Here is a 461,373-nt window from a genome sequence, read left to right on the forward strand (position 1 = left end):
GCAAACTCTACTGAAACTGCTATGAAGATGCTTTATACCTTGGTTTCGGGTAATAATAAACCTGCCGTTGATTGGTTAAAAAATACGGTTGTAGTAATTGATCCTTGTTTAAACCCAGATGGAAGAGACCGTTATGTGAATTATTTTAATAGTGTGGTCGGTAAAACACCCAATTCTGACCCATTATCAAGAGAGCACATCGAGCCATGGCCAGGCGGCAGACCAAACCATTATTATTTCGATTTAAACCGCGACTGGGCCTGGCAAACACAAATTGAGAGCCAGCAAAGGTTGGCTTTGTATAACCAATGGATGCCACAGGTACATGTTGATTTTCATGAACAGGGTTATAATGAGCCTTACTATTTTGCGCCGGCAGCAGAGCCTGTTCACCATGACATTACACCGTGGCAAAAAAGTTTCCAGGTAGTTGTTGGTAAAAACAATGCCAAATACTTTGATGCCGAAGGCTGGCAATATTTCACTAAAGAGCGTTTCGATCTGCTTTACCCTTCTTATGGCGATACTTATCCTTTGTATAATGGATCAATAGGTATGACCTATGAGCAAGGAGGGATCAGAGCCGGATTATCAGTGGTAACCAACGATGGTGATACGTTAACCTTAAAAGATCGCATCGCACACCACTTTACAACAGGAATGTCGACCCTTGAAGTAACTTCTTTAAACCATAGTAAATTATTAGAGGAGTATAAAAAGTATTTCCAGCAGGAATTAGCCAGTAGTCCGGGTGTTTATAAAAGTTATATTATAAAAGCGACTAATTTATCACGCTTAAAAAAACTGGCTGAACTGTTAACCAAAAATAAAATCGAATTTGCCTTTGGTGGTGATAAAGGCGGAAGAGGTTATGATTACGATACCCAAAAGGAAGAAAGTTTTACCATTGCCCGCAATGATTTAATTGTTAACATTCAGCAACCAAGAGCAGTTTTGGCTAACGTTTTATTAGAGCCACAAACCTTTGTAACCGATTCTAATACTTATGATATTACGGCCTGGGCCCTCCCCTATGTGTACGGATTAAAGGGTTATGCCAGTAAAGAAAGTATTAAAGGGAAATATTCAGCAATTGAAGAGCCCAAAATAATCAATAATGAGCTTGACAAACCTCTGGCCTGGTTGTTTAGTTGGGGAACAAGCGAAGATGTTCAGGTTTTAACAGCGCTGCAAAAGGAAAGTATAAAAGTGAGGCAGGCTGATCAGCCATTTGCTGTAAATGGAAAAGACTATCCTGCAGGAACCCTGATTGTGTTGAGGGCTGAAAACGAAAGACTGATAAAAGGGATGAAAGATAAGGTTGCGTCTATCTCCAAAACTTTGAACATGCCAATACAGGCTGTTAGCAGTGGTTTTGTAGAAAAAGGAAAAGATTTTGGCTCTAATGTTTACCCTTTGTTAAAACAGCCTAAAATTGCAATTGTTTCTGGTATGGAGGTTTCTTCACTCGCTTTTGGTGAAGCCTGGTTTTTTCTTGAACACGATTTAAACCTTTCTCCAATTATTATTAATGCTAAGGAGCTGAATAACCTGGATATTAATAAGGTAAACACCTTGATTTTGCCTGATGGAAGTTACAGTCCTTTTATAGGTGAGGGTTTAACCGCATGGTTAAATAAGGGAGGAAGGTTGATTTTGATGGAAGATGCCATCGAAAGTGTATTCGAGAAAAAAGGTTTTGATATTAAAAAGAAGGAGGCTGTTGTAAAAAAGGATGAAAAGCCAGAAGCAAACAAACTTCTTTTTAAGAACAAAGACAAGGATGATTTTGAAACTACTATTCCTGGTGCAATTTATAAGATCAATCTTGATGCAAGTCACCCGTTTTCTTATGGTCTGGGTAAAACCTATTATAGCTTAAAAACAGACCGTAAGATCTACGAGCCTTTTGTTAAAGGTTGGAATGTGGGGTTAATTAACGAAAAAAGCTTAATGGCCGGTGTAGTAGGTAAAAAAGCAAGGGAAGAGCTTAAAACCGGTCTTTTAATCGGGGTACAAGATTTCGGACGTGGACAGGTAGTTTATTTGGCTAATGATCCTCTTTTCAGGAATTTTTGGGAAGGCGGTAAGACACTTTTTGGAAATGTCCTATTTTGTAGTTATTAGTGTGTGCAACATATCGCCTGTTTAAATTTTTTTAACAAATATAAATGGTCTTTGCTGTCACACTGAGGGGTAATTTATTTTATAAAAATCAATATAAATGGACAGGAGAATTTTTAACGAACTGTAAACTGTGAGGAATCTTCATTGCGAGTAACCATCAGGTCTGTGGCCTGAAAAAAATAGGAATGATGTCCTATATTCGCTTTTTAACGTATTAGGTTTAAGATTTTGCATCCTGCAAAACTCATTGAGCTAAGATGTCTAAGGTGGTCGTAAAAATTAAAGACTACGCAGTTTAATTAACCACCTTAGGCACCTAAGAACATCTAATTCATTAAATAATCCTTTAGGCTTTCACACCATATAAGAACATGTAAGCTTATATGGTCCTTAAATGTCTTATATGGTCAAAAAAATAACACTAAATATCAATTGTTTACATAAACGTCATTATAAGAAGGCTTTTTTCAGTCGACGAAGCAATCTTACAACGATCGCTAATAGCGTGTGCATTAAGATTGCTTGGTTCCTCGAAATGATGATTTTCTATTGGAATCTGTCAATGGTAGCGTAGTCAATTGCTTTATTAATGTGTTGAAATGGTCTTCGACTATGCTCAGACTGACATACGAAATAAATTTATTTAATTTCAAATAGGCTGTTAGTGATGTCCTTTTAGTCAGGTTAAGAGCAATCCTATAAAGGATAGAAAGTTTTCTGTAGTAGTTCTGGCCCGTTTCCTGTTTATATTTTGCTGTAAATCAGTGTTAAGCAGTCAATTCGGTGAGTTTTTAATTCTCGGACGGGAACGAACCGCACCAGCTATCCTGTTGACATCGGCACTCATGGTGAAAATATCACGCCGTTTTTCTTTTTGTTCGGTTTGTGAAGCTTTGAGGTAGCGGATACTTTCCGCGCAGGCAATGGCTTTTAAACCTGATTACCATTCCTGTTTTGACTCCCCATAGGGTTCTATTTCTTTCCAATCCACAACTGCAAATAATGTAGTGAAAATAATATCTTCTTAAAGATGCTCTTTAGTTCGGTCTATCCCGAAGTCGGTTAGTGACGAAAAATAATCAATTGGAATTTCCATTGCTTTTTACCAAAGTAGAGCGGATTTAACTTTACATGGATATTTTTTAATTATTAGCATGTTTTAGATTTCTTTACTTGTTTTTTATAGTGTTATTGTGTTTCGTGTTTTTTTAAAGATAAATTTGGAATTTTCATATCTATTTGGTTGTTTTTTATGATGTATTGGTGTTTTTTGAATGTTTTTTATTGTGTTTTAGTATTTTTTATATAAAAATGCGTTCATTTTTCAATTATTTATGTGTAATAAATACTATTTATGTTATTATTATTGCTTTTTGAGTAAAATTATAGTGTATTATTGGTTTGTATGATGGGTATTTGGTGTTTTTTAGTGATTTTTTGTTAAAATTTGTTAAAAAAAGTTTTTTAACTCAATCTTAACGCTTAGATTAGTCGAATCAATAACTAAACTATTTCTTAACTATGAAAAAACTTTTACCGAGTTTGTTCATCTGTATGTTTTTTGCACTAGCGGCAATGGCACAGGATCGAACTATCACCGGAACAGTTACGTCTTCAGAAGACAAACTGCCAATCCCTGGAGTAAGTGTAAAAATTCAGGGAGCCACAGGGGGCACCTCAACCAGCGCTGACGGAAAGTTCTCCATTAAAGCCTCACCAGACGCTAAAATTATTGTATTTTCCTCAATCGGGTTTGCAACTCAATCCAAACCGATTGGAAGTTCAAATGTAATCAATGCTGTCTTATCTTCAGATGCTAAGGCTTTGGATGAAGTTGTAGTAACTGCTTTGGGCCAGGTTAGGAAGAAAAATACCTTGTCTTATGCAGCGCAGCAGGTAAAAGGCGAAGAACTTACACAAACACGCTCGTCAAATGCAGCATCCGCGCTATCAGGTAAAGTATCTGGTTTGCAGATTATTCAAGGCAATGCAATTGGTGGATCAACCAATGTCGTAATCAGAGGGAGTAAGTCTTTAACAGGGAATAATCAGGCGTTATTTGTCGTTGACGGTGTTCCGGTCGACAATTCAAACAATAATTCTACTAACCAGAGAACAGGAAGAGGTGGTTACGATTATGGAAATGCGGCAGCGGATATCAATCCTGACGATATTGAATCGGTTAACGTGCTTAAGGGAGCTGCAGCGAGTGCGCTTTATGGCTCCAGGGGAGCGAATGGTGTAATTATGATCACTACAAAAAGCAGGAAGAGCAAAGGTATGGGGATAACGATTAATAGTGGTTTAACCGTCGGAACAATTGACAAATCAACTTTTCCGGAGTATCAAACTGAATATGGTGCCGGGTATTCAAGCGGATATGAAAGTGGAGATGGTTTCTTATTGATTGATGTTCAGGGTAATGGTGTTAAGGAAAGGGTTGTTCCTACTTCTGAAGATGCATCTTACGGTGCCAAATTTGATCCAAACCTACTTGTGTATCAATGGGATTCCTTTGATCCGTATTCTCCTAATTATAAGAAAAAAACGCCATGGGTTGCTGCCGCAAATAATCCATCAACATTTTATGAGACAGCAATTTCTAATAACAATAATATAATATTTGATGGTGCATCCGATAAGGGGACAATCAAGCTGGGCTATACCAGAAGTGATGACCGTGGAACGTTACCCAATAGTAAAATCATTAAAAATATATTGAATTTTGGCTCAACATACCAAATTACCGATCGGTTAACCGCATCGGCACTTGCGAATTATTCAAAAATTGAGGGTTTGGGTCGATATGGCTCAGGGTATAGTGGGTTAAATGTGAACCAAAATTTTAGACAATGGTATCAAACCAATGTTGATATGATGGCTCAAAAGGATGCTTACTTTAGAAATAAGCAAAATGTTTCATGGAATTGGGCTGACCCTTCTACCCCTGCAGGCCTGGTACCTAAATATACTGATAATTATTATTGGACAAGGTATCAGAATTATGAAAATGATACAAGGAGTAGGATTTTTGGGAATGCGTCTTTAAATTATAAGGCTACTGATTGGCTAAATGTTCTCGGACGTGTTTCTTTAGATGCTTACAATGAATTTCAGGAAGAAAGGGTTGCTGTAGGAAGTCAGGGAGCAGCTTCTTATGCCCGTACGGACAGGTCGTTTAACGAAACAAATTTTGACCTTATCGCAAACTTTGATAAAAATGTAACGAAAGACCTTAATTTGAAAGCATTGCTTGGAGGTAATATCAGAAAGAGTTTATTAAACAGCGTTTTTTCAACCACAAATGGGGGATTGATTGTGCCAGGGCTTTATAGTATTTCTAATTCGGTTGGTGCCGTAGCGGCCCCTATAGAAAACTATCAGCCTAAGGAAGTTGACGGATTTTTTGGCGGAGCTACCCTGACATATAATGAATCTTTAACATTGGAAGGTACTTTTAGAAGAGATAAATCTTCTACACTTCCAGAAGGTGGAAATGCATATAATTATTATTCGGTTGCCGGCAGCTGGTTGTTCTCTCAGCAGCTAAAGGGTAAAGTTGACTGGATATCATCCGGAAAACTACGTGTTAACTATGCTACAGTTGGAAACGATGCGCCTTGGGGAAGTACCAAAAATGTTTATACTTCTCAAAATCTATTTGGATCAAGCATTTTATTTGCATATCCTTTTACTACAAATAATCCTTCATTGAAACCTGAAAAGACAGAAAGCAGTGAGATTGGTTTAGATATGGCGTTTTTGGATAACCGTATTGGTTTTGATGCTTCATATTACCTAACAAAAACAAAAAATCAAATTATACCGGTTGCGGTTTCTGCTGCAACAGGATTTACCAATACCTTTGTTAATGCCGGCGTGATAAGAAATAATGGTGTCGAGGTTTCATTGTATGGTTCACCAATTAAAACACAAGATTTTTCCTGGAATATTAACATCAATTGGACAAAAAACAACAGTAAGGTTTTGGAATTGTATAATGATAGTAAAAATTTGCAGTTAGCTAGTTTTCAGGCTGGTATAAGTGTTAATGCTACTTTAGGTCAGCCATATGGAACCATTCAGGGTAAAGATTATGTTTATAATGCAAATGGGCAAAAAGTTATTGGCGCAGATGGATATTATAAAATAACATCAAGTACAACGAATGTTATCGGCAATATTAACCCAAAATGGATTGGCGGTATTTATAATAGCTTTAAATATAAAAATGTATCCTTAGGATTCTTAATCGACATCCGTTCTGGGGGTAATGTTTGGTCATTAGACCAGTTTTATGCTACCTATACTGGTATTTTACCAAATACCGTTGGTTTAAACGATCTGGGTAATCCGGTAAGAAATCCGGTAACCAGTGGTGGAAACAGCGGAGGCGTTATTTTAGATGGTGTAACAGAAAACGGTCAGGTTAATACTAAACGCGTTGTGATAGATGCCAATTCTCCTACCCTTCCGCAATCTGCATTTTCATACGATGCCAGTTATGTAAAATTAAGAGAAGCGACATTAACGTACTCTTTTCCGAAAGCCATGATTTCAAAATGGGGACCTGTTAAAGGGATTGATCTTTCTGTTTTTGGAAGAAATTTGTGGATTATCCATAAAAATCTCCCTTATTCTGATCCGGAAGAGAATTTGTCTTCTGGAAATGCGCAAGGGATACAAAGTGGCGCATATCCAACAACCAGGACAATAGGGATTAATGCAAAGCTATCATTCTAATTAAATCAACAATAAAATGAAAAAATCAATCATATTTTTTGCAATGCTTGTTTCTTTTACAGCTTGTAAAAAGAATATTACATCACTTAATATTGATACCAAAAGGCCATCGGAGGTTCCTGCTGCGACTTTGTTTTCATTCGCAACCAAATCTTACAGCGATGTTGTTACGAGTGCCAGTGTTAACAACAATGTTTTCAGATTCACTACAAGTCAATGGGCAATGGTAACGTATCAGGATGAAGCCCAGTACGACTTCGGTACCAGAAATATTCCTCAGGCATGGTGGACTACGATGTATAGAGAAGTGCTCCAAAATCTAACTCAATCGTCAACCATTATAAAGGCTAATGTTACGTTAAACGCGGGTATAAAATCGAATCAACTGGCAATTATTGATATTATGCAAGTGCTGGCCTTTAGTACTCTGGTTAATACTTTTGGCAACGTGCCTTATAGCCAGTCGATAGATCAACAAAATCTTTTTCCGAAATATGATGATGCGAAGACGATTTCGTTAGATCTATTAAAAAGATTAAATACCGACATAGCCCAGCTCAATACGGCTAGTGCAGGATTTTCTGCAAGTGAGGACCTTATTTTTCAAGGGGATATTTCAAAATGGATAAAATTTGGTAACTCTTTGCGGATGCAACAAGCTTTAATTTTAGCAGATGCAGACAATACAATTGCCAAAACGGCTGTAGAAGCATCAGATGCAGGTGCAATTTCTGCCGATGTAGATAATGCAGCTTTTAAATATCTGGCAGGTGCACCAAACCAAAACCCACTTTATGTTGATATTGTTACGGGTGGGCGTGGTGATTATGTGGCCGCAAAAGACTTGGTAGACAAATTATTAGCGCTGGCAGACCCTCGTTTACCACAATATTTTGGCACCAATGCAAACGGTGCTTATGTTGGTGGTATAGTTGGGCAGGTGAATACGATATCTGCTGTTTCTAAACCAGGGCCTAAAGTTTATGCTCCTGATGCGCAAACCTTGCTGATGGATTATGTAGAAACTGAATTTAATAGAGCAGAAGCTGCTGAAAGAGGATATGCTGTTAGCGGTAATGCACAAACACATTACAATAATGCGATTACGGCATCAATTTTATATTGGGGAGGTACCGCTACAGACGCATCCACTTATCTGGCAAATCCACTGGTTTCCTATACAACGGCATCTGGTACCTGGAGAGAAAAAATAGGTGTCCAAAAATGGATCGCGCTTTATAACAGGCCTTTTAATTGCTGGACAGAGTTAAGAAGATTGGATTTTCCAAAAATTACTGCACCAGTAGGAGCTAAATCTGGTTTTCCTAACAGATTAAGCTATCCAAGCAATGAACAGCAATTAAATGGCAGTAATTACAGTCAGGCCTCCGGTGCAATTGGAGGAGATGTTGTAACCACAAAATTGTTTTGGGATAAGTTTTAGAAAGGGAATGATGTTTTGACGTCAGAAATGTACTTTTAAGAGGTTTTGTTATATCACACCTGTTTTAGAAGTGCTATCCATAATTTTATTTATAAGATGCTAGAGGGCTGTCCGATCATTTCGGACAGCCCTTTTATTATTAGGGGATCTGACGTGAAAAATTTCTTGCATCCGATTACGGTTTTCGACTAATATTTTATTGGCGTCTCACCCCTTGTACCTGATTTTATACTTGTGATGGGAAAAACCTTATTTGTGGGCTAATTTTTGGCGGGTATTAACGGCAAAGCTTAAAAACAGGTGGTAGTTACTAATTTTTTAGTTAAAATGTTTGATTAGCAAAAAAGTTACGATTATGAAACAGGCCTTGAGGGGCATTTAGGAAGCTGCAAGTTAAAAAAGGTTAAAATAAATTTGCTTCAAGAATTAACTAACTCTAATTTAGTGCTTTATTTTACACAATAACTAACCTATTTACTATGAAAAAACTTCTACAGAGTTTGTTCATTGTCCTGTTTTTCGCGATGAGCGCAATGGCACAGGATCGAACAATCACAGGAACAGTTACGTCTTCAGAAGACAAGCTACCAATTCCTGGAGTAAGCGTAAAAATTCAGGGGACCGCTGGTGGTACCTCTACTGATGCGAATGGAAAATTCTCCATCAAAGTTTCATCAAATGCCAAAACAATTGAGTTCTCTTCAATTGGATTTGCAACTCAAACCCGCCCAATCGGAAGCTTGAGTGTGATTAATGCCGTTCTAGCTACTGATTCTAAAGCCTTAGGTGAGGTTGTGGTAACAGCGTTAGGCGTTAATAAGGCTACAAAAACCTTAGGGTATTCTCAAAGCACTTTTAAATCTGCCGAGGTTAATGCTTCTGCACCAGCAAGTTTATTTGGTGGTTTGCAGGGTAAGGTTGCAGGGGTAAACATATCTAATACTTCTGGTGCTCCCGGAGGATCAACCAAAGTTATTTTAAGGGGTTATTCTTCAATAACTGGTAGTAACCAACCCTTGTATGTTGTGGATGGTGTGCCTTTAGATAACTCAACAGCAGGTTCCAGTGACAATTATGACTTCGGTAACAATGCAAACGACATTGATCCGAACAACATCGAAAGCATCAGTATTTTAAAGGGTTCTGCAGCAACAGCATTATATGGTTCCCGCGGATCGAATGGTGTTTTAATTGTAACCACCAAAAAAGGAGCTGCTGGTAAATTGAAAGTAGACCTTTCTACCTCAACCACCTTAACCAATGTTGCTTCTATTTATAAGCCACAAGATCAGTTTGGGCAAGGCTGGGATGGTACTTATATTCCTTCTGAAAACGGAAACTGGGGGCCAAAATATGACGGACAGTTAAGGACCTGGGGTGCTGTAGTGGATAACTCTCAGTTATTAAAACCTTACTCTTTCATTAAAAACAATGTGAGAGATGCATTAACTACAGGTATCGAGTTAAATAACAATATTGCCTTAAGCGGAGGAAATGAGAACAGTACGGCTTATTTTTCTTATGGTAATATTTATAGCGATGGTTATCTTCCATCAGACAACGATTCTTACAAAAGAAATAACTTTACCTTAAAGGGATCAACCAAGTACGGAAATTTCACTGCTGATGCCTCTTTAAACTATGTTGGTAAAACCACTAAATTTATCAATCAAGGTGGTGGTGATTCAGGTATCGGATCTTCATTTTATGAAGAAATACTACAGATCCCTGGAGATATTCCGATTAAAGACCTTCGGGATTATAAAAACAAATTTTTTAATGTAGATAATTATTTTACTCCATATGCAGAAAATCCTTATTATGCCCTTTATGAAAATGGAAGTAGGTATAAGAGTGATCGTGTATACGGTAACATTAATTTAAATTACAAAGCAACAGATTGGTTAAGCTTTCAATTCCAGCAAGGTGCTGATGTTGATAATGCCATTAGCAAAATCTGGCACAATAAAAATGCACCAAGCCCAGGTAGCTATAATGATGGTGGTAACATCGAGGGGTCTTCTAGAGCAGCCGATGCCGGTGATGTAATCGAAGGATCTGTGAAAACTTTTGAGTACGATACAAAATTAAATGCCCTTTTTAATAAGGAATTAAATAGTCATTTCGATTTAGATGGTTTAATTGGGGTGAACTATAATGATCGTGGTTCAAGAATATTAAATACGCGTATTGAAAATTTAGCGATACCGGGTTTTTATCAGATCAACAACTCTGCAAATAAACCAACATCAACCAATGCAGAATCTCACCGCCGTTTATTTGGTGCCTATGCCTCTGCAACTTTAGGTTACAACAAATATTTGTATTTAACCCTAACAGGAAGAAACGACTGGTCGTCAACACTTCCTCAGAACAATAACAATTACTTCTACCCTGCTACCAGTTTGGCTTTCATTGCTTCTCAGGCCATCGATTTAACTAAAACACCAATCAGCTTTTTAAAATTAAGAGCGAGTTATGGTGAAACAGGTAGTGATACCGATCCTTACCGTGTATTTAATACCGCTACCAGAACGGCATCTCCATTGGGTTTTGGAACCTTGACATTTCCAATGTTCGGTGTTGCGGGTTATTCGATTTCTAACCAGTTAAATAGCAATAACTTTAAACCTGAGCGCGTGCAAGAGGTTGAGTTAGGTGCAGAAATCAGGTTCTTAAAAGACCGTATTGGTATTGACGCAACTTATTACAACAAATTAAGAAAAGATCAGATTATCCCATTGCCTATTGATCCGGCAACAGGTTATTCTTCTTACATCGTCAACTTTGGTTCTGTACGTAACAAGGGTATAGAGCTGGCCGTAAATATCAAGCCGATTAAAACAACCGATATCGACTGGACTTTAAATTACACCTTCACAAAAGAAAAAAGTAAAGTAACCGAATTGCCTGCCGGATTGGATAAGGTAGTATTAAATTCAGCTTACGATGCGCAATTTGTAGCGCGCGTTGGTCAACCACTTGGTGTAATTGAAGCACCCTCACGTACTTATAGCCCAAGCGGACAGGTAATTGTGGATAAAAATGGCTATCCTGTATATTCTTCTGAAAATGTAAGTTTTGGTACTACACTTCCTGATTTCGTAATGGGATTAAATAATCAGTTCCGTTATAAAGACTTTTCACTTTCATTTACCTTAGATTGGCATAAAGGTGGTGTGTTCTATTCTGGAACGGCCGATTTATTGAACTTCGTAGGTGCTGATGCAAAAACAACTTATAACGACCGCCGTCCTTTTATTGTTCCTAATTCGGTTCAAAAATTAGCAGATGGTACATTTGTAGAAAATACAGCTCAAATAACAGAAGCCAATACAGATGATTTTTACTACACCACATCAAACAAGGCTGATGCTTATGCTAACCGTATTTTAGACAGATCTTTCTTAAAATTAAGAGAAGCTACTTTAAGTTATAACCTGCCTAAATCTATCGTAGGTAAAGTGGGTGCACAAAGAGCAAGTGTATCCGTTTTTGGAAGGAATTTAATCACCTGGCTGGCTAAAACAAACAAGACCATCGATCCGGAGGTTTCTAACTTTGGAAATGATTTAGGAAGTGAATTTGGTGAGTTTAGAACTGCTCCTCCCGTTAGGTTCTTTGGCGCATCGTTAAAAGTTTCATTTTAATCTATCTCGTAATGAAAAATAATCATATAAAATATAAAACGCTGATGTTATCAGCAGTGGTGTTTCTTGCTTTTGGATGTAAGAAAACACTTGATATTAACGTAAGTCCAAACAACCCCTTAATTGAAACCACTACCCCTGAAGTATTATTTCCTTCGGCAGTGGCTTCTACAGCAGGACGTGTTGGTGGCGAACTCACCATTCTGGGCGGCATATGGTCGCAGTATTACACACAGGCAAATGCGTCAAACCAGTACAAAACCATTGACGCTTATGCGCTAACCCGTAACGACTTGAATGGCAGTTATAATGAACTGTTTTCTGGGGCTTTGGCCGATTATCAATTGGCTATAAATTTAGCTGTAGCCAAAAGTGATTGGCGTTATAATTTAATGGCGACGGTAATGAAAGCTTATACCTATCAGGTATTGGTAGATTTATACGATAAAGTTCCTTATACCGAAGCGCTAAAAGGCCTTGATAACCTGCAGCCAAAATTCGACGATGGTTATACCGTTTATGTAGGCTTACTTGCCGAAATAAATGCAGCCCTGGCCAAAGATTATTTAAGTGTTCCATTAAACAGCGACCAGCAAAAAACAGATTTTCTTTTTGGTGGTGATATGGATCTCTGGACTAAATTTGCAAACACCCTAAAGTTAAAAATGTATTTAAGGATGGTTAATGCAAAACCTGCAGAAGCACAAGCCGGCATTACGAAACTATATACCGATGGTGCAAACTTTTTAACTACCGGCGCTGGCATTGCTACGTTTGAGGGTACGCCTGATAACAGTAATCCTTTTTATGAATACAATGTTCGCCGTTTAAATACCACTACCAATTTAAGGGCAAGTAAAACCTTTACCAGCTGGTTGGTGGAAAACAATGATCCAAGGGTTAATTATTATTTTGGAACCGCTAACCCGGTGCCGATGAATCAAGGTGATTATACTGCTACCGCAGTTGAACAGCCTACTTATGCAGGCGCAACCGTTTTTGCACAAACAGCTAAAGATCCGGTTTGGTTTATTTCTGCTGCAGAATCTTACTGGATGCAGGCTGAGGCGTTGGAGCGTTATTTTGGAGGAGCAGGTGCTGAGGCGATGTATCAGAATGGTGTTAGAGCAGCTTTTGCCCAGGTTGGATTAGGAGATGAAATTCCTTCTGATTACTTGAAATACCCAACAAGTGCCACCTTTGAGGAAAAGCTAAAGCAAATTATTGTTCAGAAATGGGCCTCTTTTGCGGGTTCACATAGCCTGGAGGCATTTTTTGAGCAACAACGTACCGGATACCCTAAAAAAAGTGCTGTGTATTCAACTGACCTCGACAACTATGTTCCTGGCGAATGGGTATTTTCAAAAAATGGCGTTACTGCTGGCTTGTTGCCTAAACGTTTGGTATTTCCGGCATCATCAAGAGATAGAAACAGCAACACGCCTGCAGAGGTGCCAATTACAACTAAAGTTTGGTGGGGTAAATAGTGTTTATAATTGATAAAGAGATGAAAAGATATTTAATAATAATCATATTGGGGGTTATAAGCATGACTTATAGCTCTTGCAAAAAAGAGTCCTTTGATTACCCGGAAGGTTATGTAGGTATTTCTAAAATAACGGTGTTCCCAATCATTACCATGAAAGGTGATAAATATGTAGCAGTAGCAAAAGGAGCAACCTATACTGATGCCGGTGCAACAGCTGCGGCAGGTACAAGCAACATCGAAGTGAAAGTTACAGGATTACCAAATACGGCTACGGCTGGTGTATATTTAATTACCTATTCGGCTACAAATGCCGATGGTTTTTCAGCCACAACAACCAGGTCGGTAGTGGTTTATGATACCAAAGCCGATGCTTTAGCTAACGATTTTTCAGGAGATTATTTAAGAGCTGCTACAGGAACCATTACCAAATGGACCAAATTAGCACCTGGCGCTTATCTGGTGAATAATCCAGGCGGTGCTGCAACGGGTACATCTGTTAATGTAATTGCAATAAACCCTACAGGCAGCTTAATCGATATTCCACAACAAAATACAGATAGCGGTCCCTGGGGATCAAATACAGAGAGTAAAAATTTAGTTTCTGGTAATTATTCCTGGGCAGTAGAGAATCCAGGTTACGGTACGGCAGTTAGAACCTTTGTTAAACAATAATTATAAAACGATGAAAAAATATTTTTATATACTAACCCTTTTTGTACTAAGCATATCTGCTTGTAAAAAAGACGAGCCTGTTGGCGGCACAGCAGTACAAGATCTGTCTGGTGAGTGGTGGGTACAGATTGACGGTGAAGGTGATTATTATGGCGTATCTACCTACAATACCGCTGATAATTCATCAAGCGTAATGTGGTTAAATCTGACTAATTTAAAGGGAGATGCTGATAATACCGTTTTTGGTAAGGTAAATGTAAACTTGGATAGCAAAACATTTAGCGGACAAAATATTGCTAATGCAGGCACATATCCTGGAGGCTTAACATTTACGGTAACTAATGGAAAAATAACACCTAATGGCGCTGTTGGCCCATCATCTAAAGCACAAACTGATGCGATATCATTGGATGTTGTTTTTTCAGATGATGAAACCCCTGGTACGGTTTATCACCTTAAAGGTTACCACCGCACTAAATTTGTTGGCGACGATCATTAACCCAATGTTGGGGCGTCAAAATTTTTAGGAGACGTAAAGTCCTTTAAAGATAGTACAAAAAGGAGCATAAGACTACGGTTTTATGCTCCTTTTTTATTATTTGAAGGTGCCAGAAACTTTTAAGTTGTTTCATCAAAAACTCCATTTATCCGATTTTTTCTCTAGACCTGCTTCATTAACTTATGAACCTCAGTTTAATTATTAATACTCCTTTAAAAGTATACTACATACATTTTCGTTCATAGCGTCACCCTGATCCGATAGCTATCGGATTTATTTTAGGGCCCATTTAGCAGGGAAGATGCTGACCATGGACTAGCTGCAGGACAACTTAAAATACTATTCTACTTGTAAAATAAATTAAGCATGGCGATCGCGCTAGTTTCATTGGCTTAAAATTGGTTATTATAAATAAATATTAATCGAATTGAGGTAATTAGGAAATCGGACTGTACCGTTTTGAAATGGTGCCTTAGTTCAGGTACTACAACAACCATGCTTCTATTAAGCTAATAAAAGATTTTATAGCTTATGAACAATGTAAATATGGCCATACAATGCAAGATCCGGCAATTTAAACCACAATGATTTTGGCACGGTTTTTTTAAATCTAAATAATGCTGTTGCAGCCAGTTAACGTCAATTTCTGCTCATTTAGGGATAAAATATGATTATAATAACCAACAGTCTCGCGCATTCTGTAGAAAATTTCCCCAATCCGCCTTTTTAATCAGACATTATTATTGTCAAAATAAAGTCATTATGTAGTAAATTTGTTAAATTTTGTTAAATTATTACTCAGCTCTATTATATTAGCGGTTTAAATAAATAATCATTAACTAACCTATTTCAAATTATGAAAAAACTTCTACAAAGTTTGTTCATACTTATGTTCATTGCTATTACAGCAATGGCACAAGAAAGAACAATCACTGGTACAGTTACATCAAAGGACGATGGATTACCAATTCCTGGTGTAAGTGTTACGATTACTGGAGCTAAAAGCGGAACACAGACTTCTGCTGATGGTAAATTCAGTCTTAATGTACCATCGGGTACTTCAAGTTTAAAATTTTCGTTCTTGGGTTTTCAAACTCAAACTGTTGCCATTCCAGCTAGTGGCATTTTACGAGTTTCTTTAGCTTCTGATCAACAACAACTTGGTGAAGTTGTAATTACTGGTGCATTAGGAATTCAAAGACAGAAAAAAGAACTTGGATATGCCGCTACCTCTGTTAACAATGAAACAATAACTGCTGGAAATGCAGTAAACGTTGCAAATGGTTTACAGGGAAAGGTTTCTGGTTTAAATATTACTACAACCAACAGTGGTGTATTTGAAAACGTTAAAATAAACTTACGTGGTATCCGTTCACTAACTGGTAACAATAACCCATTATTGTTGTTAGATGGAGTTCAATCTGATATCAATTACCTTTCTTCATTGAACCCAAATGATATCGAAGATGTAACTGTTTTAAAAGGTTCTGCTGGTGCAGCTGTTTATGGATCTGATGCAAGAAATGGAGTAATCATTGTAACTACTAAAAAAGGTACGAAAGATGGAAAGCCTGTTGTAACAGTTAGTAATTCAACTCAATTTCAATCAATAAGCTTTTTTCCTAAATTTCAAGAAAAATTTGGTTTAGGTGGTGGTGGTAACAACGCTGTTGGTGGCCAGTACACTCCTATCGAAAACTGGTCATGGGGTCCTGCTTATGATGGTTCAACAATTGATATCGGTCCAGATTTAACTGGAGTTGTAGATCCTCGTTTTGGTCCTTTAACTACTCAAACAGAAACATATAGCAATAAAGACTCAAGAAAGGATTTCTTTAACACTGGTTCTGTTATACAGAACGATGTTTCTTATGGAGATAAAAACTTCTTCTTAAGCTTACAGGATGCAAATATTAAAGGTATTGTTCCGGATGATAAAAATCGTAGAACAGGTATCCGTTTAAATGCATCAAGAGAATATGGTAGGTTAAAAGTTGCTTTGAACACGAATTATATTCAACAAAACTATAATCTGTTTGATTCAGAAGGTATGGCTGATTTTAACTCTTCTCAAAATGTGGGATTAAATCAGGGTTTAATGAACTTATTGTTCAATACTGCCGGATACATCGATTTACAGAAATACAAGGATTTTGAAAACAATCCTTATGCTTCATATAATTACTATTATACTGATTATGGCTTAAACCCATATTTTGCAATTGATAATTTTAGAAAAACAGGAAGAAGAGCAGATTTTCTTGCTAATTTAAACTTAGAATTTAAAGTTGCTGATTGGATGTCGTTAAACTATAGAGCCGGTTTAACCTCTCAATCAACTGATGAGCGCAGGATTTCTAAAGGCGAAACGCCTAATTCTTTTGGTACAGCCACTAGAGGTTTCAATCCTATCGCTTCTAACCTGGAAGAACGTTCTTTCAGATCTCAGAGATTATCATCTGAATTGTTTGCGAACTTTAACAAACAGATTAGCGATGATTTTAAAATTACAGGTGTTTTAGGTACTTACCTTCGTGGTGATAATGGCCGTGATACCCGTGTTGGAGCTGTATCTTTAGTTGTACCTGATTTAAATAATATTTCTCAGCGTACGGGTAATTTAACTGGCTCTTCTCCTTTCAGACAAACCAGGTTATTTGCTTTATATGGTAGTGCTGCATTAAGCTATAAAGGATGGGCAAACGTAGAGGTTACTGGACGTAACGAAAAAACATCAGTTTTAAGTGACGACAATAGTTCATACTTCTACCCAGGAGTAAGTGCATCATTCGTATTAACAGATGCAATTGAAGCATTAAAAAACAGCAATATTCTTTCATATCTGAAACTAAGGGGTGGCTGGAATAAAACAGCGAATGCTGATATAACTGCTTATTCTTTAGCTGCAACTTTCTCGCAAGATGGTGGTTTCCCTTATGGTACTGTACCAGGTTATGCAGCTGATAATACTGTTTACGATCCACTTTTAAAACCAGAATTTATTCAAAACACTGAGGTGGGTATCGAGGCAGGTTTTTTAAAGAACAGAATTAATATTGAGGCAACTTATTTCCGTCAGAATATGACTGATCAGATTGTTCCGATCAACTTATCTTCTGCAACTGGTTATACTACAGCAAACGTAAATGCAGCGTCATTTATTAATAAAGGTTTCGAATTAGATTTAGGATTAACACCTTTGGTAAATTTAGGTGAGGTTCGTATTAACTTCAAAGCAAATGCAACCTATAACACCAGTGACGTTACTCAAATCTATCCTGGATTGGACCAAATTTCAATTGGAGGATATACCTATGCAGGTAACTATGCAATTAAAGGTTATCCGGCTTTCGTAATCAGAGCTACAGATTACGTTAGAGATTCAGAAGGAAGAGTAATCGTGAATTCACTTACAGGTGCCCCTACTGCTGACCCAAATACAAAAATTTATGGTAATACACTTCCTAAATGGATTGTTGGTTTAAATCCATCTATCCGTTGGAAAGGTCTAAATATCTCTGCGTTGTTCGAATACAAAGGCGGTTATATGAACTACAATGATATTGGTAATGCAATGTCTTGGACTGGTGTATCGGCACTGTCTGGAATTAATAACCGCGAAAGATTTATTTTCCCTAATTCTTCTGTGTTAGTTAACGGACAATATGTATCCAATACGAATGTAACCCTTAATAACCCAGAAACATTTTTTACTGGTGTTGCCAGAAGTGTTGCTACCAATTACATTACTAGTGCTGCTTCATGGAGATTCCGTGAGTTATCAGTAGGATATGATATCCCGGTATCTATTTTTGGTAGTCAAAAGGTTATTAAAGCACTAAACGTTGCATTAACCGGAAGAAATTTAGCATTATGGTTACCTAAATCAAATCAGTACACAGATCCTGATTTTACATTTAGCCCTGCTGCTGCAAATTTTGGAAATGGCAGTACAACTGGTGTTACTTCAGGTAATCAAGCAGGTATAAGTAATTCGTCAATCAATCCTCCAACCAGAACTATTGGTGGAAACATTACGATTACATTTTAATAACAATATTAAATAGGACAGAAATGAAAAAAATTATATATCCATTTTTTGCAGCGGTGTTGTTATTTACTGCAAGTTGTAAAAAAGAGTTTTTCGATATTAATGAGAATCCAAATTCTCCAACTGAACAATCGATTACTCCTAAGGTACTTTTACCAAGGGCACTACATAACGTAGGTGTAAGGGTGGGTACTACTTTTGATTATGCAGCCTTTTGGATGAGCTATTGGGGTCACTCAGGTTCGTATGGCCAATCAATTGAAATTGAATCTTATGCTATTACGACTGCTTTCCAGAGCACACAGTGGACAGGTTGGTATGATATTCTTAATGATATCAATACAATGGAGAAGAAAGCTAAGCAAGGTGGAGAACCTTTTTACGAAGGGGCTGCTAAAACTTTAAAAGCAATTGGTTATATGTACCTTGTTGATCAATATAATAATGTTCCATATTCTAAAGCTTTTGATTTTGTAGGAAATATTACTCCTGCTTATGATAAAGGTGAAGATATTTATGCTGATTTATTTGTTCAGTTAGATGCTGCAGGAAAACTTTTTGTACAAGCAGAAACTAATGGTATTGATGCATCAACTAAATCTGCTGATGTGATGTACGGTGGTAATACCGAATCTTGGAGAAGATTGGTAAACACTATGCGCTTAAAGCTATTAATTCACGAGTCGCAAGTAGTAACAGCTGCAACCCGTAATACAGTAGTTGGGCAGATCACTGCGGATGGTGCCGGTTATATTAATCAAGGATCGCAAGCAGCTCTTGTTAACCCTGGTTATGCAGTAGTAGATAAGCAACAAAATCCATTCTGGAATACGTATAAAATAACAGCATTAGGTGTTACAGATCAGTACAACAGAGCAAATAATTATGTTCTGAATAAGTTTACCTCTACAAATGATATCCGTTATCAATATGTTTTCAGTCCTGCTGTTACTCCATTAAATGGAAATACATATAAAGGAGTTAACTTTGGAGAAGTAGTTCCAAATAACGATCCTTATAAACAGCAAAATCAGTCAGATGTTGCTGGTCCTGGTTTGGCAAAACTTGCTACACAGTCGCAGCCGGTTTTTACAGCTATTGAAAGCTTATTCTTACAAGCTGAAGCTGCAGAAAGAGGATGGATTTCAGGAAGTGCACAAACTTTATATGAAAATGCTGTTAAAGAATCATTTGCATATTTAGGTGTTGGTGCAGGTACTGGTCAAGCTTACTTAACCGCTGGGGCAGCTAATCCCTCTATTGGTTATGCTGCCGCAACAAATAAAATTCAATTAATTGTTGAGCAGAAATATTTAGGGTTAATTGGTTTAGCAAATTTTGAAAGCTATGTTGATTATAGAAGATTAGGTTTCCCTAATGTTCCATTATCATTAAATCCAAATAGACTTACCAATGTTATTCCTCTTAGATTGGCATATCCACAAACTGAGTATAACTATAACGCTGCAAATGTTGCTGCTCAGGGAACAATAAATCCACAAACTTCAGCAATTTTTTGGGATAAATAATTTAACTACTTAAGGAAATTGAAATGAAAAGATTTATAAAATTATTATTATTTGCGGGTGTTACCATGAGCTTAAGCTCGTGTCTTAAAGACAAAGGTTACGAAAGTAATTTATATGGAATTAACGACTCGCTGGAAGACAACAAGGTTGTGAATATTCCAACAACAGGTACTACATTTACTGTGGCCGGAACATACCCATTGGCGGTTACTCCAGCTACTACTCCTGCAACATTTTTGCCAGCTACTACTCCGGTAACAATTACTATTCCTGTACATCTTTCTGCGAAAGATCCAGCATCAGAGGAGTTAAATGTTACATTAGCCGGAGATGCAACTGATGCAAAAATTACGGCATACAATGCAACAATAACGTCTAATCCAAAGTTTATCAGGCTTCCAGCTGATAAATACACATTATCCAATGCTGGTGTGGCAAAAATTGCAGCGGGCGGGAGAGATGCATCTGTTACTTTAACATTTGTACCTGCTACATTAACATCAGGTGTTCGTTATGCATTACCTGTTGTAATATCTTCAGTAGATAAATCAGGTTATATTATTAGTGGAAATCAAGGATATCGTATGTTCTTGATCACGATAAGATAATCTTGTTTTCATACAGAGAATTAAAATTCTTATAAAAAACGGCCGTTTGTAATTATACAAACGGCCGTTTCTTTTTGTAGTACTATTTGCAATTAGGGATAAAAAATAGCATTATAAAGCATTAAAGTGATCAAATAAAATTGCTAGATCACCATCCTTTTTTATGTTTAATTTATTGCTGGATATATAATTATCTACTTCAATTTTATCTTTTGATAAAATTGAATATATGGCGCTTTTCTCTCTCTTAATTTTCTCTAATTTTCCTGCTTTTTCAATAAAATAGGTGTCTACAGGTCTCATTTTTTTTACGGAATAAAGCATTCCTGCCTCCCTCTCTTCTACCCTTTTCATTTGTACTCTTTTTAATAAAGTTATTTTTCCTTCTGAAAGAATTTCGTAAAAAGTTTTCTCGTTTCCGCCATCAATTGATGGATACCCAGATTTAAATTTTTTACTTGTTCCCCCATTCTCTGGAGATGAAATAGTAAATTCTTTTACTCCTAATTTAAACAACTGTGGTAGGCCACTATCTGATTTAAATATCAAACGGTCGTTGCTTAAATCATACATTAAGTTGATTCCTTTGTATAAGCTATCATTAGCCAATTTTACTGATCCCCTATTCCACGTTTCGTATAAATATGAAATATCATTATTTCCTTTAGTTGTGTTTCCAGAATAATTTACGTCATTATTTGCCAATTGTAGATTTACACCTAATTGTGCGTGACTTGCTAAATAAAGTAATATAAAAGCTGATGATAGTACGACTGTTTTTTGAAAGAGATTTTTCATGTTAAAATGATTATTTCTATAAATTTACAATTAATCATATCCATTTGCTATTAAAATACGAGTCAAAATTTTATAAAAAAAAGAAATTTTCTCTTTATGTATTCCACGTAGTTTATATCTAATTCCTTAAAAGCCTGTTTAAAAATGGCTGAATAAAAGTGAGTATTTGTTGAGAAGTGAATAAAAGGAGATCGCTGGTTGGATAAATTAATTGAAATGGGCACTTGATAAATACTAAGCCTATTTCAAAAAATAAATATTAATTGTGAGTAACTACAAAAGCAATTAGAATGAAAATTTATCCAACCAATTTAAGCGAAAGCCATTGGTGATTTATAAAAAAGACCTTACAATTTACGGATCGTAAACAAACATGATTTACGTTCTATTTGGAATGCGATTCAATACCTAGTTAAAACAGGATGCCTGTGACGAATGCTTCCTGTAAACTTTGCCAAATGGCAGGTGGTTTATTATTATTACAAGAAATTGTCAGATTTAGAAGAATTTGACTAGTTGTTAGCTATGTTGAGGGAACATATCAGGATAAAGAAAAGACAAAATCCCCAAGAAAGTTTGAGAATATTAGACAGTCAAAGTGTCCAATGTGGAAACAACCGCGCCTTGAATAGTTACGATGGCAAGAAAGTAAAAAGGATTTAAGCGGCATGTTATTGTGGATAAAAACGGTTTTTTGGTTGCTGTAATGATAACTTGTAGCCCATGTTCACGATAGCAAAGTCATAATGTTGCTAATGCGGATACTGAAAGATATGCTGCAGTACCAGGTTATTATTGCTGAGGAGGGTATCGGGGAGAGATTGCCGAAAAGGTAGAGAAAATGTTCGGTTAAAGAATTCAGGTTGTTATGAGAACTGATGAGAAGACCACCGAATTTAAACCTGTCAATAAAAGATGGGTAATTGAAAGAACATATGCCTGGTCTGACAATGATAGAAAACTTTGCAGAAACTATGGACTCCTGATGGAATCATCTGAAAATGTGGTTAAACTATCAGCCATAAATTATTATTGAACCAAATTTAAACAGGCTCTTAATGTCATTTTAATCTATTTGTATCATTTCTGTTCAAATTGATTGTTCTTTTTTCGCTATTTATAGATAGTTTTCTGGTTTTTTGGCGGTTTTTGTTAGTGATTTGGCTCTTTCTCGTAGTATAACTCTTTTTAGGTGTGAATAAAATCAAGAAAAAAATTATTTTGGCAAATTTGAATCACAAAATACTAAATCCTATATTGTAATATTATTAACTAAACTAAACTTTTTTTATGAAAAAACTTCTACAAAGTTTGTTCATATTGCTGTTTATTGCCACCTCAGCAATAGCGCAAGATCGAACAATCACTGGAACAGTTACGGGTAAGGAAGACGGAATGCCGCTTCCTGGTGTAAGTGTTAAAATTAAAGGCGCTTCTGGCGGAACTACAACCGGAGCCGATGGTAAATACACCTTGCGTGTAACTTCAAGGGCATCGGTTTTAGAATTCTCTTATATTGGTTATGTTACTCAATCAAAATCAATTGGTGGAGGATCAACACTTAATATCGCTTTAGAGAGCGATTCGAAAACCTTAACGGACGTTGTGGTTACTGGTTATGGCGTTACCAAAAAGAAAGATTTCACTGGATCTGCATCTAGTGTTAAGGGTGAAGATTTGAAAGATAAGCCTGTACAAAGTTTTGTGCAGGGCTTAACAGGCCAGGCTGCCGGTGTTAGCATTATTCAGCCAAATGGTTTGTTAAACAATCCTCCTGTTATTCGTGTAAGGGGTGTGAGTTCGATTTCACTTAGCTCGTTTCCATTGGTAGTGGTTGATGGGATTCCTTTTCCAACTACTGATGCTTCGGCAAACTCTGCAACCAATAACCCGCTTGGTGATATTAACCCTGCCGATATTGAAACCATCGATATCTTGAAAGATGCGGCATCAACCGCACTTTATGGCTCAAGGGCTGCAGCCGGCGTTTTGGTAATTACAACCAAAAGAGGTAAAACAGGTGATGCTAAAATTACATATGATGGATGGTATGGGATTAACAATGCTGTGCGTTTGCCGGAACTTTTAAATGCTCAGCAATACATCGATAGTAAAAATACTGCAATTGCAAATGCCTTGGTTTTAAATCCAAATGCAGTACCTGCATCGCAGCGTGATGCAAATAACAAGAGTTTCTTTCCAAGTTATAATGCAGACGGTTCCATTGTCGATACCAAATGGTATGATGAGGTTTACAGAACAGCTCAATCTCAAAATCATAACGTAACTCTAAGTGGTGGTACCGCAAGAACAACTTATTATTTATCAGGTGGAATTTCGGATCAGGATGGTTTCCTTAAAAACAATACTTTTAAGAGATATTCTGCCCGTATAAATGCAACGCATAAAGCTACAGACTGGTTAAGTTTAAGCATGAATGTAAATTATAATAACAGTATCAATCGTGCACCTAATAGCGGATCAGCGCCAGGAGCGGCATTTAACTCATCAGGATTGGGCCGTATTGCAATTGCAATTGCGCCTAATGTTCCTGTTTACAATGCTGATGGTAGTTATAATATTTCAGCGAATAACGTAGGTAACGCAGCAAACTTAATTACCAGTACATGGGCACACCCAACGGTATTAGTTGATAAGGATTTAAATAGCTCAGAAAACAACAGGTTTTTAACTAACCTTGGTGCCGATTTCAAGATTATCGACGGATTAAATTTTAGGTCTAATTTCTCTTGGGAAAGAGCCAATACAGAAAACCTTCAATTCTGGAACCCACTTCAAGGTGATGGATACTCTTTTAATGGCTACGCTTATAACAATACGGCGAGAAGAAATAACTGGAACTGGATTAATACATTACAATATGTAAAAACATTTAACGGTGTACATAATTTAAGCTTAACAGTTGGCAATGATGTACAGAATACAAGAACGGTAAACTGGGGCGCCATCCGTCAGGGATTAGGTGATCCAACTTTTTTCAACCAGTTTCAGGGAACTTTCACCACAAATGTACCAGGAGGTAATAGCATTAATGAAATTGCATTTCAGGCTTATTTAGCCAGTGCCAGTTATAACTATAAGGGTAAATATTACTTAAGTGCTAACTTTAGAAGAGATGGTAATTCCGCACTTTCATCAGAAAACAAATGGGGAAACTTTGGTGGTGGATCTGTGGGATGGACAATCTCAGAAGAAGGATTCTTTAAAAACTCATCACTAGGTAAAACAGTTAATTTGTTAAGGGTAAGAGCGAGTTATGGTAGAGTTGGTAATGCAAATGTTCCTGCTTATAGCGAATATACTACTTATAGCCCAGGTCTTTATGGCGTAACTCCTTTTGCGTGGATTTTTGGACAGGCAGGTAATAAAGAGCTGAAGTGGGAAACCAGTAACCAGTTAGATTTTGGTTTAAACTTAGCTTTATTTAATAATAGATTAACTTTCGAAGCCGATTACTTCAAAAAGGATATTAATAATTTATTGTTAAACGTGCCTCAGGCTTTATCTAAAGGCATTCCCAATGATCCTCAAGGAACCATCCTTGCAAATGTAGGCTCGATGTACAACAAAGGTTTTGAGTTTGCATTAGGTGGTACACCTATCAAAACAACTAAGTTTTCATGGACAGCCAACTTAAACTTTACTACCATTAAAAATAAGGTAACAGCTTTAGATCCTAACGTCTCTCAGATTATTGGTACAACTGGCGGTTTAGAATCTGCAAGTGTTACTAAAGTAGGTGAATCAATTGGTAGTATTTACGCGGTAAAAACAAACGGGGTAAATCCTGCAAATGGCAGAAGAATTTATATCAATGCTGCAGGCCGTGAAGTTCAGTACCAGCATTTTGGCGGGGCTAATGCATGGACCTATCTTGACGGAACACCAGCTCCTTCTCCAGCGGGGGATGCACAGGTTATAGGTGGAACATTGCCTAAATGGTATGGCGGTTTTAATAACACATTCAACTATGGTAACTTCGATTTAAACCTGATGTTTACTTTTTCAGGCGGAAACTATATCTATAATGGTTCTCGTGCCGGTTTGTTAGATCAACGGGTATGGAATAACTCAACAGAGATTTTAAATGCATGGACGCCAACAAATACTCAAACAAATATTCCAAGAGTGGTATATGGTGATAACGTTTCAAACGGTTCTTCGTTTGCAATTGACGCGAATGTGGAGAAGGGTGATTTCTTACGTCTTCAGGCAGCAACCTTTGGTTACAGAATTCCAAAAACTGTTTTTGGTAAGTCAGGAATTGACAACATTAGGGTTTACGCATCAGTAAACAATGCTTTTTTGATCACGAACTATACTGGTGTAGACCCGGAAATCTCGACCAATGGTAACAGTAACCTGGCTAGTGGAGTAGAGCGTAACTCTATCCCTCAGGGCAGATCATTTACATTTGGCATTAGTTTAGGTTTATAATTATTAATCATCATATTCATGAAATTATTTCATATCAAAACATATAAATTGAAGTTAGCTACTGCGGCTATACTTGCAATTCCTTTAGTTGGAAGCATCTCTTCTTGTAAAAAAGAGTTCCTGGAAAAGGCTCCTGAACTAACGCTTCCTGATCAGGATGCCTTTGCTAACCCTACCAGAGTTTTAGGCCAAATCAACGGACTTTATTCTTCTTCAAAAAATGGTTCCTTATTTGGCGGAAGATATCTGATCTATAATGATATCAGGGCTGAAGAATTTGTTAACAGAACGGGTAATAGTGTAACGGGTTATGATGTTTATCAGGGTACAAATAACTCGACCAATACTTATGTTGCCAGCTTCTTTTCGCAAGCATACTTAACGATTAACAGGGCAAACCTTTTTTTAGATGGATTAGCGAAGAATAGTACAGTTTTAACACCTGCATTAAATGCAAATTATGCTGGCGAAGCTAAATTTATCAGGGCATTAAATTATTTTGCATTGATTCAGATTTTTGCCAAGCCTTATGTTTCTGATGCAGGAGCATCAAGAGGTTTGCCATTGCGTTTAACCCCCGAAACATCTTTGGCAAATAACGCATTGAAAAGTAGCACGGTTGCTGCAATATATGCTCAAATTCTAAAGGATCTTGATGAGGCGGAAGCAGGTTTGCCAGATACTTATGGAACTGCTTTACTACGTACAACCCGTGCACACAAAAATACAGCGATTGCTTTAAAAACCAGAGTATATTTAGCTATGGGAAATTATGCAAAGGTTTTGGAGGAAGGTAATAAATTGGTTCCGGCGACAGCACCATTTACCAATTCTGCCAGAACTGCCCATGCATTGCAGGCAAATATTGTAAACGTTTTTGCCGCACCTTTTACCACCTCAGAGTCTATTTTCTCTTTCCCAATGGCAGATACAAACGCCCCGGGAACGCAGAATCAATTAGGTTATTATTACAGCTGGGCCGGAAACGGAAACCTGGAGTTTTCATTAAACAAAACAGGTGCTGGAATTTATATAGATCCTGCATGGCCAACTACAGATGCGAGAAAATCTGCTTTAACACAAGATGCAACCATTTCTGGCGTGCTCCATTCATATCCTATCAAGTATGGTGCAGTGTCTCCATTTACTGATTTTGTACCGATGATCAGATATGCAGAAGTTTTGTTAAACGTGGCTGAGGCTGAAGCGTTAGCCCCAGGAGGTAATCTGGTTCGTTCTAAAGCATTATTGCAAGTGGTTCGTACACGTTCTGATGCAACATATGTTTACGGTGCATTAACAACACCTGCAGCTTTGGAAGCAGCAATTCTTAAAGAAAGAAGAATTGAGTTGCTTGCTGAAGGATTCAGATACAATGATTTAGCCAGGAAAGCAGCACCACTCCCATCTTTCGGTGCCGGAGCTTCTATTCCTGTTACGGATCAAAGATATACTTTCCCAATCCCTATTGGTGAGTTAAATACCAATCCGTTGGTTAATACTTTCTAACAGGATTTACACTATAAAAAAAGGGATTGCAAATTAATTGTAATCCCTTTTTTATTTGCAATAATTGAGGTTTTTTATTGAATATCAATTGTTAGAAAATTGTAATTGTAAAATTTGCATTACACAATACTAAGTTATATCTTAGGAAAGATTATTAACTAAACTAAACTTTTTTTATGAAAAAACTTCTACAAAGTTTGTTCATATTGCTATTTATTGCCACCTCAGCAATAGCGCAAGACCGAACAATCACTGGGACAGTTACGGCTCAGGAAGATGGATTACCTCTCCCTGGCGTAAGTGTACGAATTAAAGACGCGTCGAACTCCGGCGTTTCTACAAATGCTGCGGGTAAATTCTCCATCAAGGTAAGTGCTGGTGCCAAAGTGCTGATTTTTTCTTCAGTAGGCTATTCCATGCGAGAAATTGCCATCAGGGGTAGCGTTGTAAATGCATCTTTAGAAACAGATTCAAAGTCACTATCAGAAGTTGTGGTAACGGCATTAGGCCAAAAAAGAGAAGCCAAATCGTTAGGTTATGCTGCTACAACAGTTAAGAATAGCGACTTAACCGCTGGTCGTTCAACCAATGTAGTAAATGCGTTGGCAGGTAAAGTAGCGGGAGTAAAAATTTTATCAACAGGTGGTGCAACAGGTGCTTCATCAAATATCAATATCAGGCAAGCCACAACCTTTACCGGATCGAACCAACCGTTATGGGTACTGGATGGTATTCCTATTGATAATGGTGGAGGTGACCAAGCCGTAAATACAGGAAGTACAAATTCGAATAGGGGTATTGATCTAAACCAGGATGACATTGAGTCTGTAACGATTTTGAAGGGACCAGCTGCAGCCGTACTTTATGGTTCCAGGGCTGTTGCCGGAGCGGTAATTGTAACCACTAAAAAAGGAAGTAAAGGCCAGGCCGGAAGAGTAGAATTAAGTAGTAACTACAATTATATCGAAGTTAACCGCTTGCCAGATTATCAGAATGAATACTCACAAGGAACCAATGGCTTGTACGATCCTTTCTCTCAAATGTCATGGGGAACAAAGATAACCGGACAAACAGTTACCAATTACCTGGGTAATCCGGAAACCCTTACCGCTTACCCAGATAATGTTAAGGATATATTTAAAGGAGGATATAACTTACAGAACAATGTTACTTTTTCTGGTGGTACCGAAAAAACAGCCTATTACTTTAATTATGGAAATTTTAAAGAAAGTGGGTATATCGATAATAATACTTTGGCGAAAAATAACTTTACTGTTAATGCAAGTACGCAATTAAGTAAAAATCTAACCATTAGTTCTTCAATTCAGTACATCCATAATAATTCTGTGGGTACCCCTGTCGGTAATGCAAGGTCTAATCCGTTATTCGATGGTATGACTTTGCCCAGAACTTATAACCTTGCAAATTATCCATTTGAAACTGCTGCAGGTTTAAATAATATACCAACAAGTCGTGTTCCCAACGCGGGCTATACTTATTACAATATTTTAGGAACGGATAACCCACTCTGGTCAATTAAATATGTTTTATATAAACAAAAGATAGATCGTGCCATTGGCAATGTTGGTTTAGATTATAAAATAGCAGATTGGTTAAGTGCTAATTATAAAATTGGTATCGATCAATATACCAATGTATCGAAAACTATTAATGAAAAATCATCTAACAATAACCAATCGGCAAGCAGGGCTGGTTCTATTATTGATAACACCACCAACAGGCGTGAGGTAAGTTCGTACTTCAATTTAGTAGCCAACAAAAGGTTTTTAAAAGACTTTGGCGCCAGATTTTTGTTGGGTAACGAAATTAACTACAGAAGAACAGATCAATTGCAGGTAACTGGTAACGGTATACAGGCAGCACATAACTACAATATCTCTAATACCTTAACTTATGTTCCGCTTCAAACTATAAGAGAACAAAGTTTAGTAGGGGTATATGCCGATATTAGTTTGGATTATAAATCTTTTGCCTATCTATCTTTTACAGGGCGTAGAGATGTTTCTTCAACATTTGCCCCTGATAAAAGAAGTTATTTTTACCCTAAAATAGATGCCAGTTTTATTGCAACAGAGGCTTTCCCTCAGTTAAAACAAAATGATATTTTAACTTATTTAAAAATCAGGGCTAACTACGCGAAAGTAGGTAGAGAGGCGCCAATTTACAGTACAGGTACTTATTTTGGTACTGCAGGTCCTTCTGATGGTTTTGGGCCAAACCTTATCTTTCCATTTAATGGGGTAAATGGTCAAACTTTTTCAAATGCTGCTGGTAACATTAATATCAAACCCGAATTTACGGCTTCAAGAGAAGTTGGTTTAGAGGCTAAGCTTTTAAAAGACAGGTTGAGTATCGATATTGCGTACTACAGCACCAAAAGTACCGACATTATATTTTCTGTCCCTAGCGCGCCCTCTTCTGGTTTTAGCAGTACCCTGTTAAATGCCGGAACCTTAAAAGCTCATGGTATTGAGTTGCTGATCAGTGGAACGCCAATAAAATCTACAAACTTTAACTGGGATTTATCTGTAAACTTTACCAAAGGCAGAAATGAAGTGGTAGAGCTTGCGCCGGGTGTGCCTTTTATTGGTAATGGTGGTTTTACCAATCCACAGGGCCGTATTGTTACCGGGTATCAGTATGGAACACTATTCGGTCAGGTATTTAAAAAACTTAATGGGAAGGATGTTGTTGATGCTAACGGTAGGTTAAGCTCAGGCCAGATCAATACCACAGAATTACAGCCTATTGGCGATCCAAACCCAAAATGGACTGGTGGTGTAAATACAACCTTCTCTTACAAAGGTTTATCATTAAGCTTATTTGCCGATATCCGTTATGGTGGCGATATATATTCGAGAACAATTACCGACTTAAGAAGATATGGTGTTGCTGCAGAAACAGGTAACAGAGATCGTTTATATATGCACAACGCAGTATATGCCGATGGTACGCCAAACAATACCTTAATTACGGCCGAACAATACTATGGCGATTTATACTCTTCAGCAGCGCAGGAATATGCCGTTTTTGATGGTTCGTGGATCAGGTTACGGGAAGCAACACTATCTTACCGCATCCCGGGCAAATTACTAAACAAACTGAGCTTTATAAAAGGGATTAATGTGGGGTTAACAGGAAGAAACCTTTTGATGTATGCGCCTAATTTCCCTCATCTGGATCCAGAGAATAACCTTTTGGGTGTGGGTAACGGACAGGGAATTGAGTATAACGGCCAGCCTCAGACAAGAACCTATGGTGGATTTTTAAAATTATCATTTTAGTATTAGGAGAGTTTAAATATGAAAATTAATATAAAGAAAATAGTTTTTGGATTGGCATTAGCCACGACAGGACTGAGCTCGTGTAAGAAATTTGTAGACATTAACGATGACCCTACGCGATTAAAAGATCCTGATGCCAGTTTGGTTCTGCCCGCTGCTCAGGGTAGACTAGGATTTACAATGGGTTCGGATATACATCGTTTTACTGCCTTATGGGTACAGCAGTTTGCTGCGCAGGGAGGTGGTTCAGCCCAACCAACACAATATGATAAGTATGCTGTAGGTGAAGCTGATATCAATAATACCTGGGAAGCTACTTTTGCAGGTACTTTGGCCGATTTACAGAAAGTGATCGAAAAAACTAAAGCTACAAGTCCAAAATATGCGGGCGTTGCAGAGCTGGTAAAAGCTTATGTTTATCAAACCCATGTTGATGCATTTGGAGATCTGCCTTATTCGGAGGCTATTGGTTATGAGGCTAATTTAAAGGCTAAGTTTGATGGATCATCGGCCATATATGACAATGTGTTTGCTTTAATTGATGAGGGTATTGCAGATATCAAAAAAGCCTCTTTATTGGCACCTGCAACTGATGACTTATTTTATGGTGGGGATATGGATAAATGGGAGCGTTTTGGAAATGCTTTAAAACTTAGGATGTATATCCACTACTTTTCTACTAACGGAACTGCTGCAGACGCAACAAAAGCTAAAACAGGCATAACCGCTATATTGGCTGCGAATAAACTGTTAAGGGCAAATACCGATAATTTTCAAATGAAGTTTTTAAGTTCTGCCAACCAAACCAACCCTATTCACCAATTTGAAGGATCGAGACCAAATCAGTTTTTTCCGAGTAAAACTTTGGTTGATATCATGAATGCCAAGACTGATAGTAGAAGAAATTCATTTTTCACCTTACAGGGTAATACGTATGTTGGCGCCACGAATGGCAATGGCGATGTAGTAGTAAGCACTGCTTTCTCACGCATGAGCACTTATCTTAGAGGTAAACTCTCAGCAGGTGTTTATTCTGGTGAAGCACCCATAAGAATGTTAACTTTTGCTGAGCAAAATCAGGTTTTGGCAGAATATTTTGCCAGAACAAACGGAGGAAATGATTTAACCACAGCAGATATTTATTATAAAGCGGGTATCACTGCATCATTTGCAAGTGCAATTGAGTTTTCAGATGGGACAGAAGCAACCGCTGTTACTGGCGGCTTAGCTACTTATCTGGCTTCAACAAATGGAACTTTGGCAACAGGTAATGCGCTGCAAAAAATTATCGAAGAAAAATTTGTATCCAACTTTGGCGTGGCCATAGAGCCGTGGACAGACTGGAGAAGAACAGGCTTTCCTGTACTATCGCCAGTATCTCCTGCAACAGCCATTCCGCGCATATTGCCATACTCATTTAATGAGAGAAGCTACAATCCTAACACACCAGCCCGACCTTCAGTATTTGTAAAATCTGTATTTTGGGATAAATAATTATAACTATGAAAAGAATTTTAATCATATTACTTGCATCGGTTTTAGGCTTAGCCTCATGCAAAAAAGATCCAAAACAGCCAGAAACACTTGATACAATTGCTACTATTGTTTTTGATGGCAATCCAAGCAATACAATAGCCAACTATTCCAGCTATTCGTCACCCACTACACCTGTTAAAGGCACAGGTACTGTAAATATTGTAATTACCTATACTGGCGATATAAAAACATTATCATTTACTACACTAACAGGAACTGTTGTAAACAACCTTGGTACAGTAAATGTAAGCAACGGTACTTATACCTTTACCAAGCTGGTTAAAGATTTAAGGGGTGCTGCTGATGCGCCACTTCCAACTTCTGGTACAAGTGGTTCGGTTGTTTTAACGGTTACCGCCACCCTCGGAAATGGGCAGACGGTAAAACGCTTTTATACCATTACTGTAACCATACCATAAATAGTGATATAGTGCAGGGCTAAGCTAAAACAAAGGCCTGGAAATTTTCCAGGCCTTTGTTTTTACATGAAGGAATTTAAGCTTATTTCTTATCCACACTATATTTCCCCGGGCCAATAAAAATCAACCCGAAAAATACAATGCCCAATTCAATGGCGTGGCTGGCACCTTGTAAGCCATCGCCTTTGCCAAAATGAACCAGTGCGGCAATAATCATCGTAAAGATTAATAAGATTAGTGCCGGACGGAAAAACAATCCCACAATCAAAAGGAAACCACCAAAGGTTTCGGAAACGGCGGCCATAAAACCCCAAAATACAGGTAAAAAGTTTATGCCAATTACTTTCATACTTCCTCCTAAACCTGTCCAGCCATCAGGCCCGCCTGCAAGTTTCGGGAAACCATGAATAATAAACATTACACCCAAACCAATACGGATCAGCAACAAACCTGTATTGCGGTATTTTCCTAAATTGTCTAAAATTGCCATCTTATAAATATTTAAATTGAACGTTATTTGTTTCTATTTTTAAATTCACCCCGGCACCTAAAACCATACTGAGGTTGTTATTAATATGTCCCGTTGGGAAATTAAAGCAAACTGGGAAATCATATTCCTTAACAATATCCCAAATTACCTCATCAACGGTTTGTCCGAATGAAATCTTTTCATCTTCAATTTCATTAAAAGCACCAACAATTAGTCCTTTTAAATGGCTGAGTTTGCCTGCCCGCTTTAACATGCGTAACATGCGGTCGATGCTATATTCGTGTTCTCCTACGTCCTCTATAAAAAGAATTTTACCTTGAAAGTCCATCTCTGATACCGAACCCTGTAACATGGCCAATAAAGTTAAATTTCCGCCAATCAAAATTCCTGTTGCCTCTCCTGCCCTGTTTTTAAATGCACTCTCAAACTCGTACGACTGTTTTTCGCCGAATAAAGCCTTCTGTAAAGAAAGTAAAGCTTCTGGCGTAGACTCCTCAAATGTGTAGGGCATTTGCGCGTGCATACATTGGGTATTACATTGCGCAACCAGGTGTGATAGCAGAACAGTAATATCGCTAAAACCTACAACCCATTTAGGATTCTTGTTAAACGCTGTAAAGTCCAGGTCATCAATAATCCGGATGGTGCCATAACCGCCACGGCCCGAAATAATGGCTTTTATAGACGGATCATCTAAAAAGCGCTGAATGTCTTTAGTTCTTAAAGCATCGGTTCCTGCAAACTGGTGATGGCTGGCGTATACACTTTCGCCAATAATAACCTCCAAACCCCAGCTTTCCAATAATGCTATGGCATGGTCTATACGTTTGGGTAATTTCTTTGCCGGACATACCAGGGCAATCTTATCTCCTTTTTTTAAATACGGGGGCTGCTTAATCATCTTCAAAACACTTATCTTTGCCAAATTAATAAAAATTGTTTTGGATAATAGTAAAATAAAAAGATATACCGTAACTGCAGCGCTTCCATATACCAATGGGCCAGTTCACATTGGGCACCTGGCTGGTGTTTACATCCCTGCAGATATTTATGCCCGTTATTTAAGGTCGAATAAACGCGATGTAAAATTCATCTGTGGTTCTGACGAAAATGGTGTACCCATTACTTTAAAAGCCAAAAGAGAAGGAATTACGCCGCAGGAAGTGGTAGATAAGTACCATAAAATTATTGGCGATTCTTTTAAAGAGTTTGGCGTATCTTTCGATATCTATCACCGCACTTCATCGCTTACGCATCACCAAACTGCTGCTGATTTCTTTGAAACACTTTATGAAAAAGGGGTGTTTACAGAAGAAATTACCGAACAATATTACGATGCTACGGCAAAACAATTTTTGGCCGATCGTTACATTACTGGTACCTGTCCTAAATGTGGTAACGAAAATGCTTATGGCGACCAATGCGAAAATTGCGGTTCTACCCTTAATGCTACCGATCTAATCAATCCAAAATCTACCCTATCAGGCGATAAACCAATTTTAAAAGAAACCAAAAACTGGTTTTTACCGCTTGATAAATACGAAGACCGTTTACGTACCTATATCGAAAGCCACAAAGAATGGCGCCCGAATGTATACGGCCAATGCCAAAGCTGGTTAAATGCTGGTTTGCAGCCAAGAGCAATGACACGTGATTTAGATTGGGGCGTGCGTGTTCCATTGCGCGATGCTGAAGGTAAAGTGCTTTATGTGTGGTTTGATGCGCCTATTGGATATATTTCAGCCACAAAAGAGCTTTGTAATTATGCCAAACTCGATGTGTGGAACCCTAAAGCCGAAGAATATTACATCAGCAGTTACGAAAACGATAAATGTGGTTGGGAAGAATACTGGAAAAGCGACGAAACTAAATTGGTTCACTTTATCGGTAAAGATAACATTGTTTTCCATTGCATTATTTTCCCGGCGATGTTAATGGCGCACGGCGAATATACCCTGGCTGATAATGTGCCCGCAAACGAATTTTTAAACCTGGAAGGTCAAAAAATATCGACTTCTAAAAACTGGGCGGTTTGGTTAAATGAATATTTAAGAGAGTTTGAAGGGAAACAAGATGTATTGCGTTATGTATTAACCGCAACGGCGCCTGAGACTAAAGACAATGATTTTACCTGGAAAGATTTTCAGGCAAGAAACAACAATGAACTGGTGGCCATACTTGGGAATTTCGTAAACCGGGTGGTGGTGCTTACGCATAAATACTTTGGTGGTTCAGTGCCAACCTGTATGGGAATTACTGAAGTAGATCAGGCTGTTATTGATGAACTGGCAGCTTACCCCGCAAAAATCTCAGCTTCTATCGAAAACTATCGTTTTAGAGAAGCATTATCAGAAGTAATGAATGTTGCCCGTTTAGGAAATAAATACCTGGCAGAAACAGAGCCCTGGAAGCTCATTAAAACCGACGAAGACCGTGTTAGAACCATCTTACACATTGCACTTCAAATTGCTGCCAATATCCAGATCCTGATTGAACCTTTTTTGCCATTTACAGCAGAAAAGTTAATGAAGATGCTTAAAAATGGCGGCCATGATTGGGATGATGCTGGTACCGTTAGCCTGTTAAAACGTGGCCACGATATTGGAGAAGCGGCGCTTTTATTTGATAAAATTGAAGATGCAGAAATCGACTTCCAGATCGAGAAATTGAACCAAAGCAAGGCCAGTAATGCGGCAAATAATGTAGTTGCTGTTCCGGCAAAAGAAAATATCCAGTTTGAAGATTTTTCGGCAATAGATATCCGTGTAGCCACTATTGTTGCTGCAGAAAAGGTAGAGAAAACCAAAAAGCTGTTAAAGTTAACGGTAAATACAGGCATTGATGAAAGAACCGTGGTTTCTGGCATTGCCGAATATTATAAACCTGAAGATATAGTGGGGAAACAAGTAAGTATGATCGTAAATCTTGCTCCACGCGAAATCAAAGGAATTCTATCGCAGGGAATGATCCTGATGGCAGAAAATGCCGAAGGTAAACTCACTTTTGTGGCACCTGTAGAAAAGTTCCAGGAAGGTAGTGTAATTAGATAGTGTTTGCCTGCCGTAACTAAAAATATAAAGCCATTTGATTCATTTCAAATGGCTTTTATTTTTTTTATCCTGATGCAAATAAATTTATTCCATTATGGGTTCATTCGGTTAAAATATGCAGCTATCGTTTCGTTATTGGCGTCTGCCCTATCTGTACTCGTACCAAAAGTTAATTCTGTTTTACCTGCTTTCATCTGCTCAAATACCGATTCTACAAAGTCGCTTACTGCCGGATATGCATTATGGATCCCTTTACCGCCTAAATCGGTATTTAATGCTGGCGGAATCATTTCAATAACTTCTATATTTGAATTTTTTAGGCTATGGCGTAACGAGAGCGTAAAAGAACGCATAAATGCTTTAGTGCCACAGTAAACAGGTACTGCCGATAAAGGCACAAATGCGAGTCCCGATGTTACATTAATAATGGTATCTAACGAATTTAGCTGGCTAAATAGTTTTGTTAAATGGATTGGCGCTAAAATATTCGTCGTAATTTCAGCATCTGCTTTTTGGTAAAAATCACTGTCGTTAATGTTCATCCAGTACTGAATGCCTGCATTATTAACGAGTACATTTAAATCACTATGGTTTTCAGCAATCCAGTTATACAGCTCAATCCGATCATTTTTAACGGCCAAATCGCATACTTTGGTTATAACCGAAGGTAGTTTTTCTGTGGCTTCCTTTAAAGCCGATTCTCTTCGTCCACAGATAATTACGGTGTTATTTTCTTTAATAAACCTTTCGGCCAGTCCGAAACCTATACCGCTTGCCCCTCCGGTAATCAGGATTTTATTTTTTGTTAATTTCATATCTTAATCAAATTTAATAATGCAAAGATGCGGCTATTGAAAAGATTTATTATGGTGAGTAGTACAGTTTTTATTGCTTCCACTAAATGCCACATTAGCTCCATCAGAGTATGCTATCATTTCATTCTGTACGTTATTAAGATGGTTTCCTTTAAGTAAAATGCATGTTAAATGAATTCTCTTGCGACAAAACTTTTGTTATATTTGCGCAACAAATGGTCCCGTAGTTCAACGGATACCCGCCTGAACGAGGTAGTCGGGCAGGGAATAGAAGTTTTCTAAACTTTAGATATGAGTTACTTTGCCTATGTAATTAAAAGTGTACACTTTGATTATTTTTATAAAGGACATTATGAAGATTTAGATAAACGATTAAAAGAGCACAACGCAGGTAAGACTAAGTCAAATAAGGCTTATCTCCCCTTCATAATTTTTTACTATGAAGAATTTCCAACAAGGAATGAAGCAATTAAAAGAGAAAAATATTTTAAATCTGCTTCAGGAAGGCGATATTTGAAAAATAAAATGGTCCCGTAGTTCAACGGATAGAATAGAAGTTTCCTAAACTTTAGATATGAGTTCGATTCTCGTCGGGACCACTACAAACATCAACAAAATGTATAAAAGGCTGTAAGTTTAATGTTTACGGCCTTTTGTTTTTTACAAACTTTCAGAAAATATATTATTCTCCAATGAAAGTGAAAAAATGAGTTTTTTGTTAAACTGCCTCATCTTTTTGGTTTGGTATTTAGCGGCCTCGATCATCTTCAATGTGCAGTGCTAAAGGCAGCATAACTGGTCTAACAAAATCAGAACAACGAAATGGTTGCTAAAAACCTTTAAACCTTCATCGGCCGTGCAACCATTTGGCCATCTCCAGCGTCCTATTCAAAACCTCCAAACCAGCACATGAAAAAAGCAAGCCTGTTTTTAATCTTTCTGATACATTTATCTTTCTGCTTTGCACAAAAAAAGAATAGCAAAGTAGCCAGCGATAACAGGTTGAAAAGTCAGCTAGATTCACTGGTAGAACAATCTGCCTCAATATTTATGAAAAATAATGGCAGGGTTGGCATGTCTATTGGGGTTATTCAAAACGGAACACCATATCTCTACAATTATGGCTCCACCCGATTAGACAGACCTGTATTGCCAACGGCAAATACGGTCTACGAACTTGCGTCTATTACCAAAACCTTTGGCGCTGCCTTACTTGCCCAGGCCGTTCTCGAAAAAAAGGTGACCCTTAATGATGATATCCGCAAGTACCTTAAAGAAGATTATCCCAATCTAAATTATAACGGAACACCAATCACCCTCCTGAACCTGGTCAACCTTACTTCCGGACTACCTAACTGGATGCCAGAAAAAGACCTGTTCTCAAAGGCCCATCCAGATTCGATACCATTTATCTTAGATTCGGTACACTCGGTTTATAGCAGGCAAAACCTTTACAGGGATTTGCACAACGTTAAATTACAAGTAATGCCCGGAAGCGTTAGCCGCCACTGTAATACAGCCGCCCAGCTGCTTGGTTATATCATGGAAGAAGTATACCAGGATTCTTTTGAGAATCTTTTGAAAATATATATATGCCGGCCGCTTAAAATGAAAAATACTTTACTCTTGGGGCCGGGAAAGTTGCCCCGTGAAATGGCAAAAGGTTACGACGGCAAAGGACGCCAGATGCCTGTGATTAATTGGGAGGCTTTACGGGTGGCAGCCAGCATTGCCTCTACCAGTTCGGATATGTTAAAGTACATGGCTTTCCAGCTCAACGAAGAAAACCCTGCGGTTAAGTTAGCCCACCAGCCAACCTTTGGAAAGGTGGAAGATGGGGCAATTGCCCTGAACTGGAAAATCAAAAAAACAGGCACCGGTAAACGCAGCATCTCTCATACTGGCGGAAGCTTAGGCTTTAGCAGTTATATGGTCTACTACCCGGAGTTGAATTCAGGCATTGTTTTGCTTTCTAACCAGGCAGATCCATCCACCCAAACCGACCTGATAGCCCTTGCAGATAAAATTATACATCCATAAATTAATTTCCCTGCCTCCCAGGCCAGATTAGTTTCTTATATGAAAGTATACCTTATAGGGTATACTGAATATGAGAGTGAGAAATCACTTTGTCGATAATGCGTAAACAACCAATTAAAATGAGCATCGCCATAATTTAAATAAAGCTGCCAGCTAGGGATAAGTATAACCTCATCCACATGCTTTGTGTGCTTTCAGCTTATACAATGAATACCCATTCGTCTATAAATTACAGGCGTTGGTCTGGCGGTTACCGATGCTGGTATAATACCAGGTTTTTGCCTGAAACGTTTGATGGGCAGCTGCGTCTTAATATCAAACAATAGCAAAAAACTAAAATATAAAAGATATGAAAACCTTAGCAAAAACATTATTCGCAGCAGCATTAACAGCAGTATTATTTACCTCATCAGCCATGGCAACTATTGCCGCTGAGCCCGTTAAAAAAGAAACAAAAACTCCTTCCTTATCAACGTTCAACCGGATCTGGGTGAGCGGGAACGTGAAAATCGTTTTAACACAAGGTAATAAGCAAAATGTAGAAGGTGCCGTCAACTACGATGCTGCAAAAACCTCCCTATCAACTGATGGAAGAACCTTATTTATCAATTCGTTAGAAACAAGTCAGGTAACATTAAATATTACCGTAAAAGATTTAGAAAGAATAGAAGCTTATGGTCAATCTGTCGTGGTAACCAGCAATAATTTCGATGTAAAATACCTTCAGTTATTTTTAAACCAAAGTGCTACAGCAAAAATTAAAACTACAGCAGGCAGTTTATATACCGTTGTTAAAGGTGATGCAGTATTAAAATTAAATGGTACTGCTGGCCAAAGTACTATGATTGTAAGCAATATAAAAAATGTAAAATTAGCTGACTTTGCCAGTCTTAAATCAGCATCCTATGCTTCTGAAGCGATGATGGAAGCCGAGCAAAATGCAATGGTTTTAGCAAAATAGAAATTTTTCTTTCGGATGAATAAGAGCTGCTCAATGGGGTGGCTTTTTTTGTAAGACAAATTCTTATTTTCATATTACTATTAATTCTTAAAGATGTTTTCCCTATGCCATGTTATTGCAGCAAGATCCGGAAAATGGATTCGTTCTTTTGGTAATATAATTTTTCTATGGATTAGGCTATTTAGTGCATAGGTATGTTTCTCGTTTTCGATTAAATGATTCGCAAGTAAAACCGTATAGTCATTGAAAGAAGTTAACTAATCCTCGACATATTCTGGATATCGCGTCTGATACTATTGAAGAAGCAGAAAAGTAAGGCAACAACAGCATGATATGAAGCGTTGAGAGGAAGGATTATAGTTTTATAAAAAATCAAAAGGTATAAAGGGAAATCCCCTTGAGCCTTGCGGCCTGCGAAGCCCAAGTTGCACTATATCAGCATGTTTTGCTTCTATAGAAAAAAATAGTGGGGGACAGTCAAATAAATTTATTTCCCCACCTGATCATTCTTAGAGCTTATTCGTACAGGATATTAGTTATTCCTGCCAGATTACAGTAACCAGTAGTTCCAGACGATAGGACTTTCACTTTTACCCACTCTCCCTTTTTTGCAAGCCGTTGCACTTTTTGATTACGCTTTAGCGTTTCAATAATAGGATAGGATAATCCTGGCCCTGAGCGAAGACTGATTTCTTTGAGCTTTACCGCTGATAAAGATTCAGAAACGTAACTTTTTATATTGCTCTTTTCAGCGCTTAAGGATTGCTTTTTCTGCTGACCAGATGCAGATGATCTCGGCCTGGAGCTAGATGCTTTTTTGCGGGGGCTGGAGTATACTGGGGTTTGCGATTCAACAGGTGAGCATACCCCACAGGTGCCTCCACTCGCACAGTGGGCACAACGGGAACAATTTTTACATGCCGAACAATAAGCTGAACCAGTGCATCTTCCTAACTTGCTTTCATTGACTGTGCCAAGTGTAGATATCTTTTGGCAATTGCCAATAAAATAACAGAACATCAATGCTATTGACAAAATAAATGCTTTCATGATTTTTGTTTTAATATAACGATATAAATGCTTTTAAAGTAAAATGTAATTGAAGATATGCCTGGGTAGTCTATTTATGCTGCCAGCATCTGCCACCTCCGACAACCACCCGTTTGCAATAGCCTCCGGTTTTGTTTCTTGCCCCGCAAACTGAAGAGGTTGGCGAGGTGGTTCCACCTGAACTGCTCCCACCGGTTGGGGTGGTGGAAACATAGCTGCCAAAACTTGATGTGCCGTTTCCAGAAACGATATTGTAGGAAATATCAGCACGGTTGTAGCCGAGATTTCCGTAAACGGTCTCTTCGTCCTTCAAGATATAAGCCTGAATGGTCTGATAACTTGGAATGATTGATGAAACGCTTAACTTCAGGTCAAAGGAGATTTTTTTCTCGATTTTATAAGTCCATTTGCCAATGTTGCTTGTTACCGTTTTAGTCTGATTGGTTGCATCGACGTAGGAAATATTACAGTAATCACAGGTCACCTCATAAGAAAAAATTACTGGAACTTGCTCCTGCTCTTTTACAGTTTCCTGCGTTGCTTTTTTGCAGGAGCTGTGCATTATCACGGCTAAAATAACTAGTGCGGTAGACATTACTGATTTTTTAAAAAATGTGCTCATATTTCTGATTTGAATTAATATGAGCCAAGGTATGAGAAACTAAAAACACATCATTACGGGTTTCCGTAAAGTTGTGATGATCCCATAGCTTAATTATAAATTCCTTGCTTGGATATCCAGGCAAGGAATTTTCAACATTCAGGCGAATAGCCATTTTCTCATTACCCAATAAGCCAGGCCAAGAGCCACTACCAGCCCTAAGCAAACCGCGCCCCAGCGCTGCTTTCTGCTTTTGTCAATGTACTGCACCTTAGTTTTTAACTGTGTGCTTTCCAGAATGCTCTTTTGGTGCTGAAGCTGATGCCCGGCTTGCTGTTGCTGATGTATGATACGCCGTTTATTGGCCTTTCCACTTACCACAACTTTTTCGGCCATACCCTCGAAACCCTTTTCAGCACTGTAGAAAAATTTCCCCAATGGTGTAATTTGCACCACATATTCGCTATTACTGGTATCAAGCAAAAGGGTGTTTCTTGTTGCCCAGCCTTGCTGATTGGTATTTTCCTCGTTATGGCTGGACGATTGAAGTTCTTGGGTATGCAAAGACTTTTTGCTTTTTAAGGCTCCGCATGCCGAAAGTACCATACAACAAGCCATCAATAGGTTCAACTCAGTTTTCATTACCCTCTCCTTTCTTATTGATCCAATCGGCGAAGTATTTGATGGCTTTTACTGACCTCCGTTTCCGGTACACCCCATCTCCTTCTCTACTACCTTCCATATTGGTATTCCCTTCTATGGTAATGAGCCAATCGCCTTCCTGCCGCTCCACAAACCCACAGTGGGCTATGCGCTTCAGGTGGCTGAAGTAGATGCCGAATACTACTGCGGGGCGTATCTGTTCGGTGCGTTTATCGAATGGAAATAAGGCCGGGCTCCAGGGGGTACGTGGTGCAGCGTAGCCGGCCTGGCTAAAAACCCAACTTACAAAAGCCGCACACCAGGGGCTGCCCTGTTCAACACCTGTATAACGCAGGTATGCAGCTACCCGCGGCCCATCGTTGTGTCCGGAAAGTTCGCGCACACCTACTTCGTTTTTTGCAATGCACAACAGCTTTGCCCTATCGGGCATGGCCGTGTTCGGCGCCTGGTTTATGTTATCGCGGCCAGGCAGGCTATGCCCGCTAACAAGAGCAAAGCAAACGATGCCAAAAAAAATCTTAACTGTTGCCATGATGTGAGTTGTTTAAATCGTAAAACCATATCTGTTAAATTAAGCAGGCCCAGGCCGAGCCAAAAGCGGTACAAAAGCCACCAGGAGATTTGCATTAGTGCCACGTAACACAACAGGCCAAGTAAAAGCAGCTGCCAAATGCCTGCATCGAGCAAGGCTGCGGTAGGTTCGAAGGTTCTTAATAAATTAGGGAGTGTAAGCCAGCCTAAAATTAAGATGGTGGCCAGCATCAGTTTTTCGAGTATTTGCCTTTTCGGTATTAGCGCCGTTAAAGCCAGTTTTAATGTTTTCATATCTTTTCGGTTAAATAGCCCAAACCTGCAACATTGCATGGTTTGGGCGGGTTATGAATTAAACTAAGGAATGGTATAGGTACCCAGGTACTGGCTGTTTGCCACGGCCATGGCATCGCGTTTCACTGCAAAAGCCCACCCATGAAAAACATCACCACTAAAGCCGGCGCCAATTACCGCGGTGTAAGTCATTGCGGCGCGCTGCGCGTCTTCGTAAACCAGGTACATGCTTTTGGTAGCGTTAAAAAGCACTACTGTAAGCACATCATCGGTATATGAATTATAGCGGTTTAAAATGCTCTGCCAGTTCAGTACCAGATCTGCACCTTGCAGGGCTGCATTAAGGCCATGGAAAACCGAGAGCGAACCTTTACTAAGCACCACCTGCGAAAAATCGATCACAAAATCCGGGTAGCTACCGCTAACCGCCTGGTTTAAGAAGATTTTTACCGCTGCATTGTAGCCTGTAATTTTGTTCAGCTGTTTATCTTTAAAGCCAATGTTTAAAATGTCTTTAATAGGGCTCAGGTAGAGCGGGGCAAGGGAAAATTTGCTGCGTTGCGCCAGCTGCTTGTTGGTAGTGGGTTTACTGCTTTTTTTGGACAGGCCTTTCATGTAATCTATGCTGCGCCAGTTGCTGCCAATTACACTGCCTACTTTACCCGAGAATGCGCCATTTGCGCCTTTTGAATAAGTTGCCATAATTTTTGTTTTTTAAGTGAAAAAATGTTTTTATAAAAGGATTTCTGTTTATACCGGTATGTTTAAATCCATGCCCCAAACCTAGCAACCAGGCAGCATTGGCGCCTCATTTTGAGCTAAAATGAGCTAAATTGGACCAATTAACTCAAATAATGAGCTAAAATGGACCATTACAGCTGGCACGTAGTGCATGGACCTGGCAGCTTGTGGCAGCCAGATTAAGGGCAGCATAACCATAACCAGTGCATCCCTTCGGCCAAACAAGGCCCTGGCTTTACCTTTTAGGTAATCAAAAGGTAAAGCCAGGGTAACCGTGGGGTAACCCTGGGGTTAACCTGGTACGAAGAAAGGGTAAACAAAAGGTAAAGAAAGGGTAATCAGATTCTGCCTTTTCGCTGGCTTTCCAGGTAGGCGGCCAGCAGATCCTTCAGGTAAAAACGATCGCCGCCAGGTAGTTTTACAGGCTTTAATGTGCCATCTTTTACCTTACGTTTGTAGGTGCTTTCGCTAATGTTTAAGTAATCTTTAACCTGCTGGCGGGTGAGTTGCGTATCAGGGTCTCCGAAAAGATCGATAAAAGTAAAGGTGAGTTGTTCTTTGTTGAGTACGAGGTAAATATTGTACATTACCTGTACCAGTGCGTCAATGTTATTCATAAGGCGTAAAATTTAAAACACAAAAACATTTTGCGAAAGGGTGATGAGGCCTTGCGCAACCAGAGCAGGAAGATGTTTCTGTGCTGTTATTTAGGTGGTTAAACCCATGGTACTGAGGCGGCTAAATTTGGTTAGAAAGTGTGGTTTTTGCCTGTAATTTTTAGCGCCAAACAACACCAAAAGCTGTTTAACAATCCCAATAATATTCAAGTTAATTGTAGATATGTAAATTCAAATTCATTGCATGGGCAAATGCCCCAAAAGTTATGGGTAGCCCCGGCTGAGGCAGATAAGCCCGAGGTTAAAAATGATACAAGCCACCCTTTGTGGGCGGTTTTGCCGTGCATAAATGAGAAATTTATGCACTGTGGTAAATAATTTAATTAATAGGGATGAAAAAGTAACTAGTGTTAGTTTTTCCATCATGCGTAAATTTAATCAGTAATAAAAGACGTAGTACTATTACTTCTTATATCCTGTATAACGACAACTTATTGCGAATCGTATATCAAAAACAGCAATCTGTCGCTGTCAGGCAGGTTTAATGTCAATAGAAACGGAGCATTAAAAATCCGGGGCTGGCAAAAAAACAGCTTATCCAGCCAAATAAAACAATTTAGCCAATACCTGTTAAGTTGCCCGGGCAGCGTGCCCGGTATATTAAAAAAATTTCATCCATTAACCCCACCAGGCAGCATAACATTCTATTTTGTTAAAACAAAGCTGCCTGAATATCCATTTCCCTTCACCCATTTTAACCGGCCAAATTCCCGTTAATTACTAAACCCCCTGGGCTAATTGCCATAAAAAATCTTTTCAGCACAGAAGGCAGAAACAGGCGCCATTAAATTTAGCTATCAATTTTATCAAAAACAATTGCTTCCCGGGTTTGGTCAGGGTTGCCCGGGGTTGCTAAGCCAGCAACTTGACGACAGCACGAAAGCTTCTTTCTTTGCCTTAAAAATATATTATGGAAAATGAAAATTATTTTAAAAGAATCGAATTCTATTTAATGCCATCCCATGGGCTAAAATGTTATCTGAACTACATTAAACGGGAGGACAAGTTCGAAAAGAAACAAACCATTAAAATAGATGAGCTATTCTGCTCTAGCCTGCTCTTTATTGATAAAGGAACATTAAGGCTATATGCTGTTAAAGAAGAAGAGGAAACAACCATCCTGTTCTGGCAGAAAAACCGCTTTCTCACATCATTATTAATGTTGGAAGAATATGCGGAAAAAGAATTTTATGTAGAATTTCTGGAAGACTCCACAATCATCAGATATAAAGAAATTCATACCTCCAACCTGTACAAGCTATTCGATGAATTCGGGGGATTTGTAAACAAACTTTACCAGCACCAGATTGCAGAGCTGATCCTGCACGCCACATCACTGGCACATCTGAACAGCACCGCCCGCTTTAATAACCTGATGAAATCGAAACCTGAACTGTTTAACCTCTGCGAACTCAAAATAATCGCAAACTATTTAGGCATCCATCCAAAAGTTTTGAGCCGTTTAAGGGCAAAAGCGGTAAAAAGGTAACATTTATTGCTTCAATTCTAATACGAATTTGCCAATCGGTAACCTATATGGCCTTCACTTAGCCCTTACTAAGCCGAACTTTATACAAGATTTAATTATAGTAAAGTATCACCGTTATAAATGATCAAGCCATGAAAGTAAGTTTAAGTAAAAGCGCATACCATACAGGCTACCTTCTCCTGATTATTTTATGGGGCACTACCGCTGCAAGTAAACTTGGCAACCTTAACGAATTTAAAAACGAACTGGCCAAACAGGTTTTCTCAGAAAACTTAGCTACATTTCTGCTTATCGCCGTACCGCTCTCCGAAATTATTTCGGCTACCCTGCTTGCCTTTAACAAAACCAGGTTATATGGCCTTATTGCATCGCTACTGTTAATTACTGCTTTTACCGTTTACATCGCCCTCATACTGGCAGGCTATTTCAGCAAAGTACCCTGTAGCTGTGGCGGTGTATTAAAAATGCTCGGCTGGAAACCGCACCTCATTTTCAACCTTGCATTCACTGCAATAACAATAACCACTTTATACATTCACCTAAAACAGGAGGCACGTGACAAAGAGTTATAAACCACAGGATACCGGTCCCATCCAATACAAAAAATTAACCGATCGAACGACCACAGTAACAGATCAAACCTTTAACCCTCCCAAAAAAATAAGGGAGATCATTTAAACTAAATACCATGTTAAAAAAAATCAATTTAGGCCTTGTAGCCCTCGTATTGGGGTTCGGCTTAACAATTGTAACCAGCGCGTTTAAAAACACAAACAAATCTGAAAACGGAAGAGCCCAGTATACGTTCAGTTACACGTATACCGGCAGCAACCCATACAGTGTGGCGAATGTCACTAATCCAAGCCATTGGGAATATACGCCTTCTAGCGAAGGGTGTTCGGGCGATGAAAGGGCTTGTACCATCAGGATAGACCAGGAGTATGTAGATCTTAGTGCTACCCCAGCATTGAAGTCAACAGCCAGTCTTACCGCTGCATTGAACCCTAGTACAAGCACAGCTTATATTACCGGTTCGGCAGACGATTTTATGGATATTCAGAATTCAGATCAACCATAAAACTGGTAATCATTTTAAAGCAAAAGCAGAGCAGGGATTCTCTTCCTCTGCTTTTCTGTTTTAATTCTGCTCAACACCAGCCTGTTCGATAATATCAACGGGAACCGGCAACGCGTAATAAGATGCATTTGGCTGGAGACTGACCATTTTCCCGGTAATATTCCTGGAGATCAGGATATTTCCACCCTCCCTGTTATAGCGTTTAATATCTATCCACCTCATTCCGCGCATCAGCAGCGACTTTCGCCGTTCCAGCCTGATCTTGGCCAGTGCATCCAGGCGGTCTGATGCGGTAACAGGCACAAAAACCGCATTGCTTTTCCACCTGGATTTTAAAAGGGTATTCAGATCAGCCATCGCCGATCCCAGATTACCCAGAAAGGCATTGCACTCTGCCCGGGTAAGGTAAACTTCGTCATTGGCAATTCCGGAAAAGAATACCGAAGCACTTTCTGCATAGCTACCTTTATACTGCTGGTAGCCGCTTACCGTTTTAAAGTATGCCGTTTTGCGAAGATCATTTGCCTGGTAAGCTGCATAAAGCACCGAATCGATCCTTGCCCTGCTGGTTGCATGTATGCTAAAGGCCGGGCACATTTCGGCATAAAAAAGCGTCTCTGCATTATATTTGCGGAAAGGCACATTTGCAGCCAGTCCCGCCACACCAGGGTCATTATTGTAATCCATCAGTTTGCCGTTCAGCTGCAGAGATTCAGCGCTCCATTTTAATCCGGCCCCGTAATTCCCCATATAAAGATAAGTCCGGGCGAGAAGCGCACATGCAGCTGCCCTTGAAGGCCGCATAGGATGTACCGCAATATCAGGGAGCAGTGCCGAGGCAATTTCCAGATCACCGGTAATCCTTTGGTAGCATTCGCGCACCGGAGCCCTTTTAACTTTTAAATTGAAATCTGAAGAGATCCTTAACATAATCCCCGGATCGGAATCGGCGGTGGCCTCATTATAGGCCCTGGCATAATCTGCACTGAGCAACAGGAAATAAAAAGAACGGAAAAATAGTGCAGATCCTTTAACATTGTCCCATGCGGTGCCATTAACGGCCGTTCTATCGATCTTATCCAAAAGCTCCAGTGCAATATTACAGTTATATATTGCCTGGTAAGCATAGCTCCAGTCATTGCCGTACCTCACATCAACAGGCAGCCATTGATAAAAGCGTTGCCCGTTAACGGGCTGGGCATTGTAACTGGCGGGTGGCAAAAAATAATCGTCGGCAGAGGTTTCCGAGAAACTCGGAGTGGTGCGGGTATTCATGATCGGGGAATCATCCAGCAAGGCCTGAATATCGGTAAGGCTGCCGGGCGTTACAATCTTTGCATCAGATTTCAGATCAAGGTATTTTTTGCAGGAAAACATCATTGCCGTAGTCAAGCAGATGATGAAATAAACAATTGAATTTCTCATGATATTAATGAATTAAAAACTTCCCTTTATACCAAAGAGGTATGCTCTTGACGGTGGGATGTTTGATGAATAATCAGGGTCGATACCAAACCTGTTCGCCCGCCAGAGTATTCCACCGTTTTGAACAGCCGTAAAAACTTCCAGGTTACGAAATACCTTTTTCAGCCTGACCCAGTCTAATTTATAAGAGAGATTGATATAGTCCAGCCTGATGTTATCCGCCCTGAAAATATTCACCTCCGAGGAGGTATAAAAGGCATCCCTGTTCTGATCGGCCGGGTAAATGAACGAGGGTACGGTTGTTAAAGATTCATCGCCGGGGTTCTTCCACCGCAGCGCATAATCACTATGGCCGATACCATTGTTAACCAGTCCGGAATAGCTAATGGTTGGCTTCATGGCATAATAACCAATTCTGTAGCTGATATTGACCGATAAAGCTATATTCCGGTAAGAAAACGTATTGATGAGGGAACCAAAATACACCGGACTGGCAGAACCATAATAGACAATGCCCTCACCGCTCCTGCTGGCAGCCAAAAATATCGCAGCATAATCTTTACTCACCTGACCGTTCAGATAGCCCATCGGGTTACCGTTTTGATCAAGGCCTGCCCATTGCAGCCCGCCTATAGCGTATAGGGGCTTGCCTTCAATGGGAGTAATCTGGGTACCCGGGTTTAACAACTGGCCAAGCCCCGCTGAAGCAGTATTTGAATATTTAACCGTTTTGGATACACTATAGGTAAAATAAGCATCGGTATTCCAGTTAAAATCGCCCGATTTCAGGTTTTTGGAATGCAGGTCTACCTCGGCGCCCTCACCCCTCATATCAGCAACGTTCCTCACCAGCGTTTCAGTCCTTCCCCACCCGGTATAATCGTAAGCCGCCGGTCCATAAAGATCGGTACCTTTTTTTACAAAATAGGAAACCGAGCCCGATACCCTTTTATCAATAAAAGCAAAATCTGCACCCAGGCTCAGCTGCGAGAGCTGTTCCCATCTCAGGTCCGGATTGTTGATGCCCGTAATCCTCGCGGTACGCAGTCCGGTTATCGGGCTGGTATTATAGGTTGCAATTGGTAAGGCCGTTTTGGTCAGGTCTACATTGCCGCTGTATCCAAAAGTTGCCTTAAGCCTCAGCTCCGGAAGGATTACACTCTTGTAAAACCCCTCCCCTGAAATCAGCCAGCCTAGTCCGGCAGACCAGAGTGGCTTCCACCTGTCATTGGTGTTCGCCCCAAAAATGTTCGACCCATCCTTTCTTGCGCTCCCCGAAAGGGTATAAAGGTTATGGTAAGTATAGGCCGCATTGGCATAAAAGCTTAAAAAACGGTAATAGGTTGCTGATACCGACTGCCCGGAGCCGATTATGGAGGATGTTCCCCTTAAAAAGTTCGGATAGCTGTTTGCAAAATCTACATTTACAAAGGTGAGCGGATCTTCGGTATATCCAAACCTGGTAAGCGATGAGGAGGAGGCATCAGACGCCTTGGCCTCGCTTCCCAGAATGGCATTAACCTGATGCTGGCCGAACGAGCGGTTCAGGTTAAGCTGTGCCCTTGCGGTTGATGAGGAAAGCAGGCCATCGCTACTGTTCAGTATCCCTCCCTTTGGGATAACATAACGGACCAGCCCGGTAGAGCGGTTGATCTGCGTAAAACTATTGACCTGATCGCGCGCAAAATAACTTTGCTCATCTGCTAAAACAGCACTTTCCAGCCGCTGCCGCTGGTACTGATAGCTTACGTCGAGGTTCAGTCCCGTTAGCAACCTGTACTTAAGCGCCACCGTGGCAAAAATTTCCTGCTGGGCAGAGGTACTTTTCCGGTGCAGATAGTCTTCAGCCGGATAATATTTCCAGTCAAGCAGCTGGCCCTTACCCGCAGTATCGGTATAAGCGCTCCTGTAGGCAATGGCTACCGGCAAGGCATTCCCCTGCCCATCGCGGAAGGAAAGATAGGGCAGTACGCTGCCACCAACTGAGACCGAACCAAAGGCCGGCCTTCCGGAAACGCTTTCGTTATGGGTAAAATAAACTTTTGAACTCAATGAAAGTTTACCTGTCAGCCTGAAATCATTAGACAGGCTGATATTGATTTTATCCGATGATGCATGGGTTTCACCTAAAGATTTATCGTAACTTACCGCCAGCCCGAAAGCATGTTTGCTGTCGCCACCTTTCAAGTTAAGCCCGTATTGCTGGGTGAGTGCATCGGTATAAAACTCGTTAAGATAGGAGTCCCTGGCATCAATGCCTTTCAAACGGTTAAGGGCATCTTCGGCCGACTGGCCTGAGATTGTTCCATTTCTTTTAGCCAGTAAAATCTCAACTGCCGGGCTCAGCGCAGCAAAAGGCGTACTGCTAATCTGGGCATCAAAAAAACCGCTGTTAAACATCGTGCGTTCTACCTCAATATAATCTGAGCTGTTCATTTGCGGAGACCTGAAAAGACCAGGCACGGCAGAGATGAGCACACTGGATGAAAAAGCAGTCTCGTAACGCTGATTGAACTTTCCTTTTTTAGTGGTAATCACAATTACCCCATTACCTGCCCTGGCACCCCAGATCGAAGCTGCCGAAGCATCTTTCAGTACAGATACATTTTCGATATCCAGCGGGTTGAGGTTTGAAATATCGCCGTCATAAATAAACCCGTCAAGCACAATCAACGGATCAAGCGGGCCGTTAATGGTCCCCAGTCCCCTTATAGAGATGTTGGTTTTGTTCTGTGGATTATTGCTGTTGGTCTTCCCGATATTCAAAAGCAATCCCGAGCTCTGGCCAGCCAGCCTATCCAGCAGGTTTGATCCTCCTCTGGCATTTAACTGATCATTTCCGATCACCGCAACGGCCCCATTGGTTTCATTCGGCCGCAGCAGCTGATAGCCCGTATTTACCTGTACATCTCCCAAATCAAACGCTGCGGAAGATAGCTCAACATTAATCAACTGATCTATAGCGCTTACCACTATCCGCTCCGTTTTATAACCTACCGCAGAAAATATCAGCGTATCAGGCAATACCCGAAGGAAAACAGTAAAACTGCCATACCGGTCTGTTTGTGAACGGCCTCCCTTTGCCCCTGTTACGCTTAGGATCACCCCGTCCGCTCCCTTCGCACTGGCCTTACCCGATACTTTAAACCGGGACGTTTCCTGCGAAAAAACAGATAACACTGAAAACACCAGTAGCAGAACCGCAGAGACAATGAGCAGCAGGTTCCATTTAAATGCCTGGGTATTAGATTTTAAACCGCTCATATTACAGCCTCCCGTCTTTTATCACGATTGCGCCTCCTTTAAGAAAACGACTTACATTTTGATCCGTAAATGTACCATAGCCACTAATGGCCTTTATCCGGCCATCACCGCCAACCCAGACATAACAGGGTAGTGTTTGGATATGGAAATACCGGGCAAACAGCTCATTCTGCGCCAAAAACGGAACCGAAAAACCTTCATGATGCTTCAAAAAGGAATCTATAAACCGGGCTAACTTTTCCGCGTCACGGTCACGGGCAGATATATTGACCAGCACAAGCCCTAAGGCCACACCATTGGCCTTAAAAATGCTGTCTACATGGGGCAGGCTCTTGATGCAGCTCCCGCACCAGCTCGCCCAGAAGTCGATTATAAAAGGCTTTCCCTTAAAATCTGCCAGCTTCAAAGCACCAGAATCCCCGGCGCCAAGTACCCTGAGTTCTGCGTTAAGCAAAGAATCAGGCAGGGCCTGGCCTGCGTAAAGTTTAAAGGCCTGGCCAGGTTCCTGTGCTGCAGCCCTGTTTGCGGGCAGGGTCGAAACCAGCAAAAAAAGGGTAAATATTTTTAAAACTCCATCGTAAAAGCCAGGGCGTAGCACTCCCCTTACGATAGATATCGTTATTTGTTTCATAAAAGCTTGGTTTAAGTTGATTAGGTAATCCTGATCTTTCGATCACAAAAAAAACAATGCAGGGAAGGAGTTATGAATCCATCATCAAAGAACCTGGTTAGTTCCCCCACATTCGCCAGGTGCTACACCGGGTTCTTCGGCTTCAGGGCATACAGCCTATCGAAACCATAACAATTACTTCGTGCCATACCAGGGAGGAGTATCCGTTAAACAAAAAGGAACAACATGATCTTCCCCGCAATCCCAAATACCGGGTATAGGATCATAAACAGACAAAAAACATCCAAAATTACCTGTCTCCACCTGCTCCTTACCTGCGCTTCGCAACACCTGCCCGGAACCAGGCTTCGCCGACACAACTACTTCCTGCCCGCTATCACCTAAAGGCAAAACACCCAGCAAAGCCAATGGTGTATACAGAAAAGCCCAGCAGAGAAAAAAAAGTGGCAGATAACGATTATTGGTTTTCATGGTACAGGATCAGAAATGCTAGATTGGAAATTGAATAGGCGAAGTGCCCTCTATTCACCTATAAAACAGGCAAAAACCAGCCCCTCCGCATAAAAACATGCAGATACGGGAAACCGTATTGGTAATTAGAAAAAAGATGCCTACCTTGGGAATGCGAATAACCATAGTACTGCACTTTGCCTAACAGCAATAAAGGGCTGGTACCAAGCTAAATTAACCCACCGGGAATAAGTGCGCTCTCTCACACCAACCCCTGTTTTTTATTGGGCTTTATTTAAACTTGTAATTCCGGCACGCGTTTTACGATGGAGAACAAATAACGTTCTTTAATAAGAGTTTAAGGGAAAACTGGGGTACCACTTCCTGGAAGTGATACGATTTGATGGCGGTTAATTTTTTCATCTGTACATAATTTGTTTACAGTGGTGATGAAGCTACCAGATTTATTCATCCCACTGCGTGGTTTGAAAAATCATGGTGGTTTCGTTTTCATAAACGGTTGTTTTTATGTAAAACGATGCGAACTCAATAAAAGCAGAAGGAAACCAGATTGGATAAACCAATAGGGCGAAACTCAATGCTTTCGAGTGAGGTACCGCTAAGAACCACACAAACCGAAGTTTGTGTTCCACAAAAGACTTACATGAGTGTCGCCCTATTGAATATAAGATATCACGAAGATAGCAAAACTCAATAGATACGGCGAACTCACGATCGGCTCATGTGGAAATTTAGCGGTTTTCACTCATGAGAGACATCGTAAAAAGCAAGGTATAACCCCCACTCTATTTGTCGCTATAAATAACTGATAACAAATATAATAATTAAATATCAATGTGGCAATAAAACCACAAAATATTTTTGATAAAAAGTGGAGAAGCATACAGATATTTTTAAAATCATTGGTTTGAACGTAAAAGCTCATAGAAAAAAGGCTGGTTTAACTCAACAACAGTTAGCTGATAAATTTTTGGGTGATCGCTCAAAAATAAGTGACATTGAACACGGGAAGGAAGATTTTATGTTGTCAACGCTATTGGATATTGCAGACGGTTTAGGTGTAGATGTAAAGAAGTTTTTTATGCCGATTAAGGAAGATTAACCACATTTAGCTAACAATAGAAGCAAGAAAACAAGCTGCAAGAAAAATAGATAAAATTAACATACCTAGGGCAATTTCGCTCCAGGAATAGCATATATCGTTTTCTTTCGGAATAATTAGTGATAGCATGTCTGAAAGCCCTTTTCTTAAATTTTCCATGGTAGCGTAATTTAGATTATGTAAATATAAATAACATTAGTACAATATTTAAAACCCACTTTATATTAATTACGGGAGTTTATATCAGAGACTTGGCGCATACTAGTAAAGTGGAAGAATTTAAGAAAAGTAAATAACTCCGGAACGGTGAAAGAAATAGGGAGTTTGTTTGAGCGGTTGAGAAATATGTAAGGAAAAAACAAGCTCCCCCCTATTTAAAATTTGTATTAGGGATATGCAATAATGAAGTGACTGGAGTGATGGACGGATTTAAAAGAAAGCTACAGGCTAACGTTTAAATCTTATCAAGAAATAAATTTTAATTTTTAAATCTAATATACAAGCAAATGGCGACAACAGACTTCGAAGACTGGATTGATAGTAATGTTGATATCAATGATATAAATAATGTGTGGGCAGCCTATCAAACTGTTTTATCTGCTAATGATTATTACCCTTTTGAAAAAACAAAAAAGGGGCAAGCCACTTATTTAAAAAATTCAACAAAAGATGCAACACTAGCATTAGTTACTGAAAATGCAGTAACTGCGTTTATTAACATGCTGGAATATCCATATAGTAGTCAGGGTGGCATTGAAGCAGCAAAGGCTGTGAATAATCATATGGAAAATGATTAGAAACTAATTTAAAGGAAATAATGGAAATGCTCGTACAATCCTTTAGGTCAAGAGGTGGTCTTGACGACGACTATATTTTATATGATAATGGAATAATTGTCCATACATACGATAGGCACATCTATAAAGGCGGTCAAGACAGGACGGAAGAACTAACAGCCGAACAATTAAGCGATGAGATTAAGCAACGATTATTGGATGATTGTGCAGAAGAAAACAAAGTCCAAGTAAAAATCATCTTCAAAGTAGTTTAGCAAGTTGAACCATTTAAAATACAAAATATAGAAATCTGATGCTGAATACAATCGATTGGCCAAGGAGTAGAAGTTATAGAACTGGATCGGAGTATGAGCCTATCCAATTTTATTTAGATGGCCTGAGTAACAGCATAAGATTTGACCTGTTGTTGGGGTACTTTAGCTCAGCGGCAATCAGCGTTTTATCTCTTGGTTTCGCACGTTTTATCTATGGTGGTGGAAATTTAAGAGTAATTGCAAATCATATCCTTTCAAAAATTGATAAGGAAACTTTGATTACTGCATCACAGAAACAAATACAATCTCCCATTGATCTTTCTGATATTGGAGCCATAAAAGGAACTTTGGATGAATATGATATTCATTTTTTCCAATGTCTCTCTTATTTGATAAACAATAAAAGAATTGATATTAAAATTGTAAAATCAAAAGGAAAAGGAATCGTCCATTACAAATCGGGTGTTTTCGATGATGGTAAACATAAAACATCTTTTAAAGCATCCTGTAATTTTACAGCCTATGGCTTGTTGGAAAATGCAGAAGAACTAGATGCTACTTTATCTTGGGATAACGCTTTATCGTCGGACAAAATTGAAGATCAAGAAAATTATTTTGAGCAAATATTTTCTGGTAACGCAGATTTCGTCGAATATATTAACCCTATAGATATTTTAGAGGCAATTAAAGATAATTTCGGGGATAAATCTATCGATGAACTTTTAATACAGGAAAAGGAGTTAATTGAAAAGAAAAGCATAGCTTTTTCAAATCCTAAATTAAAGAAGAAGCTTCGTGAATTAAAAGAGGAGATCGAAAACATCCAGGAAACTCCTAGATTTCCATATCCAGAAGGACCAAGGGCTTACCAGGCTGAAGCTTACCGCAATTGGGTAGATAATAATTATCAAGGAGTTTTTGCGATGGCCACTGGTACAGGAAAAACAATAACCTCGTTAAATTGCGTTTTGCAAGAATATTTTCTAAATCCTGAAAAAACATACCATGCAATAATTCTGGTTCCAACAATTTCGCTGGTCGAGCAATGGGCAAAAGAGGCAAAGATGTTTAACTTAACATCTATTATAAAAGTTTCATCAAAAACGAAATGGGAGAATGACCTATCCACTACTCTTTCCACATCGAAAAGAATACCTGTTTCTTTTATTATTATTACAACGTACGCATCATTTATAAAGGATAAATTTTTTAAAGAGATCAAAAAAATCCCTTCAGATACAATTTTAATCGCTGATGAGGCACATAATATAGGTGCTACTTCAGTATTAGTGCGGCTATTGAATTTTCCTCTCCAAAAAAGAATTGGATTATCCGCGACCCCAAGAAGAGCCTATGATATAGAAGGGAGTATAGGCATGGAATCTTTCTTTAATGATAAAGAGCCATACACTTATTCCTTTTCAATGGAAAGAGCAATCGAAGAAGGCATTTTATGCAAGTATTATTATCATCCACATATTGTGCACTTAACTAATGAAGAATTAGTTGAATATGTAGAAATTTCTAAAAAACTAGCTAAGTTTTTTAATAAAGTAACACAACAGTTTAATTCTCCAGAAATAGCAGAGATGCTTTTATTGAAAAGAAAAAGAATAATTCATAAAGCAGAGAATAAACTATCGAAGACTATTTCAATTTTAAAAGAGAGATACCATAACGAAGGGTCACTAAAATACACTTTCATATATGTTCCAGAAGGAACAACTGAAGACAACACTCAAGACCTCGCAGAAGAACTTGATGAAGTTGACACGATCAAGATAATAAATCAATACACTAGAGCCGTAGGAAAATTATCTCCAAATATTAGAGTCAATCAATTCATTAGTGGGATGAAAAACAGGGATGAGATTTTACAACAGTTTAAACTTGGAAAAATTGACGTAATTGCCTCTATGAAATGTTTGGATGAGGGTATTGACATACCACGAGCAGAACATGCAATATTTTGTTCTAGTACAGGGAATCCGAGACAATTTATTCAGCGTCGAGGTAGAATCCTTAGAAAACATGATGATAAAAATATGGCTACTATTCATGATTTAGTGGTAATACCAGATTTATCCACCTCACATGAATTCTCAGAAACTTTTAATTTAGAAAGAAATATGGTACAAAAAGAATTAGAGAGAGTGATGAATTTCTCCTCTTTGGCAATAAATCCGTATGAAACAGAAACTGCATTTGAAGAAATTTGCAATCACTATAATTTAAATATTTATACCATTCACCAAAATCTAAATCAATAATGAACAAAGAAGAATTATTAAGGTCTTTTTTAGAAGACGATACAATGGTTAAAAATGACTATTTAAAGAAAGATGAAGTACAAAATTTTAAATGGACAGATAGACCCAACGACAAACTTATTTGTGTATTGCGGGAAGTAATTATGGGTGAAAGTAATAAAGACAGTAATAATGTGATAGAACGAAAAATTAATCAACTTTTTAATAACCAGTTATGATTATCACGAGCATAGAAATAGACAACTTTATGTGTTATGCTGGTGAAAACAAATTCGATTTCACAGAAGGCATTAATCTCATCATAGGCGACAATGGTTATGGAAAATCCAAACTATATGATGCATTTTATTGGGCTTTATATGACAAATGTTTTGATACACAGACGAAAGAATTTACATCCACTAATCTGCTCCGTAAATCAATAGTCTCAGATAAAGCTATCCATGATAACACATCAGGGAATATTCAAACTTCTGTAAGAGTAACATTTCAAAATCAAGAAAAAAGAAAAACATATATTATTGAAAGGTACCTACAAACACAAAAAGATGGTGATGAAATTCAAACTGATAATAGAAGCACAGAAGTTATATTAGAAAAGGAACTTGAATATCTTAATGCTGCTGAAGTTCGTGACCCACAAAAAATCGATTTGATAAAAAAAAGTATCCTACCTGACAATATAAAACCTTATATGTGGTTCCAAGGTGAACAAGTAGAGTCAATTATTGATTTTAATAAACAGGATACTCTAACCCAGGCAATCAATGTACTTTCCAATATAACAAAATTTGATAAAATTAAAGATATAGCCGATTCCTTATTTGATTCAGCCAATAAGGAATACCGCAAAAAGGAGAGGGATTTAAGCGGTGACAAGACTAAAAGTGACATGCTTGAGTTAGAAAGAGAAAGAACAGCAAAACAGATAGAAAACTTAGAAAAACAAAATCTTCAAATTAGGGATAACATATCTACTGCCCAGGAAAAATTCAATTCTATGCTTAATAAAATGGAATCTGCAGAAAGGATAAAAGCGTTAGAGGAGAAGAGAAAAAACCTTGTGCACGCTTTGCAGGAGACACAAGATGAATTCAATGAAGAGCAAATCAGTTTACACAATCGCATGTTCACCAATAAATGGGTGCTAAAAGGTACTGAACATTTATTTGAAAATTTTAACAATCGTTACGATAGTTATATCACTAAGAAGTTGAAACATGAAACTGAACTTTCAATCAAATTGGAAGCGGAGAACGGAATTCTTAAAGAGATGCAGACCAGGCTTCCCATAGATGTTCCCGAGCCAATACATGTGGAACGAATGCTTGCGGATGAGAAATGTTTGGTATGTGATCGTGAAGCACCTAGGGGAACTGAACCATGGCTAAAAATGCAAGAATTGATTGAAAGATCAAAACTAAAAATGAAGGACTTAGAAGAGGAGAAATCCAAGTTATTAGTTAACGATTTTGCTCCTGAATTCAAAAAACTATACAATGTAGGTTTAGTACTAGGCCATCAAATCAACACAATTGATAGTGATATCAAATCCGTGTTCCGGAAAATCAACAGACTCGATAAGAGAAGAAAAAACCAACAAGAAGACCTTATAAAGTTGGAAAGAGAAATAAATACTTATGTAGTAGATGCTCAACTTACCCCTGAAGAAGCAAAGAACATCATAAACACTTTTCACTCGCAAAAAGATTTAGAGTCCAGATCTTCTCGCGAATTAGGCAACAATGAAGTTGATATAAAGATTAAATCGGAAGAGCTTGAAAGGATTGAACGTGACTTAAGTAATTTAGTTACTGGAGAAATACCTTCATATTTAACAGAAAAGGTGAAAATAATTACTGATTTTAGAGATTTAGCACATTCTACAAGAAAAAGGATATTTAATTCTTTGGTGAAAAAATTAGAAGATGAAGCCAATCAGCATTACCATTCTATGACATTAGGCAATCGTTCCGCCAGAGGAATTATTAGATTAAAGGAGTTGAGCAATGGAAAAAATTATATGCCTGAGCTTATTGACGAAAATGGAACCGTTCTTCATCAGCTAAATACAGGAAATATAATTTTGATCAAATTAGCGACCATCATGGCCATAATCTCTGCTAAGCAAGGTACTAAAACTACAGATTTATACACATTAATTACGGATGCTCCAATGTCAGTCTTGGGTGAAGATTACACTATAGGTTTTTGTAAAACTGTAAGCCAAGTTTACAGACAGAGTATAATTATGAGTAAGGAATTCTACAGAAACACCGAGTTAAGAAATAGGCTTTTTAATGATAATGAAATTAAGCTTGGCAAAGTGTACTTAATCACTCCTTCAATTTCTGAGGAGGAAAGGGTGAATAGAAATAGTTTAACCACTGTTATCAAAATATTAAATTAGATGGAACTGATTAAAAGAATAAAAGACAGAGCACCAGAATACGATGCAAAATATACGAGTCTAATTTACAATTTTACTATTCAGCAAGGAGGTAAAGCAGGAACTTCGAGTGAAGAGACACGTTGGGTGCAGGGAAAATACTTTTCTACTGTTTATGAATTTTATATGTACGCAGCATTAATCGGTTTAAAAAAGGACTATTCTATCCCAATTTCATATGGTACTGCTAAAAACAAATTTATTGAAATGAGGGCATGGAAGCCGAACGATTTAGTAGATTATATTATCATGTGCTTACTAGGTAAAGCAGATATCGATTTTTTGGAATTGGAAAAATTAGAAGATGAAGTTGTAGAGAAGAAGTTAAGCTCAATTAGAAGTTTGCTGGAGGATTATGCAAATGGAGGCTTCGACTTAATACAAACTAGAATTGATCAAGACAATGATTATTTCACTAGAAACGAGAATTCGTTTTTAGATTTTTTGGAGGAATAGTGAAATTTTATATGACAGGGCTTATTGGTAGCTAAAATAGTTTAAAAAACTTATTACATATGTTTTATCAGTTTCCAGTCCTTGATGATGAGTTTGTTTTTCAAGAATTCTGCAAGGATATTTTTAATGAAAAATACAAGGTAGATGATTTCCAGATTTACAAAACTAAAGGTGCTGCTCAGTTTGGGATAGATGTCTACTCATTAAGCACCGGTATAGTTGTACAAGCTAAAAAGAAAAAACTCAGTAGAGCGGACAAAACCATTGAAAGAGAATTACTTAACGATATTGATAATACAATTGATCTAGTTAAATCTTTACCATTTCAATTTAGCAAAATTATTTTCGCCACCACCACAAGAAAATATAGTTCCATTGAAGATAAGATCATAAAGTTAAACTTTACGCAAGATTTCGAAGTCTCCCTTATATGTTGGGACGATTTCAATTTATATATAAATGAGTTTCCCTTTATCCGCAAAAAGTATTTTCCAAATTACTATTATGACAAAGACCAATATCCTAAAATACTAACCTTTATTCCAAAACTTGATAAGAGCCAGGTTTTCGGACGAGATGGCGAAATAAAAATCATTAAGGATAAAATCTTTTGGGGGAAAAGTCCTATAATTATAAATGGATTGGGGGGGATCGGGAAAACAACCGTAGCTAAGCTTGTCTTGAATAACATTTTCGACAGTTTTGACCATGTATTGTGGCTTGACCATATCTACACTGAGGAAAAAAGGCATGATGATCGAAATCTTTTGGCAGATATATACTTAAATCATTCAGCCCTAATTTCCAATTTGAACCTTGTCATAGATAATGATAGAGAAAAAAGCGATTGGGCAGAAATCATTAGTAATAGATTATGCAATATTTCAGGCAAAAATTTCTTGATTATCGACAATTGTCCTAGGCATTTACATCCTCTAATAGATAAACTCTTTGGCAATAGCAACTGGACAGTCATCCTGACATCGAGAGAAATTTATGATGGCATCGAGATGATCGAACTTGATTCCCTTACCATAGATGAAGCAAAGCTTCTTTTTAAGCATTTTTATAGCCTTGAAAGTAACGATGAGCTAGTTGAAAAAATTATCGCCTTTATCGGGTATCATACATTAACAATTGAGCTCATTAGCAAGGTAGCAAATAAAAGAAGATTTACGTTACAATATCTCTTGCAAACTCTTGCTGAATTCGGAATAGATATACCTAAAACTGCACTCATAACTACTGAGCACGACTGGGTCAAAAAACCTATGCGGCATTTTGAGTATCTTTTAGCGATATTCTCTCTGGCTGGCCTTCAAAGTGAACAAAAACAGCTTTTACTAAATTTTTCTGTGCTATTTTCAGAGTACATTACATATGATGATTTAAAAAATCTCCTTAAAATCGGCGAACATGACAATTACTTTTTCGATACATTAACCTCATTAGTTGAATTGGGATGGTTGCGTCAAATTGATGAAAGCTATCAAATGCATCAAGTTATTTCGGAAGTAGTGCGAAAAAAGGAAGAGGTTACAATTCATCAAACTTGGAAGCTTTACCAAAGTTTATTTGATCGACTGAATCTTGATTTTGATAAGGATCCATTTCTAATAAGAAGATTTGTTAATCATGCTGAGATATTTGTAGAGTCATTCACTACTATTACAATGGAGCTAGCAGGGCTTTATAATTTAGTTGGTCTAAGAAATGAAGACTATGGAAACTTTAAAAAAGCTACATATTACTATCATAAGGCGAGAGAATTCTACGAATCTGATGAAGATCGATACCATGATGGATTGGCTACTGTTTTAGGCAATCTCCAATCTGTAACTAAAACAATTGGAAAAATAGATTTAGCCTTTGAATACCAGCTAAGATCAATAGCAATACTAGAAAAACAAGAAGAGTTGGATTTTTTTGCGCTAGCAAGCGCCTTCAACAACCTATCCTTATTATATAGCATTCAAGGGGATTTGACAAACTCCATCAAATACATGACACATGCGGTAAGTATCACTGAACGTAGCGAGTTAGTTGAGCATCCCTACCTCGCCTCTTGCTACAACAATCTCTCATTAATGCTGCATGACACGGGTGAAATTAAAAAAGCTGTCTATTATCAAAAAAAATCTTTTGAGATGAGATTGAGACTTTTAGATGAAAATCATCCACAAATTGATGAAGGATATAACAATATGGCTGCCATATATCATTCAAATGGTGAGATTCACAAAGCAGAAAAGTTAATACTTCAGGCGATCGAAAGCAGGGAAAAAAAGCATGGAAAGGACAATTATAAACTTGGAGCATCCTACAATAACTTAGCAAGTATATATCTACATCAAGGGAAGTTACATGAAGCAGTGGATTGCCAGAATAATGCGATAAGGGTTGAAATACTCGGCTTAGGCGAAAACCACCATGAACTTTCAAAATCCTACTCGACATTAGCAACAATTAAAAGTGCTCAAGGTAAATATCAAGAATCAATAGACATCGCGGAAAAAGCGAAATCCATAGCGATCCATAATTTTCCTCAAGGCCATAAGGATATAGACATGCTAAATATTTTTATCGAAATGAATTCAAGCAAAATTCCTAAAATAACAGATAATCAACAGGGCAGGAATGAAATCTGTAACTGTGGTAGCAATAAAAAATTTAAAAGATGCTGTGGATAGTCAAAAACTTAAATAATGAATTAGTATAGCTTACCGTAAAATAACTCGCCATTAATTGTCCTCTTCATATTCAGTCAGCCATGTATCAAAAATAGCATTATCTATAATTGAAGCATCCTGGGTTCTCGCGTAACCTATTAATGAGCTTAAATGCTTGTTAATTTCTCGCGGTGTCAAGTGATTATTAGCAATAAAGTCTAAAACCAAATTAAGTACATTCTCATCAATTGGGGCAACAGTGCCTTGGTCGATTTTGGCGTGATTCAATAATTCTTTAGCATAACTGACACCATTCTCTTTAGTAAAATTGGTGTACCTAATCTTTCTTGTGATTCTCGACCAGAGAGCACCTCCTAAAATTAATTCAATTGTTGTTTCCTCTGCCTCAGCCATAGTAAAGTTGAGAAATATCAAAAACCCTGGTGAGACATGATCTGTTAAATCTCTTAATATTTGTGAGAATGCTTTATAATGTTTTGGAGCAAAATAAATTAAATCTTCCATCTCATCAAGCCAAATAACAACTTTTCCATTGTCAATTGAAAAACATGAAAGAAGTCCAGTTAAAAATTTTATCGAATCTGCATCTGTTTGTATGTCTTTTGGAAGATTAAGCTTTTTGAGTTCGGTCTTAGTGAGTCCTGAATACATAAATCGGTTCATCAGATTTTTTATGTCATCATCAGTTGAACCCAGGAGGATAATGGCATTTGCATACTCCCTTCCCGCTTTTGGCGTCAAATATTTAATTAGGGCTTCAGAACCTTTTTCGTTAATGAGAGCACTAATGTGGCTGTTTATGAATTCAAAGGACAACTCGTCAATTATTCCCTTAAAAAGTTCGTCTGTAGCTTTTGCTCCATCTTTTGGGCATCGGAGGTAAATATGACATAGATTTGCATCTTCAGCATATTTATTTAAGAAATAATAGGCACTAAAGGTCTTTCCTCCGCCGTACGGCCCCCAATTTAAGATGAGCTGTTTCGAATCATTTTCAATACAGTCAGCATAACTACTTTCCAATTTAGACTTAACGGCATGCATGTCTGCCCAAATAAGTCTGTCGCTACCTTTCGATGGTGTTGTGTCAGAAAATGGATTGTACCTTAAATTTAAGGCTTCTAAACTTGTCATATGTTAATGGATAATTTGGCTCACCAATTCAATTTTTTTATTATAAAATCTTAATATCGATAATAATTTTTGCGCTGTATCAACGCTGCGTTCTGCTGGTTTGGGTGCAGAAAAAGCAATTACTTCTTTAATAAGTTCAACGGCGATATCTTTCGAAGGTATAATTTTTTCCGCGTACAAAAATAAAATTACCTCATATGAGCTCCAAAGTTTGATAGTAGGAAAAGCTGGGAGCCAGTCATTCAAAAAACCACCAACCGCCTTTTGATCATCCGTTAGAAAAACCACCAAGCCTTTAGTATGACTATGGTGAATGAGGTCAACGCTCAACAAAAAATTATCTGTTTCGCCCCTATCTTCCTTCTTCTTACGGGATATAAGTGTTTTACCTAACATCTTAACCTCATAATCATTTATTGAAAATCGTGACGGTTTCAATTTCCTATTTTTAAGATCCGGCCAATTTATTTTATTCATATGATCATTAATCTCTAGACTAACTTCGTGCGAATAATTAAGAATTGCTTTTTGATGAAAGTGTTTGAGTAGTGTTTTTCGCCCGAAAACAGGTTGACTTAATATAATACAACTGCATGTATCTATTATACAATTTAATTTCATTTATATTACTCTAGTTATGATATAGCTTTCGTTAAGTCTTCCATTATTTTTTAGTCTATAGTTTTTATTTTTATAGGTAATCCCTAATTCTAATGTAGCGATAATATCCTTGAAATTTATAACAATGTCAACGTCAAACATTTTTAGACAAATATATAATAACGACTCATAAACCGGCAACCTGAAAGAACTGCTACTTTTAATATCACTAAATGTTATCTCTAAATATTTCCCCAGTTCCTCAATTTGCTTTTCTGTTGAAAAGTCGGAAAAATCTTCTCTTGTTTTTTTTTTATCTAGGTTGTTCAGTAGTGAAAAATAATTTGAATATAACCAGTCTTCATTGATATCTTTCAATGAATCAGTAATCATCGGGATTTTATCATAAAATTCTTTACCTATCTCTGTAAATTTATACAGTGTCGAAGATTTCTCCCTTCTCTGTTCCAAAATGCCAATTGTAATTAGCCATTCACACCTAGGAATAAGTAAGTGTTCGGCATATTTTTCAGCACTTTTCCATATATAGTTTATGGCTCTAAATCTTTCATTAATAATGATTTTAACAGTTGCTGAAGCGTGAGGTTGTTTAGCAAGCAGTCTGGCATTTAGTAGCCTTTTAAAATTTTGCTGTAATTTTTTCTGATTAATCTCTTCAAATTCTGCTAGGAAATCAAGAATTAAAAATAGTCCATCAGCATCAATTTTTAAAAGTTGAAAAAGATAAAAATTTAATTCAATTTGATGTAATTTTCCTTCCTTTGAATTAATACTACTTAAGTTAAATAAAACATTTCCTATCCGAGAATTACTGTAAATTTGATTGAATGAAATAATGAGTCCAAAGGACTCGCAAAGTTGAAAATAATGACTTAGTGCTGTGGTTTTTTTTCCATTTTCTGTAAGTTTACCTCTGCTCTTATTATATGTTTGATTGATCTGTTCCTCTGTTATGCTCCAATTAATTATTTTGTTATCCACTATGCTTTTCGGAAGTTGAGCGACACCAAGAATTTTTATAAGCTCAGAACAAACATAAAGCTGTCTTGAAGTTGTATGTAAATGTAGGATAAACCGAAAATCGTCACTCTCTAGCATATTTTTTTCCTAAACAAAGCAAGCTAAACAACCTTCTTCCTCTGCATCCAATATATCAATGAGTTTGTTAGAGCGATAATTTTTGGCAGCGTTTTGTTGTTTGGTTAAAAATTCTTCTTTTATCTGTTTAATCCTTTCCGGATTGATTAATTCTTCTAAACGTTCATCTTGCATCCAGGTGTAGCCGTCTTTTTCATACTCTACGGCCAGAAAGAATTTAGCAGGGTTTTGCTCATACAACCAAACCCATTCTATTTTACGTTGGAAAAAGCAAAAGAAACAGCCTGAACGACTGCGGTTGTATTTACCTATTTGCCCGTTTACTTCGTAAGGAATCTCTTCATAATAAGCCGGCACGCCTACCCCACTTTCGCGTAAGATTCTAAAAATGTCATCACGAATGAGAATGGATTCATTATCTAACAAAGGGAAATCATCTACCAATGCAATTGGCAACTGGCTATCTTTTAATGATTGAAAAGCTACATGATTAAATTCCTTGATACCTAAGCCCATTAAAGCCTTTAACTTTTGGTTTTGACTGTAAGATAGGGATAAAGGTGTTTTAATAATATCGATAGCACGCTGGTAGAGATTCGAAGTTAAAAACTCTTTATATAAGCTCAAAAGTTTTTGTTGGTTCTCGTTCTTTAATACTTTGCCAATTACCTCTTCGCTCCAGATATTTTCTCTAAAAGGAAAAATGGATTGTACATGTGGTTTTGTTGATATATAACCTTCCCTTTCCTCATCCCCACGAATTCCTACATAGGAGATTACAGGTGTAGTGCCAATGTAATTTTCGAAAGGTTCGATCTTTAATTTCTGGGTACACCATCTGGCGTTTGATGAGGGTAGATAACCGCCATATAAGTTATGGTAAAAATCGAAAGGGTTTCCTTTGTCACCCTCTTTTGCATATAGTTTATGAATGCTCACGCCCAATTTAGACTCGAGGTTACGGATGAGCTGGTAAGTTTCTTCCAGTTCTTTTCCGGTATCGCAGGTGTAAAATTCAATATCCATCTGCGGATACAGTTCTTTCATGTAAATGGCAAGTGCAGCACTATCTTTGCCTCCTGAAATCCCTAATACATGCCTTACCTGGTTATTTTCCTTCGTCATCTAAAACTTGTTTGAGCATTTTAGCCAAGATAGCAATTTTTGTACTTTTATTTGCTTTCTCCATTAAATCTGACATTCCGCTTTCCAAATATTGAAATTGAGCATCCTGTGTTTTAGGCATGCGGATAATTTTATGGTTAGAACCGCTACCAGGTGTAGTGAGTTCAAATTTAAAAACATCTTCCTCCTCAAGATTTACTTTTTGCAAAGCCATATCGTTTAAATTATCCAATTCGTGAATAAGCGAACGAAAACGTTCCTGAAGGCTTTCTACTTCTTTATCCGTAATCTGGTTGAGCGTTTTACCCACGGTGGCTTGTGCTACAGAAGATAACCAAGCAGCTCTATCATCTAATGGCGAACATAACCGATCATAGAAGGTCTTCTGGTATGGAAGCAGCAAATATTGCTTTAAAGATTTTTGGTAGCGAGCCCTTAGCTTTTCGGTATAGGTGTTAAAATCGTAATCCTCATTCCAAAGGCCATTAATAATCCCTTCAAACTTATTTAGCAATTCATTGTAAGCATTGCGCAGTTCCCTGATGCATTCTTGCAGGTCTGCGTTGTAGTTGCTTAACAGTTCGGGATTATTGCTTAACTGCACTAAATCATAATTAAGTGCACTTGGGAAATCTTCAAAAAATAATTTCTCTGGCTCTGTTGCATTGGTTAATGCATTCCTCACAGCAAGCGTTCTTTTGCTTAGGTTTTTAGTTTTTTGAACGTAAGGTTTTAAATCTCTATAAAATTTAAAGAAAGGAACAATGGTTTTAATAAATGCCTCGTTAGAGGTTTTTTCCGTTTCCCCTAGGGCAAGTAGCTCTCGGTATTGATTAAATAAACGTACTTTGATTCCATCCGTGTCATAAGCTTTTATAGTATACTGATGCGGATTTTTAACCACTAACTCCAATATTTCTGAATCGATTTCAGGGATAAAACCATTGGTACCATACAACGCGAAATCATCAGTTTTCATAATGAGGTAGATTGGAATCCAAAAGTCTAGGAAACCTTTTTTGAGCTTATAAGGGGCTTCTGATAATTGCTCATAGAACTCTTCGATGCTTCTTTTTGCGCCTTTGGTGCTACTTACAAAATCGTTAGATGCAGCAAATAATGGCATAAAACCGTTATGATCTAAAGCAGCATCGTTAATCTCTTTCAAAGCCCAACCATTTTCTGTAGCCTGGTGGATGCCTGTTTGTTTTAATAAGGACAGGTAAATACTTTTTTGCGGTGGAAAACCTTCGATCCCTAAACCTTCTTCCTTTTCATTCCCTATTATGGCGTCAATTAAAGTTCTACGTGAAGCTGCGATTGTTCCAGATAATTTACTCCTATTAGCTAACTCACTTATGAATTTCGGGGTGAGGGGATATACTTCATCAATAATAACAGATAAGAATGCGTTGAAATTCTTGCTGTTATTAAACTTTATTGTTTCTCCTCTGTAATACCATTTTACAGAAGTGGCATCATAAAAGCCTTCATAGAGGTAATAGTTCAATAAATTCTTTTGTATTTCCTCTACAGCACTTAACTCTCTTTGGATAATTTTATCATTAGGATATTTTGCCTTTGCAATTTTAGCTTTTTCAATTTCTTCAATCGCGTGTTGAATATCGCCCACCCTTAAGAAATGCGCGTAAAGAATGGCTTGGTCGTTTTCTGTTGATGCTTTTACAATTTCCGATTCTTTAATGTTTTCGTTAAAGATCAGATTAATGAAGCCATCAATTACACCTTTCGGTTTTGATGCGGTATAAGGTGCATCAGAAATTTTATATTCGAATGTTCTTGGTGTACCCTTTTCGTAATAAGCTCTTTTGGCAGCTACTGGTGCCAATGGTAAGTAACCATTTAAGAAACTGACAATGTTGTTGGCTCTGCTAATTTCTAATCCTGCCTCTGCAATGGCATCATCAATATTTACGATGGTAGTCTCTGAATAAAAGAAACGGTGTGAATATTTATTATAGGCGAGCAGATTTTTGCGTTGTAGATTCAATAAAGCATCTGCAGCGCCTGTGAGTTTACCAGTTAATTCGACATAGGCTACCAAAAACTTGTCATCTAGCTTGGCACCAGCGTGACTGAAAATATTTAGTAGCCCAATGGTTTTAATAATGGTTTGGTAAAGAATGTGGTCTTGTTCTTCTACTTCGCCCTCCACTCTTTCCAAAGCATTTTTAATTTCAGCCCATTTGCTGTAATGGATGTTTGCTTTTGAGTTTAAGTAAGAATATAAATTGTAATTCAGGTAATCGTACACATTTGATACGGCGTAGAAGTTTTGGCGTTTTGAGTCAAACTCACCCAAGCCGTAAAAACTGTCGGTATTTAAAAAGGTAAACAGTGAACGTTCATTTTGTCCATATTGTTGTAATGCCAAAGCTAAGATGCTGCCTGATAACAAATCTAACGGATAAATGCTATTGGCATTTTTTTGATCGAAATAAGCTTTAAGTGAAAAAGCTTTTGCCGAAGCGATGATTTCGATTAAACTTTCAATGTTCTTAATTTCACCTGCGCCAGGTGAAGCAGCAATTCTTTTACTTGCCAGTAACAGCAACTGCTCTACTGGCTCATTAAAGGTTAGCTCTTTAAAACGACCTTTAACTTTAGTCCACTCATTGCGTTGCGTAGCATTTAAACTGGCTGCGTAAGCAGAAAAATCTTGGTGTAAGGTAGTAATGAATGCAGCCTCATATTCGGTATTGTTAATTAACTCTGCAATTTGTTGTAAGAAGTAAAGCTCTTTTTCTGCTCCATTAGCCGAGGCATATTCTAAGAACTTTCCAAACTCATCAATGATGAAGAATAACCCTCTACCTTCGGTATTAGATGCCTTAATCAGGCTCTCCAATTCATTGATCAGCACAGATGGCTTGTTGCTTGAAGAACCTATAACATGGGCAACATTATCGATAATAGAGTCGTAGTTGCCAACAAGCTTGATGAAATCAAACCGTTTATATTTCTTCCAATTTTTAGTGTCGACAAAAACTTTTTCTTCGTTTAAATGATAATTTAAGGCATTTAAAAATGTCGATTTACCCGTGCCATAAGCGCCGATTAAATTGATTGACCTTACACCAGATGCATAATTGCTAATTAAGGCGTCAAATACCTCTTGGGTATTGGGCGTGATGATATAATCTGCAACATCAAAGTTGTTTAGTAATATATTTTGAGAAGGTGAAAAATGCTTAACCATAATATTGATTTAATACCTCCCACTTATTCATTTCTTGTTTAATTTGTAGTACCCTATTGCCTGCTGTTTCGTTATAGTTAAAATCATTAGGCCAGATGCTAGCCAACTCCATTAACTTTTCTTCCAATCCTTTTTCTGTCATGCAGAATATGTTTCCTGGGGAATTCACCCCTTCCAATAAATCTTTAAATGATATTGATTTTGCCTCCGTTCCGTAAGTATCTAGAATGGTAAATGCTAAAATCTCTTGTGGGAGGTCATCTCTGCTTTCTCTCATTACCCTAAACCATTGCACTGATGTTTTTCCATCTAAGGCTACTCTTGTAAATGGGCGAATTAGATTTAACTCTACTAAAAGATTTGCTGTTTCTTCTTCTACATCGGCTTTGCCATCGTTAGACCTATTGTAAGTCCGTAAGAAAACATTAGCATCAGAATCATATGTTTTATCGCTAAAGTGCTTAAAACCACTTTCCTCTGTTTTACGTTTTAAATACGCTATTAGCTGTGGCTTTGTAAATTCATTTTTCTCTTTCAAAAACTGATTGAAGAAAGTATTGAAAATAAAAAGTTTTTCATTTTTGATAGCGGCATAATGCAAAAGCCATAAGCTTGCAGTGTCTTCCAAATAGGGATCGTAACGTTCGAGCAGGTTTGTACCAAGCTCTGTGATTTGATCCGCCTCGTCAACAATATTAAATCCACGTAGCCAAAATTTAATAGCGGTCGTCATATTCTTACCCACCCCTAAATGCACCACGGCATCCTCATCGTTGAACGATCTATTTGCTAATATATGCTCGTAACCTTTCTTTAGCCAGAACTGGCGGCAAACAAAGGTTTCGTGGCCACTAAAACTTATTTTCATTAAGAATCTTATTTAAATGCCTAATTATTATATACTAGGCGTTGATATCAATAGTATCAGAATAATGATATTAATATAATAATAATACAAAAATCGGTAAAATCTTAGATGTAAATGGCTAAAAATATTCACATATACTAAATCTGACTTCAAATGACACTATGTGAGGCAATTAGTGTTGATAAGAAAAATTTTGGCAGTAAATGGTATTGCCTTTTACCAGATGTTTCAAATGTTTCAATAATTGAAACATTTTTATAAAACCATTTACTTTTATATAATATGGAACTTACAACAGATTTCTTTTATTTTAGCCATTAATTAGTAAAACAAATGACCAACGAAGAAAGAGATGAATTCCTTAGTCAAATTGACAATGACCTGGATATTGAGAATATCCACAGGGAGTTAAAGGCATTGAGTAAGGTTGACGCCAAGCAGATCGTCGATGCAATGAGCGAACGGAAGATTGATTTAAACGTAAGCGTCCGCCGGTTCCAAGAAGATTATATCGCTGATTATATTGAGTTCCTTTGGGATATAAGCAAAACCAGTTTTTGGAAGCACGTGATTATATCACTAAGCATTGAGAATGGTTTACTTTGGAGTGATAACATGTTTCACTTTGAGAGGCTGTGCGATACCAAATTACCAGAAGATGTATGGTATGCTGTTATGGATTTCGCCGTAAATGCGGATGATGATAACAAGCAGGATCTCGACACGATTGCCTGCGTAATACGTGCGCAATGCTTGAAATTCAATAGAGAAAAAAGCCTACGCGGGTTTATCCGCTCCTGTCCAAAAGAATCGTGGGAGATAACCACTAAGAGAATTGATAAAATGATTATTACACCTTGTACATATAGTTTTTAGAAATGACCGCGCATTACAATTCTTTTACTATAGGCTACATCAATATTTTGAGGGATTGTCTGAGAATTGAAACCGATTCGAAAGGCAATCATATTTTTCTTCCTGAATTGATTGCCGAAGAAGATGTAATTAAACTTAAAACCAGGCTCTCTGAATTATGGGAGGAATCACAGCATTCTTTGGAGGTAGTATCAAACAGAGTTGACACCCAATTACAATCGTGCCTTTTTGGGGCTGTGGATGATCTTGAACTTGCTTTAAAAACTGGTTTTTTGATTGGAGACAGGGTAATCCTTTTAGACTTTCTCTACGAACGTATACTTGTAAAGAAAACACCTGCGAAAATTAATTTAGCACTTCTAGGGTCTTTGGCCAGTCAACTCGTTAATTGTCTCGATCTTGCAAGCAGTGGACGTTTGGTTATTATTCCACATCCACTCTCCTGGAATGAGGAAACGAAAAAATTTATTGAAAAATCTGGGGACAGCTTAGAATTAACCCCAGATTTGATGAGTATATTAAGTGTTCTTTCTATCGCCGAAAAATGTAAGTTTCAACCCTTCACTATAGCAGAGAGTAAAGAGGAGTACAATAAAGTTGTAAAGGAAAAGCTAGAAGCAACAACTCTTGTACGGAGAGATGAGGGAGAGAATGCTTATAAAGCAATACTTTCTGGGCTGATGTCTGAGCGGCTCTTAACGGAAACTAAATTCAACATGTTGATGAACCTGCCGTTGGCGGACTATGCAAAAATAGTAGCTGACAAGAGATCATTCTATCTTAAACTGAGAAATAAATTCACTGAAGGTAATGCGTTTCATGCTGATTTAATCTTTGATGAATTTTCAAAAAAACTGGTTAACGAGATTATAGAAAATGACCAGAGCGAAAACCATAAACTTAACAAATTCCTTGGTGATTCGGCTGGAGTAATCGGCCCGGGATTGTCATTAGCAGCACTTGCCCTAACTGCTGGCTCAACAACTTTAAAGATTATTGGTGGTTTACTAAGTGTTGGCTCAAAGGTAAGTGGTCTCTTTAAAGGCAAGGAATCAGAGGATAAAATAATTGTTGCTGTATTCCGAAAGCTCTACAATAACAGCTGATTTGCTTGCAAAATTTAGTTGTTTTATAGTGCTTTTCAGCTTGCGATTCGTTATCTTTTGGTCAACATCCATCGAGAGTGGCATATCTTGATATAATTGTGTTTATCGATAGATAATATAGTTCTGCTCCTTTGATTAAAAGCGAATGACTGTGATTTAATGTTATACTTTAATGAGGCAGGCAATCCAATTTGCTTTTACGATAAACCCTCTCAAAGATGCTTCGCCCCTTTTGGTCCTCGCAGACTGATTTCTCGACTACATATTTCAAAGGGGGATAAATTAATACTAAGTTTCTTTTGAATTATTAAACTCATTTTTTTAGATCTGGATGATTTACAAAAGATATTTTTACCATGAGACCTGTAACTTGCAAAGGACGTGAGACCCGAAATGCTTGCGCTTCATTTTAAGAGGATAAATTAGGCACGCCATTAAATCCCAGCATTAATGTGGTAAAACCGTTGGTTACCGTGGTGAAACGAACACTAAGCACTGTTAAATAAATACAGTAACCTAAAATCTTCCCTCTGTTACCAACCTGGCCAAAACCTTTTTAGGCTCTACTCTTACAAGGCTTTTCTCAACTAAACACCAATCTTTTCCACATTTCGTTTTTTGCTAACAATTTTAGTATTATGTTTGTTGTTCAATTATAAAAGCAAATTAAAATAGCTAATAATTTTAGCAATTAAGATGGGGACTAAAAGCGAATTGGTATACAAACTGCAACAAGATATCTTGATGTGGCAGGGCTTTAAGCCTGTTGCTGCCGGTAAGGCGGAGCGGATTGGCCTTGGTGCGATTGAAGATGCTTTTCCCGGTAGTGTATTTCCAAAACGGGCTATCCACGAGTTTATTACTGTTTTTCCGGAAGATGCCGCTGCGAGCGATGGCTTTATTGCCGGGCTGCTTGCTGCTTTAATGAAAGATGGAGCGGCCTGCATATGGATAAGTACGGCCAGGCGTTTATTCCCGGCAGCACTAAGCGCTTTTAATGTAGCGCCTGAACGGATCATTTTTATGGATGTTGATACAGAAAATGATGCCCTTTGGATTATGGAGGAAGCATTGCGATGTGAGGGCTTAGCTGCCGTGGTGGCCGAGGTTGATGCCCTGAGCCTGGTTGAATCGAGAAGATTGCAACTTGCAGTGGAAGAAAGCGGTGTTACCGGATTTATCCTGCGCAAAGATGCGCGAAGGATGGCCAGTACCATTGCTACTGCCCGATGGCAGATTAGCCCCTTGCCGAGTGTTTTGGAAGAGGGCATGCCGGGCCTTGGTTTTCCTCGCTGGCAGGTCAACCTGCTGAAAGTAAGAAACGGGGTGCCGGGAAACTGGGTAATGGAATGGGCTGGTACAGGCTTTTTAGAAGTAAAAAGGGTATTGCAGCAAGATGGCTGGAGCGCAGATGAGAACAGGCAGATTGGGTAAAAGATATGCAAAGGCGTTTTATGTCCATATGGTTTCGCCAGCTCTTGGCAGATTGGCAGCTGATCCGCCGTCCTGAACTCTCTGCAGTTCCCTTTGTATTTGCAGCGCCCGATCATGGCCGGATGATGATCACGGCGGTAAGCCATTTGGCAGCAGAAGCCGGAATTGAACAGGGCATGCGTGCCGCAGATGCCAAGGCTATCTGCCCGGGTTTGGAGGTGCTTGATGATAAGCCAGACAGGTGTGAAAAACTATTACGCGGACTTGCAGAATGGTGTATCCGCTATGCGCCTGTTGTAGCTATAGATGAATTCGGCAAAGATGGATTGTTGATGGAGGTAAGCGGCTGCCCGCACCTTTGGGGCGGCGAGCGCGAATATATAAAAGAAATTGTTTCGAGGTTAAAAAGTAAGGGTTATACCGTAAGGCTGGCCATTGCCGATACGCCTGGTGCTGCCTGGGCAGTATCGAGGTATGGGAAAGTTACACCTTTGGTGCCAAGCGGTACACATGCGGAGGCTTTACTTCCTTTAGTACCAGAGGCCTTGCGTTTAGAAGAACCTGTACTGGCTAAACTGCGTAAGCTTGGTTTTTACCAGATCAAGAGTTTTATCGGCATGCCACGGTCTGTTTTGCGCAGGCGTTTTGGCGAAGGTTTTTTATTGCGCCTGGCGCAGGCACTTGGAACTGAACAGGAAACTTTAGTACCTGTGCAGGTGCCGGTGGCTTTCCAGGAAAGACTTCCCTGTTTAGAGCCAATCAGAACACGGACGGCGATTGAAATTGCGATTTCAAAATTATTGGAGGGGCTTTGTACTAAGCTACAGGCAGAGGGCAAAGGCCTTCGCAAAGGTGTTTTAACGGGTTATCGGCTTGATGGGCAATTGGTACAGGTAGCGATAGGTACAAACGCAGCAAGCCATAATGTAAGTCATTTACTAAAGCTTTTTAAATTGAAGATAGACCAGTTGCGCCCGGGCCTGGGGATCGAGCTGTTTATTTTAGATGTGCCCAAAGTTGATGATGTAGCGCAGGAGCAGGAAGCCATCTGGACTGCAAAACCCGGATTGGATGACCAGAGCGTGATCAGGCTACTGGACCGTGTGGCCGGAAAGGTTGGCCCGCAGGTAATTCACCGCTATCTGCCTGCTACACGTTACTGGCCGGAGCGATCGGTAAAAAACACTTTTTTGCTTACTGAAAAGCCGACTGCCGATTGGCGTTTAGATATGCCCAGGCCAACCGAGCTGCTCCCTGCCCCTGTTGCCATTGAAGTAATGGCGCTTATCCCCGATCATCCACCAAGGTTTTTTATATATAAGGGCGTTCAGCACCAAGTGGTAAAAGCGGATGGCCCCGAGCGGATTGAGCGCGAGTGGTGGCTGGATGAGGGAGAACACCGTGATTATTACCAGGTTGAGGATGAGCAGGGCCGCAGGTACTGGTTGTTCCGGTCAGGGCATTATGACAGCGAAAAGCAGTTTAAATGGTTTATACATGGATTTTTTGCTTAAAAAATTAGGTTATGGGATATAGTGAGTTGCAGATAACTTCTAATTTTAGCTTTCTGCGCGGGGCATCGCATCCGCACGAACTGGTAGCGCAGGCTGCGGCTTTTGGTTATGAAAAGATTGCCATTACCGACCGGAATACACTGGCAGGCATTGTACGTGCACATGCCGCAGCCCGTGAAAAAGACATTGCGATTATTCCCGCCTGCAGGCTTGATTTACTGGATGGCCCGAGTTTACTCGCTTACCCGACTGACCGGAAAGCTTACGGGCGATTATCTGCACTGCTTACTCTGGGCAATATGCGTGCAGAAAAAGGTTCATGCCACCTCTCGCGTGCAGATGTGTATGCACATTCGAAAGGATTAATTTTTACGGTAGTGATGCCTGGTGTTTTGAACAGGCAGTTTTCTTTTGAGGATAGTTTTATTGCTGCGGTAGCAGAATACCGCGAGGCTTTGGGTAACCAGCTTTATGCAGGCGCCACAAGAAGTTATTCAGGGAATGATGATAAACTGATTTACAGGATTGCGCAGCTTTCTTCCAGGTACGGGCTTAAGATGGTGGCAACCGGAGATGTACATTACCATGATCCTACGCGAAGGGAACTCCAGGATGTATTAACCTGTGTACGTGAAAAGTGCACGATTGAAGAATCCGGGTTTCGTTTGCACCAGAATGCAGAACGTTACATGAAGCCGGTAGATGAAATGAAGCGGCTTTTTAGACGTTATCCTGAGGCGATAAAAAATACGCTGGCCATTGCTGAAGCCTGTACTTTCTCATTGGATGAGCTGAAATACGTTTACCCCGAAGAAATTAACAAGAGCGGCAGGCCACCACTGGAGGAGCTGGAATGCCTGACCTGGAAAGGGGCGCATGCGTTGTATGGTGAGGTTATTCCTGAAAAAGTGGTGAATACAGTGCGTTATGAAATGGAATTCGTTAAAAAGATGGATTATGCCAATTATTTTCTTTTTGTGGAAGACATTGTACGCGAGGCACGCAGCCGGGGCATTTTATGCCAGGGCCGTGGTTCTGCCGCCAATTCGGCCATCTGTTATTGTTTAGGCATTACTTCGGTAAACCCCATGAAATTTGAGCTGCTTTTTGAGCGCTTTATTTCTTCTGAACGCAACGAACCGCCCGATATTGATGTAGATTTTGAACATGAACGCCGGGAAGAAATTATCCAGTATATCTATGATAAGTACGGGCGGGATCGTGCGGCCATTGTGGCCACGGTTACCCAGCAACACCAAAAGGGTGCGGTGCGCGATGTGGGCAAGGCAATGGGTTTATCCGTAGATACGATCAACAGGCTTTCGGGCTCGTTATGGGAATATACAGATGAATGGTTTGAGGGTAAACGCGTAGTTGAACAGGGATTGAACCCGGAAGACCCGCACCTGAAAAAGACCCTTGAGTTAACGGCGCAGATGATGGGATTCCCCAGGCAGTTAGGACAACATACCGGAGGATTTGTGGTAACACAGGGTAAATTAACCGACCTCTGCCCTATTTTGAATGCCAGGATGGAAAATCGTACCAACATTGAATGGAATAAAGATGATATTGATGTTTTAGGCTTTTTAAAGGTAGACGTTCTGGCTTTGGGGATGCTAACCTGTATCCGCAAAGCATTTGATTTATGCCGCGATCATTATGAAAGGAAACTTACTCTGGCCAATATTCCCGAGGATGATCCTGAGGTGTATAAGATGATCAGTGTGGCCGATACTTTAGGGGTATTCCAGATTGAGAGCCGTGCGCAGATGTCGATGTTACCCAGGTTAAGGCCAAAGTGTTTTTACGACCTTGTGATAGAGGTGGCTATTGTTAGGCCAGGCCCGATACAGGGCGATATGGTGCATCCGTACTTACGCAGGCGGAATGGCGAAGAGCCGGTGGTGTATCCTTCGCCCGAACTGGAAGAAATATTAGGCCGGACATTGGGGGTACCGCTGTTCCAGGAGCAGGCCATGAAGATTGCAATTGTGGCGGCAGGCTTTACCCCTGCTGAAGCAGATGGCTTGAGGCGAAGTATGGCCACTTTTAAATTTAAGGGACTGGTAAACCAGTATGAAGAGAAACTTATTAGCGGGATGCTGGCCAAAGGCTATTCTTTAGATTTTGCCAAAAGGATTTTTAAACAGTTAGAAGGATTTGGCAGTTATGGCTTCCCGGAGAGCCATGCAGCGAGTTTTGCACTACTGGTATATGTGTCTTGCTGGTTAAAGCATTATTATCCGGATGCCTTTGCAGCTGCTTTGTTAAATAGTATGCCCATGGGATTTTACCAGCCTGCACAGATTGTAATTGATACGCAGAAACACGGTGTTGAAGTACGGGAGGTGGATGTAAATTATTCTTCGTGGAATAACCTTTTGGAGGAAAAATTGACTAAGTATTTTGCAATCAGATTGGGCTTTCGCCAGGTTAAAGGCATTCGTGAAGAAGAAATGGAAGTTTTGGTTTCATGCCGGGGCAATGGTTACCGCAGCATTACCGGACTTAGAGATGCAGGTGTTTCACTTGCTACGCTCGAACGCCTGGCCGATGCAGATGCTTTCCGGTCGATGGGACTTGACCGTAGAAAAGCACTATGGGAAGTTTCAGCACTGCAGGATATGCCAACAGCACTATTTAAGGGGCAGCCATCGGAAAGTATTTTAGAAACGCAGGTAGAGCTACCGCTAATGGGAAAAGGTGAACATGTGGTACAGGATTATGCTACAGTTGGATTATCGTTAAAGGCGCATCCGGTGAGTTTTGTACGGGATCAACTGGATATGCTACGTATCCGGTCTTGCTTTGCGATTAATAATGAGGCCACTGAGGGGCAACTGGTAAAAGTTGCAGGTTTGGTATTGGTACGGCAACGGCCAGGTACCGCCGGCGGAGTATGTTTTATCACGATTGAGGATGAAACCGGTTATACTAACCTGGTGGTATTTGAAAAGCTTTTTGAGACTTACCGAAAGGAAATTCTGCATTCACGGCTGCTGATGGTGGAAGGACGCCTGCAACGTGAGGGCCAGGTGGTGCATGTGATTGTGAGTAAGTGTTTTGATTTTACCAAAATGCTTGGCAAGTTATTGCAGCGTGAGGCTGATGATCTGCCTGTATTGACCTTATCGCGGAGTGATGAAAAAACTGCACCTTACCCGGCACAAAATAAACGAACGCAGGTAAGGGAGGAGGTAAACAAGGAAGCTAAAGATGCTTTTCATGTAGGAAGGAATTTTAAATAGATGCCGCAGGTCTTATTCACAACATAATTATCAAGCATAGAAGGGGTTATCGCGTTACTATCTACCTTGACAAACGATGCTTTGTTTCCCGCCAATCCCATGGTGCTACTGCTGTGCTATCCTGCCATAAACCTATTTTATTTTTCCTTGCGTTTATCTCCAATTGTGCATAAAGCGGATCGCTTGAATACTTTTTAAAATGCCAGGCCATACCGAGTTTAACCATTTCCTGATTAAGCACCTGTTTTTTATCGTTAATTACTACAGCAATTAACCTTTTATAACGGTCGTATTTTTGGCCCTGAACGGTTACCATTTGGCCGAAACACAGATCGGAAAGGGCTTGTTTGGCTTTGGTGCCAAAAGGCTGGTGGCCACGTTTCTCAGGGCAATCAATATGGGCCAAACGGATTTTGACGGGCTGGTTTTGATATAATACTTCCATGGTATCGCCATCCATAATGCGAATCACTTTGGCGGCAAAGGAAAGGTGAGAATTGTTTAAAGGTTTGCTCTCGCCTGGCTGGATGAAACAGCTTTGCAGTGTTAATAATAATAATACCAATACACTTAATTTTCCCAGCCGCATAATGTTTTGCCTTCTTTTTTGGCTTTTTCTATTTCAATTGAAACTACCCGATAAGTGCAATTACCTAACCCACGGCAGTTGCTGTTATAATGGTATTTTTTAGCGCCAGGACTGTTGCAAATGTACACGGTTGTGTTTTCTTTACAAGTAATGTTGATAACGAAAAAGATTAATAAGGAGAGGGTTTTCATGATGAGGGGATGATTTAAAATGAGTTATGATATTTTTTGTTGCATTAGTTATGGCTTATTAGCTCCTAAAATAATTCCCTGTAGTACAGGCGCTAAATTGGCAGGCAGATCAGCCGTTTTAAAGTAGGATTTTTTCACTTTCATGGCTTTGAACCAATCTGTCCAGTACTGTTTAATTATATCTTCCTCGTATGGGCTTTGCTTTGATGGATTAATGCCTAATACAATAACTTCCAGGTTTTGCAAATTACTGGTTGCCGGGATAAAACCAAGGTTGTTCTTTTTCATAACCGCCCTATAATTAGATGAGGTGAGCTTTTTTGCCTGGATGAAAGCTGGTGTGATGTAAGAACTTTTTCCATTATCTAAAAACTTACTGTCTTGATGGTACATATAACCATCAGTTAGGATAATCAAAATATTTCTATGTTGATCTTTAATGCAATAATCCTGAACATTGTTTTTGAAGAACTTCCAGATATCGGAGCCTATATAATGACCATATTTAATAGTATGCTGATAGATTTTTGAAGAGATTTGTGTGTACGTGTTATCTACGCTTAAAATTTCTTTTTTACTTGTTTTTGGATTAAAACTAACTTTTAACTGTTGACTCAGCTGATTGATATTCGGAATTTTAGGTATTGGATCAAAGAAAACCTGCATCTGATCATTCAAAAGCATCATCTTTTTCTCTTTTACATGGTTTACAAAAGCTGTTTCTATCGATTTTATGTAGCCTAAATCTCTCTGATAAAGATCAGGATTCTTTTTAGGATCTATCCGATCAGATAAATCCAATAAAAAGCTAATGTTAAGGTTCTGTTTTGCTGGCTGGGCTTTACCCTCTTTCGTAAAAGCAGTTGTAATTAAGAGCGGCAATAATATGTTTAGTAATGTTGACTTCATGATGTTAGGGCTTATAAAGTGGTGACATAAACAGAATTTTGCGAATCTTCGCTGGCCCCTACGTTTTTAAGGTTTTCATTGTAACAGGCAATACATTCAGTTTGAAGAACAATTTTTTCATGCATTGAAATATGGAGCTTTTCACTCACGAACGTAATCCAGCCTTTCATATACTCCGAAGCATAAAGCACATACTCCTTGGTGGGAATAATGACGGCATCGATTATCCGTTGTAGTGTAATAATACGTCCCTGTGCCTCCAGCGAACTTTTCTTAATGTCGCTAAGTTCTTCTATCAATTTTGCTTTCTGGATTTCAATATCGCTTATCCTATCCTGATAGATCTGGATATCTTTTTTTCTCCGCAGCTGTTCGTGTTTGATTTTATCTTTCTCCCGGTGTTCTTTCATGATAAAATCGAACACTACGCCCCAGATGAGGTACACTACAAAACCGGCAAAAATAATTCCCCAGAACTGGATTTTGCCAAACGCAATAGGGATATTAAATTCAGGTGTATCAAATGTTTTAGTTAGCTCGTAAATCTTTTCCTCTATCTGGTAAGCTAAAATGGCATCGAAAACAAAGGTAGTAAGCAACAACAGACCGATTTTAATATAATTCCCAATGCTTTTAACCTCTCCGAACATATGGATTAAATAACCCAGCCCTAAAAACACAAAAGGGATAAAGGTTACAAAAGCACCTTCGAGTGAACCATCGTGCCAGGCCTTTTCAAAAGCTTTCGAATCAAGCACATTCAAAATGATGGTGCTATTGGCATCAAAGGGTTTAAAAAATGCAGAATAAGAGGTAGAAATATAAAAAGTAAATAAATAAAGGCTTAAAGGCATGAGGATGATTAAACCGATCCAGAACTTACTTGAAGCACCTTTTGAAGCACTGATGTGGTATTTTTCAGGATTTCGGGGCAGATCGTTGATTTCGAATTTTAGCTCTTCGATATTATCTTTTACTGCCCTGATATCGGTTTCTACCTTGTTAATCTGCTGTTCCTTACTTTCTTTGCTGATTACCAGTGTTTTGATTTCGGTTTCTTTAGTTTTCTGCTCGTTGATATAGGGTTCTTTCGCCAGTTGCTGCTTTTCTACCAGTTCTTTTTCTTCATTTTGAAACCGGGCGTAAATGGCGTTCAAACAGATCGAAAGCGCTAGTGGGCTACCACTGTTTCGCGATCCATCTCTAAAGCCTGCTTCGTGGTAAGTTCTTTTTCTTACTTCCTCCTCTTGTTCGGTAGCGGGCTCCTTAATCTCTACATTTTCATCCTGAGGCGGATCGGCTGTTTTTGGGTTAAAAAATTCTTCTATTTGGGCAATCATAACATTAAGTTTTAGTTTGATTTATGATGTGATTATTGTATTTCTCTTTTCACCGAAACAATGCGGTCTCTGGAGTATGTTTTTTGAACGGGTAAAATTTCAGTCGCTGTTTCTTGTTGTTTTACAGGTTCACTTTTCTTATAAAAGGCAATAATTAAAAACAAGAGTCCGGTGATGATGTCAAGTGGAATCCAGATGCTTTTCCGATGCAGGTAAATGGGAAACAGGGGATTAAAAAGAATCAACACAAGCACGAAAACAATTGCCAAAGCATAGTTTTTTTGTTTTGTCCAAACGTAAATAAGCAGTAAGGCCCCTAGCGAAACTATTATTCTCAGAAAGGTGTAATATTCGATAGGTAATTTTAGTATAGCTGCGAAACAGCAGAGGGCACAGATAACAAGAAAAACTTTCATAATTAGGGGGTTGAATGTTTTAACCTCTGAATACAATTGCATCATTAAGTGCACTTACAATATTCTGAACATACAATCTGTCTTTTGATACGATACTATTCACTTCGCCTGCATTTGTACTGATCCTTACTGTAAATTCATTTTTATTAAGGGCTAGGATTAAAATACCTACAACCAGCACAATTAAACCTAAAATCCGTATGTCATTAGCAAAAAGCATTAGTACTCCCATAATAATCATCAAAACCGGCGCTGTTTTACTTTTTACGATTTCAAAAATATGGACAGAAGATATGTTCCGCATTGCATATGTTTTTGAGTTGGTAACATACCTCGATTGGGTAACCGTAACATTTACATCTTGATAAAATGTTATTTCATTTTGTAATTGTGTTGCCATGTTTAGTTTGTTAATTGTTTGTTGATCAAAAGTATACAAGCCTAAACCTCAAACCTTACGGGAACCCGTAGCGCAAAAAACTATTTTCATGATGACGGAAATCTAAACAGACATAAAAAAACACTAAATATCAAACAGTTAAACAAAACTTAAATCACAGTGAACAGTAACTATATTTTCTCAGCAGATTTCTCCACTACGGTCGAAATGACGATGAGCGGTGAGGGTTTCGCAAACTTAAATGATCTTATATTTCTTATATGGTTGAAAATAAAGAAAGTGCTGGTTGTTAATCGTTATAATTACCATTGACAGAATCTATCAGTACGTCGTCATTCCCGCGCAGGCGGGAATCTTAAAGCGCTTGCATTACGGTTCCCAATCAAGTTGGGAATGACGATGAACGGTGAGGGTTTCGCAAACTTAAATGAACTTATATTTCTGATATGGTTGAAAATAAAGAAATGTGCTGGTTGTTAATCGTTATAAAAGATCCTTCGACTCCGCTCAGGATGACAAATAGAGGAGGATTTTATGCGTTTAAAAATGAGAGATTGCCCTGCTGCTCTAACACAAACGGTGGAGCAATCCCTGCATTTTTTTGAGTATTGAGCGGGTAATTAATAATTTTCTATAGTTTGATGCAATTGAGCCCTGTAATCGTAAAGTTCATCAAGACTAAACAATTGTTTTTTCTCACCGGCATCTTTGCCTTTCTGGAAAGTTTCGAGGTATTTATTTGCGGTATTGAAGTGGAACCTGCAGATGGGTTTCCGGTTATTGTCATCCAGTAATACGCCAAAGTAAGATTGGGTATCGCGGGCTGCAATCCGTGCCGAAGGGATCTTCTCGCGTAAAATGGCTTTTACAATCTGGAAAGCCTCCAACTCTTCTTCAGTGGTTACAATTTTTGAAGCATCAGGATCTTCTATAACAGGAATTGCTTTGTCCTCTTCCTTTTTCTCTATTTTCTCATTGATATTTAATGCCGATTTTAAACGATCGCTGATCGATTCGTTGATGGAAATAGCCAGGGCCTTTTTGGTATATTCTTTAAAGGCGATCATCCGGTTTGCCGTTAAGGGTTTATCAAAAAAACGGTTCACCAGTAATTTTACCATTTCATCAGAAGGGGTGTCTATTTCTTTTTCAAATTCTTTTCTGATGGCCTTGATGTATTTTAAACCTTCGGCCGAATCGAGAATGGTTTCTAAATTGTATTCGTTTTTGGTAAAACTTTCGAGGATTTTAAGTGCATTATCTTTCAGGTCTTCGATATCGATGGTTAAGAATGGCTTTTCGTCCATAATATTCGGTTTTTCTAAATCGGCGTAAAAGTTATAAACCGTACCGTTGGTTAATACGCCGAAACGTGCTTTCGAAACATGGTAATAACGGTGCAACTGAGAGTTGTGTGCATCGGCACTTTCTTTCCAGTGTTTACATTCGAAAATGAGGATAGGCTCATTGTTTTTTCGGATTACGTAATCTACCTTTTCGCCTTTTTTAGTGCCGATATCGCAAATGTGCTCGGGGATCACTTCTGTAGGGTTAAAAATATCATAACCGAGGATTTGAATAAAGGGCATTACAAATGCATTTTTCGTAGCCTCTTCGGTATTGATCTGATCTTTTAATCCGACCACCCGTTGATGAAGTTGTTCTAATTTAAGCTTAAGGTCCATTTGATTTGGCTTTTGAGTTTTTTGATCAAATGTAAAGCGGCTGTGATTGTTTTCCTTACGGGAAACCGTATTGTAGGTTGGTTAACCGGGATTAATCGACCCGGGGCTAGTAGACTGCCAAAAGCTCTGCGCTAATCGCCTGGCGCAATCCTAAATGATCCCGATGTCTTTGCAATAGGCGATAAGCTGCTCATTTTTGGAGAAGCCAAGTACCTCTTTCATCAGGTTAAGGCGTTTTTCGATACTACTTAGGCCTGAGGGTTTGATGTTGTTCTCTTGTAGATAGTAGGGAATGTTTTTTTGTGGCATTCCATCAACCAGCTGAGAGATGATTGCAATATCGAGGTCGGTAAAATCGTGAGAATTATTTTCTTTTCTGGCCTGTTTTAAATCAGGCGAAAGATATTTTTTATGGTTATGGATTGCAGATATGGCGAGGCGTAAGTACTGCCCATCATGACGGGCTTTGCGTACATACCCATCAATATGCATTTCTTTAAATAACATGTCGATAACTGCCGGCCTGTTTTCTCCGGAAAATACCAGGGTTTTTAAGTTGGCTTGCACCTCTTTTGCGGCTTTGATGAGTTCGGCACCTCCGTCGATTTTTTGCGGGTTATGGTCTTCTTCGAAATAGAGGTCGGTGATTAACAGATCATAAGGTCGCTCTTCTCTAACGGCATTTTTAATCCACGTAAGTGCATCGTCGCAATAATATACATATTCGGGTTTTTCGATACCCATTTCGGCCAGTGTTTTTTGCAGGGAAATATTCTGTGTTTCTTGATCTTCGGCAATAAGTATTCTTTTAAACATATTTAATACAATTAGGAAACCGGAAAAGAGATTTGGATTTTAAGCCCCTTTTCAACTTTGGTATCAAAGGTAATTGTACCACCAATTGCATCAATACGGTTTCCCGTATTTGTTAAGCCATTTTTAGGTTGTGGCTTACCCGCAATGCCAATACCGTTATCGGTATAATAAATGTTTATTTTTTGCTGTATATGCTCAAATTTAAGTACCACATCGCTTGCCTGACTGTGTTTGCCCATGTTTACCATCAGTTCCTGAAGGATATGCTCTATTTCATCTTTGGCTTGTTCGGAAACTTTTTCCCATAATGGGGCAGAATTCCCGACCAGTATTACCCTGGTATTTTCGGAAGCGAATGACTTTAACAGATTAAATATTTTTTCGTGAAAGTTCTGATCTTTGGATTTTGGTTTTTCGTAAGAGAGGTCACGCGATTGTTCGTAAAGTTCCTCTATTTCGTTAACAATTGGATTGTCTTTTAAGGTTTCCTGATTATCGAGTTTGCTCATGATCCTGTACAATCCGTTGGCAACAACATCATGTACTTTTTGGGAGGTTTTAAGCTTATTATCGCGGATGGTGTTCTGAGCCTCGAGTTCTAATCGTTGTTTTCTTTTTTTATACCATAAGGTACCTGCTATTGTTAGCAACAATATACCGATGATGAGTATAATAATCTGGTATCTCTTACCATCATTATCTTTCTGGAGCACAAGATTATCGGCTTTGCTTTTTTCGGTTTCATAACGGATGAGCGCAAATTGGTTTTTAGCCGCACTACGTGCATTTTGCAGACTATCATTTAATTTTTCATAGACAGCGAAAAAATGTTTAGTTTCTTCAGGTGGGCTTAGTTTAATGAGTTTTTGTAATGATTGTAATTGATCATCTGGGCTATTTATTTTTTTAGCCACTACATACATTTTCTTTGCATAAAATAGCGCAGTATCTCGTTGTTTTAAAGTATTGTAATCAGCAAGATGTGAATAACTAGCATTTTGCCCCCAAATATCATTTTCTTTTTCACGAATATGTAAAGCTTTTAATAGTTCTGGTTTTGCATCATATCGTGGATTTTGTTTCCATTTATTAAAAGCATAGTTTGATAATATTCTGGCAAAATCTTTATCGCTCATTTTCTGAGTTAAAATGCTTTCAAATATTGAAAGTGATTTTTTATAGTTTCCGGTTTTACCATAAGCATTTGCAATGTTATTTTTAGTTATCAATATTGATGCACTATCCTGTGCATAAATTATAGACTGATTATAAAATGAAATCGCTTGTAAATAATTTTGCAGATAAGAGGATGAGACACCAAGTTCATGAAAATTGGATTCTAGATAAACAAAATGCTTTTTATCATTCGTTTTAAAATAGTTAATTGCTTCCAAGGAAATTTCCTGACCTCCAAAATAATCACCACGATCAATGGAAGTAATCGACATGTTTACCAAACACTTTCCTACACCTAAACTATCTTTTTGTTTTTGAAAAAGATCCTTGGCTTTATTGAAATATAGAAAAGCACTATCAGGCATTTTTTTTTCTCTAAACTCAAATGCGTGATCGTAATATGGATTCGCTAATTCCTTTTCGTTCACTTCCTGATTTTGTGAACAAGAAAAAAGAAATAATAGTGAGATGAGCGTAAAATTATAGTATTTCAATTTTTTTAGTTTTTTATCCTAAATTAGGAAAATAATCTCAGTTATTCTGATCTAAGATATCTTCTTTAAAACCATAACAGTTTAAAAAGAAAAAGGGCGACATTATTGTCGCCCTTTATTACTTATTTAATCTCCAATTTTTGGAGGAGGCAAGTGCCCATTTTCTCCACCTGTATCACCGCCATCACCTGGATCCGTACCTGGATCGCCAGGTGTGTTACTGTTGGTGCTTACGGTTGTACCGCCATTTTGGGTACAGCTGCTACTTGTATTCGATGGGCTTACTAAGCCTAATAATATGGCAATAAAAAGTGGAATAAACATGATTCAAAAATTTAAAAAGTGATGTACACGTAGTTCCCCACGCCCCATGCCTGGGGGTTGCTACAAACTGTAAATCAGAAGGCCTTCTGAAATTTTTGGGAAGTATTTGAGTGTCTGTCGCGGGAGCCAATAACTGCTTCCCAAACCGGCTATTCACAACCGCGATTTCTACTCGTTTTTAACATTAGTTCTTTGCTTGGATTATCGTTTGAATCGTTGCTTGAATTAATTGTTGGGACAAATATCCAAGCTTCAAATCGCTAGTTTTCAGATAATTCCAAATATTCTGAAGAATTCTTTTTAAATTCCAAAGAATTCCGGAAACCCGTAAGGATTCCAAAAATTCCATTTCTATTTTTACGCTTAAATTTTTTGAAAAATGCCTGAAGATTATCAAGACATAGTATTGGCTGCCTATAAAAAGATGAAGGATAATGGGAAGCTGCGCGCAATTTTGCCCCAAGCAACTACTACAAGATTAAGAAAAGCTTGTTTAAGGGTTTATGACGATAGATATACTCCAAAAGATGCCGATATACTTTCCATGTTCTTTAAAAAAGATAAGATGGAGTGTGATGACTTTCGGAAAGTGATATATGATTCAGAGCCTGATGATTACAAGGCCCTATGCAATCATATCAAAGGAGAGACAGGGAAGACAAAAGAAGAGAATACTGACCTTCTTGCCTGGTTGATAGATTTTCCTACATCCTATGAATGGATGAATCTAAGTGATGAAGAAAAACAACGTGTTTTTAAGAGAGCAGAAAAAGAAAAGCCTATTCCTCCATTGCCCCCGCCTCCACCAATACCACCCCAGCCAATATTTATTATCTCCCGTTTCTCACCACACCAAATCATTATATCCTGTATACTTTTACTTTTTATTGGTAGTTCTTCTTTTGTCGCATGGGAAAATAGCACCATTTCAGTTAGAATGCCAAAAGCAGACGAGAAATGTATGTACTGGAATGAAGATCATTACGAACCGGTAAAATGTAATGCACAAATTGCAAATGCTACGATAATCCCATTGGATCTTAAAAAGTTACAGCGTCAAAGAAAGATTAATCTATCAGATACCCTAACCAGCTATTCGTTGGGTAAAGTATGGTATAAAGGTTTTATAAAGGATCATGAGTTTTTTACCGATAGTGGTGCATATCCTCAAGACATACAAAGAGTATTAAAACCACTTACCAACACGATTTTAACAAAATATACTTCTAATTACAGGTATTTGCTTACCCGGTTAGTTTGGTTTATATGTGCTGCATTTTTTATAAGTATTTGTGGTTTTGCGGTAAGTAAGCTGGAGAAGGAAGTAAAAGCAAAAGATGAGTCTCAACAGCAAGATCCGGAAGCAGTATTGACATTAGAGGAAGAACCCATGGTTGAACAAACCGGAGGCTCCTTTGCCACATAAACATTACCAATTGATTTAGTGCATTTATACTGTACTTACCCGGCATAAATTTTAGTAACCTGGGTTAGATTAATATTTGAATCATAGTGTGTGTTTGCAATCGGTTTACCTCACGCGGTCAGCATGACGATACTAATCACTAAATACCTAAAGAATAGCGCTAAAAGCCATGTTATTAATCGAACTCCGGTTAGTATGTAAATTATACTGCGCAGTTTTGGTAATAGAATTCTTTGGTATTTCTTTGTCCGGGAAATACCATATGCCATTCAATTTGTATGCTGTTAAGGGGAAGTGCAAAGGATTTCTCCAACCCATGTTTTTTGCTATCTTAGTGTTTGATTGTTAACACAATAACAACCCGAACAACAACCTGTTTTTACATCCTAATTATTACGCCATCTCGTGAAATACTCTTTCTACCAACATTTAATTGTTAGGTCGGCCGCTTTGCCCATCGAGACCAATTTGCAGCCAGAATCTCTTATGCAAATGTGGAAAGTTCCTTTTATACGGGAGAGCATCTATCTGGCGAGCAAATCACTTTATAACGACCTGGATAAACTATTTAATAACGTAGCAGAAGTAAGCGATTTTAAAAGAGAAAGCCTGTTAAAGAGCTTTTATAAATACCTGGCCCGGATGAGTAACCGCTCTACTCCTTTTGGTTTATTTGCAGGCTGTGCACCGCTGCAATGGGGAAATGTGCATCGCCTGGAACTTGATGCTGGTTTTAAAAGAAATATTACCCTGGATGCGGCTGTTAACGAACAGTTGGCTATGCTTGTTGAAGCAGAACATCCGGGTGCAACTTACGTACTCAATAACACCATTTATCTTCAAGGCAAACAATACAAGTTTATTACTTATCAAAGTATCAATGGGGAACGCGAGTACAAAATCGTTGCACTGGCATACAATGATATTATTGCTCAATTGGTGGCTAAACTAAAAGGAAATGCCAAAACACATCAGGAACTTGCTTTACTTCTTGGGGATTTTGATGCTGATGAATCATTTGCTTTCATTAAACGGTTGATTGAGATTCAGTTTTTGACTTATACGGGCAAGCCCGGCATTGGAGTGCAGTTTCCTGATTATTTACCTCATCCCTGGCCTGCTGGTATACATAGGGAGTTACAATCTACCCTATCTATTTTAGAAGAAACAGCTACTGTAAATGGCACAGCTGAAGCGGTAATTAATGACTACTTACAAATAGAAACAAACCTTAAAAAACTTTTTGGTGAAACGCCTAATAATTGTTTTCATGTTACGAGAATAAATAGCCTGCAAGCAGCCAGCCTTAACAGTAATTTACAAACCAGGCTATTGCGTGGAATTAAGCTCCTGAACAATTTAACTGATTTTGAACCTCATAAAAGGCTAAAAGAATTTAAAACTCAATTTTTACAACGTTATCAGGGAAGAAGTGTGCCACTATTGGCCGCTTTTGATCCCGATAGTGGAATAGAATATGGACAGTGGCACAATAAAGAAACTTTACTTACCGAAGGCTTAAATGCCAGTTTAAATAAGCAAACGGAGCAGATACCCTATACCGAAACTAACCTAAAACTACTTAAGGTATTAACATTGGCCAATGTTGGTGGTCATTATCGTTTTACTCTGCCAGAAGATTTTGTGCAGGATAAACCACTAGCCGATCTTCCGCATAATATGGCTGCGGTTTTTCAACTTTTTGATGAAGAACAGATCTACCTGGAACTGGTACCCGGTACAGGAAGCTTAGGCCTTTTGGCAAGATATGCCCATGCCAGCTCAGCGATTAAACAATTGGCGAAGGAGATGGCTGCGGAAGAAACTTTGGCCAATCCAGAGGTCATCTATGCAGAAATTATCCACTTACCCGAAGAACGTTCGGCCAATGTGATGTCGCACCCACAGTTTTGGTCGCACGAACTGGAATATGTAGACCATGCTCAAGGTAAGCAGGTGATTAACCTCGACGAAATTGAGGTAACGTTACAAAACGGTCTGTTTAAACTTTTTTCGAAAAAAAAGCAGCAGGAAATTATACCAAAATTGAGCAGTGCCTATAATTATAACCGCTCACAACATCCGATATATACTTTTCTGTGTGATATACAGCACCAAACAGGGCCAAATGGGTTAACCTTTAACTGGGGCAGGCTGGCAAAAGATTTTGTGTTTTTTCCGAGGATAGATACCACCTTTGGACTTATTTTACACCGGGCCACCTGGAAATTTGCGCATGCAAATTTACTTCAACTCACCAAAAAACAAACCAATGATCAACACCGTAGAGCAGCATTTGAACAATTTAGACAGGAATGGGAGATACCTGCCAGGTTTTTTGTTGTGAACGGCGATAATGAGTTGCTGATCGATTCTGCGAATCTACTTTCAGTTGATGTTTTTTTAAAGGAGGCATCAAAAACAGTTAATGAACTGGTATTGAAAGAATGTTTGCACCACGAGATGAAACCGTTATTACAGGATGAAGCCGGCAAGGGCTATGCACATCAGTTTGTGGCACCACTTTTTGCCATGGCCGAAGTAAAAAAGGCGAGCTATCAGCCAAATAATGGTACGGTAACCCGCCACTTTTTTCCAGGTAGTGAGTGGCTGTACATTAAAATATTTTTAAATGAAAATACTGCCCAGGAGGTTTTAATAGCGTTGTTTAAATTGCTTGATAAAAACACAGGCTTACTTCACTATCAAAAGTGTTTTTTTATACGGTATTATGAACATGGCCATCATATCCGTTTACGGATATTGCTCCACACAGCAGCAGCTTTTCAACAGGCCTATTTTTTGGTTAAAGCAGCCTTAGATCCCTTCATTCTGCACCAGCAGATCAGCAATATTCAATTGGATACCTACGAACGTGAAATTGAACGTTATGGTGCGGACCAAATTGCATTGGCTGAAAGCCTGTTCGATATTGATAGCCGGTTTTGTGCCCACATTTTCACGATTTTCGAAAATAATGATTATACCGAACAGGGCTGGTTGATTATTTTTTGGGTGATGAAAGATTATTTATCGCGCAAGAGCACCGACCCTTCGGTACAGTTAAAGTTTGCGGAAACCCAGTTGGCCTTCTTTTTAAAGGAAATGGACAGCAAGGAAATTAAAATACAGATTGACCAGCTGTTCAGAAAATATGGAGCAATCCTCCCTGGTTTGGCGCAAGATTATGAGGCATTACTCACCAACAGGCGCACTGAAATAGATGCACTACTGAAGCAGCAAAAAGTAGATTGGAACGACATGTTTTTGGCAGGGTTGATCCACATGCTGATAAACCGGTATTTCGTTAATCAACAGCGGCTGCACGAGTGCCTTTTATACGGAATGATGGTTAAACAGTTAAAATCTGGTTTGGCAAGAGCAGAACGATAATTATTTATAAAGCGTTTTATTCAACATATAAAAAAAGCTGTCCCGATAGGTTACTCCTATGGGCACCTTTTCTGTGATGTTATCGAATAAGATCATATTGCCATCAATGGATTTGATTTTTTTGATCGCAATAATGTACGATTTATGGGTCCTGATGAACTCACCCTCCGGCAGTCCGTCTGCAAGTGATTTCATACTTACTAAAGATACATGGCGCTGCGTGTCAGTAAAAACAGAGCAATAATTTTTTAGCCCCTCGATATACACGATATCTTCAAAATTTATCCTTACAATTTTACCACGGTCCGTTTTCAGATAAAATGCATCGGTTTTAGCCACGTTATGTTTATTTTCCTGATCCTTTTTTAAGGAATGAAGCATCAGTTTATCGAGTACTTTTTGGGTGGCGTTTAAGAAACGGTCGAAAGAATAGGGTTTGAGCAAATAATCCAGAACATTGTTTTCGAAACCAGCTACGGCAAACTCACTGTAAGCAGAGGTAATAATTACCTCGATGCCCTGGGGCAGCATCTTGATCAGATCAATACCCGATAATTCGGGCATATTGATGTCTAAAAAAAGCAGGTCGATATTATTGCTTTTAATCTCTACCAAAGCTTCTATTGGGTTGGTAAATACGCCCACCAAACTGAGGAACGGAACCTTATTTACATAATCTTTTAAAATGTTGTGCGCATAGGGCTCATCATCAATAATGATGCAGTTAAGTTGTTTCATATCGTTTTAGAGGAAAGGTTAATTTACATTCATAGGTTTCTTCGGTTTCGGCAATGCTGAGGTGGTGATTACCCGGAAATACCTCGTTCAGCCTTTGCTTTACATATTGAATACCTATTTTATTGGAGTGCACTTTTTTGTTGTTGTTTTTATAGTTAAAAGAGTAAAAATGGAGATCATTGCCTTTTACCCCGATTTTTAGAATGGCTTCCTTTAACGGATCTTTGATTACACCATGTTTAAAAATATTCTCTACCAGTGTAATGAGAATAAGTGAAATTACCTTATTGTTGCCGGTGTTTTTCTCCAGATCGTATTGAATGTTAAGCGATTCATTTCTTTCATCATGTATTTTTATAAAATCATGGATGTAGCTCAGTTCACTTTCCAGGGTACTGTAACCATCTTCACTGCCAGTTAAAGCATGGCGCATTACATTTGATAACATGAGTATCGATTTGGCCACATCGGGCATTGCTTTATAGGTTTTGGCATGTAAAAAGCCCAAAGTGTTGAACACAAAATGCGGATTGATCTGCGATTTAACCAGGTTGAGTTCTGCCTCGAGAGCATTTTTCTTCAAACGTTCCTGTTCCCGCATCATCTCCATTCTTTCGAGATTATACTTGTAAACCTCTTTATCACGTTTTGCTGCCAATTGCGCAAAACTGAAGCCGATAGCAATAACATAGAAGTAAAGCCAGCGCATAATAAGTGCGGTAATCTGATAATGGGTTAAATAAGCGGCTATATCCTTATGGTAAATAAATACTTCTATCAGGATCTTCAATGCCGCCGAAACAGCCAGTGTAAATACCGTAACCAATACGATACCAATCACTTTTATCGCCAATGAGTTGCTGTGTTCCTTAACAAAAATAAAGCCCAGGCTGGTAGAGTAAAACACCGCAATATTAATGGCAAAAGATAATATAGTAAAGGTAGGGCGTAAATCAAGCCCGGCGAAATAACTGATGAGGACTTCGTATGTGATATACGCGCCCCAAACGATGAAATGCACACCAATGTTTTTTCTAACCATTTAATTTAGATGTATTTGCCGTTAAAAGAAATATTCACTTGTCCTTTTATAACTACTCATTCGTCATCCAAAACCGCTCATTGGTACAAATTATTTTGTAGGTTTTTCAACAAACCCCACATTTATATCAACAACAAACCATAAAGCTATGAAAAATCAAATTAAAGTTTCGCTGCCACAAATCGAAGTTAAACAAATTCAGATTCTTAATCGCAGTATGTCTGCAAAAACAATGGTTTTTAATCAGCGTGGAAATTACTTTCCGACAGAAACAGTTGTAACAACACTAACAGGTATTTAATTATGAAATTAACCTTATTAAAAAAATTAGGATTGGAAAACACAGCAACGGTGTTGACCGACGAATTGAGCGACATGATCGGTGGAGGTCAGTCAGATGATGATATCCGTTTCACCTTAAACCTTCCTTTTGAAGGGCAAATGTCGGGTTATGCTTTAATGCATACGGCGCAACATAGCCAGTACCACAAACGTGTAAGTCAGGAAGACAGCTTGTTATAAAATCTGTAACTGCTGATCAATAGCGGTATGACATTGAAAAAATACAGCATCATAAAGAAAGATGCTACAGGCCTGAACAGCAATCTACCTATGAAAAACCGCTCGGAATGGCTCTGCGACTTTGGAGGATAGCCATCTACTATCCTTCCATCGTCCTTTTACACTTTGAATGAAAATTTACTATTCATCCCTTTTTAAACTGCTTATTATGAAAAAGCAACCCAAAACCAAGCTTTCCTTAGCAAAAGAAACCATTGCCAGGTTAAACGATGAGCAGATGGAATTGATTGCAGGCGGACAAGGATTGCCATTAAATGGCCCTGTTACTGCAAAAACAGAAGTAGATGCCTTTGGCGACGTTGGCAACTGTGGACCGCAAACCGTTCAGGTTTCCAAAACCTGCCCGGCAACAAGCTCTTGCTTGTGTGTGTGCGAATAATTTATTCTTATTAAACCTATATCACCATGAAAAAACAACTCAAAACCAAACTTTCACTGAATAAAGAAACTATTGCAAAACTTAACGAGGAGCAAATGGAACTGGTAGCTGGAGGACAGGCCATAGGCACCGATGCGACGATTGTAATCGGCGTTGAAACTATTACCGACACAGATACATGTGGTAGTACTCGTCCGTTTTCTACACCTCCTGGTTCACAAACCTGTCCACCAACAGGTACCTGCTGCTGTGCTCTTTAAAGCTGATAGCCAACCTAAAAACCTATGAAAAAACAATTAAAAACTAAGCTTTCGCTTAACAAAGAAACAGTGGCAAAGCTCAACGAAGAGCAAATGGAATTGGTTGTAGGAAGGCAGGCCGCCGGAGCTAATGCAACAGTGGTAATAGACATTGGCCTTGATACTGATACGGGTAAATGCGGCGGCAGCACAGGCCCTTCATGTCCCATTGCTTCCAAAACCTGTCCACCAACAAGTACCTGCTGCTGTGCTCTTTAAAGCCGATAACCAACCTAAAAACCTATGAAAAAACAATTAAAAACTAAGCTTTCGCTCGACAAAGAAACAGTGGCAAAGCTTAACGAAGAGCAAATGCAATTAGTTGCTGGTGGAAACGGGGTTTCGGCCGGCGCGACCATTGTAATTGATATCCCTTCAGAAGCTTTCAGTGCGGAAGAGGGCTGCGGTAAAAAATCTATTGTCGCTTCTAAAACCTGTCCTCTAGCTACCGCTGCGGGTTGCCCGGGTTGCTGAAACCACAAAATAATTTAATTCACCATAAAAGTCAAAACTTATGAAAAAACAACTCAAAACGAAACTTGCGCTAAACAAGGAAACTGTAGCCAAGCTTAACGAAGAACAAATGGAACTGTTAGCCGGTGGACAGGCTGCTGCAGCTGGCAATACTTTCGTTGTTGGCCTCGGGCTCGAATCTGACGCCGGGGCGAAGGAAGGCAGCTGTGGACAACAATCCATCATCGCATCTAAAACCTGCCCGGTAAGTGGTACCTGTCAATGTAGTTGCTAATTATTAATCAATCTATATACAAAAACAATTTAAACATGAAAAAGCAATTAAAAACCAAACTTTCACTGAACAAAGAAACTGTGGCGAAGCTTAACGATGAGCAAATGCAATTATTGGCAGGTGGCCAGGCCGCCGCAGCAGGTTCAACAGTAGTTATCGGCTTCGAATCATTGGCAGCTGAAGGAGATAGCTGTGGTAAACAATCCATCATCGCATCTAAAACCTGCCCGGTAACAGGCACCTGCAGTTGTCACTGTTAATTATCCATTCTTAACTATAAAAACATCATTACATGAAAAAGCAATTAAAAACCAAACTTTCACTGAACAAAGAAACCGTAGCGAAGCTTAACGATGAGCAAATGCAATTAGTGGCAGGTGGCCAGGCCGCTGCAGCAGGCTCTACGGTAGTCATCGGCCTGGGGCTTGAATCTGATGCCGCGGCCAAGGAAGGTAGCTGTGGTAAGCAATCCATCATCGCTTCTGAAACCTGCCCGGTAACAGGCACCTGTAGTTGTCACTGTTAATTATCCATTCTTAACTATAAAAACATCATTACATGAAAAAGCAATTAAAAACCAAACTTTCGCTTAACAAAGAAACTGTTGCAAAATTGAATGAAGAGCAAATGGAATTAGTATCTGGTGGCCAGGCTGCTGCAGATGGTTCTACCGTTGTTATCGACATTCCGATCCTTTCTGCTGAGGCTGTTGATGGAGGAGGTTGCGGTAAACAGTCAATTATCGCTTCTAAAACCTGCCAGCCTACAGGCACCTGCGGTTGCCATTGCTAAATCCCACACATTGCCGGTAAAATGCCGGCAATGTTTTAAAACCGTATGCAATTAGGCGTTGCTACATAATACTAAAGGCTATGAAAACATTTATAATATTGCTACTCGTTTTTTTAAGTACAGCTGGTGTTGCGGCTCAGGCCAATACCGCTGCCCATGTGGCAGATAGCACAAGCTTAAAATTTACCGGCAGGGTAATAGATTCTGTTACAAAAGAACCCCTTATTTATGCACAGGTTGTGATAAACGAAGGGCAAAAACAAGTGATACAGGTTCTTACTGATACCCTGGGAAAGTTTGAAATAAAGCTAAAAGCAGGGAACTACCAGGTTAAGGTGTTTTATATGGGCAATGAAAACCAGGTTTTTAATTTGCTTATCCCAGCCAGTCCAGACCATGTATTTAGCCAGGTTTTTAATGTGAAAATTAAAGCAGAACTGTTAAATGAAGTTTCAGTTTATGCCAAAAGAAAAATTATCGAAAACACGGCCGAAAAGATCGTTTACCATGTAGACCGCGATCCGATGGCCAAAAACAAATCACTTAGTGAAGTGATTAAAAAAGTTCCGTTGGTTACGGTCGATTTTAAAGGTGTTCCTTCCTTAAAGGGAAGTGAAAAAGTACAGGTACAGGTGAATGGCCGTTCGGTAACGGATTATGCCATACCGGTAGATCAGGCCCTTAAAATGATTCCAACGGCTAATGTAGAAAGCGTAGAAGTGATTACCAACCCAGGTGCTGCCAGCGATGGCGAAAGTTTGGCCGGTATCATTAACATTATAACCAAAAACAAGTTTTCTTTAGGCAGCAACCTTACGGTAGGTGTAGAATCTACCATCGGTAAAAGCTACACTACCAAACCCACCTTAAATTTTACCTATGGCGTTGGCAAGCTTAACTTTTCGCTTAACGGGAGTTATTCCAATTTTAAAACGCAGGGCTTTAGCAACCAGCTTTACTCGAGGAACAACTTTTTACAGACCCAGGAGGGGAATTTAGGCTACAACGGCAACCCTGTTTATGTAAATAGCGGGTTGTTTTACGACATCAGCAAAAACGAATCATTAAACGCAGGCTTAACGGCCTCTAATTCGCCCTATACTTTTAGTCAGGCTCTGCAGACGAACATTAACGATCAGGGCATTACAAATTTATTCAACCGCTTTTCTGATAATGTTGTTAAATCTCAAAGTTTATCGGCAAATGTAGATTACAAACTTAAACTGGATAAACCCGGTAAAGAATTTACGATTGGCGCACTTTTTACCGCAGGCAAACAGGATAATTTAAACAATAGTTTTAACAATTATCTATCAGGCACAGCACCATCTACTTTACAGGAGCTAAGCAAAAACAAGAATACCATGCGCACCGTGATCCTACAATCAGATTACAAGCTCCCTTTGGGCAGGCACAAACTACAGGCCGGACTTAAAGTTACAAACAGACATTTCGATTCACACTATCAAAATATGATGAGCAGCCAATCAACAACAGCAAGCACTGATGAATATGCTTACAATCAGGGCATATATGCTGCCTTCGGACAGTTACAACTTGCTTTACCAAACAAATGGGTAATGATTGGCGGCATACGTTATGAAAGAACACAAAACGATGCTCATTTTATATCAACAAACAGCAATGTTAATCAAGGGTTCAACAGTGTTTTACCAACTTACGTAATCGGGAAAAACCTTGAAAACGGAATGATCAGCTTAACCTATAGCTACAAAATTTCGAGACCAGGTATTTCCTTTCTAAATCCCTTCCAAAATTTTGTAAATGCAAACACGGTATCGCAGGGTAACCCCGATCTTTTGCCCGAACATAAAAATGGTTTGAGTATGGCATTCTCTCACAATGCAGGCAAAGTATATTTATATGTTGATGCCAGCGCCGACTTTTGGTCTGACTATATTTTACGTGTAAACCAGTTGGTAAACAACATTAACCAGATTTCTTATAAAAACATCGGTTCATACAAACAGTTCGGTACATCGGCCAATTTGAACCTTAACATTACCAAGGCATTGAGTTTAACTGTAGGAGGAAACTTAAACCTGATCTCGACCAATGATGCTGCATTTAATGCTACATATAATGATAAATTAAACTTTAATGCCAGTTTTATCGGCACATATAACTTTAAAGGTGGTTATAACTTTCAGGCAGAGTATTACCTGTATTCCAACAACTATTTTTTTCAGAGCAGAATAGCTCTACCTAATACCTCATTGGTAAGCTTTAGCAAATCTTTTATGAAAGAGAGAATCAACCTAAGTGTCGGAGTGATAAACCCATTGGAAAGCAAGCTAGAAAGCGATATGCTCAATATCAACGGGGGCTTAACCAATCAGAGCATCCAAACCGTGTATAGCAGGGGCTTAACCTTTGGCTTTAGCTACCAGTTTGGTAACGATAAGGTAAATAAAAAGAGCAGATCCAACATTAAAGATAACGATACCAAAGAAGGAAGCACGAACCCAATTGGTTTTTAAACAGCAAACTATGAAAAAGGACACACTAAGCGAACAGTACCAGTTCTTGCCAGACCTGATGCTCCGGTTTCCATCCTACCACAACGAAGGACAGATTACCAAAGAGATGATTTATGAATTTATTAAAGATGATTTCTTTATGGAGGCACTATGGATTGCTTCTAAAGATTTATATGAGGCTGTACTTCGGATTGATACCATTACGGATCCTAAAAAACTCGAAAAGATAGAAGTAGCCTTATCTAAATACATCAACAGAACCAAGAACAGGGCCACCCCTTTTGGTCTTTTTGCAGGCTGTGCACCAATTACCTGGGCAGCGGATACGCAGATAGAACTTGGCGGCATCAGCAAACATACCCGTCTGGATATGGGGCTGCTTTGCACCATTTTCCGTTATGTGTTAAAAAATGAAAACATCAAAAGATCATTAAGCTACAGTGTTAACAAAACCTTGTATGATATAGATGGGAACTACAGGATGGTTGATTATAAAACCCTGGGCTACCGGAAATATACCGTATCAGCTGTAAGTGGCTCGGAATATCTTCAGAAGATTATCGATTTCTGTAATGTTACACAGCCCTATCATGTTATTACTGATTTTATTTCAGATTCTTTTGAGGTAGAAACTGATGAGGCAACAACCTTTTTAGATGAACTGATTAACGGACAAATTTTACTCAGCAACCTCGAACCAAGGGTGAGCGGTCCTGATTTTTTAGACCAGATTATTGATAGTTTAAATGAAGTTACAATAGTAAACATTGGCAACCATGATGCGAAGACCTATCTTTTAGCATTTAAAAAAATTAAAGAGATCCTGGCTAAGGAAATCAATACCATTCTTAAAAAAGAAGAAATCTCTGTAATACTACATGAACTGAACATCGAATTTAACAGCGAGAGTATGTTTCAGATCGATCTTTATAAAGATGGTGCAGCACAAACGCTCAGTAATACTTATGCAGATAAGTTGATGGAAGCTGTTGAGTTTTTAAACCAGGTTACACCAAAACACAATAATAAAGACCTGCAGGCATTTAAAAGCCGCTTTGCCGACCGTTACGATGAACAGGAAGTTCCTTTATTGCAGGCACTCGATCCTGAGTCGGGTATTGGTTATGCTTCAAATACACATTTGGCCGGAGAAGCGCCATTGGTACACCGGATGGTTTTCTCCTCTGGCACACCGGGCGAAATCAGGGAAACACAATATACAGACCTGAGCAAATGGCTTATCGGCCACTTAACCAGCAACCCTGCCAGTACCGAAATCAATATCGATCAGCACGAGCTGGGAAACCTTAATATTAATCCATCAGAGTTGCCACCAAGTTTCTCGGTTATTTTCAGGCTGGATGGGGGAGATCAGGACCAGGTGTTTCTTGAGCATTGTGGATGGCCTACCGGAGCCTGCATGATTGGAAGGTTCGGTTACGGCAATCAGAAATTTGGCAAGATGCTGCGGGAGATCAATACGGTTGAAAATGTCTATTATCAGGATGCGATAGTGGCCGAAGTGGCACACCTGCCAGAAGACCGTCATGGCAATATTGCTTACCGGCCTAAATTCAGGGATTATCAAATTCCGGTGTTGGCTGGCAGTACCTCTGATGAAAGTGAAATCAGCCTGAGCGATCTGATGGTATCGGTACGTAACGGACAGCTACTTTTGAGGAGCAAGCGGTTAAACAAGCCAATTATACCCAGATTAAGCAATGCGCATAACTACAGCATGAATGCCTTGCCGGTATATCATTTTCTGGGTGATTTACAGGGTATAGACCATAAATATTGGTTGGGACTGAACTTAGAGGTATTGCCAAAAATGGGTGTTTTTAAAATCCCCAGAATTAAATATAAAGGCGTAATTCTTTCCCTGGCAACCTGGTATTTACAAGACAGTGACATTAAAGAAATATTGGAAATAAATGCACCTGATTATAATCAAAAACTGAAACGTTTTTTTGATAAATGGGGACTGCCTGCAACCTTTATCTACGCTGATGAAGACAATGAACTGTTGGTGCACCAGGAAAACCGCATCGAAATACTGGCCTGGTTATCGGCCTGTAAAAAGCGTAGTCAGATTGTATTGAAAGAATACTTACCGGTTAGTAATTCGATATTAAAAGATGCAGATGCAAAAGCAGTAAACAATCAGTTTGTTGCGCTATTAACCAGAAAAGACAATAAAAAAAGAACAGCACCCGTGTTTAATCCTAGTCATAAAAATGATAACCATGTAAAAAGGCAATACTTTCCGGGAGAGGACTGGTTATATGCAAAAATTTATACCGGTGTAAAAACTGCAGACCAGCTGATTGGAAATGAACTGCTGATACTTGGAAAGAAACTGGTAAGTGCAGGTTTAATAGACCAATGGTTTTTTATTCGCTACGCAGATCCGGAGCCACACTTAAGGTTTAGGGTACACGTAATTTCATTAGATGGGTTAGGTACCGTAATGCGTGAAATCAATTCGGCTTTCGAAACTCTTTCGGAAACAGGTTTGGTTTGGAAAATGCAGTTTGATACGTATGAGCGAGAAATTGAACGTTACAGTGCAGCAGGTATTGAGCTAAGCGAACAGTTGTTTTACCATGACAGCTTAGCCGTATCGAGCTTTTTATCACGCAGGGATATGATAGAAAATTTTGAGCAACTGCGTTGGCTTTGGGGCATCAGATCTATCGACAGTTTATTGAACGACTTTGAATTTTCCCTTGCAGAGAAGTTGAAAGTAATGGAAGTTTTATCGGCTTCGTTTCATCAGGAGTTTAACTCGGATGCTTTATTGATCAAACAGTTATCACAGAAATACCGGTTCAGCAAAGAACTGATTGCCAAACACCTGGATGCAGGGAATGATTTTTCGGGCTCAGACCTTTTGCAGTACAGAAGTTTCGAAATTATCCCTTTGGCCCAGGCCATCAAACAGAAAATAGAAGATGGACTGATTGACCAGCACCTGAACAATTTTTTGATCAGCTATATCCACATGAATATGAACCGTTTGTTCAAAACCAAACAGCGTGTACATGAACTGGTCGTTTACGATTTTCTTTTAATGTATTATAAATCAACCTTTCACCGTCAAAAAACAAAAATATGAGCACCTTACAAGCAGAAACAGTGATGAGTACCCGGTTTAAAGTGGTATTTGAGCAGATTAAACATTTGCTGCACGATCAGGAAAATCAGCCGGATTTTATAACAAACGGTAATTTATTTAATGGCTATGCAGGTATTGTCTACTATTATTTTAGCCTGTTGAAGGCCTTTCCGGAAGGAGAAAGCGAAGCTTATGTTGCTTTAGAGAAACTTATCGAATCTTATAACACGCAGGATAATATGGCAAGTAAATACATGACCTTCTGCAGTGGTCTTTCCGGTTTTTATTTTTTGATCCAAAAGCTGGTAGAACAGGAATATCTTGATGAAATATTTTTAGAAGAGGTACTGCCCATTAACGAACTGATTTTTGAAGATACAAAGCGGTTACTTACTGAAGAAAATACTGATTTTTTACACGGTGCCAGTGGCCAGATGTTATACCTTTTAACCAGCAAAGGTGATCCGAATCGTGAAAAATACCTTGGTGTGTTGGTAAATGAACTCTTAAAACTTGCTGTTATAGATGAAAAAGGACTACGGTTCCCCAACAGCACGGTAAAAGAATTTCAAAATACAGATAATACAAACATGAGCCTTTCGCATGGTAATGCAGGTATCTTATTGGTGATGCTGAATGTCTATAATGCTGGTATTGAACAAGAAAAACTAAGTAATGCCATACAACAGGGCTTAGCTTATTTTATCAATTATTATCATCCAAGGGCTGTAAACACTTCATTATCGGCTTTTCCCCTACTGGTTAATGAAGAATTTACCATAAAAGAATTGATTGATGGTGATTTTTATGCAGAAAATTACAGTTGGTGTTATGGCGATCTTGCTGTGATATGGTTGCTATATCAAAGCAGCGTGTCTTTCAAAAATACCACCTATATGGATCTGGCTGATGAGATTGGTAAAACACTTGCCTTACGTTTAATTTCGGTACCCGCATCTGACCTGAAAATTAATTCGCATTTCTGCCACGGTACTTCTGGTATAGCCCTCTTTTTAAACCGACTTTATCAATTTTCGGGGCATAAAATTTATCAGGAGGCTGCACAGCTATGGCTGGATGGTACCCTCGATCATTTAGAAAAAGACCTGAACAATCCCGATTTTATGAACAAACCAGGTTCACTTGGTTTACTGGAAGGGGTAAGCGGGGCAATGTTTGTGCTGGCGGCTGCCGAACATAATGATATTGCTGCAAACTGGACTGATATGTTTCTTTTATCTTAAAAATTAAAGGTTATGAGTATTAAAAAAATTGGCTTGATGGATTTTGGTACAAGATCCAAAAAGATAGATAGTCTTTCGATTATTGAAAGCATTATAGATGATGCTGTATTAGCAGAAAAACTAGGCTTTCACCGTTTGTGGTACGGTGAACATTTTATTACCTCCGCCAACTCGCCATGGTTTAGTCCTGATATGCTTTTGCCGCTAATCTGTGGTAATACCAATACTATCAGGGTGGGCGTAGCAGGGGTATTGGTGGGTTATACCTCGCCCATCAGAACGGCTTCCAGTTATAAGATGCTCAATAACCTCTTCAATAACCGCATTGATCTAGGGTTCGCTAAAGGCACTCCCGGAAGTAATTTTTTACCTTATTTCAGTCAGCCTAAAATTACCAGTTATGAAGAAGGTGTACAAAATATCCAGAACCAGATAGCAGCTATAAGCAGTTTATTAAACAATGAAGATGAACATGTTAAAAATGGCGTCATTCTTTCTCCATATAAAGGTACTATACCTTCTCTTTGGAACCTTGGTGGTTCACCGGGTAGTTATCAGGCTAGCTTAAGCAATCAGCTAAACTGCTCCCGTACCCTTTTCCATAAAGGTGTAAACCTCGAAAAAGGTTTGGATCACTTAAAAGCCTACCGTGAAGATTTTTACAAGCAATATGGCCGTTTACCAGAGGTTAATATTGCACTGGCCGGCTTTACCAGTCCGAGTAAAGCAAAAAGGGAAGAGGTGATAGCACTTTCAGAAGCAGAATTTGACTTTGTAGAACCCACAACAAGACTTTGCTGCGAACCACAGGAACTGTTCGATAAGATGTCGGCCTATGCAGAGCAGTATGGGGCTGACGAAGTCATATTCTATGATATTGCCCGCGATCCGGATTATAGGAGGGAAAGCATGGCCTGGATCAGCGAGGTTTTTGGCATGCAAAACAAACAACAGTTAGTGGCCTAATTTAAAAACTCTACCCATGTTTAAACTAAACTACAAACCATCGATTCCTATATACCGCCAGTTGGAAACAAAAGATTGCGGACCAACCTGCCTGCGCATGGTATTACGCTACTATGGGAAATCATATACCCTAAATACCATCAGGCAGGCCTGCAGGGTTAACCGTGATGGAAGTACATTTCTCGGACTTAAAGTAGCAGCAGAAAAATTCGGCATGAATGCAATATGCGTAAAACTGCATTACACCGACCTTATTAATGCCGATATCTGGCCTGCCATCATCCATTGGAAAACCAACCACTTTGTGGTGCTTAAAAAACTGACCAAAGATGAGGCTGTGATCATCGATCCGGCACAGGGAAAAGTAAAAATAAGCAGATCGGAGTTTCTGGAGCATTGGAATGCTGTAGAAGAAAAAGGATATGCCCTTATTTTAGAACCTGATGCAGATCTGGAACAGTTGAATCAGGAAGGGCAGGAAGCACAGACCAATGTAAGTTTCTGGAAGCTTTTGGGTTATCTGAAAAAGCACAAATCGTTGATTTTACAGCTTTTGATAGGTTTAGTAGCCAGCTCAATCCTGGAACTGAGTTTGCCATTTTTAAGCAAGTTGCTTATTGATAGGGGCATAAAACTTAAAGAAGTAAACCTGATTTATCTGGTACTTATTGGCCAGGTAGTGGTTTTTGCATCCAAATCTTTTATCGAATTTGTAAGATCGTGGATTTTATTGTTCGTGAGTGTAAGGGTAAACCTCAATATTTTGGTCAGCTTTTTTATCAAGCTACTTAACCTGCCACTATCTTTCTTCGAAACCCGTAAACAGGGTGATGTGATGCAGCGGGTTAACGACCATACGAGGATAGAAAACTTTTTAACAAGCAATACTTTAACTACTGTATTTTCTTGCTTCAACATCTGTGTATTAAGTATTATTCTATTCCATTTCAGTAGTATATTGTTCCTGATTTTTGCAGGTAGCAGCATTTTATATGTAGGCTGGGTATTTCTGTTCTTTAATAAACGCCGGCAAATCGATCAAAAAAGATTTGAGGTAAACTCTTCAGTACAAAGCAAGATTGTTCAGCTGATAGAGGGATTTCAGGACATTAAGATCAGTAATTCTGCCGACCAGAAAAGATGGGAATGGGAATCGCTGATTGTAAAAGAGTTTAAGGTAAGGGTAAAAGGGCTTACTTATAATCAATATCAACAGGCTGGTTCATTGGTGATTACCGAAATGAGGAACATTGGGATTACTTTTGTGGCTGCATTTATGACCCTTAGGGGCGAAATCAGTCTGGGAAGTCTTTTTGCCATCCAGTTTATTGTAGGTCAATTGATTGCGCCAATAGAGTCATTGATTTTCTTTTTACAATCGTATCAGGATACCAAAATGAGCCTGGAACGCTTAAACGAGATACATGAGATTCAGGATGAGCAGCCGGAAAATGGAAAATATGTAGAAATAGATCATTTAATTGGCGATATTTCGATTCAGAACCTCCAGTTTAGCTATCCTGGATTTGAAAACAAGGCCGTTTTTAATAGCCTGAGCCTGGTCATTCCCAAAGGGAAAATTACAGCCATAGTGGGTTTGAGTGGAAGCGGCAAAACCACCTTGCTAAAACTCTTGCTTAAATTGTACGATCCGACCGGAGGTACCATTCATATTGGCACCGAAAAACTGGATGATATAGATGTTGGTCAATGGCGTAGCCTCTGTGGAACGGTTTTGCAGGATGGGTTTATTTTTTCAGATACCATTGCTAAAAATATTGCACTTGGCTTTGAGCAGATAAACGAAGGCCGTTTGCATGATGCCATTAAAATGGCCAACATTGGCGATTTTGTTTACAACCTTCCAAAGGGTGTTGAAACTGAAATTGGGATTGGTGCAAATGGTATATCGCAAGGTCAAAGGCAACGGCTATTAATTGCCCGCGCAGTTTATAAAAACCCTGAACTTTTACTTTTTGACGAAGCTACAAATGCGCTCGATTCTAATAATGAGCAGGCCATTATGAACAACCTGAGGGATTTCTTCGATAACCGGACGGTGGTTATTGTTGCACACAGGTTAAGCACCATTAAAAATGCCGACCAGATATTTGTAATGGAATATGGTAGGATATTGGAATCGGGAAACCACGAAACGCTAATGAACAATAAGGGGGCTTATTTCAATTTAATCAATAATCAACTCGAGAAAATAAAGTAATATGGAAATTCAAGATAAAATGAGCGCGGATATCAGGCATATCCTCAACAAAAAGCCTAAAGGCATTGTCCGTTTTGGCTCAGGGATTATGTTAGCAATAATTATTGTTTCAATCCTGACTTATTTCTTTAGGGAAGATATTAAAATATTAAGCATCTTTAATTATTTCGGTTACGCGAAATAATTAAGGAAGTCCTTCATTTCAAAATTTGAAATCATGCAAAAATATATCATTTACATTTTAATAATTACATTTTTGAGTGCTTGCTCTTACGGCACATACGAAATGAATAAAGGGCAGCTTAACATAGCAACGAAAGCCAGTTACAGCGTAACCTACAAAGTATTGGCAAGCAGCAGTGCCACCGTATCTTTTACCGACGAAAGTGGAAACCAGAAAACTTTAGAAAATATTTCCGGTGAATGGGAAAAAAGTATAGAAATAAAATCCGGGCAAAAGGTTCAGTTTACTGTCGATTCAAAAGATAAACAACTGGCATCCGTTTTGGTAGATCAGGAACCTATTTCTACCATTGACAAAAATAATAAAACCGCACATTATAGCCTCAGTTTTGTATTGCCATAATGGAATTTTTAGTCGGTTACCTGTTTGGCGTTTTACAATAGTTATCAGTTAAAAAAATTAATCCAACGAACCAATCAAACTAAAAACTTCACCTTCATAACCCCCTTCCAATAACTGCACCGCCATTTTGCTCCTTTGTCCGGTTTGGCAATAACAAACTACTTTTTTACCCTTTGGAATACTTTTTAGTGATGATGTTAATTCATATAAGGAAATATTTATTCCACCAATATTATTTTCCTCATGTTCATAATCTTCCCGTACATCGATCAGGAAAATTTCATCAGGAGATTCAGAAAGCCATTGATCAAGAGTCGTTTTATCGATTTCCCCAATTTTACGAACTGTAGCTTCTGTTTTAATTGTTTCGGCTTGTTTTTCTTGCGCGATCTTAAATGTGAGTGCGGTGTTGTTCAATGCATTGATGGTCATTAATTTACCGGCTAAAGTTTCGCCGATGTGGCAAATTAGTTTAATGGCTTCATTAGCCATATACAAACCAATTATTCCGGGTAAAATGCCGATTACGCCTCCTTCTACACAATTGATGTTTTCTGTTGGTGCTGCCGGGTAAAGATCCCGGTAATTTGGCCCACCATGGAGGTTAAATACCGCAACCTGACCTTCGAACTGTAAAATGGAACCGAAAATAAGTGTTTTACCTAAAGCCACACAAGTATCGTTCACCAGATAACGGGTGCTAAAATTATCCGAACAATCGATCACAAGCTCATAATCCTTGCAGATATTTACGGCATTATCGGCCTTAAAACGTTCATGATAAGCGGTAAAGCCAACATGTGGATTAAGCAATTTGAGTTTCGCTGTGGCCACTTCAGCTTTAGATTGACCTATATCCGTATGGTTATACAAAATCTGCCGGTGCAGGTTGCTGAGTTCTACCACATCATCATCTACAATTCCGATTGTTCCGACACCTGCTGCGGCTAAATATTGCAATACCGGACAGCCCAAACCACCGGCACCAATAACCAACACTTTGGCGGCTTTTAAACTTTCTTGCCCTTTTAAGCCTAATTCAGGCAAAATCATCTGCCTGTTGTAGCGGTTTAGTTCTTCTTTTATGAACATGATTTACTGATCAAACTCCTATCCCAATCCTTCCAAACCGGTTCATAACCCTGTTTCCTGATCATGGTCGCAATCTCCTGTGCCGAACGTTCATCAGATATTTCGAACTGCTCTAATGATTGAGGTTCTACTTCGTAACCTCCGGGATTGGTTTTGGAGCCTGCGCTAATGGCTGTGATCCCCAATTTAATTACCTGATTTCTGAATGCCTGCGTTTCTCGTGTGGAGATTGACAATTCTACTTCGCTGTTAAATAATCGGTAAGCACAGATCAGTTGCACCAATTCTCTGTCGTTCATGACCACTTTTGGCTCCAAACCACCGCTAAAAGGCCGCAACCTGGGAAAAGAAATGCTGAATTTACTCTGCCAATATTGTTTTTCAAGATAGGATAAATGCAGGGCCGTAAAAAATGAATCTGTCCGCCAGTCTTCCAGGCCAATTAATACGCCTAATCCCATTTTATGTATGCCTGCCTGCCCCAAACGGTCAGGGGTTTCTAAACGGTATAAAAAGTTAGATTTTTTACCTTTTGGATGGTGTTTGCGGTAATCGTCCTGGTGATAGGTTTCCTGATAAACCAGAACCGTATTCAGCCCGTGCGGGATAAGTGTTTCGTAATCGGCCACATCTAACGGTTGTACTTCCATCGAAATGTGCGAGAAATGCGGACTGATCAGATCCAGTACCTTTTTAAAATAATCGGTATGTACAGTTTGGCTGGCCTCGCCCGTTACCAGTAGTACATGGTCGTAGCCCATCCCTTTAATTACGGCCACTTCCTGCATAATTTCCATTGGGTTAAGGGTGCGCCGGCGCACTTTATTGTCATAACTGAAACCGCAATAGGTACAGATATTATTACACTCGTTGGAGAGGTAAAGCGGGATATACATCTGGACGACCCGGCCAAAGCGGTCTAAAGTTAATCGCTGACTGATCTGTGCCATATCCTCAAGATAAGGCAATGCTGCGGGAGAAATCAGCGCTTTAAAATCCTCCAGATTTCGCTGTGTATTGTTCAAAGCCCGCTCTACATCAGCAGCCGTTTTATCATAAATACTGGCTTTGGTATCATCCCAGTTATAGGATTCGAATACCTCGTTAAAGCTCTTCATCTAAAAATGCGGTTAGTGGACTGCTTGCTGCAGCATAATGTTGCTGAGTGCCTAATTTAGATTCGAATGCCATTCTGCCGGCTTCTACAGCCAGTTTAAAGGCAATAGCCATATTGGTTGGGTTTTTAGCTATGGCAATTGCAGTATTCACCAAAACGGCATCTGCCCCTATTTCCATGGCTCTAGCCGCATCAGAAGGCGCGCCAATACCTGCATCAACAATTACCGGCACCCGGCTCTGGCTAATGATAATCTCTAAAAAATCGATCGTTCTTAGTCCCTTATTACTGCCAATTGGAGAACCAAGGGGCATTACAGCCGCTGTTCCCACATCTTCCAAACGTTTACATAAAACAGGATCGGCATGGATATAAGGCAGCACCACAAAACCGAGTTTAACCAGTTCTTCTGTGGCTTTTAAGGTCTCAATCGGGTCGGGCATGAGGTATTTCGGATCAGGATGGATTTCCAGTTTGATCCAGTTGGTTTCTAAGGCTTCGCGTGCCAGTTGAGCGGCAAAAACGGCCTCTTTTGCGTTACGCACACCAGAAGTATTGGGCAATAAATTAATGTGGGGATATTTAAGGTGATGAAGGATATCGTCGTCTTTACCTTTTAAATCTACACGCTTAAGGGCTACTGTAACGAGTTCAGAAGCCGAAGCAATTAAGGCGCTTTCCATCTCTTTTGCCGAACTAAATTTTCCTGTTCCGGTAAAAAGGCGGGAGCTAAAAGTTTGATCTGCTATGGTTAACATATCTGTAATTTTTAAATCGAATGAATACTGAATTTACTGCTGATTTCTTCAAGAACCGCAGCCGTTTGTGTTTGGTTGGTGAGCGCTGCCGAGATAGCAATTCCGTAAATTCCGGTTTCGAGTATAGCCGGAATATCTGCTGCTTCAATGCCTCCTATGGCTATAATGGGAGTGCTGATCCCCGCATTCTTCACTTTTTCCATTAAGTCCTGGTAACCTGCTAAACCTACAATCGGGCTCAGGTTTTCTTTAGTACGGGTAAACCTGAATGGCCCCAAACCGATATAATCTGCTCCTTCAGCTACCCTTTGCCGGATATGCTCGAAAGTATTCGCCGTGCCTCCGATAATCTGGTGTTTACCAATAATTTTTCTGGCTTCCAGAATAGGCATATCCTGTAAACCTAAGTGTACGCCATAACTGTTTACGGCTTTTGCCAGGTGCGGATAATCGTTTATGATTAATTTGGCACCATAACTTTCGCATAAGGCCTGCGCAGCCTTTGCAAAAGGCAGGATTTCGGCTTCAGCCTGGTTTTTAATTCTGAGCTGGATCCACTTTCCACCAGCCTTGAGCACCTGCTCAATGGCATCGATGTGTGTACCTGATTTAGGGGCTTGCGAGATATATTGTAAGGGCTGAATCATGGTTGTATTGTTAAATTTTGAGCATAAGCAAGGCATTTAACCCGGGCTTTTTTAAAATTAGTTAGGGCTATGGAAGGATCATTCCAGATGCTCCCCAATAGCGCAACACCATCGAAATTCATTGTTTTTACCTGATCGATTTCGGTTAAACCGATACCGCCAAGTGCGATGATTTTCGGGGTGGCTTGTTGTTTTTCCAAACGGAAATCTGGCGGAATTACACCTTGATAACCAGGTTTGGAAAGGCTATTGAACACTGGGCCAAAGAAACTGTATTGGTATTGCTTTATCTGTTCCATATCAGCCAGGTGATGGATAGAAGTGCTGAAGATCTTATTTTCTGGCAATTCCACATTATCCCTTTCCTTCCTGAAATTTTCTCTATGGTGGATCCGCTGGATATTATAATCGTTAGCAAGCGAATGGAAATGATGTAAAGCAATCCTTGGATGGTATTCAGATGAAATTCCTTCAATGATCTTCTGGTATGCTGCCTTATCAACGTTTTCTTTGCGTAGGTGAAAAACCTGTAAACCGGCTTCGAAAAGCTGGTTGATTAGGTTACTTTCTTCTTTAAAAACGGTTGGTTTGGCGATTACGATCAGTTCCATATCGTTAAGAGTAAATTTCGCTTCCTTTTTCAGTAAATTCTTTCGATTTTTCCTCCATTCCTTTGGCCAAAGCCTCGTATGCAGCTACTCCTTGTTTTGCAGCATACTCACGCACATCTTGTGTAATTTTCATCGAACAGAAATTTGGGCCGCACATGGAGCAGAAATGTGCAATTTTGGCACCTTCTGCCGGCAAGGTTTCATCATGGAATTCTTTTGCGGTATCCGGATCGAGCGATAAATTAAACTGGTCTTCCCACCTAAACTCGAATCTCGCTTTACTCAAAGCATTATCACGGTATTGTGCACCGGGGTGACCTTTAGCCAAATCAGCCGCATGGGCTGCAATTTTATAGGTAATTACACCATCTTTTACATCTTTTTTATTTGGTAAGCCTAAATGTTCTTTCGGCGTTACATAACAGAGCATCGCTGTTCCAAACCAGCCAATCATCGCGGCACCAATGGCTGAAGTAATGTGATCATAACCGGGTGCGATATCGATAGTTAAAGGGCCTAAAGTATAAAAGGGTGCTTCACCACAATGGTCAAGCTGCTTTTCCATATTCGCTTTAATCAGGTGCATGGGTACATGTCCTGGCCCTTCGATAATCGTTTGTACATCGTGTTTCCAGGCAATTTTAGTGAGTTCGCCAAGCGTTTCGAGCTCCGAAAACTGTGCAGCATCGTTGGCATCGGCAATACAACCTGGCCTTAAACCATCACCTAAAGAGAAAGCCACATCGTAAGCTTTCATGATCTCACAGATTTCTTCAAAATGGGTATAAAGGAAGTTTTCTTTATGATGTGCCAAACACCATTTCGCCATGATCGATCCGCCACGAGAAACAATTCCGGTAATTCTTTTCGCCGTTAATGGCACATAACGAAGCAGTACCCCGGCATGGATGGTAAAATAATCGACGCCTTGTTCGGCCTGCTCAATCAACGTATCACGGAAGATTTCCCAAGTGAGGTCTTCGGCTTTGCCGTTTACCTTTTCCAGGGCCTGATAAATTGGAACGGTACCGATGGGCACCGGCGAATTGCGGATAATCCATTCGCGGGTTTCATGAATATTTTTCCCTGTAGAAAGGTCCATAATGGTGTCGGCACCCCAACGGCAGGCCCACACGGCTTTTTCTACTTCTTCTTCGATGGTAGAAGTAACCGCGGAATTGCCAATATTGGCATTGATTTTCACCAGGAAATTACGACCAATAATCATCGGTTCCAATTCAGGATGGTTGATATTGCAGGGGATTACTGCCCTGCCCGCGGCTACCTCTGCCCTTACAAATTCGGGTGTGATGTAGCCTTTTGGGGTGTTGGCACCAAAACTATTGCCCTGGTGCTGGTGGTTCATTACCTCGTGCTGATCGCCCAATTGCGCATTTAACAGTTCGATCTGCTGGTTTTCCCTGATGGCAATGTATTCCATTTCGGCTGTAATGATGCCTTTTTTTGCATAATGCATCTGCGATACATTCGCACCCGGCTGGGCTTTATAAGGTTTATTGGTATAGTTAAAGCGTAAAGCATTGAGTTTATCATCCGCGAGGCGTTGTTGCCCGTAAGCAGAAGATAATTGATCAAGCTGTGTTACATCCTGTCTGTCTTTAATCCATTGCTCCCTTAATCTCGGAATTCCTTTCCTTACATCAATAACCGCATTCGGGTCGGTATAAGGGCCACTGGTATCATACACGGTTACGGGTGGATTGGGTTCGGTCAGGCCAAATCCGTTGTGAATTTTGGTTTCCGTTAAGCTGATTTCGCGCATGGCGACCTGGATATTATGAATTTTGCCCGGTACAAATATTTTGCGTGAAGCCGGAAATGGACTGCGGCTGATGACTTCCTGGTTTGGTGTTTTTTCTTTTTTCATATTAGGATGATTGAATAGTTGAGTGAATGAATTATTGAATGATTGAATATTGAATGAGTAGGTTAGACCTTCCATTCTCTCACTCAATCATTCAATAATTCTACATTAGCCTCCCTGAGTGGCTTTAATGAGTATAATCTGATCACCTGGGTTTAGCACATGCTTATCCCAAACAGATTTGGAAATGATGGTTTGGTTAACGGCTATGGCAAGGCCATTTGTTTCGGTTGAAATGACATCAGCAAGCATCTGTTCGATGGAACAGGCCTCGTTAAGCAGATAGTTTTGATTGTTTATAGTTACTTCCATATTTTAAAAAATTGGAAAAACTATAGAGATTGCCCCAAAATGGAGGTCGAAAAGAAAGCAATATTAAGATTGCTTTCACTTTTCCCTTCGGCAGTACTAACTGCATCAGGTTCAAAGGGTATTTCTCAGCACGTAGGCACCCCTAAAGTTTTTTGTAAATATATGCGATTAAATTTCTAATGCAAATTAAAAAATAAATTGGGCTATGGTGTTAGAAAGATGCGCTAGGGTTAATTGTTGTTACGTATTGGTTTTAAGTTGTAGAGGAGGTGTATATATAGATGAAATCTATTTAGTTTTTTTGTAATATAGAGAGTGAATGATAGTTGTTTAAATGGGTTAATAAATGGTAGAGCAGAATCAATTCCATCATCCATCTTACATTTTCCATTTTTTTAACTGCAAAGCGCATAGAGAGATACGCGAAGGGCGTAAAGTTTTTACCATATAAGACATTGAAGAACATTTAAGGATATTGAGCTTATATGATCCTTTTATGTCTTATATGGCTCAAATTAAATAAATTGTCCCTTAGGAATTAAGAACGCATGTGGGATTAAGCGTTGATCAACCCCGACTTAAGAAAAACCTCTATCTTCGTTGTCTTAACTAGAAACCAGCACACCTATGCAAAACCTGTTAGCACTACAAAGTGGCGAACTTAAAGGAGCAGTATCTTTAAAGCTTTCTGAAAACCTGACCGAGTTTCCAATGGAAATATTCGAGTTGGCCGATACTTTGGAAGTGCTGGATTTATCTTTTAATAAGCTAAGTGCCTTGCCTGCCGATTTTGGCAGTTTAAAGAAGTTGAAGATTTTTTTCTGTTCCGAAAACCTTTTCACGATTTTACCAGAAGTACTGGGCGATTGCCCTTCGCTGGATATTGTTGGTTTTAAATCCAACCAGATTGAAATGGTACCACCGAAGTCGATCAACCCGAATTTACACTGGTTAATTTTAACCAATAACAATATTGCTGAATTGCCTAAGGAAATTGGCCTTTGCAAAAGGATGCAAAAACTGATGCTTTCGGGAAACCGTTTGGCGCAATTGCCCGATGAATTGAGCAATTGCCAGAATTTAGCATTATTGCGGATTGCGGCGAATAAATTGCAGGAATTGCCGCAATGGATTACGCAACTGCCAAAACTTTCGTGGGTTGCATTTTCAGGCAATAACTTTAGTAAAACGCCGGCTGTAGAAACACTTTCATTAATCCATTGGCACGATTTGGAAATCAGCCATTTGTTAGGTGAGGGTGCATCGGGTGTCATTTCGAAAGCCAACAGAACAATTGGAGAAGAAACTACTGAAGTAGCCGTTAAAATATTTAAGGGAAATGTTACCAGCGATGGCCTGCCCGAAGATGAAATGACGGCCTATATTGCTGCAGGCTACCATCCGGGTTTGGTTAACCTGATCGGACGGATTACGCACCATCCGGATGATAAAAAAGGCTTGGTAATGGATCTGATTCCGAATCATTTTTACAATCTTGGCAATCCGCCAAGTTTAGAAAGCTGTACAAAGGATGTTTTTCCTACTGACAGAAAACTTTCTGAAAAACAGATCATCGGTATTGCTAAAACCATTGCTTCATTGGCTGCTCAATTACATAAAGCGGGCATTATGCATGGCGATTTATATGCGCACAATACTTTAATTGATGATGAAGGCAGTACTTTATTCGGCGATTTTGGTGCAGCCAGTTTTTACGATAAAACTTCTACTGAAACGGCTAAGGTACTGGAACGGATAGAAGTAAGCGCTTATGGTTATCTGCTTGATGATTTACTTTCTTTAAAAAACGAAGAAGTAAGTGAGGAAGTTTATAAAATGATCAGTGAACTTAAAGATGCCTGTTTGGCTACAGTGCCTTTAGAGCGACCAGGTTTTCAGGATTTGGTTGATCAGTTGGCTCAGATTTAATCAAAATTACTAGAAAGGTCGTGATTCTCGCGCAGGAGGGAATCTTCGCGTCATCTCGACTGGAGCGCAGCGAAATGGAGAGATCTAAGTCAAAAAATACGCTTTAGATAGATTTAGTTCGCTGAGCCTTCGGGTTCTTAACTGCGTTGCAATCGCTCAAAATGACGGTACGGGTGAGTCTCATTAATTCTGTTGTTTTTTTGCCCAATCCAACCTGCGCTGATCTGGCGTAGGCGTAACTTTAAAATTTTCGAATGTAGCGTTAAAACCTTTCCCATCAGGGCATGCAGCCACAAGGCCAACCATTACCGGGGCATTATCTTTAAAATAACAGGTACGCAGCATGGTATATTTTTTATCATCAAATGAATAGAAAATTTCTACTGCATCTAGTTTTCTAATCGCTTTCATCCAGATTGATGCAGGTGCTTTCTCCAATTCTACCACGCTCCAGTCGCTCGTTTTATGCGTTACAACGGCGCTTACATTTTGTTTCCCATTAACAAATTCAACTCCTGCTTTAATCCATTCTTCTTCATTAATGCGAAGCATCAATCCCATTTGATCAAACGTGGTTACATAATTTCCGGTAATTTTCACTTTTACCTCGAATTCGCCACCATAAGTAGCATAATAAAAAGGGGCATCATCAACCGTAAAACCATAATGCGAAATGCGCCAATAATCGGTTTTTGCAGGAACGAACAAGCTAAAGGTATTTTTATCTTTAATTTCCCATTTTTCGGGTTCGTTAAACCAGTTCATTTTTGCTAAACTCTGGGCATGTGCCTTTAGGCAAATTAAAGATGATGATACGGCGATTAAGGCTAATAATTTAAGTTTCATTTGTGTGTTGTGTGCTGCAAACATAATGCAAGCACAAATTTTTGTAAAGGACATATATCACTATTTTAATGTGATGATTATCACGCCGATATTTGATCAAAACAAGTGTGTTGGGTTTAAAAATCTGCAATAAAGAGTACATTTGTTTGCATAATAAACATGGAATTAGATTTTTTAAGAGCACACATTCACCAGATTATCTGTTTAACAGATGAAGAATTTGAACATGCTGCATCTTTTTTTACCAAACGGAAATACAAAAAACATCAGTACATTATCCAGGCGGGTGATGTGGCCAGCCAGGAACATTTTGTTGTGAAAGGCATCGTAAAATCTTCATATACCGATAATGAAGGAAAAGAATATATTTTACAGTTGGCCATGGAAGAATGGTGGTTTTCAGACCCAAATGCTTTTAATACTGGCATGCCTGCCACTTTAAATGTAGACTGTATAGAAGATACCGAAACACTTTCCATCTCTTTTGAAAACAAGGAAAAGCTTTGTGACTCTTCACGCAAAATGGAATATTTTTTCAGGAAAAAGTATACGACAGGGAATATGGCTTTACAAAAGCGGGTATTGGCTTTATTGAGTAACAATGCCGGCGAGCGTTACAAACAATGGTGCAACCAATATCCATCTTTACAGCAAAGGATTCCGAAAACCCTTATTGCATCTTATCTTGGGGTAACCAGAGAAACATTAAGCAGGTTATCGCTTTAGTAGGAAAAAAATCTTAACCAGATAAAGCACTGCACGTTACTTTGATAAATAAACCAATCAATAAAAAACTAGTTTAAAAACACTCTACTTCCCAAAAGCGCGACCAGTTTTTGCCTGGATCAAGCTTTATTATGCCCTCTTTGTGGGTTAATTCCTGATCGTGGTTAACGCCATCAGCAACTCCGCACCAAGGCTCTAAACATACAAATGGCGCATCGGTTGCCGCCCATATTCCAAAAAATGGAAAATCTTCAAAATGGAAATGGAGGCCATAATCATTTTTAGTGTTGAGCAAACTAATGCAGTTGCTTTGCAGGGTTTTAAAAACCAACGCATCGTTATAAAACAAATCATGTTTAAGCTTTAGCTGATGTGCATTAAGCTCGATATTTTTGGTTTCATCGGCCACCAGGCCATCTTCAAGTTTCCAATAGCTTAATTTCTCATCAGCATTAAAAGCCAGATAGTAATCTTCGTAAACGGTATTTGGCGTGTTTGGTACCGCAAATGCCGGATGCGCACCAATGGAAAATAGAAGTTCGGCAGTACCCGTATTTCTTACCTCATAAGTTAAATTCAGTTTCCTGCCGATTAGCCGGTACCTCAGTTTCAGCTCGAAATCAAAGGGATATACTTTTAACGTATCTTCATTTTGGGTTAACGTAAAAACAGCTTCGTTTTCACTTATTTTTTCGAAACTGAATATATGGTCGCGGGCAAATCCATGCCTGGGTAACTCATAATTTTTACCTTCATAGTTAAAACTGTTATTTTTTAATGAGCCAACTATGGGAAATAAAACCGGGCTATGTTTTGCCCAATACTTTGGGTTGGCATTCCATAAATATTCCAGCTTGGTTTCTTTGCTAAATAAACCTTGAAGTTCTGCGCCTTTAGCCGCCAGGCTAACTTTTATATAGTCGTTTTCGAGAGTTATCATGACAAGCTAAATTAGTAAAAAGATGGGCTTTAAAAATATCTTTTTTATTAATTTTGATCACGGCTTAAAGCTTAATACCCCGTTTGTTTTATTATCCGCAAATTTACTTTCCCTCAAAACAAGATCAGAAGCTATGGCGATAGATTTAACCAAATTATCAAATGTAAAAGTAAAGGCTGCGATTATGGCGTTGCAAAAAGGCGATGAGAAAACGTGGTTTTCTTTATTTGCTGCCGAAGTTGCCTTTTATGATGACGGGAACCAGATGAAATTTAATAATTTCTTCAGGAAAGCACTAGGGCATGAGCGTTTTACCTGTATAGATAAAGTTGAAAACAATGGTTTGGAGGTATATGGTCATTTCCACTCCGACCAATGGGGCGATTTTAAAACCTGCTTTAAATTTCAGGTAAACAAAGAAGGAAAAATTGCGAGGTTAGATATTGGACAAGCTTCTTATTAGTCCTGAGTCCAAAGTCAATAGTCCTTATTAATCGATGATTAGACTCAAGACTACTGACTCAGGACTTACCCCTTCTCTTCCCAAATACAAGCAATATTTATAATGGTTTGTATAGCTTTTTCCATATCCTGTACGCTTACCCATTCTTGTTTACTATGAAAGGCATGTTCGCCGGCAAAAATATTGGGACATGGTAAACCCATAAATGAAAGTCGCGAGCCATCTGTTCCACCACGGATACTTTGTTGTTTGGCAACCACGCCAGCTCTTTCAATGGCTTCAATGCCATATTGCACAATTTTAGGATGCTGATCTAAAATCTGTTTCATATTGCGATATTGTGCTTTAATATTAAGCTTGTAGGTAGATTTCGGATAGTTCGCCATTACCTTTTTTACAGTTTCTTCCAAAAACTGCCCATGTGCGGCTAGTTTTTCATCGGTAAAATCCCTGATGATAAACTGTGCTTCTGCCTCTTCTACCTGCCCATTTATACTTACCGGATGGATAAACCCTTCCTTTTGGTGTGTAGCTTCTGGTGTAAGTGTATTTTTTGGCAGCGAATCTAAAATTTCAGCGAGGATTTTTATAGCGCTTTCCATTTTTCCTTTTGCAAAGCCCGGATGTGTACTTACGCCATAAACCTTAAGGGTGGCACCATCCGCAGAAAAAGTTTCATCTTCAATGGAGCCCAGTGTTTCTCCATCTATCGTATAGCCAAAATCGGCACCTAATTTCTTTAAATCTGCTTTGTCTACACCCCTGCCTATTTCTTCATCTGGTGTAAAAAGAAGTTTGATGGTTCCGTGTTTTACCTCTTGGTTTTTCATTAAAAATGCTGCAGCTTCCATAATTTCTGCTAGTCCAGCTTTATTGTCTGCGCCCAATAAAGTTGTGCCGCTAGCGGTAATAATATCATTTCCAATCTGATGTTTTAGGTCTTTGTGTTCAGAAAGTTTGATAACAATATGGTGATCATCTGGTAGAATTAAGTCTTGTCCCTGATAATTTTCATGAATAATCGGTTTAACATTTTCGCCGCTACAATCAGGTGAGGTATCCATATGCGAGCAAAAGAAAATTACAGGTAACGGCTTATTGGTGTTAGATGGGATTGTACCATAAACATAGCCATTATCGTCCATTTCGGCATCAGAAATGCCAAATTCTAACAATTCCTGAACCAACACTTTGCCCAGGTTCTTCTGTTTTAGGGTTGACGGACAGGTAGGAGAATTTGGATCAGATTGGGTATCAATCTTTGCATATTTTATAAATCGCTGCTCGATTGATTTGTTAATGTTGGTGTATGTGCTCATAATTCAAAGGTAAAAGTTATAGATATCGAATAATCATATTATTTTTGTAAAAAAACGATATGATTTTTAATTTGCTGAAAGCTACCTTCATTACCTTTTCGCTTGTTTTTATAGGAGGTTTTGCTTTTGCCCAAGCCAACTATTTTAACATGTCGTATGGTTTTGGAGCAGGAATAAACAACTCTTATACCGATGTAAATAAAGGAAGTATTGGATATACAGTCTATGGTGTATTAGATTATCATATCACGCCCTTCTTAACCTTAGGTTTAGAGGGACAGTATGGTACGGTCAAAGGCGGGAATATACGAACCGACCCGAACAACCGTCAGTTTGTAAACAAATATACAGCAATTACAGCCAATGTAAAGCTGATGCTTGGTGAGGTGGTGAACTACAATAAAAGTGAGTTTTTATACAATATAAGAGGTTTGTATCTGGGTTTGGGTATAGGGGCGATTAACAATAACATTACCGATATTGTAAGGTATAAACCACTTTGGGCCGCTTCTGCTCCAGGTTATGGCCCTTTTTTGGGAGAAGATAAGACCTTGGAGCTATTGGTGCCTTTAAACTTAGGGTTTAACTATTACATTAACGATGGATACGGTTATATGCGGTATGTCATCAATATCAATTCACAATTGAACTATACTAGAGGCGAAGGCCTGGATGGTTATAACGATTCGAGGCAAAAATTTAAAAACTTCTCACCCGATATCTATAACACCTACACCATAGGTTTTAAATACATGTTTGGTGGTCTTAAATATTATCGTAAAACACTTTAATAACATTATTTCAATTTCTTAGATTTAAGGCATGAGAAAATTTTTTGTGTTTTGTTTGCTATCTATCAGGTTAAAAGCTGCGGCACAAAAAACACCTTTCGAATTAAGTGGGAAAATCGAAACTACAACATATACCGAAGCAATATCTTATTACAAAAACCTGGCTAAAACTTATCCCGAAGCCAAACTATTTTCCTATGGGCGTACTGATTTTGGAAAACCTTTACACGTATTGGTATTGTCACATGATCAGGTTTTCGATCCGGCACTGATCAGGAAAAGCAACAAAAGGGTGTTATTGATCAATAATGGAATCCATCCTGGCGAACCAGAGGGAATTGATGCCTCAATGATGTTAGCCCGCGATCTCCTTAAAACTCGCAAATTGCCAAAAGATGTAGTGATCTGCATCATTCCCATCTACAATATAGATGGCAGTTTTAACCGTAGCGGAACATCCAGGGCTAACCAGAACGGGCCAGTTGCTTATGGCTTTAGAGGGAATAGTAAAAACCTCGATCTGAACCGTGATTTCATTAAAACTGATTCGAAAAATTCGGCAACATTCCAACTCATTTTCAACACCTGGCAGCCCGAAATATTTGTAGATACCCACACCAGCAATGGTGCCGATTATCAATATGTGATGACGCTTATCCCAACACAAAAAGATAAGCTGAACCCTATACTTTCTGATTATTTGACTAAAACACTGGTGCCTGATCTATATCGCGGTATGGAAAAGTTGGGTTATCCGATGATTCCTTATGTAAACTCAATAGGCGAAACGCCGGAAACTGGAATAACAGGTTTTATAGATCCTCCACGTTATTCTACCGGGTATACCACCCTGCACAATACCATTGGTTTTATGCCAGAAACACATATGTTAAAATCGTATGATTTGCGTGTGGATGCCACTTATAAGCTTTTGCAAACCTATATTCAGGTTGTAGAACGAGATGCCAGAATTATTGGGGAGAATAAGCGAAAGGCTGATGAATTTGTAGCTGCACAAAAGGAATTTCCTTTAGAATGGAGGTTGAATAAGACCGAGGTAAACGATTTGACCTTTAAGGGCTTTGAGGCCGGGCAAAAGCCCAGCACGGTAAGCGGCGCTAATCGTTTATATTATGATCGCAGCAAGCCTTACACCAAAACCATTAAAGAATGGAACAAGTTTGAACCTGCATTATCTGTTCAAAAACCTGTTGCCTACATTATTCCGAAAGCCTGGGATCGCGTTATTGAGCTGCTTAAGCTAAATCATGTTAAAATCAGGGAATTAAAAAGCGATCAGAAAATTGCGGTTGACAATTATTATATCGGTGATTTTAAAACCGGAACCCGCCCATATGAAGGTCATTACCTGCACTCGGGCGTAAAAGTGAATACCATCTCTCAGAAACTGCAATACTACGCCGGCGATTATGTGGTTTATGTAAATCAGCCGACTAACCGTTATATTGTAGAAACCTTGGAGCCCCAGGCCACAGATTCTTATTTCAACTGGAATTTTTTCGATTCTATTCTGGATATGAAAGAACACTATTCGGCCTATGTTTTTGAAGATACGGCTACAGAACTCCTCAAAAATAACCCTGATTTAAAAAATAAACTCGAAGCTAAAAAGGCTTCAGATGCAGAATTTGCGAAGAATGCAGCTGCACAGCTTGATTTTGTGTATAAAAATTCTGATTATTACGAAAAAACACACAACAGATATCCGGTAGCCCGTTTGGTTACAGACGTAAAACTTGATTTAAAATAAACCCTATGGAATACTTTAATATTGCACCAGTTGCTTCAATAATTTTTGTTTTTACCATTATTACCAGCCTATACGCTTTCTACGATCACTCCCTGTATGGAAAGTTCATGTTGCATCCGTACACTGTATCAAAGGGAAGGAATATTTATACGATTATAACCAGTGGTTTAATCCATGCCGATTGGATGCACTTATTTTTTAACATGTTTACCTTTTATGCATTTGCTTTTGCACTCGAAAGCATGATGGGAAGCTGGCGGTTTGGACTGATGTACTTTGTTGCGATGGTTTTAAGCGATCTTCCGACTATTTTTAGGCACAAGGACACGTTTAACTATAATAGTTTAGGCGCATCCGGAGCAATAAGCGCCGTAGTATTAAGTTTTATACTATACAGCCCGTTAACAGGCTTATATCTCATGTTTATTCCCATTCCGATACCTGCTATCATTTTTGGAGTATTGTACTTAATTTATTGTGCTTATGCCTCGCGTAACGCAAGAGACCATATCAATCATGATGCCCACTTATTTGGCGCATTAACTGGCCTGATTTTTACCATTATTTTTGTCCCTGGTATTTTAGAAAATTTCTTCACCGTCATCAGAACAAAACTGGGGATTTAATTAGTCGTCAACCTGACTGAAGCATAGCCCCTCAAAGTTAAGCTGAGAGAGATTTAAAATGGATTTCTCGACTTCGTTTGACTCCTTTCGAAATGACGATTGCATTTAGGTTATCGAAGAAGTTAAATCTGTGTTTATCCATGTACATCTGGGGTAAAAACTTAACCAGCAGTAGGCAAATTTGGCTTTTCGAAGAAACTCATTGGCTCATCAGGATTTTTAATGATCTCGAATACCACATAACCCCAGGGTTTCCAGAAATTTTCAAGTACCTGAGCATATACTTTGTTTTGCCAGACATCAAAAAGCGGCTTGGTCATATTGCCACGTAAAGGCATTGCTTCAATATAAGTGATGCCTTCAACAGGCATAAAAGTATATTCAGGTAAACGGTTAAAAAGATAGGCTGAATAATAAAAGCGGGCGCTCAGCTCTTCAAACTGCTCGGCAGTTAAAGCTTTGCCTTTTATCTCATTGATGAGATCCTGGTGATAGCGTTTATTGGTGCCGTTGTCCTGTAAACAGGCAATGATGCCAAAATCTTTCATTTTTAACGAGAAGGTTAGAGTGTTAATCTCATCACGGAAACTGAATGGCGTTTCTCCGTTTTCGAGTTTTACTACCGTGATAGACCATGGTGAAAAATCTTCAAACTCCAGGCTGGTATAGAGGTTCTGCATCATGAAATTCAGATTGGCAAATTTCATCATCAAAGATTGCGACATGTTTAAGCCATCAGCAGTCATTTCTTTCCGTAAAGCAGAATGCATTTCGATATACACAAAGCCATATAAAAACTTTCCGATCCAGTTGAAAAGATCCAGTTCAGGCAATGCAGAAACGGCATCGTAACCTATTGCAAATGCAGCTTCGATTTTATCTTCCAAAGGATTTAAAAACTGCTCGTTTATCTCAGTATTTACCGGGATAACCAGCGTATTGTACGAACGGATACTCTCATCCAAAAACTGGATCTGCTCTTCGCCACTTAAAGCTGCCTGTTCAAGCAACCATTTGGGAAGCAAAGGCACCTGGATTACAGGAGAATTAAAAGTTTTTCCGCTTAAAAAGCAGGTTTTATATAAAAAATCGAAGTTTTGGAAAGGATTGTATAAGCCAGTGTTCATTACTGCAATATTAGCCATTATATTCTTAGGGCTAAGCAATGATGTTTTATTTTAACGCAGGGATTACAACCACCTTACCCTATTTACGCGAATGGCATCGCAATGTCCAATTTCTTCCTCTCCTGCAGGAGAGGGATGTTACTGCAGTAAGTGAAACCTCTTCCATCTACAGCGTGAGGTGTTAACTCCCCTCCTTTTCAAGGAGGGGTCGGGGGGTGGTTAAGCTAATAGTTGTTGTAATAATAACTGATATCGTCAACCAGTTGCGTATAAATCGGTTTGGTAAATTCTAAAAATAAGGCACTTGGTGGAGGTGGTAATGTTTCTTTTCTTCTGGTAATAGCCAATTGTTGTTTACTCAAGGCCCTGTCATCCCCTTTATAACTGGCCCAGCTATCACGCCAAACATAAGTTCCGGGGAATTTCTGTTGGCGAACCAATTTTTTTGTTTTCCAATCAGTAATGCTCATATCCAGTAATCCTGACGACGAAATATTCTTTTCGAAAATACTTAAGTTTGCTTTTACTGTGCCATAAACCGGTTTTTTATCATGTGTTTCGCCGATTACCACACTGTCGCGTTTTAACTTTTCTACCCTTTCTTTTACATAGGTCTGGCCTACCATAAAATCGTCAAAGTTTAAACTCAATACCTGATCGGGAACAATTTTTTGCTCGGTAGCCTGTGCTTCGCCGTAAAAAATCACAAACTTATTCCTGGAGTAACTTCCAATAAACTGATCAATCTGTTGCTGAAAATAATCGGCACTTAACTTATACGTTCCACTGTTTACAATAATCGGCTGCACCACTACCCTTGCCACTGCTGCCCAGTAGGCATCTTCCATTTTAGATTTTACATCTTTATAGTTTGGCTGGAGATTTTGCGTTTTTTCAAATTCGTAATAGGCTTTTTTAGCTGCCTGGCGATTATTTTCCCTCAAATAACTTAAACCAGAGTTATATCTGGCTGCTGCAGCATTATATTTACTATCCGCAAGCTCATTGATGTATTTTGTCGGACCTGGAACAACCGTTAAACAGGCCGGACAACTATTGATATCATCAGCCAATTGATTGATTTTTTGATAATCGTACATCACCGATTCCCATCTGAAAAGGTCGTTAGATGCTTTTGCCTCTTCAATTTTTCTTAAATGATCCTTTAGTGCTAAATCGTAAGCTGTTTTTAACACTTGCATGGCTTCGCTGTTTTTCGGTGAGTTCTGTAGCCTGCTTACCGATTTTTCAACCGAAGCATCATAATCACCTTTTTGTAAGGCATTTTTTCCGGTGGTACATCCTCCAATAATTATTAAGGATAAATAAATAAAATACCGTAATCTTGAATTGTTTTTCATGGCAGTGGTAGTTGCGTTAATAAAACAAAGATAATTTGTAAAGCGATAATTACCTTATTTATTTAGAAGACGATTGACAATGAAGATTAGTTGCAGGCAATTTGAATTAGAATTAAAACATCCTTTTTCGATTTCGAAATTTACCCGTACCAGTACACCCTTAATGTTGTTAAAGATAGCGCATGAAGGTGTGGTTGGTTATGGTGAGGCTTCTATGGTGCCATATATGGGCGAGAGCTACGAAAGTGCAGCAGCTTTTCTGCAGCTTGTAGATTGGAACAAAATCCAATATCCATTCGATTTCAAAGAAATTATTAGCTATTTGGACAGCCTTGTTCCAGGTCAGCCTGCCATTAAAGCGGCGATAGATATTGCGCTTAACGATATTAAAGGGAAATTGTTAAATAAACCCTGTTATGAAATGTACGGCGCAGATCCTGCTAACATGCCGGTAACTTCTTATACCATTGGCATTGATACGCCTGAAGTAATCCGCGAAAAACTGAAAGATGCCGAAGCTTTTAAAGTGATTAAAGTTAAACTGGGGAGAGATAACGATCAGGAAATTATCGAAACCATTAGGAGCATGACCAATGTACCCTTATATGTAGATGCGAACCAGGGCTGGACAGATAAGATAAAAGCGATTGATTTAATTTATTGGCTGCATAACCAGGGTGTGGTATTGATTGAGCAACCTATGGATAAAAACAACCTGGACGGAAATGCCTGGTTAACAGCGCGTAGCCCTATTCCATTACTGGCCGATGAAGCGGTACAGCGTTTAGCCGACATGAACAAACTGAAAGGGGCTTATCATGGCATTAACGTAAAACTGATGAAGAGCTGCGGCATGTATGAAGGCCATCAGATTATTTTGAAAGCCCGTTCTTTTGGAATGAAAGTGCTGATCGGTTGTATGAGCGAAACAAGTTGCGCTACTTTGGCTGCTGCCGCTTTGGCTCCCTTATGCAACTGGGCCGATTTAGATGGGCCATGGCTGACCAAAAATAACCCATTTACTGATCCAGCTTTCGAAGACGGGAAGTATATCTTAAAAAATCTGCCAGGTTTAGGCTTAGCAGGTATTACTTCTGATCTTTTTCTTTAAAGCTTTTTCTGATGTCTTTAGTAAGTTGATACTTAAAGTAAAACAAACAAGCCGTTGTGCCTACCAAAAAACCAGCAGGAAGATACTTAGCATTGTTATAACACCACACCAATCCGAAAATAGAAAGGATAATGGCTAGGTTATAGAAGATATTTAAAGCAAATTTTTTACCCACAATGAGGAAATTTATCTTGTAATAGAATGAACTAATTAATGACCAACTTGCAATAACCAATTATCAAACCCTTGTGTCGGAAAGGAATACTTACGATTCATTTCAGCGGTTACAGTTTGATAATTGGAATTTGTTTATTGGTTATTATGAACCTTAGTAAACCGGCATGCTCGGATCAAAAGCTTCTTGCCAAGCTAAAATACCGCCTTTTAAGTTATAAAGATTATCAAATCCGTATTGTTGCTCCAACTGCATTACCGCTGCTGCGCTTCTTTTTCCGCTACGGCATTGAATAATTACCGGCTTATCTTTCGCAACCTTATCAGCCTCAATTAAAATTCCACCTAAGGGGATATTCTCGCCTTCAAGATTGGAAACCTCGTATTCGAATGTTTCACGAACATCAATTAATTGAAAATCTTCTTTGTTATCGATTTTCTCTTTTAGTTCTTGTACCGATATTTCTTTCATTTTATAAAATGTATTTATGCAAATATAGGAAAATCAACTTTATGGTCGCCATCAAAAAAATGCCATAAATTTTGTGTTAAACTGTAACAACTTTAACCCTTAGGCGTTTAATTATAAACAGTTACAAATGGACAAACTGAACCGTTTCTTTTGGTTCTGCTCTGGCGCTCATATCCCGACACTGGAAAAGTATCCTTCAGAACAAAATAAATATACTGGCATTGGTGCCACCATCTTTTTTACAGGCTTATTTGCTGCCCTTTCTGGAGGTTATGCCATGTATTTTGTATTTAAAGGCGACGATCTGGCTGTGGTTTTCGCTATTGTTTTCGGCTTTTTATGGGGAGCAGCCATCTTTAATATGGACCGCTATATTGTATCGAGCATTAATAAAAGTGCCAGCACCAATAAACAGTTATTACAGGCCACACCGCGTATTCTATTGGCCATTATGATCGGTATGGTTATTTCGAGACCCATAGAGCTTAAAATTTTCGATAAAGAAATTAAAGAACGCCTAAAGGTGAGTTACCTGAATGGTCAACGTGCTAAAATCGACACCTTGAACAAAGCCTTCGAAAAAAAATATCAGGTAGAGTTTGGCAGGTTAAATCAGCAGAAAGCCACCCGGGATTCACTTGAGAAAGGAATTAAAGCGGATAGACAAAAGCTTAATTTCGAGATTTTCGGAAATAAAACCACCGAAACATCAGGTGTAATGGGCTATGGGCCATACGCCAAACGCAAGGAAGCGGAGATTGCACAACGCACGGCAGAATTAGATTCGCTGAAAGCCAACATCAATAAATCGGAAGGTTTTGTAGATAAACGCAAAGAATTTGATGGACTGTTTGCTGAAAAGCTATACACCAAAAAACAGTTAGACAGTTTATCGGATATTGCTGGTTTTGCTGATCGCAACTGGGCATTGGGGCAACTTAAATTCAACGTAGATGGCACCCGGGATAACAATACGGCAATTGCGGTTACTTTTATCGGGCTGCTGTTTATCTTTTTTGAATGTTTGCCTGTATTTGTAAAACTGATGAGTGCCCGCGGACCATATGATTATGCAATAGCGGATGGAGACGAAGTATCCATTTATCATTCGAAAAAGGACAAGGATTTTCATTTTGAGGTGGCCGATAATATTCATGGAACGAGGGTTGATTCTGAATCGTCAAAGAAGAAAGAAATATTAAAAGGAAAAGCATACCGCGACCTCGAAAAATACGATTGGAACGGAGAATAGTATGGAAGATGGCTAATGGAAGAGGTAGCAAATGGTTCATAGTTAGATGGATCATAGATCATGTCCAAAAGTGATACACTATAAACCATTAGGCTATTAACGATGAGCAACCAGACCATTAACCAATAAACTATCAACCACAAAACCTCAGGATTATCAACCAAAAACCCTAAATTCACCCTTTTTACAACTTATTATATGAAGAAAATATTCCTCCTTACCCTTGTCGGGATGGCAAGTTTGCAGCTTAAAGCGCAAAACATTGATAAAATCATCACACGTGAGTACACCGATCACCTGATTAAAACTTTAAGTGCAGATGATATGCAAGGGCGTGAAACCTTTACTCCTGGGATTGATAAAGCCGCTACTTTTATTGAATCAGAATTTAAGAAAATCGGTCTGCAGCCCTTAACAGGTGAAAAAACATTCCGACAAACTTTTAACAAATACCAGGTTGCTAACCAAAGTACCAGTGTTAAAATAGACGGACAGGAAATTGCACTAGAAAATATAATGGTTACCGGTGTTACCACAGAAAGTGTTACGCTTGATAAATCCAACACCACTGTTGTTAAATTAGATCCTGAAAAGCCTTTTGTAGCGCAGTTCAGAACCATGCTGAACACTGATAAAAACCAGATCGTTTTAGTTGATAATAAATTTGCCGATCTTTTTAACCGTTATAAAGATCATTTCAGCAAACCAACTACTGTTGATGAAAAAGATGTAAATGCAACCAACGGTGCTGTACAGGTTTTTGTTTTAGGTAAAGATGCGGCAACGGATTTTTCGGCCACTATTAAAAGCAAAGTAACCAAAATGCCATTGTTTAATGTAGCAGGCGTAATTCCAGGTAAATCAAAAGCGAAAGAAATTGTAATTTTCTCGGGTCATTATGATCACCTGGGTTTCTTAAAACCGGTAGATGGCGATAGTATTGCCAATGGAGCTGATGATGATGCCTCGGGTACAACGGCCATGATTGCCCTGGCCAAATATTATAAAGCACAAAAAAATAACGAACGTACCTTGATCTTTGTTGCTTTTACTGCTGAAGAAATTGGTGGTTTTGGCGCAAGATATTTCTCAGAAAAACTAAATCCTGATGATGTTGTAGCCATGTTCAATATCGAAATGATCGGCAAAGATTCTAAGTTTGGAAAAAACACCGCATTTATTACCGGTTACGAAAGATCTGATTTTGGGAAGATTTTACAGAAAAACTTAGCAGGAACTGAATTTACTTTCCATCCGGATCCCTATCCGGATCAAAACTTATTTTATAGAAGCGATAATGCAACTTTAGCTGCTTTAGGCGTACCGGCACATACCATCAGTACGGATAAAATTGATATTGATAAATTGTACCACAGCGTAAAGGACGAATACAGCTCTTTAGATGTAGAGAATATCCTTTCTACTATTAAAGCAATTGCTAAGAGTGCAACCAGCATTGTAAACGGAACAGATACACCAACCAGGATACCGAAGTTGAAGCAATAACCGAGGTTTAATACAGATCGTCATTTCGACCGAAGTGGAGAAATCTTTTACGCCAGTTAAAAGATCTCTCCATTTCGCTGCGCTTCAGTCGAGATGACGAAACAAAAATGGCCAGTGATTTTTTCACTGGCCATTGCTATTTTATAAACCTTTGTAAGCAGATTACTTACTCAAATACATTGATTTGTCTTTGTAAAGCTTGCGGAAGTAAGGATCTTCTAAATCTTTGATGAAACGGATCGCTTCACCTGTAGATTTCATTTCAGGACCTAATTCTTTCGCTACCTCCGGGAATTTCTCGTAAGAGAAAACCGGTTCTTTAATGGCATAACCTTTAAGTTTACGAACGATAGTAAAATCTTTCAGCTTTGCTACGCCTAACATAATTTTAGCCGCGATATTAATATATGGAACATCGTAAGCTTTTGCGATGAAAGGAACCGTACGCGATGCCCTTGGGTTCGCCTCAATTACATATACTTTCTCATCCTTAATGGCGAACTGAATGTTAAGTAAACCTCGTACATCTAATGCTTTGGCAATTTTGATCGAGTATTCTTCCATTGCTTTAGTTACCGTTTCTGATAAGCTGAATGTAGGTAATACGGCGAACGAATCTCCTGAGTGGATACCTGCAGGCTCGATGTGCTCCATCATACCCACAATGTGTACATCATCACCATCAGAAATTGAATCGGATTCTGCTTCTTCTGCCCTATCTAAAAAGTGATCAATCAATACGCGGTTGCCCGGTAAATCGCCCAATAACTTCACCACTGCTTTTTCAAGGTCTTCATCGTTAATTACGATGCTCATACCCTGGCCACCTAATACATAACTCGGACGGACCAATACCGGATAACCTACCTCATTTGCGACAACAATTGCCTCTTCGGCATTTTCTGCAACACCATATTTTGGATAAGGAATGTTTAATTCTTTCAAAAGATCAGAGAAACGGCCGCGGTCTTCGGCAATATCCATGTTTTCGAAAGATGTTCCGATAATTTTGATACCTTTTTCAGTTAATTTTTCTGCCATTTTCAGCGCGGTCTGACCACCTAGCTGAACAATTACACCTTCAGGTTTTTCCAGCTCGATAATTTCGCGAACGTGTTCCCAGAAAACAGGCTCGAAGTATAATTTATCGGCCATGTTAAAGTCGGTAGAAACCGTTTCAGGATTACAGTTAATCATGATGGCTTCAAAACCCGATTCTTTTGCAGCCAATAAACCATGTACACATGAATAATCGAATTCGATACCCTGACCAATACGGTTAGGGCCTGAACCCAAAACAATTACTTTTTTCCTGTCAGAAGGTTTTGATTCATTCTCTTCTTCGAAAGTAGAATAGTAATATGGTGTTTTGGCCGGAAACTCAGCAGCGCAGGTATCAACCATTTTATACACCCTGTTTATACCTAAAGCTTTACGGCGATCGTAAACCTCATCTTCGGTAACATTGCCTAACAACCAGGCAATCTGGATATCAGAGAATCCTTTTTGTTTAAGTGTTACAAAGAAATCCTGAGGGATATTGTTTAGCGAATATCTTTTTAATTCAGTTTCAAGCAATACAAGATCCTGAATCTGGTTTAAGAACCATTTATCAATTTTAGTTACCTTACGGATGGATTCCAAAGGTACACCCATTGTCATGGCGTCTTTTATTAAGAATAAACGGTTCCATGAAGCGTGCTCCAAACCGTCCATAATCTCTTCAATATTGCGTACCTGTTTGCCATCTGCACCTAAACCAGCGCGGTTGATCTCTAAACTCTGACAAGCTTTTTGTAATGCCTCAATAAAGGTACGGCCAATTGCCATTACCTCGCCTACTGATTTCATCTGCAAGCCAAGCTCTTTGTTAGCGCCTTTAAATTTATCGAAGTTCCAGCGCGGTACTTTAACAATTACGTAATCTAAAGTAGGTTCGAAATATGCTGAAGTCGTTTTGGTAATTTGATTTTCAATTTCATCCAGGTTGTAACCGATAGCCAGTTTAGCTGCAATTTTCGCAATCGGATAACCGGTTGCCTTACTTGCCAAAGCTGATGAACGCGATACACGTGGGTTAATTTCGATAGCGATAATTTCATCGTTTGCCGGGTTAACCGAGAACTGAACGTTACAGCCGCCGGCAAAGTTGCCGATTGCACGCATCATTTTGATGGCCTGGTTACGCATATCCTGGTAACAACGATCAGACAAAGTCATTGCCGGAGCAACAGTGATTGAATCTCCAGTATGGATACCCATCGGATCGAAGTTTTCGATCGAACAGATAATGATTACGTTATCGTTGCTATCTCTTAACAACTCCAACTCGTATTCTTTCCAGCCTAAAACAGCTTTCTCTACCAATACTTCGTGTGTTGGCGAAGCTTCTAAACCACGTTTTAAAGCAGCATCGAATTCCTCTTTTTTGTGCACAAAACCACCACCAGAACCACCTAAAGTGTACGAAGGGCGGATTACCAATGGATAACCGATTTCTTGTGCAGCTTCTTTACCTTCTAAAAATGAGTTGGCAATTTTCGATTCAGCAACACCTACGCCGATATCAACCATTAACTGGCGGAAAGCTTCGCGGTTTTCTGTTTTTTCGATTGCTGCAACATCTACACCAACCACTTTTACACCGTATTTTTCCCAAACACCACGTTCTTCCGCTTCTTTACAGAGGTTTAGCGCGGTTTGGCCTCCCATTGTAGGAAGTACAGCATCAATTCTAGGTAAATCTGCAGAGTCGATATGCTCTTGTAAAATAACCTCTATTGAATCAACGCTTAACGGACGCAGGTAAACATGGTCGCCGATAACCTTATCCGTCATGATGGTAGCCGGATTGGAGTTGATAATAGAAACGGTAATCCCTTCTTCTTTTAAAGAAAGCGCCGCTTGCGAACCTGAATAATCAAATTCACAGGCTTGGCCAATAATAATTGGTCCAGATCCGATAATCAGTACTGAGCGTATGGAAGTGTCTTTAGGCATGATAAAGCTTAAACAATAATTAAAATTCTAAAGTGTTGAACCCGAAGGTGAAGAAGCAAGAAGGTATTATGCTTGTAAGAAGAAAAATCCCAACTGTTCTGTCGGGATGCAAAGATACATCATTAGATATGATTTTAAGGCGTTTTTTTTAAAATAAAAAAGAGCACTATTTAAGCGCTCTTTTTAGATTTTTCTTTCGAGAAATGAGCTACTGTTGTAATTTAATTTCGCCTAAATCTGTAGTAGCGCTATCTTTTACGGCAACCTTTTCTATTACTGCATCTTTATAAGGCGCGTTGGCTTTTACCACAACGGTATAAACACCTTCTTTTAGGTTAGTAAAAGTAAAAACACCCTGGTTAATCTGTGCATTTAGGGTGTCTTTCTCTGCTACAAGTGAAACAGCAGAAGCTGCATCTCCCGGCGTAATTTTTCCGATGATTCCACCTAATTTAATATGAGTAAAGGCAATTGAGCCTAAAGCAAATACAATAAGAAGAGATAATACAACACACAATTTTTTCATGGAATAATGATTTTTTGCTTAATGTCTGAAATACATAACAGCGTTTAGTATATATAGTTTTAAATAATGAACACTTTTTTTCTGATTGTACTATAAATTATACAGGTGTGTAAAGTGAAAATATTTATTTTTATTACAAATGTTAATTAGTGTTAAAACAATTTCGCAAAAGTAGTCCTGTTAGTCAGAATTACGTCACGAAGTTGTGATGCTCGAAATATTGGCAATGATGTTGTAATAAGCAGAACATATATGCGTTTTGTATATACTTTAGACAATGATCTAAAGCTTCCTCCGCGGAGTAGTTAACCGCCATGAGGATTTCTTCATAAATAGTTTGTTTGGTTTATTATCCGGTTAGAGGAGCCCTCCTCAACCGGATTTTTTCTTTTAAGGCTTTTTCTTTTACATTTGATCGTATTCAGAAAACGTATCGTGAATAGAAACATAAAAAAGATTGCTATTGTTGGCCCGGAAAGTACGGGAAAATCTACTATATCTCAGCTGCTGGCTAAATACTACAAAGTTTCGTGGGTGCCTGAATATGCCCGCTACTATTGCGAAAATCTGATTGTCGATTATACGCTACAAGACGAGGTGAATATGTACTACGGCCAGGTAGCTTTAGAAGACGCAGTTTTAGTGATTACCGAAAGTGATTTTATTATTTGTGATACCACTTTTATTACGGTAAAGATATGGAGTGATGAAGTGCTAGGTGAAACACCCCAGGTTGTATTGGATGCATTACCCAAAAAGCCATACGACCTGTACCTGTTAATGGATATTGATTTGCCCTGGCAGGATGATCCGCTGCGCGATTTTCCGGAGAAACGCGAATATTTTATGCAGGTTTGGCATAAGGAGCTGAAAGCATTGAATGCAAATTATAAAGTAGTTGGCGGTTTGGGTGATGAAAGGCTGGCGAATGCGATTAAAGCCATTGATGATTTTTTGAGCAGGTAGGAGATTTATCTTTTTTTGAAAATGATTGTCAGTAGCTTTTGGCCGCCGGAAGTTCCGCCATACGCTTTAATCATCCGATGAAAAATCGGGATTCGTGTTCGCTCCTGTCGGGTTTATTGAACATAGGCTTGTTACCTTCGTACCTAAACACGAAACGTTCTTACGGAACGAAAAAATAAAACATTTTTTTTCTACCTGGAAGTCGTCCCCATGGGACGGGAAAGGTAAAATAATCACAGACCGTCCCTTCGGGACGCCTGCCGGGTAGCCAATTTACAATTGGCGTTTTCGTTCCGTAGGAACGTTTGGTGGCAATCCGATAATATTTCCACATCCCTGGCCACCTAAACCCGATTGGAACGGATGCCGATTTCCTTCAAATTGGCAGGAGGGAAAGCGGAACTGTAAATCCTATACGCGCAGGACCGCCCATTTTCTAAAATAAAAACCAATAACTTTATAAGTAATGGAATAAACCGTAGATTTTAACCAATTGGAATTGAAATTTGCTAGAATCGTACGAATTCCCAAATATTTTCTACATTTGCAGCATCATTAGGGGTGCCTTGTTTATATAACACAAAAACAGGCTGAGATCATACCCATTTTGAGGTAAAAGGTAGAGGGTAAAAAGGTAGAGGGTAAATCCCATCAGCCTTAAAACCTTCCAGCCATCAGCCTCGAATGCACCTGATCCGGGTAATGCCGGCGTAGGGATTGGAGTTATGGAAGTTTAACTGAAATCGGGGAAGCCCCTTTTTCCGATGGGTTTAACTAAAAACAATAAGATTGAAAAATTTACTTTTTGCAGCACTTGTTGCAATGTTGCCATTCTTTGTATCGGCACAAATTTCGGTTACTGGTAGAGTAACAGACCAAAATCAGCAGCCGCTTCCAGGTGCTACGGTTAAATTAAGAAACCAAAAAACGGCAGTAGTGAGTGATGCTAGTGGAAATTATACTATTACAAACCTCGGTAATGGAAAATACACTATTGTGGTAAGTTATATTGGCTATAAAACAATTGAAAAAGCCGTTGAACTTAATCAGAATACAACGGCTGATTTTAGCCTCTTACCTCAAAATTTCCTGGCTGATGAGGTAATTGTACGTGCAACCCGTGCCACAGATAAATCAGCAACTACTTATAAGAATATCAGCAAGGAAGAAATCCAGCAGAATAATTTCGGACAGGATCTGCCTTTTATCCTCCAGAACACCCCTGGCGTGGTGGTTAATTCTGATGCCGGTGCTGGTGTGGGTTATACCGGAATCCGTATTCGCGGAAGCGATAATAGCAGGATTAACGTTACCGTTAACGGTATTCCCATCAACGATAGCGAAAGCCAGGGAACTTTTTATGTTAATATGCCCGATTTTGCTTCATCAGTAGATAATGTGCAGATTCAGCGTGGTGTAGGTACCTCAACCAATGGTGCAGGCGCATTTGGCGCGAGCTTGAACATCCAAACTACTGCAAGCGAAACGGAACCTTATGCAGAAGTAAACAGCACTTATGGCAGTTTCAACACCTGGAAAAATACGGTAAAAGTTGGTACGGGTTTAATTAATAATCGTTTTAGTTTCGACGGACGTTTATCAAGAATCAGTTCTGATGGTTATGTGGACCGCGGCTCATCTTTACTGAAATCGTATTTTCTTTCTGGTGCTTATCATGGAGATAAGGATTTATTGCGTGTAAATGTTTTTTCGGGAAATGAAAAAACCTACCAATCGTGGAACGGAATCCCGCAATCACGTTTAGAAAATGATGTAGCCGGAATGAATGCCTATATTGACAGAAATGGATTAGGTACTGAAGATGCGGCAAACCTTCTAAACTCGGGCAGGAGATACAATAGCTTCCTTTATAACAACCAGACGGATAATTATACACAGAATCACTATCAGCTAATTTATGCCAGACAGATTTCTGATCAGTTTTCTTTTAATGGTGCCTTACATTATACCAAAGGAGAAGGTTATTATGAAGAATATGTGGTACAGGATAGTCTGAAACATTATGGCCTGAACCCAGTTGCTGTTGCTGGTGGAACACCTATAGCTAAAACAGATCTAATCCGCCGCCGTTGGTTGGATAACGATTTCTATGGTGTTACTTATTCCTTTAACTACGTACCCCAAAAGAATTTAAACTTTACTTTGGGTGGTGCATACAACGAATATAAAGGCGCGCACTTTGGGCAGGTAATCTGGGCACAATATGCTTCAAACGGAAACATTGACAGGCATTATTATGATAATGATGGTTTTAAAACCGATTTTAACGTTTATGGCAAAGTAAATTATAGCCCTATTGAAGATTTGAGTTTATTTGCCGATCTGCAATACCGCCGTGTATATTATGATATTGCCGGAACAGAAAATAAGTTGAATACGCTGGCGATTAACCAAACCTTAAATTTCTTTAATCCTAAATTTGGCGCAACCTATTTTATTAATCCGCAGAGCAATGTATATGCTTCGTTCAGTGTGGCTAATAAAGAACCAAACCGCGATGATTATGCGGATGCAACAGTTGGCATTACTCCTAAACCGGAGCGCTTGAACGATATAGAATTGGGATACCGTTTTAAAGATGACAAATTTAATATAGGTGCCAATGCTTATGGCATGTTTTATAAAAACCAATTGGTGGTTACTGGAAAAATAAACGATGTTGGTGCTTATTTTCGTCAAAATGTAGATAGAAGTTACCGTTTGGGGATAGAGCTTGATGGTTCTTATACCATTAGCAAACAGTTTATTGTAAATGCCAACGCTGCTTTTAGCCGCAACAAAATCAAAAACTTTACAGAGTATTACGATGATTATGATAATGGTGGACAAGTAATTAAAAACTATGAATTAACTGATATCTCCTATTCTCCAGGAGCGGTTCTTTTCGGAGAGCTGGTTTACAAACCGGTTAACGGTTTTGCGGTGGCTTTGCAAAGTAAATATGTGAGCAAACAATATCTGGATAACACGCAGAACAACGATAGAACCATTAATGGTTACTGGGTAAGCAATGCACGTTTGGGTTACAACTTTAAATTTGCAGGGGTTAAAAACATTAACCTGGGTTTATTGGTCAACAATATTTTCGATAAGAAATACGAAAGCAACGGTTATACTTACGGCTACCAATTGGGAGGGAGCAGAGTAACTGAAAACTTTTTTTACCCACAAGCGGGCACCAACTTTTTACTAAGTTTGAATGTGAAATTTTAATCTGTGATTCAGAGTTGACAACTTTAATAAGCGATTTGCCCAAAAGTTGTCAACTCGAATCGTTGGCTCACTAAACAAGATCCCATTCAGATGGTCTTTGCGCCATATAGTATGAAACTGAAAAAAAGGTTAGAACTAAAATAGGATCATCATTGCAGAATATACTTGCAATGGCGATTTTGTTTATATTGCCCTCCTGATCTTAAAATCAAATCATCTTAGAAATCCTGTCCACCCAGTATGAAATACATCGAAAAGCTTCATTACATTACACACGATATCCCGCATTTAAGCCACATTGAACAGGTGCAACAAGCCTGTGAGGCCGGGGCAAAATGGATCCAGTACCGTTGCCTAAGCAAAAGTGATGAAGAACTGTTACAAGATATTAAAGCGATAGCCGAAATTTGTGATGACTGGGGTACCACTTTAATCGTTACCGATCATGTTCATTTAAATGGAAAGGCCGATATCCAGGGTTTTCATATCGAAGATATAGATGCCGATTTTATCAAACTGCGTAAACTGGTTGGCGATGATATTACATTAGGAGGATCGGCGAATACTGTAGACAATTTAATCAGGCTTGCAAAAGAAGGTGCCGATTATGCTGGTTATGGTCCATTTGCAATAACGGAAACCAAACCCAACAATTATAACCTCCTGGGCATTGAAGGCTATCAGCATGTGGTAAAAGAATTGAAAGCTCAGGCCATCAGTATTCCGGTTTTGGCTGTAGGTGGGATAAAAACCTATGATGTAGAAGCTTTAATGCAAACTGGTATTTATGGCATAGCCGTTTCCGGAGCCATTAATTTTGCCGACGATTTTATTGAAACTTATCGGGATTTTTACACAGTTGTTAAAGAAAGCGCTGTTAATTAACATTTTATAATTTGAAGCCCGTGAGATAATATTTAGTTTTGGATAAAACCCAACAAATATGTCTGAAAATGCTCTTCAAAACAATACGCCCTGGAATATTTTTAAAAAAATCTCTTTCAGGTTCTTTTTCCTGCTCTTGTCTCTTTTCATCATCTTGAATAATAATGGAGCCTTTACGTTCCTATCAAGTGTACTGCAGTTGCCAAATCTGGTATTGCACGATCTTATTCCCTGGTTCTCTAAACACATTATCCACTATAATTACGATTTTACAATTTACACCAATGGTAGCGGCGATACTTCTTATGATTGGGTATTGTTACTCTTTATATTTTTGGTATCGGTAATTGGTAGCATCATTTGGTCGATTTTAGACCGCAAACGCAAAAGCTACAATACAGCTTATTACTGGCTTGTGGTACTCGTGAGATTTTATTTAGCCTTTACCTTGATATTGTACGGCGCTATAAAAGTAATCAAGCTCCAGTTTCCTGATCCTTCATTGATGAGGTTGCTTCAACCTTTCGGAAATGCATCGCCAATGGGGCTTGCGTGGACCTTCCTTGGCTTTTCTAAAGGTTACAATATCTTTATGGGCATTATTGAAGTTTCTGCCATCATGCTTTTGTTCCGTAGAACGGTTGTTGTGGGTGCCTTTCTATCCTTGGCTGCGACAGCGCATGTCATGTCGATGAATTATTTCTTCGATGTTCCTGTAAAACTACTCTCAACTGCACTTGTGGTGATGTGTGTATTTATTCTGGCGCCACATTTCTTAAAACTATATCGCTTCTTTATCAGGTATGAAAGCCAGCAGCTCGAAAAAATGTATCGTCCAAAGTTTAGGAAGCGATGGCTTTACTTTGCGGCTTATGGTGCAAAATACCTCTACATAACTGCTTCTCTGGTATTCCTGATTTCATCATTAATTGAACAGAGAAAAACTTATGGTAGTGCAGCGCCCAAGCCATTTATGTATGGCATTTATAATGTTGAAAGCATGAAAGTGAAAGGTAAAACCTTAGCACCTTTAACTACGGATAGTATACGATGGAGACAGATGATTATTAATTATTCAGGGTATGCAAGGATAAAGAAGATGAACGATAGTTCCGCTAATTTTACTACTGTTTTTGATCAGAAGAAAAAAGAATTGGTACTTAAATCAACTGATAAAGACTCCACTAAATATGTTTTAAACTATAATATTATTGGAAAAGACAGACTGATGCTTTCGGGCCTGACAGGGAAAGATTCCATATCGGTAAGTTTTAAGCGAAAAGACCTTAAAGACTTTAAGCTCATTAATAGGGGTTTCCATTGGGTGAGCGAATATCCATACAATCGTTAATCATTTTACGTCCGGCTGATTCTTCCTATACCGTACTTAAAGCGAAATTTCTATATTCGCAGTATGTCTTCACACCATATTGTAAAAGAAAAACAAGAGCCAGCCTTATATATTGATGAGCTTGGGAATTTTAACGAAGAGCTTTTAGGGCAACTGCTTGAATGGAGCCCTACCCTTTTGGTTAACGGAGAAAATTACGATAAGATTTTTTCTTTAGGTTTAAAGGTAGATGTGCTGGTAAACGGGAACGGGCAGGAAGCACAGGAAGATACCAAAGTTGTTCAGGGACCTGTTGATGCTTTAATGGTTGCCGTTAATTATCTGTACGAAGAGAGATATCCTGCGGTAAATGTAATTACGAATAAATTCGATCTTGAGAAATTTGCAGGATTTGAAGATAAAATTAATCTGGTGGTATTTACCGAAAGAGCAAAGCACTATCCTATAAAATCGGGATTCTCGGTTTGGAAACCTGCGGGAAGTGAGTTTCTGATCCATGGTAACCGATATATGGAAGTAACCAACCTCGCGCAGAATGAAGAAGAAATTTTTACCGTAGTTAAAGATGGCTTTGTAGAATTTACCTTTTCAGGACAACCAATATTTATTAGCGAACCATTATGATTACCCTCAGAAAAGCAAAAGAAGATGATATAGAAATCATCAGGGATATTGCTGCGGCAACCTGGCCATCAGCCTATCTTGATATTATCGGGCAGGCGCAGATTGATTATATGTTGGATAAAATGTATAACAAAGGGGAGCTACTGAAACAATTTATGGAAGGGCATATTTTCCTTATTGCGGAAGAAGGTGAAAATCAGTTTGGCTTTGCAGGATATTCTATTATTGGGCATGATGAGCGTATTTACAAACTGCACAAGCTTTATGTGCTGCCATCTGCACATGGTAAAGGCGTTGGAAAAATCTTAATTAATGAAGTTTTTAACCAGGTAAAAGATGCGGGAGGAAGCGCCCTGCAATTGAATGTGAACAAGCATAATAAAGCCAAAGACTTTTATCTGAAAGGAGGTTTTACCATTAAAGAATCGGTAAAGCTTGATATAGGTGAGGGCTACTTTATGGACGATTATGTCATGGAGTATAAGTTTTAACCCGCCAATCGTCATCCTGAATTTATTTCAGGATCCTTACAGCAAGGTAGATCCTGAAATCATAGTGACGACTTTGAATTAGAATAACAATAAAACCTCGGAAAAGGAGGCTTATTACAGAACAAGTTTCCCTTTAAGTTTGTCACGTTGAGCCTGTTGAAACGCCCTGCACAGTATAATGGCAATTCCTTCGACGGGCTACCTTGATGCTATTTACAAATGTATTAATCAACACTTTAATTGCTTAGTATTTCCGCCCAGCTAGGCTATAGCACGATATCCCCGTTCTACTTAAATCCGGCCTAACAAATTTTTCGGGCAGCACCGTCCAAGCCAACCTACCGGCTTCGAAAGAAAAATTTTCAGCCGGCAGTTTTTGTTTCTTTTTGATGCCAAAAAGAAAGAGCCCTTCGGCGGCGGTGAGCCGAGGCAAGGCTACGCGTAGGACAAGAGAAATCAATTGTATGTCATTCAATTGATTTTAACAATTAATTAACCTCAGGATGACAATGGTTATATATTGATGATACAGGCTCTTTTTGATTGCTAATTCTTCATCCTTCCCTGTTCTGCCTCGGTACCTGTTGAGCGGCGACGGGCTGGTTTGATTTCATTTTTACCAAAACGATAGGTAAAACTGATCTTGCCAATTTGAGTTTCATTTTTTTGATGTAATGAATAAGTTAAACCAGGATAAGCACTTGATAAATTATTTTCAGACATATTAAATACATCTGATAAGGCCAGCTTCAAACTTGCTTTTTTGTTGAACAGCGATTTGCTCAAACCTGCATCAATATAATAACGGGCTTTTAAACTTAGCGTTCCGTAATCAAGCGGCGATTCGTAGCTGCCATTTATTTCTGCTGTAAAACCATCCATAATGGTAAAGGTTTGCTGCGATTTAAACTGGAAAGACGTTTTTCCGGTTTTTAAAGCACTCCCCGCCAGATCAGGTGCTTCGAAACTCAGGTAAAAAACATTTAAGTTGTTATTGGTCTGCCACCATTTAGTAATTTGCACAGGTACATTCAAATTGGCGTTGTAGCTAATATTTGTGGCAATATTTGCATTGGTTTGATATAACGATTTATTTGCTGCGTCTGGTAAAATTACCTCAGCAATTACATCGTTAATCCTGCTATAGCCTATTGAGAGCATATATTTTTGTAACAGGGTATAACTGAGCTCAAAATTATGTGTATACTGTGGGTTTAAAAATGGATTCCCTTTGCTGTAGGTAAATTCGTCTAAGTAATAAATAAATGGATTTAAGGCATCATAACTCGGGCGGTCTATCCTTCTGCTATAAGAAAACCCTAACTGATTGTTTTTAGAAAGCGTTTGCTGAACAAATAACGTTGGAAAGAAATCCCAGTAATTTCGTTCTACAACGGTATTTTTAGTAACCAAATTTCCTTTCGAATTGGTTTGCTCAACCCTTAGACCAATCTGCACGCTGGTATTTTTAAACTGTTTGTTTAGATTGGTATAGGCTGCATTTACATTTTCATCATAAACAAATTGATTACTTCGTTTTACATCGTTCTGCCACGCATTACTTACTAACACTTCTGCCTGTAAGTCATTATCGGTTTTAACCCAGCTGCTTTTAACCCCGGCTTCAAGTTTAACTGTTTTGTTTAGCGAAACATTATAATCGATTTTAAATGCCTTGATATCAATAATCGAAGGGGTGTTGTTCCTGGTATATATGATCGGACGGATGCTGTTCCCATTTTGAAACCGATAATCGTTTTCATAATCAGAACCATCGTTTCCTTTGTATTTGGAATAATCTACATCTGCCGAGATTTCTGAACCCGCGGTATCCAGAACAGATTTATAATTTAAGTTATAAGAAACATTATTGTATTTGTTTGCCTGCAAAGATTTGGTCATCAGACTAGAATCTGCCTTTTGAAAAGATGTACCTATTAAAGTATTGTTTGCGGATGCTTCGGTACCATGGTTAAAATAACCATTTACCAATAGTCCAATGGTGTTTTTCTTATCAATAAAATAATCTAATCCTGCTTTAAGGTTATTGTTATATTGTTTTCTTTTGCTCTCGCCTACCTGCATAAAGTAAATATCTGGCGTGCCGTTCGAAATCCTGTCAATAGCGATCAGGTTATCGCGCTCAAACTTACCATAGTTGTAGTTACCAAAAAGATTAAGCTTCTGTGTACGGTGGTTCAGGTTTAAACCTGCATTTGCCCTTAGGTTTTTGCCATATCCCAATGATCCGTTTATGCTGCCATTTGTCCCGCCATTTTTATTTTTCTTCGTTTTGATGTTTATAATCCCTGAGTTTCCTGAGGCATCGTATTTGGAAGATGGATTGGTAATTAACTCAATACTTTCTATGTCAGAACTCTGCATATTCCGTAACAGGTTGGCCACATCGGCACTACTCATGTAAGTTTGTTTGCCATCCAATTGAATTAACACCCCCTGTTTTCCCATCATTGAAATCTTATCATTTTGATCTACAGATACGCCCGGTGCTTTTTGTAAAACTTCCAGTGCAGTAGAACCTGTCATAACCGCACTATTGGAAACGTTCATCACGATCTTATCCATTTTCCTTTCGATTAACGGCTTGGTTATCGCTACATTCACTTCTTTTAAGTTTTGAGTGCTTGCAACAAGCTGTGCCGTTCCGAAATCTACTTTTTGATTATCTTCTGTTAAAACAATGGTTTTACTTTTAAGCGTTTTATAACCCATATTACTGGCTTTATAATAATAGCTCCCCTTGCCCGAAACACTAAAAGTAAATATCCCGCTTGGATCGGTAAATGCTGTTTTAACCACGCTGGAATCAGATGCTTTAAAGAGTACGACAGTAACGTAATCCGCAGGTTTTTTGGTCTCGTCTAAAATTACTCCACTGATGTTCGGTTTAGGATTTGTTTGCGCAAAACCTATTGTAACAATAAAAAGAAGCGTAAGAGTACATGCTATTTTGTATAGTGTTTTCATGTTTAGGTATTTATTCTTTAAAAAATGGGGCAAAAAAATTCCTATACCGCATCTGCATGCGCTTCAGTTTAATTACCTGCTTATTTTAAAGTTTAGCTGGAAACGAAAGGTTCCAATTGTTTAGTTACAGATAAGACGACCGTTTTTTAAAAAGGTTACAAGGATTTAAAAAAAGTTGGATTCGGGCGTCAGAAGTCAAAATTGAAATACTCTTACCAGAATGGGGTCGTTGCCCTGAGGGATAATTTATTTAAGATCTATATGAGTGATAGATGATTTTTAACGAACTGTAGGCTGCGAGGCATCGTCATTGCGAGGAACGAAGCAATCTTACAACAATCGCTACTAGCTTGCGCATTAAGATTGCTTCGTTCCTCGCAATGACGATATTTCTATTGGAGCTTGTAGGGTATTTTGATGATTTTTAAGACGCTTATGCAATTAACCAGTCAAAACAATTAACTGGTCTCACAAATGAACCAATGACCAATAAACCAAAAAAAAGCCACAGATAAACAAGCTTGCGCCTGCATATCTATGGCCTTAAATTCCCAAGTAAAGAAATCTTTTATTTTACTCCGAGTACATCAACACCTTGTTCGAAAACAACATCAACAGGGATATTCTTTTTAGTTAACCGTTCTAAATCTGTTTGAAGTTCTGCATGGATAACCGCTTTTTCTTTTTGTGCTTTTTCTACCGCAGCTTTGTCGCCATTACCTTGAAGCGTAAGAATAAATGCGCTTAAATCATTCATGGCCGTTGCAAATTTTTCGAAGTTTACTTTGTAAGTGCCTTTAGCCGTACGCTCAAAAGCTCCTTTTTCCTGAAAATAATTAAAGCACTGCATGTTCGCTTTTCCATGTGCTTCGGAAACACCAAAGCGAACTGAGCGTAAAATACCAGCCATAAATGTGGTGTAATAATCTTTTATATCACCTGTTAACTCACCTTTTTTAAGTAAGCCGGTTACCATATATAAACCTAAAATATCAGCTTTGCCTTCTTCCAGCCAGCTATATTGTTCTTTTAATGCGGCACGTACAAAACCTTTTCCGGTAATGGTTTTTTTAATTCCTAAACCATGCGCTACTTCGTGAAACATTACGTTTGCAAAAAAAGCATCAAACTTAATGTATTGTTGCTGATCTGCTTCTATTAATTCTTTTGAAATCGGTACCAGAATTTTATCGAATTTCGCTTGCATTGCATTTTTCAGCTGCGAACGGCGCGTGCCTTTTTCCTGTTGAATTTTTTCGTCGTTTGGAAGATTAACAGCAATGGTTTTCGATCCGGCATTACAATCGCCGGCATAATATACCACATCATAAGCATTTAACTCCGAGTCAGTTCCAGGTGTTTCGGTTTTATATTTTGCTGCTACAGGCAGGTTTTTCTGTAACTCCGGGAGCATTTTTACATACTTCGCCAGGCGTTTACTCCACTCTTTATCTTTGATTAGAACATAAGCTTCGTAACTGGTACGTGCGTTGAAGAGTTTATCCTCGTAATTTTCAATCGGGCCGATAATGATATCCAGACCATTGGTTTTCATATCTAACCAGGCATAATCACTTGCAGTAAAATTATCTGTTACCAAAGCATCAGCCCTTAAGTTTAAATACTTTTTTAAGCCGGTATCCTCAGCAATCAAAGCGGCCTGTTTTAACAATGAACTTGCTTTTTGTAATTCTGCGGCATATAATACATGATAGGGTACGGTTGATAATTTGCCGGTGCTGTCTTTTTGAATGACAGAATATGCGCCGAATTTATCCGCAAGGTCCGATTTCTCTATGGCTTCTTTTGTAGTCCCATATGGATAAAAGAATGCCCCTTCCGGTTTGGGGCCAACACCTACCACAAAAGGTTTATCGTTATTTAATCTATCCCACGGACCATAATTGATATTAACAAAATCGCGTGTTTTTTCATCTTTAATAGTGGCCAGCAAGCTATCTCTTTGTGGGTAGGCTTGTTTCCAATATAGCTGATCCATAATTTCTGCCGCCTGAATTAACAAAGGCAAAATTTTACGGTCGTTAACACTTAAATCATTAATATTAGTAGTTAATTTAACCCTTTCGTAAATGGGTAAGCGTTGAGCAACATAATTGGTAAGACTATCTTTTTGTATCACCACAGCCTTTTCATTATTAGATTTATTATTACCAGTACAAGACGATAAGGCGCCAACTGAAATAGCCACTGCTGATAAAAATAGTGTTGATTTGTGTAAATTCTTCATATTAAAGTATATGGCTGCTAAATTAGTAAATTTTGAAAGCTTTGTATAAAGTTTGATGTATTGGGGGAAGTTTAACATAACTTTGTAACTTCGATTAGCTAACCGTTCAAGCCATGTTATTTTCCAAGTCATCAAAATCATTATCTATTTCCGCTTTTTCTCTGGTACTCATTTTATCTGCCTGCGGAAGCAGCAAATACGCTGCAACAGAAAAAATCTATAAGGAAAAGGTGAAAGATTTTTCGAAAATAATAAACACTACGCCGCCTGTTGGTCAACTTTACGATTCTTTAGAAGCATCAAATCAGGAATGGATTGGTTCTGTAAATTTTGGGATACGTAAGCCAAATTTTATAGTGATTCACCATACCGCTCAGGATAGTTTGGCACAAACTGTTAAAACGTTTTTTTCCACTAAAGCTGGTACCAGCGCACATTATGTGATTAGTCGCGATGGAAAAGTAGTTCACATGGTTAACGATTACCTTCGGGCTAATCATGCTGGTGTGAGTAAATGGGGAAAAGATACCGACCTTAATTCTTCATCAATTGGTATAGAGCTGGATAATAATGGCTTAACAGATCCCTGGCCCGATGCTCAGATCAATAGCTTGTTAAAGTTGTTGGCGACTTTAAAGAAAACATACGGGATCCCTACCGCAAATTTTATTGGTCATGCTGATATTGCACCTAAACGTAAAAACGATCCAAAAAACTTCCCCTGGAAAAAACTGGCCGATAAAGGTTTTGGTTATTGGTATGGTGATGTGCTGAAAAACCCACCGGCAGATTTTAATACCGAAATGGCGCTAAAATATATTGGTTATGATACGAGTAACCTGCCTGCTGCAATTACTGCTTTTAAAATCCATTTTATCCAAAGTGATATTACGCCAACTTTAACGCCTGTAGATGTTTTGGTGCTTTATAATGTTTATATGAAATATTAGAAGATGGAAGATGTAAAATGGATGATGGAATTATCTGGCGCTACAAGTCACCAATGACTAATGGCTAATGAACCAGTGAACTAACAAAAAAGCACAGACAAATCACATTAATCAGTGTTCATCTGTGCCTATCTGTGGCCAAAAAAGCAAAAACTAGTTTGGCTTCTTAAATGTATCTTTTAGAGTTACTGTTCTATTGAAAACCAATTTATCTGCAGTAGAATCTTTATCTAAACAGAAATAACCTTTACGAATAAACTGGTAACGGCCATCTAAATCTGCATCAGCTAATGCCGGCTCGATATAAACATTAGGCAATACCGTTAAACTTTCAGGGTTTAAATAATCTTTAAAATCTCCTTCTTCAGCATCTGGTGTTTCTGAGGTAAATAAACGGTCGTACAAACGAATTTCGGCAGTTTTGGCATGTGGAGCACTTACCCAATGTATGGTTCCTTTAACATTTACACCGCTGGTATCGTTTCCGCTTTTCGATTCCGGAATATAAGTACAACGGATTTCAGTAACGTTTCCGTTTTCATCTTTCACAAAATCTTCGCACTTAACAATATAGGCGAATTTTAAGCGTACCATTGCACCAGGAGCCAGGCGGAACCATTTTTTTGCCGGTACTTCCATAAAATCTTCGCGTTCTATCCAAAGTTCATTGCTGAAAGGGATTACACGTGTGCCACCACCATCTTCAGCCTCAGGATTGTTTTCGCCGATTAAATCTTCAGTTCCTTTTTCGTAATTCGTAATCACCAATTTAATCGGATCTAAAACCGCCATTACCCGGTTAGCCGTTTTATTTAAATCTTCACGGATACAAAATTCCAATAAACTTAGCTCAATTAAGTTTTCGCGTTTGGCAATGCCAATACGTTCGCAAAACTCGCGGATGCTCTTTGCTGTAAAGCCTCTTCTACGCAAACCGCTAATGGTAGGCATGCGCGGATCATCCCATCCATTTACTAAGTTTTCGTTAACCAGTTGAAGAAGCTTGCGTTTACTCATTACCGTGCTGGTAAGATTTAAACGGGCAAATTCATATTGTTTTGAAGGGAAAATATCTAATTTTTCGATAAACCAATCGTACAGTTCACGGTGTGAAACATATTCTAATGTACAGATAGAGTGCGTGATGTTTTCGATGCTATCACTTTGTCCATGGGCAAAATCGTACATTGGGTAAATGCACCATTTGTTGCCTGTACGGTGATGTTCGGCATGTTTGATACGGTAGATAATCGGATCGCGCATTAACATATTTGGGCTGGCCATATCGATTTTAGCCCGCAAAATATAAGCACCATCAGGAAATTCGCCATTTTTCATTTTCGTAAAAAGGTCTAAATTTTCTTCAATGCTGCGGTTACGATATGGACTATCCTGTCCTGGTTCAGTTGGCGTACCTTTTAAGGCTGCAATTTCATCTGCAGAACTCTCATCAACGTAAGCCAAACCTTTTTCGATCAGTTTAACGGCAAAACTATATAAGGCATCAAAATAATCTGAGGCATATAATTCATTTTTCCAGTTAAAACCCAACCACCTGATATCTTCCTGCTGACTGTTTACATATTCTGTTTTTTCCGTAACCGGATTGGTATCGTCAAAACGCAGATTGGTATAGCCGCCGTATTTTTGTGTTAGTCCGAAATTTAAGCATATTGCTTTCGCGTGGCCGATGTGTAAATAACCATTAGGTTCAGGCGGGAAACGCGTAACCAAAGTTTCATACTTACCACTATTTAAGTCGTTCTCAACAATTTCTTCAATAAAGTTCAATGACTTTTCTTCACTCATAAAAACCTGTAAATTAGGAATGCAAATGTAAAAAGATTAGTCCAATTCTACTTGTTTTAGTTAATGATTAATTTGAGGACCAAAATCGATACATTTACATCAACTTAATATGAATGATGAGCAAAGTATTAAATCGGCCTATCCGCGTTTTAGTAGCTAAAGTTGGATTGGATGGCCATGACAGAGGGGCCAAAGTAATCGCAACATCCTTAAGAGATGCCGGCATGGAAGTAATTTATACCGGCCTGCGCCAAACACCAGAAATGGTGGTGAATACAGCGCTTCAGGAGGATGTTGATGCCATCGGGATTTCTATCCTATCTGGAGCACATATGACGGTTTTTCCAAAGATTATTCATTTTATGAAAGAAAAACAGTTAGATGATGTGTTGTTAACCGGCGGAGGAATTATTCCTGAAGCAGATCGGTTGAAACTGGCAGGTATGGGTGTTGGAGAGCTATTTCCCCCAGGTACAACAATGGCCAGTATTGTAGAATATATTCAGAATTGGGTTACAGAAAACAGAAATTTTTAAGCTATGGCATACCAGAATTTAATCTCAGAAATAAAAGAAAACATTTTATACATTACTATCAATCGCGAAAGGGCGTTAAATGCCTTAAATAAAGAAACTTTAGCTGAACTGGCAGATGTAATTGCTTACGCAGGTAAAACCGACCAGGTAAGAGGCATTATTTTAACCGGAGCAGGTGATAAGGCTTTTGTTGCAGGAGCTGATATTAAAGAGTTTTCTGATTATAGTGGTAAGCAGGGAGAAGAGTTAGCAAAACTTGGTCACGATCAGGTTTTTAATGCCATTGAAAATTCTCCAAAACCATTTATTGCAGCCATTAATGGATTTGCTTTAGGTGGAGGATTGGAGTTGGCAATGGCCTGCCACATGCGCATCGCATCAGATCAAGCAAAACTAGGGCTGCCGGAAGTTACTTTAGGGTTAATTCCTGGTTATGGAGGTACCCAGCGCCTCACCCAATTGGTTGGAAAAGGCAAAGCAATAGAAATGATTACAACCGCAAATATGATTACTGCTTCAGTGGCAGAAAAAATAGGCCTTGTAAATTATGTTGTTTCACAGGCTGATCTGATTAGCAAGGCTGAAGAAATACTAAATGCGATTAAGCAACGCGCACCGCTGGCCGTTTCGGCTGCAATAAAGGCTGTTGTTGCAGCTGTAAATAACAACAATGGCTACGCTACGGAAATTGAAGAATTTGGTAAATGTTTCGAAACAGCTGATTTTAAGGAAGGTGTAACGGCATTTGTTGAAAAGAGAAAAGCAAATTTTTCCGGAAAGTAGTATCAGTGTAGTATTAATTTGATGTTTTGCATCGCAAAAATGTTGCAAAAGCTTTTCAATGCAAATTTTTTTGAGTAAATTGTTATTTAATTATTAACCCTTGTGTATTTATCGATGCATATGGGGTTTTACAATAATAACGCTGCTCATGAAAAAGATACTCATTGTTGACGATGAAATTAGCCTCGGCTTATTGCTTTCCAAATTTTTAACTAAAAAAGGATTTCATGTTTCGAATGTAACAACAGGTAAAAAGGCTTTACAAGCCCTTGAAAAAGAGCGTTTCGATTTGGTATTGTGCGATTATCGATTGGATGATACAGATGGAAAAGAGATTTTAATCCACATTAAGGAGAACTATCCCAATTCGGGCGTGATTATTATTACTGGTTACTCGGATATTAAACTTGCCGTAGAATTGATAAAACTTGGGGCTTATGATTATATTGTGAAGCCGCTCTATCCGGATGAAATTTTAAATACTATAAATAAAGCACTGGAAGCCCAGGGAATACTAAAATCACCTAAAAATTTTGAAGGTATTAATGGTAATGTCATTTCCGATGCGTTAAATTGCCCGGAGTATATAAATGGGGAGAGCAATGCCTCAGCTTTATTGCTGAAACAAATCCAACTCATCGCGAAAACAGTTTATACCATTATTTTAACAGGAAAAAGTGGGACAGGGAAAGAATGCGTTGCTAAAACCATTCACTTAAATAGTTCGCGTAGCGAAAAACCTTTCATTGCTATGGATTGCGGTTCTTTAAGCAAAGATTTAGCTGCCAGTGAATTTTTTGGGCACGAGAAAGGAGCATTTACAGGAGCCGCTTTTACTAAAATTGGTCACTTTGAGCAGGCTAACGGTGGTACATTATTTCTTGATGAGATCGGTAATCTTTCTTATGGGATTCAGGCAACTTTACTCAGAGCAGTTCAGGAGCGGAAAATAAAGCGGATTGGAAGTACAAAGGAGATTGAGTTGGATGTGCGGCTTATTGTAGCTACAAATGAGAATTTAAAAGAAGCGATTTTAAAGGGTGCATTCAGGGAAGATTTATACCACCGCTTTAATGAATTTTCTATACATGTACCATCACTAAAACACCGGGATAATGATGTCCTTATTTTTGCCAGGCACTTTTTGGCCACAGTAAATAAAGAACTGAACAAGAATATTAAAGGCTTTTCTGATGAGGTGAAGAAGTGTTTACTAGCATACAATTGGCCAGGTAATGTACGCGAGCTGAAGAATGTAATTAGGCGTATTGCTTTATTAACTGAAGGTGATTGGATAGAAACTCACGTTTTACCGCTGGAGCTTGAAAGGATGGATTGTGCTAAAACACAGCATGAAAAAAAAGTATCTTTTTTGCCGCCAACATTAAATCATGATCAAGCCCTTAATTTGCGAAATGCTGCCAAAGAAGCAGAATATTTTGCTATTTTAGAGGTGCTGAAAGCGGTTAATTTTAATAAAACCAAAGCGGCAAAAATTTTAAATATCGACAGAAAAACATTATACAATAAAATCAGAATTATTGAGATTGGTGATGGACAATAAATTTTAAATTAAGAAAACAAAATCAGCCATTTCAGCATTTAAAGATTAATCTTATTGCCTAACAATGTCAGTATTCTCTTATAAACAACGCAATAACATCAACCTGGTTATTATTATTGCGCTTGGGGTGTTAATTGCATATTCCTTGCAAAGTATTTTTAGTGCCATTTTAAGTACTTTGGTGCTTTATACAATAATGCGGCCAGCCTATATCCATCTGGCCGAAACTAAGGGCTGGAACAGAAGAGTAACAGCTATTTTTCTCATCACCATATCTATCATACTTATTGTAATGCCTTTTTATGCATTAAGCAGCATGGTGATTAGCAAAATTTCGGAATTGAGGAACAATGAGGTTTTTTTTAAGAATCTACTGGTTAAATTACAGCACCTCATTCCGGTTAAAATTAACCAGGATGTTATTCAAGATGGATTAAACCGTTTGGGAAATTGGGCTACTCAGCTTTTTCCGTCTTTAATATCTAGTGCAGTAAATATTGTATTAAGCTTACTGGTGATGTACTTTTTACTCTACTTTATGTTAATAGAGCGAGAAAGATTCGAGTTTTCATTGATCAAATATGCGCCATTCAGGGAGCAGAATGCCCTTCGTTTTGGCGATGAAATGAGAAATACAACTTATGCAAATGTATTAGGGCAAGGTTTGATCTGCCTCGTTCAGGGTTCGCTTGTGAGCGTCTCTTTTTATGTTTTGGGCTATAAAGACCCGGTATTTTGGGGCGTAATTACAACATTTATTTCTTTTGTACCCGTTTTAGGTCCTCCTGTTGTCTTTGTACCCGCTGCAATACTGCAGATTGCAAACGGAAATAATTTTGCTGGCTGGGCCATGCTAATTTTTGGTTTTGTTGTCATTATCAATATCGATAATGTGCTAAGGTTTATTATTGCAAAAAAAGTTGGAAATATTCACCCAATAATTACAGTAATTGGCGTAATTATTGGTATCCCTTTATTCGGAATATTGGGACTTGTATTTGGTCCGCTGCTGTTATCTTATTTTATATTGCTTGTTAAGATTTACGAAACCAGTACGCTTGCATCAGAAAGATTGGAAAGAATTAAAACAAATGATGAGCATAGTGAGTTATAATATAGCTTAACAATAAATAATGTAGTAGCTTTATATTGTACATAATTGTTAAACCCTTAAATAAATTGATTATGAATGATAACTCAAAAGTTGTAGTTGCGCTTTTAGCAGGATTAGCTGCCGGTGCAGCCCTAGGAATTTTATTCGCACCGGATAAAGGTGATGAAACCCGCGATAAACTAAGCCAATCTTTAAAAGATCTTGGCGATTCTATCAAAGACAAAGCTGCAGACGAGATTAATAATCTGGCCAGCCTGAAAGAAAAAGTAGTAAGCTCGATTAAAACCAAATTGAGAAGCGTAGAAGAAGAATATAGCGACGACGTAGAGCACGCTTAATAAATAAATATTGCATAGCCGGGTATTTTGTCCGGCTAAATCTCATCTGAATTATGCAGGAGAATAAAGATAAAAGTATTGAAGATCTTGTAGACGATGCCAAGGGGTTTTTAGAAGCCAGGGTTGAATATACCAGACTTTATCTGGTAGAAAAAGTTTCTAAAGTATTTGCCGACCTGGTAACCAGTACTGCTGTTATTGTTTGCTTCATTTTAGCCTTCTTATTTGGCTCTGTAACTTTGGCGTTGTATTTATCAGACCTTTTAGGCAGTTATGCAGGAGGCTTTGGCTGTGTTTCCTTGTTTTATATTTTACTGGCTATAATTGTTTATTTAACCAAAGACAAATACATTGAAAAAGCAATTATCAATGTAGCAATTAGAAAATACTTTGACAAACTTGCAGATAAGGAGGAAGATGAGAAGCTATAAAGAAATCCGAAACTTAGAAGACCTGCAGGCTAGAAAATTAGAACTTAAGGTTGAGTATACGCTTAAGCAGAATATGCTTAAATCTGATACGAAAACTTTCTTTAAGCAGTTTACGCTTGGTGCATTGATTAAGCGCTATGCTACCCCTAATAACCTGTTCAAAGCAGACGAAAAATTAAATATCAGTGGTACGGCCATGTCGTTGCTTTTGCCGATGGTGATGAATAAAACCATTTTCAGAGGTGCTGGGTTTTTAACAAAAGCAGCTGTGGGATTAATTTCAGGCAAAGTAGGTAAATCATTAGATGCAGAACACTTGTCAGCCATTTTTAACTCGGTTAAAGGTTGGTTTGGCAAAAAAAAAGAAAAGAAGGACAAGAAGTTTATCGATTATGGCATCCCGCCAGATAGTGAAACGTATTAGTTCAAAGGTTCATTAGCCATTGGTTCATTCGTTGGCAAAGCGTAAAAATGATATCATAACAAAGCCTCAGGATTCCAAATCCTGAGGCTTTGTTTGTTTATTGGACATGTAACACATAGGCTTGTGAGTCATGCTATCTACTCCATGACCAATGAACGAATGACCAGTGAACTAATTAATCTACAAATCAGTCTTAATCTTCAATTCTTTTAATTGTTTCTCATCAATAGTGCTCGGACTATCGATCATCACATCTCTTCCTGAGTTGTTTTTAGGGAAAGCAATCACATCGCGGATAGAATCCAAACCAGCAAAAATTGAAGTCAAACGGTCGAAGCCAAATGCAATACCACCATGTGGAGGTGCACCAAATTCGAAAGCATCCATTAAGAAACCAAATTGTTTTTGTGCTTCTTCTGCACTGAAGCCTAAATGTTTAAACATTAAAGCCTGCAATGCCCTATCATGAATACGGATCGATCCGCCGCCAACTTCAGTACCGTTAATTACCATATCGTAAGCGTTGGCACGTACGTTTTTAGGGTCGGTATCTAATAAGGCAATATCTTCAGGTTTTGGCGAAGTGAACGGGTGGTGCATAGCATGGTAACGCTCTGTTTCTTCATCCCATTCTAAAAGTGGAAAATCCAATACCCAAAGGGCAGAGAATGTATTTTTATCACGTAAACCTAAACGGTTACCCATTTCTAAACGAAGCTCGTTTAACTGTTTACGCACTTTATCGGTAGAGCCTGCTAAGATCAGTAATAAATCGCCTTTTTCTGTGCTAAAGGCCTCGCTCCATTGTTTAAGATCTTCTTCGCTAAAGAATTTATCTACTGATGATTTAATGGTTCCGTCATCATTATGACGGGCATAAATTAAACCTGTAGCACCAATCTGCGGGCGTTTAATAAAATCGGTTAATTCATCTAATTGTTTACGGGTATAACCTGCAGCACCTTTTGCATTGATACCCACTACCAATTCTGCATTATCGAAAACCGGAAAGCCTTTACCTTTTACCAAGTGGTTAAGTTCTACAAACTGCATGGCAAAACGGGTATCAGGCTTATCAGAACCATATAAACGCATGGCATCTGCATATTGCATACGTGGTACTTCTGGTAAATCGTAATTGCGTACTTCTTTAAATAAAGTACGGATCAAACCTTCAAAAGTATTTAATATATCTTCCTGTTCGATGAACGACATTTCACAATCAATCTGGGTAAACTCCGGCTGACGGTCGGCCCTTAAATCTTCATCTCTGAAACATTTTACAATCTGGAAATAACGGTCGAAGCCCGAAACCATTAACAATTGTTTAAAGGTTTGCGGCGATTGAGGCAAAGCATAAAACTCACCTTCGTTCATGCGGCTAGGTACAACGAAATCTCTGGCACCTTCTGGTGTAGATTTAATTAAAACAGGTGTTTCTACTTCAATAAAATCTAAAGCATCTAAATAACGGCGAACCGATTGTGCCATTTTATGACGTAAAACCAGGTTATTACGAACCGGGTTACGGCGTAAATCCAGATAGCGATATTTCATACGCAACTCATCGCCTCCATCTGTTTCATCATCGATCATAAACGGAGGTAATTTTGCTGCATTTAAAATCTCCAAAGCAGAAACTTTAATCTCTACATCACCGGTTGCCATTTTAGGATTTTTGTTGCTTCTTTCTACAACCGTACCAACCGCTTTGATTACAAACTCCCGGCCCAAAGTACGTGCAGTTTCGCAAAGCACTTTATTATCATCCATGTTAAAAACCAACTGGGTAATACCATAACGATCGCGGATGTCGATAAAAGTCATACCGCCCAAATCTCTTGATTTTTGTACCCAACCACATAACGTAACACTTTCGCCTAAGTTATTTAGGTTTAATGCACCACAAGTTACTGTTCTTAACATATATATAATCTAAATTGAGCGGCAAAAATACCGATTTTGTTTTAAAGTTTAGGATAGAAGATTTAAGGAAATTTTGTGCTAATGATTTTATTATTTTTTTGACCACAAAGACGCAAAGATCACAAAGAGACAGGTAAGTTAACAAACCTGCTAATGCTTAAAAAATACTATCCTTGAATAAACTATGCTTTTGACTTCAATCTGCTCAACGTTTCCTGAGAAATATTCAGATAAGAGGCAACCATTTTGTTTGGCATACGCATCACCACACCTGGGTTTTGGGCGAGCAGCTGGCGGTAACGTTCAGTGGCATCAAGCGTAATAAACGACATTAAGCGGTTGGTGTTGGTTACATACGCATATTCAAGGTAATGGCGGTACAGTTTTTCCCATTGGGGAATAATTTTAAGCAGGTAATAAAAGTCGTTCTGCGAAATGTAATACAGTCCGGTCTCTTCTATGGCCTGCACAAATTCTTTTGAAGTTTCGTTAGTAATAAAACTGACCAAAGCCGTGGCAAACTGGTTTTCGAAAGCAAAATGTCTGGTAGCTTCGGTGCCACCTGCCGTTAGGAAAAAAATACGCAAGCAACCTGTACCAACAAAGTAAATGCGCTGACTTGTTTCGCCGGGGCTGATCAGGATTTCATTTTTCTTTACCTGCATCATCTTGAAAAAAGACAATACCACTTCCAACTCCTCATCGCTGATGATAATTTTGTCTCTGATATAACTAGAAAGCTGTTCGCGCATTGACTGAGTATTAACCAAATGTAACAATGTTTAGGTTTTAGAAGTGATTTTTTCGGCCAGTTTCCGCGCATTGGGAATAATGATAAAGGCCGCAAAATAAGCTACAGGTAGCATAATACTCCATGCTTTTAAGAATTTGATAAGCCAGTCTTCGCCAAAACCATAATTGCGCATTAACCCTACAAATGCCATAATTAAGGTCATCGGAATCACCACGAAAAGCGTGTTGATGTATTTGAAATGTTCTTTTTTCATTTTTTTGATCTGTTTAATTTATAACGTTGCAAAGGTACAGCGATTAAAAATCTTAAACTTTGATGTAGGTCAAAAAAGGAGATAATGTTAGATATGTAACCTGATGAAATACTTTGAATGTTAGTCTGCCTGCCGAAATGTTGCATTTTCAGGATAACAATTCTATATTTATGGGTGCTCGCTATTTATTTTTTTTAATATTTCTCCTCCAGCACAATTTCAAGAGCGATTACCTTCCATTCGCCTTTAATGTTTTTCCAGTGGTATATTTCCTCTGTTTGGATGGTCTGCTTTTTAGAAAAAACAAGCATTTTAGGTTTTAAAAGAACCGATTTACGGGCAATTTTTTCGGTAAAAACATCATCTTCCATAGATGATTTTATCCGGTAATAACTGGTGTGGATTTCTTTAATTCCGCTAAAATATTTTTTTAAATCGATGGTAAAATCGTGTTTGTTTAAAGTTGGTTTTTCAAATGGCGTGAAGCTTAAGCCATCATCAAACATGGCTGTATAAGCAGTCGCATCTTTATTTTCTAAAGCCTGATCCGCTTTTTGGTGTATCTCGTTAATTGCTGAAAGGATTAAATCGGTTTCCATGGCATGAAGTTAATGGTTTGTATCAGGGTTTTCAAATTTATGATGATCCGGCAGCAGATTTTCCACAAATGTTAGAATGTGAAACTGCTTGTTTTGTATTGAGTATAATTATTTTTAGGTTTTGGAAATGAAAGGGCGACATTTCATAGGTGCTGTAGCCCCGCCATTCGCTTTACTCCGTTGCATTACGTGTTCGCTGTTGCCGGGTTTATTTAACAAAGGTTAATTTTCAGAGCACCAAACTTTGTATCTAAACCCGATTGCCGGGAAGAGCTTCCGATCCTTCATCGGAACTCGTACCAGAAAGCAGGGCTGAAATTGCCAAGGGCACAGCACACTCATTTCCCGTTAATATAAAATGTTTTCTTTTAGGAAATGAAAGGGCAGTATTTCATAGGTGCTGTAGCCCCGCCATTCGCTTTATTCCGATGAAAAATCGGTATGCTCGCTCCTGTCGGGTTTAGTTAACCGCGGTTTGCTTCAGGACACCAAACTTTGTTAAATAAACCTGATTGTCGGGAAGAGCTTCCGATCCTTCATCGGAACTCGTACCAGAAAGCAGGGCTGAAATTGCCAAGGGCACAGCACACTCATTTCCCGTTAATATAAAATGTTTTTCTTTAAGGAAATGAAAGGGCAGTATTTCATAGGTGCTATAGCCCCGCCATTCGCTTTACTTCGTTACACTACGTGCTTGCTCCTGTCGGGTTTAGTTAACAAAAGCTTGTTCTAGAACCAAAAAGCACCTATATGTATTAGGCTTAAAGTTGTATTAACATATTTAAACTTTTTTTCTACCTTGATGCAACGTTTTAAAATCCCTCATGTCTTATAATCAGAATATTCGAAATTTTGGAAGCCGTATACATCGATAAAAATCTGGAACTCGTAAAAAAATGCATGCAGGGCAGCCGCGCAGCACAGTTTGAATTGTATAAACTGTATGCAAAAGCCATGTATAATGTGGCACTGCGCATTTTAAATTACGAGGAAGAGGCAGAAGATGTTTTACAGGAAGCATTTTTAGATGCGTTTACCAGAATTGTTGATTTTAGGCAGGAAACAACCTTCGGGCTTTGGTTAAAGCAGATCGTGATCAACAAATCCATCAATTACCTGCGTAAGCGCAAGATGGAATTTGTAAGTACAGACGAAATATCGGAAGTACCTGATGAAGATAGTTTTGATGACAGTGAAGTGCAGTTGCAGGCCGAGGAAATAAGAATAGCCATCACCCAATTGCCAGATGGTTACAGGGTTGTATTGAGTTTATACCTTTTAGAAGGTTATGACCATGAAGAGATTGCACACATTTTAAAAATAAGTGAAAACACCAGCCGTACACAGTACATGCGGGCTAAAAAGAAGTTAAAAAGTATTTTAGAAACGAAAGGGATGAGAGATGAATAATAGATTAGAAACTTTTGTAAAAGAAAACCGTAAAGCTTTCGATATCATGGAGCCATCGGCAGAACTTTGGGCAAAGATTGAACAAGGTTTAGACAATAAGAAGAAAAAAAAACCGGTAAAACTGTATTTATGGATGAGTGCAGCGGCAGCTATCGTAGTGGTTTTTGGTTTAGCTTGGTTGTACGTAGGGAAATCACAAAACAAAGATTTAGAAATAGCCGACGTTAGTAGCTCATATGCCAAAAAAGACGTTCATTTTGCTGGCTTAATTACCGAAAAAAGAGACAGTCTGGCTATTTTTGCCTCAGCAAATCCGGAACTTTATAAAAAATTTACCGCTGATTTGAGAAAGCTTGACGAAGATTACGAAAGGTTAAAAGCAGAGCTGCCAACCTCGCCCAATCAAACTTTTGTGGTAAAGGCTATGGTAAAAAACCGTGAAATACAATTGCAATTATTAAAACAACAATTATTGATTATTAACCAGGTTGACGATTACAAAAGAGTTAACCAGATTTAAGCAGCAAAAGTGAAATTATAGTAATAACAGAATCCGTCTTGATACCCGATTTACACAACTTGATACTAAAAGGGGAACGCTCACTACATCGAAAGCTTACAACCAGCCGGCAGGTTGTAAGCGCATAGGTGTTTAAACAATTAACAACATGAAAACAATAAGAATATTTTTAGCCATTATGGCTTTAATTGCCGTAAAAACAAATGCACAAGAAGGGATGATAAATAGCCCTTCAGAGAAAGTAGTTGTAGAAAATTTAGAAAAATCATCGATGGTAGCGATTGTTAATACTTCAAGGTATAAACAAACGGGGGGAGATGCCGAACGTTCAAAATCTTTTAGCAAGAGTTTTAATGTAGACAATAACGATAAGATTAATTTAAACAATCAATACGGATCGATCACTATTAAAACCTGGGACAAAAAAGAAGTACGTGTTGATGTAGATATTAAAGCTTACAGCAGTTCGGATAATGATGCGCAAAAACTGATTGATGGGATAAGTATTGATGCGACTAAAAACGGTGACGTAGTTACTTTCAGAACGAATATGGGTGATAGAAACGGACGTTATGGCCGTGGGATGAAAAATGGAGTAACCACCTGGCGGAGGGAAGTAAAAGTAAACTATGTGGTGTATATGCCTGCAGTAAATCCATTAACGGTTTCACAAGAATATGGTAATGTAGAATTGGGTAATTTTGCCGGCCCTACATCTTTAAAAGTAGAATATGGAAACCTGGTGGCTGGCAATTTAAGCAACGTAAATAACTACATCAATGTTCAATATGGTAAATGCGATATCCAGGACCTGAATGCTGCAGTGGTAAAACATGAATATAATGGCCCGGTAACCATTGGCGCTGTAGGTACGTTACAACTTAACGCAGAGTATGTTGCTGTAAACATCAATACCATCAGAAGATCTGCAGATATTAAAGTGGAATATGGTAAAGGCTTAACCATCGGTACCATTGGTGGTAACTTGCTTTTGAATGCCGAATATGCCAAGGTGAATATCAATACGGTTAAAGGCAATACGGTGGTTAAACAAGCTTATGGCGATTTAAATATTGCATCGGCCGGTAAAATTGCAGTTAATGCAGAATATTCGAACGTGACTTTAGGCACACTTAATGGTGATGCAAATATCAACATGGATTACAACCGTTTAAACGTGAGCGAGATCACCCCTGCCTGTAAAAACTTCACCTTCGGAGGCGAATATGTAAGTGTTGGATTGGGCTTTGCAGATCGTTATAATGGAAATTTTAATGTCTCTACCTCCTATGCCGGCTTTAAATATGGTTCAAACGTAACATCAAACTTGGTAAGTAAAGATGATGAAACTAAAAAATATACTGGCAAGATCGGTAGCGGTGGTGCTGCAAACGTATCCATCAAAACTGAATATGGTTCCGTTACCTTTAAATAAGATTTTTTAAACCAAACAAATGTTAAAGTCCTGCCGTATTGGTGGGACTTTTTTATATTTAGCCTTGATGAAGATTTACCTTTTTATCTTGCTCTCTGCTATTTCTTTTACTGCACTGGCACAAGAAGTGCCAGTTAAATGGGCTACGCAAGAAACTTTCTTCGAAGATTTAACGGGTAAAGACTTACCCTCATTTAATGGTTTAACCGTCAATAAAAAGCCGCTCTCCAATGCCGATTTAAAAAACCAGGTAGTGGTCATTAACTTTTGGTTCGAAACATGCCCGCCTTGCATAGCTGAAATGCCCGAATTAAATAATTTGGTGTCCAAATATGGCAAAAAGGGTGTAAGGTTTATCGGCATTACCCATGATGGTCCTGCCAGTGCCAGGCGATTTCAAAAACGTAACGGCTACAGATACGAAATTGTATCGCTGAGCAAATACGAGATTAGAAAACTAAACATTAACCATGGTTTTCCGTCGAATGTATTGGTTGGAAAGGATGGAAAGATTATTTATGCCACAGCCAATATTTCCTTTTCTGACCCACAGTTCAAAGCAAAGTCGATGCTTTTTGAGGAGAAATTAAAAACTGAATTAAACAATTAGTCGGAGTTATGGAAGCTCCCAAATCGCTTAAAGCACATATTCGTTATTTATAGGTTTAACAGGCTCAGGGATCTCGTCTTCTTCGAGCATTTGCAAAAGATTGATCTCTATTGTTCTGGTAATTTGGTTAAGCGGAACACCTGCCGAATTGTTTTCGAAAGGATTAACCAGGCTCATTCCGTTAATCTGCGTAGATACGAATACAAAACCGATTAACCAACCTAAAAATATGGCGGCAGGCCCTGCATCCTGACTGATTACGAGGGTAAATGTTACCACAAATAACCAGATAAATACTTTGGTAAGGTAGGAATAAGTAGTCGGGAATATGGTGTTTTTAATGCGTTCGCTCATGCCCATAGAATCGGAAAATCGTGTAAGCATCTCATTGATCTCGATAAAACGGAAACCATCAATAGCATTTGCTTTCGATAATTTTTGCAAATCTCTCGATTGAATATTTAAAATGGCATTGTGTGTATTGTTGTGCTTACCAATTTCTTTTAAATCCGCCTCAGTTAAATATTTGGTGTAAATTTCATCTACCGTTCCCCTTAAATTGGCCTTTAATGCATATAAGAATGCAATGTGCCTGCAAACCATCCTTTTTACACTTTCATCATCTTCATCGACATAGTTAATCAAAGCCCTGGCAAAGGAGCGGGAATCATTTACCAATGCTCCCCATATTTTACGGGCCTCCCACCACCTATCGTAGGCCTGATTATTGTTAAATCCAATGAAAAAAGCGATAGCTGTACCTAAAACCGTTGGAATAATGGATGGAATGGAGAAATGATGGGCAATTAAATACTCGCGTACAAAGTAAGCTGCAGTACAAGAGGCAACCATGATCAGATCAATCTGCCATGTATTTCTTAAAATTCTACTTAATCTGATGTTTTGTATTAAAAGCATATAATCTTATGGAAAATAAATTCGTTACGGATGAAAATACAAAACTAAAGCCGAAATGTTTGGTAATGTAACAAATTAAATGACAAACGGCACAGGTTGCCGATTGTCATTCAAATGTTTATCTTGGGAAACCAAATATTCTAAATCACTTATGAGCGACACTTTACCCAGGAACAATATCTTTAAAGTTATCGGTGCATCATCTTTAGGTACACTGATTGAATGGTATGATTTTTATATTTTTGGTAGCCTTGCGGTTATCATTGGCCATCAGCTGTTTCCGGAAGATGCTGGTGCATCAGCACTAATTAACACCTTGGCTATTTTTGCAGCAGGTTTTATTGTCCGCCCATTTGGCGCATTGGTTTTTGGCAGGCTAGGCGATTTAATCGGCCGGAAATATACTTTTTTGCTCACTTTGGTGCTGATGGGCGGCTCGACATTTTTTATCGGTTTAATTCCCTCTTATAAAAGTATTGGTTATGCTGCGCCCATTTTGGTTTTAATATTAAGGTTAATCCAGGGTTTGGCTTTGGGTGGCGAATATGGTGGCGCGGCAACTTATGTAGCAGAACATGCGCCGAAAAATAAACGTGGTTTTTTTACCAGCTGGATCCAAACTACTGCAACATTGGGGTTGTTTCTTTCGTTAGGAATTATTGTCATCACGAAAAATATTTTAGGCGCAGAAACTTTTGCCGATTGGGGTTGGAGAATTCCTTTTCTGTTATCGATTGTACTGGTAGTGGTTTCGATTTACATCCGCATGAAAATGCACGAATCGCCGATGTTTTCAAAACTAAAAGCCGAAGGAAATATCTCAAAAAATCCACTTAAAGAAAGCTTTAACAATAAAGCGAATTTTAAAATGGTACTCCTGGCATTATTTGGCGCTACCATGGGGCAGGGTGTGATCTGGTACACGGGTCAGTTTTATGCACAATCGTTTCTAGAGAATACCTGTAAGCTGGATTTTAACGATTCGAGGTATATTTTGCTTTGGGGAATCGCTTTTGCCACGCCATTTTTTGTGGTATTTGGTGCCTGGAGTGATAAGGTTGGCCGGAAATGGATCATGTTAAGTGGTATGCTTTTAGGCATTCTTTTTTATCGCCCCATCTATCAAATGTTTTTAGATGATACCGATTATACAAAAATTGAACAGACTGATGTTTTATCTGCTAGGCCGGCTCCGGTAACTGCTGTTTTAATTGCGAACTCAACTGATAGCTTACGAACCGTTTCTACTAAAGTAATGCTCAGAAATGGCGCTTCCTTTAACAGGGTGCAAACCGATACGATTTCTACAACCAAAGGGATTCTTTTAGGCAAAGAAGTAATAAAAGACAAAGTTTTACCAACGCCAGTATTCTGGAAATTCGTTGGCTTAATCTTCTTTCAGATTTTGCTCGTAACCATGGTTTATGGACCAATTGCGGCTTTTCTGGTAGAGTTATTCCCAACTAAAATCAGGTATACCTCTATGTCGCTACCTTATCATATCGGTAACGGCGTTTTTGGTGGGCTAGTACCTTTTATTGCAACGCTAATTGCAAGCTTTTCTGGTGCTACACCATTATCAGGCCTTTGGTATCCAATAGGTATAGCGGCATTGAGTCTGGTTATTGGCACTATTTATTTATCGAATAAAAGAGACGAAAATATTAACGACTAAATGCAAAAAAGATGAATACGTTAAAGAAGTTTTTAGGTTTGGTCTGGATGGTTTTAGGGCCATTAACAATGACTTTTTTGTTTATCCAGGCAATTGATAAAGTGGGCTTGACCCATACAAATATCGAGCGTACCAATACTATCCTGCAATGGGCAATTATCCTGTTTATTTTCCTCCCAATTAGTTTGGGGTTGATGATATTTGGCTTTTATGCATGGAAAGGTGAGTACGATCGCCTGCCAGAAAGTTCCGGGGAATTATAGTTTTTTATCTTGATCGAAAGTATTAGACAAGCTGATACCATGCAATCGTTCCCGACATCGTTTGCAACGTTTAATCTCAGAAAAACTTCTTTCTGATGGATATTAATGTTTAAAATTGTTCATCATATATTTTAAAACACGGCTGCGTTACAAAGTTTATACTTTTACGTGGCCGATTTTAATTTAAGCCTGACCAAATTAATATGAAAGCAATCATCCTATTCTTACTGACAATCATTTCATCAGCGGTTTATGCTTTAGATGTTAAACCTGATTTTGTGGTGGCTGCTGATGGAAGTGGAAACTTTAAAACCGTACAGGAAGCGATCCACGCTGTGCCGGATTTCAGGAATAAAACAACCATAATTTTCATTAAAAAAGGTATTTATAAAGAAAAACTGGTATTGGCGGCCTCTAAAAAGAATGTAAAGTTTATTGGGGAGAACTTAAACGAAACTATTTTAACCTATGATGATTATGCACAGAAGAAAAATATTTTTAGCGAAGAAAAAGGTACTTCCGGCTCTTCCAGCTTTTACATTTATGGTGAAGGCTTTTCTGCTGAGAACATCACTTTCGAAAATTCTTCAGGCCCGGTGGGGCAGGCGGTGGCCGTTTGGGCCGGTGGCGATAAACTGATTTTCACCAACTGCCGGTTTTTGGGTTTCCAGGATACACTTTATACGTATGGGGGCAATAATCGCCAGTATTATAAAAATTGTTACATCGAAGGTACGGTCGATTTTATTTTCGGTGCTTCGACAGCCTGGTTTGAAAGTTGCACCATTTTCTGCAAAAAGGCGGGTTATATTACAGCCGCTTCAACTGCTGATACCACAAAATATGGTTACGTACTCAACAAATGTAAAATCAAGGGAGATGCCCCTGCCAATAGTTTTTACCTGGGCCGCCCCTGGAGGCCTTATGCTAAAGTTGTTTACCTCAATTGCGAACTGCCTGATTTTATCCATCCCGATGGCTGGAACAATTGGGGAAAGGAAAGTAATGAGAAAACGGCTTATTATGCAGAATATAAAAGCAAGGGGAAAGGCGCCGATCCGGAAAATAGGGTAAAATGGTCGCGCCAATTAACAGAGATAGAATACAAGACCTATATTTTGGAAAACGTTTTCCGTGGATGGAATCCAGAGGTGAAATAAGAGGTGTAACATGTTGTTATACAGGTTTTAAATTCGTTTTTGAAGGCTATTTTTTGCCTCGTTTTCCGGTAACGATTGCATAGATTTCTCTTCTGTTTTAAGTGCAAACAACGTACACTTGTTATTACGATAACCAAGTATAATTTAACAGCGCAAATAATGAAACATATTTCTGGTCGTTTATGCCATATAAAAGTAGCTCTCGCATGCTTAATTTTATCTTCTGCAACTGCTATGGCTCAACAAAAGCAAAGCTTACCCATTATTCAGCAGGTTAAATTTAAAAAAGATACCATGAGCATTGTTAGTTTTGGGGCAAAAGGAGATGGCATTACCTTAAATACCGAAAACATTAATAAAACCATTGCCAGCGTTAGCCAGAAAGGTGGAGGTGTGGTATTAATTCCCTCAGGTTTGTGGTTAACTGGTCCTATCGAGTTAAAAAGTAATGTTAACCTGCATTTAAAGCGCGATGCCATTCTTCAGTTTACGGCCGATTTTAACCAGTATAAACTTGTTCAGGGAAATTGGGAAGGTCAGCCTGCATGGCGAAACCAGAGCCCGATTTCGGGTGTAAACCTCGAAAATATTGCTATTACCGGAAGTGGGATCATCGATGGCAACGGCGGTGCCTGGCGCATGGTTAAAAAAGATAAACTTACCGAAACACAGTGGAAAAACCTCGTTGCATCCGGAGGTATAGTTAAAGCAGATGGGAAAATGTGGTACCCGTCTGAAAAAACACTTAAAGGTTCCAATACTAAAAATCCAGGAGTAATTGAAGCGGGCAAAACAGCAGCAGATTATGAAGATATCAAAGATTTTCTCCGTCCGAATTTATTGGTTTTAACGGGTTGTAAAAAAATTCTTTTAGAAGGTGTTACCTTTCAGAATTCGCCAGCTTGGAATTTACATCCTTTGCTTTGCGAGGATTTAACCTTAAGAAATTTACAGGTAAAAAATCCCTGGTTTGCACAGAACGGCGATGGAGTTGATGTTGAATCGTGTAAAAACGTATTAATTGAGGGCAGCACTTTTGATGTGGGAGATGATGGGATCTGTATCAAATCTGGTCGCGATGAAGCTGGCCGTAAACGTGGTGTACCAACTGAAAATGTAATTGTAAGAAATAATATCGTTTACCATGCCCATGGCGGTTTTGTAATCGGAAGCGAAATGAGCGGTGGTGCAAAAAACATCTGGGTGTACGACTGTTCTTTTATCGGTACCGATATCGGCCTGCGTTTTAAAACCACCCGTGGCCGTGGTGGTGTGGTAGAAAATATTTACATCAATAACATCAACATGATCGATATTCCTGGCGAAGCCATTTTGTTCGATATGTATTATGCTGCGGTTGATCCGGTTCCTTTGGCTGGCGAAAAACGTGAAGTCATTAAAACGGTTACTGTTCCTGTTACTGAGGCTACTCCCCAGTTTAAGAACTTTTACATTAAAGATGTAGTAGCTAATGGTGCTGAGAAAGCAATATTTTTCAGGGGATTACCAGAAATGAACATCAAAGATATTCATTTGGAAAACGTAACTATAAAAGCTAAGAAGGGTATCGAAATTATTGAGGCAACAGGAATTTTCCTGAAAAACGTAAATGTAATTACTGATAATACCAGTCCGGTGGTGATGATTCAGAACGGTTCGAATATCAACATCAGCAAGCTCAGCTATCCAATGAACAGCAAAGTTTTATTTGATGTTTCAGGCGAAAAATCAAAAGGGGTAAAAATTAGCGGAACTGATGTTTCTAAAGCGAAAACAGCTTCCGTTTTGGGCACTGAGGTAGATAAAAAAGCACTGGAAATTTCAAAATAACAGCATCATGAAGCAATTAATCTTATATACAGCAGCTGCACTTATTGGTTTTTCTATTTTAACACAAAGTGGATTTGCCCAAAAGAAACTGTCGGAACAGTTAACCTTAACTGCAATGGAACAACTTTGGCAGGATACTACTGTTTTAAAAGGGCCAAAGGGGCCGAGATGGTCGTACGATATGGGTGTTGTGCTTGAAGGTTCGGCAGCAGTTTGGCGCAATACCGGCGATGGAAAATATTTCAAATACATCCAAAGTTCGATGGATGCTTATCTGGATAAAGAAGGAAATATCACCACTTACAAGCCCGATGACTTTAACATCGACAACATCAAAAACGGTCGTTCATTATTGTTGCTCTATAAAGTTACCGGACAGCAGAAATACCTGTTAGCAGCAACCAAATTATACGATCAGCTGCAAAAACAGCCACGTACCAAAGAAGGTGGTTTTTGGCATAAGAAAATATATCCAAACCAAATGTGGCTGGATGGTTTATACATGGGTGAGCCATTCTACGCTGAATATGCCAAGCTGATGAAAAAAGATGCTGCTTTTGATGACATCGCCAAACAGTTTATCCTCATGGAAAAAAACGCCCGCGATGCAAAAACGGGCTTGCTTTACCATGGCTATGATGAAAGCAGGACCGAACAATGGGCGGATAAAACAACCGGACGATCACCAAATTTTTGGGCCAGAGCAATGGGCTGGTACATCATGGCTTTGGTAGATGTGTTGGATAATTTTCCGGCCGATCATCCGCAAAGGAAAGAATTACTGGCCATTTTAAACCGTACGGCAACAGTGGTGGTAAAATACCAGGATCCGAAATCGGGTGTTTGGTTTGATATTTTGGACATGCCTGCCCGTAAAGGGAATTACCTGGAAAGTTCGGCATCGAGCATGTTTGTATACGGCTTAGCCAAAGGTGTACGCAAGGGCTGGCTGGCACCATCGTTTATGGCAGCGGCAAATAAAGGTTATGCAGGTTTAAAGAAAGAATTTATAGAAAAAGCAGGCGATGAAAGGGTAAACCTCACTAAAACCGTTTCCGTATCTGGTTTGGGCGGAAAACCTAAATACCGCGATGGTAGCTTCGATTATTACATCAGTGAAAAAGTAATCACCAACGATCCTAAAGGAATGGGTGCATTTGTGTGTGCCGCTGCCGAAATGGAAGTCGATCAGCTGCCAAAGCATGGGAAAGGTTTAACGGTTACGGTTGATAATTTCTTCAACAACGAATACATGAACGGTCCAACCGGAGATAAAATCCCTTTCCATTACCTTTGGGAAGAAGATGATAACAATGGTTTCTCTTTATTCGGAAAAGTATTTAACGATGCTGGTGTTAAAACCAGGACGCTTAAAACTGCACCAACAACTTCAAATTTAAAAGGAACTAACATTTACATTATTGTAGATCCTGATACCGAAAAAGAAACAGCAAACCCGAATTTCATGAATGCTGCCCATGCGAAACAGATCAGTGATTGGGTAAAAGCAGGTGGCGTTTTGGTCCTGCTATTAAACGATGTGGGTAACTGCGAAATTTCGAAATTTAATGTGTTGCCTGAAACCTTTGGGATTCATTTTAATGAAGATAGCCGCAATAAAGTTCAGGGCGCAAATTTTGAACAGGGTGCAATAAAAATCCCGGCAGGGAATGCTATTTTCAAGACAGCCAAAAAAGTGTACATCAAAGAAATTTCTACCATTGTGGCGAAAAGTCCGGCTTTTTCTGCTTTAACGGATAAAGGAGATGTGATTGTTGCTACTGTAAAATATGGTAAAGGAACAGTTTTCGCTGTGGGCGATCCCTGGTTTTATAATGAATATATCGACGGTAGAAAATTACCTGCTGAATTTGAAAATTTTAAGGCTACGAATGATTTGGTGAACTGGCTGATTAAACAGGTGCCCGGGAAGAAGTAGGATTTAACCACAGATGAAAAGGATGAACACAGATGAATAATGGTTCGTGAAGACACGAACCATGGCGAATAAAAAAGAAAAGTCCTCCGTGTTAATCCGTGCCTCCGTGGCAAATACTAACCATGGCGTAAAAGAAAATTAGTAGCCTGTAAGGACACAGGTCACGGAACAAAGAAAATGATGAAAATAAAAATATGGTTCACCCTAATCTGCAGCACTTTATTACTATCGTGTTATGCCCAGCAGCCTACCGATTCTATGGCAGATAAAATGCTTGTTTATCAATTAGGCAATGGTGGCTGGCCAAAGCAATTGGATGATAAAAGTGTGGTTAACTACGGTGCAGCTTTAACCCCTGAGTTATTGGCCAAAATAAAAGCCACTAAAGATTTACATGCTACTTTCGATAATAAAGCCACCAGCAGAGAAGTGGTTTACCTGGTAAAAGCCTATAAAAAAACACAGAATAAGGCTTATTTAGCGGCAGCTGAAAAAGGATTGGATTATATTTTATCTGCTCAGTATGCCAATGGTGGCTGGCCACAATATTATCCTGATAAAGCTTCGTACCGTTCAGAAATTACTTACAACGATGATGCGATGATCAATGTACTGAACATTTTACAGGATATTGCTACGCAAACGAACGATTTCGAAGTGGTAAATCCAGCTTATATTAAAAAGGCAGAAAAAGCAGTTACAAAAGGAATAGACTGTATTTTAAAAACACAGGTAAAACAGAATGGAACATTAAGCATTTGGGCTGCGCAATACGATAAAGATTCGATGTTGCCTGCAAAAGCCAGGGCATTTGAGCCGGCCTCGTTAAGCACAAGTGAATCGGTGGGTATTGTGCGTTTCCTCATGAGGCTTAAAAACCCATCACCAGAAGTGAAAAATGCAATTTCAGCAGCAGTGAAATGGTTTGATACTTATAAAATAGTTGGCTATCGTTTCGATCGGAACAAAAATATTTCAGCTTTAGTTGCTGATCATACTGCCAACACCTGGGCGCGTTTTTACGACCTTGATAAAAATACCCCAATTTTCGGCGACCGCGACAATACCATTAAAACAAAATTGGAAGAGTTAAGCCGAGAAAGGCGCAACGGTTATTCCTGGTACGGCAACTGGGGGCAAAAATTAATTGAAAAAGAATACCCGAAGTGGTTAATCACAAATGGGAAATAAATAAAAAAATAAAATCGTCATTGCGAGGCACGAAGCAATCCTACTACTATGGGTGAGAACTACTTCATTACTTGCAATAACTGAAACCGCAAGAATATGATTTTAAACAAAGAAAATTTAAAAAACATTAAGGGCGACAAGGTTACAAAACCTACTGCCGAAATTTTAGCCTTGCCCGAAAAAGTAATCCAGTTTGGAACGGGTGTTTTACTACGCGGTCTGCCAGATTACTTTATCGATAAAGCCAATCAAAAAGGCATTTTTAACGGTAGGGTTTTGGTAGTTAAATCTACTTCAAGAGGTGGTGCTGACGCATTTTCGAAACAGGATAATTTATACACGCTTTGTGTAAAAGGCATTGAAGATGGTGTTAATGTTGAAGAAAACTCAATCAACGCTTCAATCAGCCGGGTTTTGTCGGCTTCACAAGATTGGGCCGAAATTTTGAAAGCCGCCCATCAGCCAGAAATGCAGGTCGTAATTTCGAATACTACTGAAGTTGGGATCGTTAAAAGTGAAGATAAAATCACCGATAATCCGCCACAATCTTACCCTGGCAAATTATTAGCTTTTCTGCATGAAAGATATAAAGCCTTTAATGGTTCAGCAGAAAGCGGAATGGTGATCGTGCCTACGGAACTCATCAGCGATAACGCCGATAAATTGAAAGAAATTGTACTGGATCTTGCCATCCAGAATAAATTGGGCTGGGATTTCGAAAACTGGTTAAAAACCGCCAATCACTTCTGTAAAACTTTAGTCGATCGTATTGTGCCAGGAAAACTTCCGGAGGCTGAACAAAAAGCGATCGAAAACGAATTGGGTTACGAAGACGAACTCATGATCATGGCCGAACCTTTCAGGCTTTGGGCAATCGAATCATCAAGCGAAAAAGTAAAAGAGGTGTTATCCTTCTCAAAAGCAGATAAAGGCATTTTCATTGTTCCTTCCATCGATAAATTTAAAGAACTAAAACTCCGTTTACTTAATGGCACACATACGATTAGCTGCGGTTTGGCCATTTTAGCCGGCTTTAGTACAGTAAAAGAGGCGATGGCCGATAAAGATTTCGCCAGCAACGTATTAAAATTGATGAAGGAGGAAATTGCTCCTGTTGTGGTAAATGAAGACATTACTTATGATGAAGCCCTGGCTTTTGCCGAAAGTGTGGTCGACCGTTTCAGTAATCCTTTTTTAGAGCACCAGTGGCAGGCCATTACCTTAAACTTCACTTCAAAAATGCAGATGCGCAACATGCCGCTCATCAGAAGGTATTATGCCTTAAAAAATGAAGTACCACAACTTACCGCCTTGGGGGTTGCCGCTTATATTCTTTTTATGAATGTGAACAAAGATGGGGATATTTATACGGCCAGCGCTAACGGAAAAACCTTCCCGATACAGGATGAATTTGCGGAAGTGTTATATGAATACTGGAAACATCCTGAAACCGTTGTAGATAATACCCTTGGCGACAGACGCCTTTGGGATAAAAACCTGAACAATTATCCCGGCTTTAACGCAGCCGTAAAATCATACGTTGAATTATTACAAAATAAGGGTGCAAAAGAAACTTTAAGTAACTTGCATTCAGAAAGAACAATTTAAAATGGTTACTAGAATTTTAAAAATCCATCCTAACGATAACGTTCTTGTTGCCCTGCAAAATCTTGCAAAAGGCGAAACCGTTATCCACGATGGACAGGAATATATTTTACAGGATGATATCCAGGCCAAGCATAAATTTTTTATGCAGGATATGAATGCCGGCGATCACATTATCATGTATGGCGTATTGGTAGGAAAGGCACAACATTTCATCCTCAAAGGTGGGTTAATGGATACCGAAAATACCAAACATGCTTCCGATCCTTACGAATTTCGTACATACCATTACGAGTGGCATGCACCCGATGTTTCCAAATTTGAAGGCAGAACCTTTAATGGTTATATCCGTAGCGATGGCCGTGTTGGAACTGCCAATTACTGGTTGTTTATCCCTACTGTTTTCTGCGAAAACCGCAATTTAGATGTCATCCGTGAGGCTTTGCACAACGAATTGGGTTATGCCGTAACCGATAAATATAAATCGTATGCCCACCAGTTGGTAGAGGCCTATAAAAACGGCGAGATTTTAGAAGAGGCCGATCCAAATTCTATCGGATTGGCCAATCCATCGGCTAACCGTGTTTTTAAAAATGTTGATGGCATTAAGTTTTTAAACCATCAGGGTGGATGTGGTGGCACCCGTCAGGATGCCGCTGTGTTGAGCAAGCTTTTGGCTGCTTATGCCGATCATCCCAATGTGGCTGGTGTAACCGTGTTGAGCCTGGGCTGCCAGAATTTACAGGTGAAAGATTTTATGGACGATTTAAAACAGCGCAGTCCGAATTTCGATAAACCGCTATTTATTTTTGAGCAGCAGCAATCGCAGAGCGAAGAACAATTGGTTAAAGAAGCCATCCGTAAAACTTTTATCGGTTTAACCGAAATCAATAAAATAGAACGTCAGCCTGCGCCGTTAAGTAAACTGGTTTTGGGTGTAAAATGTGGCGGTAGCGATGGTTTTAGTGGTATTAGTGCCAACCCTGCGGTAGGTTATACTTCCGATTTATTGGTGGCTTTGGGCGGAACGGTGCTTTTGGCCGAATTCCCTGAGCTTTGCGGTGCCGAACAACAACTGATCGACCGAACAAAAGACGAAACCGCTGCCCGCAAATTTATCCAGTTAATGACGGCTTACAACCAGGCTGCAGAAAATGTAGGTTCTGGATTTTTTATGAATCCATCGCCTGGCAATATCAAAGATGGTTTAATTACCGATGCGATTAAAAGTACCGGAGCAGCTAAAAAAGGCGGAACCTCACCAGTAGAAGATGTGTTGGATTATACCGAACCGGCCACTAAACCAGGGTTAAATTTGGTTTGTACGCCTGGAAATGATGTAGAGGCCACCACTGGTAAAGCAGCATCGGGTGCAACTTTAATTTTGTTTACCACAGGTTTAGGCACGCCAACGGGAAACCCGGTTTGCCCGACCATTAAGGTGTCAACCAATAATGCATTGACAAAACGCATGGGTGATATCATCGATATCAACTGTGGTCCGGTAATCGAAGGAGAAAAAACCATCGAACAAATGGGAGAAGATATCCTGGAATATTGCATTAAAGCGGCCAGTGGCGAAGTAATCCCAAAAGCAGTATTGCTTAACCAGGATGATTTTATTCCATGGAAAAGGGGAGTTAGTTTGTAGTCCAGAGTCTTCGCTACAGGCCTGTATGAAGCCTTAAAATATTTCAAATCGCCACCAATAGATAAATATAAATTCAATTCCGATCTGTGAGGACACAGACCGGGGCTAAATAAAAAATTAATAGATATTCGTTCTGATCAGTTAAACGATTGTCTAATGTCTCAAATCATATAGTATGAAATCTTTTTTAGACGAAAATTTTCTTTTGCAAAGCAAAACAGCAGAAAAGCTTTACCACAATTTTGCAAAATCATTGCCGATTATCGATTACCATAATCACCTTATTCCGGAGCAGATCGCCAATAATACCCAGTTTGCCAATATCAGTCAGGTTTGGCTTGCCGGCGACCACTACAAATGGAGGGCCATGCGTGCCAATGGTGTAGATGAAAAATACATTACTGGTATTGGGTCAGACTATGAGAAATTTGAGAAATGGGCTGAAACTGTTCCTTATACTTTGCGTAATCCGTTATACCACTGGACACACTTAGAACTTCAACGTTATTTCGGTGTAACCGATTTACTTTCGGGCAAAACGGCACAGAAAATTTATGATGAATGTTCTGCAAAACTGCAAACGCCAGAGTATTCTGTACGTGGTTTGCTGTCCAAAATGAATGTCGAAGCTGTTTGTACAACCGATGATCCGTTGGATAGCTTAAACTTTCACCAGCAGTTGGCAAGAGAAGGTGCAAATTTGAAAATGTTACCTGCTTTCCGCCCGGATAAGGCAATGAATAGTGATGATATTGAGGGATTAAATGAATATATTAACAAGTTAGAAAGCGTTGCCGATAAAACCATCAGCAGTTTTCAGGATTATATTGATGCCTTAAAAAGCCGTCACGATTACTTTGCAGATAATGGCTGTTCGGTTTCTGATCATGGTTTAGAGCAGATTTATGCCGAGGATTATACTGAAGCCGAAATTTTATCCATTTTTGATAAAATTCGCGCTAAACAAGATATTTCTTACGAGGAAAACCTGAAATTTAAATCAGCCATGCTGGTTTATTTTGCAGAATGGGATCACGAGAAAGGTTGGGTGCAGCAATATCACCTCGGTGCTTTGCGTAACAACAATGCCCGGATGTTAAGACAATTAGGTCCGGATACCGGTTGGGATTCAATCGGCGATTTTAGCCAGGCCCGTATGCTTTCTAAATTCCTGAACCGTTTGGATAATCAGGATAAACTGGCCAAAACCATAATTTATAACCTTAACCCTGCCGATAACGAATTAATTGCCACCATGATTGGTAATTTTAACGATGGTTCGGTTGCGGGTAAAGTTCAGTTTGGTTCGGCCTGGTGGTTTTTAGACCAGAAAGACGGTATGATCAAACAGTTAAACGCACTATCCAACATGGGACTTTTAAGCCGTCTGGTAGGTATGCTTACCGATTCGCGCAGTTTCCTTTCTTTTCCACGCCACGAATACTTCAGAAGGATTGTTTGTAACCTCTTTGGAGAAGATATTGAGAACGGCGAATTGCCTAACGATTTGGAATGGGTGGGCAAGATTGTTCAGGATATTTCGTACTTTAACGCAAAAAATTACTTTAAATTTTAACCCAAAATCAGGCTTAGGAGGGCATTTCATTGGAATCAAATCATTTCAATCGTTTTCCTTCCATTTTCATGCGGTCGCAGAAAACAGCATGAAATATGCCAATAAAATATAAAAATGAGCACCCAAATATTCGCTTCATCAGAAAAAGGAAAAAAAGTTTTAAGCTTTGGTGAAATACTTTTGCGCATCTGCCCTGATATGGATGGTGCCTGGTTAAAAGAAAATAAACTTCCGTTTTATGTGGGTGGTGCAGAGCTTAATGTAGCCACTGCACTTGCCCTTTGGAATGTTCCTTCGGCCTACCTTTCGGCTGTACCCGATAATTCGGTCACCCGCGAAATTGTAGATTATCTTGATGCCCGTAATATTGATACCACACCAATGGTTTACTATGGTGAACGTTTAGGTTTATATTATCTTCCGAAGGGGAAAGACCTTAAAAATGCCGGTGTAATTTACGATCGTGCAAATTCTGCTTATGCTAATTTAAAGGTTGGCCAGATCAACTGGGATGAAGTTTTTGAAAGCGTAAACTGGTTCCATTTCAGTGCGATATGCCCTGCAATCAACCAATCTATTGCTGATGTTTGTCTGGAAGCTTTAAAAGTGGCAAGTGCAAAAAATATTACCATTTCACTTGATTTAAACTATCGCGCCAAACTTTGGAAATACGGTAAAGATCCCATTGATGTTTTACCAGAACTGGCCCAATATTGTACCTTGATTATGGGCAATGTATGGGCGGCCAATAAAATGTTGGGTACTGCGATTCACGAAGATTTAACACAAACTGAGGGTTATGCAAAAGAAACGTTACTGCAACAGGCAACAGATACTTCTAAAGAAATATTAAGTTTGTTTCCTGCATGTAAAGCGGTGGCCAATACCTTCAGGTTTGATCATGGCAAAGGTATCAGGTATTATACTGCCATTTATACCGATGGTGAACTCACGGTTTCTGAAGAATATGTTTCTGACGAAATTTTAGATAAAGTGGGTAGTGGAGACTGTTTTATGGCAGGTTTGATTTACGGTTTTTACAACCAGTTACCGGTCAAAGAAACCTTAAACTTTGCCACCGCAGCAGCATACGATAAATTATACATTCCAAGTGATGCTACAATCAGTACCGTAGCGGATATAGAAAAAAGAATAATACGCAATGATTAGCAACAAGCACAAAATTTTAGATGCCATTTTAGAGCAAGGCATGTTACCGCTTTTTTATCAGGATAGCGAGGCAGGTAGCATTGAAATATTACGCACGCTATATAAAGCGGGTGTACGTGTTTTCGAATATACTAACCGCGGTAAATCAGCCCTGTCGAACTTTAAAAAACTAAAGGAAGTACGCGATGCTGAAATGCCAGATCTTTATCTGGGTATCGGAACCATTAAAACCCCTGCTGATGCAAATGCATTTATTGAAGCTGGAACAGATTTTATTGTGGCACCGATCGTAAATCCGGCTGTTGCAGAAATTGCCAACAAAATCGGGATGCTGTGGATTCCGGGCTGTATGACGCCGACTGAAATCAGCGTAGCCCAAGAACACAAAGCCATGTTGATCAAAATTTTTCCTGCCAATATTTTAGGTCCTGAGTTTATTTCATCAATTAAAGATCTTTTCGCCGGACAGCTGTTTATGCCTACCGGTGGAGTAGAAATTAATGCTGATAACTTGAAAACCTGGTTTAAATCTGGCGTTTGTGCGGTTGGTATGGGCAGTAAATTAATCAGTAAAGACGTGATGAGTAAAGGGCTTTACGAAGAGTTATTCGACAATACCAAATTAGCGCTCGATCTAATTCAGCAGAGCAAATAAAATTTAACAAACCTAACCAAATGAACCAAACGAAAATAGGCAAATACAGATGGACGATATGCGCACTTCTGTTTTTCGCTACTACAGTAAATTATTTAGATAGACAAGTTTTAAGTTTGCTATCAAGCAAACTCGAGGCGGAGTTTAACTGGACAAATTCAGATTACGCAAACATAACAGCAGCTTTTCAATTCGTTTATGCTATATCAATGCTTTTTGCTGGACGAATAATAGATAAATTGGGAACAAAATGGGGATATGCCATTGCAATTATTGTTTGGTCGCTAGGCGCCATTCTACATGCAAAAGCTATTCCTGTAGGAGAGGCCGTTTCATCTATTTTTGCATTGGTTGGAATCACAAGTATATCGGTATCTGTACTAGGCTTCATTGTTTCCAGGGCTGTTTTGGGTTTTGGAGAATCTGGAAATTTTCCGGCAGCAATTAAAGCAACAGCAGAATATTTTCCTAAAAAGGAACGTTCCTTTGCAACAGGAATCTTTAATTCAGGAGCAAACGTTGGTGCAATTCTAGCTCCTGCTACTGTGCCATACATCGCTGAAGCTTGGGGTTGGGAAACTGCATTTTTAATTATAGGAGCAGCAGGCTTTTTCTGGCTAATATTTTGGTTTATTTTTTATGATAAACCTGAAGAACAAAAGCGTTTATCTAAAGCTGAATTGGAGTATATTCTATTAGATACAGATCAAAAAGTTATTGTTCCATCAGAATCTGAAACTGAAGCAAAGAAGGTTTCATGGTTTAAATTATTAGGATATAAACAAACATGGGCTTTCACGTTTGGAAAGTTCATGACTGATGGTGTTTGGTGGTTCTTTTTGTTCTGGCTTCCTTCATATTTAAAGGCCCAGTATGGAATGGAAGGAACATCAATATCGTTCCCACTTTTTGTGCTTTACAGTATGACAATGATTGGTAGCATTGGAGGCGGATGGTTTCCTGCTTATTTCCTTAAAAAAGGATACAATGTTTATGAAGGTAGAATGAGAGCAATGTTCGTAATCGCATTATTTCCTTTAGTTGTCTTACTTGCCCAACCTTTGGGGCACTATACCTTTTGGATTCCTGTATTGTTAATTGGAATTGGAGCTTCTGCACACCAAGCCTGGTCTGCAAATATTTTTACAACAGTATCAGATATGTTTCCCAAAAAAGCAGTTGGATCAATTATTGGAATTGGTGGTATGGCAGGAGGAATCGGTGGCGTAATAGTTTCTAAGGTTGGCGGTGCCCTGTTCGATCATTACAAAGGATTAGGACATATCCAGACTGGTTACACCATTATGTTTGCATTTTGTGCTATTGCTTATATTATTGCTTGGGTAGTAATGAAGACATTGGTGCCAAAAATGAAAATGATAGAATTATAAATATTTAGAGCCAATTACTTTGGCTCTTTTTACAACAATAAATCTATACTTAAACTATAGATTTAACATTAATTTAACCCTAACAACAAATAAAATTGAGTACAACGCTAAACCTCGAAAGTATTTTCGTTGAAGAGAGCCAGATTCCAGATGAATTTAGGCTCACGGAAGAAATCAATCAAAAGGAGTTTCTGTCAAATGGAGAGATGAAACTATGGAACGGACCATTTAATGAAGTTTTTTCTCCGGTATGCGTAAAAACCCCTGAGGGCTTAAAACGGAAGCGTATCGGTAGTTTCCCTGTTTGCACGGAGAAAGAGTCTACAGAAGCTTTAGATGCAGCTGTAGCCGCTTATGATAATGGTCGCGGGCAGTGGCCAACTATGAGCGTTGCTGATCGGATTAGCTGCGTGGAAAACTTTACGCATAAAATGATTGAGCAAAAGGAGATTGTTGCGAAGCTCATTATGTGGGAGATTGGTAAATCTTATGCCGATTCGGTAAAAGAGTTCGATCGTACAGTTGAATATATCTATGCTACGATTGATGCATTAAAAGATATCGACAGACAGTCATCACGTTTCGAAATAGAACAGGGTATTGTGGCCCAGGTACGTCGTTCTCCGCTTGGGGTGGTACTTTGTATGGGGCCGTTTAATTATCCTTTAAACGAGACTTTTACTACGTTGATTCCGGCTTTGATTATGGGCAATACACTTTTATTCAAACCACCTAAACACGGTACTTTGTTGCACTATCCTTTATTGGAGGCTTTCCGTTCCAGTTTTCCTAAGGGTGTGGTGAATACGATTTATGGTCGTGGGAATACAATCGTTCCGGGATTGATGAAATCGGGAAAAATTAATGTACTTACCTTAATTGGCTCAAGTAAGGTTGCCAACGAACTTAAAAAACTGCACCCTAAAGTAAACCGCTTAAGGGCTATTTTAGGTTTAGATGCCAAAAATGCGGCCATTATCACTAAAGATGCAGATCTTGATCTGGCGGTTTCTGAAACCGTGTTAGGTTCGCTTTCTTTTAACGGACAACGTTGTACCGCGATTAAAATCGTTTATGTACACCGCAGTTTAGCGCAGGAATTTTTAAAACGTTTATCTGCAGAAGTAGAAAAACTGAAATTTGGCATGCCTTGGGAAAAAGGTGTAAACCTTACACCGCTTCCAGAGCTGAACAAACCCGAATACTTAAAAGAATGTATTGATGATGCCGTTTCGCACGGGGCAAAAGTGGTGAACAAAAATGGTGGACAAACTTTAGAAACTTTTGTTTATCCTGCCATTGTTTATCCCGTAAACAGTAACATGAAACTGTACCGCGAAGAGCAGTTTGGACCGATTGTACCTGTTGTGCCTTTTGATGACCTGGAAGAACCTATCGAGTATTTAATCGGCTCGCCACACGGCCAGCAGGTGAGTATTTTTAGTAACAATGCTGCGGTAATTTCTTCGTTGATCGATCCTTTGGTTAACCAGGTGAGTCGTGTAAATATTAACTGCCAATGTCAGCGTGGACCAGATGTGTTCCCTTTCACTGGTCGTAAAGACAGTGCCGAAGGAACACTTTCTGTAGTGGATGCCTTACGTTCGTTCTCGATCCGCTCTTTAGTAGCCACTAAGTTTACAGAGGATAATAAAAAGTTACTGAACGAAATTGTGAGGGGAGATGATTCAAACTTTTTAAGTACGAAGTATATTTTTTAAAAGATCAGTTTATAAAAATAAGCCGCAAAACACAGGTGTTAATCTGTGAGTTTGCGGCTTTTATGTTTTACGCTCAGTTCGTCATTTCGAGCGGAGTGCAACGTAGTCGAGAAATCTATATCTGGCAGATCTCTCCGTTCCGCTGCGCTTCAGTCGAGATGACGACCTTTCTATTGGAGTTTAATAGTCCTCGTTTGTAACGAGGATTAGCGAGATCCGCATTTGTAATGCGGTATTATGCTATTGGCGATACAATCGCCATTCTCAGGCATCCTCGTTGCAAACGAGGACGATGATCATATTTATACGCCCAACTCTGTTTACTTAGTGAATTTCTCGGTGCACTCGGTGGTAAAAAAAGATCCTTCACTGCGTTCAGGATGACAACTATATTTTTTACTTCAAACTCTTTATCAAACTCAACTTCAACTCTTTTATTCCGTTAACTACCAAACCTGCTACCTGTTTGGCTCCCTCCGGGCTTAAATGTGTATTGTCTTTTTTGCCATTAGGATAGTTTACATTCCCTGAATCAACATAATTGAATAATTTAATGGATGGTTCCTCGCCCAAACGGGTTAGTAAACTTTTTGTTTTCGCCAGCATATCAATTAAAGGAACATTCAACGAGTCGGCGACCTGTCGGGTTACGCTTGGGTAATCGCCATGCGAGTCGATCAGAACTCCGTTTTTAAAACTTCTGCGGGAGATTGGCGTTAATAAAACCGGGAAAGCTTTTTTGCTCCGGGTTTCTTTTACATAATTCACTAAATTGACTTTAAAATCAGCCAATGAAACACCGACCGTAGGTTTATCAACTTTCTCATCGTTATGCCCGAATTCGATAAAAATATAATCTCCTGGGTTTAACTGTGCTAAAATTGGATCCCAACGTTTTTCAGCCCTGAACGATTTGGTACTCCTGCCATTTAAAGCCCGGTTATCAACCGTAATATCAGTTTTAAAGTAAGACTGTAGCGCCATGCCCCAACCGGTTTCTGGATAAGCTTTTTCTTCTTTATTGGCCGCGGTAGAATCGCCGATGATGTACAGCTTTGTTTTCCTTTGAACAAAAGTAAAAGAGAATAAAACGGCTAAGGCTCCTGCCGCAAAAATCTTAAGAAACTTCGTTTTCATTTTAATTAATTTGTGATTGGATTCCATAGATCCGATCCGCTCAGTATATTTTTTAAAGTATATTTTTTGGCCTCTTTATCAGTAAGCTGTTTTGTCCAGGCTAATCTTGTTTTGGGCGATGCCCCAGCACCTTTACTTTTATATTCAGCATAAAAAACGGTTAATTCCTTATCTGGGAACATCTTATCGCCTTTCCATGGATTCCAGCCTTCGGGTAAAATATGTTTTCCCAGCTCGCAGGTAATAAACACCGTTTTTGCATAAGGCCGCCATGGTCTCCCCAGATACGCTTTGGTTACAGTTTCATCTGCAATGAGCTTACAATTTATGAAAACAAATCCGAATTTCTGTTGCGCGGAGGTCGAAGCTGCGGTAACATAAGAATCGCTTAAACTTTTGATGGAACAATTTTGAAAGACCACTGTGGCCTTGCCGAAAATAAAATCGGTTGTGCCTTCAATATAACAGTTTTGATAATATTGACGACTATTTTCAGTAGCGGCATAAAGCGTATCCTGATTGCCCAGAAACCTGCAGTTTTTTGCGATGAATCGATCACCTTCTACATGCAGCGCAACAGCCTGGCCAACGCGGCCAGCAGAATTGATAATGGTTAAGTTTTCGAGATGGATATCATTGCCCTGGACCAATACAGTGAATGACGTATAGGTGCTCAATTTAGCATTGCCAAAAGCATCCTTACCTGATGAATTGGCCTTCCCTGAATAATCATCAAAGGTAATTATGGTTTTATCGATATCTTCTCCAATAATCGAAATCCTGATTTTCCACGAAGGAATAATTAATTTCTCCTTATATATGCCATTTTTAACATGGATATTAACTTCTTTCTCGCCTAAATCCCTCACCGAATTTACAGCCCCCTGGATGGTCTTGTAATTTCCGCTGCCATCCTGTGCAACGGTTATTTCTGAAGGATATTTAGGGTCTTGAGCATAAACTTTCGAGAAAATGCAGACATAAAAAATCAAGACAGCGGCAATGTAGGTTATGGTTGATTTTGCCATGTGATTACAATAATTCTTTACTGTGAATTTCAACAAAAAAAGGCAGAAACGGGTTCTGCCTTTAAAAATGAATTAATAAAATTACAATCTCCATCTAGGGTCGCCAGAGGTTGATTTCCCCACAAAACCATCGTCTTTTATTTTGAAGTTCTTAGTTGTTGGAGCTGTCAATAATGTAGCACTCGTTCCGGCATAAGCTGTAATACCAGGAATCGCATTAGCTGTAAATACCACATCTGAGGTTTGGTAACTATTTGTCACAGTCGGGGCTGTTGCAGATCTTATGCCTCTTGCAGTTGCTGCTGGTGATATTGTTTTGGTAATTATGTTATTCTTGAACGAGAATCCACCTGAAATGGTTTGCGCATTATAATCAATAAAATACCTGCCATCTCCAACTACATTGTAAAAAGTGTTGTTTTCTATGGCCACGCTAAGGGATGGTGCTGCATTATGCAAAATCAAGCCAAAGCCGATATTTGAAAAGGTATTATTGGTTAAGGTAATATTATTGATTTTACCAGTAGCTACATTTGAGTTAATAAAAGCATAGTTACCAACCCCCGGGCCAGCGTCGGCTATACTAATATTATCAATTATGCAGTTGTTTACAATAACTTTATTGATTGTAATTGCATTTGTGCTTTGAATACGAAGAGGCGAGTTAACAAAATGCCTGATATTACAATTTTCGAAAGACACTTCATCCATGTTGGTGGCGAGACTTTGATTAATTAGGTATTGACGTCTGGTTGTTGTTTCATCGCCTTTTGCATAAGCTGTGATGTCTACATTTTCAAAGCGCAGTTTCCCGCCCATTGTAGGTAAAATAATCTGCGTAAAAGAGATAATGGGTTTAACTGTAGCAACCTCACCAATTATACTGATATCTATTCCGGCTGGTAATGTAAAGGCAACATCGGCGTTATATTTTGTGCCTTCCAAAATTACAAATCTTGTGCTTTTTGTAGCGGCGGTTATCATTGCTGCCAAATCATCAGTTGCAGATAAAATCACAACATCAGCTCCTGTGGGCAATTCAGCTGGAGTAGTAAAGGTTTTTGTTCCTCTAATTGTTGAACCTAAAAATAAGGTTACGGTATAGGATACTTTTGGACTTAAACCTGTTAATATTACTTCGCCTGCAAGAACTTCTGCAGGGGTAACAGGGCGTGTAATATTACCTGGATTAATCGATATTGTAGTGGCATTTTCACCGACTGGCCAATTTAAGGTAACTGTTCTCGAAGTTAGTTTAGCTGGTAAAATATCTTGAAAAATCTGTTCGGGTTCTGTTTTTACAGAAGTGCTAACCCATTTGGAATCTGCAACACCCTGTGCAACGCCTTTTACCCTAATTGAATATTGCGTATCACCTATTAATCCGGTTACGGTATAGGGTAATTGAGCCACAGTAACACTGGCAATTGATTTTACAGGTGTGCCGGTAAAATCGGCATTATCGTATACCTCAATGGTATAAGAAGTAGCATTTGGTACGGCGTTCCATGTTAATTTAACCCCGGTTTTATTTACTATAGTTGCCGTTAAACCTGGGCTCGAAAAAACCCGGTCAACCTGTAGTTTAGTCACTTCTTCAAGCTCATTATCTTTACATCCTGAGAACCCAATTAAGGTCATCAGAAAGAAAATGATGATATATATATTATTTCTTTTCATTACCAATAAGTTTATAAGCCCAAATTTTTATTGTTTAACATTCCGTTAGATGAATCTAAAAATACCTGCCATATAGGCCAATATTGCTGCATGTTAGGGTCTTTGGTGTAAAGCGCATTCCAGTAAGAAACAGTTTCACCGGTTGTAACCATTGTCCAGGCTTTATTTGAAGTGTAGCCTAAAGCAAGACCCTGCGCATCGGTATCACCGAATTTTAAACCATAAATTTCTACAGTTTCGCCATTGGCCGCTGTTTTGTAATAAATTTTAGCAGGTAAAGCGGCGTACTTACCCTGCCTGTTTTCCAGTTGCTGTAATTTAGTTTTGGCTTCAGCCAGTTTCGTGCCCAGTAAATTCCAGCGGATCAGGTCACTTTTCCTAAGCATTTCTCCTGTAAATTCCAGGGCTCTTTCGTTTACAACAGCATCGAAAAATGCAGTTTTGGACGCTGTAGCTGTAGCCATAAAAGCAGTAACCTTTGCAGGCGCTGTAGGGAAAGCCCTATCGCGGATCATTTTTAAATATGGGGCTGCAGCAGCTGGACCGTCGATATCATTAACCGCTTCTGCTGCCATTAAAATTACATCGGCATAACGCATATACATCCAGTTTAATCCATCATCGTTGGTAGAAGTTACCCTTCTTTTCATCCACTCGTAACGGTATTTGCCAAAGTATAAACGGCCAAGTGCCGATGGTACCTGCGCTGCACCTTTGGTTCCATCGCCGCCATCCCACTCATAAGGTACAACCGTTACATCCCTGCGTACATCTTCATTTTCATATTCGTACAGCATAATCGGGTTTGGTCCATCTGTTCCGCCTTTGTTCTGACCGGTGTACTGGTCTGTTTTGATGTGCTTTACGCCAAGATCAAAAATTACGCGGCCACGGCCATCACTAAAGGGAATTTCCCACATTGATTCTAAACCGGCTGTACCGGTTTCCTCGTTCAGTTTTCTGAAAACTTCTTCAAATCCAAGCAATCTTAATTTACCACTTGCAATAATTTCCAGGCATTCTTTTTTGGCAATGGCATACATTTTATCGTGTGATAATTCCGGATCGGAACTTAATTTTATTGTTCCATCCAGGCGTTGTGCATAACCACCTGCGGCCAGTGCCAAACGTGCTCTTAAGCCTTTTGCAAAAGCTTTGTTTACGCGCTCTACTTTAGCTGTTGTGGTATTTTCGCCAGGCCAAGGCAGGTAACCTGCTGCTTCATTTAAATCGGCTAACAATTGTTTATAAATTACATCTCTATCGTTTCTTGGCAAATACGATGTTGCAGTGGAAATGGGCTCAAAACGAGCAGGCACATCGCCCCAGCCTTTTATAAGGTCGTTGTATATAACAGCTCTTAATGTTAAAATTTCACCAAGGATCTGCGCCATTGCCGGGTTACTTTCTATATTGCCATAAGTTCTAATTCCCCTTATGGCCAGGTTAGCCCTTTCAATAGCTTCGTAAAATTTAGCCCATGCATTATCTGTGGTATTCATTTGGCTATTGTTCACATTACAGTTGTAGTTAGACAGTTTTGCTTTGTCATCATCAACCGCTTTTAAGGTGTTGTATACTTCTGTATCGTTGTTAAGTCCATAGTAGACTAAAAAACGTCCTCTGTATGAATTGGTTTCTCCAAATGATTGTAATATACCCGCTATTGAACCTTCTGCTAAGCTAGGGGTAGAAAAAATAACAGACTCATCCAGCGAAGATTTTGATGGTGCATCTAACGTTTTTTTACAGCTATTTACAAGTGTTATCCCTGTAATAATGAATAGCGCATATATAATTTTTTTCATTTTCTTAAAATTGAATGGTCTTCTAGAAATTAACGTTTAATCCGAATACGAAAGATTTACTTCTTGGGTACGCAGAGTAATCAACTCCAGGTGTAAGCGGTGTATTCCGTCTGGTAGAAACCTCTGGGTCGAAACCACTGTAATTGGTCCATAACCATAGGTTATAAGCAGAAGCATAAAACCTTAATTTTTTCATTTTCAGTTTACTTGATATTTTTTCAGGTAAGGTATATCCAAGGGTCAGGGTCGATAACCTTAAAAACGATCCATCTTCTACAGCCCAGTCACTTAGTACAAAGGTTTTGGTATATGGCGACCATAAAGTGGTGTTTGCATTCATTGCTGTTAATTCGGCGGGGTCGTTACTGATTGTTCCATCTGCCTTTAAATTTGTCCAGCGTTGTCCGCTCTCCATAACCGAAATCAGATTTCTTGAAGCGTATTTACTGGTAGAGGTATATTCGATTTTATTTGCATTGTAAACATCGTTTCCATAACTCCAGTTAAAATATGCACCAAGGTCAAAATTGTAAATTCTCGAATTAAGAGAGAAACCACCAGTATTTAACGGGTTGGTATTGCCGATAATAGACCGGTCGGATAAATCAATCTTTCCATCTCCGGAAATATCTTCTATTTTCATTGTACCAGGGCGTACTGTGCCTACAAATGAAGTCGCATCAACTACACCTGGCTTTAATGTCCATTTCCCGCTTGTAGCGTCGTAACCTGTAAAATCAGAAACTTCGTATCTGCCAGCGCTTTTATATCCGTAAATACGGCCAATTGATGCGCCTTCTTCCACCAGGTAATCTACACCAACTTCTGTTGATGCCCATCCCGAAGTACCATTAATGTTTTTAACAGAACCTAAAGAGATTACCTTGTTGCGGTTAAAGCTGATGTTTGCATTGACCGTTAGATCGAAATTCTTTTCTTTTATTGCATTCCAGTTTACAGAAAATTCTAAACCTTTGTTCTGCGTTTGACCAAGGTTACGGTATTGCGCATCATATCCTGTACCCCCAACCGGGAATAAGATCAGGAGGTCTTTTGTTTTATTTAAGTAGGCATCAATTGTACCCGTAACTTTCGAATTAAATAAAGAAAAATCCAGTCCGATGTTCCGTGTTACTGTTGTTTCCCATTTTAAATCAGGATTTGCCATGATTTTAGATGCCGCCCAGTAGTTATTGAAACCATTTATCCAGGTGGTGTTAAAATTCATAAACGATTGTGTAATCTGGCCGGCAGGGATATTGTTGTTACCTGCAGCACCATAACTTCCCCTTAATTTTAAATCGGTTAACCAGGATTTTGTATCCTTCATGAAATCTTCCTGAGAGATTCTCCAGCCGGCAGAAACTGAAGGAAAATAACCCCAGTGGTTTACGGCAGAAAATTTAGAAGAGCCATCGGCCCTGAATGTCGCGCTTAATAAATATTTGCCTTTGTAGTCGTAATTAGCCCTACCGAAAAAAGAAAACAATTTATCATCTGGCTGGAAATTGTTATCTATTATAGCGGCTTTACCCTGAGTGGTTAATACCCTTGTCTGCTCAAATCCAAATGTTTTTGGAAAACCATGAACTTCAGTCGTTAAGGTGTTCTGCTCCGTTTTGATAAATTCCTGACCCAATAAAACATTAAGGTTGTGGTTTTGGCCGAGGATTTTATTAAAGCTATAATTAAGTGTATTCGTATTCCTAAAACTATTTCTAGTGCTGTTCATCGAATTAAGTGTAGGCAGGTTGGGATAATCGGCAAGGTTTTTTACATAGTAAGTGGTAATGCCATAAAAGCGATCCTGATCATTCCTGAGCCCGTCGTAACCTACTTCAGACCGAAGTTTTAAGTTATCGATGATTTCATAAGTTGCTGCTCCGTTAATATTATAGGCTTTACGGTGCGCATACTGGTCGTTATCCGAAATGGCAACCAGTGGGTTGTATAAGTTAAATTCATCATTGGTCTCTGTTGATGCTGTTAGGCCTGGTACCGGAAAGGGTGGGTATAGGATCGCATATTTTAAGCGCGAATCGGCTGATGATTTTTCATTCTGCTCGTTCGTACCACCACCATTGGTCTTGGTATCGGCATAGCGGAAACCAAAATCTAAAGCCAGCGAACTGTATAACTTATGGGTTAATTTAAAGTTGATGTTCTGTCTTTTAAAATCAGACATCTGCATAATAGCTTTGTCGCTTACGAAACTGTGGCTCAGGCTGTATTTGGTTTTGTCGCTTCCGCCAGTAATGCTTAAATTCTGGTTAAAGGTTGTTCCTGTACGACCAAAAGAAAGATCTTGCCAGTCATTTTCCGCAATATTATTATACAGATCTATATCCTGATAATTTCCAAAATACTGAGTATAATCTGTTATTGAGCCATCTAAAAGCGCACGCTCATATTGCCAGTGCACGTAATCAGATGCCGATAACACATCCAGTTTCTTCGCTACTTTTCTGGTGCCACCAAAAACATTATAGGTGATATTCGTTTTTCCATCTTTACTGTTTTTGGTTGTAACAAGTATTACCCCGTTAGCGCCCCTTGCCCCATAAATGGCAGTTGATGAGGCATCTTTTAATACATCTATTGATTCGATATCCTGAGGAGCAATATCGGCAATAGAAGTTACCGGGAACCCATCAACAATATAAAGCGGCGAGTTGTCGCCGGTAATAGAACCGCCCCCTCTTACCCTTACGTTAATCTGTGCATCCGGCGAGCCTTCTGACGATGAAATATTAATCCCAGCTACCCGGCCCTGAATGGCCTCTAGTGCAGAGGATACCGGGGCCGCAGCAATTACATCAGCTCCTACAGAACCAACAGCGCCGGTTAAATCTTTTTTACGTACTGTGCCGTAGCCAACGTTAACAGTTACCTCTTCAAGATTGTTGGCATCCTCATCTAAAGTAACTGATAGTTTTGTTTCGTTTGTTACTGTAACATTTTTGGTTTTATAACCAATGTAGGTAAAAGTTAAAACCGCACCGTTTGCCGGGATACTGATCTTGAATATACCATTCGCATCGGTACTGGTTCCATTTTTCGTGCCAGCAAGGGCAACACTCACGCCAATCAGCGTCTGGCCGTCTTTTTTGTCTTTCACCGTTCCGGTAAGCTGCCGGTTTTGTGCTTGAGCCAATGATAATCCGATAAAGGAGAGAAATGTAAATAAGAGTAAAACTCTGCTCATAATTATTAATTTAGTAGATAAGATTTGGTTTTTTAAGATAGTGCAATCGCTTGCACATAGAATATAATTCTATTTCGGAGCGTTATTGTTTGTTTATATTTGGTTACTTTTACTTAACAATTTTACAAACTAAAAAGCAATTGAAACCAGATTTAACTAAAAAAGTGTGCAAACGTTCCCAAAAACGTTATCTTAACGTTTATTAATATTACTGAGTAAATCAACCATGAGATATTTTTTGTAACTTGTACGCAATACATGAGATTTGAAACATCTACCATAAAAGATATTGCTAAAGCATTAGGGCTGTCTACATCTACGGTTTCCCGGGCTTTAAGAGACCGTTACGAAATTAGTGAGGAAACTAAAAAGCTGGTTTTAGCCTATGCCGAAAAGGTAAATTATCGTGCCAATCCGATTGCCAGAAGTTTAAAGGAACGCCGTAGCTATTCGATTGGCATTATTGTAAGTGAAATTGCCAACAACTTTTTTTCTCAGGTGATAAATGGCATTGAATCAATCGCCTACGATAAAGATTACCATGTTATTATTTCTCAAAGCCACGAATCGTACAAGCAGGAAAAACTAAACGTTGAACACCTGGCATCTCGTTCTATTGATGGTTTATTAATTGCACTTTCTTCGGAAACACAGGACATTGATTATTTAAGGCATTTATATGCAAAGGGTTTACCAATTGTATTTTTTGATCGCGTGCCCGAAGATTTTGAAACCCATAAAGTAATTGCCAATAACTTTAAGGGCGCTTTCGATGCCACAGAACATCTTATTTTATCAGGAAAAAGAACCATTGCCCATTTAACGAATTCAGAAAACCTTTCAATAACGAAAGAAAGGTTAGCAGGTTATAAAGCGGCTTTGATTAAATATCATATCGAATTTAGGCCCGAACTGGTGAAATATTGCCAGCATGGCGGTATGCACAGTGAAGAACTGGAAGAAGCGGTGAAAGAACTTTTGCCACTTAAGCCCGATGGGATTTTTATCTCGAGCGATCGTTTAACCACAGGTTGCATTATGGCCCTGAAGAAAACCAATCCTGAAGTGGCACATAAAATTGCGATTGCAGGTTTTACCAATTCTAATCTCGTCGAGTTGTTCTCACCATCCTTAACTTCAGTTAAACAGCCTGCATTCGAAATGGGGCAGGTGGCCACAGAATTATTGATTTCGATGATCGAAGCTAAAAGGCCCGTTACCGAGTTCGAAACCAAGGTTTTAGATACGGAACTGGTGAAGAAGCGCTGAGCGCCAAGCGGTTTAGTGTGGCGCAAGGCGTTCATTGACAGGCGATAAGCTTGTGGCGGTTAGCGTTTAACACTACGTTCAAATAAGCACTCCGATTTAACAGACGTTCTGATATGCGCTTCGTATGAAACGCTTATCGCTAAGCGCCGAACGCTACTCTCCAAACTAATTATTACCTTTGCGCTATGGTAGAAATTACATTAAAAAAGGGCAAAGAAAAAGCGGCATTACAAAGACATCCATGGGTATTTTCCGGCGCATTAGAAAAAGTTAAGGGAAAGCCTGAAGATGGTGATGTAGTCAAAGTTTTTGCTTTCGATAATGAATTTCTGGCCTATGGATATTTCAATAGCAATTCGCGTGTTGCTGTTCGCTTGTTAGAATGGGACGAAACACAAACGATTGATCACAATTGGTACCAGAACAGGTTACAACAAGCCATTGCTTCACGTCAATTTATTTTAAGCGAACAGACCAATACCTGTCGTTTAGTTTTTAGTGAAGCTGATTTTCTACCGGGTTTAATTGTTGATCAATATGCTGATTTTCTTTCTCTTCAGATTTTAAGTTCCGGAATTGAAAAGGTTAAAACAGAGATTGTAGAAATACTAAAAGCAGAATTAAAACCCAGAGGGATATTCGATAAAAGTGATGCAACCGCACGTACCCACGAAGGTTTACCTATTGAAAATGGATTACTTTGGGGTGAAAATCCGCCAGAATTTTTGGAGGTAAAAGAAAATGGCATTATTTATCATATCAATATTGCTGAAGGCCAGAAATCAGGCTTTTATTGTGATCAGCGGGATAACAGAAGTATTTTAGCCAGTTATACAAAAGGTAAAAAAGTTTTGGATTGCTTTAGCTACAGCGGAGGTTTTAGTCTAAACAGTTTGGCAAATGATGCGGCAAGTATTACCAGTGTTGATAGTTCTGGTTTGGCCGTAGAGACGTTGAAGCAAAATGTGGCTTTAAACAAATTTGATGTAAATAAAGTTACGACCATCCAATCAGATGTGAACAAACAATTGCGTGCATTTAAAGATTCAGGAGAATTATTTGATGTAATTGTGCTTGATCCACCTAAATATGCGCCATCGCGTTCTGCATTAGACCGTGCTGCCAGAGCCTACAAAGATTTAAACCGTTTAGGGATGCTATTGCTCGAAAAAGGGGGCTTATTGGCTACTTTCTCTTGTTCTGGGGCAGTTGATATTGAAACATTTAAACAAATTATTGCTTGGGCAGCGCTTGATGCAGGCAAGGAAGTACAGATTATTAAACAATTCTGCCAACCGGAAGACCACCCGGTTCGGATTTCTTTTCCGGAAGGAGAATACTTAAAGGGATTGTTATTAAGGGTATTGTAAATTTGCCCCTTTTAGTGTTCAACTTTAAATCACAAAGACACAAATTACCAGGTTATTTTAAAAATTAACCAGGTGTTATCATGTCTTTGTGATAAGCTGAAAGAGGAATCTAATTATCCAACCATTACTTTAGCGGTAATGGCCAGTCTGTTCCAGGCATTAATGGTAACTATAGCCATAATTAGCTGTGCTAATTCCTGCTCATTAAAAAAGCTTGCCGCTTTTTGATAAGTTGCATCAGAAACATGGTGGCTAATTAAGGTTACTTCTTCGGTTAAAGCCAAAACAGCTTCTTCTTGTGCCGTAAATAAGGTTGTTTCTCTCCAGGCATTTAATAAATACAAACGTTGTTCGGTTTCCCCTATTTTACGGGCATCTGTTGAGTGCATATTTAAACAAAATGCACAGCCGTTAATTTGCGACGCACGCATTTTAATCAGTTCTAAAAGAATTGGATCTAGTTTGCTGGTTGATAAATATTTCTCTAAACCGTACATGGCCTGGTAAGCTGCAGGTTCTACTTTTGGGATATCAATTCTACTTTCCATTTTATTTGTTTTTTGATTACGATGTAAAGTTCCGAATCCCGATCCTGAAAAAACTTAATGTAGTTTAAGAAATGAATTTTCTAACTGTAAAGGCACAGAGACTTTCGTAAAGTTAGAAGCTGTTTAAAATTAAATTCGTATGTCAGTCTGAGCGTAGTCAAAGACTATTTCAACGTATTAATAAAGCAATCGACTACGCTATCATCGACAAAATCCATTAGCACGGCCGTCATTCCCGCGCAGGCGGGAATCTTAAAGTACTTGCATTACGATTCCCAATCGAGTTGGGAATGACGATTTCGCGCAGCCTACCATTTGCCAAAAAGATCTGCCTTTAATATTCATTTTTATACAATAAATTATCCCTCAGTGTGACCGCAAAAGGCCATTTCTATTTGTTATAAAAATTAAACAGGCTCTTAGATATCTATGTTATTTTTTATCTACAGAGACGCAGAAAAACCGATAACACATCGCAAATAAAATCCTCCGTGTTAATATGTGCCTCTGTGGCAGAATACAACCACTATTTCTTCGCCCTGATTTTACTCAAAAATTCAGGAGTAAAACCCAAATAGGAAGCCAACATGTATTGCGGCACACGCTGTACAAATTCAGGGAATAAACTGTTAAAATGGCGGTATCTTTCTTCAGCTGTTTGACTATAAAGGAATTTTATCCTCCGTTGTGATGCCTGGTGATTTTTTTGCAGGATTAATCTGAAGTACCTTTCAAGCTTAGGGAGTTTATGGAACATCTCGTCATAATGATGATGTTCGATAGCGATAACTTCAGTAGTTTCAGCCGCCTGGATATAAAATTCAGATTGTTCCTGGAAAAGAAAGCTGGTTAGATCGGTAATCCACCAGTTTTCTATGGCAAATTGAGTGGTCTGTTCAGCACCTTTTATATCAATGAAATAAAGCCTTAAGCAGCCTTTTACCACGAAATAGTTTGCCCTACAGGTTTGCCCTTGTTCTAATAAAAAAGCTTTCTTTTTAACAGGAAAAGATTTGAGAAACGGTGAAAGAATTTCCTGTTCATCGCTGCTCAGATCAATAAATTTATTAATGTGTTTATAAAGTGCGCTAACCATTTTCGTACTATTGATCAGCTAAAATAGGTATAATTATAAAAATGAAATCAATGGTTTAAAGTGAAAAAGCCTTATATATTGGATGCGCATATTCGCCCCAATTCTTCATCGCGCCAAGTAATATTGCTTTTAAACCTTTGTTATCAGTCGGCTTTCCTTTTGTAGGCGGCGCTAAATCTTTCTCCGGAACGGCAACTTCTGTAACTTTAGTTGCAAACCAGGTTACATTTTCGTGTGGTAAAGCCAAACCTAAAATCATTCCCGGTAATCCGGTAAAAGATTCAGGACCACCGGAAACGGCTATCTGATTACTGTAATAAGCCACCACGTAAACCGAATCCATAATAATGGCATTTGCCCTACGACATTCATAACCTGCAATTTCTCTTGTTTCGTCGGTAATTTTCCAGTTGATTTTACGTATACTGTCTTTAACCAGGTACGTATCTTCATATACGCTTTTTTGTGTGGTACTGCTTTGCTGATCAAAATTTGTGGCAATGGTATTTTTCAGGTCCGCCAGCACATCAGATGCCAACCAGTTATTGTTTGCCGTTTCTTCTACCGTTGGCCATTTGTATAAACTTTTATCTTTAGTAAAATATAAAGTGCTTTTGGCAGCCTTAAATTGGGGATTGTTCTTTTTATACTGCTCAAAAGCCTCATTCAGATAGCTTTCATTGTCTTTATTGATTTTCTTTTGGATCAAAGCATACATATTTGATCTCTTTTCAAAATCAATTATGCCATTTTGTACGAAGTGTACATTCTGTGCAAAAAGGTCGCTGCTAATAAAAATCACAGCAAAAAGGATGATATATTGTAGTGTAGTTTTCATGATTATTTCTGTGTTTTAATGCCGCCGCCCATTTTGTTGAAGTCCCATGATACCGAGAACATTAAATACCGTTGGATGGTGGTGTTACGTGTTTCGCTAATGCTGGTATTGGTTGCCATGCGGTTGAATCCTACATTTTGGTTTAAAATATCGTTCACCGTTAAAGAGAATTTTAAGCTTTCTGATTTAAAGAATTTTTTACCCAGCGATGCATTCCAGATAAAACGTTCGAAACTTTTGTTAAGCACCTGTGTTTTACCGTTATACTGATAATCTCCGTCCGAAGATATTTCGAATTTGGCTGGCAACTGTACATTTCCGTAGAAATATCCAGTATATCCTATACCATCACTGTTGGAGCCTACGCTTACCCTTGAAATATTATATGTAGGACCAAAACGGACATAAAAATTATACTTTTTCTCTTTGTATTTCGAAACGTTTAAACCTCCACCAAAAGTATAGTTTTTGGTGTTATTTAATACCCTGTTCTGGTTAGTAGTGATGTAGTTGTAGTTAGAATTTCCATTTGCATCTACATTTAAACCTACATTCATATCCAGAAACTTAATTTTCCGACCAATCTGTCCGTACAGGTAAAAGTTTGTCTGCATTTTATCCGAAAAATTGATATAAGTGTAAGTACTCTTACCAGCACCATCGGTATTTACATCACTAATGATCGGGTTTGAGGTAAAACTATAAGAACCACTTAACCAAATGGATTGATTGGTTAACACTTTATAAGAGTTGAAATTTGTATTAATACTGCTTCTGAATGATGGCCTTAAATCCTGATTTCCTTTAACTACATTAAAAGGGTCATTGTTTACCCTAACCGGCTGTAGCTGATCGAGTGAAGGCTGGTTGGTATTCCCGTCATAATTGATCCGGAGCGATTTCTGTTGAGAAAAACGATACTGATACGATGCTTGTGGCATATAATTAATAAAGTTTCTGGTGTATGTTCTGTTGTGGTAAACATCATCCTGTTTAAAGTTTACTCCGCTAAATTTCGAACCAAAATTGATTACCGTTTTACCCTTTTTATAATTGAAAATGGCACCACCCTGATTAATGGTCTGGTTCAGTTCAAAATTGTTACTGTATAGTGTATCCAGCATATCATATCTGCCACTTCCTGATTGATTAAACGATCTTCGGTCTGATTTTCCATTCATCAACGTTAAACCATAGTTCACAATCACCGTTAAGGTTTTAGAGATCGGTTCGGTATAGGCTGCATTTAATTTAAACGAATTGTTTGTGATATCGTTTACCTTTAACTGGTTGGTAAGACTATCCAATATTGTTCCTGTTTCTATATTACGTGTTTTGTTTTCAGAGTTTAAATAGCCTTCAGAACTGTTTTTATTAATTGATTGGTTAAGGTTTAAAGATAATGTACGCCCTTTTTTCTTCAGTTTTTTGGTTAACAACAAATTCATGTTGAAATTCTGGTCGTCCGCCTCGTTGGTGATCGTTCTATCTGATGAATTTAAGAAATAGTCATTTTCTCCATTTGTAGTCGTTTTATAGTGGTTTGAAGTATTGCTTTTTTTCAAAGCGCCATCTACACTCACTTTCATGGTTAAGGTGGTATCGATTTTTATTTCGTAGGTCGCATCTAGTTTTTGCCTGAACATGTCGTTATCAAAATCTTCATCTGAAGTGCTAAACTGCGAACCTGATGCTAAATTATTCTGGCTGATCGAATTCCGGCTACCTTTTACCCTGATCGATCCAATTTTATAATTCGTATTTAATGATTCTTTATCCTTATTCCATTTATTATCAAAATGCAAACCACCTGTTCTGGCCATTGGCAAACCCTGACCATTGTACCGGCCATCATACGAATCGAAATCATCGCCCCCGCTATAGTTGAAATACATTCCGCCATCATCACTCACCGTTAAGCCACTCGAGCCGCTATATTTATCCCTATCATCCCAGCCTAAACCTACCGTTCCGTTATTGCCTAAAATGCCGTAGGCCGAAAATTTCTTTTTGCCCCAAAATTTATTAAACATTCCTTGTCCCTGGTAAAAATCTTTAGTGCCATAACCACCCTGTACTTTACCGAAATAACCGTTCTTTTTATCTTCTTTGAGTTTAATGTTTAGCGTTTTAGTTTTTTCGCCATCATCAATGCCTGTAAAACTAGCCTGATCGCTCGCCTTATCATAAAGCTGAACAGATTCTACCATATCTGCTCTCAGGTTTTTGGTGACCAGCGTTGGGTCGTCGCCAAAAAATTCTTCACCATCTACCAATACCTTCGGCACGCTTTTGCCCTGAGCTGTAATTTTCCCATCCTTATCTACCTGGAAGCCCGGAAACTGTTTAATCAGATCCTCTACTTTAGAATTGGGTTCTATATTATATGCTTTTGGATCAAACTCTGTAGTATCACCTTTAATTTTTATGGCTGTTCTGTTTCCTTTAATAATTACATCAGCGAGAATTTTGGCCATCCCGGTAAGGTTAATTTTTCCGTAATCTTTAACCTGAGTAGTAGAATCGAGCGTAAAATGATCTACAAAATCTGCATACTTAGGATAAGAAACTAATAAGATAAACTTCCCGTTTTTAATTCCGTTAAGCTCGAATGAGCCATTTTCTGCTGTCCGGGTAAATTTTACCAAAGTAGAATCTTTTGCATTTAAAATGGCAATGGAGGTTCCGGATAAAAGCGTTGTCGATGCAGTATCAATCGTTCGGCCCTTAATGGTATGAAGGCCCTGTGCTTTTGAGTAAGTAGTGGTAAAAATAAAAAAGAACAATGAGAGTAACAGCGGTTTCATAGATAGGATTTGGTTTTGTTTACCGAATTTAACTAATATATTAGTTGTTTGTAATTGTTTAACCTTTTTTAACAGTTAAAAGCAGATACTTAGCCATTACGCACAAAAGATTATATCTTTAATAAAAAAATTAGATGAAATTACCCTCTCTCCAGCAGCTATATAATGGATTTGTAAATGTAATTAAGCGTTTTCCCTTACAATTTATTTTTGCCGTTGCTGCAACTATTTGCTGGTGCTATTACATCCACATTTCAGATTACCGATATCATTCGGAACCAAATGAAAAACTCGAAGGCCACCTGATAAAGGCGATAGCTATTTTAAATCTGGCGCTTACGCTTTTATTGGCTCTCGATTTAATTTCTGAACGGAACCAATATCTACCAATAAAAAAATGGATGCTGCGCCTGGGAGGCATCCTGATATGTGCAGTACTATATTTCAGCCTCGATCCTGCAAACTATTCGGCAGATCTTTACCGTATTTTCCTATTTGCCTTTGCCATTCATTTGCTTGTGGCATTTGCTCCATTTATCGGTCATGAAAAAATGAATGGTTTTTGGCAGTTTAACAAAGCACTTTTTTTAAGGTTTCTAACTTCTGCGCTTTACTCTGCCGTGCTATATGCAGGTTTAGCAATTGCCTTGGTTGCCATTAACGGATTATTTAATGCGGATATCAGATGGCAAACTTACATGACTTTATTTGCCATTATTAGTGCGGGGTTTAATACTACTTTCTTTCTGGCAGGAATCCCTACGGATTATAAATTGCTCGAAGAAGATCAAAGTTACCCAAGAGGCCTGAAAATATTTACACAGTTTGTGCTTATCCCACTTGTAACCATTTACCTGGCAATCTTACTGATTTACGAACTTAAAATCGCAGTACAATGGCAATTGCCTAAAGGACTGGTATCGAGCCTGATTTTAGGCTATTCGGTATTTTATCGTTGCTGTTGGTTTATCCGGTTAAAGAAACAGCAGGAAATAATTGGATTAAATTATTTTCGAGATTCTTTTATGTCATGTTGATCCCCTTAGTGGTACTTTTATTGCTCGCCGTGTGGAAAAGGGTTGGTCATTATGGTATTACCGAAAGCAGGTATATTTTAACGGCACTGGCACTGTGGCTTGCAGGTATAACTATTTATTTTCTCTTCAGTAAAAAACAGAATATTAAAGTTATCCCAATAAGCTTGTGCATCATTTCGCTTTTGGCTACATATGGTCCGCAGAGTGCTTTTTCAGTTTCTAAGTTCTCGCAGTTGAGCCGTTTAAAAAGGATAATGAGCAGTACGAAAAAAGAGGATATAAAAGAACGACCTGCGGTAATCAGGTACCTGGTCTATACTCATGGGTTAAAAACTTTACAGTCTTTTACCAAAAGAGACCTGAGCAAAATAGAGCAGAAAATCGATACCTCTGATACTTACCGTTATAGTATGAAAGAAAAAAAAGTAGCTACTGCTTTAGCTATTTTTAAGGTTAGGGATGAAAGAAAATACGACGAGGGTGTAAACATCAAACTTCAGAACGACGAAAACCAGGTTTTGAATGTTAAGGGCTACGATTACCTCATCCCAATTGATCAATACCCCAACGAAAATGCGATACGCCTTAATGGTGCAGATCTTAAAATAGAGAGAAGCAACCTAAATGTTTCACTATCAATTAACAATCAGCCGTCATTACATATCGATTTTAAAGCGCTGTTCGATCAGGCGGTAAAAGCCTACCAAAAAGGAGAATTAAAGGCGATTGATAAAAAACAGGCTTATCTATATCCGGCAAAGCTAATGACTGTTTCCAAGAATATTAACGGATACCAATACACCATTGTGCTTACCACATTAGAAAGTACTTATTACGATGATAATCGTGACGATTATTTTTGGAACGAGACTACTACTTATCTGCTCATTAAAAAACTGTAAGCTAAATTTTATTCCAGGAGGCCGGGTTTTAATTAATCCGGCCTTTTTTTGTTCGCCGATGTTTCCAAAATACGCAGGATTTCGTATAGGTTAATTCGGCGTTCGTCTATAAATAAATGCGCATGGTATAATAGCCCATAACTGGCTGAAACGTTTTTGCCATACCGCGGTCTTAATTACAAAACCACCTAATAATTAGGGATTTAAAATAAAGATTTATAAACATAAAAATATTAACGTCATGAAAACTTCTATCAAAAATTTATTCGCAGCAGCATTGGTAATGGTTACTTTAAGCAGCGCAACAGTTGTAGCACACGCAACAGAAAATAATGCCAGCTACACTGCATTAACAAATGTTAGAAACATCAGCAAAATTGTAGTTTCCGGAAACGTAAAACTGGTCCTTGTTCAGGATGCCAAAGAAAGTGTTGAGGTTTATAATCAATATTACACCAAAAATGCTCTGGTACAACAGCATGGTGAAGAACTTAGAGTTAGCTCTTTTGATAAAAATACCCTAACCGTAATCGTCCGCGTAAATAACTTAACTGCTATCGAAGCTTCAAATACTGCAAGTGTAAGTACTGCCGGAAATTTCAACCTGTTAAACCTAAACATTGTTTTAAATGACGAGGCATCAGCAGATATTAAAGCCAACACTGTTAATTTATCAACAAATATTAAAGATGGTACATCCTTAAAATTAGAAGGGATTACCGATTTACACCAAGCTGTAATGGGTGTAGCATCCAGAATAAACATGGCTGGTTTTACTGCGCTGGAAAGTAGTATCAGATTAACAGGAAAATCTCTTTTGGCCAACAACAAATCCCGTTATGACGACATACAGGTTTCTTTATTAGAAAAACTATTCTAACTCCATCATATATTTTACCACAAAGGCGCTGAATTTTTAGTTCAGCGCCTTTTTTGTTAACGAAGGTTTCGAACACCCCTAGTTATAAATCCTAACCAATATAGATTGCTTCGTCGTTCCTCCTCGCAATGACGAATTTTCTTTACAAATCAAATTTTATCCCCTGCGCTAAAGGTAGTGTATTCGAATAATTGATGGTATTGGTTTGCCTGCGCATATAAGCTCTCCAGGCATCTGAGCCACTTTCCCTACCACCACCTGTTTCTTTCTCGCCGCCAAAAGCACCGCCAATTTCTGCGCCTGAAGTACCAATATTTACATTTGCGATACCACAGTCAGATCCTTTGGCCGATAAAAATTGCTCTGCCTCTCTTAAATTCAAGGTCATAATGGCCGAAGATAATCCCTGGGGAACAGCGTTTTGTAAGGCAATGGCGTCCTCTAATGTTTTGTATTTAATTAAGTATAAAATTGGCGCAAATGTTTCGTGTTGAACAATCTTGAAATCATTCTGAACCTCCGCAATGCATGGCTTTACATAACACCCGCTTGTGTAGGCATCACCAGATAAAACGCCGCCCTCTACCACAAAAGTACCGCCTTCGGCCTTACATTTAGCAATCGAATCTAAGTAGGCTGCAACCGCATCGGTATCAATTAGCGGGCCTACGTGGTTATTTTGATCTAAAGGATCACCAATACGCAACTGTCCGTAAGCTTTAACCAGTTTAGCGGTAAAAGCATCATATACGCTTTCGTGGATAATTAACCTTCTGGTAGAAGTGCAACGCTGGCCTGCGGTACCAACCGCACCAAATACAGCACCAATTAAACTCATGTCTAAATCGGCATGTTCTGAAATAATAATGGCATTATTACCGCCAAGCTCCAACAAGCTTTTTCCTAACCGCGCCCCAACAGCAGCTCCAACTGCCTTGCCCATGCGTGTCGATCCGGTGGCAGAAATTAAAGGAATACGGCCATCATTTGTCATGAGTTCGCCAACTTCCCTATCGCCTAAAACCAGGTTGCAAACCCCTTCGGCGATATCGTTATCTTTAAAAACCTTTGCAATAATATGTTGACAGGCAATGGCGGTTAAGGGTGTTTTTTCTGAAGGTTTCCAGATGCAAACATTACCACAAATCAAAGCCAAAGCAGTGTTCCAGCTCCAAACGGCTACAGGGAAATTAAAGGCGGAAATAATTCCTACAATTCCCAATGGATGCCATTGTTCGTACATACGGTGGTTCGGGCGTTCGCTATGCATCGTTAAGCCATAAAGCTGCCTCGATAAACCCACTGCAAAATCGCAGATATCGATCATTTCCTGCACTTCACCAAATCCTTCCTGTAAACTTTTTCCCATTTCGTAAGAAACCAAAGTACCCAAGGCGTCTTTATGCTCACGTAAAGCATCGCCAAACTGGCGAATAATTTCGCCTCTTTTTGGAGCAGGAACCGTACGCCAATCCGCAAAAGCTGCTTGTGCCTTTACAACAACCGCATCATAGTCTGCTTTGCCTGCAACTTTTGCCGAAGCAATCAGTTTACCATCAACAGGAGAAAAACTTTCTAGTGTATCTGTATTCGATTCGCCTCCCCAATGGCTACCTGTACTATAGGCTGAATTGACCGCTTTTACGCCCAACTTATTTAAAATGGATTGAATATCTGTAGTCATATATCTAACGATTTACACAAAAAAACAAAAAAATAAAGGAAAGCAGGTATGTTTAGCACTTATCTTATCGCAATTTGTTTAAAACCTTTACTTAATAGAAAGATCAAATTATTTGTGATTCTATTTTACCCATTACATTGGGTTTAGGCTTAAGTGCAAAACAAAATGTTAATTGGATTTTGTAGAGATCTGTCCAAGAACTTTATTAAATAGCGCTCCCTCTTCATAGCCTGACCATTTGGAGACGATTTTTCCATGTGGATTGATGAGTACAAAAGTAGGGTAACCTGATATACCATATTTGATGATTGTTTCACCATAAAATCCTTTCCCGTCCCAGAGGCTTAGCCATTTTGTTTGGTCTCTATTTAAGCCTTTCAGCCAGGTTTCTTTCCCGGCATCGCATGAAAAGGAGACTACTGATAGATTATCACGGAGTTTTTGAGAGATCTCCTTTAGCTCTGGAATAGAAGCAATACAAGGGCCACAGAATGTAGATGAAAAATCTAGTAATATATATTTGCCAGATACTTCAGATAAAGAATGTTTCTTCCCGTCTTTATCGAAAGCATTAAAATTGTAAAAACTATCTCCTTTATCGATAATCTCTCCAACCTTTAAATACGTATCAATTCTTTTTGCATATAACGTATTTTTAAAATCTGAATGAAGAGAATTATAAAATTTACGTATTGTATCTCTTGGAAAATCATTTTTAAGATAAAAAAGAGCATCAAGCGCTTCAAAACTATTTAAATTCTGCCTTACAAAATTCATTCTCGTAATCTTATCTGTACTATCTATTTTCCCAATAACCTTCCATATTGCTTTAGCCTTTAATTTAGCGCTATCATCAGTCAGGGCAAAGTAGTCTGCTACTAATTTATTCCGTTGCTTAATACTTGCTTTAGTCAAGTTTATCATTTTATTATGCATATCCTGGGTTTTTGATCCCGTTATCTTCAGATCAAAAGGCAAATCCTTAATGTCTCCCTTCACATTAATTTTTTCATTTCCCATTAGTAAGGTAAAGTAATAAAACTCATTTGCTACAGTTGTTTTTACCCATAGCGATTGAGGCGTTTTCCTAAGCTTGCCTTTGAAATTTAAAACGTTGTTTTCGATGATGGCACTATCAATGTCGGTATCAAGCTCCGGATCGTTTAAGTAAAACTTAGTTCCACTTTCAAAACCAGTGATTTGTGCATTAATAACATATTGCTGCGCAGAAACCAGAGTAGTGATGCAGATTGTAATGAGGAATAAAAGCGCCTTTTTCATATTTGACTAAAATAAGGATTTGTATTTGCGAAAACAACATTTTACGAACGAGCATTTTTCTCCTGGCCTACAGTAGCTTAACTTTAGCATAATTCTAATATCTTACCCTAATTTTACTCAACGCTACTATTCAATGAAAAACTTTAAATTATTACTCATCGCCCTTTTAGGGTTGGCACTCAGCCTTAACGCACAAACTAAAAAGGCTACTAACACCCTGCTGTGGGAAATTTCCGGTAACGGATTAAAAAAGCCTTCCTATTTGTTTGGCACCTATCATTTAATCAGTGCAAAATTTGCCGATACCATGAAGGTTTTACAAGAAAAATTGAAATCGGTTGATGCAGTAGTTGGCGAAATTGTAATGGATAGTAGTACGCAATCTAAAATGGTCCCGTTTTTAATAATGAAAGATAATACGCTGGATCATTTATTAACAAAGGCAGAATTTAAAGAGGTCGAAGATTATTTTAAAACCAAACAACCAGGTTTTGAACTAGAGCAGATGAATAAGTTTAAACCTGCAATGATCTCGATAATGATGGTGCTTTTTGAAAGTCCCGATATTTTAAATGGTATAAGCGAAGGGATAGATGACAGTTTTCAGAAATATGCCAGGAAAAACGGAAAGTCATTATATGGTTTGGAAACTGCCGAATATCAGGGTGCACTTTTGTTTGATAGCGATCTGCAAAAACAAAAAAAAGTATTGCTAAAATCAATTAGGGAAGCGGATAAAAGCATACAACAAATGGAGGAACTGAAAACTAATTATATTGCCCAGGATATCGATAAATTAACCAATTTTTTCAAAATACAGGATGAGGAAACCAAAGAATTTATGACCGAATTGTTGAAAAACCGGAATAAAAGATGGTTAGATCAATTACCTGCCTTAATGCAAAATCAGTCGTTGTTTATAGCTGTTGGAGCGGGTCATTTAGTAGGTGTCGAGGGTTTAATAAAAGGGCTACAGCTTAAAGGTTACATTTTGCAGCCTGTAGCGACCAATTAAATTTTTTAATGTTTGTAAAAACAAAAGAAAGGGAACTACATTTGCGTTTTAGCTTTGGCACGAATAGCTTGTTTAAAGTGTATTAACCGTAACAACATAAAAATGAATAAAAAAATTATTGTCTGTAGTATGATGCTGGCTTCGGCCTTAATGGCTAATCCACTTTTTGCACAGGAACAGCCTGCAGAAAAATCGAACAACTTAAATATTTACCGTGTAACTGCAACCAAAGTTAATGATCTGGTACATACCAAACTTGATGTATCTTTTGATTATGCTAAGCGATACCTGAACGGTAAAGAATGGGTTACTTTAAAACCTCATTTTTATGCTACAGACTCTTTAACCCTTGATGCACAGGGTATGGATATTAAAACCGTTGCATTGGTTGGCGCAAAAGGAAATACTCCGCTTAAATATGTTTATAAAGATAATAAGCTGTATATCACCTTAAATAAAAAGTACACCAATACCGAAAAGTACACGGTGTATATCGCCTACACCGCTAAACCAGATGAATTAAAAGTAAAAGGAAGTGCGGCTATAACCGATGCAAAAGGTTTGTATTTTATCAATCCGGATGGTACCGATAAAAATAAGCCAACACAGATCTGGACACAGGGTGAAACGGAATCATCTTCGGCATGGTTTCCCACTATTGATAAGCCTGATCAGAAAACGACCGAAGAGATTTCGATAACCGTAAAATCGAAATATACAACGCTTTCTAACGGAAAATTGGTGAGCCAGAAAGCCAATGCAGATGGAACAAGAACCGATAACTGGAAAATGGATTTGCCACATTCGCCATATTTGTTTATGATGGCAGTGGGCGAATTCAAAATCACAAAAGATACTTATAAAGGCAAGGAAGTAAATTATTACCTGGAGCCAAAATACGCACCTTACGCCAAACAGATTTTTGGTAAAACCCCTGAGATGATGCGGTTTTACAGCAATTTGTTAGGTGTGGATTATCCATGGAACAAATATGCACAAGTGGTGGCAAGAGATTATGTTTCAGGCGCGATGGAAAATACTACTGCTACTTTGCACGGCGAACAGGTACAAAAAACCGATAGGGAGTTATTGGATGAAAATGAAGAAGGAACAATTGCACACGAACTTTTTCACCAGTGGTTTGGCGATTACGTAACGGCCGAATCTTGGTCTAACTTAACCATGAACGAATCTTTCGCCACCTTTGGCGAGGTAATCTGGCATGGGCACGATGCAGGTCAGGATGCGGAAGATAAATCGCGTTACGAAAAACTACAATCTTACCTCGGTTCGACTAAAAAAGGCGAAAGCCCGGTTTTAGCCCGCTTCTATTATAATGATAAGGAAGATATGTTCGATAATATCAGCTATGCCAAAGGATCTATTATTTTGTATGCCTTAAAAAATCAGATGGGTGATGAGGCTTTCTACAAATCGCTTAACCGTTACCTCACTACCAATGCCTTTAAAAACGGCGAAACCCATCAATTGCGCTTAGCGATGGAAGATGTTACCGGAAAAGATTGGAGCCCTTATTTTAATCAATGGTATTACAATGGTGGTCACCCGGTTTTAAGTATCGATTATGGTTACGAAAACGGCAAGGCAACAATTAAAGTTAAACAAACACAGGATTCGAGCGTGCAGACCTTTACGTTGCCTGTAAAAATTGATATTTACGCAGGAGGTAAAAAAATCAGGAAAGAGATTCTGATTAATAGCCGTGAGCAAAATTTTAGCTTTGAAGTGAGTTCCAAACCCGATTTAATCGATTTTGACGTGGATAAAATTTTGGTTGGCGAAACCAACGACAATAAAACCGCAGAAAACTATTATTTCCAGTACAAAAATGCACCAAGTTATGCCAATAGAATTGAAGCCTTACAATTCATTATGCAAAGCAAAGCCAACAGCGGTCAACAGGTGTTGTTAGAAGGTTTAAAGGATAAATCTGCAGATTTACGCGCTTTAAGTATAGATGGTATTAACTTAGAAGATGCTCAGATTAAAGCAGCAGCTTTGCCGGTTTTACTTCAGATCGCCAAAACAGATAAAAATACCGAAGCAAGATCAGCTGCAATTGTGAAACTAGCTGCAACCAGCGATCAGGCTTATAAAACTTTAGTGTTGGAAAGTTTGAAAGATAGATCGTACAAAGTAATTGCTGCGGGTATTGATGGCCTGGCCAAACTGGCACCGCAGGAAACCATTCCAGCCATAGCATCGTTAGATGAAGATACAAGAGCACATATTGCACCTTCAATTGCATCCTTATACATCAACGAACCAAAGGATGATTATCAGGCATTTTACGATAACATTATGCTTACAGGCGATAGGACTAAAGTTTTTGGCGTAGTTGGTCAGTATTTTCAGTATCTGAGAGCCAACACCAACCCTGCGGTTACTGAGCAAGGTATAACGAACATTAGTAAGGCCATTGAAAGATTAAAATTACAAGCCTATTTAAACAAGCAATTGGCCGGTGCTTATACTGCAACTGCACAGGGCAAAGCGAAACAGGCAGCTGCTGCAAGCGGAGAAGCAAAAGCAAAATTGGACAAACAAGCTGAATTATTTAAAAAAGGTGCAGCAGATTTAGAGAAAGAATAAATAATATTAACAATTCGTCATTGCGAGGAGGCTTTTTCAGCCGACGAAGCAATCTTACAACGATCGCTATAACCCATAGTAGTAAGATTGCTTCGTCGTACCTCCTCGCAATGACGAATTCTATGATAGCCTGACCTGCAATAAAATCTTTGAGTCCTAAACAACCATTAGTTGCACCCCTCTTTTCTCGTTGTATCAATAATATAAACAATCTGCCAATCTTTGTGCAAATGTGTTTGTAGTAAAATAAAGTAAAAACAGGAAAAAAATGACTAATCCTTTCCTGACTTCTTCATTACGTATATGCCATAAATTTATAGTATTTTTGTAAAAGAAGGGAAAGGAACCGCGATGTTGCAAAAAATCTATCGATTATCCACATATCTTAATCACAGTTAATACGCTTTATAGTCAGCTATTTACGCTGTTTTAAGGGGTTTATGTTAATAATTATTTTAAAAACGGATAATTAAAATTGGTAAACTTATCATGTGTTTTTCTGCTAATTGGCACGGTTCTTTAATAGTATAATATATGGAAGAAGAATTCTTTTTTGAATCCAACGAAGATGCACAACGCTCGGTTGAACGTTACGAAGAGATGCTCCGGAACCAGGATCAGTATTTCTTCGATGCAGGGGCTTTCGAATACATTGTAGATTTCTACATTGAGAAAAATGATCCGGTCAAAGCTTTGCAGGTAGTTGATTTTGCAATCAGTCAACACCCCTATGCAACAGTATTTTTAATTAAACAGGCTCATCTTTACATCTTAACCAATAACAACGAAAATGCTTTTATTGCCTTACAAAAGGCTGAGCTTTTAGAACCGTCTGAACCAGATATTTATTTGCTTCGCGGTAATATTTTCCAAAATACCGAACGTTTTGACGAGGCTTTGGAAAATTATGAAAAAGCTTTGGGACTGGCCGAGAGTACGGATGAGATTTTATTACAGATGGCTTATGTTTACCAGAGCATGAGCGATTATGAAAGCGCCATTACCTATATTAAGCTTAGTTTAGAGCAGAATATGGAGAATCAGGATGGTTTATATGAGTTGGCTTTCTGTTATGATGTACTAGATAAACAAGAAGAAAGTATTAAGTTTTACCAGCAATATATCGATACTGATCCGTATTCTTATGCCGCCTGGTATAATTTGGGCAATAGTTTCCACAAGTTGAACCTTTTTGAAAAAGCGATTGACGCTTATGATTATGCAATATTAATCAAAGAAGATTTCAGTTCAGCTTATTTTAACAAAGGAAATGCGCTTGTACAGCTGGATAAATACGATGAGGCGATAGAGGTTTATAAACAGACTTTCGAATATGAACCGCCTAATGCCGATACTTATTGTGCTATTGGCGAATGTTGCGAGAAACTGGAAAAAATGGACGAAGCCCGTTCTTACTATAAAAAATCGGTAAAAATGGATCCTAAAATGGCAGATGCCTGGTTTGGGATCGGTGTTACGCTGAACTTTGAAGAACGTTATTTCGAATCGTTGCACTTTTATAAAAAGGCGATTGATTTAGAGGCCGAGAACCCTGATTTCTGGTTTGCCATGGCCGATGCTTATTATAAATTAGGCCAGATTGATGAATCGATCGAAGCGTACGAAAAGGTATTGGAGTATAATCCTTTGGATATTGAAGCCTGGTTAGATTTTAGTACTGTGCTTTACGAGCAGGGAAAATTACTGGAAGCATCGGAAACAATGGCAGAGGCGATTAAGAATAATCCGGAAGCAGCAGAACTGTATTACCGAATGGTAGCCTATCTTTTTGCCCAGGGGAATTATAGCGATGCACTTGGATATTTGGAAACGGCTTTAACAACCGACCCGGAAAAACACTATATTCTATTTGAATATTTACCGCAATTGCAGGATAATAGTGCCATTTTGACCGTTATAAACAGATATATAAGGTAATGACCTTGTGGGAAAAATTTAACAAATAAATCTCAAAATTTTTTTCACTTTTGTACGCATATGAATTATCCATTATTAAACGTTCCCGAACGTCCAGCTAAACCACGCCAAAAAGGCTTAACAATGGTTATGGATAAGGGATTAAGCCTGCGCCAGGTTGAAGATTTTATTGAAGTTGCCGGCGTACATACAGACATCGTAAAATTAGGTTGGGCAACATCACACGTAACACCGAAGCTTAAAGAAAAATTAGCTTTATATAAAAGTGCAGGCATTCCTACCTATTTCGGTGGAACATTATTTGAAGCCTTTATTATCCGTAACCAGTTTTCAGATTATCAACGTGTTTTAGATCAATACGGGATGGAATACGCAGAAGTTTCTGATGGTTCTATCGAAATTGAGCACGATAAAAAATGTGAGTTTATCCGCGAACTGTCTAAACAGGTAACTGTGATTTCTGAAGTTGGCAGTAAAGATGCTGCTAAGATATTTGCGCCATATAAGTGGATTAAATTAATGAACGCTGAAATTGAGGCAGGTTCCTGGAAAGTAATTGCTGAAGCCCGCGAAGGTGGTAATGTAGGTATTTACCGTGGAAGCGGCGAAGTTAGGGAAGGATTGGTTGATGAAATTTTAACCCAGATTCCTGAAGAAACCATTATTTGGGAAGCCCCTCAAAAAGAACAGCAGGTTTGGTTTATTAAATTAATTGGTAGCAACGTAAACCTTGGTAATATTGCCCCGGCGGAAGTAATTCCTTTAGAAACCATTCGTTTAGGATTACGTGGAGACACTTTCGACTTTTTCCTGAACCAGGTAAAATAAAAGTTAAAATTCGTCATTGCGAGGCGCATAGTTAAATAAACCTTACAGGTTTCAAAAACCTGTAAGGTTTACTTGTTATATCAATATGAAAACATACGGCTTAATCGGGTACCCGCTTTCTCATTCTTTCTCGAAAAAATATTTTACAGAAAAATTTCAAAATGAGGGCATAGCCGATCATCAATACGAGCTTTTCCCTATTGCCGATATTAAATCACTGCCCGATCTGCTAGATGGAAATCCATCACTTTGTGGTCTTAACGTTACGATTCCGCATAAAGTTAATGTACTTTGTTATTTAAACGAAGTAGATGAAGCTGCAGAAAAAATTGGTGCTGTAAATTGTATTTCAATCAAAACCTTTGAAGGTGCAACCTATTTAAAAGGCTATAATACCGATGCGTATGGCTTTGAAGAATCGCTAAAGCCATTGTTAAAGCCGCAACACACAAAAGCACTTGTTTTTGGCGATGGTGGCGCGGCTAAAGCTGTAAAATATGTTTTAGAAAAGTTAAATATCCAATATCAGGTGGTGGTCCGGACAGCTGTTCATGGTGCTATTCTATATTCAGAAATTACAGCAGAGATTTTAGCCTCACACCAGTTATTGATCAATACCACCCCACTCGGAATGTCGCCAAATGTAGATACCTTTCCAGAAATTGATTACAGTTTGCTTGGGTCTGAGTATTTAGCTTACGATTTAGTGTATAATCCACTGGAGACTGCATTTTTGGCTAAAGCTGCCGAAAGTGGCGCGGCAATTAAAAACGGTTTGGAAATGCTGTACAAACAAGCAGAAAAAGCCTGGGCAATCTGGAATAAATAATTTAACTTACCGTTTTGCAGCAGGAACGACAACCTGCCCCGACTTTTCGGGGAAACAATCTTCGATAAAATGCTATGAAACTTAAACAACTGATCTGTGTTCCATTTGTACTGCTTTTATTTATAACAGCTTGCCAGAACCATGATTATAGTCCGAAGCCAAAAGCTTATTTCAGGATTATTTTTCCTAAAAAGGACTACATCACATTTACCAAACCTGTTCCCTTTACATTCAAATACCCGACATATGCTGCGGTAGAGCAGGATCAAAGCCGTGATGCCCAAAAAAACTGGTACAATTTACACTTTAAACAGTTTAATGGCTTTTTGCATTTAACCTATTACGATGTTTCAGGTAAAGTCGAATATGACGAAATGGTAGAAGACGCACGAAAACTTGCCTTTAAACATACGATAAAAGCAAGCGCAATTGATCAAAAAATTATTAATTTTCCTGATCACAAAGTTTATGGTATTTATTACGCCATTGAAGGAAATACGGCTTCATCCGTCCAGTTTTTTTTAACCGATAGTGCCAGGCATTATTTTAGAGGAGCTTTATATTTTAATGAACGCCCACAATACGATTCCATCGAACCTGTTGTTAAATTTATTAAAAAGGATATCGATACGCTGATTTCTACTTTTAGGTGGAAAAATTAATTTATTATTTGTTATCCTGCCTTTGAAAGCAGGTTTTTTCTAAAATTTATGATTACAATAAAAACCTTCACCTTTAACGCTTATAGTGAAAATACCTATGTGCTTTACGATGAAACCAAAGAATGTGTCATTATCGATCCGGGTATGTACGAGGGTTTTGAGCAGAATGAATTGGCCGCTTTCATCAAACACGAAGGCTTAAAACCTGTTTTATTGCTCAATACACATTGTCATCTCGATCATGTTTTCGGCAATAAATTTGTGTTCGATACCTATGGATTAAAACCACAGTTTCATGAAGGGGAACTACCGATTTTAAATGCCGTTCCCGGTTATGCGCCATCAATGGGTTTTACCCGATATGAAGTATCTCCTTTGCCAGATACCTTTTTGCCAGAAACAGGAACGATTTCTTTTGGCAATAGCAAATTGACTTTAATTTTTGCTCCCGGGCATTCTCCTGCACATCTTTGTTTTTACAGTGCTGCTGATGATATATTAATTGGTGGTGATGTGCTTTTTTATGGCAGTATTGGCCGTACCGATCTTCCGGGAGGCAACCATCAGCAATTAATACAAAACATTTCCGATAAACTTTTTGTATTACCTGATGAAACCAAAGTTTATCCTGGCCATGGACCAGCTACCAGCATTGGTTTTGAAAAGCAAAACAATCCGTTTTTTTGATGGAAGATGGATGATGTAAAAGGGATGATGGTGGTATTCCATCTTACATTTTACATCTTACATCAAAGCCCTCTTACATTTTACCTATCTTTGCCACCGTGAATACATCGTTTTATATTGCCAAAAGGTATCTTTTTGCCAAGAAATCAACCAATGCCATTAACCTGATATCGGGCATATCGATGGTAGGTGTAATGGTTGGTAGCGCTGCTTTGATTATTATCCTATCGGTATTTAACGGTTTAGAAACAGTGGTTTTGAATATGTTCGATACCATTACCCCACAAATTGCCATTACACCGGCTAAGGGGAAAACTTTTGATCCTAACACAAGCTATTTTAATCAGCTTAAAAAAAATAAAGATGTTGCTGCTTTTACTGAGGTGCTGCAAGAGAATGCTTTACTAAAATACAACAACAAACAGGCTGTTGGAATGGTTAAGGGCGTAAGTTCAGACTATTTGAAGAATACAAAATTAGATAGTACCATTAAAGAAGGCCATTTTATATTACACAATAGAAGCGGCGATAATGCGGTAATTGGTTCTGCTTTACAAAGTTATCTGGCAGTGAATACTGTTGACCCATTTACAGAGTTGGAAATTTATTCGCCAAAGAAAGATATCGCAGCAAATACGATAAATCCGGCCGACGATTTTGTGGTAAAAAACATCCGGGTGAGCGGCGTTTTTGAGGTGCAGCAAGATTTCGACAATGGTATTATTGTTCCACTCAATTTTGCCCGCGAACTGCTCGGAGAAGACCAAAATGTGTCTGCTATTGAGATCAATCTCCAGCCGGGTGTCGACGTAGACGATTTTAAAAAGGAAATAATCGAAAAGGCGGGTAAAGATTATGAAGTCAGAAATCAGGCTGAACAAAATAAATCACTTTACCACATATTAAATACCGAAAAATGGGCAGTATATATTATTCTTACTTTTATCCTGATTATTGCTATATTTAATATCATAGGGTCGTTAACCATGTTAGTAATCGATAAGGTAAAGGATGTTGCCATTCTGAGCAGTTTAGGCGCAGGAAAGAATTTAATCAAACGTATATTTTTATTTGAAGGCATGATGATCACCATGTCTGGCTGCGTATTGGGTTTAATTATTGGTATCATATTTTACTATTTTCAGCATACCTATGGTTTAATTAAAATGGGCGATGAAGTAAACAAAACACTGGTAAGTTCTTACCCGATTGCGCTAAAATGGAAAGATTTTGTTTTAGTTTTTGTTACGGTAGGTATCTTCTCATTTTTGGCATCTGCTTTGTCATCCAATTTAAGTGTTAAAAAGATTGATCAAATTAATCAAACTATATAAAATGAAGTTATTTAAGCAAGCAATTGTACTCGTTGTGCTCCTTGGCGTAGCCGTTACAGCTTGTAGGAACGATAAAGCCGAAGGAGAAAAAAGTAATCTGAAAACTGTTAAAGGCTTGTATAGTTTTGGCCCTGAAGTTAAATCCTTTACTTTATGTGAAGATGGGCGCGAATATTGGGTTAAAGACAGTGTAAAAAATTTAGAGCTTTCTTATAGTAATTTAGGCTTCGAAAAACCATACGAGCCGGTATACGTAGAGTTGGAAGGTTATTTTGCGAAATCTGATACCGGTATAGTTTCCAGTGATTTTGATTCTACTTTAGTGGTAATGAAAGTGCTTAAAATCAGTAAAGAAATTCCTGATGGGCCTTGCGCACAGTAATTCATTTATTTCCTGGTGCCCTAAGACAAATTTACTGGTCTAATTATAATCGTTTCTTGAAGCGGAATTTTATCTGTCGGTTGGTGTGTAAGCCAATACATTAAGTTATGCACCATGGTCGTCAGTTTGAGCGTGGTCGAAAACTTCTTGAGATTGATAAATCGAAAATAAATGCCCCTCGACTCCACTACCATTGATGCTGTTTTTGCAAATTATTATTAATCAGCGCTTTAATTACTTAGCACTTCCATCCAGCTAAGCCATAGCACGGTATCCCCGTTCTACTTAATCCGGCCTAATAAATTTTTCGGGATGCACTATTCAGGCCCGACAACTGCCTTCAAAAGAAAAATTTTCAGCCGGCATTTTTTGTTTCTTTTTAATGCCAAAAAGAAAGAGCCCTTCGGCGGCGGCGAGCCGAGGCAAGACTGTAGTGTATGGCAAAAGAAATCAATTATCCCTCAGGGGGGCATCTTTTTGCAATTTATCTCTTAACACTTAATGATATTGGTGTAACCGAATGTAATAAGAAGTGCTAAACTGGTTGACGAGGGCTATCCTGTCTTACAGTTTAAGTCACAGTGCCTATATGGATTAACGAACAAAATTGAATTTAAGCTCAATGCCTCCAAACAAGTCAGAACTCTTTTTAAATCTATAGGCAGTTATAACCTATATATGTGTTCACCTCACTGAAATAGATTGTGGTAAAGATAGTTGTTGATGACAACCAGCGCAAATAGACGAACAAAAAAAAGCTCGCAACTTTCATTGCGAGCCTTTTGCATATTCTTGATTTTCATTTTACCAGAAAGTCGAGTAAAGTGCAATTAAAATTCCGAACACAAGTATCGATCCAACGGCAAACGAAGGATGAACTTTGAACATGCTCGAATCTACTTCTAAACCATTAGATTTATCGCCTTTGCTATTTTCGAACATACTGATGGCAAACATCACTACAATACAGACTACAAATACAATACCCATTCTATCTAAGAAAGGTATTTCGTAGATTCCATCTGCATTGGCTACCGAGAATCCAAAATCGTGAAGGAAAGACAAATCCATCATTCCTGGTAAGAATTTCAACAATACCGATAAACCAAAGCCACCTATAGTAGCAAATAATGCTGCATTTGAAGTGGTTTTTTTCCAGAAGAAGCCCAATATAAACATGGCAAAAATACCAGGACTTACAAAACCTGTATACTCCTGAATAAATTCGAAACCACCTTTTTTATCGATACCTAAGAAAGGAGAAATAGCGATTGCAATAGCCATTGCAATAATTACAACTACGCGTCCGGTACTTACCAGTTTTTTCTCACTGGCTTCCTTATTAATGTGTTTCTTAAAAATATCTAAAGTAAAAATAGTAGAGATACTATTAATTTTACCAGCTAATGAGGCAACAATTGCTGCAGTTAAAGCGGCAAAAGATAAACCTTTTAACCCTGTTGGTAAAATACTCAATAAAGTAGGGTAAGCTCTATCTGGGCGAAGTTCTCCGCCAGGCATCATTGAATTTACATCAATACCTGTTTTTTCCTGGTATAACATATATACTGCAATACCTGGCAACACCACAATTAGTGGCATTAGTAGTTTTAAAAATGCGGCAAATAAAATACCTGCTCTGGCTGTTTTCAGATCAGCACCCAAAGCACGTTGCGTGATGTACTGGTTACAGCCCCAATAGTTTAAGTTTACAATCCACATCCCACCAAGCAATACCGTCATGCCAGGTAATGAAGCATAATTCGCACTGTCTTTCTTAAAGATCATGTGGAAGTGGTCTGGTGCTTTTTCTCTTAAGAACGCTAAACCATCTAATACACCGTGGCCACCAAAATGATCACTTACTAAATTAAGTGCTAAATAAGTAGTTGCTAAACCGCCGAAAATTAAAAAAGCTACCTGGATTACATCCGTGTAACCAATTACTTTCATACCACCTAATGCTATAATTACCGAAAAAATGGCTAATCCCATCATACAATACCAAAAGCCAATACCCGAAATACTGCTTACAGCTAAAGCACCCAGATATAAGATTGAGGTTAAGTTTACTACAACATACAATAACAACCAGAACACAGCCATAATCATGGCTACAGTACCATTGTAACGTTGACTTAGGAATTGGGGCATGGTGTAGATCTTATTTTTAAGATATACGGGAATAAAAAATGTAGCAACAATTACCAATGTTGCAGCAGCCATCCATTCGTAAGTAGAAATGGCTAATCCCATTTTAAATCCATCGCCGCTCATGGCTACAAATTGCTCGGCACTAATGTTCGAGGCAATTAAAGATGTGCCAATTGCCCACCAGGTAAGTGAACCTTCTGCAAGAAAATAATCCTTGCTGCTCATCTGCTTTTGTTTTTTACGATGGTAAATCCAGAAACCATAAATTGCTACAATGGCAAAGTAGGCTAGAAAAATAATGTAATCTGTGACTTTCATTTAATTTATTTGGTTTAGAAATCTAAATGTAGTAAAATCATAAATTAATCTCCGCTTTTTTTAAATTAAAAAATGTTAAAATGACGTTTATTAATTTGACCTTCCTAAAATTCAAGTTTGTTGAGCTACGGTGAGCTATGTATATCGTCATTTCAATTTGCAGTGCAATGGAATGCCTGCTCAATAAAGGCGTTGAGAAATTTTTAATTTTGCAAAAATTATAATATCATCCGTGATCTGTGAAGACCACAGACCACGGAGAATACATATATAAAGATGAATTTAAATATACCTGTTAATTAGGTTTTCAAGATATTCCTGCTTTCCGCTGCGTACCTCTGGTTCGCCATTTTCTGCAGCGTAATTCCTTAAATCTTCTAAACTTAATTTGCCCTGTTCAAATTCGGCACCCTTTCCACTATCAAATGAAGCATAGCGGTCGGCCCTTACTTTTTTGTAATCAGATTTTTGAAGAATGGCATCTGCAGTAACTAATGCTCTTGCGAAAATATCCATTCCTCCTACATGCGCATAGAATAAGTCTTTCTGATCAGTAGAGTTACGGCGGATTTTCGCGTCGAAGTTTACACCTCCACCCTGTAAGCCACCACCTTCTAAAATGATTAACATGGTTTCGGTTAGTTCGTTAATATCGTTCGGGAACTGATCGGTATCCCAGCCATTTTGATAATCGCCACGGTTTGCATCAATAGAACCTAATAGTCCATTATCTACCGCAACCTGTAATTCATGTTGGAAAGTATGACCTGCCAGTGTTGCATGGTTTACTTCTAAATTTAATTTAAAGTCAGCCAACAGATCATATTGTTGTAAAAAGCCTTTTACTGTTGCCGCGTCGTAATCATATTGGTGTTTAGAAGGCTCACATGGTTTCGGTTCAATAAAGAATGTTCCTTTGAAGCCCTGTTTGCGTGCATAGTCTTTAGCCGCGTGTAAAAATTTAGCCAGGTGCTCCTGCTCACGTTTCATGTTGGTATTCAATAAGCTCATATAGCCTTCTCTTCCTCCCCAGAAAACATAATTTTCGCCACCAAGAGCAATAGTTGCATCTAAAGCTGCTTTAACCTGGGCAGCTCCGTGTGCCAGCACATGAAAATCAGGATTGGTAGATGCACCATTCATGTAACGCTTATGGCTAAATAAATTGGCTGTTCCCCACAATAGTTTTACACCGCTATCTGCTTGTTTTTGCTTTGCATATTCAACAAGGGCCTGTAATCTGCGTTCGTTTTCGGCGATATCGTCGCCATAATCTACCACATCTACATCATGGAAGCAATAATAAGGGATCTGCATTTTGGTGATAAATTCAAAGGCCGCATCCATTTTATCTTTTGCCCTTTCTACAGCATCTTTCTTTTCATCCCAAGGGAAAATATGCGTTGCTCCTCCAAACGGATCGGCACCATTACCGTTGAATGAATGCCAGTAAGCACAAGCAAACTTAAAATGCTCATTCATGGTTTTGCCTGCTACTACTTTGTTGGCGTCGTACCATCTAAATGCTAATGGATTATCGCTTTCCAGACCTTCAAACTTGATCTGGTCAATGCCTTTGAAAAATTCAGTTGCTCCTGTTACTACTTTTGTCATATTTTTTGTTTTTTGATTCGTGGTTGTTGGTTCATAGTTGATAGCTGTGAACCATTAACTAATTGCTAATTGTTTTTCTAATATTTTTTTCCAATCCTGATAGATTGCTTCATATTCAGCTGAATGTTGTGGCATTAAAGTTTTAATTACTTCGTGGTTGCTAAAAGCTTCTTCTGCACTTTTAAAAATTCTAGCGCCTATACCTGCACCTAAGGCTGCGCCTACACTGCCGTCGTTTTCGTAAAGTTCTACCGGAATGCCAGTAACATCTACAAAAGTTTGTGCAAATACATCACTTAAAAACAGATTGGCTCTTCCGGCCCGGATGACTTTAGGCTGCATGCCATTTTCCCGCATGATATCCAATCCATAACGGAAAGAGAAGGCAATCCCTTCCTGTATCGCCCTGAAGATATCTGATTGATTGTGGAGGTTTAAATCTATGCCCAATAACTCTGCGCCTGTATATTGGTTGTTTAACATTCGTTCTGCGCCGTTACCGAAAGGAAGTACTTTTAAACCATTACTACCTATTGGCGCTTTCGACGCCAGGATATTCAGGTCGGCATAACTAGACTGTGGCGCGAAATTATGCTTTGCCCATCGGTACATGCTGCCGGTACCATTAATACAAAGTAAAACCCCTGTGTGCTTTTTTTCTTCTGAATAGGTTACATGCGCAAAAGTATTCACTCTCGATTGTTTATCGTAAGTAAGCCCGTCGCTTACGCCGTAAATTACCCCAGATGTTCCGGCTGTGGCCGCAACCTCCCCAGGTTTTAATACATTTAGAGAAAGCGCATTGTTCGGCTGATCGCCAGATTTATAGGCAACGGGAATACCTGTTGGTAAGTTCAAAGAATGGGCAATATCGGCTTTTAAATAACCATGTTCGGAGAATAAGGGTTTTACGGTTGGGATGAGGTTACCTGAAATGCCATAATACTCCATTACATCTTTAGAAATTTCGTGGTTTTCAAAATCCCAGAAAATGCCTTCAGATAGTGCCGAAATACTTGTCGTAATTTCTCCCGTTAATTTCATGGCGATAAAATCGCCAGGGAGCATTATCTTATCAATGCGGTTATAGATGTCTGGTTCATTTGCTTTTACCCAGGCTAGTTTTGATGCCGTAAAGTTTCCGGGAGAGTTTAATAAATGTTTCAAGGATTTTTCGTGCCCAATAGCCTCAAAAGCGCCATTGCCCAGTTCAACTGCTCTGCTGTCGCACCAAATAATACTATCTCGGAGCACCTGCTGGTTTTTATCTACAACAACCAATCCGTGCATTTGGTATGCAATACCAATGGATTTAATTTCTTTTGGATCAAAAAGACCTGTCGAATTTAATTTAAGTATAGCCTGTTGAACATTTTGCCACCAATCATCAGGTGACTGTTCTGCCCAGCCAGACTGTAAAGATTTGATGGCTGTTTCCTCCTCCGGATATTGAGCGGTAGCTATGTTTCTTTGTGTAGTTGCGTCAACAATGGCAACTTTTATGGATGAGGTACCTAAATCAATTCCTAATAAATACATGCTTTCATCTAATTTTAATATTTGGTTATGCAAACGGTTGCATAAAGATAGTTGGAAAAATATAAAACGCAAATTTTTTATAAAATCGTTTGAATTAAATGCAATCTTTTGAATTGAATTAACCTTTATTTTGAAGCTAATGGCGAATTATTTAATAATTTATATTTTTACCATTAATACATTTGATTGTTTATGGAACAGATTACATGGAGCGATTTCGAAAAAGTAGAATTAAGGGTAGGAACCATTTTAGAAGCCTTCGAATTTCCTGAAGCCCGAAGACCAGCATATAAAGTAAAAGTAGATTTTGGCGAATTTGGTATTAAAATGAGTAGTGCACAGATTACCAAACATTATACATTGGAAGAATTACCTGGAAAACAAATTGTTGCGGTGGTTAACTTTCCGAAAAAACAGATCGGCAAATTCATGTCAGAATTTTTAGTTACCGGTTTTGCTGATGAAAACGGCGATATCGTATTAACTACGGTGCAAAGTAAGGTTCCTAATGGAAGTAAGCTGGTTTAGCCGACTTCCGATGTTTGCCTGAGCCTTGGCCATGTAAACTTTGAGGCATTTCCCGCAGATTTAAAAGGATAAGAAACACAGATCATTTTAATAATATAAATCTGCGATGTTTATCTGCGGCAATCTGTGGGAAAATAGAGTATCTATTTATACCGCGAAGTTCTCTTATTAAGCACAGGCCTCGCTAAATAGCCCTGATTGTAGTGGAAAGCCCGCAAACGAGGCACAAGTGCGGACTTGAAATGGAAAGCAGGACTTGAAGTAACCGATTAGCAAGCAATTGCGCTCCAAAACAAAAGCAAATTTTCAGCTTAGACTTCAGAAGTTTACCACTCCCATGGCCACCAAAACTTCGGAAGTCTTTTTGGCCATTATTACTCTATATTTGCCACATGAGTTTTTACAATTTCGAAAATACCGATCCGGAGGAAGAAGACATTCATTATATGAAACTGGCTCTGGAAGAAGCAAAAAAAGCTTTAGCTGATGATGAAATTCCGATAGGCGCTATAGTGGTAAGTAAAAACAGGATTATTGGCCGGGGCTATAATTTAACCGAACGCTTTAACGATGTAACTGCACATGCAGAAATGCAGGCCTTTACCTCAGCGGCACAAACTATCGGAGGGAAATATTTAAGGGATTGTACCTTATATGTAACTATCGAGCCTTGTGTAATGTGCGCTGGTGCAAGTTACTGGACGCAGATTGGCCGCATTGTGTATGGTGCCCGAGAAGAAAAAAGAGGATTCATCTCCAAAAATGCAAATCTGCTCCATCCTAAAACCGTGTTAAAAGGTGGCGTAATGGCAGAGGAATGCGGAGCGTTAATGAAGGTTTTTTTTGCGAAGAAGAGGTAGATTGAGTTGATGGTCCATGGTAATGTAGTTCATTGCCTAATAGGAGGCTGTCTCATAAATGTAGAATTGTCATTCTGAGGGTTACTTTATTGCATAAAAATCAATATTAGTGACGTAGAACTGTTTTCTCTTGTCCTAAGACGCAGTCTTGCCTCGGCTCGCCGCCGCCGAAGGGCTCTTTCTTTTTGGCATCAAAAAGAAACAAAAACTGCCGGCTGAAAATTTTTCTTTCGAAGCTAGTAGTTTGGCTTAGGCAGTGCAGTCCGAAAAATTTGTTAGGCCGGATTTAAGTAGAACGGGGATACTGTGCTATGGCTTAACTGGATGGAAATGCAAAAATAGTTAAAGTGCTGATTAATAAAAACTTACAAAATAACGTCGATGGTAGCTTGTTGAAGGATCTGTTTAAATGTCTTGCAAGGCGTTTCAACGACCTGTCCCGATTCATCGGGAGGCTCAACGTGACAAATCAATTAAACTACAGTTTTATGAGACAGCCTCTTAGTAAGATCTGCATTTGTAATGCGTTTACGGTATAAATGGCGATACAATCGCCCTTCTCATGCATCCTGATCGCAAAGCGGGATGATCGTGATTTTTTCTAAAACCTTCCAATATTAAAACCTTCAACATTACAACATTAACCCAGAAAACGATTTGATGATAATAACATGAACAAATCTTAACGTTCTAATGTTATATTTGCTACAAGAAACATTTTTAAATCTTAAAACATAAACATTATGGCTTTTGAATTACCTGCGTTACATTACGCAACCGATGCATTAGAACCGCATATTGATAAAACTACCATGGAGATCCACCATGATAAACACCATCAGGCTTACGTTACCAACTTAAACAAAGCGTTAGAAGGTAAACCTGAAGCAAGCTCTAGCATCGAGGAAATTGTAAAACACATTTCAAAATTCCCTGCTGCTGTTAGAAACAATGGTGGTGGTCATTATAATCACTCTTTATTCTGGAACATTTTAGGCCCAAATAAAGGTGGTGAGCCAACTGGCGATTTAGCTAAAGCAATTAATGAAACTTTTGGTTCTTTTGCTGATCTTAAAACTAAATTACAAGAAGCTGGTGCTACCCGTTTCGGTTCTGGTTGGGCCTGGTTATCGGTAGGTGCTGATAAAAAACTTCAGGTTTCTTCTACTCCAAACCAAGACAATCCTTTAATGGATGTTGCTGAGGTAAAAGGTACACCAATTTTAGGTATTGATGTTTGGGAACATGCATATTACTTAAAATACCAAAACAAACGCCCTGATTATTTAGCGGCAATTTGGAATGTAGTGAACTGGGATGCAGTTGCTGAACTTTACAAAAAAGCTTTGTAAGCTAAATCTTCCATAAATTTAAAAGAGGTCCCGGTGCAAATCGGGACTTCCTTGTTTTAAGATAATTAAGTAACTTCGCAGATATAAAATATTCGAAATGAAAAGGCTTGTAATTTTATTCTTAATTGTGATTGGTGTAAATGGATTGGTAAGTGCGCAGCAAAATAAAGTGCCTACTCCTTCAGAAATTGCACAAAAGAATGTAGAGGATCTTGACAAAAGGTTAAAACTAAATGGCACTCAAAAAAGCGTTATCTACAGTTTTACTTTTAACCAGGCAAAAGAACAAGCAGATTTAATTAAAAGACAGCAGGCAGGCAATTCGCGCGAAGAGGATGTGGATAAATTCTATAAATTACAGAATGAAACCTCGAAGAATATCCGCAATGTTTTAAGACCAGAGCAGCAGGCGGAGTATGATAAAGTGATTGAAGAACGTTTAAGCGGCAAAGGCTTAAAAGCTAAAAACAAGAAAAAGAAAAAAGGCGAGGAAGAAGAAGTAGAGAGTGATATAAAAGGATTGTTATCTGCTCCTCCGATAGAAAAACAAAATCAGTAGTGTTTTTTTTAAACTAGCTTTGGTAATCGATTAAATCATTAACAAATGCCAGAGATCATCTTAGGCCATATTTAATCAATAGTCGTCACCCTGACCTGTAGCAAAGCGAAAAGCTAGGAAGTAAACCGAGCCTTAAGCGAGCTCACAGAAGGTAATTTATTTCAGGGTCTATGCAGCGGAAAAGATGCTGAAATGAATTCAGCATGACGATCGCGTAGGTTAAACTTGCAAGTTTTTCCTGCGCACTGCCCATTTAAACTTCGCAAGAAAGCCTAAATCCCAACAACATCCTTTTTCTTTTTTTGCTTCATTGCTTTTGGGATAATTTCTAAAATCTCATCTTTTAAAGCATTAAGCATCCGTTTTTTAATGAAGTTTTTATGTGTTACCAGACTGATCTCACGTACAGGTTCAGGCGATTTAAAATGACGAACCTTGTTGATCTGCTTTGCATTTAATTCTGTTATAGCTAGCTCGGGCAATAGTGTTGCCCCTCCATTTAAATCAACCATACGCACCAGGGTTTCTACACTACCTGTATTATACTCCAACCCTTGTAACCTGTTGTTTTTTGTGGAGCGGCAAATGTTTAATACCTGATTACGCATGCAATGGCCTTCGTTTAAGAGCCAGATGTTTTCTTCGTTCAGATCTTCAGCATCTACGGCCTTCTTTCTATAGAGTTTGCTGTTTTTGCTGATGTAGCTTACAAAGTTTTCGTAATATAATGGGATTTCAGTAATGTTTGGGTCGGTAAGTGGGGTGGCTAAAATACCACAATCGAGTACTCCTGTTTTTAGGTGATGAATAATATCTTCGGTGGTATATTCCCAGATTAAAAGTTTTAATTCAGGATACTTATCTAACATGGCCGAAATCACTTCGGGAAGCAGGTAAGGTGCAACAGTTGGGATTACGCCTATTCTTAATTCTCCTAAAACATCCTGCTGCTGACTGCTGATCAGTTCTTTTATTTTTCCACTTTCCTGTAAAATAATCCTGGCTTGAGCAATAATCTGGGCGCCGATTTCGGTCGGACTTACGGGTTGTTTGCTCCTATCGAAAATTTTAACACTAATTAATTCTTCCAGTTTTTGCACCTGCATACTTAAAGTAGGTTGCGTTACAAAACATTTATCAGCAGCGGTAACAAAACTTCTGTAAGTATCTACAGCAACGATATATTCTAGTTGAACTAAAGTCATATAGTTGAAATTTATTTATTTTATCAAAGATATAAGTTTTAACTATATAAAATTAATGCATGAGAAAAATTCGTGATTGATTGAATGGAGTGGATTAAAACATTCTGTCATTCAACCCTTCTCTTATCCAGTCATTTCTTAATATCTGCTTTCGAAATCCTGATAAGCCAGGGCAATACCTTCTTTAAGCTCAATTTTATGTTTCCAGCCCAGGTTATGGAGTTTGCTTACGTCCATCAACTTGCGTGGTGTTCCATCCGGCTTAGTGGCATCGAATACCAATTCGCCTTCAAAGCCCAATACATCTTTGATTAATAAAGCGAGGTCTTTAATGGTTAAATCTTGTCCGGTTCCCACGTTAATCAGGTGCGGTTCGTTATAGTTTTGCATCAGGAAATAACAGGCATCTGCCAGGTCGTCTGCAAACAAAAATTCGCGCATAGGCGATCCGGACCCCCAAACAACAATTTCCTTTTCGTTGTTCGCTTTTGCCTCGTGTACCTTACGGATCAGAGCTGGTAAAACATGCGAATTTTGAGGATGATAGTTATCATTAAAACCATATAAATTTGTGGGCATCACTGAGATGAAATTGCATCCATACTGATCGCGGTAAGCATCGCACATTTTGATCCCTGCAATTTTTGCAATGGCATAAGGTTCGTTGGTGTGTTCTAAAGTTCCGGTTAAAAGATAATCTTCTTTTAATGGTTGTGGAGCCATTTTAGGGTAAATACAGCTCGACCCCAGGAACATTAGTTTCTTAACGCCGGTTACATAAGCATTATGGATCACGTTATTTTGTATGGCTAAATTTTCGTAGAGAAAATCGGCCCTGTATGTATTATTGGCTACAATGCCACCAACCTTTGCTGCAGCAAGAAACACATAATCTGGCTTTTCACTCGCAAAGAAATCAGTGACTGCCTGTTGGTTGCGCAGGTCAAGTTCGGCTGAAGTTTTGGTGATGATATTTTCGTAACCTTCTTTTTGCAGTTTACGGTAAATGGCCGAACCCACCATACCACGATGACCTGCAACATATATTTTAGCGTTTTTTTTCACGGTAATTTTTATAAGCTGCAAAAATACGATTCCTAAATAAGATTGCCGTTAATCTTTCTGGCAAAAGAAACTTCGATTATTGATTTAATTGTATTTTTGCAGAAAAAAAACTTTTGGGTAAAGATAAACTTAGGCGTTTTGCAGAAATCGAAACATTTGCAAACGTATATCAATTAGAACAAGGAAAAGCTTTAAAGGGAAACTGGGCTTCAGCACATTTTAAAAATGCGAATCCCATTGTGCTCGAATTGGCATGTGGAAAAGGAGAATATTCGGTAAATCTGGCAAGGTTGTTTCCGGATAAGAATTTCATCGGCATTGATTATAAAGGTAACCGCATTTGGCGCGGGGCCAAAACAGCTATTGAAGACGGGATCGATAATGTGGCTTTTTTAAGGATACAGATTGAAAATTTGTTGGATTACTTTAACGAAGGAGAAATTGATGAGATCTGGATTACCTTTCCTGATCCGCAACCACAGGATAGCCGTGAGAAAAAACGTTTAACTTTCCCCGCATTCTTAAACCGGTATAAACTTGTTTTAAAACCAGGTGGTCATGTTAATCTGAAAACAGATAACGACCAACTGTATGCTTACACCTGCGAAAAGGTTGCAGAATTAAGTTTACCTGTACAAAAAAATACCGATCATTTATATACTTCAGATCTGGTTGATGAAGTATTGTCGATCAAAACCTATTACGAGAAAAAATACTTGTTACACGATAAGAATATTAATTATATTCAATTTTCTTTTGAATAATGGATACCAACTTTTACGAACAGGTTTATGAGATTGCCCGTTTAATTCCGAAGGGAAGGGTTACTTCTTATGGAGCTACCGCGAAAAGTTTGGGTGCAGCAAAATCATCAAGAATGGTCGGGCATGCCATGCTTTATGCCGGAACAGCCCATCCTCAAGTGCCCGCACATAGGGTAGTAAACAGTAGTGGCCTGCTAACCGGAAAGTTTCATTTTAAACCTCCTGAGCTAATGGAAGAGTTGTTAAGAAAGGAAGGCGTTGAAGTTAAAAATGATAAGGTGCTTAACTTTAAAAAGGTTTTCTGGAACCCGCTGGAAGAAATCGACCTTGACTAAGTAAATTAATATGAACCTCATGCTCTCATTCAAAAAATCATTCATTCAATAATTATTATACATGGGAAAGTTAGTAGAAGAATTTAATGGTTATCGTGAAAAAATGAACGATAGGATCATGGAAACGGCGAATACAAACATCAAACGTTTTTTCGCTTTAGATACCACTTCCTATGCTGACGGTGCCCTGGATGTTAAAACAAAAGAAATGTTGGGCCTGGTAGCCTCAATGGTTTTGCGCTGTGATGACTGCATTAAATACCATTTGGGCAAATGTTTCGACGCGGGTGTAAATAGCGACGAAATGAATGAGATTTTCATGATCGCTAACCTTGTAGGTGGAAGCATTGTAATCCCGCATTATAGGAGAGCGGTGGAGTATTGGGATGAGTTAAGTTCTAGTACAGAGTCTTAAGTCCTAAGTCTATAGTCTCTTTCTCTTCCCAAATTATTATATTAGTTTAAAAAAAACATGGGAAAGTTTAGAGAATTAATCGCTTATAAAAAAGGATTTGCTCTTTTGATGGACATCTTTAATTTAACGAAAGATTTCCCTAAATCAGAGCAGTACAGCCTGGTAGATCAGATGCGTAGATCTTCAAGATCTGTATGTAGCAGTATTGGTGAAGCGTACAAAAAGAGGAGATACCCTAATCATTTTATTAGCAAACTATCAGATGCAGATATGGAAAATGGTGAAACGCAAGTTTGGTTAGATGTAGCGCTCGCCCGTAATTATATCTCTGAAGAAAAATTCAATTACTTGGATGCTCAATGTGAAGAAATAAGCAAACTATTAAATTTTATGATTAGCCATCCAGCAAAATTCGCATAATATGACTCAAGACTCTGGACTCAAGACTAAGGACTCAATAGTACGCTGCACCTGGGCCACTTCCGATCCACTTTACATCAAATACCACGATGAAGAATGGGGAAAGCCCGTCTACGATGATAAAATTTTATTTGAATTCCTGATCCTTGAAGGTGCGCAGGCAGGTTTAAGCTGGATTACTATCCTTCGAAGACGGGAAAACTACCGTAAAGCCTTTGCCAATTTTGAGGTTAACAAAGTAGCTGCCTTTACTGAAAAAGATGTAGAAAGGTTAATGAATGACGAAGGCATTATTCGTAACCGTTTAAAAGTTAACGGTGCCATTACCAACGCTAAATTATTTATCGGGATTCAGAAAGAATTTGGCAGTTTCTCTAAATACATGTGGAGTTTTGGTCAGGGCGATAAACCAATCCAAAATCACATCGAAAAAATGAGTGATGTTCCGCCACGAACAGAACTTTCTGATCAGATCAGCAAAGACATGAAAAAACGTGGGTTCAAATTTTTTGGCACCACCATCTGTTATGCGCATATGCAGGCAACTGGCATGGTGAACGACCACTTGTTAAACTGCTGCGCCAGATAATGTTTGCTTCAGCTACAATACACACGGATAGATTTTTATTGAGGCAATTTTGTTCTGAAGATTTAGCATTTGTTTTTGAAGGATTATCCCATCCGGATGTGATCCGCTATTATGGTGTGTGCTATGCAAGCCTGGAGGAAACCAATGAACAATTGATCTGGTTCAATGAGCTTCAAAAAAATGAAACAGGTATTTGGTGGGCAATTTGTGATCAAGAAAGCCTTGTTTGCTTAGGTGCCATTGGACTTAATGATTTAAGTAAAACGGATCAAAAGGCTGAAATCGGTTTTTGGCTGTTGCCCGAACATTGGGGAAAAGGCATCATTAAAGAAGTAGCAAATCCCATTTGTAATTATGCCTTTGAGAAATTAGGCTTAAGAAAAATCGAGGCTATGGTTGAAACTGAAAATGAAAATAGCAGAAAAGTGCTGCAAAAACTTGACTTTGACTATTACAAAACAATGGAGAACTGTGAAATTAAAAATGATAAGCTTATCAGTTTAGCCATATATGTAAAGCTAAAGCATGAAGATATTATTTAGACGATCCTGCAATCTTAAAATCTATTAAATCCTGGCTTTATTTCTTTGTCGCGTTATATTCCTTAACCCATTCAATTACCTCTCTGCTATTAAAATCGGTTCCGGCTTCTACCTTAGCTTTTAAGGCAGGTTGGTCTCCCATTTTCTGCAACAGAATATTCTTCACCTCAATCTTTTTGCTGTCCTCGGTTATCGCTTTCATGGGTACTTCCTGTAAAGGTCCGGCGCCAGGTTTTTCAATAAAGTAGCGCACAACAGGTGCGCCTGCAGGTCTTTCAGGTGCTGCATTACGTCCGCCGCCGATGCTGATGCCTCCGCCCATACCCATGCCACCATAACCACCAGTGCCTGTTCCAATACCAATTGAAGGCCTGAATTTTACCTTTTTCTCTTTCACCTGAGGAACCAGGGTGCCTCCGCCAAAGGAATAAAGGTTAACAGTTCCCATTTCGATTACTTTAACAAAACGATATTCGAAATTGCGCCCATTTGCAAATCCCTTGCTCACAAAACTATCACCATTCCAGAAGAAATTTTTCACATCCTTTGCAGGCAAAATCACATCAGCCTCATCATTGGCGCTAATAAACACCGAAAAATAATCGGTTCCTTTTATCGTTCCGCGGATTACATCGTCGTTATTTTTAACGATAAAATCCTGTGCATAAGTGGTGAACGCTATTGAAAAAAATAAAATAAAAAGGTTGAAAATCTTCATAAGTTAGCAATATCGGGATACAACGTAAATTATTTAAAAATAATATCCAAAAACAGTAATGATTGAAACGCTCTCTGCATTTTGGGATTTCTTAAAAAAGCCAAAACTTCTAAAACTCAGTAAAGATAATAAATCTCTTTGGAGAGATCTCTTATGGTTGCTCCTACTCGATTTAATATTTGCAGGTATTATAATGGGTATTTATTATATTCTGGTGCATTTTAAAGTTATTAAAGAATATGTTCAGGAAATCGATATCCTGGAAAAGTACGGGTTAACTGTGACCTTTCTTTTGGTCTGTATTTTTGTTCCGGTATTAGAAGAGTTTTTATTTAGATGGCACCTGAGAAAGAAATATCTTTCAATATATTTTGCGTGTTTTACTTTGGGCCTGATATCAAATTACTTTATAAAGAGCATTTTTCTTACGTGGCCTGTTTATATCTTTTTTCTTTTTGTGGCATTAATTGTTCATGGATATTTTAAAAGATTAGACATTCGCAAAAGACTGGTTTTTCAACAGAAATCTTTTGGCTATCTCTTTTATTATGCTGCTATCATATTTGGTTTAACACACTTGGGCAATATTAAAGGTTTAACACTAAGCGATCCCACTTTCATTCTATTTGTCATCTCCCAAATATTTACAGGTATATCGCTTGGTTTTATACGCATCAAATATGGCTTAGGCTATTCAATGTTATTACATGGCTTCTTTAATTTTATCCTATTATTATTAACGGTCTTTTTCTCTTAAATTGGGAGTTTATCTTTTCTAAACCTTTAACTTTGGTTACTTTTATCATCCGATAAATCTATTTGTCGGTGTAATCATAAAATCAGTGTAATCACATGAATAAAAAACTCTTTCTCCTCGACGGTATGGCGCTAATGTACAGGGCGCATTTTGCATTAAGTAAAAATCCGCGTTTTACCTCAACAGGTATCAATACATCGGCAGTAATGGGCTTTACCAATACCTTATTAGATGTTTTGAAGAAAGAAAAACCGACACACATTGCAGTGGTTTTTGATACTGAAGCCCCAACTGAAAGGCATACCTCTTTCGAAGCGTATAAAGCACACCGCCAGGCCATGCCTGAAGATCTGGCAGCAGCAATGCCTTATGTAATTAAATTGATTACTGGTTTCAATATCCCCGTAATTACTTCTGATGGTTACGAGGCAGATGATATTATTGGTACACTGGCCAAAAAAGCCGAACAAAAAGGCTATCAGGTTTACTGTATGACCCCTGATAAGGATTTTGCACAACTGGTTTCTGAAAATATTTTTATTTACAAACCTGCCCGTATGGGTAATGATATGGAAATATTGGGTGTAAAAGAAGTATTGGCTAAATGGGAGATCGAAAATGTATTACAGGTGATCGATATCCTGGGCTTATGGGGCGATGCTGTAGATAATATCCCAGGTATTCCGGGCATCGGCGAAAAAACCGCAAAAGCCCTGATCAAACAATATGGCTCTATGGAGAACATTATTGCAAACTCCCACGAGCTAAAAGGAAAACAACGGGAAAACGTAGAAAACTTTGCAGAACAGGGATTAATGTCTAAAAAACTAGCGACAATTCTCTTGGATGTTCCCGTTGAATTGGATGAGGCCAGTTTAGAACTCTGTGATCCGAGCCGTGATTTATTAGAACCATTATTTACCGAATTAGAATTCAGGACTTTAGGACGCAGGGTATTTGGTGATGAATTTTCGGTAACCACAGCGCGCTTTCAGGAGGGTACGCAAACAGATTTATTCGGCAATCAATCGGGAGAAACCATACAATATACCAATACGCTGGAAGAAGAGCCGGCAGAAAAATTACCAGCTAAGACCATTGAAAATACTGAACATGATTACCAGTTGGTTGACTCGGCAGAGCAGCGTGCTGATCTGATCAAATTGTTACTTGCCGAAAAGCGAATCTCCTTTGATACTGAAACTACTGGTACTGATGCCAACATGGCCGATTTAGTAGGTTTGTCATTCTCTATTAAACCTGGAACAGGTTATTATATCCCAGTGCCTGCAGAAAGGGAAGAAGCGCAATTAATTGTTGATGATTTTAGGGTGATATTGGAAAATGAAGCCATTGAGAAAATCGGTCAGAATACCAAATACGATATCCTGGTTTTAAAATGGTATGGCGTAGAAGTAAAAGGCAAACTTTTCGATACCATGCTTGCGCATTATTTGATCGATCCCGATACCCGACATGGGATGGATGTATTATCAGAGAATTATCTTGGTTATTCACCAATCTCAATTACTAAACTGATCGGTGCAAAAGGTAAAAACCAGGGCACCATGCGTGATGTTCCGGTAATTGATGTTGTAGATTATGCAGCTGAAGATGCCGATGTAACTCTGCAGTTAGCACACATCTTTGAACCAAAATTAAAAGAGTTAAATGCAGCCAAACTCGCCGAAGAAATTGAAAATCCTTTGGTTTATGTATTGGCAGATATAGAAAAGGAAGGCGTTCGAATTGATATCGAAACTTTACAGGCCTATTCTAAAGAGCTTGAAACAGAAATTATAAAGTTCGAACAGAATGTGTACGACAAAGCTGGAATTAAATTCAACCTGGCTTCGCCGAAACAACTGGGAGAGGTTTTATTTGATAAACTTCAGCTCGACCCGAAAGCTAAAAAAACTAAAACCGGTCAGTACCAAACCGGAGAAGATGTTTTAATGGCGCTAGCGAGTAAAAGTGATATTGTGAAGGATATTTTAGATTTCCGCCAGTTACAGAAACTTAAATCAACCTATGTTGATGCATTGCCACTAATGGTTAACCCCAAAACTGGCAGGGTACATACATCCTACAATCAGGCCGTTGCAGCAACCGGAAGATTAAGCTCCAATAACCCGAATTTACAGAACATCCCGATCCGTACTGAACGTGGAAGAGAAGTGCGTAAAGCCTTTATCGCAAGGGATGAAAACCACATTTTGTTATCAGCCGATTATTCGCAGATTGAACTGCGCATTATTGCCGAAATCAGCAAGGAAGAAAATATGCTTGATGCTTTTAACAAAGGAATCGATATCCACACGGCAACGGCTGCTAAAGTGTATGGTGTAAGCATTGAAGAAGTAGATGGAACGCAACGCAGAAATGCAAAAGCAGTTAACTTTGGTATTATTTACGGTCAATCGGCTTTTGGTTTGTCGCAGAACTTGGGTATTCCACGTAAAGAAGCTGCCGAAATTATTGAACAATACTTTGCGCAATATCCTGGTATTAAACGTTACATGAGCGATACGATGAATTTTGCCCGCGAAAATGGATTTGTAGAAACTATAATGGGTAGAAGACGCTATTTGAGAGACATTAACTCGGCTAATCAAACAGTAAGGGGTTTTGCTGAACGAAATGCCATTAACGCGCCTATACAGGGCTCTGCTGCCGATATGATCAAGATTGCTATGATCAATATCCACAAAGAGATGAAAGCACAAAATTTGCAATCAACAATGACTATGCAAGTGCATGATGAGTTGGTGTTTGATGTATTAAGGTCTGAAAAAGAAGTGATGAAAGCAATTATTCAGGATAAAATGGCCAATGCGATTAAATTAACTGTACCGATTGTTGTAGAAATTGGTGAGGGTGAAAACTGGCTGGCTGCGCATTAAAAAATAAAAATAGTTATTATCTTCATTAAAACTTCATATCGATTTATGAATTTTATATCAACAAAATAAACGAGAAAAAAAATCGAAAGTTATGAAACCTCTGAGTGAAACGAAGAAATTTCATAACAACTAAAAAACAAATCAAAGAATTATGAAAAAGTTATTAAGTTTAATCGCAATCGCAGCATTTGGTTTAACAACAGCATTTGCTCAAACACCAGCTACAGCTACTAAAGCTAAAACTGTTGCCAAAAAAGAAGTAAAAACAACAACTGCACCTGTTAAAGCAGGCGAAAAACAAGAGGCTAAAAAAGTAGAGACTAAAACCACTACTACAGCTACTAAAGTAAAAGCAGATGGTACGCCAGATAAACGTTTTAAAGAAAATAAAGCAAAAGCAGTAACTAAAGTTGCTGGTCCAACTAAAAAAGATGGTACAGCAGATATGCGTTACAAAGCAAACAAAGCTGCCGCTGCTAAAAAGAATTAGGTTCAGGTTTATAATTTGAAGGGTCTCCAATGAAAATCGGAGGCCCTTTTTTGTTTTTACGCCACATGGATTACTCCTTAAGCGTGCACTCTGCAAAAAAAAATCGTCATCTCGACCGGAACGCAGTGTAGCGGAGAGATCTACTCGAGATAGATTTCTCCATTCCGTTGCACTTCAGTCGAGATTACGGTTCTCTCGTTGGTCGTGATTTGCAATCACGACCGTTCGAACGGCGGATTTTTAATCCGCACGAGGCTATAAACTTATTGTCTCACCAATTTCTGGCAACAATAAAGTTTTGTTTTCGCGCTCAAATTTATCTAAAGCAGCTTTTGTATCAATTTCAATTACCGGAAAGGTATTGTAATGAACGCCGATTACCTTGTCGCAGTCGAAATATTTCGTTGCCACCAAAGCATCATCAACATCCATGGTGTAATTCCCACCGATAGGTAAAATGGCATAATCAAGGTTGTAAATATCAGCTAAAACCTTCATTTCTATGGTTAAACCTGTATCACCAGCAAAGTAAATCTGTTTGCCATCAACTTCAAGTACAAAACCAGCAGGATTTCCGCCGTAACTTCCATCTGGTAAACCTGATGAATGTGTAGCTGGCACCATGCGTACAGTTCCCCAATCGAAAGTAAATTTACCAAAATTCATTCCATGCACTTTTTCTACACCCTGTTTAGAAATCCAATCAATAATTTCTGGCATCGCTATAACGGTTGCCTGGGTTTGCTTCGCCAGGCTTACCAGATCAGCTACATGATCGCTATGACCATGACTTACCAGGATATAATCAGCCTCAATAGCTTTAATGTCTATATTTTTAGCTAGTGGATTGTAGGATATAAATGGGTCGAATAATAATTTTTTGCCAGCTGCTTCTAGTAAGAAACAAGATTGGCCATAATAGGTGTATTTCATAATAATAGTATCAAGATTTGAGTCTCAAGTAGCAAAATCGATTCTTCTTAGGATAAACAGCTAACTTAACTAATGGTTTTATTGGCCAAACATGCCACCTAATCCACCTAGCATATCTTGAGCCGATGCCTGCATTTCGGCAGCACTAACCTGTTCGGCGCTTGCCATTGCTTTGTTAATAGCAGTTAATAACAGTTCTTCCAATTCTTCCTTATCGGCGTTTTTCAAAAACTCCTCATCAATGGAAATTCCGGTGATGGATTTGTTGGCTGTAGCGGTAATTTTTATTGCACCATTTTCAACTTCGCCAAACACCGAAACCGTATCCAGACGTTTTTTAACTTCTTCGGCTTTTTGTTGAGCCGCAAATAATTTATCGAACATAATCGTTTTTTTATAATGAAACTAAATCCGGCCTAAAATCGTATTGGCCTCATCAAGGAAGCGCTCAATCTTTTTAGTGCCTATAAAGCTTTTAAGGTTTAGAATGGTTGTTTTATTTTTGGCAGGCAAAAAAATCTCTGCCCTGACTTCTGTACCTGAGTAAATAAGATTGGTTGTTTTACGGATTACCTGAAAACGGATCAGGTCAGCAAAAGGGTATTCTTTTTTAAAACGGCCGGCAAAAGTAGAACGGATAATTTTCCTTTGGCTTTTATCAAAGCGGATATTGGATGTTGCTGCAAAAAGAAGCGCCAAGCCTATCGCCGCTGGGAAATAGGTAAGGAGTATTTTTTGAATAGATCCTTCGTTTGACAAAAAATCGGGGCTAAATAATATGGCAACGGTAGCACCGATAAAAATCAACCCAAAAATAAAACTTCCTATCTTATTATCCCGCAACAGGTAAATACCACCCTCTTCTCTGAAAAACTTAAAATCGTAAATGGTCTGTTTAGGAATTATTGGTGCATTGGCGAATACGAGCTCATCAATCTTTGGTAGTACCTCCTGCTGAAAAGCGATCAGGTTGGCATTGGTGGCTTTACTATATCCGGAAGAAACCAGTAATCCACGGCCGTGCCTGTTACTTTTTTTGAACAGTTTATAATTAAAACCGCTCCCTAATATTTCGTATGGTTCTACTGAAGCGATATCATCAAAAGGGATTGATCCTGTTGGTAAAAAGGCAATTTTTTTATATAAAACCCTGCTGTTTCCATCAAAAATTACTTTTGTTTCGGCCATAAAAATCAGCAGTAATGGAATTAATAACAGGAAGCCATAATAGCCGAGAGTGAGGCCGGCAGAATAACCCTGTACTGATTTTGATAAAAAGAAAATAAAGGCCGCAATCAGTACAAAAAATATGAGCCCGACTATCCTTAAATTTCTTTTAGGATAGATGGTTAATGTACCCGGTTCGATAATCCATTTTGTTTTTGCCATAAGTTTAATCTTCGTCTGAACCTGGCAAACTGCCGTTGCCATGATATGCCCCCTTACGGATAATCGGCATGTCGAAGTGTTTATACAGATCATCGAGATGCATTAAACTTCCGTTTGTCAGGTTGCCTAAAAACACAATAACAATGTTTTTGTTTAGATCTCTTACATAAATATGGCGGAAACCATGCCACCAACCCGTATGGTATACTACTTTGTCCATTTTTTCGCCATCAAACATTCTCCAGCCATAACCATAGTTGAAGTGACCATTAATGGGCTTATTGTGTCCGGTATAGGCAGAATCGAGGCTCTTTTTACTTAATAATCTTCCATTTTTCAAATATTTATCAAACAGCACCAAATCGTGTACCGTACTATAAATGCCTTTATCTCCAACTGGTCCATCTAAAAAGTTCTGTGCAACAGAGTACCTAAAACTATTGCGGTCGTGGCCAACCACATCAACCGGAATTTTTTCATACTCGGTTGTGCTATATACGTGTGTATGTTTTAATCCGGCAGGTTTAAACACGTGTTCCATCATGTACTGTGAATAGCGCTGTCCGGTTACCTTTTCTATAATGGCACCCAACACCATAAAGTTTGAGTTGTTGTAGTGAAAACGGTTATCTGGTTTGGTGTATGGATTAGGTTTTCGCTCGGCGATAACATTCATTACTTCCTGATTGGTAACTCCTTTTTTCATATTGCGTTTTTCCTTGCGCCATATATCATCGATAAAGTAAACGTAGTTCATCATGCCACTTCGGTGAGAAAGCAATAGTTTTACAGTAATGCCTTCGTATGGAAAATTAGGATAGAACTTTTTTACGTTATCGTTTAACGAAAGTTTTCCGGCCTCTACCAATTGCATAATCGCCGTGCCGGTAAATGTTTTGGTAATGGATGCCAATTCGAATTCTGAATTGATCGTCAAACTATCGCGGTGAAGGTAATCGGCCCAACCAACCGCTTTTTCGTAAAGGATTTTTCCGTCTTTTGCCACCAGCATATTTCCGTTAAAACCATATTTTTTATGTAGGTTGTCTACAAAATCGGCAATCCATTTGTCGCCTTTTTGTGGGTTATAAACCAATAAAAGGCTATCCGCTTTATCGTCATCTTTGGTGCGGATTTTTTTTTCAGCAGCCTTTTTCTCTTCAGATTTTTTGCTTGAACAAGCAGTTAATAAAGTTACAGAGAGGGCTAATGCTGAACATATATATCGAAAATTCATTTATAATAAGGGTGGTATATTTAAAACCCGAAAATTAAAGAATTTTAGACGGTTAAAACGAAAGAGTTTTACACATTTTCGCAATTTTGATTGTACCAGCATTCAAATAAGTGACCTTTACTTCCATAAACAGGATCGCTGTCTGGATTTTTAACGTTGGCAATGGTTTCATCCGCTTCAGGTCGCTCTTCAGCTTTGCCATATTTTATGTCGTAATCTGAGCCATTTGGATATGCGCCAACAACAGTGAAGTCGTCGCTTGAGTTCAGTTTTTTGTGTGCTACACCTGCAGGGATGATAATGACATCACCTTTATCCAGCTCTACACAAACGCCATGATCACCTCCAAACTGTACATCGGCCTTGCCGCAAAATACACCCATTACTTCGTGCGTATTGCTATGGTAATGGTGATAGTCGAAAATGCCATCTACCCAGGCATTGGTGTACCCATTCTGCGCGAAAACTTTTTTAATCACTTCTTCAGTATCATCAGGGTGTAACCTGAACGTACCTTTGTAAATCATTAAGGGTAATTTGGGGTTGTTAGGGAAATTGCCGTTCTCCTCTATTTTATGTGCAACTAAGTAAGCTTCTTGTATCAGTTTTTCTTTATCCATGATTTTGGGTGTTTAATAATTAACAAAGGAATTGGAAAAGGGTTTAGGTTTATCAGGTTTTTCTCCCGCAGATTTAAGAAGATAGGCGCAGAGCTGCTCTCTTTTTCCTAGACTGAATTTATTATTTTGATAATTACAGGAATTATAATATTTTTAGTTAATCATCCTCATTTAAGAATACCCATTAAATTTTTATACTATGGATGAGAATGATATCTCCTATCAAATAAGAAGTGCAATATTTACAGTTTACAATGCATTAGGCCCCGGTTTATTAGAATCTGTTTACGAAACGGTACTGACTTATGTTTTAACCAAAAATGGCTTAGATGTTAAGCAACAGGTAAAATTACCGGTTGTTTTTGAAGGTATAACCCTTGATGCCGGCTATAGGATAGATTTATTAATAAACGATCTGGTCATTATCGAAGTAAAATCAGTAGAAACACTTGCGCCAGTTCACCATAAGCAGGTACTTACTTATCTGAAACTTTCTGGCTTACGACTTGGATTGCTTGTTAATTTTAATTCATCAGATATATCTCAGTCGATATGGAGAAAAGTGAATGGTCTTTTTTGAATGTTTCCCGCAGATTTAAATGCTTTATCTGCGTGCTCTGCGGCATCTGCGGGAAACACTTTCTAGTATCAAAATATATAAACTACTTCTGGCTTTCTGCCCAGGCATCCATCTTAGCTTCAAAAACAGATAAAGGAAACGACCCATCTTTTAAAACAGCGGTATGAAAAGCTGCTAATTTAAACTTCGGACCTAATTCCTTCTCATATTTGCTTCTCAATTCCCTTATTTTCATTGCGCCGGTTTTGTAGCCTAAAGCTTGTGCAGGAATGCCCATATAACGTTCAATTTCTGCGGTGGCCCCTTCAATACTAATCGCTTCATTGTCTGTCATGTATTTTATAGCTTCCTCCCTGCTCATGTTTTTGGTATGAATGGCTACATCAACAACTAAACGGATGGCCCGGTGCATTTCATCGCCCAGTGCACCCATGTGTTGGTATGGATCCTGATATAGGCCCAGTTCTTTCCCTAACGATTCGCAGTATAATGCCCAACCTTCTACATAAGCATTATGTCCACCAAAACGGCGGAAATTAGGAAGTGATTTATTTTCCTGCGTTAAAGAAATCTGGTAATGGTGGCCTGGAATTGCCTCATGAAGAAACAGAGATTCCATACCCGAAGTGGTGTTAAATGTTTTCGCATCTAAAATGGGTACGTAAAAGATCCCTGGGCGTGATCCGTCTGCAGAACCTTGATTATATTCAGCACTGGCCGATGCAGCCCTGAAAGCTTCTGTTTGCCGGATTTCGAAAGGTGTTTTAGGCTCAACGTCAAACATTCTTTTTAAGTTGGGTTTCATACGCTGATGGATATTCTCAAAGGCGGCCAAAACTTCTTTCGGCGTTTTATAAGGCATGAATTTTTTATCTGTTTTCATGTATTCGAAAAAAGCTTTTAAATCGCCCTTAAAGCCAACTAAGTTTTTGATACTGTCCATCTGCCCTTTAATCCGGGCAACTTCTTTTAAGCCCGTTTGATAGATTTCTTCCGGTGTTTTGTTAGTGGTGGTTTGTTGTTTTACCAGATAAGTGTACCAGGCCAAACCGCCGGGCATAGCCGAATAGCCAGAGGTAGTTCGCGTTTTTGGCAGATATTCGTTCTGTAGATATTCGGCCAATTTTTTATAGGTAGGGATAATTACATTGGTAATCGATGTGCGGTACGCTGCTGTCAACTTTTGTTTATCTGCGGCAGAAAAACTTGCTGGCATTAATTTGATTGGCCCATAAAACAAACTTTCTTCTGGTTTGGAGGCAACCATACTCTGCATTTGAGGGATCATTTTTATCACCAATGCTTTTGGCAATACAATGCCTGCTGCCGCACCTTTTTTAAAATTTCCGATGGCTGTATCGGCCCACACCGAAAATGCATCAACCCGTTTTAACCAATCTTCATAATTTTTTACAGTTTTAAAAGGTTGTGCCCCTGTGCCCGAGCCCAATTGGCCGATGGTTAAGGGGAGCGCAAACATTTGGTTAAATGGGAGGTATTCAGAATGGTATTTTAATCCTTGCAGATTAATTTCCAATTGATCTTTCAGGTAATCGAAAGATAATTTATCGTTTGCATTTAAATTTTTGCGGTCATATTTACCAAGGCTATCCAGATAACGCTGATTGTAGCTTTTAAACTCTTTTAAATAGGCTTGCGACCCATCATTTGCCAAAAGATCGTTATAACGTTCATCTCCGATATAGGTGGCACTTAAAGGATTTAGTTTTAATCCATCCTGATAATATTGTTCGCAAAGGGTTGCAAAGGCTTTGTTTTCTGCGCCATTATCAGAACTGTTTTTTTGCTTACAGGCAAGCATTGCAGTAATGCAGGCAGCAAAAAGAAATATCTTTTTCATTTATTTTGAGTTAAGGTTCTAATCAAAAATAGGAAATTAAGTCGCCATTTACGAAAAGCCTTAAACGCAAAAAAGCCATCCCTAAAAGGATGGCTTTAAATATGTAGTCAGTGTGAACTGAAAACTGTGAATTGCTAACCTGATTATGCTAATAACCTGATTGGCTCTTCTAACAGACCTTTTAAGGTTTGTAAGAATTGTGCTCCTGTTGCACCATCAACCACACGGTGATCGCAACCTAAAGTCAATTTCATTACATTACCAGGAACAACAGCACCGTTTTTAACCACCGGAACTTGTTGAATTGCACCTACTGATAAAATTGCACCATCAGGAGAGTTGATAATTGAAGTAAACTCATCAATACCAAACATACCTAAATTAGAAACAGTGAAAGTAGAACCTTCCCAATCTGCAGGTTGTAATTTTTTAGCTTTTGCTTTACCACCAAAATCTTTTACTTCTGCAGAGATGTGTGATAAAGATTTGCCATCAGCGAAACGCACTACTGGTACCAATAAACCATCTTCAACAGCCATAGCTACACCAATGTTGGTATGTTCGTTAAATCTGATTTTATCGCCACCCCATGATGAATTAACAGCCGGGTGTTTTTTCAGGGCAACGGCAACCGCTTTAATTACGATATCGTTGAAAGAAACTTTAACAGGAGCAACCGCGTTGATTGCCGTACGTGCAGCCATTGCATTGTCCATATCGATACTTACTGTCAGGTAAAAATGTGGGGCAGTAAATAAACTTTCAGCTAAGCGTTTTGCAATTACTTTACGCATTTGCGAAACAGGTTGCTCGGTGTACTTAACCTCACCAACAAATGTAGGGATAACTGGTGCAGCAGCTGCAGCTTTCTCAGCAACCGGAGCTGATGCAGATTCAGTTTTAGCTGGAGCAGCTGATGGCTTGAAGTTTTCGATATCTTTTTTAATGATACGGCCACCTTCTGCACTACCTGCAACCTGTGCTAAATCGATCCCTTTATCTTTAGCAATTTTCTTAGCTAAAGGAGATGCTTTAACACGGCTATCTGATGCGCTTTCCGCAACTGGAGCAGATGCGCTAGCATCAGCAGTTGTAGCTTGTTTTTCTTCTTTAGGTGCTTCAGCAGTTTCAGCTTTAGGAGCCGGAGCTGAGCCGCCTGCTAAAATTCCGCTTACATCAGTTCCTTCAGGACCAACAATGGCGATAATTCCGTTTACTTTAGCAGCCTGGCCTTTTTCTACACCAATGTGTAATAAAGTTCCGGTTGCATAACCCATTACTTCCATAGTAGCCTTATCGGTTTCTACATCAGCAAGAACATCATCATCTTTTACTTTATCGCCAACTTTTTTATGCCATTCAGCAATTACGCCTTCAGTCATGGTATCGCTTAACAAAGGCATGCGGATAACCGTAACACCTTTTGCTGCTAATTCTTCTTCACTTAAGCTACCACCCTGAGCAGGTGCCGCCTCTTCTTTTTTATCTTCAGCTTTAGGAGCTTCATCTTTGCTTTCAGACTTCGGGCTTGCCGACTCCTGACTTCCAGATTGTTCCGCTTCTAATGCAGCTTTATAATCTTCGCCTTCTTTACCAATAACGGCCATGATCGCATCAACAGGAACAGCTGTTCCTTCTTCTATACCAACGTATAAAAGGACACCATCCCAATAAGATTCCATATCCATTGTTGCTTTGTCAGTTTCTACTTCTGCCAAAACATCGCCGCTTTTCACTTTATCGCCCACCTTTTTATGCCACTTTGCCAAAACCCCTTCGGTCATGGTGTCGCTCATTTTGGGCATTTTAATTACATCAGCCATTATATCTAATTAATTGAAATCTTATTAATATTAGTCCATTACGTAAGGGTAGTCCTGTTGCATATATACATCTTTGTATAGTTCGGATGCATCAGGCCAAGGAGATTCTTCAGCAAATTTTACTGCCTGATCTACAATTCCTTTTACTTTAGCTTCTACCTCTTCAATCCAGGCTTGATCTGCATACTTCTCTTTAAGGATCGTTTCTCTCGCATGTTCAACCGGATCTTTTGCTTTGTAATCTTCTAATTCTTCTTTGGTACGATATTTTGCCGGATCTGACATGGAGTGACCACGATAGCGGTAAGTTCTCATTTCTAAGAAAGTAGGTCCTTCACCTTTACGCGCACGTTGAATTGCTTCGTCCATTGCATTGTGTACAGCAACCGGATCCATACCGTCAACTGGTGCACATGGCATATCGAAACCTAAACCTATTTTATAAATATCGGTCATGTTGGTAGTACGTTGTACTGAGGTACCCATTGCATAACCATTGTTTTCGCAAACAAAAATAACAGGCAATTTCCAAAGCATGGCCATGTTAAAAGTTTCGTTTAATGCACCTTGGCGCACAGCACCATCGCCCATATAACAAATGTTAACATTATCAGTTCCTTTGTATTTTTCTGCAAAAGCAACGCCAGCACCTAATGGAATCTGACCGCCAACAATTGCATGACCACCGTAGAAGTTATGCTCTTTACTGAACATGTGCATTGAACCACCTTTACCTTTAGAGCAACCTGTAGCCTTACCGTACATTTCTGCCATAATACTATCAGCACTAACTCCTAAAGCTAAGGCATGAGCATGATCACGGTAGGTTGTAATCATTGAATCACCTTTTTGCATTGCAGATATTGCACCTGCAACTACAGCTTCTTGTCCAATGTATAAATGACAAAAGCCACGTATTTTTTGTTGTCCGTATAACTGGCCGGTTTTTTCTTCGAATTTGCGCATCAGCAACATCGACTCAAACCACTTTAACCAGGTATCTTTATTTATTTCTACTGCACTCATTTTAGGATATTTGTTTTTTGCGACAGCAAATCTAATTTTTTTATTGTAATTTTTGGCACTTTTAAGTGTAAAAACATCGTAGTTATAGGGCTAAAATCAGAATTAACACTTGTTTTACAATTAAATACAAACCATAAACACTTCTGCTGATTTCACATAAGTAAATCAATGCCCTTTATCATAATAAGTATTCAATTTATTCTAAAATTTAATTCTGTATAAGCGCATATTTCCATAATTTAAAAATAAAGCGCGTTTAACCAAAATAGGAATATCCGAAAAGAAAAAACATTTTAAAAAGATGGGTATTGGAGCCGAAATTTTACTCAAAAGCAGTGGATAAAAAATAAAAATGTTAATAACTTTCACTTTTTATAACATTACATTTGGATAACATTTGTATAATCAATACTTTTGACAACCAACAATAAGCCCATGTGGTGTACGTTAATGTGTAAGTGAATACCCAAACATAACTGTATAACATGATTAAAAAAATTTTGTTTTCTACCCTAATCGCTATCTGCACGCTCTCCAACGCATTTGCGCAAACAAAAACAAAAGAATCTGGTAAAGACTTAAATGATCCCGATAACCTTGCATCACAATATTTTTCGCAGGTAATGGGTGTTGCGGTAGATGCGACCTCGAATTTAAAACTGTATAAGTTTATATACGAATGGATCGGAACTCCTTATAGTTATGGTGGAAACACAAAAAGAGGGATCGATTGTTCTGCTTTTACCAAAGCAATTTACGATAAAGTTTTCAACACCACCATCAGAAGAAATTCGCGCGATATTTTCAGCATGGTAGATCCATTATCCAAAGAAGATTTAAAAGAAGGCGATCTGGTTTTCTTCAAAATTAAAAGCAGAAGTATTTCACATGTTGGTATTTACCTGGGCGATAACAGATTTGCACATGCATCAAGTTCTCGCGGCGTGGTCATCAGCAACCTTAACGAACCTTATTACAGCCGTTACTTTTACAAAGGTGGCCGCGTTTTAGAATCGTTTAAGAAAGAATTTACAGTAGAATAATTCAGTTAACAGTGGCCATTTTCGGTTGACAGTAAAAAACATACACAATCCTCCTAAAGAAATTTTGGAGGATTTTTTTATTATTTAGCATTTTAATAATTGAATAGATGCTGAAATAAATTCAGCATGACGATTGCTGTAAACCATAAAAACCTGATGAAGTTTATCAATACGCTAATGATGTCCGCTCTTGCGCTAATTATTTTAATTAGCTGCACCAGCAATAATGCACAGATTACTCCGGCTGTAGCCAAACAAGATACCGTCATCAGAAAAATAAAGGATACGATATCCATTACCGCTGTAGGCGATATTATGCTTGGCTCTGCATTTCCATCCAAAACCAATCTCCCTCCCGATGATGCAGTAAATAGTTTCCAGGCGGTTGATAGTTTATTAAGAGGCGATATTGTATTTGGAAACCTGGAAGGCTGTTTTCTTAATTCGGGCAATTCGAACAAATGTAATGGCATTAATCCGAATAACTGTTACGCTTTTAGAATGCCGGAGCGCTACGCCGGGATATATAAGGGTGCAGGATTTAATGTTTTGAGCATCGCCAATAACCATGTTGGTGATTTTGATGCAAAGGGAAGGAAAAATACAGCAAGGATTTTAGATTCACTGAAGATCCATTATGCAGGACAGGTAAATAAATCTTTTGAAGTTTTTGAAAAAGATAGTGTAAAGTATGCGTTCTGCGCTTTTGCCCCGAATGAGAATACGGTATCCATTAATAAAATTGATAGTGCGAAAGCTTTGGTGGCCCGTTTAAAATTAATGGCTGATATTGTGATCGTTTCTTTTCACGGCGGAGGTGAAGGAGCAAGATTTGAACATGTTCCACGTAAAAATGAGATCTTTTATAAAGAAAACAGGGGGAATGTTTATGCCTTTGCACATGCAGTTATTGATGCAGGTGCCGACGTGGTGCTAGGGCATGGTCCGCATGTAAGCCGGGCAGTCGAAGTTTATAAAAATAAATTCATTGCTTACAGTTTGGGTAATTTTTGTACCTATGGAATGTTCAGCTTAAAAGGCAATAACGGTATTGCCCCCTTGCTGCAGCTAAAAATAAATGCAAAGGGCGATTTTCTCTATGCTAATATTGTATCAATTAAACAGGATAAGATCAACCGTTTAACCCTGGATGATAACCATAGCGCCTTTAAACGGATTAAAGAGTTGACAGATATTGATTTCGTTGGTCACCAGTTGAAGTTCGCAGACAACAGAATCAGTTTAAAAGATTAATCTCCTACGACATCAGTCTCAATTTATTTCAGAATATTTGTGGTCTGAAATCGTCATATTTTAAGTCATTTAGTGACTGAATAAGTGACTCAAACCTTTAAAAACAACTTTAAGGATGAAAAAAGGATTAATACTTCATTATATTATAGGTATTGCTGCTGCAATTTTAGTATTGGCAGCAGCCTACTATATCAACCAAAATCCTAAAAACCTGTTATCTGCTGGAATTATTATCCTGGCGGGCTGCCTGGTTGCTTTTAGCCAGTACCAGATCATCAAACAGAAAAAAAAGCAGAAATGATTGCTGTTATTTTAGGAGTTACCAAGGCTGAAAATTTTAAGTCGGGTTTATCTTGACCTGGCAATCGGTGTGGTTGTTGTGTTTTTTCTATTATTGAGGAAATTTGGGCGGAATGGCTAACCTAATTATTCAATAATCCTTCAAAAGGTATATTCAAAATCTCACAAATCTGGATCACTCTTTCCAAAGATACATCTTTCATATTTCTTTCATTTTTAGAATAAACGTTCTGCGATATACCTAATTCTTGTGCCATATATTCTTGACTATAACCAAGAGTTAAACGGACTATCCTAATTTTTTCACTAACTTTCTTGTATCTGATTTCGTTCATTTCTGAGAGCATTATAAAAGAGCTGTAAAATGTTGACGACATATTAATCAGCTTTCGTTTACAATAACCCCAATTTTACATAAAAAGTATAATTAATAAAGGAATTTTACGCCAAATGGCATTTTCAAAGGGTCAAGACCAGCCAATTTTTTACACGAAACCTATTTTCTGTTAACGAATATAAATAATAAACTCTAATTTAAACATATAGTGTTTAGTAGAATTGAATTTTAGCCTGTATTTTTAGTTATTGCAGTTTGGGCTTAACCTGCTCTTCTCAGATCCAGTGCGTACTGAATGTATGAATTCATAAATATCAATATGAAGTATTTAATAAATTTTCTTCCAGCTGTTTTTTTTGGAATTTTAGGAGTTGCTATTAACAATTTTCAATTGTTTGATTTAGGCCCAGGGTATAGTACACCATATGTCCTAATGGTAGCATTATTTATAGTCGGCGTTTATAAGACAATAAAACTTAAAAATAGCACAAAGACTTACTAATCCTGTTACTGAAATTATTTAAAAAAGGAAGCATATAGTTTTTCAATCAACTGGCTCAATTGAAATCATAACATCATTGCCGCATTAGCTCCAAAAACAGAGAATTTCATTTTGGAATTATTTATAATATTAAAGGCAGACATGGGAATTCTTTTGATTACCAATAAAGAAAGTACTGCTAAAATTGCAGATGAAGTTTATGAAATTGAAGGTAGTTCAAAACGTTTGACCTATACAAACTAACTCTCATCTTTTGTATTTTTTACCAAGCCAATGCCTGATACAAAAAATATTAGTCCGATGATGCCATAAACCATCAATCCCCTTGTATTTTGACTGTGGTTTACAAAGCCATAGCCTGCGTATATTAAACCAATTATACCAAGTACAGTTAATATGGTGCCAAAAGTGCGTTTTACGTTCATGTGGTGATTATTTAATAAGATAAAGACAAATTTTTCCCCTATTTGTTTTAAAGCAAAAAAAAAGTCTATTTCGGCTATCGAAATGGACTTTTTAACAAAAATTTAAGCGCTTAATCTACCAAACTCCTAACCTGTTCGCAGGTGCTACATACATTTTTGCAGTTGCAGGAATGTTAAATGCTTTATAAAATGCTTCCATATTATACACAGGGCCATTCACACGGAACATCTCTGGGCTATGTGGATCTGTTTTTAATCTTACACGCATACTTTCATCACGGGTTTTGATTCTCCAAACCTGTGCAAAACTTAAGAAGAAACGTTGATCGGGCGTAAAACCATCAACCTTTTTATCGCCTTTTCCTTGTTCGGTTAATTTAAAGGCATCGTATGCAATGTTTAATCCACCAATATCGGCCAGGTTTTCACCTAAGGTTAAAGAACCATTTACATGCTGATTGTCCAATAGCGAGAAGTTATTGTAAAATGACTCTACTTTACCGGTTTTAGCTTTAAATTTATCAGCATCGGCTTTTGTCCACCATTCTTTTAAATTGCCTACAGCATCGTACTGGCGACCTTGATCGTCAAAACCATGTGTCATTTCGTGACCAATTACCGCACCAATTGCACCATAGTTAATGGCATCATCTGCTGCAAAATCAAAGAATGGGAACTGTAAAATTCCGGCTGGGAAAACAATTTCATTGAAAGACGGATTGTAATAGGCATTAACTGTCGGCGGAGTCATTCCCCACTCAGTTTTATCTACATTTTTGCCCAATTTATCCATCATTTCTTTGTAGGCATGTTTATTAGCGGATTGAAGATTGGCGTAGTAAGTATTTTTAGACACCTCTACATCATCATATTTTTTCCACTTATCAGGATAACCGATTTTTTTGATAAATGCATTCAGTTTTTCTAAAGCTTTCTTCTTGGTATCCGGTGTCATCCAATCTACCTTCTGGATTCTTTCAGCATATACTTTCTGCAAATTGTTTACGAGAGTTAACATGCGCTCTTTCGCCTCTGGTTTGAAGTACTTTTCAGCATATAATTGACCTAAAAGTTCTCCTAAATGATCATCGGTAGCATTTACAATAGCTTTCCATCTTTCTGTTGGTGCCTGTTGACCATAAAGTGTTTTAGCGAAAAAGTCGAATTTGGCGTCTCTGAATTTTTTAGTAAAAGCATTGGCTGATCTATTTAAAGCATCAAACTTTAATTTTTCTTTCCAGATTTCGATAGGCTGGCTTTTTACCAGGGCTGATAAGGTTTGATAGTATTTTGGCTGCCTAACAATAAGGGTATCTGTGTTTGCCCCTAGTTTGTTCAGAACAGATTTCCACTCAATGTTTGGGGTCTGTTTTTGAAAATCAGCCACCGTCATTTTGTTATAATTCTTCTGTGGATCACGAAGTTGAACAGGCGTTGAATGGGATTGTGCAATTGCTGTTTCCAGTTTTAAAATATTGTCGGCATATTTTGCTGCGTTCGCAGAATCGCCAGAAAGGTTGAAAATTTTTGTGATGTATTTGATATACTCCACTCTGATTTTTTTTGCTTTATCGTCCTGTTCTAAATAGTAACTGCGATCTGGCAGGGTAAGACCGGCCTGAGAAAATGATAAAGCATTTTTACTGCTTAATTTATCATCTGGTTCTACGCCAAAGCCCAATAAATCTCCTTCACCATTTTTATAACCTTCAGCAACAAAATTGATTAAATCCTTATCGTTTTTAATCCCGTCTATTTTATTTAAGAGCGATTTTACAGGTTCGATACCCAACTTCTCAATGGTAAGGGTATCCATTCCACTGGTATAAAAATCGCCCACCTTCTGTTCGCTACTTCCTTTAGCTGCATTAGCTTTAGCCGCGTTTTCAAGAATGTTGTTCAGGTTTTTCAGGTTATCATTATATAAAGTATAAAAAGAACCCCAGCCTGTTTCGGTTTTAGGAATTTGGGTGTTTTTCATCCATTTTCCATTGGCATACAGGAAAAAGTTATCACCAGGTTTTACAGTGGTATCCATTCCGGCCTTATCGAAAAATTCGGTACGTGCATTTACGGTATCCGTTGCCTGATGGCTCTTATTCTGGCATGCCGCAAATAGCAAAACACTTGCTGCGGGAAGAAATAATTTAATTTTCATTATGCATAAGTTAGTTAGAAAGCTTAAAGCTACAAAATGCCTGATGTAGTTTGTATGAATTTTTATAACTTCATAAAAAAATCTATTTATGCAATACACCATTTACATTATAGCTGTCGTAGGATTTATTATCTTACTCAGCTCTTTCGTTACTGTTAAACAGGGAACCATTGCGGTGGTAACGGTTTTCGGTAAGTACCGCCGTCAATTAAGGCCAGGTTTAAATTTTAAAATCCCATTAATAGAGCAGATCTATTCTCGCATTTCCATTCAAAACCGCTCAGTGGAACTATCGTTTCAAGCAGTAACTCAAGATCAGGCCAATGTATATTTTAAGGCCATGCTTTTATACTCTGTGGTGAACCAGGACGAGGAAACAATAAAAAACGTAGCCTTTAAATTTGTAGATGCGACCAATTTAATGCAGGCATTAATCAGAACGATTGAAGGTTCGATCAGGGCTTATGTGGCTACGCAAAAGCAGGCAAATGTATTGGCGCAACGTAATGAAATTGTACTTCACGTTAAGGAACAGATCGATCAGGTTTTAGACGGATGGGGTTACCATCTTCAGGATCTTCAATTGAATGATATTACCTTTGATGAAGAAATTATGCGTTCAATGAGTCGTGTAGTAGCTTCGAACAATTTGAAAGCAGCGGCTGAAAACGAAGGACAGGCATTATTAATTACCAAAACCAAAGCTGCTGAAGCGGACGGTAATGCGATCAAAATTGCTGCTACAGCAGAGCGTGAAGCTGCTCAATTACGGGGGCAAGGTATTGCGTTGTTCCGTGCAGAGGTTGCCCATGGTATGAGCAAAGCCGCCCAGGAAATGGAACAGGCTAACCTTGATATTTCGGTAATCTTATTCACCATGTGGACAGAATCGATCAAACACTTTGCTGAAAATGGAGATGGTAACGTAATCTTTTTAGATGGTAGTACCGAGGGAATGAATAAAACCATGAAAGAAATGATGGCCATGCAATTGAGTCAGAATCCAAAGAAGAACTAGAAGTGTTTTTCATGCAAAAAAGACTGTTGCGGATAGCAGCGGTCTTTTTTTTGCGTAAATTATTCGTTTTGGCTAAATGAAGAATTGATTAGCCTAAATTGTTTCTATAAAATTGATTGAATTTTGAGTGATAATTAAATGCGATTCATATTCCAACCGATATGTAATTGTTGTACACTATTGAAACTTAAAATCAATTAATATGAAAGTTTTTGTAACAGGCGCAACCGGATTTGTCGGTTCTGCGGTAGTCAAAGAATTAATTAATGCAGGCCACGAGGTTTTGGGTTTGGCGCGGAATGAAACGGCTGAAAAAGCGCTTGTACTTGCTGGGGCCGAAGTACATAAAGGTGATTTGGAAGACTTACAGAGCCTGCGGCAGGGCGCCAGATTAGCTGATGGCATTATCCATACTGGCTTTATCCATGATTTTTCCCGATTTGCAGCGGTTTGTCAGATCGATAGAGTTGCAATAGAGACCATTGGAAACTCGATTGCAGGAACCGATAAACCCTTTATTGTAACTTCTGGAACTCTTGTAGTTAATCCGGGTATGTTAGCCACAGAAGATATGCTGCCCAATTATAATGGCGCGAACCCAAGGCTTGCTTCGGAAAAGGCAGTCGACGCACTTGCTTCTCAAAATATTCGCGTATCGGTGGTTCGTTTATCGCCATCTGTACACGGGGAAGGTGATCATCATGGCTTTGTACCCATGCTGATCGATATCGCCCGCAAAACAGGTTCATCGGCTTATATTGGAGGTGGAGAAAACCGATGGACAAGTATTCATAGGCTGGATGCCGCGAAACTTTACAGGTTGGCTTTGGAGCAAGCCATGCCAGGAGCACGTTTTCACGGGGTGGCTGAAGAATCAATAACTCTTAAAGCAATAGCAGAGGCCATTGGCGATCAACTTGGTTTACCTGTCGTTTCTATATCTAAAAATGAAGCAGCCGCACACTTTGGTTGGTTTGAACATTTCGTAAGTATAGATGGACCGGCTTCCGGAAGTTTAACAAGGGATCGCTTAAATTGGGAACCTGAATATTCCAGTTTGCTTCAAGATTTGGAGCAAGGCATTTATTTTAAGTAAATTGTATTATGGAAACTTCGAACCGCTATCGTTTTAAAACCATATCAGAATATCATAAACTTGCAGGATTGCCGAAACCAGCTCATCCCTTAGTGAGTGTTGTTAATATGGAGGAGGTTAATATGCCAGTCAATGGCCGGTCAAAAACAATAATTTTTGATTTTTACTCCATTGCACTCAAGCGTGTGCCTGATGCGAAAATTAAATATGGGCAACAAATGAGTGATTTTGATGATGGCGTGTTGTTTTTCATGGCTCCAGGACAGGTTTTCACCGTTGAGATCAATCAGGATAAAACCCACCGGCCGACTGGCTGGATGATACTTTTCCACTCCGACTTACTTTGGCAGACACATTTAGCCAAAACAATTAAGGATTATGACTTTTTTAGTTACGCGCTGTTTGAGGCTTTACATGTTTCTGAAACTGAAGAAGCAGTGCTTAATTCGATCGCCACATTGGTGAAAAATGAAACCAATAGCAATATCGATCATTTTACTCAAAATGTGGTGATCGCGCAAATAGAATTAATGCTTAACTATGCACAACGTTTTTATGGACGCCAATTTATCACACGTAAAGCAATCAATCATCAGCTGCTTGATCGATTAGAACATATTGTTAAGGACTATTTTGAACACGCTGATCTTGGCAACAGGGGCTTACCAACAGTAACTTACATCGCCGAGAGGCTTAACGTTTCGCCAGGATATCTATCCGGATTGTTGAAAACGCTCATTGGACAAAACACTCAACAATATTTACATCAGAAACTGATTGATTTAGCAAAAGAAAAACTTTCTACAACAAATCTTTCTGTTAGTGAAATCGCTTATGCACTTGGCTTCGAACATTTACAATCCTTTACTAAGTTGTTCAAATCCAAAACAAAGCTTACCCCTTCAGCATTTAGGCAATCGTTTAACTGAAAATGATTTGAAAAAAAGCGAGCTACCTAAATAAGATAGCTCGCTATTGTTAGATTTCTTTTATTAAAGTTTAGGTGAAGCTACACCAAGATTCATCACATAGTTGCCAGATTGTTGCATAAAATCGCCCATTACTTTCAATGATTCATCTTCAATAAAATCGAAAGCGTCTTGCTTGGTAATTTTATCTCCTTTTTTAATGGCTGGCAATCCTCTTAATGCTCTTAATTCATTCTGTCTGGCAAGTGTTTTAGCTTCTTGCGCATCGCGCTCAGCTTTAAGTTTTGCCTCGTTTAAAGTTATAGAAACTTCACTATCGCGTTTTCTAAGGTCTGCAATATCTTGTTTCAGGTATTTAAAATCCAATGAATTTGCGATGCGCTGCTCGCTGTTTTTAACCAATTGCGCTTTAACCGGAGTTAGATTGGCAACTGCTTTAAAGTTTGAGCTTGGAATAACGTCCCATGGTAAGGCAGATGATTCAGTATCCTCTCCAATTTTATCCATCGGATAAAGTGAAGGGAAAACCACATCAGGCGTTACCCCTTTATGTTGAGTGCTGCTTCCTGCTACACGGTAAAATTTAGCCATGGTTAAATTAATCTGACCCAAGTTAATGTCAGCCGGGCTTGTTCCGCTTGGCGAAGTGCCAACAGTTTTATCTTTAGAAATTAATCCTGCTATCTTTTGCAACATGCTTGGGTTTACCAGTTTATTTAAATCGATGGAAGATTGAACGGTACCTTTACCATAAGTTTGGCTACCCATAATAATACCACGGCCATAATCTTGTATGGCTCCGGCGAAAATTTCTGATGCAGATGCACTTAAGCGGTCTACAATTACACCAAAAGGACCGTTCCAGGTTACACCGCTATTTTCATCCTCGTCCACTTCAATTTTACCGCGTAAATCTTTCACCTGAACTACAGGACCTCTATCGATAAATAAACCAGTTAATGAAATGGCTTCAACTAATGATCCTCCACCGTTTCCACGTAAATCCATTACGATTGCATTTACCTTATCGTATGTTTTTAACGAGTCGATTAATTTCCTAACATCTCTGGTAGTGCTTTTGTAGTTTTTATCACCTGCATTTGCTGCTTTAAAATCAGCATAGAATGCTGGTAGGGTAATAATCCCGATTTTATATTCTTTGCCATTACTGTTAATGGTTTTAACTTTTTTCTTGGCAGATGTTTCTTCCAAAACAATTTTATCACGAACCAATTCGATAATTACTGGTTTAGATGACATTTCTTTTCCAACAGGGATAACTTTTAAACGCACTTTAGTTCCTTTCGGACCTTTAATTTTCGATACGGTATTATCCAATCTCCAGCCTATCACATCAACAAATTCTCCATCACCTTGGGCTACAGCAATAATGCGATCGCCAGCACTCAGTTGTTTGCCTTTAAATGCAGGTCCACCAGCAATAATTTCAGAGATTTTAACTACTTCATTTTCTAATTGTAAACGGGCACCAATACCTTCAAAAGAGCGAGACATTTCTTCATTAAACTCTGTGGCTTTCGTTGGTATAAAGTAATTTGTATGTGGATCAATCGATTCGGTAAATGCATCCATTAAAATCTGGAAAACATCCTGATTATTGGTTTTAGATGTCTGCGACTGCAAGTTCTGGTAACGTTTCGTTAATGTTTCTACATTTTTTGCTTCAGTAGTTCCAGCTAGATTAAGACTAATCAACTCATACTTCACACGTTTTTTCCAGGTATCATTTAATGCTGTTGAAGAAGTTGCCCAGGGCTGCTTCTCTCTATCATATACATAACTGTCGGTTTGATTAAAATCAAATTTTGTTTTAATCTGAGCCAGAGAATAAGTAAAATATTCATTTAATCTTTTGGCATAAACGTTATAAATGAAAAACGGGCCGCTCAGGTCGCCATTTTTGAAATCATCATCCAAAGTATATCTGTATTTCTCAAATTCCTTGATATCTGATGCCAAGAAGTAATTTTTGCCCTGATCAAGCGATTTGATGTATTTATCTAAAATGATAGAAGATATAGAGTCGTTGATCTGAATTTTTTTATAATTGTAACTCTCAATCAAATTTACAACCTCTTTTATAACAAGTTGTTGCTGCTCATCAGGTTTCACATTGGTAACCCCCTCAACTATTGGCTGAGTTTTAGGTGCAGCATGACAAGCAAGTACTGCTGCAGTAAAAATTACAAAAAATATTCTCTTTAACATCTCTTTAAATGATTTAAAATCCATTTCCAATTCTATATAGCCAATATGATACCATTTTAGCAAAAAAACAAAAAAGAGACAGCATTATTACCGTCTCTTGTTAAAACTTTATCAAATCTAACTAAAAGCTTTTTATTTAACAATTTCTTACGTAGAACGTTGAGCGTTATTTTTTGTTTTAATGAAAAGGCAAATTTGACCAATTACAGACCTTTGAGTGCTGTATAGTGTGCTTTATGTGTGAAGGTATAGCAAAATTAAAACGTTTGCCTAGCTCGGATTTACTTTTTTACTGGTGGTTTTGCTGGCGATTGTTTCCCTGGCATCTTTAATCTGCGTTTTATATTGAGTGGTTTTGATGGAGTTGGCCAGCCATTCTGCTGATTTCAGATCTCTCAGGGCAAGTGTAAAATCTTTCTTTTTAATTTTAACCTGGGCAATGCCTAAAATAGATTCGATATAAGCATTATTGCTTTTTAATTGTTTTGCAAGAATACCTTGCTGGGTGTAGAACCACATTGATTGGGTGTACTTGGTATTGGCCAAATAAACTTTTCCTAAAAGGCTATAGGTGTTCATTACTCCTGCTCTGTTTCCAGTTTTAGAATAATTTTTTAAGGCTACGTTTAAGAGAATCTGCTCCGCATCGGTAAAACGGCCAAGTTGATAATGCATACTGCTCATCTTGATAACCGCCTGTCCGTACCTATTGAAGTTTTTTACGGCATTGTATTCAAAAGCTGCTTTGCCAAATAGGGTGAGGGCTTCGTTGTAATCGCCTTTCCGCTCTAAATCTTCTGCTTCCTCAAAAAAAGAATTCCCATCCTCCAGGTCAAATTTAGATACTGCTATATTTATCGCACTACCATTAGGTTCCTGGATCTCAGATTTATCTATATTTTGAGCTTGTAGTTGTAATGATGCAAAAAGGCCAATTAAAGCCAATACAATTTTGGTCATGCAACAAAAATAATACTTTAAATCTAATTTCAGCTAAATACCTGTAAATTAACATCAAAAGATGCCCAAACCATGTAAGGATGAGAGTCGCAATGGTATACTTCGCCTGCTGCAGAAATGCCTACAATGCCCGCAAAGCCATCAAAAGCTTTAAGTTCAGCAAAAGATTTATCAGACGCTTCCTTTAAAGAAAAACCATCTGTAACGCGGGTTACAATTTTTGCAGCCAGGGCACCGCTAACAATATCTTCGCCTACTCCGGTACAAGAAATACCCGCATATTGATTGGCATAGTTGCCTGCCACAGTTGCAGAATCGCTCACCCGGCAAGGGATTTCGAATCCTTTTCCACCTGTAGAAGTTGCTGCGGCTAAATTTCCATCTGCATCGAGTGCTACACAGCCTACCGTTCCTTTATTATTCCTTTGATTTAATTTGGCTTCGTACTCTGACTGGCGCTGTTGGGTAATCGGATTGAAATATTCAAATCCATTTGTTCTTGCAAATTGCCGGGCACCATCACCACTAAGCACCCGGTCATCATATGTTAGTAGATTCTGCGCAATTTGGATAGGATTTTTAACATCTTCAACATTAATTACGCCACTAAATTTTTCAGTTTTACCATCCATTAGCGCTGCGCTCAGTCTTACTTTTCCATCGCTTTGGATCTGCGAACCGATACCTGCATTAAACAGTTCGTTATCTTCTAACAGCGCAACAGTATAAACAACGGTTTCTAAAGCAGTATGCGTTTTTAGATACTCATGTCCGAGCGCAACAATCGAAGCCAAAGCATCTTGTTTTGCCTTTTTTGTTTCCTGGTTGGTAGACGATTCGCTGAAGAAGCCGCCATGTATGATTAGTTTCATTTTTGTAGTATCAAGATTTTAGTATCAGGTATTAAGATGGAAGTAGCAAGATTTAGGTAACAAATATCAAGATTGGGTAAATCCTAGCTGAAAATCGCCCACTGTTAACTGCTACTGAATTAGGCTATCGGAATTACCTTTGGGTGGTGGATCACTAAGCTATGGTCTGTTAAGTCATAAACGTCGCCATCGCACATCACGTGTACCACCATGTTTTTAATCGAAACAGGTTGCCCCATTTCTACATCAGTTAAATTGGTATCAGCCATAGTGCGGCCATCTACTAAAATTACCATGCCAGAGCCAATAGCCTCCATTATATGGCCATCAGAGATAAAAAGCCCGGTGTCTTCACCAAGACCGATCCCTAAAATACCAGGATTACTGGCCGCGGCATACAATAAGCGACCGATTCTTCCACGCTGAACAAAATGTGTATCTACAATAACATCATCAATAAAGCCTAGCCCACCTGTAATTTTAACTTCACCTTTAAGTAAAGCATCTTTACTGCTACCCTGGTAAATCATATTTTTAGAACTTGCAGCGGCCCCGGCAGAAGTACCGGCAATAACAACAGGTTCATTTCTATATTTTTCTAACAAGATCTGATGGATTTTTGTTCCGCCAAAGATTGAAGAAAGACGAAGCTGATCTCCGCCGGTAAAAATAATTACCTCTGCAGCTTTGATACGCTCGTAATTTTCATCAGAATTGGCTTCTTCACGGTTGGAAATATTAAGAACACCAACATTATGCACGTCTAATTGTGCATAAGCCTTAATATATTCTTCACCCACTTTCTCGGGCATTAATGATGCTGTGGTGATGATCTCGAAACGAGATTGCGTATCTCTTAATGATTCTGTAGTAATCCGTTTTAAAATTCCACGCTCAAAAAAATTCATGTTCTCAGGTAGTCCGAATTGCGTTTCTGCGAAGCTACCTGTGTTTATTGCGCCACCAATGATGATGAGTTTACCTTTCGGAACCATTTTTTGTGTATTATAATTGTATCAAAAAACCCAAATATATAGGCTTAAGATAAAAAACACGACTTTTTTTGTAAAGAATATTCAATTTATTAACAAAAGTTAAAATATTATAACTTAAAATTAACAGGATTGTACTTGAAAATAAAACAAATACACCTTAAAATTGATTTAGCTAAATGGAACGTCTATTTTCAAAATAAATGTATAATTTACAGTCATCAATTTCATTCTAAAAATTGAGGATAAAGAGCGATTCATAAATCCTTCTGCAACATAAAAAACGAACAAAACATTACATGAAGATATTAAATATACAAGTATTAAGAGGACCAAACATATGGTCTATTAGCCGGAAGAAATTGATTCAGATGCGACTGGATTTAGAAGATTTAGAGCAAAAACCAACAAACGTAATAGAAGGATTTAGTGAAAGGATTGAGAAACTTTTGCCAAGCATGTTTACCCACCGCTGCTCGAAAGGTGTTGAGGGTGGCTTTTTTACGCGAGTGAAAGAAGGCACCTGGATGGGGCACGTGATTGAACACATTGCATTGGAAATTCAGACACTCGCCGGTATGGAAACTGGTTTTGGCAGAACGCGCATGACCAAAACCGAAGGCATTTATAATGTGGTTTTCAGTTATCTGGAGGAGAAAGTAGGTGTTTACTCGGCGGAAGCTGCGGTAAGAATTGCGGAGGCTTTGATCAATAATGAAGAGTACGATTTAGAACATGATATCCGCAGGATGAAGGAAATACGTGAACTGGAAGCCCTAGGCCCAAGTACAGGTTCGATTGTGGAAGAAGCGGTAAAAAGAAGCATTCCATGGATAAGATTGAACAAAAGTTCGTTGGTACAACTGGGTTATGGCAAAAATCAGGTGCGTTTTAGGGCCACCATGACCGAAAAAACCAGTAGCATTGCTGTAGATCTTGCCAGCAACAAGGAAGAAACGAAACGTTTGCTCACCGAAGCAGCCATTCCGGTAGCCTCTGGAGTAACCATTTCAAATCCTGACGATCTTGAAGCATCTGTTAAAAAGGTTGGATTTCCTTTAGTTTTTAAACCACTTGATGGCAACCACGGTAAAGGTGCAACCATTAATGTGAAAACAATGGAAGATGCTGTGGCGGCTTTTGAATATGCCAAAACGTATTCGAGACGGGTGATTATAGAAAAATTTATTACCGGATTTGACTTCCGGGTGCTGGTAATCGACCATAAAGTGGTTGCCGCGGCACAACGTGATCCGGCTCATGTAAAAGGCAATGGCATTCATACCATCCAGGAATTAATTGATAAGGAGAATGAAGACCCACGTCGCGGTTATGGCCATGAGAATGTGTTAACAGAAATAGCTGTCGATCGTGATACCCTGGATTTATTAGCCAAAAAAGAATATACTTTAGAGACTATTCCGGAAAAAGGAGAGGTGGTTTATTTAAAATCGACCGCCAATTTAAGTACAGGAGGAACATCTATTGATGTAACAGATATTGTTCATCCACAGAACATTTTTATTTGTGAAAGAATTTCAAGGGTAATCGGATTGGACATCTGCGGTATCGATATCATGGCGCAGAACCTTACTCAACCCTTAACTGAAAATGGTGGTGTGGTGTTAGAAGTTAATGCTGCTCCTGGTTTTAGGATGCACCTGGCGCCGAGTGAAGGTTTGCCACGCAATGTTGCGGCACCGGTAATTGATATGTTATATCCACAGGGGAAATTATCACAGATCCCGATTATCGCCGTAACCGGAACCAACGGAAAAACCACCACTACCCGTTTAATTGCGCACATTATCCGCAGCAACGGTAAACGCGTAGGTTTTACCACCAGTGACGGTGTATATGTGCACAATACCATGCTGATGAAGGGTGATACAACAGGGCCGGTAAGTGCAGAGTTTATTTTGAAAGACCCAACAGTAGAGTTTGCCGTATTGGAAACTGCCCGTGGCGGAATTTTAAGGGCAGGATTGGGCTTTAATGCCTGCGACATTGGTGTGGTGACCAACATCCAGGAAGATCACCTTGGCCTTTCTGATATTCATAATCTTGACGATTTAACCCGTGTTAAAGCGGTTGTAATTGGTGCGGTGCGCCGCAAAGGTTGGGCTGTATTGAACGCCGATAACGGCTATTGCGTTCGCATAGCTAAAGATGCCCGTTGTAATGTTGCTTACTTCAGCATGGATGAAAACAATCCAGTAGTTAAAGAACACTGTAGAAAAGGCGGTATTGCGGCCATTTATGAAAACGGGTTCATCACCATTAAAACCGGCGACTGGAAATTAAGGGTAGATAAAGCCACCCATATTCCTCTAACCTTTGGTGGTTCTGTAAACTTTATGATTCAGAATGTACTGGCAGCGACGCTAGCAGCCTATTTATGGGGCTACAAACCTGAAGATATCCGTTTGTCGTTAGAAACCTTTATTCCTTCAGCAGCACACACGCCAGGCAGGATGAATATTTTCAGATTTAAAGATTTTAAAGTGCTGGTCGATTTTGCGCATAATCCTGATGGATTTAATGGTGTAAAAGGTTTCTTGCAGGGCGTTGAGGCTACAGAACAGGTAGGTATTATTTCAGCAACCGGCGATAGAAGGGACGAGGATATTATCGAAACGGCCCGCATTTCTGCACAGATGTTTGATAAGATCTACGTTTGTCAGGAGAAATATCTCCGTGGCAGACAACAGCAGGAACTGGTCGATTTACTGATAAAAGGGATTAGAGAGGTTGATCCTAATAAAGAGATTATTGTAAACAATAAGAGTACGGAATGTTTACAAATCGCAATTGAAACCGCTAAGAAAGGTTCTTACCTCACTATTTTAAGTAATACTATTGATAATACAATTCAGCGTGTTACTGAACATTTAGATCGCGAATTAGAATCTTAGTTTCTTAACTGATTTATTCCGCCGTTGATCGTCATTCCCAATCGAGCTGATAGTTATCGGATCGATTGGGAATCGTAATGCAATAAGTTCTAAGATTCCCGCCTGCGCCTATCGTGTGGACACATCTTTTGTTACCTATATATATGTTTTTTTAGTACTTCATTAAGGTGGTCGTCATGCTGATCCGATAGCTATCGGATTTATTTCAGCATCTTTCCAGTTATAAAAAGGCATTTATTTACAAAACATTAATTAAGCAAGCATTGTCTTTTCCGCTCTATGCCGCGGTGGCATGGTACTTTGGAGCGCCAAAGTACCCAAAGCGCTCTGTCAATCCAGCAATGGGCCTTTTACACAATCCTATACACATCAAAAAAACAGCGGCACTCGTTTTGTGTTCAATACTTCTTTAAAACTTTAAATTAGCGTTTATGAACACAAAACCACTGCGTTTTAGGTTTGGCAATGCTATTTGTTCTATTCTGCACCTGTTTTTTTGATTTCTCCGGCCCTTGGGATTGACGGCGTTCTTCGGTTAAAACAATGGGTTATTTAAGGAAGCTAGCAAAACGCCTAAAAAATTAAACTCAAAAAGATGTGTCCACACGATAGGCCTGCGCGGGAATGACGGCTGTAATAAAAAAAAATCTCCTCCGAATTAATTATTCAAAGGAGATTTTTTTATTTTTTATATTTCACTTACTTATGCCTGAGCATCACGTAATCTTTTGATTTCATCATGTGATACTCTTAGAGACGCCTTTTGTTCTGAAATTAAGTCTCTGATATTTGAAGGGATATTTTCTTCCTCTAAGGCCATTTTATATGCATTTTGAGCGGCATCTTCGCCAAATTCACAATTGTTTAAAACAGTTTTACGGTCGTGGCCGGTAAAAAGTGCTTTAACATCCATCCAGGCCCTGTAGATTTTGCCCGAATTGGTTGTTCCTGTTTCAATATCTTCACCTAAAGCCGATACTTCTGTTGCCAATGCCATTTTATATTTTTGACTTTCACCTATCATATTTAGAAATAACGTCTTTAAATCGGCATCTTCATCTTTTAATTCCTGGCGGGCTTTTTCGTAACCTTCAATACGATCGTTATTAATTTGAATCAAATCGTTTAATACCTCTGCTGTTTCTGTTGTCGTTTTCATGTTTTTTATTTTTATAGTTTCGATGTATAAAATCAACATGAGCAATTAAAAAAGGTTTGTCATTTTTTTTAATTGCCTACAACGGTGAGCTATATGAGTTATTTTTGATTGACAGACTGCCGCTCATTATTTTTTAGAAAAATACTGTGTCAGCTTTTCTTTTACAAAACGCCTGACCCGTGTTACCATATTGCCTTTTCGCTTAATCAAAAAGCTCTTGATGGCTTTGTAGGCGATGGGGTCTTCGGCTATTACAGTAGGGAATTCTACAATTGGTTTTGGGTTGATAATTACGTTATAGATGTCGTTTATTCCTGAGTGTACGCCCGTACCATCATGACCAATATTGTTAACGAGTGATTGTGACGGATTAAGTGTGATCCCTCCTTTTAAAAAGATTGACGCATACCATCTTATGGCCCAGCTATTGTTTTTACCTTTTTTAAATTCCTGCATCTGTTTCCAGAAATTCATTTTATTGTCGATTGAAAATGCAGTCCTTTTCTTTTTATCAAATTGTTTAATAAGAATGTTAATATCTGGTTCAAAGTTTTTCCATGCTCTTCCCCACGTTGCCCAACCCCAGCTTGTGGCTGCCCTGTAGAAAAAAGATGGTGAAAGGTTATCTGATTTTAAAGGATACATATAGGCTCCGATGTGCATTACTTTTTCCTCTTCGCGGTAATGGTTTAAAGCGTTGTTGAAATAGGATAAGGTATGCGGGGAGGTAATGAGGTCATCTTCAAACACAATTACCTGATCGTATTCTGCTATTAACTGGGTTACTCCTGCAATTACCGCATTGGCTAAGCCTGCATTAACTTTACTTTCGATTACTTTAACCGACTTAAAACCATCTGCTTTTTTGATGATTTTTCTTACGGCAGTAACTTTTTCTCTATCCAGATCGGTTTTGGCACCATCAGAAAAAATATACAAATGGCTTTGTGCTGCCAATTCATTTTGTTGCAGAAATTGTAATGTACGCTCAGTGTGCTGCGGACGGTTGTATACGAAAAGTGCTATTGGGGCAAGGCTTTGCATTTATATTTATCAATTAAGCTTATCACTAAGCGGGCTAGGCATTTTTACCATATAAGAAATTTAAGTTTCATATAAGCTATGACAAAAGTATATCAATAAATTGATTCATATATCTCGTTTACATATGTTTTTTGGCCTTCTGAAAAGATATGCAAACAATTAAAATTTATCATTAGTCCAAGAGGCAATTTTAGTAGTTTCATATAAGTCAACAGTTGGGCTACATGGATTGGTACAACGTTTTCAACAGCTTTAAATTCAACAACTAGGGAGTCTTCAATTAATAAATCACACCTTAGTTCTGAATCAATTATTAACCCTTTATAATCTATTGGGATAGTTAACTCAGATTTGAAATTAATATTTCTGATTTCCAGCTCGTGAATCATGCATTTATGATAAGTGCATTCTAAAAGCCCTGGGCCTAATGTCCTGTGTACCTCGATGGCTGCTCCGTTTACCTTGTAAACTAAGTCCTTTAAATAATTTCTAGTTAACAACATCCTTTATTAATAATTAACTGGGGATGTATTTTTAACAGAATTTAATTTCTACTGCAATATATTAAATTAATTTTGGTAGTAAGATCAATACGCTTATATTTTCTTCTATTCCTTATATGGTTAAATGGCCAGAATAAAATTCCAACTAAGTATATCCAGTTTACAGTTTCACAACATAAGAAGTTTAAGTTTCATATAAGTTTGGATATATATTGCGCTCTGTATTCACACAATCATTAAAATATCTGCAGGTTATGATCTGATTTTTTGGTTAACACAGTATAGGCATTGGCAAATTGCTCTTGCTTTTTCTTCCCAAACAAATTACCCAAGGTTTTCTTAACCAGGTATTCCAGTTCTATTTTTAAGTTTTTAGCAAATGTTTTTGGCGCTTTTCTATTAATAAACTCATTAAACTTTACCGTTTCAGGCGCAGTCATCGATACCTTATCTTCTAAAATTTGTAAACCCTCACTCTGCAATAAAAACCTTAAAGAAGTTGGCGTATACATATTAATGTGTCCATAATCTAAAAAATGTTTCATTCTTTCGTCTACACCAAAGCGGTAATCTTTAGGTACCTCTACTACAATATATTTTGCAACTCTTTTCAATTCACGGATCAGGATCCGCTCATGTTCTACATGTTCTAAAACGTGCGCAAGAATAACCAGATCGAAAGTATCATCTTCATAAGGGATTTTATATCCATCGAAAGTTTGCGCTTCTTTTAAACTGGCGAGGTTACGATCCACTATAATATCTACACCACTTTGTGCAATTTCTAAAGCATAAAGTTCCGGTGCGAAATGCCATTCATTTAAAAAATGTAAAATACTGCCATCTCCGGCACCAACCTCAAGTACTTTTTTAGGTTTTAGTCCTTTGCACACATCAACAATGTTCTGGGCTTTATATTTTGCACCGAGCATTCTCCAGGCTACATCGCTATTGGTATAAAAATTATCGTAGGCCGTTTTTACTTCTTCGCTTAACATGATCCTGACTGATTAAATACCTAAACAATTATCTTGCTTATAAAAAACCGAAGTTGCTTTTTCGTAAAAGAGTCCGGGAGAAATGCCGCTGAAACTGATCTCTTTAAAACCCTGGGCTTTTAAAAGCACACGTGCGGGCTGATACACTTCACGTTCGCTATCATCCAAAACCAATACACCATTTGCTGATAAAGCATCAACGCTGTATTTACAACAGTTTACACGGTCCCGTCCGTCAACAATAATAATATCAAATTTTTTATCGAGCAAAGTTGCTTTTTTAGCATATTCGCCATCTTTTTCCAATTGGCAGAAGATCATTTCAGCATTGCCCGGACTGGTATTTTTTACTTTATCAAACCAGCCTTTATCATGTTCAACAGAAGTTACCGAGCCAGCTCTTTCTGCATAAAAAATAGTAGAACTGCCAGAGCCATATTCGAAAATGTGCTGTGTTTTGTTTATTCGCTCTTTAATAAAATCGATAAAGGAATAGGTTACCCACGGTAAAGCCTTCCCTTGACCGTCTATGGCCTGTTTTTTATCAAAGGCCGTAAACCAGCCAATGCTGTTCAGGTAGCCCTTATGTCCGTATGATAATAATGCTTTAAGCCTGCTAGGCTTTGCAATTAGTGTGCTTAATGCTTTAAGAGTACTCAACGTTTAAATATTTTTTGAAATGCTGTGACCAAAAATAATGATTTTAACATCATTATACCTTGTTGACGTGTTTTAGGAATTAATAAAATAAAAAAGGTGGCTGTGAAGTAAGCAATAAGAGTAGCAAGTGCAGCCCCCATGATACCATATTTTGGTATCCATAATACGTTTAAAACAATATTCACCATTGCGCCCATTCCGGTTCGGAGCATCGATAACTTAGTATATCCTTCTGCAATAAGATACTGCCCGCTGGCGCTACCTAAAAAAACAAATATACCTGCCCAAACATGGACAGTTAGCACATGTGCACCATCCCAAAATTCTGGAGTATAAACGATATGGTATATAATTGGTGAGGCAAAAGTCATGAAAAGTGCTACGCTCAAACTTATCCAAACCATAATGTCGTACATATTCTGTAGACGTTTCATATATCTTTCCGGATTATCTCTTTTGGCATTCATAATTGCAGGAAATACAGAAGTTACTATTGCAACTGGTATAAAATACCAGCTTTCACTTAACGCTACAACGGTTGAATAAATTCCTAAAGCGCCAGTGCCAAGATAATTTTCCACCATCAGCTGATCAATTTTCATGTATATTGAAACCAGAACTGCAGATAGTGCTAGCGGCCATGAATGTTTGACGAGGTATTTTGCTAATGCTGAATCAAATACCCATTTGAAAATACTTCCAACTTTTATGCTATAAAAATAAACGTACCCAATTGCCAGAATTATAGTGTCAAGTAGCAGAGCAAAAACAAACCATTCTACATTTAATTTTAAAAGGATAAATACCAATTTTATTAATGCAGAAATAATATTTCCGAATACCTGAACACGCATAACGTATTTGGCTTGTACTTTAGATTGGAAATAACTATCGGTAATATAGAAAGCCTGAGTTATTCCGGTAAGCCCTACAATCACAATATAGATGAGCGGGGTTTCAATGGGCTTATGCGTATTCCAAAGAATATATGCAAAATATATAAGTGGGATAATACAAATTCCCCCAGCAAGCTTAAGCCAGAAAGCCGTTCCAAGTAAACGATCTCTATTTTCTGGTGTACGAAGAAGTTCACGGGTAGTAAAACCATCTAAACCAAGAGCGGCCGCTGCAACAAAAAACGTTGTAAATGCAGTTGGATAATTTAAAATACCATTTTGAGTCTTTCCTAAATAATTGGTAATTGCAAAGCCTACTAAAATTTTGATTACTAAACTTCCAACTCTAGCCAACATTAACCACCCCGTATTCTTTAAATACTTGTTAAATGCTTCTTCGTCAAAACCTTTTATAGCGGGTAATTTCATTACCGCAAAGATGTAAAAAAATGTGCGTTAAGTATGGTACCCTAAATTCAAATATTTTTATTGGTTATGTGGCGGTTAGCCCTCACTTTTTGTTTCCAGCACTTTTGTATCGATAGTTTTAGCATCAGGCGTTGGAATTGGTGCTGGGTTTGCAGCCGGGGCAGGTTTACTGATTAATGGCGCACCAATGGCAAGATCGCACCTGTGGTTGGGCTGACCATGCGGCGGGTTTAAACCTTTTCCTCCTTTCACACCCGATACCTGCGTAACGGCAGGTTGCGTCGTAGTAACCACTTGCGTTGGCCTACTATCTAAAGGCGCGCCAACTGCGATATCACATCTATGACCAGGCTCCCCGTGTTTAGGGTTTAGCTTTTTTCCTGAGGTATTTACAACAGCTGCCGCTGGAGCAGGTGTTGGCTGTGGATTTTTGTTTTGTTGAGGCTGCACTTTTGCCGTAGGGTTTAACGGCGCACCAACGGCCAGTGCACAGGTATGTCCGGCTTCGCCATGCGGCGGATTAAAAATCAGATTACTTTTAGTCTGCTGTGCCGGCTGCGCAACATTGCTTTTTTGCAATCCCTGGAGCCCTGTAGGTGTTGGAATAACAGCCTGAGCGCTTTCTTTCTTTTCACTGCTATTACAAGCACAAAATATCGCAAGCATGGAGAGATAAAAAATATATTTCATGAGCACATATTTTAGGATTAACCAAATATGGCGAAATTAATTTACGCCTTAAAACTCTTTTCTATTCTTTCTAACTGTTTTAGGTGGTGCTTTAAATGTATTTCTATAAACCTAAGCCACTGTTTAGCATTTAAATAACCTAATCTTGGGTGTTTAGTTTTGCTGTTGGTTGTTGCATCTGCAAGTAATGGATAGTTATCGTCCAGAGCTTTTTCAAATTCTAAAATAAAATCGAGGGCTTCTGTTTTACTGATCTTTTTTACACGCTCTGCCAGCCGTTTGGGCACTTTATACTTTTTTGCAGGGGGTAAAGCGCCTAGTAATAAAATCAGCTTTACCATAAAATGAGTCGGTTTGTTCTCGCCTTTGCCATTTGCAGCGTGCGCAAAGGCAATTATTGAAAGTAGGCTCGAATCAAAAATATGTGAATATACCTCGCTATAACTCCAGCCAGAAATTGGAGGGGTTGTTTGGAAAATACCTTCAGGGTAACGCAATAATTTCGATTTGTAGGCATCGACCACCTGATGTATCGATGCCTTCACTTTTTCAGCCGTCATTTAATAAAGATAGGTTGAATTACGGTTTCTCCAAATATTTTAAAAATTCATCTTTATAGTAAGGGAATTCAAATGTCTCAGCAATTGTAAAATAATTTTGTGGATCTACAACGGTTTGATAGAGGTTTTTGGCAATTTTCAAACGTTCTTGATCAAATGTGAATGTTTTAAGAATAAGTTTGCTCTGACTGCTGGAAAAGGAAGCATTTTTACTTACTGCATTGATCAATCTTACTCTTTCGTTATCAAAATCGCATTTTTTATAACTGGTATAAAATTCCTGAAAAGCCTCTGGCGATAATAAACGGTAATTCGGATCTGGCTGCGGCAGCACTGGCGGAACAATACCTGTATTATAATCTCCGGTATATCCATCAAAATCGTCCAGGGCATATTGCCTGTTCTGAAAGATATTCAGCTGTTTCAGCGTGATTAATTCCTTACCTTCCAAACTTAAAACAAGCCTTTGTTCCGGAATTACCCTTACCCGCTGTTTTAAGATTTCCGTATTGCCCTGAATAATAGATAGTACTGGTGTAGAATTGTAGACATCGTAAAAGCGAAATCTACCAGTGGCTGACGAAACAAGTTCTTCGTCTAAATACACGTTGTATTTACCAGGATTAACGATTTCTAAGAAAACTTCGGCAGATCTGCGGTTGTTTTGAGCGAAACTTAGAGTAGCAAATAACATTGCCAGTCCTAAAAAGATGGTTTTTTTCATTTTGATTAAGGTTTCATTTGTGTGTGTTTTGAATTAATGCCAAACAAATGCCAAAACCAAACAAAAAAGGAGTAGGATTAAAAAAGTTTTAACAATTCTTCTAAATGAAAGATTTCCTGTTTTACATCTTCAGGTTTTTCTTTTTGCAAAGGATTAAAAAAGATGGCCTCCATACCAAAACCTAAAGCACCATAAATATCAGCTTCCAAACTGTCGCCAATCATAATGCTTTCTGTCTTTAAAGCCTTTGCTTTATCCAATGCATACTCAAAAATAACAGGATTGGGTTTATTTACCCCTACATCTTCTGAAATAATTACGTTTTCGAAATATGGATTAAGATTCGAAAGATTCATTTTGGTTAAGGTGGTTTCCTTAAACCCATTAGAAATAATATGCAGAGTATACTTTTGTTGAAGATAGCCCAAAACGTTTTCTGCCCCTTCGAACAAATTTGTTTTAGTTGGTGAAATATTTACATAGTCGTCTTCAAATTGATGAGGAACAACATCAGGATGGATTCCCAATTGAATAAACGTTTTGCTAAAGCGCTCCGATCTTAAAAAATCTTTTGTGATTTTGCCCAGGTGGTAATCGGCCCACAATTGATGGTTATTTTCGGTGTAAGTGGAGATAAAATCAGCGCAGGATTTAAGGCCGAGTTCATCCAGTTTATAAGTATGATAAAGCTCGTTTAATGTTTCTTCGGCATTGCGGTCAAAATCCCAGATGGTATGGTCAAGGTCGAAGAAGATATGTTTTTTCATTTGTGACGTTTTCACAAAGGTAGCTTAATGATCTTTGATTTATGAATAATCAGCCACCTTTGCGTTTAGCTCCTCGATAAGCTCATCATCCATGTACTGATAATCATCCGGAATATCGAGCGTAATAATTTCCTTTTCGTACATTTCTTCAGGAAAACGTTCGAAAATCCTTTGTTTATGTTTTTTCTCCATTACAAAGATCAGATCTGACCAGATAATCAGTTTTACACTGATTTTAATCCTTGCCGATGGCTCAGTGCCGGCTGAGCGTACCTGGTGTTCGGGATGGTTCTTATAAATGGTCTCGGCAGTAGCACTACGCCATTTATTTCTACTGCAAACAAAGAGGATATTCATTTTATATTTAGCGTTACAAGACTCGGGACCAAAGACTTCAGACTAATAACTAACCTAAATCTTCTCTCCATAAGCTAAATCCCCGGCATCGCCAAGACCTGGTACGATGTAAGATTTACTGGTCATTTCCTCATCTATTGCCCCAAGCCAAAGTTTTGCTTTAGGCAGGTTGGCACGTACATGGGCAACACCTTCTGCACTTGCTATTGCAGCAACGATATGAAGCTCGGCAATTTTGTAGCGGTTCATCAGCTCTTTACAGCACATCACCATGCTTTGCCCGGTGGCCAGCATTGGATCGGCCATAATTAAAACTTTTCCTTCTAAATCCGGAGTAGAAATGTAATCCATTTGAATTACAAAATCGCCGCCCTTATCTACTTTGCGATAAGCAGAAATAAAGCAGCATTCGGCTTTGTCGAAGATGTTGAGCAGGCCCTGTTGAAGTGGTAACCCCGCCCGGAGTATGGTAGCTAAAACAGGCTGTTGGCTTAAAACTTCACAAGATGATACCCCTAAAGGCGTTACGATTTCCTGATGAGTGTATGTCAATGATCTGCTGATTTCGTAGGCGAAAAACTCACCAAGCCTTTCCATGTTTTTGCGGAAACGCATCGAATCTTTCTGGATATGCTCGTCACGAAGTTCGGCAATAAAAGTATTGGCGATAGATTTTGTCTTGCTTACATCAAAAATCATCATGTGCTTTTTTGAAATATTAGGGATTTGCGACAATTATGGGATTTAATAATTAAAATTAGCAATTCTGAGCCAAATAATTTAAACTAAAATCAATTCCCTGCATAATTAAGCATTTCTCTAAAAAGTGATTTTAACTTCTTGTATTTAGGATGATCTGACAAACTTTTCAGGCTCCAGCTGCTATAAAAGGTGCCATTTACCATTTTTACTGCATCAATATATTGATGTATTTTTTCTGTTGCTGCTTCGTGGGTTAAAAACTGAAGGATATGATCGGTCAGGCAATAGGAATGAACGACTACCGGTGTTACTTTCTCGAGCTGGAGATCATACCAGTTAAACGGCGTGCACGTTCCCGCCCTAAATCCTGGTACATTGCCATAACCCATAGAATAATCGGAAGTAATGCCCGAATTAAGAATATTTAAATAACAGATTGGGAATTTTAATGCTTCTAACTGTTGGCTGGTTGATGTAGTAAGGTTTGGATGGATTTTTTTAAGCTTAACCAAACCTTCTTTAATTTCAGACATCTTTTGCTTGTCGCTGGCGCAGGGCCTCAATAATCCAACTGATTGATTATTCAAGATTTTAGCGATGTTGTCTGTCCTGATGTAATCTATCGGAACATCAGGGAAATCGGCAAAATAAAGGGGATTGCTTTTTTTTGAAACAAAGATTTGCTTTACCTGCTCAAGTACTTCTTCATTATTAATCCCAATTCCTGTTAACCTGTCAAATTTCGAACCCAGGTAATTATTCTCTTTTTTAAATACAGCGCTGAAAATAAATTTGGTTCTGTTTAAGAAACCATCAGGCAAATGAGGCAACATACTAAAATGGACGGTAGGCTGGTGCTGAAATTTCTTTTCCTGAAACTTAAAGGTTGGATGCTTTTTTCTGATGATACTTTTAATGATTAATGCCCACTCATCAATAATCGGCTTATCCAGAACCCTCCATTTGTGCTGATAACTTTTTGAGGGCTTAAACTCTTCTTCCGTATTTCGCTGATGAAAGTATTCTTCGTACCTGCTGATTATAAAAAAGGACGCAGCAAAAACATCGAATGGTAAGACAGACCGCTCTACCGGAAAAGGAGCCTGATATTCTCCAAATGAAACGGTTTTAGGTTTAATTTCTTCTAATTTATTAGAAAAAAGCAAAGGTGTACTTTTAAAGAAAAGTTCTTCGCCTAAAGGTTCATCGCCATAACTGATTTTGATGTGTTCGCTCTGCAGAAAATATGTGCTATTGCCCGTAATTTCTAATTCTGCTTTAAGGATATCTTTAAAAATGAAATTGAAGATATATTTAATCCGTGGCGTTAATATGTTGGAGAAGATGATTAGATGCATAACTTATTTTTAACAACGCTGTATTTAAAAAAAGATTACAAGAAATATTTCTCAGCCTATATTAACCTAACTAATATTAACCATTAAATTAACGGTAATTTAACACTAAATCATAATCTTAATACAAAAATTACAATCAAAAGTTTGCTATGAATTTCTTTTCAGGGAAAAGGATTTTGGTGCTTTTACGATTGCTACCTTTAACCACATGTACGATACTCATCTGATCATCAAACATATCGTATAAAATGGTGTCGTTAACCTCAACAGATTTTATAGCGGTAACTTTTTCAACTTCCAGGTAAATATTAGTGGCCTCATGGTCGATCTCAAATCCGATGTAGTTCATGGCAACAGCTTTGCCGTTGGCTTTTAGCTGTAAATGAGAAAGCAGGTATTTTTTTACCAGTTCATCCATTGCAGTTTTCATATTTGCATTGCTTAAATCGGTTTTCTGTTTGTATAATTTAGCTAAAATTGCCTCGAAATCGTCTGAAAAAATTTTACAGCTTATTTCTAAAGTTTTATCCTTTGCATTAAAGTTTACTTCAGTTGTGCTTACATGCAGTGGATGTTTTATACCAGCTTTAACAGAAAAAAAGGCACAGCACAAAAACAGCAGGGTATATTTTAATTTACGCATTATTTTTTGTTAAGAGAAAACAAAGTTAAGATTTAAAGCTAAAACCAAATAATTGGCTTAAATAACAGAAAAACAGTAACAAATTTAGGATTTATGCTTTTGTTTAAGGAATATCTAGGGTTTTTGCAATTAAAAATATAATTTTAACTATTGTAAACTATTTTAGCCCAATTTTAGCTTATTATTTCATGCCGTTACAAGATTTTATCTTTTACTTTAAATTGGGTTGGGAGCATATTATCAGTGCCGACGCTTTAGATCACCAGTTGTTTGTTTTAGTCCTGGTGGCTATTTACAGTTATGTCAATTTAAAGCAGGTACTTATATTGGTTACGGCTTTTACCATAGGCCACTCATTTACCTTACTTTTAAGCGTATTGGATATCATCAGGTTTGATAGTAAGTGGGTAGAGTTTTTGATTCCCTGTACCATTGTGATTACGGCGATCAGCAATTTGTTCAGAAAGAATTTCTCCTTAAAATCCATTAAGATCAATTACTTTTTGGCATTGGGTTTTGGATTGATCCATGGCATGGGTTTCGCTAATTCCATCAGGATTATGTTGGCAAAAGACCAGAACATTGGCTGGGGATTATTCGGCTTTAATGTAGGACTTGAGGCAGGACAGATTTTTATGGTAATTATCATTCTTTTAATTACTTTTCTAATTTTCAATTATACCCGCATAAAACGTATGAGTTGGGTTTTATTTATATCAGCAGCCGTATTTAGCCTGGCTTTAAAAATGGCTTTAGAACGAATTCCTTTTTAATAAACATATAATGAATAAACTATTTACTTTAACCGGCCTGTTATTCCTTTCTGGAAGTTTAGTTATGGCTCAAAATATTCAGAATAACCCTGGAAGCAACCACGGGAATAAGTTTGAGCAGTTGGGCACTATTTTGCCAACACCAAACGAACAACGCACAGCCAGTGGCGCACCGGGCGTTAAATACTGGCAGCAACGTGCCGATTATAACATTAAATGTGAACTGGATGAAAAAAACCTGTTGCTTACGGGATCTGAAACCGTAACCTATACCAACAATTCTCCTGATCCTCTAACTTATATCTGGCTGCAGCTTGATGAAAATGAGCATAGCACCGATAAAAATGCCAACTATCAGGATGTAACAAGAATGCCAACCGTAGGAAGTATCCAGTCTCTAGATGAGCTGAGTTCGAAAGCAAACAATGGCAATGGGATTAACATTTCAAAATTAACAGATGCTGCTGGCAAAAACCTAAAATATACGGTTAACAAAACCATGATGCGGATTGATTTACCAGTCGCTTTAAGAACCGGACAGAAATTTATCTTTAACATAGACTGGAACTACAAAATTACCGACAGGATGAGTGTTGGTGGGCGTGGTGGTTACGAGTTTTTCCCGGCAGATGGCAATTACCTGTTTACCATGACACAGTGGTACCCACGTTTGTGTGTTTACAGCGATTTTCAAGGCTGGCAAAACCACCAGTTTACAGGAAGAGGCGAGTTTGCTTTAACTTTTGGCGATTTTAAAGTACAGATGACTGTTCCTGCTGACCACCTAGTTGGTTCAACTGGCGAATGTATCAACTATAGCGCCGTTTTAACCCCTACGCAGTTAAGCAGGTACAATGCTGCAAAAACGGCGGCTGCACCTGTAGAGATTCAAACTTTGGCTGAAGCTAAAATAGCGGAAACCAAAAAATCAACTGCTAAAAAGACCTGGGTTTTCAATGCCAATAATGTTCGCGATTTTGCATGGACTTCTTCCCGTAAATTTATCTGGGATGCCATGCCACAAAAAATCCAGGCCAACAACAATACCGTAATGTGTATGAGTTTTTATGGGAAAGAAGCTTACAGCCTGTACAGTAAATTTTCTACTCGTGCAGTAGCACATACCATTAAAACCTATTCAGACTTTACCATTCCTTACCCTTACCCGGTTGCGCAAAGTATCGAAGCAGCCAATGGAATGGAATATCCGATGATTTGTTTTAACTATGGCCGTACCGATGTAGATGGAACTTATAGCGAAAGCACCAAAAATGGAATGCTTGGTGTAATTATCCATGAGGTTGGGCACAACTTTTTTCCGATGATTGTAAATAGTGACGAACGTCAATGGACCTGGATGGATGAAGGTTTGAACTCGTTTGTTGAATATTTAACCGAAGAGCTTTGGGATAACAAATTCCCAAGTAAAAAAGGGCCTGCCTTCACCATTGTCGATTATATGAAACTGCCTAAAGATGAGTTAGAGCCCATTATGACCAACTCTGAAAACATTGCACGTTTTGGCCCAAATGCTTATTCAAAGCCTGCTACAGGCCTGAATATACTTCGCGAAACCATTATGGGCAGGGAACTCTTCGATTACGCATTTAAAGAATATGCAAAAAGATGGGCATTTAAACATCCACAACCAGCAGATCTTTTCCGTACCATGGAAGATGCCAGTGGTGAAGATTTAGATTGGTTTTGGCGAGGTTGGTTTTATGGAACAGATCCATGCGACATTTCGTTAGACAGTGTGAAATTTGCTAAAGCAGACTTCCCTAAAGAACTTCCGGCGGCAAGATCAAGAATGATAAAAATTGATAAACCGATGGTTAATGCTTTTGAGGATATTTCAAAAATCAGAAACCGCGAAGACAAGAAAATTAGCTTTTATGTAGATAAAAATGCTGCTGCACAGGATTTTTATTATAAATACGATAGAGGAATGGTGACTGTAGATACTACAGTGGCTACTAAAACAACTCTTCCATTTTCTGCGGATGTTGTTCCGGAAGCAGAAAAAAGCAAGTACGATAATAAGTTCTTATACGAATTAAGTTTTAGCAATAAGGGAGGTTTAGTGATGCCGATTATTGTAGAATTTACCTATAAAGATGGTACAAAGGAACTTGACCGTATTCCGGCACAAATATGGAGACATAATGAATTGAAAACCTCTAAATTTTATGTAAAAGATAAAGAAGTGGCTTCTATTTTAATAGATCCTTTACTCGAAACTGCTGATATTGACACCTCAAATAATACATGGGGAGGCAAAGTAAAAGAAAGCAAGTTTAAGGCTTACAAAATGAAGGCAAGCACTACTGTAAGGGGTCAATCGGTTGGTAAAAACCCTATGCAGGCAGCTGCGGAGAAATAATAATTTTATCGTCATTTCGAGCAGACCGGATAGCTAGCTATCCGGTGCAAGCGCAGTTCAGAAATCTACCATAGATCTCTCCATTCCGCTGAGCTTCATCCATAGCTATCGGATCGAGATGACAACACTTATAAAAATCCCCGTTGAATTTTCTTCAACGGGGATTTTTTTATTATCAACCTAGTAAATCAAAAGTTAAACTTTCGATTTACTAGGTTGATAGCCATTTAAACGCTCTAAGCGTGATATTTGATTTTCGTCATAAATCATTTATATAATCTTAAAATTTTTATTAACCGCTCAATCTCCAACTTTCCTGACTTTCGCCTGTTTTACTGTTTAGTCCCTAAATCGTATATTTGATATACTCATGAAATTTAAAATCACCTCAGAATATCAACCTACCGGAGATCAGCCTAGTGCCATTAAACAGCTGGTGGATGGTGTAAATGCTAACGAACATTATCAAACCTTATTGGGCGTAACAGGATCTGGAAAAACGTTTACCGTGGCCAATGTAATTGAGCAGACCCAAAAGCCTACCTTGATTTTAAGTCACAATAAAACTTTGGCAGCACAGCTTTACGGAGAGTTCAAAAATTTCTTTCCCGAAAATTCGGTAAATTACTTTGTTTCTTATTACGATTATTATCAACCAGAGGCCTTTATCGCTTCGAGCAATACCTATATCGAAAAAGACCTTAGCATTAACGAGGAAATTGAGAAACTGCGTTTACGTACCACCTCATCGCTAATGAGCGGTAGGCGCGACATTATCGTGGTATCATCCATATCATGCATTTATGGTATGGGTAATCCGGAAGATTTTTCCCGGATGGTTTTCCGCTTCGGTGTAGGGCTTCGGATTTCGAGAAATGCATTTTTACATAGTTTGGTAGAGATTTTATACTCGCGTACTACAACCGAATTTAAAAGGGGAACTTTTAGGGTAAAGGGCGATACCGTAGATATTTATCCGGCCTATCTGGATCATGCCTACCGCATTTCTTTTTTCGGCGATGATATTGAAGAACTTTCGGCTATTGATCCCATTTCAGGCAAAACCCTGGAGAAACTTGAAGATATGGCCATTTATCCTGCCAACCTTTTCGTTACGCCAAAAGATAGATTCAATTCTTCGATTTGGGGAATACAGGAAGAGCTGGAAATTCGTAAGAACCAGTTAATTGCAGATCGGCATTTATTGGAAGCAAAACGTTTGGAAGAACGGACCAATTTCGATATTGAAATGATGAAAGAACTGGGCTATTGTTCAGGGATTGAAAACTATTCGCGTTTCTTTGATGGAAGGCAACCCGGTATGCGTCCTTTCTGTCTGCTGGATTATTTCCCTGAAGATTATTTAATGGTCATTGACGAAAGTCATGTTACCGTTCCGCAGATCAGGGCCATGTATGGCGGAGATAGATCGAGAAAATTATCTTTAGTTGAATATGGCTTCCGCTTGCCGGCTGCTCTTGATAACAGGCCTTTAAATTTCAACGAATTCGAAGCCCTTGCCCCGCAAACCATTTATGTAAGTGCTACACCTGCTGAATATGAATTAGAAAAATCAGAAGGCGTGGTGGTAGAGCAGGTAATCAGGCCAACCGGATTGTTAGATCCTGTTATAGAGATCAGACCTGCCATTAACCAGGTAGATGATCTTTTGGATGAAATAGACATTACCATAAAAGATGGCGGACGTATTCTGGTTACTACGCTAACAAAGCGCATGGCTGAAGAATTGACAAAATATCTTGATCGCCTAAACATTAAAACCAGGTACATCCACTCCGAAATTAAAACTTTAGAGCGGGTAGAAATTCTACGCGGTTTACGTTTAGGAGAATTTGACGTTTTAGTAGGTATTAACCTGCTACGTGAAGGTTTGGACTTACCCGAGGTTACTCTGGTTGCTATTTTAGATGCAGATAAAGAAGGTTTCTTACGGTCTGAAAAATCGCTGATCCAAACCATTGGCCGTGCAGCCCGTAATGATAAAGGACGTGTAATTATGTATGCTGATGGCATTACAGATAGTATGGAAAAAACCATCTCTGAAACGAACAGGCGTAGAGATATACAGATTGCATACAACCTTGAACATGGCATTACACCAAAAACTGTCGGGAAATCAAGAGAAGCAATTTTAGAACAAACATCGGTACTCGATTTCTCTCAAAAAGCAAGCGATAATAAAGCAAGGGCTTATGTGGAAAATGCAGAAATCAGTATTGCCGCAGATCCGATTGTGCAGTACATGGGTAAGGCCGAACTGCAAAGAGCAATTGATACTACCCGTAAGGATATGCAGAAAGCAGCAAAAGATATGGACTTTTTACAAGCTGCAAAGCTGCGCGACGAAATGTTTGCACTAGAGAAAATGTTTAACGAAAAGTTCGGCAAGTAATGATTTGGGTTTATAAATTGGTTTTTAGATCATTTAATTTAGAATTACTGGGTAAGAAACTGGGAATAGATTTTAGTAAATTACCTAAACATCCAAAATAATTATAGATTTTTGATGTTTTCATCATCAAACAATACAGCACAATGGACGGTCAAAACAGAAAGGACATTTATCCGGGATTAGCAGTCGGGATTATATTAAAGAAGGACCAGCGGTCTGGAAACATCACTTATGGTGTAGTGAAAGATTTGCTTACTTCATCGGCATTTCATTCCAGGGGGATAAAAGTGAGGCTTGAAGATGGGCAGGTTGGCCGTGTAGCGGAAATAGTTGAAGATTAATCGGCGATATTAAAACCTTTATAGCCTGATTTGCGTATTATATTTGTAATCGGATTGCAATTAAAGGCTAAAAAAGTAACAAAATAAATGTTACGACGTCTATATTTGTAACAACAGTAATTTAAAGAATGGCATTAGTAAAATTCATTTTCATCACAATATTGGTACTTTGGCTGATCAGAATGTTGATTAAGTTAATTCTGCCAATGCTGTTTAATAACCTGGCCAGCAAAATGCAGAGTCAGGCAACAGGGCAGCAGCAACAACAAAGACGGTCAAAACCTGAAGGTTCTATTTCAATAGATTATATGCCTCCAAAGCCTGATCAAAGTAAAACAGATAAACTCGGCGACTTCGTAGACTACGAAGAAGTGAAATAAAACTAAACCCTGAACTTGTTTCAGGGTTTTTTGTTAAAATTCAACGTGCCATTTCAGCCTGAAATTTGATTACCTTATTTCTTTTCTCAATGAGTTTCAACATATAATTTTTGAGAAATATTTTGTCTGCTAACCAGCCTAATAAGCCAAACGGTGCCTGAAACTCAAAAATATCAGTCATCTCTGTTTGAGTATCTATAAATTTAAACTGATGCTGGTGATGGAGTTTTTTTAAAGGTCCCTTAATCATCTCGTCAATGAAGAAAGTTGGATATTCCATCGCGATAATCTTATTGGTCATTTCGAACGGAATACCAAAATGCCTGGCACTCCAGGTCGATCAGACCACTATTTTTTCCGGCTATTGCTTTTTCTCCAGACGATTGCATTGACTGTAAATGAAGATCAATACTTCTAGCCAGATCAAAACAGCGCCCGATCGGTGCATTAATCAATGTTTTTAAGATAATTGTGGGCATATACGTTCGCTTTAGTTACAATTACCTTATCGTTTTCCGCTCAGGGCTGCCATTGCCTCATCAATCTTTCCATATTTAAAATCGAATCCACTATGTAGTAGCACTGCTGGCTTAACCCATCTGCTTTTTAAAATCAGTTCCGTTTCCGTTCCGATAATTTTTGCACCAATAGCCAATAGCCATGCTGGAGCAGGCAAGCCGAAATTGCGACCAAAGGCCTTTCTGATGCTGCGCATAAAAACATGGTTTTTAATCACTTCCGGTGCTGTGCAGTTTACAATTCCTTCAATTTCAGGGTGATCAAGGAGCCATCTTATACTACCTGCAGCATCCTCTTCGTGGATCCAGCTCATATACTGTTCGCCATTACCCTGTTTACCACCCATGCCCAATTTCACCAGGTTAAGTAAGCGCGGAAACGCCCCATCTTTCAGGCCTAAAACAATGCCCATTCTAAGGGCTATTTTTCGGGTATTGGGCGTGTCTGTTTCAAAAAAGCTATTTTCCCAGGCTTTGCAAACCTCAATAGAGAAACCTTCACCGATTTCGCCTGTTAACTCATCTTGTGCATGGTCTTCGGCATGGCGGTAAATGGTTGCAGAAGTAATATTGATCCAAAGTTTTGGCGGATTTTCCATTTCTCCGATCGCTCTGCCCAGTAAACGGGTGGGAATCAATCTTGAATCAAAAATTTCTTTTTTGTTTTTTTTAGTATACCTGCAGTTTACATTTTTACCGCAAAGGTTCACCAGGAGGTCAGCCCCTTGTAAGCTGTAGGCCCACTCACCCATATTTTTGCCATCCCATACCAACGTTTTAATATTGCCCGTTTCAGCTTGTGCTTTTCTGGACAGAATGATCACTTCATCAGCCAGGCTGCTAAAATATTTCGCTAATACATTGCCTAAATAACCATTTCCGCCGGCCAGTACAATTTTTCTGTATTTCATGATATGATTATAAAATTAAGATTAAACCCAAAACAATTAAGCGGTAAAGCGCCCAGGTAATGCTCATCAACCAACCTAGCTTTAATAATTTACTTCTACGGATATGTTCTAAAAACATCAATCCCGCAACCATTAAAAAGTATAACAGATAAAATAAGGGCAGAAAGCTGATGTATTTTGCCAGAATTATAATGGGCAAGAGCAAAAGTGAACCTGCGAAGGAAATGGTCATCATATTCCCTAAATAATCCCAAAGCTTTTCTTTTCTATAAAAATGAATGATTGCACCCTGGAAAAATAGCTGGCCTCCACAGATTAAGTATTCGCGGTACTTACTACCCAGTGGTACAAAACCGGTAAGCAGATGAGCATAATCTGTTAGTATATAAGCGGTAATAAACCAGGTTAAAAGAAAGAATGCGATGCGGTATTGAAGTTTAAAAGTTGGCTGTAAGGTGTTTTCTTTTACTGCAGCTGGTATAATTACTTTACGGTTGTAAGAAATAAATGCATAAAATTTACCCATCAGATAAACAAATGGACTAAACAAAAACAATGGCTTAAAAAAGGGCATAGCATGTGCAATAATTTTGAATAAACTCTGGATGCCGTAAGTAACTTCACCGGTTTCTGTATTAACCAGTGCAATTTCATTGGCAGCCCTTTGCCGGTCTACCAGCGGACAAATGTTTTGTGGCATTTCCTGGTAAGCCTCACGACCATCTTGAGCCAACATACCTGTTTTTACAAAGACCTTAGTATAGGCATAACACATGGGGCATTCATTGTCAAATAAAATTACATGGTTTTTAAGTGTTTTCATTTTATTTAAATTTTAATACTTTCAGTAAAATATGAAACTTTTGATTAAAAAATAAAGCCGAACAATAGGAAGGCTTTTTTTAAGGTCTAGGGTTTAAGGTGTAAGGCTTAGGGTAAATCTATCTTGATACTTGCTACATCTATCTTGCTACTCTTGTCTCCCCTTTCCAATCTATTTAAACACCTTCAACACCGAACCCCAGAACCAGCTTTCTTCTGCTTTAAGCATTGTTTCTAAAGTTTTATCTACGTTTCCGGCAAGTTTGTTAATGTCTTTTATCGATTTTTTGAAGGTAATAAACTCCGGATCTTTCTCATCGCCATTAACAGTAGAGAGTTCGTTCAAAATTTTTAAAACGGGTTCCAGTTCTCTTTTTTTACGCTCTTTAGCCACCTGCCTGGCAATATTCCAAACATCCTTATCCGCAAAAAAGTATTCTTTCCGCTCACCGGCCTTATGTTGTTTTTCAATCAATCCCCAACCAATCAGGTCGCGGAGGGTCATGTTCGCATTGCCCCTTGAAATACTGAGCTGCTCCATAATTTCTTCGGTGGTTAACGCTTCAGGCGAAATTAATAACAGCGCATGTACCTGGGCCATGGTGCGGTTAATTCCCCATTCTGAGCCTAATTTGCCCCAGGCTTCTATAAATTTTAATTTTGCTGCTGCTAATTCCATGTACAAATATAAAGTTATTTTTAAACTTTCAAAAATTATTGAAAGTTTATTTGTTTGAAGAATATTTGCTATCGCGTTGAATCTCATCCAGCACCATCTGCCAGTTAGCCTTATTGTTATTTACTTTTTTTAACAGATCAGCCTGTGTCCTATCGAAATAGACAGATAGTTTTAATACGGGCAAAGCCAGACTGGGTTTAAACATTGTCCCGGGAGCAAATCCAGGCTCATTGTTCCTGGCCCGGTCGCGGTCGAATTTAACGGTTGTGTTTACGTATTCTTCGTGTTGTTTTTCACCATTGATGTATGGGATCAGCCATTCTACAGATTTTTTGACCGAAGATCCTTTAGGCGACTCATAAGTATAAAAATTAGCCCCATTTGCCCTATCGATTATAATGGCCAGTTTTAACATAGGTTCCAGGTCATAAATGTGGTAATGCATCGCATCACGCTCTTTAAAATCCAAACTTGTTCCGTCGGGACATAAATTGATATTGATGTGGCTTTTTAAATTGTCTATGGCCCATCTGATCAAATCCTGATTATTTAAAGTATAACCGATTTCACCAACTTCTTTTAGGCGGTGCGCGTTCCAGTTGTTAATGGCAGTAGCCCTGCCCGCTTTCATCCGTTTGCTGTTAATTTCTGCCCAAGCCGTTTCGGTAAGCCATTGTTCAATCTGTTTTTTATCTGTACCTGGGATATCTTTTTTAATCAGATCGTAAGCTTCAATGGCCTTATCCAGATTGGTATCGTCAATAGGATCGCCATTTGGTTTATTAATTTTGGCCCATGCATCAAGAAATTCTACACATTTGTTTAAATATTTTTGATCATCGGTAATCCGGTATTGTAAGGCCAGTGCAAACATTTTGTTCATGTCTGCCAGGGCTAACCTGGTTTTTTCTTTTTTCGGATTTCCCTTTAATAATCCTTCAGTCCGGATGGTATCAATTGGGTTTGGTTGCGCAGTTAAATAATTTAATGCCGATTTTGCAAAGCCCAGGTATAGTTTTTGGGTTTTTCCGTCATTTTTGATCTGCGTTTTTAGCTTTTTGATTTCATCATTATTTAAACTGACCAGCTGCGAAAACGAAGAAAAAGATAATAAAGCAAGAGCAGCTGTAATGACAAACTTTCTCATAATAAATAGGTTGAATTTTTATTCTTTATTGCAAATCTAATTTTTTATTCAGCATGCATTTAATTTATTGCTTTTTTATACCGCCCAATTTTTTATTTTTGACATTCGTTTAAACTTAAACAAACCTTAATGAATAACTGGTTTAATAAAAATGGCATTCACTTAGCCATTATTGCATTTTTTGTAGTCATCACTTTTGCCTACTTCAGTCCTGTTTTGCAGGGTAAAGCACCACAGCAGGGCGATGTTTTGCAGGCGAAGGCCATGCAAAAAGAAATTATGGATATTAAGGCGAAAGATGGTAAAGGCCCACTTTGGACCAATCAAATGTTCGGTGGTATGCCAGCTTATCAAATTTGGGTACAGTATCCTCTTAACATTACAACGTACGGTATCGATGTAATTAAAGGTATTTTTCCTGATCCTGTTGGAACAGTTTTGTTATACCTTTTAGGCGCATACTTACTATTTTGTGTATTAAAAATAAACCCCTGGCTTGCTGCTGCGGGGGCAATCGCTTTTGCATTTACATCTTATAATTTTATCATTATTGCAGCTGGGCATAGCAATAAGGCATTAGCGATTGGCTTTTTTGCGCCTATTTTAGCTGCCATTATTCTCACATTAAGAGGCCGGTATTTGGTTGGTGGGAGTTTGCTGGCGCTTTTTATGGCTTTAGAGATCCGCTCTAACCACATCCAAATGACCTATTATTTATTTATAGCGTTGTTTATTTTGGGCTGTATAGAGCTTTATCACGCCTTTAAAGCAAAACAGCTTCCGGCATTTGGTAAATCTGTTGCTTATATTGTTGCAGGTATTTTCTTATCAGTTCTGGTAAATGCAGGTACCCTGTGGACAACCTATGAGTATGGCAAAGAAACCATTCGTGGAAAATCTAATTTAACTACCGATAAAGCCGAACCCGCAAATGGTTTGGATAAAGCATATGCTTATCAGTGGAGCCAGGGTATTGGAGAGAGTTTCTCCTTTCTAATCCCAAATATTTATGGCGGTGCAAGCAGTGTTGATGAAATAATCAAACCTGAAAGCAATACCTATAAAGCAGTAGAGAAAAATCTTCAGGGTGTAGATCCGCGTCAGGCCATTGGTTATGTTGCACAGAATTTGGGCACTAACCAGTATTGGGGTAATAAACCAGGTACATCTGGTCCATATTATTTCGGAGCAATCATTTGTTTATTGTTCGTTTTCGGCTTGTTTATTGTAAAACACCGTTGGAAATGGTGGATCTTGGGAACCAGTATTTTGTTATTGTTCTTATCATTCGGACAAAACCTACCATTTATATCTGATATCTTTTTTGATTACCTACCAGGTTACAACAAATTCAGGGCAGTTGAATCTATTTTAGCTGTTGTTGGCTTCTTGGTTCCTTTATTGGCAATCTTGGCCATTAAAGAAGCACAGGATGGTAAGTATGATCAAAAATATTTAGTGCAGCGTTTAACTTGGTCGGCGGGTATTACCGGCGGTTTCGCATTAATTATTGCTGTGATCCCTACAGCGTTCTTCAGCTTTACGCAGGCCAACCAACCACAGGTTTTAGACGCTTTAACACAAACCTTACAAAATAACCGCGCTGCGGCAATGGAAATTTTAAATGGCATTGTTGCTGATCGTGTAGCTTTGGCCCGTGCCGATGCTTTACGTTCGTTATTGTTTATTGCGTTAGGTTTTGGTATTACCTGGGCTTTTATCACCAAGAAGATGAACATGCAATTGGCTTTTGGTTTGTTGGCTTTGTTTGTCCTGATCGATTTATGGCAGGTTGACCGTCGTTATTTGAACAACCAAAATTTTGTAAGCAAATCTGATTTAGATAACCACTACCAGCCAAGGGATGTAGATAATTTTATCTCGGCCGATAAAGATCCAAACTTTAGGGTTTTCGATATGTCATTAGGTGATCCGTTTAAAAGTGCTGAAACTTCTTATTTCCACAAAACCGTTGGTGGTTTCCACTCGGCGAGATTAAAACGTTTCCAGGAACTGGTAGATAACCAATTAACAAAAAGCATTAACCAAGATGTGTTGGATATGTTAAATACCAAGTACATCATTACACAGGATCCGCAAAACGGATCGTATAAAATGCAGCGTAACGCAACGGCTGCGGGTAATGCCTGGTTTGTACAAAGTGTTCAGTTTGCTAAAAACGCTGACGAAGAAATGAAAGCAATCAGCAGTTTTGATGCGAAGAAAGAGGCGATTGTTGACGAAAGCTTCAAGAATTCAATTGACACCAAACGTTTAGGAACTGGCCAGGAAGGTTTTATTAAATTAACGAACTATAATCCTGATCATTTAACTTACGAATATTCAACCGCTAAAGACGTGATTGCCGTATTTTCTGAGATTTATTATGATAAAGGATGGAAAATGTATATCGACGGTGTTGAGAAGCCATACTTCAGGGCCGATTATGTTTTACGTGCAGCGCAGTTAGAGGCAGGTAACCATAAACTTGAGTTTATTTTCCACCCAACATCGTATTATACCGGAGAGAAGATCTCTTTGGCAGGATCGATCTTGTTATTAGCCGGATTGGGCTTTGGATTTTATTCAGAAGAAAAGAAGAAAAAGAAAGTGGTTAAAGCTTAATATTTCTTTAAATGGATTTCCGCCCCGCAGGATTCAATCTTGCGGGGCTTTTGTTGCCAGAATTTTTTGCAGCGGTTTCTTGCCACAGAAACATGGAATATCTACCTCGGTTTGTCATCCTGAGGGTTAATTAATTGTTTAAAATCAATATGAGTGACGTACAATTGTCTTCTCTTATCCTACGGTGCGGTCTTGCCTCGGCTCGCCGCCGCCGAAGGGCTCTTTCTTTTTGCTGTCAAAAAGACCAGCGGAGCTAGCTTGAATGCCATTGAAAACATAAAGACACATGAAAAAACAAAAAACACCGGCTGAAAATTTATTCATTTGTTGTTTATAACTTTCAGCTGCATTCATGAGGGCTTCGCCGTTTTCTTTCGAAGCTAGTAGGTTGGCTTAAGCAGTGCAACCTGAAAAATTTGTTAGGCCGGATTTAAGCAGAACGGGGATATCGTGCAATGGCCTAGCTCGGTGGAAATACTAAAGCAATTAAATTACTGATTAATAACGACTTATAAGATAGCGTCAATGATAGCGTAGTCGAAGGATCTTTTACGATAGGTTATACTTTAAAAATTAACGCTTGGTAGGGTTTTCGACTCCGCTCAGACTGACAAACAAATAAATTTATCCCTGGACCAGCACTAAACCGCTCTGTGCGTAGCGTTATGCATTGCGTCTCTATGGATACAAGAATAAAATTGAGGTTATAAATTCAATTAAAACGAGTCACAGACACGAACAAATTGCATTTCTGCTGCCCTGCCAAAAATTACAAAGCTCTTTTTTTGCCCGCTTCACCATAATTTTTTATATTAGGTTAATCAAAGCGATGATAACCCAAATCAATCCGTCTGATTAAAGATCCCCCCAAAAAAAAATCCAAGTCCACTTTTACGCCACCTTTACCCCACGTTTTAGCCACCTTCCGGCCAGGTTTGCCTGACACCTGCTTGCACACTGCTTAACACTTGCTTTGGTTGAGTGATGGCCCTGTTGGAGATTAGGTAGATCAAAGATTTGACTCGCTTTAGATCGGCAGGCTAACAATAGCTAAATAAAAGGTAAAGGGAAAGTTATCTTAAGGTATTGTTGGTGTATCACTGTGTCGGAGCAGCCTGGTTAAAGAAACAATAAACGGCTGTTCGGAGTTTTTTTATACTGTTGCTGATAAGTGTACCATTAATATTACTTCATTGCTGGCTTACATGTGCTGCTGGCGTGGGAATACATATTCAATGAATTTCAGGTATTAAATAAAACGACCTTTTTTTGGAATCTGTCAATGGTAGCGTAGTCGAAGGATCCTTTGGCAAGGAAAACTGTTGGATAATTCAGAATCTATCTCAACATTGACAACGGCGGTAATGACCAATGACTAATGCACTCTTGAACCAAACAACCCCTTCGGATGTCATTTTAACATACTTTATCAAATTGAATAATAATTTAACAATGTCGTAACATTTGTTTGATATACAGCGTCTTATCTTTGTAATGAAAAATCAGGTGATATGTTAGAGTCATTCTTTGCCGTATGTTTATTAATTGTTGTACTTTATTTCTTTAGCCCTTTTGAGGTAAAACTCGATGAGGAAGAAGAGTGGTAATACAACTAATTTATCTCTAAACTGCTTTAACCGGGCGGTAACATTACCCTTCCCCCTAAAATTTCCCTTTTATGGATAAAAGAAATATCGATGTAGTCGTAATCTCCGATGTACATTTAGGTACTTATGGTTGTCATGCAAAAGAACTTTTAAAGTATCTGAAAAGCATTAAACCCAAAACATTGATCCTAAACGGCGATATCATCGATATCTGGCAGTTTAGTAAAAGTTACTGGCCCGAATCGCACATGAAGGTGATCCGTAAACTGATGAAGTTCGTGTCGGAAGGTGTGCAGGTGCATTACCTGACCGGTAACCATGATGAGATGCTCCGCAAATTCGACGGAATGGAGATGGGTACTTTTCACCTTCAAAATAAGCTGATTTTAGAGCTTGATGGTAAAAAAGCATGGTTTTTTCATGGTGATGTGTTTGATGTAACCATGCAGCATTCTAAATGGCTGGCTAAATTGGGCGCGGTTGGTTATGATACGCTGATCCTTATTAATAGTTTTGTAAACTGGGTACTTACCGCATTTCGAAGGGAGAAAATGAGCTTTTCGAAAAAAATCAAAGCTAAGTTTAAAGATGCTGTAAAGTTTATAAACAGTTTTGAACAAACTGCAGCAGAACTGGCCATCGAAAAAGGTTACCAGTATGTAGTTTGTGGCCACATTCATCAGGCCGAGCAACGCGAAATTGTCACCGAAGAAGGAAAAGTAACTTACCTGAACAGCGGCGATTGGGTGGAAAGTTTAACGGCTTTAGAATATCAGGATAAAAACTGGACCGTGTTTAAGTATGAGCATCAACACTTTACAAAAGATCAGTTGGATGAGGGAATTCTTTCTGATGCTGAAGATTTAAAAAGTAAACTCGACATAAATATTCTTTTACAGAATATAAAATATGAAATTGCCCAATAATTTTAGATATTCGGGCACAAATGAAGATACTTTACGCAATACAGGGAACAGGTAACGGTCATATCAGCAGAGCGAGGGAAATTATTCCTTTGCTTCAAAAATATGGCGAATTGGATATTTTAGTGAGTGGTACCCAGGCAGATGTGAAACTCAGTCAGCCTGTAAAATACCAATTACATGGTTTCAGTTTTATCTTTGGGAAAAAAGGTGGTGTAGATCATTTTAAAACCTGGATGAGCATGAATCTTTTCCGTTTCAGGAAAGATATGAAGCAGCTGCCACTTAAAGATTACAATCTAATCGTTAATGATTTTGAGCCGGTGAGTGCCTGGGCCTGTAAGTTGCAAGGAATTGAATGTGTTTCATTGAGCCATCAGGCAGCATTTAAATCTAAAAAAGTACCGCGTCCAAGAACTTTGGATTGGGGTAAGCTTATTTTAAGCCGCTATGCACCTACAAAATACCACATTGGCTTTCATTTTGATCGCTACGATAGTTTTATTCATACCCCGGTAATCAGGGCAGAGATCCGAAACCTGAAAAGTGAAAATTTAGGGCATTATACGGTCTATCTTCCAGCCATTGATGATAAACGCCTGGTAAAGCTTTTTACACAATTACCTGAAGTTACCTGGCAGGTTTTCTCTAAACACAGCAAAGTTGCCTACCAGGAAGGGAACGTTTTTGTAGAGCCGGTTAATAACGAGAAGTTTAATAAAAGCCTGGCCACCTGCGAAGGGCTATTTACAGGCGGCGGTTTTGAAGGCCCGGCAGAAGCACTTTATTTGAAGAAAAAATTATTGGTAGCTCCTATGCGTTTCCAGTTTGAGCAGCAATGCAATGCTTATGCTTTAAAACAGTTTGGTTTGCCTGTAATTTGGGGCAGTACCAGAAACTGGTTGCCTATTATCAAAAACTGGGTAGAGAATCCTCAAGAGCATGAGTTTAATTTTCCGGATGAAACTGCGCAGATTATAGATGATATGGTGAAGAAATATGCCAGGGTTTAGTCGTGAGTCTTCAGTCGGCAGTCCGGAGTCGACTTTCTCGTTTATCATCCTAAGCGTAGTCGAAGGATCTGCAATGATGAATTAATTTACTTGATTGGCTTGGAAACGAATGCCGGTAGCTTTTGGCTTGTACAGCCCCGTCATTCGCTATAGCCCGATGCTAATTTAGTGCCGATTCATCGGTAAAGAATCGGGGCTGCCGCTACTCCCGGGTTTATTTAACGCAAAGCAGCGCTTTTGGGAAAGGTTAGCTATACACCGCCTATTAGTACATTCCCCTGTTATCTATTCTCTTTGGTCTTAGGTTTATTCTAATCTGTGGCACAGTTCTGCGTAATCTAAACCTGACAGGAGCGGGCACCGAACTTAGTGAGGTAAAGCGGATGGCGGGGCTACCGGAACCGAAACGAAAAGGAACCTGCTTTTCAAAAAATAACAGAGGCCACTTTTGTTTGTCAAACGGTCTTCGACTACGCTCAGACTGACAAAGCTTTGAGTATCTTTAATAAGATGATGTTTTAATCTTTCCGCTTATTTTTAATCTGTGGCACAGTTCTGCGTAATCTAAACCTGACAGGAGCGGGCACCGAACTTAGTGAGGTAAAGCGGATGGCAGGGCTACCGGAAGCGAAACGAACAAGAACCTGCTTTTCAAAAAAAATAACACATTTGCTCCTCAGTATATACTTTTTTACCTGCCGCATGGTCTTCGACTTCGCTCAGACTGACAATTCTATAAATCCTCGCTTTAAGCTTTAGCCTTTCCGCTCTTCATCTTTCTTCCTTACTCTTAAATTATTTTCTTTACTTTGCCTACTCTTTAAAAAGGCATGATTAATCAGTTTAGAAAGCTAAATCCAATTAACCTCGTATTCTTGCTGGCATACACGTTCTTTCTGCGTATTGCCATTTTTCAGGAAACGCACGATAAGCTGAACTTTGATTTTTTGGAACCTTTTGCCCGATTGCTGATCAATGTAGATTTAGATAATGCCTTTACTCCCTATACCAATATTTTTATTGCGGCACTTTTGGTTTATGTGCAGGCATTAATTTTCAACCGGATTGTAAATAATCATAATTTATTAGCCAAACCCAGTTTCCTGCCAGGGCTGATGTTTATCACAGGAACGAGCTTGTTTATGCCTTTTATGATCCTAAGCCCGGCATTGTTATGCAACTTCCTGTTGATCTGGATTATAGATAAGTTTTTAAAACTGGGTAAGAGTGCGAATTCCATTACCACGGTTTTCGATATCGGGATGATTATAGGGGTTGGAACACTGATCTACTTTCCGTTTATGGCCATGTTGCTGATGATCTTTTTAGCGTTGTTGCTTTTCAGGTCATTTAATTGGCGCGAATGGGTGGCAGGCTTAATTGGTTTTATCACCGTTTTCTTTTTTTTGGCCGTATTTTATTACTGGAAAGATAATTTAAGCTCCTTTTACCAGATCTGGAAACCATTGGGTAATAAGTTTCCATCGGTATTTAAAATTAACTATAATGATTATTTGGTACTCATCCCGGTTACGGTAATTATTATATTGGCATCATTACAGTTGCGCGAAAATTTCTTCAGGAGTTTTATTAGCACAAGAAAAAGTTTTCAGCTGTTATTTTTCATGTTTATTGTTTCTGCAGCTAGTTTTTACCTGAAACCCGATTTCAGGACCTGGCATTTTTTGCTTTGTGTACCACCAGGATCGGTACTGTTGGCATACTATTTTAGCAATGCCAAAAAACGTTGGTTTTACGAAACATTGTTCGTTTTATTTGTGCTTTCAATACAGTATTTTCTGTTTGTTTAACCTTTTTTAACAAATAACTAGAACGAAACTTAACAAAGATTAATAGCTTTGTGGATGATTTTAGAATTAAAGCTTTTTTAGTTTTAATTAAGATGGATAAAAAATGGGGTCATTGGAATTTCTAAGAAAACATTATTTGCTGTGGGAGATTTTAAATGCGTAGGTTAAGCATTGATATTGGAAATTCTGCTGTTAAGGTTGGTGTTTTTGCAAATAAAGAAATTGTTCACCATCAGCGTTTCAATAAAATTGGGATACTTGATCTGGCTCAATTGATTGAGAAGTTTTCGCCGGCGAAGTCTATCATCAGTAGTGTTAACCAGGAAATCGGACCATTAGAAGTTTTTTTAAAAAAGCATACTGAGTATATCCGTTTTTCGACTTTATTGACGACGGGAGTACAAAATAGATATAAAACGCCAGCTACTTTAGGTCTGGATAGGTGGGCTGCTATTTTGGCTGCAAATGGCTTATATCCGGCAAATGCAAGTTTAGTGGTTGATGCGGGTACCTGTATTACTTATGATGTTTTAACCAGCGCTAAGGAATATTTTGGCGGCAGCATAAGTCCGGGTATTAAAATGCGGTTTAAGGCTGTACACGAATTTACCGGCCGTTTGCCTTTGGTGGAGTGGGATGCAAATGAAGGTATTGTGGAAGGTATTGACACACAATCGGCAATCAAGAACGGCGTTTTACAGGGAATAATAAACGAAATTGAAGGCTTTATCGGCCTAAATAATAAAAAAGAAAGTGCTCTGAAGGTAATTATAACAGGGGGAGATGCTAATTTTTTGTATAAACAATTACAAAACAGCATCTTTGCGCCTCAAATTATAAAAGATCCTTACTTAGTATTAAAAGGATTAAATGAAGCTATTGCAGATTAAAATGTACAAAAGAATAAATTATATTGCAGCCATACTCGTTCTAGTTTGTGGTTTAAGTGCTCAGGCGCAGGTTACCACTTCATCACCATATTCAAGATATGGGCTTGGAAATATAAAAGGATCTTTATTGCCCCAGTTTAGGGCAATGGGCGGAATTTCTACTGCTGTAAGCAAAGTTACCGGGTTTAATAACATCAATATGCAGAATCCGGCATCATATGCTGGTATTTCGTTAACCACGATCGATATTGGTATGAGTGCAAGTGTAACCAGCTTAACACGCAATAACCTAAGCGAATCAAGTTTCAATTCTACTTTTAGTCACCTGGCATTTGCAGCGCCGGTTACCAGAAGATCGGCATTGAGTTTTGGTATTTTACCATATTCAGATCTGGGTTATAATTACAGGAACACCGTAAAAGTTGATACCACAACCTTAAATCAACTTTATGAAGGAGAAGGTGGTTTATCAAAAGCTTATTTGGGCTATGGTTACCGTTTTGGCGACCATTTAAGGATTGGTGGTAACCTGGAATATATTTTCGGAAATCTTCAAACCAGCCGTGCTACTGAATTTAGTAGTGCAGGTTCTTATAATGCAAAACTTCAGACCAAAAATAGTGTTGCGGGATTAAGCTATTCTTACGGTATTCAGTACGATTTTACATTGGGTAAGAAAACGATTGTTACCTTAGGTTACTCTGGAAGCACTTCTGGAAAAGTAAACTCAACACTAACTTCTTATGCTACGCTGTATACAAGAGATCAGGATGGGAATGAAAGTACTGCAGCAGATACATTAAATACGGTAAATAACGGTAAATCTAATCTTACTTTACCCTTAACCCACAATTTTGGGATCGCTATCCAACAGAATGACAAGTGGTTAATCGGTGCCGATTTTAGAATGGGTAAATGGTCTGCAACAAGTATCAATAATGTAAACCAGGGTTTACAAGATAGCTGGGGTGCTTCGTTGGGAGGTCAATGGACGCCAGATGCATTTTCTTACAACAGCTACCTGAAACGTATAGATTACCGCATTGGTGTTAATTATGATAAAACTTATATTAAGATCGGTAATCAGGATATCAAACAAATGGGGGCATCATTAGGTTTTGGTTTCCCGCTACCTACTGCTAATGGTGGTACTGCATTTTATAAAATCAATTTTACAACAGAACTCGGACAACGAGGAACATTAAACAATAACCTGGTTAAAGAGCAATATATTAATTTCCATTTAGGTTTTACCCTAAACGATACCTGGTTCCGTAAGTACCGTGTTGATTAATGAAACTGAAAGCATTTTTATATGGTCTGTTTCTGGTGTTGCCTTTTTTTCTGGCTTCCTGTGGAGACGACGATCTAAAAAAAGCAAACTCAGTTTCGATAAATAAGACAATCCTATCCCGCGACCGCACTATAGGTGTGGATATTATCTACAGCGATTCTGCAAGGATCAAAGCTAAAGGTGTGGCTCCGATACTGGATAAGGTTACGCCCGCTAACGGGAGTACTTATCAGGAGATGATTAAAGGGGTAAATATCGATTTTTACAATCCTAATGGGACCATTGATGGAAATCTGATATGCGATTATGCCATCAGGAGAGATAATGAGCTCAAAACCGAATTCAGGAAGAACGTAGTGGTGAAAAGTAGTAAAGGTGATACCTTCTCCTCTCAGGAACTGATCTGGGATGAATCGAAGAAAATTTTCTATTCCAATCAGCGGGTGTATGTTAAGGGAGTAGACGGAAGTGTAGGAGAAGGGATAAATTTCAAGGCACCACAGGATTTTAGTACCTATGAAATGGATAGCGGAAACGGCGAATTGAATATGAAAGAAGGCGTAGCGCCTTAATTGATGTAAAATGTGGGATGTGAGATGGATGAGGGATTAAGCATCTATTGAATTCGCATTAGCTTTGAAGTCAATTTTAGTGATAAATATTACCTCTTCCATTTGCCATTTTACCTCTTCCATCCCCTTAATAATTAAGCGCTTGATAAATAAAATTTTGTGTTTTCTTTTTTAAGGCAAATTTGTATCTTGCGCCCTCTTAAAAAAGAACTAAATAAATTTATAATTACAATATGGGATTAATGACATTTTTGCGCAACCGTGCAGGCTATATTCTGGTCTTTGCAATCGGTTTTGCAATTGTTGCGTTTTTAGTAGGTGATGCAATTAACGTGGGTAAACCTTTTTGGTCGGCAAATCAAAAAGTTGTAGGGTCTATAGATGGTAACGACATCAATATTGATGAGTTCGGACCAAAGGTTGATCAGGGTGTAAACCAGATGAAACAACAATATGGAGGTAGTGCTAATGCACAGATGACTGCTATGGCTGTTGATCAGGCATGGAATGCAGAGCTGGCAAAAGTTTTGTTGACTAAAGAATATGATCGTTTAGGTTTAACCGTATCAGAAGATGAGTTGGTAGATTTATTACAAGGTCAGAACCCTAGTCCGTTGATTAAACAGTATTTTTCTAATCCTCAAACCGGGCAGTTAGATCGTGCAACCCTGATGAATTTTTTGAAATCGAAAGAACCTCAGGCTTTGCAACAATCTACCATGTTACAGGAGGAGATTAAAAACCAGGCATTACAAACTAAATATTCTAACTTAATCCGTAACTCGGTTTATGTAACTTCATTAGAAGCTACAGATGAATATAACAACCGTAACAAACTGGCTAACTTTAAATATGTAAGCTTAGATTATGCTTCAATTCCTGATAAGTCAGTTAAGTTAACTGATGCTGATTATTCGGAATATTATGATCAGAACAAAGCGCGTTTTAACAATCCGCAGGAAACACGTGCTTTTGAGTATGTTACTTTCAGCATCAGCCCAAATAAAGCAGATTCATTAGCAATCAAAGCTCAGGTAGATAAAATTGCCGCTGATTTTCAGGTAGCTAAAAACGATTCTCTTTTCGCAGCCATTAATTCAGACGTTAAAGTTCCATTCACTTATATCACAAAAGGTAAATTAGATCCGGCTGTTGATTCAGCAGTATTCGCTTTGCCTGCAGGCAGTTTTTACGGTCCGAAATTAAGCGGTAACTCATACAAAATTGTGAAAGTGGTTGCTACCCGTATCTCTCCTGATTCGGTAAAAGCAAGCCACATCTTAATTGATCCGGCTAAAGTTGGCGGCGAAGATAAAGCGATCAAACTTGCTGACTCATTAAAAGGATTAATTTTAAAAGGTGGTAATTTTGCTGAACTTGCTAAAAACTACAGTGTAGATGGTTCTAAAGATAAAGGTGGTGAGTTGGGTACTTTTGCACGTGGTGCAATGGTTCCTGAATTTGAAAATGCTGCTTTTGATGGTAAAACAGGAGATATTAAAGTTGTAAAATCTCAATTCGGTTACCATATTCTTAAAATCGAAAAACAGATCGGTTCTTCTAAGGTAGCTAAATTGGCTTATGTAGAAAAAGCATTAGCAGCAAGTAGCAAAACCCAGGCAGCTGCTTATAAAGCTGCGAGCAGTTTCTTAACAGATGTAAAAGGTAACGATTTCAGTAAATTTGCAGCCCAAAAAGGATTGAAAGTAGCTGTAGCTGATAAAGTAGCCGCAACACAAGGATTTGCTGCAGGTTTAGATAACCCACGTAAACTAATCCAGGACGCTTACGCAGCAGATAAAGGTGATGTTTTACCTGAAATTTATACCATGAGCAATGCTTACGTGGTAGCACGCTTAACCAACATCAGCCCGAAAGGCATTTTATCATTAGCTGATGTGAAGAAAGAAATTGAACCGATGGTAATCAACGCGGTTAAAGCCAAACAATTGAAAGAAAAATTAGCCAATGCAGGTAAGGGAAGTATCGATCAGATTGCGGCTAAAGTTGCCCGCCCGGTTAATCCTGTACAGAACGTAGTATTTGCTAACCCTGTAATTCCAGGTGTTGCACAAGAAAATGCATTGGTAGGTAGTGTATTCGGTTCACAGCCAGGCAAAGTATCTGCCCCTGTTCAAGGTGAGCGTGGTGTATATGTATTTACTGTTGATGGATTTACAAACCCGGCTCCAATTGCAAATATGTTTAAACAAAAAGAAAGCATGATGTTAAGTTTAGGTCAGCGTTCATTAGGATCAGCTTTCCAGGCTTTACAAGAAAATGCCAAGATAAAAGACAATCGTGTGAAATTCTATTAATTAGAAAATACGTAATTTTGTAACCGTTCCGATGATCAGTCGGGACGGTTTTTTTATTTAAGGCCATGGAAATTCAGGAAAACATCATAAATAAGGTTACCAATAGTGGTTTAATTACTTTAAACCTCGAAGATTTTTATCATAAAGGCGAGAGGGTAGTTTACGATATCGTAGATAATTTGTTTCACGGATTAATGCTGAGGGAAAAAGATTTCCGGGCATTTATAAAGGAGCACGATTGGGCACAATATCAAGATAAGAATGTGGCCATCACCTGCTCTGCAGATGCCATTGTACCTACCTGGGCATATATGTTGCTGGCCAATAAGCTAAAACCCTATGCTAATGAAGTAGTATTCGGGGACTTAAACACATTAGAAGCTGTTTTATTTACCAAGGCATTAGCTAAAATCAATCCCCAGGATTATGCAAACGAACGTGTCGTGGTTAAAGGGTGTGGCGAAATTGATGTGCCGGTTGCTGCTTATGTAGAAGTTACCAATCTGCTTACCCCGGTAGTTAAAAGCATTATGTTTGGTGAGCCCTGCTCTACTGTTCCTGTATATAAAAGAAAAGATTAAATTTTGGATTGCTTTTTGTATATCTTCATGCAGGAAAGAATTTATCCTATATTTTAGGAAATGGTTTTTCCCTGCAACACACACAAATGAGTACAAAAGCAATGAAAAAAATATTTCTAACTGTTACGGCCGGTTTATGCAGTCTCTTTACAATGGCTCAGGAACTTCCCCTGAAGAAAGAAGCTGTATTTCAGGAAGGTGAAGTTTTGCAATATAAACTAAGGTATGGGTTCATCACAGCGGCAGAAGCTACTATTAAGGTTACTAATTCTGATTTAAAGTTTGATAACAAACCTACCTACAAACTTACCGTTGATGCGCAGACCTCCGGAACTTTTGATGTGTTTTATAAAATAAGAGATCACTACGATTCGTATATCGATAAAACAGACCTTTTACCTTATTTCTACCAAGAGAATATTCGTGAGGCCAGTTATAAACGTCAGGATAAAGCGCGTTTTAATCAGGATGGAAAGAAAGTAGTTTCGAACAGGGGAACGTTTACCACGCCAACCAATCAGACTTTCGACCTCGTTTCGGCTTACTATTTTGCCAGGAGCCTGGATATAAGCAAAATCAAAGTCGGAAATAAGTTTAAACTGAACTATTTTTTGGGCGATGAAATTTCCGCACTTGAAGTAGAGTACGTAGGCAAAGAAACGGTTAAGAGTAAACTGGGCAATATCCGCTGTTTGAAATTCAGCCCGTCTATTAAGCCTGGGCGTATTTTTAAAAAGGATAGCAGATTATACCTTTGGGTAACCGATGATGGAAATCGGGTGCCTGTGAAGGCACAAGTAGAAATATTGGTGGGAGCAGTTACAATGGAATTAAAATCGGCCAGTGGGCTGAAATATGCTTTAGCAAAAGAATAATGATGATAGAAGTTGAACAGGTGCTGGTGCACGAAGATGTATTGAAGGAAAACTTTGTTTGTAATTTAAGCAAATGTAAAGGAATCTGCTGTGTGGAAGGTGATTCTGGCGCACCTTTGGATCATGATGAAAAGGCTGTCTTGGAGGAGATTTATCCGAAAATAAAACACCTGCTCAACGAAAAAGGTATTAAAGCGATTGAAGAACAAGGCGTTTATGTAGTTGATGAAGTTGGTGATTTGACCACCCCTTGTGTTGATAAAAATAAAGAATGTGCTTATGTGCTTTTTGAAGGCGGTATTACCAAATGTGCTATCGAAAAAGCATACGAGCAAGGTATCGTAGATTGGCAGAAACCAATTTCCTGTCACCTTTATCCTATCCGGATAACTAAATATCCGGAATTTGAGGTCCTCAATTACGATCGCTGGCATATCTGCCATGATGCCTGCACTTTTGGTCGCGAACTTAAGGTTCCTGTATACAGCTTTTTAAAAGGACCGCTTATCCGTAAATATGGAGAAGAGTGGTATAAAGAACTGGAAAGTTCAGTAGCTGCGATGTAGGTTTTCTTCCTTTGTTTGTCAGTATGAGTGGAGTGATAGTAAATTATTGATTAGGCTTACGATGCTTTATCAGACTTGGGCTAGCATCATTTAAACATATATTTCATTGGATTTTCACTATATCCTTCTTTTGAAACTTTATTTCTCCTGTTAAACTTAAGTAATAAGAATCCGAAACAATTTTCAATTTATAGGTTTATAGTTTAACTTTGTATTTCTAACTGAATATTTATGAGCAATATCTCTGATCCTAAACCGGTGAAAAAGGGTAAAAGGATGGGCAATGAACATAATAAATTTGAAGCGTCTTACACTCCCTTTTCAAAACACAAATTCGAAGGATGGCCTATTTTGTGGATTTTAATTGCCATATTTTTTATTTCTGCAATTTTATGGTATACAGGAACTGCGCCCCACCTAATTAAATGGATAGACAATAAATAAAGATGTATTTCAAAAATAATATAGGCTAAATGCAGCAATATGAATCATTGCGTTTCTATAAAAAAAGTTCAATGCATTTAAAAGAGAAGGTTAATTTGAGAACTGATCTTGTCGTCGATCATTTATTCATTTTTGTTATACTCATGGTCTATTAAGAATTTTTATTCGTTTGTAATAGCTGAATATTCGGTATTAAGAAACTTTAATGTTTTAATGTTCATTTTATCCTTTGCTTATTCGGGAGCGCAAAATAATAAACAATTTAGATGCATATCATCTGTTAAATATAAAAAATCAATAAGTGCGTTGCTATATTATTTTTTATATTAGAGAGGAACTTAGATGTTATGAATGCCAAAATTAGTTGTATTTCAGTTAAATCTAACTTACTTTAGCGGATTGAAAAACATATAATACTGTGAAAAAAATCTTAATCACCGGTGGTGCGGGCTTTATAGGCTCTCATGTAGTTCGTCGTTTTGTAAATAACTACCCTCAATATGAAATTGTCAATTTAGACAAACTTACCTATGCTGGTAACCTGGCTAATTTAACTGATATCGAAAATAAGCCAAATTATAGATTTGTAAAACAAGATATTACGGATGCTAACGCGATGTTCGATCTGTTTAAAACAGAAGATTTTGATGCCGTGATACACCTTGCAGCAGAAAGCCATGTAGATCGATCGATCAGCGATCCAACAGCTTTCGTAATTACCAATGTAATCGGCACAGTAAATTTATTAAATGCTGCCCGCGAATACTGGAAAGATAATTATGACAAAAAACGTTTTTACCATGTAAGTACCGATGAGGTATATGGTGCTTTAGGTGAAGAAGGCATGTTTACCGAAACTACTGCTTATGATCCACATAGCCCCTATTCAGCATCGAAAGCCAGTTCAGATCATTTCGTAAGGGCATATCACGATACTTATGGTATGGATTGTGTGATTTCCAATTGCTCAAACAATTATGGTTCTCATCATTTTCCAGAGAAGCTGATTCCATTGGCGATCAATAACATTAAAAATAATAAAGCTGTACCTGTTTATGGTAAAGGTGAAAATGTGCGCGATTGGTTATGGGTGGAAGACCACGCCAGGGCAATAGACGTAATTTTCCACAATTCGAAAACCGGGGATACTTACAATATCGGTGGCCATAACGAATGGAAGAATATCGATCTGATCAATTTGCTTTGTACAATAATGGATCAAAAACTAGGACGTGAGGTGGGTGAATCGGCCAAATTGATAACTTATGTTACCGATCGTGCAGGTCATGATTTGCGTTACGCAATCGATTCCAGTAAACTACAAAATCAATTAGATTGGGTGCCGAGCTTACAGTTTGAAGAGGGGCTGGCTAAAACAGTAGACTGGTATCTGCAAAATGAAGATTGGTTAAACAATGTAACTTCTGGTAATTATCAATCCTATTACAAACAACAGTACAGCAACAAATAATGGAAATTGAACAAACAGGATTAAAAGACTGCCTGATTATTAAACCCAGGGTATTTGAAGATCCAAGAGGTTATTTTTTCGAAAGTTTTAATCAATATACCTTTGAAGAGAAAACAGGTTTATCTGGCAGGTTTGTACAGGATAACCAATCTTATTCTTCCTATGGCGTAATCCGTGGCTTACATGCTCAAACAGGAGAGTTTGCACAGGCAAAACTGGTGCGTGTAACCAAAGGTGAAGTACTGGATGTTGCCGTTGATGTACGCCCGGGTTCACCGACTTATGGCAAACATATTGCTGTACATTTAAGTGCTGAAAATAAATTACAATTATATATTCCTCGAGGGTTTGTACATGGCTTTTCTGTTTTAAGCGAAACCGCAGAGTTTTTATATAAATGTGATAACTTTTTCAATAAAGCGTCAGAAACAGGAGTGATTTATAATGACAAGGATTTGAATATCGATTGGTTAATCCCAGAAAAGGATCAGGCAATTTCGGATAAAGATCTACTTTTAAAACCATTTGCCGAACTCCAGCATATATGAGCAAGATATTAGTAATTGGCGCTGGCGGACAGCTAGGCCAGTGTTTAAAGGTTGTAGCTGAACGAAGAGGAATTACGGAAATTGTTTTTCCTGCGGAACAGGATGCCAACATTCTAAATGAAAGTGCTTTGAACGATCTTTTGGCGAAAGAGCAACCAGGTTTTGTAATCAATTGTGCCGCATATACTGCTGTTGATAAAGCAGAAGACGAGGTTGATCTTGCTAAAGCCATTAATGAAACTGGCGCTGCGTACCTGGCTTCGGCCTGTTTGGCAAACGATGCTACTTTAATCCATGTTTCTACAGATTTCGTTTTCGAAGGAAATGAAGTAAAATTGCTAAAGGAAAATGACGAGGCTAAACCGATCAATGTTTACGGCTTAACGAAACTTGATGGAGAAAAAGCTGTTACTTCAATATTACCGGCCCATTTTATTATCCGCACGAGCTGGTTATATTCTGAATATGCCAATAACTTTGTGAAAACCATGCTTAAACTTGGAGCTGAACGTGATGAACTAAATATCATCGCCGATCAGGTAGGTACGCCAACTTATGCCATTGATCTCGCAAACACCATTTTTGAAGTGATTGCTTCTTCATCAACTGCTTATGGCGTGTATCATTTCAGCAATGAGGGAGTAACTTCATGGTTCGATTTTGCGAAGGCCATATTTGATATTAGCGAAACAGTGGTTAAAGTTAATCCAATACCAGGTTCTTCCTATCCAACAAAGGCAACACGACCGGCATTTTCAGTAATGGATAAAACTAAAATTAAAGAAACTTTTAATTTAGAAATCCCTTATTGGAGAGATAGTTTGGTGGACTGTATAAAACAAATTAATAAATAAAAGTAATATAGGTGTTTAGGTAGAGTTATTAATCTCAAATCTAGTGTCTAAAATCTCAAATTTAATATGAAAGGTATAATCTTAGCCGGCGGAAGCGGAACACGCTTACACCCTTTAACTTTAGCTTGCAGCAAACAAATGATGCCGGTTTACGATAAGCCGATGATCTATTATCCTTTATCTACCTTAATGTTGGCTGGGATAAAAGAAATTCTCATTATTTCTACCCCACACGATCTGCCAAATTTCGAGAAATTATTAGGTGATGGGGCTTCTTTAGGTTGTAAATTCAGTTATGCCGTACAGGCAGAACCAAATGGTTTAGCCCAGGCTTTTGTAATCGGCGAAGAATTTATCGGTAAAGATAAAGTTGCTTTAGTTTTAGGTGATAATATTTTTCATGGTGATGGTATGGCCAAATTATTACAAGCCAGTTCCAATCCGGATGGTGGAGTGGTATTTGCCTACCAGGTATCAGACCCTGAACGTTATGGCGTGGTAGAATTTGATGCAGATAAGAAGGCTATTTCTATTGAAGAAAAGCCCGCGCAGCCAAAATCTGACTATGCAGTGCCAGGTTTGTATTTCTATGATAACGAAGTGGTAGAAATTGCAAAGAACATTAAGCCTTCTCCTCGGGGTGAATATGAAATTACTGATGTTAACCGCGTTTATTTAGAACGGGGTAAGCTTAAAGTAGGTGTATTAAGCCGTGGTACAGCCTGGTTAGATACGGGTACATTTACCTCATTAATGCAGGCCGGGCAGTTTGTGCAGATTATTGAAGAAAGACAAGGCTTAAAAATCGGGTGTATTGAAGAAATTGCATATAGAATGGGCTTCATCAATGCAGAGCAACTTACTGCAATTGCTACACCGCTTGTTAAAAGTGGTTACGGAAGTTATCTGTTAAAACAGATTAAATAATAAGTTTACTATAATTTATATACCCTTAAGAGGCTGTATCAAAAGTAAAATCTAGCTGTTAAGACTATAATTTTATTTCGTTTCCCGTCATTCTCGCGCAGGCGGGAATCTTAAAGTGCTCTGTAGTAGCATTAGGATTCCCAATTAAATTGGGAATGACGACGTATCAAAATATAATTTGCTTTTGAGCCAGCGTAAATCTTTTTGATACAGCCTCTTTTTAAGTTTACTTTAAATAGCTGAACCAACCATACCCCTGTGGCCGGCAGTTTGAATTTTGGCGCTAATCCGCGCCAATACAATAGATTTCTAATACAGATGGAATATGATAATTAAAAATAGTTTTATATTCTCATCCACTTACTTGGTTATAGAATTTCAATATTGAAGTCCTAATAACGATTTTGTATATCTTTGCCACATCATTAGAAAGATATGGATCAAGATAAGCAGATTGCAGTTATTGGATTGGGTTATGTAGGATTACCTCTTGCAATAGCATTTGCTAAGAAATATGCTGTAAAAGGTTTCGATATTAACGAGAGCCGTGTGGCAGCGTTACAACAACTTGAAGATGGCACCCACGAAGCAAACCTGACAGATTTAAATGCTGTTTTAAAGGGGAAAGTAGATTCAGGATTGTATTTAACTTCAAATCTTGCCGATATCAGCACTTGCAACATTTATATTGTAACTGTCCCTACCCCTATTGATCACCTTAAACAACCTGATCTTAAACCGCTTTTAGAAGCGAGTAAAATGATCGGAATTGTACTAAAAAAAGGAGATGTTGTTATTTACGAATCTACCGTTTATCCTGGTTGTACAGAAGAAGACTGTGTGCCGGTATTAGAAAAAATATCCGGATTAAAATATAATGTTGATTTCTTTTGTGGTTATTCGCCCGAGCGGATCAATCCGGGCGATAAAGTAAATACCTTAACCAAAATTAAGAAGGTTACTTCTGGATCTACACCTGAAATAGCGATTAAAATAGATCAACTTTACAACTCCATCATTACTGCTGGTACACACCTGGCACCCAGTATTAAAGTTGCAGAGGCTTCAAAAGCGATCGAAAATGCACAACGTGATGTGAATATATCATTCGTAAACGAACTAGCCCTTATTTTTGATCGGATGGCAATTGATACAACTGATGTATTGGCTGCCGCTTCTACAAAATGGAATTTTCTTAATTATAAACCAGGTCTGGTAGGCGGACATTGCATAGGGGTAGATCCTTATTACCTGGCGCATAAATCAGAAGCATTGGGTTATAAACCAGAAGTTATTCTGTCTGGTCGCCGCGTAAACGACAATATGGGCATGTTTGTAGCAAATAAGGTAATTAAGATGCTGATTGCGAAAGACAAAATGATTAACGGCGCTAAAGTATTGATTTTAGGTTTTGCCTTTAAAGAAAACTGTCCGGATACCCGTAATACCAGGGTAATTGATATTTACAAAGAACTTAAATCCTTTAGCTTAGCTGTTGATGTTTACGATCCCTGGGCAAATGCTGCTGAGGTTAAGGGTGATTATGGTTTTGAACTCATACAATTAAACAAAACTGAAATTTACGATGCCATAATCCTTGCCGTAGCACACCAGGAGTTTCTGGATTTGGATTATCTTCAATATAAAAATAATGGCACAGTAATTTTCGATACCAAATCTTTTATCAATCGCGATTTGGTTAATGCCAGGTTATAATCTGAAAGATTGCTTACCTATATAAATAATTAAACTGTGCTAATTCTTGTTGCTCAGGCTAAACTGAATGCCAGCCGATACAGGATTTAATAACGACTCTAGTTTTTTGTAAGTAGTTACATCTCTTGATGCTCCGTTCAGTTGCGTATTGTCTTGTTTTTCATAAGAAAAGAAGAAATCAAGACTACTTTCTGCAAAAATGGACAGTTGTGGCAAAACATTTAGCTTAAAGCCAATTACCGGACTGACAACTAAGCCACTTTTACTGGCATCGGTCGTTTTTCCGATGTTATTTGCCACTATATTTTTTGATGCTAAGTTGCCGGTAAACCGATTGTAGCGGTAGCCTAAGTCGAAAGCAAAATATGGCTGTATTTTAGTATAGTTAAAGCTTTTCTCAAATCCGATCTTAAAGGAATAATCGGTAACCTTTCCACTAGCGATTTCACACGTAGCGCATGTATTATCAAATGTCAGATCATCGCGGTAATAGGTTCCGGCCAGGCGGTAGCTGATCTGGTTGTCATTGAACTTAAACATTGCCCCATGCCCGAATACTTTAGCATAGTTCTGGGAATTTGTCTGATCCAATACTTTTGGCATCTGCATAATGGTAAATGCCCTGATACCGATGGTGTAATTGTAATCTGCACTTGTTTGGGCAAATGCAGTTAGCTGTAAAAATAAAATACTAAGGATAAATAGGGATTTTTTCATGCAAAATTTGGGATGATATATTTAAATGAAACTTTATAGCAAGAAATGGGCCTAATTTTGAAGATATTTAAAATATAACTTTAAATTAATCGTTTCGTTTGAGTAAATAAAATAGAGCGTGTGAAAAATGTGATTAAGCCTGACATTGTGAAGATAGTGGTTTTTTTAAAAATAATTAGATTATAACTTAACTGTGTTTTTAGTAGTTTCTGCATCAGAAAACGTAAAAGTTGCATAGATTTAAAACTCTGAATAATTTTGAATAGTTTTGCACTCTCAATGCGGCTATATTAAAGTTGATAAAAGCCTGCCAGTTGCACCCATGAAAAAAAGAATATATTTATTTTTAAGTTTTTTAACCGTCATTTTCCTTTGCCATTTATCGGCTTCCGCACAAAACTATGCCAACGTTAAAGTAGATGATCTTTCTGACGCACAGATTAGACAGATGATCCAGCGTGCCGAATCTGTTGGCTATAGCGATGCACAATTAGAGCAGGCTGCTGCTGCGCAGGGAATGAAAGCGGAGGAAATTCAGAAATTACGCACCCGGGTAGAAAAAATCCGTAAACAATCGGGTACCACTGATACCGGTCAAAGCGATACAGATATAAATACCAATGGGGCAGTTCGGAAATACAATAACCCCGACAAAGATAAAAGTGATTCTCTTGTTAAGAAAAATACACCAAAAATTGATGTCCTGGAGTCTTTAAAACCTAAAATTTTCGGTTCCGACCTGTTTAAAAACAGCAATATTACCTTCGAGCCCAACTTAAGGCTGGCCACGCCCCGCAGTTATATCATTGGCCCTGATGATGAATTGCTGATTGATATTAATGGTGATAATGAAGCTAATTATAAACTTAAAGTTAGTCCCGATGGTACTATCCGTTTACAATACGTAGGTATAGTTTCCGTGGGTGGATTGAGTATCGAGCAGGCTTCTTCAAAAATTAGATCTGCATTATCTACTACTTATCCGGCGCTACGATCGGGCAGATCTACAGTTGCCATTAATTTAGGGAATATCAGGAGCATTAAAGTCGTAATGACTGGTGAGGTTGTTAAAGCCGGTACCTATACTTTATCTTCTTTATCAACCGTTTATAACGCACTCAGTGCATCTGGAGGACCAAATGATAACGGTTCGTATCGTAAAATTCAGGTAATCAGGAATAATAAAATTATCAGTACCATTGATGTGTACGACTTTGTAACTGGTGGTATCCAACGCGGAAATATCCGTTTACAAGATCAGGATGTGATCAATATCCCGGTTTATGAAAACAGGGTAGAGATGGTTGGAGAGATTAAACGACCCGCACTGTTCGAGACCATTAAAGGCGAAAGTTTGCAAAATGTAATCAATTTTGCTGGTGGCTTTAATAATCAGGCTTATACTGCTAAAATTAAGGTTTTTCAAAATACAGATAAAGAACGGAAATTAACGGATATCTCTGCTTCAGAATTTAGTACCTATCAACCCAAAAATGGCGATCGGTTTGTAGTTGAAGCTATTTTGGATCGCTTCGAAAATCGGGTAACTATAGCGGGAGCTGTTTTCAGACCAGGGCAATATGAATTGGATAAAGGATTAACCCTGAAAGGTTTGATCAATAAGTCTGATGGTTTAACTGAAGATGCTTTTTTAAATCGCGGATATATCAACCGCTTAAATATGGATAATACACCCGCATTGATTTCTTTTGATGTGGCTAAAATTATTGCCGGTACAGAGGCAGATATTCCATTGCAGCGTGAAGATAAAGTTACCATCTCATCGATATTCGATTTAAGAGATGAATATAAAATAAGTGTTCAGGGAGAAGTAAGAGCTGCGGGTACATTCGAATACGCAGAGGGGATGACACTTGAGTCGGTAATACAGATGGCCGGAGGATTTAAAGAAGGTGCAACACCAAACCGGATTGAAATTGCCAGACGTGTAAAAAATAGTGATGCTACATCTATATCTGCCCGTGCTGCAGAGCTTTTTATTGTGAATGTAGATCAGGATTTAAAATTATTGGGCGATCCTTTTATTTTAAAACCCTTTGATATTGTTTCGGTAAGAAACTCTGAAGGATACACCGTGCAAAAACAAGTGAAAATAGAAGGTGAAGTATTGTATCCCGGTACTTATACACTAACCAGAAAAGATGAGCGAATTTCGGAAGTGATTAAAAGAGCTGGAGGGTTAACCCCATCGGCCTATCCGGATGGTGCATCGCTGAAAAGACAGGGAGCAGAAAAAGTGAACCCTAAGGATAAAAATGCGATTGACAATAAAGAAGAAGAAGACAGGAAATTCCTGAATTTAAAAAGAGCCCAGGAAGCAGGTGTAAAAGATACTTTAACCTCAAATGTTGAGCAAAAATTAATTCAAAGCGATTTAGTTGGTATCAGTTTGGTTAAAATTTTAAAAGATAGCCTTTCGAGATATAATCTTATCGTAGAGGATGGCGATGTAATCCGGGTTCCCAGAACTTTGCAAACTGTTAAAGTAACCGGCGAAATCTTAAATCCAAATAGCATTGTTTATTTGCCTGGCAAAAGTTTAAGGCAATACATCAACGGTGCAGGTGGCTTTACTGCTAATGCCAGAAAGGGTGGAGTGTATGTTAAATATGCCAATGGTTCTGCAGCCGCTGTAAGTAAATTCCTATTTTTTAATAATGATCCCAAAATTAAACCTGGTGCAGAGATTCTGGTTCCGAAGCGTGCCGATAGAGAGCGTTTAACTGCGCAAAGCTGGATCGGAATTGGCACGGCTGTTGCTTCATTGGGAGCAATTATTGTGAGTTTGTTAAGGTAAATCATCTGCCCCTTTAGTTCATTTTCCTTCAGGAGAGAGAAGGGTAAAAAAAATGTCCCGTCTAATGATGAGGGGCGATTTATAGGGAGGGGAGCAATAAACAAATCTCTACTTAAATAGGCGAACGGAAATATAGAGATTTGCAGAATCGTTGAGACGAGTAATTAAAAACGACAAACGAAAATGACACAAAGTCAACAACATAACAATACAAACGACGAGATTTCCCTAAAAGACCTCATTGTCAAAATCCAAGAATGGTGGCGCTATCTTCTGTCGAAATGGTTAATAATTGTAGCTTTTGGCTTATTAGGTGGTGTTTTAGGCTTTTGGTATGCGACTACTAAAAAACCTATTTATACCGCTACTACCACTTTCGTATTGGAAGATGAGAAGGGCGGTGGATTAGGGAGTTTAGCAGGACTAGCTTCTATGGCGGGTGTAGATATAGGCGGGGGCGGAGGGATTTTTCAAGGAGATAATATCTTGGGATTGTATAAGTCTAGGATGATGTTGGAGCAAACTTTGTTGACGCCAATTGAAATTAATGGCAAGAAACAGTTATTAGTAGACCGATATATTGAATTTAATGATTTGCGTAAAGCCTGGGCTAAAAAGCCGGACTTGTTAAAGCTAAATTTTCAACCTTTAACCTTCAACCTTCAACCTTCACGCCTTAGAGATAGCTTATTAGGTGTTATTGTGTCAGATATTAATAAAAATTATTTAAACGTAGCGAAGCCCGACAAAAAATTAAGCACCATACAGGTAGATGTTAAAGCAAAGGATGAATTATTTGCCAAAAATTTTAATGATGCTTTGGTGAAAAATGTAAATGAATTTTACATCAATACCAAAACGAAAAAGACTTTACAGAATGTTAAAATATTGCAGCAGAAAACAGATTCAGTGAGAGCAGTAATGAATGGTGCAATATATGCAGCGGTTGCGGTGGCTGATGCCACACCAAATTTGAATCCTACTCGTCAAGTACAGCGAGTGGCGCCAGCTCAAAGGGCACAATTTTCTGCTGAAACCAATAAAGCAATCCTTTCAGAAATGGCTAAAAATCTTGAGATTACTAAAATGGCTTTATTAAAAGAAACGCCATTGATCCAGGTGATTGATCAACCAATTTACCCCCTTACCAAAGAACGCTTTGGTAAATTAAAGGGATTGATAATGGGCGGGTTTTTAGCTGATTTTTTGGTGGTATTGGGGTTGATTGTGAGGCGATTGTTGAAACAGTTGACTGTTTAGGTTGCTTGATTATAGATTTCCAGCATTAGGGTCAAAAATAATAATGATTGTAGAAAACCAACATACAGAATTTAAAGCGAGTTTCAATGATGCTACAATAGAAACATGGTCTGCTTTTGTGAATATTATAATCCCGGAATGCTTTAAGGGAATCTAACCGTTGCGGAATTGATAAAAGATAATTACCAAGCTAATACCCGGAATAAATTAATTGCCGAAGCGTTTTATTTAACAGGTGATATCGAAAAATATGGCAGTGGTTTTGTACGGATCCGTAAAGAACTCAAGAAATATCCAACAATGAAAATGGAGCTTGAAGAAATACCAAATGATTTTTTAGCGGTCTTAAGTTATACAAAACAACGAATGGGATTGGTTGAGGATAATGTCACAGATAATAGACGTAAGCATATTGTTGAATTGATGAAAAAGAATAAGAAAATTACACCTATTGAAATGGCTAATTCAATAGGTGTGGTGAGAAAGACTATTGCCAGAGATCTTGAACTTTAAAAAAAGAACGGCGTAATAGAACGCGTAGGTGCTGATAGTAACGGTTATTGGATAGTAAATCATAATTATAAATAATTATTGTAAGATGTTAAAAGATAAAATTTTGTTAATTACCGGTGGAACTGGATCATTTGGAGGTGCGGTTTTGAATCGTTTTTTACATACAGATCATTTTAAAGAAATAAGAATTTTTTCTCGAGATGAGAAAAAGCAAGATGATATGCGTAATTCTTATAAAGATGATAGAATTAAATATTTCATTGGAGATGTAAGAGATTATAATAGTGTTGAATACGCTATGCGAAATGTGGATTACGTGTTCCACGCTGCTGCATTAAAACAAGTACCTTCCTGCGAATTCTTTCCTATGCAAGCTGTAAAAACAAATGTGGAGGGAACACAGAATGTTATAAGATCAGCTGCTTTGAATAAGGTTAATAAAGTTATTTGTTTATCAACCGATAAAGCGGCTTATCCGATAAATGCAATGGGGATTTCTAAAGCAATGATGGAAAAAGTTGCTGTAGCTGAAGCTCGTAATTTGATAAATACTACAGTCTGCTTAACACGATATGGAAATGTAATGGCATCACGGGGCTCAGTTATTCCGCTATTTTTATCTCAGATTGAAAGAGGTGAAATATTAACTGTGACAGATCCTACTATGACACGTTTTTTAATGTCGCTAGATGAAGCTGTTGAATTGGTTTTATTCGCTTTTGAGCATGGAAATCCAGGTGATTTGTTTGTAAACAAAGCCCCTGCTGCAACGATAGGAGATTTAGCTGAAGCAATTTGCCAATTAAAAAATATAAACAGCGAATATAAAGTTATAGGCACGAGACATGGAGAAAAGTTATATGAGACTTTGTGTACGCGTGAAGAGATGCTTAAAGCGGAGGACATGGGTGATTTTTATCGCATTCCTGCTGATAATAGAGACTTAAATTATGCGAAGTATTTCTCAGAGGGAAAAGAAATTATGCCAAATGTTGAAGATTATAATTCGCATAATACAAGTAGAAAAGATGTGGAAGGTATAAAGAAGCTACTCAAAAAGCTTGATTTGTTCTAAATTAACAACTAAATATTGATTGTAAAAATAAATTTATGTTGTCTGGTTGTTGAAATCGTCATTATGTCAAAGGTATCTTTAACTTGGTTTACATTTTAATAAACACAATTCTCTCGTTTTGAAAAAATCTTATATAAGAGACATAATTAAGCCGCAGATTAGCTGATACAATAAAATTAACATGAAAAAATTAAAAGTAGTAACAATCTTAGGTACTCGACCTGAAATTATACGTTTAGCTGAGTGTATTAAAAAATGTGATGTATACTTTGATCACCTTTTAATTCATACAGGTCAAAATTACGATTATGAATTAAATGAAATTTTTTTTGAAGATTTAGGCCTAAGAAAACCAGATTATTTTTTAAATGTTTCAGGGAATCATTTGGGTGAAACAATAGGTAATGTAATTTCAAAATCGTATGAAATTTTATTGAAAGAAATGCCTGATGCATTATTGGTATTAGGAGATACTAATAGCGTTTTAAGCACAATATCTGCTAAAAGACTTAAAATCCCTATTTTTCATATGGAAGCTGGGAATAGATGTTTTGATCAAAATGTTCCTGAAGAAATTAACCGTAAAATTTCAGATCATATTAGCGATATTAACTTAACTTATACAGAGAATAGTAGACGATATTTATTAAGCGAAGGTTTTAGAAAAGATCATATCTTTCTCACGGGTTCTCCTTTGAAAGAAGTCTTGTTAAGATATAATAGTCAAATCGTCGATAGTGATGTTGTTTCTCGCTTGAATCTAAAAAATCAAGAGTATATAGTAGTAAGTGCACATCGGGAAGAAAATATCGATTTGGATAATCATTTTGAAATTTTGGCACATTCTTTAAATCAGGTTGCCGAAAAATATACAATGCCTATAATATTTTCTACACACCCACGAACTAAAAATCGCATTGAAAAAAACAGAATCAAATTTCATCCATTAATATCCAATATACCACCTCTAGGCTTTTTCGACTACGTAAAATTACAGAAGAATGCATTTATAGTTCTTTCTGATAGCGGAACAATAAGTGAAGAATCAGCAATGATGGGGTTTCCAGCGGTTAGTATTAGAACAAGTACAGAAAGACCCGAGGCTATTGATGCTGGAACAATAGTGCTAGGAGGGATAACTGAAGATCAAATTTTAAATTCTATAGAAATAGCTAGAGGTTTGTTTGATATAAACATTGATCTACCTAGAGAATACTTAGTGACAAATACATCAGATCGTGTAGTTAAAGCCATCCAAAGCTATACTTCCGTTGTTAATAGTGTAATTTGGAATAAAGAGGTTATTAAATGAAGAGAATATTAATTATTGGTGTTAAGGGCATGGCAGGTCATATGATATATAATTTCTTTAATGAAATTAATTCATATGATGTTTACGGTTTGGCTAGAAATATTCGCCAGAATGATAAATTGTTTAATATTGATGTTTCAGATCTAAATCTATTATCCTCTATTTTGTTGGATCATCAATTTGACTATATTGTAAATTGTATTGGAATTTTAAATAAAGATGCAGAAGATAATCCATCTAAAGCAATTTGGTTCAATAGTTATTTTCCTCATTACCTTGAAGAAGTAACAAAAAAGAATAACACTAAGATTATACATATAAGTACAGATTGTGTTTTTTCTGGTAAAAGGGGCGCATATACTGAGAATGATGTTAAAGATGGAATGGGTTTTTATGCTCAGTCTAAGGCATTAGGGGAGTTAAATAATAATAAAGATATAACAATTCGTACCTCCATTATAGGCCCAGAACTAAACGAAAATGGGATAGGATTATTTCATTGGTTTATGTCGCAGCCCAAAGAAAGTAAATTAAACGGATTTAGAAAAGCTTACTGGTCAGGATTAACTACTCTAGAATTAAGTAAAGTGATTGTTGAGGTTATAAATCAGGATATTACAGGTTTAATTCAAGTGGCTCCGAAAACTAAAATAGATAAGTACAACTTAATTGCCTTATTTAATGCTATCTATAGAGATAATAAGATATCAATTGAACCAAAAGATGACTATCATATTGATAAAAGTTTAATTACTATTAGAACAGACTTTGACTATATCGTTCCAAATTATCAAGAAATGCTGCTGCATCAGCATGAATGGATATTAAAACACTCTGATATATACTCACGCTATTTATAAATAATTATGATTTCTATAATTACGGCCTATTATAATCGTAGAAAACTATTTCTTCGAACTTTAAACAGTATAAATTTAAATTACGAAAAAATTGATTTTGAGGTTATTGTAGTTGATGATGGAAGTGATGAGCATGAAAGATTAGAGGACTTACAAATAATTTTCCCTTTTCTAAAGGTTATCCGATTAGAAAAGATTGATAAATGGTACAATAATCCTTGCATACCATTTAATCTAGGTTTTAAACAAGCAAAAGGAGATAAAATAGTAATTCAAAATCCTGAGTGCTATCATTTTGACGACATATTAGGGTATGTGGACAAACATCTTAAAAAAAATGATTACTTAAGTTTTGGGTGTTTTTCTTTAGATAAGAAAAATACAGATGATGATACACTTTTTTTTAATCGTGATAATATTTCATCTATAATTGAAAACAATAAATATGTTGTTCAAGTGGATGGTGGTTTAGGCTGGTATAATCATTCAAAATATCGTCCTGCTTCCTATCATTTTTGCACTGCAATAATGACTTGTGATTTGGTTGATCTTGGAGGGTTTGACCCAAGGTATGCATGGGGTCATGGTTATGATGATGATGAACTAATTTTTAGAATTAAACAAAAGCCGTTGCATATTAAGTTTGTTGACAGTGTTAGAGTTCTTCATCAGAATCATTATGTTAACCAAACAAACATTGATGAGCAAAAAGTTAAATATCTTAATGAAAAAGCAACACTTAATAGGAATATTTTTGAAAATGTAACGCAAAAAACAAGATTCTATAGAGCTAATTATATAAATGTCGGCAAATATTGTCAAATATATAGACCTAGTTTTATTCAGAATTTAAAAAAGAGAGTTAAACATATTCTCGGAATGAACATTGATAATTATTAACAAACATATTTTAGCACTTAATGGCATCTTCAAAAAATAGAACTCTTATTAATAATATTGCATCGTTAGGTTTAGTGCAGATTGTTAATTATATTTTCCCCTTAATTACAATTCCTTTTGTTTCTAGAATACTAGGGCCGGATGGCTTTGGTGTAATTAATTATATAACTGCATACATTACTTATTTTATTCTGATAGTAAATTATGGTTTCGATTTTACCGCAACAAGAAAGATTGCTATAGAGCCTGATAATTTAGTTATAAGATCAAATGTTTTTTCTGAGGTAACTTGTGCTAGGGCGCTGTTATTAATAATAACAATTTTCATTTTCATAATTTGCATTGGAATAATCCCTCTTTTAAGAGAGCACCTAATGCTTTCTTGCGTTTTATTTTTGAATGTTATTTCTGCATTTTTAACACCTCAATATGTATATCAAGGTTTGCAAAAACTTTCGGTTTTAAGTTTTTTAACAATCATAAAAGGTGTTATTAATACAAGTTTAGTCTTACTCCTCATTTCTAAAAGAAATGATTTAATATTATATGTTAGTATAAGTGTGTTTAGTAATTTTCTAATTAGCTTAACTTCTGTTTTATATGTTTTTTTTATTCTCAAGATTAAATTCACTTTTATTTCCATAAAACATTCTTTGAAGGTTCTAAAAGAGGTTCGATTAGTATTCTTTTCTTCGATTATATTCTCACTATATACCACTACTAATATCGTTATATTAGGTTTTTTTGAAGAAACAAAAGCAATTGGCTTTTACACAACAGCCGTAAGTTTTATTGTTATTGTTCAAGGGGTTGTTAATATTCCACTTTCATCTTCACTTTACCCATACATCGGAAAATCATTTTCTGAAAGTAAAGAAAATGGATTAATTAAGTTGAGAAAAATTATACCGCTTGTATTTTATTTTACTGCCTCAGTTTGTCTCGGAATTTTAATATTAGCACCCTTTGTAATTTCACTCATATATGGTAAAAAATTTGATGGTTCAATAATAAGTGTGCAAATACTAAGCTTTTTGCCATTAATTTCAGCAATGAGTAGTATAATGGGGATACAAACAATGCTTAATTTAAGCATGGATCAATTATTTTTACGAACCACTACGTTTGCAGCCTGCTTTAGTTTAGTGTTGAATATAATAATGGCTTATTTCTTCAGTTATATAGGAACCAGCATAAGCTATTTATCCACTGAGGTAATTATTTGTATTTCATTTTATTTTATTCTAAGGAGTAAGGGATTAATATTGTTTGAATGGGAATATTTTAAACCAAAAAATGTTATTATGCAATTAAAGAGTTTAAAGTCTATATAATATTACAGTTTACAAGCTAATGAATACTTCTACTTAAATGAATAATTTTTATTATATAACATATTTATCAGATTCTATTAATGAAGGCGGTATGGCCCGAAATTTAGCTTTTTCTGATAAAATGAATTTATTAGGATGTCGCAGATTGAACATGTATTTTTATAAGGACAATATCTTTAGAAGAACTTGGGCTGGACTTCGTTTGTTAATTTTACTTTCATGCCATAATGACAAAATAATTTTAGCACATCAATCAGCAATTTCTTTACTTTTTCCAATGCTAACCAAAAAGGTTAGCCAAATTGTGTTTAAAACAATACTTACCTTTATTGCGAAAAATAATCGTTTAATCATAGAAGTAAATGATCTTCCTTATGAACAAGCGATAGACTTAGACTTACCAATACATAGCTCTATGTTAGAGCATGAAAATTTATTTTATAGTATACCAAATTGCCACTACATATTCGCATCAAACGAAATGTCTAAATATGTTTGCGAAAAGTATAAGATTGATAAACATTTTGCTGAAGTAATTATAAACGGTGGCCCTGATGCTCTTTCGGTGCCTTTTAAATTGCCTAATAAGTCTTGGATTGCAGATGAAAACATTAAATATATCTATGCTGGTAGTTTAAATAAAGGAAGACAAATCGATCAGTTGATAGATGTTTTTAGAGTAAATGCAAGTAATTTATTAATATTGATAGGAATTTGGGGGGAATGGTTAAAGGAAATCGATTTGCCTGCTAATGTAATTTATCTTGGAGATTTTGAGGAAGAGAAAGCACATTATATTGTTTCTAAATGCGACATTGGATTAATTCCTTACGATGAAACAAAGTTTTATTATAATTTATGCTATCCTACAAAAGCTTCATTTTATATAACTGCTGGAATCCCATTTTTATCAACTCCGTTATTAGAATTACAAAATGTTTTTGCAAATAAGCATATTTCATACTTTCAACCATTTCAAAATTGGGGAAAATTTATAGCAGGGTTAAAAAAAACTGATTTAATAGATAGAAAAGGCGATATTAAAATTGAAAAACATAAGTTTAGTTGGAAGTATCAAATTGACCAATATTTTGATGAGATGATTAATGAATAAAGCTATTTCTTTTGCATTAAGTAAAAAAAAATAAATGAAAATCTAAACATTTTGAATCATATAACTTATGTCTGAAAAGCGAAACAAACTAAGTGTAGCCTTATGTACTTATAACGGGGAGTTATACTTGAAAAGGCAATTAGACTCAATACTAAATCAAACATACCCAATTGATGAAATCATCATTGTAGATGACTGTTCTTCAGATTCTACAAGATCCATTTTAAATGATTATAAAGAAAAGTTCAGTTCAATAAAACTCTTTTTTAACGAAGAGAATTTAGGGCCAAACGGAGCATTTAAATATGCTATTTCACTAGCAAGTAATGAGTTTATTGCCCTAAGTGATCAGGACGATATTTGGTTTGAAAATAAAGTCGAATTGCAGATGACTGGCATACTCAAGAATGGTCATCATTTAGAAAAGAAACCAATACTCTCATTTCATGATTTATGCCTTATAGATGAAAATGATAGAATAACAGATAATTCTTTTTGGAAAGTACATAAATTTATGCCAGAAAGTTTCACTTTTAAAAAGCTTTTAATTTCAAATATTGTAACAGGATGCACGTGCGTTATTAATAAAAGCATGCGGGATGAACTCGTTAAATGCGACATGCAAAACATCATTATGCACGATTATTTGATTGCTCTAATCGGCTATGGTTTCGGCACAGTTATCTATATTAGTGAGCCACTAATGTATTATCGTAGTCACTCAAGCAGCGTAACAGAAAAAGAAAAAATTACTTTTAAAAATAGGATTGATAGTTTCATTTCTAGAGTTAATAACGGTAAATATTTAATGCCCCATATTCTACAAATTAAGCAATTTAAAGATTTGTATGAATCCGAACTGAACTTAGACAAACTAAATATGATAAATTATTTTCTTAAGTTTGAAAAAAAAAATGTCTTTAATAGGATGATTTACAGGTGGTTGATTAATTAATAGGTTCATGCATATTAAAGAAAAAAATATATTATTTATATGTCCAAAGTTTCATAATTATGAAGACATGATAAAAGATCAATTGATGGAATTTGGAGCAGCAGTTGATTTTTATGCAGAGCGATCTTATGGCATAGATTTTAACATCATCAATAATTTTTTTAAAGGTTATTTAATGAGTTATCAAAAGAAGCATTATGAACACATTTTAAAAAAAATACAATATAAACACTACGATTATTTATTTGTAATTAGGGGTTTCATGCTACCCGAATCTTTCTTACATGAATTTAAAAGACTTAATCCTGATAGTAAAACTATTATGTATCAATGGGATTCTCAGAGAACGAATTCATTTTGTCATTTAAATAAGTTGTTTGATATAGTTAAGACTTTCGATTTTAAGGATAGCGAAGATTTGAATATTCCTTATTTGCCTTTATTTTACACAAAAGACGTTCAAGCTTACCAATCATTAGACAAGGTTTATGATTATGATTTTTTCTTCATGGGCTTTTTTTTTAAAGAAAGATACGAAGCAATATTAAGATTTAAAGATTACTGCAATGCGAATGGTTATAAATTAATGCCCTTTCTATATATGCCCATCTCAACGCGGTTAAAATATTTTTTAAAAGGAAAGAAGCTCGATCGCTCAATAGTTTCTTTTAAGCATATGAATCGAATAGATTATTTAAATATTTTATCAAAAAGTAGAGTTATGGTAGATGTTAGCAATTCAAGACAAACGGGCTTAGCCATGCGGGTAATTGAATCCTTGGCATGCAATACTAAAATAGCTACAAATAATACTTTCTTTGAAAGAGATGAAAACATCAAGCAATCTGGAATGGTATTCTTGTTTAATCTGCAGAATATTACAATAGATAGAAAGTTTCTTAACAAAGGTTTCGAGAGTAGCAATAAATTAGTTCTCTCGTTAGAGGAATGGACAAAAAAACTATTTTCAGTTTAATGAAACACAAAATATTATATCTTCCTTGTTTTGTCTACGCAATTTCTTTTGGCGCTATTTTGGCTTTGTATCAAATCGGTTGGTCAGACCTTTATCCTGAAATAAATGGTTTCCTATTATTTTTTCTCCTATCAACAATAGGAATATCATTTGGCTTAGCATTATTTCAAAATAGACAAATAAAAATTGTTAAAAGTGATGTTAATCTTTCCTCAAACTTTCTAAAGCGAGCAATGTATTTTTTAGGAATTGGCTATATTCTCGAATTTTTATATGAATCCAGTATACCTCTTGTGAGTACTTTATTAAGTGGATCTTATTCATATGGTGATTTTAATGGTATTCCGACTTTCCACGTTATTTTAGGGACTTTTAATATATTTTTTTCAATTTTAATGTTTAATCATTATTTAACGAACAAAACTAAGACGACACTTTTCCAGTTTGTAATGACCTTAATACCGTATGTTCTTGTGTTAAATCGGGGTGCATTTATGATTGTTTTTTCAGCGATGATTTTTCTTTTTTTAATGAAACTAAAGTCAATTAGCTTAGTGAAGATAGTCAAGCCTTTTTTGGTGCTAGGAATCGTTTTATACTTTTTTGGAGTTATTGGCAATGTTAGGCAAGAGCAAACGAAAGAAGATAAGGAATATCTATTGAAAGTGGCAGGAGCAACCGATAGATTCCTTACAAGTGGTGTTCCTGGGGAATTTTACTGGAGCTATATTTATTTGATTTCTCCAATGGGGAATCTTCAAAACTTAATAAATCTGAAGGATAGTAGTTTTAATATTGATAATATTGGGATATTCTCAACGACACAATTATTTCCGGATTTTATAAGTAAAAGATTGGTTGGATTGTTGGGGTATACGGATAGATTGGAAAATGGTGGTGGTTCGGAATATTTAGTTACAGCTTTACTAAATGCAACAACGGTTTATTACGCAGGTTATTATTTATTGGGCTCTTCTGGCTTGATTTTTATGTTTTTTGCGATGATGATTAGTGCATTAATTTATCCATTATTGATAAAACGAGATAGTCAATATTACCTAACAGCAATAGCTTCATTGAATTCTATAATCTTATTAAGTACTTTTAATAATATGTGGTATGCTACAGGTACAATTTTATTATGGCCAATTATTTTTAGTTTGATAGGAAGATTAAAGTTAAGATAGTGGTATGTTAAAGAATAACTGTTTGATTAGTATTGTCGTGCCATTTTATAATGTAGATTTATATTTTGACTTTTTTTTGGAGAGCTTACTGCCTTTAGACGATAATTTTGAAATTATTCTTGTTGATGATGGTTCTAAAGATAATTCAATTAATATTGCTCAAAAATTTTCCAACTTGTATAATAATGTAAAAATTTTAAGCAAAGAAAATGGAGGGTTAAGTTCTGCAAGAAATTATGGGTTAAAATATGCTTCTGGAGAACATGTAATATTTCTTGATAGTGATGATTATATTGAGGATAAAAATGTTCTTTTTAAAATGTATGAAAAGGCAAAAAGCACGCATGCTGATATTGTCTTGGCTACATATTATGAGTTTTCTGATTTAAAAGTTAAGAAATTCAGGTATGATCGGACTAATTTTATCCATGACCTTATTTTTTTAGATGATAGACTTAATAAATTGATGGATAATGATGTATCATTTGCAGTTTGGAATAAAATGTTTAAAGTCGATTTTTTGATAAAAAATAAACTGTTATTTAAAGAGGGTATCTGGTTCGAAGATTTAGAATTTATTTATAGAGCATTTTTTTATGCTAACAAAATTTCTAAAGTTGATGATGTATTATTGGGCTATAGGCAAAGGTTAGGTTCAATAATGAAAACAATAACGCCTAAAATTTTAGATAAAATATTTGTTTTGAATGATTTGTTGATATTTTTGGAAAAGCAAAATCTGTTAAATAGATTTTATGAGAAGTTCAAAATACTTTATATAAGGATGGCATTTTCTGTAATTTATGCTGTAGTAATGAATGAAGGGAAAAATGATGAGAAGCGGACTATCATTAATACAATTTTTAACTCTTCATTTTTTTTAACTATTTTTTCAGAAGAACTGTTGTTTAAGGGGAATTTAACAATAGCCGAGAAAATTTTCTATCATTTAATTAAGTATAAAATAATTAATCGTTATAATATTGTTTATTTGGGCTTCTTGCAAACTAAAAAAAATTGATGAGTAGGTATAGCATACTAGGGAAATTAAAACTTTCAATATTTGTCATAAGGACAAAGTTTGTGTTTAAAAACGCAAGACTAATAAGATTTCCTTTTGATATAAGAGGCAGGGAATTTGTACAGGTTGCTAAAGGATTTACAACGGGTTTTGGATGTAGAATAGAAGCTTGTCCCAAATCTCCAAATATAGCTCTTTCAATTGGAGAAAATTTCCAAATGAACGACTATGTCCATATTACAGCAATGGAAAGTGTTGTAATTGGCAATAATGTACTCTTAGCTAGTAAGGTTTATATTTCAGATTGTTCTCATGGGAGTTATTCAGGAGATGAATCGGATAGTAACCCTAATTCCATTCCAAAGGATAGGGAAATGTTTTCAAAGCCAATAACAATAGAAGATAACGTTTGGATAGGGGAATTTGTTTCTATACTTCCTGGCGTTTCAATTGGTAAAGGAACAATTGTGGGAGCAAATTCTGTCGTATCAAGAAGTTTACCCGCTAATGTAATTGCGGTGGGAACACCCGCCAAGGCGATTAAAAAATTTAATTTTGACACCAATCATTGGGAAAGAATAATATAAAATATGGAAAACATACTAATCACCGGAGGAGCTGGGTTTATAGGCTCCAATTTGGCGTTAAAATTAATTGCAAAGGGATATAAAATCACGGTTCTAGATAATTTATCTCCTCAAATTCATGGTGAGAACCCTGAAATAAGTTCCCCTTTATACATAAGTATTAAAGATAAAACAAGGTTTATTAAGGGGACGGTAACGAGTAAGGAAGATTGGGCTGAGGCATTAAAAGATCAGGATGTAATCGTTCATTATGCAGCTGAAACGGGCACTGGCCAATCTATGTACGAAATTCAAAAATATGTAGATGTAAATGTAAACGGTACTGCAATTATGTTAGATTTACTGGCAAATTCTGAGCATAAAGTTAAAAAAGTAATTATTGCTTCTTCTCGTTCTATTTACGGTGAGGGAAAATATTTGAACGAAAAGGGCGAAAGCATTTATCCAAAACATCGCACCTCTGAAGTGATGGACAAAGGAGATTTTGAAGTTAAGTTCTTAGGCTCCGAAACCTTGAAATTGGTTGCTACAGATGAAGATTCCAAAATTCACCCTTCATCAGTATATGGTATTACCAAGCAAAATCAGGAACAAATGATTATGACAGTTTGCCCAACCATTGGTATTTCACCAGTGGCTTTTCGTTATCAAAACGTCTATGGGCCAGGCCAATCATTGAAAAACCCTTATACAGGCATCCTGTCTATTTTCTCTACGCAAATCAAAAATGGCAATGGCATTAATATTTTTGAGGATGGAAAAGAAACACGTGATTTTGTTTATATAGATGATGTTGTTGATGCTACTATTTTAGGGATAGAAAAGGAAGAGGCAAATGGAGAAGTTTTTAATGTTGGAACAGGTGTGGCAACTGATGTAATAACGGTTGCCAACGGTTTGATTAAATATTACGGGCAAGAAGTTTCGCTAAGCATAAGCGGAAATTACCGGTTAGGCGATATCCGCCACAATTATGCCGATTTAACTAAAATCAAGTCAAAGTTAGGATTTGAGCCGAAATTTTCTTTTGATCAAGGTTTGGAAGAATTTACCAAATGGGTAAACACGCAAGAGGTAGAAAAGGATAACTATCAAAAATCCATTGATGAAATGAAGGCAAAAGGACTGTACAAGTAATATGAGTTTTTTCAAAAATAAATCTATCTTAATATTATCCGTCAAGTTTTTCAATTATGAAAATTTAATTAAGGATGAGCTATCATTGATGGGGGCAAAAGTTGATTTATTTGATGAGCGACCGTCAAATTCATTCTACAGCAAAGCTGTTATTAGATTAAAAAAAAGCTTTTATCAGCGGAAAATCGACCAATATTATCGTGATATTATAAGAAAAGTAAAGGTTAATAAATACGATTTTTTTCTTTTAATTAAAGGAGAGGTAGTCCCCATTTTTTTTCTAGAATTTCTTAAATCAAATAATCCAGGACTAGTATTTATTTACTATACATACGATTCTTTTAAAAATAATCCTAACGGGTTAAATATTTTAAGTCATTTCGAGAGAAAGTTTACATTTGATAGAATGGATGCTGTTGAGCATGGTTTGAGTTTCAGACCGCTATTTTTCGCATCTGATTATGCCGATGTAAAGGGCAATAATGATTTATTAGATTACGATATAGCATTTATAGGCACAGCTCATTCTGATAGATATACTTTATCTCAGGCAATTGAAAAATTAGTTAAAAGTATTGGATTGAAAATGTTTAATTTTTACTACTCTCCAAGTAAAATACTTTTTTATTTCAGAAAGCTAACAGATAAGAATTTTCGAAAATTTGATCGAGAAAAGATTTCATTTGGGAGCCTATCTCATAAACAGATTATCGCAGTATATAGAAAATCAAAGGCCATTCTTGACATCAATCACCCTGGTCAAAATGGTTTAACAATGCGTACGTTTGAAACTTTAGGTATGGGTAAAAAGTTGATTACAACAAATAAGGATATTAAGAATTATCCATTTTTTAGCAGTAACAATATTTTAATCATAGATAGAGATATTCCCAACTTACATATCGAATTCTTCAAAAATGACTTCGAAAAAATTGATCAGGAAATTTATTTTTTAATGTCTCTGAGAGGTTGGTTAAAAGAGCTTTTTGAACAAGAATCTAACATCTGGAAGCTATGACAAGTGTTATCCTAACTGGCGCTTCAGGATTCTTAGGGAATTATATACATCAGGAGTTAGCTAAGACACATGAAGTAATTACAATTTCCAGAGTAAATGCTGATATTAATACAAATTTAGCATTTCAGATCCCACAACTTCCACAAGCCGATATAGTAGTACATTGTGCTGGAAAAGCACACTCAGTTCCTAAAACGGAAATGGAGAAACAAACCTTTTTCGATGTTAACGTAACTGGTACGGCTAACCTACTTAAAGGCATAGAAACTAATGGTTTACTTCCTACAGCATTTGTATTTATAAGTACAGTGGCAGTTTATGGATGTGATTCTGGGGTAATGATTAATGAACAACATCCTTTAAATGCAACTGATCCTTATGGACAGAGTAAAATCCAAGCTGAGCACCTTGTTGAAAGCTGGTGTTTTAAAAATGGTGTTATTTGTGCAATTTTAAGACTGCCCCTTTTAGTTGGAAACAATGCTCCCGGGAATCTTGGTTCAATGATAAACGGAATAAAGAAAGGATTTTACTTTAATATAGCTGGTGGAAAGGCAAAAAAAAGTATGGTGATGGCATTAGATGTAGCTAAGTTAATTCCAATTGTAACAAAAATTGGTGGGGTTTACAATCTTACTGACGGATATCATCCATCATTTGATGAACTTTCTAAAAACATAGCCGAGCAATTTCATAGAAAAAAACCGCTAAATATGCCATTGTGGCTTGCCAAAATATTGGCAAGCGTTGGTAATTTGTTAGGCAACAAAGTACCAATTAACACTTCGAAGTTAAATAAGATCACATCAGATTTAACTTTTGATGATTTTAAGGCAAGAAAGGAACTAAATTGGAGTCCTAGTTCGGTTATCAAATCATTTAAGGCTAATTAATTTATGAACACTATAATTTTAAAATTTAAACTCGAACTCAAATAATTCTATCTTTGTCTCCTTAATTTTTGGCATGTCTATAATTTCAATAGCGGTTTTATTGCTTTCTTTATTCGCACTTGAACTGATTTACTTCAAACTCGCCGATTACTTTAATATCATCGACAAGCCAAATGCCCGAAGTTCCCATACCTCTGTAACACTAAGGGGCGGTGGGATAATTTTCTGTCTGGCTGCAATTATCTTTTTCTTTTTTTTTGGATTTCAATATGTCTATTTTATCCTTGGCCTGGTGCTGATTTCCTTTATCAGCTTTTTGGACGATATTTTAACCTTAAACAATAAAATCAGATTAAGTGTTCATTTTATTTCGGTGATGCTGATGTTCTACCAGTGGCAATTGTTTAGTTTGCCATGGTTTTGGATTCCTATTGCAGTAATCTTGGTAATCGGTACCATTAATGCGTACAATTTTATGGATGGAATAAATGGCATTACGGGTAGTTACAGCCTCCTTGCCATTATTACGCTTTATTACATAAACGAAAATATATATGCTTTTACTTCTCCTGCTTTATTAATCACCATTGCGCTTTCACTACTGGTTTTCAATTTTTTTAATTTCAGAAAGAAAGCGAAATGTTTTGCTGGCGATGTTGGGAGTGTTGGTATAGCCTTCATTATTGTTTTCTTCATAGGTCAGTTAATTTTGGCTACTCATAACTTCAATTACATTTTGCTTTTACTTTTTTATGGTATAGATGCAGTAAGTACTATTTTATTTAGAGTAATCAGGAAAGAAAATATTTTTGAAGCGCATAGAAGCCATTTTTATCAATTTCTTTCTAACGAAAAAAAGACTCCCCATTTAATTGTAGCAACAATTTATCTTTTAATACAATCGATTATAAATATAATTCTTGTTTTTTTTGTTGCCGAAAATATATTCTCGGCACTGTTATTGTGTTTATTTTGCATAGTTATTTTTATGGTTGTAAGATTTAAAATGGAAGGTAAACAACGATTGCTTAAAGCCCGGGTTGTTTAATTGGTTTAAAACAGACATCCATTAAATAACGATGATCAACAGTTCAGTTTGAGAAAAGATTTGAAGCCTGTTGATCGAAATAATAATTATCGAATGTAGCGTTTAAGAAGGATTTAACGTTTATGCATAAAAAGATAATAAATAAAGAAAATTTAATGTGGATTCGTGATTGCACGATACTGAATAGTTTTTAGTTCAGTTTTATTTACATTAAGCACATTGTTAAACTGTATATTTTTTATACTAAGCCTATTGAATTTTGTTTACACAGATTAATATAGTACCACGCTGGATCATCTTTTTGCTCGATACTAGCATCTGTACCTTTTCTATGGTATTTGCCTATAGTTTAAAATATAATTTAGACCTTACGGCAGTAAATGTATTCGAACTTTCCAGAAACCTGTTAATTTTTGCTGCCATTAATATTGGCGTTTTTTTTGCCATTAAAACTTATGCAGGAATTATCAGATATACCAGCGCTCAGGATTCTTTCAGGATATTGTTCTCCATATCCCTCTCAAATGGTATATTTCTATTCATCAACCTTATTTATATTACCTTTTTTAAAGGGTTTTTGATTCCCAATACGGTACTTATTACGGCTGGTTTAACGAGCTTTTTATTACTGATTACCTATAGAGTACTGATTAAATATTTTTTTCTTTATATTAAAAATCTAAAACTGGATAAAAAGAAAGTGATTATTTACGGTGCAGGCGAGGCAGGATTGGCAACTAAAAGAACTTTCGATCATGATCCAAAGGTGAACAAAAATATTGTAGCATTTGTAGATGACGATGAAAGAAAAATTGGTAAAACAATCGATGGTGTAAAAATTCTAGACGCTTCTAAATTGTCTATGTTGATTGAGAAGCATGAATTAGATGAGATTATTTTTGCTTCCTATGCTATTCCTGATGAAAGGAAAAATCAGGTAATTGATTTATGTTTAGAGAACGACATTAAAGTCCTGAATATTCCGCCACGTGATGTATGGACAAACGGACAGTTAAAAACAGCACAGATACAGAAATTAAATATTGAAGATCTGCTTAACCGTAAACCTATAAAAATCGATATTGATGGCTTGGGTAATATGCTCAATAATAAACGCATATTGATTACAGGAGCAGCAGGCTCAATAGGAAGCGAAATTGTTCGCCAGCTTACAAAATTCGATGTTGGTTTAATCATTCTTTGCGATCAGGCAGAGTCGGCATTACATGAGCTTTATCTTGAGCTAGAGGAAAACAATACTAATAAAAACTTTCACGCTTTTATAGGCGATGTTCGTGATCAACAGCGTATGGAGGTGTTATTCAGTACCTATAAACCACATTATGTTTATCATGCTGCGGCTTATAAACATGTGCCTTTAATGGAAGATAACCCGGCAGAAGCAATCAAAGCCAATGTTTTGGGTACTAAAACAATCGCTGATAAGTCTGTTAAATACGGCGTGCAGAAATTTGTAATGATTTCTACTGATAAAGCTGTAAATCCTACCAATATCATGGGCGCATCTAAACGAATTGCCGAGATTTACGTGCAATCGTTAAATAATTCGCTTCACCAGGATAACTTTATATTTAGTAACGGATTAAGTTACATCAATAGCCTTGAGGTTAAACCAATCACTAAATTTATTACCACCCGCTTTGGTAACGTGCTTGGTTCAAACGGATCTGTTATTCCGAGATTTGAGCAGCAGATCAAAAAGGGAGGGCCTATTACGGTAACCCATCCGGAAATTACACGCTATTTTATGACTATACCCGAGGCTTGCCGTTTGGTTTTAGAAGCCGGATGTATGGGTAAGGGAGGTGAGATTTTTATCTTCGATATGGGTAAATCGGTTAAAATCGTAGAACTGGCCAAAAAAATGATTCGCTTAGCGGGTCTTGAACCTAATGTTGATGTAAAAATCGAATATACAGGATTGCGACCTGGTGAAAAACTTTATGAGGAATTGTTAAATGATGCAGAGAACACCATGCCTACCCATCATGAAAAAATAATGATTGGAAAAGTTAGGGAATACGTGTTCTCTGATATACAAAGGCAGATATATGAGTTGATTTCATCAGCAACGTCTGATGATGATTGGCAGGTAGTAATGAATATGAAAAAATTAGTTCCTGAATTTATAAGTAAAAATTCGATATTTGAAGAACTTGATAAAGTTTTAAAAGATTAACTATTGATGAAAAAAATACTTTTAATGGCCGTGATGGCCATTTTTTCTTTGAAGGTTTCTGCACAGGAAGCTACCCCGAATGTAAATATTCCCTATGATTATCAATTTTATCAAAAGCTGAACCCAGCGGTTTATGATCAGCAGAATAAATTCCACTCAGCCATAAAAGGGTTTTATAGTGATGCCAGTGCATTGCAGTTGCGTTATGATTCGTTAATGAATGCAGGTACAGATAGCTTAAACAAAAGAAGCTGGGTGCACCGTAAATTGTTTCAGGAACATCTTCTCAATTTTAAAAATGAAGACTATCATATTTATGCTGATTTTCTTCCGGACCTGCAGATCGGTCGTGATTTTTCAGGTTCACGTTCAACATGGATGAATACCAGGGGTTTTCAGGTAGGTGGAGAAGTGGGCAAGCAGTTTTCATTTTATTTAAACGGATATGAAAATCAGGGTAAGTTTGTTGATTATGTGAATCGCTTCATTGTAAATAACCAGGTTGTGCCGGGTCAAGGCTATGGAAAATTAGGAACTGATAAACAAGACTGGTCGTACGTTACTGCTTTGCTATCCTACACACCGAGTAAATATCTTAATTTTGGATTGGGCTACGACAAAAATTTTATAGGCGATGGTTACCGCTCGATGTTGCTCTCTGATGTTTCTTCCAACTATTCGTTTTTCAGGGTTCGTGCTACGCTAGGCAGTGTTCAATATCAAACCATTTTTGCTTATATGTTAGATCCGGGTGCTCCAAGGCTATCTAGCGATAGGACAACAGGAGACAGGGGAAAGTGGATGGCCGCCCATTATGTAGACTGGAACGCAACCAAAAGATTTTCTGTTGGTTTTTTTCAGGCCGTAACCTGGGCCGATGCACAAGAGGGTGCTAAACGGGGATTTGATTTTAATTATATTCACCCCTTTATATTTTTGCGGCCAATAGAAAGTACGAATACTACTTCGCCTGATAAAATGCGGTTAGGGCTTAACCTGAAATATGAACTATTGAAAAAAACTGCATTGTACGGACAATTTATGCTGGAAGAATTTACGGCCAAAGAGTTTTTTGCCGGAAAAGGCTATTGGGCAAATAAGTACGCTATTCAACTTGGTGTTAGGGGTTCGGACCTTTTTAAAGTGGCTAACCTAAATTATTTGGCCGAGTTTAATAGTGCAAGGCCTTATACCTATTCTCACTTTGATCGTCTTTCTAACTATGCCAACTATAATCAATCATTAGCACATCCACTTGGGGGCAACTTTAGAGAGTTTTTAGGTTTACTAAATTATAGCTATAAAAGATTTGATGTTCAAGGTGAGGCATCGTATGCAAGGTATGGCTTAGATCCTGCTGGTATGAACTACGGGGGAGACATATTTAAAAGCTACGATACCCGTTCTGTTCAATATGGAAGCCATATTGGTCAGGGAATCGGTACTAATCTTTATTATTTAAAGGGGCAAGTGGCTTACCTCATTAATCCAAAATATAACTTAAGATTAGAGGTTGCCGGTACCTATCGAAAAGAAAGTAATGAGTTAGGCATAAATAAAGCCAGTTTGTTAACCATTAGTATAAGAAGTTCTTTTAGGAATATATATCACGATTTTTAGGCTTATTACTGTGTATTTAATAGTACAAAAAAGGGAGATTGATTTAGTTGGGAATTTCCCTAAATAAGGGAAGAATTTCTATAATTTAGTTATGTTCAAATAATGAAGGAACCCAGGTATAATAAATTTTATAAATAACCTGAGTTCGATTAATAATGTGCTTTAATTTGGGTTCTTTGGCGCCTTACATGAACGGTCGTCACCCTCAACTTGTTTCAGGGTCTTTATAGCAAGGCGGTTTAACAGGAAAGATGCTGAAATAAATTCAGCATGACGAAACGGCTAGCCAATTCGTACTAATAAAGTACATTAATTTTTAAACATTAATCGAACTCAGGTAAATAATTAACTTAAGAGCATCTACTGGATATAAATATTCATCTACTTTTGAAAAGCTGTAAGCTATATTTTTTGGTTAGACAAAATATAAAGGCCATTTTGTGAAAAAAATGATAAACGTAATGTTTTTATATATTTCTCGTCTACACAAACCATTTATTTGGAGTAATTGATTGACAATTTAACAATACTAAATCCTAAAGGCTTTTTTGCATATTTTTGATCAATTCTTATTATTACTCTTTTATGTTTAACATTTTTAGTAAAAAAAATAAAGTTACGGATATCGCCTGGCTGGGTATAGATATGCATTCGCATATTTTACCTGGCATTGATGATGGTTCACCTGATATACAAACTTCTTTACAATTTGTAAAATCACTGAATGCATTGGGTTTTAATCATTTAATTGCTACTCCTCATATTTTTAAAGAGCTATATCCTAATACTGCCGAAAGTATATCACTTGCTAAAGAAAAGCTAAAGGATGCATTGAATAAAGCCAATATTTCAATAAAGCTTGAGGCGGGTGCAGAATATATGATTGATCAGGATTTTACACTAAATGAGAAACTCTGCCCTTTAGATGGGAAACATTTGCTGGTAGAAATGTCGTATTTAACAGAAAGTCCTGGTATTAGTCAATCAATATTTGATATAGAGATCAAGGGCTTTAAGCCTGTATTGGCTCATCCTGAACGCTATACTTTTTATTTTAAAGACCTAACCCGTTTAAAGAGATTCAAAGAAAAAGGTTGTTTAATGCAATTAAATCTGTTATCTGTATTAGGATATTATGGCAAAGATGTAAAACAACTGGCAAACCAATTACTGAAAGAAAAAATGTACGATTTTGCTGGTACCGACCTTCACCACGATAAACATTTGGCAACACTAACTGAAGCGGTTCAATCAGGTCGATTGTACGAGTTGATTGGTAAATACGAATTCAAAAATCAAGAAGTGTTTGGGGGTAATTAATTTGACTTTTAAGTTAAACTTGAATTACAAGTTCATTTTTAGACAAAATTCTAATTTTTAGATATTACAATTAAATGATTAAGTTTGCAAGCTATTTAATCCTGTTGGATGGTATTCCCATATGAAAAAACAAACTAATGTGAATAAAAGGAGGAGGCTGTTTCCTCTTCTTTTCGTACTGGCATTTTTTACTTCTTGTGTCAGCAATAAAAAGATAGCCTATTTTCAAGATATACAGACGGTTAAACAAGCTAATCTGGATAGTTCAGCAAAGTATGTTGAGCCAAAAATACAAAACGATGATATTTTAACGGTAAATATTTTCACTTTGGATCCGGAAAGTGGGGCTATTGTTAATCAGGCACCTGCAACCGGAGCGCTGAATAGTACATTAACTGCTGCAGCAACTGGTTATCTGGTTGATAAAAACGGGGAAATCGAATTGGTCCTGCTTGGACGAATTAAAGTTGCCGGGTTAACAACATTTGAGGCAAGAGAGCTAATTAGTGGAAAAGTTAGGGAAATTTACAATAAAGCGAGTGTGGAAGTTCGATTTGCTAATTTTAAGGTTTCAGTATTTGGTGAGGTAAATTTGCCCTCAACATACACTTTTCCTAATGAAAAAACGACTATATTAGATGCTTTGAGCAGAGCTGGTGATCTTACAATTTTCGGCAAGAGAGATAATATTTTAATCGTAAGAGATAATGATGGTAAAAAGGAATTTGGAAGAGTAAATTTAAACTCTACAACAATATTTAGAAGCCCCTTTTATTACCTGAAACAAAATGATGCCATTTACATTGAGCCAAATAAGGCCAGGGTATCGGCTAATAATGCTAGTCAGGTACAAACAATTGGTATAATTTCTTCTGTTCTATCTGTATTGGTATTGGCAATTTCTCTTTTCAAATAACTCTTAATTTACCATATACTATACTATGCAAGAATCTCTTGACCTTCAAAATAAAAGCTTTGAGACAGAAGAAGAAGGAATTGATTTAAAAAAAATTCTAAACCGTTTCCTCGAAAAATGGCCGTGGTTTGTATTGAGTGTTTCTGTTTGCTTATTAATATCCTATATTTATTATAATTATACTCCCCCTGTTTATCAGGTAAGTGCCCGTATTTTAGTTTCTAATGGTGAGAATAAAGGAGGCAGCGGAGATGGATTAATGGATCTTAGTGGTTTGTTGGGATCTAAGAACTCTGTTGATAATGAGATCGAAATTTTAAAAACCCATTATTTAATGACTAAGGTTGTTGAAGAGTTGAAATTAAACATCGTTTACAGTCAAAGAGTCGGGCTTAAAAACATGGAGCTTTATCAGGCTCCTTTTCAATTGGAGATTATTAAGGGCTTAGATACCATTGGCTATAGTAGAGTCGAAGTTACCAAATTAAATGCTGATGTTGTAAAATTAAACATTGATGGTAAGGTTAGTAATGTACCCTTTAACCAGCCTTTTCAATTAACAGGCATCGGTACGGTAAAAGTAGTTAGAAATCCAAATGTAATATTTAACGAAAGGCCTTATATATGCACCATTATTTCAGTTGACAATAAGGCTGGGCAGCTTTTGGGCCAGTTATCTATAGCGTTGGTAAACAATAAGGTAAGTATTATTGAACTCGGACTTGCTTATCCTGACCCAAGGAAGGGAGAGGACATTTTAAATGCACTTATTAAACAATATATTAAAGCAAACTTAGAAGATAAAAATGCTATTGCAGATAGTACAACCGCATTTATTAAAGGCAGATTGAGTTTAATTGCTGCAGAACTTGGTGATGTGGAAACTGATGTAGAAAATTTTAAACAGCGAAACAAGCTTGCTGATATGAGTGCCCAAAGTACGCAACTGGTTGAAAATACAAATACATTTGTTGAGGACCTATCTAAAACGGAAACACAAATAAGCAACCTCACTCAATTGGAATCTTATTTGAGCAATGAAAACAATAAAAGGATTCTCCCGAGTAGTATAGATATGTCTGGTGATATTGTTTTTTCTACAACAATTTCTAAGTACAATTCTTTACTTGTTCAACGAGACAAACAGTTATTAAGTGTTACGGAAACCAGTCCGTTTATACAAAATCTTGATCAACAGATTTCGAATCTGCGTAAAGATTTATTAGAGAGTGTAAAAATCAGTAAAAGTAGCTATCTGGTTACCAGAAATAAGCTTAGAGATCAAATAGCTACATTAGAGAGTAAAGTGAACGATGTTCCCAAAATCGAAAAAGATTACTTAAAACTAGCTCGAAACAAGCAAATTAAAGAAGAATTATATATTTTTTTAATGCAAAAGGCAGAGGAAACAGCTATTTCTAAAACATCCAATATTTCTATTGCTAAAACTATAGATCCGCCCAAAACCAATGGCATGCCCGTTAGCCCAAAAAGAAATAACATTTATTTAGGAGGACTTTTTACCGGATTGATTATTCCAATGGGATTAATTTTATTAATTAACATTTTAAATACATCAGTATCAACAAAAGAGGATATTAGAAATGTAACCCAGGTGCCAATAATCGGCGAAATAAGCCATAATATGGAAGACGACAACTTAATTGTAGCAAATAAAAGCAGGTCTGCCATTTCCGAACAGTTCAGGGCTTTACGAACAAACTTATCATTTTACCTTAGAAATACAGATCAAAAGGTTATTTTATTAACTTCAAGTATGTCTGGGGAAGGTAAATCATTTACTGCAATAAATCTGGGCAATATTTTAGCATTGACAGGGAAAAAAGTACTGCTAATGGAATTGGATCTGCGTAAACCTGGCTTGTCTGCAAAGCTTGGCGTTTCAAATGATGTTGGGTTTAGTAACTATACCATAAACGAAAATTTAGCTGTAAAAGATATTGTAAGGCCGTTAAATATCAATAAGAATATTTTTATTATATCATCTGGGCCTCTGCCTCCTAATCCCGCAGAAACGTTGATGAGCGAGCGGATGCCTGATTTAGTTAATGCCCTGAAGCAAGAATTTGACTATATCATTATGGATGCCCCTCCTATAGGGATTATTGCTGATGCGCAGTTGCTGGCGAATTATGCTGATGTTACCCTTTACCTGGTGCGTCAGAAAGTAACCCAAAAAGCACAGCTGGGCATTGTTGAAGATCTGCATCAAAGTAAAAAAATGAAAAACATTGGGTTAGTGATTAATGATATTAGCAATAAGTATTATGGCTATGGATATGGATATGGGACTTATGGTGAAGAAACGAAACCAGGCCTATTGAAAAAAGTAAGTAAAATGTTCAGTTAATATTTAATAAACTACATACAAATACTAATGAAAAGAATAAAGGGCCTGGATTCTATTAGGTTTATTTGCGCAATTTATGTGCTTTTAGGGCATTTCGGGATCCCGTTTATTCCTAATTTAATGAAAAACCCAAATATTGATGGTTTGTTGCTAAATTTGATTAAATTTTTTTCGCTAACCTTCAATGGTCCCGCTGCTGTAATTGTATTCTTTATTATTAGCGGGTTTTGTATAAATTATCCTTATCAGCAAGAAAAAAAAATCGATTTGTTACCTTATTACTCCCGAAGATTATTAAGGATCGGCATACCGGCAATAATTGCCGCAATTATCTGTTATAAGTTTAATTCATTAGGGGAATTTCCGGATTATGGTGTTTTTTGGAGTATAATATGTGAGGTAATTTATTATTTAATTTTCCCCATTTTATTTTATATCAGAAAAAGAATAAAATGGCAGTATATCGTTATAGGTGCCTATATTATTTGTTTTACTACTTTGCTTTTAAATCCAGGTTTACTAATCGCAAGATCTAATGGTTATCCCGCAATGGGGATTTTTACATGGGTAATAGGTTTGCCTTGTTGGTTACTGGGTTGTTGGCTTTCGGAGAATTATTATCGCTTTACAACTCCTACTGTCACTAAAATTTGGGTACTTCGGTTTTGCATGGTAATAGGTGCTTTGCTTTTAAACATAATTAAGTTTCATGCGCAAACTGTATTTGCGAGTAATTGTTATATGTTAAATATTTTTGCTATTCCAGGCACGATGTGGTTAGCTTATGAGATTATGTATTTTGAGCATGTAAATCCTTCTTCATTGTTAGAGAAGGGGGGGAAATGGAGCTACTCTTTATACATCATTCATCCTGCAATTATAGGTTTTTTTATTTATTATAAAATAGGTGATTTAAATAATATGCAAGTGCCAATTTTAATCTGCTCACTTGTTTTCGCATACGTTTTTTACCTGATTATCGAAAAACCCTCACATAAATTTTCTTCTTTTGTAAGCAAAAAATTACGCACTAAGAGTAAATTGTTGCTACAGAATTAATATTAATTTTTTTAAAAAAAACATTAACAAAATGGCTAAAGTAGCATTAGTTACAGGTATCACAGGACAGGATGGTGCCTACCTTGCAGAACTTTTATTAGAAAAAGGATATACCGTTCACGGGATTAAACGCCGTAGTTCTTTATTTAACACAGATAGAATTGATCATTTATATCAGGACCCTCATGAAAAAGATGTTAGGTTTAAGCTTCATTATGGTGATTTAAGTGACAGTACAAACCTGATTCGCATTATTCAGGAAGTTCAACCAGATGAAATTTATAATCTTGGGGCCATGAGTCATGTTAAGGTCAGTTTTGATACCCCTGAATACACGGCCAACGCAGATGGTATTGGTACTTTAAGGTTATTAGAAGCAATCCGTATACTGGGTTTAACTAAAAAAACAAAAATTTATCAGGCCAGTACTTCCGAATTATATGGTTTGGTGCAAGCAGTACCTCAATCAGAAACCACTCCATTTTACCCCCGCTCACCTTATGCCGTAGCAAAAATGTATGCCTATTGGATTACAGTAAATTACCGTGAAGCTTATGGAATGTTTGCTTGTAATGGTATATTATTTAACCATGAAAGCCCGTTGCGTGGTGAAACCTTTGTAACACGTAAAATTACCCGTGCAGTAGCTAAGATAGCCCAGGGTATGCAGAGTAAACTGTTCTTAGGCAATTTAGATGCCGAACGTGATTGGGGGCATGCAAAGGATTATGTTGAGGCCATGTGGAGAATACTACAACAAGATACTGCTGAAGATTTCGTGATTGCAACCGGAGTAACTACACGCGTAAGAGAATTTGTACGTTTGGCTTTTGCTGAAGTAGGAATTGTTGTAGAATTTAAAGGAGATGGAGCAGAAGAAAAGGGATATGTAGTTTCTTGTTCAAATCCGGACTATCAAATTGTTGAAGGTACGGAAGTAGTGGCGGTTGATCCTGCTTATTTCCGCCCTACCGAAGTAGATTTGTTAATTGGCGATCCAACCAAATCTAAAACCAAGCTGGGGTGGGAACCAAAATATGATCTTGCAGCACTGGTAAAAGAAATGGTAGCAGCTGATGTTGAGCTTTTCAAAAAAGAATCAATATTGAAAGGCCATGGCTACCACGTTAAAAATCAATACGAATAAATAAGTATTTAATTCAATTCAATGTCGGATGCTAAAGATAGTAATCTTTTAAAGTGGATAAAATTAATTTCTATAACTGGTGGAGCGCAGGCAATAGTACAACTTACTAGTTTGCTTTGTGGTTTGTTGATCATCAGGCTATTACCTACTAAGGAATATGCGCTTTATACATTAGCCAATACGATGCTTGGAACAATGTCATTATTATCAGATGGAGGTATTTCTACAGGTGTATTGGCACTTGGAGGAAAGGTATGGGAGGATAAAAAAAAGCTTGGAATTGTTTTGTCAACAGGTTTGCAACTGAGAAAAAAGTTTGCGTTTTTCAGCTTAAGTATTGCAGTTCCTATTTTGGTCTATTTGCTATTACATCATGGGGCAAGTATTTTAACTACAGTATTAATCGTTATGGCTTTAATACCGTCTTTTTATTCAACCTTATCTGATTCATTACTGGAGATCATTCCAAAATTGCACCAGGATATCAGACCCCTTCAAGAAAATCAAATTAAAGTAAGCGTACTTCGTTTAACAATCAGCGCGCTAACTGTATTTTTATTCCCTTTTACATTTATAGCCATCTGGGCTGCAGGTATACCAAGAATTTTGGGCAATATAAAATTGAGGAAGATTGCAGGTAAATTCACCGAAACCAGCAATGAAATTGACCCAGGGGTTCAAAAAGAGATTTTTAAGATTGTTAAAAGAATATTGCCTGGCGCAATTTACTATTGCCTTGCCAGCCAGTTAACGGTGTGGTTGATTTCTATTTTCGGAAATACAGCTAATATTGCAGAAGTTGGGGCTTTAGGGAGATTATCGATGCTTCTTGGAGTGATATCAACTATGTTTTCGATCCTGATTGTACCCAGGTTTGCAAGAACCAAAGAGTCTGGTAAGGCTTTGCTTAAACGATATTTGTTTATTTTGGCAGCTATGCTTGTCATTTTATCCGGAATAACTTTTATTGTCATGTTATTTGCTTCCCAGTTATTATGGGTGTTAGGAGACCAGTATGCAAATTTGGAAAAAGAACTGGTATATGTTATGATTGGTTATAGTGCGAATGTTTTAATGGGGCTGGCAATAGCACTTTACACCAGCAAAGGATGGGTTATTAACCCTGTTTATGCAATCACATTAAGTGTTTTACTAATTATTTCCGGGATATTTATTTTTGATTTAACGAAAATTTCAGGGGTACTTAAATTAAACATTTTTATAGCTGTTTCGGAATTAATGATACATTTTGTTTTTGGTTTCTTTAAAACATGGTCTGTTGAAAAAGAATAAAAAAAATAAAATTTAATGCATTGGAGATAGCCATGTTCTGTTTTTGCAGGAGAAGGCAGGCTGGTTCCAATTGTGTCCGAACAAAAAAAAAAATTGGTTAATCATTTTGTGATATTTAGGTTAGGGCCGGTAACAGCATATGATTTTTGTAAGGAAACCAGTTCTACAAATGCAAAGCAGCTGTTTGAAAAAATATTAATATCAGAAAGACGATATGATTGAATCAATAAGGAATTAATCTTAAACGGTAAAGAAAAATCAGTGTATGCGAAGGCCTTAATAGAGAAATTGTTTTTATTAAATGATATTCAGCAGAAAATTTTGACAATTATAAATTTTTAATAAAAGCAAGAAAATTCTTTTACTAATGGAAATATTAAAGTCTTTTTTTTCGGACCTCAAACTCTGGATTTGCAATTTTATAATCGCTTTTATTCCTTCGCATGGCATCAGGTTGTTTTACTATAAATACGTTATGAAATTTAAGATAGGTAAAAATGCCAGCATTCATTTAGGTTGCAGATTTGATACTTCAGGCTTTTTTTCGATGGGTTCAAATAGTACAGTAAACCAATATTGCCACATGGATAACCGGGGCGGTATTTACATTGGCAGCAACGTTTCTATTTCTGCACAGGTAAGTATTGTTACAGCAGATCATGATTTTGGAGACGAGATGTGCATAGCCCGAAAAGATAAGGTCGTTATTGAAGATTATGTATTTATTGGATATGGAGCAAAAATTTTCAAAAATGTAAAAATGCATTATGGTTCTGTTTTAGGCGGTGCTTCTTTGCTAACAAAAGATACACTTCCTTATGGGATCTATTATGGCGTACCGGCAAAATTCAAAAAAGAAAGAAGAAATGATTTAAAACATACATCAATGTATAAAAGACTATTCCATTAAATGAAGATTTTATTCCTTAGTAATTGTCCCTTAGTTGAATCTCAGGGATCTGGCTATGTGATTGTAAACACAGCTAAATCTTTATCGGCCCTTGGGCATAAGGTTGATATGGTTCCGCCAGAAGACCTGATCATTTTACCAAAATTAAGTGGTACTGCTAATCTATACAGAATGGCCCTTGGCATGGGCATATGGGTAGTTAAAAACAGAAAGAAGCTTAAACAGTATGATAGTATATTTTTGTATGGGGGCGAAAGTTACCTTGCACTATACCTTATTAAGTCTTTTTTAAAATTAAAGGCAGCCATTATCCTGCACTCTAATGGATTGGAAATTCACGTTGAAAAAAAAATAAAGGAATTTAAATCTTATTTAAAGCATACAGAAAAGAAATGGTATCATTTCAATACCGGCTTTTTATTTCAATACTGTTATTTAAATGTAGATGCAATTTTAACCGTTTCGAGATACGATGCCGATTTTGCTAAAAAATCACTAAACGTACCTGCTAAAAAAGTATTTTACATTGAGCCGGCACTGCCCGATCTTTTCTTTGAGGTGGAACCCAGTGTTACAAGAGAGAAGATAATTACATTTTGTGGTTCATGGATTGATCGAAAAGGCATTGATGCCATGATTCAGGCCATGCCGAAAATTTTAAGAAAATACAACCAGTTTAAATTCAGGATTATAGGTGCTGGTTATGGATTTAAAGTTGATGAAGTATTTCCTGAAGATGTGCTTCAAAATATAGAATTAATACCCTTTGTTGATCATAAAAAAGATTTAATTGTACATTATAATCAATCACTTATATTTATTCATCCATCAGTTTGTGAAAGCTTTGGGTTAACTGTTGCAGAGGCAATGTTTTGTGGCTGCGCTGTAATAACCGGAGCAACCGGAATTGCTTATGATCTTATTGATGGAGTAGAAGCTATAGTGTTGGATCAACCTAATGCTGAAAATTTATATAATAGTTTAGATCACTTAATTAATAATGATTTATTAATTGAAAAGTTAACCATCAATGGAAAAAAACGTGTTCAGCAATTAAACTGGAAAGCATTCGAAAATCAACTAAATCAGGTATTACGCTCTAATAATTTAACCTAAATGGCACAAGAAATATATAAAAAAATGATTCCCAGTCTTAATGGATTAAGGGCTATAAGCATCATGATGGTATTACTTTGCCATTTTTCACAGCATAATTTCCTGCCTCATAACGCTTTATTCAGATACGCAGGTATGATGATTGGTAACGGGCCTTTGGGGGTAAATGTCTTCTTTATTATAAGTGGGTACCTGATTACTACACTATTAATCAAAGAAAAAGAAAAGAAAGGATCTATCTCATTAAAAGGGTTTTATATCAGGAGAACTTTGCGAATTTTTCCTGCTTACTATTTTTTAATGTTTGTATACTATTTGCTTACCCTGTTTAAATATTTTGACATCACCTCTTTAGAATGGATTGGGGTGTTAACTTATATGAAGCAATTTTTTCCAAGTGCGAGATATGAAACTGGCCATCTTTGGTCTTTATCCGTTGAAGAAATATTTTACCTTATTTTTCCCTTTCTATTTATTTTCTTAGGTAAGAATATTAAAAAAGTATTGCCCGTACTCATTGTTTTAGGAGCCTTAAGTAGGTTTTTGTTCTTTGCTTATCCACAACCATTAATGACAAATACCATTTTTGTAACAAGTGATGCATTGTTGATAGGATGTTTTTTTGCACTAAATCATGACAAAATAATTGAATGGATTTTTAAGTACAAATGGGTTAAATATCTTGTTCCGGTAGCACTTTGCTTTTCTGTTTTGATCTATAATTATTTTTACCACCTGTGTACCTATGATCATTCTAAATTACTTATTACTGTTACTGCAATAGCATACAGTTTGTTTGGTAGTATTGGCCTTTTTACAAATTTATTTATCGCGGTAATCGTTATGATATCTATATCGCAAAGAAATTTATGGTTTAAATTTTTGAATACCAGATTGCTTAACTATATAGGTACGTTATCTTATAGCATCTATTTATGGCAACAGTTGTTTACTTCCAATCGCGAGTATTTGCACCGACTGCCTCTTTTAGTTGTAATTTTAATTATTTTAATCTGTGCAAATCTTTCTTACTACTTAATAGAGAAGCCATTTTTTAAACTTAAAGACCGATATAGCAGCAAAAATTAACAGAATTTATGAAAGGTATTTATGATAAAGGAATTTTCTTTTTAAGATTTAGGATTTTTGATGCTTTCTTCAATTTCTTCCGCATTAAACTGTTTCGTTTATATGGGATGGAAATTGGAACTGCTTGCCGTATTTCAAAAATCTTGTTTACCTGGCCTAACCAAATTTCAATCGGAAACTCATGCACACTCGAAAAAAGCATTTATTTTAAGTTTGATGGGATATGGAGAACGGGTAAGTCGATAATATTAGGCAATAACGTTTTTGTTGGAACTAATTGTGAATTTAATATCAGTAAAAAAATTGTAATCGGAGATAATTGCCTGATTGCCTCTGGTTCCAGGTTTATAGATCATGACCACGGAATGAAGACTGATACTTTAATGCGGTTACAACCCAGTATAGAAAAGCCAATTATAATCGGAAATGATGTTTGGATAGGCGCAAATGTAATTATACTAAAAGGTGTTGAAATTGGTGATGGTGCTATTGTTGCTGCAGGTGCAGTTGTAAATAAACCGATAGGAGCATACGAAATTTGGGGAGGTGTACCCGCAAAAAACATTGGACACAGAGAAAATCATTTAACCACTCAATCAGGATAATGAAAATATTATTTATTTGTGGTTCAATTGAAAAGGGAAAAGACGGTGTGGGAGATTATACAGCCAGATTATGTGCTTCATTATCAATTTTAGGTTATGATGTAAGTATTATTTCATTAAATGATCCTTATGTGGATACCAATTTTAAAACGGTACTAAATAGTGAAGGGCAAGCTATACCTGCATTAAGATTAGCGAAAAGTGAAGAAATGAACTTGAAATTAGATTTGGCTGCTCAATTTATCAGGGAGGAAAAACCAGATGTGATAAGCCTTCAATATGTTGTGTTTTCATTTAATCATAAAGGTTTACCTTTTTCTTTAGCAAAAAGTTTAAAGAAAATAAGCAATAATATTCCCTGGCACATCATGTTTCATGAGTTATGGGTGGGTATGGATAAAGGTGCTACTTTTAAAATGAATATTTGGGGTAAAATCCAGAAATTCATTATCAAAAGGATGGTAACAATACTTAATCCTGTAATTACGCATACACATACCAGGCTATATCAGTCAAAATTAGCCAATATTGGTGTAAAATCTAACTATCTGCCCCTTTTTGGCAATATACCGGTAACTGCCGTTACTCCTCATCGTAATCAACGTCAATTCGTTGTTTTTGGGGGGATACACCCGGGAGCCGGTATTGGAGATTTAATTAATTTGAATGCCCGGATAAAGGAGAAATTTAAATATGATTTGAAACTTGTATTTATTGGTAGAAATGGTGGTGAGTTAAATCAGTGGCTGCCCTTGGTTCGTAATTCAGGTATAGAAGTTGTTGTACTTGGAGAACAGTCTTTAGGTACCATTTCGGAAATATTAAGCCAGTCGGTTGTGGGTATTTCTACTACCCCACTATTATTGGCAGAAAAAAGTGGCTCTGTTGCAGCCATGCGTGAGCACGGGTTAATTATTCTGGATATGTCAAGAAAGTGGGAAGTAAGAGGTACTGATAATGTCCCGATTCCCAGCGAAATGGTCTCTTGTAATGATTATTTTGATAACTTCGCTCATACGGAAGATAGGAACCGAACACATTCCTTCGGAATAGCAGCTGTTACTCAAATGTACTTAAATGATTTGCGAGGCATTAATATAATCTAATATGGCAGGTTTTAGTTATTTGTTTAAAAATAGAGCGGTATTTCCATTCGCATCTTATGCACATATTAAGGCATGGGCTAAGCGTTTTCAAACGCTGCCTGAATTAATAAGAAGAAATAGGAGGAGATCCCGCCTGGTAAAAAAAGGGGCCTGTATTGATGAAAGAGCTGAAATTGGGCAGGTAAAGGCCGGTGGAAACAAAAAAAATCTTAAAATTGGTGCATACACATTTATCGGTCAGGTAGAATTTGCACTTCACGATCAAATTGTAATTGGCGAAAATGTTTGTGTAAATGATGGCGTATTATTTTTAACTGCGTCTCACGATTTAAAAGATCCTGAATGGAAACATGTAAAATCACCAATTATTATTGAGGATTACGCATGGATTTGTACCAATTCGATAATTTTACCGGGAGTTCGTATAGGCCGAGGGGCTGTTGTTGGAGCAGGTGCCGTTGTAAGTAAAAATGTTGGCGATTATGAGATTGTGGCAGGGAATCCAGCTCAGGTACTTACGAAAAAGAGAACCGAAAAATTAGAATATAATCCATGTAGTTTTTTGGCCGCAAACAGGGCCTGGTTAGTTGGATAAATAAAATTATGAAAGTTGTTTACACTGCTCCCAATAAGAGTCATCATTATATATACGCACTAGGATTATTAAAGGCAAATATTCTTTATCGTTTCGTTAGTGGGTTTTCGAGGTTTAGCCCAAGGGCTAAACAAGCAGAATTGGCTCCGAAAATACGAAGAGCAGATTTTCTACAAACCATATATATTGCATGCTTAAAATTTAAATTACCTGATTTTTTATGTCGGAAAATTGCATATTGGGCCAAAATTGAACAAGACCTTGCCTGCAAAAAATATGTAAAAGACTGCGACATTTTTTTATTTTATAACGGAAGCGGACTTTCGAGTTGTGCCTATGCAAAAAAAAATGGAGTAATTACGATAGTAGAAGCTGTAAATTCTCATATTTCCTTTCAGGAGGATATACTTAAAAAAGAATATGAGAAGCTTGGCCTGGTATGGAAACCATCATACCAAAAAGAAAAAGAAAGAAGAATTAAGGAGTATCAGGAAGCTGACTTTATTTTAATGCCATCAGAATTCGTAAGAAGCAGCTTTATTCAGATGGGGTTTGCTAAAGAGAAACTACTTAAAATACCTTACGGCTTCAATAAATTTCAGGCCAGTAATCATCAGGTTGCTAAAGATAACACCAAATTTACCGTTTTATTTGTTGGAAGTATATCGGTGAGGAAAGGATTAAGATATTTGATAAGTGCTTTTAATGATCTTAAACATCCAAATAAACAATTGGTTATTGTTGGCCCAACTAATCATGATACAGGAATTGCTGATCTTTCTTTATCCTCAGACATTGTTTTTCGTGGCGTTTTAAAAGGAAATGATCTTGAAGATGCATACCATAATGCTGATGTATTTTGCTTACCCTCAATAGAAGAAGGTTTAGCATTGGTACTTGGCGAAGCAATTGCATCCGGTCTTCCTATTATTGCTACCACTAATACTGGAGCCAGCGATATTATTAGTGATGGATGCGAAGGTTTTATTGTGCCAATTTGCAACGATAAAGCCATTCTTTCCAAGATGCAACTCCTTGCAGATAATGAAGAACTTTTAACATCAATGAAACAGGCGGCTAAATTTAAATCTAAGGATTTACCCGGATGGGATGTAACTACTGGCAATTTGGTAAATACATTAACCACTATATTTAATGAAAAAAAGAACTCAAGATAGATTTCTGAAGTTAGGTATAGCCTTTAGGTATTTAATTTATGCCTTAGTGATAATGCTTGTGTTTGAAGGTTTACTAAGAAAGGTTTTACCTCCTTTTCTAAGTACACCTGTGTTTTTTATTAAAGATGTTATTTGCTTAATTGGCTTATACATTTTTCTGAGTAGAAAGTTTGATAAAGCAGGTAAAAATTTAAAAAATGTTTGGTTGTTTGTTTTTTTTCTATTTGTTCCGTTATTTATTATTACATCCTTTCACGGACTTTTAATAACCTGTTTTGGTGCTAAGCAGTACTTACTATACGTCATAGTTGCACTGCTCACCGTGGCGGGCTTTACAAAAGATAACGGATTTGAATTTAAGAAGTTTGTGAATTTTTTTGTTTTATTATTAATTCCAACAACTTTTGTAGCGGTTTTGCAAAATTCTCTACCTGCTACTCATTGGTTAAATCTATCAGTTGGAGGGACATCACTCGAAGCCTTTTCTGCTGCGGGATTTTTAAGAGTTGGTTCCACATTCTCTTTTACCGGGCAGTATTCTTATTTTCTAAATGTTGAGGCTGCTTTTCTGATGATTCATTTTTTTATTTCTCCTCAAGAAAAAAATAATCCCTCTTTGTTTAATCGGTTAAAGATTCCAATTAATGTGTTGTTAACATTATGTTTAATTGTGGGGGCATTTATTACGGGTGGTAGAACTGCCGTTTTAGGGGTAACTAGTTGTCTTGTTCTGGGCTTTATTTTGTTAGGCTTTAAACGCCAGAAATGGATGTTGAGTAAAGGAATTGTTTTTGCATCTTGTTTAATAATAGGCATTGCAGCCCTGCGGGTTGTTAAGCCTGAATATTTTGCTGCATACGAGCGACGTTCCTCCGGATCAGATAACCAAAGCCATTCTGAAGAACTTGAGGGAAGGGTTTTATCTACTTTTACCGATTGGACGACCTGGTTCTGGGAACAGGATCTTGGTAGTGTTATTCTTGGTAATGGTATCGGTGTAATGAGTAATGGCGCGGAGAAAATAAGTGAATATGCTTACCAGGTCCGCTTAAAAATGTGGACTGAAACAGATTTATCTACAACATTCTGGGAAGGAGGGTTATATCTAGCCTTAATCTGGTATAGCTTTAGGCTTTATATTATCTACATGGCATATAAAATATGGAAAAGAATGCATATGGTGAATTACTTTTCTGCTGCATCCTTTTTATTGGCATATATTATCATTAATGGGATAATTGGTACCTTAGCTTTGCAGGCTCCACTATCTATCTGGTGGTGGATGGCAGTTGGCTCTATGATAACAATCAAAAACTTAGATCGGCAGCTATATTTAAAAAATAAATCACAAATAGTTTGAAAGATATTATTTTCATAAACTCCCATCCCATACAATACTTTGCGCCTATGTACAAGTATATGAATGATCATGGGGTAAAAACAAAAGCCTGGTATGAATCTGATGAATCGATTAAAGGCGGTCTGGACATTGAATTTGGCACCAGGATTAAATGGGATATACCATTATTAGAGGGTTACGAGCATAAATTTTTTAAAAATCATTCATGGAAACCTTCTCATAAAAAAGGATTTTTTGGTTTAATTAACCTGGGGCTTATTAAAGAATTATTTCAAATTCCTAAATCAATTATCGTTGTTCATGGGTGGCATTATTTTACTCATTTTCTGGTGTTACTGATTGGCGGGCTGAAAGGACACGAAATCTGTATCAGATGTGATGTTCCTTTGAAACAGGAAAAATTAAAAAAGGGTGTAAAACAAAAGATTAAATTTTTTTTCTATAAGTATTTCCTGTTCCCTCGTATTAATTGGTTTTTATATATCGGGGAACAGAACAGGCTTTTTTATAAAAGTTATGGGATTAAGGATCATAAACTCTTGTTTTGCCCGTATGCTGTTGATAATGATCGGTTTGTTCAATCTAAATTACAAATCGAAAAAAGTGGGAAATCTTTTAAACAGAAGTTGCAGATTCCCGAAAACGATAGGGTAATTTTGTTTTCGGGCAAATATATTGATAAGAAACTGCCACTGGACCTTATTAATTCGTTTTCCCTTTTAAACGATGCGCACACATGGTTGGTTATGATAGGTGAGGGAGCGTTAAGGCCTGCTATGGAAAAAAGGATAGCAGAGCTGGAACTGAAAAACGTTGTTTTAACCGGATTTATAAATCAATCTGAAATCGTAGATTATTATTCTATAGGAGATGTATTTGTAATGTGTTCGGCTTTAGGAGAAAACTGGGGGCTTTCGGTTAATGAGGCTATGAATTTTAATATGCCTTTAATTATTTCAGATTTAACAGGATGTTCAGAAGATTTAGTTGTTAATGGCAAAAATGGCTATACCTTTGAAACCAGAAATATAAACGATCTCGCAGCGAAATTAAAACTGGTAATTGCAGAGGTAAATGCCGGGATTAAATGCCATTCATCAGATATCGTTGAAAATTACAGCTATGCGCGCATACTGGTACAATTATCAAAGCTAATAGGAGTGCAAGCTAGTTAATGTATTATTTATTTCGCCTGGATTTTGTTTAATGAGTATAAAAAAGGTTTTTTCTGAGTGTGTATATGACTAAAGTTGCAATTATTACAGGAATAACTGGTCAGGATGGTGCATATTTAGCCCAACTGCTTCACGGTAAAGGTTACAGGGTGATTGGCCTGATAAGGAGTTACTCTCACATTAATTTTAAGGGGCTTGAATATTTAAAATTAAAAGATAAAGTGGAGCTGCTAGAATGCGATCTTGCAGATTTATCACAGGTTATGTCTATAATTAAAGAATATAACCCCAATGAAATTTATAATTTGGCGGCACAAAGCTCTGTTTCTTTGTCATTTAGGCAGCCTATTGGTACGATCCAATTTAATATCTTATCTGTTTTAAATCTACTCGAAGCCATTAGAATGCTTAATCCCGAATGTAGGTTTTATCAGGCCTCTAGTAGCGAAGTTTTCGGTGAAGCAAAACTACCAATAAAAGAAACTTCTGGTATAAATCCAATTAGTCCTTATAGCATATCAAAGGCTTCTGCGCATTGGATAACCAAGAATTACCGGGATTCTTACGGACTTTTTAGCTGCAGTGGCTTCTTATTCAACCACGAATCTTATTTAAGAAGTGATAATTTTTTTATCAAGAAGGTAATTTTACAAGCGATTAGAATCAAAAATGGTGAAGCAGAAACTTTAGAGGTAGGTAACATTGATATTAAAAGAGACTTTGGATGGGCACCTAAATATGTAGAGGCTATGTACCTGATGTTACAACAGCCTCATGCCGACGATTATTTGATCTGCTCAAACCACTCTGTTTCCCTGAGGTCAATTATTGAATATGTATTTAACTATTTAAATATATCACTTGATCGTTTGGTGATTAATGAAAAGTATTTCCGCCCAACAGAAATAATTGATATTTATGGTGATAATACAAAAGCTAAAGCAAAATTGGGTTGGGAATACGAGATGTCTTTCTATGATGTATTAACGATTTTAATTAATGAAGAAATCGAAAATGGTAAATAAAAAAATACAAATTAACTTTTTCCAAAGAAAACCAAGAAACGGATTTAGTTTTAGCCTGGAATATATCTTTGAAGATATAAGGAAAAGGCTGATAGATAAGATTGATGCCAGGGTATTTATCTCAAAATGTTATAATGATGGATATTATACCAAGTTTATTAATATAATAGAAGCAGCGTTTAGACAGGGGAATGATATTAACCATGTTACTGGCGAAATTCATTTTCTTAATTTATTAATGCGTAAAAAGCGCGTGGTACTAACCGTTTTAGACTGCGGCATGATGCCGAGAAAAACAGGATTAGCCAAAATAATTGTAAAATGGCTTTATCTTACAGGCCCGGTAAAAAGGGCTAAAGTCGTAACTTCTATTTCTGAGGCCACAAAAGCTGAAATTGTTGGCTATACTGGTTGCAATCCTGATAAAATAAGAGTTATACCGGTTGCAATCGCCCCTGTTTTTCAGCCAGTGTCTAAACAATTCAATAAAACCAAGCCAGTAATCTTACACATCGGTACAGGTCACAATAAGAATTTACTTAGGTTAATAGAATCGTTAAATAATATCGAATGTCATTTAACAATTGTTGGTAAGCTTAACCCCGAATACCTGGAGGCTTTAAGCAAATTTAATGTTGATTACAGTAATGAATATAATGTCTCAAACGAAAGGCTTTTAGAAAAGTATCACGAATGCGATATTTTAACTTTTGTTTCTACTTTTGAAGGATTTGGAATGCCAATAGTTGAAGCCAATGCTGTTGAAAGAGTTGTGGTTACCAGTAATTTATCATCAATGCCCGAGGTTGCAAATGAAGCAGCTTGTTTAGTTGATCCGTTTAGTATTGAAGACATACGAAATGGAATTTTGAAGGTTATTAATGACGATAATTATCGTGAAGCATTAATAGAAAAAGGAAGAGTGAATAAATTGCGTTTCAACCCTGATCTTATTGCTAACCAATATTTTCAGCTTTACCAGGAAGTTTTGAGTTCGAAACAATGAGTATGAAAATCCTGGATATTTTATACACTTGCTTGACTTTGCCTTCAAATGATAAAGAAAAAATGGTTTCTTTGTGCAATAAATCATTTCAAGTTTATTTTTCTGCTTTATTGCCACAATAAACCTGGAGAAAGCGCTAAATTTAAATTATGCATAATACGGATACAGTAACTGGCCCATCTTTTTCCATGAAAAATAGGTTAGCAAGGTTGGTATGGGGAATTGTAGCTTTATTTTTGTTTAAATTAAGTCCAAAGCCATTTCACCAATGGCGTGTTTTTCTGTTGAAATGTTTTGGTGCCAAAATAGGAAAGGGTGTACACGTATATCCTGGAGTAATCATTTGGGCACCCTGGAATATTGAATTAGGTGATGAATGTGGCATTGCCAGTGGTGTAAATTTGTATAGTCAGGGTAAAATTACCATTGGCAAAAGAGCCGTTATTTCTCAAGGTGCACACCTTTGTGCAGGCACACACGATTATACCTTACCAGGATTTCCACTTATTGCCATGCCCATTGTGATTGGCGATCAGGTATGGGTGGCTGCAGAAGTTTTTGTACATCCCGGCATAACTATATCAGAAGGAGCAGTAATTGGTGCCAGATCGGTGGTAACTAAAAATATGCCTGCCTGGACTGTTTGTTCCGGTCATCCTTGTAAACCAATTAAAGAAAGAGTATTTCACTCCTCAATTAAATCTTAAAATGTTATCACCTAAGCTAGATCTTACTATTGTTATTCCGGTTAAAAACGAAGAAAGGAATTTATCTGGATGCTTACAGGCAATTGGTAAAGAGCTGGCGCAAAAAATCGTAATTATTGATTCGGGCAGTACTGATGAAACGTTATCTATAGCTAAAGCCAACAATATAGAAGTAATCGACTTCAAATGGGATGGGAAATTTCCTAAAAAACGCAACTGGTATTTGATGAATTATGCCCCGGCAACAGAATGGGTTCTCTTTTTAGATGCAGATGAATATATCACCCCATCATTTAAGGAAGAATTGCGCCGGGTTTTAACTTCGCAAAGTAATATGGCTGGCTATTGGTTAAATTATACCATTTTTTTTATGGGTAAAAACCTACGGGGAGGGTATCCATTAAAAAAGCTCGCCTTATTTAAGGTTGGCGCAGGCTTATATGAAAGAATTGATGAAGAGCACTGGAGCCAACTGGATATGGAAATTCATGAGCATCCGATATTATCCGGGCCAGTTGGTGAGATTAAGGCTAAAATTGATCATCAGGATTTTAGAGGAATAAGTCATTATTTAAAAAAGCATAACGAATATGCAAATTGGGAGGCTTCGAGATATCTAAAATCTGCAGATCAGCAGGATTTAAGAAAGAGCTGGACATTTAAACAAAAACTGAAATACAGGCTTATGCGTAGTGTATTTATTGGCCCGGTTTATTTTTTAGGTAGTTTTATCTTGATGGGAGGCTTCTTAGATGGAAAAAGAGGGTTATCATTTGCGATGCTAAAAATGGCCTACTTCAACGAAATTTATTGTAAAATCAGAGAAGCACAAGAGGCCAAAAATTAGATCTAATAGATTTTTAAATGAGGATATTAATATATGGCATTAATTACAGCCCTGATTTAACCGGTATAGGGAAGTATAGCGGTGAGATGGGGAAATGGTTAGCGGGGCAGGGCCACAATGTTTCAGTAGTTACCGCAGTACCCTATTATCCACAATGGCAGATTAATGCAAAATATAAAGGCAAATTATGGCATAGTGAAATAATTGATGGTGTTAAAGTTTACCGATGCCCTTTATATGTGCCAGCAAAGCCAACAAGTTTAAAAAGAATGCTGCATGATGCAAGTTTTTTGATCTCATCTTTTTTTGTTTTTATTAAACTTTTATTCCTTCCAAAATTCGATGTGGTAATTACGGTTGCACCACCATTTCATTTAGGGTTAGTGAGTTTGTTTTACCGTTTTTTCAAAGGCTCAAAAATATTATACCACATACAGGACCTGCAAGTGGATGCGGCTAAAGAATTAGGTCTGATTAAATCAAAAATCTTGCTTTCTGTACTAATCAAAATCGAAAGATTTATTATTAAAAAAGTGGATCATGTAAGCAGTATTTCTGAAGGAATGATATTTAAAATCAGACAAAAAGCAGAAAGACATATAATAGAATTTCCAAACTGGGTAGACCTTAAAAATTACTATCCGGTTGCCAATAAGGCAGCGCTAAAATTACGATGGGGTTATGAAGCAGCTAATAAAATTATTCTATATTCGGGCAACATTGGCGAAAAACAAGGATTGGACGGGATTTTAGCTGTTGCTAAAAAGTTTATTGACAGGCCAAATGTTAAATTCCTGATCTGCGGTACGGGCGCCTATAAACCTAAACTGGTGGATTTGGCAAGGCAAATGAATCTCCATCATGTAGATTTTTTGCCGCTTCAGGAAAATAATGTATTTAATGATTTTTTAAATATGGCAGATATTCATTTAATTCTTCAGAAGAAAGATGCAAGTGATTTAGTTATGCCATCTAAACTCACTACTATTTTAGCTGTGGGTGGTTTGGCACTGGTAACTGCAAATAAGGATACTTCCTTATACAAGGTTGTTGCCGAAAATGAAATGGGCTTAATTGCTGCTCCCGAAAATGTAGATGAATTATATCAAAAAATAGAACAGGGCTTGATGATGGATGATTCTGAAATGCGCAAAAAATCGCATATTTATGCGCTGGAAAATCTTTCTATTGATGCCATATTAAAAGACCTCATCAATAATCTTTCTTAAAATCGTTTTAGAAGTTAATCAATTTAAATATTATAAATAATGAAAATAGCTGTAATAGGTACAGGGTACGTTGGTTTAGTAACCGGAACATGTTTGGCAGAAACCGGTAATGATGTTATATGTGTAGACATTAACGAAGCCAAGGTTAAAAAAATGCAGGATGGCGAGGTTCCAATCTATGAACCAGGCTTGGATCTATTGTTTCACCGCAACATTGCCCAGGGCAGATTGATTTTTACTACGGATCTGGCTATGGCAATTAAACAGGCGAAAGTTATTTTTATGGCTTTACCTACGCCTCCGGGAGGCGATGGTGCTGCAGACCTTTCTTATATTTTAGGAGCAGCAAAAGATATCTCTAAACTTGTTACCGAGTATAAAATTATTATCAATAAATCGACTGTTCCGGTAGGAACTGCCGATAAAGTTAAAGCTGTTTTTACTGCCAATACCGATATTGAAGTTGATGTGGTTTCCAATCCTGAATTCTTAAGAGAAGGCGTTGCCGTGGAAGATTTCATGAAGCCCGATCGTGTAGTAATTGGCACCAGGAGTGAAAAAGCAAAAAAAGTATTAACTGATCTGTATGGCCCTTACGTTCGGCAGGGGAATCCCATTTTATTTATGGATGAGCGTTCTTCGGAACTGACCAAATATGCTGCAAACTCTTTTCTGGCAACCAAAATTACTTTTATGAATGAGGTAGCTAATCTTTGTGAACTTGTAGGAGCAGATGTTGATGCGGTAAGAAGGGGAGTAGGATCAGACGACCGTATTGGTAAACGTTTCTTATTTCCGGGGATTGGATACGGGGGCTCATGTTTCCCTAAAGATGTACAGGCGCTTGTTAAAGCTGCAGATGAAAATAATTATGATTTCCAGATCTTAAAATCGGTGATGGAAATCAATGAAAAACAGAAAACCATTTTAGTTGATAAAGTTTTAAAATATTATAAAAACGATATTAAAGGCAAGCACTTTGCGCTTTGGGGATTGGCTTTTAAGCCTGAAACAGACGATGTGCGTGAGGCTCCTGCTTTGTATATTATCGATGCCCTGTTAAAAGCAGGTGCAACGGTAACGGTTTTTGACCCGGAAGGAATGGAAAACGTAAAAAATATGATCGGTGATAAAGTCGAATTTGCAGCTGATCAATATAGCGCTTTAAACAATGCTGATGCCCTGTTAATTGCAACAGAGTGGTCTGTTTTCCGGAATCCTGATTTTGATAAAATTGATACTTTATTAAAAAATAAAGTTGTTTTCGACGGAAGAAACTTATATGATTTGGAAAAAATGATTGATATGGGATATTATTATAACAGTATTGGGCGTAAATTAGTTGAAAATTAAGAGGATGAAGAAAATTTTGATTACGGGTGCTGCCGGTTTTTTAGGTTCGCATTTGTGCGACCGATTTGTTAAAGAAGGCTATTATGTGATCGGTATGGATAACCTCATCACTGGAGATTTATCGAATATTGAACATCTTTTTCCTTTAGAAAACTTTGAATTCTACAACCACGATGTTTCTAAGTTTGTTCATATTCCTGGCAAACTTGATTATATCCTGCACTTTGCATCACCGGCAAGTCCAATCGATTATCTTAAAATTCCTATTCAAACCCTTAAAGTTGGTTCATTGGGAACACATAACCTATTGGGATTGGCGCGCAATAAAAATGCAAGGATGTTGATCGCATCAACTTCCGAAGTTTATGGCGACCCAAATGTTAACCCACAGCCAGAAGAATACTGGGGGAATGTTAATCCTGTGGGGCCTCGTGGCGTTTACGACGAAGCCAAACGTTTCCAGGAAGCCATAACCATGGCTTATCACACTTTTCATGGGGTAGAAACCAGAATTGTCAGAATCTTCAACACCTATGGGCCTAGAATGCGCCTCAATGACGGGCGTGTTTTACCTGCATTTATTGGCCAGGCTTTAAGAGGCGAAGATTTAACTGTTTTTGGTGATGGTAGTCAAACGCGCTCTTTTTGCTATGTAGATGATCTGGTTGAAGGTATTTACCGTTTATTAATGAGCGACTATGCCCAGCCGGTAAACATTGGCAATCCTGATGAGATTACCATCAAACAGTTTTGCGAAGAGATTATTAAACTTACTGGTACCAATCAAAAAATTGTGTATAGGGAGCTGCCACAGGATGATCCAAAGCAGCGCAGGCCAGATATTACCAAAGCAACTGAAATTTTAGGTTGGATACCTAAAATTGGTCGTGCTGAAGGATTAAAAATTACTTATGAATACTTTAAATCGTTACCAAAAACAGCATTGGATAAAATAGAACATAAGGATTTTACGACATATAATCGTTAAGCAAATCTCATAAATTTTTTGAAGCACTTAAATCATTTAATGATTTAAGTGCTTTTATTTTCAACTCCCATCTGTAACCAGGGATTATTAACTTTCCCAATTGGAAATTTTAAGAAGTCTGTTTAGTGTACTGTTGATTAATTGAATCTACTCCTTATATACTTATATCGACTAAAATTGTTCTTATCAATACTCTCTTAAGGGAATAATCTTGAATGATATTATATTAGGAAATTCTTAACAAAAGTGAATTAATTTATATATTAAATAATGTAATTTTTATGTGTTATTTTTGTTTAATAATTTGTTAAGGAATCATCCCAAGAGCCTATGCAAACACGTTACTTATTCATTTTAAGATACATTCTGCCTGTAACAGACCTGATCATGGTCAACATTGTGTATTTTTTTGCTTATCAATTTACTTCTTATATGGGTAGAATGGTAACTTCTGAATTGCAGTTGCATTATGTTGTTGTGTGTAACCTGATCTGGATTGTGAGCACTACTGCTTTCAGTTTGTATTCAGATTATGGGTCAAGGCGGATTGAAAGAATTTATCGCGGAACCTGGAAAAGTGTGGTGTTGCATGCGGTATTATTTTCTATTTACCTTTTCTTTTCGAAGCAAAATGATTTTTCAAGATCGTTCTTAGTGATTTTTTATGGCATGCTAGCCATTTTGTTTTTGGTGAATCGTTTTATTGGTACTTCTTTTCAATTTTTATTATTTAATCATTTACGTGGTGTTAAATCTGTTGCAATTATGGGCAATAATGCTACAGGAATGCAATTGGCTACTTATTTTGAAAAGCAGCGTTATATAGAATTCCGTGGATTTATTAACGATGTGCCTGAAGATTATCTAACCCGCGATGGGCAAATCTCTGAAGTGGTAGGAAGACAGTTCAAAATGGCTGTAGATAAAGGGATTAAAGATATTTATGTAACCATTGCGCCAGAGCGCATGGCTGATATGGCTTTGCTGACAGAGGAAGCAGAAAGGCAATGTGTTCGTTTAAAATTTATTCCTGATATAAGTGGTGCATTATTATCTCCATATACGGTTAGTTATTTAGGTAACGAATTTCCTGTGATTTCATTAAGATCAGAGCCTCTTGAAAAAATTCATAATCGTTTTAAAAAACGTTTAATTGATGTGATATTTAGTGGTTTGGTTATCCTTTTTGTATTGAGCTGGTTATATCCCATTATTGCCATTCTTATTAAAATCCAGAGTAAAGGCCCTGTGTTATTTAAACAGTTAAGAAGCGGCCGGGATGATGAACCTTTTTGGTGCTTTAAATTTAGAAGCATGCAGATGAATGACTTTAGTAATAAAAAGCAGGCGAGTAAAAATGATGATCGTATTACCTCTATTGGTAGGTTTTTACGCAGATCGAGTTTAGATGAGTTACCTCAGTTCTTTAACGTTTTTATGGGACACATGAGTGTTGTTGGTCCCAGGCCACACATGCTGAGTCATACCGAACAATATAAAGGCATTGTAGATCAATTTATGGTGCGCCATTTTTTAAAACCAGGCATCACGGGTTGGGCACAGGTAAACGGTTACAGAGGCGAAACAAAAGAAGATTACAAAATGGTAAAACGTGTAGAACACGACATCTGGTACCTGGAACATTGGAGTGCAATGCTGGATGTAAAAATCATCTTTATGACCGTAATTAATATGGCTAAGGGAGAAGAAAACGCCTATTAAATTAATTTAGGAAATGGTTATTTCGCTTGCTGTTTCATCTCGTGTATAAGCACGCTTTACTACAATAACCTATTTACGCTATTCCTTTGAGTTAACATAAATACATTCCTAATGGATTTGGGTTACTTGTATTCATCAATTGATATAATTTATGTTTCTTTGTGGATATAATTATCCCTGTATGAAGAAAGTTCTACTCCTATTAAGCTTAACTATTGCCACTTTTGGATTAAAGGCCCAATCGGTTTATCAGCCATATTCATTTCAGTTTTATCAAAAATTAAGTTCAGAAATTTATAATCCCGATACGAGGTTACACAGTTCAATGAAACCTTTTTTTATAGATGATAGTTTACTGCAGGATAAAAGTAAACTATTGTTAAGTGTTGGGGTAGATTCAGTTCGCAAATCCTGGGTGTTACGTAAATTGTTTAACGAACATCTGTTTGATATGCAGATGGAAGATTTTACTGTTTATGCCGATTTTCTGCCCGATTTTCAGATAGGAAGGGATGCTTCTGGTAAAAAAAATACTTTTCTTAACACGCGCGGTTATCAGATTGGTGGTACTATAGGCAAGAAATTTTCTTTTTATACTAGTGGTTACGAAAACCAAGGACGTTTTGCATCTTATTATGATAATTATGTAAACACTACAAATGTAGTACCCGGCCAATCTTATGATCGGAGTTCCGGAAAAATAACCAAAGATTGGTCGTATGTAACGGCTACTTTATCCTATACCCCAATAAAATATTTAAATATTACAGCTGGTTACGATAAAACATTTATTGGTGATGGTTATCGTTCTATGCTGTTATCCGATTTTTCATCTCCGTATCCCTTCCTAAAATTAACGGGCAATTTAGGAAATGTACAATATATGGTAATGTGGGCTGCCATGCAGGATCCTGGTGCGCAGAAATTATCTTATGATGCCGGTAACCGGAAAAAAGGCGGGGTTTTTCATTACTTAGACTGGAATGTTAATAATAAGCTATCTATTGGTTTTTTTGATTCTATTGTTTGGGTACAAACAGACAATGCTGGCAACAAAAGAGGTTTCGACTGGGGATATGCTAATCCTATTATTTTCTTAAGGCCAGTTGAAGCTTCAAGTGGTTCGCCGGATAATGCTTTATTAGGGTTTACTTCCAAATATAAATTTGCAAAAGAAGTTGTGGCTTATGGTCAGTTCTCTCTTGATGAGTTTCAGGCTAAAGAATTTTTCTCTTCAAAAGGCAGTGTAAGAAATAAGTATGGCTGGCAACTGGGGATTCGTGGAGCAGACATTTTTAAAGTTACCGGCTTAAATTATCTGCTTGAGTATAATACAGCTAAGCCTTATACTTATTCGTCCAGAACAAGAATTGGTAATTATGCCAATTATAATGAGCCATTGGCACATCCTCTAGGTGCTAACTTTAGAGAAGCTATTGGTTTATTAAATTATTCCTATAAGCGTTTTGATTTTACAGGAGAGTTGATGTATGCCAGGTACGGATTAGATGAAGCAGGACAAAATTACGGTAAAAATATTTTCGAGCCCTATCTTGCATCAATCAAGCAGGAGGGGAATTATACCACGCAGGGTATAAATACGAGTCTTTTTTATGCAGAGGGAAGAGTAGCTTACGTTGTAAATCCGAAATATAATTTACGTTTAGAATTGGGGGGTATACTAAGGCGCGAAAGTAATAGCTTGGGTAAAAATAATACAGGTTTAATTACTTTCGGTTTACGCAGTTCATTCCGGAATTTATATACCGATTTTTAGCAAATCCTATAAAATTTAAAGCTTCAGTTATCTCACTAACCTAGGCTATCATGTTAATTTACATGTCATCCTGATGGTAGGAAGGGATCTTTATTTGTATCGTTGCGATTCTTCGCAATGGCAATTAGCAGAAGAGATTCATTCCATTTAAATTCTTCTGTAATTTATGCCGGTTTTATACAATAAATTAATCCTCAGAATGATAAAAATATAATGGGGCTTACTACCCTGCCATACTATCTGTTGTTCTTTTTATAGCAACTTTTCTTACCGCTTCAATAATTGCATTTTTATCGTAGCCACATTCTGCCCAAAGCTCCGGCTGCTCTCCGTGGTCGATAAACTTATCAGGGATTCCAAGTCTTACTACCTGTGCATTATAGTTATTGTCGGCCATAAATTCCAATACTGCAGCACCTGCCCCTCCTGGTAATGAACCATCTTCAACAGTGATCACATTTTTGTATTTGGAAAATACCTCATTTAATAAAGCTTCATCTAATGGTTTTACAAAACGTAAATCATAATGTGCCGGATGAAAACCCTCGCTATTTAATTCTGTACATGCTTCAACAGCAAAATTACCTACGTGGCCAATCGTTAATATGGCTACGTCTTCACCATCGCAAATTTTACGTCCTTCTCCAATTTTCAACGCTTTAAAAGGTCTCTTCCAATCGGGCATTACCCCATTTCCGCGTGGGTAACGGATTACAAAAGGCCCTATATTTTCTTGTTGAGCCGTAAACATCAGGTTACGAAGCTCTTCCTCATTCATAGGGGAAGAAATGATTAGATTTGGGATACAGCGCATATAGGCGATATCGTAAGCGCCATGGTGTGTTGCGCCATCGGCACCAGCCAGGCCAGCCCTGTCCAGACAGAAAACTACATTTAGTTTCTGGATGGCTACATCATGGATTACCTGATCGTACGCCCTTTGCATGAAACTTGAATAGATATTACAAAAAGGAACCAATCCTTGCGTGGCCAGGCCAGCGGAGAAAGTTACCGCATGTTGTTCAGCAATACCTACATCGAATGCGCGTTTTGGCATGGCTTTCATCATAATATTTAATGACGAGCCCGACGGCATTGCTGGTGTAATGCCTACAATTTTATCGTTAGCCTCAGCCAGTTCTACCATGGTATGTCCGAAAACATCCTGATATTTTGGTGGTTGCGGCTTATCTGGAGTGCTTTTTTTGATTTCGCCTGTAATCTTATCGAATAGACCCGGGGCATGCCATTTGGTTTGGTCTTTTTCTGCCAAAGCAAAGCCTTTTCCTTTTACTGTAATACAATGCAAAAGTTTAGGGCCTGGAATAGCAGATAAATCTTTTATGGTTTGCGCTAAACGTGTCACATCATGACCGTCAACAGGGCCAAAATACCTGAAGTTTAGAGCCTCAAATAAATTACTTTGTTTAAGTAAAGTTCCTTTGATGCTTTTTTCAATTTTTTTTACATACTTATGTGCATTGGGGCCAAGCTTAGAAAGCCCCGCCAGTACATGAGAAATGTCATCGCGAAAACGATTATAAGATTTTGAAATGGTGATGCTGGTTAAATATTCTTTAAGCGCACCCACATTCGGATCGATAGACATACAATTGTCATTCAGGATCACCAGTACATTACTGTTTTCGATCCCTGCATGGTTTAATCCTTCAAAAGCTAAGCCAGCTGTCATGGCACCATCACCAATAACGGCCACGTGCTGCCTATTGGTTTCGCCTTTTAATTGTGAAGCCACCGCCATCCCTAAAGCTGCGGAGATGGAAGTAGAAGAGTGGCCAACACCAAAGGTATCGTACTCACTTTCGGAAATTTTTGGAAAACCGCTAATGCCACCATATACACGGTTGGTATGGAATAAATCCCGGCGGCCAGTTAAAATCTTATGCCCATATGCCTGATGGCCCACATCCCAAACTAACTTATCGTAAGGGGTATTTAAGGCATAGTGTAAGGCTACGGTTAATTCTACCACACCTAAGCTGGCGCCAAAATGGCCACCATTAACACTAACTACATCAATAATATATTGTCGTAATTCCTGGCTTATTTGTACTAAGTCAGCTTCGCTATATTGCTTTAAATCAGCAGGATAGTTAATTTTAGATAATAGGGGGCCAGCTTTTACTTGCATTCGGAATTTAGGGTAAAAAACAAGATACAAAGTAAGGTAAATTTGTTTTAATATAGAAGAGAAAAATACCAGTTTGTTGTAGCGGGTTAAGCGGCTGGGGTTTAGTTGTATAGGTATGGCGATTAGTGTTGAGCGGTTAGGGGCTGGCATTGATCAGCTAGTGATGGCTATGGAGCATTTTTGAATTCCGTTTAGCCTTTAAAGGCCTGAAAATTTTCATTATGTTTGTTACTCCACATGCAGGCAGAAAATTTTGAAATAAAGCTTCCGGTATTTGAAGGTCCCTTCGATTTGTTGCTGTTCTTTATTGAACGCGATGAACTTAATATACAGGATGTGGAGATTTCGAAGATCACGAACGACTTTTTGGCTTACATTCACCAACTCCTTGCCTTAAATGTAGAAGTAGCCAGCGAATTTATTCTGGTTGCTGCCACCCTGATGCGGATTAAATCCAAAATGTTATTGCCGAGGATTGAAGTAGATGAGGTTGGGAACGAAATCAACTCGGAGCAGGACCTTATTGCACGGCTGATCGCTTATAAGCAGTTTAAATCTGCAGCAGAAGAAATGAAGGTTTATGAAGAGGAGCGGTTAAAGCAAAACCAAAGGGGTAACATTGGCTATGATCTTACATTGGCTGCCGCCTCTTCTACAAATCAGGATGAGCTTTTATCACTGGATCTGTATAAGCTGTTAACCGTTTATCACCGGACCATGCAGAAGTATGAGCTGCGAAGTGAAGAAGTTAAACATACTGTAGTCCAATATCCCTATACCATCGAACAGCAAAAACACTTTATTGCCAACTTGCTCGATATCAATAAACAGATCGATTTTGCCCTCGTGCTTAAAAACTCAGAAAATAAAGTGCATTTTGTTTATAATTTCCTGGCTATTTTAGAGATGTTGCAGCAACAAGTTGTAGAGATAACCATTGGGAGCGGCTTTAACAACTTTAATGTGAAAGCATTATCCTAATACGGCCAAAATTAAATTTGAAATCCTTACTTTTGCACAAAAAATACAAACCTAAATATACAATGACACGCGACAACCAAATTTTTGAACTTATCGATAAAGAATTAAACCGCCAGGAGCATGGTTTAGAGCTTATTGCATCAGAAAATTTTGTAAGCAAGCAGGTAATGGAAGCTGCCGGATCGGTACTGACCAATAAATATGCCGAAGGCTTACCTGGAAAACGTTACTATGGCGGTTGCCAGGTGGTAGATGTGATAGAGCAGATTGCTATTGATAGGGCAAAAGAATTGTTCGGCGCGGCTTGGGTAAACGTTCAGCCACATTCTGGAGCACAGGCTAATGCAGCGGTAATGCTGGCTATTTTGCAACCAGGTGATAAAATATTAGGATTTGACCTTTCTCATGGCGGTCACTTAACACATGGTTCGCCTGTTAACTTTTCGGGTAAATTATATCAACCTTTCTTTTATGGGGTAGAAAAAGAAACCGGATTAATTGATTATAAAAAATTAGAAGAGGTTGCTTTAGCTGAAAAACCAAAACTGATTATCTGCGGTGCCTCTGCCTATTCACGTGAGTGGGATTATGCTTTTATCCGTGCAGTAGCTGATAAAATTGGTGCTTTGGTTTTAGCTGACATTTCTCACCCTGCAGGTTTAATAGCAAAAGGATTGTTAGCCAACCCTCTTCCACATTGCCATATTGTAACCACTACAACTCACAAAACTTTACGTGGTCCACGTGGCGGTATGATTATGATGGGACAGGATTTCGAAAACCCATGGGGATTGAAAACGCCAAAAGGCGAAATCCGTTTAATGAGTAACCTGCTCGATATGGCGGTTTTTCCTGGTACACAGGGCGGTCCGTTAGAGCATATTATTGCAGCTAAAGCAATTGCCTTTGGTGAAGCTTTAAGCGAGGAGTACGGAACATACATTAAGCAGGTAGCTGCTAATGCACAGGCAATGGCTAAAGCATTTGTAGCTAAAGGATATGGCATTATTTCTGGCGGTACGGACAACCATTTGATGTTAATTGATTTGCGCAATAAAAACATCACCGGTAAAGTAGCCGAAAATGCTTTAGAGAAAGCAGAAATCACCGTGAATAAAAACATGGTACCTTTTGATGATAAGTCACCATTTGTAACTTCTGGTATCCGTGTGGGGACTGCCGCTATTACTACCCGTGGTTTACAAGAAACCGAAATGGAACAGATTGTTGAATTAATCGATAGGGTTTTAACCAATCCGGAAGATGAAGCTAACCTAAATACCGTAAAAGCTGAAGTGATTAAATTGGTGAGTGCATTTCCACTTTATAAATAGGACAGGTAATTCGATTTAGTGATGATATATTAAAAGCAGTTACATTAATTTGTAGCTGCTTTTTTGATTAAATAAAAAGATCTTTAGCGCTTAATGCTTTAAAACAAACGTTTGTTTTATATATTTACCCAAATTAATTAGATGTAAATTATGTGTGGAATAGTGGGCTATATTGGCTATAGAGAAGCCTGGCCAATTGTACTTAAAGGCCTAAAAAGATTAGAATACCGTGGTTATGATAGTGCGGGGATCGCATTAATGAATGAAAGTGGAGAGCATATTTATAAAAAAGCGGGTAAGGTAGCCGTTTTAGAAGAGTTTGCTAAAGATCAGGATAAGTCTGGAACTATTGGTATGGGCCATACCCGTTGGGCAACCCATGGTGTCCCGTCTGACCGTAACTCCCATCCGCATACTTCAAACAATGGTAAGCTGTCAATTATACACAATGGAATTATAGAAAACTATGCTACTTTAAAAGAAGAGTTAGTTAGCCGCGGGCACGAATTTAAAAGCGATACTGATACGGAGGTACTGATTCACCTTATAGAAGAAATCCAGGGAATTGAAAATATAGATCTTTTGGAAGCCGTTCGTTTGGCTTTGAAGGAAGTGATTGGCGCCTACGCCATCGTAATTATGGATCAGGATCACCCTGATCGTTTAATTGCGGCCAGAAAAGGCAGCCCGATGGTAATTGGTGTGGGCCAGGGAGAATACTTTATTGCTTCTGATGCTACACCGATTATTGAATACACCAAAAACGTAATCTATCTGAATGATAATGAAATTGCGCTGATCACCAAAGATGATCTTTTAGTTAAAAGATTGGATAATGTGGTACAAACGCCATTAATCCAGGAGCTGCAGTTAAAGTTAGAAATGCTGGAGAAAGGTGGTTTCGATCACTTTATGCTCAAGGAAATTTATGAGCAGCCCCGTTCGATTAAAGATTGTATGCGTGGTCGTATTTATCCTGAAGAAGGGAAAGTTCAGCTTGGTGGAATCAAAGAATTTGCAGAGAAATTAAAAAATATAGATCGTATCATCATTGTAGCCTGTGGAACATCGTGGCATGCAGGTTTGGTTGGGGAATACCTGATTGAAGAATATGCCCGTATTCCTGTTGAAGTTGAATATGCTTCAGAATTCAGGTATAGAAATCCGATAATTACTGAAAAAGATGTGGTAATTGCCATTTCGCAGTCTGGAGAAACAGCCGATACCATGGCGGCTATAGAGATGGCTAAAGAACGTGGGGCAACTATTTTCGGAATTTGTAACGTTGCGGGTGCCTCCATTCCACGTTTAACGCATGCGGGTGTTTACACTCACGCTGGTCCTGAAATCGGAGTCGCTTCTACAAAGGCATTTACTGCACAGGTAACGGTTTTAACTTTGATGGCCTTTTATATGGCACAACAAAAAGGAACCATTACTACTTCAAAGCTAATCGAACTTTTAACCGAGCTTGATAATATTCCTGATAAAATCCAGATTGCTTTAGAATCGAACGACCTGATTAAAGAAGTAGCAGAAAAGATTAAAGATTCTACCAACTGTTTATTTTTAGGTAGAGGAAGTGGTTTCCCTGTAGCTTTAGAAGGTGCGTTAAAACTTAAAGAGATTTCCTATATCCATGCAGAAGGATATCCTGCTGCAGAGATGAAACATGGTCCTATCGCCTTAATTGATGAAGAAATGCCGGTGGTTTTTATTGCTACGCAGAATTCATCATACGAAAAAGTGATCAGCAATATACAGGAAGTAAAAGCTAGAAAAGGGAAAGTAATTGCGATTGTAACCCAGGGCGATACCGAGGTGAAAAAAATGGCCGATTATTGTATTGAAATTCCTGATGCCAATGAAGCCTTTTTACCGCTAATAGCAACCATTCCGCTTCAGTTATTATCGTATCACATTGCGGTAATGCGTGGTTGTAATGTAGACCAGCCAAGAAATCTGGCCAAATCAGTAACTGTAGAATAATTTACAACACGACAAACAGATAAAGCAGCTGCATTAATTTGTAGCTGCTTTTTTGATATAATAGGGTTTAAGCAAGCCTTTGTTAACTAAGCCCGATTGAACGGATGCCGTTTTGAACCGTATATTTTTTTATATTGATAAATTAAAACGGCAGGAGGAAAAGCGGGACCGCAGGCTGCCATTTTGCAACAACGCTAACTTTCAAAAAAAATAAATAATTGTCAGGGATAGAGGCGACAGGCAAAAATGACCTGAAAGAATGGAGTGGTAATCTTAAAATCTTATTAAAAAGTAAAGGGCCGATATTCTTTAGAAGAAATATCGACCCTTACCATCTAAATTAACGCTCTCATATGTATAAACGAGATTTCCAGACGATTTGTTTTTGAAAAACTAAAAAAAGTTGTTATTTTTCGTAACTACCTAAGGTTGAGGGAGAAATTCTTGTATTGCCTTTTATGTCTTTATTAAGATAACCGGTAAAATAAGGATCGGTATTCAAATCAGCGCCTTTTTTTCTGGCTAAGCTGTTTGCCGAGAGCTCAAAATTTTCCATTTCCTGGTTAATGAATAATGGATCAATATTTAAAATATTGCCGTTAATGTTATAAGTGCTGTTGGTACATCGGATTAAATTACTCCAAAAATTGAGTTGCACCATTGCAGAACTTTTCTTTTGGATATCGAGTTCATTAGTTAAACTTCCCCAAATGATGTTGTTAGTTAAATCGATTTGAAGTTTATTGTAAGCATTTACGGATAAATAATCTGAAAAGCTCAATGAGGCAGTTTTACGCGGAAAATTTATGTTGTAACCAATAAAGGTATTCTGTTTCAAATTATAATTCCCTCCCCCAACTCCATATATCAAATAATTACCGCAGTTATACATCACATTATTAAACGCGAGTAGTTCTGAGTGGTAGCCAATATAAGCTGCCACCTGCATGTTTTTGATAATGCTATTGCTTAAAATTAATTTGGGATTATTGTTAACAGATAAAGAATCGGAGGTAATGCCAACAGATGCATTTTTAATGATCGCATTTTTAATCAGTCCATATCCGGTGCGTTTTAAGAAAATTCCTTTCCATTGCCCGGGCTCATCGCTATAAATTCGTTCAAGCCTATCGCTACAAAATAGTACAGGCTCAGTAAAGTCGCCATTAACGATCAGATTTCCTTCTATGTTTAAATTGGCATCCTTATGGAAATAAATTTTAGTTCCAGGCTGGATGGTTAATGAAGCGCCACTCTTAACGGTTAATGATCCATTGATAATATAGGGTAGAGCTTTTGTCCAGATGGTATTCACATTAACTGTAGATTCATTAATAAATACAGCATTTTGTCCATAAGCTATAAGCTGAATTACCTGTTTATTCCCATTTGTATTTAATAGAATAGAATCTTGAACCAGAAAGGGTAGATTAGTTGAATTTGGATTGATCGAAACCTTGACAAAAAGATTTATAGAATCCTGGCCGTTTATGATGAGATCATTTTTACGCTGCGTTTGCTCTCCATTAATATTGATGCTGAAAGCTGAAGTATTCCCACCTGATAATCTGATTTCGGATACTTTAACCGCATCATTATTTTTATTTACAATTTTTATTCTTCTGGTTGTTGAGCCCACCGAAGTAAAAATGGTATCAAATAATAGTTCTTTATCAGAGATATTGAGTTTAGCATTTGGATCTGTGGTAATACGCTCTCCTTTCCGGCAAGCTAAACCAAAGAATGAAATTAAAAGCACTAAACCAATATTTAAACGCATAAATCAAACTTAGAAAAATGTTTGGCTACTTGCAATAGCACTTAAACCGTATAGTGGTAATTATTCTGCGAAGGCAAGTGCTGCTATGCTCACTTTTATTGCTCCTATAGCCAAGAGTGAATTGGCGCAGGCCTCAAGCGTTGCCCCAGTGGTAATTACATCGTCAACCAGTAGAATATGTTTGCCGATGATATCTTCAGGAGAATTTACCTTAAACACATCTCTCATGTTTTCGTAACGGTTATACCTGCTTTTTTTAGTTTGGCTCTCGGTAGCATTATTCCGGATCAGGTGATCTTCGCTAATGCCGATCCCCATCTGCGCCGCAATTCCTTCTGCAATAAAGGTACTTTGGTTATATCCCCTGCTCTTATATTTTTTGCGATGTAAAGGAACTGGAATAACCAGATCAATATCCTGGTAAAGCGTTGCGGTTTTTAACCTTTCTCCCAGCATATTGCCTAATAACACACCAACATCTGTTCTGCCGTTATATTTTAAGTTGTGTATTAAGTTTTGAACTTTCGCTCCTTTTCTAAAATATAACATGGCCATTGCAGCGTTAAGTGGTAAGCGGCCCCATAGCTGCTTGGCAACCCTATTATCAGCATATTGATGATAGTCGGTAAAAGGGAGGTCGTATAAGCATTTTAAACAAATCAGGTTTTCATGGCGAAGCAAAGCAGTGCCGCATGCATTGCATAAATTTGGAAATAGTAGTCCAAATAAATCAGAAGTCCATTGTTTAACCAGAAGCATCTAACTAATTTATAAAATATTTACGAGGAATACTATGTTTTTAAGGCTAGGGTGAAATATAGTTAAATGGTTTTTTTTCAGCAAAGCAGTTGTTGTGCTATTATATAAGTGCGTTCCCGCTTTCCGTTTATAGTGCCGGCGTGAAGCCGGCAGCTACCACTTCAATCGGGTTTAGGTGGCGGAGGGCAGGGGTAACTTACGAAGTTTCTAATGGCAGGGTGCAGGGAAATCGTAAGTTTTTAGGTCAAACCTCGCAGGTTTTTAAAACCTGCGAGGTTTATAAGGAGGTGTAAACACCCGATTTACCAAAAAGTTTTGTCTGAGGAAAAACTTTTTCCTGCTGAAAACCATCAACTTAGGTCAAAACCTGTGTTATTCCATAAAAAACCTTTGGCGTTGTACATAATTTTCCTACTTTTGCATCCCGCTTCGGAGGAAGAGGTTAATAAAATGAAAAGGTGGTATAGAGATACAGAGAGCAGTATTTATTTTAAAATAAATATTGCGCAAGAGAAAAAGATTGCTACCTTTGCAGCCCGGTTCGGAAGAACGGGGAGCCAGTTAAACCTGGCATATTGAAATAAGGGTAAAGAGAAAAAGAAGGCTGAAAAAATAAAATTTATTTTATTTGGAAGTTTAAAAAAGTTCCTTACCTTTGCACTCCCAACCGAAAGGAAGCGGGAAAATCGGAACGGCGGATGTTGGGAAGATAGAAAAAAAAGATTGAAACAGACGTAAACACGTTTAAGACTAACAAGACTTGAACGAACTGAAGTTTGAAGATATATAAGTGATCGGCCGTGAGGTTTACCAGATCAGAAAGTTCTTAAAAGAGATGTCAATGTAGCGTAGCGAGGTAATGGAGTACTGATCAAAGTACATGATTACGTAGCTTTATTTTAAAGGTGGTGTCTAACAGACAACATAACAAAAAAGAAGACTATTTTTAACAATAGTTAAAACTGGTCAGCATCTTACAACACATTTTACAATGGAGAGTTTGATCCTGGCTCAGGATGAACGCTAGCGGCAGGCCTAATACATGCAAGTCGAACGATATTTTCCAGCTTGCTGGAAGAAAAAGTGGCGCACGGGTGCGTAACGCGTATGCAACCTACCTTAATCTGGGGGATAGCCCGGAGAAATCCGGATTAACACCGCATAAAAACACAGGATAGCATTATCCAATGTTCAAATATTTATAGGATTGAGATGGGCATGCGTGTCATTAGCTAGTTGGCGGGGTAACGGCCCACCAAGGCGACGATGACTAGGGGATCTGAGAGGATGACCCCCCACACTGGTACTGAGACACGGACCAGACTCCTACGGGAGGCAGCAGTAAGGAATATTGGTCAATGGAGGCAACTCTGAACCAGCCATGCCGCGTGCAGGAAGACTGCCCTATGGGTTGTAAACTGCTTTTATCCGGGAATAAACCTCTTTACGTGTAGAGAGCTGAATGTACCGGAAGAATAAGGATCGGCTAACTCCGTGCCAGCAGCCGCGGTAATACGGAGGATCCAAGCGTTATCCGGATTTATTGGGTTTAAAGGGTGCGTAGGCGGCCTGTTAAGTCAGGGGTGAAAGACGGTAGCTCAACTATCGCAGTGCCCTTGATACTGATGGGCTTGAATGGACTAGAGGTAGGCGGAATGAGACAAGTAGCGGTGAAATGCATAGATATGTCTCAGAACACCGATTGCGAAGGCAGCTTACTATGGTCTTATTGACGCTGAGGCACGAAAGCGTGGGGATCAAACAGGATTAGATACCCTGGTAGTCCACGCCCTAAACGATGAACACTCGCTGTTGGCGATACACAGTCAGCGGCTAAGCGAAAGCGTTAAGTGTTCCACCTGGGGAGTACGGTCGCAAGATTGAAACTCAAAGGAATTGACGGGGGCCCGCACAAGCGGAGGAGCATGTGGTTTAATTCGATGATACGCGAGGAACCTTACCCGGGCTTGAAAGTTAGTGAATGATTTAGAGATAGATCAGTCCGCAAGGACACGAAACTAGGTGCTGCATGGCTGTCGTCAGCTCGTGCCGTGAGGTGTTGGGTTAAGTCCCGCAACGAGCGCAACCCCTATGTTTAGTTGCCAGCACGTTATGGTGGGGACTCTAAACAGACTGCCTGTGCAAACAGAGAGGAAGGAGGGGACGACGTCAAGTCATCATGGCCCTTACGTCCGGGGCTACACACGTGCTACAATGGATGGTACAGAGGGCAGCTACATAGCAATATGATGCGAATCTCACAAAGCCATTCACAGTTCGGATTGGGGTCTGCAACTCGACCCCATGAAGTTGGATTCGCTAGTAATCGCGTATCAGCAATGACGCGGTGAATACGTTCCCGGGCCTTGTACACACCGCCCGTCAAGCCATGGAAGTTGGGGGTACCTAAAGTATGTAACCGCAAGGAGCGTCCTAGGGTAAAACCGATAACTGGGGCTAAGTCGTAACAAGGTAGCCGTACCGGAAGGTGCGGCTGGAATACCTCCTTTCTGGAGTAGACTCACCTACTCGCCACGCAACATGATATTTCGATAAGGTAGAAGGTAATAAGGTAGAAGGCTTAAGGTCTTGATACTTGATACCATATACTTTATACTAAAAAGAGAAAAAAGAAACACCCAGAAGAAAACGGTGGGCTACTATAAAGGTAAGCTTAACGGAGACAAGAAGGGGAAGCCAAAGGAAGCAGTAGCGGTAAGATACTATATACTGCAAACAATGCTTACCTGGAATTAAGAAGTCCCGTAGCTCAGCCTGGTTAGAGCACTACACTGATAATGTAGGGGTCTCCAGTTCAAATCTGGACGGGACTACACATTTAAAATCCTTTTGGGGGATTAGCTCAGCTGGCTAGAGCGCCTGCCTTGCACGCAGGAGGTCAACGGTTCGACTCCGTTATTCTCCACCATTAAGGTTGAGGGTTGAAAGGTGTAGGGTAAAACCTATAGCTGAAACAAACCACAACAGAATACACACCTTATTATCGGGATAGATAATATACATTGACATAAAGATTAAGAAAGAAGAAACGCCATGGGGCACATATATAGATATAATGATATCGAAATATGAAACGGTTCGAGACCGCAGTTTTTACTAATAAGGAATAAGCTATAGGCTTAGGTTAGGGCACATTAAACCCTACACCTTTATACCCTCAGCCTTATACCTTAATAAAGTTCTTTGACATATTGGAAGAAGTTAAAAAAGAAGAGCAAACAACAATAGGCGACTGTTGTGTTTGTGCTCACCAACCCAAGAGGCAACTCGAAGGAAGGTATGAGACATCATAACAAGAGCAAAAAAGCATACCATATGGCGCAAAAGGCATATGAGTAGAAGAAAGTAATAAAGAGTACACGGGGGATGCCTTGGCTCTCAGAGGCGATGAAGGACGTGATAAGCTGCGATAAGCTTCGGGTATTTGCAAATAGGAATTAATCCGAAGATTTCCGAATGGGGCAACCCGGCATGTTGAAGACATGTCACATATAATGAGCAAACCTGCCGAACTGAAACATCTAAGTAAGCAGAGGAAGAGAAAATAACAATGATTTCCTAAGTAGTGGCGAGCGAAAGGGAAAGAGCCCAAACCTACTTTGTTACGGCAAAGTGGGGGTTGTAGGACTGCAACGTGGCATTAGCAAACAGAAGTGGAATGGGATGGGAAGCCCAGCGATACACGGTGATAGCCCGGTACACGTATAGAATGCTAGCCTAGCAGTATCCTGAGTACCGCGAGGTCGGAGACGCCTTGTGGGAATCTGCCGGCACCATCCGGTAAGGCTAAATACTCCTGAGAGACCGATAGTGAACCAGTACCGTGAGGGAAAGGTGAAAAGAACCCCGAACAGGGGAGTGAAATAGAACCTGAAACCGTGTACTTACAAGCGGTCGGAGCGTCCAGGTGGCGTGACGGCGTGCCTTTTGCATAATGAGCCTACGAGTTACTCTTCTCTGGCAAGGTTAAGTGCTTCAGGCACGGATCCGAAGCGAAAGCGAGTCTGAATAGGGCGTATAGTCAGAGGAGGTAGACGCGAAACCTTGTGATCTACCCATGGACAGGTTGAAGGTGCGGTAACACGTACTGGAGGACCGAACCGATAAACGTTGAAAAGTTTCCGGATGATCTGTGGGTAGGGGTGAAAGGCTAATCAAACTGGGAAATAGCTCGTACTCCCCGAAATGTTTTTAGGAACAGCGTCGACGTTGAGTTATATAGAGGTAGAGCTACTGATTGGGTGCGGGGGAGTCAAATCCTACCAAATCCAGACAAACTCCGAATGCTATATAATATAGTCGGCAGTGAGGCGCGGGGTGCTAAGGTCACGCGCCGAGAGGGAAAGAACCCAGACCATCAGCTAAGGTCCCCAAGTTACAGTTAAGTTGAACTAACGAGGTCCGATTGCACAGACAGCTAGGATGTTGGCTTGGAAGCAGCCATTCATTTAAAGAGTGCGTAACAGCTCACTAGTCGAGCGATCGGGCATGGATAATAAACGGGCATTAAATTGTACACCGAAGCTATGGGATTGAAATATATCGGTAGGGGAGCATTCTATCGGCAGCGAAGGTATCTGGTAATGGGTGCTGGAGCTTATAGAAAAGCAAATGTAGGCATAAGTAACGATAAGGCGGGCGAGAAACCCGCCCACCGAAAGGATAAGGTTTCCTGATCAACGCTAATCGGATCAGGGTTAGTCGGGACCTAAGGAGAACCCGAAGGGGAAATTCGATGGACAACGGGTTAATATTCCCGTACTTTTTATAACTGCGATGTGGGGACGGAGTAGTGACACTGCCGCGATCTGACGGAATAGATCGTTAAAGACAGTAGGTATTAGAACGGTAGGCAAATCCGCCGATCTAGCTGAAAGTCGATAGTACCAAGAGGCTTCGGCTAATTGGATAGCGCAGGTAATCAGACTTCCAAGAAAAACCGCTAAGCTTCAGGTTATAAAAACCCGTACCGCAAACCGACACAGGTATCCGGGAAGAGGATTCTAAGGTGCTCGAGTGAATCATGGCTAAGGAACTCGGCAAAATGGCCCTGTAACTTCGGGAGAAGGGGCGCTGGCAGCAATGTCAGCCGCAGTGAAAAGGCCCAGGCGACTGTTTAACAAAAACACATGGCTTTGCAAAATCGAAAGATGAAGTATAAGGCCTGACACCTGCCCGGTGCTGGAAGGTTAAGAGGGGATGTCATCGTAAGAGAAGCATTGAATCGAAGCCCCAGTAAACGGCGGCCGTAACTATAACGGTCCTAAGGTAGCGAAATTCCTTGTCGGGTAAGTTCCGACCTGCACGAATGGTGTAACGATCTGGGCGCTGTCTCAGCCATGAGCTCGGTGAAATTGTGGTCCCGGTGAAGACGCCGGGTACCCGCAACGGGACGGAAAGACCCCATGCACCTTCACTACAATTTAACATTGACATTGGATACAGGATGTGTAGGATAGGTGGGAGGCTTTGAAGCGGCGTCGCTAGGCGTCGTGGAGCCAACGTTGAAATACCACCCTTTCTGTATTCGGTGTCTAATCCCTCTAAGAGGGAGACATTGTTTGATGGGTAGTTTGACTGGGGTGGTCGCCTCCAAAAAGGTAACGGAGGCTTTCAAAGGTAAGCTCAGTACGCTTGGTAACCGTACGCGGAGTGCAATAGCATAAGCTTGCTTGACTGTGAGACAGACAAGTCGATCAGGGTCGAAAGACGGATATAGTGATCCGGTGGTTCTGCATGGAAGGGCCATCGCTCAAAGGATAAAAGGTACGCTGGGGATAACAGGCTGATCTCCCCCAAGAGCTCATATCGACGGGGAGGTTTGGCACCTCGATGTCGGCTCGTCACATCCTGGGGCTGGAGAAGGTCCCAAGGGTTCGGCTGTTCGCCGATTAAAGTGGCACGCGAGCTGGGTTCAGAACGTCGCGAGACAGTTCGGTCCCTATCTGTTGTGGGCGTAGGAATTTTGAGTGGGGCTGACCTTAGTACGAGAGGACCGGGTTGGACTAGCCTCTAGTGAATCTGTTGTTCCGCCAGGGGCATTGCAGAGTAGCTACGCTGGGAATAGATAAGCGCTGAAAGCATCTAAGTGCGAAACTAGCCACGAGATGAGAATTCCATATAGGACCGTAGAAGACTACTACGTTGATAGGCTATAGATGTAAAGCTGGCGACAGCACAGTCGAGTAGTACTAATCATCCGAAGCTTTCAAAGCAAACAGACTGTTGTTTGTTCTTCAAACTAACTTCTTTCAATACTGTTTAAGGTTTAAGGCGAAAGGCTTAAGGTTTAGGGATTCCCCTCCACCTTTATACCCTCTACCTTCTACCTCAATAAAATATTCAGGTGCCTATATCGGTGGTGTCCACCTCTTCCCATTCCGAACAGAGCAGTTAAGCCCACCAGAGCCGATGGTACTGCGGTAACACGTGGGAGAGTAGGTCGGTGCCAGATCTTAAAAAGAAACCCTTTAGCAGAAATGTTAAAGGGTTTTCTTGTTATATACAAGGCCTTGTGTTTAAGGCCAGCGAAATTGAAATACTGAAAGGCTAAAAGCTGAAAGAGCAAAGACCAAAGGTGGATTACGCTTTAGTCTTTAAGCTTCTTCTTTAGTCTTAAATAAAAATATTCAGGTGCCTATATCGGTGGTGTCCACCTCTTCCCATTCCGAACAGAGCAGTTAAGCCCACCAGAGCCGATGGTACTGCGGTAACACGTGGGAGAGTAGGTCGGTGCCAGATCTTAAAAAGAAACCCCTCAACAGAAATGTTGGAGGGGTTTCTTGTTTTAATGGCTTTGTGAAGTATATTATTTAAAACTGTTAAAGCATTAAATGGGATTATGCAAAGGTTCTTTTCTTAATGTCCTTAATCCCTTAATGGTAAAGGGGCCATAAATTTTTCTCACCATTAAGGCGTTAAGCAAAGTTAAGGGTTTGCTCCCGCAGATCACGCTGATCTCCGCAGAGGCCATTCCATCATCCATTTTACATCTTACCTGTTTTCCTTCTTCTGTGCCAGCTTAAATAGCCCTGATGGGAGCGGTATCCCTTTTGGGAAAAGATGATTGATCGTTTATGTTAGAATGGTTTCCCAAAAGGATTGAGCGTACAGCAGGACCGAACGCAACCTAAATGCAGAGTAAACTGCGCTCCAAAAAATGAAAGAGATTGTATTAAGAATATTGTAGTAGATGGCTTAAGCGTTCGCTTCTTCCTTAACGGCCAATTGCCCACAAGCGGCATCAATATCTTTACCACGGCTACGGCGGATATTGGTATTAATCCCTTGGCTTTTTAAGTAATTAGAAAAAGCATCGATCTTGTCGCCTTCTGCATTGGTGAAATCGGCGAAAGAAATGGGGTTGTATTCGATCAGATTTACCTTGCAGGGAATATGTTTACAGAATTTAGCTAAATCCATTGCATCAGAGATTTCATCGTTAAAGTGATTAAAAACAATGTATTCGTAAGTTACCGGATTTTTCGTTTTAGCGAAATAGTATTTAAGCGCATCTGCCAATGCTTTTAATGAGTTGGCTTCATTAATGGGCATAATCTCATTACGCTTTTTATCATCAGCTGCATGTAGGGATAATGCAAGATTAAATTTTGCACCATCATCACCGAGTTTCTTGATCATTTTAGCAATACCGGCAGTAGAAACCGTAATGCGCTTATAGCTCATGTTTAAGCCATCAGGAGCAGTAATACGCTCAATAGACTTCAATACATTTGCATAATTTAATAGCGGCTCTCCCATGCCCATATACACAATATTGGTAAGGGGATTGTTATAATTCTGCTTGGCTTGTTTATCAATCAATACTACCTGGTCATAAATCTCATCAGCATTTAAATTACGCTTACGGTCCATATAGCCGGTTGCACAGAACTTACAGGTTAAACTGCAGCCCACCTGAGAGCTCACACAAGCAGTCATGCGATCTTCCAGGGGAATTAAAACGCCCTCTACAATATTACCATCTGCTAACCTGAACGTATTTTTAATGGTATGGTCGTTACTGAACTGAGAGTTGTTAACCTGAACAGCATTAATGGCAAAAGAATCGTCCAAAGCCTGACGAAGATCTTTAGAAAGATTACTCATTTGCTCGAAACTTGTAGCCGATTTTTCCCAAAGCCATTGATATATCTGCTTGGCCCTGAATGCAGGCTGTTGCATTGCTACAAGATGTTGTTGCAATTGAGGTAGATCTAATGCACGGATATCGGTTTTTTTTGCTGTTACCATTTGTTGCAAAGGTACTTAAAAAAGCTGTAAGGCAGAAAGGTAGAAGGTTGAGGGTGCCTGCAAGATGCCAAATTTTACAATTAATTAGCTTTATCTTCCTCTGCCTCTTGAGTTTGGCTTGCTTGCAGGCTTGCCTTTTGCTGGTCTCGAATTTCTATTTGTGCTATTACTTTTGCCAGTAGGTTTTGATCCTGAGTGACCTGTCGGTTTTTTGCCTGAAGATTTTTGACCTGAAGATTTCGGTTTGAATGCTTTTTGGGGCTGTTCTTCTCTAAGTTCATGGATTTCCTCCCAGGCATTGGTTTTTTTCTTGCTGGCGCTCTTTGTTTTGGGTTTAGCTTCAGAAGACGAATGTTCGACACTTTTGGTAATCGCTTTCATCTCTTCTTCGGTAAGTTCCCTAAATTCTCCCGTTGGGATACCTTTAAGGCTAATATTCATGATGCGTGTTCGCTCAAGTTTGGTTACTTCATAACCAAAATGCTCACACATTCTTCTAATTTGCCTGTTTAAACCTTGAATTAATATGATATTGAAAACAAAGGTACTGATCTGACGTACTTTGCATTTACGGGTATTTACACCTAAAATTGGAACACCGTTACTCATTTCGAAAATAAAATCTTCGGTAACTGGTTTATTAACGGTAACCAAGTATTCTTTTTCGTGTTTATTCCCTGCCCTTAAAATTTTGTTAACAATATCTCCATTGTTAGTGAGGAAAATCAGACCTGAGGAGTCTTTATCCAACCGGCCAATTGGAAAGATCCTTTCACTGTGGTTCACATAATCAACAATATTATCACGTACGCTGCCTTCTGTAGTACTGGTAATCCCTACAGGCTTGTTAAAGGCCAATAGGATGAAATTACTTTCTTCTTTTGGTTCGATATTATGGCCGTTTACCATCACTTTATCGCCTACAAAAACCTGGTCGCCAACTTTAGCCCTTTTTCCATTGATGAAAACTGTACCCTTTTCGATATAACGGTCTGCTTCACGGCGTGAACATAATCCACTTTCACTGATGAATTTATTTAAACGGGTTGCAGAGTTATTGTTCATACTGCAATTTTACGGAAATAAATCGTGTTATCCATTCTTCATGCTGGCAACAAATGAATCGATTGTGCTTTTAAGTGCGGTTAAAGTCTCCTTGTCGATAATCGATCCTTCATCATTGATTTTCGCTTTAGCAAATGAAATAAGCTGGGGCGATACCCTCGCTTCAATTACGGTTAAAATATCGATGATGGATTGATAGGCTTTCTCGCCCTGAGTTGAAGCAACAAGTGCTAAAACAGGTTTCCCCGAAAATGATGCTGAGCTTACCGTCCAATCGAGGAGGTTTTTTAATGAGCCTGGTAAGCCCATTGCGTATTCTGGTGTAGAGATAATGATTCCATCTGCCTGTTTGATGGTTGAGCGAAGTGCCTCTACAGCCTGTGGTGGATTTTCTTGGTCTAAATCAGGATTGAAATGTGGAATAGACGCGATGGATGAAAAATTTATTACCTCAAACTCTTTATTTAAAAGTCTTGAGATCGCAGTGATGTAAAATGCATTGGTTGATGCTGCTTTAGTGCTTCCGGAGATTGCAAATATTTTTTTCATTGTTAAAAGTAGCAAAGCACATATTGAAAATCAAGGTAGTGTGGTAATCGCGAAGTCATTTCAAAACAGGCTATCGAAACGCAGCAGGTTTCGATAGCTTATTCTGAATAATTAAAAACTAAAAATTTTGGTCATCCGCACTTGGGCCGTAACTGCCTGGGATAGGAATATCAAGTAATCTTAAATAAACACCCAGCTGTGCCCTGTGGTGAGTGGTTTGGCTAAGTGAATGGCGGATGGTTTCATATTTCGAATAATCTGCTAAAATCTGTTTGCCCATACTCAATACCCAGCGGCCATTTAAATCTTGTTCCGTTGCTTTTTCTAATTCTGCTTTTCCCAGCGCATAATTTTTCTCCAGGATTTTAACCAGATCATCCGCATTTTCTACAGGTTGTTCTACATAAGGTGCTATTTCAAAATCCAGTCCCTCAGTAGTTAAAGCCATTGAAACCCAGCTCGGCAAATCAGCAATATGAACGGCAAGCGATTTCATTTTCATACTTTTTTCGTGCGGTGCCCAGTCAAATTTTTCTACCGGTACAATAGCCAGGAATTTTTTTGTCGTATTAAATTCATCTGCTAATTCTTTCAATAATAATTTAATAATGTCCATATTTTTCAGGTTTGTTTTTTCTATTGTGTGTAATTCCATAAGTAATAGGTTAGCGATGCTCATGATTTTTGGTGTTTGTTTACACAAAGAAAATATGGGCTGCTGACAACCCTATGGCAGTGTGAAAAAAATAATTTTATATGAGGTCATCATTTCGAGCGGAGTCGAGAAATCTATTGAGCATAGATCTTTCCATTTTGGAATTGCAATAGTCGCTGCGCTTCAGTCGAGATGACGAGGATTTTAATTGAATTGAAACGGGGGCTTAATAATTTACAGGAAGCAGATGCATGTAATCGCTCAGCGGCATGTGCTGCATTTTTTTGAAAGGAATGCCCATGTTTTTAAGGCAGATTATCCGGGTAAGATTAAAATCACGATATTCATTCCGGTAATGGCACCAGGCAATTAAATGCCAGCTAAAAGCATAGAAAATTAATCCGATTGGTTCTACCTCTCTTTTGCTCAACTCTTCTTTATTGTTTTTATAATCAAGCTCGATCAAGTGTTTTTCTGCAATAGCGTGTTGAATAAGCGACAGGTACTCGAAGTTAAAATTCAGCCTTTTCGGAATCTGCAATTTAATATGCTGATTTAAGGTTTCGAGTTTTTCTTTCTGACCCGTTTTTAATACTGCCTTTACTTTGGTCAAAGCTGAAGAATAATGCATGCGAATAGAATTGTCAGCAAATCCATTCACTAAACTTTCAACCAGCAGCAGGGCATTGGCTTCGTCCATATTAAAAGAAACAGGTGGCAGAAAATAGCCTTGCACCAGGTAATAACCCTTATGCTGCTCAAAACTTACCGGTATCCCTTGTTCGCCCAATGCTTTAATATCACGATAAACTGTACGTATGCTCATGTTAAATCTTTCTGCAATTTTTTCTGCGGTAATGTATTTTCTAGATTGAAAGCAGGGTTAAAATTCCGAAAAGTCGGTCAATACGATTCATAGTTTGTTTTTTGAGGTGATTAAAATTAAAGTTTTTTAATCAATTTTTCTTGTGGTACGTTATTTGTAAAAGATAAATAGATACCAATTCTAAACGATAAACCGTTATTATAATGGTTTAAGGTAATAATCTGAATTAAATGGCGGCTGTTATTCAAAAGCGTTTCTTCCGGGCAATAAAAAGTAAAGTAATTATAGGTTTTCTGTTCGCCTGTTTTGCGCTGTTATTGGCATGGGGTATCAGCAAGTTTGCTTTTACCAGGATGCTGAATACCGTGGAAGAAATTTCGGCGCCGAACGACCGTTTAAGAATTGTTAATGACCTTTCGCATAAGATAGCCAGGTTGGATCAATTGCAACGTGATGAAGCTTTTAATAAACAGGGCACCTATAGTTTTTTAAAGGAATCACGTAAATTAAGATCAAGTTTAGATACGCTGCGTAAATTATATCGTGGAGACTCTGCGCAATTGTCGAGGATAAAATCGATCAAAAATTTACTTTCCGATCGCGATAAACAATTTGTGAACTACCTTAAAGTAAGGGAAACACTGGTAAACACCAAATCTTTCTCTGACGAGGTTCAGAAGCTGAATGAGCTGGTGGCTACACGTAGCAGGCAAACGGATAGCGCAGTATTAACTACCGAAACGACTACATCAACTACTACGGTTGCACCTGAAGAAGAACAAAAATCGAGGGGTTTCCTGAGCAAACTTTTTGGGAAAAAGAAATCAGATGTTTATAAAATCATTAACGAAGAATTTAAGGTTAAGCGTGATACTTTAAATGCAAAGGCCGAAGACAGCATCATGAAAAGCATGACGGGGTCGCTAAGGAATATCGAACTGGAACAGCGTCAGAAAAGCCAGAAATTTTTAAAACGGGAGGCTGACTTATCAAGTGCGAGTAACGCCTTAACGGCTAAAATGCTACAGATTTTAAGAGAGGTTGAGGGTGAAGCGGTAGCGCAGGTAGATTTGAATGGTATACAGGCTAAAGAAGTGGTTAACGATGGAATTACACAGATCACTACCATTATCATTATCTTTTTTCTGTTAACGGTTATTCTGCTGTATTTAATTTTAGCAGATATCACCAAAAGCAACAGGTATAGAAAGGCTTTGGAGCTGGCTAAAGATGAAGCAGAATACCATGGTAAAGCGAAGCAGCGGTTCCTTTCAAACATGAGCCATGAGATCAGAACCCCACTGCAGTCTATTTTAGGCTACGCCGAACTGATTACCCAGCAGGATGTGCCCAATAAAAAAGATGTAGATGCCATTTATCAGTCTTCCATCCATTTACTTCAGATTGTTAACGAGGTATTAGATTATAACCGGATTATTTCTGGAGAGTTTAGCTTCAATAATCAGGTATTTAATATCAAAAAAGCCTTAGATGAAGTAGTTTCGGTAATGCGGCCACTAGCGGAACAGAAATCACTTCAGTTAAATACAGCACTTGATCTTGCCGATTTGGAGTTTGTAAAGGGGGATGCCTTTAGACTAAAGCAGATTTTATTTAACTTATTGGGTAACGCTGTAAAATTTACCCTTAAAGGTGAAATTAAACTTGCTGTATCTTACAAAAAACAAGGTGAGGATCTGCATTTTCATTTTAACATAAAGGATACCGGAATAGGGTTTGATGAAAAAGATATTCCTAAAATATTTAATGAATTTGAGCAGATAGAATCTCCTGAGAAATATATTATTAACCCGGCCGGTACAGGTTTGGGCCTGCCTATTGTTAAATCTTTGATTGAAACTCAGGGAGGAAGAATTTATGTGAAAAGTAAACCGGGCATTGGTACCACATTTAATATTTATATGAAATATGAAAATACCAATGAGCGTGTAAATGATGCATTAGATTTAGAGCATTATGCAATTGTAAACCCGGGAACTGTTTGGGTAATTGATGATGATAAACTGATTCTCGATTTATGTGGAATGATTTTTCAGAAAAACAAAATCCCTTATACAAGTTTTACCCAGGTAGCAAATATTTTAAATGCAGAACCCGACCCAGATTTAAAGTATGTTTTGGTTGATATGCGGATGCCTGAAATGACAGGTTTCGAATTGTGCCATTTATTAAAAAAGAAACTTCCGCAAAATATTAAATTCTATGCCATTACTGCACAGGTTTTGCCCGAAGAGCGTGAGATGGTTTTGAGTGAGGGTTTTGATGGCCTGATTATGAAACCGTTCAGGGCAGTCGATATCCTATCTATATTTGATAAAACAGAAGTATTAACAGAGCAACCCGAATTTGATTTTTCTTCCATAGAAAAAATGACTTTTGGCGATCAGGAGATGCTGGAAAAAATCTTAAACCGCTTTAAGCAGGATTCGATCGATGATGCTGCTGAACTCAAAAAACACCTGGATGAAAATGACCAGGATAAAAGCAGGTTATTGGTTCATCGCCTTGCAGGGCGTACGGCACAGATGGGATCGAAAACATTGGCCAATGCCTTTAGAGTTTTAGAAATAGAAATAGCCGAAAAAGGGTTAACGGAGAATGCCAAATCTGAAGTGCTGTTGCAGATCGGAAAACTGAATAATTTAATTGCCTTTATGGAAAAAATAGACTACGCTAATGCAGGGTAACTACTCTATCCCGTAGCGTTCCATTTTGGCATAGAGTGTTTTACGATCAATGTTTAAGATTTTAGCAGCTTTTGATTTGTTATGTCTCACTTTGATTAACGTTTCCGTAATCAACGCTTTTTCATTCTGTTCGTTAACTGCTTTCAGATCGGATGAATTGCCAGGAGCTGATTGCTGATGAACAGAAATCATCATTTCATCAGGTAATGCACTAATCTGGGCAATATCGCCCGGGCTTAATAAAACCATTCGTTTAATCACATTGCTGAGTTCGCGCAGGTTTCCCGGCCAATCGTAATTCAATAATAATGCTTTTGCTTCAGCAGATACACTTTGAACATTCCGGTCTAAATCACGGTTTGATAACTGTATAAAGTGATTGATAAAAAGTTCTAAATCTCCACCCCTTTCTCTCAATGGAGGAAGCTGAATTTTGAATTCATTTAAACGATGATATAAATCTTCTCTAAATTCCCCCTGTTGCATGCTGTTGGCCAAATCATCATTGGTAGCTGTGATGATGCGAACATTAACTGGAATCTGTTTGGTACTGCCTAAAGGCTGGATTATCCTTTCCTGTAAAGCCCTAAGCAATTTAATCTGCACTTCGTAACTCAGGTTACCCACTTCATCCAGAAACAACGTTCCTCCGTTGGCCGCTTCAAACTGACCTTTTTTATCATTTAAGGCACCGGTAAAAGCACCCTTAACATGTCCGAACAATTCGCTGGCGGCTAAATCTTTTGATAAAGCACCACAATCTATTGCCACAAAAGGTTTATCAGCACGTTTGCTTTGCTGGTGCAGGGTTCTGGCGGCAAATTCTTTCCCTGTGCCGCTTTCACCCTGTATAATTACCGACATGTCTGTAGGAGCTACCAAATTAATGTGTTCATACAGTTTATCTGCAATTGCACTTTTCCCTTTTATAAAATCGCTGTTTATTTCTTTTGGTTCAACACTTTTTAAATCCTTTTTAGTTAAAGAATTTTTGATCACCATTAATAACTCATCTGGATTAACTGGCTTGGTAATGTAATCAAACGCACCCAATTGAATAGATTTTACTGCTGTGCGGACATCATTAAAACTGGTCATGATGATTACGGGAATGGAAAGGCCCAGATCACGAAGATGAGTAAGCACTTCAAATCCGGTTCCGTCTGGCAGGCGGTAATCGATTAAAAGTAAATCGAATGTATTGGTTTCAACTTGCTTAAATGATTGCTTTACTTTGGTTACAAGGGTAATTTCGTGACCGTTTTTGGTTAAAAAACCATCAAGTAATTGAGCAAATGTGGTATCGTCTTCTAAAATCAGGATTCTCGCCATGTAACAAAAATAAGAAAAGCCGGACATAATCCGGCTTTCTTATCATAGGTAGATGTAATTATTTGGGTTTTATTGTACGGGCTTACCGTCTTTATCAATTTTAACAGAACCAGTTTCTGCTTCTTTTTTAACATTGATTAAGTAATATTCCTTTGTTCCTTCTTTAACAGACCAGGCTTCTGTAGCGGTCCATCCTTTGTACGCATCAGACTTTAATGCGGTTGTAACTGGGGCTGGAAGTTCTTCCAATTTAACCGGAGTTTTCACTGCACTGTCTTGAACTGCAACAATTGCAGCATTTTTAATTGTATTTACTTCACTTGCCTGTACTGCTGAGAATCCTGCAAAAGCTAAGAACGCAGCTGATAAAATTAATTTTTTCATGGTATATATTTTTAGTGATGCGCAACCCGAGGGCTGCGCTTATATTGATTATGCCTTATGGCGTATTTATTTTAAATTATTGAACTGGCTTACCGTCTTTATCAAATTTAAGTGAACCTGTTTCTGTTTCTTTTTTAACATTTACTAAATAATACTCTTTAGTACCTTCTTTAACTGTGAAAGCTTCAGTTGCTGTCCAACCTTTGTAGGTGTCAGATTTTAATGCTGTTGTAATCGGTTCAGGAAGCTCTTCCAATTTAATTGGCGTTTTTACTGCACTATCTTGAACTGCAACAATTGCAGCGTTTTTAATTGTATTTACTTCACTTGCCTGTACTGCTGAGAATCCTGCAAAAGCTAAGAACGCAGCTGATAAAATTAATTTTTTCATGGTATATATATTTTTAGTAATGCGCAACCCGAAGGCTGCGCTTATATTGATTATGCCTGTATGGCGTATTTATTTCTGATTATTGAACTGGTTTACCGTCTTTATCAAATTTAAGTGAACCTGTTTCTGTTTCTTTTTTAACATTTACTAAATAATACTCTTTAGTACCTTCTTTAACAGAGAAAGCTTCAGTTGCTGTCCAACCTTTGTAGGTGTCAGATTTTAATGCTGTTGTAATCGGCTCAGGAAGTTCTTCCAATTTAACTGGCGTTTTCACTGCACTATCTTGAACTGCAACAATTGCAGCATTTTTGATTGGATTTACTTCGTTTGCTTGTACTGCTGTGAATCCTGCGAATGCTAAAGTAGCGGCTAAAATGATCTTTTTCATGATGTTATGTTTTAAATATGATTGGTAACTTTCGTTACTGTTTAAATACTTGTTAATTATGTAGCGTTAATTTTGTATTGATTATTGAACTGGTTTACCGTCTTTATCGATTTTTACCGAACCGGTTTCAGTTTCTTTTTTTACGTTAATTAAATAATACTCTTTAGTACCTTCTTTAACCGACCAAGCTTCTGTAGCGGTCCAGCCTTTGTAGGCATCAGATTTTAATGCGGTTGTTACTGGCTCAGGAAGTTCTTCCAATTTAACCGGAGTTTTCACTGCGCTATCTTGAACTGCAACAATTGCATTAGTTTTAAAATCGTTTACTTCACTTGCTTTTACTGTTGAGAATCCTGCTAATGCTAATACTGTAGCTGCTAAAACGAACTTTTTCATAGTATATATTTTAAAATTTAATTTGTGTAACAATACTTGCTAATGTTTCATAATGATGCCAAATGGATATTTTTATTTAAATAATTGATTTACAGTATATTGATTTTGTGCCAAAGTTTTAATGTTGTGGAGTTTGTCCACACTTTGTGGTGAATGACTACAGGTTTTGCGGCCATTTGTTATTACTTGGTAGTGTGCCGTTGTTCTTTTGCTGTCAGTTGTTCTCATCTGACAGATTTTAAAAGTCCTTTTGAGTGGAATTTCAAACTATTGCAACTCAAGAGGTCTTTTACCTATCAGATGGTAACATCTGACAGCACGTCGGAAAAAAATAAATTTCAGTTTTTAAAAATGAAGATTTTTTTCTATCATTGAAGCCCGATTAAAGCCTCCTTAGCTCAGCTGGTAGAGCAACTGACTTGTAATCAGTAGGTCATTGGTTCGATTCCGATAGGAGGCTCTTTTTCTTTCTCACATTTCTAATTTCTTTAGAATAGTAATTTTCAAAAATGATTTTATTGTCAAAATGGGAGAGCTATAGAAAAATATTTTATTTGCTCCTGTTATTCCGCTAATTTGCGATATGTTAAAATATTTTTCAGCTGATTTAATCTTTCCTGTTTCCTCTCCACCAATCAAAAACGGAGTGGTAGTTGTAAATTCAGATGGCGAAATTGAAGAAGTGTTAACCAGAGAACATGTCGAAAACCTTGATTTGGATATCATAAAGTATAAAGGGGCAATCGTTCCAGGCTTTATTAATACCCATTGCCATTTAGAACTATCGCATATGTTAGGGCAAATTCCAGAACAAACAGGTTTGGTAGAATTTGTACAACATATTATTAAAAGCAGGCAGGGCAATATAGAAGAGATTAAAGCGGCAATGTATGCAGCCGACCAGGAAATGTTCGAAAATGGGATTGTAGCCGTTGGCGATATTTCCAATCAAATTTCATCTAAAGAAGTAAAAGAGAAGAGTAAGATCCATTACCACACCTTTATAGAGGCCATGGGGTATAATCCCGATAGGGCCGTTGCCATAATGGATGATATGAAGAGAATTAAACAGGATTTTAAACCTCTAAAAACATCTATTGTTCCTCATGCACCTTATTCAGTATCTTCAGAGTTGTTTAAATTGATTAAAGAGGAAGCCGAAAAGGATAATACCTTTATTAGTGTTCACAATCAGGAAACTGACAACGAAAATGCTTTTTTCGAAAATAAAACAGGTGGTTTTTTAGATCTCTATGAATTTTTAGGACTGGACATCACTTTCTTCGAGCCAACTCATAAAACGTCATTACAGAGTTGGCTACCTTATATTAATGCGCAAAAGACATTGTTGGTGCATAACACGGTTTCGAGTAAAGCAGATATTGCCTTTGCAAAAGAACGTAACAATAATTTATATTGGTGCCTTTGCCCTCAGGCCAATTTGTATATCGAAAATGCTTTACCTGATGTTGATCTGTTAATGGATGAAAACGTAAAGATCACCTTGGGAACAGATAGTTTGGCCAGCAACCATCAACTTAATATGCTATCTGAAATGCTCACCTTGCAGACATGTAAACAGGTTTCTTTTGAAAAACTGTTGAGTTGGGCAACTATAAACGGAGCCGAATTTTTGGAGGTTGATCAACAAATTGGTACAATAGAAGTTGGTAAAAAGCCAGGATTGAATTTAATCCAACTGTCAGCTGATTATGTAATCGAAAGTGACTTGGTCAAGAAATTGATTTAATTGCGTTTAATTCTACTTATTTTAAGTTGATTTAAAATATATTATTAGGCTGAAAAGCTGGGTATACTATTACACTTGTCTCAACTGACTATTATCAAGGAACCTTTTTCAATAATTAAATAACTAATCTAATACACAAAGAATATGAAAATAGCCATATTGGATGATTATCAGGATGTAGTTAGAAACTTGTCTTGTTTTAATTTATTACAGCAGCAGGAAGTTATCATTTTTAATGAAACCGAGAAAGATCCCGATGTCCTGGCAGAAAAAATAAAAGACATTGAAGCATTGGTTTTGATCAGGGAGCGGACAGCCATTACTGATGACTTACTTTCTAAATTACCCAAACTGAAGCTAATTAGTCAGACAGGGAAAATTTCCAATCATTTAGATTTAAATGCCTGCTCTAAATATAATGTAGCAGTTGCCGAAGGGGTTGGTTCTCCAATTGCCCCTGCCGAATTAACATGGATTTTGTTAATGAATGTTTTAAGGCAAATTCCCAATGCCATTGAGGGAATGAAAAAAGGTAATTGGCAGGAGAATATCGGCGAAAGTGTAAATGGAAAAATCATCGGGATTTGGGGTTACGGAAAAATTGGTAAAATCATTGCTGGTTATGCAAAAGCTTTCGGTGCAAAGGTTTTGGTGTGGGGTCGTGAGCAATCCATATTGAACGCAATAAACGATGGTTTTGAGGCTGCAGAAAGCAAAACCTGTTTTTTTAAAACGGCCGATGTGATTACACTTCACCTACGTTTAAATAAAGAAACCACTGGGATTGTAAAACTGGATGACTTAAATTTAATGAAAACTTCGTCAGTGCTGATTAATACTTCGCGTGCAGAACTTATTGAAAAAGGAAGCCTTATTAAAGCTTTAAAAGCGGGCAGGCCAGGATTTGCAGGTTTAGATGTTTATGAAAGCGAACCTATTAATGATAGCGGTTTTGAGCTCCTTAATCTACCGAATGTGGTTTGTACACCTCACCTTGGCTATGTAGAAAAAAACAGTTACGAATTGTATTTTGGCAAAGCATTCGAAAATATCATCAACTATATCAGCGGAAAGCCTACAAATATTGCCAACCCCGAGATATTAGATAAAATATAAATGCGATTTATACCTCCTCTTCACTACGTACCATGGCGCAGTTTTTCATCACGCTAAACAAAATTCCTCATGAACCCAATCTGTAAACTATTCAATATTAAATACCCGATTATTCAGGCCGGAATGGTTTGGTGCAGTGGCTGGAGACTGGCTTCAGCGGTTTCTAATGCAGGTGGACTGGGCATTATTGGAGCAGGTTCAATGTATCCTGAAGTCTTAAGATCGCATATTCAAAAATGCAAATTGGCAACTCACCAGCCATTTGGTGTCAATATTCCATTGCTCTATCCTAATGTTCAGGAAATTATAGATGTGGTAATTGAAGAGAAGGTAAAAATTGTATTTTCTTCTGCCGGTAACCCTGCAACATGGACCAGTTTTTTAAAAGAAAAGGGTATTACTGTGGTTCACGTAATTGCGAATACAAAATTTGCCATAAAAGCGCAGGAAGCTGGTGTTGATGCGATTGTTGCTGAAGGCTTTGAGGCAGGTGGGCATAATGGGAGGGAAGAAACTACCACTATGTGTTTAATCCCGATAATTAAAGCACTCGTTAATATTCCGGTCATCGCAGCTGGTGGTATCGGGAGTGGTAAAGCCATGTTAGCTGCTTTTGCTTTAGGTGCTGATGCTGTTCAAATCGGTTCAGCTTTTGCGGTGGCGGAAGAATCGTCTGCACACCCAGCTTTTAAAAATAAAATTATTGCTGCTAATGAGGGCGATACGAAACTAGCGATGAAAAAACTGGTGCCGGTAAGATTACTGAAGAATGAATTTGCCGATGCTATTGCCAATGCTGAAGCGGATGGAGCAAGCCGGAATGAACTGGCTGATCTTTTGGGCCATGCCAGGGCCAAACTGGGAATGTTTGAGGGAGATATGGAAAATGGTGAACTTGAAATCGGTCAGGTTTCGGCAATGCTCAAAGAAATCAAGCCTGCAAGCGTTATCCTTGAAGAAATATGGGAGGAATTCAAAGTAAAAATAGCCGAGCTAGTACAACTGCAAAATAAATTGGATATTTAAATCAACATCGTATTTTGCAATTACAAGGCTTATATCACACATCTAAGCTATTTTCAAATGCCTCTCTGTTTCCAGCCTGGTGATCAGATAATCCTTTTTACACCAGGAATCATCAGCATAATTGAGCCTAATAAAAAGCTTCCCATTACTATAAATGGGGACAGAACTAAAAATTTGATTGCCGGATCTACCAACCAGTATTTAAACGTAAGTGAAACTCCTGTAATTACCAATGGATGGAAAATATAAGTCGAAAAGGCACATCTGGATAGTTTACTCAATAATGGCGATGATTGATTCCACGAATTTTTGCCCAAGCTCAATAACGCTGTCAGAATCGAAAATCCTATGCATTGTTCCCAAACAGCATACAATAGCGATTGCCAGTGAAAGCCGCCTGAATACCAGGCAATGGGCATGTCTAGCTTAGTCCTGATCAGAAAGAACAAGGGAAAAAACATTAAACCTAACCATGCCACTCGCTTGAGGCTTTTACCAACTTTTAAAGATAAGCCATCAAACCATTGATTCTTATAAGCCAATAAACCGATAATAAACATCACGATATATTGTGGAAAGTGACCCAACTGAAATCCAAATGGTTTAAACACCCAACCAACCGGAAATACGATTCTAACCAAAAAGGTGAGAACCCCCAGGAAAACAGCAAAAAGTAAAATGCTGCCAGTACCGGGTGCTGGCATAGATTTTTTAAATTTAATAACAATCAGGTTTTTCGCGCCAACATAAAGTAATGTAAATAGCAATAGGGCTGCAACAAACCATAGTACGCCAAAATCAACCCAGCTGTGGTACCCTGAAAGATATTGCAGATAGGTAATGTGATTATCCTGTGCGAAATAATAAACTAGGTAACCCAATAATGGCGACAGCACAAAAGAATAAAACAACAATGGGATCCCCAGCCTTAAGATGCGGTCTCCTAAAAATTGCCAGCTGCCTTTTCTATCATAAGATGGTGCTGTAAAGTATCCCGCCAGTAGGAAAAAAAAGCCCATAAAAAACGATTGGTTTAAGCTTACAAAAATTGTTGATGGTACAATGGCAGCCATTTGGGTTGTTTTTTCGGTATAGTACCATCCACCCGGAGCGCAATACACAATAATAGTATGGTGTAATACGACCAACGTTGTTAAAAGTATCTTAAGGTTATCGATATAAAATAGTTTGCTGGCTTTATCTGGAGCAATTTGCTGAAGTAAAATTTTTGATGACATAACTGATGCGTTTCTTTAATGATCAGGCTTGGTTAACCCTTACTTAACGCAAACATACAATGGGAAAGGTATAGTTTATTGTAGATGTTGCCAGCAACAAACCTTTGTGATCAATAACTAGGCCTGGTACTTTGGGTAAGAAGGAGTTCTTGATGGAGGGCATTAAATGCAACAAGCTGTGACCTTGAAACGGGTACCTGATCAACCGTATGATCAAAGGAAAGCATATAGCCCTGAGAGTTTCCTGTTACATTTTTTATATAATGCATGTTTACCAGGAAGGTTCTGTGGCAGCGGAAGAAATTACGATTTGCTAAAAGCTGTGATTCAAATTGTGTCAGGGAAATTCTTTTTAGCGCTATATTTAGTTTGTTATTATTGCAGGTTGTTATTTCGATGTAATTCCCGTCTGCTTTAGCAAAAAGTAAATTGTTTAGATCTAAACTGAAATCGTCTTGCCTGACCTGGGTTTTGATGTAAATTAAGGTACTGGTCGTGTTATTTTCTAATTGAGGAGGTAGCGGTGTAAACTGGAAAATTAAGGAAGAATCATTTTTTGATTCAAAATAGAATATCGCCATCCTCATAAAAAAATACAAAAGTATACCGGCTACAAAACAGTTTCTCACCTCTTCCCATAAATAACGCCATGTCCAATTATTTGGATTTAAGTAAATCAGATCACGGATCAGGAAACTACATATCCCTGTGAAAAGAAGTAAAATGCCCATATGTGTGTATTCCCATATCAAAGACCAGCTTTTATTTTCGGAATCCTTTGCCCGTAAATAATTAACTGTAGTAAAGTAAAAATACAGGATCATTGAAGGTAATAATGCATGGGAACAGCATATGATGATATAGTTAACTCTCTGTTGTGATGCATTTACTTCAAAAGGCTTCAGAAGGATCAAAAATCCGAAGATAATACCAAAAATAACTGACACAGTTTTAAAAAGATTTTTCCCGCTGTAGCGATCTGGATAATCAATTTCCTTAAATAAATGCTTTCGGTTGATATAAATCTTCATGGTCAAAGTCCGTTTTCAGATTCATCAAATTTATAGAATTTTATGTAAGGTGGATTTGAGAAGGGGGTAAAAGCTTCAATTGGTGAAGGGCTTCATTTCTTAAATAATGGATAATTGATATGGGAATTGGCATACTAGGCTCGAAATGTTTTTTTGTACAAAGTGATTTTGTGAAATACACTGATTGTGTGAATAAGGCCAAGTCGAAAAATAGGCAATTGTAAGCTTAGATCTTATGGCAAATAGTTGATTGGTATTGTTGTTATTTAATTTAAATGAGATATGCGATAACAACCGCTTGCTTTACCTTTCAAAATTAGCGGTATTGGACTTTTTCGAGCAAAGAAACAGTATGAGAGAGATTTTGGATCATTTTATCTTTAAGTTCGATGGTTTTATTCTTCTCACTTAGCAGGCTTTTAAGCCTTTTGATCTCTTCAACTGATGCTTGTGTTTCCTTTTTACTGAGTTCGGAAAATAATTTACCCTTTTCGTAATAGCTGAAAAAATTGTAGCCTAATATTTCACTCACATTGGCCAGCAAGGAAACGTCTAATGTAGAACTATTGATGATTTCCTGTGCTTTGGTTTTGCTAATGGCCATCTTTTCTGCAAAGATGGAAACAGGAATCTCTTTGGTTTTCATTTCCTTCCAGATCATCAATCCTATATGTACACTCATTATTGTCTCCGTTTTAAAATTCAAATTACCTAAATGTTAGCCTATTCCGGAAAAATTAGTGTTAATGATAACCAGTCTAATTATAGTTTTTTGGTTTTTCAGATAATTCACCTGTTTTTTTATAAAGATTATGTTTGTAAAAAGCAAAGCTAGTATGTAAAAGAGTATTGGCAAATAACTTCAACTTTATTTATAATTCATACCCGCAGATGGGGTAGTTCTAATGTTAAACGTGATGGATTTTATAATACTTAGCCGAATAATCGCCTATAGCTTTGTTAAGTCAGTTCGGTGCCATCATTCATGTGTTAAAGAATTGTGATAATTCATTTACCTTTGCACCGGTAAACATTTCAACTTTACAACAATAAATGAAACACATCAATATAAAAGTAACAGGTAAAGTGCAGGGCGTTGGCTTTAGAGAAACGACTAAAATTATCGCCAACCAAATGATGGTAAATGGTTTTGTAAGGAACGAAAAAGACGGATCTGTTTATATAGAAGCAGAAGGTGAAGAAATCTTTTTGGAGGAATTTGTAAACTGGTGCAATGAAGGGCCAGACCGCTCACGTGTAGAAAATGTGGAGGTAAGCGATGGCGAAGTGAAAAACTATCGTAATTTTGAAATCTTTAAAAAGTAACAAGTATTCTGTATCAAGTAGCAAGATCGCTATCCTTGTATAATCTTGATACCTGATACTTTTATCTCAATCATAAATGTCTGTATATAAAAAGTTTCTTGGACAAACCATGATTTATGGTATCAGTACCATTTTTTCGAGGTTGTTCAATTTTATTTTAACGCCTGTTTACACGGGTGTTTTCGCTCCTGGTGTTTATGGTGTTTTTACCAAAATGTTCAGTTATGTGTCCATTATCAATCCAATATTGGCTTTTGGGATGGAAACCACCTTTTTCAGGTATTTAAATAAACATGAAGACCGGAAGCAGGAAGTGTACAACAATAGCTTTTTGGTAATCGCTTTTATATCAACCCTGTTTTTAATCACCGCATTAATTTTTTCCGATTACCTGGCCAGGTATACTTTAGATGGAAACATCGCCGAATTGGCCGATCAAAAATCTTACATACATTATTTCGCATGGATTTTATTTGTAGATGCCATCAGTGTAATTCCATTCGCCAAATTAAGGGCCGATGGAAAGCCATTTAAATATAGCTTAATCAAGTTTCTCAATATAGGTACATTTGTAGGCTTAAATCTGGTGTTCATTTACGTGATCCCATTCCTCATCAAGCACGATATAATGAGCGGATGGTTTACTTCATGGTATAAAGGCCGGTGGGTGGGTTATGTATTCGTAGCCAATTTAATCGCGAGTATTGTCACGCTGCTCATGCTTATTCCACAGTTTTTAGAAATCCAGTTTAAGTTTAGTAAAAGCTTATTCAATAATATGCTGGGCTATAGCTGGCCTGTTCTGGTGGCTAATTTATCGTTTATTATTAATGAAAATTTAGACAAAATTTTATTGGGTAAATACCTGCCGGAAACTATTGCCAATCATGATGTTGGTATTTATGGAGCCGTATGTAAGCTAGCGATCTTCATTAGTATTTTTAATACGGCTTTTAGGTTAGGTGCCGAACCGTTTTTCTTTAGTCATGCTAAAAATGCAAATGCAAAACAAACCTATGCCAATATTCTATATTACTTTGTACTCGCTTTATCCATCCTTTTTGTAGGCTTAACAGCCAATATCGAAATTATCAAATATTTCATCAATTCAAGGTATTGGGTGGGGCTCAACGCAGTTCCGTTTTTGTTGTTCGGTTATGTTTGTTTAGGTATTTATATGAATTTATCGGTATGGTACCGTTTATCCGATCAAACCAGGTACGGCTTATATATTTCTTTGGTTGGCGCTGTTTTTACCATCATCATGAACATTATCCTGATTCCCAAATTCAGTTATATGGGCTCAGCATGGGTATCAATGTTTGCCTATCTCATCATTATGGTTATTTCTTATGTACTTGGACAAAAGCATTACCCCATACCTTATAAACTCAAAGCAATGAGTATCTATATATTGGTTTCTATTGTTATGGTGTACTTATCTTTTTGGGTTTTTAAACGCAATATTTATATTGGAAACGGAATTTTGGTGCTATTTCTCCTGGGTATTTTCTATTTTGAGAAGAATAATGTAATGAAAATGCTAAAGAAGTAAATCACTAGAATTAATCATCTAAAATCTCACATCTCCAATCTCACATCTAATAAAATGGAAATAAAAATCATCAATACATCCGAACATCCTCTTCCACAATATGAAACTGCACATGCGGCAGGAATGGATTTAAGGGCAGCCATCACAGAAGATATAATACTTAAGCCTTTACAGCGCCTATTGGTGCCAACGGGTTTGTTTATTGAATTGCCAATTGGTTATGAGGCGCAGATCAGACCAAGAAGTGGCCTGGCCTATAAGCACGGTATTAGCATTGTAAATTCACCAGGCACAATTGATGCCGATTACCGTGGCGAAATAAAAGTTTTATTGGTAAATTTATCAGATACAGATTTTAAAATTGTTGACGGCGATAGGATTGCCCAAATGGTAGTGGCCAAACACGAAACTGTAAGCTGGCAGCCGGTTACAACTCTGGGCGAAACGGCACGCGGCGAAGGCGGTTACGGACATACAGGGAAATAGTCCACAGTCTTAAGTCACAAAATTCCTGAGTCAAAAGCAAATTATTTGGATTGATAAATGAGATGAAATACAAAGTACATTTTCTTGTTGCAGCTACTTTAGTGAGCTTCCAGTCTTTTGGGCAGGGAACGGTTATGCCGGTTGCCAATCGCGACAGCAATATGGTAAAGCAATTGTTTTTTGCAGGTTTGCGGGAGAAAATGTCTGAAAATTATGTCGTTGCTGCTACCAATTTTAATAAAATTATTGGGTTGGACCCTACTAACCATGCTGCCTATTTTGAACTGGCCAATGCAGACCTGCGTTTAGATAAACTCCCGGAAGCTGAAGAGCACATCAAACAGGCAATTAAAATAAATACTGGTAATTTGTGGTACTGGCGTTTACTTGGAGAGATCTATAAACGCACCAATAAAATGCCCGAACTGATCGGGGTATTTAACCAGTTGATCCGTCTCGATCCCGAAAACGATGCCTATTATTTTGACAAAGCCAATGCGCAGTTTTTAGCTAATCAGTTAGATGCAGCAAAAAAGACTTATGATGAAATACAGGTTAAATTCGGTGATTCAAGAGATCTGACGAATGCCAGAAAACGCTTTCAGGCAAATGGAAATGCCACAGAAAGTGATATTGTAAAATTATTGGAAGGCAACCAGGCCGATGTAAAGAACTATTTATATGCTGCAGGCTTGCTTTTGCAGAAGGGGAATGATCAGGAAGCATTAAAGGTGTTAACCAAAGCACAGCAGTTGGAACCCAATAATTTTGAGATTAACCTGGCTTTGGCCGACATTTACCGCAAGCAGAAAAATGACCAGGCAGCATTTTCTTCCTTAAAATTGGCATTTGAAAGCAGTGAAATGCCGCTCAGCGAAAAATTGAAGATCATCGCTGCACTTTTTCCTAATCTTAACCAGGCCCTTGTAGCCAAAAATGTAACTGAACTGAGTAAACTGGTAGCCGAAAAAAATCCCGCTGAAGCAAAGGCATTGGCGCTTTATGGCGATGTGCTTTATCAGCAGAATAACCTGAAAGAAGCATTGGCTCAATATCAGGCTGCTTTAAAACTTAACGAACAGATTTATGTCGTTTGGGAACAGGTAATCAATATTCAAACCCTGCTAGGGCAATATGTGGAAGCGATAAAAGTTGGCGATGAGGCCTTAAGCATTTATCCCAATCAGGCCAGTTTATATTATTATATGGCTTATGCGCTGTTTAAAACCGGTAAATATGAGCCTGCTCAAAACCATTTGAAAACGTCCTTACAGCTGGATGTGGAGAACAAAAGCCTGCAGGCGCAAATTTATGCACTTCAGGGCGATATCTACATTAATCAGAATAATTTTCCCCTGGCTAAAACAGCTTTCGAAAAAGCAATATCATTGGAGCCCGATAATTACCTCATTATGAATAACTACGCCTTCTATCTGGCGTTAAGAAATGATGAGCTAACAAAAGCATCGAAATATGCGGAAACAGCTGCCAATGCAATGCCTAATAATCCCTCAATTGCAGATACTTATGCCTTCATTCTGTTTAAGCAGCAAAAGTACGACCTGGCAAAAACCTGGATTGAAAAGGCTTTGCAAAACAATAGCAGTAAAAATGGTGTTTACCTGGAGCGATATGGCGATATACTTTTTATGAAAGGTGAAAAGGATGCTGCATTCATCCAATGGCAAAAAGCAAAAGAGGCCGGAAACGGATCAGAAGTATTAATTAAAAAGATAAATGAAAAGAAATATTTTAAATAGTGCAGTCCTGTTAGGAGCTGTAATTTTTGTTTCGGCATGTAAACCTAAAAAAGAAATTGTGGTGGCTCCTCCCACCAAAACGGAAACCAAAACAGATAATTCTAAAGCAGAAGCCTTAACCTTATTAAACAGCAAACAACTTAAGTTTAATACTCTTTCTTTAAAAGCAAAAGCAACTTTAGATATTGCCGGCGATGCAAATGACGTTACCATGAATTTCAAAATGAAAGACAAGGAAACCATTTGGGTAAGCATTACGGCCTTGGGTGGAATGGCAGAGGTGGCAAGGGCTTTGATTACGCCTGATAGCATCAAGATCATGAACCGGATAAAAAGCGAATACCTCAAAAAGCCGTTTAGTTATATTTACAATTTCACTAACAAACAGGTGAATTTTAATACGCTCCAGTCTATTTTAACGGGCAACGCGATGGGTGAGTTTTTAACCGCACAATCGGATGTTAAGCAGGAAAATGGTGTTTGGGTTGTTTCTGGAAGTAAATCGGAGTTAGATTACAAACTGCTTTTTAATACACTTTTCAAGGTATCGGAAACGAACTTAAATGACGTTAGAAACGGACAGGCATTAAAAGTTACCTATTCCGATTATCAGAAGTTAAATGAATCTTTATTTCCTAGTGCCTTGCAGATCAAAACGCTATCTAAAGCAAAAAAAATAAATATCGACCTTCAATTTGTGAAAATTGATGGCAATGTTCCTGTCGATTTTCCGTTTAATGTACCAAAGAGATTTAAGGTTGTAAAATAGCCCTTCAATTACAGTTAAATATCATGGTTTGCCAAATAGATCTGCTGCATCGCAATAGTCTGTTTGGCAATCTTTGCATTATATGAAGATTAAGTGAAGACGGTTCTGTAATAAGTGATTATGACCTTAGTATCTCAATTTTAAATACTTTTTACTGTAAAATTTTTATACTTTTGGCTTAATGAAGCTACAAAAACTCCTATTTATCCTTTTTTTAAGCGTGCTAACTCTTTCGGCAGTTGCACAAACTGAAAGCCAGCTCAGAAGGAAAAAAGAAGCTATACAACGCGAAATCGAACAGCTTCAGAAGAATTTAAATAAAACTGCCAATGGTAAAAAGCTTACTATACAGCAGATTAATACCATAAATGCCCAGATTAGGTTGCGCCAGGATAAAATTGGTACCATTAACTCTGAAATAAAAAATCTGGATAACCAAATCTCTCAGAACACAAATACCGTACATACATTACAAGGTCAGTTAGGCGATCTTAAAAAAGAGTATGCAGGCATGATCCGATTTGCCCAGCGCAACAGAAATTCGTACGATAAAATGATGTTCATTTTTGCAGCTAAGGATTTTAACCAGGCATATAAACGGATCAAATATTTACAACAGTTTAGTCAATACCGTAAAAAACAGGCTGGATACATTGAAAATACACAGCAGGACCTGAACGGAAAGATTAAAGTGCTGGACAAAACACTTAGAGAAAAAAGTGATTTATTGAAGGAACAGGAAAGAGAGCGTGAGCGTTTAAGCAAAGATAAAAGTAAGCAATCAGTAGAATTAAATAAACTGAGCAAGGACGAAAAACAGTTTAAACAGGACATTACCAGCCGTAAAAAACAACAGGCGCAGATAGACAGGGCCATTAGCGCTGCAATCCAGCGGGCTATTGAAGAAGCGAGAAGAAAGGCTGCCGAAGAGGCAAGAAGAAAAGCGGCTGAAGAAGCACGGATTGCTGCAGCCAAAGCCAAGGCTGAAAACAAACCTGTACCAACTGCTCCGGCTGCACCTGCAGCCAAAGCGAAATCGACCGGAGAATTGCTAACCGCAACACCAGAGGCAGCGAGATTGTCGGCAGGGTTTGAAAATAACAGGGGAAGGTTACCTTGGCCTGTAGCTACAGGAACAATAACAGAAAGGTTCGGTATGCATAAAATAGACCAGGCAAGTTATACCAATGATGGGGTAGACATTACTACTACCGATGGGGCGCCGGTTAGGGCTGTGTTTGCAGGTAAGGTTGCTGCAGTTCAGGTAATGATGGGTAGAACGGTGGTTTTAATCAACCACGGTGAATACTTTACAGTATATCAGAACCTGAGATCGGTTAGCGTGAGTGTAGGTAATTCTGTCGATACCAAACAAACCATTGGGGTTGTTGCCAATACTGGTGATGATGCGGTTCTGAAGTTTCAGATCAGAAGGGGACAGGCAGCGTTAAACCCTGAAGCCTGGATTAGTAAATAAACTTAAGACAAGTTAAAATGTCTATATTTGTATAAATTATATTAGTGATGTATCAAGGCACGTTATTAGAGTTTTTAAACATGGGTGGATCGGAGATCGTACTCATTTTAGTGGTAGTTCTATTGTTGTTCGGAGGTAAAAAATTACCTGAACTTGCAAGGGGATTAGGGAAAGGGATCAGAGAATTTAAAGATGCCTCTGATGGTGTGAAGCGTGAAATTCACAGAAATATTAATGCTATGGACTTAGATAAAGAAGAAGCGGAAGAAACAGCTGTAAATACCCATAGTCAACGTCATCACCCAACAGAGGAATCGCCTGTTGATGAAAAGGTTGAGTCAAGTGTGCCACATATCGATTTGGCAAAGCCTACGGACGAAAAAATTATAACTGACAAAGAAAAAGTTTAAACAAAAAGGTTATGTTAAATACAACAATAGCAGCAATGCTTGGAACACCAGAAATTATCATTATTGCGGTAGTGGTATTGTTATTATTTGGTGGTAAAAAAATTCCTGAACTGATGAGAGGTTTAGGTAAAGGTGTTAAAGAATTTAAAGATGGTAAAGATGGCGTTGATGGCGAGCAAGTAGATCCGTCTAACCGTGATAAAACTGTTTAATTGCAATAATTTTTAGTTTTGAAGAAGTACAGCTCTCTTAAGGAGATTCAAACACTCATTTCGCAAAAGCAATTAACTTTACCCGATTTATTGGCTTATTATTTTAAGCAAATTGAACAAAATGAACACCTCAATGCATTTAATGAGGTGTTTTTTTTATCGGCCGAAGTTCAGGCGAAAGCGATACAGCAGAAAATAGAAGATGGTACTGCGGGTAAACTTGCAGGGATGGTAATTGGTATTAAAGATAATATCTGTTATGAAGGCCATATCGTTACTGCATCATCAAAGATGCTCGAAGGCTTTGTATCTCCATATTCTTCTACAGTTGTGCAACGTTTGTTACAGGAAGATGCCGTTATTATCGGCCGTTTAAACTGTGATGAATTCGCTATGGGTGGCTCCAATGAAACATCATATTATGGGGTTGCTAAAAATGCGGCAAATCCAGAACTTGTTCCGGGTGGATCTTCAGGCGGCTCTGCTGTTGCCGTTCAGGCCGATATGTGTTTGTCTGCCCTGGGTACCGATACTGGTGGTTCGGTAAGACAACCGGCTGCTTTTTGCGGACAAATTGGACTTAAACCAACCTACGGACGTATTTCAAGGTATGGTGTGATTGCTTATGCTTCCTCTTTCGATCAGGTTGGTCCCATTACATCTTCAGTAGAGGATGCTGCTTTGCTCTTACAGGTTTTGGCTGGTGCTGACGATTATGATTCTACCGTTTCTCCTGTTGCAGTACCCGATTATCCTGCTCATTTGAATGAGCGTAAAAAACAAAAAATAGCAGTGTTAAAGGAAACTATTGAGAGCGAAGCCCTTAATCCCGAAATCAAATCTGCTATTTTAAAATCAATCGAACAGCTTAAGGCTGATGGGCACTCTGTTGAGTATGTTTCTTTTGATCTGTTGGATTATCTGGTTCCTGCCTATTATATTTTAACAACGGCCGAAGCTTCTTCCAACCTTTCGCGTTATGATGGTGTTCATTACGGACATCGTAATATGGAAGCGAAATCCCTGAATGAACTTTATAAATTATCCCGCGCGGAAGGTTTTGGTGAAGAAGTAAAACGCCGCATCCTTTTGGGTACTTTTGTTTTAAGTGCAGGATATTACGATGCATATTATCAAAAAGCACAACAGGTTCGTCGATTGATTAGAGAAAAAATGGATCTTCTGTTTCAGGATTACGATTTTATTCTGTCTCCTGTGGCGCCAACAGCAGCTTTTAAAATTGGTGATCATGTTCAGGACGCAATTGTGATGTACATGGCCGATATTTTTACCGTATTGCCTTCTTTAAGCGGAAATCCGGCAATTGCTTTGCCAATAGGCAATAATGAGGCAGGTTTACCGTTAAGTATACAATTTACAGCCAAACATTTTGAGGAAGATAAGCTTCTGGCTTTTTCTCAGGCATTTTTATCATAGTTTTATCGTCATTGCAAGGTACGAAGCAATTTTAATGCAAAAGGCATTATAGTAAGTATGGCAATGGCATTTTATTAACTGTTTTTCAGGCGTCGTCTGGAAGGTTCACAGGTCCTTAGCTTTCCCTTGATATGGAAAGAAAAAGGAATCTGTATAAAGGTTTGTGAGGACACAAACCACGGTTAATGAAAATTTGAACCAATAGCCCATGATTAAAAAATTACTTTTTGCTTCAATTTGTGCTTGTTTAGGATACGTTTCTTCCTCGTCTGCGCAACAAACACTCAAACTGGATAGTCTTCCTAAGATTCATAACAACATCTTTATCAATACCGATACTGTAGCTGTACCGCTTGTTTCTGAAAACCCATTAACCATGGGGCAGAACTTTATCTATAAGCTCAGGCTAGATTCTATCGCTAAAACGGTACCCCTTCCATACAACGAATACGTTCAGCAGTACATCGATATTTACGCCAAGCGTAAAGATATGTTCGGTAAAATGATCGGCTTATCAAGCTATTACTTCCCGATTTTTGATAAGGCTTTAAAAGACTATAACATTCCGCAGGAAATAAAATATTTAACTATCGTCGAATCGCAGATGAATCCGCATGCGATTTCGAGAGTAGGGGCAACGGGTATCTGGCAGTTTATGTTTGGTACCGGCAAGGCCTATGGGCTTAAGATGGATAATTTCGTAGATGAACGCAAAGATCCGATCCAGGCCAGTTATGCTGCAGCAGCTTATTTTAGAGATGCTTTTGAAGAACTTGGCGATTGGCTGTTGGCCATTGCAGCCTATAATTGCGGAAAAGGGAACGTTAATCGTGCTATTGAAAAAGCGGGATCAAGAGATTTTTGGGTAATCAGGCAGTTTTTGCCTAAGGAAACCAGAAACTATGTGCCGGCATTTATTGCTGCGGTTTATGTGATGAACTATTCCCACAAACATCAGATTACGGCACAGGCTTCGAACATGTTCTTAAAAACTGATACCGTTCAAACTACCCGTTTTGTTTCGCTATCTACACTTGCAAAAGTGTTGAATATTGATGAGACGGCGATTATAGCCTTAAATCCATCCTACAAGAAAAAGATTGTAAATGGTACAGATGATGAGCCAAAGCGTATTGTAATGCCCAAGTTAAGGGATATCGACTACGCTGGTATTTATGATGTGCTAAACAATCAGGAAGTGGATGTAAACATGAAAGTGGTAGCTGCCAGTACCGACGATGTAAGAGATTTAAGAAAGAAAAAAACTAGAAATGTAGCTACATCTGCTGTGGTGTATCATAAAGTTACCTCAGGACAAAGCTTAACAACTGTTGCCGACAAATACGGTGTAGAAGTACAGGACTTAAGGGTTTGGAACGGTTTAAAAAGCAAAACGCTGGTGCCAGGACAAAGATTAAAGATCTACGCCAAAAATCGTACACCATTAAAAGTACCATCATCGTTTTTAAGTTACAAGGTTAAAACCGGCGATACCCTGTCTGAAATTGCAGAGAAATTTGAGGGTGCAACCGTTCAAAGCATCAGAAGAGACAACCGTTTATCAAAAGCAGGGTTGCAAGTTGGGATGATTCTGAAAATTAGCAAGGGATAATACCTTAAACTGAACCATGGTATTTCTTTGATCAAGTATTCCGAAATTGTCTGGTAACAATTGGTTTAATCTATTTGGCGTTACCGGCAGATTAGTTTCGCATCTGGTTTAATTTATGAACAGCTTTTTATTTTAAGCCTCATAAAAAGAATTGTACCTTTGCGGCGTCACTAATAAGTTACTTAATGAGTAATACGAATAGAAAGCAAGATGCGTTGGATTACCACTCGCAGGGCCGTCCCGGAAAGATACAAGTAGTACCTACTAAACCAACAACATCGCAAAGGGATTTAACCCTGGCATACTCTCCAGGAGTTGCAGAGCCTTGTTTAAAAATAGCAAACAATAAAGAGGATGTTTACAAATATACCGCTAAAGGTAATTTAGTTGCAGTAATCAGTAATGGAACAGCCGTTTTGGGGCTGGGCAACATCGGCCCTGAAGCAGGTAAACCGGTAATGGAAGGCAAAGGCCTTCTATTTAAAATCTTCTCCGACATCGATGTATTTGATTTGGAGCTGGATACCGAAAATGTAGATGATTTTGTAAAAATCGTTAAAGCTTTGGAGCCAACTTTTGGAGGGATTAATCTGGAAGATATTAAGGCCCCGGAGTGTTTTGAGATTGAGCGCCGTTTAAAACAGGAGATGAATATTCCTGTAATGCATGATGATCAGCATGGAACAGCCATTATTTCTGGAGCAGCATTATTAAATGCCTGCGAAATTCAAAAAAAGAAAATAGATAAAATCCAGGTTGTGGTAAGTGGCGCTGGTGCTGCTGCAGTTTCCTGCTCTAAAATGTACCTGAGTTTAGGGGTTAAAAAAGAGAATTTGGTGATGTTCGATATCAATGGATTAATTGATATTCACCGTACTGATCTGGATGATATCCGCATGAGCTTTGCGACCACCAGGAAAGGTATTTCTAATATTGGAGAGGCTATGAAAGGGGCTGATGTTTTTATAGGACTTTCAGCAGCAAATGTTATTTCTCCGGATATGTTGGTGGGAATGGCTAAAAACCCAATTGTTTTCGCGATGGCGAATCCAAATCCTGAAATTGCCTATGAAGTGGCAATTAAAACCCGTAAAGATCTGATCATGGCTACAGGTCGTTCTGATTATCCGAACCAGGTGAATAATGTATTGGGTTTTCCTTATATTTTCCGTGGAGCGCTTGATGTTAGGGCAACCAGTATTAATGAAGCCATGAAAATTGCTGCGGTAAGGGCAATTGCCGAACTGGCCAAAAAATCGGTTCCCGAAGCCGTTAACCTGGCCTATAATGCACGTAATTTGAAATTTGGACGTGATTATATCATCCCAAAACCTGTTGATTTCAGGTTAATTACTGAAGTATCAACTGCAGTAGCAAAAGCTGCAATTGAAAGTGGCGTAGCCAGAAAAATTATTACCGATTGGGATGCCTACAATGAAGAATTAAGGAAACGTTTAGGTTTGGATGATGCCATCATGAGGGCGGTAACTACCAAAGCGAAGATGGATCCAAAACGGGTGGTGTTTGCAGAAGCTGATAACTATAAAATTTTAAAAGCTGCCCAGATTGTAAAAGATGAAAATATCGCCATTCCCATTCTTTTGGGGAATAAAGAGAAGATACAAGCCATTATTGATGAGCATGCGCTCGAGCTTGCGGGAGTAGAAATCATCGATCAGATGCAGAATCCTGAAAAAACTCAGCAATACGCAGAAGCACTTTTCAAAAAACGCCAACGTAAGGGAGTTTCTTCGATGCGCGATGCTACAAAACTATTGAGAGACCGTAACTATTATGGTGCTTCGATGGTTGAATTTGGCGAGGCCGATGCCATGATTTCGGGTCTGACCAAAAATTATGGTGCTACTATTAAACCTGCCCTGCAGGTAATCGGTGTAGAACCAGGCGTTAAGCGCGTTGCAGGTATGTACATGATGATGACCAAAAAAGGTCCTGTTTTCTTTGGCGATACCACTGTAAATGTAGATCCGACTGCAGAAGAGTTGGTTGATATTACGCTGTTGATTGATAAATCTGTTAAACAGTTTAACATCAAACCGCGTATTGCCTTATTATCATATTCAAACTTTGGTTCTAATGATGGGATAACTCCAAACAAAGTAAGGGAAACGGTAAGGCTTCTTCACCAAAATCACCCTGAAATTGTGGTAGATGGAGAAATGCAGGGAAACTTTGCCATCAACAACGAACTGTTGCAAGATAATTTTCCATTTAGCACTCTGGCAGATGCCCCGGCCAACACTTTAGTGTTTCCAAATCTGGAGTCGGGAAACATTGCATACAAATTGTTACAAGAGCTTGGCGGTGCCGAAGCAGTGGGTCCGATCCTGTTAGGATTGAATAAACCTGTTCATATTGTTCAATTAGGCAGTTCTGTACGTGAAATCGTTAATATGGTTACCATAGCTGTTGTAGATGTGCAGGCAAAAGAAGAAATTGCAACATCGAAACGAAAAGGTATATTTGGGAAAACAACTAAAAAGTAATATTACATGTACGCCTATATTGATGGTAGATTGACATTTAAAAACCCAGCCTATGTTGTGGTTGAAGCCGGAGGTATAGGCTATCATATAAACATTTCATTAAATACATACAGCGCTTTAGGCGATGCAGAAAGGTGTAAATTATATACCTGGCTGCATGTAAAAGAAGATGCACATACACTATACGGCTTCGCTGATGAAGGCGAACGCCGTTTATTTTTACATTTAATTTCGGTATCGGGTATCGGACCAAATACAGGCAGGATGATTTTATCCTCCATTACCCCCGTTGAGATTCAAACTGCAATTGTTAAGGCAGATTTGCCACTCATACAGCGGATTAAGGGTCTAGGTGCAAAAACCGCACAACGCCTGGTTTTAGAACTGCAGGATAAGTTAAAAAAAGAAGGTGTTGACTCATTAATTTCTATGCCTCAGCACAATACTGTTAAAGATGAAGCGTTATCAGCACTGGTAATGCTCGGATTCGCCAAACAAACCGCCGAAAAAACCATAGATCAGATATTAAGAGTGACAGAGGGAAGTCTTTCGGTAGAGCAACTAATTAAACAAGCTTTGAAAACTTTATAGATTTAACGCCTTTGAATAGAATATCTACATTTCTGTTTCTCATTCCTCTTTTTTTAATTGCTTCTCAAACCACTTATGCTCAAGTTGTTCCAAGCAAAACGGATACTATTACCCCAAAAAATAATTTTAGTCTACGGGAAAAAGAACGTTTAGGGCTTAGTCCGGCAGTTAATCCATTTTATCCTTCCCCTAGTAATTTAAAGCGTGTTGTAGAATACGATGCAAAAAACAGGCGTTATGTTGTTAAAGAACTCATTGGCGAAAACTTCGTTCTAAACACCCAATACCTTACCATTGATGAGTACCAAAGGCTGGTAAACAGTGAAATAAAAAGAGGTAACTGGCGTAGCATTTCTAATGCTGAAGTGAGCGACTACAGAAGCACCGGCATTATTCCGCAGATCCAAGTAAACAGTAAAGCTTTTGAAAAACTTTTTGGAGGCACAACGATTGATATTCAGCCGCGCGGTGAGGCCGAGCTTACTTTTTTAGGCAGGGTAAATAAAAATGAAAACCCGCTTTTTAACGAAAGACAAAGGGTACAAACCAATTTCGATTTTAACCAAAGGATCCAGATGGACCTGGTTGGAAATATTGGCACCAAGCTAAAAATAAAAAGCAACTATAATACAGAAGCGCAGTTTGATTTTGAAAACCAAATCAAACTGGATTATACAGGCGGTGTAGATGATATTATTCAAAAAATAGAAGCCGGTAACGTGAGTTTGCCTTTAAATACCTCATTGATTACTGGAACACAGGCGCTTTTTGGGATAAAAACACAACTAAAATTCGGGCGTTTAAACGTAACGAGTGTTTATACCCAACAAAAATCACAATCCAGAGAGATTAAAATTACCAATGGGGCACAGCAAAATACCACTACGGTAAATATCGATAGCTACGAAGCCAATAAACACTATTTCCTGTCGCAATATTTTAGAAATAACTATAACAAAAACCTGGCTAACGCACCTATCATTACCTCTCCGATCCAGATTACCAAAATTGAAGTTTGGATTACCAATAAAGCAGGAAATACCACCGACTCCAGAGATGTATTGGGTTTGATGGATTTAGGCGAAAACATTCCTTTTAACAATAATTTAATTACCGGAGGTACTTCTGGTCTGCCGGCAGGAACTACTGCTACTGGTTTCCCACAGCAATCAAACAACTTAATCTCGCAATTAAATGCTTATCAGGGTGGTGCTATCAGGCAGACAAATTCTAATGCCGTCCTTTCTTTCTTCCAAAACACGCCAGCGAATAGTAGCAATACCGATAATTTTGCTAAATTGGTTTATGCAAGGAAGTTAACTGACCGTGAATTCACTTTTCAGCCACAACTGGGTTATTTATCGTTAAACAATCCGCTAAATGCCGATGAGGTTTTAGCAGTTGCCTATCGCTATACCTATAACGGGGTGGAGTATCAGGTGGGTGAGTTTTCTACCGATGTTTCTTTTGATGCGGCTAATCCAAAAGTGCTTTATGCCAAATTGCTAAAGAACGAAACCACTAAGATTCAGCTGCCAACATGGGATCTGATGATGAAAAATATTTATTCTATAGGCGGATATCAGATCAGCAGTCAGAATTTTAAATTGGATATTTATCGTATCGATAACGAAACAGGTGTTGATAATCCGGTAATGACCGAGGGTCAGAATACGGCTAATAAACAGTGGATTGCCCTAACCGAATTCGATCGTTTAAATCAGCAGAATGAGCGGAGACCAGATGGGGTTTTCGATTTCGTGGCTGCAAACAATGCTTTTGGATCTTATTCTACGGCAAGCAATGCCAACCAGGCCAGTATGTTCGGTACGGGCAGCAATGGGCAGACCTCATTGGTTACCAATACCAATTCGGGTTATATCACTATCGATCCGGCAAATGGGAGGATTATTTTTCCTGTGATTGAACCATTTGGTAAAGATCTGGCTGCAAAGTTTTTGCCAAGCGAACAGGCATTAATCAACAAATATACGTTTACCGCGCTTTACGATTCAACACAAACCATTGCCAGGCAGCTGTTTCAAAACCAGAACAGGTATACCATCAAGGTAAACTACCAATCTGATATTTCTTCTGAATTTAGCTTAAATGCCATCAATGTTCCCGAAGGATCGGTAAAGGTTTTTGCAGGAACAATGCCGCTGACCGAAGGAGTAGATTTTACGGTCGATTATCAGGGTGGACGTGTAAGTATCATCAACCAGGCACTTTTGGTATCTGGGCAACCGATTAGAATTACTACAGAAAATAGTGAAACCTTCGGTCTGCAACAACGGTCGCTTTTCGGAACCCGTTTAGATTATCGTGTAAACAATAAACTAAACCTGGGGGGTACGATTATGAACCTGACCGAAAAACCTTTAACACAAAAGGTAAACATTGGCGAAGAACCCATCTCGAATACCATCTGGGGAGCAGATATTAACTATAGTTCACCCTCACGGTTTTTAACAAAACTGGTTGATAAACTTCCTTTTATTTCAACTAAAGCACCATCAAGTGTAACGTTTTACGGTGAATTTGCTCAACTGATACCAGGTCACCCAAGGGCGCTTAATTTTGCCGGTAGTAAAAACGGGGTAAGTTATTTGGATGATTTTGAAGCATCAAGATCGGTAATCGATTTAAAGAGTGCCATTGCGTGGCAACTGTCTGGTACGCCACAGCTTTTCTCAGAGTTTGATAAATCAAATGATTTATCTTATGGTTACAATCGGGCAAGAATTGCATTTTATAATATCGATCCAACTTTTTATAATTCTGCGGCATCTACTACTCCGGCCAATATCAGGGGCAACCGGGGGGAACTTTCCAATCACTATGTGAGAGAGGTGATTGAGCAAGAGGTTTTTCCTTTTAAGGAAACGGCAACCGGGCAGGCCTTAAACCTTACCACTTTGGATGTGGCCTTCTATCCAACCGTTAGGGGACCTTATAATTTCCGTACCACTGATTTTAGGCCAGACGGAAGTTTGTTGCAACCGAGAAATAATTGGGGAGGTTTTCAGCGGAAGATCGAAACAAACGATTTTGAAGCTTTAAATGTCGGTTTCATCGAATTTTGGGTAATGGATCCGTTTATTTATAAGCCGAATTCAGCAGGTGGCGATATTTATTTCAACCTGGGGAATATTTCGGAAGATATTCTTAAAGATGGTAGGAAATCATTAGAAAATGGTTTACCGGAAACAAACGATCCTGGCAGATACGATGAAACTGCCTGGGGGCGCGTGCCGAAATTACAACCCGTTGTTCAGGCTTTCGATAATAATGCCAATTCGCGCAGAGCACAGGATGTAGGTTTGGACGGATTATCTGATGCTGATGAAAAAGTAAAATTTGCTGCAGCAATCACTCAGATCAAATCGCAACTAAATGCAACAGCTTCAACTGCTCTTGATGCCGATCCATCATCAGATAATTATACTTATTTCAGGGGGCCGGCATTAGATCAGATTAATGCGGGTATTCTTAAACGTTACGAAAAATATAATGGAACTGAAGGGAACTCTAAAACTTCGCAGCAATCGCAGGAAGAATTAGGGCTTGAAAATTCTGCTTCCACTTCTTTGCCCGATGGGGAAGACATCAACCGCGACAATAACATGACGCAAAGTGATGAGTATTTTCAATATAAAGTTTCGATGCGCCCGGGAGATTTAAATGTTGGACAGAATTTTATTACCGATAAAGTAACATCGCAGGTAAAACTGGCCAATGGAAATACGCAGGCCGTTTCGTGGTATCAATTCAGAATCCCGATTAGCCAATACCAAGACCGGGTAGGTGGTATTCAGGATTTTAAATCTATCCGTTTCTTTAGAATGTTTATGACCAATTTTGCTGATACTGCTGTTATGCGTTTCGCGAAGTTACAATTGATCCGCGGGGAATGGAGAGCGTACAATGCTTTGAACCAGGCCGCACAAGTAATTATCGAGCCATCTTTGCCTGCACTTACGCCTGATAATTCTACTATTGAAGTATCAACAGTGAATATCGAAGAAAATGGAAAACGTTCACCAATTCCGTATGTTACGCCCCCTGGTATTCTTCGTGAGCGTGACTATAGCAATTATCGTGGCGATACCCGTTTAAATGAGCAGTCACTTTCCGTTATCGTAAAATCGTTAAGAGATGGCTATGGTAGAGGCGCATTTAAAACAGCTTATAGCGATTTCAGATCTTACAAACATTTAGAAATGTTTATTCATGCCGAGGCGGTAAATAATCAGATTTTAAATGATAATGATGTTGCTGCATTCCTGAGAATCGGAACCGATAATCAGGACAATTATTATGAATATGTAGTTCCGTTAAAGGTGACCAATCCTGGTACAAGCGATCCTGATGCCATTTGGCCGGAAGCCAACAGAATGGATATTGATTTAGTGCTTTTTCAAAATGCAAAATTAGCCCGTAACGTAGCCAAGCAAGCTAACGGACAACCATGGCCTACAAATGTACCATTTACCTATACCGATGGAACGAGAACGATCGTCGTTAAAGGGCAACCTGATATGAGCAAAGTTAGGGTATATATGGTGGGTGTTAAAAATCCGCTCCGTGCCGCCAATGATGAACGTAATGATGATGGCCTTGATAAAAATGCGCTGATTTGGTTTAACGAATTAAGATTAACTGAATTCGATGAAAGAGGTGGTTGGGCAGCTACCGGAAGATTGAACTTAAAATTAGCCGATTTTGCTGATGTAAATATTTCCGGAAGTAAATCTACCATCGGTTTTGGTTCGATCGATTCGAAAGTGAGCGAGCGGAACCGGGCAGATAATGTATTGCTTGATGTTTCTTCTGCAATGGAATTAGGTAAGTTTCTGCCGCAAAAATCGGGCGTGAAAATCCCGATGTTTGTGAGTTACTCTAAACAGGTTTCCACTCCGCAATACAATCCAAGGACACCAGATATCGAGCTTAAAAATGCTTTAGAGCAATCTACAAAAGAACAAAAAGATTCGATTTTAAATTTTGCACAGGATTATACCGTTAGAAGAGGGATAAACTTTACCAATGTTAGAAAAGAACGGACCAATAACAGTAAACCCGTCCACCTTTGGGATATTGAGAATTTTGCTGCAAGTTATGCTTATACCCAATATAACCATCGCGATTTCATTAATCAAAGCAGTATTCAGAATACCTATAGGGCATCGTTACAGTACAGTTATAGTAAAGAAGCGAAAACGATAGCGCCGTTTGAAAAGATCATAAAATCCAACATGCTGGCCTTATTAAAGGATTTTAATTTCAGTATTTTTCCAAGTGCGATTAATTTCAGGATTGATGTAGACCGCTTATATTCAGAAAATACCTTACGGAATAACGATCCGAATAATACCATCGGGCTTTACCAGAGTGGTTATGGTACTACCTTTAATAAAAACTTTACCATGAGCCGGGTTTATGGTATCGCATGGAACCTTACCCGTTCGTTACAGTTAGATTTTAATGCCACAAATTATTCGATTATTGACGAACCGGATGGAAGAATTGACGGCATGAAACGCGATACTGTTTGGCAAAACTTAAAACGATTAGGGCGCACAACCGATTATAACCACAATTTAAACGTTACCTATAATTTGCCAATTGATAAAATACCAGGGCTAAACTGGGTTACCGTAAAAACCCGTTATGGTACCAACTTTAACTGGCAAACAGAACCGCTTTCTACCTTACTGGATCCAAATATTAATTTGGGTAATACTGTACAAAATAGCAGGACTGTACAGGTTAATCCAACATTAAACCTGACTACGTTGTACAACAAATTTGGCTTTATCAGAAATGCTGGTAATGATCAGGACGGTGGTAAAACGAAGAACTTTTTCATCAACATCTTAACCAGTTTAAAAAATGTTAATGCCAGTTTCGTCCAAACTAAAGGTATTTTTCTCCCTGGTTATTTGCCAACCACGAAGTATTTCGGTATTGATAATGCGACAGGAGCACCAGGTTTAGGTTTTGCTTTTGGTAGTCAGCGGGATATCAGAGATATGGCACTGAATAATGGCTGGTTAACAACCGATACTTTACAGAACCAATTGTATGTAAATACCTTAAGAGAGGATTTTCAATTTACCGGTTTACTAGAGCCTTTTAAAGATCTACGGATTACATTAAAAGCCAATAAAGCACAGACAAGAAATTTCAGTACTAATTTTAGGTATGTGGCCAGCGTATCGTCGTTCGAGAATCTGAGTGCAATTACCACGGGAGATTATAGCGTATCGTACATCGCTTTGGGCACGGCATTTAAAGAAAGTAATTCCACTATTATTTCAGGACTATTTAATCAGTTTATGGCCAATAGGATGATCATTTCCAGAAGGCTTGGCGCTGAAAACCCAAATTCGGGAGGCATCAATGGAGGTTATGCTGATGGTTACAGTAAGGAGAGCCAGGACGTAATTATCTCTGCTTTTATGGCTGCTTATTCAGGTAAAGATGCAGATAAAACGAAAATGAATGCTTTCCCTAAAATACCGCTTCCAAACTGGAGTCTAACTTATAGCGGTTTGACACGTATTCCTTTTATTGCCGATAAGTTTTCATCTGTCGATATCCGTCACGGCTATCGTTCGGCCTATAATATTAATGGCTTTAATTCATTATTGCGTTACCAGGAAACGAATGGTGCCGTGAGTAGTAGGGATGTAAATAATAACTTTTTACCAGAATACCAGTTTGCTCAGGTAACCATTTCAGAATATTTTTCTCCCTTGGTTGGCGTTGATACGAGGTTTAAAAATAACCTGACCGCTTCTTTCGAATTAAACCGGTCACGTTTGTTGGGACTTAGCTTATCAAACAGTCAGTTGGCACAGTTATCAGAAAATAACATGGTTTTGGGATTGGGTTACCGTACCAACAAATTCCGTTTCCCATTTGGATGGTTTAAGAGCCTGAAAATGGATAACAACATGGATTTCAAGTTAGATGTAGCCATCCGCGATAATAAAACGGTGATTTACCGTGCCGATGTTACCGAAGCTGAGATTTCTTCAGGGGCAAAAAACATTACGCTTAGGCCAAGTGTAGATTATGTGTTAAACCAGAAGTTTAATGTCAAGTTATTTTACGATTCGAATATTACCAAACCTTATACCTCACAAACTTTTAATACCTCATTTAGTAATTTCGGTTTTAGTTTAAGGTTTACATTGAATTAATAAATAAGTGGCTTATATAACAGGTATAGACTTATCCTTTTGTGCCGAGAATATTCTGCTGAATACATATGCCGTTAAGAACATGGGTGCATAACTGAACAAGAGGTAATTAAAACTGATGAGATGCATGGCTCCACTGATAAGCAGGTAAAACAGAAAGAGAACAATCGAATGTGCTATCGGTCGGTCATTGATAAATCTTTTATAGCCCAGTTTTTCTATCAGGTAATGATTTATCGTTATAACCGCAGCAACTATAGCTATAAAGATAAATAAATGGGTAAAGAGTAGGTTAAAACTAAAATTATAATTTTGTGGCTTTATAATCATGATCAATCCAATATAGCCGAATCCAATTGCCATTGTTACCGGGACAGAAACAATCAGAGTCGCGAGACATACTTTTAAAGTATAAATTTGTGTGGGCTTCATGTTTGAACCTTAATTTGTTAGGTGAATATAAGGTTTTTACTGAGTCTGTATATCTGTATAATTACTGATTGGGAAGCTATGAACGAAAAGCAGGAGTGAACCTTTTCTGGAAGTTAATTTGCCAGGCATTGCGATATGTGAAAGTAAATTGTATTTTTGGAGCGTAAACGATAGAAACGCTTAAATGTTTGCGGCTATACCTGCAAGCATGATAAAGCAACGAACTTAAATAACTTATTTTCAAAATATATAAAATAATGAATTTTCCATCAGAATTAAAGTACACTAAAGACCACGAGTGGGTTAGAGTTGAAGGTAATGAAGCTTATATTGGCGTAACTGATTTTGCACAACGCGAATTGGGTGATATCGTTTATGTTGATATTAATACTGTAGGTAGCGAGGTAGCTAAAGAAGAAGTTTTTGGTACTGTAGAAGCTGTTAAAACGGTATCTGATTTATATATGCCTGTTACCGGAACAGTATTGGAAGTTAACGCTGAATTAAACGATAACCCGGAACTGGTTAACTCTGATCCTTATGGACAAGGATGGATGGTAAAAGTATCTTTAGCTGATTTAGCTGAAGTAGATGGTTTATTAACAGCAGCAGCTTACCAGGAACTGGTAGGAGCATAATCTTAATATTTTGTACAAAACACTAAAACAGCAAAAGTGGGCCATTCTTTGGACAGTTGTTGTTTTGGTGTTTTGTAATATGCACATTTCCGATTCTGTTGGAAAAAGTGGTTTTTTCTTCGAAGGTTTTGATAAAATGACCCATATGGGCTTTTTCTTTGTTTTATCTATCCTACTTTTCTATGGTAAAATAAAATACCAGCATACCTACACTTTCAGAACCCTAACCATTTTTAAGGTTTTACTTGTCAGCGCCATCATCGGCGGCGGAATCGAACTATTACAATGGAAAGTTTTTACCTATCGCTCTGCAGAATGGTGGGATTTTGGCTGTGATATGTTAGGCGCATCAATGGCGGTTTTTAGTTATGTATTGCTCCATAAGTTAAATTTCAATGATAAGAAAAGTTAGCATCATCTGTGTAATCGCGGCTATAGGTTTAAGCGGCTGCAGTATTTTTAAAAAGAACTGTAATTGCCCGAAAGTGTATTATAACAGCTATCCTTCTCAGCAAAAATAATTCTCTTACTGATCAATCTTCCTGTTTGATCTGACTACCTTCCTCAGGCTGTATTTAAAATGTTACCAAGCTTTTAACACACCTTAACAAACCTTTCGGCTTTTCTACAGTCTGATAGCTTAGTTTACATTATAATATCTAATTTTTTTGATGAAAAGAAACGTTCAACGGGCAATATTCATTGTTCTTCTATTTTGTGGTTACATCGCCCAGGCTCAAAATACTGGTTCGATAAGCGGAAAAGTAATTAACGCGAAGGATAAAAAACCGGTTGATTTTGCTACAATCGCAATTAAGAGTTTAAAAGATTCGAGTGTTGTGGCATCTGGTCAAACCGATCCTGATGGAAGCTTTAGCTTTAAAGCAATAGCTCCGGGTAAGTATAGGATTTATTCCGCCTTTTTAGGTTTAAAAACAGCAACCAAAGATATAGAAGTGGCTAAGGCAGCCGTAAATGCCGGTGACATTGCGATGAGCGATGACGGTGTTGATTTAAAGGATGTTAACGTTACCGCAAGCATTCCGGTGGTTGTAAAAACAGATACCATAGAATTTGATGGGAAATCGATCAAGGTTAGAGAGAACGCTGTTGTAGAAGATATGTTGAAAAAACTTCCAGGAGTGGAGGTGGCGAAAGACGGAAGTATTAAAGCACAGGGAGAAACCGTTACGAAGGTTAAAGTGGATGGTAAAGAGTTTTTTGGAACAGATCCCTTATTGGCGACAAAAAATTTACCTGCCGATATGGTAGATAAGATCCAGGTAATTGATGAGATGTCTGAGCAATCTCAATTTTCTGGTGTTGATGACGGTACGAGAAATAAAATCTTAAACATCACAACTAAAGCCGGAATGAAAAAGGGGTATTTTGGAAATAGTACAGTTGGATACGGTACACAGGATCGTTATGATGCAAATTTAAATGTGAACAAGTTCGATAATGATCAGCAATTCAGTTTTATCGGTCAGTTCAATAACGTAAATAAACAGAACTTCGGTCAGGGCAATGGTGTAGGGAACGGTTTTGGTGGCGGTGGCCGTGGTAATTTTGGCGGTGGTGGAAGTGGCACTGGTAGTGGTGGTATTACAACCACAAATGCTGCAGGCTTAAACTTTGCCGATACCTATAAAGATGGTACCCAGATTCAAGGAAGTTACTTTTTTAACAAATCGTCTGTTTCAAACCAACAGACAAGTTTTACTCAAAATTTATTGGGAGACAGGATTACTACCGTTTCGAACAATGCAGATAATAATACTGATCGAATTAACCATAGGTTTAATTTCATGATTGATACCAAGCTGGATTCTTCAACAACGATTAAAATCCAGCCCAATGTATCCTATACCGAAAGTGATGCAACAAACGTAAGCGATTATACCCGAAATTTGATCCAGTCGACAACTGTCGGAGATCAGCGCTATATCAGTAACAGTACCGCGCCAAACATCAGCAATAACCTTTTGGTGCGTAAAAAGTTCAAGAGACGCGGAAGAACATTGTCTCTTAATGTTAACACGAGTATCAATAATAACGATGCCGATAATTATAATTACATATCTGAAACGAATACCATTAACAGTAAGCCAACGGCTAGTTTGATCGATCAGTTGAATAAGGTAAATACAAATTCTATTAATAATACCTCCAGATTGGTATATACAGAACCACTATCTAAAACAACAAGTTTAGAGTTTAACTACCAGAATGGATATAGCCATGACAACCAGGGGCGCCAGGTATTGGATTTCAACTCAGCAAGCGGGCAATATGATCTGGTTAATCTGGATTATAGCAATATTTATGAGAACCAAACTTTAACAAACGCCGCAGGAGTAAGCTTTACAACCAATGAGAAAAAATATAACTGGAACATTGGTTTGGCAGCACAACAAACCAACCGTGAGAACACCAATCTTACAACTGGCTTGGTGAGAACACAAAATTTTATAAACTTAACACCCTCGGCCAATTTCAGATATAATTTCAGTAACTCCAGACGGTTAAATATCCGTTATAGAGGAACTACCCAACAGCCAACAATCAACCAGATTCAGCCTATTGCCGATAATACGAATACACAAAGTGTTTTTGTTGGTAATCCAAGTTTAAAACCCCAGTTTAACAACAATTTAAGCATCAACTATAACAATTTCGATTTCGCCAAAAGCAGAATGTTCTTCGCTTTTTTAAGTTTGAGTCAAACTTTTAATGCCATTGGTAACAGTAGCCAATTGGTAACTGACGAAAATGATAAGGATTTCGGTAAAATCAGAACGACTTACGTTAATGTTGACGGAGTTTATTCCGGTAATGCAAGCATCAATATGGGGGTTCCAATTTTACCTGAACGTAAATTGACCCTGAATGCATCGTTAAATGGAAACTACAACAGGAATGTGAATTTTACCTCGGGTGATAATAATACTACTGATCTGGTAAAAAATATCACGAATTCCTGGTCGGTTACCAACAAATATAATTTTGTAACCAACTTTGATAAGTTTGACCTTACCGGTGGTATTTCCGGTACCTATAACAGGGCAACTTACTCTGCCCAGCCAAACTCAACCACAAACTATTATACGCTAAACCCTAGTTTTGATATCAGTTACTTGTTTCCCGGAAATATCCGTTTAGCGGTAGATTTAGATTATATCAAAAATACAGGCAGGGGTGAAGGATTTAATACCGAGTATACTTTGGTAAATTCTTATATCAGCCGTCAGTTCTTTAAAAACAGGGGCACATTTAAAATTGCAGTTAACGATGCTTTTAACCAAAATCAGGGTATTAGCAGAACCGCAACGAATAATACGATTACAGATTTAAACTATAATGTGTTAAAACGTTATTACATGTTCTCCTTTACTTATTCGTTATCCCGTATCGGTGGAAAAAACATGAGTGGAGATATGCAAATGCCAGGACAGGGAGGTGATGGAGGCCGTCGCATGAGAATGTAATACTTTCCAATGGTCGGTGGCTCACCGACCATCAATATGATAAAAAAGTCTCGGTCTTATCCGGGACTTTTTTATTTATAACTATTCTCTATCGGTTGTTGTCTCAACGATTAACACTCAGAGAATTTCGATACCCACTTTACATTGGTGAATTCGTACCTGAGGAAGCAATTTTTTAAAAACCTTGGCACTTTCAAAGCTGCCGTAAACGATTTGCTGAACGAAAACCAGGGTGTAAGTCGTACGGCTAACAACAACACTATCCGTGATGAAAGCTACAACGTATTGCGGCGTTATTTTATGTTTTCATTTACCTATTCTTTAAACCGTATGGGCGGTAAAAACCGCATAATAAGAAACGAGGAAGGCGGCAGAGGCCGTGGTGGTAACGGTGGTGGTGGCAGACAACGAAACTAGATCATTTTAGGGTAAAAGCACTGTAATTATATCCATACTCGAGTATCTTATTTGGAATAAATCTAAAGAAAGGTTAACTTGCGCCAAATTTAGCACATGAAGCTGTCGCACCTAAAAGTTGGAGAAAAGGGAACAATTGTAGCTTTTACAGATTTAGATATGTCTGTAAAGTTAATGGAGATGGGCTGCTTGCCAGGTGAGGTGGTAGAGGTAGAGCGTTTTGCTCCGCTGGGCGACCCTATGGCAATTCGTGTAGCTGGTTATCAGCTTTGCTTACGTAAAAGCGAAGCTGATGTTATCATTATTCAATAAAAAAGCTGGGTTTGGATATTAAAGTTGCGTTAGTTGGTAATCCCAATACAGGTAAATCTACTTTATTTAACCGTTTAACAGGGTTAAATCAAAAAATTGGAAATTTTCCAGGTATCACTGTCGATAAGAAAACAGGTTTTACTAAACTTGCTGATGGTAAAGAAGCAGAGATCATCGATTTACCAGGAACATATAGCTTATATCCGAAAAGTGCTGATGAAAGCATCGTTTTTCAAGTACTTGCCGATAAAAAAAACAATAGCCATCCTGATGTTATTGTGCTCATTGCAGATGCTTCTAATTTAAAGCGCAATATGCTTTTGTATTCGCAAGTGGCAGATTTAGGTATCCCAATGATTTTGGCCCTGAATATGATAGACCTTTCTACTAAGCAGGGTATTGAGATTAATCTGGATAAATTGGCTGAAAAACTGGGCATTCAGGTGGTTTCCATTTCTGCAAGGAACAATATCGGAATTGATAAACTGAAACAGGCCATTGCCAATACAAATAAAATTGCCACACAGTTTCAGGATATTGATGTGAATTTTCTGGCTCCGGAAGCGATTAATGCCATAAAATCAAAACTCAATTCTGACAACGATTATTATGCGTTGCAGGTGCTGCATCAGCATGAACACTTAACTTTCTTTACCGAAAAGGAACAGGAGGAAATTGAACAGATAGAACAATCTCACCATTTCGAATCTTCGAAAGTTCAGGCCGCAGAAACTATAGCCAGGTATAAACAGCTCAGTACCATTTTGTCTGATGTGGTTATTGACAGGGGTACAGAAAAGAAATTTTCTTTCAGTGATAAATTAGATGCTATTTTAACCCATAAAATATGGGGATTTGCCATTTTTCTGCTTATTCTTTTTGTAATTTTTAATGCCATATTTGCCTGGTCTTCTTATCCAATGGACTGGATTGAGACTGGTTTTGGTTTTATTACCAGCGTTGGGCACGAATATTTGCCGGCAGGCATGCTTACTGATTTGTTGTTGGATGGTATAATTGCAGGTTTAGGTGGTATTTTTGTTTTTATTCCACAGATTGCAATTCTTTTCGCCTTCATATCCATTTTAGAAGATACGGGTTATATGGCCCGTGTTACCTTTATGATGGATAAAATTATGAGCAAGGTTGGCCTTAACGGTAAATCGGTAGTGCCGATGATTGGTGGTTTAGCCTGTGCTGTTCCATCTATTATGGCTGCCCGGAATATCGAAAACTGGAAGGATAGAATGATTACCATCATGGTTACCCCATTGGTAAGCTGCTCAGCAAGGCTTCCGGTATATATCCTGATTATTTCCTTAATTATCCCTTCGCAAACGGTTTTGGGCGTTTTTAACTTACAGGGTTTAGCATTGATGGTAATGTACCTGGTGGGTATTCTTGCTGCGGTATTGGTGGCCTGGGTAATGAAATTCATTATCAAAACCAAAGAAAGATCTTATTTCATCATGGAACTTCCGGTGTACCGCATGCCAAGGTGGAAAAATGTGTTTTATACCATGTACGAAAAATCGAAAACCTTTGTTTTCGAAGCTGGGAAGGTTATCATCGCCATTTCGATTATTCTTTGGGTAATGGCTTCTTTCGGACCGGGAAACCGCTTTGAAAGCATTGATAAAAAGTATGAGTCTGTTCTTAATGATACGACAAAAAATACAGATCACATTAAAACCTTGGTGGCTACCGAGAAATTGGAAAACTCTTATGTAGGTATTCTTGGCCATTGGATCGAGCCTGCAATTCGCCCTTTGGGTTATGACTGGAAGATTGGTATTGGTTTAATTACCTCTTTTGCTGCCCGCGAAGCCTTTGTGGGTACAATGGCCACTATTTATAGTGTTGATGGCGGGGATGAAGATACCTCGACCATTAGAGAACGTATGTCGGCTTCGGTTAATAACCGAACCGGTTTGCCTGTTTACACTTTTGCTACAGGTATTTCTTTGATGCTTTTTTATGCTTTTGCCATGCAGTGTATGAGCACGGTAGCTATTGTTTATCGTGAAACTAAAGGCTGGAAATGGCCTGTAATTCAATTGGCTTACATGACGGCTATGGCTTATGTTGCCGCGCTGGTTGCTTATCAGCTGTTGAAATAAAGAATTTCGTCATTTCGAGCGGAGTGCAACGCAGTCGAGAAATTATCTCGATAGCTCTCTCGACTAAATGTAAATTTCACTGGAGCTTAAAAGGCGACTATTTTATAGTAGCGTAACTCTAGCGTTTGTCGACCTGAGCGTAGTCGAAGGCCCCTTATAAATATGATTATTAAGATTAGGAGAGCAGCACCTGTACAACTATTTTGGTTTTCTCCTGCTTTCCGTTTTATCCCGATGAAACCTGTGAAACAAGCAAGCACACCATAAAAGCAAAAAAAAGTGCTTAAATCGGGATGTTCACTCCAATCAGGTCTAGGTGGCTAGGTCAGTGTTGATATTTTTGGCTGGATGCTTAACCTGCATAAACCACTATACTATCAATAACCTAATATAATAGTTTTTCCGCGCACCTTTTTAGTCTCACCCTGAGCTGAGCAGAAGGGTCAAGCAAATTGCTATTTATTGGCACAAATCTTTGTTTCTAAACCCGGTAGTAGCGGCAGCCCCCGATTCTTCGTCGGGGCTAGAGCGCATAATGGGGCTGCGGTTCCCGAAACCCTACTGAACGTTCATTTTCAAATAAAATCACTAAAGGTTTTTACCATATAAGACATATAAGGTCATCCAGGCTCAGGTATGATTACAAAGGTTGTGGCCTTTCGCCTTTAATCTTTCCGCTTAACCTAATTCAATCTGCCGCTTAATGCTTTCTTCTAGTGATATTAAAGTCTCCGTACGTTGGATGCCATTCACCGCCTGTATTTCTTCGTTTAAAACGTGGCGTAAATGATTGGTATCCCTGCAGATGATTTTGGCAAACATACTGTAGGCACCGGTAGTATAATGCAATTCTACCACTTCTTTAATTTTACTCAATTGAGCAACTGCATCTTTATACTGGATTCCTTTCTCCAGGTAAATGCCCAAAAAGGCGCAAATGTCGTATCCGGCCTTTTGCGGATCAATGATGAGATGAGAGCCCTTAATAATGCCCATTTCCTGCAGTTTCTTCATTCTCACGTGTATCGTGCCACCTGAAACAATGAGGTCTTTAGCGATTTCTGTATAGGGTTTAGTGGCATCCTGCATCAATTGCTTCAGTATATCGATGTCGAGGTTGTCAATTTCTAAATTGGAATTGTCTTTTTTAAGCATATTTTTGAATTATGATAAGCGAATTTACGAATATTTATCAATATTATAAAAATAAAATTAAATGTTTAAAATATTTGCAAGGTATTGGTTGTTCCTTTACATTTGTATCAAGCAATTAACAAAAAGGAAACGTTCTTTCAGAATTGCATAACATAATGTAGGGTGGTGAAACAGGCAGACACACCTCCTTGTCTCGGTGGCGGAGAATAATGGGAATATACCGGTTTCGGTACTAACCACTCCTTGAAGGTTCGATTCCTTCCCCTACAGCGGCTTTAGTCCTAAGTCAAGAGTCGGATAGTCTTTAGTAGACTTACGACTGCAGACTTTGGACTAAAGACTAATAATGTTGGGTGGTGAAATTGGCAGACACGCCTCCTTGTCTCGGTGGTGGGGAATAATGGGACAAACGCAGTTTATTGGGTTGACCACAAATTAATTTTTTGAACTGTAGCTAACTACCCCTTGAAGGTTCGACTCCTTCCCCAACAGCATTTTTTATGAATAATAAGTTAGTTAATTGAGCAATCCTGGATAGGTTGCTCTTTTTCTTTTTAGGCTAGTTTTTTCACATCCATCATATATTTATAGTAATATTGTTATATTACCAATCAAATTTTATTCGTTCAATGCCTGTGATGAAGAAACGTATTTCAATTAAAGATATCGCTAAACAATTAAATATTTCCATTACAACCGTATCGTTTGTAATTAATGGTAAAGCAAGAGAAAAAAATATCAGCGAATCGCTTACCAAAAAAGTTTTAGAACTGGTTGCTGAATTAAATTATCAGCCCAATACCCTTGCTACAAGTTTAAGAACAGGTAAAACAAAAATTATAGGTTTCTTGGTTGATGACATTTCTGAACCTTTTTTCTCTGGTATTGCACGCCAAATTGATGAAATTGCCTCGAGCCTTGGTTATAAAATCCTTTTTAGCAGCACCAGAAACGATACGGATAAGGCAATAGAACTATTGCAGATTTTTAAAGACAGGCATGTTGATGGCTATATTATGGCCTTGCCTGAAGGATTGGAAGAAGAAGTTAAAAAATTGATTCAAACAGATGCTCCGGTAGTACTTTTCGATCGGTATGTACCGGATGTTAAAACAGATTATGTAATAATTGATAATTTAAACAGCACCTACGAAGCTACTGAGCACCTCATTAAAAATAATTACAAAAAAATAGGGTTTGTAACCATTGATACCTTACAGCAACAGATGGTAGACCGTTTGGCTGGTTACGAAAGTGCTGTTGAAAAATATGATCTGCCGGCAATTGTAAAGAAGATAAAATATGTAAACTCTGCTGAATCAATTGAGGAGATGATCAAGTTTTTTAAAGAGAAACAACTTGATGCGGTAGTTTTTGCAGCTAACTATATTTGCCTGGATGGTTTAAGAACTTTTAGAAAATTAGGTATTCAGATCCATAAAGACATAGCTGTTGTTTCTTTTGATGATTTCGAAATCCTGGAGTTCTGTGAGCCTCCGGTTACGGCAATTGCACAGCCTCTTGAAGCCATTGCAGAAAACGTAATGAAAATTTTAATAAACAAGCTTAAAAGAGCAGGAAAGCCTGCCGAAAAAATGCAGGTATCGTTACCTACCATTTTAAACGTTAGAGGCTCAAGCGCAAAGAAATAAAGTAATAAAAAAGGGAATAGATTTAAGTCTATTCCCGCTCTGATTGTATTTTGTACAGATTAAACTGTCATTACATCTTTTTCTTTAGCTTCGGCATGTTTGTCAACCTTTATGATATAGGCATCGGTTAATTTTTGTACTTCGCCTTCACCGGTTTTAATCTCGTCATCAGAAACACCTTCACCTTTCAGTTTTTGGATTTTGGTATTGGCATCCTTACGGATGTTACGAACGGTAATGCGGCCCCTTTCGGCTTCCTCCTTAACTTTTTTCACCAGGTCTTTTCTCCGCTCTTCTGTTAAAGGCGGTACAACCAGGCGGATAACAATACCATCATTTTGCGGATTGATACCAATATTAGCTACCTGAATAGCTTTTTCGATTGCAGTTAAAAGTGATTTTTCCCAAGGTTGGATTACGATTGTTCTGGCATCAGGTGTATTAATACTGGATACTTGTGATAGTGCTGTAGCTGCGCCATAATAATCTACGAAAATACCATCTAACATTCCAGCCGATGCTTTTCCAGCTCTGATTTTAGTTAATTCAGATTCACAATGATCGATTGCTCTATCCATTGCAGATTGAGCATCCATTAATTGTAATTGTATGAGGTCGTTCATAATTGTGTGTATTTCTACAAAAATAATAATTTTTATTCCTTATTTAACCAGGGTTCCAATAGGTTCGCCATTAGCGATTTTCATGAAATTGCCATGTTTGTTCATATCAAACACAATAATCGGCACTTGGTTTTCTTCGCAAAGGGTAAAGGCTGTCATATCCATTACATTCAGGCCTTTATCATAAACTTCTCTGAAAGAAATTTCTTCGTATTTAGTGGCTAACGGATCTTTTTCAGGATCCGCGGTATAAATTCCATCAACACGTGTTCCTTTTAAAACAACATCAGCTTTGATTTCGATAGCACGTAAAGCTGCAGCAGAATCGGTGGTGAAGTATGGGTTTCCGGTACCTGCACCAAAAATAACCACACGGCCTTTTTCTAAATGCCGAACAGCCCTTCTGCGAATAAATGGTTCGCAAATCTGTTCCATTTTAATGGCAGTAAGTAAACGTGTTTTAATACCCACTTTTTCTAACGCATCTTGCAAGGCCATAGAGTTGATAACTGTTGCCAACATGCCCATATAATCAGCCTGTGCCCTGTCCATCCCACTTTTTTCGGCGCTTAAACCCCTAAAAATATTCCCTCCTCCAATTACGATTGCGATTTCTAAACCTTTATCGTGTACAGCTTTGATATCTTCAGCGTATTGTTTAACGCGTTCATTATCAATTCCATATTGTTTGTCGCCCATTAGCGATTCTCCGCTAAGTTTTAATAGGATGCGTTTGTATTTCATGACCTCAAAAATATTAACAATTTTTTAATACCGAGCTATGCTTTTTAATAATTGATGTAAATTGTTTATTGGATTTACTCTGCAAACAATAAAAGCTCCTGTTATAGAGCTTTTATTGTGAAAAGATATGAATCGTGAATTAATTAAAAATGTAACGCACGCCGAATTGTGCCTGCCAACGCGAAATCTGATCGGTAATATTTTTATACGTTGCGGTGTATGGCGTTAAATTGGCCTTATCCTGATAAGGGAATGAATAAGTAGGTTTTCCAGATGTAGCATCTAAACCTTTATAGGCCAGCAATACGGCGGTATTGTATGTTGATAATGGGATATTTGGTGTTTGATATAAGCCCCAATCACTATTTAACAGGTTGCCAAGGTTAATGATATCCAACGTAAACTGAAGTGTATTTCTCTTGCCTTTCTGACCAACAAAAAAATCCTGTGCAAGGTGTAAATCTGCTCTTTTAAAGTACGACATGATGGCGCCATTTCTCTTTGCAAATTCACCCCTGTGTTTACTAAGATAGCTGTCTTGAGTAATATAGGCATTCAATTGGTTCCAGATCTGATCCTGGGTACGCGTATCGCCAGCAAAATCAGGAACCAAAATAATATCGCCTTTGTTTTGTGGGATGTAAACTAAATCGTTCGCGCCGCCATCGTTATTGATATCGCCAGATGAAACATAACTGAATGCGCCATTATTTGCCGATTCGAAGATTAAACCAATTGTAGTAGCCGCATGTTTAAAATACTCTTTTTTATAGCTTAAGGAGGCAATAACCCTGTTCGGCTGAATAAAATTGGTATTGGCTAAAACATCCGAATTTGCATCGCTGGCAATTGCCCTTTGTGACCAGATTGAACTTGCAGTAGAGCCACCGTCATTTACTGATTTCGATTGACTGTAAGTATAGGCTACACTTGCATTAAATCCACTTAAAAAAGATTTTTGCAACTGACCTGTAATGAAGTAAGAATAGCCTTTTTTGGTATTCTGCATATAAATAAATGGCGAAATCGATGGATTTGCTGCCGTAGTACCTGTCTGTGTAGATTTTACGGTATAACGCTGTTGTCCTTCAATTCCAGGAAGGGTAATTAAACCTGTAGCATTGTTTGGTAATGCCGCATTAGAGAAATTTACCGCATTGATATCTTTAGTGTAGGATGCTTCTAAAGTGGCAATAATGCCCATTGGTAATTTTTGGTCAATCGCAACATTTGTTCTCCAGATCTGAGGATATTTAAAATCTTTCGAAGCCGCATCTACCTCGTAAGAAGTATTGGCAGCTGCGGTACCAGGTGAAGGACGGTTGGCATTTACATTTGGATTAAAAATCAAACGTGGGTCGCCAGCAGTAGATACGGTACTTGAGCTAAATAATGTTCCGGTATTAGAGGCCTGGTTAGAGATCCAAACATAAGGAACCTGACCGGTGAAAATTCCCGTACCACCACGTAGCTGGGTAGTTTTATCGCCAAAAACATCATAATTGAAGCCTACACGTGGAGAAAACAATAATTTTTTGTTTGGGAATTTAGAAATGTCTACCTGCAATCCATTCTGGAAGGTTAAAGCAGCCAAATTTGGATTTGGATCCAGCTTGGTCGGGAAATAAGTATAATCGGCACGGATACCATAGGTTAATTTGAAATTATCACTCACCTGGTATTTGTCTTGTGCATATAGACTTAAGTTATATGACGACATTTTAGCGAAGGGAAATGATCCATCGGTTAATGCAGAGTTACGGTATGAATAACTTACCGCGGGCTGGTTATTGATAAAATCATCAGCTGTTCTAAAATAATACAGGCCGTTATAATTTGGGGCAAAACCATTTAAGAATTTATTTAACTGGTTGCTGGTACCGATGGTGATTTCATGTTTACCGGCATAGATCGAGAAATCATCAGAGAATTGATAAATGTCGGAGTTTAACAAGTTATTTGCTGTAAAAACTTCATAACCGAAACTGGTTAAAATACCACCATTTCCATTACCGATATCGACCATTGGTAATTCAGCACCATTTGATTCGCGAAAATCTCTCAAGGCAGAATAACCGAGCGTTAATTTGTTCGACATATTATTGCCAATCCTGGTGTTTAACTCCACAATACCGATGTTGAAGTTATTGTTGATGGTATAACTCGAACCGAAATAAGGCATTGAAGTTGATGAAGGTGAACGGCTACCGTTTAAGCCTGCCGGAATACCCGAGCCACTGGCAACAACCTGTCTGTTCGATTTCAGATAGAAATATTTCGCACTTAAGGTATTGTTTGCATTGATGTTCCAATCTATTTTTGCCGTGATTTTATCACTTTGTGTTTTGTAAGGATAATTTTCATAAGGACCGGTTGCATAGTTGTATTTACTCATTAAATAGTTCGATAAACGATCTAGTGTAGAGGCATCTGCTGTAGAAACATTTGCACCAGATACACCTGGTCTTGATGCAACGAACGAAGTTGCAGGTGTACTGATCCTTTCCTGTTCACCCGAAACAAAGAAGAATAATTTGTCTTTAATAATCGGTCCGCCGATATTTAAACCACGTTGATTGTAGCTAAAATCGACAACAGGTATTTTGGTTACCCCGGCAGAGTACCCTGTTAAATCAGTTCCCCTGGTATAGTAATAGGCCGAACCCTTAAAATTATTTGTTCCCGATTTTACAATGGTATTAATACCCGCTCCAGTGAAAGATCCCTGGCGGACATCATAAGGTGCAATATCGACCTGGATCTGCTCAATCGCATCTAATGAAATCGGTTGAGAATTAGCCTGTCCGCCCAAACTGCCCGACAATCCGAACGAATTGTTAAACAAGGCTCCATCAACCGTTAAGTTGTTGTAAGAACCACTTCTTCCACCAAAACTTAAACCGCCAACGGTTGTAGAGTTTGCTGATGGCGTTAATTTGGTAAAATCAGATAATGAACGGCTGATGGTTGGTAAATTATCAATTTGTTGTCTTGTAATTGTTTCCCTTGCGCCTGTCCGTGAGGAGTTGATCACTTTGTCCTGCGTTCCTTTTACCACTACATCGGCAAGGTTTTGCGAAGTTTCGGTAAGCGAGGCATCAACCCTTAAGTCTTCTCCAATGGTCGTATTCAGGTTCTCTTTAACCAGTTCGTTGTAGCCAACGTAACCAATTTTGATGGTGTATGGCCCGCCAACACGAACGTTGGGCAGGTTATATCTTCCATCCGCCCTGGTTAGGGTGGAGTATTTTGTGCCCGAAGGAATATGTATGGCGGTAACTGTTGCACCGGGTATTACCCCTTTTTGATCTTTAACCGTACCAATAAATGATGCAGTAGTTACCCCTTGTGCAAAACCGTAAACGGTTACGGCAAACACAAAAGTTATTAATAATATAAGTCTTTTCATCAGTCTTTTTTTTGACAAAAATACACTGACTTGCTGCTGCTTATGTTTTGTTTATATTAATTAATTGTTAACAGTTTTCCTTGCTTAGGAAATATTAAGTTTAAATCAAGTGTATTTTCTGTAAGTAATTGACGCTTTATTTTTTCTGCACTATGTTGCGGGGGTTTAATATGGGTTACAATGAAAGCAACTTTTTTAATGGTATCACCATCCGTTAAGCTTTTAAGTTTGCCAATTTCACTGAAAAAAAGTTTTGGGGTAAGGTGTCCGAATAATTGTTTATCTGGCTGTTCGTTCGGAAAAGAAACCTCTAAAAAGATGGCTTTTAGCTGGCCGGCATTAATCAGCGGCGCTATATTTTGCCACAGGCTGGCCAGTTTATCTGATTTTTCAACTTCATCAGCGCCGGTATCTCCAAGGTACAATACATAACTATCATTGTGATTGATCAAAAAAGCAGTGCTTTTATAAGGCTTGCCATGACTCAGTTCAAAAGCTCTTACTTTCATTTCTGTGTCCGCTAATGGATAAGTATTGCCTTCAATTAGTGGGAAATAAGTATACTTTTTTAGCTGTGGTTTTTCACCTTCGTTGGCAAAATTGGCCCAGGCATCCCAGGTAAAATATTTATCCCTTAAGATGTTCAGCACCGAAGGCAGTCCATAGATGTTTTTTGATGTATCGGCTGGTGAATTGATGATCAGGCCAGCTAAATGGTCTAAATGTCCATGAGATATCAGATAACCTTTAATCTGCTTGCGCTGGATTTCTTCGCTATTGCCTTTTAGTGATTTAAAATCAATTGCTTTCTGTATGCCTGCATTTATGGTTCCCGCATCAAGGCAAACATATTTGTCGCTTCCTTTTGGTGTTATCATGTACGATGATAAATTGCTCTCATCATCGCCGCCTTTTACACCAAGCGGAATGATGGTAAATGAAGACCCCGTTCCCTGCGCCCACAAATTACTGGCATAAATGGATAGAAAGATAATTGCTGGAAGAATTCTTTTGAACATGTTGGTTTGATTATACCGTTTTACCTTTAAAAATAACCTCTTTTAAATTTAGTGCATCATCAAGCACGACTAAATTTGCCTGCTCACCCGCTGCGATATTTGCCGTTAAGCTTTCAACTCCGATTAATTTGGCAGGATAACTTGTTCCCATTTTAATTGCATCATTTAAACTGATGCCACAGTGGATTACACAGTTTTTAACAGCTTCTAACATGGTTAACGACGAGCCGGATAGTGTACCATCGGGCATGACAAATTTGTTTCCTTCCTGGATATGCTGATAAGGACCGGTTGAACAAGCTGTGACGGCATCGGTGATGAGGAATAAACGCTCTTTTAATAGTTTTTGTGCAAATTTAACCACCTCAAAGTCTACATGTTGCCCATCGGCGATAATACTGGCCATCGCCCTAGCGTGACTAAAAACAGCGGTGGGGATTCCAGGTTCGCGATGGTGGATGGGGCTCATGGCATTAAAGAGGTGTGTAGTGGTTTGAATGCCTTTATTATACGCAGCAGTAGCTTCCTCAAAAGTTGCATTGCTATGTCCTAATGAAACCACAACACTTTGATCTAGTAAGTATTGTATTACCTCATCATCCTGGATTTCTGGTGCTATGGTCATCATTTTAATAACACCATCTCCAAAATCGATTAGTTGCTTAATTTCATCTAAGGAGGCCTTTCGTACAAATGCAGGCACATGGGCACCTAATCGTTTTGGATTTAAAAATGGTCCTTCTAAATGTAAACCCAGGCAATTCCGGGCTGTTGAGCGATGTTGTTTAGCTACTTGGATACATTCGTTAAAAACTTCCTGAGAGTTTGTTGCCATGCAGGCCAAAAAACCAGTCGTTCCTTTTTTGAGTAAGTCATCTTCCATAATGTTTAACGATTCGATGCTTGGCTCGGCAGAAAACAACCTGTTGCCTGCTCCATAAATCTGCAAATCTATAAAACCTGGAACAACAATCGAATGGCTGTTTTCTTTATAATCACTTTCTTTAATAGCTGAAATGATATCACTATCGATAACGATGTCTTGGTTCTTTTTTAAATCGTTGCCCTGAAAATAGGAGATGTTGGGAATTACTTTAGGCATATCAAAACGTTGAGTAAATTAATCTTACACGGTCAAAGTTAAATATTGTGGCAATATATTAGGATAATAAGTTGAAATAACCAAATGGATGAAAATCAGTCCTGTAGAAGAAGTTTTTAAAGCCAAGTGTGGCTACTTTGAGCGCTCCAAAATGATGCATATAGACCGAATACTGTACTCCAAACTGTTCGAATCCTATTGGATCAGGAAAAGGTTGATCTTGTATTAAACAGCCATACACACAAATTATGGTTCATCAGCCTGATAAAAACTTAAATCATTATCCTTTAATTATCGGTGGTGGACCTAAAAACAGGTCCAGGTCCAGGAACAATTACAAAAATAAAAAATAATGGCAGATAAAAATAAAGTAACGGTAAGTATGGTCGGCGATTCTGGTAAAGAAGTAGGGGGCTTATACGCTTTGGGGAAGTAGGAGAGTGTTATTTCGAGCAGAGAGATGCGTAGTCGAGAATCCCAGACTCAGTCAAATCTATCTTGATAGAGCTCTCCATTTCACTGCGTTTCAGTCGAGATGACGACCATTCTTTAGAATTGTTGGGTATAAAAAAAGCTCCAATTTCTTGGAGCTTTTTTTAAATATATTTTTTGCTTATGCACCTAATTGTACGCGTTTGAAAGCAGATACAGTTAACCCTTTAGCAGTGTTATCTAAGTATTTACGAACATCCACAGAACTATCTTTAACAAACTCCTGGTTTAATAAAGTGCTGTCTTTGTAGAATTTATTCAATTTACCAGCTGCAATTTTCTCAACCATTTCTTCTGGTTTACCTTCTTGACGGATAACGTCTTTAGCAATTTCGATTTCACGTTGAATAGTAGCAGGATCAACACCGTCTTTATCAACAGCAACCGGGTTCATTGCAGCAATTTGCATAGCAACATCTTTACCAGCTTCAGTAATATCTACGCCATTAGCGCCTTCAAATACAACTAAAACGCCCATTTTACCATTAGAGTGGATATAAGAAACGATTTTTTCACCAGATATATTTGCGTATTCCTGAATAACGATTTTCTCTCCGATTTTACCGGTTAGTTCAGTGATGGTTTCGGCAACTGTACGTCCATCTTCCAAAGTGATTGCTGATAATTCTTCAGTAGTAGCAGGATTGTTGGCAACTGCTGCAGCTAAAACAGCTTGAGCTAAGTTACGGAAATCTTCAACTTTAGAAACTGGTTCAGTTTCACAAGCTAAAGCAACTAATTTACCATTTGTGCCATCCGCTGAAACATTGATTGATACCAGACCTTCAGAAGTAGCATTACCAGAACGAGCGGCAGATACTTTTTGGCCTTTTTTACGCAATAAATCAACAGCAGCTTCGAAATCGCCATTAGCTTCTAATAATGCTTTTTTGCAATCCATCATACCAGCACCAGTTTGTTGGCGTAGTTTATTTACATCAGCGGCAGTAATTTGTACTGTAGACATTTTATTTCCTTTTTTAAATTTTACAATCTTGTTATAACAATTACAGGTTACAAGTTACAAGCGCCAAGTTAAACTCATGTTAAGCCAACTTAAAACCTGAAACCAGTAACCTGCAATTAAAAAATATTACTATTCTTCTGTTTTAGTCTCTTCTGATGAAGGAGCTTCAACTTCCGCTTCAGCAGTTGCCTTTTTAGTGGTTGGTCTTTTTTCACCAGCTCCTCTTGGCTCTTTTGCTTCAGGAGCATCAGCTGCAACTTTTGCTGCTACTGCTTCTTTTTCAGCCTCATCATCTTTTTCGCGTTTACGCTCATCTAAACCTTCTTCAATAGCTTTGATAATTACATCAGTAATTAAAGAGATTGATTTTGTAGCATCATCATTCGCCGGGATAGGGAAATCGATGTTAGAAGGATCAGAGTTAGTATCAACCATCGCAAAAGTAGGGATGTTTAATTTTAACGCTTCAGTAACTGCAATATGTTCTTTCTTAACATCAATTAAGAATAAAGCTGCAGGTAAACGGTTTAAATCAGCAATACCACCTAAAAGTGATTCTAATTTAATACGCTCACGTTGAATCATTAAACGCTCTTTTTTAGATAAGATCGAATAAGTACCGTCTTTAGTCATTTTATCGATGTTAGACATCTTTTTGATTGACTTACGAACAGTAGCAAAGTTAGTTAACATACCACCTAACCAACGTTCAGTTACGAAAGGCATGTTTACTTTTTTAGCTTGTTCAGCTACGATTCCTTTTGCTTGTTTTTTTGTTGAAACAAATAATACTTTACGTCCTGATTTTACGATTTGTTTAATCGCAGCCGCAGCTTCTTCAGTTTTAGTTAAAGTTTTATTTAAATCTATAATGTGAATTCCATTACGCTCCATGAAAATATAAGGAGCCATTTTTGGATTCCATTTACGGGTAAGGTGACCAAAGTGTACACCTGCATCCAATAAGTCTTGATAAGTTGTTCTTGCCATTGTCTTTGCCTCCTGTGATTAACGTTTACTGAATTGGAATTTCTTACGAGCTTTAGCACGTCCTGGTTTCTTACGCTCAACCATACGGTTATCACGTGTCATTAAACCTTTAGCACGTAAAGCAGGTTTTTTCTCCGCATCTAGTTCAACAATCGCCTTAGCAATAGCTAAACGAACAGCTTCTGCTTGTCCTTTTACTCCACCGCCTTGTACGTTTACAGTAATATCATAACGGCCAGTAAGCTCAGAAACTTCTAAACTTTGGTTTACGATATATTGTAATGGTAAAGTTGGGAAATATACTTTGTGATCTTTACCGTTAACGGTAATTGCGCCAGCACCATCTTTTAAGTAGATACGTGCAACAGCTGTTTTTCTTCTTCCTGAAGTGTTAGTAACTGACATTTCTTAAAGTTTAATGGTTTTTGGAGATTGAGCTGCATGAGGGTGAGTTTCACCAGCATACACAAAAAGATTGGTGTATAATTTTTTACCCAATTTAGTTTTCGGTAACATACCACGTACCGCTTTCTCGATTACACGTTGAGGGTGTTTCGCCATTAACTCTTTAGGAGAAATAAAACGTTGACCACCTGGATAACCAGTATAAGAAACATATTGCTTTTCGCTGAATTTGTTTCCTGTCAATTTAACCTTGTCTGCATTAATAACGATAACGTTATCTCCGCAATCTACGTGTGGGGTGTACTCAGGCTTGTTTTTACCACGGATGATCATAGCGATCTTCGATGACAAGCGCCCCAAAATCTCGCCTTGCGCATCAACAACAATCCACTGTTTGTTAACAGTTTTCGCATTGGCCGAGACAGTTTTGTAACTTAACGTATTCACTTGCTTGTATTTAATTTATTAAACAATTTATTATTCCCATTAAATTTGGGACTGCAAAGATAGATAGAATACTTTTATTATCAAATAGTTGATTGAAAATAGTTTTGCATTTTTACCTCGCGATCGTCATGCTGAATTTATTTAAGCATCTAATATGCCGTATCGTTTTTGAGGTTGTGAAAAACAAAACCAGAAATTCTTTGATTGGTTCCAGCCGGGCTTACACTAAATCTTTTAGGTAGGTTTTGTCATTCTGAGGTACGAAGAATCTGTTTCATCGGTTGCAGATTCTTCGTACCTCAGAATGACATAGTAAATGAAGCCGTTGCAAATTTGAAAAGATGCCGCTGCAATCCGTTTAGAAATTTAAGTATAATGATAAACTTACGGCGCCATTTCTCTGGTCAATCTTGAGGTTGCTATTTGTGACTTCAAGATTTTTAATGTTCATTAAAATTATAAATCATCAGGCATGTAGCCAATTCTCTTCCTTGGTCCAATTTTCTTATCAATGAGTCTATCCAGGTAGGTGAAAACCAACTCGATATTTTTATCATGATTATTCAACGTCTTTTTAATCTCTTCGATTTCAAGTTTGAGTTCGCCATTATCTACAATAAACTGGCGTATGCGCGAGAAAATCCTTACAATCTGTATATTCACTTGAATTGCTTGCTTACTATTCAATACACTCGATAGCATTAATATGCCATATTCGGTAAAAACATTGGGTAAATAAGTCCTTCCACCTCTTTTAGCTTTTGAGGTCACAATTTGTGACCTCAAAGATTCCCATTATTCACCGGTCAGTTGGAACATGAAATCATCGGGAAAACGTTCTATATTTCGGCGGATACTTTGATTTAAAACCCTAGTCTCTACCTCATAAAGCTCTGCCAGGTCACTATAGAGCATCACTTTAAGACCCCTTAGCTCAAATTTTATTAACTACAGTATTGTCAGGGATGATAGGAAGCACTTGTTTAGCTGTCATATCATTTTGAATTGAATCTAAAGATAAAAAATGATTTATTTAAACCAAAATCGAATCTACAATTTTCCTGATCTTTTCTTCCCGAGTTTTATAATCCCCACTGATCTGAATGTAGGTTATTCCACGCTTTTCAAGCTCACTCTTAAACAGATTAAACATCTCCAGCCGCCTATCTCCAAAATCGCGGAGATGATCGGCTACCCATTCTACATCGATGTCCAATAGAAAATATAAATCATAACAGATTTCTTTTTCAAGATCATTCAGGATCTGTGGAACTTCGTTCAGATAATATTGCGAATAAATTTTGGTGGTAATCAGATCGGTATCACAGAAAACAAGCTTGTTGGCGCTGTTTGTTTTTTCCTTAACTCTTTCGGTTTGTGCTGTCCCGATTTTGATAATGTCATCAATTGTGATATCATTCGAATTGATTAATTCGCGCGCAACTTCTGGAACAAAGGTCGTTTGATAATGTAAGGCCATTTTTTCAGCCATAGTCGATTTTCCTGTGCTTTCTGGGCCATAGAAACAAATTTTCTTTACAAAATATGGGCGGACTTCTTTTGGAATAAATTCCCAATATTGAAAAGGATGATTCCTGATTAGAGTTGCCGAAACGGGGATTGATTTTCTCGGCTCATCAAATAAGATATGTTCAGCTTGTAAGTTTGATGCAAATGGTTCGCCATAAAACTCAGAGCTAAAAAGAATATCAATTTTAGGATATATCTCCCGCATTCTAATTGCCCAAATATTTGTCCTTTCATTTATGGGCAGGCTTTCATCATCAAAATCATCAGGTATAAGAGTGGGTTTTACATCAGATTGATTCTTAAAAATCTCTTTGATCCATTCAAAACGTAAAACAGGATCAATCTTGTCAGCAGGAGTGAAACTCATTGATACAATCAGTTCGTCGCATTGCGAAGCCGCAAAATTAATAAGCGCAATATGCCCATTATGAATGGGCATAAATTTGCCAATAACTAAACCTCTTTTCATGCCGTTTTAGTGTAGCTTTTATATTCTTTAATCCAATGCCACAATGCAAAAGCAGCAATAATGGTGAAAATAAAGTATTCAACCCCCATAAACTTGATGCCTTTCAAAAAGTACAGGTAAGTGGCTACAATATCTATAATCAACCAGATAATCCAGCATTCTACTCTTTTCTGGATCATTAAAAAAGTCGTGATCACACTCATCACAAAAATAAATGAATCAATAAAAGGATAAGCGCTGGGTAAATTAAATAATAGCGGCAGCCAGTTGTGAAGTTGACTGGCCAATGTACCCATTAATAATGTGCCAATAATGCCAATAGCCAATAAAGTTAAAAATTGCCTTACAGGCATAAAGCTGATTTTGAGTTCTTTATTTTTATCTTCTTCTCCAGGCCTTGGATTTGTCCATCGCCACCAGCCCATGATGTTGGTTACAAAAAAGAAAACCATTAAAAACATATCGGGGTAAAGCTGACTTTGATAATATAGAAAGGCTGATAAAAATACATTGACAATACCCATGGGCCAACTCCAAACGCTGGCTTTTGCTGAAAGTATAACGGAAATAATCCCGGTAATTACAGCAAAAAATTCTAAATAGCTCATTTTATAGCCAAGGACTGTGAAAAATATGCTATGGGTATCGAAAAAATCCATCTTTTTCTTTTTTTTGAAATCTACAAAATGCTAATGTAAATAATTTATTTGCGGCTATTGGTTTTCCATTGGCAAACAATCCAAAAATATAGCTGTTATAAGAACATCAAATGGCTAATTGCCATTTTTATTAACCAGCAGATTCTTTTATGCAATTTCTCGACCAGGTTTTCGGTTATCCTATCCCTTTATTTTTTAAGAACCTAATCATTGGTTTGATCGCAGTATCTCTTGGTATTTTAATCAAGTTTATCATTCACAAAACTTTTATCTTGCTTTCGCGTTGGTGGGATTTTATCATTATAAAATCTACATTAAAGCATTTGAGGAGGCCTGTAGCTGTTTTTATTCCTTTATCGTTCCTTAACTTCTCCTTAACGCTGATGGAAATGGCGCCAACATATCGTCTTCCAATGGCCAAAATATTAGAGATTGCCCTGACCATTACTTTTGCGCTTATTTTGGTAAGGACAATTAACGTTTTGGAAGATTATTTCTATCTTAAATATGATCTAAACAAAGAAAACAACCTGAAAGAGCGCAAAATCAGAACGCAGTTGGAGTTTGTTAGAAAGTTTATTGTTTCGCTTATTATTTTAATTACTGCTGCTATTATTTTATTGAGTTTTGAAAGCATGCGCAAAATCGGGGCGGGGCTGCTTACCGGAGTTGGAATAGGCGGGATTATCATTGGTTTTGCAGCGCAGAAATCGCTTGGAAATTTGTTGGCAGGCTTTCAGATTGCCTTTACCCAGCCGATCAGGATTGATGATGTTGTAATTGTAGAAGGCGAATGGGGTAAGGTAGAAGAAATTACCCTAACGTATGTAGTAGTCAATATTTGGGATCAACGGCGGTTAATTCTACCAATTACCTATTTTATCGAAAAGCCCTTCCAAAACTGGACGCGTGTTTCAGCTGATTTGCTTGGAACGGTATTTTTATATCTTGACTATACCATCCCAATCGAACCGATGCGGCAGGAATTGACCCGGCTTTTAAATGCTGATCCGCTTTGGGATAAGCGCGTAAATGTAGTACAGGTTACAGATAGTACAAAAGATGGTGTTATTGAAGTGCGTTTTTTAATGAGTGCTTCAAATTCTTCCAGGGCTTTTGATTTACGTTGCCATGTAAGAGAAGCGATGATTGCTTTTATCCAGAATAATTATCCTGATAGTTTACCTAAAACAAGATTACAACATCGGGATAAGTTTGCGGGTTTGTAGTTTTTATAATCTAAGACAACTACGTCATTTTTCCTATAGTCATTATTTTCAGAAGCTAAAAGATAGATTTTACCTTTAAGAGTTTCTAAGATTTCAGAAAGTGTAACGAAAAAACTATCCTGGAATAAGAGCAGCTGGTTTTAAAGATTTTTAATCGGAGAACTTTCTGGAAACTGATCACCCCGATGCTGCGATAAAGGAATTTGTGTCGCAGATATAGGCACCTTAACAGGATAATTTTTAGCACACCAGCTATCAAAACAAATAAAGTATTCTAAAACTACCTAAAAATAGGTAGTTCTTTTTACCTGAAATATGGTATTTTTAGTATAGCCACAGGTTTTGGCATTTTTTTTGGTCCCTAGAATAGTAAAACAACTAAAATCTATGAAAAAAGGATTAAAATTATTATCTCTTGCGCTTGTTCTAACGTTATTATTTTCTTGTAAAAAAGATTCAGAGGGTACTCCTGCAACAAGTGGTAAAACCGCAAAATTTACCATCACCGCAAACGGTGTGAATTCATCTGATGACTATGTTTCTTTCGTGATTGTAGGTGGTGATACTAAAGGCACTAAAACCATCTGGAAGGTAAATGGAGTGACCAGAAATAATGAAGCTGCTATTTCTTTAGGGAAAGACGATTTCACTGGAAGTACCAAAACCTATGTAATTGAGACTGTATTACCGGTTGATGTAATTACTACCAGCGTGCAGTGCCTTAACTTTAACGCCAGTTATCAGATCAGCTACAAAGCAGAGATAGATGGTAAAGTGATCACTAATGATGATGGTGTTACAGTAGATGTTAATAAAGATTATACCCATCAATTCGACTATTAATCTCTCATAATTAAATCCCCATACTGAACGGCACAGGCCAAGCTTGTGTCGTTCAGTAACTATGGAATACTATTTGAACATCCCCTTCAGTTTTGCTAATTTCTCTTGTAAATCGCCATCCGCATCTTTTGGCTCATTACGAGGCTTGAAGTTTTGTTTACTGTTGTTCGATTTGAAATCCGGCTTAGGTTTCTGCTCCCTGGACTCCCGACTGCGGACTTCCGACTTCGGATTAACTTCTGTTTTCATTGATAGCGAAATGCGTTTGCGGGCAGCATCAACTTCCATTACCGTTACTTCTACTTTTTGATGTACTTTAACGATGTCATTTGGATTCGCTACAAAACGATTCGCAAGTTGACTGGTATGCACCAGACCATCCTGATGGACACCAATATCTACAAAGGCACCGAAATTGGTAATGTTGGTTACAATTCCGGGAAGTTTCATACCCACTCTTAAATCGGCAATTTCATTTACACCATCAGTAAAACTAAAAGCCTCAAATTGCTCTCTCGGGTCGCGACCTGGTTTAGCCAATTCCTTTAAGATATCATTCAAAGTTGGTAAACCGATTTCATCTGTAACATATTGTTGTGGCTTAATCTGCTTTTGCAATTGTGTATCTTTCATTAAAGCAGAGACGGTAGTACCCAGATCTTTTGCCATTTTATCTACTACCGCATAACGTTCAGGGTGAACACCACTGGTATCTAAAACATTTTCCGCATTGCGGATACGTAAGAAACCTGCCGCCTGTTCGTAAGCTTTGTCGCCTAAACGAGGTACTTTTTTCAAGCTTTCACGGTTTTTAAAAGCACCATTTGTATTGCGGTAATCAACAATATTTTGCGCTAAAGTAGGACCTAAGCCAGAAACATAGGCCAGGATTTGTTTGGAGGCGGTATTTAATTCTACACCTACAGCATTTACCGCACTGATTACGGTATCATCTAAACTTGCCTGTAATTTGTTTTGATCAACATCGTGCTGGTATTGACCAACGCCGATAGATTTTGGGTCGATTTTCACCAATTCGGCCAACGGATCCATTAAACGGCGTCCTATTGAAACTGCTCCACGCACGGTAATGTCCTGGGTAGGAAATTCTTCTCTGGCTACTTCCGATGCTGAATAAATCGAAGCACCACTTTCGTTAACCATTACTATTGTAATGTGTGGTAAATTCAATGCTCTAACAAAAGTTTCGGTTTCTCTTCCTGCGGTACCGTTGCCAATAGCTATAGCTTCAATGTTGTGTTTTTCGCAAAGTTGTTGTATCGTAAACTCAGCGTTTTTCACATTTCCCTGTCCGGTATGCGGATAAATGGCTGTATTCTCTAACAATTGACCTTGTTTATCCAAACAAACGACTTTACAGCCAGTACGGAAACCTGGGTCAATTGCCAATACATTTTTTTGCCCCATTGGAGCTGCCAATAACAATTGACGTGCATTTTCGGCAAAAACCCGGATGGCTTCCTGATCTGCTTTTTGTTTGGTGAAAACCCGAAGTTCGGTTTCCATTGCTGGTTCCAACAAGCGTTTATAACCATCTTCTAAAGCTTGCTGAACTTGCTTTGAAGCGGCATTATTGCCTAAAATAAACTGGTTCTCTAAAATAGCGATAGCATCTTCAGCTGGTGGAAGTGCATCTAATCTCAAGATTAGTTCCTTTTCGCCACGGCGCATGGCCAAAACACGGTGTGATGCAGCTGTTTTAACCGGCTCGCTCCATTCGAAGTAATCTTTATATTTAATGCCTTCTTCTTCTTTTCCTTTGATTACTTCTGATTTAAATACAGCTTTTTCCTGAAAATAAGTACGCATTTTGGTGCGTGCCTCAGCATTTTCAGAAATCATTTCAGCTATGATATCCCTGGCTCCGGCTAAAGCTTCGTCAAGTAAATTCACACCTTTCTCTATATTAATAAATTTCTCAGCTGATGCGGCTAAATCAAAAGTATTCTGCTCAAATATCTGCAAGGCCAAAGGTTCTAATCCTTTTTCTTTTGCAACTGATGCACGTGTTTTACGCTTAGGTTTAAACGGCAGGTAAATGTCTTCTAAGAGTGAAATGGTTTCTGCTTCGTTGATCTTTTTTTCCAGTTCGGGTGTCAGTTTACCAAGTTCGTTCATCGATTTTAAAATTGCTTCACGGCGTTTATCTAAATCTCGCAACTGTAAAACCCGATCGCGGATTGCTGCTACCTCAACTTCGTCTAAACTGCCCGTCACCTCCTTACGATAGCGCGATATAAAGGGTACAGTTGCACCTTCATCTAACAAATTTATGGTTGCTGTTACTTGCTTTTCTGCAACTTTTAATTCGGCTGCAATTATTTTATGGTGGGTTAACATATCCTAAAGGTAAAAATTAAAGAAAGCAAAGCTAATCAGGATTTGCGGGATTTAATTATTTTTAGAATGAAGTTATCCACCGAAATTTGTGAGTAAGTTTTTGAAAAAAGGAATGATTATCTTTACTGCGTTCGGTCATTTTTCCATTTATAAACAGCCAGCTATTGGGAAAGAGTTTTATAAGTCTTTACTTTTCAGCTTCTGTAATTCTGTCCGGTAAGTTCTAATCTTCCAATTTAAATTTTATCCAGCTCGTCGGGAATAGCCATGTTTTTAGTGAATTTAATTCTCAGCGTGCCTATGTTTAAAGTCAGGCATGCCATTACTGATTATTTCTTTGGCTTCAGATATGGCTTTATGTATAGTTTCACGGATTTTACTATAACAGTTTTTGTGTTTCAACAGGGAAAGTAGCGATGTATTGATCGATGTCCTCTCGTTTGGGCTGTTCTATTCTCGGTGGTTTTGTAAACTGAATTTATAAAATTTATCAGAAGTTATTCGCTGATCTGGATATCGTATTTATGCAATAAGCCTGCAAGGCCAGATTTTGAAAATCTTGCTTTTTTGATCCTATTGTTATCTGGATCTATGGAGTAATTGTAAGCCGTTTTAAAATCTGCCTTTTCTAGTATTGTTCTGTCAAAAGTGACTTTTAATAAATCACAATTGTCTAATATTGCGCTGCTTAAGTCACATTCAGAGAAGTCGACTTCATGTAACTGTGAGTTTTTGAAATTGGTTTTTTTTAATTTTAATTTATAAAACGAGGAATGATCTAATTTGCAGTTAGTAAAACTAAATGCCAGGCCGAAATCGTTACAGTTATCAAACCTTAAACCAAGCATTTTACAATCGTGGAAATCAGCATCGATAAAGGATGTTTTGGTTAAATCAGCCAAACTTAAATTGCAGGAAATGAATTGACAGTCTAAAAATTTTGTACCGCTTAAATCTGAACCGGAAAAATCGCAATTGATGAATTTACAGTTTTCATATTCTGCTTTTGGAAGTGAGCGTATGGTAAAATCAGTCTTTTCGAAGGTTTGATCGGCTATGTATTCGGGCATGAACTGGAATTTAAGGTTTAGCGAAGATAAAAATATTAGTTTGGAAACCCGCGAGGTTTAATCCGATCGTCACCCTGATCTGTAGTGCAGCGGAAAGCTACGAAGTAAATTTATTTCAGGTTCTTTTCCTGCTATTAAAATTCATAAGCATTCCTTAGGTGTTCAATATTTTGAAAAGCAGGGTTGGTGTGCTTCGGTTGCGAAAACCCCGCTATCCGCTTCAAAGCCTTGGCTCGTTCCTCGCCTTCGGGTTTTCCGCTACTATCGGGTTTATTTAACCTGAGCCTTTCGTTCTTGGAATACAAAACCTGTGAGGTTTAAAATAAAAAAAAAATCCCCCAAATTGCTTTGGAGGATTTATATCTTTTGGTCTTCGGCTAAGCTCAGACTACAATTTGTAATTACTTTTTAACGTACATTACTTCTTTTACCGCTTTAACTACACGCTCAGCATTTGGTAAGCTTGCTGCAATTAAAGTTGGTGAATATGGAAGTGGAACGTCTGCACAAGTGATACGTAAAACCGGTGCATCCAAATAATCGAATGCATGTTTTTGTACCATGAAAGCAATCTCTCCGGAAAGAGATGCCAATGGCCAGGCCTCTTCTACCACAACTAAACGGTTTGTTTTTTTAACAGAGTTGATAATGGTATCATAATCGATAGGACGTACAGTACGTAAATCAATAACTTCTACATTAATTCCTTCTTTAGTTAACTCTTCTACAGCTGGGTTTACAACGCGGGTTAACATTTTACCAAAAGTTACGATGGTTACATCAGTACCTTCTTTAGTTACTTTAGCTTTACCAAGTTCGATATAGTATTCCTCTGCAGGAACATCGCCTTTATCGCCGTACATTACTTCAGATTCCATGAAAATAACCGGATCCTGATCTATAATTGATTGTTTTAATAATCCTTTTGCATCGTAAGGTGTAGCTGGAACTACTACTTTTAGTCCTGGCGTATTTGCAAACCAGTTTTCGAAGTTTTGAGAGTGTTGTGCACCTAATTGGCCTGCATTACCTGTTGGACCACGGAAAACCATTGGACATGAGAACTGACCACCACTCATTGATAAGATTTTAGCTGCTCCGTTGATAATCTGATCGATCGCAACTAAAGAGAAGTTAAATGTCATGAACTCTACAATTGGAACAAGGCCAGCTGTTGCGGCACCAGTTGCAATACCTGCGAAACCTAGTTCGGCAATTGGGGTATCGATAATGCGTTTCGCACCAAATTCATCAAGCATACCCTGACTTACTTTGTACGCACCGTTATATTCTGCTACTTCTTCACCTAATAAAAAAACGCGGTCATCTTTACGCATTTCTTCGCTCATGGCTTCGCGTAGTGCTTCTCTAAATTGGATTTCTCTCATTGTAAATTTTAATAACGGTGGCAAATATAATTATTAATCGCTTTGAAACCAAAGGCTATAATGCCTATGTTTTGTAATAATTATAGGTAATTCTCTTAATTATTTAGCCTTTTTGAAGAGGTGTTTTTTGTTTATTTGTCAAAAGAAGAAATAATATTGGGCGATTGTGTTTTTGATAAGCTTATTGTATCAAAGCTTTTGCTTTTTCCGAAATATCTTCTCCAAAAACATTTGGTTCCGATTATAGCTAACTTAATGATTAGGATTTAATAATCCATAAATTTCACTATCAAGAAATTGGCCCCTAAAATAATAATCCTGTTTAAAAAGTGCCTCTTTTACAAAGCCATGTTTGAGCAACATCTGTCTTGAAGCATCGTTTTCTACATTAATGTTTGCACTGATGGTATGCAAATTCACTTCTTCGAAACCAAAAGCAATTGATTTTTTCAGTGCTTCGGAGATAATTCCTTGTCGCCAATAATCAGGGTGCAGCATGTAGCCGATCTCGGCACGGTGGTTGGCAAAATCGGTGCGCCAGTAACCAACAGAACCAATCATTTGATCGGGATTTTCTTTTAAACCAATTACCCAGGCCAGGTTATCGCCATTTTCATAGCCATTTCTAAATCGGGAAATAAAATCTTTGATCTCGAAAATATCTTTGGGCCTTTCCCTGTCGATGTATTTCATTACCGTTTCGTTGATACGCATGGCAAAAAGCGCTTCAGCGTCGGCAATATCATGTTCGCGGAGGATTAAGCGTTCGGTTTCAAGAACCGGGAATTTTGTGAAGTTTAAGGTTAACATTTTTAAATTTAAGAGATTAACCGCAAAGCACGCAAAGTTTTTCGCGAAGGACACAAATTTTTGTCTTACCACAGAGCACACGGAGATTTCACTGAGGATATAAAGTTGATATTTCTCAATCCAGCTCTTTTACTCTGTGGCTTACTTTGTGTGCGCTGTGGTTATTTTACTAAGCAATAGCACTCTTTGCAATTTACTTTATTTCTTTGCGGTTGAAACTATTTCCCAAACAAGGTTTTATAAATAGAGTATTTGTAGTTATCCTCAACTGCGCTGGCCACAAAATAGGGGGCTTCAAAAAGTTCGGTCAGTTTTTTTCTTAATTCGGCAAGGAATTCTGGTTTGATTTCTTCTAAAAAGGTTCCGGATAGATTTTGCCTGCCAGATTTAAACCAAACGCCATCTGCGCTCATGGTTTTTACTACATATAAATTTGGTTCTACAAAACTTTTGCCCGAAAATTGTTCGTAAGCATAAGTGTATAATAAAGTTTGGATCAACGCTTTATTAATATGTTTGCCGTCAGAGTTGAATAACTCTGGAATATCTTTAAAAGTTAACTTGTCACTACCGGTTTTATAATCAATAATTTTAGTAACACGGTCTTTAACATCAACACGATCGATAAAGCCAAAAATTTTAACGCTGGCTTCATTCCCTCTTAACGGAAAACTGATTTCAGCCTCTACCTTTTGTTCTAAACTAATAATATTAAAAGGGCTTTGCGCTTCATCCTGATTTAAAATGATATTCACATACGCATCTACAATAGATATAATAACCTTTTGCATGCCTTTGTATTCCATTATCATATCTGGATTTTTGAACATCACAACATTAAAGGCTTTTTGTATCAGATGAGGAATCTGTTTGCGCTTCTCTTTAATACGTTCGGCAGTAATTTCAGCAGACCTTAAATCCTCGTAAAAATACTCCATCACTTTGTGCAGGATCGAACCAATTTCGTTGGCTTCTACCACTGCACTAATCTCTTTAGGTTCTTTAATCCCAGCGATGTAATTGAAAAAGAAATCTATTGGGTTGGAAATGTATTGAGTGAGTGCCGAAGGCGAAAGCACTTTCTTTTTGTCGAGATACTTTTGGAGGGTTTCCTGGATAAAAGCATTATTAGTTTTTTCGATGCGAACTTCTTTAAAGGCTTCGGTTTTTACCTCCAGATTAAGTTCACTATAGGCAAAATCGAAGCCGCTTTCATACTCAAGCTGCTTTAAAATTCTGCTGGCTTCACCCGAGGTAGATTCGTCGGTTAAGCTGTTATAGACAAAATTGATATTCTTTGCCCGTTGTAATAGACGGTACACCATGTATGAGGAAATGGCATCAAGATTTTCAAGAACCGGCAGGCCGTAAACACGACGTATAGAATCGGGAATAAAACTATTGCCAATGGATGATTTTGGAATAATACCTTCATTAAAACCTAAAATTACCACCTTATCAAAGTTTAAATTCCGGGTTTCAAGCAGTCCCATCACCTGAATGCCATTTAGCGGATCGCCTGAAAGCGGCACTGCAATGGCCTGAAGCGATTTTTGAACGAGATAAATTACAAAAGGGATTTCCTCTTTTCCGATATGGTTGCTAAAGGTATCGTGTAAACGGTTTAACTCCTGTATGGTTTTTACAAACAGTTCCGCATCGATTTTTTTAAGTGTTTTGGCATTTGATAACCGGGATAATACATAATCCAGCACATCCAGTAAATTAGTAACCACATGCTGCGGATCATCGATTTTCTTATAAAAAGTTTCAAATAGTCCGCTTTGTCTTAACAGGCGTTTATGATCGATCTCTACCTTGTTTTCTTCCAATAGTGCGGTTAAAATTTTATCACGCATTTTCTGGGTAAGACCCGTTAAAGGATGCGTTAAAAAAGCTTCTATATTTTTATAACTTATTTTGTCCCGCTGTAAAATTTCTAACTGACTCCCTAACCATAAATCAACTAAACCAAAGATACTTGAGGTTGATAAAGCAAAACCCATGGTTACGTTGAGGTCGATTTCTTTTCCATTCAGGTTAGTTGGAATCGTTTGCAGCGTGGGGATCAGCAGGCTTTCATCTGCTAAAACTACTACTGTTTTTCCAACAGTTTCAGCTGCTGTATAATCTTCTGATAAAATATTATTCAGGATCTTGGCCTGTGCAGATTGTCCCTGTACCTTAAAAACATTGACCTGGTGTGGGACAGATTTCATTAAACTTTCCTGTCCTGCAAATTCATTTTTCAATCCAAGCTGGTTGATGTCTTTACGTAAAAACAAACCTGCTTCCTGCGAAACATCATCTAAATAATAGGGATCGGCATCAAAATAAAATAATGCCTTTTCAGCATCTTGTAGCTGGGTAAATATTTTAGCCTCGGCCCTGCTTAATGCATTAAACCCAACAAAAATGATCTTACCTTTATCGAAATTCGAAATAAATTCCTGGTGATTCGTAATATCATCAGCCAGATGGCGGTAAACGGAACCATTAGTTAAATATCCCTGTTCTTTGAGCGTTGCGTGGAATTTATGGTAAAGTTTGGGCATCCTTCGCCACATCTTGATGAAAAGCTCCTGTTGTTTTTTATGTTTTCCTTCTGAATAGGAAGTCCAGAACTGGGAAAGAAACTCATATTGTTCGGAACTTAAATAATCGAAATCCTTGTTTATAACCGATATATCTTCCAGATCGCGGTATAATTTTTCAGCATCAACCAGATCAGCATCAATCTGATTAAAATCACTTAAGATGATCTTTGCTAAAGGAAAAAATTTGTGACTTGATATGTTTTCCAGCTTCTCTTCTGCGAGCAGTTGGTTATAAATTCTATGAAGGGTAAAAAACTGCAGGTAAAAATCGGCTATTTTATAACTGGTAGAATTGGCAAAAAAATCCTGTATGGTAAAAAATGACGGACTGAAAAATGGTTTTCCGATGATATCAGCAAAGTGTTTCTGCAAATACGCAGATGGACGTTTGTTGTTAAAAACAATGGCGCAGCTTTCCAGTTGATTTCCAAACCGGGTAACTAAATCTTCGGCAACTTCCTGTAAAAATGGTTTCATCTGCATATTATACTAATTTCAATTTGCCTTTAACTGCGTAGAAAATATAGGTTTTGATATTCTGATACCCCATTTCACTAAGTAAGGTTCTGTAATTATTTACCTGTTCAATGTGTTTATCACTTTCTTCCAAAGTAAATTTATAATCGATGATTATTACTTCATTGGCGTTAATTAATACCCGGTCAGGACGGTGCAGTTTACCATTGGCATCAATAATATTTTTTTCTACAATGCTTTCGCTTGCGTTAGCAAAAATGGCCTGCAGTTCTGGATTGTTCAATACTTCCAGTGCTGAATCGGTTAATTTCTGCTTTTCTTCTTCTTTGATAATGCCCTGTAAAACCAGGTTTGTCGTGTAATCTTCTACTTCATTTGTATTACTTGCACTGGCTAGAATATCGTGTAATAAGGACCCCTTTCGGCCTGATTTTTCAATGTTAACCAGGTGTTTTAAATGTTTTTCTGCTGAGGGAACATAGAGTTCCGATAAACGGGTTGTGGTTGGATAACTAGTTAAGTTGATGAAATTCGAATCTTCTGTCTTACTTTCAATAGTTACAGGTTCTGCAATTTCGTACACGCCGTTTTCATCAAACTGCTCATCAAAAGTGAAATTGATTACATCACCCATATTGGATAATTTCAATTCCTTTTTGGTCATTGTAGCAATGTAAAGGTAATCTTTTGATCGTGTGGTAGCCACATAAAGCATGTTAAGGGCATCCATATTATTATAAAGAAGTTCTTCGTAATATGCCTTTGCAATTGCCGAATCGGCCAATGCTTCGTTGTATTTTAAAGGGATACCTTTCAATTCTTTATAAACTGTTTCTTCCGATGAAACCCAAAAAGTGCTATTGGGTTTGCCTTTGATCTCCCAATTACAAAAAGGAACAAAAACAGCCCTAAAAGCTAAACCTTTCGATTTGTGGATAGTAATAATCTGTATCGCATCGGCACCTTCAGGCGATGGTAATGATTTTTTAATACCGTCTTCTTCCCACCAGGTTAAAAATGAAATGATGCCTTTTTCGCCAAGTTTTGCAGCAGAGGCAGTCAGATCTCTAAATGCCAGCAGGTAGGGAAGATTGGCAGTTAAGTTTTTCAATCCATAACTTTCAATTAATATCTCTACAAGCTCGGGAAGTGGAAGTTGTAACCAACTTTGCCAGTTTTCGCATAGCTCAACCGGTAAAACAGTGGTAAGTGTACTTAAAGGTTTATTGCTAAGGTTAAAGTAATAATTGGCATCAATCTCTTTTTCGTGCAGCGAATGATAAAGTGCAATACAGTTGGCTTTATATAATGCTGTTTGTGCTTCTAAACCAATAAGTACTTTTAAAGTATTAATAATGAGCTGTATGGCAGAGTTGTTAGAAATCAATAATGCATCGCCAGACAAAACTGGCAAGCTATGTTCCATTAATTTTTTAACAGTTAATAAAGCTTCGCTGTTCGAACGAACCAAAATGGCAATATCTTTTAGCGCATACTGCTGTTCGTTTTTGAGGTAATTTATTTCTTCAACAATATCATCTAAGGCTATATCTCTAAAAACAGTTTCTGTAAACCGGGCTTCATGAGGTGCATGATCTTTACCAAACTTTTTAATCTTAATGGTTCCTCCTTTTAAGGTATTGGTAGCAAAGTTTTGGGTAGAGCCACTGTAAATATCGGTAATAATTTGTTGGTAGTGCTGTTCTTGCCACCATTTGGAAATGCTTTCGGGTTTGGTAGCGAGGTTTTCGTTCAGTTCGTTCTGCAACGTTAATGGGATAGCCTTATAAAGAAAATTATTGAAAGTGATGACGTTTTCAGAACTCCGGTAATTCTCTTCTAAACTTTCTTCCAATACATTTTCAGCACCAACATCTAACCTGGCATGTTTATGAAGAATGTTCCAATCTCCATTGCGCCAGCGGTAAATAGACTGTTTTGTGTCGCCAACAATCAAGTGATCGATTAAATCCTGACTAGGCGTAGCCATTGCATTGGTCAAGAGTGATTTAAAACTTCCCCATTGGCTTGTAGAGGTATCCTGAAACTCGTCGAATAAAAAATTACGGTAGCGGTTACCAACTTTCTCCCAGATAAAAGAGGGATTGTCGCCGGCATCTTCTGTAATTCCCGAAATCAGTTTTTGTGCATCACTGATCAGCAGGTTATCATTTTCGGCCCGGTATTCTTTCAATAACACAGCAATTTCCTGCATCAACCTTAAATAATAGAGGTTTTTATTAAAAGCGATAGCCAAACTGTAGTTCGGTAAATGCTTTAAATAATGCGCTTTTAACTTTTGCAGTATCGGATTTACCGTATCATAAGCTTCAGGAAAATTTGCATTTTTTTGAAACCATTCTTCGGGCTCATCAATTAAATTGAAAAGTGGTTCAATCTTCGAGAAATCGCCTCTGGCAACTAGAATAATTTTAGCTAGTGGACTTCTCGATTTTCCTTTTAGGTGTTCAGTTTCTACCCCGATTACATTTAAAGCTTCGTTGGCTTCTGTTGCCAGTGAAACCAGTTCCTCTTCGAAGTTCTTGATTTCTGCCTTGGTAATACTAATGTATTTTTTAAATAATTCGTCGATGTTTTCTAAACCTAACGCGCTAACTGCATCTTCAAAAATCTGGAAACGTTCCGAAAATATTTCGCCGATCAGGTTATAGAGTTCAAATTTATAATTCCAGCTTTTATTATCGCTGATGCGTTCGATGGCCAGATCGATAATCCATTGCAAAAGCTGTTTGTTATGGTCTAAAGCTTCATCCAGTTTATTTACAAGATCATCTTTCACCTTATCATAATTCATTTCTAAATTATAATCGGCATTAAGGCCCAGTTCGAAGGCAAAACCCCGGATTACTTTTTGCACAAAACCATCAATGGTGCTCACCGAAAAACGGCTGTAATCGTGTAAAATTTTACGGTAAATTTTATCTGCTTTAAACTGCAGTTCCTGAGGATTTAATATCGGATAGGCGAGTAAAATGATTTTCCGATAATCTTCAATTTTTTTTGATGGATTACCCTTTGCCAACCCTAACAATACTTCCAGAATCCTGGTTTTCATTTCCTCCGTGGCCTTATTGGTAAAGGTTACCGCTAAAATTTCGCGGTATTTATTGTCGCCGCTGAAAAGCAGCGTAAGGTAATGTGCAGTTAAACTGAACGTTTTACCAGAACCTGCGGAGGCTTGAAGAATTTTGAGGGGTTGGGGCATATAGTTTTTCTAATTCCCCTTCTTTGGAGGGGTGCCCATAGGGCGGGGTGGTTTAATCTCTTTTAATTAGTGTTTAGGATAGTTGCTTTCCATATTCTTTAACAATATACTCTTCCAAGCCCATGATTACATAATCCATTTGTTTCATCACATCATCAACTGTAATCCGATATATTTTTAATCCTAATGAATTAAATATTCTTCTCTCAATTTATCATAAACTTGTTTGTCATCGTGACTACAGCCATCAATTTCTATTACTAAGCCAAGCCGCTTGATATAAAAATCAACGATATAATTTCCGATTATACGCTGCCTGTCAAAATCTATTTTATGAAATCGCTTTTTAGTCACCTGCATCCAAAATAAGACTTCTGGTAAATTTCCAGCTTGCCGAAGTGCTTTTGCTCGTTCTTTTAGTCGGGGTTGATAAGGTAAATCAATAATGGGTGTTGTGCTTAAGGTTGTGCCGTTTACTACAATTTCAGTTTGCAACTTCTTTTTTAACACCCCGTCCTGCGGACACCCCTCTGGGAGAGGGGAATGCTGAATGCCTAAATCGGCTGGAGTGTTAGTTTTGCTTTGCATTTTTTGCTTTGGATTTTATGGAGTGCCCATAGGGCGGGGTGGCTACTATAGACTCATTATTATTTTACCCTAACTTACAACAATTTAAAATCTGCACGAAATCAGGGTATCAACAATTAACTTCTAGTTGGATTTTTTATTTTTCCTTTTATTAAGTGTTTTATGACTGATCCTTGCCGGACGTTCGGCCATTTCGATGGGTAGGCCGAGCAAATCGCGGATCACCACCGATGCACATGCACCACCAAATGCTGCGGGCAGATAAGAAACTGTGCCATAAGCAGAACGTTTGAAATTACTTCCATCTGTCATGATCATAGAATTTTTATCCATTTCTTCTGTAGAAAAAACTGCCTTTATTTTTCCTGCATTAGGAAGTTTATTCAACCTTTTGCGTACATAACTTGCGAATACACATTGATAAGTATCAGGAAGAAGTGTAATTCTCAATCGTGTCGGATCCATTTTACCACCAGCACCCATAGAACTCACGATTGGGATGTTTTTTTCCAATGCAGTTCCCAATAAAGTAATTTTAGGCATCACACTATCAATACAATCCATAATGTAATCGAATTTTGATTCTAAAATTTCCCTGCACTTTTCGGGTGTTAGGAAGGTATTTACCACATGAAGCTTTAATTCAGGGTTAATAGCCAGTAAACGTTCCTGCATAATTGCCGCTTTACTTACACCATGATTGGTTGCCAAAGCGGGTAGCTGTCTGTTCCGGTTGGTTGGATCTACCACGTCACCATCAACAATAGTCATTTCTCCAATTCCTGAGCGGCAAATAAATTCGGCAGCAAAAGAACCCACTCCACCTAAACCGATTACCAAAACATGTTTCGATTGGAGTTTATCTATTCCATCATTCCCAAGAAGGAGGGCAGAGCGTGAAAGCCAGCTAACATCAGACATATCAATTTTTATATTAGCCACAGATGAAAAGGATGAACACAGATTTTGGGTTTTGCCTGTATTGATCTTTGCTAATCTGTGGTTAGTTTTTTACTACATTTTGTCACGGAGACAAGGATTAACGCGGAAATATTTTCTCACGTGGTTTCTATCTCAATGGTTAACTTTTTAAGTTGTTCCAGTCTGCAAAAATACGAGCTTTAAGTTCATCAACTGTACATTTTTTTAAAATGGCTGCGGCCTTGTAAATTTCTTTAATCGAAATATCAGCATCATCTGTTTCCAGGAAAAAATTATTGGTACTTTGAATCAGTTTAGCTGCACCAGAATTCTCTTTTAAAGCGGCGATTCCAAAAGATAAAAGGAATCCTTTATCTAATAATTGTTTGCCAAGTTGCTCATTTTTGTTGAAACCATGGATAATCATCGGCACTTTAACTTTTAATCGTTCTTTAATGGCAATTAACTCTGAAAAGCATTTAACACAGTGTAAAATCAGGGGTTTATTGATTTTTTCTGCCAATTCAATCTGCTTTTCCAAAATAATAAGTTGATTTTCCAGATTTTCTCCCCTTAGCCGATCTAAACCGCACTCTCCAATCTGTTTTACATTTGTTTGATTGGCTACAACGTTTAGATATTTCATCTGCAGTTCCAGGTGATCAATTTTCGCAAACCAGGGATGAAGTCCAACAGAAATTGGCTTGGTTTTAGGCATCGCTAAAAAGATATCGCTGGTTAACGACAAACTTTGAATGCTGATTACCCCAGACTGGGTGGCAACTTTGTGGGTATGTATGTCTAAAAAATCCATTACAAGGTAAAGATAAGTAAAAATGGAAGATGGAAAATGAGACGGCTGATGGAGAATATCAGATATAGTCGTTGTGTCAGATATTTCTATCTGACACTTTAAGAAATAATTTTGAATCAATGGAGTTGCTACCTTTTACTGTTAATTGAGTAGTCTGTCAGATGGTAACATCTAACAGCACAGAAAATGACCAATGTTTCCACTCTGTAAAGAATTTGCTAATGATCTATAACATTACTAGACTTTATTACATTTGTTTTGTTATTATTCTAAAAAATCATGAAAAGATTAATCATTCTGTTCACGGCAGTATTAATTACGACTGCAGCATTTAGTCAGGCGAAAAAAGAAGGCGTTCATATTTATAACCCACAGGCCGATGCCAGGGCGGAAATTGCTGCGGCTGTTGCAAAAGCGGCTAAAGAAAATAAACATGTTTTATTGCAGGTTGGAGGAAATTGGTGTACCTGGTGTATCGCGTTCCATAACCTGGTTGACAGCACCACTACATTAAAAAAATACATCAACGATAATTTTGAAACCGTTTTGGTTAATTACAGCCCGGAGAATAAAAATGAAAGCGTTTTGGCGAGCCTGGGTTACCCTCAACGTTTTGGTTTCCCGGTATTTTTAATTTTAGACGGCAAAGGAAAAGTATTGCATATTGAAAATTCTTCTTATTTAGAAACGGATGAAGTTGCGGCTAATGGCAAAAAGAAAGTTGGACATGACGTTAAAAAAATTACTTCGTTTTTAAAAGGCTGGACCACAACGGCGGTAAATCCTGAAACTTATAAAGCGAAAGCTAAGTAGAGGGTTTAAGGCTTAAGTCCGATCTATAAAACCGAAATCTAAAAATTAATAAAGCCGTCCCGATTTTACATCTGGATGGCTTTATTGTTAATCGTTTAGCCCATCTTCGTCTACCTCATCATCGAGGTTTAATTCATAAGAGGCTCTGGAAGCTTCGTCAGCTTGCTCCAGTAGATCTTTATCATGCTCAATACTGGTATCATCGCCACTAATTTCGTTGATATTTTCTACGTCGTCTTCTCTGCGCAAAGCATCGTTCGGATCGTTTGAATAATTGTCGTCTTCTGGATCTATCATAATATTGAGGTTTTATCATTAAATAATCGTTTTGAAGGCGAAATTGTTTTGGGGAAAAGGCTTAAAGGTAAGTCCAAAGAATTATAACATGATAGATAGTTTTCCGTAGTAAAAGATTCTTCGCTATGCTCAGAATGACAAAATACTAATTCCTTGTGCCTTCTTGTCTTTGTGGTCTTTTATAACCCCTCACCAAATTTATAAAATGGAGCAATACTTACTGGTAATTTACCTGTTGGTACTAACCTATTATTAATTACGGCTGCTGCAGAAATCTGCATGAAATCTTCTTTCTGATAGGCTACCACTAAACCTTTGCTATTTTCTAATCCAGATAAGCCAGCAAGGTTATATGGATTTGCAAACAAGGCAAAAACAGCATTTTTAGCTGATAATTCTTTAATAAAATTCTTTACGCCTGCATTTAGAGGCATGTTATTAGCAGGTCTTGATCTGTTATCGTGGATGCCTACAATCACCTGATCAAATGCGCCGATTTCACGGGCAATGTTCGAAATCTGTGTGGCACTGGCATCTTTATCCAATACATAATAAACAGAGTTGTAATATCCTTTAGAAACCTCTTTTTGGAAAGTGGTAACCGACGGCACGCCAATGCTGATAATGGCCGTTCTTCTGATCGGGATGAGGCGTTTGATATAATCTTTACCTTTTAACAGCGTTACGGATGCATTGGCCAGTTCCTGTACTAATGCGTTGCTCGAGTTGCGGTTTATACCTGCAACAACACCCTGGGTTACAACAGTATCGCGCTTGGCTAATCCAGCCCAATATTTTGCAGTTAAGATCTTACGTACGCTCTGATCGATTTCAGCCATGCTTACACGATTCTGTCTTACAGCTTTACGCACCAGTTTTATGGCTCTATCGCTATTTTCTGATAGTTCTATGATATCGTTACCCGCAATAATGCCCATTAAATCAGCTTCACCATTCTTAAAATATTTTACAACGCCTTTCATATCCATCGCATCCGAAATTATCAACCCTTTAAAACCTAATTTCTGTTTCAAAATGCCCGTTACAATCGGTTTGGATAGGGTAGAAGGCAGATTTGGGGTAGCATCTAACGATGGGATATTCATGTGTGCAATCATGACACCCGAAGCACCTTGTTTAATCAGCTCTTTAAAAGGATACATTTCTAAAGTATCCAGGCGTGTAGCGGAGAAGGTAAGCTGCGGTAAATCATAATGCGAATCTACATCAGTATCGCCATGGCCAGGGAAATGTTTCAATGTGGTTAATAAACCTCCATCCTGCATACCTTTCATATAAGCGGCAACCTTATTGGCCACGTTATATTTGTTTTCGCCGAAAGAACGGTAATTGATTACGGGGTTTTTAGGATTGTTATTGATATCGGCATCAGGAGCTAAATTCATCTGCATCCCCATGCGCTTATAATCTTTAGCCACTTCAAGACCCATTTTATACAATAACTCTTTGTTTTGAATGGCACCCAAAGTCATTTGATAAGGATAAGAAATGGTACTATCCAAACGCATACCCAAACCCCATTCGCCATCATTTGCCACAATTAATGGCACCCTACTCAGTTTTTGATAAGCATTGGTAGCTAAAACCTGTCGGCCAGGACCTCCCTGAAAAAAGATCACTCCGCCTAATTGTTCTTTTTTAATTACCTGACCAACAGAATCAGTATATTTTTTCCCCAGATTGGTATGCGCCCTGACAAAGAACATCTGCGCAATACGCTCTCTGCGATTAAGTCTGTTAAAAACCGAATCAACCCATTTCGGTTGGTTGGCCAATAATTCTAAATAGGTTTTTTGTTGCGCACTTACAGAAAATGCAGTGCCGAAAAGGGCAATAAATATAAATAAATTTTTTCTCACGTGTTTTGTTGTATCAGCTGCTAAATTAATCATCTAAAGCCTAATCAAACAAAAACCAATCCAAGTAATCGATTTAATACAATTTGTTGTAAGCCTGTTGATTTATGGTAATAAAGATTGATGCTATTTGTACATTCCTTTACCCTCTATGAAGTCGATTACTTTATCAGGAAGAAAAAACTGAACGTTTTTTTTCTCCTTTATGGCCTTTCGGATAAAGGTGGAGGATATTTCCATTAAAGGTGTATTGGTAAAAGTAATTGCAGGATGGTTTTCCCAATCGCTAACATTTGCTCCAGGACGGGGGTATACATAAATTTGGTAATTTTTTAACAATACCTCGTAGTTTTTCCATTTTTTAAATGAAACGAGGTTATCAGCACCCATAATCAACACAAATTCTTTTTCGGGGTATTTTTCATGGAGATAAGTAAGTGTATCAATAGTGTATGAAGGCTGCGGCAATGCAAATTCAATATCACTTACGCGGATATGTTCTGCATTTTCAGTAGCCAGTTTGGCCATTTCCAAGCGATCATACATATTGGTTAAACCACTTTTATCTTTCAAAGGGTTATGGGGAGATACCACCAGCCATATTTCATCAAGCGCCGTGTGGTTGGCCATATAATTGGCAATAATTAAATGCCCAGTATGGATGGGGTTATATGAACCAAAGAAAAGACCAGTTTTCATGTTTGTGATTTACCAAAGCGCTTTAACCTTATAAAAGCTAAAGTTTTGATCTTTTGTTAAAATCGTTAAGTTTTCTGACATGCCTTGAGCAATTATAATCCGATCAAATGGATCGCGATGATAAAAATCTAATTCATTCAGCTTAATAATATGATCAAATGAAATTGGCAATATTTCTATTTGATTTTGATCCAGAAAGTCTAAAATTCTATCGAAGTCTGCATTTAAAGAAAGCTTATTTAGTTTGCATTTTATCGCAATTTCCCAAATACTGACAATACTAATAAAACATTGATTTTTTAGATTTTTGATTTCATCAATTATCTTATTTGGCAAAGATGAATCTCCATTTATAAACCAGATAAATGTATGCGTGTCCAATAGAAGCTGCATTACATATAATCTTTAAAGTCTTCTAATGGTTCATCAAAATCAGCAGTCATTTTAAAGAAATCTTTGGCATAGCCAAATTGTCTTTCTTTCAGTTTCTTACTGTCTTTCGACTTTTTCTTTAGGGATGAGACAAAATCAGACACTTGCTTCTTCAAGTCTGAAGGCAATGAAGATATTTGGCTATATAATTGAATATCAGTCATCACTCAAATATAAAGATTTCTGCTTTCTTTAGAAAACTATTTCTTCAAAAAATCTCCGACCAACTTCTCCGCTTCTGCACAAGCTGTACTCAGATCGTAATTTTTTAAAATCACATCAAACTTATCTGCATAAAGCAGTTCTTTTTCAGCTTTAATAAAACGTTCCTGTAATTTCTCCGGACTATCTGTTCCGCGACCACTTAAACGTTCTTTTAGAACATCTAATGAGGGTGGCTGAACAAAAATGGCTAAAGCATCTTCTTCATATTTTCTTTTCAAACGGATACCGCCTTCTACATCTATATCGAAAATTACATGTTTCCCATCATTCCAGATGCGCTCAATTTCTGAACGTAAAGTGCCATAAAAAGTTCCGTTATAAACCTCTTCAAACTCCACAAATTCCTGGCGGGCTACTTTGTGCAAAAACTCTTCCTTGCTAATAAAATAATAATCGTTTTCATGTGTTTCAGCACCCCTCAATTCGCGGGTAGTCGCAGAAATAGAGAAGCTCAGCTCAGGAAATTTCGTTAATAAATGATGTACTATAGTGGTTTTACCTGCTCCTGATGGTGCCGAAAATATGATTAATTTGCCTTGCATTTTTAAAAATTTTGCGATTGGCGTCTGGCGTTAAGCGCTTGTCGCTTTCCGCCTAACGCTACAACACATTCAGTAACTGTTCTTTTATCTTCTCTAATTCTTCTTTCATACCTACAACAAACTGTTGCATTTGGGCATCATTTGCTTTTGCTCCCATAGTATTAATCTCACGTCCAATTTCCTGAGAAATGAACCCCATTTTTTTACCATTTGCCTCTTTGCTTGCCAAAGTTTGTAAGAAATAATCGCAGTGGCTTTTTAAACGTGTTTTTTCTTCGGTGATGTCGATTTTATCGATGTAATAAATCAATTCCTGCTCGAAACGGTTCTGATCGATATTTACTTTGCCTACCGCATCGTCTAAAAACTGAGTAAACTTATCGCGGATTGCAGTAATCCTTTTAGGTTCTAATTCCTCAACTGATTTGAAATATGAAAGAATGTTTTTAATTCTTAGTTCTAAATCGGCTTTTAAAACTGAGCCTTCATCTTCTCTGAATTTGTTAAAATTGGCCAAAGCCGAGTTGAAAATCTGAAATAAATTGTTCCACTCATCTTCACTTACACTTTCTTCCTTGTAACTGATTACATCAGGAAAAGTTAATGCAGTTTGCAATAAGTTACTGCTGTCAGCCCCTAATTCGTTGTTAACGGCAATAAGCTGTTTGTAGTAATGACTTAATAGTGCGGTATTGATGGTCGCACCTGTAACTTCACCATTGGTGCGTTCTACATTGATGCTTAAACTTACTTTTCCTCTTTCGATATCTTTACTGCAGATGTTGCGCAGGATCAACTCTTTATCGGAAAAAGCTTTAGGATATTTTAAATTCAGCTCCAGAAATTTACTGTTGAGCGATTTGATTTCGACACTATACTTTGCGTTTGCATAATCGGCTGTTGCTAAGCCGTATCCTGTCATGGATTTTATCATGCGCAAAGATAGGGTTTTAAGCCGAAAGGAGAAATAATAATGGGAAAGGAGCAGAGCTATAGCTCGTATAATAAAACATTTTTTATTTAGAAAATCAGCGTTTAGTGTTTCTTTGAGAATTGCAGCCCCGCTTTATGCTTTATCCCAATTTCATTAAGTTAAGGGTTTTTAGCCACAGATGCGCATAGATAAACACGGATTTTCATATCTGTGCGCATCCTTTCTCTCTGTGGTTAAATTATTTTCTTATGCCTAATGGCTTAACTTAATGACATTGCACTTTTATACCGATGAAAAATCGCGATTCCCGCTGCATCAGATAGCTAGCCGATCGGGTTATGTACAATGAGGAGTAGTTTTTGGCAGGAGCCTGTTACCTAGAAGGTGCAGAACCTCTGCTCGTAAATGTGGCAAACTATGAGCATGAGCAGAAAGAATACTATTGCCGAATACAGTAGATAAAATCCGCCAATAATTTTCTCATAGGCATTAACGTTTCTTTAACAGTTTGCAAGGTTAACAAATGTTAATTTTACAAAAAATATCTTATAGATATGAAAGCATTTTTGATCATGTTATCACTTTCATTGCTATTGTTCATTTTACCTAAAAAAACGCTCGCTCAAATTACATCAGCTAAAGGAGTTATTTTAGAAAAAGGAACCCAGATCCGTATTGCTTTAGCTGTAGTGACCAATATTAATAATAAACAAGCTGTAGGAAGTAACGATATGGGGTTCTTTCAGGTAAAAGCCAAACCAGGCGATACCCTATTGATTACAAAAAGGCATTTCGATAATATTTATGTGGTCGTGCCTGGCAATCAGGATTTGGTTATTAACTTGGTTAGGGCTGATATGCTGCTGGATGATGTAACAATTAAGGCAGAAAACAAACAACAAAACCTATCAGCTGTTAGGTTAGAACACCGTAAGAAAACTTATTTTTATGGTAAAAAGAAAAACCCGCTTTATTATGTGCGTTACCCGTTGGCTGCAATAATGGAGCTGTTTAGCACAGAACGGAAAAATGCAAAACGTTTTGATCATTATTATGATAACGAGACAAAAGAGTTAGAAATAGACCGATTTTTCAATGTTAGTCTGGTTAAAAACAACACCAGTTTAACAGGAAAGCAAATGAATAAGTTTATGTTAGATTATAGACCGAAGCATAAACAGATTAAAAACTGGAACACCTACGATGCAGCTAATTACATCAAAAGATCTGCAAAACAGTATTTAGATACTTTAAACACCTCATTATAATAAATGAAATATTTAAAATCTATTCTGTTACTCATTATCTTAGTGCAAGGCTTAGCCGTCACGGCACAGGATTTTGTGCTGAAAGGTGTAGTAATCGAAAAAGGTTCAAATGTGCGGATTGCTCTGGCCAGTATTACGAACATCCGCAGTAAGACGGGTGCAACCAGTAACGATATTGGCATATTTCAGTTAAATGCCCGGATTGGAGATACACTGTTTATTCAAAAAAGAAATCTGAATGAGCAAAAGATAGTGGTTAAAACAAATGATGACCTGGTTGTTTATCTGATCAGGGGAAGTACCATGCTAGACGAGGTTACGGTTAAAGGGCAGACCAAGAAGCAGGAGATGGAAAATATTAAGCGCGATTTGAAGCACAACGGCTCTTTTTATGCCGGTAAACCGCCATTAATTTTATTAAATCCCTTCGGTGGTAACCCAATAACTTTTTTTTATGAGCTTTTTGGAAAAACGCCAACCAGAGCACGTAATTTTAACCGTTATTATAAAAAAGAACTAAGTTTGATCGAGGTAGACAAATTTTTTAATAAAAGTTTGGTGTCGAATAATACTTCCTTAACCGGGAAAGATCTGGACAAGTTTTTGCTTGATTATTACCCAACACGTAGCATGACTCTTAATTGGAGCAATTACGATGCTGTTAAATATATCAAAGAATCGGCTAAGAAATATAGCGATACTTTGAAATACACAAATTAACACACCATGAAAAATTTTAAATTTGCCTTTATACTCTTCGTTTTTACCTCAGTCAGTTTCTTCGCAAACGCGCAGGATTTTATTGTGAAAGGTGTGGTGATTGAAAAAGGCTCAAATATCAGAATTGCATTATCAGAAATTACCAACCTGCGGACGGGAATAGGTGTAGGAAGCAATGATATTGGTCTATTTCAGTTAAAAGCGAGAATCGGTGATACGCTGTTGGTAATCAAAAGAGATCTGATCGATCAGCGTGTAGTGGTAAACAGCGAAAAAGATCTGGTTATTTATCTGGTTAGAGGAAGCACCACCCTGGATGATGTAACCATCAGAGGAAATACCAAAAAACAGGATCTGGATGAAATTAAGCGGGAGTTTAAAAACAAGGGGGTGTACAACGGAGGTAAAACAACGGTTTTGTCTGCCATATTTAGCCCCTTAAATGCTTTGTATAACCTCCTTGGTAGCGATCCTAAAAATGCACGGAGATTTGGCAGGTATGCTGATAATGAAATCAAGCAATCGCAGATTGATGTGTATTTTAACCAGAGCATTATTAAAAACAATACAGAATTAAGAGGCGATACCTTAGAAAAGTACATGCTAAACTGCCGGCCCGAATTTGATAAAGCGCAATACTGGAACAGTTACGATTATATTAAATACATTAAAGAATCCTCAAAGAAATTTACAGATACGCTTGGAAAAGGAAAGTAAGGATTAGTCCTGAGTTTTGAGTTGGACGTTTGGGTGTATAGAATAAAGTCCGAAGTCCGGTGTCGGAGGTCTGAAGTTTTAACCCGTATCGACAATTAATCGATTATTTCCAACAATTTAACAATCCCAGCAATAAAGCAATTAAGTTTAAGATCGTAAACAGCTAACCCAATGGTAAGTGAACCAGTGAAATTTTATATACTCAATGTTTCGCAAGCTTTTTCAGCTGCTAATTTTTCAGCGTTTTTCTTGTTGTAATCTCTTCCGGTACCTACTTTTTCGCCTTCTACTACCGCACTAATGGTAAATAGTTTGGCACTTTCGCCTTCACCATTTTCAGCCAGTTCGAACAATACATCCTTACCATGGCGTTGGCACCACTCAATTAATTTACTTTTAAAATTGGTTTCAGTAAGTTCCAGGGTATGAATATCGATATGGGGTTTTACAATTCTGCGCAATAAAAACTCTTTGGTAAAATTGTACCCTTTATCCATATAAATGGCACCTATAATGGCTTCAAAAGCATCGCCCAACATCGAATTGTGTTTGGTTTGTATGCTCACTGATCGTTGATCAAACTGGATAAGTTTATCAAAACCAATTTTTTTCGCCAACTGATTTAAATTAGCCCGGTTTACAATCTTCGAGCGCATTTCGGTTAAAAAACCTTCTTCTTTATAGGGATAATGTTTAAAAAGCAGCTCTGCTATTACAGAGCCGAGAACAGCGTCGCCTAAAAATTCCAGGCGCTCGTTGCTGCTCCTGCTTCCATTTTTTAGGATTTTTGCTGCAGAACGATGTCTGAACGCCATTTTATAGAGCGTAACATTGCCTGGAACAAAGCCTAAAATGTTTTTCAGCTTTTTAACAAACTCCTTTTCAGGAGAGAGATAAAGTTTATATAATTTTAATATCGGCATTAAATAAATAACACAATTAACGGCTAATCAGCATATTTAACTAAGTTATCTATTTTTAATTAGCATACAAAATTATATAGCAGTGCTGTTCTAAATTAATCTTCGTATTTCTTGAAAATAACAGAAGCATTATGGCCACCAAAACCGAATGTATTACTTAAAGCAGCTCTAACAGTACGTTTTTGTGCTTTGTTAAAAGTAAAATTCAATTTAGGGTCAAATGCAGGATCATCTGTAAAGTGATTGATTGTTGGAGGAACTATATCATTTTTAACAGAAAGAATTGCTGCAATAGCCTCAATAGCTCCGGCGGCACCCAAAAGGTGACCAGTCATTGATTTGGTTGAGCTAATGTTTAAGCGATAAGCATCCTCACCAAATAATGTACCAATGGCTTTGGTTTCACTAATATCACCTAGTGGAGTAGAAGTGCCGTGTACATTGATATAATCTATATCAGCAGTTGTTAAACCAGCATCTTTCAGTGCATTAGTCATTACCATTCTAGCGCCCAAACCTTCAGGATGAGGTGCTGTGATGTGATTCGCATCTGCACTCATTCCACCGCCTACAAGTTCTGCATAAATTTTTGCGCCTCTTGCTTTTGCGTGTTCAAGTTCTTCTAAAATAATGGTTCCTGCACCTTCACCAGCTACGAAGCCATCACGGTCTTTATCAAAAGGACGCGATGCCGTTGCCGGATCTTCGTTACGTGTTGATAATGCATGCATGGCATTAAAACCACCCATACCTGCCTCATTGATGATTGCTTCAGAACCACCGCTGATAATTACATCAGCCATACCCAAACGGATATAGTTAAATGCATCTATCATTGCATTTGTTGAAGAAGCACATGCCGAAACAGTTGCAAAATTTGGCCCACGTAGGCCGTATTTGATAGAGATATGCCCTGGAGCAATATCTACGATCATTTTAGGGATAAAAAATGGATTGTATCTTGGCGTGCCATCTCCCTTGGCGAAATTCGAAATCTCATCCAAAAAAGTTTTCAATCCACCTATGCCTGCACCCCAGATTACTCCGATCCGATTGGTATCTAATTTTTCAAAATCAAAACCACCATCTTTCACAGCCTCATCTGTTGCTACAAGAGCATATTGTACAAACGGATCTAGCTTGCGGGCTTCTTTTTTCTCCAGAAAGTCTTCAGGATTAAAATTTTTAACCTCACATGCGAATTTGGTCTTGAACTTTTCAGTGTCAAAACCCTTAATAGGAGCAGCGCCACTCACCCCGTTAGTCAATCCTTCCCAAAAATCGGGAACATTATTGCCTATAGGAGTGAGCGCACCCAACCCTGTTACTACTACTCTTTTTAATTCCATTTATACTGAAAAAGCGTAATTCTATTTAACGTTTTTTTCCAAATAAGCAATCGCCTGGCCAACTGTACCGATGGTTTCAGCCTGATCATCAGGAATAGCTACATTGAATTCTTTTTCAAATTCCATAATCAACTCTACGGTATCTAAAGAATCTGCACCTAAATCGTTGGTGAATGAAGCCTCTGGCGTAACTTCGCTTTCGTCAACACCTAGTTTTTCTACGATAATAGCCTTAACTCTTGAAGCAATATCAGACATAATTTTATAATTTAATGGTTAAATAATTCTGTGCAAAGAAAAATAAATTCTTACAATTTTCAAATGTTTTTATTTCGATACGTAATTTTGGTACCTCAATAACACAGCGAATATAGAATTAGTTTTTTAATTTCGTTCTGTAAATAATTTATTTCGCTTTGAATAAGACTTACCTAAAACTTACCTTAGACCTTGATTTTATACTAATTGCGATCACAGCACCCCTAAAAGACTATGTGCTTTGCCACAAAATTAATACCCGGTTAAATACACAATTTGAAAAAATAGAAGATCACGAAATATTTTTTAATATCGACGAACCGGCCTGGTCTTTCTCTAAATATTACTTTTTTGTAGAGCAAGGTGAGGTAGAATACTACTTAATTTGCAATAAAAGCAGCGATGGTTTTCTAATTCCAGAGATGAGCAAAGTTGATTTTTTTATTATTATTAAAGAATTTATTGATAAGGAAGACTTGGATTATTTAATTAATGGACTGAATAAACTGCCTGATATACAGGTAGCTGCAAAGATAGATCCGGCTAAATTAAAAAGCCGTGAGAATTTGGTAATATAAAAATTATATACATGGTGTATTAAATACACTATATTTGACGGTTACAAACAAAGAACAAAAAAACAAAATATATAAAATTTAATGCAGTTTGATTATTTTAGATAATAATTTTGCTTTCTTAAACTGCATTGCTAAAATCAATTAATAAATGAAACCTTTTCATTCGAGAACTAAAATTGTTGCCACGCTTGGGCCTGCATCAGCAAAACCAGATGTATTATATAGTATGTTTAATGCAGGTTTAGACGTTTGCCGTCTAAATTTTTCACACGGATCACAAGCAGATCATCAGGCTGTTTTGGATACCATCCGCGATTTAAATAAAAAATACGAATATAATGTAGGTATCCTTGCCGATTTACAAGGCCCTAAAATCCGTATTGGTTTAGTGAAAGAAGGTGGGATTAACCTGATTAATGGTAAAACTACCGTGATTACCACTACCGAATGTGTCGGTAACGAAGAACGGATTTACATTACATACCAAAGCTTCCCTCAGGATGTTCAGGCTGGCGAAATTATCCTTTTGGATGATGGAAAGCTTCAAATGAAAGTAATTTCTACCAACTTAAAGGATGAAGTTGTTTGCGAAATCGTTCACGGTGGTATCTTAACTTCAAGAAAAGGTGTAAACCTGCCAAATACTAAAGTTTCTATCCCTTCATTAACACCAGAAGACCGTGAAAACTTAGAATTTGTTTTAGAAAACGATGTAGAATGGATCGGTTTATCTTTTGTGCGCAAGGCTGAAGACATTATCGAACTTAAAAAGATTATTGCAGAGCGTGGCAAAACTGCCCGTGTAATTGCTAAAATAGAAAAACCGGAAGCTATCGCTAATATCGATGAAATTATCGCTGTTTCTGATGGTATTATGGTTGCCCGTGGTGATTTAGGTGTTGAATGTCCGATGGAAGAAGTTCCATTGTTACAAAAAATGATTGTTGCTAAATGTAGAGCAGCTTCTAAACCAGTAATTGTGGCTACCCAGATGTTAGAAAGTATGATCACTACACCTCGGCCAACACGTGCAGAGGTAAATGATGTAGCTAACTCTGTTTTAGATGGTGCTGATGCGGTAATGTTAAGTGGCGAAACTTCAGTTGGTGAATTCCCGCTGATCGTTATCGAAACCATGCAAAAAATTATCCAGAACATTGAGCAAAACAATTATCCTTTCAACCCTGATAAGTTTTTAAAACCAAAATCACCATCTTTCTTAAGCGATGCGATTTGCGATTCGGCTTGTTTCTTAGCGAAACAGACCAATGCCGTAGGTATTGTATCGATGACTTTAAGCGGTTATACTGCTTTCGAAATTTCGAGTCACCGTCCGGAGGCTTTAACCTTTATTTTTACCAGTAACAGGGCCTTATTAAATGCAGTAAGTTTGCTTTGGGGCGTTAGAGGTTTCTACTACGATAAGTGGGAAAGCACCGATAACACCATTATTGAGGTAAACGAATTCTTAAAAAGCAAAAAAATGGTTAAACAAGGCGATATTGTAATCAATACCGCTGCTATCCCGATGGAAGCAAAAGGAAAGACCAATATGTTAAAAATTACAGTTATAGATTAATTTTTCTAACATCATATGTAAAATGCTCCCGATTTTAACCGGGAGCATTTTTTTTATCAATAAAAAATATACTTTTGCAATCCAACACGGAGAGGTGTCAGAGTGGTCGATCGAGCACGCTTGGAAAGCGTGTGTACTGCAAGGTACCGCGGGTTCGAATCCCGCCCTCTCCGCAAATATATAATCAAATACACAAAAATGCTTTAGACTTTATGCTTAAGGATTTTAGGCAGGTGTAAGCGGTTTGATTCGTTGTATGATATATACAAAAACGGTTATCAGTTACCTTCTTATTGGACAAATTCAGTTTTTGTCTTATATTAATTAGTTTGATTGTTAAGCGATTTATTAATTATTACCTGGCAATAATCATTT

389 protein-coding genes, 6 tRNA genes, 4 rRNA genes, 1 pseudogene and 1 riboswitch (1 of these 401 only partly in view) are annotated in these 461,373 nt (G+C 38.0%); of the genes and pseudogenes, 239 read left to right on the top strand and 161 right to left on the bottom strand.

The window, feature by feature from the left end; genetic code table 11:
* From KYH19_RS20820 to KYH19_RS20865, 10 genes are all read left to right on the top strand, one after another.
* A protein-coding gene (locus KYH19_RS20820; RefSeq protein ID WP_219076500.1) for a M14 family metallopeptidase crosses the window boundary here: on the top strand, positions 1–2,127 show its 3' portion. It extends 369 nt beyond the left edge of the window; 2,127 of the gene's 2,496 nt are visible here — the last part of the coding sequence; its start codon lies beyond the left edge, outside the window; its stop codon occupies positions 2,125–2,127.
* A gap of 1,521 nt (positions 2,128–3,648) precedes the next feature.
* A complete protein-coding gene (locus KYH19_RS20825) occupies positions 3,649–6,870 on the top strand; it encodes a SusC/RagA family TonB-linked outer membrane protein (protein ID WP_219076502.1) in 3,222 nt (1,073 codons plus the stop codon).
* Positions 6,871–6,886: 16 nt separating this feature from the next.
* On the top strand, positions 6,887–8,314 hold the full coding sequence (locus KYH19_RS20830; protein WP_219076503.1) for a SusD/RagB family nutrient-binding outer membrane lipoprotein: 1,428 nt from the start codon (positions 6,887–6,889) through the stop codon (positions 8,312–8,314).
* A gap of 479 nt (positions 8,315–8,793) precedes the next feature.
* Complete coding sequence (locus KYH19_RS20835; protein WP_132395687.1) at positions 8,794–11,964, top strand: SusC/RagA family TonB-linked outer membrane protein; 3,171 nt, start codon at positions 8,794–8,796, stop codon at positions 11,962–11,964.
* Between the two features lie 11 nt (positions 11,965–11,975).
* On the top strand, positions 11,976–13,451 hold the full coding sequence (locus KYH19_RS20840) for a SusD/RagB family nutrient-binding outer membrane lipoprotein (RefSeq protein WP_219076504.1): 1,476 nt from the start codon (positions 11,976–11,978) through the stop codon (positions 13,449–13,451).
* 20 nt (positions 13,452–13,471) lie between these two features.
* Entirely contained in the window at positions 13,472–14,125 is a 654-nt protein-coding gene (locus KYH19_RS20845; protein ID WP_219076505.1) for an immunoglobulin-like domain-containing protein, read from the top strand.
* Between the two features lie 10 nt (positions 14,126–14,135).
* The gene (locus tag KYH19_RS20850) at positions 14,136–14,624 is read left to right on the top strand and encodes a lipid-binding protein (RefSeq protein WP_219076506.1); all 489 of its coding nucleotides are present in this window, start codon (positions 14,136–14,138) and stop codon (positions 14,622–14,624) included.
* Positions 14,625–15,480: 856 nt separating this feature from the next.
* Positions 15,481–18,675, top strand: coding sequence for a SusC/RagA family TonB-linked outer membrane protein (locus tag KYH19_RS20855; RefSeq protein WP_219076507.1), 3,195 nt, complete (start codon positions 15,481–15,483; stop codon positions 18,673–18,675).
* A 23-nt stretch (positions 18,676–18,698) separates the two neighbouring features.
* Positions 18,699–20,204: a SusD/RagB family nutrient-binding outer membrane lipoprotein gene (locus KYH19_RS20860; RefSeq protein WP_219076508.1), complete on the top strand. Its 1,506-nt coding sequence runs from the start codon at positions 18,699–18,701 to the stop codon at positions 20,202–20,204.
* Positions 20,205–20,227: 23 nt separating this feature from the next.
* A complete protein-coding gene (locus KYH19_RS20865) occupies positions 20,228–20,812 on the top strand; it encodes a DUF1735 domain-containing protein (RefSeq protein WP_219076509.1) in 585 nt (194 codons plus the stop codon).
* Between the two features lie 111 nt (positions 20,813–20,923).
* On the opposite strand, the gene KYH19_RS20870 is transcribed toward KYH19_RS20865, so the two are convergent.
* Entirely contained in the window at positions 20,924–21,610 is a 687-nt protein-coding gene (locus tag KYH19_RS20870; RefSeq protein WP_219076510.1) for a hypothetical protein, read from the bottom strand.
* 1,290 nt (positions 21,611–22,900) lie between these two features.
* Here KYH19_RS20870 and KYH19_RS20880 point away from each other — a divergent pair.
* The 5 genes from KYH19_RS20880 to KYH19_RS20900 all read left to right on the top strand — a co-directional run bounded on the left by KYH19_RS20880 (position 22,901) and on the right by KYH19_RS20900 (position 32,837).
* Positions 22,901–26,068, top strand: coding sequence for a TonB-dependent receptor (locus KYH19_RS20880; protein WP_219076512.1), 3,168 nt, complete (start codon positions 22,901–22,903; stop codon positions 26,066–26,068).
* An 18-nt stretch (positions 26,069–26,086) separates the two neighbouring features.
* Complete coding sequence (locus KYH19_RS20885) at positions 26,087–27,577, top strand: RagB/SusD family nutrient uptake outer membrane protein (protein ID WP_219076513.1); 1,491 nt, start codon at positions 26,087–26,089, stop codon at positions 27,575–27,577.
* 176 nt (positions 27,578–27,753) lie between these two features.
* Positions 27,754–30,882 carry a SusC/RagA family TonB-linked outer membrane protein gene (locus tag KYH19_RS20890; protein ID WP_219076514.1) on the top strand — a complete coding sequence of 1,043 codons (3,129 nt, stop codon included), beginning with the start codon at positions 27,754–27,756 and terminating at the stop codon, positions 30,880–30,882.
* A gap of 18 nt (positions 30,883–30,900) precedes the next feature.
* Entirely contained in the window at positions 30,901–32,376 is a 1,476-nt protein-coding gene (locus tag KYH19_RS20895) for a SusD/RagB family nutrient-binding outer membrane lipoprotein (protein WP_219076515.1), read from the top strand.
* A gap of 8 nt (positions 32,377–32,384) precedes the next feature.
* A complete protein-coding gene (locus KYH19_RS20900; RefSeq protein ID WP_219076517.1) occupies positions 32,385–32,837 on the top strand; it encodes a hypothetical protein in 453 nt (150 codons plus the stop codon).
* A gap of 82 nt (positions 32,838–32,919) precedes the next feature.
* On the opposite strand, the gene KYH19_RS20905 is transcribed toward KYH19_RS20900, so the two are convergent.
* Positions 32,920–33,327, bottom strand: coding sequence for a DoxX family protein (locus tag KYH19_RS20905; RefSeq protein ID WP_121285502.1), 408 nt, complete (start codon positions 33,325–33,327; stop codon positions 32,920–32,922).
* A 1-nt stretch (position 33,328) separates the two neighbouring features.
* Positions 33,329–34,228 carry an LD-carboxypeptidase gene (locus KYH19_RS20910; protein WP_219076518.1) on the bottom strand — a complete coding sequence of 300 codons (900 nt, stop codon included), beginning with the start codon at positions 34,226–34,228 and terminating at the stop codon, positions 33,329–33,331.
* A gap of 40 nt (positions 34,229–34,268) precedes the next feature.
* Here KYH19_RS20910 and metG point away from each other — a divergent pair, with 40 nt between their 5' ends.
* The gene (gene metG / locus KYH19_RS20915) at positions 34,269–36,377 is read left to right on the top strand and encodes a methionine--tRNA ligase (RefSeq protein ID WP_219076519.1); all 2,109 of its coding nucleotides are present in this window, start codon (positions 34,269–34,271) and stop codon (positions 36,375–36,377) included.
* Positions 36,378–36,469: 92 nt separating this feature from the next.
* Here the strand turns inward: metG and KYH19_RS20920 are convergent, their stop codons facing one another.
* On the bottom strand, positions 36,470–37,192 hold the full coding sequence (locus KYH19_RS20920; protein ID WP_219076520.1) for an SDR family oxidoreductase: 723 nt from the start codon (positions 37,190–37,192) through the stop codon (positions 36,470–36,472).
* 291 nt (positions 37,193–37,483) lie between these two features.
* Here KYH19_RS20920 and KYH19_RS20925 point away from each other — a divergent pair, with 291 nt between their 5' ends.
* The 4 genes from KYH19_RS20925 (at position 37,484) to KYH19_RS20940 (ending at position 40,193) form a co-directional block, all read left to right on the top strand.
* Positions 37,484–37,729, top strand: a complete 246-nt coding sequence (locus KYH19_RS20925; protein ID WP_219076521.1) for a GIY-YIG nuclease family protein — start codon at positions 37,484–37,486, stop codon at positions 37,727–37,729.
* A tRNA-Arg gene (locus KYH19_RS20930) sits at positions 37,720–37,791 on the top strand. Before KYH19_RS20925 ends, KYH19_RS20930 begins: the two co-directional genes overlap by 10 nt.
* A gap of 310 nt (positions 37,792–38,101) precedes the next feature.
* Positions 38,102–39,232 carry a serine hydrolase gene (locus KYH19_RS20935; protein ID WP_219076522.1) on the top strand — a complete coding sequence of 377 codons (1,131 nt, stop codon included), beginning with the start codon at positions 38,102–38,104 and terminating at the stop codon, positions 39,230–39,232.
* 349 nt (positions 39,233–39,581) lie between these two features.
* The gene (locus tag KYH19_RS20940) at positions 39,582–40,193 is read left to right on the top strand and encodes a GIN domain-containing protein (RefSeq protein ID WP_219076523.1); all 612 of its coding nucleotides are present in this window, start codon (positions 39,582–39,584) and stop codon (positions 40,191–40,193) included.
* A 516-nt stretch (positions 40,194–40,709) separates the two neighbouring features.
* Here KYH19_RS20940 and KYH19_RS20945 read toward each other — a convergent pair.
* From KYH19_RS20945 to KYH19_RS20975, 7 genes are all read right to left on the bottom strand, one after another.
* The gene (locus KYH19_RS20945; protein ID WP_219076525.1) at positions 40,710–41,243 is read right to left on the bottom strand and encodes an SH3 domain-containing protein; all 534 of its coding nucleotides are present in this window, start codon (positions 41,241–41,243) and stop codon (positions 40,710–40,712) included.
* Positions 41,244–41,313: 70 nt separating this feature from the next.
* Entirely contained in the window at positions 41,314–41,838 is a 525-nt protein-coding gene (locus KYH19_RS20950) for a hypothetical protein (protein ID WP_219076527.1), read from the bottom strand.
* Positions 41,839–42,003: 165 nt separating this feature from the next.
* A complete protein-coding gene (locus tag KYH19_RS20955; protein WP_219076528.1) occupies positions 42,004–42,486 on the bottom strand; it encodes a hypothetical protein in 483 nt (160 codons plus the stop codon).
* Positions 42,476–43,039 carry a peptidoglycan-binding protein gene (locus KYH19_RS20960; protein WP_219076529.1) on the bottom strand — a complete coding sequence of 188 codons (564 nt, stop codon included), beginning with the start codon at positions 43,037–43,039 and terminating at the stop codon, positions 42,476–42,478. The genes KYH19_RS20955 and KYH19_RS20960 overlap by 11 nt, the downstream gene beginning before the upstream one ends.
* A complete protein-coding gene (locus KYH19_RS20965) occupies positions 42,958–43,332 on the bottom strand; it encodes a hypothetical protein (protein WP_219076530.1) in 375 nt (124 codons plus the stop codon). Before KYH19_RS20965 ends, KYH19_RS20960 begins: the two co-directional genes overlap by 82 nt.
* A 63-nt stretch (positions 43,333–43,395) precedes the next feature.
* On the bottom strand, positions 43,396–44,034 hold the full coding sequence (locus KYH19_RS20970) for a DUF6266 family protein (protein WP_219076531.1): 639 nt from the start codon (positions 44,032–44,034) through the stop codon (positions 43,396–43,398).
* A 377-nt stretch (positions 44,035–44,411) separates the two neighbouring features.
* A complete protein-coding gene (locus tag KYH19_RS20975) occupies positions 44,412–44,690 on the bottom strand; it encodes a helix-turn-helix domain-containing protein (RefSeq protein WP_219076532.1) in 279 nt (92 codons plus the stop codon).
* A gap of 970 nt (positions 44,691–45,660) precedes the next feature.
* On the opposite strand from KYH19_RS20975, the gene KYH19_RS20980 reads away from it, so the two are divergent.
* The 3 genes from KYH19_RS20980 (at position 45,661) to KYH19_RS20990 (ending at position 47,317) form a co-directional block, all read left to right on the top strand.
* The gene (locus KYH19_RS20980) at positions 45,661–46,239 is read left to right on the top strand and encodes a Crp/Fnr family transcriptional regulator (RefSeq protein ID WP_219076533.1); all 579 of its coding nucleotides are present in this window, start codon (positions 45,661–45,663) and stop codon (positions 46,237–46,239) included.
* A 131-nt stretch (positions 46,240–46,370) separates the two neighbouring features.
* Positions 46,371–46,811 carry a MauE/DoxX family redox-associated membrane protein gene (locus KYH19_RS20985; protein ID WP_219076534.1) on the top strand — a complete coding sequence of 147 codons (441 nt, stop codon included), beginning with the start codon at positions 46,371–46,373 and terminating at the stop codon, positions 46,809–46,811.
* 116 nt (positions 46,812–46,927) lie between these two features.
* Positions 46,928–47,317 carry a hypothetical protein gene (locus tag KYH19_RS20990; RefSeq protein ID WP_219076535.1) on the top strand — a complete coding sequence of 130 codons (390 nt, stop codon included), beginning with the start codon at positions 46,928–46,930 and terminating at the stop codon, positions 47,315–47,317.
* Positions 47,318–47,377: 60 nt separating this feature from the next.
* Here the strand turns inward: KYH19_RS20990 and KYH19_RS20995 are convergent, their stop codons facing one another.
* From KYH19_RS20995 to KYH19_RS21010, 4 genes are all read right to left on the bottom strand, one after another.
* Positions 47,378–48,742: a RagB/SusD family nutrient uptake outer membrane protein gene (locus tag KYH19_RS20995; RefSeq protein ID WP_219076536.1), complete on the bottom strand. Its 1,365-nt coding sequence runs from the start codon at positions 48,740–48,742 to the stop codon at positions 47,378–47,380.
* A gap of 12 nt (positions 48,743–48,754) precedes the next feature.
* Positions 48,755–52,006 (bottom strand): SusC/RagA family TonB-linked outer membrane protein, encoded by a 3,252-nt coding sequence (locus KYH19_RS21000; RefSeq protein ID WP_219076537.1) that lies wholly within the window; start codon positions 52,004–52,006, stop codon positions 48,755–48,757.
* Between the two features lies 1 nt (position 52,007).
* Complete coding sequence (locus KYH19_RS21005; protein ID WP_219076539.1) at positions 52,008–52,637, bottom strand: TlpA disulfide reductase family protein; 630 nt, start codon at positions 52,635–52,637, stop codon at positions 52,008–52,010.
* 174 nt (positions 52,638–52,811) lie between these two features.
* Entirely contained in the window at positions 52,812–53,108 is a 297-nt protein-coding gene (locus KYH19_RS21010; protein ID WP_219076540.1) for a hypothetical protein, read from the bottom strand.
* An 871-nt stretch (positions 53,109–53,979) separates the two neighbouring features.
* Between KYH19_RS21010 and KYH19_RS21015 the strand changes: the two genes are divergently transcribed.
* Complete coding sequence (locus KYH19_RS21015) at positions 53,980–54,210, top strand: helix-turn-helix domain-containing protein (RefSeq protein ID WP_219076541.1); 231 nt, start codon at positions 53,980–53,982, stop codon at positions 54,208–54,210.
* A gap of 6 nt (positions 54,211–54,216) precedes the next feature.
* On the opposite strand, the gene KYH19_RS21020 is transcribed toward KYH19_RS21015, so the two are convergent.
* Positions 54,217–54,369 carry a hypothetical protein gene (locus KYH19_RS21020; RefSeq protein ID WP_219076542.1) on the bottom strand — a complete coding sequence of 51 codons (153 nt, stop codon included), beginning with the start codon at positions 54,367–54,369 and terminating at the stop codon, positions 54,217–54,219.
* A 347-nt stretch (positions 54,370–54,716) separates the two neighbouring features.
* On the opposite strand from KYH19_RS21020, the gene KYH19_RS21025 reads away from it, so the two are divergent.
* The 6 genes from KYH19_RS21025 (at position 54,717) to KYH19_RS21050 (ending at position 63,126) form a co-directional block, all read left to right on the top strand.
* On the top strand, positions 54,717–55,007 hold the full coding sequence (locus tag KYH19_RS21025) for a hypothetical protein (RefSeq protein WP_219076543.1): 291 nt from the start codon (positions 54,717–54,719) through the stop codon (positions 55,005–55,007).
* Positions 55,008–55,299: 292 nt separating this feature from the next.
* A complete protein-coding gene (locus tag KYH19_RS21030) occupies positions 55,300–57,531 on the top strand; it encodes a DEAD/DEAH box helicase family protein (protein ID WP_219076545.1) in 2,232 nt (743 codons plus the stop codon).
* Positions 57,531–57,749 (top strand): hypothetical protein, encoded by a 219-nt coding sequence (locus tag KYH19_RS21035; protein ID WP_219076547.1) that lies wholly within the window; start codon positions 57,531–57,533, stop codon positions 57,747–57,749. Before KYH19_RS21030 ends, KYH19_RS21035 begins: the two co-directional genes overlap by 1 nt.
* Positions 57,746–59,941, top strand: a complete 2,196-nt coding sequence (locus KYH19_RS21040; RefSeq protein ID WP_219076548.1) for an AAA family ATPase — start codon at positions 57,746–57,748, stop codon at positions 59,939–59,941. Before KYH19_RS21035 ends, KYH19_RS21040 begins: the two co-directional genes overlap by 4 nt.
* Entirely contained in the window at positions 59,942–60,436 is a 495-nt protein-coding gene (locus tag KYH19_RS21045) for a hypothetical protein (protein WP_219076549.1), read from the top strand.
* A gap of 59 nt (positions 60,437–60,495) precedes the next feature.
* Positions 60,496–63,126 carry a tetratricopeptide repeat protein gene (locus KYH19_RS21050; RefSeq protein WP_219076550.1) on the top strand — a complete coding sequence of 877 codons (2,631 nt, stop codon included), beginning with the start codon at positions 60,496–60,498 and terminating at the stop codon, positions 63,124–63,126.
* 51 nt (positions 63,127–63,177) lie between these two features.
* Here KYH19_RS21050 and KYH19_RS21055 read toward each other — a convergent pair whose 3' ends face one another.
* The 6 genes from KYH19_RS21055 to KYH19_RS21080 all read right to left on the bottom strand — a co-directional run bounded on the left by KYH19_RS21055 (position 63,178) and on the right by KYH19_RS21080 (position 71,192).
* Positions 63,178–64,260, bottom strand: a complete 1,083-nt coding sequence (locus tag KYH19_RS21055; RefSeq protein ID WP_219076552.1) for a hypothetical protein — start codon at positions 64,258–64,260, stop codon at positions 63,178–63,180.
* 3 nt (positions 64,261–64,263) lie between these two features.
* Positions 64,264–64,737 carry a hypothetical protein gene (locus KYH19_RS21060; protein WP_219076553.1) on the bottom strand — a complete coding sequence of 158 codons (474 nt, stop codon included), beginning with the start codon at positions 64,735–64,737 and terminating at the stop codon, positions 64,264–64,266.
* A 144-nt stretch (positions 64,738–64,881) separates the two neighbouring features.
* Positions 64,882–65,979, bottom strand: coding sequence for a hypothetical protein (locus KYH19_RS21065; RefSeq protein WP_219076555.1), 1,098 nt, complete (start codon positions 65,977–65,979; stop codon positions 64,882–64,884).
* A gap of 9 nt (positions 65,980–65,988) precedes the next feature.
* On the bottom strand, positions 65,989–67,104 hold the full coding sequence (locus KYH19_RS21070; protein WP_219076556.1) for a phosphoadenosine phosphosulfate reductase family protein: 1,116 nt from the start codon (positions 67,102–67,104) through the stop codon (positions 65,989–65,991).
* Entirely contained in the window at positions 67,088–70,324 is a 3,237-nt protein-coding gene (locus tag KYH19_RS21075; RefSeq protein ID WP_219076558.1) for a hypothetical protein, read from the bottom strand. The genes KYH19_RS21070 and KYH19_RS21075 overlap by 17 nt, the downstream gene beginning before the upstream one ends.
* Complete coding sequence (locus tag KYH19_RS21080; RefSeq protein WP_219076559.1) at positions 70,317–71,192, bottom strand: DUF4007 family protein; 876 nt, start codon at positions 71,190–71,192, stop codon at positions 70,317–70,319. Before KYH19_RS21080 ends, KYH19_RS21075 begins: the two co-directional genes overlap by 8 nt.
* A gap of 333 nt (positions 71,193–71,525) precedes the next feature.
* Here KYH19_RS21080 and KYH19_RS21085 point away from each other — a divergent pair, with 333 nt between their 5' ends.
* The 5 genes from KYH19_RS21085 (at position 71,526) to KYH19_RS21105 (ending at position 79,373) form a co-directional block, all read left to right on the top strand.
* Positions 71,526–72,068, top strand: a complete 543-nt coding sequence (locus tag KYH19_RS21085; RefSeq protein ID WP_219076560.1) for a hypothetical protein — start codon at positions 71,526–71,528, stop codon at positions 72,066–72,068.
* A gap of 2 nt (positions 72,069–72,070) precedes the next feature.
* On the top strand, positions 72,071–73,174 hold the full coding sequence (locus KYH19_RS21090) for a hypothetical protein (RefSeq protein ID WP_219076561.1): 1,104 nt from the start codon (positions 72,071–72,073) through the stop codon (positions 73,172–73,174).
* Positions 73,175–73,870: 696 nt separating this feature from the next.
* Complete coding sequence (locus KYH19_RS21095) at positions 73,871–74,608, top strand: ImuA family protein (RefSeq protein WP_219076562.1); 738 nt, start codon at positions 73,871–73,873, stop codon at positions 74,606–74,608.
* A 20-nt stretch (positions 74,609–74,628) separates the two neighbouring features.
* On the top strand, positions 74,629–76,122 hold the full coding sequence (locus KYH19_RS21100) for a DNA polymerase Y family protein (RefSeq protein WP_255562485.1): 1,494 nt from the start codon (positions 74,629–74,631) through the stop codon (positions 76,120–76,122).
* Between the two features lie 11 nt (positions 76,123–76,133).
* Positions 76,134–79,373, top strand: a complete 3,240-nt coding sequence (locus KYH19_RS21105; RefSeq protein WP_219076564.1) for an error-prone DNA polymerase — start codon at positions 76,134–76,136, stop codon at positions 79,371–79,373.
* 61 nt (positions 79,374–79,434) lie between these two features.
* On the opposite strand, the gene KYH19_RS21110 is transcribed toward KYH19_RS21105, so the two are convergent.
* From KYH19_RS21110 to KYH19_RS21155, 10 genes are all read right to left on the bottom strand, one after another.
* Positions 79,435–79,962 (bottom strand): thermonuclease family protein, encoded by a 528-nt coding sequence (locus tag KYH19_RS21110; protein WP_219076566.1) that lies wholly within the window; start codon positions 79,960–79,962, stop codon positions 79,435–79,437.
* The gene (locus KYH19_RS21115) at positions 79,944–80,153 is read right to left on the bottom strand and encodes a hypothetical protein (protein WP_219076568.1); all 210 of its coding nucleotides are present in this window, start codon (positions 80,151–80,153) and stop codon (positions 79,944–79,946) included. Before KYH19_RS21115 ends, KYH19_RS21110 begins: the two co-directional genes overlap by 19 nt.
* Before the next feature lie 48 nt (positions 80,154–80,201).
* Positions 80,202–81,062 carry a hypothetical protein gene (locus KYH19_RS21120; protein WP_219076569.1) on the bottom strand — a complete coding sequence of 287 codons (861 nt, stop codon included), beginning with the start codon at positions 81,060–81,062 and terminating at the stop codon, positions 80,202–80,204.
* Positions 81,063–81,073: 11 nt separating this feature from the next.
* Positions 81,074–82,402: a hypothetical protein gene (locus KYH19_RS21125; protein ID WP_219076571.1), complete on the bottom strand. Its 1,329-nt coding sequence runs from the start codon at positions 82,400–82,402 to the stop codon at positions 81,074–81,076.
* A gap of 32 nt (positions 82,403–82,434) precedes the next feature.
* Positions 82,435–82,818, bottom strand: coding sequence for a DUF6804 family protein (locus tag KYH19_RS21130; protein ID WP_219076573.1), 384 nt, complete (start codon positions 82,816–82,818; stop codon positions 82,435–82,437).
* A gap of 19 nt (positions 82,819–82,837) precedes the next feature.
* Positions 82,838–83,218, bottom strand: a complete 381-nt coding sequence (locus tag KYH19_RS21135) for a DUF6232 family protein (protein WP_219076574.1) — start codon at positions 83,216–83,218, stop codon at positions 82,838–82,840.
* Between the two features lie 620 nt (positions 83,219–83,838).
* The gene (locus tag KYH19_RS21140; protein ID WP_219076576.1) at positions 83,839–84,903 is read right to left on the bottom strand and encodes a type I restriction endonuclease; all 1,065 of its coding nucleotides are present in this window, start codon (positions 84,901–84,903) and stop codon (positions 83,839–83,841) included.
* 150 nt (positions 84,904–85,053) lie between these two features.
* A complete protein-coding gene (locus KYH19_RS21145; protein WP_219076577.1) occupies positions 85,054–85,719 on the bottom strand; it encodes a response regulator in 666 nt (221 codons plus the stop codon).
* A gap of 11 nt (positions 85,720–85,730) precedes the next feature.
* On the bottom strand, positions 85,731–87,389 hold the full coding sequence (locus KYH19_RS21150; protein ID WP_255562486.1) for a tetratricopeptide repeat-containing sensor histidine kinase: 1,659 nt from the start codon (positions 87,387–87,389) through the stop codon (positions 85,731–85,733).
* 126 nt (positions 87,390–87,515) lie between these two features.
* Entirely contained in the window at positions 87,516–87,713 is a 198-nt protein-coding gene (locus tag KYH19_RS21155; RefSeq protein WP_219076579.1) for a hypothetical protein, read from the bottom strand.
* Between the two features lie 379 nt (positions 87,714–88,092).
* Between KYH19_RS21155 and KYH19_RS21160 the strand changes: the two genes are divergently transcribed.
* Together KYH19_RS21160 and KYH19_RS21165 are read left to right on the top strand one after the other, a co-directional pair.
* Positions 88,093–89,139 carry a hypothetical protein gene (locus tag KYH19_RS21160; protein ID WP_219076581.1) on the top strand — a complete coding sequence of 349 codons (1,047 nt, stop codon included), beginning with the start codon at positions 88,093–88,095 and terminating at the stop codon, positions 89,137–89,139.
* Between the two features lie 492 nt (positions 89,140–89,631).
* Positions 89,632–92,532: a lantibiotic dehydratase gene (locus KYH19_RS21165; protein ID WP_219076583.1), complete on the top strand. Its 2,901-nt coding sequence runs from the start codon at positions 89,632–89,634 to the stop codon at positions 92,530–92,532.
* Here KYH19_RS21165 and KYH19_RS21170 read toward each other — a convergent pair whose 3' ends face one another.
* Complete coding sequence (locus KYH19_RS21170; protein WP_187592125.1) at positions 92,533–93,270, bottom strand: LytTR family DNA-binding domain-containing protein; 738 nt, start codon at positions 93,268–93,270, stop codon at positions 92,533–92,535.
* On the bottom strand, positions 93,257–94,312 hold the full coding sequence (locus KYH19_RS21175) for a sensor histidine kinase (RefSeq protein ID WP_219076585.1): 1,056 nt from the start codon (positions 94,310–94,312) through the stop codon (positions 93,257–93,259). The genes KYH19_RS21170 and KYH19_RS21175 overlap by 14 nt, the downstream gene beginning before the upstream one ends.
* Positions 94,313–94,460: 148 nt before the next feature.
* Between KYH19_RS21175 and KYH19_RS21180 the strand changes: the two genes are divergently transcribed.
* The 17 genes from KYH19_RS21180 to KYH19_RS21260 all read left to right on the top strand — a co-directional run bounded on the left by KYH19_RS21180 (position 94,461) and on the right by KYH19_RS21260 (position 107,748).
* Entirely contained in the window at positions 94,461–94,613 is a 153-nt protein-coding gene (locus KYH19_RS21180; protein ID WP_219076586.1) for a hypothetical protein, read from the top strand.
* A 2-nt stretch (positions 94,614–94,615) separates the two neighbouring features.
* Positions 94,616–94,834: a hypothetical protein gene (locus KYH19_RS21185; protein WP_219076588.1), complete on the top strand. Its 219-nt coding sequence runs from the start codon at positions 94,616–94,618 to the stop codon at positions 94,832–94,834.
* Between the two features lie 208 nt (positions 94,835–95,042).
* Complete coding sequence (locus tag KYH19_RS21190) at positions 95,043–95,273, top strand: class I lanthipeptide (protein ID WP_219076590.1); 231 nt, start codon at positions 95,043–95,045, stop codon at positions 95,271–95,273.
* Between the two features lie 26 nt (positions 95,274–95,299).
* On the top strand, positions 95,300–95,533 hold the full coding sequence (locus KYH19_RS21195) for a class I lanthipeptide (RefSeq protein ID WP_219076592.1): 234 nt from the start codon (positions 95,300–95,302) through the stop codon (positions 95,531–95,533).
* Between the two features lie 24 nt (positions 95,534–95,557).
* Positions 95,558–95,791 carry a class I lanthipeptide gene (locus KYH19_RS21200; RefSeq protein WP_219076594.1) on the top strand — a complete coding sequence of 78 codons (234 nt, stop codon included), beginning with the start codon at positions 95,558–95,560 and terminating at the stop codon, positions 95,789–95,791.
* A 24-nt stretch (positions 95,792–95,815) separates the two neighbouring features.
* Complete coding sequence (locus KYH19_RS21205; protein WP_219076596.1) at positions 95,816–96,046, top strand: class I lanthipeptide; 231 nt, start codon at positions 95,816–95,818, stop codon at positions 96,044–96,046.
* A gap of 40 nt (positions 96,047–96,086) precedes the next feature.
* The gene (locus tag KYH19_RS21210) at positions 96,087–96,320 is read left to right on the top strand and encodes a class I lanthipeptide (protein WP_219076598.1); all 234 of its coding nucleotides are present in this window, start codon (positions 96,087–96,089) and stop codon (positions 96,318–96,320) included.
* A gap of 35 nt (positions 96,321–96,355) precedes the next feature.
* Positions 96,356–96,580, top strand: coding sequence for a class I lanthipeptide (locus tag KYH19_RS21215; protein WP_219076600.1), 225 nt, complete (start codon positions 96,356–96,358; stop codon positions 96,578–96,580).
* Positions 96,581–96,612: 32 nt separating this feature from the next.
* Positions 96,613–96,846 (top strand): class I lanthipeptide, encoded by a 234-nt coding sequence (locus KYH19_RS21220; RefSeq protein WP_219076602.1) that lies wholly within the window; start codon positions 96,613–96,615, stop codon positions 96,844–96,846.
* Between the two features lie 32 nt (positions 96,847–96,878).
* Positions 96,879–97,112, top strand: coding sequence for a class I lanthipeptide (locus KYH19_RS21225; RefSeq protein ID WP_219076604.1), 234 nt, complete (start codon positions 96,879–96,881; stop codon positions 97,110–97,112).
* A gap of 80 nt (positions 97,113–97,192) precedes the next feature.
* Positions 97,193–99,613, top strand: a complete 2,421-nt coding sequence (locus KYH19_RS21230; RefSeq protein ID WP_219076606.1) for an outer membrane beta-barrel protein — start codon at positions 97,193–97,195, stop codon at positions 99,611–99,613.
* A 10-nt stretch (positions 99,614–99,623) separates the two neighbouring features.
* Positions 99,624–102,731 (top strand): lantibiotic dehydratase, encoded by a 3,108-nt coding sequence (locus KYH19_RS21235; RefSeq protein ID WP_219076608.1) that lies wholly within the window; start codon positions 99,624–99,626, stop codon positions 102,729–102,731.
* The gene (locus KYH19_RS21240) at positions 102,728–103,975 is read left to right on the top strand and encodes a lanthionine synthetase LanC family protein (protein WP_219076610.1); all 1,248 of its coding nucleotides are present in this window, start codon (positions 102,728–102,730) and stop codon (positions 103,973–103,975) included. The genes KYH19_RS21235 and KYH19_RS21240 overlap by 4 nt, the downstream gene beginning before the upstream one ends.
* Before the next feature lie 12 nt (positions 103,976–103,987).
* Positions 103,988–104,941, top strand: coding sequence for an LLM class flavin-dependent oxidoreductase (locus KYH19_RS21245; RefSeq protein ID WP_219076612.1), 954 nt, complete (start codon positions 103,988–103,990; stop codon positions 104,939–104,941).
* A gap of 16 nt (positions 104,942–104,957) precedes the next feature.
* Positions 104,958–107,162 carry a peptidase domain-containing ABC transporter gene (locus KYH19_RS21250; RefSeq protein ID WP_219076614.1) on the top strand — a complete coding sequence of 735 codons (2,205 nt, stop codon included), beginning with the start codon at positions 104,958–104,960 and terminating at the stop codon, positions 107,160–107,162.
* 1 nt (position 107,163) lies between these two features.
* Complete coding sequence (locus tag KYH19_RS21255) at positions 107,164–107,346, top strand: hypothetical protein (RefSeq protein WP_219076616.1); 183 nt, start codon at positions 107,164–107,166, stop codon at positions 107,344–107,346.
* 33 nt (positions 107,347–107,379) lie between these two features.
* A complete protein-coding gene (locus KYH19_RS21260) occupies positions 107,380–107,748 on the top strand; it encodes a hypothetical protein (RefSeq protein ID WP_219076618.1) in 369 nt (122 codons plus the stop codon).
* 57 nt (positions 107,749–107,805) lie between these two features.
* Here KYH19_RS21260 and moeB read toward each other — a convergent pair whose 3' ends face one another.
* From moeB to thiS, 7 genes are read right to left on the bottom strand one after another with little or no spacing between them, the layout of a single operon-like run.
* The gene (moeB, locus tag KYH19_RS21265; protein ID WP_219076620.1) at positions 107,806–108,840 is read right to left on the bottom strand and encodes a HesA/MoeB/ThiF family protein; all 1,035 of its coding nucleotides are present in this window, start codon (positions 108,838–108,840) and stop codon (positions 107,806–107,808) included.
* Positions 108,831–109,958: a 2-iminoacetate synthase ThiH gene (thiH, locus tag KYH19_RS21270; protein WP_219076622.1), complete on the bottom strand. Its 1,128-nt coding sequence runs from the start codon at positions 109,956–109,958 to the stop codon at positions 108,831–108,833. Before thiH ends, moeB begins: the two co-directional genes overlap by 10 nt.
* Positions 109,945–110,715, bottom strand: coding sequence for a thiazole synthase (locus KYH19_RS21275; RefSeq protein WP_219076624.1), 771 nt, complete (start codon positions 110,713–110,715; stop codon positions 109,945–109,947). The genes thiH and KYH19_RS21275 overlap by 14 nt, the downstream gene beginning before the upstream one ends.
* A gap of 11 nt (positions 110,716–110,726) precedes the next feature.
* A complete protein-coding gene (locus KYH19_RS21280) occupies positions 110,727–111,362 on the bottom strand; it encodes a thiamine phosphate synthase (RefSeq protein ID WP_219076626.1) in 636 nt (211 codons plus the stop codon).
* Positions 111,359–111,973: a thiamine phosphate synthase gene (locus tag KYH19_RS21285; RefSeq protein WP_219076628.1), complete on the bottom strand. Its 615-nt coding sequence runs from the start codon at positions 111,971–111,973 to the stop codon at positions 111,359–111,361. Before KYH19_RS21285 ends, KYH19_RS21280 begins: the two co-directional genes overlap by 4 nt.
* Before the next feature lie 4 nt (positions 111,974–111,977).
* Positions 111,978–113,936 carry a phosphomethylpyrimidine synthase ThiC gene (thiC, locus tag KYH19_RS21290; RefSeq protein WP_370630259.1) on the bottom strand — a complete coding sequence of 653 codons (1,959 nt, stop codon included), beginning with the start codon at positions 113,934–113,936 and terminating at the stop codon, positions 111,978–111,980.
* 30 nt (positions 113,937–113,966) lie between these two features.
* A complete protein-coding gene (thiS, locus tag KYH19_RS21295) occupies positions 113,967–114,170 on the bottom strand; it encodes a sulfur carrier protein ThiS (protein ID WP_219076632.1) in 204 nt (67 codons plus the stop codon).
* Positions 114,171–114,235: 65 nt separating this feature from the next.
* Positions 114,236–114,324, bottom strand: a riboswitch (TPP riboswitch).
* Positions 114,325–114,797: 473 nt separating this feature from the next.
* Between thiS and KYH19_RS21300 the strand changes: the two genes are divergently transcribed.
* Positions 114,798–116,099 (top strand): leucine-rich repeat-containing protein kinase family protein, encoded by a 1,302-nt coding sequence (locus KYH19_RS21300; protein WP_219076634.1) that lies wholly within the window; start codon positions 114,798–114,800, stop codon positions 116,097–116,099.
* Positions 116,100–116,282: 183 nt separating this feature from the next.
* Here the strand turns inward: KYH19_RS21300 and KYH19_RS21305 are convergent, their stop codons facing one another.
* Positions 116,283–116,945: a DUF1349 domain-containing protein gene (locus tag KYH19_RS21305; protein ID WP_219076636.1), complete on the bottom strand. Its 663-nt coding sequence runs from the start codon at positions 116,943–116,945 to the stop codon at positions 116,283–116,285.
* Between the two features lie 159 nt (positions 116,946–117,104).
* On the opposite strand from KYH19_RS21305, the gene KYH19_RS21310 reads away from it, so the two are divergent.
* Positions 117,105–117,671: a Crp/Fnr family transcriptional regulator gene (locus KYH19_RS21310; protein WP_121285663.1), complete on the top strand. Its 567-nt coding sequence runs from the start codon at positions 117,105–117,107 to the stop codon at positions 117,669–117,671.
* 73 nt (positions 117,672–117,744) lie between these two features.
* Here KYH19_RS21310 and KYH19_RS21315 read toward each other — a convergent pair whose 3' ends face one another.
* A complete protein-coding gene (locus tag KYH19_RS21315) occupies positions 117,745–118,611 on the bottom strand; it encodes an aldose 1-epimerase family protein (RefSeq protein ID WP_132395570.1) in 867 nt (288 codons plus the stop codon).
* Positions 118,612–118,744: 133 nt separating this feature from the next.
* On the opposite strand from KYH19_RS21315, the gene KYH19_RS21320 reads away from it, so the two are divergent.
* Complete coding sequence (locus KYH19_RS21320; protein ID WP_132395568.1) at positions 118,745–119,074, top strand: hypothetical protein; 330 nt, start codon at positions 118,745–118,747, stop codon at positions 119,072–119,074.
* Positions 119,075–119,139: 65 nt separating this feature from the next.
* Here the strand turns inward: KYH19_RS21320 and pepT are convergent, their stop codons facing one another.
* Positions 119,140–120,393, bottom strand: a complete 1,254-nt coding sequence (pepT, locus tag KYH19_RS21325; RefSeq protein ID WP_219076638.1) for a peptidase T — start codon at positions 120,391–120,393, stop codon at positions 119,140–119,142.
* 59 nt (positions 120,394–120,452) lie between these two features.
* Here pepT and KYH19_RS21330 point away from each other — a divergent pair, with 59 nt between their 5' ends.
* From KYH19_RS21330 to KYH19_RS21340, 3 genes are read left to right on the top strand one after another with little or no spacing between them, the layout of a single operon-like run.
* Positions 120,453–121,184, top strand: a complete 732-nt coding sequence (locus KYH19_RS21330) for a hypothetical protein (RefSeq protein ID WP_219076640.1) — start codon at positions 120,453–120,455, stop codon at positions 121,182–121,184.
* A 31-nt stretch (positions 121,185–121,215) separates the two neighbouring features.
* The gene (locus KYH19_RS21335) at positions 121,216–122,955 is read left to right on the top strand and encodes a M14 family metallopeptidase (RefSeq protein ID WP_219076642.1); all 1,740 of its coding nucleotides are present in this window, start codon (positions 121,216–121,218) and stop codon (positions 122,953–122,955) included.
* A gap of 5 nt (positions 122,956–122,960) precedes the next feature.
* A complete protein-coding gene (locus KYH19_RS21340) occupies positions 122,961–123,581 on the top strand; it encodes a rhomboid family intramembrane serine protease (RefSeq protein WP_219076644.1) in 621 nt (206 codons plus the stop codon).
* Positions 123,582–123,742: 161 nt separating this feature from the next.
* Here KYH19_RS21340 and KYH19_RS21345 read toward each other — a convergent pair whose 3' ends face one another.
* Both KYH19_RS21345 and KYH19_RS21350 read right to left on the bottom strand, forming a co-directional pair.
* On the bottom strand, positions 123,743–124,708 hold the full coding sequence (locus tag KYH19_RS21345) for a hypothetical protein (protein ID WP_255562487.1): 966 nt from the start codon (positions 124,706–124,708) through the stop codon (positions 123,743–123,745).
* Between the two features lie 224 nt (positions 124,709–124,932).
* Positions 124,933–126,069 carry a hypothetical protein gene (locus tag KYH19_RS21350; protein ID WP_219076648.1) on the bottom strand — a complete coding sequence of 379 codons (1,137 nt, stop codon included), beginning with the start codon at positions 126,067–126,069 and terminating at the stop codon, positions 124,933–124,935.
* A gap of 79 nt (positions 126,070–126,148) precedes the next feature.
* Here KYH19_RS21350 and KYH19_RS21355 point away from each other — a divergent pair, with 79 nt between their 5' ends.
* Entirely contained in the window at positions 126,149–127,180 is a 1,032-nt protein-coding gene (locus KYH19_RS21355) for a dipeptide epimerase (RefSeq protein ID WP_219076650.1), read from the top strand.
* Here the strand turns inward: KYH19_RS21355 and KYH19_RS21360 are convergent.
* Positions 127,158–127,355, bottom strand: coding sequence for a DUF6358 family protein (locus KYH19_RS21360; protein WP_029277955.1), 198 nt, complete (start codon positions 127,353–127,355; stop codon positions 127,158–127,160). The two genes, KYH19_RS21355 and KYH19_RS21360, sit on opposite strands and share 23 nt — an antisense overlap.
* A gap of 153 nt (positions 127,356–127,508) precedes the next feature.
* Complete coding sequence (locus tag KYH19_RS21365) at positions 127,509–127,826, bottom strand: rhodanese-like domain-containing protein (protein ID WP_029277953.1); 318 nt, start codon at positions 127,824–127,826, stop codon at positions 127,509–127,511.
* Positions 127,827–127,953: 127 nt separating this feature from the next.
* Between KYH19_RS21365 and KYH19_RS21370 the strand changes: the two genes are divergently transcribed.
* Positions 127,954–129,078: a DUF4407 domain-containing protein gene (locus tag KYH19_RS21370; protein WP_193419287.1), complete on the top strand. Its 1,125-nt coding sequence runs from the start codon at positions 127,954–127,956 to the stop codon at positions 129,076–129,078.
* Between the two features lie 198 nt (positions 129,079–129,276).
* Positions 129,277–130,584, top strand: coding sequence for a M20/M25/M40 family metallo-hydrolase (locus tag KYH19_RS21375; protein WP_219076652.1), 1,308 nt, complete (start codon positions 129,277–129,279; stop codon positions 130,582–130,584).
* 162 nt (positions 130,585–130,746) lie between these two features.
* Here KYH19_RS21375 and carB read toward each other — a convergent pair whose 3' ends face one another.
* Both carB and KYH19_RS21385 read right to left on the bottom strand, forming a co-directional pair.
* The gene (gene carB, locus KYH19_RS21380) at positions 130,747–133,584 is read right to left on the bottom strand and encodes a carbamoyl-phosphate synthase large subunit (protein WP_219076654.1); all 2,838 of its coding nucleotides are present in this window, start codon (positions 133,582–133,584) and stop codon (positions 130,747–130,749) included.
* A 208-nt stretch (positions 133,585–133,792) separates the two neighbouring features.
* Positions 133,793–134,110 carry a carboxypeptidase regulatory-like domain-containing protein gene (locus KYH19_RS21385; RefSeq protein WP_132395554.1) on the bottom strand — a complete coding sequence of 106 codons (318 nt, stop codon included), beginning with the start codon at positions 134,108–134,110 and terminating at the stop codon, positions 133,793–133,795.
* A 435-nt stretch (positions 134,111–134,545) separates the two neighbouring features.
* Here KYH19_RS21385 and KYH19_RS21390 point away from each other — a divergent pair, with 435 nt between their 5' ends.
* The 6 genes from KYH19_RS21390 to KYH19_RS21415 all read left to right on the top strand — a co-directional run bounded on the left by KYH19_RS21390 (position 134,546) and on the right by KYH19_RS21415 (position 141,661).
* Entirely contained in the window at positions 134,546–135,076 is a 531-nt protein-coding gene (locus tag KYH19_RS21390) for an AAA family ATPase (RefSeq protein WP_219076656.1), read from the top strand.
* 789 nt (positions 135,077–135,865) lie between these two features.
* A complete protein-coding gene (locus KYH19_RS21395; RefSeq protein WP_370630260.1) occupies positions 135,866–138,310 on the top strand; it encodes a TonB-dependent receptor in 2,445 nt (814 codons plus the stop codon).
* 240 nt (positions 138,311–138,550) lie between these two features.
* Entirely contained in the window at positions 138,551–139,195 is a 645-nt protein-coding gene (locus tag KYH19_RS21400; RefSeq protein ID WP_219076658.1) for a thiamine phosphate synthase, read from the top strand.
* Between the two features lie 58 nt (positions 139,196–139,253).
* Positions 139,254–140,546: a hypothetical protein gene (locus tag KYH19_RS21405; protein ID WP_219076659.1), complete on the top strand. Its 1,293-nt coding sequence runs from the start codon at positions 139,254–139,256 to the stop codon at positions 140,544–140,546.
* Positions 140,547–140,609: 63 nt separating this feature from the next.
* Positions 140,610–141,170 carry a thiamine pyrophosphokinase gene (locus KYH19_RS21410; protein ID WP_132395549.1) on the top strand — a complete coding sequence of 187 codons (561 nt, stop codon included), beginning with the start codon at positions 140,610–140,612 and terminating at the stop codon, positions 141,168–141,170.
* Entirely contained in the window at positions 141,167–141,661 is a 495-nt protein-coding gene (locus KYH19_RS21415; protein WP_132395548.1) for a GNAT family N-acetyltransferase, read from the top strand. The genes KYH19_RS21410 and KYH19_RS21415 overlap by 4 nt, the downstream gene beginning before the upstream one ends.
* Before the next feature lie 546 nt (positions 141,662–142,207).
* Here the strand turns inward: KYH19_RS21415 and KYH19_RS21420 are convergent.
* Both KYH19_RS21420 and KYH19_RS21425 read right to left on the bottom strand, forming a co-directional pair.
* Positions 142,208–144,649, bottom strand: coding sequence for a TonB-dependent receptor (locus tag KYH19_RS21420; RefSeq protein ID WP_219076661.1), 2,442 nt, complete (start codon positions 144,647–144,649; stop codon positions 142,208–142,210).
* Between the two features lie 568 nt (positions 144,650–145,217).
* Positions 145,218–146,897 carry a Zn-dependent hydrolase gene (locus KYH19_RS21425; protein ID WP_219076663.1) on the bottom strand — a complete coding sequence of 560 codons (1,680 nt, stop codon included), beginning with the start codon at positions 146,895–146,897 and terminating at the stop codon, positions 145,218–145,220.
* Between the two features lie 113 nt (positions 146,898–147,010).
* Here KYH19_RS21425 and KYH19_RS21430 point away from each other — a divergent pair, with 113 nt between their 5' ends.
* Complete coding sequence (locus KYH19_RS21430; protein ID WP_219076665.1) at positions 147,011–147,847, top strand: N-acetylmuramoyl-L-alanine amidase; 837 nt, start codon at positions 147,011–147,013, stop codon at positions 147,845–147,847.
* Positions 147,848–148,000: 153 nt separating this feature from the next.
* Here the strand turns inward: KYH19_RS21430 and KYH19_RS21435 are convergent, their stop codons facing one another.
* The gene (locus tag KYH19_RS21435) at positions 148,001–149,656 is read right to left on the bottom strand and encodes a glutamine--tRNA ligase/YqeY domain fusion protein (protein ID WP_219076667.1); all 1,656 of its coding nucleotides are present in this window, start codon (positions 149,654–149,656) and stop codon (positions 148,001–148,003) included.
* A gap of 116 nt (positions 149,657–149,772) precedes the next feature.
* Here KYH19_RS21435 and KYH19_RS21440 point away from each other — a divergent pair, with 116 nt between their 5' ends.
* The 7 genes from KYH19_RS21440 (at position 149,773) to KYH19_RS21470 (ending at position 154,846) form a co-directional block, all read left to right on the top strand.
* Entirely contained in the window at positions 149,773–150,192 is a 420-nt protein-coding gene (locus KYH19_RS21440; protein WP_086548263.1) for a cobalamin B12-binding domain-containing protein, read from the top strand.
* Positions 150,193–150,195: 3 nt separating this feature from the next.
* A complete protein-coding gene (locus KYH19_RS21445) occupies positions 150,196–150,975 on the top strand; it encodes an enoyl-CoA hydratase/isomerase family protein (protein WP_219076669.1) in 780 nt (259 codons plus the stop codon).
* Positions 150,976–151,123: 148 nt separating this feature from the next.
* On the top strand, positions 151,124–152,539 hold the full coding sequence (locus KYH19_RS21450; RefSeq protein WP_219076671.1) for a sigma-54 dependent transcriptional regulator: 1,416 nt from the start codon (positions 151,124–151,126) through the stop codon (positions 152,537–152,539).
* 64 nt (positions 152,540–152,603) lie between these two features.
* Positions 152,604–153,653, top strand: a complete 1,050-nt coding sequence (locus tag KYH19_RS21455; RefSeq protein ID WP_219076673.1) for an AI-2E family transporter — start codon at positions 152,604–152,606, stop codon at positions 153,651–153,653.
* A 71-nt stretch (positions 153,654–153,724) separates the two neighbouring features.
* Entirely contained in the window at positions 153,725–153,991 is a 267-nt protein-coding gene (locus KYH19_RS21460) for a YtxH domain-containing protein (RefSeq protein WP_055902768.1), read from the top strand.
* 53 nt (positions 153,992–154,044) lie between these two features.
* Entirely contained in the window at positions 154,045–154,422 is a 378-nt protein-coding gene (locus tag KYH19_RS21465) for a phage holin family protein (protein WP_219076675.1), read from the top strand.
* Complete coding sequence (locus tag KYH19_RS21470; protein ID WP_132395539.1) at positions 154,409–154,846, top strand: hypothetical protein; 438 nt, start codon at positions 154,409–154,411, stop codon at positions 154,844–154,846. The genes KYH19_RS21465 and KYH19_RS21470 overlap by 14 nt, the downstream gene beginning before the upstream one ends.
* 180 nt (positions 154,847–155,026) lie before the next feature.
* On the opposite strand, the gene aspS is transcribed toward KYH19_RS21470, so the two are convergent.
* The 4 genes from aspS to KYH19_RS21490 all read right to left on the bottom strand — a co-directional run bounded on the left by aspS (position 155,027) and on the right by KYH19_RS21490 (position 158,378).
* Positions 155,027–156,772: an aspartate--tRNA ligase gene (gene aspS, locus KYH19_RS21475; protein WP_219076677.1), complete on the bottom strand. Its 1,746-nt coding sequence runs from the start codon at positions 156,770–156,772 to the stop codon at positions 155,027–155,029.
* Between the two features lie 182 nt (positions 156,773–156,954).
* A complete protein-coding gene (locus KYH19_RS21480) occupies positions 156,955–157,524 on the bottom strand; it encodes a Crp/Fnr family transcriptional regulator (RefSeq protein ID WP_219076679.1) in 570 nt (189 codons plus the stop codon).
* 30 nt (positions 157,525–157,554) lie between these two features.
* Positions 157,555–157,779, bottom strand: coding sequence for a DUF2798 domain-containing protein (locus KYH19_RS21485; protein WP_132395535.1), 225 nt, complete (start codon positions 157,777–157,779; stop codon positions 157,555–157,557).
* A 194-nt stretch (positions 157,780–157,973) separates the two neighbouring features.
* Positions 157,974–158,378, bottom strand: a complete 405-nt coding sequence (locus tag KYH19_RS21490) for a hypothetical protein (protein WP_219076681.1) — start codon at positions 158,376–158,378, stop codon at positions 157,974–157,976.
* Between the two features lie 852 nt (positions 158,379–159,230).
* Between KYH19_RS21490 and KYH19_RS21495 the strand changes: the two genes are divergently transcribed.
* From KYH19_RS21495 to KYH19_RS21510, 4 genes are all read left to right on the top strand, one after another.
* On the top strand, positions 159,231–159,788 hold the full coding sequence (locus tag KYH19_RS21495) for an RNA polymerase sigma factor (RefSeq protein WP_219076683.1): 558 nt from the start codon (positions 159,231–159,233) through the stop codon (positions 159,786–159,788).
* On the top strand, positions 159,781–160,308 hold the full coding sequence (locus tag KYH19_RS21500) for a hypothetical protein (protein WP_255562488.1): 528 nt from the start codon (positions 159,781–159,783) through the stop codon (positions 160,306–160,308). The genes KYH19_RS21495 and KYH19_RS21500 overlap by 8 nt, the downstream gene beginning before the upstream one ends.
* Before the next feature lie 148 nt (positions 160,309–160,456).
* Positions 160,457–161,743 (top strand): hypothetical protein, encoded by a 1,287-nt coding sequence (locus tag KYH19_RS21505; protein WP_255562489.1) that lies wholly within the window; start codon positions 160,457–160,459, stop codon positions 161,741–161,743.
* A 67-nt stretch (positions 161,744–161,810) separates the two neighbouring features.
* Complete coding sequence (locus KYH19_RS21510) at positions 161,811–162,353, top strand: TlpA disulfide reductase family protein (RefSeq protein WP_219076685.1); 543 nt, start codon at positions 161,811–161,813, stop codon at positions 162,351–162,353.
* Positions 162,354–162,380: 27 nt separating this feature from the next.
* Here the strand turns inward: KYH19_RS21510 and KYH19_RS21515 are convergent, their stop codons facing one another.
* The gene (locus tag KYH19_RS21515; protein ID WP_132395531.1) at positions 162,381–163,271 is read right to left on the bottom strand and encodes a bestrophin family protein; all 891 of its coding nucleotides are present in this window, start codon (positions 163,269–163,271) and stop codon (positions 162,381–162,383) included.
* A 151-nt stretch (positions 163,272–163,422) separates the two neighbouring features.
* On the opposite strand from KYH19_RS21515, the gene KYH19_RS21520 reads away from it, so the two are divergent.
* The 13 genes from KYH19_RS21520 to KYH19_RS21580 all read left to right on the top strand — a co-directional run bounded on the left by KYH19_RS21520 (position 163,423) and on the right by KYH19_RS21580 (position 181,098).
* Entirely contained in the window at positions 163,423–164,946 is a 1,524-nt protein-coding gene (locus KYH19_RS21520; protein WP_219076687.1) for an MFS transporter, read from the top strand.
* 11 nt (positions 164,947–164,957) lie between these two features.
* Positions 164,958–165,209 (top strand): DUF6814 family protein, encoded by a 252-nt coding sequence (locus KYH19_RS21525; protein WP_219076689.1) that lies wholly within the window; start codon positions 164,958–164,960, stop codon positions 165,207–165,209.
* Positions 165,210–165,412: 203 nt separating this feature from the next.
* On the top strand, positions 165,413–166,369 hold the full coding sequence (locus KYH19_RS21530) for a pectinesterase family protein (RefSeq protein ID WP_219076691.1): 957 nt from the start codon (positions 165,413–165,415) through the stop codon (positions 166,367–166,369).
* A 159-nt stretch (positions 166,370–166,528) separates the two neighbouring features.
* Positions 166,529–168,199, top strand: a complete 1,671-nt coding sequence (locus tag KYH19_RS21535) for a glycoside hydrolase family 28 protein (RefSeq protein WP_219076693.1) — start codon at positions 166,529–166,531, stop codon at positions 168,197–168,199.
* A 7-nt stretch (positions 168,200–168,206) separates the two neighbouring features.
* The gene (locus tag KYH19_RS21540) at positions 168,207–170,138 is read left to right on the top strand and encodes a glycoside hydrolase family 88 protein (RefSeq protein ID WP_219076695.1); all 1,932 of its coding nucleotides are present in this window, start codon (positions 168,207–168,209) and stop codon (positions 170,136–170,138) included.
* A 177-nt stretch (positions 170,139–170,315) separates the two neighbouring features.
* On the top strand, positions 170,316–171,329 hold the full coding sequence (gene pelA / locus KYH19_RS21545) for a pectate lyase (RefSeq protein WP_219076697.1): 1,014 nt from the start codon (positions 170,316–170,318) through the stop codon (positions 171,327–171,329).
* A 96-nt stretch (positions 171,330–171,425) separates the two neighbouring features.
* Positions 171,426–172,937 (top strand): tagaturonate reductase, encoded by a 1,512-nt coding sequence (locus KYH19_RS21550; protein WP_219076699.1) that lies wholly within the window; start codon positions 171,426–171,428, stop codon positions 172,935–172,937.
* 1 nt (position 172,938) lies between these two features.
* Positions 172,939–174,585 carry a UxaA family hydrolase gene (locus tag KYH19_RS21555; protein ID WP_219076701.1) on the top strand — a complete coding sequence of 549 codons (1,647 nt, stop codon included), beginning with the start codon at positions 172,939–172,941 and terminating at the stop codon, positions 174,583–174,585.
* Between the two features lie 175 nt (positions 174,586–174,760).
* Positions 174,761–176,161 (top strand): glucuronate isomerase, encoded by a 1,401-nt coding sequence (uxaC, locus tag KYH19_RS21560; protein WP_219076702.1) that lies wholly within the window; start codon positions 174,761–174,763, stop codon positions 176,159–176,161.
* 114 nt (positions 176,162–176,275) lie between these two features.
* Positions 176,276–177,331, top strand: a complete 1,056-nt coding sequence (locus KYH19_RS21565) for a sugar kinase (RefSeq protein ID WP_219076704.1) — start codon at positions 176,276–176,278, stop codon at positions 177,329–177,331.
* Complete coding sequence (locus KYH19_RS21570) at positions 177,324–177,986, top strand: bifunctional 4-hydroxy-2-oxoglutarate aldolase/2-dehydro-3-deoxy-phosphogluconate aldolase (protein ID WP_207908382.1); 663 nt, start codon at positions 177,324–177,326, stop codon at positions 177,984–177,986. The genes KYH19_RS21565 and KYH19_RS21570 overlap by 8 nt, the downstream gene beginning before the upstream one ends.
* A 20-nt stretch (positions 177,987–178,006) precedes the next feature.
* Positions 178,007–179,377, top strand: a complete 1,371-nt coding sequence (locus KYH19_RS21575; RefSeq protein ID WP_219076706.1) for an MFS transporter — start codon at positions 178,007–178,009, stop codon at positions 179,375–179,377.
* Between the two features lie 95 nt (positions 179,378–179,472).
* The gene (locus tag KYH19_RS21580; RefSeq protein WP_219076708.1) at positions 179,473–181,098 is read left to right on the top strand and encodes an NADP-dependent glyceraldehyde-3-phosphate dehydrogenase; all 1,626 of its coding nucleotides are present in this window, start codon (positions 179,473–179,475) and stop codon (positions 181,096–181,098) included.
* Between the two features lie 396 nt (positions 181,099–181,494).
* Here KYH19_RS21580 and KYH19_RS21585 read toward each other — a convergent pair whose 3' ends face one another.
* The 5 genes from KYH19_RS21585 to KYH19_RS21605 all read right to left on the bottom strand — a co-directional run bounded on the left by KYH19_RS21585 (position 181,495) and on the right by KYH19_RS21605 (position 189,956).
* Complete coding sequence (locus KYH19_RS21585; protein WP_219076710.1) at positions 181,495–182,235, bottom strand: rhamnogalacturonan acetylesterase; 741 nt, start codon at positions 182,233–182,235, stop codon at positions 181,495–181,497.
* A 5-nt stretch (positions 182,236–182,240) separates the two neighbouring features.
* A complete protein-coding gene (locus KYH19_RS21590; protein WP_219076712.1) occupies positions 182,241–183,263 on the bottom strand; it encodes a pectinesterase family protein in 1,023 nt (340 codons plus the stop codon).
* Between the two features lie 81 nt (positions 183,264–183,344).
* Positions 183,345–184,943: a DUF5123 domain-containing protein gene (locus KYH19_RS21595; RefSeq protein WP_193419249.1), complete on the bottom strand. Its 1,599-nt coding sequence runs from the start codon at positions 184,941–184,943 to the stop codon at positions 183,345–183,347.
* Between the two features lie 11 nt (positions 184,944–184,954).
* Entirely contained in the window at positions 184,955–186,751 is a 1,797-nt protein-coding gene (locus tag KYH19_RS21600) for a RagB/SusD family nutrient uptake outer membrane protein (RefSeq protein ID WP_219076714.1), read from the bottom strand.
* Between the two features lie 22 nt (positions 186,752–186,773).
* Positions 186,774–189,956, bottom strand: coding sequence for a TonB-dependent receptor (locus KYH19_RS21605; RefSeq protein ID WP_219076716.1), 3,183 nt, complete (start codon positions 189,954–189,956; stop codon positions 186,774–186,776).
* Positions 189,957–190,214: 258 nt separating this feature from the next.
* Here KYH19_RS21605 and KYH19_RS21610 point away from each other — a divergent pair, with 258 nt between their 5' ends.
* Together KYH19_RS21610 and KYH19_RS21615 are read left to right on the top strand one after the other, a co-directional pair.
* Positions 190,215–191,225, top strand: a complete 1,011-nt coding sequence (locus tag KYH19_RS21610; protein WP_219076718.1) for a LacI family DNA-binding transcriptional regulator — start codon at positions 190,215–190,217, stop codon at positions 191,223–191,225.
* Between the two features lie 185 nt (positions 191,226–191,410).
* Positions 191,411–192,595: a class I SAM-dependent rRNA methyltransferase gene (locus tag KYH19_RS21615; RefSeq protein ID WP_219076720.1), complete on the top strand. Its 1,185-nt coding sequence runs from the start codon at positions 191,411–191,413 to the stop codon at positions 192,593–192,595.
* A 113-nt stretch (positions 192,596–192,708) separates the two neighbouring features.
* On the opposite strand, the gene KYH19_RS21620 is transcribed toward KYH19_RS21615, so the two are convergent.
* From KYH19_RS21620 to KYH19_RS21635, 4 genes are all read right to left on the bottom strand, one after another.
* Complete coding sequence (locus KYH19_RS21620; protein ID WP_131526332.1) at positions 192,709–193,143, bottom strand: carboxymuconolactone decarboxylase family protein; 435 nt, start codon at positions 193,141–193,143, stop codon at positions 192,709–192,711.
* 526 nt (positions 193,144–193,669) lie between these two features.
* Positions 193,670–194,239: a Crp/Fnr family transcriptional regulator gene (locus KYH19_RS21625; RefSeq protein WP_219076722.1), complete on the bottom strand. Its 570-nt coding sequence runs from the start codon at positions 194,237–194,239 to the stop codon at positions 193,670–193,672.
* Positions 194,240–194,294: 55 nt separating this feature from the next.
* The gene (locus KYH19_RS21630) at positions 194,295–195,077 is read right to left on the bottom strand and encodes a GLPGLI family protein (protein WP_219076723.1); all 783 of its coding nucleotides are present in this window, start codon (positions 195,075–195,077) and stop codon (positions 194,295–194,297) included.
* 2 nt (positions 195,078–195,079) lie between these two features.
* Complete coding sequence (locus KYH19_RS21635; protein WP_255562490.1) at positions 195,080–197,884, bottom strand: TonB-dependent receptor; 2,805 nt, start codon at positions 197,882–197,884, stop codon at positions 195,080–195,082.
* Positions 197,885–198,018: 134 nt separating this feature from the next.
* Between KYH19_RS21635 and KYH19_RS24250 the strand changes: the two genes are divergently transcribed.
* The 3 genes from KYH19_RS24250 to KYH19_RS21645 all read left to right on the top strand — a co-directional run bounded on the left by KYH19_RS24250 (position 198,019) and on the right by KYH19_RS21645 (position 200,703).
* Positions 198,019–198,921 (top strand): DUF4153 domain-containing protein, encoded by a 903-nt coding sequence (locus KYH19_RS24250; protein WP_255562491.1) that lies wholly within the window; start codon positions 198,019–198,021, stop codon positions 198,919–198,921.
* On the top strand, positions 198,846–199,823 hold the full coding sequence (locus KYH19_RS24255; RefSeq protein WP_255562641.1) for a DUF4153 domain-containing protein: 978 nt from the start codon (positions 198,846–198,848) through the stop codon (positions 199,821–199,823). The genes KYH19_RS24250 and KYH19_RS24255 overlap by 76 nt, the downstream gene beginning before the upstream one ends.
* Positions 199,824–200,064: 241 nt before the next feature.
* Complete coding sequence (locus tag KYH19_RS21645) at positions 200,065–200,703, top strand: GIN domain-containing protein (protein ID WP_219076725.1); 639 nt, start codon at positions 200,065–200,067, stop codon at positions 200,701–200,703.
* 142 nt (positions 200,704–200,845) lie between these two features.
* On the opposite strand, the gene KYH19_RS21650 is transcribed toward KYH19_RS21645, so the two are convergent.
* Positions 200,846–202,387 carry an aldehyde dehydrogenase family protein gene (locus KYH19_RS21650; RefSeq protein ID WP_219076727.1) on the bottom strand — a complete coding sequence of 514 codons (1,542 nt, stop codon included), beginning with the start codon at positions 202,385–202,387 and terminating at the stop codon, positions 200,846–200,848.
* Positions 202,388–202,555: 168 nt separating this feature from the next.
* Positions 202,556–203,668 carry a TlpA disulfide reductase family protein gene (locus KYH19_RS21655; protein WP_219076729.1) on the bottom strand — a complete coding sequence of 371 codons (1,113 nt, stop codon included), beginning with the start codon at positions 203,666–203,668 and terminating at the stop codon, positions 202,556–202,558.
* 133 nt (positions 203,669–203,801) lie between these two features.
* On the opposite strand from KYH19_RS21655, the gene KYH19_RS21660 reads away from it, so the two are divergent.
* The 9 genes from KYH19_RS21660 to KYH19_RS21700 all read left to right on the top strand — a co-directional run bounded on the left by KYH19_RS21660 (position 203,802) and on the right by KYH19_RS21700 (position 213,956).
* A complete protein-coding gene (locus KYH19_RS21660; RefSeq protein ID WP_219076731.1) occupies positions 203,802–204,683 on the top strand; it encodes a TraB/GumN family protein in 882 nt (293 codons plus the stop codon).
* Positions 204,684–204,785: 102 nt separating this feature from the next.
* Entirely contained in the window at positions 204,786–207,296 is a 2,511-nt protein-coding gene (locus KYH19_RS21665) for a M1 family metallopeptidase (RefSeq protein WP_219076733.1), read from the top strand.
* A 534-nt stretch (positions 207,297–207,830) separates the two neighbouring features.
* Positions 207,831–209,234 (top strand): tetratricopeptide repeat protein, encoded by a 1,404-nt coding sequence (locus KYH19_RS21670; protein ID WP_121285785.1) that lies wholly within the window; start codon positions 207,831–207,833, stop codon positions 209,232–209,234.
* Positions 209,235–209,294: 60 nt separating this feature from the next.
* Positions 209,295–210,062, top strand: a complete 768-nt coding sequence (locus KYH19_RS21675; RefSeq protein WP_132395501.1) for a phosphosulfolactate synthase — start codon at positions 209,295–209,297, stop codon at positions 210,060–210,062.
* An 85-nt stretch (positions 210,063–210,147) separates the two neighbouring features.
* Positions 210,148–210,891: a shikimate dehydrogenase gene (locus KYH19_RS21680; RefSeq protein ID WP_219076735.1), complete on the top strand. Its 744-nt coding sequence runs from the start codon at positions 210,148–210,150 to the stop codon at positions 210,889–210,891.
* A gap of 74 nt (positions 210,892–210,965) precedes the next feature.
* Complete coding sequence (locus KYH19_RS21685; RefSeq protein WP_132395499.1) at positions 210,966–211,553, top strand: gliding motility lipoprotein GldD; 588 nt, start codon at positions 210,966–210,968, stop codon at positions 211,551–211,553.
* 48 nt (positions 211,554–211,601) lie between these two features.
* Positions 211,602–212,240, top strand: a complete 639-nt coding sequence (locus KYH19_RS21690; protein ID WP_219076737.1) for an MBL fold metallo-hydrolase — start codon at positions 211,602–211,604, stop codon at positions 212,238–212,240.
* Between the two features lie 98 nt (positions 212,241–212,338).
* Entirely contained in the window at positions 212,339–213,574 is a 1,236-nt protein-coding gene (locus tag KYH19_RS21695) for an ABC transporter permease (RefSeq protein WP_219076739.1), read from the top strand.
* Position 213,575: 1 nt separating this feature from the next.
* Entirely contained in the window at positions 213,576–213,956 is a 381-nt protein-coding gene (locus KYH19_RS21700; protein WP_121285797.1) for a hypothetical protein, read from the top strand.
* Positions 213,957–214,760: 804 nt separating this feature from the next.
* Here the strand turns inward: KYH19_RS21700 and KYH19_RS21705 are convergent.
* The 3 genes from KYH19_RS21705 to KYH19_RS21715 all read right to left on the bottom strand — a co-directional run bounded on the left by KYH19_RS21705 (position 214,761) and on the right by KYH19_RS21715 (position 219,581).
* Complete coding sequence (locus KYH19_RS21705; RefSeq protein WP_132395496.1) at positions 214,761–216,428, bottom strand: sodium/sugar symporter; 1,668 nt, start codon at positions 216,426–216,428, stop codon at positions 214,761–214,763.
* Between the two features lie 282 nt (positions 216,429–216,710).
* On the bottom strand, positions 216,711–218,042 hold the full coding sequence (gene xylA / locus KYH19_RS21710; protein ID WP_219076741.1) for a xylose isomerase: 1,332 nt from the start codon (positions 218,040–218,042) through the stop codon (positions 216,711–216,713).
* Between the two features lie 54 nt (positions 218,043–218,096).
* Complete coding sequence (locus tag KYH19_RS21715) at positions 218,097–219,581, bottom strand: xylulokinase (protein WP_219076743.1); 1,485 nt, start codon at positions 219,579–219,581, stop codon at positions 218,097–218,099.
* Between the two features lie 192 nt (positions 219,582–219,773).
* On the opposite strand from KYH19_RS21715, the gene KYH19_RS21720 reads away from it, so the two are divergent.
* The 4 genes from KYH19_RS21720 to KYH19_RS21735 all read left to right on the top strand — a co-directional run bounded on the left by KYH19_RS21720 (position 219,774) and on the right by KYH19_RS21735 (position 222,880).
* Complete coding sequence (locus KYH19_RS21720; protein WP_219076745.1) at positions 219,774–220,109, top strand: tRNA-binding protein; 336 nt, start codon at positions 219,774–219,776, stop codon at positions 220,107–220,109.
* 392 nt (positions 220,110–220,501) lie between these two features.
* Positions 220,502–220,969 carry a nucleoside deaminase gene (locus KYH19_RS21725; RefSeq protein ID WP_219076747.1) on the top strand — a complete coding sequence of 156 codons (468 nt, stop codon included), beginning with the start codon at positions 220,502–220,504 and terminating at the stop codon, positions 220,967–220,969.
* Between the two features lie 743 nt (positions 220,970–221,712).
* On the top strand, positions 221,713–222,321 hold the full coding sequence (locus KYH19_RS21730) for a superoxide dismutase (protein ID WP_219076749.1): 609 nt from the start codon (positions 221,713–221,715) through the stop codon (positions 222,319–222,321).
* A 97-nt stretch (positions 222,322–222,418) separates the two neighbouring features.
* Positions 222,419–222,880, top strand: a complete 462-nt coding sequence (locus tag KYH19_RS21735) for a hypothetical protein (RefSeq protein WP_132395490.1) — start codon at positions 222,419–222,421, stop codon at positions 222,878–222,880.
* 272 nt (positions 222,881–223,152) lie between these two features.
* On the opposite strand, the gene KYH19_RS21740 is transcribed toward KYH19_RS21735, so the two are convergent.
* Together KYH19_RS21740 and KYH19_RS21745 are read right to left on the bottom strand one after the other, a co-directional pair.
* Positions 223,153–224,085 carry a hydrogen peroxide-inducible genes activator gene (locus KYH19_RS21740; RefSeq protein ID WP_121285817.1) on the bottom strand — a complete coding sequence of 311 codons (933 nt, stop codon included), beginning with the start codon at positions 224,083–224,085 and terminating at the stop codon, positions 223,153–223,155.
* Positions 224,086–224,223: 138 nt separating this feature from the next.
* On the bottom strand, positions 224,224–225,150 hold the full coding sequence (locus KYH19_RS21745) for a GDP-L-fucose synthase (RefSeq protein WP_219076750.1): 927 nt from the start codon (positions 225,148–225,150) through the stop codon (positions 224,224–224,226).
* Between the two features lie 113 nt (positions 225,151–225,263).
* Between KYH19_RS21745 and trmB the strand changes: the two genes are divergently transcribed.
* The 6 genes from trmB to KYH19_RS21775 all read left to right on the top strand — a co-directional run bounded on the left by trmB (position 225,264) and on the right by KYH19_RS21775 (position 228,215).
* The gene (gene trmB / locus KYH19_RS21750) at positions 225,264–225,914 is read left to right on the top strand and encodes a tRNA (guanosine(46)-N7)-methyltransferase TrmB (RefSeq protein WP_219076752.1); all 651 of its coding nucleotides are present in this window, start codon (positions 225,264–225,266) and stop codon (positions 225,912–225,914) included.
* Complete coding sequence (locus tag KYH19_RS21755) at positions 225,914–226,249, top strand: MGMT family protein (RefSeq protein ID WP_219076754.1); 336 nt, start codon at positions 225,914–225,916, stop codon at positions 226,247–226,249. The genes trmB and KYH19_RS21755 overlap by 1 nt, the downstream gene beginning before the upstream one ends.
* A 61-nt stretch (positions 226,250–226,310) precedes the next feature.
* Entirely contained in the window at positions 226,311–226,664 is a 354-nt protein-coding gene (locus KYH19_RS21760; RefSeq protein ID WP_219076756.1) for a carboxymuconolactone decarboxylase family protein, read from the top strand.
* 57 nt (positions 226,665–226,721) lie between these two features.
* Positions 226,722–227,084, top strand: a complete 363-nt coding sequence (locus KYH19_RS21765) for a four helix bundle protein (RefSeq protein ID WP_219076758.1) — start codon at positions 226,722–226,724, stop codon at positions 227,082–227,084.
* Position 227,085: 1 nt separating this feature from the next.
* Positions 227,086–227,673 (top strand): DNA-3-methyladenine glycosylase I, encoded by a 588-nt coding sequence (locus KYH19_RS21770; RefSeq protein WP_219076759.1) that lies wholly within the window; start codon positions 227,086–227,088, stop codon positions 227,671–227,673.
* Positions 227,673–228,215, top strand: a complete 543-nt coding sequence (locus KYH19_RS21775) for a GNAT family N-acetyltransferase (protein WP_219076760.1) — start codon at positions 227,673–227,675, stop codon at positions 228,213–228,215. Before KYH19_RS21770 ends, KYH19_RS21775 begins: the two co-directional genes overlap by 1 nt.
* A gap of 37 nt (positions 228,216–228,252) precedes the next feature.
* On the opposite strand, the gene KYH19_RS21780 is transcribed toward KYH19_RS21775, so the two are convergent.
* Positions 228,253–228,933 carry a hypothetical protein gene (locus KYH19_RS21780; protein ID WP_121285838.1) on the bottom strand — a complete coding sequence of 227 codons (681 nt, stop codon included), beginning with the start codon at positions 228,931–228,933 and terminating at the stop codon, positions 228,253–228,255.
* Positions 228,934–228,991: 58 nt separating this feature from the next.
* On the opposite strand from KYH19_RS21780, the gene KYH19_RS21785 reads away from it, so the two are divergent.
* The 3 genes from KYH19_RS21785 to KYH19_RS21795 all read left to right on the top strand — a co-directional run bounded on the left by KYH19_RS21785 (position 228,992) and on the right by KYH19_RS21795 (position 233,083).
* Positions 228,992–229,690: a type II CAAX prenyl endopeptidase Rce1 family protein gene (locus KYH19_RS21785; protein ID WP_132395482.1), complete on the top strand. Its 699-nt coding sequence runs from the start codon at positions 228,992–228,994 to the stop codon at positions 229,688–229,690.
* A 95-nt stretch (positions 229,691–229,785) separates the two neighbouring features.
* Positions 229,786–232,593 (top strand): DNA polymerase I, encoded by a 2,808-nt coding sequence (gene polA, locus KYH19_RS21790; RefSeq protein ID WP_219076761.1) that lies wholly within the window; start codon positions 229,786–229,788, stop codon positions 232,591–232,593.
* A 151-nt stretch (positions 232,594–232,744) separates the two neighbouring features.
* Positions 232,745–233,083, top strand: coding sequence for a hypothetical protein (locus tag KYH19_RS21795; RefSeq protein WP_219076762.1), 339 nt, complete (start codon positions 232,745–232,747; stop codon positions 233,081–233,083).
* A gap of 255 nt (positions 233,084–233,338) precedes the next feature.
* Here KYH19_RS21795 and KYH19_RS21800 read toward each other — a convergent pair whose 3' ends face one another.
* The 5 genes from KYH19_RS21800 to KYH19_RS21820 all read right to left on the bottom strand — a co-directional run bounded on the left by KYH19_RS21800 (position 233,339) and on the right by KYH19_RS21820 (position 237,262).
* Entirely contained in the window at positions 233,339–234,016 is a 678-nt protein-coding gene (locus KYH19_RS21800) for a metal-dependent hydrolase (RefSeq protein WP_219076763.1), read from the bottom strand.
* A gap of 78 nt (positions 234,017–234,094) precedes the next feature.
* Positions 234,095–234,400, bottom strand: coding sequence for a YbaB/EbfC family nucleoid-associated protein (locus KYH19_RS21805; RefSeq protein WP_219076764.1), 306 nt, complete (start codon positions 234,398–234,400; stop codon positions 234,095–234,097).
* A gap of 21 nt (positions 234,401–234,421) precedes the next feature.
* Positions 234,422–235,405: a hypothetical protein gene (locus KYH19_RS21810; protein ID WP_219076765.1), complete on the bottom strand. Its 984-nt coding sequence runs from the start codon at positions 235,403–235,405 to the stop codon at positions 234,422–234,424.
* Between the two features lie 4 nt (positions 235,406–235,409).
* On the bottom strand, positions 235,410–236,642 hold the full coding sequence (locus KYH19_RS21815) for a serine hydrolase (protein WP_132395477.1): 1,233 nt from the start codon (positions 236,640–236,642) through the stop codon (positions 235,410–235,412).
* Positions 236,643–236,710: 68 nt separating this feature from the next.
* Positions 236,711–237,262, bottom strand: a complete 552-nt coding sequence (locus KYH19_RS21820; protein WP_219076766.1) for a cupin domain-containing protein — start codon at positions 237,260–237,262, stop codon at positions 236,711–236,713.
* A 199-nt stretch (positions 237,263–237,461) separates the two neighbouring features.
* On the opposite strand from KYH19_RS21820, the gene KYH19_RS21825 reads away from it, so the two are divergent.
* The gene (locus tag KYH19_RS21825; protein WP_121285862.1) at positions 237,462–237,842 is read left to right on the top strand and encodes a GxxExxY protein; all 381 of its coding nucleotides are present in this window, start codon (positions 237,462–237,464) and stop codon (positions 237,840–237,842) included.
* Positions 237,843–237,924: 82 nt separating this feature from the next.
* Here the strand turns inward: KYH19_RS21825 and KYH19_RS21830 are convergent, their stop codons facing one another.
* The 3 genes from KYH19_RS21830 to pdhA form a co-directional block, all read right to left on the bottom strand.
* On the bottom strand, positions 237,925–239,703 hold the full coding sequence (locus tag KYH19_RS21830; RefSeq protein ID WP_219076767.1) for a DUF885 family protein: 1,779 nt from the start codon (positions 239,701–239,703) through the stop codon (positions 237,925–237,927).
* Between the two features lie 143 nt (positions 239,704–239,846).
* The gene (locus tag KYH19_RS21835) at positions 239,847–241,526 is read right to left on the bottom strand and encodes a pyruvate dehydrogenase complex dihydrolipoamide acetyltransferase (protein WP_219076768.1); all 1,680 of its coding nucleotides are present in this window, start codon (positions 241,524–241,526) and stop codon (positions 239,847–239,849) included.
* A 30-nt stretch (positions 241,527–241,556) separates the two neighbouring features.
* A complete protein-coding gene (gene pdhA, locus KYH19_RS21840) occupies positions 241,557–242,552 on the bottom strand; it encodes a pyruvate dehydrogenase (acetyl-transferring) E1 component subunit alpha (protein ID WP_121285870.1) in 996 nt (331 codons plus the stop codon).
* Positions 242,553–243,037: 485 nt separating this feature from the next.
* On the opposite strand from pdhA, the gene KYH19_RS21845 reads away from it, so the two are divergent.
* The 3 genes from KYH19_RS21845 (at position 243,038) to KYH19_RS21855 (ending at position 245,150) form a co-directional block, all read left to right on the top strand.
* Positions 243,038–243,595 (top strand): C40 family peptidase, encoded by a 558-nt coding sequence (locus tag KYH19_RS21845; protein ID WP_132395472.1) that lies wholly within the window; start codon positions 243,038–243,040, stop codon positions 243,593–243,595.
* A gap of 126 nt (positions 243,596–243,721) precedes the next feature.
* A complete protein-coding gene (locus tag KYH19_RS21850) occupies positions 243,722–244,849 on the top strand; it encodes a CapA family protein (RefSeq protein WP_227256084.1) in 1,128 nt (375 codons plus the stop codon).
* Between the two features lie 115 nt (positions 244,850–244,964).
* Positions 244,965–245,150 carry a hypothetical protein gene (locus KYH19_RS21855; protein WP_193419208.1) on the top strand — a complete coding sequence of 62 codons (186 nt, stop codon included), beginning with the start codon at positions 244,965–244,967 and terminating at the stop codon, positions 245,148–245,150.
* 121 nt (positions 245,151–245,271) lie between these two features.
* Here the strand turns inward: KYH19_RS21855 and KYH19_RS24430 are convergent, their stop codons facing one another.
* From KYH19_RS24430 to KYH19_RS21870, 3 genes are all read right to left on the bottom strand, one after another.
* The gene (locus tag KYH19_RS24430; protein ID WP_370630262.1) at positions 245,272–245,526 is read right to left on the bottom strand and encodes a helix-turn-helix domain-containing protein; all 255 of its coding nucleotides are present in this window, start codon (positions 245,524–245,526) and stop codon (positions 245,272–245,274) included.
* A gap of 701 nt (positions 245,527–246,227) precedes the next feature.
* On the bottom strand, positions 246,228–246,413 hold the full coding sequence (locus tag KYH19_RS21865; RefSeq protein WP_193419206.1) for a hypothetical protein: 186 nt from the start codon (positions 246,411–246,413) through the stop codon (positions 246,228–246,230).
* Positions 246,414–246,528: 115 nt separating this feature from the next.
* Positions 246,529–248,571 (bottom strand): M13 family metallopeptidase, encoded by a 2,043-nt coding sequence (locus tag KYH19_RS21870; protein WP_219076769.1) that lies wholly within the window; start codon positions 248,569–248,571, stop codon positions 246,529–246,531.
* Between the two features lie 88 nt (positions 248,572–248,659).
* On the opposite strand from KYH19_RS21870, the gene KYH19_RS21875 reads away from it, so the two are divergent.
* From KYH19_RS21875 to KYH19_RS21885, 3 genes are all read left to right on the top strand, one after another.
* Positions 248,660–249,589 (top strand): SPFH domain-containing protein, encoded by a 930-nt coding sequence (locus tag KYH19_RS21875; protein ID WP_193419204.1) that lies wholly within the window; start codon positions 248,660–248,662, stop codon positions 249,587–249,589.
* Positions 249,590–249,791: 202 nt separating this feature from the next.
* On the top strand, positions 249,792–250,685 hold the full coding sequence (locus tag KYH19_RS21880; protein WP_219076770.1) for an SDR family oxidoreductase: 894 nt from the start codon (positions 249,792–249,794) through the stop codon (positions 250,683–250,685).
* Positions 250,686–250,693: 8 nt separating this feature from the next.
* A complete protein-coding gene (locus KYH19_RS21885) occupies positions 250,694–251,614 on the top strand; it encodes an AraC family transcriptional regulator (RefSeq protein ID WP_219076771.1) in 921 nt (306 codons plus the stop codon).
* A gap of 63 nt (positions 251,615–251,677) precedes the next feature.
* Here KYH19_RS21885 and KYH19_RS21890 read toward each other — a convergent pair whose 3' ends face one another.
* From KYH19_RS21890 to KYH19_RS21905, 4 genes are all read right to left on the bottom strand, one after another.
* Positions 251,678–253,843: a carboxy terminal-processing peptidase gene (locus tag KYH19_RS21890; RefSeq protein ID WP_255562492.1), complete on the bottom strand. Its 2,166-nt coding sequence runs from the start codon at positions 253,841–253,843 to the stop codon at positions 251,678–251,680.
* 270 nt (positions 253,844–254,113) lie between these two features.
* On the bottom strand, positions 254,114–254,803 hold the full coding sequence (locus KYH19_RS21895) for a hypothetical protein (protein WP_132395466.1): 690 nt from the start codon (positions 254,801–254,803) through the stop codon (positions 254,114–254,116).
* 29 nt (positions 254,804–254,832) lie between these two features.
* Positions 254,833–255,675 (bottom strand): isoaspartyl peptidase/L-asparaginase, encoded by an 843-nt coding sequence (locus tag KYH19_RS21900; RefSeq protein WP_193419200.1) that lies wholly within the window; start codon positions 255,673–255,675, stop codon positions 254,833–254,835.
* Positions 255,676–255,794: 119 nt separating this feature from the next.
* Positions 255,795–256,670, bottom strand: coding sequence for a cyanophycinase (locus KYH19_RS21905; RefSeq protein ID WP_132395464.1), 876 nt, complete (start codon positions 256,668–256,670; stop codon positions 255,795–255,797).
* 296 nt (positions 256,671–256,966) lie between these two features.
* Here KYH19_RS21905 and cphA point away from each other — a divergent pair, with 296 nt between their 5' ends.
* The gene (gene cphA, locus KYH19_RS21910; protein ID WP_219076773.1) at positions 256,967–259,582 is read left to right on the top strand and encodes a cyanophycin synthetase; all 2,616 of its coding nucleotides are present in this window, start codon (positions 256,967–256,969) and stop codon (positions 259,580–259,582) included.
* Between the two features lie 703 nt (positions 259,583–260,285).
* Here the strand turns inward: cphA and KYH19_RS21915 are convergent.
* From KYH19_RS21915 to KYH19_RS21980, 14 genes are all read right to left on the bottom strand, one after another.
* Positions 260,286–260,741, bottom strand: a complete 456-nt coding sequence (locus tag KYH19_RS21915; protein ID WP_219076774.1) for a PA2169 family four-helix-bundle protein — start codon at positions 260,739–260,741, stop codon at positions 260,286–260,288.
* Positions 260,742–260,867: 126 nt separating this feature from the next.
* The gene (locus tag KYH19_RS21920) at positions 260,868–261,785 is read right to left on the bottom strand and encodes a glycosyltransferase (RefSeq protein ID WP_219076775.1); all 918 of its coding nucleotides are present in this window, start codon (positions 261,783–261,785) and stop codon (positions 260,868–260,870) included.
* 92 nt (positions 261,786–261,877) lie between these two features.
* Entirely contained in the window at positions 261,878–262,288 is a 411-nt protein-coding gene (locus KYH19_RS21925) for a GxxExxY protein (protein WP_219076776.1), read from the bottom strand.
* A gap of 236 nt (positions 262,289–262,524) precedes the next feature.
* Complete coding sequence (locus tag KYH19_RS21930; RefSeq protein ID WP_219076777.1) at positions 262,525–263,286, bottom strand: class I SAM-dependent methyltransferase; 762 nt, start codon at positions 263,284–263,286, stop codon at positions 262,525–262,527.
* A gap of 12 nt (positions 263,287–263,298) precedes the next feature.
* Positions 263,299–263,946, bottom strand: coding sequence for a class I SAM-dependent methyltransferase (locus tag KYH19_RS21935; RefSeq protein WP_219076778.1), 648 nt, complete (start codon positions 263,944–263,946; stop codon positions 263,299–263,301).
* Positions 263,943–265,271 carry a flippase gene (locus KYH19_RS21940; RefSeq protein WP_219076779.1) on the bottom strand — a complete coding sequence of 443 codons (1,329 nt, stop codon included), beginning with the start codon at positions 265,269–265,271 and terminating at the stop codon, positions 263,943–263,945. Before KYH19_RS21940 ends, KYH19_RS21935 begins: the two co-directional genes overlap by 4 nt.
* A 75-nt stretch (positions 265,272–265,346) precedes the next feature.
* Positions 265,347–265,961: a hypothetical protein gene (locus tag KYH19_RS21945; RefSeq protein ID WP_219076780.1), complete on the bottom strand. Its 615-nt coding sequence runs from the start codon at positions 265,959–265,961 to the stop codon at positions 265,347–265,349.
* 41 nt (positions 265,962–266,002) lie between these two features.
* The gene (locus KYH19_RS21950) at positions 266,003–266,521 is read right to left on the bottom strand and encodes a DUF1569 domain-containing protein (protein ID WP_219076781.1); all 519 of its coding nucleotides are present in this window, start codon (positions 266,519–266,521) and stop codon (positions 266,003–266,005) included.
* A gap of 19 nt (positions 266,522–266,540) precedes the next feature.
* Positions 266,541–267,245: a DUF4476 domain-containing protein gene (locus KYH19_RS21955; RefSeq protein ID WP_219076782.1), complete on the bottom strand. Its 705-nt coding sequence runs from the start codon at positions 267,243–267,245 to the stop codon at positions 266,541–266,543.
* Positions 267,246–267,322: 77 nt separating this feature from the next.
* Positions 267,323–268,012 carry a YjjG family noncanonical pyrimidine nucleotidase gene (locus tag KYH19_RS21960; protein ID WP_219076783.1) on the bottom strand — a complete coding sequence of 230 codons (690 nt, stop codon included), beginning with the start codon at positions 268,010–268,012 and terminating at the stop codon, positions 267,323–267,325.
* A gap of 39 nt (positions 268,013–268,051) precedes the next feature.
* On the bottom strand, positions 268,052–268,369 hold the full coding sequence (locus tag KYH19_RS21965; RefSeq protein WP_219076784.1) for a low molecular weight protein tyrosine phosphatase family protein: 318 nt from the start codon (positions 268,367–268,369) through the stop codon (positions 268,052–268,054).
* Between the two features lie 54 nt (positions 268,370–268,423).
* Positions 268,424–269,068: a uracil phosphoribosyltransferase gene (gene upp, locus KYH19_RS21970; protein ID WP_219078982.1), complete on the bottom strand. Its 645-nt coding sequence runs from the start codon at positions 269,066–269,068 to the stop codon at positions 268,424–268,426.
* A gap of 92 nt (positions 269,069–269,160) precedes the next feature.
* Positions 269,161–270,429, bottom strand: a complete 1,269-nt coding sequence (locus KYH19_RS21975; RefSeq protein WP_219076785.1) for a hypothetical protein — start codon at positions 270,427–270,429, stop codon at positions 269,161–269,163.
* 136 nt (positions 270,430–270,565) lie between these two features.
* The gene (locus tag KYH19_RS21980; RefSeq protein ID WP_219076786.1) at positions 270,566–271,072 is read right to left on the bottom strand and encodes a DUF6702 family protein; all 507 of its coding nucleotides are present in this window, start codon (positions 271,070–271,072) and stop codon (positions 270,566–270,568) included.
* Positions 271,073–271,260: 188 nt separating this feature from the next.
* Here KYH19_RS21980 and KYH19_RS21985 point away from each other — a divergent pair, with 188 nt between their 5' ends.
* The 5 genes from KYH19_RS21985 (at position 271,261) to KYH19_RS22005 (ending at position 277,362) form a co-directional block, all read left to right on the top strand.
* Entirely contained in the window at positions 271,261–271,845 is a 585-nt protein-coding gene (locus KYH19_RS21985) for a HupE/UreJ family protein (protein WP_219076787.1), read from the top strand.
* 10 nt (positions 271,846–271,855) lie between these two features.
* Complete coding sequence (locus tag KYH19_RS21990; RefSeq protein ID WP_219076788.1) at positions 271,856–274,228, top strand: M1 family metallopeptidase; 2,373 nt, start codon at positions 271,856–271,858, stop codon at positions 274,226–274,228.
* 370 nt (positions 274,229–274,598) lie between these two features.
* A complete protein-coding gene (uvrB, locus tag KYH19_RS21995; protein ID WP_304622545.1) occupies positions 274,599–276,641 on the top strand; it encodes an excinuclease ABC subunit UvrB in 2,043 nt (680 codons plus the stop codon).
* A 143-nt stretch (positions 276,642–276,784) separates the two neighbouring features.
* Positions 276,785–276,982, top strand: coding sequence for a YwbE family protein (locus KYH19_RS22000; RefSeq protein WP_219076789.1), 198 nt, complete (start codon positions 276,785–276,787; stop codon positions 276,980–276,982).
* Positions 276,983–277,110: 128 nt separating this feature from the next.
* Positions 277,111–277,362, top strand: coding sequence for a DUF4834 family protein (locus KYH19_RS22005; RefSeq protein ID WP_121285951.1), 252 nt, complete (start codon positions 277,111–277,113; stop codon positions 277,360–277,362).
* Between the two features lie 40 nt (positions 277,363–277,402).
* Here the strand turns inward: KYH19_RS22005 and KYH19_RS24260 are convergent, their stop codons facing one another.
* From KYH19_RS24260 to KYH19_RS22030, 6 genes are all read right to left on the bottom strand, one after another.
* Positions 277,403–277,663 carry a hypothetical protein gene (locus KYH19_RS24260; protein ID WP_255562493.1) on the bottom strand — a complete coding sequence of 87 codons (261 nt, stop codon included), beginning with the start codon at positions 277,661–277,663 and terminating at the stop codon, positions 277,403–277,405.
* Positions 277,653–277,841 carry a hypothetical protein gene (locus KYH19_RS24265; protein WP_255562494.1) on the bottom strand — a complete coding sequence of 63 codons (189 nt, stop codon included), beginning with the start codon at positions 277,839–277,841 and terminating at the stop codon, positions 277,653–277,655. Before KYH19_RS24265 ends, KYH19_RS24260 begins: the two co-directional genes overlap by 11 nt.
* 26 nt (positions 277,842–277,867) lie before the next feature.
* Positions 277,868–278,791, bottom strand: coding sequence for a TIGR01777 family oxidoreductase (locus KYH19_RS22015; protein WP_219076790.1), 924 nt, complete (start codon positions 278,789–278,791; stop codon positions 277,868–277,870).
* 7 nt (positions 278,792–278,798) lie between these two features.
* Positions 278,799–279,614, bottom strand: a complete 816-nt coding sequence (locus tag KYH19_RS22020) for a DUF393 domain-containing protein (protein WP_219076791.1) — start codon at positions 279,612–279,614, stop codon at positions 278,799–278,801.
* 171 nt (positions 279,615–279,785) lie between these two features.
* On the bottom strand, positions 279,786–280,292 hold the full coding sequence (locus KYH19_RS22025; RefSeq protein WP_025142187.1) for a GbsR/MarR family transcriptional regulator: 507 nt from the start codon (positions 280,290–280,292) through the stop codon (positions 279,786–279,788).
* Positions 280,293–280,338: 46 nt separating this feature from the next.
* On the bottom strand, positions 280,339–281,439 hold the full coding sequence (locus KYH19_RS22030; protein ID WP_219076792.1) for an alginate lyase family protein: 1,101 nt from the start codon (positions 281,437–281,439) through the stop codon (positions 280,339–280,341).
* Positions 281,440–281,568: 129 nt separating this feature from the next.
* Here KYH19_RS22030 and KYH19_RS22035 point away from each other — a divergent pair, with 129 nt between their 5' ends.
* Positions 281,569–284,064, top strand: a complete 2,496-nt coding sequence (locus KYH19_RS22035; RefSeq protein ID WP_219076793.1) for a YfhO family protein — start codon at positions 281,569–281,571, stop codon at positions 284,062–284,064.
* Between the two features lie 174 nt (positions 284,065–284,238).
* Here KYH19_RS22035 and KYH19_RS22040 read toward each other — a convergent pair whose 3' ends face one another.
* Complete coding sequence (locus KYH19_RS22040; protein WP_132395440.1) at positions 284,239–284,418, bottom strand: hypothetical protein; 180 nt, start codon at positions 284,416–284,418, stop codon at positions 284,239–284,241.
* Positions 284,419–285,742: 1,324 nt separating this feature from the next.
* On the opposite strand from KYH19_RS22040, the gene KYH19_RS22045 reads away from it, so the two are divergent.
* The 16 genes from KYH19_RS22045 (at position 285,743) to KYH19_RS22120 (ending at position 302,474) form a co-directional block, all read left to right on the top strand.
* Complete coding sequence (locus KYH19_RS22045) at positions 285,743–286,597, top strand: UDP-2,3-diacylglucosamine diphosphatase (protein WP_219076794.1); 855 nt, start codon at positions 285,743–285,745, stop codon at positions 286,595–286,597.
* A 20-nt stretch (positions 286,598–286,617) separates the two neighbouring features.
* Positions 286,618–287,607: a glycosyltransferase family protein gene (locus KYH19_RS22050; protein WP_219076795.1), complete on the top strand. Its 990-nt coding sequence runs from the start codon at positions 286,618–286,620 to the stop codon at positions 287,605–287,607.
* Between the two features lie 830 nt (positions 287,608–288,437).
* Positions 288,438–289,418 (top strand): DUF6427 family protein, encoded by a 981-nt coding sequence (locus tag KYH19_RS22055; protein ID WP_121285978.1) that lies wholly within the window; start codon positions 288,438–288,440, stop codon positions 289,416–289,418.
* Positions 289,419–289,573: 155 nt separating this feature from the next.
* A complete protein-coding gene (locus tag KYH19_RS22060; protein ID WP_219076796.1) occupies positions 289,574–290,308 on the top strand; it encodes a type III pantothenate kinase in 735 nt (244 codons plus the stop codon).
* On the top strand, positions 290,289–291,602 hold the full coding sequence (locus KYH19_RS22065; RefSeq protein WP_219076797.1) for an OmpP1/FadL family transporter: 1,314 nt from the start codon (positions 290,289–290,291) through the stop codon (positions 291,600–291,602). The genes KYH19_RS22060 and KYH19_RS22065 overlap by 20 nt, the downstream gene beginning before the upstream one ends.
* On the top strand, positions 291,602–292,174 hold the full coding sequence (locus tag KYH19_RS22070) for a hypothetical protein (RefSeq protein WP_219076798.1): 573 nt from the start codon (positions 291,602–291,604) through the stop codon (positions 292,172–292,174). Before KYH19_RS22065 ends, KYH19_RS22070 begins: the two co-directional genes overlap by 1 nt.
* A 233-nt stretch (positions 292,175–292,407) precedes the next feature.
* Positions 292,408–294,492: a SurA N-terminal domain-containing protein gene (locus KYH19_RS22075; RefSeq protein WP_219076799.1), complete on the top strand. Its 2,085-nt coding sequence runs from the start codon at positions 292,408–292,410 to the stop codon at positions 294,490–294,492.
* Between the two features lie 65 nt (positions 294,493–294,557).
* Positions 294,558–295,073: a DUF2480 family protein gene (locus KYH19_RS22080; protein ID WP_219076800.1), complete on the top strand. Its 516-nt coding sequence runs from the start codon at positions 294,558–294,560 to the stop codon at positions 295,071–295,073.
* Positions 295,074–295,174: 101 nt separating this feature from the next.
* Entirely contained in the window at positions 295,175–295,948 is a 774-nt protein-coding gene (locus KYH19_RS22085) for a DUF3108 domain-containing protein (RefSeq protein WP_219076801.1), read from the top strand.
* Between the two features lie 2 nt (positions 295,949–295,950).
* Positions 295,951–296,514, top strand: a complete 564-nt coding sequence (locus KYH19_RS22090; protein ID WP_219078984.1) for a DUF3109 family protein — start codon at positions 295,951–295,953, stop codon at positions 296,512–296,514.
* Between the two features lie 231 nt (positions 296,515–296,745).
* Positions 296,746–296,958, top strand: coding sequence for a hypothetical protein (locus KYH19_RS22095; protein ID WP_121285996.1), 213 nt, complete (start codon positions 296,746–296,748; stop codon positions 296,956–296,958).
* A gap of 418 nt (positions 296,959–297,376) precedes the next feature.
* Complete coding sequence (rfbB, locus tag KYH19_RS22100; RefSeq protein WP_219076802.1) at positions 297,377–298,429, top strand: dTDP-glucose 4,6-dehydratase; 1,053 nt, start codon at positions 297,377–297,379, stop codon at positions 298,427–298,429.
* Positions 298,429–298,977 (top strand): dTDP-4-dehydrorhamnose 3,5-epimerase, encoded by a 549-nt coding sequence (gene rfbC, locus KYH19_RS22105; RefSeq protein WP_219076803.1) that lies wholly within the window; start codon positions 298,429–298,431, stop codon positions 298,975–298,977. Before rfbB ends, rfbC begins: the two co-directional genes overlap by 1 nt.
* Positions 298,974–299,831: a dTDP-4-dehydrorhamnose reductase gene (gene rfbD / locus KYH19_RS22110; protein ID WP_219076804.1), complete on the top strand. Its 858-nt coding sequence runs from the start codon at positions 298,974–298,976 to the stop codon at positions 299,829–299,831. The genes rfbC and rfbD overlap by 4 nt, the downstream gene beginning before the upstream one ends.
* A 66-nt stretch (positions 299,832–299,897) precedes the next feature.
* Complete coding sequence (rfbA, locus tag KYH19_RS22115; RefSeq protein WP_219076805.1) at positions 299,898–300,758, top strand: glucose-1-phosphate thymidylyltransferase RfbA; 861 nt, start codon at positions 299,898–299,900, stop codon at positions 300,756–300,758.
* Between the two features lie 435 nt (positions 300,759–301,193).
* On the top strand, positions 301,194–302,474 hold the full coding sequence (locus tag KYH19_RS22120) for a nucleotide sugar dehydrogenase (RefSeq protein ID WP_219076806.1): 1,281 nt from the start codon (positions 301,194–301,196) through the stop codon (positions 302,472–302,474).
* Between the two features lie 39 nt (positions 302,475–302,513).
* Here KYH19_RS22120 and KYH19_RS22125 read toward each other — a convergent pair whose 3' ends face one another.
* On the bottom strand, positions 302,514–303,191 hold the full coding sequence (locus tag KYH19_RS22125) for a hypothetical protein (RefSeq protein WP_219076807.1): 678 nt from the start codon (positions 303,189–303,191) through the stop codon (positions 302,514–302,516).
* A 322-nt stretch (positions 303,192–303,513) separates the two neighbouring features.
* Here KYH19_RS22125 and KYH19_RS22130 point away from each other — a divergent pair, with 322 nt between their 5' ends.
* The 44 genes from KYH19_RS22130 (at position 303,514) to KYH19_RS22345 (ending at position 354,913) form a co-directional block, all read left to right on the top strand.
* Entirely contained in the window at positions 303,514–306,009 is a 2,496-nt protein-coding gene (locus KYH19_RS22130) for an SLBB domain-containing protein (RefSeq protein ID WP_219076808.1), read from the top strand.
* Between the two features lie 183 nt (positions 306,010–306,192).
* Complete coding sequence (locus tag KYH19_RS22135) at positions 306,193–307,269, top strand: Wzz/FepE/Etk N-terminal domain-containing protein (RefSeq protein ID WP_219076809.1); 1,077 nt, start codon at positions 306,193–306,195, stop codon at positions 307,267–307,269.
* A 168-nt stretch (positions 307,270–307,437) separates the two neighbouring features.
* A complete protein-coding gene (locus KYH19_RS22140) occupies positions 307,438–307,782 on the top strand; it encodes an ATP-binding protein (RefSeq protein ID WP_219076810.1) in 345 nt (114 codons plus the stop codon).
* A gap of 85 nt (positions 307,783–307,867) precedes the next feature.
* The gene (locus tag KYH19_RS22145) at positions 307,868–308,857 is read left to right on the top strand and encodes a polysaccharide biosynthesis protein (RefSeq protein WP_219076811.1); all 990 of its coding nucleotides are present in this window, start codon (positions 307,868–307,870) and stop codon (positions 308,855–308,857) included.
* A gap of 181 nt (positions 308,858–309,038) precedes the next feature.
* Positions 309,039–310,169: a non-hydrolyzing UDP-N-acetylglucosamine 2-epimerase gene (wecB, locus tag KYH19_RS22150; protein WP_219076812.1), complete on the top strand. Its 1,131-nt coding sequence runs from the start codon at positions 309,039–309,041 to the stop codon at positions 310,167–310,169.
* Positions 310,166–311,029, top strand: coding sequence for an SDR family oxidoreductase (locus tag KYH19_RS22155; protein ID WP_219076813.1), 864 nt, complete (start codon positions 310,166–310,168; stop codon positions 311,027–311,029). The genes wecB and KYH19_RS22155 overlap by 4 nt, the downstream gene beginning before the upstream one ends.
* Before the next feature lie 6 nt (positions 311,030–311,035).
* Positions 311,036–311,929, top strand: a complete 894-nt coding sequence (locus KYH19_RS22160; protein ID WP_219076814.1) for a glycosyltransferase family 2 protein — start codon at positions 311,036–311,038, stop codon at positions 311,927–311,929.
* A 20-nt stretch (positions 311,930–311,949) separates the two neighbouring features.
* The gene (locus tag KYH19_RS22165) at positions 311,950–313,263 is read left to right on the top strand and encodes an oligosaccharide flippase family protein (RefSeq protein WP_219076815.1); all 1,314 of its coding nucleotides are present in this window, start codon (positions 311,950–311,952) and stop codon (positions 313,261–313,263) included.
* Positions 313,264–313,300: 37 nt separating this feature from the next.
* A complete protein-coding gene (locus KYH19_RS22170; RefSeq protein ID WP_219076816.1) occupies positions 313,301–314,377 on the top strand; it encodes a hypothetical protein in 1,077 nt (358 codons plus the stop codon).
* A gap of 67 nt (positions 314,378–314,444) precedes the next feature.
* On the top strand, positions 314,445–315,332 hold the full coding sequence (locus KYH19_RS22175) for a glycosyltransferase family 2 protein (protein ID WP_219076817.1): 888 nt from the start codon (positions 314,445–314,447) through the stop codon (positions 315,330–315,332).
* 7 nt (positions 315,333–315,339) lie between these two features.
* The gene (locus tag KYH19_RS22180; protein WP_219076818.1) at positions 315,340–316,308 is read left to right on the top strand and encodes a hypothetical protein; all 969 of its coding nucleotides are present in this window, start codon (positions 315,340–315,342) and stop codon (positions 316,306–316,308) included.
* Entirely contained in the window at positions 316,308–317,495 is a 1,188-nt protein-coding gene (locus KYH19_RS22185; protein WP_219076819.1) for an O-antigen polymerase, read from the top strand. The genes KYH19_RS22180 and KYH19_RS22185 overlap by 1 nt, the downstream gene beginning before the upstream one ends.
* A 4-nt stretch (positions 317,496–317,499) precedes the next feature.
* A complete protein-coding gene (locus KYH19_RS22190) occupies positions 317,500–318,516 on the top strand; it encodes a glycosyltransferase family 2 protein (RefSeq protein ID WP_219076820.1) in 1,017 nt (338 codons plus the stop codon).
* Positions 318,516–319,103 carry a DapH/DapD/GlmU-related protein gene (locus KYH19_RS24315; protein ID WP_219076821.1) on the top strand — a complete coding sequence of 196 codons (588 nt, stop codon included), beginning with the start codon at positions 318,516–318,518 and terminating at the stop codon, positions 319,101–319,103. The genes KYH19_RS22190 and KYH19_RS24315 overlap by 1 nt, the downstream gene beginning before the upstream one ends.
* 3 nt (positions 319,104–319,106) lie before the next feature.
* A complete protein-coding gene (locus KYH19_RS22200) occupies positions 319,107–320,240 on the top strand; it encodes an NAD-dependent epimerase/dehydratase family protein (RefSeq protein WP_219076822.1) in 1,134 nt (377 codons plus the stop codon).
* 1 nt (position 320,241) lies between these two features.
* Entirely contained in the window at positions 320,242–321,258 is a 1,017-nt protein-coding gene (locus KYH19_RS22205; protein ID WP_219076823.1) for a hypothetical protein, read from the top strand.
* Complete coding sequence (locus tag KYH19_RS22210) at positions 321,255–322,151, top strand: NAD-dependent epimerase/dehydratase family protein (protein WP_219076824.1); 897 nt, start codon at positions 321,255–321,257, stop codon at positions 322,149–322,151. Before KYH19_RS22205 ends, KYH19_RS22210 begins: the two co-directional genes overlap by 4 nt.
* 73 nt (positions 322,152–322,224) lie before the next feature.
* Entirely contained in the window at positions 322,225–323,199 is a 975-nt protein-coding gene (locus KYH19_RS22215; protein ID WP_219076825.1) for a glycosyltransferase family 4 protein, read from the top strand.
* A 259-nt stretch (positions 323,200–323,458) separates the two neighbouring features.
* Positions 323,459–325,399 (top strand): nucleoside-diphosphate sugar epimerase/dehydratase, encoded by a 1,941-nt coding sequence (locus KYH19_RS22220; protein ID WP_219076826.1) that lies wholly within the window; start codon positions 323,459–323,461, stop codon positions 325,397–325,399.
* Positions 325,400–325,405: 6 nt separating this feature from the next.
* Complete coding sequence (locus tag KYH19_RS22225; RefSeq protein WP_219076827.1) at positions 325,406–327,019, top strand: gliding motility protein RemB; 1,614 nt, start codon at positions 325,406–325,408, stop codon at positions 327,017–327,019.
* 585 nt (positions 327,020–327,604) lie between these two features.
* Positions 327,605–328,339, top strand: a complete 735-nt coding sequence (locus KYH19_RS22230) for a tyrosine-protein phosphatase (protein ID WP_219076828.1) — start codon at positions 327,605–327,607, stop codon at positions 328,337–328,339.
* Between the two features lie 121 nt (positions 328,340–328,460).
* Entirely contained in the window at positions 328,461–329,255 is a 795-nt protein-coding gene (locus KYH19_RS22235; protein WP_219076829.1) for a polysaccharide biosynthesis/export family protein, read from the top strand.
* A gap of 25 nt (positions 329,256–329,280) precedes the next feature.
* Positions 329,281–331,626 carry a tyrosine-protein kinase gene (locus tag KYH19_RS22240; protein ID WP_219076830.1) on the top strand — a complete coding sequence of 782 codons (2,346 nt, stop codon included), beginning with the start codon at positions 329,281–329,283 and terminating at the stop codon, positions 331,624–331,626.
* 27 nt (positions 331,627–331,653) lie between these two features.
* Positions 331,654–332,685 (top strand): acyltransferase, encoded by a 1,032-nt coding sequence (locus KYH19_RS22245; RefSeq protein WP_219076831.1) that lies wholly within the window; start codon positions 331,654–331,656, stop codon positions 332,683–332,685.
* A gap of 31 nt (positions 332,686–332,716) precedes the next feature.
* Positions 332,717–333,832, top strand: coding sequence for a GDP-mannose 4,6-dehydratase (gmd, locus tag KYH19_RS22250; protein ID WP_219076832.1), 1,116 nt, complete (start codon positions 332,717–332,719; stop codon positions 333,830–333,832).
* Positions 333,833–333,853: 21 nt separating this feature from the next.
* Positions 333,854–335,125 carry a polysaccharide biosynthesis protein gene (locus KYH19_RS22255; RefSeq protein ID WP_219076833.1) on the top strand — a complete coding sequence of 424 codons (1,272 nt, stop codon included), beginning with the start codon at positions 333,854–333,856 and terminating at the stop codon, positions 335,123–335,125.
* Between the two features lie 475 nt (positions 335,126–335,600).
* Entirely contained in the window at positions 335,601–336,035 is a 435-nt protein-coding gene (locus KYH19_RS22260; RefSeq protein WP_219076834.1) for an acyltransferase, read from the top strand.
* On the top strand, positions 336,036–337,151 hold the full coding sequence (locus KYH19_RS22265) for a glycosyltransferase family 4 protein (RefSeq protein ID WP_219076835.1): 1,116 nt from the start codon (positions 336,036–336,038) through the stop codon (positions 337,149–337,151). It begins immediately after the preceding gene.
* Entirely contained in the window at positions 337,152–338,240 is a 1,089-nt protein-coding gene (locus tag KYH19_RS22270) for an acyltransferase (RefSeq protein ID WP_219076836.1), read from the top strand.
* Between the two features lie 8 nt (positions 338,241–338,248).
* The gene (locus tag KYH19_RS22275) at positions 338,249–338,845 is read left to right on the top strand and encodes an acyltransferase (RefSeq protein WP_219076837.1); all 597 of its coding nucleotides are present in this window, start codon (positions 338,249–338,251) and stop codon (positions 338,843–338,845) included.
* The gene (locus KYH19_RS22280) at positions 338,845–339,951 is read left to right on the top strand and encodes a glycosyltransferase (RefSeq protein WP_219076838.1); all 1,107 of its coding nucleotides are present in this window, start codon (positions 338,845–338,847) and stop codon (positions 339,949–339,951) included. The genes KYH19_RS22275 and KYH19_RS22280 overlap by 1 nt, the downstream gene beginning before the upstream one ends.
* A gap of 1 nt (position 339,952) precedes the next feature.
* Positions 339,953–340,546 (top strand): acyltransferase, encoded by a 594-nt coding sequence (locus KYH19_RS22285; RefSeq protein WP_219076839.1) that lies wholly within the window; start codon positions 339,953–339,955, stop codon positions 340,544–340,546.
* A gap of 8 nt (positions 340,547–340,554) precedes the next feature.
* A complete protein-coding gene (locus tag KYH19_RS22290) occupies positions 340,555–341,724 on the top strand; it encodes a glycosyltransferase family 4 protein (RefSeq protein WP_219076840.1) in 1,170 nt (389 codons plus the stop codon).
* Positions 341,702–343,084, top strand: a complete 1,383-nt coding sequence (locus KYH19_RS22295; RefSeq protein ID WP_219076841.1) for a hypothetical protein — start codon at positions 341,702–341,704, stop codon at positions 343,082–343,084. Before KYH19_RS22290 ends, KYH19_RS22295 begins: the two co-directional genes overlap by 23 nt.
* 47 nt (positions 343,085–343,131) lie before the next feature.
* Positions 343,132–344,259 carry a glycosyltransferase family 4 protein gene (locus KYH19_RS22300; RefSeq protein ID WP_219076842.1) on the top strand — a complete coding sequence of 376 codons (1,128 nt, stop codon included), beginning with the start codon at positions 343,132–343,134 and terminating at the stop codon, positions 344,257–344,259.
* 65 nt (positions 344,260–344,324) lie between these two features.
* The gene (locus KYH19_RS22305; protein ID WP_219076843.1) at positions 344,325–345,284 is read left to right on the top strand and encodes a GDP-mannose 4,6-dehydratase; all 960 of its coding nucleotides are present in this window, start codon (positions 344,325–344,327) and stop codon (positions 345,282–345,284) included.
* Complete coding sequence (locus KYH19_RS22310) at positions 345,259–346,290, top strand: glycosyltransferase family 1 protein (RefSeq protein WP_219076844.1); 1,032 nt, start codon at positions 345,259–345,261, stop codon at positions 346,288–346,290. Before KYH19_RS22305 ends, KYH19_RS22310 begins: the two co-directional genes overlap by 26 nt.
* Before the next feature lie 188 nt (positions 346,291–346,478).
* Positions 346,479–346,997 (top strand): WcaF family extracellular polysaccharide biosynthesis acetyltransferase, encoded by a 519-nt coding sequence (locus KYH19_RS22315; protein ID WP_255562495.1) that lies wholly within the window; start codon positions 346,479–346,481, stop codon positions 346,995–346,997.
* 1 nt (position 346,998) lies between these two features.
* On the top strand, positions 346,999–347,844 hold the full coding sequence (locus tag KYH19_RS22320; RefSeq protein ID WP_219076845.1) for a glycosyltransferase family 2 protein: 846 nt from the start codon (positions 346,999–347,001) through the stop codon (positions 347,842–347,844).
* A gap of 17 nt (positions 347,845–347,861) precedes the next feature.
* On the top strand, positions 347,862–349,073 hold the full coding sequence (locus KYH19_RS22325; protein ID WP_219076846.1) for a WcaI family glycosyltransferase: 1,212 nt from the start codon (positions 347,862–347,864) through the stop codon (positions 349,071–349,073).
* Positions 349,074–349,112: 39 nt separating this feature from the next.
* Positions 349,113–350,426: a UDP-glucose/GDP-mannose dehydrogenase family protein gene (locus KYH19_RS22330; protein ID WP_219076847.1), complete on the top strand. Its 1,314-nt coding sequence runs from the start codon at positions 349,113–349,115 to the stop codon at positions 350,424–350,426.
* 4 nt (positions 350,427–350,430) lie between these two features.
* The gene (locus KYH19_RS22335) at positions 350,431–351,414 is read left to right on the top strand and encodes a UDP-glucuronic acid decarboxylase family protein (protein ID WP_219076848.1); all 984 of its coding nucleotides are present in this window, start codon (positions 350,431–350,433) and stop codon (positions 351,412–351,414) included.
* Between the two features lie 330 nt (positions 351,415–351,744).
* Complete coding sequence (locus tag KYH19_RS22340) at positions 351,745–353,136, top strand: undecaprenyl-phosphate glucose phosphotransferase (RefSeq protein ID WP_219076849.1); 1,392 nt, start codon at positions 351,745–351,747, stop codon at positions 353,134–353,136.
* Between the two features lie 181 nt (positions 353,137–353,317).
* Entirely contained in the window at positions 353,318–354,913 is a 1,596-nt protein-coding gene (locus tag KYH19_RS22345; RefSeq protein WP_219076850.1) for a gliding motility protein RemB, read from the top strand.
* Between the two features lie 223 nt (positions 354,914–355,136).
* Here KYH19_RS22345 and dxs read toward each other — a convergent pair whose 3' ends face one another.
* Positions 355,137–357,065 carry a 1-deoxy-D-xylulose-5-phosphate synthase gene (gene dxs / locus KYH19_RS22350; protein WP_219076851.1) on the bottom strand — a complete coding sequence of 643 codons (1,929 nt, stop codon included), beginning with the start codon at positions 357,063–357,065 and terminating at the stop codon, positions 355,137–355,139.
* Positions 357,066–357,302: 237 nt separating this feature from the next.
* On the opposite strand from dxs, the gene KYH19_RS22355 reads away from it, so the two are divergent.
* The 3 genes from KYH19_RS22355 (at position 357,303) to glmS (ending at position 361,369) form a co-directional block, all read left to right on the top strand.
* Positions 357,303–358,046, top strand: coding sequence for a ScpA family protein (locus KYH19_RS22355; RefSeq protein WP_132395381.1), 744 nt, complete (start codon positions 357,303–357,305; stop codon positions 358,044–358,046).
* 62 nt (positions 358,047–358,108) lie between these two features.
* Complete coding sequence (gene glyA / locus KYH19_RS22360) at positions 358,109–359,380, top strand: serine hydroxymethyltransferase (protein WP_219076852.1); 1,272 nt, start codon at positions 358,109–358,111, stop codon at positions 359,378–359,380.
* 150 nt (positions 359,381–359,530) lie between these two features.
* Positions 359,531–361,369, top strand: a complete 1,839-nt coding sequence (glmS, locus tag KYH19_RS22365; protein ID WP_219076853.1) for a glutamine--fructose-6-phosphate transaminase (isomerizing) — start codon at positions 359,531–359,533, stop codon at positions 361,367–361,369.
* A 406-nt stretch (positions 361,370–361,775) separates the two neighbouring features.
* Here glmS and KYH19_RS22370 read toward each other — a convergent pair whose 3' ends face one another.
* Positions 361,776–363,149, bottom strand: coding sequence for a hypothetical protein (locus KYH19_RS22370; protein WP_219076854.1), 1,374 nt, complete (start codon positions 363,147–363,149; stop codon positions 361,776–361,778).
* 60 nt (positions 363,150–363,209) lie between these two features.
* Complete coding sequence (locus KYH19_RS22375) at positions 363,210–363,908, bottom strand: ComF family protein (RefSeq protein WP_219076855.1); 699 nt, start codon at positions 363,906–363,908, stop codon at positions 363,210–363,212.
* A 988-nt stretch (positions 363,909–364,896) separates the two neighbouring features.
* Between KYH19_RS22375 and KYH19_RS22380 the strand changes: the two genes are divergently transcribed.
* From KYH19_RS22380 to rrf (KYH19_RS22405), 6 genes are all read left to right on the top strand, one after another.
* A 16S ribosomal RNA gene (locus tag KYH19_RS22380) occupies positions 364,897–366,418 on the top strand.
* A 249-nt stretch (positions 366,419–366,667) separates the two neighbouring features.
* A tRNA-Ile gene (locus KYH19_RS22385) sits at positions 366,668–366,742 on the top strand.
* A gap of 18 nt (positions 366,743–366,760) precedes the next feature.
* Positions 366,761–366,837: transfer RNA gene (locus KYH19_RS22390), tRNA-Ala, on the top strand.
* Between the two features lie 431 nt (positions 366,838–367,268).
* Positions 367,269–370,143: ribosomal RNA gene (locus tag KYH19_RS22395) — 23S ribosomal RNA — on the top strand.
* A gap of 128 nt (positions 370,144–370,271) precedes the next feature.
* Positions 370,272–370,383: ribosomal RNA gene (rrf, locus tag KYH19_RS22400) — 5S ribosomal RNA — on the top strand.
* Positions 370,384–370,558: 175 nt separating this feature from the next.
* Positions 370,559–370,670 (top strand): 5S ribosomal RNA (rrf, locus tag KYH19_RS22405).
* The 16S, 23S and 5S rRNA genes sit together here with 2 tRNA genes alongside, the layout of an rRNA operon.
* Positions 370,671–371,126: 456 nt before the next feature.
* Here the strand turns inward: rrf (KYH19_RS22405) and rlmN are convergent.
* From rlmN to KYH19_RS22430, 5 genes are all read right to left on the bottom strand, one after another.
* A complete protein-coding gene (gene rlmN / locus KYH19_RS22410) occupies positions 371,127–372,182 on the bottom strand; it encodes a 23S rRNA (adenine(2503)-C(2))-methyltransferase RlmN (protein ID WP_219076856.1) in 1,056 nt (351 codons plus the stop codon).
* Positions 372,183–372,272: 90 nt separating this feature from the next.
* Positions 372,273–373,247 carry a 23S rRNA pseudouridine(2604) synthase RluF gene (rluF, locus tag KYH19_RS22415; protein ID WP_219076857.1) on the bottom strand — a complete coding sequence of 325 codons (975 nt, stop codon included), beginning with the start codon at positions 373,245–373,247 and terminating at the stop codon, positions 372,273–372,275.
* A 27-nt stretch (positions 373,248–373,274) separates the two neighbouring features.
* Complete coding sequence (locus KYH19_RS22420; protein WP_219076858.1) at positions 373,275–373,796, bottom strand: NADPH-dependent FMN reductase; 522 nt, start codon at positions 373,794–373,796, stop codon at positions 373,275–373,277.
* A 118-nt stretch (positions 373,797–373,914) separates the two neighbouring features.
* Positions 373,915–374,451 carry a DinB family protein gene (locus KYH19_RS22425; protein ID WP_255562496.1) on the bottom strand — a complete coding sequence of 179 codons (537 nt, stop codon included), beginning with the start codon at positions 374,449–374,451 and terminating at the stop codon, positions 373,915–373,917.
* 226 nt (positions 374,452–374,677) lie between these two features.
* Positions 374,678–375,277, bottom strand: a complete 600-nt coding sequence (locus KYH19_RS22430) for a YafY family protein (protein WP_255562497.1) — start codon at positions 375,275–375,277, stop codon at positions 374,678–374,680.
* Between the two features lie 230 nt (positions 375,278–375,507).
* Between KYH19_RS22430 and KYH19_RS22435 the strand changes: the two genes are divergently transcribed.
* A complete protein-coding gene (locus KYH19_RS22435; protein ID WP_219076859.1) occupies positions 375,508–377,985 on the top strand; it encodes an ATP-binding protein in 2,478 nt (825 codons plus the stop codon).
* Here KYH19_RS22435 and KYH19_RS22440 read toward each other — a convergent pair whose 3' ends face one another.
* The 5 genes from KYH19_RS22440 to KYH19_RS22460 all read right to left on the bottom strand — a co-directional run bounded on the left by KYH19_RS22440 (position 377,986) and on the right by KYH19_RS22460 (position 380,879).
* On the bottom strand, positions 377,986–379,317 hold the full coding sequence (locus KYH19_RS22440) for a sigma-54 dependent transcriptional regulator (protein ID WP_219076860.1): 1,332 nt from the start codon (positions 379,315–379,317) through the stop codon (positions 377,986–377,988). It abuts the gene before it with no gap.
* Positions 379,318–379,386: 69 nt separating this feature from the next.
* Positions 379,387–379,701, bottom strand: a complete 315-nt coding sequence (locus tag KYH19_RS22445; RefSeq protein ID WP_057931901.1) for a hypothetical protein — start codon at positions 379,699–379,701, stop codon at positions 379,387–379,389.
* Between the two features lie 76 nt (positions 379,702–379,777).
* Entirely contained in the window at positions 379,778–380,092 is a 315-nt protein-coding gene (locus tag KYH19_RS22450; protein WP_219076861.1) for a hypothetical protein, read from the bottom strand.
* Positions 380,093–380,171: 79 nt separating this feature from the next.
* Complete coding sequence (locus KYH19_RS22455) at positions 380,172–380,483, bottom strand: hypothetical protein (protein ID WP_219076862.1); 312 nt, start codon at positions 380,481–380,483, stop codon at positions 380,172–380,174.
* Between the two features lie 81 nt (positions 380,484–380,564).
* Entirely contained in the window at positions 380,565–380,879 is a 315-nt protein-coding gene (locus KYH19_RS22460; protein ID WP_121287367.1) for a hypothetical protein, read from the bottom strand.
* 387 nt (positions 380,880–381,266) lie between these two features.
* Here KYH19_RS22460 and KYH19_RS22465 point away from each other — a divergent pair.
* From KYH19_RS22465 to KYH19_RS22480, 4 genes are all read left to right on the top strand, one after another.
* A tRNA-Thr gene (locus KYH19_RS22465) sits at positions 381,267–381,339 on the top strand.
* Positions 381,340–381,462: 123 nt separating this feature from the next.
* Entirely contained in the window at positions 381,463–382,629 is a 1,167-nt protein-coding gene (locus KYH19_RS22470; RefSeq protein WP_219076863.1) for an amidohydrolase family protein, read from the top strand.
* Between the two features lie 144 nt (positions 382,630–382,773).
* Entirely contained in the window at positions 382,774–383,745 is a 972-nt protein-coding gene (locus KYH19_RS22475; RefSeq protein WP_219076864.1) for a D-2-hydroxyacid dehydrogenase family protein, read from the top strand.
* Between the two features lie 69 nt (positions 383,746–383,814).
* Entirely contained in the window at positions 383,815–384,771 is a 957-nt protein-coding gene (locus KYH19_RS22480) for a nitronate monooxygenase family protein (protein ID WP_219076865.1), read from the top strand.
* Between the two features lie 83 nt (positions 384,772–384,854).
* Here KYH19_RS22480 and KYH19_RS22485 read toward each other — a convergent pair whose 3' ends face one another.
* From KYH19_RS22485 to KYH19_RS22495, 3 genes are all read right to left on the bottom strand, one after another.
* Entirely contained in the window at positions 384,855–386,009 is a 1,155-nt protein-coding gene (locus KYH19_RS22485) for an acyltransferase family protein (protein ID WP_219076866.1), read from the bottom strand.
* Between the two features lie 110 nt (positions 386,010–386,119).
* Positions 386,120–387,040 carry a LytTR family DNA-binding domain-containing protein gene (locus KYH19_RS22490; protein WP_219076867.1) on the bottom strand — a complete coding sequence of 307 codons (921 nt, stop codon included), beginning with the start codon at positions 387,038–387,040 and terminating at the stop codon, positions 386,120–386,122.
* 316 nt (positions 387,041–387,356) lie between these two features.
* The gene (locus KYH19_RS22495; RefSeq protein WP_219076868.1) at positions 387,357–387,722 is read right to left on the bottom strand and encodes a hypothetical protein; all 366 of its coding nucleotides are present in this window, start codon (positions 387,720–387,722) and stop codon (positions 387,357–387,359) included.
* A gap of 371 nt (positions 387,723–388,093) precedes the next feature.
* Here KYH19_RS22495 and KYH19_RS22500 point away from each other — a divergent pair, with 371 nt between their 5' ends.
* The 13 genes from KYH19_RS22500 to sprA all read left to right on the top strand — a co-directional run bounded on the left by KYH19_RS22500 (position 388,094) and on the right by sprA (position 408,393).
* Complete coding sequence (locus KYH19_RS22500) at positions 388,094–388,366, top strand: acylphosphatase (protein WP_121287381.1); 273 nt, start codon at positions 388,094–388,096, stop codon at positions 388,364–388,366.
* Between the two features lie 76 nt (positions 388,367–388,442).
* Complete coding sequence (locus tag KYH19_RS22505; RefSeq protein WP_219076869.1) at positions 388,443–389,921, top strand: lipopolysaccharide biosynthesis protein; 1,479 nt, start codon at positions 388,443–388,445, stop codon at positions 389,919–389,921.
* A 54-nt stretch (positions 389,922–389,975) separates the two neighbouring features.
* Entirely contained in the window at positions 389,976–390,407 is a 432-nt protein-coding gene (dut, locus tag KYH19_RS22510; protein WP_219076870.1) for a dUTP diphosphatase, read from the top strand.
* Between the two features lie 62 nt (positions 390,408–390,469).
* Complete coding sequence (locus tag KYH19_RS22515; protein WP_219076871.1) at positions 390,470–392,167, top strand: tetratricopeptide repeat protein; 1,698 nt, start codon at positions 390,470–390,472, stop codon at positions 392,165–392,167.
* Positions 392,145–392,936, top strand: a complete 792-nt coding sequence (locus KYH19_RS22520) for a DUF4292 domain-containing protein (RefSeq protein ID WP_132398023.1) — start codon at positions 392,145–392,147, stop codon at positions 392,934–392,936. Before KYH19_RS22515 ends, KYH19_RS22520 begins: the two co-directional genes overlap by 23 nt.
* A 181-nt stretch (positions 392,937–393,117) precedes the next feature.
* Positions 393,118–394,413 carry a murein hydrolase activator EnvC gene (locus tag KYH19_RS22525; protein WP_219076872.1) on the top strand — a complete coding sequence of 432 codons (1,296 nt, stop codon included), beginning with the start codon at positions 393,118–393,120 and terminating at the stop codon, positions 394,411–394,413.
* A gap of 47 nt (positions 394,414–394,460) precedes the next feature.
* Positions 394,461–394,823, top strand: coding sequence for a twin-arginine translocase TatA/TatE family subunit (locus KYH19_RS22530; protein ID WP_219076873.1), 363 nt, complete (start codon positions 394,461–394,463; stop codon positions 394,821–394,823).
* 11 nt (positions 394,824–394,834) lie between these two features.
* Complete coding sequence (locus KYH19_RS22535; RefSeq protein WP_029287719.1) at positions 394,835–395,035, top strand: twin-arginine translocase TatA/TatE family subunit; 201 nt, start codon at positions 394,835–394,837, stop codon at positions 395,033–395,035.
* An 18-nt stretch (positions 395,036–395,053) separates the two neighbouring features.
* Positions 395,054–396,472, top strand: coding sequence for an Asp-tRNA(Asn)/Glu-tRNA(Gln) amidotransferase subunit GatA (gene gatA / locus KYH19_RS22540; protein WP_219076874.1), 1,419 nt, complete (start codon positions 395,054–395,056; stop codon positions 396,470–396,472).
* 208 nt (positions 396,473–396,680) lie between these two features.
* The gene (locus KYH19_RS22545) at positions 396,681–398,084 is read left to right on the top strand and encodes a lytic transglycosylase domain-containing protein (RefSeq protein ID WP_219076875.1); all 1,404 of its coding nucleotides are present in this window, start codon (positions 396,681–396,683) and stop codon (positions 398,082–398,084) included.
* A 185-nt stretch (positions 398,085–398,269) separates the two neighbouring features.
* Complete coding sequence (locus KYH19_RS22550) at positions 398,270–400,591, top strand: NADP-dependent malic enzyme (RefSeq protein WP_132398033.1); 2,322 nt, start codon at positions 398,270–398,272, stop codon at positions 400,589–400,591.
* Between the two features lie 6 nt (positions 400,592–400,597).
* On the top strand, positions 400,598–401,182 hold the full coding sequence (gene ruvA, locus KYH19_RS22555; protein WP_219076876.1) for a Holliday junction branch migration protein RuvA: 585 nt from the start codon (positions 400,598–400,600) through the stop codon (positions 401,180–401,182).
* 11 nt (positions 401,183–401,193) lie between these two features.
* On the top strand, positions 401,194–408,393 hold the full coding sequence (gene sprA, locus KYH19_RS22560; protein WP_219076877.1) for a cell surface protein SprA: 7,200 nt from the start codon (positions 401,194–401,196) through the stop codon (positions 408,391–408,393).
* Positions 408,394–408,405: 12 nt separating this feature from the next.
* Here the strand turns inward: sprA and KYH19_RS22565 are convergent, their stop codons facing one another.
* Positions 408,406–408,825: a hypothetical protein gene (locus KYH19_RS22565; RefSeq protein ID WP_132398039.1), complete on the bottom strand. Its 420-nt coding sequence runs from the start codon at positions 408,823–408,825 to the stop codon at positions 408,406–408,408.
* Between the two features lie 257 nt (positions 408,826–409,082).
* Here KYH19_RS22565 and gcvH point away from each other — a divergent pair, with 257 nt between their 5' ends.
* The 6 genes from gcvH to feoB all read left to right on the top strand — a co-directional run bounded on the left by gcvH (position 409,083) and on the right by feoB (position 415,800).
* On the top strand, positions 409,083–409,463 hold the full coding sequence (gcvH, locus tag KYH19_RS22570; RefSeq protein WP_121287404.1) for a glycine cleavage system protein GcvH: 381 nt from the start codon (positions 409,083–409,085) through the stop codon (positions 409,461–409,463).
* Between the two features lie 10 nt (positions 409,464–409,473).
* Positions 409,474–409,875 (top strand): VanZ family protein, encoded by a 402-nt coding sequence (locus KYH19_RS22575; RefSeq protein ID WP_255562498.1) that lies wholly within the window; start codon positions 409,474–409,476, stop codon positions 409,873–409,875.
* Between the two features lie 259 nt (positions 409,876–410,134).
* On the top strand, positions 410,135–412,951 hold the full coding sequence (locus KYH19_RS22580; protein WP_132398043.1) for an outer membrane beta-barrel family protein: 2,817 nt from the start codon (positions 410,135–410,137) through the stop codon (positions 412,949–412,951).
* Between the two features lie 147 nt (positions 412,952–413,098).
* A complete protein-coding gene (locus tag KYH19_RS22585) occupies positions 413,099–413,368 on the top strand; it encodes an outer membrane beta-barrel protein (protein ID WP_255562499.1) in 270 nt (89 codons plus the stop codon).
* 96 nt (positions 413,369–413,464) lie between these two features.
* Positions 413,465–413,680, top strand: a complete 216-nt coding sequence (locus KYH19_RS22590; RefSeq protein WP_055913318.1) for a FeoA family protein — start codon at positions 413,465–413,467, stop codon at positions 413,678–413,680.
* Positions 413,681–413,691: 11 nt separating this feature from the next.
* A complete protein-coding gene (gene feoB / locus KYH19_RS22595) occupies positions 413,692–415,800 on the top strand; it encodes a ferrous iron transport protein B (protein WP_370630265.1) in 2,109 nt (702 codons plus the stop codon).
* Positions 415,801–416,478: 678 nt separating this feature from the next.
* Here feoB and KYH19_RS22600 read toward each other — a convergent pair.
* Positions 416,479–416,955, bottom strand: coding sequence for an Lrp/AsnC ligand binding domain-containing protein (locus KYH19_RS22600; protein WP_025145395.1), 477 nt, complete (start codon positions 416,953–416,955; stop codon positions 416,479–416,481).
* Between the two features lie 347 nt (positions 416,956–417,302).
* On the opposite strand from KYH19_RS22600, the gene KYH19_RS22605 reads away from it, so the two are divergent.
* Together KYH19_RS22605 and KYH19_RS22610 are read left to right on the top strand one after the other, a co-directional pair.
* Positions 417,303–417,447: transfer RNA gene (locus KYH19_RS22605), tRNA-Asp, on the top strand.
* 146 nt (positions 417,448–417,593) lie between these two features.
* Positions 417,594–418,607 carry a LacI family DNA-binding transcriptional regulator gene (locus KYH19_RS22610; protein WP_132398047.1) on the top strand — a complete coding sequence of 338 codons (1,014 nt, stop codon included), beginning with the start codon at positions 417,594–417,596 and terminating at the stop codon, positions 418,605–418,607.
* Positions 418,608–418,666: 59 nt separating this feature from the next.
* On the opposite strand, the gene frr is transcribed toward KYH19_RS22610, so the two are convergent.
* The 12 genes and pseudogenes from frr to pnuC all read right to left on the bottom strand — a co-directional run bounded on the left by frr (position 418,667) and on the right by pnuC (position 431,412).
* A complete protein-coding gene (frr, locus tag KYH19_RS22615) occupies positions 418,667–419,230 on the bottom strand; it encodes a ribosome recycling factor (protein ID WP_121287415.1) in 564 nt (187 codons plus the stop codon).
* Positions 419,231–419,269: 39 nt separating this feature from the next.
* Positions 419,270–419,974 (bottom strand): UMP kinase, encoded by a 705-nt coding sequence (pyrH, locus tag KYH19_RS22620; RefSeq protein WP_086548079.1) that lies wholly within the window; start codon positions 419,972–419,974, stop codon positions 419,270–419,272.
* A gap of 139 nt (positions 419,975–420,113) precedes the next feature.
* The gene (locus KYH19_RS22625; RefSeq protein WP_219076878.1) at positions 420,114–423,383 is read right to left on the bottom strand and encodes a carboxypeptidase regulatory-like domain-containing protein; all 3,270 of its coding nucleotides are present in this window, start codon (positions 423,381–423,383) and stop codon (positions 420,114–420,116) included.
* Positions 423,384–423,439: 56 nt separating this feature from the next.
* Positions 423,440–424,402 carry an MBL fold metallo-hydrolase gene (locus KYH19_RS22630; protein ID WP_219076879.1) on the bottom strand — a complete coding sequence of 321 codons (963 nt, stop codon included), beginning with the start codon at positions 424,400–424,402 and terminating at the stop codon, positions 423,440–423,442.
* Positions 424,403–424,412: 10 nt separating this feature from the next.
* Complete coding sequence (gene nagA / locus KYH19_RS22635) at positions 424,413–425,504, bottom strand: N-acetylglucosamine-6-phosphate deacetylase (protein WP_219076880.1); 1,092 nt, start codon at positions 425,502–425,504, stop codon at positions 424,413–424,415.
* A 613-nt stretch (positions 425,505–426,117) separates the two neighbouring features.
* Positions 426,118–426,963 carry a translation elongation factor Ts gene (tsf, locus tag KYH19_RS22640; RefSeq protein WP_132398057.1) on the bottom strand — a complete coding sequence of 282 codons (846 nt, stop codon included), beginning with the start codon at positions 426,961–426,963 and terminating at the stop codon, positions 426,118–426,120.
* A gap of 129 nt (positions 426,964–427,092) precedes the next feature.
* Positions 427,093–427,953 carry a 30S ribosomal protein S2 gene (rpsB, locus tag KYH19_RS22645; protein WP_121287425.1) on the bottom strand — a complete coding sequence of 287 codons (861 nt, stop codon included), beginning with the start codon at positions 427,951–427,953 and terminating at the stop codon, positions 427,093–427,095.
* Positions 427,954–427,971: 18 nt separating this feature from the next.
* Positions 427,972–428,358 carry a 30S ribosomal protein S9 gene (gene rpsI / locus KYH19_RS22650; RefSeq protein WP_025145383.1) on the bottom strand — a complete coding sequence of 129 codons (387 nt, stop codon included), beginning with the start codon at positions 428,356–428,358 and terminating at the stop codon, positions 427,972–427,974.
* A gap of 3 nt (positions 428,359–428,361) precedes the next feature.
* Positions 428,362–428,805, bottom strand: coding sequence for a 50S ribosomal protein L13 (gene rplM / locus KYH19_RS22655; protein WP_010602007.1), 444 nt, complete (start codon positions 428,803–428,805; stop codon positions 428,362–428,364).
* A 456-nt stretch (positions 428,806–429,261) separates the two neighbouring features.
* Positions 429,262–429,720: pseudogene (locus KYH19_RS22660) on the bottom strand (ORF6N domain-containing protein).
* 118 nt (positions 429,721–429,838) lie between these two features.
* A complete protein-coding gene (locus KYH19_RS22665) occupies positions 429,839–430,804 on the bottom strand; it encodes an AAA family ATPase (RefSeq protein WP_219076881.1) in 966 nt (321 codons plus the stop codon).
* Positions 430,801–431,412, bottom strand: a complete 612-nt coding sequence (gene pnuC, locus KYH19_RS22670; RefSeq protein WP_255562502.1) for a nicotinamide riboside transporter PnuC — start codon at positions 431,410–431,412, stop codon at positions 430,801–430,803. The genes KYH19_RS22665 and pnuC overlap by 4 nt, the downstream gene beginning before the upstream one ends.
* A gap of 200 nt (positions 431,413–431,612) precedes the next feature.
* Here pnuC and KYH19_RS22675 point away from each other — a divergent pair, with 200 nt between their 5' ends.
* Positions 431,613–432,692, top strand: a complete 1,080-nt coding sequence (locus KYH19_RS22675; protein ID WP_132398063.1) for a mechanosensitive ion channel family protein — start codon at positions 431,613–431,615, stop codon at positions 432,690–432,692.
* A gap of 387 nt (positions 432,693–433,079) precedes the next feature.
* Complete coding sequence (locus tag KYH19_RS22680) at positions 433,080–433,535, top strand: hypothetical protein (protein ID WP_132398065.1); 456 nt, start codon at positions 433,080–433,082, stop codon at positions 433,533–433,535.
* Between the two features lie 69 nt (positions 433,536–433,604).
* Here KYH19_RS22680 and KYH19_RS22685 read toward each other — a convergent pair whose 3' ends face one another.
* From KYH19_RS22685 to KYH19_RS22725, 9 genes are all read right to left on the bottom strand, one after another.
* Positions 433,605–435,896 (bottom strand): Tex family protein, encoded by a 2,292-nt coding sequence (locus tag KYH19_RS22685; RefSeq protein ID WP_219076883.1) that lies wholly within the window; start codon positions 435,894–435,896, stop codon positions 433,605–433,607.
* Between the two features lie 497 nt (positions 435,897–436,393).
* The gene (locus tag KYH19_RS22690) at positions 436,394–436,966 is read right to left on the bottom strand and encodes a pentapeptide repeat-containing protein (RefSeq protein WP_219076884.1); all 573 of its coding nucleotides are present in this window, start codon (positions 436,964–436,966) and stop codon (positions 436,394–436,396) included.
* A 401-nt stretch (positions 436,967–437,367) separates the two neighbouring features.
* Complete coding sequence (locus KYH19_RS22695; RefSeq protein ID WP_132398071.1) at positions 437,368–438,354, bottom strand: pyruvate dehydrogenase complex E1 component subunit beta; 987 nt, start codon at positions 438,352–438,354, stop codon at positions 437,368–437,370.
* 252 nt (positions 438,355–438,606) lie between these two features.
* Positions 438,607–439,164, bottom strand: coding sequence for a GNAT family N-acetyltransferase (locus tag KYH19_RS22700; protein WP_132398073.1), 558 nt, complete (start codon positions 439,162–439,164; stop codon positions 438,607–438,609).
* 218 nt (positions 439,165–439,382) lie between these two features.
* The gene (locus KYH19_RS22705) at positions 439,383–442,238 is read right to left on the bottom strand and encodes a PD-(D/E)XK nuclease family protein (RefSeq protein WP_219076885.1); all 2,856 of its coding nucleotides are present in this window, start codon (positions 442,236–442,238) and stop codon (positions 439,383–439,385) included.
* Between the two features lie 7 nt (positions 442,239–442,245).
* Positions 442,246–445,464, bottom strand: a complete 3,219-nt coding sequence (locus KYH19_RS22710) for an exodeoxyribonuclease V subunit beta (RefSeq protein ID WP_219076886.1) — start codon at positions 445,462–445,464, stop codon at positions 442,246–442,248.
* 183 nt (positions 445,465–445,647) lie between these two features.
* The gene (locus KYH19_RS22715) at positions 445,648–446,052 is read right to left on the bottom strand and encodes an endonuclease domain-containing protein (protein WP_219076887.1); all 405 of its coding nucleotides are present in this window, start codon (positions 446,050–446,052) and stop codon (positions 445,648–445,650) included.
* A 123-nt stretch (positions 446,053–446,175) separates the two neighbouring features.
* Positions 446,176–446,973: a ThiF family adenylyltransferase gene (locus KYH19_RS22720; RefSeq protein ID WP_219076888.1), complete on the bottom strand. Its 798-nt coding sequence runs from the start codon at positions 446,971–446,973 to the stop codon at positions 446,176–446,178.
* A gap of 160 nt (positions 446,974–447,133) precedes the next feature.
* Positions 447,134–447,787: a TatD family hydrolase gene (locus KYH19_RS22725; RefSeq protein ID WP_219076889.1), complete on the bottom strand. Its 654-nt coding sequence runs from the start codon at positions 447,785–447,787 to the stop codon at positions 447,134–447,136.
* A gap of 279 nt (positions 447,788–448,066) precedes the next feature.
* Here KYH19_RS22725 and KYH19_RS22730 point away from each other — a divergent pair, with 279 nt between their 5' ends.
* Positions 448,067–448,600, top strand: coding sequence for a thioredoxin family protein (locus KYH19_RS22730; protein WP_219076890.1), 534 nt, complete (start codon positions 448,067–448,069; stop codon positions 448,598–448,600).
* Positions 448,601–448,687: 87 nt separating this feature from the next.
* Here the strand turns inward: KYH19_RS22730 and KYH19_RS22735 are convergent, their stop codons facing one another.
* The 7 genes from KYH19_RS22735 to KYH19_RS22765 form a co-directional block, all read right to left on the bottom strand.
* Positions 448,688–448,897: a hypothetical protein gene (locus KYH19_RS22735; protein ID WP_219076891.1), complete on the bottom strand. Its 210-nt coding sequence runs from the start codon at positions 448,895–448,897 to the stop codon at positions 448,688–448,690.
* Positions 448,898–449,076: 179 nt separating this feature from the next.
* Entirely contained in the window at positions 449,077–450,777 is a 1,701-nt protein-coding gene (locus KYH19_RS22740) for a glycoside hydrolase family 3 protein (protein WP_370630267.1), read from the bottom strand.
* A 123-nt stretch (positions 450,778–450,900) separates the two neighbouring features.
* Positions 450,901–451,473, bottom strand: coding sequence for a nicotinate (nicotinamide) nucleotide adenylyltransferase (nadD, locus tag KYH19_RS22745; protein ID WP_219076893.1), 573 nt, complete (start codon positions 451,471–451,473; stop codon positions 450,901–450,903).
* Positions 451,474–451,482: 9 nt separating this feature from the next.
* The gene (locus KYH19_RS22750) at positions 451,483–451,866 is read right to left on the bottom strand and encodes a type II toxin-antitoxin system VapC family toxin (RefSeq protein WP_219076894.1); all 384 of its coding nucleotides are present in this window, start codon (positions 451,864–451,866) and stop codon (positions 451,483–451,485) included.
* Complete coding sequence (locus KYH19_RS22755; protein ID WP_132398097.1) at positions 451,866–452,069, bottom strand: DUF2281 domain-containing protein; 204 nt, start codon at positions 452,067–452,069, stop codon at positions 451,866–451,868. Before KYH19_RS22755 ends, KYH19_RS22750 begins: the two co-directional genes overlap by 1 nt.
* Before the next feature lie 36 nt (positions 452,070–452,105).
* A complete protein-coding gene (gene gmk / locus KYH19_RS22760; protein ID WP_121287465.1) occupies positions 452,106–452,672 on the bottom strand; it encodes a guanylate kinase in 567 nt (188 codons plus the stop codon).
* Positions 452,673–452,730: 58 nt separating this feature from the next.
* Complete coding sequence (locus KYH19_RS22765; protein WP_121287467.1) at positions 452,731–453,594, bottom strand: YicC/YloC family endoribonuclease; 864 nt, start codon at positions 453,592–453,594, stop codon at positions 452,731–452,733.
* A 566-nt stretch (positions 453,595–454,160) separates the two neighbouring features.
* Here KYH19_RS22765 and KYH19_RS22770 point away from each other — a divergent pair.
* From KYH19_RS22770 to KYH19_RS22780, 3 genes are read left to right on the top strand one after another with little or no spacing between them, the layout of a single operon-like run.
* Entirely contained in the window at positions 454,161–454,874 is a 714-nt protein-coding gene (locus tag KYH19_RS22770; RefSeq protein ID WP_219076895.1) for a hypothetical protein, read from the top strand.
* Between the two features lie 3 nt (positions 454,875–454,877).
* On the top strand, positions 454,878–455,594 hold the full coding sequence (locus KYH19_RS22775; RefSeq protein WP_219076896.1) for a hypothetical protein: 717 nt from the start codon (positions 454,878–454,880) through the stop codon (positions 455,592–455,594).
* A 6-nt stretch (positions 455,595–455,600) separates the two neighbouring features.
* Positions 455,601–456,311: a hypothetical protein gene (locus KYH19_RS22780; RefSeq protein WP_219076897.1), complete on the top strand. Its 711-nt coding sequence runs from the start codon at positions 455,601–455,603 to the stop codon at positions 456,309–456,311.
* 194 nt (positions 456,312–456,505) lie between these two features.
* On the opposite strand, the gene rnc is transcribed toward KYH19_RS22780, so the two are convergent.
* From rnc to KYH19_RS22795, 3 genes are all read right to left on the bottom strand, one after another.
* Positions 456,506–457,234: a ribonuclease III gene (gene rnc / locus KYH19_RS22785; protein WP_121287475.1), complete on the bottom strand. Its 729-nt coding sequence runs from the start codon at positions 457,232–457,234 to the stop codon at positions 456,506–456,508.
* Between the two features lie 95 nt (positions 457,235–457,329).
* The gene (gene fabF, locus KYH19_RS22790; protein WP_121287478.1) at positions 457,330–458,583 is read right to left on the bottom strand and encodes a beta-ketoacyl-ACP synthase II; all 1,254 of its coding nucleotides are present in this window, start codon (positions 458,581–458,583) and stop codon (positions 457,330–457,332) included.
* 21 nt (positions 458,584–458,604) lie between these two features.
* On the bottom strand, positions 458,605–458,841 hold the full coding sequence (locus KYH19_RS22795) for an acyl carrier protein (RefSeq protein ID WP_008508386.1): 237 nt from the start codon (positions 458,839–458,841) through the stop codon (positions 458,605–458,607).
* Positions 458,842–458,999: 158 nt separating this feature from the next.
* Between KYH19_RS22795 and KYH19_RS22800 the strand changes: the two genes are divergently transcribed.
* The 3 genes from KYH19_RS22800 to KYH19_RS22810 all read left to right on the top strand — a co-directional run bounded on the left by KYH19_RS22800 (position 459,000) and on the right by KYH19_RS22810 (position 461,171).
* Positions 459,000–459,419: an IPExxxVDY family protein gene (locus KYH19_RS22800; RefSeq protein ID WP_219076898.1), complete on the top strand. Its 420-nt coding sequence runs from the start codon at positions 459,000–459,002 to the stop codon at positions 459,417–459,419.
* Positions 459,420–459,567: 148 nt separating this feature from the next.
* Entirely contained in the window at positions 459,568–460,998 is a 1,431-nt protein-coding gene (gene pyk / locus KYH19_RS22805; RefSeq protein ID WP_132398107.1) for a pyruvate kinase, read from the top strand.
* An 88-nt stretch (positions 460,999–461,086) separates the two neighbouring features.
* Positions 461,087–461,171, top strand: a tRNA-Ser gene (locus KYH19_RS22810).
* Positions 461,172–461,373 lie beyond the last annotated feature (202 nt).

Origin of the sequence: Pedobacter sp. D749 (assembly GCF_019317285.1) — a bacterium.
GTDB lineage: Bacteria > Bacteroidota > Bacteroidia > Sphingobacteriales > Sphingobacteriaceae > Pedobacter.

Bases quoted from the DNA above. Each gene is read 5' to 3' on its own strand.
- KYH19_RS24315 (WP_219076821.1), top strand. From the start codon at position 318,516: ATGAGTAGGTATAGCATACTAGGGAAATTAAAACTTTCAATATTTGTC.
- KYH19_RS21820 (WP_219076766.1), bottom strand. From the start codon at position 237,262: ATGGATAAAGAAAAACTGATACAAGAAGCTTACTTAGTTGCACATAAA.
- KYH19_RS21485 (WP_132395535.1), bottom strand. From the start codon at position 157,779: ATGAAAAAAGAACATTTCAAATACATCAACACGCTTTTCGTGGTGATT.
- KYH19_RS21630 (WP_219076723.1), bottom strand. From the start codon at position 195,077: ATGAAAACTACACTACAATATATCATCCTTTTTGCTGTGATTTTTATT.
- KYH19_RS22295 (WP_219076841.1), top strand. From the start codon at position 341,702: ATGAAAAAAAGAACTCAAGATAGATTTCTGAAGTTAGGTATAGCCTTT.
- KYH19_RS21925 (WP_219076776.1), bottom strand. From the start codon at position 262,288: ATGTTGTTAACTAGAAATTATTTAAAGGACTTAGTTTACAAGGTAAAC.
- pnuC (WP_255562502.1), bottom strand. From the start codon at position 431,412: ATGAGCTATTTAGAATTTTTTGCTGTAATTACCGGGATTATTTCCGTT.
- KYH19_RS20835 (WP_132395687.1), top strand. From the start codon at position 8,794: ATGAAAAAACTTCTACAGAGTTTGTTCATTGTCCTGTTTTTCGCGATG.
- KYH19_RS21600 (WP_219076714.1), bottom strand. From the start codon at position 186,751: ATGAAAAAAATTATATATGCGCTATTCATTATTACAGGGATAACACTT.
- KYH19_RS21430 (WP_219076665.1), top strand. From the start codon at position 147,011: ATGTTATTTTCCAAGTCATCAAAATCATTATCTATTTCCGCTTTTTCT.
- KYH19_RS22170 (WP_219076816.1), top strand. From the start codon at position 313,301: ATGAATAATTTTTATTATATAACATATTTATCAGATTCTATTAATGAA.
- KYH19_RS22735 (WP_219076891.1), bottom strand. From the start codon at position 448,897: ATGATAGATCCAGAAGACGACAATTATTCAAACGATCCGAACGATGCT.
- KYH19_RS21875 (WP_193419204.1), top strand. From the start codon at position 248,660: ATGCAATACACCATTTACATTATAGCTGTCGTAGGATTTATTATCTTA.
- KYH19_RS21120 (WP_219076569.1), bottom strand. From the start codon at position 81,062: ATGAAGTCAACATTACTAAACATATTATTGCCGCTCTTAATTACAACT.
- KYH19_RS21665 (WP_219076733.1), top strand. From the start codon at position 204,786: ATGAATAAAAAAATTATTGTCTGTAGTATGATGCTGGCTTCGGCCTTA.
- pyrH (WP_086548079.1), bottom strand. From the start codon at position 419,974: ATGAAATACAAACGCATCCTATTAAAACTTAGCGGAGAATCGCTAATG.
- KYH19_RS22445 (WP_057931901.1), bottom strand. From the start codon at position 379,701: ATGAAAAAATTAATTTTATCAGCTGCGTTCTTAGCTTTTGCAGGATTC.
- KYH19_RS21125 (WP_219076571.1), bottom strand. From the start codon at position 82,402: ATGATTGCCCAAATAGAAGAATTTTTTAACCCAAAAACAGCCGATCCG.
- KYH19_RS21050 (WP_219076550.1), top strand. From the start codon at position 60,496: ATGTTTTATCAGTTTCCAGTCCTTGATGATGAGTTTGTTTTTCAAGAA.
- KYH19_RS21065 (WP_219076555.1), bottom strand. From the start codon at position 65,979: ATGCTAGAGAGTGACGATTTTCGGTTTATCCTACATTTACATACAACT.
- KYH19_RS21535 (WP_219076693.1), top strand. From the start codon at position 166,529: ATGAAACATATTTCTGGTCGTTTATGCCATATAAAAGTAGCTCTCGCA.
- gmk (WP_121287465.1), bottom strand. From the start codon at position 452,672: ATGCAAGGCAAATTAATCATATTTTCGGCACCATCAGGAGCAGGTAAA.
- KYH19_RS20920 (WP_219076520.1), bottom strand. From the start codon at position 37,192: ATGAAATTAACAAAAAATAAAATCCTGATTACCGGAGGGGCAAGCGGT.
- KYH19_RS21930 (WP_219076777.1), bottom strand. From the start codon at position 263,286: ATGTTAAGCGAAGAAGTAAAAACGGCCTACGATAATTTTTATACCAAT.
- KYH19_RS20850 (WP_219076506.1), top strand. From the start codon at position 14,136: ATGAAAAAATATTTTTATATACTAACCCTTTTTGTACTAAGCATATCT.
- KYH19_RS20975 (WP_219076532.1), bottom strand. From the start codon at position 44,690: ATGAATAACATTGACGCACTGGTACAGGTAATGTACAATATTTACCTC.
- KYH19_RS21090 (WP_219076561.1), top strand. From the start codon at position 72,071: ATGACCGCGCATTACAATTCTTTTACTATAGGCTACATCAATATTTTG.
- KYH19_RS22200 (WP_219076822.1), top strand. From the start codon at position 319,107: ATGGAAAACATACTAATCACCGGAGGAGCTGGGTTTATAGGCTCCAAT.
- KYH19_RS21250 (WP_219076614.1), top strand. From the start codon at position 104,958: ATGTTTAAACTAAACTACAAACCATCGATTCCTATATACCGCCAGTTG.
- KYH19_RS22495 (WP_219076868.1), bottom strand. From the start codon at position 387,722: ATGAGTGTACATATAGGATTGATGATCTGGAAGGAAATGAAAACCAAA.
- KYH19_RS22535 (WP_029287719.1), top strand. From the start codon at position 394,835: ATGTTAAATACAACAATAGCAGCAATGCTTGGAACACCAGAAATTATC.
- gmd (WP_219076832.1), top strand. From the start codon at position 332,717: ATGGCTAAAGTAGCATTAGTTACAGGTATCACAGGACAGGATGGTGCC.
- KYH19_RS21410 (WP_132395549.1), top strand. From the start codon at position 140,610: ATGTCTTCACACCATATTGTAAAAGAAAAACAAGAGCCAGCCTTATAT.
- KYH19_RS21920 (WP_219076775.1), bottom strand. From the start codon at position 261,785: ATGCAAAGCCTTGCCCCAATAGCACTTTTCGTATACAACCGTCCGCAG.
- KYH19_RS21425 (WP_219076663.1), bottom strand. From the start codon at position 146,897: ATGAAGAATTTACACAAATCAACACTATTTTTATCAGCAGTGGCTATT.
- KYH19_RS21810 (WP_219076765.1), bottom strand. From the start codon at position 235,405: ATGGCAAAAACAAAATGGATTATCGAACCGGGTACATTAACCATCTAT.
- KYH19_RS21370 (WP_193419287.1), top strand. From the start codon at position 127,954: ATGGACAAACTGAACCGTTTCTTTTGGTTCTGCTCTGGCGCTCATATC.
- KYH19_RS20880 (WP_219076512.1), top strand. From the start codon at position 22,901: ATGAAAAAACTTCTACAAAGTTTGTTCATATTGCTGTTTATTGCCACC.
- KYH19_RS21575 (WP_219076706.1), top strand. From the start codon at position 178,007: ATGAACCAAACGAAAATAGGCAAATACAGATGGACGATATGCGCACTT.
- KYH19_RS22245 (WP_219076831.1), top strand. From the start codon at position 331,654: ATGAAAAGAATAAAGGGCCTGGATTCTATTAGGTTTATTTGCGCAATT.
- KYH19_RS20825 (WP_219076502.1), top strand. From the start codon at position 3,649: ATGAAAAAACTTTTACCGAGTTTGTTCATCTGTATGTTTTTTGCACTA.
- KYH19_RS21035 (WP_219076547.1), top strand. From the start codon at position 57,531: ATGAACAAAGAAGAATTATTAAGGTCTTTTTTAGAAGACGATACAATG.
- KYH19_RS21300 (WP_219076634.1), top strand. From the start codon at position 114,798: ATGCAAAACCTGTTAGCACTACAAAGTGGCGAACTTAAAGGAGCAGTA.
- KYH19_RS22005 (WP_121285951.1), top strand. From the start codon at position 277,111: ATGGCATTAGTAAAATTCATTTTCATCACAATATTGGTACTTTGGCTG.
- KYH19_RS21220 (WP_219076602.1), top strand. From the start codon at position 96,613: ATGAAAAAGCAATTAAAAACCAAACTTTCACTGAACAAAGAAACCGTA.
- KYH19_RS21230 (WP_219076606.1), top strand. From the start codon at position 97,193: ATGAAAACATTTATAATATTGCTACTCGTTTTTTTAAGTACAGCTGGT.
- KYH19_RS21955 (WP_219076782.1), bottom strand. From the start codon at position 267,245: ATGAAAAAAACCATCTTTTTAGGACTGGCAATGTTATTTGCTACTCTA.
- KYH19_RS22500 (WP_121287381.1), top strand. From the start codon at position 388,094: ATGAAACACATCAATATAAAAGTAACAGGTAAAGTGCAGGGCGTTGGC.
- KYH19_RS22775 (WP_219076896.1), top strand. From the start codon at position 454,878: ATGAAATATTTAAAATCTATTCTGTTACTCATTATCTTAGTGCAAGGC.
- KYH19_RS22330 (WP_219076847.1), top strand. From the start codon at position 349,113: ATGAAAATAGCTGTAATAGGTACAGGGTACGTTGGTTTAGTAACCGGA.
- KYH19_RS22045 (WP_219076794.1), top strand. From the start codon at position 285,743: ATGGATAAAAGAAATATCGATGTAGTCGTAATCTCCGATGTACATTTA.
- KYH19_RS21760 (WP_219076756.1), top strand. From the start codon at position 226,311: ATGGGAAAGTTAGTAGAAGAATTTAATGGTTATCGTGAAAAAATGAAC.
- KYH19_RS22015 (WP_219076790.1), bottom strand. From the start codon at position 278,791: ATGAAATACAGAAAAATTGTACTGGCCGGCGGAAATGGTTATTTAGGC.
- KYH19_RS22770 (WP_219076895.1), top strand. From the start codon at position 454,161: ATGAAAGCATTTTTGATCATGTTATCACTTTCATTGCTATTGTTCATT.
- KYH19_RS22630 (WP_219076879.1), bottom strand. From the start codon at position 424,402: ATGTTCAAAAGAATTCTTCCAGCAATTATCTTTCTATCCATTTATGCC.
- KYH19_RS21900 (WP_193419200.1), bottom strand. From the start codon at position 255,675: ATGAAACTAATCATACATGGCGGCTTCTTCAGCGAATCGTCTACCAAC.
- KYH19_RS22070 (WP_219076798.1), top strand. From the start codon at position 291,602: ATGAAACTGAAAGCATTTTTATATGGTCTGTTTCTGGTGTTGCCTTTT.
- KYH19_RS21340 (WP_219076644.1), top strand. From the start codon at position 122,961: ATGGAATACTTTAATATTGCACCAGTTGCTTCAATAATTTTTGTTTTT.
- KYH19_RS22695 (WP_132398071.1), bottom strand. From the start codon at position 438,354: ATGAGAGAAATCCAATTTAGAGAAGCACTACGCGAAGCCATGAGCGAA.
- KYH19_RS22305 (WP_219076843.1), top strand. From the start codon at position 344,325: ATGACTAAAGTTGCAATTATTACAGGAATAACTGGTCAGGATGGTGCA.
- KYH19_RS20855 (WP_219076507.1), top strand. From the start codon at position 15,481: ATGAAAAAACTTCTACAAAGTTTGTTCATACTTATGTTCATTGCTATT.
- KYH19_RS21755 (WP_219076754.1), top strand. From the start codon at position 225,914: ATGGATACCAACTTTTACGAACAGGTTTATGAGATTGCCCGTTTAATT.
- KYH19_RS21845 (WP_132395472.1), top strand. From the start codon at position 243,038: ATGATTAAAAAAATTTTGTTTTCTACCCTAATCGCTATCTGCACGCTC.
- KYH19_RS21450 (WP_219076671.1), top strand. From the start codon at position 151,124: ATGAAAAAGATACTCATTGTTGACGATGAAATTAGCCTCGGCTTATTG.
- KYH19_RS21800 (WP_219076763.1), bottom strand. From the start codon at position 234,016: ATGAAATACACCTATTATGGCCAATCTTGTTTCTTACTAGAAGCAGCT.
- KYH19_RS21045 (WP_219076549.1), top strand. From the start codon at position 59,942: ATGGAACTGATTAAAAGAATAAAAGACAGAGCACCAGAATACGATGCA.
- KYH19_RS22490 (WP_219076867.1), bottom strand. From the start codon at position 387,040: ATGAAGATTTATATCAACCGAAAGCATTTATTTAAGGAAATTGATTAT.
- KYH19_RS20990 (WP_219076535.1), top strand. From the start codon at position 46,928: ATGTTAAAAAAAATCAATTTAGGCCTTGTAGCCCTCGTATTGGGGTTC.
- KYH19_RS21085 (WP_219076560.1), top strand. From the start codon at position 71,526: ATGACCAACGAAGAAAGAGATGAATTCCTTAGTCAAATTGACAATGAC.
- KYH19_RS22665 (WP_219076881.1), bottom strand. From the start codon at position 430,804: ATGAAAAGAGGTTTAGTTATTGGCAAATTTATGCCCATTCATAATGGG.
- KYH19_RS22060 (WP_219076796.1), top strand. From the start codon at position 289,574: ATGCGTAGGTTAAGCATTGATATTGGAAATTCTGCTGTTAAGGTTGGT.
- nagA (WP_219076880.1), bottom strand. From the start codon at position 425,504: ATGCCTAAAGTAATTCCCAACATCTCCTATTTTCAGGGCAACGATTTA.
- KYH19_RS21945 (WP_219076780.1), bottom strand. From the start codon at position 265,961: ATGAAATATATTTTTTATCTCTCCATGCTTGCGATATTTTGTGCTTGT.
- KYH19_RS21520 (WP_219076687.1), top strand. From the start codon at position 163,423: ATGAGCGACACTTTACCCAGGAACAATATCTTTAAAGTTATCGGTGCA.
- KYH19_RS22035 (WP_219076793.1), top strand. From the start codon at position 281,569: ATGAATAACTGGTTTAATAAAAATGGCATTCACTTAGCCATTATTGCA.
- KYH19_RS21825 (WP_121285862.1), top strand. From the start codon at position 237,462: ATGGATGAGAATGATATCTCCTATCAAATAAGAAGTGCAATATTTACA.
- KYH19_RS22450 (WP_219076861.1), bottom strand. From the start codon at position 380,092: ATGAAAAAATTAATTTTATCAGCTGCGTTCTTAGCTTTTGCAGGATTC.
- KYH19_RS21275 (WP_219076624.1), bottom strand. From the start codon at position 110,715: ATGTTAACCATAGCAGATCAAACTTTTAGCTCCCGCCTTTTTACCGGA.
- KYH19_RS22230 (WP_219076828.1), top strand. From the start codon at position 327,605: ATGTTTAACATTTTTAGTAAAAAAAATAAAGTTACGGATATCGCCTGG.
- KYH19_RS21135 (WP_219076574.1), bottom strand. From the start codon at position 83,218: ATGGCAACACAATTACAAAATGAAATAACATTTTATCAAGATGTAAAT.
- KYH19_RS21100 (WP_255562485.1), top strand. From the start codon at position 74,629: ATGTCCATATGGTTTCGCCAGCTCTTGGCAGATTGGCAGCTGATCCGC.
- KYH19_RS24260 (WP_255562493.1), bottom strand. From the start codon at position 277,663: ATGACCAATAAGATTATCGCGATGGAATATCCAACTTTCTTCATTGAC.
- KYH19_RS21685 (WP_132395499.1), top strand. From the start codon at position 210,966: ATGAAACTTAAACAACTGATCTGTGTTCCATTTGTACTGCTTTTATTT.
- tsf (WP_132398057.1), bottom strand. From the start codon at position 426,963: ATGTCTACAGTACAAATTACTGCCGCTGATGTAAATAAACTACGCCAA.
- KYH19_RS21480 (WP_219076679.1), bottom strand. From the start codon at position 157,524: ATGCGCGAACAGCTTTCTAGTTATATCAGAGACAAAATTATCATCAGC.
- KYH19_RS21585 (WP_219076710.1), bottom strand. From the start codon at position 182,235: ATGAAAACGAAGTTTCTTAAGATTTTTGCGGCAGGAGCCTTAGCCGTT.
- KYH19_RS20960 (WP_219076529.1), bottom strand. From the start codon at position 43,039: ATGGCAACAGTTAAGATTTTTTTTGGCATCGTTTGCTTTGCTCTTGTT.
- KYH19_RS21850 (WP_227256084.1), top strand. From the start codon at position 243,722: ATGACGATTGCTGTAAACCATAAAAACCTGATGAAGTTTATCAATACG.
- KYH19_RS22460 (WP_121287367.1), bottom strand. From the start codon at position 380,879: ATGAAAAAGTTCGTTTTAGCAGCTACAGTATTAGCATTAGCAGGATTC.
- KYH19_RS22065 (WP_219076797.1), top strand. From the start codon at position 290,289: ATGAAGCTATTGCAGATTAAAATGTACAAAAGAATAAATTATATTGCA.
- KYH19_RS21855 (WP_193419208.1), top strand. From the start codon at position 244,965: ATGAAAAAAGGATTAATACTTCATTATATTATAGGTATTGCTGCTGCA.
- KYH19_RS21155 (WP_219076579.1), bottom strand. From the start codon at position 87,713: ATGTTTATTCCACTTTTTATTGCCATATTATTAGGCTTAGTAAGCCCA.
- KYH19_RS21610 (WP_219076718.1), top strand. From the start codon at position 190,215: ATGAGATTTGAAACATCTACCATAAAAGATATTGCTAAAGCATTAGGG.
- KYH19_RS20865 (WP_219076509.1), top strand. From the start codon at position 20,228: ATGAAAAGATTTATAAAATTATTATTATTTGCGGGTGTTACCATGAGC.
- KYH19_RS21170 (WP_187592125.1), bottom strand. From the start codon at position 93,270: ATGAAACAACTTAACTGCATCATTATTGATGATGAGCCCTATGCGCAC.
- KYH19_RS21320 (WP_132395568.1), top strand. From the start codon at position 118,745: ATGGCGATAGATTTAACCAAATTATCAAATGTAAAAGTAAAGGCTGCG.
- KYH19_RS20935 (WP_219076522.1), top strand. From the start codon at position 38,102: ATGAAAAAAGCAAGCCTGTTTTTAATCTTTCTGATACATTTATCTTTC.
- KYH19_RS22075 (WP_219076799.1), top strand. From the start codon at position 292,408: ATGGGATTAATGACATTTTTGCGCAACCGTGCAGGCTATATTCTGGTC.
- KYH19_RS21070 (WP_219076556.1), bottom strand. From the start codon at position 67,104: ATGACGAAGGAAAATAACCAGGTAAGGCATGTATTAGGGATTTCAGGA.
- KYH19_RS22300 (WP_219076842.1), top strand. From the start codon at position 343,132: ATGTACAAGTATATGAATGATCATGGGGTAAAAACAAAAGCCTGGTAT.
- ruvA (WP_219076876.1), top strand. From the start codon at position 400,598: ATGTACGCCTATATTGATGGTAGATTGACATTTAAAAACCCAGCCTAT.
- KYH19_RS21550 (WP_219076699.1), top strand. From the start codon at position 171,426: ATGATTTTAAACAAAGAAAATTTAAAAAACATTAAGGGCGACAAGGTT.
- KYH19_RS21980 (WP_219076786.1), bottom strand. From the start codon at position 271,072: ATGCGTAAATTAAAATATACCCTGCTGTTTTTGTGCTGTGCCTTTTTT.
- KYH19_RS20945 (WP_219076525.1), bottom strand. From the start codon at position 41,243: ATGAAAGCATTTATTTTGTCAATAGCATTGATGTTCTGTTATTTTATT.
- KYH19_RS22135 (WP_219076809.1), top strand. From the start codon at position 306,193: ATGACACAAAGTCAACAACATAACAATACAAACGACGAGATTTCCCTA.
- KYH19_RS21700 (WP_121285797.1), top strand. From the start codon at position 213,576: ATGAAGTTATTTAAGCAAGCAATTGTACTCGTTGTGCTCCTTGGCGTA.
- KYH19_RS21420 (WP_219076661.1), bottom strand. From the start codon at position 144,649: ATGAAAACACTATACAAAATAGCATGTACTCTTACGCTTCTTTTTATT.
- KYH19_RS21010 (WP_219076540.1), bottom strand. From the start codon at position 53,108: ATGAAAACCAATAATCGTTATCTGCCACTTTTTTTTCTCTGCTGGGCT.
- KYH19_RS20940 (WP_219076523.1), top strand. From the start codon at position 39,582: ATGAAAACCTTAGCAAAAACATTATTCGCAGCAGCATTAACAGCAGTA.
- KYH19_RS21795 (WP_219076762.1), top strand. From the start codon at position 232,745: ATGAAAAAGTTATTAAGTTTAATCGCAATCGCAGCATTTGGTTTAACA.
- KYH19_RS21735 (WP_132395490.1), top strand. From the start codon at position 222,419: ATGAAAAGGCTTGTAATTTTATTCTTAATTGTGATTGGTGTAAATGGA.
- KYH19_RS21605 (WP_219076716.1), bottom strand. From the start codon at position 189,956: ATGAGCAGAGTTTTACTCTTATTTACATTTCTCTCCTTTATCGGATTA.
- KYH19_RS21525 (WP_219076689.1), top strand. From the start codon at position 164,958: ATGAATACGTTAAAGAAGTTTTTAGGTTTGGTCTGGATGGTTTTAGGG.
- gcvH (WP_121287404.1), top strand. From the start codon at position 409,083: ATGAATTTTCCATCAGAATTAAAGTACACTAAAGACCACGAGTGGGTT.
- KYH19_RS21595 (WP_193419249.1), bottom strand. From the start codon at position 184,943: ATGAAAAGAAATAATATATATATCATCATTTTCTTTCTGATGACCTTA.
- KYH19_RS20885 (WP_219076513.1), top strand. From the start codon at position 26,087: ATGAAATTATTTCATATCAAAACATATAAATTGAAGTTAGCTACTGCG.
- KYH19_RS21440 (WP_086548263.1), top strand. From the start codon at position 149,773: ATGAGCAAAGTATTAAATCGGCCTATCCGCGTTTTAGTAGCTAAAGTT.
- KYH19_RS21190 (WP_219076590.1), top strand. From the start codon at position 95,043: ATGAAAAAGCAACCCAAAACCAAGCTTTCCTTAGCAAAAGAAACCATT.
- KYH19_RS21895 (WP_132395466.1), bottom strand. From the start codon at position 254,803: ATGACCAAAATTGTATTGGCTTTAATTGGCCTTTTTGCATCATTACAA.
- KYH19_RS21740 (WP_121285817.1), bottom strand. From the start codon at position 224,085: ATGACTTTAGTTCAACTAGAATATATCGTTGCTGTAGATACTTACAGA.
- KYH19_RS21240 (WP_219076610.1), top strand. From the start codon at position 102,728: ATGAGCACCTTACAAGCAGAAACAGTGATGAGTACCCGGTTTAAAGTG.
- KYH19_RS22730 (WP_219076890.1), top strand. From the start codon at position 448,067: ATGAAAAGATTAATCATTCTGTTCACGGCAGTATTAATTACGACTGCA.
- KYH19_RS21215 (WP_219076600.1), top strand. From the start codon at position 96,356: ATGAAAAAGCAATTAAAAACCAAACTTTCACTGAACAAAGAAACTGTG.
- KYH19_RS22285 (WP_219076839.1), top strand. From the start codon at position 339,953: ATGGCAGGTTTTAGTTATTTGTTTAAAAATAGAGCGGTATTTCCATTC.
- KYH19_RS20830 (WP_219076503.1), top strand. From the start codon at position 6,887: ATGAAAAAATCAATCATATTTTTTGCAATGCTTGTTTCTTTTACAGCT.
- KYH19_RS21510 (WP_219076685.1), top strand. From the start codon at position 161,811: ATGAAGATTTACCTTTTTATCTTGCTCTCTGCTATTTCTTTTACTGCA.
- KYH19_RS22480 (WP_219076865.1), top strand. From the start codon at position 383,815: ATGAACCCAATCTGTAAACTATTCAATATTAAATACCCGATTATTCAG.
- KYH19_RS21455 (WP_219076673.1), top strand. From the start codon at position 152,604: ATGTCAGTATTCTCTTATAAACAACGCAATAACATCAACCTGGTTATT.
- KYH19_RS21315 (WP_132395570.1), bottom strand. From the start codon at position 118,611: ATGATAACTCTCGAAAACGACTATATAAAAGTTAGCCTGGCGGCTAAA.
- KYH19_RS22520 (WP_132398023.1), top strand. From the start codon at position 392,145: ATGAAAAGAAATATTTTAAATAGTGCAGTCCTGTTAGGAGCTGTAATT.
- KYH19_RS21095 (WP_219076562.1), top strand. From the start codon at position 73,871: ATGGGGACTAAAAGCGAATTGGTATACAAACTGCAACAAGATATCTTG.
- KYH19_RS20870 (WP_219076510.1), bottom strand. From the start codon at position 21,610: ATGAAAAATCTCTTTCAAAAAACAGTCGTACTATCATCAGCTTTTATA.
- KYH19_RS22025 (WP_025142187.1), bottom strand. From the start codon at position 280,292: ATGGAATTAGCAGCAGCAAAATTAAAATTTATAGAAGCCTGGGGCAAA.
- pdhA (WP_121285870.1), bottom strand. From the start codon at position 242,552: ATGAGTGCAGTAGAAATAAATAAAGATACCTGGTTAAAGTGGTTTGAG.
- KYH19_RS21470 (WP_132395539.1), top strand. From the start codon at position 154,409: ATGAGAAGCTATAAAGAAATCCGAAACTTAGAAGACCTGCAGGCTAGA.
- KYH19_RS21675 (WP_132395501.1), top strand. From the start codon at position 209,295: ATGAATTATCCATTATTAAACGTTCCCGAACGTCCAGCTAAACCACGC.
- KYH19_RS21500 (WP_255562488.1), top strand. From the start codon at position 159,781: ATGAATAATAGATTAGAAACTTTTGTAAAAGAAAACCGTAAAGCTTTC.
- KYH19_RS21310 (WP_121285663.1), top strand. From the start codon at position 117,105: ATGGAATTAGATTTTTTAAGAGCACACATTCACCAGATTATCTGTTTA.
- KYH19_RS22145 (WP_219076811.1), top strand. From the start codon at position 307,868: ATGTTAAAAGATAAAATTTTGTTAATTACCGGTGGAACTGGATCATTT.
- KYH19_RS22280 (WP_219076838.1), top strand. From the start codon at position 338,845: ATGAAAATATTATTTATTTGTGGTTCAATTGAAAAGGGAAAAGACGGT.
- KYH19_RS20905 (WP_121285502.1), bottom strand. From the start codon at position 33,327: ATGGCAATTTTAGACAATTTAGGAAAATACCGCAATACAGGTTTGTTG.
- KYH19_RS22625 (WP_219076878.1), bottom strand. From the start codon at position 423,383: ATGAAAAGACTTATATTATTAATAACTTTTGTGTTTGCCGTAACCGTT.
- KYH19_RS21505 (WP_255562489.1), top strand. From the start codon at position 160,457: ATGAAAACAATAAGAATATTTTTAGCCATTATGGCTTTAATTGCCGTA.
- KYH19_RS21785 (WP_132395482.1), top strand. From the start codon at position 228,992: ATGATTGAAACGCTCTCTGCATTTTGGGATTTCTTAAAAAAGCCAAAA.
- pelA (WP_219076697.1), top strand. From the start codon at position 170,316: ATGATGAAAATAAAAATATGGTTCACCCTAATCTGCAGCACTTTATTA.
- KYH19_RS21720 (WP_219076745.1), top strand. From the start codon at position 219,774: ATGGAACAGATTACATGGAGCGATTTCGAAAAAGTAGAATTAAGGGTA.
- KYH19_RS22720 (WP_219076888.1), bottom strand. From the start codon at position 446,973: ATGTCTGATGTTAGCTGGCTTTCACGCTCTGCCCTCCTTCTTGGGAAT.
- KYH19_RS21650 (WP_219076727.1), bottom strand. From the start codon at position 202,387: ATGACTACAGATATTCAATCCATTTTAAATAAGTTGGGCGTAAAAGCG.
- KYH19_RS21890 (WP_255562492.1), bottom strand. From the start codon at position 253,843: ATGTTAAAGAGAATATTTTTTGTAATTTTTACTGCAGCAGTACTTGCT.
- KYH19_RS22355 (WP_132395381.1), top strand. From the start codon at position 357,303: ATGCAGGCAGAAAATTTTGAAATAAAGCTTCCGGTATTTGAAGGTCCC.
- KYH19_RS22020 (WP_219076791.1), bottom strand. From the start codon at position 279,614: ATGAAAACACTTAAAAACCATGTAATTTTATTTGACAATGAATGCCCC.
- fabF (WP_121287478.1), bottom strand. From the start codon at position 458,583: ATGGAATTAAAAAGAGTAGTAGTAACAGGGTTGGGTGCGCTCACTCCT.
- KYH19_RS21185 (WP_219076588.1), top strand. From the start codon at position 94,616: ATGAAATTAACCTTATTAAAAAAATTAGGATTGGAAAACACAGCAACG.
- KYH19_RS22610 (WP_132398047.1), top strand. From the start codon at position 417,594: ATGAAGAAACGTATTTCAATTAAAGATATCGCTAAACAATTAAATATT.
- KYH19_RS21400 (WP_219076658.1), top strand. From the start codon at position 138,551: ATGAAATACATCGAAAAGCTTCATTACATTACACACGATATCCCGCAT.
- KYH19_RS22040 (WP_132395440.1), bottom strand. From the start codon at position 284,418: ATGAATGCAGCTGAAAGTTATAAACAACAAATGAATAAATTTTCAGCC.
- KYH19_RS22525 (WP_219076872.1), top strand. From the start codon at position 393,118: ATGAAGCTACAAAAACTCCTATTTATCCTTTTTTTAAGCGTGCTAACT.
- KYH19_RS22750 (WP_219076894.1), bottom strand. From the start codon at position 451,866: ATGCAGCTTCTATTGGACACGCATACATTTATCTGGTTTATAAATGGA.
- KYH19_RS22335 (WP_219076848.1), top strand. From the start codon at position 350,431: ATGAAGAAAATTTTGATTACGGGTGCTGCCGGTTTTTTAGGTTCGCAT.
- KYH19_RS22260 (WP_219076834.1), top strand. From the start codon at position 335,601: ATGAAATTTAAGATAGGTAAAAATGCCAGCATTCATTTAGGTTGCAGA.
- KYH19_RS22325 (WP_219076846.1), top strand. From the start codon at position 347,862: ATGAGGATATTAATATATGGCATTAATTACAGCCCTGATTTAACCGGT.
- rfbC (WP_219076803.1), top strand. From the start codon at position 298,429: ATGGAAATTGAACAAACAGGATTAAAAGACTGCCTGATTATTAAACCC.
- KYH19_RS22265 (WP_219076835.1), top strand. From the start codon at position 336,036: ATGAAGATTTTATTCCTTAGTAATTGTCCCTTAGTTGAATCTCAGGGA.
- KYH19_RS22050 (WP_219076795.1), top strand. From the start codon at position 286,618: ATGAAGATACTTTACGCAATACAGGGAACAGGTAACGGTCATATCAGC.
- thiC (WP_370630259.1), bottom strand. From the start codon at position 113,936: ATGGAAGGTCTAACCTACTCATTCAATATTCAATCATTCAATAATTCA.
- KYH19_RS22030 (WP_219076792.1), bottom strand. From the start codon at position 281,439: ATGAGAAAGTTTGTCATTACAGCTGCTCTTGCTTTATTATCTTTTTCT.
- KYH19_RS22435 (WP_219076859.1), top strand. From the start codon at position 375,508: ATGGCGGCTGTTATTCAAAAGCGTTTCTTCCGGGCAATAAAAAGTAAA.
- KYH19_RS21670 (WP_121285785.1), top strand. From the start codon at position 207,831: ATGGAAGAAGAATTCTTTTTTGAATCCAACGAAGATGCACAACGCTCG.
- KYH19_RS22085 (WP_219076801.1), top strand. From the start codon at position 295,175: ATGAAAAAAATATTTCTAACTGTTACGGCCGGTTTATGCAGTCTCTTT.
- KYH19_RS21590 (WP_219076712.1), bottom strand. From the start codon at position 183,263: ATGGCAAAATCAACCATAACCTACATTGCCGCTGTCTTGATTTTTTAT.
- KYH19_RS22455 (WP_219076862.1), bottom strand. From the start codon at position 380,483: ATGAAAAAGATCATTTTAGCCGCTACTTTAGCATTCGCAGGATTCACA.
- KYH19_RS21775 (WP_219076760.1), top strand. From the start codon at position 227,673: ATGTTTGCTTCAGCTACAATACACACGGATAGATTTTTATTGAGGCAA.
- KYH19_RS21965 (WP_219076784.1), bottom strand. From the start codon at position 268,369: ATGAATATCCTCTTTGTTTGCAGTAGAAATAAATGGCGTAGTGCTACT.
- KYH19_RS22725 (WP_219076889.1), bottom strand. From the start codon at position 447,787: ATGGATTTTTTAGACATACATACCCACAAAGTTGCCACCCAGTCTGGG.
- KYH19_RS21435 (WP_219076667.1), bottom strand. From the start codon at position 149,656: ATGAGTGAAGAAAAGTCATTGAACTTTATTGAAGAAATTGTTGAGAAC.
- aspS (WP_219076677.1), bottom strand. From the start codon at position 156,772: ATGTTAAGAACAGTAACTTGTGGTGCATTAAACCTAAATAACTTAGGC.
- KYH19_RS22545 (WP_219076875.1), top strand. From the start codon at position 396,681: ATGATTAAAAAATTACTTTTTGCTTCAATTTGTGCTTGTTTAGGATAC.
- KYH19_RS21620 (WP_131526332.1), bottom strand. From the start codon at position 193,143: ATGGAAAGTAGAATTGATATCCCAAAAGTAGAACCTGCAGCTTACCAG.
- KYH19_RS20995 (WP_219076536.1), bottom strand. From the start codon at position 48,742: ATGAGAAATTCAATTGTTTATTTCATCATCTGCTTGACTACGGCAATG.
- KYH19_RS22270 (WP_219076836.1), top strand. From the start codon at position 337,152: ATGGCACAAGAAATATATAAAAAAATGATTCCCAGTCTTAATGGATTA.
- KYH19_RS22715 (WP_219076887.1), bottom strand. From the start codon at position 446,052: ATGCAAAGCAAAACTAACACTCCAGCCGATTTAGGCATTCAGCATTCC.
- KYH19_RS22550 (WP_132398033.1), top strand. From the start codon at position 398,270: ATGAGTAATACGAATAGAAAGCAAGATGCGTTGGATTACCACTCGCAG.
- KYH19_RS21280 (WP_219076626.1), bottom strand. From the start codon at position 111,362: ATGATTCAGCCCTTACAATATATCTCGCAAGCCCCTAAATCAGGTACA.
- KYH19_RS20980 (WP_219076533.1), top strand. From the start codon at position 45,661: ATGGAAAATGAAAATTATTTTAAAAGAATCGAATTCTATTTAATGCCA.
- KYH19_RS22080 (WP_219076800.1), top strand. From the start codon at position 294,558: ATGGAAATTCAGGAAAACATCATAAATAAGGTTACCAATAGTGGTTTA.
- KYH19_RS21110 (WP_219076566.1), bottom strand. From the start codon at position 79,962: ATGCGGCTGGGAAAATTAAGTGTATTGGTATTATTATTATTAACACTG.
- KYH19_RS22475 (WP_219076864.1), top strand. From the start codon at position 382,774: ATGAAAATAGCCATATTGGATGATTATCAGGATGTAGTTAGAAACTTG.
- KYH19_RS22580 (WP_132398043.1), top strand. From the start codon at position 410,135: ATGAAAAGAAACGTTCAACGGGCAATATTCATTGTTCTTCTATTTTGT.
- KYH19_RS21960 (WP_219076783.1), bottom strand. From the start codon at position 268,012: ATGAAAAAACATATCTTCTTCGACCTTGACCATACCATCTGGGATTTT.
- KYH19_RS21405 (WP_219076659.1), top strand. From the start codon at position 139,254: ATGTCTGAAAATGCTCTTCAAAACAATACGCCCTGGAATATTTTTAAA.
- rpsI (WP_025145383.1), bottom strand. From the start codon at position 428,358: ATGTCAGTTACTAACACTTCAGGAAGAAGAAAAACAGCTGTTGCACGT.
- KYH19_RS21975 (WP_219076785.1), bottom strand. From the start codon at position 270,429: ATGCATCTAATCATCTTCTCCAACATATTAACGCCACGGATTAAATAT.
- KYH19_RS21680 (WP_219076735.1), top strand. From the start codon at position 210,148: ATGAAAACATACGGCTTAATCGGGTACCCGCTTTCTCATTCTTTCTCG.
- KYH19_RS21660 (WP_219076731.1), top strand. From the start codon at position 203,802: ATGAAAAACTTTAAATTATTACTCATCGCCCTTTTAGGGTTGGCACTC.
- KYH19_RS21255 (WP_219076616.1), top strand. From the start codon at position 107,164: ATGGAAATTCAAGATAAAATGAGCGCGGATATCAGGCATATCCTCAAC.
- KYH19_RS21515 (WP_132395531.1), bottom strand. From the start codon at position 163,271: ATGCTTTTAATACAAAACATCAGATTAAGTAGAATTTTAAGAAATACA.
- KYH19_RS21225 (WP_219076604.1), top strand. From the start codon at position 96,879: ATGAAAAAGCAATTAAAAACCAAACTTTCGCTTAACAAAGAAACTGTT.
- KYH19_RS22185 (WP_219076819.1), top strand. From the start codon at position 316,308: ATGAAACACAAAATATTATATCTTCCTTGTTTTGTCTACGCAATTTCT.
- KYH19_RS20845 (WP_219076505.1), top strand. From the start codon at position 13,472: ATGAAAAGATATTTAATAATAATCATATTGGGGGTTATAAGCATGACT.
- KYH19_RS21345 (WP_255562487.1), bottom strand. From the start codon at position 124,708: ATGAACACTGGCTTATACAATCCTTTCCAAAACTTCGATTTTTTATAT.
- KYH19_RS22710 (WP_219076886.1), bottom strand. From the start codon at position 445,464: ATGCCCCAACCCCTCAAAATTCTTCAAGCCTCCGCAGGTTCTGGTAAA.
- KYH19_RS21870 (WP_219076769.1), bottom strand. From the start codon at position 248,571: ATGAAAATTAAATTATTTCTTCCCGCAGCAAGTGTTTTGCTATTTGCG.
- KYH19_RS22180 (WP_219076818.1), top strand. From the start codon at position 315,340: ATGCATATTAAAGAAAAAAATATATTATTTATATGTCCAAAGTTTCAT.
- KYH19_RS21865 (WP_193419206.1), bottom strand. From the start codon at position 246,413: ATGAACGTAAAACGCACTTTTGGCACCATATTAACTGTACTTGGTATA.
- KYH19_RS21075 (WP_219076558.1), bottom strand. From the start codon at position 70,324: ATGGTTAAGCATTTTTCACCTTCTCAAAATATATTACTAAACAACTTT.
- KYH19_RS22780 (WP_219076897.1), top strand. From the start codon at position 455,601: ATGAAAAATTTTAAATTTGCCTTTATACTCTTCGTTTTTACCTCAGTC.
- KYH19_RS21025 (WP_219076543.1), top strand. From the start codon at position 54,717: ATGGCGACAACAGACTTCGAAGACTGGATTGATAGTAATGTTGATATC.
- carB (WP_219076654.1), bottom strand. From the start codon at position 133,584: ATGCCTAAAGACACTTCCATACGCTCAGTACTGATTATCGGATCTGGA.
- KYH19_RS22190 (WP_219076820.1), top strand. From the start codon at position 317,500: ATGTTAAAGAATAACTGTTTGATTAGTATTGTCGTGCCATTTTATAAT.
- KYH19_RS21690 (WP_219076737.1), top strand. From the start codon at position 211,602: ATGATTACAATAAAAACCTTCACCTTTAACGCTTATAGTGAAAATACC.
- KYH19_RS22215 (WP_219076825.1), top strand. From the start codon at position 322,225: ATGTCTATAATTTCAATAGCGGTTTTATTGCTTTCTTTATTCGCACTT.
- KYH19_RS22290 (WP_219076840.1), top strand. From the start codon at position 340,555: ATGAAAGTTGTTTACACTGCTCCCAATAAGAGTCATCATTATATATAC.
- KYH19_RS21105 (WP_219076564.1), top strand. From the start codon at position 76,134: ATGGGATATAGTGAGTTGCAGATAACTTCTAATTTTAGCTTTCTGCGC.
- KYH19_RS21200 (WP_219076594.1), top strand. From the start codon at position 95,558: ATGAAAAAACAATTAAAAACTAAGCTTTCGCTTAACAAAGAAACAGTG.
- KYH19_RS22370 (WP_219076854.1), bottom strand. From the start codon at position 363,149: ATGCGTTTAAATATTGGTTTAGTGCTTTTAATTTCATTCTTTGGTTTA.
- KYH19_RS21990 (WP_219076788.1), top strand. From the start codon at position 271,856: ATGAATAAACTATTTACTTTAACCGGCCTGTTATTCCTTTCTGGAAGT.
- upp (WP_219078982.1), bottom strand. From the start codon at position 269,068: ATGATTTTTGATGTAAGCAAGACAAAATCTATCGCCAATACTTTTATT.
- rnc (WP_121287475.1), bottom strand. From the start codon at position 457,234: ATGCCGATATTAAAATTATATAAACTTTATCTCTCTCCTGAAAAGGAG.
- KYH19_RS21365 (WP_029277953.1), bottom strand. From the start codon at position 127,826: ATGAAAGAAATATCGGTACAAGAACTAAAAGAGAAAATCGATAACAAA.
- KYH19_RS20900 (WP_219076517.1), top strand. From the start codon at position 32,385: ATGAAAAGAATTTTAATCATATTACTTGCATCGGTTTTAGGCTTAGCC.
- KYH19_RS21235 (WP_219076608.1), top strand. From the start codon at position 99,624: ATGAAAAAGGACACACTAAGCGAACAGTACCAGTTCTTGCCAGACCTG.
- KYH19_RS22310 (WP_219076844.1), top strand. From the start codon at position 345,259: ATGAAGAAATCGAAAATGGTAAATAAAAAAATACAAATTAACTTTTTC.
- KYH19_RS21040 (WP_219076548.1), top strand. From the start codon at position 57,746: ATGATTATCACGAGCATAGAAATAGACAACTTTATGTGTTATGCTGGT.
- KYH19_RS20890 (WP_219076514.1), top strand. From the start codon at position 27,754: ATGAAAAAACTTCTACAAAGTTTGTTCATATTGCTATTTATTGCCACC.
- KYH19_RS22225 (WP_219076827.1), top strand. From the start codon at position 325,406: ATGAAAAAAATACTTTTAATGGCCGTGATGGCCATTTTTTCTTTGAAG.
- KYH19_RS20950 (WP_219076527.1), bottom strand. From the start codon at position 41,838: ATGTCTACCGCACTAGTTATTTTAGCCGTGATAATGCACAGCTCCTGC.
- frr (WP_121287415.1), bottom strand. From the start codon at position 419,230: ATGAACGACCTCATACAATTACAATTAATGGATGCTCAATCTGCAATG.
- KYH19_RS21540 (WP_219076695.1), top strand. From the start codon at position 168,207: ATGAAGCAATTAATCTTATATACAGCAGCTGCACTTATTGGTTTTTCT.
- KYH19_RS21415 (WP_132395548.1), top strand. From the start codon at position 141,167: ATGATTACCCTCAGAAAAGCAAAAGAAGATGATATAGAAATCATCAGG.
- KYH19_RS21030 (WP_219076545.1), top strand. From the start codon at position 55,300: ATGCTGAATACAATCGATTGGCCAAGGAGTAGAAGTTATAGAACTGGA.
- KYH19_RS21950 (WP_219076781.1), bottom strand. From the start codon at position 266,521: ATGACGGCTGAAAAAGTGAAGGCATCGATACATCAGGTGGTCGATGCC.
- KYH19_RS22095 (WP_121285996.1), top strand. From the start codon at position 296,746: ATGAGCAATATCTCTGATCCTAAACCGGTGAAAAAGGGTAAAAGGATG.
- KYH19_RS22590 (WP_055913318.1), top strand. From the start codon at position 413,465: ATGAAGCTGTCGCACCTAAAAGTTGGAGAAAAGGGAACAATTGTAGCT.
- nadD (WP_219076893.1), bottom strand. From the start codon at position 451,473: ATGAAAACTGGTCTTTTCTTTGGTTCATATAACCCCATCCATACTGGG.
- KYH19_RS22565 (WP_132398039.1), bottom strand. From the start codon at position 408,825: ATGAAGCCCACACAAATTTATACTTTAAAAGTATGTCTCGCGACTCTG.
- KYH19_RS21645 (WP_219076725.1), top strand. From the start codon at position 200,065: ATGAAAACTTCTATCAAAAATTTATTCGCAGCAGCATTGGTAATGGTT.
- thiS (WP_219076632.1), bottom strand. From the start codon at position 114,170: ATGGAAGTAACTATAAACAATCAAAACTATCTGCTTAACGAGGCCTGT.
- KYH19_RS22160 (WP_219076814.1), top strand. From the start codon at position 311,036: ATGATTTCTATAATTACGGCCTATTATAATCGTAGAAAACTATTTCTT.
- KYH19_RS24430 (WP_370630262.1), bottom strand. From the start codon at position 245,526: ATGTCGTCAACATTTTACAGCTCTTTTATAATGCTCTCAGAAATGAAC.
- KYH19_RS21245 (WP_219076612.1), top strand. From the start codon at position 103,988: ATGAGTATTAAAAAAATTGGCTTGATGGATTTTGGTACAAGATCCAAA.
- KYH19_RS21330 (WP_219076640.1), top strand. From the start codon at position 120,453: ATGATTTTTAATTTGCTGAAAGCTACCTTCATTACCTTTTCGCTTGTT.
- wecB (WP_219076812.1), top strand. From the start codon at position 309,039: ATGAAAAAATTAAAAGTAGTAACAATCTTAGGTACTCGACCTGAAATT.
- KYH19_RS22485 (WP_219076866.1), bottom strand. From the start codon at position 386,009: ATGTCATCAAAAATTTTACTTCAGCAAATTGCTCCAGATAAAGCCAGC.
- KYH19_RS21055 (WP_219076552.1), bottom strand. From the start codon at position 64,260: ATGACAAGTTTAGAAGCCTTAAATTTAAGGTACAATCCATTTTCTGAC.
- polA (WP_219076761.1), top strand. From the start codon at position 229,786: ATGAATAAAAAACTCTTTCTCCTCGACGGTATGGCGCTAATGTACAGG.
- KYH19_RS21180 (WP_219076586.1), top strand. From the start codon at position 94,461: ATGAAAAATCAAATTAAAGTTTCGCTGCCACAAATCGAAGTTAAACAA.
- KYH19_RS20895 (WP_219076515.1), top strand. From the start codon at position 30,901: ATGAAAATTAATATAAAGAAAATAGTTTTTGGATTGGCATTAGCCACG.
- KYH19_RS22690 (WP_219076884.1), bottom strand. From the start codon at position 436,966: ATGCCCGAATACATAGCCGATCAAACCTTCGAAAAGACTGATTTTACC.
- KYH19_RS22130 (WP_219076808.1), top strand. From the start codon at position 303,514: ATGAAAAAAAGAATATATTTATTTTTAAGTTTTTTAACCGTCATTTTC.
- KYH19_RS24265 (WP_255562494.1), bottom strand. From the start codon at position 277,841: ATGCCCACAATTATCTTAAAAACATTGATTAATGCACCGATCGGGCGC.
- KYH19_RS21130 (WP_219076573.1), bottom strand. From the start codon at position 82,818: ATGAAAGTTTTTCTTGTTATCTGTGCCCTCTGCTGTTTCGCAGCTATA.
- KYH19_RS21570 (WP_207908382.1), top strand. From the start codon at position 177,324: ATGATTAGCAACAAGCACAAAATTTTAGATGCCATTTTAGAGCAAGGC.
- KYH19_RS22685 (WP_219076883.1), bottom strand. From the start codon at position 435,896: ATGTTAACCCACCATAAAATAATTGCAGCCGAATTAAAAGTTGCAGAA.
- KYH19_RS22205 (WP_219076823.1), top strand. From the start codon at position 320,242: ATGAGTTTTTTCAAAAATAAATCTATCTTAATATTATCCGTCAAGTTT.
- KYH19_RS21530 (WP_219076691.1), top strand. From the start codon at position 165,413: ATGAAAGCAATCATCCTATTCTTACTGACAATCATTTCATCAGCGGTT.
- KYH19_RS21350 (WP_219076648.1), bottom strand. From the start codon at position 126,069: ATGAAAAACAATTCAAGATTACGGTATTTTATTTATTTATCCTTAATA.
- glyA (WP_219076852.1), top strand. From the start codon at position 358,109: ATGACACGCGACAACCAAATTTTTGAACTTATCGATAAAGAATTAAAC.
- KYH19_RS24250 (WP_255562491.1), top strand. From the start codon at position 198,019: ATGAAATTACCCTCTCTCCAGCAGCTATATAATGGATTTGTAAATGTA.
- KYH19_RS21905 (WP_132395464.1), bottom strand. From the start codon at position 256,670: ATGGTTCCGAAAGGTAAACTCATCATCATTGGTGGCGCAATAAACACA.
- KYH19_RS21005 (WP_219076539.1), bottom strand. From the start codon at position 52,637: ATGAAACAAATAACGATATCTATCGTAAGGGGAGTGCTACGCCCTGGC.
- KYH19_RS22375 (WP_219076855.1), bottom strand. From the start codon at position 363,908: ATGCTTCTGGTTAAACAATGGACTTCTGATTTATTTGGACTACTATTT.
- KYH19_RS21725 (WP_219076747.1), top strand. From the start codon at position 220,502: ATGAGTTTTTACAATTTCGAAAATACCGATCCGGAGGAAGAAGACATT.
- KYH19_RS20860 (WP_219076508.1), top strand. From the start codon at position 18,699: ATGAAAAAAATTATATATCCATTTTTTGCAGCGGTGTTGTTATTTACT.
- KYH19_RS20925 (WP_219076521.1), top strand. From the start codon at position 37,484: ATGAGTTACTTTGCCTATGTAATTAAAAGTGTACACTTTGATTATTTT.
- KYH19_RS22440 (WP_219076860.1), bottom strand. From the start codon at position 379,317: ATGGCGAGAATCCTGATTTTAGAAGACGATACCACATTTGCTCAATTA.
- KYH19_RS22470 (WP_219076863.1), top strand. From the start codon at position 381,463: ATGTTAAAATATTTTTCAGCTGATTTAATCTTTCCTGTTTCCTCTCCA.
- dxs (WP_219076851.1), bottom strand. From the start codon at position 357,065: ATGCAAGTAAAAGCTGGCCCCCTATTATCTAAAATTAACTATCCTGCT.
- KYH19_RS21830 (WP_219076767.1), bottom strand. From the start codon at position 239,703: ATGAAAAAGATATTTCTTTTTGCTGCCTGCATTACTGCAATGCTTGCC.
- KYH19_RS22090 (WP_219078984.1), top strand. From the start codon at position 295,951: ATGATAGAAGTTGAACAGGTGCTGGTGCACGAAGATGTATTGAAGGAA.
- KYH19_RS21915 (WP_219076774.1), bottom strand. From the start codon at position 260,741: ATGAAAACGACAACAGAAACAGCAGAGGTATTAAACGATTTGATTCAA.
- KYH19_RS21335 (WP_219076642.1), top strand. From the start codon at position 121,216: ATGAGAAAATTTTTTGTGTTTTGTTTGCTATCTATCAGGTTAAAAGCT.
- xylA (WP_219076741.1), bottom strand. From the start codon at position 218,042: ATGACAAAAGTAGTAACAGGAGCAACTGAATTTTTCAAAGGCATTGAC.
- pepT (WP_219076638.1), bottom strand. From the start codon at position 120,393: ATGAGCACATACACCAACATTAACAAATCAATCGAGCAGCGATTTATA.
- KYH19_RS21445 (WP_219076669.1), top strand. From the start codon at position 150,196: ATGGCATACCAGAATTTAATCTCAGAAATAAAAGAAAACATTTTATAC.
- KYH19_RS22275 (WP_219076837.1), top strand. From the start codon at position 338,249: ATGAAAGGTATTTATGATAAAGGAATTTTCTTTTTAAGATTTAGGATT.
- KYH19_RS21780 (WP_121285838.1), bottom strand. From the start codon at position 228,933: ATGAAGATTTTCAACCTTTTTATTTTATTTTTTTCAATAGCGTTCACC.
- KYH19_RS21490 (WP_219076681.1), bottom strand. From the start codon at position 158,378: ATGGAAACCGATTTAATCCTTTCAGCAATTAACGAGATACACCAAAAA.
- KYH19_RS22795 (WP_008508386.1), bottom strand. From the start codon at position 458,841: ATGTCTGATATTGCTTCAAGAGTTAAGGCTATTATCGTAGAAAAACTA.
- rfbA (WP_219076805.1), top strand. From the start codon at position 299,898: ATGAAAGGTATAATCTTAGCCGGCGGAAGCGGAACACGCTTACACCCT.
- KYH19_RS22000 (WP_219076789.1), top strand. From the start codon at position 276,785: ATGGACGGTCAAAACAGAAAGGACATTTATCCGGGATTAGCAGTCGGG.
- KYH19_RS21160 (WP_219076581.1), top strand. From the start codon at position 88,093: ATGCCTGAAGATTATCAAGACATAGTATTGGCTGCCTATAAAAAGATG.
- KYH19_RS21375 (WP_219076652.1), top strand. From the start codon at position 129,277: ATGAAGAAAATATTCCTCCTTACCCTTGTCGGGATGGCAAGTTTGCAG.
- KYH19_RS21080 (WP_219076559.1), bottom strand. From the start codon at position 71,192: ATGAAAATAAGTTTTAGTGGCCACGAAACCTTTGTTTGCCGCCAGTTC.
- KYH19_RS21140 (WP_219076576.1), bottom strand. From the start codon at position 84,903: ATGGACCTTAAGCTTAAATTAGAACAACTTCATCAACGGGTGGTCGGA.
- KYH19_RS21020 (WP_219076542.1), bottom strand. From the start codon at position 54,369: ATGGAAAATTTAAGAAAAGGGCTTTCAGACATGCTATCACTAATTATT.
- KYH19_RS22345 (WP_219076850.1), top strand. From the start codon at position 353,318: ATGAAGAAAGTTCTACTCCTATTAAGCTTAACTATTGCCACTTTTGGA.
- KYH19_RS21770 (WP_219076759.1), top strand. From the start codon at position 227,086: ATGACTCAAGACTCTGGACTCAAGACTAAGGACTCAATAGTACGCTGC.
- KYH19_RS21805 (WP_219076764.1), bottom strand. From the start codon at position 234,400: ATGTTCGATAAATTATTTGCGGCTCAACAAAAAGCCGAAGAAGTTAAA.
- KYH19_RS22430 (WP_255562497.1), bottom strand. From the start codon at position 375,277: ATGAGCATACGTACAGTTTATCGTGATATTAAAGCATTGGGCGAACAA.
- KYH19_RS21000 (WP_219076537.1), bottom strand. From the start codon at position 52,006: ATGAGCGGTTTAAAATCTAATACCCAGGCATTTAAATGGAACCTGCTG.
- KYH19_RS21305 (WP_219076636.1), bottom strand. From the start codon at position 116,945: ATGAAACTTAAATTATTAGCCTTAATCGCCGTATCATCATCTTTAATT.
- KYH19_RS21885 (WP_219076771.1), top strand. From the start codon at position 250,694: ATGGAAACTTCGAACCGCTATCGTTTTAAAACCATATCAGAATATCAT.
- KYH19_RS21940 (WP_219076779.1), bottom strand. From the start codon at position 265,271: ATGAAATTACCCGCTATAAAAGGTTTTGACGAAGAAGCATTTAACAAG.
- KYH19_RS22505 (WP_219076869.1), top strand. From the start codon at position 388,443: ATGTCTGTATATAAAAAGTTTCTTGGACAAACCATGATTTATGGTATC.
- KYH19_RS22425 (WP_255562496.1), bottom strand. From the start codon at position 374,451: ATGGAATTACACACAATAGAAAAAACAAACCTGAAAAATATGGACATT.
- KYH19_RS21285 (WP_219076628.1), bottom strand. From the start codon at position 111,973: ATGGAACTGATCGTAATCGCCAAACCAACCGTTTTTAAAGAAGAAAGT.
- dut (WP_219076870.1), top strand. From the start codon at position 389,976: ATGGAAATAAAAATCATCAATACATCCGAACATCCTCTTCCACAATAT.
- KYH19_RS22755 (WP_132398097.1), bottom strand. From the start codon at position 452,069: ATGACTGATATTCAATTATATAGCCAAATATCTTCATTGCCTTCAGAC.
- rpsB (WP_121287425.1), bottom strand. From the start codon at position 427,953: ATGGCAAGAACAACTTATCAAGACTTATTGGATGCAGGTGTACACTTT.
- KYH19_RS21205 (WP_219076596.1), top strand. From the start codon at position 95,816: ATGAAAAAACAATTAAAAACTAAGCTTTCGCTCGACAAAGAAACAGTG.
- KYH19_RS21195 (WP_219076592.1), top strand. From the start codon at position 95,300: ATGAAAAAACAACTCAAAACCAAACTTTCACTGAATAAAGAAACTATT.
- KYH19_RS21715 (WP_219076743.1), bottom strand. From the start codon at position 219,581: ATGTATTTATTAGGAATTGATTTAGGTACCTCATCCATAAAAGTTGCC.
- KYH19_RS21705 (WP_132395496.1), bottom strand. From the start codon at position 216,428: ATGAAAGTCACAGATTACATTATTTTTCTAGCCTACTTTGCCATTGTA.
- KYH19_RS21465 (WP_219076675.1), top strand. From the start codon at position 154,045: ATGCAGGAGAATAAAGATAAAAGTATTGAAGATCTTGTAGACGATGCC.
- KYH19_RS22315 (WP_255562495.1), top strand. From the start codon at position 346,479: ATGAAAAATAGGTTAGCAAGGTTGGTATGGGGAATTGTAGCTTTATTT.
- KYH19_RS22515 (WP_219076871.1), top strand. From the start codon at position 390,470: ATGAAATACAAAGTACATTTTCTTGTTGCAGCTACTTTAGTGAGCTTC.
- pyk (WP_132398107.1), top strand. From the start codon at position 459,568: ATGAAACCTTTTCATTCGAGAACTAAAATTGTTGCCACGCTTGGGCCT.
- KYH19_RS22320 (WP_219076845.1), top strand. From the start codon at position 346,999: ATGTTATCACCTAAGCTAGATCTTACTATTGTTATTCCGGTTAAAAAC.
- KYH19_RS21730 (WP_219076749.1), top strand. From the start codon at position 221,713: ATGGCTTTTGAATTACCTGCGTTACATTACGCAACCGATGCATTAGAA.
- rlmN (WP_219076856.1), bottom strand. From the start codon at position 372,182: ATGGTAACAGCAAAAAAAACCGATATCCGTGCATTAGATCTACCTCAA.
- KYH19_RS21815 (WP_132395477.1), bottom strand. From the start codon at position 236,642: ATGAATTTTCGATATATATGTTCAGCATTAGCCCTCTCTGTAACTTTA.
- KYH19_RS21115 (WP_219076568.1), bottom strand. From the start codon at position 80,153: ATGAAAACCCTCTCCTTATTAATCTTTTTCGTTATCAACATTACTTGT.
- rfbD (WP_219076804.1), top strand. From the start codon at position 298,974: ATGAGCAAGATATTAGTAATTGGCGCTGGCGGACAGCTAGGCCAGTGT.
- KYH19_RS22680 (WP_132398065.1), top strand. From the start codon at position 433,080: ATGAAAAAAGGATTAAAATTATTATCTCTTGCGCTTGTTCTAACGTTA.
- KYH19_RS22340 (WP_219076849.1), top strand. From the start codon at position 351,745: ATGCAAACACGTTACTTATTCATTTTAAGATACATTCTGCCTGTAACA.
- moeB (WP_219076620.1), bottom strand. From the start codon at position 108,840: ATGTTCATAAAAGAAGAACTAAACCGCTACAACAGGCAGATGATTTTG.
- KYH19_RS21835 (WP_219076768.1), bottom strand. From the start codon at position 241,526: ATGGCTGATGTAATTAAAATGCCCAAAATGAGCGACACCATGACCGAA.
- KYH19_RS21555 (WP_219076701.1), top strand. From the start codon at position 172,939: ATGGTTACTAGAATTTTAAAAATCCATCCTAACGATAACGTTCTTGTT.
- KYH19_RS22675 (WP_132398063.1), top strand. From the start codon at position 431,613: ATGCAATTTCTCGACCAGGTTTTCGGTTATCCTATCCCTTTATTTTTT.
- KYH19_RS22255 (WP_219076833.1), top strand. From the start codon at position 333,854: ATGTCGGATGCTAAAGATAGTAATCTTTTAAAGTGGATAAAATTAATT.
- KYH19_RS22175 (WP_219076817.1), top strand. From the start codon at position 314,445: ATGTCTGAAAAGCGAAACAAACTAAGTGTAGCCTTATGTACTTATAAC.
- KYH19_RS22600 (WP_025145395.1), bottom strand. From the start codon at position 416,955: ATGCTTAAAAAAGACAATTCCAATTTAGAAATTGACAACCTCGACATC.
- KYH19_RS21385 (WP_132395554.1), bottom strand. From the start codon at position 134,110: ATGAAAAAATTGTGTGTTGTATTATCTCTTCTTATTGTATTTGCTTTA.
- uxaC (WP_219076702.1), top strand. From the start codon at position 174,761: ATGAAATCTTTTTTAGACGAAAATTTTCTTTTGCAAAGCAAAACAGCA.
- KYH19_RS21210 (WP_219076598.1), top strand. From the start codon at position 96,087: ATGAAAAAACAACTCAAAACGAAACTTGCGCTAAACAAGGAAACTGTA.
- thiH (WP_219076622.1), bottom strand. From the start codon at position 109,958: ATGAAGAGCTTTAACGAGGTATTCGAATCCTATAACTGGGATGATACC.
- KYH19_RS21655 (WP_219076729.1), bottom strand. From the start codon at position 203,668: ATGAAAAAGGCGCTTTTATTCCTCATTACAATCTGCATCACTACTCTG.
- KYH19_RS21985 (WP_219076787.1), top strand. From the start codon at position 271,261: ATGCCGTTACAAGATTTTATCTTTTACTTTAAATTGGGTTGGGAGCAT.
- cphA (WP_219076773.1), top strand. From the start codon at position 256,967: ATGAAGATATTAAATATACAAGTATTAAGAGGACCAAACATATGGTCT.
- KYH19_RS22240 (WP_219076830.1), top strand. From the start codon at position 329,281: ATGCAAGAATCTCTTGACCTTCAAAATAAAAGCTTTGAGACAGAAGAA.
- KYH19_RS21060 (WP_219076553.1), bottom strand. From the start codon at position 64,737: ATGAATAAAATAAATTGGCCGGATCTTAAAAATAGGAAATTGAAACCG.
- KYH19_RS21175 (WP_219076585.1), bottom strand. From the start codon at position 94,312: ATGGTTAGAAAAAACATTGGTGTGCATTTCATCGTTTGGGGCGCGTAT.
- KYH19_RS22125 (WP_219076807.1), bottom strand. From the start codon at position 303,191: ATGAAAAAATCCCTATTTATCCTTAGTATTTTATTTTTACAGCTAACT.
- KYH19_RS22530 (WP_219076873.1), top strand. From the start codon at position 394,461: ATGTATCAAGGCACGTTATTAGAGTTTTTAAACATGGGTGGATCGGAG.
- glmS (WP_219076853.1), top strand. From the start codon at position 359,531: ATGTGTGGAATAGTGGGCTATATTGGCTATAGAGAAGCCTGGCCAATT.
- KYH19_RS20970 (WP_219076531.1), bottom strand. From the start codon at position 44,034: ATGGCAACTTATTCAAAAGGCGCAAATGGCGCATTCTCGGGTAAAGTA.
- KYH19_RS21880 (WP_219076770.1), top strand. From the start codon at position 249,792: ATGAAAGTTTTTGTAACAGGCGCAACCGGATTTGTCGGTTCTGCGGTA.
- KYH19_RS22210 (WP_219076824.1), top strand. From the start codon at position 321,255: ATGACAAGTGTTATCCTAACTGGCGCTTCAGGATTCTTAGGGAATTAT.
- KYH19_RS21765 (WP_219076758.1), top strand. From the start codon at position 226,722: ATGGGAAAGTTTAGAGAATTAATCGCTTATAAAAAAGGATTTGCTCTT.
- KYH19_RS21165 (WP_219076583.1), top strand. From the start codon at position 89,632: ATGTGGAAAGTTCCTTTTATACGGGAGAGCATCTATCTGGCGAGCAAA.
- KYH19_RS20955 (WP_219076528.1), bottom strand. From the start codon at position 42,486: ATGAAAACTGAGTTGAACCTATTGATGGCTTGTTGTATGGTACTTTCG.
- KYH19_RS22705 (WP_219076885.1), bottom strand. From the start codon at position 442,238: ATGAAACCATTTTTACAGGAAGTTGCCGAAGATTTAGTTACCCGGTTT.
- KYH19_RS21260 (WP_219076618.1), top strand. From the start codon at position 107,380: ATGCAAAAATATATCATTTACATTTTAATAATTACATTTTTGAGTGCT.
- KYH19_RS21145 (WP_219076577.1), bottom strand. From the start codon at position 85,719: ATGTTTAAAAGAATACTTATTGCCGAAGATCAAGAAACACAGAATATT.
- KYH19_RS21635 (WP_255562490.1), bottom strand. From the start codon at position 197,884: ATGAAACCGCTGTTACTCTCATTGTTCTTTTTTATTTTTACCACTACT.
- KYH19_RS21460 (WP_055902768.1), top strand. From the start codon at position 153,725: ATGAATGATAACTCAAAAGTTGTAGTTGCGCTTTTAGCAGGATTAGCT.
- KYH19_RS21615 (WP_219076720.1), top strand. From the start codon at position 191,411: ATGGTAGAAATTACATTAAAAAAGGGCAAAGAAAAAGCGGCATTACAA.
- rluF (WP_219076857.1), bottom strand. From the start codon at position 373,247: ATGAACAATAACTCTGCAACCCGTTTAAATAAATTCATCAGTGAAAGT.
- KYH19_RS22120 (WP_219076806.1), top strand. From the start codon at position 301,194: ATGGATCAAGATAAGCAGATTGCAGTTATTGGATTGGGTTATGTAGGA.
- KYH19_RS22055 (WP_121285978.1), top strand. From the start codon at position 288,438: ATGATTAATCAGTTTAGAAAGCTAAATCCAATTAACCTCGTATTCTTG.
- KYH19_RS22700 (WP_132398073.1), bottom strand. From the start codon at position 439,164: ATGTTAACCTTAAACTTCACAAAATTCCCGGTTCTTGAAACCGAACGC.
- KYH19_RS22235 (WP_219076829.1), top strand. From the start codon at position 328,461: ATGAAAAAACAAACTAATGTGAATAAAAGGAGGAGGCTGTTTCCTCTT.
- KYH19_RS20910 (WP_219076518.1), bottom strand. From the start codon at position 34,228: ATGATTAAGCAGCCCCCGTATTTAAAAAAAGGAGATAAGATTGCCCTG.
- KYH19_RS20985 (WP_219076534.1), top strand. From the start codon at position 46,371: ATGAAAGTAAGTTTAAGTAAAAGCGCATACCATACAGGCTACCTTCTC.
- uvrB (WP_304622545.1), top strand. From the start codon at position 274,599: ATGAAATTTAAAATCACCTCAGAATATCAACCTACCGGAGATCAGCCT.
- KYH19_RS21565 (WP_219076704.1), top strand. From the start codon at position 176,276: ATGAGCACCCAAATATTCGCTTCATCAGAAAAAGGAAAAAAAGTTTTA.
- KYH19_RS21355 (WP_219076650.1), top strand. From the start codon at position 126,149: ATGAAGATTAGTTGCAGGCAATTTGAATTAGAATTAAAACATCCTTTT.
- KYH19_RS22420 (WP_219076858.1), bottom strand. From the start codon at position 373,796: ATGAAAAAAATATTTGCAATCTCCGGAAGCACTAAAGCAGCATCAACC.
- KYH19_RS22765 (WP_121287467.1), bottom strand. From the start codon at position 453,594: ATGACAGGATACGGCTTAGCAACAGCCGATTATGCAAACGCAAAGTAT.
- KYH19_RS20840 (WP_219076504.1), top strand. From the start codon at position 11,976: ATGAAAAATAATCATATAAAATATAAAACGCTGATGTTATCAGCAGTG.
- KYH19_RS20965 (WP_219076530.1), bottom strand. From the start codon at position 43,332: ATGAAAACATTAAAACTGGCTTTAACGGCGCTAATACCGAAAAGGCAA.
- KYH19_RS22165 (WP_219076815.1), top strand. From the start codon at position 311,950: ATGGCATCTTCAAAAAATAGAACTCTTATTAATAATATTGCATCGTTA.
- KYH19_RS22155 (WP_219076813.1), top strand. From the start codon at position 310,166: ATGAAGAGAATATTAATTATTGGTGTTAAGGGCATGGCAGGTCATATG.
- KYH19_RS21625 (WP_219076722.1), bottom strand. From the start codon at position 194,239: ATGGTTAGCGCACTTTATAAACACATTAATAAATTTATTGATCTGAGC.